The following is a 452984-nucleotide window of genomic DNA, read 5'->3' on the forward strand; positions in this document are numbered from 1 at the left end:
CGTCGCGGGTCGAGTAGAACGCTCCGGCCTCGCCGATGTTCGACGCGAGCGGGCCGCGTTTGGTCAGCTGGTAGCGCATCAGCCCGGCCGGCGTCGCGGAGTCCGCGATGTCCGTCGTGCCCTTCGTCGACCAGATCACGCCGACCGCCGGGTGGTCGTGCAGGTTGTCGCCGACGCCGGGCAGCGCGGCGACCACGTCGATGCCCAGCTCGCGCAGATGCTCGGCCGGTCCGACGCCGGAGAGCATCAGCAGCTGCGGCGAGTTGATCGCGCCGCCGGACAACAGGACTTCAGCGTCCGCGCGGACCGTCGTCGGCACGCCCTTGTCCAAATAGGACACACCGACCGCTCGCGTGCCCTCGAAAACCACCTTCATGACCTGAGCGTTCGTCCGCACCGTCAGGTTCGGCCGCGACAAAGCGGGCCGCAGGTAAGCGTCCGCGGTGGACCAGCGCCGACCACGCTTGCACGTGACCTGGTAGAGCCCGGCGCCCTCCTGTGATTCGCCGTTGAAGTCGTCCGTGTGCTTGAGCCCCCACGCGACCGCGCTGTCCACCCAGGCGTGCGACAGCTCGTGCGTGAACCGCCGGTCCTCGACGTGCAGCGGGCCGTCCGTGCCGTGCAGCGGACCGCCGAAGCGCTGGTTGCCCTCGGCGCGCTTGAAGTACGGCAGCACGTCGTCCCAGCCCCAGCCGGTCGCTCCGTGCGCATCGCGCCAGCCGTCGTAGTCGGCGCGGTTGCCGCGGATGTAGATCATCGCGTTGATCGACGAGCACCCGCCGAGCATCCGGCCGCGCGGCCAGTACTCCCTCTTGCCGGTGTGCTTCTGCTCGACCGTCTCGTAGTTCCAGTCCCATTTCGTCTTGAACAGCGACGCGAACGCCGCCGGGATCCGGACCTCGTCCGCGGTGTCCTCGCCACCGGCCTCGAGCAGCAGCACCCGCGCGGACGGGTCCTCGCTCAGCCGGTTCGCCAGGACGCAGCCCGCACTGCCCGCGCCGACGATCACGTAGTCGAAGGAGTCCTGCTCTGGCACGCTGCCTCCCGGTGGTGTTGACGCCCTGTCAACGACACATCATGGCGCAGGTCACGCTACGCGCAAGTCCCCGGAAAACCGATCAGTCAGAAGTGGGGTCGAAGGAGGTGGTCCACGCGCCGGCCACCGCGCGGCCCTGGCTGGCTGACCTGTCGCGTTCGGCGTCGACGTGCACGATGGTCTGTCCCGCGGTCTCCAGCACCTCCGTCTTGCGCGCACGTCACCCAGCCGGTGAACGCGACCGGGCCGCCGAGCACCACGACCACAGAGCCCAGCGAGATCCACAGCCCGGCCTTCGACATCCTCTTCGGCGGCTGCGGCGGGTCCGGGCCGAACTGCGGCTGGCCGAGCGGCGGGAACTGCCCCTGCTGCGGCCCGCGCGGCGGAAAAGGACCCGGCCGCGGGTACTGGCCTTGCGGCGGGTGGTTCAGGTCTCCCGCTCGATACCGGTCTGTCTGCCAGTCAGGCTGGTGACGTAAGCTTCAACCGCACCCACGACCTGCAGAAATAAGGAGCAGCCAGCCGTGGCTCGAGTCGTTGTCGACGTCATGCCCAAACCCGAGATCCTCGACCCGCAGGGCCAGGCGGTGGCGCGCGCGCTGCCGCGGCTGGGCTTCTCCGGGGTCGCCGACGTGCGCCAGGGGCGGCATTTCGAACTCGAGGTCGACGACGACGTCGATGACGAGACGCTGGCCAAGATGGCCGAGGGGTTCCTCGCCAACCCGGTGATCGAGCAGTGGACGATCCGGCGGGTGGAGGCGTGAGCGCCCGCATCGGCGTCATCACCTTCCCCGGCACGCTCGACGACGGCGACGCCGCCCGCGCGGTCCGCTACGCCGAGGCCGAGGCGGTTTCGCTCTGGCACGCCGACGACGACCTGAAGGGCGTCGACGCGGTCGTCGTCCCCGGCGGCTTCTCGTACGGCGACTACCTGCGCGCCGGCGTGATCGCCCGCTACGCGCCGGTGATGTCCTCGGTCATCGACGCGGCCCGCAAGGGCATGCCGGTGCTCGGCATCTGCAACGGCTTCCAGATCCTGTGCGAGGCCGGTCTGCTGCCCGGCGCGATGATCCGCAACGTCGGCCTGCACTTCGTGTGCCGCGACCAGTGGCTGCGCGTGGACAACAACACCACCGCGTGGACCACGCGTTTCGAGGCGGGCGCGGAAATCCTGGTGCCGGTCAAGAACAACGACGGCTGCTACGTCGCCGAACAGTCCACTGTGGACATGCTGGAGGCCGAAGGCCGCGTGGTGTTCCGCTACGTCGGCGGCAACCCGAACGGCTCCCGCAACGACATCGCGGGCGTCACCAGCGAGAACGGCCGCGTGGTCGGTCTCATGCCGCATCCGGAGCACGCGATCGACGCGCTCACCGGCCCGTCCGACGACGGCCTCGGCCTGTTCTACAGCGCGGTCGACGCGCTCGTGAAAGCCTAAGGTGCCCGCATCCGTGAAGGGAACCAGTCGGGACTCTGAGTCCCGGCTGGTTCCCTTCACGGATGCGGGCTGGGATGACCGTGTTCAGCCGAGCCGGAAGACCAGTGCCGTGGACTGCCCGCTGTAGATCCCGCGGACTCCGAAAACGGCCCCGTCTGCCCAGAACAAACGGCAGAACCACGGTGCCAAGCGGCGATCGCCGGAACCCGTGAGCGAGACCGTGCGCACGGGTGTCACAGCTCCGGTGTCCAGTGAGAACTTGACGATGTGCTGGTCAGGACTGTCCTGGCCAGCGGAGACCACGGCGATCACCTGCCCGTGGTCCACCGCGAGCGGTGCCGCGACAATGCCGCCGCCGGGTGCCGGGGCTTCCCAGCGTTTGGCACCGGTGTGGAGGTCGAACGCGGCGAGGCGATTGGGCTTCTGCGGGTTTGTCAGCGCGATCATCGTGGTGCCCGTGACGAGTGCTCGCGAACGTCGATGTGACGTGCCGTTGGAGATCCCGCTCAGGCTGTAGCCGAATCCGTCGTCGCCCATGAAGCCGTTCAACGCGTCTCCGGCCTCGATGGTGGAAACCGGTTCGAGCGAGTCGCCGAGAGTTTCGTACACCCCTTTCGATGCATCGCTGAGGTAGGCGACCAGTGGCGACGCGCTCACCCACGCCATCGTGAGGTAGGACTTGCTCTTCACGAACTCGTTGTGCTGCTTGGTTTTTCCGGTCGTGGGATCGACGCCAACGGCGACGTACAAGTCCTCGCCGGAGTCCTTGGCGCTGCAGTGGGACAGCAGCACGAAGTCCGCGGTCCGCGGCACCCCGTCCGACGGGATGCAGTTCGAGTACACCTTCTCGTCGGTCGGTGGCGAGACCTCGGACCAGCGGACGGCGCCGGTGGTCGCGTCCAGCCCGAGCAGCTGTTGGTAGTGCACGACCACGACCGAACCGCCGACGATCTCCAGCACTGCGTGCTCGTCGAGTTTCGCCTCCGACGGGCTTCCCGACGAGGTGATGGGCATCGCCCGCTGCCACAGCAGCTTTCCCGCGTTGACATCCAGCACGGCCGCGCTCGAGCAGCGATCCCCATAGCCGACGGCGATGTGGTTATCGACGACAGAGGTGCTCGCCCCGCAGAAATGGCCGGAGGGGGAGGGGATTCTCCAGCGTTCCTTGCCGTCGCTTCGTGCGTACGCGACCGCATAGGTGTCGTTCACCAGCACCAGCTCGTCGCCCACGACCCAGGAATCGATGCCGTTCTCGTACGGCGGGATCCGGTCCGATCCCAGCTGCCACTGGCCTGGCTGGGACACCGCGATCGCGTGGCCGGGCACCTTGCCGCTGTAGAGCGCGAGCGGTACCACGATCGCCGCGATCACCACGGCTGCCAAAAATGCCGAGCTTACGAGAAGGACCCGCCGGCCCCCCATTTTCTCAGTCACTACCCGCTCCCCCTTTCGATGCGGGTAGTGTATTTGGGGAAATCTGATTCCTCCAAAGTTCCGCCGCAGCTTTCACCGCGTCAGATTTGCCGTCCGGGAATCGCCCTTCAGCTCGCCGCCTCCACGAGCCGCGAGTAGGGACCGCCCGCCGCGATCAGGTCCTGATGGGGGCCGAGTTCGGTGATCTTGCCGCCCTCGACCACCGCGACCCGGTCCGCCGCCGCGGCCGTGTGCAGCCGGTGCGCGATGGCGATCACCGTGCGGCCTTCGAGCACCGCGTTCAGCGACCGTTCCAGCTCCCGCGCCGAACCGGTGTCCAGCAGCGACGTCGCCTCGTCCAGCACCAGCGTGTGCGGATCGGCCAGGACGACCCGCGCCAGCGCCAGTTGCTGCGCGAGACCGGCAGGGACCGCGTACGCGCCCGAGCCGAGCTTTGTGTCCAGCCCGTCCGGCAGCCCGGCCGCCCACTCCGCCGCGCCGGCGGACGCGAGCGCGGCCATCAGTTCCTCGTCGGTCCAGTCCCCGCCGCCGCGCCGGGCAGGCAGCGCCAGGTTGTCCCGCAGCGTCCCGGAAAACGTGTGGTGTTCCTGCGTCAGCAGCAGAACCTCGCCGCGCAGCACGTCGTCCGCGAGCGTCGACACCTCGGTGCCGCCGACCCGGATCGAACCCCGCGTCGGTGCCGAGATCCCGGCCAGCAGCCTGCCCAGCGTCGACTTGCCCGCGCCGGACGGTCCGACGATCGCCAGGCGTTCCCCTCGCGGCACGCTCAGCGTGATGCCGTGCAGCACCTCGCGGTCGGAGGTGTAGCCGAACCGGACGTCGCGCACCTCGATGTCGCGCCCGCGCGGCACGTCGGTGACCTTGTCCGCCGCTTCGGTCGGCTGCACGCCCAGGATCCGGCGCGTCGCGGCCACCGCGACCTGCAGGTCCTCCAGCCAGAACATCGCCTCGCTGAGCGGAGCGGTCATCGCCTGCGCGTACGCGAGCATCGTCGTGATCGTGCCGAGCCCGGCCCAGCCCTGGCGGTAGGCGAACAAGCCCAGCAGCAGGAGAGCGGCGATCGGTAGCACGTAGCTGGTTTCGAGCGACGGAAGCCAGCGCATCTGCAGCGCCCGCATCCGGCGTTCCCCGAGCGTCGCCTGGTCGAGTGCGTGGTGCCCGGTGCGCATGCGCCGCCGGGTGAGGCTGAGCGCCTCCGTGGTGCGTGCGCCCTCCACGGTCTCGTGGGTGATCGACTGCAGGTCGCCCCAGCGGTCGAGCATCCACGCGAACGCGGTCGGGATCTTCCGCTGGTACCAGATGTTCACCGGCACCAGCAGCGGTATCGCCACCAGCAGGGCCAAGGCGAGCAGCGGCGACGTCACGATCATCGCGATGGTCGTGAACAGCACCGTCACCGCGGCGATCAGGATTTCCGGCGCGGCGAACCGCACTGCGACGTCCAGCCGGTTGATGTCGCTGGTCGCCCGGCTGAGCAGGTCGCCGGTGCCGGCCGCCTCGACGGTGCCGAGCGGCAGGCCGAGCGCGTTCGTGACGAACCGTTCGCGGGTCTCCGCCAGCACACGCTCGCCGAACATCCGGCCGCGCAGCCGCGCCGCCTTCCTCGCCCACGCCTGCAGCACGAGCACCACCACGAACGCCACGGCCAGCAGGTCGACCTGGAGCGTCGTGCCGTGCTCGACCACACCGTCCACGAGCCTGCCGAGCAGCTGCGGCCCGGCCAGCCCGACCACCGTGGCCAGGCAGAACAGGCCGAGCACCACGGAAAACTCGCGCCGGTGTTCGACCGCTACGCGTTTCGCCCAGCGTCGCACTTCGCGTTTCGACGCCAGCGGGAGCCGCGTCGTCATACCGTCACTGCCTTTCCGTGCACGACCTCGTCGGCCACGTTCCTCCACAGTGGACTCTGACTGAACACCACCGTGGTCCGTCCGGCCCGCAATTCCTTGACGCGCTGGGTGATCCGGGCTTCGGTGTGCGCGTCGACCGCCGACGTCGGCTCGTCGAGCAGCAGCACGTCGGAGTCCATCGCGAGCGCGCGGGCCAGGCTCAACCGCTGCCGCTGCCCGCCGGACACCTCGCGGCCGCGCTCACCGATCAGCTCGTCGACGCCGCGCGGGAGGGCCTCGATGATGTCCTCGGCGTCCGCCGCGTGCAGTGCCGAGAAGATGTCGACCTCGCGCGGATGCTCCGGAGTCAGCTGAGCACGCAGCACGCCGGAAAACCACAGGTCCTGGTTGTGCGCGTACACCACTCGCCGGCGCAGTTCGGCGAGCGCGACCTGGTCCGCGGGCACTCCGCCGATCAGCACCTGCTCGCCCGCGTCCGCGTCGGCGAACCGGCTCATCCGCGCGGCGATCGCCTCCGCCTCGGCGCCGAGGTCGACGACCGTCAGCTTGCCGGGCTCGATCCGGATGCCGCTGGCGGTGTCCACCAGGTCCAGCGGACCGTCCGGCAGCGGCCGCGGCGACACCGGGTCGGCGAGCTTCGGCCGCAGGGCCAGCAGCGTGCACACCTTGCGCGCCGCGACCAGGCCCGAGCTGAGCGAGCTGACCTGTTCGGTCGCCGTGCTGACCGGCACCACGAGGAACGCCGAAAGACCGTAGAACGCCACCAGTTCGCCGACGCCGATCGTGCCGTCGAGCGCGAGCCGCGCGCCCAGCCAGGTGATCGCCACCGTGACCAGCCCGGGCAGCAGCACTTCCGCGCCGGCGAGCCAGGATTCGCTGCGCCCGACCTCGACGCCGGAGCGCCGCACCAGCTGGCTGGCTTCGCGGAACCGGCGCAGGAACCGCCGTTCGCCGCCGACGCCGCGCAGGATCCGCAACCCGGACACGATGTCCGCGCCGAGTGCGTTCACGTCGCTCAGATTCTCCCGCTGCGTGGTTTTCCGCTTCTGCAGCGGCGCGAGCAGCGGACCGATGCCGAGCACCGCGAGCGGGACGCCGACCAGCGCGACCGTGCCCAGCACCGGCGACGTGCCGAGCATCGCGATCCCGATCACCACGAACGCCACGATCGAACCGAACGTGCGGCCGATGACCTCGAACGCGTTGCCGACCCAGTTCATGTCCGACGACGTGACCGCGACGACGTTGCCCGTGCTGGTCGCGTCGCGCAGGGACGCGCCGAGCCGGGTCGTATGGTCGGTGACCAGGCGTTGGGTGGATCCCGCGCCGTGCATCCACAGGCCGTACGAAGCGAAGTGCAGTCCGGTGCCGAGCAGCGCCTGCGCCACGCCGAGCACGCCCGCGATCAGCGCCCAGCGCACCAGGGCGGACGAGTCGCTCGCGGCGATCGCGCCGACGCCCCGGCCGATCACGAGCGGCAGCAGGGCGCTCGGCAGCGACCAGCCGGCCCCGGTGACGATCGCGGCGAGGACGAGCCCCGGCCGCGCGCGCAGGACCGCCAGCAGATACCGGACCGGCGTCGGCTGTTCCGGAAGCCGGATGGCGGGGAAGCGGTACGTGGCGGAAAGCACGATCACTGACGCTAAGCCGCCGGGACTGTCCGGCGCGACTGATTTATCCCCATGCGACCGGGCCGGGCGGCTGCGGGTGTGACCCGGCCGACACGTAGTCTTGGGGGCGTGGCGAACCCTGACACGGACAGTCGGACAAACACTGTGACCAGCCCTGTTGCTAGCACAGACACCACCGCAGTGGCCGCGGCGACCCCGGAAACGAGCCAGCCGTACGTCGAACTCGGCCTCGCCGAAGACGAGTACGCGCGGATCCGGGAAATCCTCGGCCGCCGGCCCACCGACGCCGAGCTCGCGATGTACTCGGTGATGTGGAGCGAGCACTGCTCCTACAAGTCCTCGAAGAAGCATCTGCGCTACTTCGGCGAGACCGCCACCGACGAGATGAAGGCCAAGATGCTGGCCGGCATCGGCGAGAACGCGGGCGTCGTCGACATCGGCGACGGCTGGGCGGTCACCTTCAAGGTGGAAAGCCACAACCATCCGTCCTATGTGGAGCCGTACCAGGGCGCGGCCACCGGCGTCGGCGGCATCGTCCGCGACATCATGGCGATGGGCGCGCGGCCGCTCGCGGTGCAGGACGCGCTGCGCTTCGGCCCGGCCGACGCGCCGGACACCAAGCGCGTGCTGCCCGGCGTGGTCGCGGGCGTCGGCGGCTACGGCAACTGCCTCGGCCTGCCGAACATCGGCGGCGAGCTGGTCTTCGACCCGTCCTACGCGGGCAACCCGCTGGTCAACGCGCTGTGCGTGGGCGCGATGCGCACCGAGGACCTGCACCTGGCGTTCGCGTCCGGTTCCGGCAACAAGATCATCCTGTTCGGCGCGCGCACCGGTCTCGACGGCATCGGCGGCGTGTCCGTGCTCGCCAGCGACACCTTCTCCGGCGACGAATCCGCGTCCGGGCGGCGCAAGCTGCCCAGCGTGCAGGTCGGCGACCCGTTCACCGAGAAGGTGCTCATCGAGTGCTGTCTCGACCTGTTCAAGGAGAACCTGGTCGTCGGCATCCAGGACCTCGGCGGGGCCGGGCTGTCCTGCGCGACGTCGGAGCTGGCCGCGGCCGGTGACGGCGGCATGCACATCTACCTCGACCGGGTTCCGTTGCGCGCCACCGGAATGACACCCGCCGAGGTGCTCTCCAGCGAATCGCAGGAGCGCATGTGCGCGGTCGTCGCGCCGGAGAACGTCGACGCGTTCATGGCGGTCTGCGCCAAATGGGACGTCATCGCCACCGACATCGGCGAGGTCACCGACGGCGAGCACCTGGTCATCACGTGGAACGACGAGGTCGTCGTCGACGTGCCCGCGCACACCGTCGCGCACCAGGGCCCGGTGTACGACCGCCCGATCGAGCGCCCCGCGTTCCAGGACGGCCTGATCGCCGACACCTCCGCGAAGCTGCCGCGTCCGTCGACGCCCGAAGAACTGCGCGCGGACTTCCTGAAGCTCATCGCGTCGCCGAACCAGGCGTCGAAGGAATGGGTGACCTCGCAGTACGACCGCTACGTGCGCGGCAATTCGGTGCTGGCCCAGCCGTCCGACTCGGGCATGATCCGGATCGACGAGGAGAGCAACCGCGGCGTCTCGGTCTCCACCGACTGCAACGCGAAGTTCGTCTACCTCGACCCGTACCGCGGCGCGCAGCTCGCGCTGGCCGAGGCGTACCGGAACGTCGCCACCGGCGGCGCCACCCCGGTCGCGGTGTCCGACTGCCTCAACTTCGGCGCCCCGACCGACCCGGGCGTGATGTGGCAGTTCGAGCAGGCCGTGCACGGTCTCGCCGACGCGTGCGTCGAGCTGGGCATTCCGGTCACCGGCGGCAACGTCAGCTTCTTCAACCAGACCGGTGACACGGCGATCCTGCCGACCCCGGTGATCGCGGTGCTCGGCGTGATCGACGACGTCACCCGCCGCATCCCGACCGGCATCGGCGCGGAAGCGGGCGAGACGCTGCTGCTGCTCGGCGAAACCCACGACGAACTGGACGGTTCGGCCTGGGCGCGCGAGCTGCACGGGCACCTCGGCGGCGTCCCGCCCCGCGTGGACCTGGCCCGCGAAAAGCTGCTGGCCGACATCCTGGTGGCCGGTTCGCGCGACGGCATGATCTCCGCCGCGCACGACCTCGCCGACGGCGGGCTGGCCCAGGCCCTCACCGAAACCGTCCTCATTGGACAGTGCGGGGCCCGGGTGTTCCTCGACCGCGACCAGGACCCGTTCGTGCAGCTCTTCTCGGAGTCTTCCGGCCGCGTGCTGGTGGCGGTCCCGCGCACGGAGGAGCTGCGGTTCACCGAGATGTGCACCGCCCGCGGCCTGCCGTGGCGCAAGACCGGCGTGGTCGACCCGGATTCCGGCACGCTGGAGATCCAGGGCATCACGGAGTTCACTCTCGAAGAACTGCGCGAGACCTGGGAGAAGACGCTTCCGGCGCTGTTCGACTGAGCCCTCGTGAGTGCCGGTGCTGACCGGCACCGGCACTCACGACCGGAAGGTGACCACTTCCGCCAGCGGCGCGCGAGGGATCGAGGGCCGGGGTTCGTCGGGATCGGCGTACCCGATCGACATGCCGCAGCCGAGGACATATCCGGCGGGCGGTTCCGCGATCTCCGTGACGCTGCGGTGGTACCGGCCCCACGCGATCTGCGCGCAGCTGTCGAGCCCCTCCGCGCGGAGCAGCAGCATCACGGTCTGCAGGAAAGCCCCCGCGTCCAGCCATTGCGGCGGCAGCATGTGCTCGTTCAGATAGCAGAACAGCGCGACCGGAGCGCCGAAGCAATCCCAATTCCGGACGCGGACCCGCTCCCGGCCGGCGTAGTCCTCCCGCGCGATCCCGACCGCGCCGTAGCGCAGCACGCCTAGTTCCTCGATCCGCCGCGCGTACCGCTCAGGCAGCGCGTGCGGATAGGGCAGAACCTGGGGCGGATCACCGGTATCGCCCTCGGCGATGCGCTGCTGGACCAGGCATTTCAGCTCGTCCAGCTTCGCGCCGGACAGGACATAAACCCGCCACGGCTGCAGGTTTCCCCCGGAGGGGGCGCGCAACGCCGTGGTGAGGACTCGGGTCAGGATTTCGGCGGGGACCGGCTTGCCGAGGAAGCCGCGGACAGACCGCCGGGAGCGCACCGCTTCGTAGACGTCCACGGTTTCTCGATGCTACTCAGATCGGCACCGCGACATAGCCGCCATTCTGTGGTTCTAACTTCCAGCCGTCGGGCAGCTGTACTTCAGCCGAATCCGAAAAAGTGGCCCCGTCGAACAGGACTTCCTTCGCGAAACTCGCGCCCTTGAAGGTAGTCCTGCCCTTGAACGCGGTGTCGGAGAAATTGGTCCGCTCCGAGAACGCGGTGCCGGAAAACCAAGCCCGGTCGAGAAAAGTCGCGTTGCGGCAACGGAAAAGACCCACCAGGCGGCCCGGTCCGGTGCCCGCCGCGGTGAAGTAGGCCTGCCCGGTGAAGACGCATCCGCTGAGGTTCGTGCTGCTGTACAGCGAAGCGTGCCGCAGCAGCAGGCCGCCGATCCGGCGACGGGAAAGGTCGAAATACTCCAGCACCGCGCCGGTCAGATCGAGGTCCGGACCCGGACCGTCCACATCGGACGGTGGCAGCAGATCCCGGACCAGCCGCTGCGCCGTGAGCCGCACCTGCAGTTCGCGCTCCTGCTCTGGAGTGCTGTCCTTACCGTCGTAGCGGCCATGCGCGAACGGCCGCCGCAGGTAAGAACACAGCACATCCAGCACAGTCTGCCGATACTCCGGTCGCGTGCGCGCCAGCCCGGCCAGCGCGTGCAACGCCCCCACCCGCACCTGATCGGCCTCGTGCCCCAGCAATTCCACCGATTTCGCGAACCGCTCGTCGGAGATCCGCTCGCGGTCGACGTCGTGCCGCTGCTGTTCAATCACCTGTCGCGCTTCCTCGACGCGGCGACGGCGATCGTTGAGCCACAACGCATACAGCGCCACGACCGCGCCACCGGCGAGACCGCCGGTTTTCAGCGCTTCACTGCGACTGGTCGCGGGGTCGGTGAGCAGCCAGCCACCGACCCCGCACAGCAGTACTACGGACGCGATCAACGTCCACAGCAGCGGCGAGCGCACCGGGTCAGAACGCCAGGATCAGGTACAGCCCCACGCAGTAACCGCCGCCGCGGTTCATCACGACCATCGTGCCGCTGGCGTCCTTGCCCGACAGCTTGCCGGTGAGCCGGGCACTCGTCGTGGCACTGCCCTCGGTGACCTTGGTCAGCGTGAGCTGCGGGTCGCCGCTGGTGGTCTCGTCGATGCTCTTCTTCGACATGCTCTCGGTGCCCTGGCAGGCCATCGCGGTCGCACCGGCCGCGTCCTTGGCGTTGAGCTTGGCGATGAAGTCGTTGATGACCTGCTTCGCCTCGCCCGAACCGGACCCGCCGGTGCCGGGGTCGTCGCTCGAATCAGTGGACGGCGACGACGAGTCGCTCGGCAGCGGAGCGTCCGACGACGGGGACGGTGCCGGGGCGGGCGGCTGCGCCTGCGAGCTGCTCTTGTCGTCCTTGCTCAGGAAGAAGCCGGGTGCGACGAATCCGGTGATGCCCAGCGCGACGAGCACGACGACCGCGACCGCGATGCCGATCCACAGGCCGGTCTTGTTGTTCTTCGGCGGTTCGCCGCCCGGCCCGCCGGGGTATTGCCCCTGGTCCCAGCCCTGCTGCGGGAACTGCTGGGTGCCGCCGTATGGCTGCTGCGGATATCCCGGGTACTGCTGCTGGGCGTTCGGGTCCCAGCCCGGCTGCGGGGCGCCGCCGTAAGGCTGCTGCTGGTGGGCGTTCGGGTCCCAGCCCGGCTGCGGCTGAGCCTGGTTGGGGTCCCACCCCGGCTGCTGCGGAACCCCGCCCGAGCCGGGCTGCTGCCAGCCCTGGCCATAGGGGTCCCCGCCCTGTCCGGGCTGCGGTGGGTAAGTCATGGTTCCGCCTTCCTGCTGCACCGACTCGCGCCGCGGTCTGACGCCCCGCCGGCCCAGGCGGTTCCGTCTCCGCCCCAGGCCCGCAATTGTGCAAGGCGGGCGACGCTCGCACAAAGGCGGCTCCCGGCCGCCCCGCCCGGCAGGAGGAGGGGAGAACCGGGAGCCGCGTCGGTCGCGCCGTCAGGTCAGCCGTTGGCGAGTGCCTGCAGCCGGTCGTAGGCGCCGTTGAACGTGTCCTGGTCCAGCGGGCTCGAGGTGTACTGCCACACGGTGTAGTAGCCCCAGTTGTACGGAAGCGTGCCGGCCGAGGACGCGTACCGCGCGACCCACAGCGGCGCGGTGCTCGAGAAATCGCCGCTGACGCACTGGTTCCACCAGTTCGTCGACGTGTAGATCACCGGCCAGCGCCCCGTTTTCGCGTGATAGGTGTCGTGGAAGTCCTTGATCCACGCCGTCATCGCGGATTTGCTCAAGCCGTAACAGGTCGCGCCGTAGGGGTTGTACTCCATGTCCAGCGCGCCGGGCAGCGTTTTGCCGTCCCCGGACCAGCCGCCGCCGTGCGCGACGAAGTAGGTCGCCTGTGCCGCGCCGCTGGAGGTGTTCGGAGTGGCGAAATGGTAGGCGCCGCGGATGAATCCCTGGTTGTAGGAACCGTTGTACTGCTGGGCGAAGTACGGGTTCGTGTAGTTCGTGCTCTCGGTCGCCTTGGTCCAGACGAATCGCTTGCCCTGGCCCCACCAGTTGCCCCAGTCGACGTTGCCCTGGTAGCTGGCGACATCGATGCCGGCGACGGTGGCCGCCACCTGGTTCGGCAGCGCGGCCGCGGGCTGCGGCTGCTGCGCGGCGGCTTTCGTGTCGGGGGTGGAGTGATCCCCCTCGACGCGCCGGATCTGCGACCCCATGGTGTGGTTGTTCGCCTGGATGTCGGCGTTGACGGCGTTGATCTCCCGCGGCGAAAGCGGGGAAGCCGCCGGGGCGGCCGTCGCCTCCGTCGAAGCGCCGAGCAGGAGCGCGACAACAGGGACGGTCAGAGCGGACAGCAGCGCGGTACGCCGTCCTCTTCGGGAAGTGGACATCGTCGATCCCTTCACAGATACCCTCGCGGAGGGCGGCTATGTGCAGGTAGCCGCCACGGGGGAGATTCTTGAGGACGAATCGTCGTTTGTCATCAAGTTCCGTGAAGATGAATGGGCGAGTGGGTGATTTTCATCGGGCGGTGATGACTAATTCGTGACGACGTCACGAATGTTCACCCGAATGCCAGATTGCGTAGCGCCGACTGGGTTCCGTTGAGCCAGTTCTGGTCCCCAGGCAGGGTGCCGCTGTCCGAGAACTGCCAGATGGCGTGCTGTCCCCAGCCCGCGGGCAGTTCGCCGATGAAGGAGTTGTAGCGCGCGATCCACAGCGGATTCCCTCCGAAAGAAGGGTTGTTTCCGGTGCAGCGTTTCCACCAGCTGGTCGAGGTATAGATCGTCGGCAGCCGTCCGGTGCGGGCGCGATAGGTGTCGGAGAACGCGCGGATCCACGCGACCATCCCGTTCGCGTCCTTGCCGTAACACGTTTCGCCGTAGGGGTTGTATTCCATGTCGAGTGCGCCCGGAAGCGTCCTGCCGTCAGCCGACCAGCCGCCGCCGTGCGCGAGGAAGTAGTTGGCCTGCGAAGCTCCGTCGGACACGTCCGGCCGCGCGAAGTGGTAGGCCCCGCGGACGATCCCGACTTGGTAGGAACCGTTGTACTGCTGGGCGAATTGCCCGCTGACGAACCCGGTGCCCTCGGTCGCTTTCACGTACACGAACTTCGCGCCCGCTGCCGCCGCGGCCGGCCAGTCGACCGCGCCCTGGTGCCCGCTGACGTCGTGCCCGAGGTACTGGTCTTCCGTCGTGTACGAGATGTTCGGCGCCCCCAGCACGCCTTCGTGTTTCGCGATTTGCGAACCGGCGTAGTTGTCCGCGGCCCCGGCGTAGCTCGGGGCGGCCAGCGCCGTCTCGCACAAGGACGTGCCGGTAATCCCGGCGAAGAGAACCGCGCTCCAGCGCAGCAGCAGATGACGCTTCACCCAAGGCTCCTCACCGGACACGTGTACTTCTACTGCGTCACGATGCCCGGGTGAGCGGATTTCGGCGAATCATGATCACTCGGCAGAGTGGTCTGCCCAGGTCAGCGCCGTTCTTCGGCCAGCGCCTTCATCAGGTGCTCGGCCGGGACGACGGCGGTGATCAGGTCGTGCGGGTTGATCGCGAGCGGATGCCCGGCGAGCAGCCCGACGATGTCGCGGCCGAGCACCGCGCGGGCGTGCGGCCATTCGCGCGGCACCAGCGACTTCGACGTGTACGCCGGCACCATGACCCGGCCGTCGGTGTTGTGGAAGCCGATGACCGTGCGCTGCACCGGGGACAGGGCGTAGACCAGCAGCGTCGAATCGAGGATGACGCGCGGCAGGTCCTCGGGGGCCGGTGTTCGGTCCGGACCATCTGCAGCAGCTGCTCGAGTTCGTTGCGCGGCTCGGGAAAACCGAGCGCCTTCGGGGAGGGGCGGTACCGGTCGTTGGGGTGGAAGTCCTCGACGACCTCTCCCGTCCCGTTCACCGGGTACGCGCCGACGACCGCCCACGACGGCACCGGACCGCGCGCGTCGAAGGCCTCGTCGATGACATACAGCCAGCTGTTCGGGTTCGTCCGCGCGTTGGCGCGCATCTCGGGAGTGATCTCGGGTTTGCCTTGCGGGCCGCGGCGGGGGTACGCGTTCCGGCGCGCGCGTTTGCCCGCCGGGGTCCGGGAAACCATCCGATCTGCCTCGTCCCGCTGCGCCATCGCCGTCCCTCGGTGCCGGGTGCCTGAAAGTCCGTCCGCGGTCACTCTACTGTTGTCGCATGGCCTCTTCGCGTTCGGTCGATCCCGCTCAGTTACGGGCGGCGGTGCTGGCCGTTTCGGACTGGTTGCGTGGTGACGGGCCCGATCCGGCCCGCACTGAGCTGGCCGCCGCGGTGCGCGCGACGCTGCGGACGCTCGCCCAGGACGCGCCCGGGCACACCGTCGAGGTCCGGGTGCCGCCGTACGCCGCGGTGCAGTGCATCGAAGGCCCGCGCCACACCCGCGGCACGCCCCCCAACGTCGTCGAGACCGATCCGCGGACGTGGCTCGAACTGGCGACCGGCCTCCTGGAATGGGACGACGCGCTCAGCGCCGCCCGCGTGACCGCCTCGGGCAGCCGCGCGGACCTTTCGCACTGGCTCCCGGTGGTGCGGATCTGATTTTCCGCGCCAATTGTTCTCGCGGGTGTGTCTTCTGAGGCACACACTCCGTAGAATCCCCTGAGCAGAGGCTCATGCCACGCTGTCCGGGGCAGGGCCTTGCGTGTACTTTGGGTGGTCGGAATTCGGTCCCCCAGGACGAGCGAGCGGCGATGGAAGGGCCCTGGTCATGAACGCGGTAGGCGTGTCCGCCGGCGAGCAGAGCCTCGGCCCGACAGCGCGCCGGATGATTCTCGGCTCACAGCTTCGCCGGTTGCGCGAGGAAGCCGGGATCACGCGCCAGCAGGCGGGCTACAACATCCGCGGTTCGGAATCCAAGATCTCCCGGCTGGAACTCGGCCGCGTCGGCTTCAAGGAACGCGACGTCGCCGACCTGCTCACCATGTACGGAGTCTCCGACGAGGAAGAGCGCAAAGCGTTCCTCGACATGGTCAAGCAGTCGAACGAGGCCGGCTGGTGGCGGAAGTTCGGCGAGACGGTGCCCGGGTGGTTCACCGATCTTGTCGGCCTGGAGGAAGCGGCTTCCCGCATCCAGATCTGGGAGCCGCTGTTCGTGTCGGGCCTGCTGCAGATCGAGCCGTACGCGCGGGCGATCTTCAGCCACGGCCGCCCGGAAATGGCCGACGAACGCGTGGACCAGCTGGTGGCCCTGCGCATGCGGCGGCAGAAGATGCTGGCCCGCCCGGACGCGCCGCGCATCTGGGCGGTGCTCGACGAATCGGTGCTGTACCGGCCGATCGGCGGACCGAAGGTGTTCCGGCAGCAGCTGGAGTACCTGCTCGAGGTCACCACGCTGCCGCACGTGTCGGTGCAGATCCTGCCGTACTGCCGCAGCGGTCTGTCGGCCGAGCACGCGTTCTCGCTGCTGCGCTTCGCGGAGGCGGAACTGCCGAACATCGTCTACGTCGAGTACCTGACCGGAGCGCACTATCTGGACAAGCGCGACGAGATCGAGAAGTACGGCCGGGCGCTCGACCTGCTGGCCGTCGACGCGGAGACTCCGGAACGCAGCCGCGCCCGCATCGCCAAGCGCAAGGCCGAGATCTAAGCGCGCCTCGCTCCGCCAAGGGCTCGGTCTCCAGCGAAATTCTCCCGGCCGGGAATTCCGGCCCGACCATCCGGGCGACGAGCAGCCAATAGAGAACGTCCGCCCCCATTCTCATCACCGGCTGTGCATAAGTCCGGAAACCCGTTACCCCTAACCCGGTTCGACCTCTTCCTGCCACCGCTCCCGTCGTCACGGTGAGTGTTCCCCCTTCACCCGCCGCACTCAGCGGCGGCGAGTTCTGAACGCACTGCGTAAACTTGCTGCCCATATCGTGACCCAAGGTAATAATTAACCCGTTCAGGTAGTGCTCTAATCACCTGTCCGGGAACTTCTACTGAACCGTGTCGTCACGCAGTGAGAAATTTGCAGGAAATTCTGCACGTGCATTTACCGCTGCATGCGCGCGTGCTAGCGTCGAAGTCACAGGCAGATGCACATGCAGATTCCTGAGCTTTTCATCGTCCTTCCTGGAAGGTGGCATCATGGCTGAGCGGTTCGAGAACGGTATTCCGGCCGACCGTCTGACCGGCGCACAGTGGCGCAAGGCGAGCTACAGCGGCGCGGTAGGCAACTGCGTCGAGGTGGCCCCGCTGACCTCGGGCGAGATCGCGATGCGGAACTCCCGTTTCCCGGAGGGCCCGGCGCTCGTCTACACGCGTGCGGAGATGGCCGCCTTCCTCGCCGGCGCGAAGGACGGCGAATTCGACGATGTCCTCGGCTGAGGCCGCCGTCGTAGGCTCCGCCTTCGACATCGAACGAGGCCTGCAGCAACTGATCGCCCGCGGTTACCGGTTCGTCCACCAGACGGACGGAAGCGGCGAGATGCAGGCCGTGGTCGGAGTACGAGTCCACGACAACGTGGTGGACGTCGTCCGGTTGAACGCCGAGGACGACGTCGAGGCCGCCCGCCTCCCTGGCAATGAGCAGAACATCTTCGCCCCGACGTCCACGCTGTGGCGTTCGCGCGGCGAGGCGAGCCAGGTGCTAGGCGAGGTCCTCGCCCTCCCCGAGCGCCCCCCGGTCACCGCAGCCGCCTCCGCGAACGGCTGCTGGATCCCCGGCCGAGGCGGCCGCTCGAAGTGGCTCGCCGCCAGCTGATCCACCTTCCGCGCTGTCCCCGCCGGCGCCCCTGATTTCGGGCCCCGTACGAAGTGGCCCAATCCACTTCGTACGGGGCCTGGCTCATTTCTGCCCCAGGCCCGCGTCCCTGCCGCCCTCCGTGAGTACCGCCCTCACGGACCGCCCGCCAAAGCCCCGATGTGGCGTCCGCTCGCGTCGGACCGCACCCAACGCCACATCGAGGCGCAAACCGCGCCCCCAACCGGCACCCGCGAACCCCACGCAACCAGCCACCCAACCCGCGCACACTCACCCCCAAACCGCCACCGACCCACCCAACTCGCCAGCGCACCCACACCGCCCCCGCACCCCGATACGAAGCCTCCCTGCGGTCGGCGGGTGCTTGTCAAGGCATCTTTCCCGCCTTGACAAGCACCCACCGACCGTCAGCACAATCCAGCTTCGGGGTGCCCCCACTCCCCGCCCGCCGCAAACGTCGCCGCCAGGCGACGAGCCGACTCAGCAACGACACCCACCCCCAAGACTCCCGCTCCAAAATCAGATCACCGCTCACCCCCCACCTCCCCCTTAGTGGTCAGAACCACCCCGCGAACCGCTTCCCCGCCCCTCACACCCCTTAGAGCCTGTTGGTGGATGGTGTGGCCGGGACCTGAGCGTGTCGTGAGGGTATGAGGCGGGGCTCCTGGTAGATCGAGAAGTACCACCAACTTGATCACCAGAAGCCCCAGGATGTCTGTCTACCGTGTCGAGGCCGCGAAGGCCAGTTGCGGCGTGTCCGGTTGCGCGTGTCGTGACCGGCTACGCCGGTATCCGTCCGATCTGACCGATGAGCAGTGGGAGGTGCTGGAACCGGAAGCACGGGCTGTCATGGCAGAGCTGCGCAAGAGCCCTGCGGGGGCGCCGATGCGCCATGACCTGCGGGCGGTGCTGGACGCGATCGGCTATCTGACCCGCTACGGCATCGAGTGGCGGGCGCTGCCGGCCGATTTTCCGCCCTGGTCGGCGGTGTACGCGTTCTTCCAACGCTGGAGTGAACGAGGACTGCCACACCGGCTGGCAGACCGGCTGCGGGGACGCATCCGGGTCGCGTGTGGCCGGGCCGAACTACCGACCGCGGCGGTCATCGACGCTCAGACCGTGCGTGGCGCCGACACCATGGCCGCCGAAAGTTGCGGGTACGACGCGGGGAAGAAGACCAAGGGCCGCAAGAGAAATATCGCCACCGATTGTCTCGGACTCGTGTTGATGGTCACCGTCACCTCCGCCGGTATGCAAGACCGCGACACCGCGTATCGCCTGCTGGCGTTGCTGCGTGAACACTTCTCCACCATCACTCTGGTCTGGGCCGACGGCGGCTACGCCGGACGCCTCGTCGTGTGGGCCAAAGCCGTGCTGCGCCTGACGATCACCATCGTGAAACGCAGCGACGACATCAGAGGCTTCGTGGTGCTGCCCCGCAGATGGGTGGTGGAGCGGACGTTCGGCTGGCTGATCCGCCATCGACGCCTGGTCCGAGACTACGAACGCCGACCAGAGCACCACGAAGCCATGGTGTGGTGGGCCACCGTCTCGATCATGACCCGCCGCCTGACCCGAGAACTGGCCGACACCCCTCCAGCACCACGCTGGGGCAAGCCCAGACCACCCGCCCTGACCCCAGCCTGACCATCTACCAACAGGCTCTTACACTTGGACTCGGCCCGCCCGCGTCTTCCTGGGAGCTCCTCGGTGGTTTCCGACCCCTCCGCCAGTCCTGATCGACCCGAAGATCAACCCGAACCGGAACCTCGTGAGGAGTGCGGCGTCTTCGGCGTCTGGGCTCCCGGGGAAGAAGTCGCCAAGCTCACCTACTACGGCCTCTACGCCCTGCAGCACCGCGGGCAGGAGGCAGCGGGCATTTCAGTTTCGGACGGCTCGCAGATCGTCGTTTTCAAGGACCTCGGGCTCGTCAGCCAGGTCTTCGACGAGCAGGTCCTGCAGTCCCTGCAGGGGCACATCGCCGTCGGGCACTGCCGGTACTCCACCACCGGAGCCACGATCTGGGAGAACGCCCAGCCGATTTTCCGCACCACGGACACCGGCAGCGGCCTGTCCTTCGCGCACAACGGCAACCTGGTCAACACGGCTGAGCTGCGGGATCGCACGGTCGCCGCGGGGCTGAAGCCGCATGCCGGGCTCACCGGGTCCTCCAGCGACTCCGACCTCGTCTGCGGGCTGCTCGCCGCGAACGCCGCGGACAAGGGCATCGAGGCCGCCGCGCTGGAACTGCTGCCGACCCTCAAGGGCGCGTTCTGCCTGGTCTTCGCGGACGAGAACACCCTGTACGCGGCCCGCGACCCGCACGGCGTGCACCCGCTGGTGCTCGGCCGGCTGGAGCGCGGCTGGGTCGTGGCGAGCGAGACCGCCGCGCTCGACATCTGCGGCGCGTCGTTCGTGCGCGAGGTCGAGCCAGGCGAGCTCATCGCCATCGACGCCGAGGGGCTGCGTTCGTCGCGGTTCGCGAACCCGGAACCCAAGGGTTGCGTCTTCGAGTACGTCTACCTCGCCCGTCCGGACACGTCGATCGCCGGCCGCAGCGTGCACGCCACGCGCGTCGAGATCGGCCGCAAGCTGGCCGCCGAGCACCCGGTCGACGCCGACCTCGTGATGCCCGTGCCGGAGTCCGGCACCCCGGCCGCGATCGGGTACGCACAGGGCTCGGGCCTGCCGTACGGCACCGGTCTGGTCAAGAACGCCTACGTCGGGCGCACCTTCATCCAGCCGTCGCAGACCATCCGGCAGCTCGGCATCCGGCTGAAGCTGAACCCGCTGCGCGACGTCATCCGCGGCAAGCGCCTGGTCGTGGTGGACGACTCGATCGTCCGCGGCAACACCCAGCGCGCGCTCGTGCGGATGCTGCGCGAGGCCGGTGCGCTCGAGGTGCACGTGCGGATCGCGTCGCCGCCGGTGCGGTGGCCGTGCTTCTACGGCATTGACTTCGCGTCGCGCGCCGAACTCGTCGCCAACGGCGTCGACCTCGACGGCATCCGCCGTTCGATCGGGGCCGATTCGCTCGGCTACATTTCGCTGGACGGCCTGGTCGCGGCGTCCGAACAGCCGAAGTCGCGGCTGTGCACGGCCTGCTTCTCCGGCGAGTACCCGATCCCGCTTCCCGAGGACGCGCTCATCGGCAAGCACCTGCTCGAAAGCATGGACGCCGCCGGTGGCGCGGCGACTCCGGTCAGCGCCGCCGGGTACGGTGCCGAAGACGCCGTCCGGCGTCCGTGAACCAGCATGTCCAGTAGGGAGTCCGCTTCCGTGAGCGAGTCCACGAGCGCCACGTACGCAGCCGCCGGGGTCAGCATCGACGCCGGTGACCAGGCCGTCGAGCTGCTCAAGCCACACGCCGAGAGGGCCACGAGGCCCGAGGTGCGCGGCGGGGTCGGCGGTTTCGCCGGGCTTTTCTCCCTCAAGCTCGACAAGTGGAAAGAGCCGATCCTCGCGTCGTCGACCGACGGCGTCGGCACCAAAATCGCGGTCGCGCAGGCGCTCGACAAGCACGACACGGTCGGCATCGACCTGGTCGCGATGGTCGTCGACGACCTGGTCGTCACCGGGGCCGAGCCGCTCTTCCTGCAGGACTACATCGCGGTCGGCAAGGTCGTGCCGGAGAAGATCGCGGCGCTGGTCGGCGGCATCGCCGAGGGCTGTGTCCAGGCGGGCTGCGCGCTGCTCGGCGGCGAGACGGCCGAGCACCCCGGCCTGATGGGCGAGCACGACTACGACCTCTCGGCCACCGGCGTCGGCGCGGTCGAGGCGTCCGCGCTGCTGTCGCCGGAGAAGGTCCGGCCCGGGGACGTCGTGCTCGCGATGGGCTCGTCCGGGCTGCACTCCAACGGCTACTCGCTGGCCCGGCACGTGCTGCTGGACATCGCGCGCATGCCGCTGGACGGGCACGTCGAGGAATTCGGCCGCACTCTCGGCGAGGAACTGCTCGAACCCACCAAGATCTACGCGAAGGACTGCCTCGCGCTGGTCGCCGAGACCGAGGTGCGCACGTTCGCGCACATCACCGGCGGCGGCCTCGAAGCGAACCTCGCGCGCGTGATGCCGCGCGGTCTCGTCGCGCAGCTCGAACGCGGCACGTGGACGCCGGCTCCGGTGTTCGCCCTGATCGGGCAGCGCGGCAAGGTCGAGCGCGCGGAGCTGGAGAAGACATTCAACATGGGCGTCGGCATGGTCGCGATCGTGTCCTCCGAGGACGTCGACCGGGCGCTGGCGGTGCTCACCGCGCGGCACGTGCCCGCGTGGATCCTCGGCGACGTCCAGCCCGCCGAAGACCCGGACGGCCCGCGCGCGGTGCTGTCCGGCGACCACCCGCGGTTCTGAAAGCCGCTTGCCCTGTCTTGAGACACTGAGGACATGGCGGAGGACGTACGCGTCGGCGCCCGGTTCGTGATCCCGGGCGCCGAACTGCGAGAGCGGTTCTCCCGGTCTTCGGGCCCGGGCGGACAAGGCGTGAACACGACGGACTCGCGCGTCGAGCTGTCGCTCGACGTCGCGGGCTCCGCCGCGATCCCGCCCGCGCTGAAGGAACGCATCACGGCCCGGCTGGGCAACCGGCTGGTCGACGGAGTGCTGACCATCGCGGCCAGCGAACACCGCTCCCAGCTGATGAACCGGGACGCGGCCCGCGAGCGGTTGGCTGAGGTGCTGACGAACGCTTCCGCGCCACCGCCGGCCAAACGGCGTCCCACCAAGCCCTCGCGAGGCTCGAAGGAACGCCGATTGGCAGCGAAGAAACGCCGCAGCGACGTAAAACGCGGCCGCGGCGGCCGGTACGACGATTAGCCTTGTTGATCACTGCGGGTGAAGGCTTGTCTTGCGATATCGCTGAACTGCCTTCTTGTGACTCCTTTTCCGTCTTCGCTATTTCTGGTGAGTGACGCGATCTCCTGAACGGCGAATTCCCACTGAAGTCGATTTCGACCACCTCGATCCCGCGGTTGCCGAGGACGTTTACGCACGTCTCGGCGTTATCCGGCGGCTCTGCCCAGTGGCCAAAAGCTCCGCGCACGGCGGGTTTCACCTGCTGACCGGCTACGACGAGATCCGGGAGGCGGCTGGCCACGGCGAGATATTCAGTTCGTATGTGCATGGCCTCGGCGCTGCGGATGTCGTAGCCGAAGAAGCGGGATCCGACGGCAATCCGCCGCCGAGAGCGCCATTATTTGAATTCGACGGCCAGGCGCACATGGCTTGGCGTCGTATTCTCCGGCCTTATTTCACGCCGACGGCAGCGAAGGAACACGAGTCACTCATCCGGCGGTTGTGCCGGGAGACGCTCACCGGATTTGCCAAGCAAGGTCGGGCCGACCTGGTGACCGCATACACGCAAGTGGTGCCGCCGATTGTCGTCGCGGCATTGCTCGGCGTTCCGGAAAGCGGACGGGAACTGCTCGCGGAACACGCCAAGCGACTGGTCGCCGCCGAAAGCCGGGAGGAAGCAGAGAAGCGTGGTCGGGAGTACGCGAAGCTCCTGCTCGGACACATCCGTGAACGTGCTGGCGTGCCGCGGGACGACATGCTGTCCGACGTGATCCACGCTGACCTCGGCGCGCCGGCCAGCGAACGGCAAGTGCTTCGGTTCGCGGCGCTGATGGTCGCCGCCGGGCAGCTGACCACCACTGACGCGGCAGCCACGATGGCGCTGCTGCTCGCCGAGAATCCCGACCTGCGTGATCGGGCGCGGGACAGTCCCAAGGTGCTGGAGGAGTTCATCGAGGAGGCGGTTCGGTACGAGCCGGCGGTGGCGGCGACCGGCCGGGCGGTCACGCGGCCGACGATGCTGGGCGGAGTGCGGCTCGACGCCGGGGATCGGGTGCTGCTCGCCTGGGGAAGCGCCAATCGCGACGAGCGGCACTTCAGCGACGGCGACGTCTTCCGGCCGGAGCGCGGGCGGACTCGGCCAGCGCATCTCGGCTGGGGTGCCGGTGCGCACCGGTGTCTCGGCCGGCACCTCGCCCGGCTCGAGTTGCGAGTCATGTTGCAGGAACTGCTTGCGGCACTGCCGAATCTGCGGCTTCGAGCGGATGCCCGGCCTCGGCGCACCTACGGCGTAATCCGCGGGGTGCGGGAGGTGGCGGTCGAGTGGGAGACAGCCAGTTGACGGTTCCTTGCCGCCGCAACGGCTGTGCGTTGCGGCGGCAAGGACCACGTCTTAGCTCAGCGACAGGTGCACACACTCGCCGGCAACGCGATACCCGGCACGGCGATACACCGTCCCAATTCCCACATCCCCTGGCGTCAGGAACGCCGTGCGCGCACCGCGTTCGTGGGCAAGGCGCGTTAGGTGCGTCGTGATTGCCGCTGCGATGCCTTGGCCGCGGTATTCGGCGGCGACGGCGATGCCGACGATTTCCGTTGTGCCAGCGACGATATCCAGTGCAATCCCGCCGCCCACAATGGTTTCGCGGTGTTCGGCCAGGACGGTCAGATAGTCGCGGTTGCGTTCGACATCGGCGTCGGACACCTCTGGCGGTTCTCCGAAGGCGACGTTCTGCACGGACCGCAGGCGGCGGAATTCGTCGTCGGACGAGGGCTCGCGCAGCCGAATGTGTTCCGGCGCAACACGATCAACACGGTCTTCGGCGCTGCAGGTCATCACCGGCACACGTCGTTCCACGGTGAACCCCGCGGCGACGAGGGCTGCCTCGACGTCCGGAGCGGCTTCGGTGAAGAACTCCAGCCGGGGCAGGAGATTTCGTTGCTGGTAAGCGGAAATCAGGAGAGCGATCTCGGCCGACGAGGGCTTCGCGCCGTCGTCGGGGATGGCATAGTTCGCCATCGGACGGGAGGTGTCCTGGGCGAAAGTCGCCAGGAACGGGCCGATTCGTTCGACACCGCGACCGATCGGTGCGGTCGCGCGGACGTATGCCTGGAGGGCGGACATCTCCGGTGGAAGCCTTTCGGGAAGAGGGCAGCACAAGAACCGGGCAGCAAACCCGACGCCAGGCGCGCAGGCCGAACAGCTCAGGCCAGGCCGCGACCGGAGCGGGCCGTGGCGGAGCGCATAGGCATTCCTTCGTCCGAAACGAACTTCCCGTTCATCGTCTCAGACCGGGCAAGGGAATAACGGGCTCAGCGCGCGGCAGCGCGAGCCTGGTCCACGATCCGAGCCAGGTGCACGCCCCGCCGGACGTCGCAGGGATGCGTGGTCGTTCCGCTCGCCACCATGGCGGCGAAATCGTCCAGCAGCGCGGTGTACGCCTCGTTCGCCGTGCCGGTGCGGCCGAGCGTGCGGAAGCCGTGCTCGCCGAAGACCGAATACTCCACCACTGTCGGCATCACCGGCAGGCGCAGGCTGAGGGTCGCGGTGCTGGTGATGCCGCCCTCGTGTTCGAGCAGCAGTTGCCACAGGTCTTCGGGACCGCGATGGGCGGCGAGGACGTTGGTGATCGGGCCGAGGGCGGCGTCGAGCAGGTCGAACGCGTGCGGGCCGATGTCGGCGAGTGCGCCGCCGGCCGGATCCTGCCGCCACGCTGAGGTCGAGTATTTGCCGTCCAGTAGCGCGCCGGACAGCCACCGCACGCTGCCGCCTCGCCAACCGCCGGCGGCGGTGACGCCGTCCAGCCAATCGCGCGTCTGCTGGGCGAACCGCAGCGTCAGCATCACCAGCGAGGCGACGCCAGCAGACGTCACGGCGTCGGCGAGACGCCGCGCCGTGGCCAGGTCGGCGGCGATCGGTTTCTCGAGGATCAGGTGCTTGCCCGCCTCCGCGGCCCGAACGGCCAGCTCGGCCTGCACGGTCGGCGGCACGGCGAACGCCAGCGCGTCGACCTGCTCGAACAACTCGTCCAGATGGCTGGTGGGCACCGCGTCGTACGCCTGCGCCAGCGCGGCGGCGGCTTCCGGCCGGCGGCTCCAGACAGCACTGAGCACGGTACCTGGATGATCCGCAAGCCCGGGGGCGTGCACCGTGGTGGCCCACGGTCCGGTTCCGACGAGGCCGACGCGCAGCTGATCCTGTCCCACGCCCGGAAGTGTAGGTGTGTCCGCGGTCGCTTCCGGCGGGGCCTGCGGTGCGTTAACGTCGACAAGTTCTTCGCCACGAACGGGGGAAGCCGGTGAGAATCCGGCGCTGGCCCGCAACCGTGAGCGGCCCCGGGGAGGGACCGCGAGCCGGATCGCCCGCCGTGGTCCGATCGATGCGAGGTACATCTGACATGCGGTTCGTGCACGCGCGGCTCTGGGGGCGAGTCCTCGCCGGCTGCGCTCTTCTCGTCGCTACCGGTTTGGGCGGGGCGTCGTCCGCCTCCGCGACCACGCCCGGCAAGGGCACCGACGGCTATTGCCAAGACGACAACGGCGTCACGGTTGTCGTCGATTTCCAGGGGCTGGGCGGCGAAACCCTCGTCCGGTGCGCCCCTGGAAAGCAGGAAAACGGCGTCACAGCCCTGCAAAACGCCGGCTTCGAACTCACCGGCGCGGGCAAGTACGGCCTGGCGGTGATGTGCAAGATCGAGGGCAAACCCGCGGACCAGACTTGCACCGGGATGCCGCCGGAGAAGGCGTCGTGGAGTTTCTGGACCGCCACCAACGGCGGCAGGTGGGCTTCGGCGCAGGTCGGCGCGCAGAGCTGGAAGCCACCGGCCGGTGCGTTCGAGGGCTGGTCGTTCGCGATTGGCAAGTCCTATACCGAATATCCGCCGCCGCGTACCGAGCCGGTCCGCAAGGCCAACGCGCCCGCTCCGACTCCGGCGTCCACTTCGGACAGTGCCTTCCCGTGGGGCCTCGTGATCGGCATCGTGGTCGTCGTGCTGCTCGTGGTGGCCGGGACGGTCGTCGCGATGCGTCGCAGGCGTGCTGCGGAGTAGTCCGCGAGCGCTCCATCCCGGCGCGTGGTGGGTGTGGGCGCTCGCGCTCGCCGTCGCCGCGAGCCGGACCACGAACCCGGTCTTGCTCGCGCTGGTGATCGCGGTGGCCGGGTTCGTCGTGGTGCTCCGCCGCGGCGACGCGCCGTGGGCACTGGCGTTCCGGATGTACGCCTGGGTCGCCGGGGTGATCCTGCTGTCGCGCGTGCTGTTCCGGATCCTCATCGGCGGCGAGGACGGCGGCCACGTCCTGTTCACGCTGCCGACCATCCCATTGCCGAGCGTCGCGGCTGGCATTCAGCTGCTCGGTCCCACTTCGGCCGAGGAGCTGCTGGGCGGGCTGTACGACGGGCTCCGGCTGGCCACGATCGTGCTCTGCGTCGGTGCCGCGAACGCGCTGGCGAACCCGAAACGCCTGCTCAAGGCCGTGCCCGGAGCGCTCTACGAGGTCGGGACGGCGGTAACCGTCGCGCTGTCGGTGGCTCCGCAGTTGGTCGAGAGCGTGCAGCGGGTGCGTCGCGCGCGTCGGCTGCGCTCCGGGAAGACGCGCGGCCTGCGGTTCGTGAAGGGGATTTTCGTGCCGGTGCTCGCCGACGCCATGGACCGGTCGCTGCAGCTCGCGGCGGCCATGGATTCCCGCGGCTACGGACGGCGCGGCTACCTCTCGCCGCGCGTCCGGATGCTGATCGCGACCTGTGTGCTGGCCGGTTTGGTCGGCGTCGCGGTCGGGGTCTACGGAGTGCTCGACGGGTCGGCGTCGTGGCTCGGGGTGCCGATGCTGATCGCCGGGCTCGTACTGGCGGCCGCCGGATTCGTGTTGGGCGGACGGCAGATCCGGCGCACGACCTATCGGCCGGATCCGTGGCGGCTGCCGGAAACGCTGGTCGCGCTGTGCGGCGTCGCGACCGCGGTGCTCGTGCTGCTCGCCGACCCGGTTTCGCTCGTCACCCCGGCCAGCCCGCTGACCTGGCCGGAGCTGCCGCTGCTGCCGACCGTCGCGGTGCTGATCAGTGTGCTGCCCGCTTGGTTCGCGCCGCGTCCGGCGCTGGTGTCGGAGGTGGTCCGGTGATCGAGTTCTCGCACGTCAGCGTCACGTACGACGGGGCGGACCGGCCAGTGCTCCGGGACGTCGACCTCACGGTCGAGGAGGGCGAACTCTGCCTGGTCGCCGGACGCACTGGTGTCGGCAAGTCGACATTGCTTGGCGCGATCAACGGCTTGGTCCCGCATTTCACCGGCGGCACGCTGGCCGGGCGAGTCAAGGTCGCCGGACTCGACACCGCGACGCATCCGCCGCGCGAACTGGCGTCGGTCGTCGGCATGGTCGGGCAGGATCCGCTGGCCGGATTCGTCACCGACACCGTTGAAGAAGAACTCGCGTACGCGATGGAGCAGCTCGCGGTCGCGCCGGAGGTGATGCGCAAACGCGTCGAGGAAACCCTGGACCTGCTGGGCATCGCCGACCTCCGCCACCGTCCACTGCGGACGCTTTCCGGCGGGCAGCAGCAACGCGTCGCGATCGGCGCGGTGCTCACCGCGCACCCGAGCGTGCTGGTGCTGGACGAACCGACTTCAGCGCTCGACCCGACCGCGGCCGAAGAAGTCCTGGCCGCGATCACGCGCCTGGTGCACGACTTGGGCACGACGGTCGTGGTGGCCGAGCACCGGATGGAACGCGTCGCGCAGTACGCCGACCGCCTGCTCTACCTGCCCGGCGACGGCACCGTCGTCTCCGGGCAGCCGGCGGAGGTTTTCGCCGAGGCCGACGTCGCCCCGCCGATCGTGGAGCTGGGCAGGCTCGCGGGCTGGTCGCCACTGCCGCTGTCGGTCCGCGACGCCCGTCGGCTCGCTCGCCCGCTCCGGGAACGCCTGGCCGAGCGCCGCCCTGCCCAGGCTGCGGAAAGCTCTGGCGAAGCGGTCCTCACCGCGAGGGCGGTGCGGGTCCGGTATGGCGGCGTGCACGCGGTGCGCGGCGTTGACCTGCGACTGAACCGCGGCGAGGTCGTCGCATTGATGGGCCGGAACGGTTCGGGCAAGTCCTCGCTGCTGTGGGCGTTGCAGGGCAGCGGGCCCCGGTCGGACGGCAAGGTCGACATTCTCGGCGCGGACCCGAAGACGCTCCGGTCCCGAACCGCCCGCACGCGCGTCGGCCTGGTCCCGCAGACCCCGTCTGACCTGCTGTATCTCGATTCGGTCGGGGCGGAATGCCGACAGGCTGACGTCGAGTCAGGGGTCGACGCGGGCACCGCGCGGAAGCTCCTCGACCGTCTCGTGCCCGGCATCGACGACGACACCAACCCGCGCGACCTGTCTGAAGGCCAGCGACTCGCCTTGGTCCTGGCGGTGCAGCTCGCCGCCGCGCCGCCGGTCGTGCTGCTGGACGAGCCGACCCGCGGCCTGGATTACCCGGCGAAACGGCACTTCGCGACCGTCCTCGCCGAACTGGCCGCCGAAGGACACGGGGTGCTGCTGGCCACCCACGACGTCGAGTTCGTCGCCTCCGCCGCACACCGTGTCGTCGTCCTCGCCGAGGGGGAAGTGGTCGCGGACGGCTCGACCGCGGACGTCGTCGTCGCGTCGCCCGCCTTCGCTCCGCAGGTCGCGAAAATCCTCGCGCCGGAGCCATGGCTGACTGTGGACCAGGTAGCGAAGGCGCTGGCGTGACCGATTTCCTGGGGCCAGCCGTCCGAATCCGGCTTCGCACGGCGCTGGTGCTGACGGCGGCCGTCGTGGTCGGGCTGGCGATGTTCTGCTGGCCGTTGCTCGCCCGCAGCACCGTCGGCACGTCCGCGCACACGACGGACGCGCCGTTCGTGTTCCTCGTGACGCTGCCGGTGCTGATCCTGATCGTGCTGGCTGAACTGTCCAGCGGCGGACTCGACGCGAAGGCGCTCGCGCTGCTCGGCGTGCTGTCCGCGGTGAACGCCGCGCTGCGTCCGCTCGGCGCGGGCACCGGTGGGATCGAGCTGGTGTTCTTCCTGCTCGTGCTGGCCGGACGGGTCTTCGGACCGGGCTTCGGGTTCGTCCTCGGTTCGACGTCGCTGTTCGCATCGGCACTGCTCACCGGCGGGGTCGGGCCGTGGCTGCCGTTCCAGATGCTGGCGTCATCTCTGGTCGGCCTGGGTGCGGGGCTGCTGCCGCGCCGGGCGAAGGGCCGGTGGGAGATCGCGATGCTGGCGGTCTACGGCGTGGTCGCCGCCTACTTCTACGGCCTCGCGATGAGCATGTTCACCTGGCCGTTCCTGGCGAACCACACGGCGCTGGACTTCATCCCTGGCGGCCCGCTCGGCGAGAACCTGCACCGGTTCCTGGTCTTCACCGTGCTGACGTCCACGTTGGGTTGGGACACCGGCCGAGCGCTCACGAACCTGGTCGCGATCGTCGTGCTGGGCCCGGCGATCCTGACCGTGCTCCGCCGGGCCGCGCGACGAGCGGCGTTCAGCTGAGCGACTGCCCGACCCTGTCCAGCACCTCGACGAACTGAGCCATCCCGGCCGCGTTCGGGAAGTGGGAGGTGTCGATGTCGTGCACCTCGAACTGGTTGCCGGGCGTACGAGCGTCAGCCTCGGCGATCATCCGATCCTGCAGGGCGGGCGGCACGAGGCGGTCCTGAAGATGCCGGACGTAGAACCGCGGGATGCGACCCCACCGTTCCGGCGTGCCGCGCGAGTCGGTGGCACCGCGGCCGAGGATGTCGTCCGGAGCCATCGCGTTGAGCAGGGCGTAGAACTCGCCGTCGGTGGCGTCCGCGCAGAGTGCCGCCTTCGCCGCCGTCAACGCCTCAGCCGAGGAGGACCGCCAGTTGAAGCGCATCGCCCCTACCACCGCCGGGTCGGCCGCGATGAATTCGAGCATCGCCCCGGCCTGTGACGACGCGGCCTCGGGCGTGGCCAGGTACTCGTCCGGGGTCGGCAGGTCGACACAGCAGAACGCGGCGTCGTAGACCAGCGCCGACACCAGTTCCGGGACCTCTTCGGCGACGAGCGTGACCAGCGCGCCGCCGATGCTCGACCCCGACCAGCACGACCGGACCCAGCTCGGCGGCCCGGCGGACGACGTCCACCGTGGTCGCGACCTGGTCGGCCACGGTCACGCCGGCCAGCGCCGACGGTTCCGTGGCGAGCGCGCCGAGATCCTGCGGGGCCTGGTAGGCCAGCCGGAACTGCTGCTCCGGCTGCGGCACCCCCACCCCGCGGTATCCGCGCAGCACGAGTTCAGGCGGGGCGGCGGACACGCCGTTGGCACCGGCGGCGAAGACGAACGTCGAGGTCATGCCGCTCAGTCAAGCGACCTGCCCGGTCTCGCACAGCGGGGAAAAGTTGCTCAGGCCCGCAACGAAAGTCAGGAGTACGAGTAGAACCCGCGGCCGGTCTTCTTGCCGAGCAGCCCGGCGTCGACCATGCGCAGCAGCAGCGGCGGCGACGAGTACAGCGGTTCCTTGAACTCCGCGTACATCGAGTCCGCGATCGCCTTGATGGTGTCGAGGCCGATCAGATCGGACAGCCGCAGCGGACCCATCGGGTGCGCCGTGCCCAGCTCCATCCCGCGGTCGATGTCCTCGGCCGAGGCGAAGCCCGATTCGATCATCCGGATCGCCGACAGCAGATACGGCACCAGCAGCGAGTTCACGATGAACCCGGCCCGGTCCTGCGACCGGATCACCGTCTTGCCCAGCGCGCCGGTGGCGTGCTCCTCGGCCCGGCGGGCGGTCTCCTCGCTGGTGAGCAGCGACGGAACCAGCTCGACCAGCGGCAGCACCGGCACCGGGTTGAAGAAGTGGATGCCGACGACCTGCTGCGGACGGCCGGTGGCCATGCCGAGCTTCATGATCGGGATCGACGACGTGTTGGACGCGAACACCGCGTCCTCGCGGTCGACGATCTTGTCCAGCTGCCGGAACACGTCGACCTTGGCCTGCTCCTGTTCCAGGATGGCCTCGACGACGAGATCGCGGTCGGCGAACTCGGCGAGGTCCGTGGTGAAGCGCAGCCGCCCGAGAGCCGCCTCGGCGTCCTCGGCGGCCAGCTTGCCGCTGCGGACGCCGCGTTGCAGCGACTTCTCGATGCGCGCCTTGCCCGCGTCGAGGGCGGGCTGGTTCACCTCGGTGACCAGCACGTCCAGCCCGGACCTGGCGTGCACCTCGGCGATGCCGGAGCCCATCAGCCCTGCTCCGACCACACCTACTCGTGCGATGTCGCTCACCCGTCCAACTCCTTCGTCACCTCATCGGCAGCAGCAAGAAAACGGGCAGCACACAACGCACGAGGGCGTCTCGGACCTAGGTCCGATTCCGCCCTCGCGTGTCGTGTGCCTGCGTCAACGGCGGTACTCGTCGTACCCGTCGTCGTACGGGTCCTCGTACCGCTTGTCGTCCTCGTGGTTGTCCGAGGAACTACTTGACAGCTCGCGCTGCAAAGCATCGAAATCGGTGTCGTGGGAGCTGTACTTGAGCTCGCGCGCCACCTTCGTCTGCTTGGCCTTAGCCCGGCCGCGCCCCATGGCTCGACCCCCTCGCACAGGGGCGGGGCGGCCGGGGGAATCGGCGGCCCCGCATCGTCTCGACAGTTCTTTCCTGCTGACACCGTACCGTGTCCCGGGGGTTGGATGCGACGTGGCACGGTGTGCTCGTCGCGACAGTGTCCGCCGGACGCCGGTTACCGGCACGTCGATGCCGATCGGCCCTGGTCGGCGTGCCACGATGCTCGGGTGCTCCGACCCTTCGTGGCCTATCTGCGGGTGTACGAACCTTTGCGCGCCCTCGGCGATCCTCCGGCGAAACAGCTGGTCGAGGCCGTTTCCGCGGGCGGGCTCAGCCGGATCGGGATCGGCGAACGCGAACAGTGGATGTGGCTCAAGTCACAAACGGCCGCGCCGGCGCGGCTCCTGCCCGCACAGCTGCGCGACGGACGGCCCTCGTCGAGCCTCGTCACCGACGTGCTCGTGCTCGACCCGGCCGACGTCCCCGCCGGCCACTCGGCCGAGGGGCCGTTCGCGTGCCCGCTCGAACTGCGCGCCCGGTCGGCCGCGGCGCTGAGCACCTTCCTCGCCGACGCCGAGCCGGCGTTGCGGATCGCGATCCTCGAGGCGGGCGGCGCGACCGCGGACCGGGCCCGCGCGCAGACCAAGGCCGCGATGTCCGACCTCACCGCCGCCGCGGCGCACACCCTCACCACGACCTGGACCGTCCCGCTGCCCTGGTTCTCGCTGGTCGACCCGGACGAGCGCAAGCTGGTGCTCGGCAGCGGCCCGGCCGACCCGGTGCGAGAAGCGTCCTGGCGCACCCCGATGTCGGCCGCGCTCCGGCGCGCGTCCGAGGCGGGCGAGCTGATCGAGACGACGTTCGGCGACTCCGGACCCGGCCGCGTGCTCTCGCAGACCCGGCAGTGGCTGGAGAGCTTCCACCCGGACTCGGTCGTCGAACTGGACTACGGCGGTCTCGTGCAGCTGTTCGCCGACTCGCTGCTGGACGCCGACTCCACCGCGGAGGAGGTCCACGACATCCTGGACGCGCTGCGTACCGGGAACGTCGAGGAGCTGGCCGAGCTGTTTTCGCAGCTGCGCGAGTTCTGGGGCGACCTCGCGGCTAAGGAACACTCCAACTAACCCGCAGTTCGCCTTGCGGTTGGCCGCCTCCGAGGACCGGCGGGTGGGCCAGGTCGGACAGCCCTTCCGGGGTCTCGATGCCCAGGCGGGCGAGCACGGCCATCGCCAGCGGAGCCAAGGCACGCTTGTTGCCGTCCGCGATCTTGATCGCGCACGCGGTGCCGTCACCCAGCGCGAACGCCAGGACACCCTCGGCACCGCTCTTCGACAGGAGCCCGGGCACGGCTCGCATCAGCCGGGTGTCCTCCCGGCCGGAGCCCGCGACCAGCCACGGGTGCGCACGCATCGCGTCGGCAACCCGGCGTTCGTCAGTCCCCGGCTCGGCCTGAACGAGCCGGCCGAACGACCGCGCGAGGCCGGTCGGCGAGAACGCGAACAGCGGCGCGCTGCACCCGTCGACCCCGACCGCGGCGATGGACTCGCCGGTCAGCTCCTCGACCGTCTTCGCGAGCTGGACCTGCAGCGGATGGTCCGGCTCCTGGTAGCCGTCGGTCTCCCAGCCGTTCGCGACGCAGGTGGCGAGCATCGCGGCGTGCTTGCCGGAGCAGTTCATGGTGATCTTCCGCGGCTCGTCGGCCGCGCGCCGGGCGTCCTCGCCGATCGGCAGCTCGGGCGGGCAGGCCAGCGCCGCCGGATCGAGCCCGGCACCAGACAGCATCGCAGCGACGCGCTCGACGTGTCCGGTTTCGCCGGAATGCGACGCGCAGCCCAGCGCCAGTTCCGCGCCGTCGTAGCCGAGCCCGGCGCGGAGCATCCCGACGCCCTGCAGCGGCTTGTTCGCCGACCGGGGGAAGAACGGGCTGGTCACGTCGCCCGCGGAGAACTGGACGGAGCCGTCCGGCGCGGTGACCACGAGGCATCCGCGGTGGACGCTCTCGACGAATTCGTTCCGGACGACCTCGACAAGGATCGGCTGGCCGGTCATTCCTCGGCGCGCCCCAGCTCGCTGTCCAGCAGCTGGTCGACAGTGGCCGCGCCGCTGCTGTAGCGCCCGGCGATCTCGGCGTTCAGCGTGTCCATCACGGTCTGGACCTGGCGGCGGAAGGACGACACGGACGCTTCCTCGGCCGCGTAGGTGTCCAGCGCGGCGGCGAGCTTGTCGTCCGAGAGCGAGCCCACGTCGGTGAGCCCGGTGTCGCCGATCAGCGCCTCGGCGTGTCTGCGGTGCTCGCCCGCACGGGACGGTTCGAGCTGCTGGTGGCGGCCGGAACCGGCGGCCGGCCCGAGCGCGTTGTCGGCGAGGATCGACGCGAGCCGGTCGACGATGCTGGCTTCCCCGCCGGACGAGCGGCGCTCCTGTTCGGCGCGCACGATGTCGATGCGGGCGTGCAGGAGCCGGCGCAGGTAGGACAGGTCCGTCTCCTCCTGCGCGGCCTCGTCGCGCCGCTCGCGCAGCACCGGGAGCGGCAAGTCGCCTAATCCGGTGAGATATCCCGGGCCTAGGACGCGGTCGATCCGTCGTCGCCCGCCGGGACGCACTTCGATCACGGGCACATCCTGCTCCACATTCGGCGACGACGCTACCGTCGAGTTCACTTCAGCCCCGCAGTCTCTGCGCCGCTTCCCTTCCGGGCGCCGCGTGCTCGCCCGGCACCGAGTCCGGATCGACAGTGGCCTGGACCACTCGGTCCTCGTCGCCGGCCAGCAGCTCCGCCCCGCCCGGCACCGAGCGCTTGACCAGCGCGAGCGCGATCGGCCCGAGTTCGTGGTGCTGCGCGACCGTGCCGATCCGGCCGACGACGCGCTCGCCGAGCTTCACCGGGTCGCCGGTCTCCGGCGTGATCTCCGGCGAACCGTCGAGGTGCAGCAGCGCGAGATACCGCGGCGGGCGGCCGACGTTGTGCACCTTCGAGACGGTCTCCTGGCCGCGGTAGCAGCCCTTCGCGACGTGCGCGGCCGAGCCGATCCAGCCGACCTCGTGCGGGATGGTCCGTTCGTCGGTGTCGACCCCGAGCCGCGGATGCCGTGATTCGACGCGCAACGCGTCGAAGGTCCACGAGCCGGCCGGGCGAGCGCCCGCGTCGGTGAGCCGTTGCCACCATTGAGTGAGCTGCGCGCGCGGCACCGCGAGATCCGCGCCCGCTCGCGTCGGCCACGGCATCCGGCGCGCGAACCCGCCCTCGGGCAGCGCGGTCACCGAATACGGCTCGGTGCCGAGTTCGACGCCGAGCACGCTGTCGGTCTCGGGGCCGAGCACCGAAAGGACGGCGAGTTCTTCCGTCGCGTCGCGGATTTCGACCTTGGACCAGAACTTCATCGCTTCGAAGTACTCGCGCAGGGTTTGCTTGCCGCCCTTGGGCAACGCGCTCGTGGCGACCGGGCCGGGGTCGCTGTCGAGGTACACCGTCTCGCCGGTGTGCGCGAGCACGAAGTGGGTGTCGACGTGGCCCTGGCTGTCGAGGATGAGCGCTTCGGTGCCCGTGTTCTCGGCGAGTTCGGTGACGTGTTGCGAGATCACCAAATGCAGCCAGGACAAGCGTTCCTCGCCGGTGACAGCGAGGATTTCTCGGTGCGAGCGGTCGATGACGACCACTCCTCGGGCGGCGGTGCGCTGCTCGGCGAACGGATCGCCCCAGTGCCACGGAACTCCGGCTTCCGGATGGCCTTCGGGCGCGGCGACCGCGCGGGGGATTTCGAGCAGCGGCGAGCTGTACGGCATACCTGTAAGGGTAAGTGAGTACCTTGTGGGGATGCGCGTTCTCGCCTTCCTCGACGGTTCACTGGCCGACCCCGAAGCCGCTCACCTCCGGGTGGACGACCTCGGCCTGCTGCGCGGAGACGGGGTGTTCGAAACGATCCTCGTGGCCGTGAAAAAGCCGCGGGAAATGCGTCCGCACCTCGACCGGCTCGCCCGTTCCGCGGCGATGCTGGACCTGCGCGCCCCAGACCTCGACGGCTTCGCCCGCGCCTCGCAGGCGGTCGTCGACGCGTGGCAGGGCGGACCGGAGATCGCACTGAAACTCGTGTACACGCGGGGTGTCGACGGCGATCCCGAGGGCAAGCCGACGGCGTTCGCGCTGGGCCTGGAGGTCGACGAGAAGGTGCTGCGGGCGCGCACCGAAGGCGTCTCCGTGGTGACCCTCGAACGCGGTTTCGGCCCCGAACTCGCCGAGCGCGCCCCGTGGCTTCTGCTCGGCGCGAAAACGGTCTCCTACGCGATGAACATGGCCGCCCTGCGCGAGGCGGCCCGGCGCGGAGCCCAAGATGTGATCTTCACCGCTACCGACGATTCGGTCCTCGAAGGACCCACGTCGACGGTCGTTCTGGCGAAGGAGCGGACGCTCTACACTCCGCCGTCCACTGTTGGCATCCTGCCAGGAACAACCCAGTACGCGTTGTTCCGCGGCGCGGAGAAGGCGGGCTGGTCGGTGAAGGTGGAGCCGCTTTCGGTGGACGACTTGCTGCGCGGGGAAGGCGTTTTCCTCACGTCGTCGGTCCGGAAGGTGACCCGGGTGCACACGCTGAACGGGACGGAGCTGCCCGATTCGACGGCACTGCACGGGGAACTGGTGGCGGCTTACGAGAGCGAGTACTGAGCGGAGTTCGCCTCGATGTGGGCGATGTCCCGCAGATAGACCCGATCGTGTCCGGCCGCGACATGGCTGGCGAAGCCTTCGTGGCCGGACGCGGCTTGGGTGCGCATGAGATGCACTAGGTCGCGCAGCCGGTCGGCGGCCGATTCGATCACCGCCGCGCGGGCGGCGGGATCGGTCAACCCGTAGGCGTCGCAGAACAGCTTCGCGCGTCAGGCAGCATCCAGCCGCCCGGCATCGTCGCGGCAAGGTCGGCAGTCGCATCGTGATACGCGCGCAGCAGCCTCGCGGCGGAAATCAGCGCGGCGGTGCTGCGGGCCGCCGAGGTGAGCGGGTAATTGCTGACTTTGCCGGGAAAGAACTCCGGCACGTCGAGGTCGCCTTCGACGCCGAGGTACCGCGGAGCCTGCCGGAATCCGGCGTTTCGAGGTGGCGCAGCAGCGCGGCGACCCGGTCACTCCACGGTCCGCGCTCGCGCCGGACCGTATCGCCGACTCGGACGACCGCGTTCAGCCCGCCGACGAGTACCTGCCGATCTTCCGTCACATCCCGGAAGCTAGCCCGGATTCTCCGCCCGAGCAGCCGAGATCAGCACCACCGACGGCGTGACCCCCTCCGCCCGGTACGCGCTGATCTTGTGGTGCCCGTCCAGCAGCAACGGCCGCGTACCGGACAAAACCACCGCCACTGGCCGGTGTCCGGAGCGGATCGCCGCGCGGTAGTACGCGACTCGGCCGTCGTCGTCGTCCGGCCAGGCGCTCGCCGGGACCAGGTCGGGGCCCTCGAAGCGTTCGGGGCCGCTGACCCGGTAGTGGCCGTCGACGAGCAACGCCAGCAGGTCGCGAAGGGTTTCCGCCAGCGGGAGGCGCACCTGACCGGTCGCGAGCGCGATGCGCAGCGACTGCGGCAGCTCCGCCCGTCCTCCGGTGTTCAGCTCCAGGAAACCCGCGCCGCCGGTGATCGTTACCCGTTCCACGCTCAGAAGGACGCGTGGAACCGCACCAGGGTTCCGGGGCGTGCTTGAGCGAGTGCTCCGAGTGACGCCCGTCTCACCACCGCGACTACCGGATAACCGCCGGTGGTCGGGTGATCGGCCAGGAACACCAGCGGCAATCCGTTCGGCGGGACCTGGATCGCACCGGTGAGCACGCCTTCGCTCGGCAATTCCGAATTGGACACAGTGGACACTCGACGTAGCGGCGGCCCGTCGAGGCGGACCCCCACCCGGTTGGATTCCGCGGTGACAGTCCACTGTGTGTTGAGTGCGCTCGCGGCGTCGGCGAACCAGTCGTCGCGGGGGCCGAGCACAACTGGCACGGTCAACTTGGGCGGTGCGGGCGAGGCCGTGACCACGTCGGCACCGGACGGAACGCCACTGACCGGACCGAGGGGGACCGTCGTGCCAGCTTCCAGCGGCGAGGGTCCGAGTCCAGAAAGGACATCCGTCGACCGGCTCCCCAGCACCGGCGGTACCGCGATGCCGCCGGACACCGTCAGGTAGTTGCGCAGTCCGGTGGCGGGTCGGCCGATCGTCAGTTTTTGGCCTGGCTGCAACGGAATCGGCGTGTACGAGCCCATTTCCCGCCCGTCCACCGAGACCGCGACCGGAGGACCGGTCACCGCGGCGGTGCACGAAGCGGCCGCTCGGATGGTCAGGCCGCCCAGCACGGTTTCGATCCCGGCGGCGTCCTCCGGATTGCCGACCAGCCGGTTGCCGAGCCGTAACGCGTCAACGTCGAGAGCACCCGACGGTGGGACGCCCAGATGTGCGTAACCGGGGCGGCCGAGGTCTTGCACCAGAGCTAGCGAACCAGGCGAGACGATCTCCAGCGCGCGCATCAGACGCTCCGGAACCGTACGCGGAGACCAGGCGTGAACAGCGCCGGTTGCTCGGCGGAAGGGTCGAAAAGCGTCGCCTCGGTATGGCCGATCAACCGCCAGCCGCCCGGGGATTCCCGCGGGTAGACGCCGGTGTACTCGTCCGCGATGGCCACCGATCCAGCGGGGACGCGGGTGCGCGGCGAACTGAGCCGCGGCTGCTGCAGTTCGGCGGGAAGTCCGGCGAGGTAACCGAAACCGGGCGCGAAACCCGTGAACGCGACTGTGTAGACCGCACTGGTGTGGAGGGTGACGACCTCGTCCACGCTGCGTCCCGCGTCCTCGGCGACCAGGGAGAGGTCTTCGCCGGAGTAGCGCACGTCCAACACGACTTCGCGGACATCCGCGGCCGGTGGATGGGACAGATCAGCCGACGCCAGCAAGGAGCGCGCAGCTTCCAGAGCGCTCGTGGACGCGACGACAAGCAGGGTGCGGGCCCCGGGGACAATCTCCTCGACGCCGTCGAGCGCGGCTTGGGTGAGCGTCGCCCTGGCCGCGCTCATCTCCTCGAGCGAGGTGCAGTCGAGCAGGGCGGCGTGTTCGCCGTACCGCCGCCAGCGCACGGCGTCTCCCGGAGCCTCAGCCCACCACGCGGCGCAGCAGCGCGGAGGTGTGCGGCTGCATTTCCTGGCCGACCATCGCGCGCTCCTCGACGTACCCGAGGTCGCCGTTCACCAGGCCGTACAGCCGCTGCGCGCCGGTGACCTCCTTGGCCGTCGCGGTGCGGATGACCGCGTCCGTGCCGAGTTCCCAGGCCGTCTGGCTGCGCGGTTTCCCGTAGTACAGCTCGACGATGCCGGAGCTGTGCGTGAGCAGCAGCTCGATGGTGTCGTCCTCCTGCGGCCGCCAGAACCCGGTTTCGCGGGCGGCCGGCCGCAGCACGCTGCCGTCCTCGTTCAGCAGCCACGAGCGCGCCTCGTGGAACAGGAACGGGCGGCCGTCGTGGGCGATGGTCAGCTGCTGGGCGAACTTGATCGGCCCGTCGATCGTCGGGTAGTCGACCTCGCCCTCGCCGCGCCAGACGCCGACGAGCGGCAGCAGTGCGAGGCACGCGTCGTTCAGGTTCGGGCCCTCGCGCAGGTTCGCCGTGTCGTTCGGGATCGGAAGGTCGTCCCACAACGGCAGGTTGCGGTCGCGCGTGCTGGCGGCCCGCTTCTCGGCTGCTGCGATGGCTTCGTCGCCACTCGTCATGCTGATCAGCGCTGGTCGGCGTACAGCCGGTAGACGACGTAGACCGCGAACCACACGGTGGCGATGCCCGCGATGATCAACAGGGTCGTAAACAAGGTCTCCACAGCGAGGACAATAGTCCGCCCCGGCTCATCTGGCCCCGCCCAGGGTCGCGGCGGTGAGGACGGTCACCGTCACCCCCACCGAGCCGCCCTCCCGGCGCACGCCATCAAACGCAGTGAAGGGCTCCTTGCGGGAATCAGATTCCCGCAAGGAGCCCTTCACGGACCGTAGGTCAGGCGACCGAAATGGCCAGCTGGTGCAGGCCCGGTCCCTCCGCGGTGACGTTGGCCTCGCCGTTGCCCGTGCGGTGCAGGGCGCGCACCGTCCAGGACCCCTCGGCCGCGTAGAAACGGAAGTCGCCGTCCGCCGAGGACACGACCTCGCCCGCGAAGTCGCCGCCGCCGTCGAGCAGCCGGACGAACGCGCCGCCGACCGGTCCTTCGGCGCCGGTGACCTTGCCGGCCAGCACGACCTGGCCTCCTGTGTCGAAGTCCGCCGGGGTCGCGACCTGTGCCGGTGCGCTGCAGCCGTCTGCCATCACTTAGCTCCCAACTCGACCGGAACGCCGACCAGCGAACCGTATTCCGTCCACGAACCGTCGTAGTTCTTCACGTCCTGCTGGCCGAGCAGCTCGTGCAGGGCGAACCAGGCGATCGACGAACGCTCGCCGATGCGGCAGTACGCGATGGTCGGCTTGCTCTCGTCGTAGCCGGCCTCGGCGTAGAGGTCCTTGATCTCCTGCTCGGACTTGAAGGTGCCGTCCTCGTTGGCGACCTTCGCCCACGGCACGTTCAGCGCGCCCGGGATGTGGCCCGGCACCTGCGACTGCTCCTGCGGCAGGTGCGCCGGCGCGAGCAGCTTGCCGGAGAACTCGTCCGGCGAGCGCACGTCGATGTAGTTCTTCGAGCCGATCGACTGGACGACCTCGTCGCGGAAGGCGCGCAGCGACAGGTCCTGGTCCTTGGCCTTGTAGTTGGTCGGCTCGCGCTTGACCTCGTCGGTGTTCAGCTCGCGGCCGTCGAGCTCCCACTTCTTGCGGCCGCCGTCGAGCAGCTGCACGTTCTCGTGGCCGTAGAGCTTGAAGTACCAGTACGCGTACGCGGCGAACCAGTTGTTGTTGCCGCCGTAGAGGATCACGCGGTCGTCGTTCGAGATGCCCTTCTCCGACAGGAGCTTCTCGAAGCCCTCCTTGTCGACGAAGTCGCGGCGGACGCCGTCCTGGAGGTCCTTGCGCCAGTCGAGCTTCACCGCGCCGCGGATGTGCCCGTTGTCGTAGGCGGTCGTGTCCTCGTCGACCTCGGCGAACACCACGCCCGGGGTGTCCAGGTTCTCCTCGGCCCACTGGGTGGTGACCAGGACGTCTTCTCGGCTCATGGAGGCTGACTCTCTTTCTGGGTTGGGGTGTTACGAGGACGCCCGTGCGGGGCTGAAACGCTTGATCAGCAGGTACATCTGGCACCCGAGGCAGTAGTTGAACGCCGCGTTGAGGAACGCGGCGAAAAGCGCGAACGCGGTCGCGACGACGCCGAGCGGCGTCACGCCGGTCGCGAAGCCGATCGTGCCGACGAGCGCGAACACGAACCCGACCGCCTGCGCGAACCGCAGCGGGGCGGCGTCCTCGCGTTCGGTCGGCGGCCCGAGCCGCGGCGCGACCACGAGCCGGTACAGCACCGAGTACGGCGCGGGCTTGAGCCCGACGAACGCGCCGATCGCGAAGACCACGGTCTGCAGTGCGAGCAACGGCCACCACTGCGTGACGAGCACGACGGCGAGCACCACCGTGGTCACGATCGCGGCGAACCTGGGACCTCGCGGGTCTACGGCCGGTCCGGCGGACATGGGTTCCTCCTGCTCAGTGCGAGGGGAAAGCGTGCGGACAGCACGCGGCGAAGACGGGTGCGGCGACAGGACGGCGCGAGACGTGCTTCAGCGCCGGCCGGGGAAAGGCAGACACAAGCTGCTGCGCACGCGGCAGAAATCGACCGCGCGGCGCTGCGTCAGGAGGGTGATGGGCAGCTCGTCCACAGGGGGAGGGTACCCAGGCTCGCTCGCTCCCGGAACCATGTTCATTCCTTGGGACGAGGTCCGGATCCTGAGAATCAACCGCCGCGGACGGCGTGAAGTGACCGCGCGGGTCAGTGCGACGCGGCGGTGAGATGCGGGCGGAGCGCCTCGAGCAGCTCCGGGCCCTTGGGCACGCCGCCCACGCGCAGCAGTTCCCGGCCCTCCGGGTCCAGCGCGAGCGTGGTCGGCGTGCTGAGCACCGACAGCGCCTGCGCGACCTCGGGACGTTCGGTGACGTCCAGGTCGACGTGGTGCAGGCCGTCGGTCTTCTCCGCGAGCGACGACAGAATCGCCCGCGTGTGCCGGCACGGGGTGCAGAACGTGGTGGAGATCTGCACCAGGGTGACGGCGGATTCCGGATCAAGGGCCTCGGCGACCGGAGCGGGGAGCGGACGCGGCCGCGCGGCCGGTTTGGCGGCGCGGATCCGGCCGTTGCGGGCGTGCAGGACGAGGCCCGCGGCCGTCGCGACGACCAGCGTCGCCAGCAGCACCCACACTCCGGTCACCGGGATCAGCCTCCGTGGTTGGTGGACAGGTCGGAGAAGTTCACGTCGTGCGCTTCGCCCTTGATGGTCACCGAACCGCTGTCCACGCGGACCGCGGTCGGGGTGACCGACAGCGGCAGCCGGGTCGTCGAAATGGACGCCCGGAAGTTCGGCAGCAGAGCTTTCTGCACAGCATCCGGAACGGTCGTGGTGCTCTGGTCATTCCCGAACTGGAGCCGGTACGGCACGATCGAGATCGTCTTCTCCTTGAGCTGGATCAGCGCGAAGCAGAAGATCTCCACCTTCTGCCCGGCCACCTGCACGTCGCCGGAGATCCGCACGCCCGCGCTGGTGCCGTCGGCCGGTTCGCCATCCGCGTTGGTCGGCGTCGGGTCCGGCTGTTTGCCCTGGTCGGTGTCGCCGTACTTGACGTACGCCTGGGTCGACTGCTCGATCTTCAGGTTCTGGATCTTGTTCAGCGGCGAGACCCGCGCGAGGTCGGACGCCTTGATCGTCACCGCGCCGGTGAGCTTGCCGATCTTCACCGCCTTGGTGTTGCCGGACGTGAGGTCCGACAGCGGCGCGATGACGTCCTCGAGTTCGGCGCTCACGCGCAGGTCGCGAAGTTCGCTGCCGACCGGGACGCCGTCCGCCGAAACGGTGATGTGACTGTAGTCACCCGAGAGGGCCTGCACGGTGAACGGGAAGCCGTGGATGGTGACCGACGGATCGTCGCTCAGCCCGAGCTGTGCGCGGGCCTTCTGCGAGATCGTGTGCTCGGCGAACGCCGCCGCTCCGAAATCCGCACCGACCAGCAGGAGCACCAGCACTCCCAGCACGATCAGCCACCGCCGCACACGCCTGCCGCGGCGGCCGCCGCCGGGGTACGGGGCCGGTCGGTCGTCCCGGGTCACGGGCCTGCTCGCCATCGCCTCGGTTCTCCTGTTCGGGTGGATTTCGTCGTGGTGCGGGTCACGTCCAGGCTGTTCGGCCAGGTGTGATCGATCCAGCACGAGCTAGGTGCCGGGGTGTTCACCCGCTATTCTCACTTAGCACCGACCGACGCCACGCTCGAGGCGACGAATCTGAAGGCGGTGCGGATCATGAGCTTGGACCTGCTGGTGCTGACGGGGGAACTCGACGCAACCTCCGTATTACCCGCGCTGGACCTGCTGCCGCACACCGTACGCGTACGCGAGCCGGAAGTGACGGCCCTGCTCGACGCGGGCCACCGCGACGTCATCCTGCTCGACGCGCGCAGCGATCTGGCGTCCGCGAAGAGCCTGTGCCGCCTGCTCAAGGGCGCGGAGGACGAAGCGGGCACGCCGGTCATCGCGGTTGTCGGCGAAGGCGGCCTGGTGGCGGTCAACTCCGAATGGCGCACTGACGACATCCTCCTGCCCACCGCGGGTCCCGCAGAGGTGGACGCTCGGCTGCGGCTGGCCACCACTCGCGACGGCGTCGGGCTCCAGGCGGACGCCGAACTGCGCGTGGGCGACCTCGTCATCGACGAAGCGACGTACACCGCGAAGCTGCGCCGTCGCACGCTGGAGCTGACGTACAAGGAGTTCGAGCTCCTCAAGTACCTCGCCCAGCACGCCGGCCGGGTGTTCACCCGCGCGCAGCTGCTGCAGGAAGTGTGGGGTTACGACTTCTTCGGCGGCACGCGCACGGTCGACGTCCACGTACGGCGGCTTCGCGCGAAGCTCGGCCCGGAGCACGAGCAGATGATCGGCACTGTGCGAAACGTCGGCTACAAGTTCGAGCGGCCGGCGAAGGGCGCGAAGCCGGTTGTCGCCGTTCCGGCCGACGCTTCGGAGCTGACCTCCCGCTGACTTTCGCCGGTAAGGTCGGTTCGTGGCTCTCGACCTTGGCGACTGGACGACCGATCCCGACGACGCGGTGCGCGAAGTGCTGCTCGCGGTCAAAGCGACTGACGGACGTCCCGAGGTCGACGCGACCGGGCCGTTGCCGCGCGAATTCGAGGGCGGGCTGCATCTTCTCGCTCGCGTCGACAGTGCGCCCGCCGGATACGCCCACCTTGATACGGAAGGCGACTCCCACGGCCATCAGGTGGCGGAGCTTTTCGTGCACCCGGAATTCCGGCGTCGCGGCGTCGGTACCGCGCTCGCGCAGGCGGTAGTCGAGCGCGGCGACGCGGGTCTCCGGGTGTGGGCGCACGGCGATCACCCTGGTGCGGCGGCGATCGCGAAGAAACTCGGCCTCGGCCGGCAACGCGAACTGCTGGTCCTGCACGTCGCGGTATCCGGCGCGGACTGGCCGGAACCGGTGCTGCACAACGGTTTCCGGCTGCGCACCTTCGTCCCCGGGCAGGACGAGGACGCGCTGGTCGCGGTCAACGCGCGCGCGTTCGACTGGCATCCGGAACAGGGCGCGCTGACCGTCGCCGAGGTGCGTGCCGAGGAACGCCACGCGTGGTTCGACCCGGCCGGCTTGTTCCTCGCCGAGAACGAAAGCGGCGAGATCGTCGGCTTCCACTGGACAAAGGTTCACGACCCGGTGCCCGGCCGCTTCGACGGCGACCCGGTCGGGGAGGTTTACGTGGTCGGCGTGGATCCTGCTACGCAGGGTAGTGGTCTGGGCAAGGCGCTGACCCTCGCCGGACTCCGCTACCTGCGGGCCCGGGGGCTACCGAGAGTCATCCTGTACGTCGAGGGCGACAACGCCGCGGCTTTGGCTGTGTACAACAAGCTGGGGTTCCAGCGTTTCGAGACCGACGTCCAGTACGGTGCGTGATCACGGTGGACGCGCGGGGTGACCCGTGTTACTTTCCGCGTACTGGCAGGTCACGACCAGGCCACGGCACCCGTTCGGGGTAGTTGCCCTGCTCACAAACGGTGACTTGTTCACCTCCCGTTCACCCAACCTAGGACGACCGTCCACCGAGGCTGCCTAGTGTCCGGTTTCGGCGCGGCTCACCCGCCGCCCGCCGATCCCGACCGGATACACAAAGGCACATCTCCGAGTGGAGGAAATGCAGTGAAGATCATGCGGCCCCTGGGCGCCGTCGGCATCGTGGCGAGCGCCGCGCTCGTCCTCGCCGCTTGTGGCTCCGACCCTTCGGCGTCGAACAGCGGCTCGGGCTCGAACTCCGCCGCTCCCGCCGCCACCGGAACCGCCCAGGTCGACTGCGGCGGCAAGAGCCCGCTGTCCGGTGAGGGTTCGACCGCGCAGAAGAACGCGATCGACATCTTCAACCAGGCGTACAACAAGGCGTGCAACGGCCAGAAGGTCAACTACAACGCCACCGGCTCCGGCGCCGGCGTGAAGCAGTTCAACGGCAACCAGGTCGACTTCGGCGGTTCGGACTCGCCGATCAAGGACGCCGACCTCGAGGCCGCCACCAAGCGCTGCGGCTCCCCGGCACTGAACATCCCGATGGTCGTCGGCCCGATCGCGGTGGGCTACCACCTGTCCGGCGTCGACAAGCTGACGCTGACCCCGACGGTCATCGCCAAGATCTTCAACGGCGGCATCAAGAACTGGAACGACCCGGCGATCAAGGCGATCAAGGGCAACGAGAGCCTGAACCTGCCGGACAAGCCGATCCAGGTCGTCTCCCGCTCCGACGAGTCGGGCACCACCGACAACTTCCAGAAGTACCTCGGCGCGGCTGCCAAGGGCGTCTGGACCCAGGGCGCGGGCAAGAAGTTCAACGGCGGCGTGGGCAACGGCGCGCAGGGCTCGAACGGTGTCGCGACCACGGTCAAGGGCGCGGACGGCGCGATCACCTACGTGGAGGGCGCGTTCGCGAAGGACGGCGTCACCGCGGCCCAGATCGACAGCGGCTCCGGCGGCGTCGCGCTGAGCGCGGAGAACGTGGCCAAGTCCCTGGACGCGGCGAAGTTCCTGAAGCCGGGCACCAACGACCTGGCGATGGACCTCAACGCCATCTACTCCAGCAACGTGCCGGGCGCCTACCCGCTGCTGCTGACCACGTACGAGATCGTGTGCTCGAAGTACTCGAACCCGGACGTCGCGAAGGCCGTCAAGGCGTTCCTGTCGGTGGCCGCCACCGACGGCCAGAAGCCGCTGTCGGAGAAGGGCTACGTGCCGATCCCGCAGAGCCTGCAGGACAAGGTGCTGACCGCCGTCAAGGCGATCTCCTGAAGGTCTCCTTGAGCTGGTACGAAGGCTGACAGAGACTAGTCGATGAGAGAACCATCCTCGACGCGAACGCCCACCGGGGACCCCGGTGGGCGTTCGTCGTCCGCTCAAGCGTTCCCGGAGGATCCGATTACGGACAAGCCAGCCGCGCCGGCGCCGGAAGCGCCCGCGCGGAAGAAGCCTTCGAAGGTGCGGGCCGGTGACCGCTTCTTCAAGAACTTGACCACGGGGGCCGGGGCGTTCATCGTCGCCCTGATCGCCCTGATCGGGATTTTCCTGGTCGTGCAGGCCATCCCGGCGCTCAAGGCGGACAAGGCCAACTTTCTGTTCAACCACGGCTGGTCGACCGGCGACCCGGCCAACATGTCGTTCGGCATCGCCGACCTCGCCGAGGTCACGGTGGCGACGTCGGTGGTGGCGCTGATCATCGCGATGCCGGTTTCGCTGGGCATCGCGCTGTTTCTCACCCAGTACGCCCCGCCGCGGCTGGCCCGGCCGTTCGCCTACGTGGTGGACCTGCTCGCCGCGGTGCCGTCGATCATCTTCGGCCTGTGGGGCATTCTCGTGTTCGCGCCCGCGATCGAGCCGTTCTCGCAGTGGGTGAACACCACTTTCTCGTGGATCCCGATCTTCGCGCCGGGCAACGTCGCGCCGAACGTGCGCGGCACGATTTTCACCGCCGGAATCGTGCTGGCGGTGATGATCCTGCCGATCATCACCTCGCTGTCGCGCGAGGTTTTCGAGCGCACTCCGACCGCGCAGATCGAGGGCGCGCTCGCGCTCGGCGCCACTCGCTGGGAAGTCATCCGCACCACGGTGCTGCCGTTCGGCAAGGCCGGCTACATCGGCGCGTCGATGCTCGGTCTGGGGCGGGCGCTGGGCGAAACCATCGCGCTGGCGGTGATCCTGCTCGTTCCGCAGGGCCGCAACTTCGACTGGAGCCTCTTCGACGGCGGCGCGACGTTCGCCTCGAAGATCGCCCAGAACTACAGCGAGTTCAACAACCCGACCTCGGCGGGCGCCTACATCGCGGCCGGGCTGGTGTTGTTCGTGCTGACCTTCCTGGTCAACTTCGCGGCTCGTTCGATCGTCGGAAAGAAGCTGAGGTGACCATGTCGACGACTCTCGAACGGCCCGCCACGACGCCGGCTTTCCAGCAGGTGAGCGCTGGTCGCAAGGCCAAGAACGCGTTCGCGACGGTGCTGGTCTGGCTGTCCTTCCTGATCGCCGTGATCCCGCTGGTGTGGGTGCTGTACACGGTGATCGCCTACGGCGTTAAGCGGATTCCGTACAGCAACTGGTGGGGCCAGGACTTCGGTTCGGTCCTGAGCGACGAGGTCGGCGGCGGCGTGCTGCACGCGATCATCGGCACCCTGCTGCAGGGCCTGGTGTGCGCGGTCATCTCGGTGCCGATCGGCCTGCTGGTCGCGATCTATCTCGTGGAGTACGGCCGCGGCAAACTGGCCAGGGCCACCACGTTCATGGTGGACATCCTCTCCGGTGTCCCGTCGATCGTGGCCGCGCTGTTCATCTACGCGCTGTGGGTGACCACGCTCGGCCTGCCGCGCAGCGGGTTCGCCGTGTCGCTCGCCTTGGTGCTGCTGATGATCCCGGTGGTCGTCCGCTCGTCCGAGGAGATGCTCCGGATCGTGCCGGACGACCTGCGCGAGGCCTCTTACGCGCTGGGCGTGCCGAAGTGGAAGACGATCATGAAGATCGTGCTTCCGACGGCGCTGTCGGGCATTCTCGGCGGCATCATGATGGCGCTCGCCCGCGTGATGGGCGAGACCGCGCCGCTGCTGGTGCTCGTCGGCTACACGTCTTACGTCAACTGGAACATCTTCAGCGGGGAGCAGGCGTCGCTGCCGTTGGTGATGAACAACGAGCGCGCCACCAACTCGATGGACCCGGGCAGCGTCGGCTTCGACCGGATCTGGGGAGCGGCGCTCACCCTGGTTCTCATCATCGCCGTGATCAACCTGCTCGCCACGGTCCTTTCCCGCATCCTCGCCCCGAAGAAGAAGTGAGTCATGGCCAAGCGAATCGACGTCAAAGACCTGGACATCTACTACGGCAAGTTCCACGCCGTGGACAGCGTCACGCTGAACGTCCCGCCGCGGAACGTGACCGCGTTCATCGGGCCGTCGGGGTGTGGCAAATCGACCGTGCTGCGCACGCTGAACCGGATGCACGAGGTCATTCCCGGCGCCCGGGTCGACGGCCAGGTGCTGCTCGACGGGGAGGACATCTACGCCTCGGCGGTGGACCCGGTGCAGGTGCGCCGCACCATCGGCATGGTGTTCCAGCGGCCGAACCCGTTCCCCACGATGTCCATTAAGGACAATGTGGTGGCCGGGCTTCGCCTTGGCGGCACGAAAAACCGCAAGCAGCTCGACGAGGTCGCCGAGCGCGCGCTGCGCGGTGCGAACCTGTGGAACGAGGTCAAGGACCGGCTGAACAAGCCGGGCGGCGGTCTTTCCGGCGGGCAGCAGCAGCGGCTCTGCATCGCGCGGGCGATCGCGGTGCAGCCGGACGTGCTGCTGATGGACGAGCCTTGTTCGGCGCTGGACCCGATCTCGACGCTGGCGATCGAGGACCTGATCGGCGAGCTGAAGAAGGAATACACGATCGTCATCGTGACGCACAACATGCAGCAGGCGGCGCGGGTTTCGGACCAGACCGCGTTCTTCAACCTGGCCGGCGTCGGCCAGCCCGGCCGGCTGATCGAGCTGAACGACACGGAGAAGATCTTCTCCAACCCGGACCAGAAGGCGACCGAGGACTATATCTCGGGCCGCTTCGGCTGATTCCACTGTGGACGGCCGCCCTGGTGTCCGGGGCGGCCGTTCTCCGTTTGCAGGCACTAAAAAACCGCCACCCGCTTGATGTGCCGGGTGGCGGTTTTTCGTCGCGGGGTGGCTCAGATGGTCAGGTCTTCGTCGTCGGTGCCGTAGCCGGGCATCCGGCCGGTGACCACGAAAATCATCCGCTTGGCGACGGACACCGCGTGATCGGCGTAGCGCTCGTAGAAGCGGCCGAGCAGCGTGACGTCGACCGCGGACGCGACGCCGTGCGGCCATTCGCGGTCCATCAGCACGGTGAACAGGTGCCGGTGCAGGTCGTCGACCTGGTCGTCCTCGGTCTCGAGGTCCTTGGCCGCGGACACGTCCTTGGTCTTGATGATCGCCTCGACCTGGCGGGCGAGGCTGACCGCGGCCCGCCCCATCTCGGAGAAGTACGGCTTGACCGAGTCCGGCAGCACCGGGTCGGGGTGGCGGCGGCGGGCGGCCTTGGCGACGTGCAGGGCGAGATCTCCCATGCGCTCCAGGCTTTCCGCCGCGTGGATGGCGGCGAGCACGGTGCGCAGATCTGTCGCGACCGGGGCCTGCAGCGCCAGCAGCGCGTACGCCTGCTCCTCGCATTCGGCGCGCGCGTCGTCGACCTTCGCGTCGTCGCTGATCACCTGCTCGGCGAGGCCGAGGTCGACCTCCAGCAGTGCCTTGGTGGCCCGCTCCATGGCGTCGGCAACCTGGACCGACATCGCGGCCAGGTTTTCGGCGAGCTGATCGAGTTCGACATGGTAGGCCTCACGCATGAGCACACCCTACGACGTGGACCGTCCGAATACCGCATCGCTGGGTGAACCGCATATGAACCCCGCCTAACGAATCCGAGCGCTCAGCCGGTGTTGACGACCTTGCGGGAATCCGGGTTGGGCGGCGGCGCGCTGGCCGCGGTTCCGGCCTGCTGGTTGCCCGGGAGAGGAGTGTTGTCGCGCAACGCGTCGAAGAGGCTCTTGGTCCGTTCCTGCACCAGGACTTCGTTGCCGCGCTTGTTCGGCAGGCCGACCGTCGGCACGGTCAGGAAGTTGATGTTGGCCGGGTTGAGTCCGCGCATCGACTGGGCGAGCGTCATCATCTGCTGCACGCCGAGGTTGTCTCCGAACGTAGCGTGCGCGAAAGCGGTGATGAAGCCGGACAGTTTCCCCGGATCCAGCACGACATCCGAAGACATGACCTTCTTGAGCAGCGCCCCGATGAACGCCTGCTGCCGCTTGATCCGCCCGTAGTCAGAGGTCGGGTCGCCCTTGACGTGCCGAGCGCGCACGTAACTCAGCGCCTGGTCGCCGGTAATCGTCACGTCTCCGGTTTCGGCCAGCACTTTGCCGAGCACGGTGTCGTCGATCGGTTTCTCGTTGTGCACAGTCACCCCGTGCACCGCGTCGACCATTTCCTTGAACCCGTTGAAATCGATGCCGACGAAGTGGTTGATCCGCAGGCCGGTGACTTTTTGGATCACCTTCGTCATGCATTGCGGCCCGCCGACCGCGTAGGCGGTGTTGAGCTTCGCGGTCTTCTGCTCGGGCACGACCTCGTCGGTAGTCTGGGATTTGGCCGGATCCCACCGATTGCAGTCCGGCCGGTCGACTTCCAGGTCTCGCGGGAACGAAACGACCACGACCCGCTTACGGTCCGCGGGAACGTGCGCCACCATCACCGTGTCCGACCGCGCACCGGGGATATTGGCCGCGTCCCCGACGTTCTCCTCGGACGAGGCGCCATCGCGGGAATCGGAGCCGACCATGAGGAAGTTCTCGTCGTTGGCCTGCGCATCGGCGTTCTGAATGTCCGACGAGTTCTCGTCCAGCGCGGACACTTGGGCGAACTTGGCGTCAAACCACGTAACCGCACCCCACGCGACACCCGTGCCGATGAAAATGAGCGCCACCACCACGATCAACGCGATCCGGCCGATCCGGACGTTGCGCGCGGTATGCCGCTGCTTCTTCTCCTGCAGCCGGGTTTGCTCCGGCTTTTCGGCGGGTTGCTCTTCGTCCTCTTCCTTGTCCAGCAAAACGACCCGCTGCAACGCGGTCCGGGTTTGCTCGAACAAAGCCATCGACCGGGTAGTAAGCCGCTCGCGGCGTTCCCGACGCTTCGCCTCTTCCGCCGCCGCGTCGTCATGCGCGGCCGAGAACCGAGCGAGACTGTGATCGATTTTGCGACGGTATTGAGTCGCCTCGTCGATCGCCTCCATCTCGTCGGTCATCGTGAGCGGATCCATCTCCGCCCGAACCGCCGCGGCGGGCCTAGCCGGCGTGCGCCGAGGCCGCTTGCCATTCGGCCCCTCGACGGCCGGGCTCAGCTGAGTGCGCTCCGGATCAGAGGCGGGCTTGACGGCCTGGGTCTTCGCGCCGAGCCCGACCCCCTTGACCGGCGTGAACTGCGTCCGATCCGCTGCCGTCTGCTGCTTTCCGTCCAGCACCGGGCTGAGCTGAGTCTGCTCGCCTTCCACCTCCGGATCGCCCTGCGGCCGGCCGTTCGGCACGGGCCTGCGCCGAAGACGCCCATTGTCGGACGCGGAGCTGCGCTGCGGACGTTCGCCGTTGAGCTGAGTCCGTTCAGGGTCCTGAGCCGCGTTCAGATCCGGTTTGCCCTCGCGACGGCGTGGACGTCCGGGCTCGTCCGGCGCGGGACTTTCGCCGTCCAGCGCCGGGCTGAGCTGAGTCTGCTCGAGGCCTTGAGCCGCAGCCAACCCGCGCACCACACCCGGCCCGCCACGCCCCGCCGAGCCCGCTCGCCTCCGCGGAGCCTGCCCATTGCGCCCTTGGTCAGCCTGCTTGCCCCGCAACCGGTCCGGCTCGAGCGCCGGACTCAGCTGGGTCCGCTCAAGCTCGTCCTCGGGCTCTGTCCCACCGGGAACTTCGTCGATGCCGTCGCGGCGCCGCCCAGCCGGTCCAGCGACCCGTCGACCGGGCACGTTCGGGCCAGGCACCTGTTGCCCGCTGGAATTCTGTCCGGGCGTTCGCGGTCCGTCCGGGTCAAGGGGCAGCGCTGGCGCTTCGGGTCCGGGCGTCGGCCCTGCGGCTTCGGGTCCGGCCGTTCGTCGCCTCGCCGGTCCGGGCATTCGCTGCCCACCAGACTCCCGGCCGGGCACCCGGTGCCCGCCAGAGTCTTGACCAGGCGTCCGCTGGCCAGCGGAGTCGGGACCAGCCGTCCGGCGCTCGGCAGGATCGAGCCCGCCCGGCATCGGTAACTCTGGACCAGCGATCCGAGGCTCGGCTGGCCCGGGCATCGGTTGTGCAGCCGAAGAATGCAGCCCTGCCGCCCGTGGTCCGGCCATTCGCGGACCGTCCAATTCCGGGCCAGGCAATCCGCCGGAGTCCGGACGGGGCCGCCCAGGAGCGTTCTCCGCACCGTGCGGTCGCCGAGGCCCAGGCGGCTCCGGCGAAACCGGAACCCCGCCCCCCTGCCGAGGCCGGGGCGGAAGCCCATCCGCCCGCCGACGCCGCGGTCGCATCCCCGGCTCCGGCGCACCTTGCTCGGCGCTCTCCGACCGCCCGTCGTCGACCGCTCCCTGACTGGGCCCGGACTCGCCCTCAGCGATCCCACGGCCACCGGCCGCGCGACGCCCCCGACGTTCTTCCGGCCCAGACCCCTCGGAAAGACCAGTCTCGCCAGGCCCGCTCAAGCTCCCGCGCCGACCACCCGGTCCTGCGTCCCCAGGCGCAACTCGGTACTCGGCATCCGGTCCGGAAGGCTGAGTCAGCCCACGAACCTCGGCCGGACGCGCCCGCCGACCGTTCGACGGCGCCCCGTAGCCACCGGTCTCGCCGATTCCTCCACCAGGCTCAGCCCGATTAGCCCCGGTCTCCCGACGTCGAGCGCCCCCACCGGCCTCGGTGCCACCATCCGGCTCGCCGGTGCTGTTCGATACCGCGCCGCCAAGAAGCGCACGCCCACCCACTCGCGCAGGCCCTGCACCATTGACGTCCGAAACGCCCGTCGGACGCCCACCGGGAAGTCCAGCGTCGTCTGAAGAATTGCCGCGCCGGGCACTGTCTGCCGGTCCGTTCTCAAGTCCGGGACCATCGGCTACCTCTCGGCTGTGCCGATTGCCGACACCGTTGACCCGGCCATCTCCCAAACCGCCGACCGAACCGCCCTCGTCAGCGGTCCCGCCGCGCCGGTTGCGTCGCCCGCTCGCTCGTCGGCCGACAGAGTCGTCGTCATCCCCGGCTGGCTCGCTGTGGCGATTGCCAACGCCGTTGGCTCGCCCGTTTGCCCATCCACCAGCCGATACCGCGTCATCTACCGCAGGTTCGCGGTAGCGCTTAGCCCGTCTGCCAGTCGAGCCGGTGTCTCCTCCGGCCGCCTCGCCGTGCCGCGCGCCGGCCTCGTTGACCTGCCCGGTCGCCAGGCCGCCGTCCAGATCCGAGCCGTTTCCCGGTTCGGCGTGCCGACTGCCGACCTCGTTGGCGTGCCCGTTTGCGCGTCTACCGGCTGCCGCAGCGTCGTCTTCCGCGGCGTCGCCGTGCCGCCCGCCGATCCCGTTGACCTGTCCGGTCGCCAGGCCGCCGTCCAGATCCGAGCCGTTTCCCGGTTCGGCGTGCCGACTGCCGACTCCGTTGGCGTGCCCGTTCGCCCGCCGTCGGCCCGGCTCGGCGCGCCCGTTCCTGCCCGAGAACCCCGCGTCCGGCTCCGCCCGCCGTCGTCCCGGCTCGGGCCGCTCGGCGTCCGCGCGGCGACGGCCTGGCTCAGCCCGGCGAGTGCCCGGTTCCGCGAGCCGACTTGCCGGTTCCGAATGTTGTGTCCCGGGCTCGTCGGAGAAAGCAGGTCGTTCGCCGGTGGTCCGCGCGAGCACATCGGACACGCTGATGCCGCCGTGAGTGTCCATCGAACGGCGGCGTCCTCCGCGGGGGCGAGCCGTGGTGTCGGAATGGCGACCGGTGCCGGGGGTGTTGCGCTCGTCGGGCACTCGGTCTCCTCTCGCACGTCAGGCGCCAGGCTGGGGCGGCTTACCTTTGAACACCCGGCCGCTTCGCCGGGTCTCCCAGGACTCGTCGTACCGGGGGAGCTTTTCGTTATCGTACGGATACCCGCCGTTCGTGACGACACCCTCCCGCGAATTTCTTCACCATGCGTCGCCCTAAGGCACACGGAAGCGGACGAACAGGTGAAGATCGGGTTCAGCGAATGGAGTAATCGCAGACGCGCGTTACTCAGAGTGCGTAATTACCTGTGCGGTCTCGCGGTCGTGAAAAGCGACCTTGTTGCGTCCTGCCCGCTTCGCGGCGTAAAGGAGATTGTCCGCTCGGTGGAGTTGGCGCGGCCCCGATCCAGTGCCGTGCGCGAGGCCGACGCTGATCGTGACTCGCAGGCCCGGACGGAGTTCTGACCAGGGATGACGGGCGACCCGACGGCGTGCGGCGTCGGCGACCCGGACGGCGCCTCGATGATCGATTCCCGGCAGGACGAGAGCGAATTCCTCGCCGCCGTACCGTGCGCAGAACGCATCGGCCGGCAGCCCCTCTTGGAGGAGATCGGCGACCCGGCAGAGGACGCGGTCGCCGAGAAGGTGACCGTACGTATCGTTCACGGACTTGAACCGGTCGAGGTCGACCAGCGCGACGGCCACCGCGGCCGGCAGTTCAGGCAGCCGCTGGTCGAGGTAACGGCGGTTGTAGCTCGAGGTGAGCGGATCGCGCAGGCTGCCCGCTCGCGCGATGTCGAGCGCGGAGCGCAGGTGCCGGTAGGCCCGCCGCCAATCGCCGCGCGTCGCGAACAGGTCCGCGATGGACTCGTGCAACGTGAGCAAGTCTGGCGCGGCCTCCCCCGTTCCGAGCTCGTCGTCCGCCGACACTCTGACCTCCGCCACTCCATCGTCTTCGTCGTAAAGGAGCGGCGGCTTGAGTCATCGGTACGTACGAAAGTGAATTTCGCTCAAGTGGACGACGGACTTCCGCTGATGTCACGCAGCGCAGTTCTTCGCTCAGAGCGCGGAGAAGGGCTTTTTGTCCTTGAGCTGCGCGAATTGATCACGTGCCCAGTAACTCGCGTCGGTGTCCGGATCCGTGATCCACTGTGTGTAATCGGCCCAGGAAATCCATCGCCAGCCGCCTACTTCCTCGGGATTCGGCTGCGGATCGACGTCTGTCCAGGCGGCGAACACCGGACAGAACTCGTTCTCCACGATCCCCTGGAAGGGCGGCGTGCGGTAGCGGTACGTGGGCAGCACGCACTCGAGGTCCTCCAGCGTCGGCAGGCCGAGTTCGTACGAAGCCCGTCGCCGCACGGCGGTCTCCAACGCCTCGGCGGGCGCCGGGTGACCGCACACGCTGTTGGTCCACACTCCCGGCCACACCTTCTTGTGCAGTGCGCGCTGGGTGATGAGCAGGGCGTTGTCCGAACGGCGCAGGACGTAGCAGGAGAACGCGAGGTGCAGCCGCGTGTCCGCGTGATGGCTGGCGAGCTTCGGCCCGGTCTCCCCGGTCGGTACGCCGTCCTCGGTCACGAAGACGACGCGTTCGGTTTCGGCTTCAGTGCTGGTGTCCACTCCGGATACTGAACACCACGCACCACCCGGCCGATACCGCGAGCCGGGTGGCCGTTTCGCCCGATTCGAGTGCCAGGCCTTCACAGACCGCTCGAATCCCCAGCTCGTCGACCGCCCGACCGAACGACAGCGCAGGCAAACCGCGACGTCACCGGCTCCCGAGATGTTCGACGATCAGCGAGGTCAAGGCCTCCGGCGCTTCCTCCGCTACCCAGTGCGACACCTCCTCCAGCATCTCGAACCGGTAGGGCCCGGTGCACCAATTCGCCGTGTCGAGCGCGGCGGTGGAACCGAAGGCGACGTCCTCCGTGGACCATACGTACATCGCCGGCACCGAAACCTTGCCGATCTTCCCGCCTGGTCGGCCCGCTCGATACCAGTTCAGCGCGGCGGTGAGCGCCCCTGGTTCGGACAGCCGCTGCACGTACTCGTCGATCTTGCTCGGCGGGATGCGGCGATCGAAGATGTCGCGCAGCGCCTTGGCGTTGTCGGCCAGCATGCGGCGCTCGGTCGCGGGCGTCTGCCGCCATTCCGTCATATAGGCCGACCGCAGGTGCTGGTCCTCGTCCGTCCGCATCGCCTCGGCGAGTGCGCCCGGGTGCGGCGTGGACACCACGGTGAGACTGCGCAGGCGATCCGGGTGCTCGTCGGCCGTCCACCACGCGACCGCGCCGCCCCAGTCGTGGCCGACCAGGTCGAACGTGCTCCAGCCGAGCGTGTCGGCCATTGCGATGACGTCGGACACCAGCGTCGTGATGCCGTATTCGGCCGGGCGCTCGGGCCGCACGTCCGGCGAATAACCGCGCTGGTCCGGCGCGACCGCGCGGTAACCGAGCACGCCGAGCGTCGCCACCTGGTGCTCCCACTCCACGGCGGCCTGGGGAAAGCCGTGCAGCAGCAGTACCGGACGGCCGTCTTCGGGGCCGGCGGCGATGGCATCGAAGGATCCCGCGTCGGTCGGGATGGTCAGCTGGTCGATCACGAGACGCACTCTACGGACCGGCACCGACAGTTTTGGCCGGTCTCGCGCCGAGCCTGTGATCTGAGCTACATGGGAACAACTAAGTTGAGTCGTGCGTTAGCAACTTTGCAAGGCTTGGTCAGCACCCCAGCAGCTGGCCTCAGTTGTCCGAAAGGGGATTCGACAATGCTGATCCGCACCGACCCGTTCGCCCAGTTCGACCGCCTCACCCAGCAGTTCTTCGGCGGCCAGAGCACCGCGCCTCGCGCTGTCCCGATGGACGCCTACCGCGCCGGCGACGAGTACGTCATCCAGTTCGACCTCCCGGGGATCGCCCGCGACTCGATCGACGTGAGCGTCGAGCGCAACGTGCTCACCGTCCGCGCCGAGCGCACGCCGGTCGCGGCTGACGACGCACAGGTCCAGGTGTCCGAGCGGCCGCGCGGCAAGTTCTCGCGCCAGTTGTTCCTCGGCGACACGCTCGACACCGCGCGCATCGCCGCGGACTACGTCGACGGCGTGCTGACGCTGCGCATTCCGGTCGCCGAGAAGGCCCAGCCGCGCAAGATCACCGTCGGCGGAGCGCCGCAGGAGATCGACGCCTGAGGCAGTGACTCAAGTTGTCCCCAGGTTGTCCACAGTGGGTTGTGGATAACCTGGGGACAGTTGCTATCTGCGCAGGTCAGCAGGGGGTTCGCCCGCTTGGCAAGCTGTCGCTCGCGCGATCGTGCGGTTGAGGAGGGACAGCACAGTCGCTCTCGTACTGCGGTCTCTTTGTCGCGCAACGGAGGTTACTTCGCAGCGCCTGCGTTCCTGGCTGTTGCCGCGGACCGTGCGCTTCGGCGATGAGCGACCCGTTTGTGCTGGTCCGGCCTGGATTGGGTCGCGCTCGTCGCCCTGGTCGCGTAGCCAGGTCAGCCGCCGGAATGCATGTCCTCGGCCTCGGGGACGCAGTCGTCGTCCGGGTCGTCGAGCCAACCGTGCGGGAGCGTCACCTTGCCCGGCGAGCCCTGCCGTCCGCGCGGACCCGTCGCAGCGTCCGGGAACGGGGCGTCGTGGTCGAGCTGCGCGATCAGGTCGTCCAGCTGGTTCATGCTCGTCACCATCGCGAAGCCGCGCCGCAGCTCGGAGCCGACCGGGAAGCCCATCAGGTACCAGGCCATGTGCTTGCGGATGTCGCGCATGGCCTTGTCTGGGCCGTCGTGCTCGATCAGCAGTTCCGTGTGCCGCCGCAGGACGCGCGCGACCTCGCCGAGGTTCGGTCCCGCCGGGATCTCGCGACCTTGGAAGGCGGCTTCCAGCTCGCCGAACAACCACGGCCGACCGAGGCAGCCGCGCCCGACGACCACACCGTCGCAGCCGGTCTCGGCGACCATGCGGAGCGCGTCGTCCGCGCTGAAGATGTCGCCATTGCCCAGCACCGGGATGCTGGTGACCGCGTCTTTCAGCGCCGCGATCTTCGACCAGTCGGCCTGACCTGAGTAGCGCTGCGCGGCCGTGCGCGCGTGCAAGCTGACGGCAGCCGCGCCCTCGGCTTCGGCGATGCGCCCCGCGTCGAGGAACGTGTGGTGATCGTCGTCGATGCCGACACGGAACTTCACGGTGAACGGAACGCCGCCCTCAGCCGCCGCCTTCGCCGACTCGCGCACGATGTCCGCGAACAGCCGTCGCTTGAACGGCAGCGCCGCACCGCCGCCCTTCCGCGTTACTTTCGCGACAGGGCAACCGAAGTTGCTGTCCACGTGGTCCGCGAGGCCCTCGCCGACGATGATGCGCACCGCTTCGGCCATGGTCTTCGGGTCGACCCCGTACAGCTGCATCGACCTCGGCTTTTCGTGCTCGCCGAAGGTCATCATGTGCATCGTGCCGGGGTGCCGCTCGACGACCGCGCGTGCGGTGATCATCTCGCACACATAGATGCCCGCGCCGTACTCCTGGCAGAGCTGCCGGAACGCCACGTTGGTGATGCCCGCCATCGGAGCGAGCACGACGGGAGGATCGACCTGGTAGGGGCCGATCTTCAACGTGGGCGCGCTCAACGTGGCAGTCACGCTTCCATTGTCGCCCGTGACGTACGGCACATGCATCCGGGCACGTCGGCGGCCGCGAGACCATCTCGTGTCCAGCCTTTGAGTAGTGCTACGGATCCGATCATCGTGCCGTTTCGCCGACGCTGTCCGGTATGACCACCGAAGCTGCAACGCTCCACCGCCTGGCCGGCGAACTGGACGATCTCGGCCGCCGCCTGACACACGTAGGCGCCGAACTCCGCGCGGTGCGTCCTCAGCCCGAGTCGGCCGCCGACCAGCCCGACGGGACACCCGTCGCGGACGCGGCGGCAGACCCCCAGCCGACGCCGGGCGACCCGGACAGCCACGTCGAGTCGGCAGCGTTGACCGGGGAGGTGCCACGGGATGCTTACGCTCCTGGCGTCGTTGAGCGGTTCCGCTCCGGCCACACGGCTGCGGAGGGTATTGCCGACGAGACAGGCTCCTCCGCCGCGCCGGACCAGGCAGCCGAGCCCGCTCGCCTCGGCGAGACAGGCCACCCTGTCGAGCCGGGCACAGCTGCTGAACCCGGTCACCCGGTCGAACGCGGTCACGCCGATGCGCCGGGCGAGCCGTCCGCGTCAGCCAGTTCGGCCGGGCAGGGCCCAGTCGCCGCACCTGGCGACGCCACCGAACCCGGCGGCCCCGGCCAACCTCCCGCGCCTGGTCCTGCCGCGCCTGGTCACCCTGCCGCGCCTGGTCACCCTGCCGCGCACAACGCCCCGACTGCTCCGGGCCACTCGCCCGCCCCGGGCTACCCAGCTGGCCAAGGCCCGTACTTGTACCCGGCCTACGGGGTCGCGCACGGGACAGCGTTCCACCCCCACCCGGGCTACCACCCTTACGCAACTCCGTATTCCGCTCAAGCCATGCCTGGCGTGACCCACCCGTCGACGCCACAACCCGGGGCTCAGCAACCCGCTGCCGACGACGTCCCAGCCGGACAGTCCGCCGCCCAGCCGGGCCACGGACAGTCCACTGCCGACCAGTTCACCGCCGGACAGCCCGGGCAAGGACGCCCACAGTCGACTGCCCAACAGCCGCCCTACGGCCAGTCGCCCTTCGCTCAGCCTCCTTACGGCCAGCGGCCCTATGCTCAGCCGCCTTACACCCCTTCTCCGACGCTCCGTGAGCGACTCAGCCGAGAAGGCGCCGGTTCGCGGCTGCTGGCATGGATCGGCGGTGCGGTGACGTTGCTCGGGGTCGTCCTGCTGCTGATTCTGGCCATCCAGCGCGGCTGGCTCGGCCCGTTGCCGCGGGTCGCGGTCGGCGCTGCGTTCGGCGGGATCCTTGTCGGCGCGGGTGCTTGGCTGCACCGCAAACCTGTTGCGCGCACCGGAGCGTTCGCCCTTGTCGCGACGGGGGTCGCGACGCTCTATCTCGACACTGTCGCTGCCACCTCCTTGTACGATTTCCTGCCGGTTCCCGCCGGGCTCGCGGTCGGCTTGGCGATCGCGGTGGGCGGCCTTTTGCTTGCGGTCAAATGGGATTCCTCTCTCCTGGCGATTGCCGTGGTGGGAGGATGCGGAGTGTGTGCGCCCCTGATCACTTGGGGCTTCACCGGTGAACTCGTGACGTTCCTTCTCATGATCCAGATCGCGACCGTCCCTGTCCAGCTTCGACGGTCATGGTGGCCACTTTCGTTTACTGCGGCCATTCCGCCCTTGACAACGGCGCTGATCGGCGTCGGTCTGCGCACCTTGCCGTTGTGGGCAGTGATTGCCGCCGGTGTGGTCAGTGCGGCGGCAGCGCTGGTCGCGTTGCGGCGCAACGACAATGAGCCTTACTCGCTGTCTGTTCTCGCTGTTTCCCCATTGCCGGTTCTGGTTGCCGCGCTGGTGCGGGACAAGCCGGAATCCGTGCTTCTTGCGGGTGGAGCGGCAGTTGTTCTCATCGCGACCTGGACCATCGTGCGGGGGAATTCCGGTACTGTCGCGGGAATCGGTGGTCTGGTAGCCGCGATGCAGGCGACCGTCACGCAGTTCGATGGCGGAGCTGTCCTGCTTGGCGAAGCGGTAGCGCTCGCGTTCGCGGCGAAGTTTGCTCGAAACCGGTTCGCGCTAGGCGGTTCTCTCGCCTTCGGGGTGATCGGCGGGCTGTTCGCGCTCGGTTCTGACGTGACCCCGGCGTTGCTGGTGCTCCCGCATTGGCATCCGCGCGATCTTCTCTTTACCGCGCTGTGCTCGGCCGCACTTCTCCTCGCGGCGGCTATCGCGTTGCCGTGGGCGGCAACGCGGCTCAACGTGGTGAAATCGGACAGCCTTGCGCCTTGGCTGCCTGCGGGATTGTGTGCGCTCTACGGTGCCGCAGGGCTAGTGCTCGCCGCGTCCATGCTCGTAGTCCCTGGTCGCGCCGGATTCCTGGTTGGCCACACACTTGTCACGGTTTCCTGGACGGTGGTGGCGTTCGTCCTTCTCCTGCGGGGAATCGAGGTAGTCGCCTTGCGGATCACCGGGTTGGTTCTGGTGGCTGCTGCGGTCGCGAAGCTCGTATTGTTCGATCTCGCCGCGCTGGATGGGTTGGCGCGCGTGGGCGCGTTCCTCGGCGCTGGGGTGATCCTGCTGGTGGCGGGTGCCCGGTACGCGCGGGTTGTCGCGTCGCGCTGAACTTGCCAGAAGTCCCCCGATCCGGGGAATCGAGACCGACCTTGGATCGGGGGTTTTTCTTGTGTGACACCAGAAATGAGCATCCCGGCGCGGTGGCCGGGTACGGCGCGCGAAGGCCGCGGTGCGGGCGTCCGGGACGGAAATGTCGGTGGCTCGTGGTTACCTGGGACACCTACCGAGGAGGTATCCGATCATGACCTACACCCACGACCCGAAACTCATTGAACGCGCGGGCGAATCCATCGCCTGGCTCACCACCGTGACTCCGAGCGGACGCCCCGCGCCGCGGCCGGTCTGGTTCGTGCTCGACGGCGAGGACATCGTGGTCTTCAGTCGGCCGGGCACGGCCAAACTCCGGCACCTCGCCGCTAACCCGGAGGTGAGCTTCCACCTGAACAGCGACGAACACGGCGGGAGCATCATCGTCGTCAACGGACGCGCGCACATCGACGAGGCCAAAGCCTCCGAAGCGCCCGGTTACCTGGCGAAGTACCAGAGGCACTACGCCAGTATCGGGTTCGCCGATCCGGCTGCTTTCGACGCCGACTACTCCGTTCGGATCCGGATCGTGGCGGAGAAGTCCTGGGGATTCTGAGAGCAGCTCCGGATTCAGAAGCCGACATCCAGGCAAGCCAGCCGTCCACCCGCGGTGGCGGCGTGCCCGGGGTTGGTGTGGGTGTGGGTTTCGTGGATCACCACGGACTTCGCCCGCCGCCCGTCGAAGGTCCAGTCCACAGTGGAGGTTGCATGACCGATTCCTGAGCGGTCGGTGGTGAAGTCGAGCCAGATCTCGTTGTGCGGGTTGGCGTAGGCCGGATCCACCGAGGGCTTCACCGGGTCCGGCACGTGTTGGAAGTGTCCGCCCGCGGCGTCACCGGTGGCGCCGCAGGAGTTCACATGCGCGTGGGCACCGTATTCGTGGTGCGGCGAGAGGCCGCTGATCACCAGCACGGTGGTGGTGCCGACGCGACTGCCAGACAGGACGGAGACGTGCGCCTTGGCTCCGACGGGCACAAGGTCCGGACGGTAGGTGACGGCTTGGGTGCCGGGTGCGTATGCGGCGAATGTGCCGTGGGCGGCGGTGAAGTGCAGCGGCGAGACCGTAGTCGGGGCGGCTGAGGCGGAGGTGGCCGAGAGGCTCGTGACAGAGAGACCGGCGGTGAGGGCCGCGGAAAGGAACTTAGGGAGGAAACGCATGAAACTTCTCTAACCAGTCGGCGCGTGGCGTGCCATGTTCTCCACTCGAACGTGTGGGAGGTCGCCCGGATCTTGGGAGGGCTTTTCGCGAGGGGGAGGTGCGTGGGGTCGCTGGGTGGTGACGGCACCGGGATCAGCCCGATCCAGGCGTGGGCCGGGTTCAAGCATCGGCCGGGCCAGGCGTGGGTCCGAACGTCGGCCGGATCAGACGTCGGCCGGGTCGGGTGTGGGCCGGGTCGGGTGTGGGCCGGGTCGGGTGTGGGCCGGGTGTGGGCCGGGTCAGACATGGGCCGGGTCGGGCGGGTGCGAGTGCGGGCGCTGTCCGGATGCAAGGCGTGAGGGGCGAGCCTGTCCTTGTCGTGGGGTGGTTCCGAGGTGCTCTGGTGCGTCCTGGATCCACGTCGCGGACAAGGGCGGCTGGCGGGCCGAGCGGCTTCGGACAGCGGTTGCGGCGGACGGGAAGGCCGTGCCACTGGCCGGGTGAGTTTTCGGGCGTCGGCGCGCTGGGTACTTGGCAGCGTGGCAGCGTCGGACTTGCCCGGCGATGCTTCGGCGAGCACCGGTGGAGCCTGACATGCCTCACGACCCGAACAGTGCCATGGGGTTTGACGGTCGTCGTGCGGATGACCACGAATCGGCAGGTGCCGGCGGACCGGTCGAGGCCGGTGGGTTGTCGGAGGGCGATGGACCGGCGGACGCCAGCGGGCAGGCCAGCGGTGGCGGATTGCCCAATGGTGGGTCTGCTGGCGGCGGACTGGCGAGCGGCGGACCGGTGCGATCTAGCGGGTGGGCGCAGGACACTGGGCCGACTCAGGCCAGCGGGTCCGTGCAGGGCAGTGGGTCGGCGCAGGCTGCGGGACCAACGCAGGCAAGCGGGTCGGCGTACGCCCCCGGACCGCCAACGCCCAGCGGGTCGGCGCGCGCCGGAGGTCCGCCGCAAGCCAGCGGGTCGGCTGAGGTCGGCGAATCGGCGCGCGGCGGTGGCTCGGCGCAGGTCACCGGGTCGGCGGCGGACGTCGGCGACGACGTCGAGCACACCGGCGAGACGCGGAACCAGATGCTGCAGCGAAACGTCGGCGAGCTGTTGCAGGAGTTGCGGGTCGCGCAGGCGGGTGTGCAGATTCTGTTCGGGTTCCTGCTGTCGGTGGTCTTCACGGGCCGGTTCCATGACGCCAGCGGGTTCGAGAAGACGCTGCATCTGCTCGCGGTCCTGCTCACCGTCGCGGCGACCGCGTTGCTGATCGCGCCTGCGGCGTGGCACCGGATTCTGTTCCGGACTGGGCGGCGGGAGCAGATCCTGCAGGTCGGCAACCGGGTCGTGCTCGTTGGGTTCGGGTGCCTTGCCGCGGCGATCACTGTCACTGTCGCGCTGATCGCGAAGGTCTCTTTCGGACCGGTCGCGATGGGTCTCGTCGGTGGGATGGCGGTGTTGCTGTTCGGCCTGCTGTGGTTCGCGGTGCCGGGCATGCTTATCGGCGACCGAAGGCGACGCAACGGTCACTGAGCGGCGTCGGTGCGAACTGCCGTTTGTCCTGTTCAGGACAGAAACGCCGGGACGTGGAGCTGTTCATCGAGCCGTCGGCAATTGTTGCCGTAGCGGTCGGGACCCGCCCGTAGCTTCCTGCTCGTGACTGACTCTTCACGGCGGAACTTCCTGCGTGGTGCCGGAATCCTCGGTGCCGGCGCGGCGGTGTCCGCGCTTCCTGGTCTGAACGGGATCGCCGCGGCGGACCCCGACGTCGCTCGGCGGCCGGACGGTGACAGCCCGCGGTTCACGGTCGCCGTCATGCCGGACACCCAGTACCTGTTCGACGAGGATCGGGGCGACTCGACACCGGTGGACGCCTCGTTGTCGTACGTGCTGCGGCACGCGCATGACGACAACGTTGTCTTCCTCGCCCACCTCGGCGACCTCACGCAGAACGGGCAGGCGCGGGAGTTCGCTGGCATCAGCCGGTCGTTCCAGATGCTCGACCGGGCTCGGTTCCCATACAGCACGCTCGCGGGCAACCACGACATCGACGGTTCCACCGACGACCAGCGCGGGCGGACGCCGTACCTCGACGCGTTCGGGCCGCAGCGGCAGCGGAACTCGCCGACGTTCCGCGGTTCCTCGAAGGACGGCTACAACACCTACCACGTGTTCCAGGCCGCCGGCCGGGAATGGCTGGTGCTCGCGATGGATTGGCGTCCGTCGGCGGCCGGGTTCGCTTGGGCGAAGCAGGTTCTCGCGCAGCATCCGCGGATGCCCGCCATCCTGACGATCCACGAGCTGGTCAACTCCGACGAGCAGGGCAAGGCGTTCCTGTCGGACTTCGGCAACCAGGTCTGGGACGAGTTCGTCAACCAAAGCGACCAGATCTTCCTGACCCTCAACGGCCACTACTGGCCGCCGGGCCGTCTGGTGAAGCGCAACGCCGCCGGCCACGACGTGCACTTGCACCTCACGAACTACCAGGACCGCTACTACGGCGGCAGCGGCATGATCCGGCTGTACCAGTTCGACGTCGCCCGCGGTGTGATCGATGTCCGCACCTTCTCGCCGTGGCTCGACGGCCGACGCGACCTCAGCGAACTCGAGCGCATCGAGGCCGAGCGCAGCACCGATGTCGACTACTTCAGCATCGACATCGACTTTGACAAGCGGTTCGCTGGTTTCGCGCCCATCCCGGTGCCGCCGGCCCGTCCGGTGCAGCCGCAGCTCGTGCCGGGCACGGTCGCGTACTGGCGGTTCGAGGGCGGCCGTGCGGGTGCTCCGGTCCCGGACAACACGCTGATCAAGGACCTCACCGGACGCGGCAACGACCTGCGCCGCGCGACTGTCCCGGGCAGCGGACCCGACGCGTTGACTTACTCGGCGGATTTCTCGCCTCGCCAACCGTCACGCGCGAGTCTTCGGTTCGACGGCGCACGCAACCCTGGCCGCGGCGCGTATCTCCAGACCGTCGACAGCGCTCCGATGAACAGCCTGACGTTCCAGCGCGGCTACACGGTCGAAGCGTTCATCCGCCTGCCCGAAGACTTCCGCGACGGCACCCATGGCTGGTGCGGCATCTTCGCGCGCCTCGGCAACGGAGGCGCGGCCGGAAAGTCCGGCGACGACCCGAACGAATCGGCCGCGACGTTCAGCCTCTCGGACGGCGCGGAGCTGCAGTGGGCGGTGTTCCCGTTGAACCAGAACGGGATCTCGACCAACTGGGGCCACGAACTGCCGCTGGCGAAGTGGTGGCACGTCGCGGTCGTCAACGACGGACGGCGCAGCACGCTGTACGTCGACGGCTGCCCGCTGCTGCGCAACCCCAAGACGCCGGCGATCGGCCTGGCCAACCCGGGCGGCAGCTGGCTGGTCGGCGCGTCGTCGTACCAGGGCAAGGTGGAGCGCAGCTTCTACGGCGAGATCGGCGAGGTCCGCGTGGTCGACCGGGCGCTGGCTCCGAGGGAATTTCTGCTGGGCGGGTAAGCGGGACCGATCGGTCGGCAATTGCGCCTAGCGACCGCGGAAGGCGGGGTGTGCGGGCTGGGATTGGAGCCGGAACCGACTTGGTGGCGGAAGCCGGAATCCAGGGCGCGCTATTCCGATTGCGCGGTGGGCAATTTCGGCACGTGCGTCCGTTCGGGGTATTGCGAAGCTGGCGGCTCCGGCCAGTCGGTCTAGTTGGGAAGGGAGGTAATAGGCATCTTGAAGTAGCGTCGGCGTGGCGTGAATTCGTTCGGAGGTGAGTGCTGGCCCGGTCATTTCGCGGAGGCCAGCACTGTGCCGGTGAGCGGGACAATGCTTGTCATGCTGGGGACGCTCCGGAATCGGCGAGCGTTCCCGTGCCGAGGCAGGGGGTCGCTAGCGTCGTTGCTGGGGGTACTAGTACTCCAGCTGTAGTTCGTGATCGGGTGCTGGTTGTTGGTGTCGCTGCTGGTAGTGGCTTTGGCGGGAGCGGTGTTGGTGTCGTCGGCGCCAGGCGGACCAGGCCAGGATGTCGATGATCTTGCGTGCTGGTTGCAGGATGAGCTGGGCGTAGAGGTGCCTGATCTCGTTGCGTGTCAACGGGATCAGGTCCTCGGCCGACGGTGTGCTGCGAGCCTGAGCCGCGGCGATGGCGAGGAAGGCGTGCGCGAACATGACCAGGGTGGTCCAGCGGTACCAGGAGGTCCAAGTGCGGACCTGGTGTTCGTCGAGGCCGGTGAGTTCTTTGCCGGTCTGGAAGGTCTCCTCGATCGTCCAGCGCCGCCCGGCGACGCGCGCGAGGTCGGCCAGCGCGACCCGGCGGGGGCTGTAGCAGCGGTAGAACGCCGTTTCCCCGGTCCGCCGGTTACGGCGCATCAAGATCCAGTGGTATCCGGTCTTGCCTGCCGGATGCAGCCGCAGCCGGGCCCACAGGTAGTAACGGCGGCCTTTCGCGCCGGCCCCGGCGGAGAGCTTCTGCCAGGCCCGCTTCGGCAGCGCGGCGGCGCGCTCGTCGGCCCGCACGCTCTCCTCGCCCGGACCGGGAACGCGGTGGTCGCAGGCCACGGCCAGCACATAGGCCTGTTCGCGGGCCTCGAGCGGATCGCGCAGGCCGGCGGCGTCTTTGCCGTAGGCCTCGTCCCCGGTCACCCACCCCACCCGGACTCCCGCCTCCAGCGCACGAGCGATCATCGCCAAGGCCAGCCGGGATTTCGTGGTGAACAGGGTCTGCGCGGGCACTCCGGCCCGGTCCCGCCGGGCCTGGTCCTCTGCCCAGCTTTCGGGCAGGTAGAGCTCGCGGTCGATGAACGTGTGCCCGGCCGGGGTGGAATACACCAGGAACACCGACATCTGCGAGTTCTCGATCCGTCCCGCGGTGCCGGTGTATTGCCGCTGCACCCCGACCGACTCGACGCCCTTCTTCAGGTCACCGGTCTCGTCGATGACCAGCATCGCGTCCTCGACACCCAGGTGCTCGACCACGACCTCGCGCAGGTCGTCGCGGACCCCGTCCGCGTCCCATGTCGCGCGCGAGAGCAGGTTCTGCATCCCGTCCGGGGTCCGGTCTCCGACCTGCTCAGCAATGGTCCAGCAGTTCACCCGCGCCAGCCCGGACAACAGACCCTGCACGAACCGCCCGGCCCGCCGACGCGACTCCACCCGCACGAACCGCCGCCCGATCCGCACGAACATCTCACCCAGCAACGACTGCCATCGCGCAGGGTCTACGCTGGCAGCCGCGGCCGCCACATGATCTTGAGTTGTCCTCACAAACACCATGATCACGTGGCGGCCGCACCCGTCTCACACGACCCCTCCAGCAAGATCACGAACTACAGCTGGAGTACTAGCTAGGCCGGGTGCCGGGCCCGTGTCGGTGCTGGGACCCAGCGGTTGGGTTGCGGATCCCAGGCTGGCCAGCGTCGTTGCTGGGCCAGCAGCGGGGGCGCAACTGGCAGTCGGGACTGTTGCCGGAACGGATGGCTGGGGCGGAACCTCGCTGCCGGAAACAGTTCTGGTGCCGGGACGGCGTTCGGACCGGACTTCCGTAACCGGGACCAGCGCGGGAACCGAAAGGGTGCTCGATGCCTAGACCGATCCCTGGCTGCGCATCGAGATAGCCCTGTCGAAGTCCGGGACGCCAGCTGAAAGCGGGTAGCCCGAGGGCCGCGGCGTGGGACCAGGCGATGCCCAAAGGATCAGCCAATCCGTGGACGGGAGCACCGGCCGGGAGCGGCAGTCCGAGGACTGTGGCTGCGGAACCCGATGGTCCGGCCCGAGAACCAGCTGATCCAGCTCCGCGGCGAGGCCGATCCGGTCGGCGAGCCAGGCCGACGCGGCCGGAGTTCGGCCCGATCCGGACCCCGCCGCGCTAGCCCGAGGATCGCGCCCAAGGGCATCGCCCGAGGGGTCAGTCCGGGCGCGCCAGCCCAGCTACCGCGACCGACGGCCCGGCTCGGGAGCCCAGCCCAGCCCAGCTACCGCGACCAACCGCCCATCTCGGGAACCCGCCCAGCGACCAGCCGTCTGCCCGAGCCGGAAGCCCGGCCAGCGCCTCAGACCGAGAACCCCACCGAGAACCCAGTCTGAGCACGCCATCCCGCGAACCAAGCCCATGACTCAGGCGCGGACCCCGTCATCGAACCAACCGCAGGCCGAGCCATGAAACCGACCGCGGACCCAACGGCCGAACCGACCGCGGGAGTCAACCTCCGAACCGACCCGGAACCAGCCGCGAACCAGCCGCGGACCCCGCCGTCGAATCGGCCTCGAACCCAGCCGGGAAACCCAGACCCGTGGATCAGGCCGTGAGCCTTCCCCACGAATAGTCCTGTTTCGCGAGCTTCAGGTACACGAACAGTTCCGTCGAGACGACCCCCGCGATGGGCCGCACTTCGTCGCCGAGTACGGACAGGAGGTGGTCGTCGTCGCGGCAGAGCAGTTCTGCCAGCAGGTCGAAGCGGCCTGAGCAGAGTGCTATCTGGTGGACGTCGGCGACCTTGGCCAGTTGCTGGGCCACTTCGCGGGCGTCTCCGTCCACCGTGATGCCGACCATCGCCCTTCGGGTCAGGTCGACGTGTTCTGGCGAGGTCACGGCGACTATCTGCACCATTTCCTCTCGCAGCAGCCGTTGTACTCGCTGCCGCACCGCGCCCTCCGAAAGACCTACCGCTTTGGCCAGCGCGGTGAACGACGCCCTGCCGTCCTCCTGCAACAGCGTGATGAGCGTCCGATCTGTCCCGTCCAGCGCTCTCGGGGCGCGCGGTTCCTCGATTTTCGTACGGTTTTCGTCACCCATGCCGTCCCTCCCTGTGTTTCGGCATGTGATTCTTCAGACGCGCAGCGTATCGGCAGGAGCCGGAGAGCAGGAGACCCTTTCCCGTTTTCTTCTCCAGATGGCGGACATGTGCGCTCCCGCACGCCGCCGTTCTGGTGCGCGCGAACAGCGGGTACGGTCGCGGACCGCCAATCCCGAGGAGGAATATTCCCATGACCGAAGCCGTCGCCGCGCCTGTGGTTCCGGCCAAGGGGCTCCGTGCGAACGCGCTGGGCATGGTGTCTTCGACGGTGATCGGGATGTCGTCGACCGCCCCGGCTTATTCGATCGCCGCGACGCTCGGGTTCATCGTGCTCGCCGGAACGGGGTTCAAGGCCGCCGCGTTCGTGTTGCTGTCGTTCGTTCCGGTGCTGTTCGTCGCGTTCGCCTTCCGGGAACTCAACGCGGCCGAACCCGATTGCGGCACCAACTTCACCTGGGCCACCCGTGCGTTCGGCAGCCGCGTCGGGTGGATGACCGGCTGGGTCGTCCTCGTGGAACAGCTGCTGGTGATGAGCAGTCAATCCGCGCTGACCGGCCGGTACACGCTGCTGCTGTTTGGTCTAGACGACCTAGCCAACCACCGCGCGGTGACGACCGCGATCGGGTGCGTGTGGCTGCTCGCGCTGTGCTGGCTGTGCTACCGCGGCATAGAGGTGTCCGCGCGGGCGCAGTGGATCCTCCTCGGCATCGAACTCGCTGTCCTGGTGATCTTTTCCGTCGTAGCGCTCACGCGCGTCTATACCGGCACTGCGGGGCCGCAGGCGAGCACGCCGCAGTGGGACTGGTTGTGGCCGAGCGGGGTCAGCGTCGGAACAGCGGTGTCGGCGGTGCTGCTCGCGGTTTTCATCTACTGGGGCTGGGAGAGTTCGCTTTCGGTGAACGAGGAATCGGCTGATCCTCGGCACGCGCCGGGCCGGGCGGCGATCCTGTCCACTGTGCTGCTGGTGCTCAACTACCTGTCGGTGACCGTCGCTTCGCTGGCTTTCGCGGGCGTCGGCGAGCACGGGGTCGGGCTGGCCAACGAGGCGAACGCCGAGGACGTGCTCGCCGGGCTGGGCGGCGCGGTGTTCGGGACGTCCGGAGTCGGCAAGGTCATGGGGGTGCTGCTGACCGTGTCGGTGCTGACCAGCGGCGCGGCCACGAGCCAGGCGACGATCATGCCCGCCGCGCGCACGACGTTGTCGATGGCCAGCCACGGCGCGCTGCCCAAGGTGTTCGGCCGCGTGCATCCGAAATATCAGACGCCGTCGGTGACCACGTGGGCGTTTGGGTTGGTGTCACTCGCCTTGTACGTGCTGCTGGCGTTGTGGAGCCGGAACGTGCTCGCGGATTCGGTCGACGCGGTCGGGCTCACGATCGCGATCGAGTTCACGGTAACGGCGCTTGCTTGCGTGTGGGTGTTTCGCCGGACGCTGTGGTCGAGCGTGCGCAACTTCTTGCTTCGCGGCCTACTGCCGTTCGTGGGCGGCGTGTTCTTCCTAGCGGTACTGGTGCTCGCGGCGATCGCGTACGCGAAGCCTGACGCCGGAGAGGCCACTGTGTTCGGCATTGGTGGCGTCGCGGTGATTGGTGTCGTGGCGATCCTCGTCGGCTTTCCGTTGATGTTCGCCGTGCAACGCGTTTGTCGGGACTTCTTCGTCGGACGACGTCTGACGCGGGGCACCGTTGCCCGCGACGGTCAGGCCATCGAAAGCTAGCAGCGGCGAAGCAGGTCTTCTTCGGTCTCGCGGCGTACGAGAAGCGTAGCGTGACCGTCGCGTACGCCGACCAGCGGTGGGCGGCCGACGAGGTTGTAGTTCGACGCCAGCGAGTGGTGGTACGCGCCGGTGCACGGTACGGCCAACAGGTCGCCGACGTGGACGTCGTCGGGCAGGCAGACATCCGCCAGTACGTCGCCGGACTCGCAGTGTCGTCCGACCACCGTCATCGGCGTACGCGCGGCTTTTGTGCGACGGCCGACGAGACGCGCGGTGTAGCGCGCGCCGTACAGTGCGGGGCGCGGGTTGTCGCTCATGCCGCCGTCGACAGCGACGAAGGTGTGCGCGCCGCGCTTCACAGCGCACACGCGATAAACGGTGATGCCCGCCGGTCCGACGATCGCACGGCCAGGCTCGATTGTCAGGCGTGGCAAGGGGAAGCTGTGTGAAGAGCATTCGTAGCTCAGTGCGACGCGGAGGCGCCGCGCGTACCCATCGAGGTCGAAGGATGCTTCACGGTCGGCGTACGGTACCGCGTGGCCGCCGCCGAGGTCCAAGTCGCGCAACGTGATTCCGTATTGGTCGCGGATGCGAACGAGCACTTCGACCATCCGTCGGGCGGCTTCTTCGTATCGGTCCACACGGGACACTTGCGACCCGATGTGACAGTGCAGTCCGGCCAGTTGCAGGCTCGGCTGCGAAAGGACTGCTGCGACAGCGCGGTCGACGTTGTCGCGTACGTCGGGGCGTAGTGAGAAGCCGAACTTCTGTCCTTCGGTGCCTGTCGTGATCGCAGCGTGCGTGTCGCCGCTTACGCCGGGCGTGACGCGGATGAGGACGCGTTGTGCGCCGTGTGCAAGGGTGCCGAGTTGCTCAACTTCGTCGATAGAGTCGAGAACGATGCGGCCGACGCCGTACTGCAGCGCGGCTTTCAGGTCTTCGGGCGTCTTCGCGTTGCCGTGCAACAGGATGCGCTCCGCGGGAAAACCGACAGCGCGAGCGACAGCGATCTCTCCGGCGGAGCACGTGTCGAGCGACAGTCCTTCTTCGGCGACCCAACGCAACACTGCTCGCGTACAGAGCGCCTTACTCGCGAAGGCGACATCGGCCTCCGGCAGCGCACGGCGGTACGCGCGAGCCGTTTCGCGCACCTGTTCCTCGTCGAGGAGGTACGCGGGTGTACCGAAACGCGCGGCCAGGTGGCTGACCGGTGCGCCGGCGAAGAACAGCTCACCGCCTTCGCCGAGTTTCGTGCGTTGCGGCCAGAGTCCCGGTTCTAGGTGGTCGGCGGCCTCGCAGCCGAGACTCGGGAGCAGCTCGCTGAGCGTCACGGTTACCTCCGGTCGATGTCGATCGCGGCGAACATCGCCAGCACACTGCGCCGACGCCCGCGCGGAACGTCCCCGAAACGGGCCTCTGACGGTCCAGACGGTCGTGCTGACGCGTTCTTAACGCGCGAGTAACTTCCGCCACACCCTGGCTGAGCTGGGCTTTGCCGAGTTTTCCGGTGACCCGCCGTCTTATCGGACATGGTTGTACAGATGACAGACTTCGCGAGCGAAACCGAGTCGTACCGGCACGAGCTGCGGGTGCACTGCTACCGGATGCTGGGCTCGTTCGACGAGGCGGAAGACCTGGTCCAGGAGACTCTTCTGCGCGCGTGGCGCGGCCGTTCGACGTACGCGGGCCGCGCGAGCCTGTACCGGATCGCGACCAATGCGTGTCTGGACCACCTCGACGCGCATCCACGCGAGCTGCCGACGCTCGATCTGCCGGTTGCGCACGACTCCGACCTCGCGCCGCGTCCCGACGTCGCGGTGCCGTGGTTGCAGCCGGTGCCGGACAGCGCGCTTCAACCGGACGCTGTCGTCGTCGCGCTCGAGACGGTGGAGTTGGCGTTCCTCGCAGCCATCCAGCATCTTTCGCCGCGACAGCGTGCGGCGTTGGTCCTTCGCGACGTACTCGGCTGGTCCGCGCGCGAAACGGCTTCAGCGCTCGGTACGACGCCTGCATCGGTGAACAGCAATGTGTTGCGCGCACGGGCTGAGCTGCGGGAGCACTTGCCTACGCGACGGACGGAGTGGGCGTCGGCGTCTGCCAGCGACGAGGAGCGCGCTGTCGTCGCGAAGTACGTGAAGGCGCTCGTAGAGCACGACGAAGCGGCCTTCGCTGAACTGTTGCGCGAAGACGTGCGTTGCAGCCACGCTCCCGGCGCTGGCGGGCACATGGGACCGGAACCAACGTGGTACGCGGGTCGGGCCGCAGTGCTCGAAGCCTGGGCACCGGCGTTGCGTGGCGGCGACGCTGCCGAGTTCCGCGTGGTCGAGACGCGCGCGAACGGTGTGCCTGCGCTCGCCACTTACGCGCACGCAGACGGCGAGTTCCGGCCTTTCGGATTGGTGACGTTGCGCCTGGACGGCGGTCGCGTCGCGGAGGTGACTACCTTCGGTCCGGAGGTGTTCCGGGCTTTCGATCTTCCGCCGACGCTCGCCTGACGCGTTACGAAAGCCCCCACGAGGACAGGATTCCGAACAATTCGTCCCGTTCGGCGGCGGTCAGCAGGCGACTCGGCGGCCGCACGTCGGGGCGGCACAGGCCGAGTTGCGACAGCGCGTCCTTGACCACGCTGACGTTGTTGGCGTTCCCGTGCGCGGCGCGCATCTCCTCGAACGGGCGGATGCGGTCCCAGATCTCCATCGTACCGGCGAAATCGTGGTTGCGCAGGCGGCGGAACAGGTCGAGCGACATCTGCGGCGCGACGTTCACCAGACCGGAGGTGAACCCCGTCGCGCCGACTGCGAAGTACCCAGGGGCGGACAGTTCGGCGAGGCCGGCGATCCACACGAAGCGCTCGTACCCCGCGTCGCGCGCGACGGTGCGGAAGCGCACCGGATCCGGCACGGCGTACTTCACGCCGAGCACGTTCGGCGCGGCGTCGGCGAGCTGTGCCAGGTCTGAACCCTCGATGGCGGGGTTGCGCACGTACAGGACAACCCCGAGCTCGGGCACTTCGTTCGCGATAGCGCGGTGGTAGTCGATCCAGCCCGCGCGCGACACGTACGGGTGCACAGGCTGATGGATCATCACCATGTCCGCGCCGGAAGCGCGCGCGTGCTTCGCGGCGTTCACGGCTGTACGCACGTCATGGCCGACGCCAGCGAGGACGCTCGCCTCACGCGCGGCCTTCGTGGCGACTTCGAGACACTGTCGCGTTTCTTGCTCGTCGAGCGCGTAGAACTCGCCGGTGTTGCCGTTCGGCGTGACGACCTCGACGCCGCTCAACACGAGCCGTTCGACGAGCCGCTCGTACGTCTCGGAGTCCACGTCGCCGGCTGCGGTGAAGGGAGTAACCGGGATCGCCACCACGCCGGCGAGCCGCTGTCGCTGTTTCTCGAACGCCACGAGCAGATCCGATCTGATATATGATGTCTCAACATCGGCAGCGTAACACGAGGATGTCCGGGACGATCGTCCTGATTTGTGGGATGTGCGTCCCAGATCGGTGCCGTCAGCTGCGCGGACCTCGGGAAAACGGGATGAGCGGAGGGGAACCGCTGGGTACCGTGGCCGGATGCCGGACGCGATCTTCGCCCATCCCCGCCTCGCGTCGATCTACGACGCGTTCGACGGCGACCGGGCAGACCTGCTCGCGTACGTCCGGATCGCCGACGAGCTGGCCGCTCGCCGGGTGCTCGACGTCGGCTGCGGGACCGGCTGCCTGGCGGTCTTGCTTGCTGAAACCGGGCGCACCGTCGTTGGCGTCGACCCGGCCGAGGCGTCGCTCGACCTCGCGCGAGCGAAGGACTCCCGGGTCGAATGGCGGCTCGGAGACGCGACGACCCTGCCTGCGCTGAACGCGGATCTCGCCGTGATGACCGGAAACGTCGCGCATGTCTTCCTGACCGACGACGACTGGGCCGCGACGCTCCGCGGCATCCGGACGGCGCTGGGGCCCGGCGGGTATCTGGTGTTCGAGACTCGTCGGCCGGGTTACCGCGCGTGGGAGACCTGGGACGCGCCGCCGCGTACCCGCGAAGTGCCGGGAATCGGCGCGGTGGAGGAACGCTTCGAGGTCACCGAGGTCCGGCTGCCGCTCGTCTCATTCCGCATCACCTACACGTTCCTGGCGGACGGAAGCGTGGTCACCTCGGACTCGACCCTCAGATTCCGCGGCCAGGACGAGGTGGAGACGAACCTGCGCGAGCAGGGCTACCGAGTCCTGGACGTCCGGCAGGCGCCCGACCGGCCGGACCGCGAGTTCGTCTTCCTCGCGCAAGCCGAGTGAAACCGGCCCGCCCCGGTCAAGGGCGGGCCGGAGCTCAGCGCAGGGCGTCCAGCGCGAACGCCGTGTACATGGCCACCCCGGCGGCCATCGCCGGTTCGTGGAACTTCACCCGGTTCGAGTGGTTGTCCTCGGTCGTCGCCGGATCCGCGCCCGGCTCCCGGGCCCCGATGAACGCGAACGTGCCCGGAACCCGTTGCAGCACATACGAGAAGTCCTCCGCGCCCATGACCGGCGTGGCCAGCTCCTCGACGTTGCCCGCTCCCAGCACCTCCGCGGCCAGCGAAAACACCTCGGCCGCCACCGCCGGGTCGTTGACCGTCGTCGGGTAGCCCGGGTCGACTCCGGCGGACACGCGACAGCCGTGGGCCGCTCCGACCGCCTCGCACACCTTCGGCAGTTCCTCGCGGACGAACGAACGCGTCGACTCCGACAGCGTGCGAATGGTCCCCTCGAGCACCGCCCTCTCGGGAATGATGTTCGTCGTCGTCCCGGCCTCGATGCGGGTCACCGAGACCACCGCCGGGTCGAAGACGCTGATCCGGCGCGTGACCATCGTCTGCAGTGCGCTGACCATCGCCGCCGCGGCCGGGACGGGGTCGATGGCGTCGTGCGGGGCGGAACCGTGCCCGCCGCGGCCGGTGACCTCGACGCTGAACGTGTCCGCCGACGCCATCATCGGCCCGCCGCGCACCTGCAGCACCCCGCTCGGGCTGTTGGCGATCGTGTGCAGGCCGAAGGCTCGCGTGACGCGCGTGCCCGCCGCGTCCAGCACTCCTTCGTGGATCATGTGCCGCGCGCCGTGCATGCCCTCCTCGCCCGGCTGGAACATGAACACCACCGAGCCCGCCAGGTCGTCGACGCGCTCCGACAGCAGCCGCGCCGCGGAGGCGAGCATCGCGACGTGCGTGTCGTGTCCGCAGGCATGCATCGAACCGGCGATCTCGGACGAAAACTCCAAGCCGGTGTCTTCGGTCAGCGGCAATGCGTCCATGTCGGCCCGCAACAGCACGGCCGGCCCGGGACGGGAGCCGCGCAGCACGCCGGTCAGCGACGTCGTGGAGCGGCCCTCGGTGAGTTCGATCGGCAGGTCAGCCAGCGCGGCGCGGATCGCCGCCTGGGTGCGCGGCAGCTGCAAGCCCTGTTCAGGGTGCCGGTGCACCGCGCGGCGAAGCTCGACAGTGCGGTCCTGAAGCTGCCGCGCGGCGTCGAGCAGCCCGGCGTGGCGATTGCCGGGCAGGGTGGGGAGGTCGGTGGGTCCGGTCATGGCTCGATAGTGGCACCTCGCACGCTTCAGGCGCACCGTGCGTGCGTTCGCCAGCGAGGCGGAATACGGTGTGCGCATGGCGGTGCAAGAGCCGGTCACGGGCTTCGCGATAGCTGTGGTCCGTGAAGACGGTCGGTGGCGGTGCAGTGCGCTCGATTCCTCGGCGCTCACAGAGTTGGACGCGGCGATCACCGAGCTGGGCAAGCTCCGGTCGACCGGGGCGGCGTTCGGCCTGCTGGCCGTCGACGACGAGTTCTTCGTGATCGTCCGGCCGAGCCCGAGGGGACCGTCGCTGCTGCTGTCGGACGCCGCCGCGGCGCTCGACTACGACATCGCGGCCGACGTCCTCGACGTGCTGCGCGTCGACCCTCCCGACGAGGACGACGACGCCGTCTGGCCCGAGGGCGACCTCGAAATCCTGGCCGACCTCGGCCTGCCCGGCGGCGAACTGGAGGTGATCGTCGGCGAGGTCGACCTCTACCCGGACGAACAGCTCCAGATGATCGCCCAGCGGTGCGGCTTCGAGGCCGAGTTCTCGAAACTGCTGGACCAGCTCTGAGACGGCCGGACGACACCGAGGCCGTGCGGGCCGCGCTGGACGCGGCCCGCGCCCCCGGTGCCGACGTGCCCATCGGCGCGGTCGTCTTCGACCCCGACGGGCACCCGCTGGCCTCGGCCCGCAACGCGCGCGTCGAGCTGGCCGACCCGACCGCGCACGCGGAAATCCTCGCTCTCCGCGCGGCGGCCCGCGAGTACGGCGACGGCTGGCGGCTGGAGGGCTGCACACTCGCGGTCACGCTGGAGCCCTGCACGATGTGTGCCGGCGCGCTCGTGCTCGCCCGGGTGGCGCGGCTGGTCTTCGGAGCCTGGGAGCCCAAGACCGGCGCGGTGTCGTCGCTGTGGGACGTCGTGCGCGACCGCCGCCTCAACCACCGGCCGGAAGTCCACGGCGGAGTGCTCGAAAGCGACTGCGCGGCCCTGCTCGAGACGTACTTCGCGGACCGCCGTCCAGGCGGCGAGTAACCCCCGCCGCACCCCGCGGAGGGGGTCCGGTATTGTTCTCGGCGGTGGCGTGTCCGAGCGGCCGAAGGAGCACGACTCGAAATCGTGTGACGGTTGATCCCGTCCGTGGGTTCAAATCCCACCGCCACCGCTCGCGAGTGGGCGAGCCATGTCGACGGAAAGCGTCGACGTGGCTCGCTCGCCTTGTTTCTGGGGGTGCAACCCCCAGGCCCCGCCCGGAGGGGCTTCGCCCCCCGGACCCCCCAGCCGGGTGGGTCGCCTTCCGTTTCTTGGTTGCGGTTCGTTGTTGGTAGCGGTGGTGCTTGGGGGTTGCGTCCGTAGGGTGGGGGTATGGGCGAGGAGCTTCCGCCGGTGGGCAGGACTGCGGTTGGGGTGGCTGGGCTTCGGGCGTTGGAGAGCGGGCGGCCGGATCGGTTGTTCGAGGATCCGTATGCGGGCGCGTTCTTTCACGCTGGGCGGGCGATCTTCGAGGGCGAGCAGGAGCGCCACCGCGGGCTGGGGATGGTGTTCGCGCAGCAGGTCGCGGTCCGCACCCGGTTCTTTGACGACTTCGTGAGCGGCGGACACCAGACGGTGCTTCTCGCGGCCGGTCTTGACGCTCGGGCGTTCCGGCTCGACTGGCCCGACGGTGCGCGCGTGTTCGAGGTCGACCTGCCGGACGTGCTCGCGTTCAAGGAAACCGTGCTGGCCGAACAGGGGGCGCGGCCTCGGTGCGAGCGCACGGCGGTCCCGGTCGATCTGCGCGACGACTGGGGCGCGGCGTTGAGAAACGCGGGATTCGCCCCGGAGCGGCCGACTGTCTGGCTCGCCGAAGGGCTGCTCGTCTACTTGAGTCGGGACGAGGCGGAGCGGCTGCTCACGGGTGTCACGGAGATGTCCGCGCCGGGCAGCCGGATTTCGTTCGAACACCGGCCGGACGGCGAGCGGGACGGACTGCTGGAGCGGGCACGCGAAGTCGGCGGCGAGGTGACGGCGCTCTGGCGCGGCGGTCTCGCGGGCGACGGTCCGGAGTGGCTCGCCGCGCACGGCTGGCAGCCGGAAACCGTTACGGTCGCGGAACTTGCCGTCCGATACGGACGTGAGCCGCTGGACATCACGCGCGGCGGATTCGTGACCGCGACCCGCTAATTCTCTTCCTGCAGCACCGGTGTTCCGAAGGCGTCGAGGAAAGTCGTTGCCTCTCCTATGGTCGCGACGCCGCGAGCGACCGCTTCCGCGATGGTCCCGCACGCCTCCCGCACCGCTGGCTCGGCGGAGCGGTCGCCGGCCAGCAACGCGACGGCCGCCGGGGACACTCCTTCGGCGATCAGCATCACCTGCGCCGCGGTCTGATCCGCCAGCCGGTCAAGCAATTCCGCCAGATCCAAGCCGACCGACGCCGTACGCGCGGCGGCTTCGGCGGCCTGCCGGTAGTACGCGTCGAGTTCGTCCGCGCTGCCCCGGAAACGCGCGGCCGGTTCGCCGCCCCATTTGCGTTCCGCGCTGTGCGCGCCGCGTTCGAACTCCAACCGCGCCATGACCAAAACGTCGCGGCCGGCCGACAGCGTGCGCGCCGATTCGCGGATCGTCTGCGGGGAACAGTCGATCTGACGCAGCGCGGCGATCGGATCCGGTGCGCCGATCGCGGCGGCCGCGGCACCCAAAGAAGCCAACCCGGCGGCCGCGTTTTCCAGCGCCGGGTGGAGGAACGGCATCAACTCAGCAGCGCCGTCGCGATCGTCGGGCGGTGGTGGTGGCCGCGGGCGGCCATCCGCAGCTGACCGGCGAGATCGGACGTCGCGTCGCCGAGCATGCGCGCGTCGATGTCGCGCGCGGCGAGCGCCGCCTCCCACCGGGCGGCGATTTCCCGCGCTGGTGCGGAAATACCCCACGGCGTCGATTCGAGGCGGGCTTCGGAAAACCGGCCCGCCGCACGGTCCGCGTCGGCAGCCGCTCGATCGAGCGCGTCCGCGGCGGCGTTGAGCCGCTCGCTCGTCGAACCTGCCATGGGGACCTCCGCTTTCCAGGAGAGCGCGAACCGCGGTCCGCCACCCTCTGGAGAGATCTAACCCCATCGAGGTCGTCCAGGTCACTCGGCCGGGCGTGCGACTGTTTCACATCGTGGGGAGCCTTGACCTGGTGATCTGTACCCCGTCAGAATTGGACTCATGCCAGAGACCCGGGAAGTGCCGCTAGCCGGCCGTGCCCCGGCACGGACGGACGGCGAGGGCGTAGCCGCTCTCCTCACGCGTCGCGGTCGTCTCGGCTCTCCTCCCGCGTAGGCGATTTTCCGCTGTTCTTTTCGTTGCCACAGCCGAATTCACCTATTCTTCGGGAGTACCGCCATGTCTGTAGACCTGCCTGCCCGCCTGCGCTCGTCCGTCACCCCGGACGACGGGATCCTCGAAGGCCCGCGCGTGCTGCGCCGCCTTCCGGACGGCGTTGAAGAACGTCCCTACGAGCTTTTCGCCCTTCGCCCGCTCGGACGAGTGATCGGCGCGGAAATCTCCGGAGTGGACCTCGGCGCGCCGGTGTCGCCGCGGCTGCGGGCCGAACTGAACCGCGCGCTGCTGGAGTGGAAGGTGCTGTTCTTCCGCGACCAGCACATCACGTCGCAGCAGCAGCGCGCGTTCGCCGCGAACTGGGGTGAGCTGGAAACCAACCCGTTCATCCCGCGGGGAGATTCCGACCAGGTCGTGCGGTTCACCCGCACCGCCGGGATGCCCGGATACGAAAACATCTGGCACACCGACGTCACCTGGCGGCCGAATCCGGCGCTCGGTTCCGTGCTGCGGCTGGTCGAGGTCCCGCCGATCGGCGGCGACACGATGTGGGCCGACATGGCCGCCGCCTACGACAACCTGCCCGCCGACGTCCGCGAGCGGATCGACGGCCTCACCGCGGTGCACGATTTCGTCCCCGGTTTCGACCGGTTCACCGACCCGGACCTGCTGGCCCAGTGGCAGGACGCGTACCCGCCGGTCGAACACCCGGTGGTGCGGATCCATCCGGAGACCGGACGGCGGACGTTGTTCGTGAACCAGGCGTTCACCACGCACATCGTCGGCCTCGACCGCGCCGAAAGCGACCGGCTGCTGCGGTATTTGTTCCTGCAGGCGCACACGCCGGAATTCCAGGTGCGGTTCCGCTGGGAGCCGGATTCGGTGGCGTTCTGGGACAACCGCGCGACCCAGCACTACGCGGTGAACGACTACCACCCGCACGTCCGGATCGCCGAGCGCGTCGCGATCGTCGGGGACCGGCCGTACTGATCACCGCGCGACGCCGGTGAGCACGGTGTCGACAAGTCGTTCGAGATAGGCGTCGTCGGCGAGTTCGCCTCGGTCGTGGGCACGGTCGAAGAGGACCTGCTCACGGCCGAGGCGGTCGGCGAAGAACCGTCCGGCGGCCTCGGCGGTTGCGGGCCGGCCCGGCAGCGCGGAGACGACGGCCGTGATGACGCGCCCGCTCGCCGGATCGGACAGCAGGCGGTGGATCTGCTTCGCCAGTTCGAGGAGATCGCGGCGCAGGGAACCGGTGTCGGGGATCGTGAAGGTGAGCTCAGGAGCCTGCGCGAGGGCGTCGGCGAGGACCTCGTCTTTGGTCGCCCAGGTGCGGTAGATCGTCGTTTTGTGGACCCCGGATTGAGCGGCGACCGCTGACGACGGCGCTTCCTTCAGCGCGTGGCTGCTCCGCCGGGTTCTTCCCGCAGAAGTCGCCGAACCGGTTCTCGCCGCGGTACCCCGGACAGGTGCTTCTGCTCAACGCCGTCACGACCACTTCCGCCTTGGCGAGCGCCGGTTTTTGGCTGCGGGTCGGGACGGGCACCGCAGATCGTGCCGGGAGCTGGCCATTACCTGTCGCTTACACACGGAGAGATATGCGCGCGCGTGGTAAACAGCGCCGCGACGGCTCTTGCCGGCAGCTAATGCTCACGAGTGGCGAGGCAGGCCGCCTTCCTCCCCTGCTCGCGCTCCCCCGCGCGGTCAAGGCGGCGCCTCGCCACTCGCGAGGCTTCCCCGGGGCAAATCCGTGGAGCCGCGGTCGCGGGAGAAGCGGAAAGTCCCGCGCCCGCGGCTTTTTTCCCGGGTGGCGGCACCCGCGCACTCGACGACGGTCAACCCCCACGTGACCGTGTCGCCTCCCCCTGCGGGGTGCTACCCGTGAGCGCCGGGGCGGCCCGAAAGTGGTCTGGGCCACAGTTTCCGCGCTCATCGGTAAAGTACTCCCGCGAGGTACCCGTCGACCCCGGGCTTGAGCTGCATTTAAGGCAGATGCGCCGTCCGGGTGACGGCGGGGACGGCGGGTCAGCCGCGAAGTCCTTCGACTGTCGCGAAACCATCACTGACCGTCACGTTCGTGCCGCGCCGCGCGGACAACCCGACGAACCGCCGCAGCGCTTCGTCGGCGTTGGCTCCCGTCAACGGTACGCATTCGTTGTCTTCGCCGCGGCGAATCGGCACTAATTCGACCCGCATCTGGTCGCCGACGACGCAACCCGCGAGCAGGCCGTCACGGTGCCGGTCGCGCATGGCCGGCCAGTCGAAGACGAGGTTGCCCAGGCTGTAGAGGATCGGGCAGCCGCGATACACCTCGATCGGCTGCACGGTGTGCGGTCCGTGTCCGACGACCAGATCGGCGCCGGCGTCGATGATCGCGTGCGCGTAGGTCACCTGGTATTCGGCCAGTTCGTCGCCGGGGAGGCCCCAATGCATCGACACGACGACGTGGTCGGCCTCGGCGCGGGCGCGGCGGATGTCGGCGAGCAGCAGCTCCAGGTCGCGGCGGACCGGCGTGGTGTGCACGATTGGCGGGCGGCCGGGGACGTCGAGGACGCGCGGATCAGGTTGGTACGACGTGTAAGCGCCCGCCACGGCGACGCCCGGCGAGTCTTCCGTCGCCTCCTGCCCGACGGGCCAGCACAGCGAGGTGTAGGCGAGGAACGCGATCCGGCCGCCCGATCGTTCGAGGATCGCCGGCGCGTGTGCTTCCGCGAGGTTCGCGCCCGCGCCGCAGTGCGCGATTCCGGCGCGGTCGAGCACGGCGAGGCTCGCCATCGCCGCCGCCGGCGGGTAGGTGACGTTGTTGGCCACCGACACGACGTCGATCTCGGCGGCGGTCAGCGCGGCGACCATCTCCGGCGGCGAGTGCCGCCAGTTCGGCTTGTGCGGGATGTCCAGACCGGTCGAGCCGGACAGCGGTCCCTCGAGATTCACGAACCGCACATCGGCGCCGGTGAGCAGCGAGCTCAACGGGGCGAACGCCGTTTCCGGGTTCGCGCGGCCCTGAAGGTTGACGTCTCCGCCGAGTACGAGCGTGATCATTGCGTCAACCCGTCCAAAGGAGGAAATCCTCCCAGCTCGTTACGAATCGTTGCCCTTTCGTCTTCCTCTGCGTCGCTTGTTCGGGGGACGATGCCTCGACCGTTGAGATGCAGAGGGGACTCAGGGTGACCATATCCCGTCGTCCTGCCGGGGGTAGAAGCGCCGGTGGGACAAGACTGACCAGAGGCGCGATTGCCGTCTCCGCCGCGGCTCTCGCACTGGGCGGAGTGGCCGCGCCCGCTTCGGCGGCACCGAGCGCGGACGCCCTGATCGCCGAGGTCTACGGCGGTGGCGGCAATTCCGGGGCCACGTTGACCAACGACTTCATCGAGCTGGCCAACCACGGCGGCGCGCCGGTCGCGCTCGACGGCTACAGCGTCCAGTACCTGCCGGCTTCGGCGAGTGCGTCGAGCAAATGGCAGGTCACGCCGCTCGCCGGATCGGTCGCGCCGAAGGGCCGCTACCTCGTCGCGGAGGGGAAGGGGAACGGCGGCACGGTCGCGCTGCCGACGCCCGACGCGACCGGGAGCATTGCGATGTCCGCGACCGCCGGCACCGTCGCGCTCGTGTCCGACAGCGCGCCGCTGACCTGCAAGACCGCCGCTGACTGTGCCGCGGACAGCCGGGTCAAGGACCTCGTTGGCTTCGGCGATGCCGTTGTCCGCGAAGGAACTCCGGCCGCCGCGCCGTCGAACACGACCTCGGTCGCGCGCGCGGCGACGCTTGCTGACACCGACAACAACAGCACGGACTTCGCTGTCGGCGACCCGACGCCCACCAACACCAAGGGCGAGACCACCGGCACCCAGCCCGGCGACCCGGGTGTTCCGGCGAAGATCCACGACATCCAGGGCATCACGCGGATTTCGCCGTTCAAGGACAAGCAGGTCGAGGACGTCACCGGCATCGTCACCGCGGTACGGAGCTTCGGCTCGGCCCGTGGGTTCTGGATGACCGACCCGCATCCGGACAGCGACCCGCGCACCAGCGAGGGACTCTTCGTGTTCACCGGGTCGACCACTCCGGCAGTGGCGGTCGGCGACGCGGTCACCGCGCAGGGCAAGGTGAAGGAGTACTACCCGGACGCGCCCGCGACCTCGAACTACCAGTCGCTGACCGAGCTGACCAGTGCACAGTGGACAGTCGACTCGCAGGGGAATCCGCTGCCGGCTCCGACGGTGCTGACGCCGGATCAGGTGCCGGATGTGCTGGCCCCCAACGCGGGCGGCAACATCGAATCGCTGCCGCTTGAGCCGTCGAAGTACGCGCTGGACTTCTGGGAATCGCACGAAAGCGAGATCGTCCAGGTATCTGACGCGCGCGTGGTCGGCCCGAGCAACAAGTACGGCGAGCTTTACGTGACCACTAAGCCGCAGCAGAACCCGACGCCGCGCGGTGGCACCGTGTACCTGGGATATGACAAGATCAACACTGGCGTGCTGAAGGTTCAGTCGATCATTCCTTCCTCGCAACAGGTGGCCCCGAAGGTCAACACGGGCGACGTGCTCACCGGCGTCACCTCCGGTCCGGTGGAGTACAGCAACTTCGGCGGGTACACGCTGTTCGCTTCGAAGCTGGGTGCGGCCAAGGACAACAAGCTGCAGAAGGAAACCACGCGCAAGCAGCGTCCGGGTGAGCTTTCGGTGGCGACGTACAACGTCGAGAACCTCGCACCGTCCGATTCGGACACCAAGTACGCGCAGCTCGCACACGGCATCGTCGACAACCTCGCGACGCCGGACATCGTTACCCTGGAGGAAATCCAGGACAACAGCGGCGCGACCGACGACGGAACGGTGGACGCCGACGCGACGCTGAAGAAGTTCACCGACGCGATCGTCGCCGCGGGCGGACCGCGGTACCAGTGGCGGCAGATCGACCCGGTGAACGACGAGGACGGCGGACAACCGGGCGGCAACATCCGGGTCGGCTTCCTGTTCAACCCGTCGCGCGTGTCCTTTGTGGACCGGCCGGGTGGCAGCCCGACCTCTTCGGTGGGCGTGGTTTCCGACCACGGCAAGGCACACCTGACGCAGTCGCCGGGCCGGGTCGACCCGGGCAACGAGGCCTGGGAGGACAGCCGCAAGCCGCTGGCCGGCGAGTTCGTGTTCCGCGGCCGCACGGTGTTCGTGCTCGCCAACCACTTCAACTCGAAAGGCGGCGACCAGCCGACCCACGGCCGTTACCAGCCGCCGACGCGCAGCTCCGAGGTGCAGCGGCAGAAGCAGGCAACCGTCCTGCAGGGATTCGTGGCGCAGCTGCTCAACGCGGACCCTCGGGCGAATGTCGTGGTCGCCGGTGACCTGAACGACTACCAGTTCTCGCCCGCGCTGGCGAAGCTGACGTCGGGTGGGCTGCTGAAGGACCTGATTTCGACGCTGCCGCCGGCTGAGCGGTACAGCTACGTGTACGAGGGCCAGTCGCAGGTGCTTGACCACATCCTGGCGTCGGCTGCCCCGCGTGGCGTGGACTATGACGTGGTGCATGTCAATGCCGAGTTCGCTGACCAGGCGAGCGACCACGACCCACAGGTGGTGCGGTTCCGTCCTTCGGCGGGGAACCCGTTCGAGGACTGGGCTAACGACGTGCTCGACCAACTGGATCGGGTGCTGCACCGGACGGCGTAGTTAGTTGTCCGTGAAGGGCTCCTTGCGGGAATCAGCTTCCCTCGAGGAGTCCTTCACGGACGTTGACCGTCCCAGCGCGGGCTCAGCGTTTCGCGCGCCACCCAAGTCCCAGCACCGCCTGGACCAGTTCCTGGTAGCTCGGCTTGACCTCTTCCAGGTACCGGTCCAAATACTGCGGCCGGGCAGTAGTCACCGGCTCCGGGTCGTCCAGCGCTTCCACGAAACTCAGCCGGGAAACGTTGTGCAGCGCCATCTTCCACCACCGCTTAGCGCGTTCTTGGGCCTTTTCCTCCCGATCCCGCGCGGCGGCCACCGCGGCTTGCGCGTCCACTAGTTGACGCTCGATTTCGTCCGCTCGTGCCAGTTCCCACGCGCGCAGGTTGTCCGCCGAACCGCGGGCCAGGCCTACGATTTCCTTGTACCGCATGGCGGGGCTGGGAGTTCCTTCGGTCACGACGTACCTCCCGCGGTCGGCTCGGTTTCCGGGCGCTGGAACGGGATGATGACTTCCGGCGCCCCGTGCGTGGTGCGGTCGAAGAACAAGGCCCGGCCCGGTCGTGGCGACCAATGCACGACCTGACCCGCGGCGAAGGGCGACAGTTCGTTGCCTTGGACGTCCAAAGCGGCCCACGCGCCGATGTCGTCCGTGCCGCCGAAACCGAGGGTGTCTTTGAGCCGTGCGATGCTGCGCCACCAGCCGATGGTGTGCACGCCGTGTGCCGGGCCGTTTTTGAGCAGCGTGCGCAGGTGGTCGAGGCCGCTCTTCAGCTGTCCGACGGCTTTTGCTTCCAGCGACGGCAGCGCGGCGTCCACCCCGTATAGCAGCAGAATGCGCGGCGTCGTGGTGGAAAGCGATTCGACGATCGATTCCAGTTCCGCGGAAAGGTCTTCGGTGAGCGTCGCGAGATGCCCCTCCGCCTCCAGCCGGCTCTTCAAGTCCAGCACCGCCGGAGAGCTGGCCACGATCGGGCAGTGAAGCAGGAACTCCACCTGTCCGAGTTCCATTTGCCGGGAAAGCGAGCGGGCTGCGGAGTCCATAATGGACAAAGCTTCCGCGGTCGCCCCGCCGAGCACCGCGACGTTTCGGCCGGGGACCCGGGGCAGGTCGACACCGCAGGCGGCCTCGGTGACGTCGATCGACTGGCCCAGGATCGCCCGCGGCTGCGCGTTCGGCTTGAGTTCCGTGAAGGCCGGGAACTGTTCCAGCACCGGCGAATGCGCACCGTCGAACAGGCGCGGCCGGGTGAATCGCCCAGCGTAGAGTTCCCACAGCTTCTGCTGCAGGTTCACGAAAACGTTTCGACTGCTCGCATCCGGGACGTGCGCGAGCTGGTTGCCGTGCGCGACACCGGAATCGTGGTTGATCACCGCGTGCCACTTGGGTGCGGACACCGCCGCGTTGTTCGTTTCCGCAAGCACCCGGCGAGCCTTCGGCATCGCGATGCGCAGCGTGCACTGTTCGAAGACCGCGGGCTTGCCCCAAAAGGCTTCGATACCGGCGACGTCTTGACTGGCCAGCACCAGGTGAATGCCCTGCGAACGCCCGCGGCGCGCGATGTCTTCGAGCAATTGCGTGGCCTGCGCGGTGACCTGGTCGCGTCCGGCGAAGAGGTACTGGAACTCGTCGATCACCGCGACGATCCGCGGCCAGTGTCCGCTCGGATCCTGTTCCCGCAGGTCAGCCAGGTTCGTGACCTCGTGCTCCTTGGCCGCGGCGGAGCGGCGGCGCAATTCGTCGGCGAGGAAGCGCAGCAGCGCCAACCCGAATTCGCGGTCGGTGTTGACGTTGACGCCGACCAGTTTCGCGTGCGGCAGCCAGCTGGAGTCCTTGCGGCCGGGCGCGAGACCGGCGAACGAGACCCCTTCCTTGAAGTCCAGCAGGTACAGCGCCAGCTCATCCGGCGAGTACCGCGCGGCGAGACTGCCCAGCAACGCGTACAGGAAGTTCGTTTTCCCCGAACCGCTCGGGCCGCCGATGAGCGCGTGCGGACTCGCGTCGCCGATCACCACCTCGACGGCTTCGCCCTCGTAGAACCCGATCGGCGCGCGCAGCTCCCGAGCGGAACTCTCCTGGCCGATCTCGGACGGCATCAGGTCGGCGAACGAGCGAGGGCCGCCCTGGCGGGCGATCAGCGCTTCGGCGATGCGATTCGCCGCGCGGATGACCTGTCCGGACGGCATCGGCGGATCCAGGTCCACGACCAGGTCGCTGCCGGTCATGCTGCTGACCGCGCGGCGTTCGTCCAGCAGGCTGAGCGTTTCGATCGACGCGCTCACCGCGGTGGGCACGTCCACCAGGATCAGGCAGATCCCGGCCGCGAGCGCGCCGCTGGCCACGCGTTTGAGGTCGCGCGCGCGTTCCGCGTCCAGAGTTTCGCCGTTGCCGTACAGCACCGCGATCCGGTACGGCTCCAGCCGCTGGTTGGTGGCTTTTCGCAGTTCCCGCAACGAGGTGTGGCCCGCCTGCATGCCGGTGGCGTGGATCCGGCGGATGTGCCCGGCGAGCTCGTCGAGCAGATCCTCCAGCCGCGTCGGGTCATACAGCGACAGCGCGCTTGTGCGGCTGAGCGGGTACAGGTCGGGCAGGATCGCGGTGAGCTGCCCGACGTCCCACAGGTGGATTTTCACCGCACCGGGCTCGAACGCCGACAGCACGCGCATCAGCAGGCCCTGCACGATCCCGTCCACGACCGGCCGCGTTTTCGGCGCGGACGTGATGGCCAGATGCGATTCGTCCAGCAACGGCACGGCGACGTCGAATGTGCGCGAGATGTCGCTGCCGGCGGCAGTAGCCGAACCGACCCGCCACAACGCGGGTGCGGTGACGCCGGGATTCGTGCCGACACGGCCGAGCCATTCGCTCGGCGGCCGTCCGGCCGGGCCCGGCGCGTGCGCGGCGACGAGGTCGCGCAACTGGCCGGGACCGGCGCTCCAGTCGGTGTAGAAGGCGGCGCGGGTGCCGCCGAGCGCGGCGAACACCTCGTGCGCCGCCGGATGCCGGGCCCACTCCGTCTGCTGCGCCGGGGTGGCGTGATCCATGCCGACCCGGACGATCTCCTGTTCCAGTGTCAGCCGCGCCACCTCGGCCTCGGCCATTTCGCGCGCGCCCGCCGCGGCCCCGAGCACGAGCCCGATCTGGTGCCGGACCCGGTCGAGAGCGGTTTGCACACGGTTGCGTTGCTCGGCTGCCTTGCTGGCCATCTCATCCCTACAGGCGTGACTGGTATCCGCCCACTAAATCGTCGGCGGCGGCTAAACGGGTGAGGAGATGCTCGATCGCCTCGTCGGCCTGCGCCCATTGCCCCGGCAGCCACGGATCTGCCTTGGCCTGCGCGTCGACGAGCGCGCGCCGGGCGTCGCCGAGCAGCGTTCTCGCCCGCTCGGCGTGCGCCCGTCCGTCGCCGACCCCCGCTCGCGCGGCGGTGAGCAACTGGTGGATTTCGGCGAGCCCCGACATCGGCGTTAAAGCCGCGCCGAGTAGGAATCGGCCGACGAGATGCCGGCCTGGATGGTGCTCTGCATGCCGGTGATCCCTTGCAGCGCCTCGGCGAGCAGGCCGTGCGCCTGGTTCACCTCGTGCTGGCTGCTGCCCTGGGTGGCTTGGGACAGCGACAGCTGTGCTTCTTCGAGCGCCTGCGCTGCCTGCTGCAGTGCGGCGATGCTCGCGGACGCCTTCTCGTTCGCGAGCGCGATACCAGCGCGGATCTCTTCCACTCCGGCCATGGGGGCGGGCTCCTCGGTACGTCAGGGGCTGGAACGACCACGTACAAACTTAGCGTGATCAAGTGTTTTCGGTAAGTAAGTGACGGCGGGAGAATCGACAAAGCCCCGGACGCGGTTGGCGGTCCGGGGCCTGTCAGGCGTTGGCTCCACTGGTGCGCACGCGGGGCCCGAAACCCGCGTTCCAGCCTTCTGACCTGCGGGTTCGTGGTGCGTGCGCGACGGCCAACGCCCAGGTCAAAACGGTATTCGTGACACCGGGGAACCTCTCCGGACAGCTGCGATCAAGTCTGCGGCGAAGCCTAGCGGGTAGCACCGTCCGGCCGATCCCAGCCCCTGCCGCGGTCGCGGACAGCGACGGCCCGCCCCCCCGGTTCAGCGAGCCCCGGCCGGATTCGGGTCGTCGCCGAGGTAGGTGCCGTAACCCTCGACGACGAGCGGGCCGTCGAAGACCAGGACCTCGTTGACCAGCCCGCCCTTCTGGTTGCGGTAGTTGATGACGAGCGCGTGCAGTCCGACGTAGACGCCGAGCACCTCGAAGCGGAGATCGGGAATCCGGCGCAATCCCTCGGCCCAGTACGCGCGCAACGCCGCTTTGCCGCGGATCACGCCGTCCCCGCCGAGCACCTGAACGGCCACCGGCGACCGGAAGGTCACGTCGTCGGCTAAGTGGGTCATCAGGGCGTCGAGATCGCGGGCGTTCCAAGCCTTCGCCCAGTGGTCGGCGAACTCGCGAGCTGAGCGGTGGTCCATGAACGAATTCTGCCAGCGGAAGATCGTTGCCTGGCAAGGGATTTACCGCACAACGACGAAGGTCCCGGCTTCTGGGAAGCCGGGACCTTCGTGTGTTGCGGCGGAGGATACAGGATTCGAACCTGCGAGGGCGTGAACCCAACACGCTTTCCAAGCGTGCGCCTTAGGCCGCTCGGCCAATCCTCCGTGGGGAAGAATACCGGATGGCCTTCCCGCCTCCCGCAGGTGGTCCGACCTGCGCGAACCGGGTCAGGCTGGGACGACGTCGGCGACCACGATGGTGATGTTGTCCGGGCCGCCGCCCTCGTTGGCCAGTGCGATGAGCCTCGGGACGATTTCGTCGGGGGTGCCTTGGGAGAGGACCTCCTGGATGGCCGGTTCGCTGGCGCCCGCGGTGAGGCCGTCGGAGCAGAGCAGGTAGCGGTCGCCGGCTTGCGGGGTGAATTCCCAGACGTCCGGTTCGGCCGAGCCGGTGCTCAGGAGGGCCTTCATCAGCATCGAGCCGCGCGGGTGGCCGTCGGCGTCGGCGGCGCTGATGGTGCCGTCTTCGACCAGGGCCTGGGCCAGGGTGTGGTCGCGCGTGATGCGCTGCAGTTCGCCGTCGCGCAGGAGGTAGCCGCGGGAGTCGCCGACGTGGGCCGCGGCGAAGTGGGTGCCGTCGAACAGCAGGGCGGTGAGGGTGGTGCCCATGCCGTGGGTGGCGGGGGTTTGCTCGGCCACCTTGGCGAGCTCTTCGGCGATTCGGCGGACGCCGTCGGAGAGCAGGTTCGACAGGTTCTGCGCGGTGAGGTCCAGGGTGCGCAGCTCCGCGTCCAGCGACGCCAGCACGCTGACCGCGGTCGAGCTGGCCACTTCGCCGTGCGGCTGGCCGCCGATCCCGTCGGCCACCACGAGCAGCCGCCCGCTGGCGTACACGGAGTCCTCGTTGTTGGTGCGTCGTCGCCCTTGGTCGGAGCCCGCTGAGTAGCGCAGGGCGAACCGGGTCTGCTCGGTGGCCATGTCCCCATAAAACCATTGGTTGACTGAGTTAACAAGCTAAACGATGGAAACCGCTGTCGTCAGCTATCGTGCTCGGCATGGCAGACGACGCGGCGGTGAGTGCGGCCGACATCGCGCGCCTGGCGGGCGTGCGCCGGGCGGCGGTGAGCAACTGGCGACGCCGCCATGACGATTTTCCCAAACCGGTCGGCGGCACGGCGTCCAGCCTGTTGTTTTCGCTGCCGGAGGTGCAGGCGTGGCTGCGCGGACGCGGCCGTCCGTTCGAGCTGACGCCGATTGACGAAGCGTGGCAACGGCTGCGTGCACTGGGAGACGACCTCGATCTCGGGGCGCGGCTGGCGTCGGTCGGCGAATATCTCGCGGACGACGCCGAGGGACCGGACGATCCAGAGTTGCGGGCGCTGATCTCTCGGCTCGCCGTGAACGGAGGTGCGGCGGAGACCTTCGAGCAGCTCTGTGACCGTTTCTTCGAGGCACACGCCCGTCGGCTCTCCACCACACCGACTGTGTACGCCGACCTGATGGTGCGGCTGACCGGCGCGAAGGGGGCAACGGTGCTCGACCCGGCGTGCGGGTTCGGCTCCCTGCTGCTGGCCGCCGCGGCGACCCGGGCGCGTGGGCAGGACGTCGATCCGGACACCGCGCGGATCGCGGGCATCCGGTTGCGGCTGCACGGCGCGGACACCGAGGTGCACGCCTCGGATGCGTTGCGCGCGGACGCTTTCGCCGGTCGGCTGGCTGACGTCGTGCTGTGCGACCCGCCGTTCAACGAACGCGGTTGGGGACACGAGGAACTCGTCGGCGACACGCGGTGGGAGTACGGCTTGCCGCCGCGTGGCGAGTCGGAGCTGGCGTGGGTGCAGCACTGCCTGGCGCATGTGAAACCTGGTGGCGCGGTGGCGGTGTTGATGCCGGGAGCCGCGGCCGGGCGGCGGAGCGGGAAACGCATCCGGGCCAATTTGCTGCGCGCGGGCGCGCTGCGCGCGGTGTGCACGCTCGCGCCAGGCACCGATCTCTGGCTGCTCACGCGGCCGGAGCCGGGGCGGCGAGCGCCGGCGACCGTGCTGATCGCCGACACCACCCCGGACGACCTCGAGCAGGTGTGGCAGGACTTCCTGGCTGATCCGGACGTCGGCGAACGCATCATCGACGTGCTCGACGACGATGTCGACCTGACCCCGTCGGGCCGTCCTGGCCGGAACGATTCAGGTGCGGACTTCCTTGCCGCGCAACGGGTTTTCGGGCAGATCGGGATCGAGCTGCCTCAGCTGGAACCGGCTTCCGGCGAAGCCGCGCACACGACCGTCGGCGAGCTGGTGAAGGCGGGCGCGCTGCGGATCACCCACGCGCCGCCCCGTACCGCCGACGGCGACGAACCCGTGCTGACCACCGACGATGTCCTGCTCGGCGGCCCGCCGACCGGGCACGCCGCGCCGGATCCGGCGGCGGTTTTCGCCCACGAAGGCGACGTGGTCGCGTCGGTCACCGGCGCGGTGATCGTCCACAGTGGAGACCCGGTGCGGCTCGGGCCCGCGCTTTCCCGCTATCGCGTGGATCCCGAGTTGCTCGACGCGCAGTTCCTCGCCGGATGCCTGCGCGCCGCGGACTTCCCGGTGCACAGCGCGTCGACCCGGATCGACGCGCGCCGGCTCAAGGTGCCGCGGCATCCGCTCGAAACGCAGCGTGCGTACGGCGTCGCGTTCCGCGCGCTCGCCGACTTCGACCGAGCCCTGCGGCAAACCGCGGAAATCGGCCGCGACCTGGTGCGGCTAGGCTTTGCCGCACTCGCCGAAGGACGGCTGAAGCCCGGTGGCGGGTGAGCGCTGTGAGGGGGCCCATGCTCATCGCGGACCGCTACGACGTCGACGACCTGCCGCTGGGACGCGGCGGCATGGGCGCGGTGCACCGCGGGCTCGACCGGCGGCTCGGCCGGCGCGTCGCGATCAAGCTGCTGCGGGTCCCCGGCGGTGACGAAGAGCTGGAGGAACGCTTCGCCCGCGAAGCGCGGATCCTCGCCACGCTCGACCATCCCGGCGCGCCCACGCTGTACGACTTCGGCGCGCATGACGACCGGTTGTTCCAGGTCATGCAGTTCGTCGAAGGCGTGACGCTGGACGATCTGCTCGCCGAACACGGTCCGCTGCCGGTGCCGTGGGCGGCTGCGATCGCGGCGCAAGCGGCCGCAGTGCTGTCGGCTGCGCACACTCGCGCGGTCTGTCACCGCGACCTCAAACCCGCCAACCTCATGCTCTGTCCGGACGGCAGCGTGAAGGTGATGGACTTCGGGCTCGCCGTGTTGCGCGAAGCCGACACTGCTCGCTTCACGCGCGCGGGACAGCTTCTGGGTACGCCGTCGTACATGGCTCCGGAGCAGATCCAGCGTGGGCACGCGGAGCCGCGAAGCGACCTGTACGCGCTCGGGTGCGTACTGCACGAGATGCTGACTGGCCGTCCGGTCTTCACCGGACCGACGGCGTACGCGGTGTTCGACAAACAGGTGAAGGAACCAGCGCCAGTCGTTCCCGGCGTACCGCGAGAGTTGAACGCGCTTCTCGCGGCGACGCTCGCGAAGGATCCTTCGATGCGACCGTCTGGGGCGGAAGTGCTGTACGCGCATCTCGTGCCCTTCGCGCGGGACTTGCCGCCGTTGCCGGGATTCCTGCACCCGGCGACTGTGCTGAGTCCTTCGCGGATGTACGCGCGCATGGTGGGACTCAGCGGCCAGCGTTGATACTCGTCGGCGTCTGCTCCGAAAGCGGCAAGCCGCGCTTCTGAATGCGGTAGTAGGTGAAGGCGTTCTGTACGCCGATGCTGACGCCGATCGTGAGCATGATCGTCGAAGAGGTCACGGTGTTGCTGACGCCGAGCGCGGCTCCGATAAAGGAGAAGCCGACGCGTACGCCGATGGTGGCGAACCACAGCACCAACGTGAGCGGAGTGCCCTTCACGAACGTCGTGCCTTCGCGAGCGCTCAGGACCGAAGTGGAGCTGCGCAGGACGCCCAGCAGCGCGAGGACCACGATGTCGCCAGCCAGTAGCGCGTATTCCGTCGCGGTCGCGCTTTGCAGCGCGGTAGCGGCGGAGAACACGCCGATCGCGATCAGGATGAACGGGAGCGTCAGCAAACGCTTGCGGCTGAGGAGGGTGCCGCGCCATTGCCGGTAGACGACCCGGTACAGGACGAGCGCCGCGATGGCGACGTAGAGAACGATGGTGAGCGGGCCGAGGTTCACTGTGCTCCTTAGCGGGGTGGTCGGCTTCGCCCGGCCGGCGGCGGGTGCCGGGAGGCTGCCCGGCGTGCTTCCAGCCTCGCCGCAATCGATGCGTTTTTCGTCGGCGTACGGGCTGGTGCCGGGTGGATTCGCGAGTCCACCCGAGGGTGGAGACGCCGGATCGTGACCATTGCCGAGCAACCACGTGCGGGTGGTCGTCGTCTATTCGGGTGATACGGGTCCTACTGAATGTGACCCGACCTAACGCGGGGGTATCGGATCGTGAAGAGGGTTCTGGTGGGGATCGCGGCGCTGGCCGCGGCTTTCGGGCTCGTGGCGTGCTCGGGCGGCGGCACCGGGTCGGCTTCCGGCGGCGGCGCGGTGGCCGCGGCGGCGACCGCGCCCAGTTCGTCTTCCAGCGCGCCGACCAGCAGCTCTGCCCCGGCGACCAGCAGCAGTCCGGAGAGCACCAGCACGAAGCCGACTCCGAAACCGGCGCCCAAGCCTGCTCCGAAGCCGAAGGCCGACCCGGAGCCGAGCACCGCCGACGTCCCGTGCGAGGCGGCCGCCGCCGCTTCGGGCACCAGCGCCTGTGTCGACATTTCCGCGCACCGCGCCTGGCTGCTGCAGGACGGAAAGGTGATCTACGGTCCGGTCTCGATGCTGCCCGGGCGCACGGGACACGCGACCCCGATCGGCACGTTCCACGTGCTGTCCAAGGAAAAGATGCACCTGAGCAAGGAGTTCGACAACGCGCCGATGCCGAACTCGGTCTTCTTCTATCCGGGCGACGCGTTCCACACCGGCAGCCTGAAGGTGTACTCGCACGGCTGCGTTCACCTGTCGGCGACGTCGTCGCTGCGGTTCTTCAACACCCTGCACGTCGGCGACGTGGTCCAGGTCGTGTCCTGACCTGGCGTGTCACGTTCGGATAAATTCCACCCGATAGCGGCAACTTTGTCCCCCTTTAGAGCGATTACCGAACGCTCAGAAAGGGGGCCTGGATGGCCTGGCGCAAGCTCCGTTCCCTGCTCGTGGCCGCAGTCGCGGTTTTCGCGGTTCCTGTAGCGGTCGCCCCGGCGGCAGCAGCCGACACCCCGGCGCTGCCGCCGGGGTTCGTCTTGCGGGACCTGCCGACCGGACTCGGGCAGTACGACTTCACTGACTTCGCCTGGCTGCCCGACGACAGCGTGCTGGCGCTAGGCAAGTCCGGCGTCGTCAACTGGGTCCCGGCCGCGGGCGGCGGCGCACCGGTGCGGATCGCGACTTTCCCGGTCGAAACGCAGGGCGACATGGGCCTCACGGGCATCGCGCTCGCGCCGGACTACGCCACCTCGCACCAGATCTACCTGAACCGTTCGGTGTCGCTGGGCAATGGCCAGTACACGCTGCGCGCCGCCAAGTTCACCGTGCAGCTCGACAGCGCGGGCCATCCGTCCGGACTGACCGGGGAGCAGGTGATTTTCGACCTGCCCGGCAGTCCGTATTACATCCACGGTCTCGACACGGTTTACCCCGCGCCGGACGGCACGCTCTGGTACTCCGTCGGCGACAACGGCGACGCGGGCAAGACCAATCCGGTCGCCTTCGTCGCGCAGGACCTCGACTCGCCGTTCGGCAAGATCCTGCACCTCACCGCGGACGGCAAGGGCGTGCCGAGCAATCCGTACTACAACGCGGCCGCCCCGGATTCCGCTCGCAGCAAGGTGTTCGCGAGCGGGTTCCGCAACCCGTTCCGGTTCAGCCTTGACCCGAAGAGCGGGCTGCCGGTGGTCGGCGACGTCGGCTGGTACACGTGGGAAGAGCTGGACGTCGTGCAGCCGGGCGCGAATGCCGCTTGGCCTTGCTACGAGGGGAACCACCCGACCCCGGGGTATTCGACTGACTCGCGTTGCGCTTCGGTGGTGAACACTCCGCCATTGTGGGACTACCAGCACGGGACAGGCCCTTCGCAGGGGAACTGTGTCACTGGCGGGATTGTGTATGGGGGCACGACTTATCCGGCTGCTTACCAGGGTGCGTACTTCTTCGGCGACTACGCGGGGCAGAAGATCTGGACGCTGCGGTACGACGCGCAGGGCAAGCTCACGCAGGCGCCTGCGAGTCCCGCGCCGTTCCTGAATGTTGGCGGGGTTACGCGGATTTCCGCCGCGCCTAACGGGGACATTGTCTTCAGCGACCTCAACTCCGGGTTGCTGCGGCGGTTGAGCTACTCGACGAACAACGCTCCGCCGGTGGCTAAGGCGACCTCGACTACGGACCCGGATACTCGCACGGTTTCATTTGATGCCAGTGGTTCTACTGATGCCGACGGCGATCCGCTCACGTATTCTTGGGACTTCGGCGACGGCAGCACCGGCACGGGTGTTCAGGCCAGCCATCAGTATGGGGATGGTGCTTCATTCACTGCGACGTTGACGGTCTCGGATCCGCTTGGCGGCGTCGGGACTGCGCAAGTTGCTGTCGCGCCGGGCATTCACTCGCCGGTGCTTACTTTGTCCGCGCCGGACAAGGATTTCGCGGTCGGTGATCCGGTTTCGTTGTCCGCTACGGCGACTGATGTCGAGGATGGCGCACTTCCGATTACGTGGACGTCGTTGATCCGGCACTGTCCGGATCTCGGTGCTTGCCACGTGCACCCCGGTGAGGGTGCGACGGGGCCGACGTTGACGGTGCCGTTTACTGATCACACTGACTCTCGGATGGAGTTCACCGCGACGGTTACCGATAGCGCGGGGGTGCAGGCTAGTAAGACGTATGTCGCCTACCCGCGCCAGCATCGGTTGACGTTGGTGGGGACGCAGCCGGCCGCGTTGAGCATTCCGAGCGAGGGCGGTGTCAGCAGTGCGATGGTCACCGAGGGTGCGACGTTTGACGTGACCGCGCCGTTGGTTGGCACGGATGGGGCGTCGAAGTTCACTGGTTGGCAGGGCGGTCCGGCTAGCACTTCATGGTCGATCACCGTGGGTACTGGTGATATGACGCTGACCGCTAATTACGTGACGGCGATTGATCAGCGGTATGCGGCTGAGCCGGGACTGCAGAGTTTGCTGGGTGCGCCGACGGGGCCGGAGGTTGTCGACGGGCCGGTGCGGTACCGGGTTTATGCGAATGGGCGGTTGTATTGGTCCGCGGCTACCGGGGTGCATGAGATCGGCGGGCAGATCCTGGCTCGGTATCTCGCTATCGGCGGGCATCAGGTTTACGGGCCGCCGGTGACTGACGAGACTCAGACTCCGGATGGGGTGGGACGGTACAACCATTTGCTTGGCACGCCGGGTAGTCAGGCTGCTTCCATTTACTGGACGCCCTCTACCGGGGCGCATTCGGTGCAGGGGCAGATCCGGGTCAAGTGGGCTGCGCTCGGGTGGGAGCGTGGGGTCGGGTACCCGACTACCGATGAGTCTGGAACGCCGGACGGGGTGGGACGGTTCAATCACTTTACCGGTGGGTCGGTGTATTGGACGCCTACTGGTGGGGCGCATCAGATTGGTGGGGCTATTCGGGATAAGTGGGCGTCGTTGGGGTGGGAGCGGGGACTCGGTTATCCGACTACGGATGAGTCTGTGACTCCGGACGGGGTGGGGCGGTATAACCACTTCACTGGTGGTGGGTCGGTGTATTGGACGCCGTCTACTGGGGCGCATCAGATTGGCGGGGCTATTCGGCAGAAATGGGCCTCGTTGGGGTGGGAGCGGGGGTTTGGGTATCCCACTACTGACGAGACTGCGACTCCTAATGGGATTGCTCGGTATAACCACTTTAATGGTGGTGGGTCGATTTACTGGAGTGCTGGTACCGGGGCGCATATGGTGCAGGGGGAGATCCGGAAGCGGTGGGCTGCGTTGGGGTGGGAGAAGGGGTATTTGGGGTTGCCTACCTCGGATGAGTATCCGATTAGCGGGGGTGCTCGTAGTGATTTCCAGGGTGGGTATGTTGTTTACCGGAATGGGGGTACGGCGGATTATCGGTGGTGAGGTTCGGTTGCTCGGTCTGCTCGTCGCCTGGCGGCGACATTGCAGGTGGGTGGTGGCGTGGGGCACCCCGAAGCCTGAGTGTGCTGACGGTTCGGGGGTGCTTGTCAAGGCGGGAAAGATGCCTTGACAAGCACCCCCGAACCGCAGGGGGGCTTCGTATCGGGGTGCGGGGGAGGTGTGGGTGCACCGATGGTTGGGTGCGTCGGTGGCGGTTTTTTTGGGGGGAGAGAGAATCAGAGTTCGTGAAGTAGCCCCTCGTGTGCTGTGGGAGTTGCGAGGGGCGTCTTCACGAAATTGGTGTGGTGTTGGGGCGTATTGCGGGCGAATACCGGCAAAAACTCAGGCCAGGTCGGCGGGGCGGGTGCCGGTGTTGGCCAGGGGCAGGTTCAGTGCTACCCGTTCGGTCAGCCAGGTGCTTGGGCGGTAGCGGGGGTCGCCGGTGGCGCGGAGCAGGCCGTTCAGGATGCGCAGCACCTTTTCCGGTCCGATCAGGTCGCCCCATTCCAGGGGGCCGCGCGGGTAGCCCAGGCCTAGGCGAACCGCGGTGTCGATGTCGGTGGGGACGGCGAGGCCTTGGTCGGCGATGTAGCAGGCCGTATTGATGATCGAGGCCAGGAGGCGTTGTGCGATCGGGGCGGCACCGTCCCGGACGACCGTTACTGGGGTTCCGGTGGCGGCCAGCGCGCCCCAGGCGGCGCGGCCGTAGTGCGGGTCCAGTCCGGGGTGGACGGACAGGGTGAAGCGCGATTCGTAGCCCAATGCATCAACGCCGCAGACGCGCGAGGCGGGCAGTTCCAGTTGTCGCGCAGCCTCCACAGTGGACTCGCCGCGCAGGGTGACCAGCAGCACTGTGTCGGGGTAGGCGTCTGGGACGACGTCGACGCCTGCTGCGGACAGGAGACGGCCCAGGCGTTCGTCGGCGGCGTAGACCGGCATGGTGGGGGCGGGCGGGGCCGTGGGCTCCGGGGGAACTTCTTGCTTCCCGTCGACGTAGCGGTAGAAGCCTTCGCCGGTTTTGCGGCCGAAGAGCCCGGCGGCGACGCGCGGGCGGGTCAGCCACGACGGGCGCAGGCGGGGTTCGGCGTGGAAGCCGTTCCAGATGCTTTCCAGTACCGCGTGCGAGACGTCCAGGCCGGTGAGGTCCAGCAGTTCGAACGGGCCGAGCTTGAGGCCAAGGACGTCGCGCGCGATGCGGTCGATTTCGGCTGGCTCGGCGCGGGATTCGGAAAGCATCTGCAGGGCTTCTGTGTTCAGGCCGCGGCCTGCGTGGTTGACGAGGAAGCCGGGGGCGTCCTTCGCCAGCACGGGTTCGTGACCCCAGCTGCGGACGAGTTTCAGGGCTTCACTAGGCAGCCACTCGGCGGTGCGCGCGCCGGGGACGACCTCGACCAGGCGCATGAGCGGGACTGGATTGAAGAAATGCAGGCCGATCAACCGCGTCGGATCAGTGAGTCCGGCGGCGATCTCCGTGACGGACAGCGAGCTGGTGTTGGTCGCGAAGATCGTGTCAGGGCCGCAGACTTTCTCCAGCCCGGCGAAGAGCGTCTGCTTCGTTTCGAGGTCTTCGCGGACGGCTTCGATCACCAGGTCCACCCCGTCGGCGGGGGCGTGCGGACCGTCGACCGGGACCAGGCGTTCCTTCGCCGCGCGGCCGGCTTCCTCGCTCAGCTTGTCCTTGGCGACCAGCCGGTCGACCATCGCGCCGACGTGGTCGATCGCCGCGGCGACCGCTTCCGGTTGCGCGTCCGCGAGTTCCACGGTGACTCCGCCGGTCGCGGCGAGCTGGACGATGCCGCGTCCCATCACCCCGGTGCCGATCACCCGGATCCTGCCGACCCGCCCGGCCCATTCCGTCACGTCGAACCTGCCTTTCGCGTTGGCGCCACGGCGAACTTACCCCGGACTACAGCCCGACGAAGTCCGCCATCTGCCCGATGAGGTGCTCGAAGTACGCGTCCGCCGGATCAACGCTGCCGACGTACTGGCCGAACAGCTCGAAGTTGAGCGCGCCGAACAGCTGGGTCCAGGCGGCGATGGCGCGCATGACCACCTCGGCCGGGGCGTCGATGTCCAGAATCTTGGTGAGCTGGCTGGCCTGCGCGCGCAGCTCTTCCGACATCGGCGCGGTGACCGCCGGCTCGTGCGGGTGTGCGTCGCGCAGCACTGCGACCAGCGCGAAGGCCACTCGGCCAGCGGGGCCGACGGTGTCCTGCGGAGCTTGGTACCCGGGGATGGGCGAGCCGTAAATGAGTGCGTACTCGTGCGGGTTCGCGCGGGCCCAGTCGCGGGTCGCGCGCCAGATGGCTCGCCAGCGGGCGCGCGGGTCGTCGGTGTGCGGATCGGCCTGTTCGGCGGCCTCGCCGACGGCGTTGTACGCGTCGACGATCAGCGCGGTGAGCAGGTGATCGCGACTCGGGAAGTACCGGTACAGCGCCGACGAGACCATCCCCAGCTCGCGGGCGACCGCGCGCAGGGAAAGTCCGTGCGCGCCGACCTCGGCCAGCTGGCGGCGCGCCTCGTCCTTGATCTCGCGGGTCAGCTCGGCGCGGACTCGTTCGCGGGCGGTCCGGGGTGCGGCAGTCATGCGATCAGTGTGCCTCGAATGAGAGCGCCGCGCAAAATAGAGAGCAGTGCTCTTGACTCGGAGCGGATCGTGGGTGTTCACTGTTCACAACAGAGAGCACCGCTCTCGCAGACCGAGGAGGACCCCATGACCAGCAGCCGCTACCTCGAACCGGGCAAGTCGACCGCGGTGTTCAACGGCCTCATCCGCTGGCTCACCAAGCACGGCCTCAGCGTGTGGGGCAGCCGGGTGCTGGGTGTCCGCGGCCGCAAGTCCGGCGAACTGCGCGAGGTGCCGGTGAACCTGCTGCCATTCGAGGGCAAGCAGTACCTGGTGGCCGCGCGCGGCGAAACGCAGTGGGTGCGGAACCTGCGCGCCGCGGGCGAGGGCCAGCTGACCGTCGGACGGCGCACCGAGACGTTCACCTATCGCGAGCTCTCCAATGAAGAGAAGCCCGCCGTGCTGCGCTCGTACCTCAAGCGCTGGGCGTTCGAGGTCGGCACTTTCTTCGAGGGCGTGGACGCGAAGGCACCGGAGGAGAAGCTGCTGGAGATCGCGCCGGGCTACCCGGTGTTCGAGGTCTTCACCCGGTGAGTCAGCGTGCGCGTTTGCGGAACGCGGTGGCCGAGACGAGGACCACGCCGACCAGGAACGCGACCAGCCCGATCAGGAACCAGAGCTTCTGGCCGGTCATGAAACTGCCGGTCAGCACGCCGACGCCCTGCAGCACCCACACCGCGCCGACGAGCACCAGCACCACCCCGCACGCCAGCGTGATCCACCGCTTCACGACAGCCTCCTCGCTCGCTGTGAAGGACTCCTTGAGGGAACCAGATTCCCTCAAGGAGTCCTTCACGGGCTACCCGCGGCGGCGAGGTTGTCCGTTGCCGAACTGCTGTGCTTCGCCGAGCGAGGTCGCGGTGGCCGTAGTGCCCTGCACCTTCGCGATCACGGTGACGTTGTCGCCGGACTTCGGCGAACCGGTCTTCTGCGTGGACGAATCCAGCGTGTAGGTCTGCTTGTAGCCGTCCTTGCTGGTCAGGGTCACCGAGGTGGCGCTGAGTTCGGTGATCGTCCCGGTTTGCAGGCGTTCGGTCACGTATCCGCCGGCCGGGTCCGTCACCACGAAGTCGCCGTGCAGCGCGTCCCGCAGCGCGGCCATCCCGCCGAACCCGCCGCGGCCGGCGAAACCGCCCTGCCCACCGGGGCCGCCCGGACCGCCGAATCCGCCCGGACCCTGCTGCGCGGTCGCGTTGCTGCCGCTGGTCCCCGCCCAGATCGCCAGTCCGCCGCCCACCGCGATCACCACCGCGACGCCCGCCGCGATCGCGGTTTTCCGGCCCGACCACGTCTTGCCCGGGCCGCTGCCGCCGGATGCGGGAGCAGGCTGCTCTCCCCAGGTCGCGCCCTGTGCTGGATCGGTCGTCATGGTCTCCTCCGGAACGTTCGGGCTTGTCCTTCCCGAGCGTCGGGGCGGCCGCTGTGCGGAAGCTGTGCCGGACGTGGGGGACACCTGTGCACTCCCGCGGGGACGCACGCACAGGAAACACACAGCCAGGGCACAGCCCGACCTGAAGACAGGGCCCGAAGATGGCACCATGAGCAGTGTGAACGCCGCGTCTGCCGGCCGGGGCAAGGCCGAACTGCGCCGCGCGGACGGCAGCCCGGTCCGCGTGCTGGTCGTCGACGACGAGTCGACGCTGGCCGAACTCGTGTCCATGGCCCTGCGGATGGAGGGCTGGGAGGTGCGCAGCGCGGGCACCGGAGCCGAGGCGGTGCGCATCGGCCGAGATTTCCGGCCGGACGCCGTCGTGCTCGACGTGATGCTGCCCGATTTCGACGGGCTCGAGGTGCTGCGCCGGATGCGCGCCGAAACGCCGTATCTGCCGGTTCTCTTCCTGACCGCGAAAGACGCGGTGGAGGACCGGATCGCCGGGCTCACCGCGGGCGGCGACGATTACGTGACCAAGCCGTTCAGCCTGGAAGAAGTGGCGCTGCGGCTGCGCGCGCTGCTGCGCCGGGCGGGCGGCGTTTCCGGAGCGACCGGATCGCAGCTGGTGGTCGGCGATCTGACGCTGGACGAGGACAGCCGCGAGGTGCACCGCGGCGGCGACCTGGTGCCGCTCACCGCGACCGAGTTCGAATTGCTGCGCTACCTGATGCGCAATCCGCGCCGGGTACTGTCGAAGGCGCAGATCCTGGACCGCGTGTGGAGCTACGATTTCGGCGGCCAGGCCAATATCGTCGAGCTGTACATTTCCTACCTCCGCAAGAAAATCGACGCCGATCGGGAACCGATGATCCACACCATGCGCGGCGCCGGGTATGTCCTCAAACCCGCCGCCGGCTGACCCGGCCGCCCGGCCCGGCCGTCGTCCGTGGTCCCTGCGCCGCCGGCTGATCATGCAGCTGGCGGCGCTGCTCGCCTTGGTCTGCGTGGTCGTCGGCGTGGTGACCGAACTGGCGTTGGACAGCTTTCTCGTCGGGCAGCTCGACGGACAGCTGGCGGCGGCGAGCGACCGCGGGTTCCGGCACGGCGTGCCGCGTCCGCCCATCACCGGCTCCGCCAAGCTGCCGCCGGATCCGCTGCGCGTGCTCGGCCAGCCGGAGGGGACGCTCAGCCTGGTCGTCCACGACGGAACGGTCAACGGGCAGGTGATCGGCCCGCTCGGCCTTGTCCAGCTGACGCCGGACCAGGACCGGGTCCTGCTCGTGCTCGCGCCGAACGGCCAGCGCCGCACGGTCGAGCTTCCCGGGAATCTCGGGAGTTACCGCGTGGTCGCGACGTATTCGCCGCGCGGCGAGTTCACCGTGATCGGGCTGCCGATGAACCGGGTCTCGGAAACGTTGTGGCGGCTGGGATTCATCTTCGGAGGTGTCGCGATCTGCGGCATTCTCGTCGCCGGGTTCGCCGGCGCGGTCACGATCCGGCGCACCATGGCTCCGCTCGACCGGCTCGCCGCCACCGCTTCCCGGGTGTCCGAACTGCCCTTGGACCGCGGCGAGGTCGCGCTGTCCGAGCGAGTGCCCGAGGTGGACACTGATCCGCGAACCGAGGTCGGCAAGGTCGGTTCGGCGATCAACCGGATGCTCGGCCACATCGCCGAGGCGCTCGCCGCCCGGCACGCGAGCGAAAGCCGGGTGCGGCAGTTCGTCGCGGACGCGAGCCACGAATTGCGCACGCCGCTCGCCGCGATCCGCGGGTACGCGGAGCTGACCCGGCGCAGCGGCGAACAGGTGCCGCCGGACATCGCGTTCGCGATGAGCCGGGTGGAATCCGAATCGGCGCGGATGACGACGCTCGTGGAGGATCTGCTGCTGCTCGCCCGGCTCGACTCCGGGCGTCCGGTCGTGCACGAGCCGGTCGATTTGTCCCGGCTGGTCGCGGACGCGGTCGCCGATTCCCATGTCGCCGGTCCGGAACACAAGTGGCTGATGGAACTTCCCGGCGAACCGATCGCGGTGCTGGGCGACGCCGGGCAGCTGCACCAGGTGGTGCTGAACCTCCTCGGCAACGCTCGCACGCACACGCCGGCGGGCACCACGGTGACCACGGCACTGTCCACACGAGACGGCTGGGTCACTTTGTCCGTTGTGGACGATGGGCCGGGAATTCCGCCGGAAATCCTGCCCGAGGTATTCGAGCGGTTCGCCCGCGGGGACAATTCCCGGTCGCGTGCCGCGGGCAGCACGGGTCTGGGTCTGGCGATTGTCGCCGCGGTCGTGGCGGCGCATTCCGGCCGCGTGATGGTCGCCAGCGGGCCCGGGCGCACCGAATTCGTGGCTTCGTTCCCGCAATTGCGTGATGGCGGCAACACTCCTTCGTGAGTGATTCACAGCCCGCGCACAGCCCGGGCCGCGAGAATGGCGGGCATGTCGACTCTCGTCGCGCCCGCACCGGTGGGCACGTCACGCTGGGTGCGTCCCGCCGTCGCGGTTCTGCTGCTCGGCACTGCCGCTCTGTACCTCACCAATGTCGCGATTTCCGGGTGGGGCAACGATTTCTACGCGATGGCCGTGCAAGCGGGCACGTGGGACTGGAAAGCGTGGTTCTTCGGTTCGCTTGACCCGGGCAACGTGGTCACCGTCGACAAACCGCCGCTTTCGCTGTGGGTGATGGGATTGTCCGGGCGGATCTTCGGCTTCTCCAGCTGGAGCATGCTGGTCCCGGACGCGTTGGCGGGCGTGGGCTCGGTGGGTCTGCTGTACCTGGCGGTGCGGCGGCTTTCCGGCCCGGTGGCCGGGCTGTTCGCCGGGGCGTTGCTCGCGCTCACTCCGGTGGCCGCGTTGATGTTCCGGTTCAACAACCCGGACGCGTTCCTGGTTCTGCTGCTCGTCGCGGGCGGATATTTCCTGGTGCGGGCGCTGGAAACGGCGAGCACGAAGTGGCTGCTGCTGGCGGGCGTCGCGATCGGCTTCGGGTTCCTCGACAAAATGCTGCAGGCATTCCTCGTGTTGCCCGCCTTCGTGCTCGCGTACGCGGTCGCCGCTCCGACTTCGCTCGGACGGCGGGTGTGGCAATTGCTCGCGGCTGCCGGAGCGGTGGTGGTTTCCGCGGGTTGGTGGGTGCTCGCGGTGGCGTTGTGGCCGGTCGCCGATCGGCCGTACATCAGCGGGTCGACGAACAACAGCGTGCTGGAATTGGCCTTCGGCTACAACGGACTGGGGCGGATTTTCGGGCAATCTCACGGCGGGGACGCGCGGCCGAAACTGCCGGAGTTTCCTGGCGGCGAGGCAATGCGCGGTTTCGGCGGACAGACCGGCTTGACGCGACTGTTCACCGAGCAGTTCGGCGGCGAGGCGTCCTGGCTGTTGCCCGCGGCGTTGATCGGGCTGGTAGCCGGGCTGTGGTTCACCCGGCGCGCGCCGCGCACTGATCGCACTCGGGCGGCACTGCTGCTGTGGGGTGCCTGGACGGTGATCAGCGTCCTCGTGTTCAGCTATATGAGCGGGATCATCCACCCCTACTACACGGTCGCGCTCGCCCCGGGAATCGCTGCCACGGTAGCGATTTCGTCGACCGAACTGTGGCGCGGCCGCACCTACTTCGCGCCGCGCGCGGTGCTCGCGGTGATGCTGGCGGCGACCGTCGCATGGAGTTTCGTTCTGCTGCATCGCACCCCGAACTGGCAGCCGTGGGTGCGATACACCGTGCTCGTGCTCGGCGTCCTGGGAGCGGTCGGGTTGCTGCTCGGGACGGCGCGTCGAGTCGTCGCGGTGCTGGCGCTGGTGGCTGCGCTGCTGGGGATGGCGTCCTTCGCCGTGGCGACCGCGTCGACGGCGCATACCGGCGGGAGCCCGGCGTCCGGACCGCAAAGCCAGCACAAGGGGCGCGGCAGTTTCGGTGGACCACAACAGTCCAATGTGGAGCTGAACCGGTTGCTGGAGACCACGACGACGAAGTGGGCCGCCGCGGAAACCGGCGCGATGCAGGCCGCCGGACTGGCGTTGAACAGCGGCAAACCGGTGCTCGCGGTCGGCGGCTTCAGCGGCAGCGATCCCGCGCCGACGCTCGCGCAATTCCAGCAGTACGTGGCGAGCGGCGAGATCCACTACTTCGTCGTCGGCGCGCGCAACGGCCGCGGCGGCTTCGGCGGTCCAGGTGGCTTCGGCGGCCCAGGCGGTCCCGGCGGTCCGGGCGGCAGCCGCGGCACCTCGGGGAAGATCACCGCCTGGGTGGAGCAGCACTTCCGCTCCACCACGGTCGGCGGCGCGACGGTGTACGACCTCACGCAAAAGTGACCGAGGTATTGGCTCCGCACAAGACAAAACACGGCAGCTCGGCCGGGATGCGCCCGGCCAGCCAGGCGGCCAGCGGAGCCGCGGCGGCTGGTTCGACGACGAGCCGGTAGTCGCGCCACAGCAGATCGCGCGCGGCGAGGATTTCGGCGTCGGACACCAACACGGACGTGACGCGTGGCGAGTTGAGAATCCCGAACGCCAGCTCGCCGACGCGGGTCGCGCCGAGCGCGGAGGCGGCCACTGAGTCGATGGCGACGTCCACCGGCCCGCCCGCGGCGAGGGCGGCGTGCAGCGCCTGGCAGTGCTCCGGCTCCACGGCGAACACCTGACGGCCTTCCGCGGCCAGCGTCGCGCCGGACGCCAGCCCGCCACCGCCCACTGCGACGGCGATGGCGTCGACGTCCGGTGCGTCGGCCACGATTTCCGCCGTCGCGGTTCCTTGCCCGGCGATTACGTCGGCGTCGTCGTACGCGTGCAAGTAGCGGGTGCCGGGTTCCTCGGCGACGGCCAGCGCGGCTGTCGCGGCTTCGCCGTACGTCGCGCCGTGCCGGATGAGCTTGGCGCCAGCCGCTTCGATGCCGGCGGCCTTGGCTTCGGGCACCGACTCCGGCACGTAGACGACCGCGGGAACGCCGAGCGATTGGGCAGCGGTGGCGACGCCGAGGCCGTGATTGCCGCCGGAAGCCGTGACCACCCGTTTCGGCTTAGGCCCGTTGATCAGGGCGTTTACCGCTCCGCGCAGTTTGAAGGAACCGGACCGCTGGAGCTGCTCCAGCTTGAGCACGAGCGGACGACCGTCGATTTCGGTGCGTAACAGCGGTGTCCACCGGACGTGTGGTCGGAGGCGGAGGTGGGCAGCGGCGACGTCGGCGGCGACAGGGGCGATGCGCATATCGGTCATTCTCCTCTCACCCCGCCCTCCGTGCGTGCCGCTCGCCGGAAAAACCCCAGCGTGCCAGGCCGCGACCCGGAAGAAGAGGGCATTGTCTAGATCTTGCAAGCCTCGCTAAGCTCTGCGCAGACGTGGGGTGTCCGACCATGTGCGTACCGCGACGAGTGCTACTGAGAGTAGTAGCGTCCTGCTAGTGTCCCCGTTCGGTGCACTTCACGCCTCGGTCTCGTCGGGACTCCTCGGGAACGGAAGGTGACGTGGATGCGCGACGGCTCGGTCCGGTCGCGGGAATCCGCTGCGCGGCTGCTCGACCGCCTCGGGATCCGTACTGTGCGGGCGCGAGTGACCGTGCTGGTCGTGGCTCCGCTGATTCTGGTCGCAGCGGCGGCGGTCCCCCTCGTGGTCACCCAGGTCAGCGCCGCGTCGGCGGCCGCGACCGCTTCGGACGCGGTGGCGCGGGCACAGTGGGTGGGCGGCCTCGTCGGGCAGTTGCAGCGGGAAAGCCTGCTCACCGCCGCTTTTGTCGCTGACCCGTCCGCCACCAATTCGGCGCTCGTCCGGCAGCAGCAGGCGGTGGACAGCGCTGCGCACGGCGTCGCGGACAGCCTGGTCAGCCAAGGCGGCGCACTGTCGAAACTGCGGCAGAACACGCTCAATCGTCAGATTTCCGTAGCTGACGTCGCTTCTGGCTACGATTCTATGTCTATCGGCCTGATCGACGCTCTAGGGCTGACCACTTCGGACAGTGCTGGTGCCCGGCAGCTCGACGCCCTGCTGCGCGCGGACGAACAACGAGCGGCCCGGGCGACCGCGCTGATCGCGTCCGCCGGAGCCGACCGCGCGGGCCAGCGCGCTGCTGTCTACGGAGAACAGTTCGCGCGGCTGGCCGGGAACCAGGACGCGGCACAGGTCGCCGCGGTCGAGGCCGGAGTGACGGCCCAGCAGCTCGACCGGCTGGCCGCCGCGCCGCGGCAGGACCGGCAGTTTGTGTCCGATGTGGTCACTGCCGGTACTCAACTCGCCGATCAGCGCGACGCTGTCGAAACCCGGATCGCCGGTGCGATCGCCGATGCCGCCTCCGCGAAAGCGTCCAGTGCGACTCGGACGGCCTTCCTTGTCGGCGGTGCCGCGATTGTCCTTTTCGGACTCGTTGCCGCATTGTCCGTACTGGCCGCGCGATCCATTGCCCGGCCGCTGCGCCGGTTGAGCATCCAAGCCCGTTCGACGGCCGACCTCGCCGCCGCCGAATTGGTTCAGGTCGGCGAGCCGGAATCGGGTCCGCCGCACCCGTCGCTGCCCGCTCTCGACGCTGGAACCGGCGGCGAACTGGCTGAGCTGGCCGATGCGTTCAATCGGCTTCGCGGCACCGCGGCCGACGCGGTGACCGAGCAGGCGAACGCGCGCCGCGCCGGGCTCCAGCTGCTGGTCGGAGCGGCCAAGCGCACGCAGAACCTGGTCGCCGGGCAGCGCACCATGGTCGAGGAATTGACTCGCGGCACCGACGATCCGGTGCTGCTCGCCGGACTGCATCGCGTGGGGCACGCCGCCCTCCGGCTTCGCCGCACCGCCGACGATCTGCTCGTGGTGACCGGAAACCGGGACGAAACGCGGGTCGGCGGCCCGATCGAACTGGCCACCGCGTTGCGCTCGGCCGCCGCGGAAATCGACGACGAATCCCGGATCCGGATCGGCGAACCGGCGGAGGCGCTGCTCGCGCCGTCGCTGGGGATCGACCTCGTGCTGCTGTTCGCCGAACTGCTGGAAAACGCCGCCGCGTTCTCGCCGCCGGAGTCGGCGGTGGAGATTGCGACGGAGTTCGAGCCGTCCGGCGATCTGCTGGTGCGCATCGCCGACCACGGCATCGGGCTGCCCGAGGACCGGTTGGCGCAGGAGAACCGCCGGCTCGCCGAACCGGTCGACGCGACGTCCGGGCAGCAGCTCGGCCTGGCCGTGGTCGGACGGCTCGCGCGGCGGCATTCGCTGCGCGTCGAGCTGGAGTCCACTCCGGACGACGGCGTGACGGCCAAGGTATCCGTGCCGCAGGCGTTGTTCACCCGGGACGTCGATTTCCGTCGCGGGCCTGGGCTTTTCGAACCGGGCCAGGTGCCGGACCCGCGTCCGGTGCTGCTGCCCGCGCCCGCGATCGCCGCGTTGTCCACACCGGCTCCTCCCGGGTTCCAGTGGTTCACCGATCCGCCGGAACCCGAAGCCGGCGAAGCGAAGCCGGACGAGACCGAGGCTCCGAAATGGCCGGAGGCGGAACCGGAATTCGCCTCCCTCACCGGGACGCTGGAACTCCCCGGCGAGCCCGAAGAATCCACAACGGACACCGCGGACACGCGGGAGGCCGCTGATCCGTCGCCGACGCACCAGTTCACCGTGGTGCAACCGGAATCCCGCGACGGGGTGTTCCGCCGCGTCCCCGGAGCCCAGCTGGCTCCCGGTCTCAAAATTCCGCAGATCGTCCGGACTCCGTTGCCGCGCCGCGAATTGCGCGATCCGGCCGCCGAGCGGGCCACCTTCGACTCGTTTTCCGACGGCGTCGCCAAAGCACAGCAAGTCACCGCTCAGCAGGCCGATCAAGGAGGATCATGACCGTTCCCGCCGCCGCGCAGAACTTCAACTGGCTGGTCAATCGCTTCGCACTGCACACCGCGGGGGCGATCGCCGCGCTCGCGGTGTCCGCGGACGGCCTGTTGATCGCCGCGTCGCAGGACCTCGACCGCGCGGACGCCGACCGGCTCGCGGCGACCTGCTCGGCGATGCTCGCGCTGGCCCAGAGCGTGTCCGAAAGCCATCCGCTCGGCGATCCGGACAAGGTCGTGGTCGAACTGGAACGCGGCTACCTGGTGGTCTGCACCATCAGCATCGGCTGTTCGCTCGGTGTGCTGGCGAACAAACAGGCCAGTCTCGGCACGATCGCCTACGAGATGGCGATGTTCGCCAACCGCGCGTCCGAAGTCCTTACCCCCGCGCTGGTCGAGGAGTTGAAGAACACCACGTTCGCCTGACCCGTGAAGATTCTCGTGCTTGGCCCGGCCGGAGCCGGGAAAACGACGGCGGTGCAGGCCGTTTCGGAGATCGCGCCGGTGCGCACCGACACCGGCGACACCACCGCGGCCCTCGACTTCGGCAGGCTGGGCGAGGGCGAGCGGCGCCGCTACCTGTTCGGCGCGCCGGGACAGCCGCGGTTCTGGTTCCGCTGGCCCGACCTCGTGCGGGGCGCGGACGCCGCGCTCGTGGTGGTCGACCCGCGGCGGATCGCGGACGCCTACCCGGTGCTCGACGCGGTCGAAGGGCTCCGGCTGCCGTTCGTGGTCGGGGTGAACTGCTTCGACGGCCTGCTCACCCGGCCGCTGCACGACGTGCGCTGGGCGTTGACCGTGCGCGACGGCGTCCCGGTGCACCCGTTCGACGCCCGCGACCCGGCGTCCGTGCGGGAGGTGCTCGACCTGGTCTCGGCGGGGGTGGCCGAGGGGGCGCGAGCGCGGCAACCGAGTCCGCTATAGTCGTCTGCGGGGACCCCCCGTGGCGTCCACCCTGTGAACTTCCCCAGGGCCGGAAGGCAGCAAGGATAAGCGGGCTCTGGCGGGTACGGGGGGAACCCGCTTTTCGCTGATGCGGCGAAAAGCAGGCGGCACGGACCGCAGCCAATCTGCTCGCAGTGACCTTTCCGCCGTGGCTGTCGTCGGATTGGCGACGAATGGCACAGTATGTCCTGACCTCAGAAAACTGATCTCAGAAGAGGCCGAGCACGTCGTCCGGCGGCGTCGGCGAGGGCAGCTCTTCCGCGTCGAAGACCGGCGCGGCCTTTCCCCGAAGCTGACGCAGCTCAGCGCCGTGCACCACCCGTGCCGGATACGGCGAGGACGCCGCCCGCCGAGTCAACTCCGCGGTCGGCAGTTCGAGCCGCGACGCGGCCAGCACGAGATTGCCGAACCGGCGTCCGCGCAGCACGCTGGGCTCGGCCAGCAGCACGACGTGCGGAAACACCTCCGCCAGCGTCGCGAGGAACCGGCGGGCGAACGGCAGGCCGGGCCCGTCGGAGATGTTCGCCAGCATCGTGGCTCCCGGCCGCAGCACGCGGGCGACGTCCGTCACGAATTCGACGGTCGCCAGGCCGCCGGCCAGCGTCGCGCGCTCGAAGGCGTCGAGCACGAGCAAATCCGCCGATGCGTCGTGGCGGCTGCGCACCCCCGCGCGACCGTCCTCGATCCGCACCCGCAGCTTCGGGACGCTGCGCAGGTCAAGCTGTTCGCGGACCAGGTCGATCAGCGGCTCGTCGGCGTCGAACACCAGCTGCCGTGAACCCGGTCGCGTCGCGGCGACGTAGCGCGGCAGGGAACAGCCCGCGCCGCCGACGTGCAGCGCGTCGAGCGGTCCGGGCGGCAGGAAGTCGACCAGGTCGCCGAGCCGGCGCACGTAGTCGAACTCCAGGTTCGTCGGGTCGTCCAGATCGACGTAGGACTGCGCCACCCCGTCCACCGAAAGCATCCACGCGTTGGGCCGGTCGGCGTCGCGCAGCAGTTCGGCGGTCCCGAACCGCACTGGGTAAGCACCCGGTCGCGGGCCGCTCGGCGCACGGCCGCGACCGGAACGGGAGGGGCTCACCGTGCTCACTGTAGTCTCGGGCTCGTGGCTCTCGCGCTGTACCGGAAGTACCGTCCGGCGACCTTCGCCGAGGTCGTCGGCCAGGAGCATGTGACCGAACCGCTGCGCACGGCGCTGGCCGCCGGGCGCATCAACCACGCGTACCTGTTCTCCGGGCCGCGCGGCTGCGGGAAGACGTCGAGCGCGCGGATCATGGCGCGCTCGCTCAACTGCGCCAAAGGCCCGACCCCGGATCCGTGCGGCGAATGCAACTCGTGCCGCGCGCTCGCGCCGGAAGGCCCCGGCAGCGTCGACGTCACCGAACTCGACGCGGCCAGCCACGGCGGCGTGGACGACGCGCGCGAACTGCGGGACAAGGCGTTCTACGCGCCCGCCGAATCGCGCTACCGCGTGTTCATCATCGACGAGGCGCACATGGTCACCACGCAGGGCTTCAACGCCCTGCTGAAGATCGTCGAAGAACCGCCCGAGCACCTGATCTTCATCTTCGCCACCACCGAGCCGGACAAGGTGCTCACCACCATCCGCTCGCGCACGCACCACTACCCGTTCCGGCTGATCCCGCCGAGTTCGATGCGGGAACTGCTGGAGCGCAACGTCGCCGCCGAGGGCGCGACGGTCGAACCGGCGGTGTATCCGCTGGTGATCCGCGCGGGCGGCGGTTCGGCTCGCGACACCCAGTCGGTGCTGGACCAGCTGCTCGCCGGGGCCGGTCCGGAAGGCGTCACGTATCCGCGGGCGGTCGCGCTGCTGGGCGTCACGGACACCGCGCTGATCGACGCGGTGATCGACGGGCTCGCGAACGACAACCCGGCCGAAGTGTTCGGCACCGTCGAGAAACTCGCCGACGCCGGACACGACCCGCGCCGCTTCGCCACCGACCTCCTCGACCGGTTGCGCGACCTGCTGCTGATGCGCGCGGTCCCGGACGCGGGCGAACGCGGGCTGGTCGCCGCGCCGGACGACGAGCTGAAGCGGATGGCCGAGCAGGCCGAGAAGCTCGGCCCGGCCACGTTGTCCCGCTATGCCGACATCGTCCACAGTGGACTTCTCGAGATGCGCGGCGCGACGTCGCCGCGGCTCGTGCTCGAACTGCTCTGCGCGCGAATGCTGCTGCCGTCGGTCACCGAGGCGGAGAAAGCCTTGCTGGCGCGGATCGAACGGCTCGAGCGGCGCCCCGCTGGCGCTCCCGCTCCGGCTGGTCCCGCGGCTGGTTCCGCACCGGCCACCGCACCTGCTCCGGCTGCTTCCGCTGTCCCTGCGGAGGCTCCGACGCGGTTCCAGCGGCCTTCGCAGCGTCCGGCCCAGGAAGCTCCCGCCGCACCGGCCCGTCCGGCGGCGGACGAACCGGCGCGTCCGGCTCGCCCGGAGGTCAGCCGTCCGGCAGCAGCCGAGCCGCCTGCTCCAGCTGCTGCCGCACCCGCTCCGGAGCCTTCCCCCGCCCCGGCCGCGGAGGAAGCCCCGGCGGCGGGCGGGATCGACGCGGCCGCGCTGCGCGAGAAATGGCCGCAACTGCTGGCGTCGCTGCGGAAATTCACCGGCGGTCGCGCACTCGAAGCCATGCTCACGCAGGCGACGGTCGCCGAGGTCGACGGTTCGGCGGTCACGCTGACGCACAAGTCCGAACCGCTCGCCCGGCGGCTGAGCGACCAGGGCAACGCGAGCAAGATCGCGGCCGGGCTGAGCGAGGTGCTCGGCGGCGAATGGCAGGTCCGCTGCGTGCACGGCGCGGCCCCGGCCGCCGCCCCGGCGCGGCAGGCTCCCCGGCAGCAGGCGGCGGCCCCGGCTCCGGAACGGTCGTTCACGCGTCCGTCCGCGGCCGCGCAGGCTCCGGCAGCCGCAGCGCCTCCGCCGAAGCCCGCGCCGGAAGCGCCGAGCCGTCCGCGCGTCACGACGAGCGAACCGGACATCCCGCTCCCGCCCGAGCCCACGGACGAGGACGACGACATCTACTCCGAGGACTCCAGCCCGGTCCCGCCGCCTCCGCCGCCGCCCGCGGAGGAGGACCCGGAGCAGATCGCGCGCAAGCTGTTGTCCGACCACCTCGGCGCACGCCCGCTGGACTAGCGACGTCGTGAGTGTTGATCACGGTTCCAGCCGCGATCAACACTCACGACGCTGCCTACCGCACGAGCCGCACGGTCAGCGGATGCTGCGTCGGCGGCGTCTGCACGGTTACCGTCCGGGTCGCGGCGTCCCAGGTCCAGTTTCCGCTCCGCCGGCCGTCCACGTACACCGCGGACGGCGAGGTGGCGTTGGTGAACCGGACGGTCCAGGCTCGCTGCGTGGCACCGATCGCGAGCATCGCTGACTGGGGATTTTCCGTGTAGCGCAAGGCAGTCGTGGTGCTCTTCGCGGACGGAGACTGCCCGTCGTCCTCGTAGAGGGTGAACGCGCCGTCGTGGCCGCCAGCCACCGTGACGGTCGCGGCGGTCTGCGGATCATGCGCGTCGCCGGAGACGTTTCCGCCGCGGGTGACCATGATTCCGCCCGAACGCATGAACACCGGCATCGTGTCCAGGCCCGTGGTGATCTGCGCGGTGGTGCCGCCGCGGTAGGTCTTGCCGGTGAAGTAGTCCGTCCAGTCGTTGCCCGGCGGGAACCAGACGCTCGTGGTCGCCGTGGCGCCCGGGCTGGTCGCGGGAGCCACGAGGACGTCCGGGCCGTACAGGTATTCCCCGCCGGCCTGGGCGTACGCCTCCTGCTGGTCCGGATATTGCAGGTACAGCGGCCGCACGAGCGGCATTCCCGTCGCGGTGGCCTGCTGTGCGAGCGTGTAGGTGTACGGCACGAGATTCTCGCGCAGGTTCAGGAATTTCGTCGCTGACGCGTCCGCGGCGGCTCCGTATTGCCAGGGCAACCGGTCGCTGTGGTTGGAGTGCAACCGGTCGATCGGCTGGAACGTACCGAGCTGCACCCAGCGCGCGTACAGATCGTCCGGCAGCTTCGTGCTCCCGGGTTCCGTACCCGGTTGCTGCAACCCGCCGGTGTGGCCGCCGATGTCGTGGCTTACCGACGCCAGTCCGGTCGCCGCGGATTCACCAGGGGTGTAGCCGACTTCGAAGGCCAGCGTTGCCCAGTCGGAAATGGTGTCTCCGGTGAAGTGCAGCGTGGTGCGCTTGTCCGCCCACGGTCCGGTCGGCACCGCAGTCGGCGAGCTGTATCCACCGGCTTGCAGCGAGCCGTACGCGCGGGAGAACGCGAAGCCGCGACCGCCGCGCTGAGCCGCGTCGTCGGCGTACTGCTGGTTGATCCACGCGTCCGGGGTGACGCCGGCCAGGCTCGATTTCGAGCTGTCACAACACCAATCGAGCCACCAGACGTCGTTGCCCTGCTGTTCCATCGTCCGGTGCAGGTCGAAATAGGCCCGCAGCTGGTCGGGGTCGCCGAAATCGAAGACGTAGCAGTCTTGTCCGCAACTGGGCTGCAGTTTGCCCTTCGCGGTGGCCTGCGCGGCCGGGAACTGCGGGTCGTCGGCGCGGATGCTCGGATGGATGTTCAGCGTGGTGTGCAGGCCCTGGTCGTGTGCCCACTGGAAGAACGCCTTCGGGTCGGGGAAGCGGGTCGGATCGATTTCCCACCCGTTCCACCGGTCCGGCGATTTGAAGTCGGTGTCGACGACGAGCATGTCGAGCGGCACCTGCTGCGAACGGAACTTCGGCACGATCGTCTGCTGGAAGTCGGCGGCCGTGCGGTCGTAATACTCGGAATACCAGACGCCGTAGGCCCATCGGGGCAGCAGCAGCGACGGTCCGGTCAGCTGGGCCAGTTCACTCAGCGCGCGGCCGTAGTCCTGGCCGTAGGCGAAGACGTATCCGTCCTGGTAGCTCTCGCTGCTGGGCCGTTGGGTGACGACCTTCGTGCTCGGGTCGTACAGCGCCGAAGCGGTGTCGTCGAGCAGGGACCAGCCGTCCTGGTAAAGGATCCCGGGCGCGGAGACCGCACTTCCGTCTACGCCGTCGAGACCGCGTCGGTAACCGCCAAGCGGTGCGTGCGGGGCGAGCAGCACCGAATGCGCGGCGGTGACAGCAACGGTGTCGAGGTTGACGTGGCAATTCGAGTCCGGGCAGGACAGCGTGACGGTGTTGGTGCCAGCCTTGAGTTTCACCGGGATCGCGGTGGTGCGCCACGAATTCCAGCTGCTGGTCGACGGCAGGGTCAGGTTCGTCGAGGTGTCACCGGCTTGGAGCGTCAACGAGGTCGGCTGGGTTTGGCCGGAGACGGCGGTCGCGTCGGAGTAGCGCAGCTGCAGATCGTAGGCGCCATCGGCGGGAACGCCGGTTATCGTCAACGCGTCGGCCGCGCCGGGACGCTCCATCCCTGCCAGGAAAGCCTTGCCGGAATGGCCGTCGTGGTCGCTGGCCGGGTGCGCGCCGCCGGACAGCGCGCCCTGCTCGGCCTCGCAGAGGACACCGAACGCGCACGTCGTCGGCGCTGGCGGCACCGGCTGTGGGTACGCGGCCCCGGGGTTGACCACGGCGAGGCTGTCGATGTTGACGTTGCCCGAGTCGGAGGTGCCGTGCTTGACGGTCACCTGGTGCTGCCCCGCGGGCAGGCTGATCGGCACGGTCGCGAGGGCCCAGGTGTCCCAGTCGCCGGTGGCCGGCAGCGAGATGGTGCGTGCGTTGGCGCCGTCCACGAGAACGCTGAGCGTGCGGGTCGTGTGCTGTCCGTCGCCGCCGGTGCCGTTGGCGTAGCGCAGGTCCAGCTGGTAATCGCCGGAAGCGGTGGTCCGGAAGGCCAGGCTGTCGCCGGGGTTGATGAAGCCCGCCGCGAAACCGTCGCCGGTGTAGCCCCGGTGGTCGCTGGCCACGCCTGGGCCGTTGAGCTGCAGTTGTTCGGCCTCGCAGAGGGTGCCGAGCGCGCAGACCGGAGTCAGCTTGCCCGCCCACGGCCGCGCGGTGACGTCCTGGCCGCCGGTACGCAGCTGGACGGTGAGGTTGTCGTCGGAGAACGCGCCCGAGTCGAGCTTGTAGCGCAGCTGGACGGCGCTGGTCCGGATGGTCAGCCAGCCGTCGCGTTTTGTTGCGGTGTAAGGCGTTTTAGGGAAACTGCCGCGGCCGACCGCGTTGAACGTGCCGGCGTCGACGAACTTGGCGTCCCCCGCGTATTCGGTGCGGATGAGCGTCGGCGACAGGACTTCGAACCGCGCTTGCCCGGCGGTCACGGCCTGTGGAGCGGCCTCGGCGACTCCCGTCGACACGAGGGTTCCAGCCATCGCGGTCACGGCCAGCAGCCGTACCAGTCTTCCTCGGAGCGAAGTTGCCACCGGCGCCTCCTCGACAGGTTTCCAGCGACGGTAGGTCGGAACCGATCAAGGGTGAAGACGGTGTCCGGTGTTCTGTCCGCTCAGTAGCCCTTTCGGCTCCCTGCGTCAGGAGCCGGCCAAGTACGCTTCGATCGCCTTCGCGATGGCCTGCGCGTAGTGCGCCCGGCCCGCCGCCGACGACATCTGGCTGGCCTCGTCGGCGTTGCGCATGTTGCCGCATTCGACGAGCACGGCCGGCCGGGTCGACAGGTTGAGCCCGGCCAGGTCGTTCCGCGGCGAAAGACCCGCCGAGCCGATGTAGGTGGAGGTCGCGAAGCCGTCATCGTGCATTCCGTCGCGCATGGTGCGAGCCAGCTTCAGCGACGGCTCTCCCTGCGCCGCGTTCAACGGCGGTGCCGAATACGCGACGTGGAAGCCGTGCGCGGTCGGCGAAGTGGAGCCGTCGGCGTGGATCGACACCACCGCGTCGGCGTTCGCGTCGTTGCCGATCCGTGCGCGCTCGTCGACGCACGGGCCGACGCCGGAGTCGTTCTGCCGCGTGTAGACGACCTTGATTCCCTTGGCCGCCAACGCGTTCCCGACCTCCTGCGCGACCGCGAAGGTGAACGCGTGCTCGGTGTACCCGGCGTTGGTCGACGTGCCGGTGGTGTTGCACGGCTTCGTCTGCCCGCGTCCGGCGGGAACCTTCCGGTTGATCTCGTCGGGGTGTGCCGCGTTGCCGCCGTTGTGCCCGGGGTCGAGCACCACGACCTTGCCCGAGCCGACCGGCGGCAGCGCGGAAGACGAAGGCGGGCTCGAGGGCGAGGACGGCGGCTGCGGGCTGGAAGACGACGGGCTCGGCGTCGCGGAGCTGGCCGAGGACGTCGGCGCAGCGGCCGGTGACGGAGGCGTCTGGACGCCGCCGGAACACGCTGTGAGCAGCATCAGGCCGGTCAGCAGCGGGAGTGTCTTCGCTCGCACGCGACCACGGTGCCACAGCACACGCGTGCCGCCAGGACGGACGCGCCGGGTGCGCGGCTACGCTGGGGAGGAACACCCAAACGCGGAAGGACCGAGTGCGATCATGGTGCAACCCGGCGGCGGCGGCTTCGACCTGTCGCAGATCATGCAGCAGGCCCAGCAGATGCAGCAGAAGCTGGTGGAGGCCCAGGAGGAACTCGCCAGCACCGAGGTCACCGGCACCGCGGGCGGCGGCCTGGTCACCGCGACGGTGTCCGGCGACAGCCAGCTGAAGAGCCTCGTCATCGACCCGAAGGTGGTCGACCCGGACGACGTCGAAACCCTGGCCGACCTGGTGGTCGCCGCGGTGCGCGACGCGTCGGCGAGCGCGCAGAAGCTCACCGAACAGAAGCTGGGCCCGCTGGCGGGCGGCCTCGGCGGCGGCATGCCGGACCTCGGCAGCCTCGGCTTCGGCGGCTGACACTTGTACGAGGGTGTCGTCCAGGACCTGATCGACGAACTGGGGCGGTTGCCCGGCGTCGGTCCGAAGAGTGCCCAGCGCATCGCGTTCCACCTGCTGGCCGCCGACCCCGCGGACATCGCGCGGCTGCAGGACGTGCTCGGCAAGGTCAAGGAAGGCGTGCAGTTCTGCGAGATCTGCGGCAACGTCTCGGAGCAGGAAACCTGCCGCATCTGCCGCGACGAACGCCGCGACCTCACGGTGATCTGCGTGGTCGAGGAGCCGAAGGACGTGCTGGCGGTCGAGCGGACCCGCGAGTTCAAAGGCCGCTACCACGTACTGGGCGGCGCCCTGGACCCGCTGTCCGGGATCGGCCCGGAGCAGTTGCGGATGCGCGAGCTGCTGAAGCGCATCGGCGAGGCGGACGTCCGCGAGATCATCATCGCGACGGACCCGAACACCGAGGGCGAGGCGACGGCGACGTACCTGGTGCGGATGCTGCGCGATTTCCCGGGGCTTTCGGTGACGCGGCTGGCGTCCGGATTGCCGATGGGCGGGGACCTGGAGTTCGCGGACGAATTGACCCTAGGCCGAGCGCTGTCCGGCCGCCGAGCGTTGTAAATCCGTCGTCCTCAACGCCGACGCGATCCGAAAGCGGGATCGCGTCGGCTTGACGGCGATCCCGCCCGCGTCAAACTTCAGCAGTAACCCAGCTGTGCCAACGAGTTCACCACGATGTCCGACGGGTGGTATTTGTCCATCCAGGACTCCCCGCGGCGATGCTGGTACGTGTCCAGGAATTCCCGCAGCCGGTCCCCGCGCATTTCGGTCAGGATGACGTTCTCGCCGATTCCCACGTGCCGTTCGGTGCGGGCCCGGTGGACCGCGCACGGCAGGCCCAGGTAGCCGCATTCCTCCTGCAACCCGCCGGAATCCGTGACCACGTACTCGGCTCGCGCGACCAGCGGCAGGAACTTCAGGTACCGCATTTTCGGCTGCGCGACGAACTTGTCGTCGAACAGATTGTCCAGGCCCAGCGCCCGGATCTTCTCCCGCTCCGGCGCGCCGGCCATGTACAGGATCGGCATCTTGCGGCTCTGCTCGCGCAGGATTTCCAGCACCTCGCGGTATTTGTCCGCGCGCGACACCAGTTCGAAGCGGTGCAGCGTCGCCAGGCCGAACTTCTCCGGCAGGCCCGGCACGTCCAGCGGCTGGTCGACGACCTGGCGCATCGAGTCGATCGCCGTGTTCGCTTCGGTGTTCACCACGACGCCGCGGGCGTTGCGAAGGTTGTGCACCTCGCGCTCGCTCGGCGAGAAGTGGAGGTCCACGAGTTTCCCGGCGATTTTGCGGTTCAGTTCCTCCGGCAGCGGCGACAGGATGCTGCCCGACCGCGTGCCCGCCTCGATGTGCCCCACGCGGGCCTTCAGGATCTTCTTGCCGAGCAACGCCCCGTACGGCGTGGTGAACGTGTCGCCGTGCACCAGCACCAGCGGCGGGCGGCCGTCCGCGGTCAGCCGGGCGCGGAGTTCGGCGCGGCGGCTCCAGGCGGTGCGCATGACCTGCGCGGCCCAGCCGGGCACCTGCGCGGGCGATTCGAGGTTGTGCGCCCGTTCCCGCGGCACGAACCACAGCGCGGGTTCCGGCAGCCGCAAATCCGAGAGCACGTCCGCGACCTCGTCCACGTGCTGCGCGGTGAACCAGATCTCCGGTTTCGCGCCGCGCTCGGCGACGCGGTGGAACACCGGCGCGATTTTGATCAGTTCCGCGGTGGTGCCGACAACGAACGAAATCACCGTGGATTACCCCATCTCCGGGCCGGCCGCAGCCGGGTGAACAGCAGATCAACGACGAGGGCCGGGATGCTGTGCGCTCCGTCCCGGCCGGTACAGGGTAGCCTCGCCGGGGTGAGTGCGATTCCGCCCCTCCCGTCGCTCAGCGTCGTGATTCCGGTCTACAACGAGCAGGACTGGATCGACCGCAGCGTCGGCGCGCTCATCGCCTCGGCCGAGGCGGCACGGTGGCCGGTGGAAATCCTCGTCGTGGACGACGGGAGCACCGACGGCACGCCCGCCCGGCTCGCCCAGTTGCGCGACCAGCACGGCATCACCGTGCTGAGCCAGGCCAACAGCGGCCGGTTCGAGGCCCGCCGGACCGGGTTGGCGAAGGCGTCCGGAGAATGGGTGCTGCTGCTGGACAGCCGCGTGATCGTGGACGTCGGCAGCCTCGGTTTCCTGCGCGACCAGCTGACCGGCCACCCCGAACGCACGGCCTGGAACGGCCACATCACCGTCGCGTCCGAGAACAATCCCTACGCCGGTTTCATGGCCGGGCTCGTCGCGTTCTCGTGGCGCAAGTACTTCGCGAATCCGAAGCTGACGTCGTTCGGCATCGAGGAATTCGACCTGTACCCGAAGGGCACCGGATTTTTCTGCGCCCGCCGCGATCTGCTCGACGGATCCGTCGCCGCTTTCGCCTCGCTGTTCGACGACGTCCGGCTGGCCAGCGACGACACCCGCATGCTGCGCTGGATCGCCGAACGCGCGCGCTTTCACCTGTCCCCGCAGTTCTCCGGGACCTACCACGGCCGCGATTCGCTCGAGAAGTTCTGGGCGCAGTCGTTCTTCCGCGGCACCACGTACGTGGATTCCTACCTCGGTTCCCCCGGTCCGGCGCGCACCGCGCTGTTCGGCGCGCTCGCGGTCGGCGCGGTCGGCGCCGGGCTGGCCGTGAAGAAGCCGAAAACGACTGCCGCGCTCGGGATCGCCGGGTCGGCGGCGGCCGCCGCGGCGGTCAAGAAGTGCGGGGCCAGCACCGCCGAGGCGCGTGCGGTCGGCACCTTGCTGCCGGTGTTCGCGGCCGGGTTCGGCGCGGGCGTGTTCCGCGGTTTGTACCTCGCCTCGCGCGCCCGGCTGCGGCGCCGATGAGCGTGGCGGACACCGGCGCGACGGCCAACGGGGTCGTCCGGGACACCCATCGCACCGCGGGCAAGCTCGGCGGTTCGCTGATCGCGGCGATCATCCTCGGCTACGTCCTCACCGTCGCCTGCGCGCGGCTGCTGCCCCCGGACCAGTACGCCACCTTCCTCACGTTCTGGGGCCTCCTGATGGGGCTCGGCAGTGCGTTGTCCCCGCTGGAGCAGGAGCTCTCCCGGCAGTCCGCGACGGCCGCGCTGACCGGCGGCGTCGCGGGCCGCGGCGCGCTGCGCGCGGTGGTCGTGTCCGCGGCGGCCGCGGCGGCGTTCGGGCTGGCGCTGCTCATCCCGCCGATCAACGACCGGCTGTTCCACGGCACCGGGGAACTCGCGCTGGTGGTGCTGGCCGGCGGGGTCGCGTTCGCCTGCCAGTTCGGCGTCCGCGGCCTGCTGATCGGCCAGCACCAGGTCAAGCACTTCGCCGGGCTGATCGTCGCCGAACCCGCGGTCCGCGCGCTGGTGCTGGGCCTGCTGGTGATCGCCACCGCCTACCGGCTGGTGCCGCTGGCGCTGGCGGTCGCGGCCGGATCGTTCGCCTGGCTGCTGTTCATCCGCCAGGCGCGGCGGCTGCTGGACGTCCGCGCGCCCGGCGACGGCTGGGCGGTCACCAGCCGCCGGATGCTCATGCTGCTGCTCGGAGCCGCCCTCACCGCGAGCGTCATCACCGGCTACCCCGCGCTGGTCGGCCTGCTCGCCCCCGGCGGCGACCGGGACCGGCTCGGCGCGGTGTTCGCCGCGCTGGTCATCGCACGGCTGCCGCTGACGCTGGTCGCGCCGGTGCAGTCGCTTGCCGTGCCCTTCGTGGTGCGGCTTTCCGCCACCGCGGACGGCAGGCTCCGGTTGCGCCGGGTGTTGCTGCTGGGCACCTTCGCCGCGCTCGCCCTGGCCGCGCTCGGCGCGCTGGTCGGCATGCTGATCGGCCCGTGGGCGGTGCAGTTCGTCAACGGCCCCAAGTACCACGTGGACGGCTGGGCGGTCGCCGGGCTCGTGTGGTCCTCGGTGCTGCTGGTGCCGATGCAGTTGCTCACCGCCGTGCTGGTGGCGCGCGCCCAGGCCAACCGGGTGTTGATCACCTGGGCGGTGGTCGCGGTCACCGCTTCGGTGCTGCTGCTCGCCGTTCCGGGCGACACCGTGGTGCGCGCCGTCGTTTCGCTCGCCGTCGCGCCGATGGCCGGGCTCGCCGTCGTGCTGGGATTCGTACTCGCCAATTCTCCCGCGGAAGCAACCTCCGACACGGGTGAAGCGTGTTCTTAGCGTCGCAGTAGTGTGAGTTCCGAGCCGCCGGTTCCCGGTGCGCGTCGGATGGCGAAAGCCAATCAGGGTTGGATTCGAATTCGATGAACGTTCTTCTGGTGCTGCTCGCATTCTGGGTGCCCGGGCTCGTCTTCGGAGCAGCTATCCGGTTGCGCGGGTGGACGCTCGCCGCGGCGGCGCCGTTGCTGACGTTCGGGGTCGTCGCGCTCGGCGTCCCGGTGCTGGGCGGCCTCGGCATCCGCTGGTCGCTGCTCAACGTCGCGCTGTGGACGCTGGTGCTCGCCGTCGTCGGCTTCGGGCTGGCGTTCGCGGTGCTGCGGCTGCGTGCTCGCAGGCACCCGGACTGGGCGGGCGAGGACCTGGAGAAGCTGCCGCTGCGCGACCACCTCGTGATGGCGGCGGGCGTCGTCGCCGCAGTGGGCGTGGGCGCGGTCACCTTCCTGCGCGGCGCCAACGGAATCAACACCGTGCACCAGGGCTGGGACGCGCCGTTCCACGGCAATCTGGTCCGCTGGATCGCTGAACACGGCGACGCCCGGCCGTCCACTGTGGGCACTATCGCCAACCTGCCGAACCAGTCGAACTATTTCTACCCGGACACGTATCACGCCCTGCTCGCCCTGGTTTTCGGCAAGGGCGGGCTGACCATGATGCCCACGCTGAACCTGGCCGCGCTGGCGGTGATTTTCACCCTGCCGTTCGGAATCGCCGCGCTGTGCCGGGTGTGGGGCATGCCCGCGCTCGGCACCGCCGCGGCGGCCGCGGTCAGCACGTGGTTCAGCGCGTTCCCGTACGACTCGTTGTGGCGCGGGCCGTTGTGGCCCTACGTCGCCGGCGTCGCGTTGATTCCGGCGATGCTCGCGCTGAGCCGTTATTTGCTGAAGCCGAACGGCATTGCCGGCCCGGTCGCGATCGGCGTCGGCGTGGCCGGGTTGTGCGGTCTGCACACCAGCGTCGTGTTCGTGGTCGTTGTTTATTTCCTGCTCATTCTGGTCGCCGTTCTCTGCCGTTTCGAGAAGATCGAATGGCGGCGCAGCCTGCCCTCGCTGATCGCGACCGGCGTACTGGCGATCGCGCTCGGCGTGCCGCTGGTGCTGCCCTCGCTGTACAACGCCGGCGGGGTGACGAGCGCGTACTGGGCGCCGGAGACCACGCTCGCCGGCGGCTTCGGCCAGACGATCACGTTCTCTCCGATGTCGGACTTCCCGCAGTGGTGGATCGGCGTGCCCGCGTTCGCCGGGCTCGTCCTGCTGGTGCGGCACCGGCGGATGCTGTGGCTGGTCGGCGCGTATGTGCTGTTCGGCGGCCTCTTCATGCTGACGGTGTCCATCAACTCGCCGCTCATGCAGACGCTGACCAGCCTCTTCTACAACGACCACTGGCGGATCGCCGCGCTGGTGCCGCTGGCGGGCGCGGTCGCGTTCGGAGAGTTCGCGCACACCGCGGCCGCCTGGTTCGTGCGGAAGGCGCAGCCGAGGGTCAAGCTCGCGCCGGCCACGCTCGGCGTGGTCGCGGTCGTCCTGCTCGGGCTGGTGTGCGGTGGCCTGAGCAAGGGCGGCTACATCGGCCGCAACGCGACTCGGATGGCCGTCACTTACCGGGACGGGCCGACTGTCTCCACCGCCGAGGAAGCCGCCTTCGCCTGGCTCGGCCAGCACACCGCGCCGGGCGAACGGGTGATGAACAACCGGGCCGACGGTTCGGCGTGGATGTACGCGCTGGCCGGGGTTCAGCCGGTCGAGTGGACTTTCTACGGCGCCGGGGCGGACACCAAGGCCGCCTACCTGAGCGCGTGGGTCGACGACATCGACAAGTACCAGCAGGTCCGGGCGGACCTCACCGATCTGCGGGTGCGCTATCTCATCCAGGGCAACGGGAAGGCCGCGGAGAACGCGATCGAGTCCGCCGGCGTGGCGCGGGTCCGGCCCGGACCGCAGTTCCGCGTCGTGTTCCACAACGAGGGCGCGACGATTTACGAGATCGCCGGACAGTCCGGCGTGGCCGGGCCTACCACAGCGAACGGTCAGTGAGCGGTTAAGGTGACTGCCGTGTCCAGCACATCCGTGAGCACCCGCCAAGTGCTTATCGTGATGCCCGCGCTCAATGAGCAAGACAGCATTTCCGCGGTGCTCGCCCAGGTCAAGCAGTCGCTGCCGAGCGCGGACGTGCTGGTGGTCGACGACGGTTCGACCGACCGCACCGCCGAACTCGCCCGCGCCGCCGGCGTCCGGGTGGCCCGGCTGTCGGTGAACCTGGGCGTGGGCGGCGCGATGCGCACCGGTTTCCGGTACGCCGCCGCGCGCGGCTACGACGCCGTCGTCCAGGTCGACGCCGACGGCCAGCACGACCCGGACGAGGTCGGCGCCCTGTTGCAGCTGCTTGACGAGGGCGCGGACATCGCGATCGGCTCCCGGTTCGCCGGCAAGGGCGCCTACCGCGCGGTCGGGCCGCGCAAGTACGCGATGGTCGTGCTGGCACTGGTGTTCAGCCGGCTGTCCGGCAGCAAGCTCACCGACGTCACCTCCGGGTTCAAGGCGATGGGCCCGCGTGCGATCCGCCTGTTCGCCGGCTACTACCCGGCCGAGTACCTCGGCGACACGATCGAGGCGCTGGTGATGGCGATCCGGGCGAATCTGTCCATTCGGGAGACCCCCGTGGTCATGCGCGAACGGGCGGGCGGCACGCCGAGCCATTCTCCGGTGAAGTCCGCGGTGTACCTGGGCCGGGCGGGGCTCGCCCTGCTGCTCGCGCTCGTGCGCCGCCGTCCGTCCGTTGACTCGTCCGACGCGGCGTAGGGAGGCTCCATGGCAGGCTGGCAGGTACTGAGCATTGTCATCGCGGCGCTGGTGCTGCTCGTCGTCGTCGAGATGATGCGGCGGCGCAAGCTGCGCGAGAAGTACGCCGGCATCTGGCTCCTGGTGGCCATCGGCGTGGTGGTGCTCGCGGTGGTCCCGCCGGTCGCGGAGTTCCTGGCGCATCTCACCGGGGTCGCGACCCCGTCGAACTTCGTCTTCTTCCTGTCCGGAGTGGTCCTCGCGCTGGTCGCGCTGCAGCTCTCGACCGAGGTCGGGCACCTCGAGGAAGAGGTGCGGACCTCGGTCGAGGAGACCGCGTTGCTGCGCTGCGAATTGGAAGACACCCAGCGCGCCCTCGAAGCGCGCATCGCCGAACTGGAGAAGCGCACGTCCCCACCGGACAATGTGGACGGCCTGCCCGAAGCGAGCCCGGCACGCGTTCCCTGATCTCCGCACTGCTCGCCGCTCCGCCCCGGCTCGGCGGCGTCCGGGTGCTCGCCGTCGACGGTCCGTCCGGGGCCGGGAAATCGACCCTCGCCGCCGAGACGGTCGAAGCTCTGGGCTCGCGCGCCGCGTTGGTCAGCACAGACGCCTTCGCCACCTGGGACGATCCCGTCGCGTGGTGGCCGCGGCTGGAGGAGGGTGTGCTGACGCCGCTGGCACAGGGACGGCCCGGCGAGTATCGCCGGATGGACTGGACCTCCGGGACTCCGCGTCCCGGAGAACTGGTGCGCGTCGAGGTTCCCGAGGTTCTGGTGCTGGAAGGCGTGTCGAGCGGACGCCGGGCGCTGCGGCCCCGGCTGTCGCTGCTGTGCTGGATCGAGGGCGGCACCGAAGCCGAACGGTTGTCCAGGGCGGTCGCCCGGGACGGCGAGGCGGCGCGCGGCGAACTGCGCCGCTGGCAGTTGTTCGAGCGCGGCTGGTTCGCGGTCGACGGGACGCGCGAGGCCGCCGACCAGCTGGTCTGAACAACCGGAATCCTGGCTCGACCTCGGTTTGCGGCGGGCGAAAGCGGCTATTGCACGGAATGCGCGAGCCCTGGAAACTCGAGTGCATTCGGGCCGTTTAGGCAGTCTTCGCGGGCAACTCCGGCGGCCCCGCGGCGGGATTCCGGAACATCCACGGCACCCGGAACGGCCAACCGGCCGGTTAGGCCAACCGGGTGAGCAAACCACCACTCTTCGTACCAAACCGGCAGATTTCGCTACGCAGAGCGCACAATTGCCGACACGTTGCGGTCAATTTGGGGCTTACGTAGCGCGATCGTAACCTCACGTGCTTAAGCGGAGGCCGAGTTCCCGCTAGTGTCACCGAACACACCGATCGCACTGGTCTTCCCGAACTGACCGCCGACGGTGAATTTCGATACACCGAACATTCCCAAGGGGTGCCAGATGCAGCAATTGCGGCTGACCCGAACACGCCGGGCAGCTCTGATCGGGCTCGCGGGCGCGCTCGCGGTCTCGCTGTCCGCGTGTGCGGAATCGAAGCGCGACGAGGCCGGAGGAGGTGGATCCGGAGGCACCATGGTCTTCGGCAACACCGGCAACCCGAAGATGTTCGACCCGATCTTCAACGACGAGGGCGAAACGTTCCGGATCACCCGGCAGATGCTGGACACGCTGATCCAGAACAAGCCGGGCACCGCCGAGCTGGCCCCGTCGCTCGCCACGAAGTGGACGCCGAGCAACGACGGCAAGACCTGGACCTTCGACCTCAAGCAGGGCGTGAAGTTCAGCGACGGCACCGCGTTCGACGCGAAGGCCGTCTGTTTCAACTTCGATCGCTGGTACAACATGAAGGGCGCCACCGCCCAGAGCCAGATGATCTACTACGGCGACGTCTTCGAGGGCTTCGCGCACAACGAGGGCACCACCAAGGGCGAGCCGGTCTACAAGAGCTGCGAGGCGAAGGACGACCACACCGCCGTCCTGAACCTGAACCGCGCGAAGGGCGCCTTCCCGGCCGCGTTCACGCTGCCGTCGTTCGCCATCCAGAGCCCGACCGCGCTGCAGAAGTACAACGCGGACAAGGTCACCGGCTCCGGCACGTCGATCACGTATCCGGAGTACGGCTACAAGCACCCGACCGGGACCGGCCCGTTCAAGTTCGAGAGCTGGGACCAGGGCAACGGCCAGATCACCTTGGTGCGCAACGACACCAGCACGATGCCGCAGCCGGCGAAGCTCGACAAGCTCGTGTTCAAGGTGATCCCGGACGAGAACGCCCGCAAGCAGGCGCTCAAGGCCGGTGACATCAACGGCTACGACTTCCCGGCCCCCTCGGACTACGGGCTGCTGCGCAACGACGGCGAGCAGGTGCTGATCCGCCCGTCGTTCAACGTGCTCTACCTGGGCATCAACCAGGCCGGTCCCAACGGCGCGAAGCTGCAGGACCCCAGGGTCCGCCAGGCGCTGGCGTACGGCATCAACCGCGAGCAGTTCGTGCGCTCGAAGCTGGCCGAGGGTTCCGAGGTCGCGACCGAGTTCGTGCCGAAGGCGATCTCCGGCTACACCGACGACGTCACCAAGTACCCGTACGACCCGACCAAGGCCAAGCAGTTGCTGAAGGACGCCGGCGCCGAGGGCATGACGCTGAAGTTCTACTACCCGACCGAGGTCACCCGGCCCTACATGCCGAACCCGGCCGACACCTACACCGCGATCTCCGAGGACCTGAAGGCCATCGGCATCAACGTGCAGCCGGTCGCCGAGTCGTGGAACGGCGGGTACAAGGACGACGTGCAGCAGAACGGCAAGCAGGACATCCACCTGCTCGGCTGGACCGGTGACTACAACGACGCGGGCAACTTCGTCGGCACGTTCTTCGGCCGCCCGAAGCCGGAGTTCGGCCTCACCGACCAGAACAACCAGGGCATCTTCAAGGCGCTCGCCGACGCGGACGCTGCGCCGGCCGGCGACGCCCACACCAAGGCGTACCAGGAAGCCAACAAGAAGATCATGGACTACCTGCCCGCCATCCCGATCGCCTACCCGACGCCGGCGATCGTGGTCGGCCCGAAGATCAAGGGCGTGGTGGCCAGCCCGCTCACCGACGAACGCTTCGACAACGTCACGATCGGCTGACGTGCTCCACTGAGCAGCCAGGCCAAGGGCAGGTGCTACCGCGCCTGCCCTTGGCCTCGTTCCCGGGCTGTACACAAAGGACTACTCGTGCTCCGTTTTCTCGTGCGTCGGCTGCTACAAGCGATCCCGACGCTGCTCATCCTGTCCATCCTGGTGTTCGCCTGGTTGCGTTCCCTCCCCGGCGGGCCCGCGTCCGCTCTGCTCGGGGACAAGGCGACCCCGGAAAAACTGGCGAACCTGAACCACGTGCTGGGTCTCGACCAGCCGATTTTCGTGCAGTACTTCAAATTCCTCGGCCGCGCGGTCACCGGTGACTTCGGCACCTCGCTCGTGTCGTCCCGTCCGGTGATGTCGGAGATCAGCACGTTCCTTCCGGCCACCATCGAACTGGGCGTCTCGGCGATGATCGTCGCCGTGGTGTTCGGGATCTCGTTCGGCTACCTCGCCGCCCGGTTCCGCGGCCAGATCGTCGACAACGTCATCATCGTGCTGACCCTGGTCGGCGTCGCGGTGCCGATCTTCTTCCTCGGCTACATGATGCAGGACCTGCTGTCCACGCCGCTGGGGTTGCCGTCGCAAGGCAGGCAGGCCCCCGGCATCGACGCCACGGTCGTCACGCATTTCGCCGTTCTCGACGGAATGATGACCGGGGAATGGGACGCGGTCTGGGACGCGATCAAGCACCTCATTCTTCCCGCGCTCGCGCTCGCCACCATTCCGCTCGCGGTGATCACCCGGATCACCCGCGCGTCGGTGCTCGACGTGTTCAACGAGGACTTCATCCGCACCGCGAACTCGAAGGGCCTCACCCAGCCCGTGGTCCGCCAGCGGCACGTGCTGCGCAACGCACTGCTGCCGGTGATCACCACGATCGGCCTGCAGACCGGCGCGCTGCTCGGCGGCGCCGTGCTGACCGAGCGAGTGTTCAACTTCCGCGGCCTCGGATTCCTTCTCGCCGAAGGGATCGACAAGCGGGACTACCCGCGGCTGCAGGCGCTGCTGCTTCTCGGGGCACTGGTCTACGTGCTCGTGAACATGCTCGTGGATATTTCCTACGGGCTCATCGACCCGAGGGTGCGTGTGCGGTGAACACTCTGCTGAACAAGAAGAAAGAGCCGATCGACAAGCTCGCCGCGGCGTCGGCGGGCGGGCGGAGCCTCGGCGCCGAGGCGCTGCGCCGGATGGTGCGCAGCCCGGTGGCGATCGTCGGCGGCGTGATCACCCTGCTGTTCCTGCTGCTGGCGATTTTCGCGCCGTTCCTCGCGCCGAAGGACCCCCAGGTCCGGTATCTGCAGGACAAGGTCATCCTCGGCCGCGGCATCATCCCGGGTGCCCAGCCCGGTTTCCCGCTAGGCGTCGACGATTTCGGCCGCGACTTCCTGTCCCGGCTGCTCATCGGCGCACAGCAGACCCTGTTGGTCGGCGTGCTCGCCACGGTGATCGGCGTGCTGCTCGGCGCGCTCATCGGCGGGCTCGCGGGCGCGTTCGGCGGCTGGGTCGACACCGTCCTCATGCGACTGGTCGACGTGCTGCTGGCGTTTCCCTCGCTGCTGCTGGCGATTTCGATCGCGGCGCTGTTCGCGAAGCCGAGCCAGTGGACGGTGATCATCGCGGTGTCGATCATCGGCGTGCCGATTTTCGCCCGGCTGCTGCGCGGTTCGATGCTCGCCCAGCGCGAGGCGGACCACGTGCTGGCGGCGACGTCGCTCGGCGTGAAGCGGACGACGATCGTGTTCCGGCACATGCTGCCGAACTCGCTCGGCCCGGTGATCGTGCAGGCGACGCTGACCCTCGCGACCGCGATCCTGGAGGCCGCGGCGCTGTCGTTCCTCGGCCTCGGCGACCCGGACCCGACCCGCGCGGAGTGGGGATTGATGCTGGGCAACGCTTCCCAGCACTTCCTCGACATCCGGCCCGAGCTGGCGTACTACCCGGCGATCGCGATCATCATCGTGGCGCTCGGGTTCACGCTGCTCGGCGAGTCCCTCCGCGAAGCCCTCGACCCGAAGAACCGGCGGTGACCCCGTGGCACTTCTCGAAGTCCGCGACCTGAAGGTCGTGTTCCAGCGCCGCGGCGAGCGTCCGTTCACCGCGGTCGACGGCGTGAGTTTCGACGTCGAACCCGGCCAGACGGTCGGTCTGGTCGGCGAATCCGGCTGCGGCAAGTCGGTGACCTCGCTCGCGATCATGCGGCTGCTCGCCAAGCGCGGCAACACCGTCAGCGGTTCGGTGCGGTTCGAGGGCACCGATCTGCTGACCCTGTCCGACCGCGAAATGCGCGACCGGCGCGGCCGCGATCTCGGCATGGTGTTCCAGGATCCGCTGTCCTCGCTGAACCCGGTCATACCGATCGGGCTGCAGATCACCGAGGTGCTGGAGCGCCACCGCGACATGCCGCGCAAGAAGGCGCGGGTCGAAGCGGCGGAACTGCTCGACAAGGTCGGCATTCCCGACCCGGCGCGGCGGCTTTCCGAATACCCGCACCAGCTTTCCGGCGGGATGCGCCAGCGCGCGCTGATCGCGATCGCGCTGGCGTGCCGTCCCCGGCTGCTCATCGCGGATGAGCCGACCACCGCGCTCGACGTGACGATCCAGGCGCAGATCCTCGCGCTGCTGCGGGAACTGGTGCAGGACACCGGAACCGCGCTGGTGATGATCACGCACGACCTCGGCGTCGTCGCCGGGCTCTGCGACGAGGTCAACGTGCTTTACGGCGGCCGGATCGTGGAGCGCCAGGAGCGGCATTCGCTGTTCGCGCAGCCGCGGCATCCGTACACGCACGGCCTGCTGGCCTCGATCCCGCGGCTCGACGAGGGCCGCGGCGAGAAGCTGGTGCCGATCCGCGGTTCGGTGGCCGACAACATCCCGTGGGCCGGCGGGTGCGCGTTCGCGCCGCGCTGCCCGAACGCGATCCAGGCCTGCCTGGAGGATTCGCCGGAGCTCGTTCCCGACCGGAACGGCTTGCTGCGCTGCCACAACCCGGTGGAACCCGCCGTGGCGGCAGGAGGAGGAACCCGATGACGGTGGCGAACACCGACGAGGTGCTGCTCGAGGTCACCGGCCTCAAGGTGCACTTCCCGATCAAACGCGGCATCGTCGTGGACCGCACCGTGGGCCACGTGTACGCGGTGGACGGGGTCGACCTGTCGATCCGCCGCGGCGAAACCTACGGCCTGGTCGGCGAATCCGGCTGCGGCAAGTCGACGCTCGGCCGCGCGATCCTGCGGCTCAACGAGCCGACCGACGGCAAGGTCGTGTTCGACGGCACCGACGTCGCCCAGCTCAAGGGCGAGCAGCTGCGCAAGGCGCGGCGGCGGATGCAGATGGTGTTCCAGGACCCGATGTCGAGCCTGGACCCGCGCCAGTCGGTCGAGTCGATCCTCGTCGAGGGCATGCGCGCGCACGGGCTGGACAAGGACAAGGAATCGACCGCGACCCGGCTGCGCGAGCTGCTGAGCGCGGTCGGCCTTCCGGAGACCTCGCTGCGGAAGTACCCGCACGAGTTCTCCGGCGGCCAGCGCCAGCGCATCGGCATCGCGCGGGCGCTGTCGGTGGAGCCGGACCTGATCGTCGCGGACGAACCCGTGTCGGCGTTGGACGTTTCGGTGCAGGCGCAGGTCGTGAACCTGCTGGAGGATCTGCAGGAAGAGCTCGGTCTCACCTACGTGGTGATCGCGCACGACCTCGCGGTGGTCCGGCACATCTCCGACCGGATCGGCGTGATGTACCTCGGCGCGCTGGTCGAGGAGACGACGTCGGAGGAGCTGTACCAGAACCCGCTGCACCCGTACACGAAGGCGCTGCTGTCGGCGATCCCGGTGCCGGACCCGGTCGTGGAGGACAGCCGCGAGCAGATCCTGCTCGCCGGCGACCTTCCGTCGCCGGCCAATCCGCCGTCGGGCTGCCGGTTCCACACGCGGTGCCCGTGGAAGCAGGAAAGCCTGTGCACCACGGATCGTCCGCAGCTGCGCGAGATCGGCGACGGGCACCGGGTGGCCTGCCACTACGCGGAGGACATCCGCGACGGGCGGATCCAGCCGCACCAGGTCGAGGTGGAACTGGTCGACGCCGGGGCGCTGAACCCGGACCTCGGCCCGCCGGACGTCGGTTCGGCCGCTGAGATCCTCTGACCGCCGGTGAAGGGCTCCTCGAAGGAATTCGAGGAGCCCTTCACCGTTTTTCAGGGCTGGAGGTCGACGGCGGCGCGGAACGAACCGTCCATGTGAAACGGCGTCGAGTTGTGCTCGTGCGCGATCAGCCAGCCGTTTCCGCTGCGCCGCAAGGCAAATGTGCTGCGGAACCAGAGGGCGAACGATTCGCTTTCGCCCCGCGGCGTCGCGGTCAGCTTCGCCAGCGCCGCGACCACCGCCAGATCGCCGGACACGGTGATCTCCTCGTCGTGGTACGTGTAGGAGATCGGTCCGTCGAAGGTGCTGAACCACTGCGCGACGTAGTCCTCGGACGCGCCGGTCGTGCGCAGCGGCGGCGCGAGATCGAACTTGACCGCCTTCTCCGCGTAGCTCGCGACGACCCGCCGGGCGTCCTTCGCGTGCATCGCCGCGGTGCGCTCGGCCAGCAGATCGCGGATCTCGTTCTCGGACATTTTGTGTTCTCCTTTTTCCGGAAGCGGTGTTCGTCCGGGACGTCGAAGCCGTCCGCTCGGTTTCGACATCAGGAGTGGAAGAAACTTTTCGAGGAGGCTCCCGATGAAGTATCTGGTCCTGATCTACGGCAACCCCGCGTCGCGCGCGGCCTGGGCGGGGATGAACGACGAGCAGAAGGCCGCGGGCCTGCGCGCCTACCAGCGGTTGCACGAGGAGCTGGACGGTACCGGCGAGCGGATCGTGTCCGAACGGCTGGCCGCGCCGGAGCTGACGAAGCAGGTCAACGTGACCGCGGACGGCGTGAGCACCACCGACGGCCCGTTCGCCGAGATCAAGGAACAGCTCGCCGGGTTCTACCTGCTGGAATGCGATTCGGAGGCCCGTGCGCTGGAGATCGCCGCGCGGATCCCGGAGGCCCCGTTCGCGAAGATCGAGGTGCGGCCCGTGATGGGGCTGACCGGCGACGTGGACTTCGAGCTGTGATCGACAGCCTCCTGCGCGACCTCATCCCGCAGGTGCTGACCGCGCTCGTCCGCCGCTACGGCGATTTCGGCAAATGCGAGGACGCCGTGCAGGAGGCCCTGCTCGCCGCCGCCGTGCAGTGGCCGAAGGACGGGGTCCCGGACAATCCGAAGGCCTGGCTCATCACGACCGCCTCGCGCCGGCGGATCGAGATGTGGCGCAACGAAGCCGCGCGGATCCGTCGTGAGGAGACGGTGGCCGCGCTGGAACCGCCGCCGTTCGAACTCGTGCCGCAGCAGGACGACACCCTCACGCTGCTGTTGCTCTGCTGCCATCCCGCGTTGACCCGCCCGTCGCAAGTGGCTCTCACCTTGCGCGCTGTCGGCGGCCTGACCACGGCCGAAATCGCGCGCGCGTACCTGGTCCCGGAGCCGACGATCGGCCAGCGGATCAGCCGCGCGAAACAGAAACTGCGCGGTGCGGAATTCGCCCTTCCGCCGCGGGAGGAGCTCCCGGAACGCGTGGCCGCGGTATTGCAGGTGCTGTATCTGGTGTTCACCGAAGGCCACACCGCCAGCTCTGGCAGCGCGGTGAACCGCGTCGAACTGACCGCCGAGGCCATCCGGCTCGCCCGGCAACTGCGTGCTCTGCTGCCCGCTGACGGCGAGGTCGCCGGACTGCTCGCCCTCATGCTGCTCACCGACGCTCGCCGCCCGGCCCGCACCGGCCGTGACGGTGTTCCGGTGCCGCTGGCCGAACAAGACCGCTCGCTCTGGGACGCGTCCGCGATCGCCGAAGGCAGCGCGCTCATCGAGCACGCGCTGGCGACCACGCCGGTGGGCCCGTACCAACTGCAGGCCGCGATCGCCGCTGTGCACGCCGAAGCCCCGACCGCCGACGCCACCGACTGGCCGCAGATCCTGATGCTGTACGACCTCCTGCGGCAGATCGCCCCCGGCCCGATGGTCAGCCTCAACCGCCTGGTCGCGCTCGCCCGCGTCGAGGGCCCGGCGGTCGCTCTCGCCGAATTGGACGCGATCGAGCATCTGGACCACTACCGGGCCGACGTCGTCCGTGCCCATCTCCTCGAGCTGTCCGGCGACCCGCGAGGCGCTCGCGACAGCTACGTCCGCGCGGCTCAGCGCACCTTGAGCCTGCCGGAACGGGAGTACTTCGAATCGCGTGCTTTGCGTGTTATGCCGGAAAAACCCTGAAAAACCCGGCCGGAAGACGGACCCCACTCCCGACTCCAGGCTGACGCGAGAGACCTCGCCAGCTGGGTACCCTGCGGAGACCAGGCACGAATCACAAGGGGGTTGGCAGTGAACATCGACCACGTGCTGGAGGCGATCCCTCCGCTGTCGGTCTACCTGTTGGTGGGCTTGGTGGTGATGGTCGAAAGCCTGGGCATTCCGTTGCCGGGGGAGATCGTGCTGGTGAGCGCGGCGCTGCTGGCGTCGTCGCACAGCGGGCTGAACCCGGTGTGGATCGGCGTGCTGGCGTCGGCGGGCGCGATCGTCGGCGACAGCATCGGGTACCTGATCGGCCGGAAGGGCGGCAAACGGCTGTTCGCCTGGGCGGGCCGGAAGTTCCCCAAGCATTTCGGCCCCGACCACGTCGCGAGCGCGGAACGGATGTTCCACAAACGCGGCATGTGGGCCGTTTTCTTCGGCCGGTTCGTCGCGGTGCTGCGCATCCTGGCCGGCCCGCTCGCCGGGTCGCTGAACATGCACTACCCGCGCTTCCTGATCGCGAACGCACTGGGCGGCATCATCTGGGCGGGCGGAACGACGGCGCTCATCTACTACCTGGGCGTGGTCGCCGACAAATGGCTCAAGGGCTTCCAGTGGGCCGGCCTCGGAGCGGCGCTGGTGATCGGCGTGGTGGTGACGCTGGTGCTGAAGAAGCGCATGGCCCGCAACGCGACGTCGTCCTCGCAGTCGGAAGAGAAGAACGACGCGGTCGCCTGAGCTCGGCTGGCGGGATTCCCCCGGTGGGTCTTCGGACTTGCCGGGGGTTTTCTCTGAGCGGCGGCAAACGGCGGGTGATCTCACACCGGCAGCAGTTCCTCCGGCGTAACCGCGGGCTTCCGCCGCAGCGACCCCAGCAGCACCCCGCCGATCACGACCGCCGCCGCGACCAGGGTGAGCACCGTCGGCACCTCGCCGAGGATGAAGAACGACGCGGTCAACCCCACCACCGGCACCAGCAGCGAGAACGGCGCGACCACGCCCGCCGGGTTGCGGCGCATCAGCGTGGTCCAGATGCCGGAGCCCACGACCGTCCCGAAGATGACCACGTACGCCAGCCCCGCGATGCCGATCAGGCCGGTTTTGGTGCCGAGCGTCGCCAGCGAATGCCAGGCAGCACCAGGCCCCTCGAAGATGCTCGACAACGCCAGCATGGGCAGCGGCGGCACCACGGACATCCACAGCGTCAGGTGGAGCGGGTTGTCCGGCTCCGCGCGGCGCATGCTCAGGTTGCCGATCGCCCAGCTCAGAGCCGCCAGCAAGGTCAGCAGCACCGGCACGAGCGCGGCGTGCGCGGACTGCTGCCAGGCGATCGCCGTCATGCCCGCGACCGCGAGCAGGATCCCGGCGAGCTGCCGTCCGGAGACGCGTTCCCGCAGCAGCACCGCGCCCAGCAGCACGGTGAACGGCGCGGACGCCTGCAGCACCAGCGACGCCAGCCCGGTCGGCATGCCCAGATGCATCGCGACGAACAGGAACGCGAACTGTCCGGTGCCGAACCCGAGTCCGTAGCCCAGGAGGTAACGCAGCTTCACGCGCGGCCGCGGCACGAGGAAGACCGTCGGGACGGCGATCAGCAGGAACCGCAGCGCGCCCGCGAACATCGGCGGGAACTGGCCGAGGGTGGCGTGGATCGCAATGAAATTCAGGCCCCACAAGACGGCGACGAACACGGCGAGCAGACGGTCCCGGATGGCCATGCCTCAACTCTGCCGAGTCATACCTTGAAGCACTAGCGAGAAAATCTGCACTGACTGTGTAGCGACGCTTCACATACACTGCGCGGATGGACTTGGGCAGGCTCCGGACGCTGCGCGAATTCGCCGATCGGGGCAGCGTCACCGCCGCGGCTCGGGCGTTGCACTGCACGCCGTCGGCGATCTCGCAGCAGCTGCGCGCGTTGCAGGCGGAGGTCGGCATCGCGCTCACCGAACCGGCTGGCCGCGGCCTGCGGCTCACGGACGCGGGACGCGCGCTCGTTGCCCGCGCCGACGACGTGCTGGCCGCGCTGGACCGGGCTGAGGCGGAGCTGGACACCTACCGCAGCGCCCCGCGCGGACGCGTGCGGATCGCGATCTTCCAATCCGCCGGCCTGATGCTCCTGCCCGGCCTGCTGCGCCGCATCGACCAGCACGAAAACCTCGAGGTCGACGTCCGCGACGTCGACATGGTTCCGTCGCAGGTGCCCGGCCTGGTCGCCGACTACGACGTGGTCGTCGCGCACCGCGACGAGCACGCGCCCGAGTTCGACACCGAACGCCTCGACGTCGTCCCGCTGCTGCGCGAACCGCTGGACGTCGCCCTCCCCGTCGGCCACCGCCTCGCCCGCAACCGCCGCGTCGGCCTGGCCGATCTCGCCGACGAACGCTGGATCTCGGTGGACCACGGCTTCCCGGTGGACGACGTCCTGCGGTCGCTGACCGTGCGCACCGGCGTGCGGCCGCAGATCGTCCAGCGCATCAACGATTTCCGGATCACCGAACGGCTCGTCGCGGCCGGGCACGGGATCGCGTTGATGCCTCGGTACACAATGGACACTCGACGCGGCAGCGGTTTGGTCGGCCGCCCGCTGGCCGGAATCCGCGCGGCGCGGCTGGTGGAAGCGGTGTGCCGCACCGGCGCCGCGAACCGTCCGGCCGTCGCGACCGTGATCGACGAGATGCGCGCCGAGGTAGCCGCTCTGACGACCTAGCCGGGTTCCCGAGCGGGCAGACCTCGCAGCAACGTGTCGAGAAACAGCTCGAAGCGCGGCGCGTCCGGCCCGAGGTCGAGCGGATTTTCCCGCACCGCAAGCCAGCTGACCGTGCACGTGATGAAGATGTACCAGCTCTGCTCGGCCAGCTCCGGCCGCACACCGGCGTTCGTGAACGTGGTGACCACCTGAGTGCGCAGTCGCCCAAAGGAATCCGGGTTGTGCCGATGCGGCCGGGACAATCGAGTCGCATAACCGGGTACCGCGAGGAACTGATCGTGCATCGCCCACGCGACCTTCGCGAGCCATGGCCGCCAAGACCGTCGCGGCGGCCCGTCCTCCGGAAGCACCCGCTCCAGCATCACTTCGCTGACGAGATCGAACAGCGCGTCCCGATTGGCGACCCAGCGATAGAGCGCGCCGTGCGTCACTCCCAGTCGAGCCGCCAGCTCGCGCATGGTCAACGTGTCGAGGTTCCCGGCGGACAACGCGGCGTCGACGATCCGCTCGCGATCGAGCTGCGCGGGACGGCCGGGCCGGGGTCGGGTCATGCCCAGGACTCTACGTTAGTGACCAATGGTTACAAATTGCGGTAGCGTGGTGGCATGACGACCGTCCACGGCACAGTGAAGCCAGGTTTCGAACGAGTACGAGACGAGTTCGCCGCGGTGGCCGACGGATCCGCCCAGCTGGCGGCGTACCACCGCGGCGAGCAAGTGGTCGACCTCTGGACCGGCCAGGACATCGACGGAGACTCCCTGCTGGGTGCGTACTCCGCGTCGAAAGGGGCAGCGCACCTGACCGTCGCGCTGCTGGTCCAGGACGGCGTGCTGGACCTGGATCAGCGCGTGAGCCACTACTGGCCGGAATTCGCCGCCGAAGGCAAACAAGACGTCACCCTGCGAGATCTCCTGGCGCACCGAGGCGGACTGGTCGGCTCCGACGAAGGGTTCTCGCGCGCGGACCTCGCCGACGACCGCGTCGTCGCCGAACGACTGGCCCGGCAACGTCCGTTCTGGCGGCCGGGCAGCGCGTTCGGCTACCACGCACTGGTGGTCGGCGCGCTCAGCGGCGAGGTCGTCCGTCGCGCAACCGGCCGCACTCTCCAGGAACACTTCGCCGACCGGGTCCGCGATCCGTACGCAGTCGACTTTTACCTCGGCCTGCCCGCCGAACTGGAGCCGAGATTCGTGAGCACGCAACCGATGGTGCTGACTCCCGAACGACAGCTTCCGCTGCCCGCCGCGAACAGCCTGCCGGGCATCGCGTTCAACCGGCACCATCCACAGGGCCCGGAGGTGTGGGAACTGCCGAACTTCCCGGAGGTCCGGCGGCTCGGCGCGGCGTCGTTCGGCGGCGTCGCCTCCGCCCGCGGCCTGGCCCGGATGTACGCGGCGGCGATCAGCCCGCTCGACGGCGAACCGCCGCTGCTGAAGCCGGAAATCGCCGCCGAGTTCGGGCAAATCCAGTCCGTCGGGTACGACGTGGTGCTGCGCGAGCACAAAGCGTTCGGCGTCGGCTTCCACGTCACCAGCGAGCGGTACCCGGAGCTGGGCCAAGGCAGTCTCGGACACAGCGGCGCGGGCGGTCAGCAGGCATTCGCCGACCCTCGCAACGGCATCGCGTACGGCTACACCCGTCGCCGCATCCCGTTCCCGGCCGCGGCCGCTCCGGAGAACGAACCGCTGATCAAGGCGCTGTACTCGGCGCTGCGTGCCGTCGAATCCCCACGGTGATCGCCGAGCCCAGCAGCACCGCGATGGTCAGCGACAGCGCGAGGCTCAGCCCAGGCTCGGTCACCAGCTGTCCGCCGGCGAAGCCGAGCAATGCGACATACGACGTCCACAGCAGCACGCCGACCGCGGACGCGGTCAGAAACTCGGTAAACCGCCACCGCAACGAGCCGGCCAGCAGCGCGCCGACCGTCCCACCGGACGGCAGCCACCGCGCGACGACCAGGACCGGACGCGGATGCCGCTGCAAGCGGCCGTCGAGCCAGGTCAGCCCCGCGGCCAGCTTGCGCCGACGGCCCAGCCGGGTCAGCACGCGCGCCCCGCCGAACCGCCCGAGCGCGTACAACGCCTGGTCGGACAGCAGGCAGCCGAGGCTGGCGACCGCGATCACGACGGCCAGCGAAGTCCCGTGCTGCGCGGCGGTCACGCCCATGCCGAGCAGGGTCACCTCGGTGGGCAACAGCGGCACCAGCGAGACGACGAACAACACCATCAGTCCAGCCGTCGTAGCGTTCATCTCGACCTTCCTCCCCTCCACTGCCCTCCCCGGAGTGGCTTCGCCACCTGCACTTATATGAAACCGCCGCGCCAGCCCGGATGAGTCCCAATCACCGGCTCTTCACAGCAAGGCACAGCCGGGTCATAGCTTTCCCGGGAACCCGGACAGAGGATGTCAGGGTTCCCGCGCACGCTGGTGGTCCACCGACAGAAAAGGGGACGAACCGAATGAGCGGGGAACTGGCCGGCAAGGTCGCGCTCGTGGCGGGCGGCACGCGCGGGGCGAGCCGGGCAATTGCGGTCGAGCTGGGCCGGGCCGGGGCGTACGTGTACGTGACCGGTCGCACGACTCGAGCCGGACGGTCCGAAGTGGACCGTCCGGAGACCATTGAGGACACTCTGGAGCAGATCGAAGCCGCGGGAGGCAAGGGAATCGCACTACGGGTCGACCATCTGGTGAGCGACGAGGTCGCCGCGCTCGCCGAGCGGATCGACGCCGAGCACGGCGGACTCGACATCCTGGTCGACGGCATCTGGGGCGGCGACCGCTACCTGGAGTGGGGCAAACCGGTCTGGGAACATTCGCTGGACGCCAGCCTGCGGATGATGCGGCTGTCCCTCGACGCCCACCTGATCACCAGCCACCACCTGTTTCCGCTGGTGATCCGCCGTCCGGGCGGACTCGTGATCGAGCTGACCGACGGCACCGCCGAGTACAACCGGAAGTATCGCCAGGGCACGTCGCTGCCGTACTACCTGGCCAAGGCGGCGATCAACGTCCTGGCCGTTGGCGAAGCGGCCGAGCTGAAAGCGCACGACTGCACCGCGGTCGCGTTCACGCCGGGGTGGCTGCGGTCGGAAGCGATGCTGGAGATCTTCGAGGTCGCCGAGGAAAACTGGCGCGACGCGACGGTCCGCGAGCCGCACTTCGTGATCTCGGAATCCCCGACGTTCTCCGGCCGCACCGTCGTCGCGCTCGCCGCCGACCCGGACCGGCACCGCTGGACCGGCCAGACCGTTTCCAGCGGGCAGCTGGCGAAGGTCTACGAGATCGACGACGTGGACGGCAGCCGTCCGGACGCGTGGCGGTACATCGAAGAGGTCCAGGAACCCGGAAAGCCCGCCGACGCCACCGGCTACCGCTGATGCCTACGTTCCGTGAAGGACTCCTTGCGGGAATCAGATTCCCTCAAGGAGCCCTTCACGGACGGTTGCGATCGGCGAGGGTTTTGCCGAATTCCGCGACCGCGGCGCGGATCTCCGGCGGGGTCAGCACCTCGACGCCGGGGCCGAGGGAAACCAGCTGTCCGACGGCGACTTCCTTGCCCTCCATGGCGAACTCGGCCTCGGCCCACCCGTCGTCGTCCTTCGGGCCGAGCGACACGAGCACCTCGTTCACGTGCTCCGGCCCGAAAACCCGCCGCAACGCACCCGCCGCGGACCGGTCGAGCCGGGCCGTCACCTTCAACGGCAGCGGCATCTTCTCGAACTCCGCCGACGACGTGCGCCACCAATCCGCGAGCGAGAATTCTTCCGGCCGGGCGAAGGTTTCACCGGTTTCGGCGACCGCCTCCAACCGGGAGACGCGATACGTCCGCAGGTCGGCGTCGAACCGCGCCACCAGGTACCAAACCCCGGCTTTCAGCACGAGACCCAGCGGATCGAGCGTCCGCCGGGTCACCTTGTCGCGCCGCCGATAGCGCACGTCCAGCCGCCGCTGGGTCCACACCGCCTTCGCGACCGCGGGCAGCGCGGCCGCGTCATCCGGCGAGGTGAACCAGGCTGAGGCGTCGAGATGGAACCGGCCGGCGACCGTCCGGGCCTGTTCCTGCAGCTCAGCGGGCATGCTCGCGGACACTTTCGCGTGCGCCGCGGCCACCGCGGTGCCGAGGCCCAGCCCGGCCAGCGCGTCCGGCACGTCGAGGGCCAGCAGCGCGACGGCCTCACGCGAGGTGAGGCCGTCGAGCCGCGAACGCCAGCCGTCGACCAGCCGGATGCCGCCGTACCGCCCTGGTTCGCTCCAGAGCGGCACGCCGGCTTCGCGCAACGCGGCGAGATCCCGCCGCAGCGTCCGCTCGGTCACGCCCAGTTCGTCCGCCAGCTCCCCGACGGTGCCCGCGCGTTTGCGGTGCAGGGTGAAGAGCAGCGCGACCAGGCGCTCGGCTCGCATCCGGCCGGGTCAGGCCACGTCAGCGGTTGGCCCGGTTGACCGCGCTCACTACCGCACGCAGCGAGGCGGTGACGATCGACGGGTCGACGCCGATGCCCCAGAACACGCGGTCGGAGATCGCGCATTCGATGTAGGACGCGGCGCGCGAGTCGTCGCCCGGGCTCAGCGTGTGCTCGCTGTAGTCCAGGAGCCGCAGGTCATAGCCCACAGTGGACAGTGCGTCGAAGAACGCGGCGATCGGCCCGTTGCCGCGGCCGGTGATCTCGTGCTCGTCGCCCTCGACCTTCACCGTGGCCTCGAGGTCGTACTCGCCGCCGCCGTTGTCGGTGACCCGCTGCTTGATCAGCTCCAGCGGGGTCTTCGACTCCAGGTACTCGGCCGAGAACGCGCGCCACATGGTGGCCGGGTCGACCTCGCCGCCCTCGGTGTCGGTGTAAGCCTGGATGACCTTCGAGAACTCGATCTGCAGCCGGCGCGGCAGGTCCAGCTGGTGCTCGGCCTTCATGATGTAGGCGACGCCGCCCTTGCCGGACTGCGAGTTCACCCGGATCACGGCCTCGTAGGTGCGGCCGACGTCCTTCGGGTCGATCGGCAGGTACGGGACCTCCCACGGGTGCTCGTCGACCGGGACGCCCTTCTTGTCCGCGGCGTCCTTCATCGCGTCGAGGCCCTTGTTGATCGCGTCCTGGTGGCTGCCGGAGAAGGCGGTGAACACCAGGTCGCCGCCCCACGGCGAGCGTTCCGGGACCGGCAGCTGGTTGCAGTACTCGACGGTCCGCTTGATCTCGTCCATGTCGGAGAAGTCGATCTGCGGGTCGATGCCCTGGCTGTAGAGGTTCATGCCCAGCGCGACCAGGTCGACGTTGCCGGTGCGCTCGCCGTTGCCGAACAGGCAGCCCTCGATCCGGTCCGCGCCGGCCTGGTAGCCCAGTTCGGCGGCGGCGATGCCGGTGCCGCGGTCGTTGTGCGGGTGCAGCGACAGGATCACCGAATCGCGGCGCTCCAGGTTGCGGCTCATCCACTCGATCGAGTCGGCGTAGACGTTCGGCGTCGCCATCTCGACGGTCGCCGGCAGGTTCAGGATGACCGGCTTCTGCGGGGTCGGCTGCCAGATCTCGGTGACCGCGTTGCACACCTCGAGCGCGTACGACAGCTCGGTGCCGGTGTAGGACTCGGGCGAGTACTGGAAGCGGAACTCGGTGTCGGGCTGCTTCGCCGCCAGCTCGACGACCATTTCCGCGGCCGAGGTGGCGATCTTCTTGATGCCCTCGCGCTCCTCGCGGAACACGACGCGGCGCTGCAGGATCGACGTCGAGTTGTAAATGTGGACGATCGCCCGCGGCGCGCCCTCGAGCGCCTGGAAGGTGCGCTCGATCAGCTCGGGACGGCACTGGGTCAGCACCTGGATGTGCACGTCGTCGGGGATCGCGCCCTCTTCGATGATCTCGCGCACGAAGTCGAAGTCGGTCTGCGAAGCGGCCGGGAAGCCGACCTCGATCTCCTTGTAGCCCATGCGGACCAGCAGGTCGAAGAACTTGCGCTTGCGCGCGGGCGACATCGGGTCGATCAGCGCCTGGTTGCCGTCGCGCAGGTCGACCGCACACCACAGCGGCGCGCGCTCGATGCGCTTGTCCGGCCAGGTGCGGTCGGGTACCTCGATGTTCTCGACGACGTCGTACCAGGGGCGGTACCGGTGAACCGGCATGGACGTGCCGCGCTGCGGGTTCCACGAGGGCTGTCCGGCGGGCGCGGGACGAGAGGGCGTGCGCAGACGGGAGTTAGAAGTGCGGGGGTCGGTGCTCATCGCGGGAAAATCTCCTGAAGGGATCGGTGCGGACGACCGGCACCACAAAGCCCCGCGACGAGGAGCCGGTCAGATCAGGCCCCGTCGCGGCAGCGAAGCAGGAGTTCACGCGCCACGGGGTCACTGTAACCACCCGCCGCGCCGCTTGGGAAGCCGCCCGTCGCGATCGAACTGTTACGTCTGGTGGCTGATACCTGTTACTAGCGGGTAGCGGGCCGCGAGACGACGTGCCAGACTGCCCGGCATGGGCGAGCACGCGGAACAAGCACAGGAAACCGAGGCGAAGGCGCGTCCCCAGCGCACCCCGGTGGACTGGCGGCGCACCCGGGAACGCGCGGTGTCCTTTCTCGCGTCACTCGTGCGCTGGGCCGGACTGCTGTTCGCCGCGGTTCTGGTGCTGCACGTGATTTTCGTCATTGGCGAGGCCAACCAGGGCAACGGCATCGTCTCGTTCGTCCGCAACTGGGCCGACGGCCTGTCGCTCGGCTTCAAGGACCTGTTCACCCCGAGCGACGCGAAGCTGCGAGTGCTGGTGAACTACGGCATCGCGGCGGTGTTCTGGCTGATCGTGTCCGGGATCCTGGCGAAGATCATCCGCCGCGTCGGCGGAGCCGGCTGAGCCGGGATCACGGCTGCCAGATGATCGGATTTGCCTGGTAGTCCGTGCCCTTGGCCAGCCAGGCGTAGGAGTCGTCGTCATACTCCGCGCCGGTCACCGTGGTGCCGGGGACGGCCAGTTCCATCATGCAGGTGCCGTAGGTCGCGCCCTTGGCCGTGAAGACGCCGGCGGCGTCGCTGTGGCACTCCGGCGAGTCCGGGGCCAGCTCCATCCTGCCTTTGGAGCCGTCCTTGAGCAGGCCGCTCACGCCGGTCACCCGGGAGGCGGAGAAGTCGTCGCCGGTCTCGTTCGACACGGTGAACTGGACATAGAACGGCACCAGTCCGGTGAGGTCGTCGCCGAGGTTCATCCGGGCCAGTTCCGCTTGGGTGCCCCGGTCGATGCGAGTCACCGTGACCCCGACCGCGCCGACGGGCGAGGAGTCGGTCGTGAACGGCACCACGGCCTTCTCGCCGATTTTGAGTTTCGTGCCCGGCTTGGTGTAAGCGATCTTCGTCCGCGCAGGCGCGCTGGTCGAGGCGGGTGCCGAGGCCGGGACGGTGCCCGGCGGCGGCGCGTCGGGCGCGCTCGAACACGCGGACAGCGCGAACGCCAACGTCGCCGCCAAGACGATCGGTCTTCTGTCAGGCATCAGTTCTCCCCCAGGACGCGAAAGGGGGGTGCCAGTCCTCGACTGACGCCCCCGCGGCGGTCTCGCGCCGAGCTTACTGCCAGGTCACCGCGTCCTTGCCGTAGTCAGTCTCCGGTGCCAGGTCCCGATACGTGCTCGCGCTGTAGCTGGCTCCCTTGACCTCCGCGCCCGCCGGGGCCAGTGCCAGCACACAGCTGTCGTACGAAGCGCCCTTCGTCGTGAACGCCTTGCCCGAGTTGCCGCTGTCGCACTTCTCGAACTTGCCGATCACCGTCACGTGCGGACCGCTGGTGCCGTCCGCGAGCAGGCCGTTCATCAGGCCCAGCGAGCTGTACGAGAAGTCCGAGCCGGTCTCGTTCGTCACCTTGACCTGGATGTAGTACGGCGTCATCCCCTTGGCCCGGTCGCCGAGCTTCAGCGGGGCCAGGTCGGCCTCGGCGCCCTTGTCGATGCCGGTCACCGTCACGCCGATCGCGCCGGCGTTCTTCTGCGACTTGAACGGCACCACGGCCTTCTCGCCGATCTTCAGCTTCGTGCCCTGCTTGGTGTACTCCGCGGCGGAGGAGGCAGCGGCGGACGAGGAGGACGGCGCGGCCGACGACGCAGCGGCCGACGAGGCGGGCGGAGTGGCGATCGCTGGAGTGGACCCCTCGGAGGAGCTGGAGCACCCGGACAGCGCGAACGCCATCGCCGTTGCGGAAACCGCCAGTACAACCGGCATCGCAGTACGCATTTCGTCGCTCCTTGAGAGTTATCCAACCGATTCAGTGATCCGACCGGTTTGGTGCCTCTCTGACCTCAGCGATGCCGCGACGGTTCCCTCGAATGCTCACGAAACGGTCACAGCGCCGGAGAACCCCATCGGTCGCCGAAGGCGAACTCCGCGAGCGGCAGCCGTCGCCGAGGGGCCAGTTCCCGTTCGATCCGGCGCGGGTCGTCCAGCACGGCCGGGTCGGCGGGAGAGCCGACCGCGATCGCGACCCGGGCCACCGCCTCGTCCGGCAGGCCGAACTCCGCGCGGACCGCGTCCGGCGAGAAGCCCGCCATCTGGTGCGCGATCAGGCCGAGTTCGACCGCCTGCAGGACGAGGTTCTCGGTCGCCAAGCCCAGTCCGTAGTCGGTGTAGGGCACCTCGCCCTTCTCGTTCGTGGTGACCATCACGCCGATCAGCAGCGCGCTCGCCCGGAACGCCCAGGCTTGGTTCCCGGAGTTCAGCGTCGCGAGGATGCGCGGGAACACCGGATCGCCCCGGCGGCCGACGAGGTAGCGCGCCGGCTGGGTGTTGCCGAAAGACGGCGCCCACCTGGCGGCTTCGAGCAATGCGGTCAGCTGGGCGCCGGTGATCTCGGCGGTCTCGTCGTAGGCTCGCGGGCTCCAGCGCTCGGCGATGGCCGGCGCGACGGGAACGCTCGTCTCGGCTGGTTTGCGCATGCGGCGAACGGTAGTACGACCGGGAGTGCTCTCCGTCACTCCGGAGGAAGGGCTTCGAGCTTTCCCCTGGCGTTAAGGAAAATTTACTTCCCCACCCTCCGGAAGGGCGGTGGCGGACCACTCGATGGGGTGGCGAGCGCCGTTCGCGCCGGTAGGCTCTTCCCCAAATGAAGGGCCGTGGGCGCTCCTCGGTGCCCTCCAAGGAGTACGCCCCGGCCCGTCAAGGAGGTTCGGGCGTGGCCCTCGTGGTCCAGAAGTACGGCGGATCGTCGCTGGAAAGTGCCGACCGGATCAAGCGCGTGGCAGAACGGATCGTCGCGACCAAGAAGGCGGGCAACGACGTGGTCGTCGTGTGCTCGGCGATGGGCGACACCACTGATGAGCTGCTCGATCTGGCACAGCAAGTGAACCCGGCGCCGCCGGAGAGGGAAATGGACATGCTGCTCACCGCCGGTGAGCGCATCTCGAACTCGCTGGTCGCCATGGCCATTTCCGCGCAAGGCGCGCAAGCCTGGTCGTTCACCGGTTCCCAAGCGGGCGTGGTCACCACGTCGGTGCACGGAAACGCGCGCATCATCGACGTCACTCCGAGCCGCGTCACCGAGGCGCTGGAGCAGGGTTACGTCGCGCTGGTGGCCGGTTTCCAAGGCGTGGCACAGGACACCAAGGACATCACGACGCTCGGCCGCGGCGGTTCCGACACCACCGCGGTGGCGCTCGCCGCCGCGCTGAACGCGGACGTCTGCGAGATCTACTCCGATGTGGACGGTGTGTATTCGGCCGACCCGCGGATCGTGCCGGACGCCAAAAAGCTCGACACCATCCCGTATGAGGAGATGCTGGAGCTCGCGGCGAGCGGGTCGAAGATCCTGCACCTGCGTTCGGTCGAGTACGCGCGCCGCTACGGCGTGCCGATCCGAGTCCGTTCTTCGTACAGCGACAAGCCGGGCACCACGGTGGCCGGATCGATCGAGGAGATCCCCGTGGAACAAGCGCTGATCACCGGTGTGGCACACGACCGCTCGGAAGCGAAGATCACCGTGACCGGCGTGCCGGACCACGCCGGCGCCGCGGGCAGGATCTTCCGGGTCGTGGCCGACGCCGAAATCGACATCGACATGGTGCTGCAGAACGTGTCCAGCACCTCCTCCGGCCGCACCGACATCACCTTCACGCTCTCGAAGGCCAACGGGGCCAAGGCGGTCAAGGAGCTCGAGAAGATCAAGGCGGAGATCGGCTTCGAGTCGGTCCTGTACGACGACCACGTCGGCAAGGTGTCGCTCGTGGGCGCCGGGATGCGTTCGCACCCGGGCGTCACCGCGACATTCTGCGAGGCGCTGGCCAACGCGGGCGTGAACATCGAAATCATCAACACCTCGGAGATCCGCATTTCGGTGCTGATCCGCGACGCACAGCTGGACGAGGCCGTGCGCGCGATCCACGAGGCGTTCGAACTCGGCGGCGACGAGGAAGCCGTCGTCTACGCGGGGAGTGGTCGCTGATGGCGCAGGGACTTCGGGTCGGAGTGGTCGGGGCTACCGGCCAGGTCGGCGCCGTAATGCGCAAGCTGCTCGACGAGCGGGACTTCCCGGTCGAGCAGATCCGGTACTTCGCCTCGGCCCGTTCCGCGGGACGCACGTTGCCGTGGCGAGACCAGGAAATCACCGTCGAGGACACGGCGACCGCTGATCTGTCCGGTTTGGACATCGCGCTGTTTTCCGCCGGTGGCGCGACTTCGCGCGAGCACGCGTCGCGCTTCGCCGAGGCGGGCGCGATCGTGGTCGACAACTCGTCGGCCTTCCGGCGCGACCCGGACGTGCCGCTGATCGTCAGCGAGGTCAACCCGGAGGCGATCAAGGACGTGCGGAAGGGGATCATCGCGAACCCCAACTGCACCACGATGGCCGCGATGCCGGTCCTCAAGCCGCTGCACGACGAAGCCGGTCTGGTGCGGATGATCGCGAGCACCTACCAGGCGGTGTCGGGCAGCGGTCTGGCCGGCGTCGACGAACTGGCCGCACAGGTGAACGCCGTCGCCACGCGCGCGGCCTCGCTCACGCACGACGGTTCGGCGGTGGAATTCCCGGCCCCGGCCAAGTACGTCGCGCCGATCGCGTTCAACGTCCTGCCGATGGCCGGGTCCATTGTGGACGACGGCACGTTCGAGACGGACGAGGAACAGAAGCTGCGCAACGAAAGCCGGAAGATCCTCGGCATCCCGGACCTCCTGGTGTCCGGCACGTGCGTCCGGGTGCCGGTGTTCACCGGGCACTCGCTGTCAGTGAACGTCGAATTCGAACGGCCGCTGTCGGTCGAGCGGGCGACGGAACTGCTGTCGAACGCGCCGGGCGTGCGGCTGACGGACGTGCCGACGCCGCTGCAGGCCGCCGGCATCGACCCGAGCCTGGTCGGCCGCATCCGCACCGACCCGGGTGTCCCGGACGGGCGCGGCCTGGCGCTGTTCGTCTCCGCCGACAACCTCCGCAAGGGGGCGGCGCTGAACACCGTGCAGATCGCCGAACTGGTGGCCCAGAACCGCTGAGCAAGTCCGAAAAAACTGCCCGGTCCCTGGTCAGGGGCCGGGCAGTTTTATTTCTTCTTCTGCCGAGGCTTAATCGGTTTCAGCCCGAACGCGACCCGGATCTCCGGCTTCTGCAGCGGACGCAGCACGGCCTGCATCAGGAAACCCACAGGAGCAGCCCGACCGGTGTGCCCGCGGCCTGCGAATTCGTGGCGAACGTCAGGATCGCCTCGAGCAGCAGCATCGCCGCCAGGAGACCACTGGTTCTCCGGGACCGGTCCCCGCTGCGGCTTCCGGCAGCGCGATCCGGATGCCGGATGTCCGAAAACCCGTTGTCGCGAGCGCCGGAGTGCCGGATGCTGAACGGGCAAACTTCGTTCTGGGAAAGGAAAGTCATGTACACGGCGGTGGACGGCGAGCGCGTTCCGATCCGGATGTGGGCAGATCCCGCGTCGGTCGAGGACCAAGCGATGCGTCAGCTGCGCAACGTCGCCAACCTGCCTTGGGTGCACGGCGTCGCGGTCATGCCGGACGTCCACTACGGCAAGGGCGCGACGGTGGGCAGCGTCATCGCGATGCGCGACGCGGTCTCCCCTGCCGCGGTCGGCGTCGACATCGGCTGCGGGATGAGCGCGGTGCGGACCTCGCTCACCGCGAGCGATCTGCCGGACGACCTCGGCAAGCTGCGCAAGCGGATAGAGGCGGCGGTACCGGTCGGCTTCGGGCTGCACAAGACGCCGGTCAACACCGCGAAGGTGCACGGTGTCGGCGGCTGGGACACGTTCTGGAAGTCGTTCGGCGACCTGCACGAGGGTGTTCAAGGCCTGCACGACCGGGCGGCGCGGCAGATCGGCAGCCTCGGCGGCGGCAACCACTTCATCGAGGTCTGCCTCGAACAGGGCGGAGCCGACGAGGGCCGCGTGTGGCTGATGCTGCATTCGGGTTCGCGCAACATCGGCAAGGAACTCGCCGAGCGCCACATGGCGATCGCGCGGAAGCTGCCGCACAACCAGGATCTGCCGGACCCCGACCTGTCGGTGTTCGTCGCGGACACGCCGGAAATGCAGGCGTACCGGCGTGACCTTTTCTGGGCACAGGACTACGCGGCGCGGAACCGGGCGACGATGATCGCGCTGGTGAAGCTCGCGGTCGCGGAAGTCATTCCCGGGACGACTTTCGACGACGCAATATCGTGTCACCACAACTATGTCGCCGAGGAAACCTACGACGGCGTCGACCTGCTCGTCACCCGCAAGGGCGCGATCCGGGCCGGCTCCGGAGATCTCGGGATCATCCCAGGCAGCATGGGCACCGGCTCGTACATCGTGCGCGGGCTCGGCAACGCCGCGTCGTTCGAGTCCGCGTCGCATGGGGCCGGACGGCGGATGTCGCGGACGAAGGCGCGCAAGACCTTCACCGCGGCCGACCTCGCCGCGCAGACCGCGGGCGTGGAATGCCGGAAGGACACCGGGGTCGTCGACGAGATCCCGGCCGCGTACAAGGACATCGAGACGGTGATCCAGGCGCAGACTGACCTGGTCGAGGTGGTCGCTCACCTCAAGCAGGTCGTGTGCGTGAAGGGATGAGGAGTCCCGCGGGCGAATCGCGCTGGTGCGCCCGCGGGACCCGCTACGCTGAAGTGCATGAAAAGCTGGGGGGTGGCGGTCGTCCTGGTGGCGGCCGGAACACTGCTGGCCGGATGCGACCAGGTCGATTCGGCGGTCAAGCAGACCAATTCCGCGGTCGACAAGGTCTCCGCGTGCACCGAAGCGCTGGGACTGGCGGACTTGAACCCGTTGGTGGACGGCGAAAAGCTCAAGGCCCGCGCACAGGACAAGCAACGGCGGCTGCGCGAGCTGGCGGCGAATGTCCAGGAGGAGAACGTCAAGAACGCTCTGCTCGGCATGGCTGACTCGTACGTCCAGGTGCAGAAGGAACACCTCGAGGACGCCGGCGTGATCGCCCGGTGGACCAAGCGGAACCTGGAAAAGCTCGACGGGTTGCGCAAAGCCTGCAGCTGACCGCTACCCGGCTCCGGCGCAGCTCTCTGCTCCCGCAAAAGTCCGTGAAGGGCTCCTTGCGGGAATCGGATTCCGTCAAGGAGCCCTTCACGGACGCGCCCAATGCCACATTGGGGCTGCTCAGCTCAGCGGCGAGCCCGGACCGCGGCCGCCAGCGAAGGGGTCCGCACCGAGCTCCGGCGCAGGCGCAGCGACCACACCAGCCCCAGCGCCGCAAGCGCCAGCCCGCCGCATCCGGCCGCTGCGAAGCCCCACGCCGGGCTCGAATGGTCGATCGCGAAGCCGACCACCGGGCTCCCCGCGGCCAGCCCGAGCCGCGTCGAGGCGTCTTGCAGGCCCATCGCCTCGCCGCGCACCGCGGGCGGCGCGAGTTCGCTGACCGATTCCGTCGTGGCGGCGAGCGTCGGGGCGCACAGCAGGTTGGTCGGGATCAGCAGGAGCATCAGCAGCCACCACGGCTGCGTCGCGAGCCCGACCGGGATCACCAGCAGCGCCAGCAGCAGCATCAGCAACCCCTGCGGCAGCGACTTCCGCACCGCGCCGTGCACGATGCCGCCGAGCATCGACGCCGCGCACATCACCGCGATGACCAGGCCGGTCCACCCGACGTCGCCGTGCGAGCGCAGCGCGGCCAGCGTCGCGACCTCCGTGCCGACCAGGCAGAACAGCGTCCCGGCGGCGATCAGCAGGGTCGCCAGCAGCCGTCCGGTCAGCCAGGACCGCAGCGGCGGCCGTACGGTGCCGGTCGGGGCGAGTTCGTCCTCGTTCCGGATCGGCGGGTTGAGCAGGAAGATCAGCAGCGCGGTGACGCCGAAGACGGTGCCGATGCCGCTGAGCGTCAGGGTCGCCGACAGTGACGAGATCGCCGCGATCCCGGCCGCCGGGCCGATCATGAACGACGCCTCGACCAGGATCGTGTCCAGCGAGTACGCCGCGCGCCGCTGCTCGGCGGGCACGAGCGCGGCCAGGATCTGGCGCGCGAGCGAGCCCGCGGGCACCGACAGCACGCCGGCGGGCAGCGCGCACGCCACCAGTGCCCCGTAAGAAAGATGCGGTGCCGCGAACCAGAACGCGGTGGACGACAGCCCGCACACCGCGACCACCGGGCGCAGGCCGTACCGGTCGATGGTCCGCCCGATCGCCGGCGCGCCGAGTGCCATGCCCAGCGTGACGGCCGCGCCGACGACGCCGGCCGCACCGTAGCCCCGGCCGAGACCGCTGACGACGTACAGCGTCAGCGTCACGCCAGTCATCGTCATGGGCACGCGGGCGAAGAACATCAGCGCCATCGACGGGCGGAGTCCGGGGACGCTCAGGACGCGGCGATACGGCTGAAATGGCACGTACCCCATGAGAGCAAGAGTTGGTACGAGCGTGCAACTTCTTTTCGTCACACCGGCCGGGGGCCTCCCGCACACCCGGCCGGGTGTCGCGCAAGCGTTCGGCGGACCCGGAAAATGCGCCCGCGACCTGGCTGCTAACTTCATCGGCAACGCGAAAAAGCATTCTCGCCGCCCATTCGCGAACAGTTTTTCATATTTCTGCGCCGACCTTGGAGTTCTCCGGTCGAAGCGGCAGCGATTCCCCGGAGAAACGGGAGCGGACCCGAAAGCGGGCGGCGGTGCGTGCGTGGGGGAACGCCACGGTCGGACGAGCGAGAGGTCGCGTCCCGACGGGGTGATGAAGGTAATCGATCACGAACTACGCCTGTGTGAGTGAGCGATACCGCCATTCGGGCAATCTGACTACCATGAGTCAGATTCAGGTCCGCGGTCCGTGATTGTCGGGGGACGCGCAAGCTGTCCACGTTAATCAATTGCGGGCCGGTTCCCGGTTCTTGGATTCGGCACGTAAGGGTTAGAAAACCTCCCTATCCGGTGATCGGCTGGTGTTGGGCCGACACGGCGGGTATCGATTTACCCGGCAGGTCCCAGAGGCCAGGGAGGTAAAGAATGAAAGGCAAGATCGGGAGGATCATCGCGGTAGTAGCCGCGGCCAGTCTGCTGGCCGTCGGCACTTCGGGGATGGCCTCCGCGAGCCCGGCGGGCGGCAAAGGCTCCTCGGCCACGCAAGCCGTCGCCGCGCAGGTGCTGCAGATGCGTGACGACCTGACCAAGGTGGCGTACGCCGGGGATGTCGCGAAGACGAGGGCGGACCTCACGCGGCTCAGTCCGGTGCTCGCGGACATCGCGGCGGGCAAGCGCTACCAGGTCCAATCCGAAACCCAGCAACTCTCGTCGGCGGCGAAGGTCCGCGCGGACGAGTCCAACCGGCTCCTCAGCGACCCGACGGCGACGCCGCGGCAAATCCCGCCGTTGCCGATCCCGCCGCTGCCGGACCTGCCCGGACCGCTCAAGGCGGTGAGCGACCTGATCAAGGGTTTGCTCGCCACGGTCACCAGCCTGCTCGGCGGTCTGCTCGGCGGGGTGCCGGTGCCGCCGCTTCCGGTTCCGACGCCGCCGCTGCCGACGCCGCCGGTGCCCGCGCCGGTTCCCGTTCCGGGGGCCTGAGCGGCCTGACCAAGAGGGGAAAGGCTCGGAGCCTGGTGCGGTTCGCCCGCGCCAGGCTCCGTTCCATGTCCGGGCTGGGGCGCCGGTGCGGACCGGCGACGCCGCTCAGGACCGCTTGGCGAGTCCCACCCGCAGTGCGCCGGCCATCTCGGCGATCGCCTCCCGGAACCGCGACCCGACCCCGGCGAAGTTGAGGAATCCATGGATCAGGTCGGCCTGCCGGCTAAGCGCCACCGGTACGCCCGCCGAGCGCAGTTTTTCCGCGTACGCCTCGCCTTCATCGCGCAGCGGGTCGAAGCCCGCGGTCACGATGTAGGCGGGCGGGAGTCCACTGTGGTCAGACGCGAGCAACGGCGACATCCGCGGGTCGGCCTTGTCGACACCCTCGGGCGCGTAATGCCCCTCGAACCACACCATCGCCTCGTCGGTGAGGAAGAGGTCTTCGCCGAAGATCTCGCGGGACCGGCGTCGCGTGGTGAAATCGACCGCCGGGTAGATCAACAGCTGGAACGCCGGCGCCGGGCCGCCGCGCCGCGTCGCCTCCAGCGCGACGACGGCGGACAGGTTGCCGCCCGCGCTGTCGCCGCCCACCGCGATCCGGTCCGGGTCCGCGCCGAGGTCGGCCGCCTTGGCGTGTGCGTAGTCGAACGCGGCCAGCGCGTCCTCCACCGGCCCGGGGAACGGGCTTTCCGGAGCGAGCCGGTACTCCACTGACAGCACCCGGACCCCGGCATGCTTCGCGAGGTAGCGCGCGGCGTTGTCGTGGGTGGCCCGGCTGCCGATGACCCATCCGCCGCCGTGGAAGAACACCAGCAGCGGCGACGGTTCCGGCAGACCGGCCGGGGTGTAGAGGGTGGCGTCGAGGGACGCCTCGCCGGACGGAATGGCGACGTCACGCGTCGCCACCGGCTCGATCCGCTTGCCGTTCACCAGGTGCTGGCTCGCTTCCAGCAGCGCGCGGGACTGCTCGACCGACCCGTTGACCAGCGAAGCACCGCCCAGCTTCTGCAACTTCAGCAGCAACTGGGCGTCGAGAGCGAGTTCCTGGCCGTCCAGTCGCAGCGGCGCACCGGCGATCAGTCTGCGCACCGGCCGGGGCAGCCAGAACAAGAACTGCGCGGCGGCAGCCTGGGCGCGGATCTGCGGCGGAATGGCCATCGTTCCTCCTCGAACGCCGGATGGGCTGAGGTTACTTGCCAGTAGGGACGTTGGTCCAGTCGGCATGTGACCCAAGCCTCCGTCTCAGATCCTGGTCCTCTACTTAGGTAGAGGGGTTAGCCTCGACCTGTGACTTCCGCCAAAAGCGTCAAGGTGCTGGGTATCGGCGGCTCGCTGCGAGAGGGCTCGCAATCCGAGCGCGCGTTGCGCATCGCGCTCGCCGCTGCCGAGGAACGCGGCGTCGTGACCGAGCTGATCCCGGGCCCCGAGCTGGTCCTGCCGTTCTACGACACCGCCGTCCCGGAGCGGGACGAACGCGCGCGGAAGCTCATCGAGGGCGTGCGCCAGGCGGATGGGCTAATCGTCGTCTCTCCCGGCTACCACGGCGGGCTGTCCGGGCTGGTCAAGAACGCCCTCGACTACATCGAGGACCTCCGCGAGGACACCCGTCCCTATCTTGACGGCCGCGCGGTGGGTCTCGCCGCCGTCGCGTACGGCTGGCAGGCCGCGGTCACCACGCTCGAGCAGCTCCGCACGATCACGCACGCTCTGCGCGGCTGGTCCACCCCGTTGGGCGGTTCGATCAACTCCGCCGAGACGAAATTCGACGAGGGCGGCGGCGCGTCCGACGAGAAGAGCGTCCGCACGCTGCGGCTCATCGGGGAGCAGGTCGCGGGACACGCGCTGCTTCGCGCACGCTGAGGTTTCACCTCCTCACCACCCGGTTATTCCGGGGGTGATGACTGCCATGCCGGGGCACTGTTCCGCGGATGCGGGGCGTTGAACTCACTGAGACGCTGACTCCGGAGGCGTCCCAATGAGGAGGTAACACGCATGGCCGAGCCGATTTACACCGCTGTCGCGACCGCGCGAGGAGAAGGGCGCAACGGCGACGTGACGTCCTCGGACGGCGTGCTGGACGAGTCGCTGGCGATCCCCAAGGAGATGGGCGGTCCCGGCGGCGACAAAACCAACCCGGAGCAGCTGTTCGCCGCGGGGTACTCCGCGTGCTTCCTGAGCGCGCTGCAGGCCGTGGCCCGGCAGGCGAAGGTGGCGCTGCCAGCGGCGACGGTGACCGGTTCGGTCAGCGTCTTCAAGAAGGACGCCGGGTTCCAGCTCGGCGTGCGGCTCGACGTGTCGCTGCCCGGTCTGGCGAAGGCCGACGCCGACCAGCTGGTCGAGCAGGCGCACCAGGTCTGCCCGTACTCCAACGCGACCCGCGGCAACATCGAGGTGGAGCTGACCACCACCGTCTGAACCAAGACAGAGGAGGGACACCCGAGATGACCACTTCCCCGATCAAGAGCCCGCTTTCCGATTCGGACAAGGAGATCACCGGCAACGCGCTGCAGGCGACGCTGACCGACCTGATCGACCTGTCGCTGATCGCGAAGCAAGCGCACTGGAACGTCGTGGGCCAGAACTTCCGCAGCGCGCACCTGCAGCTCGACGAGCTGGTGTCGACCGCGCGGCAGTACGTCGACGAGGTGGCCGAGCGGGCCGCCGCGATCGGGGTTTCGCCCAACGGCAAGGCGAAGACCGTCGTGGCGAGCTCCGGTGCGCCGGAGTACCCGGACAACTGGCAGTCCGTCGAGTCCACCATCGCCGCGATCGTCGACACCCTCGCGGCGCTGATCGAACGGCTCCGCAAGCGCATCGACGAAACCGACAAGAGCGACCTCGTGACGCAGGATCTGTTCATCGAGATCGCCCGCGCGCTGGAAGAGGCGCACTGGATGTGGCAGGCGCAGCAAGCCTGACCACACCTCTCCTGGAGAAAAGCCGTCCGCCTTCGCCGCGGGCGGCTTTTCTTTCGTCCGGTGGTCGTCGCGGACGCCCGGCAGTAGGTTCGCTGACATGGTGCTGCATCAGGGGAAACAAGATCGGGCAGACCGGAAGACCGGCACGAATCCGTTGTACGCCGGGAGCAATCCGGCGCTCGCCGCGGATTTCACGATGCCGCGCGACCGGCTGCGGGACGATTCGCTGCCGCCGGACACGGCGCTGCAGCTGGTGCGCGACGAGCTGATGCTCGACGGCAACGCACGGCTCAACCTCGCCACGTTCGTCACGACGTGGATGGAGCCGCAGGCTCGCGAGCTGATGGCCGAATGCGTCGACAAGAACATGATCGACAAGGACGAGTACCCGCAGACCGCGGAACTCGAGCGGCGCTGCGTCAACATCCTCGCCGACCTGTGGCACGCGCCTGATCCCGCCGACATCATGGGCTGCTCGACCACCGGGTCGTCCGAGGCCTGCATGCTCGCCGGAATGGCGCTGAAGCGGCGCTGGTCGAAGCTGGGCCGCACCGGGAAGCCGAACCTGGTGATGGGCATCAACGTCCAGGTGTGCTGGGAAAAGTTCTGCGAATACTGGGAAGTCGAGCCGCGGTTCGTGCCGATGGAGGGCGACCGGTACCACCTGTCCGCGGAAGAAGCGGTCAAGCTCTGCGACGAGAACACCATCGGCGTCGTCGCCATCCTCGGGTCGACCTTCGACGGCAGCTACGAGCCGGTCGCGGAGGTCGCGGCCGCCCTCGACGCGCTGCAGGAGCGGACCGGCTGGGACATCCCGGTGCACGTCGACGGCGCGTCCGGCGCGATGATCGCCCCGTTCCTCGACGAAGACCTGGAATGGGACTTCCGGCTGCCGCGCGTCGCGTCGATCAACACCTCCGGGCACAAATACGGCCTCGTCTACCCCGGCGTCGGCTGGGTCGTGTGGCGCGACAAGGCGGCGCTGCCCGAGGAACTGGTGTTCAACGTCAATTACCTCGGCGGCGACATGCCGACCTTCGCGCTCAACTTCTCCCGGCCTGGCTCGGAAGTCGCCGCGCAGTACTACACATTCGTCCGGCTGGGTCGCGAAGGTTTCCGTGCGGTGCAACAAGCATCGCGCGACGTGGCGACGTATCTGGCCGACGAGATCTCCAAGCTCGAGCCGTTCGAACTCCTCACTCGCGGCGACCAGTTGCCGGTTTTCGCCTTCACGACGCGCTCGGACGTCACCTCGTTCGATGTCTTCGACGTTTCCCGCCGGCTCCGCGAACGAGGCTGGCTCGTGCCCGCGTACACGTTCCCGGACAACCGCACCGACCTGGCGGTGCTGCGGGTCGTCGTCCGCAACGGCTTCACGCACGACCTGGCCGACCTGTTGCTAGGCGATTTGAAGCGCATCCTTCCGGAGCTGAACCGGCAGCCGTCCCCGCAGCACGACCCAGCCACGTCGACGGGATTCCACCACTGATCGCTACCAGCGAGTACTCCGCCTTCCTCCCCTCCACCGCCCTCAGCGGAGTGGCTTCGCCACGCAGTACTGTGCCTGGACATGGGCCTTGCCAAGGATGAACGCCAAGCGCTGAGCGACCTCTTCGAGCAGCTCGGGCCGGACGCCCCGACCCTGTGCGAGGGCTGGCAGACGCGGGACCTGGCCGCGCACCTGGTCGTACGCGAACACCGGCCGGACGCGATGCCCGGGATCCTGGTGCCCGCGCTCGCCGGTCACACGCAGCGAGTGCAGGACGGGGTCGCGGCGCGCCCGTGGGACGACCTGGTCGCCCAGGTGCGTCGGGGCCCGTCGCGCTTCTGGCCGACGTCGATCGGGCCGGTGGACGAGGTGGCGAACAGTGCCGAGTTCCTGGTGCACCACGAAGATGTCCGCAGGGCGCAACCGGAGTGGACCCCGCGCCCGGCCGACCCTTCGCGAGACGCTGCGGCCTGGAGGCTGGCGACGCGGACGGCGAAGCTGAACCTGCGCAAGTCGCCGGTCGGCGTGGTGCTGCGGACTCCGGACGGCCAGTCGGCCTCGGTGAAGTCGGGGGCTCCGGTGGTGACCGTGGTGGGAGAGCCGGTGGAGCTGCTGCTGTTCGTCTTCGGCCGGGATGCGGTGCGGGTGGAGTTCGAAGGGGACGAGGCCGCGGTGGCGCAGTTGAAGGGCGCTAAGCGCGGGCTGTGAGACCGGGCCGTCCAGGAAACCCTGGACGGCCCGAACCCTCAGCGCATTCCCAACGCCCGCAAGGCGAAGTACACCTCAATAGACGTCTGCTTGATCGTCTCGGCGATCACCAGCGAGCCGTGTCCCGCGTCGTAGCGGTAGAACTCGTGGGGTGCGTTGCGTTTCGCGAGGCGGTCCAGGTAGTTCTCGATCTGCCGAATCGGGCACCGCGGGTCGTTGTCGCCGGCCAGGATGAGCACCGGGGCGGACACCGCGTCCACGTACGTCAGCGGCGAGCATTCGCGGTACACCGCTGGCACGTCCTCCGGGGAGCCGCCGAACAGGGCGCGGTCGAACGAACGCAGCTGTTCCATCTCGTCCTCGTACGCGGCCACGTAGTCGGCCACCGGAACGCCCGCGACACCAGCGGCCCACCGCGTCGGCTGGGTGCCCAGCGCCAGCAGCGTCAAGTATCCGCCCCACGAAGCGCCGTTCACGACGCACTTGTCCTTATCGGACAGTCTACTTTCGACCGCCCAGTCATGGACCGCCGCGACGTCTTCCAGTTCGGTCAGGCCCGGGCGGCCTTCGATGGCGTCCCGCCACGCCGAGCCGTAGCCGGTGGATCCGCGATAGTTCACCTCGACCACGGCGAATCCGGCGTCCAGCCACGTCGCGCGGTAGGCGGAGAACCGGTCCTCGTCCGCCGCGTGCGGGCCGCCGTGCAGCGAAAACACTGTCGGCAGCGGGCCTTCCGGGGCGTCTGCGGGCCGGGAAACCAGCGCGTGGATCCGTCCGCCGACGCCCTCCACGAACGCGTCGGTGACCGGCGACGAGCCCGGGGCGCGCTCTCCCGGCGGCGTCAGCAGCACGGAGTCGGTGCCGTCGGCCGCGCGGGCGCGGACCGCGGCGGGCTCGGCGGCGCTGGACCACGAGTACTCGATGGTGCCGTCGGGCCGCACGCCCGCGCCGCCGATCCGTCCGGCCGGAGTGTCCACAGCGGACAGTTCACCGGTGTCGAGGTCGTAGCGGTACAACGAACTGCGTGCCTGGTGGAAGTGCACGACGAGCAGGGCGCGCGCGTCCGGATACCAGTCCGCGACGACCTCGCCGGGGAGGTCGATCAGCAGTTCGGTTTCGGTGTCCGCCCGCACGTCCCAGATCAGCAGTTCTTCGCGACCGCGGCGTTCGTGCAGGACCAGCAGGCGCTGGTCCCCCGGCAGGGGCGAGAACTCCAGCGCCTGCAAGCCTTTTCCTTCGCCGTCCCACTTCTCCGCGACGGTGGTGAACCCGTCGGTGGACAGCACGCGCAAGGCCGGGTGCCGGGAATCGCCGTGCTCGGAATGGGAAATAGCGAGCAGGCTTTCGTCGCGTGACATGGACGCGATTCCCGCGTCGTCCGCGTGCTGGTAAAACCGCTCGGTGACGCCGTCGATTTTCGCGAACAGTTCGCTGCCGTCGTCGGTCGAGACACCGGCGGCGATGACTCGCCGGCCGATTTCGAGTCCGGCCGGATATCCGTCGTGAATGTCGGGCAGTGCTTTGACGGCCGCGGAGCTGTCGCCGTCGAACGCCTGGCTGCGCCAGGACCCGAACTCGTCGCCGTCGGTGTCGTCGAACCACCAGATGGCCGTTCCGTCGGGCGAGGGGGTCGCGTGCAAGGTGCCGTTGGGCCGGTTGGTGACGCGCCGGTGACTGTCGGTGGCCCGGTCCCACGCGTACACCTCCCATACGCCACTGGCGTTGGAGACGTACACGTTGGCGTCGGGTGCGTCGCGGGCCCATTCGGGCACCGAGATGCGCGGCGCGTGGAACCGCGCCAGCCAGCGCTTTTCGGCTTCGGGGTCGTCGAACAGGCGGTCCGGGACCACCGCGGGCGGATTTTGGTTGCCTGACTGCGTGCTCACCCCTCGATCCTGCCACCTTCCACCCGTACTCTGTGCGGGGTGCTGGAGGGTTACGCGCCGGGCTACGCCCAAGACGCGCTGTCGATGATGAACACACGCACAGCGAGTGACCGCGCCGCGTTCGCCCAACCGCTCTTCACGCCAGGCTCAAGAGTCCTGGACCTAGGCTGCGGCCAAGGCTCCATCACCGCCACCTTGGCCCCCTCCTGCCACGTAATAGGCGTAGACGTCCACCGCCCGCTGCTCCCGGCACCTACGTCCACAGTGGACTACATCAATGCCACCGCATACGCCTTGCCATTCGCGACAGCATCAATAGACGCAGTCTTCTCGCACGCCCTCTTCGAACACTTGACAAACCCCGCCGCGGCACTAGCGGAAATCCGCCGAGTCCTCCGCCCAGGCGGCCACCTGGCAATCTCCACTTCAGACTGGAGCCGCGCGAAAATCCGCCCGAGAACCGCAAACGTAGACGCCGCCCTACGCGGCCACTACCTCTTGCGCCGCCACAACGGCGGCGACCCCTTCTCGGGCCGCACCATAGCCGCCAAAATCGCCGCCGCGGGCTTCACCAACATCACCGAACGCACGCGCTACCGAGAAGACCTGCCCTATCGAGCCCTAGCCACCTACGTAGAGTCCCGCCTGGCCGCAGCCCTCTCGAAACCCCTCACCAAAGACCACGACCAACTGACCTCAGCCGCCCGCTCCGCGTGGTCCTGGACAAAGTCCCCCGCCGTAGGCGACTTCCACCAATGCTGGCAAGAACTAACCGCCACCCGCTAACAGAGAAGGCCCCGAGCGGCCGCTCACTCGCCAACCGCAACCGATGCACCTTCGGGGGTCCAGGGGGCTCGCCCCCTGGCGGGGGCCTGGGGGTCCGACCCCCAGAAGACACAACGAAGTGAGGCCCGCCATCCGCGCTTTCTGCGGATGACAGGCCTCACTCACCAGTCGGGGTGGCGGGATTTGAACCCACGACCTCCTCGACCCGAACGAGGCACGCTACCAAGCTGCGCCACACCCCGAGGTACTGCTTAGCGGGTCGGGAGTAAGTCTAGCGGACGGGTTTCGCGGCTTTACGCGGGGCTGGTTTGCGGGGGTCGGGGGTGCCCGATCCGCGCGGGACCAGCGTCAACAGGCTCGCTTCGGGCGGGCAGGCGAAGCGGGCGGGGGCGTAGGGGGAGGTGCCGAGTCCGGCGGAGACGTGGAGCCACATGCGGGCTCCCCAGCGGGAGGCGCCGCGGGCGCGGCTGCGGTCGAGTTCGCAGTTGGTGATGATGGCGCCGTAGCCGGGGATGCGGAGTTGTCCGCCGTGGGTGTGGCCGGCGAGGACGAGGTCGTAGCCGTCGGTGGCGAACGTGTCGAGGACGCGCGGTTCCGGGGAGTGGGTGACGCCGAGGCGGACGGCCGCGGCGGTGTCGGCGGGTCCGGCGATGTCGGAGTAGCGGTCGCGGTGGAGGTGCGGGTCGTCGACGCCGGCGGCGAAGACGGCGCGGCCGCCGACGTCGATGGTGCGGCGGACGTGCGTCAGGTCGACCCAGCCGTGTTCGACGAAGGCGGCGCGGAGGTCGCGCCAGGGCAGCTGGGTGCCGTGGATGCGCTTCTTTTTGCCGCGGGGCATGAGGTAGCGCGCGGGGTTTTTGGGCTTCGGCGCGTAGTAGTCGTTGCTGCCGAAGACGAACAGTCCCGGCCGGTCCAGCAGCGGGCCGAGAGCGCGGAGCACGGAGGGGACCGCGGTGCGGTGGGAGAGGTTGTCGCCGGTGTTGACGACGAGGTCGGGTTCGAGTTCGTCGAGCGCGGCGACCCAGCGCTGTTTGGCTTGGTGCCCGGGGAGCATGTGCAGGTCGGAGACGTGCAGGATGGTGAACGGCGCGGTGCCGGGCGCGAGTACGGGCAGCTCGGCGGTCCGCAGTGTCCAGCGGCGGCGTTCGATGCCGACGGCGTAACCGAGGGTGGCGGCCCCGAGGGCGATGGTCCCCGCGGCCCACCGCTTCGCGGTGCCCCCGGGCGGACTGGTGTTACCGAGCGTGCTCACATGGTCGAGGATACGTGTTCGACCGGGTCGCCCGCTGTGGCCGGTGCCGGATGGCGTAGGGCGAAGCTCTCAGTGGTGTTCTCTCGACATCCGGCGGCGGCCGTCGTTGGATCGTATTGGATTGGACCAGTCCGACAGGGATGCGGAGCCTGGCTATGGAGATAGCGATTCTCTTCTTGCTGGCAGTGCTCATCCTGCTGGTGGTGTTGGCGGTGTTCCCGTGGCGCCGGAGGGCAGAACCCTGGGCGCTGAGCGCGGTTGTGCTGTTTTCGCTGGGGTGGCCGGCGTATGAGTACTGGGACCGCGGCATGCCTAGCACCTGGGCGCCGCAGGTGTGGCTGATCGTGCTGGGACCCGGCTTTCTGATCGCGATCGTGCGGCTCTTCCGGATAGCGCTCAAGGGATGACGCTGAGGCCCGGACAAGCGAAACGAGGCGGGAGATCGCGTCCCCCGCCCCGTTTTCACCGGATTCAGTTGGTGTACGCCGGATCCTCCGGCGGCAGCGGCACAACCGGCTGGTCCTTCATGATGTTCGTCATCGCGCCGAACCAGGTCTGCGCGGGCGTCTTGCCGCCGAACATGTTGCCGTCGCCGCAGGTGTACACGTTGCCTGGGCTGTCGTAACAGAGACCGCCGCTGCCGCCTTCCGGACGGAACACCATGGCCGCACCGGCCATTTGCGGCGTGCCGGCCACGAAGGTCGCCGAGCCGTTGTTCTGGGTCGTACCCGTCTTGCCGACGAGCGGGCGGTTCCAGCCGGCGGCTTCAGCGGCCTTTGCGGAGGTGCCGCCCGGCTGGTCGTCCTTGCTCATGCCGACCGCCATGGTGTTCGCGAGGCCTTCCGGAACGACCTGCTCGCACGCGGCCTCCTTGATCGGCACGGGTTTGCCGTCGCGGTCGGTCACCGACGCCAGCGGGGTCGGCGGGCACCATTTGCCGCCGCTCAGGATGGTCGCGGCGACGTTCGCCAGTTCCAGGCCGCTCGTCGGGCTGAAGCCGAGCGTGAACGCACCCGTGCCCGGGTAGCTGCCCTTGGGGCCGTAGGCCTGCGCCTGGGTCTGGTTCCTGCCCGGGTCGTCCGACTTCGGGTCGACCTTTCCGCCGCCGGGGTTGCTCGCCATGGTCTCGCGCATGCCCAGCTTCGTCGCCATGTCGATGGCGGGACCGGTGCTGCCGAGCTTGTCTTCCAGCGCCACGAAAGCGGTGTTCGGCGAGGTCGCCAGTGCCGTCTGCAACGAAGCCGAATCGGGGTAGCCGTTGCCGGCGTTGCCCACGCAATACCAGCGAGTGTTCGGCGCGCCCGTCGGCGGACAATGCGGCTGGCTGCCGGTGAACACGTGCGAGACGTAGCTGTTGCCGACCGGGATGGTGCTGTAGATCCCGGCGATGTGCTGATTCAGCACCGCCGCGGTGGTGAAGATCTTGTAGCTCGACCCCGCACCGCCGGTGTTGAACACGCCGGACGGGAGTGCGTATGTCGTTTGCCCTTGATCCGCGTCGATGCCGTAATCCCGGTTCGCCGCTAGCGCCACCACTTCATGCCGGTCCTTGCCGGGCCGGATCAGCGAGAGCGTGTTCGCGACGTTCTTCTGGGTTTTGTTCACCTGTTGCTCGGCCGAGACCTTCGCCTCGTGGTTGGCCTTCTCGTCCAGCGTGGTCTTGATCGTGTAGCCGCCGGTGTACAGCTGGTCCTTCGACATCCCGGACTTGATCAAATAGTCCTCGACGTATTGGCAGAAGAAGCCGTTCTCGGGACCGGCCCCGGTGCAGTTGGACGGGGGCTTCGAGGGGGTGTCGGGTACCACGCCGAGCGGTTCCGCCTTGAACTTGTCCGCGTCGGCCTTCGCCAGCTTCTGGTTGCTGACCATCCGGTCGAGCACCAGGTTGCGCCGCTTCGTCGCCTTGTCCGGGTGGTTCCACGGGTCGTCGACGATCGGGTTGTTCACGATGCCGGCGAGCAGCGCGGCCTGCGGAACGGTCAAGTTCTCCGGCGTGGTGTTGAAGTAGGCGTGCGCGGCCGCTCCGACCCCGTAGATCTTCCGGGAGAACTCGACGATGTTGAGATACCCGGCGAGGATCTGGTCCTTCGAGAGCTTGGTCTCGAGGTTGATCGCGATCCGGGCTTCCTTGAGCTTGCGCGAGAGCGACTGCTCCTGCGCCTTCGCCTGCCCGACCTTGTCGTTCCGGTAGACGACGTTGATCAGGTAGTTCTTCACGTACTGCTGCGTGATCGTCGAGGCGCCCTGCGTGTCCCCGCCCGCGGAGTTGGAGACGGCGGCGCGCAGCGTCCGGCCCCAGTTCACCCCGTGGTGCTCGTAGAAGGCCTTGTCCTCGGCCGACAGCAGCGCCCACTTCAGTGCCGGGTTGATCTGGTCCGGGCGCACCGGGATGCGGTACTGGTCGTACAGCGTCGCGATCGGCTTGCCGCCGGAGTCGGTGACAGTCGTCACCAACGGCGGCGGGATGTCGGCGAGGTCGGACGACGTCTTGTCGACCGTTTCGCTCGCCTGGTTGGACACGACCCCCGCGGCGCCCACCACCGGGAACATGATCCCGGCGACCAGCACCCCTGCCAGCAGGCACAGGCCGAGGAGCTTGAAAAGACCATCCGTTTTGCGCACGAAAGCCAGGGTACTGAAGGCCCGTGTCGCCTTCGTGACCTCACGCCCGCGCGCCCCGTCCGGAGATCATTAACGGGCCCCCGTGTCGTGACCTCAGGTAACGGAATGCATGCTAGGTCTCGACGGAGGGAACCGAGGGACCCTACAGTCCGTCAACGTCTCACGTAGATGCCGACAGACGGAGCAGACCGGGTGGGAGCCTGGCTGGTCCGGACGGAGGCAGCGGCACCGGGGAGGTGCCGTCACCGACGTGCGACGCAGTGGGAAACGCTCGCGGGGGTGGGAGCGGGAGCTTCGCCTTCGCTGGTGCCATACACCAGATGAGGGAGCTGGGGGTATGCAAACCAATCAGGTTGGCTGGCGGGTCGATGCCTCGTGCCGGGACGCTGATCCCGACGGGTTGTTCGTGCGAGGCGCCGAACAGAACAGGGCGAAAGCCGTGTGCATGGGGTGCCCGGTCCGCACCGAATGCCTCGCCGAGGCACTCGACGGCCGGATCAATTTCGGGGTCTGGGGCGGGATGACGGAACGGGAGCGGCGCGCCCTGCTGCGCCGTCGCCCGGACGTGACCAGCTGGACCGACCTGCTCGAAGCGGCCAAGCGGGACGCGCTGGCCGCAGCGGCGGGCTGATTTTTCTCGTGAGTGGCTACGCCGGTGCTCACCGGCGTAGCCACTCACGACGTCAGTTTCACTCCGATGTCGCGCAGGCCTTCGAGGTCGTGCACGTCACCGGCGAGCGCGGGCACCCGGGTCAGCGGCACTTCGGGATGCGCGCGGGTGAAGCGCGCCAGCAGCCGGTTTTCACGCTCGGCCAGGGCGACGCGGTCGGCGTGCAGCCGCAGCACGGCCTCGGCGAGCGGCGCGTTCTGCACCGACTCCGCGGCGGTCAGCGCTTCGGTCGCGGACAGCGGCGCGAGCACCGGGTGCGTGCGGTTGGCGACCAGGCCAGCCAGCGGCATCGACTCTCCGGCGAGCCGCTCCACGAAGTAAGACGCCTCGCGCAGCGCGTCCGGCTCCGGCGCGGCCACCACGAGGAACGAGGTGCCCGACGAGCGCAGCAGCTCGGCGGTTTTGCGCGCGCGTTCGCGGAAGCCGCCGAACATGCTGTCGAAGGCCTGCATGAACGCGGACGCGTCGGCGAGCAGCTGGCCGCCGATGATCGTCGACACGGCCTTCGCGAACATCGAGAACCCGGCGCTGACCACCTTGCGCAGACCCCAGCCGCCGGCCTTCGCCGGGCCGGTGAGCAGCCGGATCATCCGGCCGTCGAGCGCGGTGGACAGCCGGGTCGGCGCGTCCAGGAAGTCGAGCGCGGACCGGCTCGGCGGCGTGTCGACGATGATCAGATCCCATTCGTCGGTCGCCGCGAGCTGGCCCAGCTTCTCCATCGCCATGTACTCCTGCGTGCCGGAGAACGACGTGGAAATGGTCTGGTAGAAGGGGTTCTGCAGCAGCTGCTCGGCCCGTTCGGGCCCGGCGTGCACGCGCACCATGTCGTCGAACGTGCGGCGCATGTCGAGCATCATCGCCCACAGCTCGCCCTTGGGCTCGAAACCCTCGACCTGCACCTGCCTCGGCTGATTGCCCAGTTCGCGCAGCCCGAGCGCCTGCGCGAGCCGGCGCGCCGGGTCGATCGTGAGCACCACGGTCTGCCTGCCGCGTTCGGCGGCCCGTAACGCGAGCGCGGCCGCAGTGGTGGTCTTGCCGACGCCGCCGGAACCGCAGCACACGATCACGCGGCTGTCCGGGTCGTCGAGGAGGGCGTCCACGTCGAGCGTCGTGTCGGCGGGCATCAGCGCACCCCCTGTTCCTGCAGCGTTTCGGCGAGTTCGTAGAGCGCGGCGACGTCGACGCCGTCGGTGAGGTCCGGCAGCTCCAGCGTCGGCAGATCGGCCTCGGCGAGCTGTTCGCGGGCCCGCTGTTCGGCGGCGACGCGGACGGCGTGCTCGACGGTTTCCTCCACGAGCGCGTCGAGCGTCGCCTCCGGCAGGTTCAGCCCGGCCGAGGCGAGGCCGGAGCGCACCCGGTCGGCGTCCACCCGGCCGTCGGCGGCCGCGGTCACCGACCGCGCGGGCAGCCGCGGCGGACGGACCCGGTTCACCAGCACCGCGCCCGGACGCAGGTCGGCTCCGTCCAGTTCGGCCACCGCCTCGACGGTCTCGCGTACCGGCATCTCCTCCAGCAGCGTGGTGAGGTGCACGGCGGTCTCGCCGGAATGCAGCAGCCGGACGACGCCGTCGGCCTGGCCGCGGATCGGGCCGGTCTTGGCGAGGTCGGTGAGGGCCTTGGTGACGTCGAGGAACTTCACCACGCGCCCGGTCGGCGGCGCGTCGACCACGACCGCGTCGTAGGTGTGGCGGCCGTCGGATTCCGTGCGCCCGACGCATTCCTTGATCTTGCCGGTGAGCAGGACGTCGCGAAGGCCCGGCGCGAGCGTGGTGGCGAACTCGATCGCCCCCATCCGGCGCAGCGTCCGCCCGGCGAAACCGAGGTTGTAGAACATCTCGAAGTATTCGAGCAGCGCGGCTTCGACGTCGATGTGCAGCGCGCGCAGTTCGCCGCCGCCGGGGACCGCCGCGATCCGCTGCTCCGCGTACGGCAGCGGTTCGGTGTCGAAAAGCTGGGCGATGCCCTGGCGGCCCTCGACCTCGATCAAGAGCACCCGGCGGCCGCCCGAGGCGAGCGCGAGACCCAGCGCCGCGGCGAGCGTGGTCTTGCCGGTTCCGCCCTTGCCGGTGACGAAATGCAGCCGGGCCCTGGCGAGCTCGTCGGTCCAGCCGGCGGAGGGTGTGGTCACGTCCCCAACACTAAACCGGCGCTCAGCTGGCCAGCATCATGACGCTGACCGCAGCGGCGACCACCGCGACGACGATCCAGGTCACCAGGCCGGGCAGCACGGTCAGCGTGAGCACGGCCACGACGATCAGCCCGGTGAGGGTGACCGCGCCGGCGATCGCCACCTGGCCCGAATCGTTCACCCGGTCCCGGGTCTTGGCCATCACCGCCAGCACGAGCGGGACCCCGGCCACGGCGAGCAGCACGGTCGCGACGATCCGCCAGGTCTCCACGCGCTCACGCTAGCGAGCGACGATCGGATGTGAAGTGACCCACACTCACCCGGCCTAGCCGGACGTACCCCTGGACGGGTGACGGGCTTTCGGCGGCGGCGGTCCGGAGGGGCCTTGCCCGCTTGGTTACGCTCCCGAGTCATGAGTGCGACCAAATGGGAGTACGCCACCGTCCCGCTGCTGATCCACGCTACGAAGCAGATTCTCGACCAGTGGGGCGAGGACGGCTGGGAGCTGGTGACCGTGCTGCCCAACCCGAGCGGCGAACAGCACGTCGCGTACCTGAAGCGGCCGAAGAGCTGAGGGGGCGGCGTTGACCTGGAGCGACCGGCTCGCCGAGCTCGGCATCGAACTGCCCGGAGTCGCCGCACCGCTGGCCGCGTACGTGCCGGCCGTGCGCACCGGCTCGCACGTCTACACCTCCGGCCAGCTGCCGTTCGTCGACGGCAAGCTCGCCGCCACCGGCAAGGTGGGCGGCGAGATCAGCCCGGAGGAAGCCAAGGGCCACGCCCGCACGGCGACGCTGAACGCGCTCGCCGCGGTGCACGCCCTCGTCGGCATCGATTCTGTTGTCCGGATTGTCAAGGTGGTCGGTTTCGTCGCCTCCGCGGAGGGCTTCACCGGCCAGCCCGCGGTCGTGAACGGGGCGTCCGAGCTGCTCGGCGAGATCTTCGGCGACGCCGGGGTGCACGCCCGGTCGGCCGTCGGCGTCGCGGAGCTTCCGATCGCGTCGCCGGTGGAAGTCGAACTGATCGTGGAGGTGGAGTGATGGACCCCGACATCGAACAGTCCCTGCACGAACTGCTGCTGCGGCTCGCCGGCCGCACGCCGGACCAGCTGTTGTGGCGGTTCCGCGACTGGCTCGGCGAAGGCGCGATGGGGACGCTCGCGCGGACCCTGCCGAGGTCTTTGCTCAAGCACAGGATCGATCTGGACCAGGCGGAGTACCGCCTGCTCGTGGCCGGTCTGATCCCGCACGGCGCCGACTGGCACCAGGTGAGTTCGACCCTGGGGGTAGACGACGTCACCGAGACCAGGTACACATTCACGCAGAGTGCGCCCGAATGGGTGAACTCCGTCGACTCTGTGTCCGTCTTGCTCCACGCAACGTTGCGGGGACGCGCGGACGTGGGGGAAGTAAGGCAGAGCTGGCGGCGCCTCGGCGGCGCTTCCGGCGAGGGCGGGGCGAAGCGAGTCCTGCTGGTGACGGCGACCGCGGGGCAGCCCCGGCTCACCGGTGAACTGCAGCGGGTGCTGCGGGTCATGGGCGACGAGGAACCCAGCGTCGAGGTCATCCCGCCGCGCTTCGACCTTCCCGGGTACCACCGGGCCGCGCTCGCCGAGTCCGAGCTGGTCTGCGTAGGCGCCGCGGGCGCCGGTCATCGACTTGTCGCCGCTTAACGCTCGTTGCCGCCAGGCGAGCTGGGAGGAGCAGAGCCATGGTGGAGGTTCACGACGGCCCGATGGACGGGTTCTCGGTGCCCCTGCGCCTGCATAACTTGTTGCTGGCCCTGGCGGGCCGCATCGACGACAGCGCGCTCACCGAAGCGCGGGAACTGATCGCCCGGGCCCACATCGACGAGGCGGTGGAACTCACCACCGGCACGTTGATCGCGGGCCGGATCCCGGTGAGCGAGGCCGAACAGCGCGAGCTGGCGCTGGTGCTCGAGATGAGCCGGTCGGACGCGACGCTCGCCAACGACCTGCTGGTCGCCGACCACGAGCCGATGCAGACGCACCGGTTCACCGGCGACAACCAGCCCGAGTTCGGCCTCGCCGAGGCGCTCGACCGCACCCTGCAGGTGCTGCCCGACGTGCGTTCCGTGCACGCGGTGTGGCGCAACACCCCGGCGGGCAGCGTGCCGGGCGCGCTGCCGCAGCGGGTCGTGCTGGTCGAGCTGGGTCCCGAGGGCAACCCGCCCGCGGTCGCGTTCCGCGTCGACACCGCGCTGCGCCGGGCGGGCATCCGCTCGGTGGTCGAGGTGAGCGGCCCGGGGATCCCGCAGTCCGACTACCACCAGGCCGCGGGTGCCGTCGCGAGCCCGGTGTGGGTCACCGGCAGCACGCATTCGGCTCCGGACTACCGGCCGGACCCGGCTCCGCAGCGCAGCGCCCCGGCGCCCGCTTCGGCTCCGGTGCCCGAACCGGTCTCCGAGACGCCGAGCCGGCACGGGCACCGTCAGCCCGAACCGGAACCGGTCGCCGCGGCCGAGCCGGTGGTGCCGGTCGCGCCCGTGGTGCCGATCGTGCAGTCCGTGCCCGCGCAGCCGGTCTCGATGCCGGAGCCGGCGGCCGAGCCCGCCGGGTCTTCGGAGCGTCCGCGCACGGCCGGGTCGGAGACGCGTGCCGAGCGCACGTCGGACCTGACGCCGTCCGAGGTGGCGCAGCTGCGGCGCGCGCTGGCCGAGGACCCGGAGAAGGGCCGCGAGATCGCCGCGGGCAAGCCGAGCATGCACGAGGTGGTCGAGCTGCCCGCGCTGGATCTGGACGATCCGAGCCTGTCCGAACGCGACCGCGCGCTGCTGCGCGAGCTGCACGAAGAACTGGCTGAGCGCGAGCGTGCCGAGGCCGCCCGGTTGCGGCTCAACGGCGCGTCCCGTTCCGGCGGGGACCAGCACTGGTCCTGAAGTCCCTGGTTGTTCCGTGAAAGGGCCCCTCGCGATTCCTGCGAGGGGTCCTTTCGCTGCTTCGGGCTTCGTCGGGCGCGCCGCCTTCACGGACTCTGATCCCCAGGTCAGGGACTTAAACGGCGTGGTCCCACCGGCTGCTGAGCGTCTACAAAGGACGCTAAGCACCGCGAAATGCCCGATTAGCCACTATGTGGCTGGTTCTTGTCCGCTCCCTGCCCGGCTGGCCCGCCAACAGCAAGCGAGGTTCTTCGATCTGGGGTCGGCGTGCCATTGTGCCGCCTTTAAGCCCTGGCACTGGCCTCTGAGTCGTGAAGGGCCCCTTCGCGGACCTGTCGCGAGGTGACACAAGTAATCCGCGACGCGTACGGATTGCGAGGTATGTTGCCCGGGTGGAACGGCCGCGTGAATTCGTTTTCGACATCCCCGCCCGTCCCGGCATCGCGATCCGGGACAACGCGGATGGCCCGCCGGCGACCCCGAAGGACGCCGCCACGGTGATCCTGCTGAGGGACGCTTCGGAGGGTGTGGAGGTCTTTCTCCAGCACCGCGTGATGGGCATGGCGTTCGCCGGCGGGATGACCGTGTTCCCCGGCGGCGGGGTGGATCCGCGCGACGCCGACGCTTCCGTGGCTTGGGCCGGCCCGCCGCCGTCGTGGTGGGCCGAGCAGTTCACGTGCGACGAAAGCCTCGCCCGCGCGCTCGTGTGTGCTGCGGTGCGGGAGACCTTCGAGGAGTCCGGCGTGCTGCTGGCCGGGACCGAGGACTCGGTGGTCGCCGACGTCACGCCGTATCACGAAGCCCGGAAAGCCTTGGAATCACGGGAAATCTCGCTCGCCGGGTTCCTCGCCGACGCCGGGCTCACGCTGCGCGCCGACCTGCTGCACCCGTACGCACACTGGGTCACGCCGCCGCAGGAACAGCGTCGATACGACACCCGCTTCTTCGTCGCGAAGCTGCCCGAAGGCCAGCGCGCCGACGGCGCGACCTCCGAAGCGGCCGCCGCCGGTTGGCAGCCGCCCGCCGAGGCAGTCGCGGACGCGCGCGAAGGCCGTCGCGCGCTGATGCCGCCGACCTGGCTGACCCTCGTCGAACTCGCCGAGTTTTCTCAGGCCGACGCGGTGCTCGCGGAGCCGCGCGAGATCGTGAAGACCGTGCCGACCCTGGTCCGGGACGGCGAGAACATCCGCGTTGTCCTCGATACTTCGGAGTCCTGAGTGACCGCTCCTGCTTATGGCGTGCTGCGCCGTGTTTCCGAAACCGCGTCGGTGTTGCTGGAGAACAACCCGTCGACGATGACCTTGGAGGGCACCAACACCTGGGTGCTGCGCGCCCCCGACGCCGAGGCCGCGGTGGTCGTCGACCCCGGCTACCACGACCTGGACCACCTGGAGAAGCTCGCCGCCGTCGGTCCGGTGGAGCTGATCCTGCTGACGCACCACCACCCGGATCACGCCGAAGGCGCGCCCTGGTTCGCGTCAAAAACGGGTGCCCCGGTACGAGCCTTTGACGCCTCCCTCTGCATCGACGCGCCCCCCTTCGCCGACGGCGACTCCTTCACGGCAGGCGGCCTGGACTTCAGCGTTCTGCACACTCCCGGCCACACCGACGATTCGGTCTCGCTGCTGGTCGCGGGCCAGCTCCTGACCGGAGACACGATCCTCGGCCGAGGCACGACGGTCCTGCACGACCTTGGCGACTACCTGCGCTCGCTGCGCAAACTGATCGCCCTCCCGGACGGCACCCCGGGCCTGCCCGGACACGGCCCGGAGCTGCCGGATCTGCCCGCGACCGCGCGGGAGTATCTGGCGCACCGGGAACAGCGCCTCGATCAGGTGCGTTCCGCCTTGCGAACGCTCGGCGAAGACGCAACGCCGCGGCAGGTGGTCGAAGTCGTCTACGCCGACGTCGACCGCGCGCTCTGGGCACCGGCCGAAGCGAGCGTGCGCGCACAACTGGACTACCTACGGGCATCTTCGGAGGACGGACAATGAGTGACGTCGAGGTCGAGTTCTACTGGCGACCAGGCTGCGGTTTCTGCTCGGCTTTGCGCCGGCCGCTGATGGAGAGCGGCCTGCCGGTCCGGGAAATCAACATCTGGGAGGAGCCGGGAGCGGCCGAGCGAGTCCGCGAGGTAGCGAACGGCAACGAGACGGTGCCCACGGTGATCGTGGGATCGACCGCGCTGGTGAACCCGACCTTCGACGAGGTCAAAGCCGCGGTGGCCGCGGAAACGGCTGCCTGAGGACCGCTCAGGACGTTCCTCCGGGCTTGCCGCGGGCAACCCGCGCAGGCTTGCTGCGGGCACACCCGCAGGCTTGTCGCGGGCACGCCCGCAGGGTTTGGGGCGTACCGCACAGGCTGCGGGCACACCCACAAGCTTGCCGCGGGCAACCCCATGCAGGCTTGCCGCGGGCACGCCCACAGGCTTTGGGGCGCACCGCACAGGCCGCGGGCGCACCGCACAGGCCCGGAGGACTCCGCACAGGCCCGGAGGACTCCGCAGGCGGGAGGGCGGCGGCCAACCCGTCGCAGCGCACTCGTGCCGTCTTCCCGGCTACAGCAGCCAGAACCGCCGCGAACCTGGCAACGGCACCCTTCCTGCCGTGTCGACTCCGGCGCAGCCCGTTCAGCACGACTCCGCAAGGCCGGGTACCTCGCCCAACGTCGCCCAGGCCAGCTCAGGTCGACTCAGGTCGGCTCAGGTCCTGTACCGGCACCGCTCGGCCCACTCGGCGACGACTCCGGATCGCCCTCCGCCCAGCGCGAAGTAGCCGTCCACTGTGGACCAGCCTCCGCCGGTCACCGAGGCAGCATCGGCATCAAGTAGTACTTCAATCCCACCTCCCGTCCGTCCTCGTCGGCCGGGGTCAGGACACACGCCCGCAGCCCTGGCTGGATCGCCAGGCGCACCCGTTCTCCGGAGAACGGAGCGAGGGCGTCCAGCAGGTACCGGGCCTGGAAGGACGGCGACGTCCGGTCGCCGCAAACGTTTGCCTTCAGGAGTTCCTCTGCCTCGCCGGTGTCCTGCCGGGCACTGGCCAGGCGGAGGTGTGCGTCGCCGACTTCCAGGGTCAGGATGCGGCGGTCCTCGGAGTAGACGCCGACTCGGCGGATGGCGGCGGCCAGTTCGTCGGCGCCCACTTCGACTTCCGTGTCGACCGCGTCGGACGGGATGGAGTCCGCGGACAGGAAGCCCGCGTCCAGGACCGCCGTCGTGACGGTGCCGCCCGGCCAGCTCAGGGCGAAGTGGCTGTGGTCGGCGTGCAGCCCCATCGCACCGGCGCCGTGACGGGCGGCTTCGGTCAGCAAGGTGGCTGGGACCAGGACGTCGATGGGCTCCCGGACTTCCCGCAGCGGCAGGCGGGCTACGGCCATCCGGTAGCGGTCCGAAGCTGTCAGGCACAGCTCGCCGCCGATCGACTGCACGCGCACGCCGGTGAATACCGGGAGCGGATCGTCCTTCGCGGCGGTGCCAGCGACAGTGCGCAAGGCCGCGCCGAGGGCTGCTCCGTCTACTTTGGACAGCAGGGGCGGCGGAGCCGGATCCTGGAGCAGGTCGCGGTCCAGCAAGGGCAGGGCGAAGCGGGCGTGGTCCGTTCGGACCGCGAGCCGGGAGCCTTCGACGGCTAGCCGGACCTGGTCCACATCCAGCATGCGCACCGTTTCGGCGAATGGCGCGGCCGGCACCACGACTTCGCCGTCGAGATGCGTGCTCGCTGGGCAGGAGAACCGGACGGCCAGGTCGCGGTCGTTGCCGGACACGACGAGACCGTCAGCGCTCGCCCGCAATCGCAGGCGGGCTTGCCTCGACAGGAGTCGGGCCGCGGCGGTGACGACCGCTGCCAGCGGCCGTACGAAGGAGGTGAGATCCATGCCACGCAACGTAACGGCGACCACCGACAAAAACGGGGGCCAAGCCGCTGAACTGCGGAAATCTCTTGCCGAAGTGGGCGGCTAGGACACAGACAGCAACTGGAACCGGCTATCCGGCAGCGCCGACAAGTGCATCGTCAGCAGGCACCGGCGAAGCAGCCCGCACGGTTCCCCGCAGCAGCCACACCACCACTGCCAGCGCGACACCAGCCACCCCAGCGGCCAGGAAAGCCGCGGCAGTGCCGGAATGCTCGACCAGGTACCCGCTCACCGACTGGCCAGCCGCCAGGCCCAGCGTGACCGCCGTGAGGACCCAGCCGAACGCCTCGGCCGCGGTGCCGCGCGGGGCGACGACCTCGATGGCCGCGGAGTGCGTCGTCGACTGAGGAGTGATCATCGCGCCGGCCAGCAGCATCAGCAGCGCCAACGCCCACAGGCTCGACGGAAGGGCAAGCAGGGCAACCAGAGCGCCGAAACCGCCCAGCAGGACCGGCAGGCGCAGGCTGAGCCGTCGCGGCCACGGGTGCAGGCTGTAAGCCACGCCGAACGCCACTGAACTCAACGACCACGCGGACAGGAGCAGACCGCTGAGCGAAGGGTGCCCGGATTCCGTCGCGGCGGCGGGCACGGCGACCTCCACGAACCCGATCACCATGCCGAACCCGAGCGCCGCCACCGCGAGCGTCCGCATTCCGGGGCTGGCCAGCGCGCCGAGCAGCGGCGTCTTGGCCTTCGGGGCCGGGCCCCACGCGCGCACGGTCGGGTTCAGCGCGAACAGCACCGCGCCGGTGACCATGGTGATCGAGCCGGCGACCATGCCGGTGCCCGCCCACGGCGCGGTGATCAGCAGGCCCGCGATGCCGGGGCCGAGAATGAAGAAGACCTCCATGCTGATCGCCTCGTAGGAGAACGCGGCGTTGCGCGCCGGTCCTTCCGGCAGGATTTTCGTCCACAGCGCCCGCGACGCCGAGCCGACCATCGGCTCCGCGAGCCCGGTCGCGGCGGCCAGCGGGATCAGCGCGAACGTCGGCAGGTGCGCCTCGATCGCCACCGCGAGCGACGCCATCGACAGCGCGAACACCGCGGCGACGACCAGCAGCGGACGGCTTGGCCCGAACCGGTCGATCAGCCTTCCCTGCACGACCGCGCCCACCGAGACCCCGGCGAGCGAACTCGCCGAGACCAGCCCGGCCGCGGCGAACGAGCCAGTTTCGCGCTGCACGTACAGCAGCGCGGAAATGCCGATCATCGCGATCGGGAGCCGGGCGAGGATCGACGCGATCACCGGGCCGCGCGAGCCAGGGGCGGTCAGCGCGGCGCGGTAGTCGGCGAGCGTGGTGCGGCCTTCGGAATGGGCAGACTGGGACACGCGTACTAGTATGGCGAAATTGGTACGGAGGTACCAGTTATTTTCCGGTCATCTTGGTCACGCCCGATCGGGTCAGTCCGTACGCTCGCGCGATGCAGCTGATGTTCTCCTCCGGAGCCGGGTACAGCCATCTCGCGCCGATGCTTCCGCTCGCCCAGGCAGCACGCGTCGCAGGGGACGAGGTCGCGTTCGTAACCGGGCCGGAAGCCCTGCGGTATGTGGAAAACACCGGCCTGCGAGCGGTGTCGGTAGGACAGCCGAGCGACCCCGCCGCCGCGGCCTCGAGGTGGCAGCGGGCCCGCGAGGAGATGGCCGGGATGACCGCGGACGAGCGGCTCTCTCACCTGGTCGCCGAGTACCTGGTCGGCCTCGGCGCGGCTTCGCGGCTCGACGACATGGTCGACTTCGTCCGCGAGTGGCAGCCGGATCTCGTCATCTCCAACCTCGCCGAACGCGCGGCCGTGATGGCTGCGTGCTTGGCCGGCGTGCCGTACGCGATGCACGCGATCGGCCCGCCGAAGTCCGCCGCGACGATGGAGCGGGCCTGGGAGGTCGCCAACGGCCTGGTCCGCCAGCGCGGCCTCGACGAGTTGCCCCCGCGCGACGCAGTGCCGTACCTGGACTTCTGGCCAGACGGACTAAGCCCGGCGGACGTTGTCTGGGAGTACCCGACGCGCTGGCCGCTCCAGCCCGCTGGCGTAGTGCCGACGCCTGGCCCGCGTCCGGCGGTGCTCGACGGGCTGCCCTATGACCGAACGGTCTACGTCACCCTCGGCACGACCCACAACGCGCGGCCCGGCGTGCTGGAAGGAATGGTGGCCGCGCTGCGCGACGAACCGGTGAACGTCGTGGCGACGATCGGCCAGGACGGTGACGTCGACCGGTTCGGCGAGCAGCCGGACCACATGCGGATCGAGCAGTTCGTGCCGCAGACGCGACTGCTGCCCGCCGTCGACGCGGTGGTTTGTCATGGCGGGTCGGCGACCGTCCTCGGCGCGCTCGCGCACGGCGTGCCGGTGGTGGTCTTGCCGTTGGCGACTGATCATTTCGAAGTCGCCGCGCAGATCCAGGCGGCGGAAGCCGGAATCGCGGTCGGCTCTGGCGACGGAATTCTCGACGCGGTCCGGACGGTGCTCGCGGACCGGGCTTACCGGGACTCCACCGAGGCCTGCGCCGCCCGGATCGCCGAGCAACCCGCCCCGTCGGTGGTAGTGGACCGGTTGCACGACCTCGTGGTCTCGATTCGGTAACACCAGCTGGATTCTTCGTGAACTCGTGCAACGAAGACGCGGTCCTAGCGTCCTTGAGGGTGAATGGCCTTGAATTCGTGGGTAGTGGCCATGATGGTGGGAAGACAGCCGTTCAGGCTGGACAGCACTGCAGCACCCAGCTCCCTCCGGCATATGGGTCGGGGCCTGGTCCGGAGGGCGGGGAGCGCGGGTCGTCGGGGGATGATCCGTGCGCAGGCGAGGAGCCGGTGCGCCACGTCGGGGGTGGCGCCCGGCTCCTTGTCATTTTCCTGGCCGGCGGGCCGCAAACGGTGACGACACGGAGCGGCGAGGGGAATGCCGCTCTTGTGGGGGATGGTCCGGTCCGCACGCACGAAGGCCACCCCCAGTAGGAGGTGGCCTTCGAAAAACCCGCGCGGATTAACCCACTCGGGGGAAGATCAGCGGGCGCGGCGAGCGAGCCGCTCCGGGTCGAGGATCAGCACGCTCTTGCCCTCGAGCCGCAGCCAGCCGCGGTGGGCGAAGTCGGCCAGAGCCTTGTTGACGGTCTCTCGGGACGCGCCGACGTACTGGGCGATCTCTTCCTGCGTCAGGTCGTGCGTGACCCGCAGCAGGCCCGCCTCCTGGCTGCCGAAGCGCTGCGCGAGCTGCAGCAGCGCACGGGCCACGCGGCCGGGGACGTCGGTGAAGATCAGTTCCGCGACCATGTTGTTGGTCCGGCGCAGGCGGCGCGCGACGACGCGGAGCAGCTGCTCGGCGATCTCCGGGCGGGTGGCGATCCACTGCCGCAGGGCCGGGCGGTCCATGGTGACCGCGCGGACCTCGGTGACCGTCGTGGCACCGGACGTGCGCGGGCCGGGGTCGAAGATGGACAGTTCGCCGAACATGTCGGACGGACCGGCGATCCAGAGCAGGTTCTCGCGGCCGTCCGGGGACTTGCGGCCGATCTTCACCTTGCCGGACTGGATGATGTACAGCCGGTCGCCCGGCTCGCCCTCGTTGAAGATGACATGGCCGCGGGGGAACTCCACGGATTCCAAGGTCTGGGCCAGCGCCTCCGCCGCTGCCGGCTCCACACCCTGGAAAATGCCCGCACGGGCCAGGGTTTCGTCCACCTCGGGTGCCTCCTCGTCGAGAAACGATCACTGCCTTCGCAGGTCGAAGAGCAGTGTCGCCGATCACTTTCGCGTCAGTCTAGGGCGTGTCGGGCGGATCGCTCGTCGGCTCGCCGCGCCCGGCGCGGCTGCCTGGAACGATCACGTCCGACTGAGCAGCCTAACTCCGCACCTTGCGCGCGCGTAGCCTGGCTGCCCGTCCGCCGAGCCTGCGGAGCCGGAACAGCTCGAGCGCGCGGCCGATCCCGTGCCCGTACAGCGCCCTGACCTCGTTGGGCTGAGCCTGCTCCAGGAACTCCTCGACCTCGTTCTCCTGCACCGCTACGTGCTTGAGCCGGCTCTCGACCCGCTCCATGAACAACGCGAAGAACATGATCACCAGCGGGACCAAGATCACGAACCACACGGTCATGCCACGGCTCCGCTGTTGTCGGTGACGCACTCGGTCATGGATCTCCAGATCCTCGCTCAGGGCGGACGCGCGGCCCGCAGAGGTGGTGCTCTGGCGGCTCGGCCGTCCACCGGCGGATGCTCCCGACCGGCTCGTCCGACTCGCCCGTAGGCTATCGGGGTGCCCCCTGTTGTCCCGAACGGGCCCCGCGCGGACCGCGAAGAAAGCCGGCTCGCCCTCGTGAGACGCGCCCGGCGGATGAAACGTTGCCTCGACGAGATCTACCCGGACGCGAAGGCCGAGCTGGACTTCACGAATCCGCTGGAACTGCTGGTCGCGGTGGTGTTGTCGGCGCAGACCACGGACGTGCGGGTGAACCTCGTCACGCCCGCGTTGTTCGCGAAGTACCGCACCGCCGCCGATTACGCCGGGGCCGACCGCGCCGAACTCGAGGAATACCTGCGCACGACCGGATTTTTCCGGGCCAAGGCGAACGCGCTGATGGGTCTCGGCGCGGCGCTCGTGGAGCGCTACGGCGGCGAGGTGCCGAAGAAACTGGACGACCTCGTCACGCTGCCCGGGGTCGGCCGCAAGACCGCGAATGTCGTGCTCGGCAACGCTTTCGACGTGCCGGGAATCACAGTGGACACTCACTTCGGCCGCCTCGTGCGGCGCTGGGGCTGGACCGCGGAAGAGGACCCGGTCAAGGTCGAGCACGCGGTCGGCGAGCTGATCCCGCGGAAAGAGTGGACGTCGCTGTCCCACCGCGTGATTTTCCACGGCCGCCGCGTGTGCCACGCGCGGAAACCGGCCTGCGGCGCGTGTCCGCTGCGCAAGGACTGCCCGTCGTTCGGCACCGGGCCCACGGAGTTCGAAGTGGCCGCGAAGCTGGTCAAGGGCCCGGAGAAGGACCACATCCTCGAGCTGGCGGCGCGCGGGTGACTGCCGTCACCAAATGGGCGCTCGGGGTCGCGGTGCTGGCGGTGGCCGCGTTGGTCGCGGTGCTGACGCTGCGCGGCGGCGACGCGACCTCCGCGCCGCCCGCGTCCGGCGACCTCGCTGCCGCGCGAGCGGCGGCGAAGCTCCAGGCTTGTCCGCCCGCCGCGGCGAAGGAGGTCGGCCAGCTGTCCGGGATCGAGGCGGACTGTCTCGGCGACGGGTCCCGGGTGGACGTCGGCAAGGTCCTCGGCGGCGGTCCGGTGCTGGTCAACGTCTGGGCGTCGTGGTGCCAGCCGTGCCGCACCGAATTGCCGGTGCTGCAGCGGTACGCCGCCGAGCCGGGCGCGGTGCGCGTGGTCGGCGTGCAGGTGGCGAGCCCGGCCGCGGACGGACTGGGCTTGTTCGAGCGGCTCGGCGTGCACCTGCCGTCGCTGTATGACGGCGACGGCCAGACCGGTCCCATCCGCACCGCGCTCAAGGCGCCCTCGTCGTTGCCCGCGTCGTACCTGGTCACCGCGGACGGCCAGGTCCGGTTCATCGCGAACCCGCGGTTGTTCGACAACACTGACCAGGTGCGCGCTGCTGTGAAGGACTACTCATGACCACCGGACCGCTCGTCGAACCCGAAGCCGTGCCGGAATGGCTGCGGCCGCTGGTGAAGGTGTCCGGTGAGGTCGACAGCCGCACGTTCACCCGGTTCAGCCCGCCGGACGACCTGCTCACCCGCGCCGCCGCGGTGCTCATCCTGTTCGGCGAACGGCCGGACCGCGGCCCGGACGTCCTGCTGCAGCGGCGGGCGGACACGCTCGGTTCGCACGCCGGGCAGGTTTCGTTCCCCGGCGGCGGCGCGGAGGACGGCGACGACGGTCCGGTCGGCACGGCGCTGCGCGAGGCCGAGGAGGAGACCGGCGTCGACCCGTCGGGCATCCTGCCGGTCGCGGTGCTGCCGGAGCTGTTCGTGCCGGTGTCGCGGTTCGCCGTCACGCCGGTGCTGGCGCATTGGCACACTCCGTCGCCGGTGCGCGCGGTCGATCCGGCCGAGACCGCGGCGGTCGCGCGGGTTTCGCTGGCCGACCTCGCCGACCCGGCCAACCGGTTCACCGTGCGCCGCGGCGACGCGTCGTGGCGGGGGCCGGCCTTCACCGTCGACGGCCTGTTCGTATGGGGTTTCACCGCCGGCCTGCTGTCCGTGCTGCTGTCACTTGGCGGCTGGGAACGGGAGTGGGACACCGGCGATGTGCGCGAGCTTGACGTAGCGTGGGCCGAACATCAGGGCCGGATGGCGGCCCGGGACGGCACTATCGAGGAGTGACGGCGCGGTGAACTGGGTCGATGTCGTCGTCCTGCTGCTCGCGGTCATGGCAGCGGTTTCCGGCGCGTTCCAGGGTGTGATCGTCGCGTTGCCCGCGCTCGTGGGCGTCGCGCTGGGCGCGGTGGCAGGGGTGAAGCTGGCTCCGTTCGTGATCAGTTTCTTCCAAAGTCCGGTCGCGAAGGTCGCTTTCGCGTTCGCGGTGGTCGTGTTCCTGATCGTGCTCGGCGAGACGCTCGGCGTGTGGATCGGGCGGAAGCTGCGGCAGAAGATCAATCCGGACAAGCTTTCCGGCATCGACAAAACGCTCGGCGCGATCGTGCAGGCGGCCGCGGTGTTCGTGGTCGCGTGGCTGGTCGCGAATCCGCTGACGACGGTGTCGGCGATTCCGGGGCTGGCGAAGTCGATCAATTCCTCGGTGGTGCTCGGCGAGGTCAACGACCTGATGCCCGCTGAGGCGCAGGGGCTTCCCAGCGATTTGCGGAAACTGCTTGACGCGTCTGGGTTTCCTTCGGCGTTGTCGCCGTTTGAGAAGGCACCTTCGGCGGATACGCCGCCGCCGGATACTTCGCTCAATGTGTCCGCAGTGGCCAAGCGGGTGCATCCCAGCGTGGTGAAGATTCGGGGGAACGCGCCTTCTTGTTCTCGGTCGCTCGAGGGCAGCGGTTTCGTGATCGCGCCGCAGCGGGTGATGACGAACGCGCACGTGGTCGCGGGGACTGACGAGGTCGGCATCGAGTCGACTTCGGGGGATTACCGGGCTCGGGTGGTGTATTTCAACCCGGAGGTCGATATCGCCGTGCTGGCGGTTCCCGGATTGCGGGCGCCGGTGTTGCCGTTTGCTCCGCAGGCTGCGAAGGCCGGGGACAACGCGGTGGTGCTGGGGTATCCGTTGGATGGGCCGTATACGGCTACTCCGGCGCGGGTTCGGACGCGGATCAATTTGCGCGGGCCGGATATTTACGACGCCAATACTGTGCAGCGGGATGTGTTCACCGTTCGGGGGACGGTGCGGAGCGGGAACTCTGGCGGGCCGATGATCACGCCTGACGGGGATGTCATCGGGGTGGTGTTCGGGGCTGCGGTGGAGGATCCGGATACCGGGTTCACGTTGACGGCGGATCAGGTGCGGGCTGAGGTTGATGCTGCTCCGTCGCAGACTGATCGGGTCGGGACTGGGGCTTGTGCCAGTTGACGGCTCGTTGGACGGCTCGTCGCCTGGCGGCGACATTGCGCCCGGAGGTTGCGTGGGGGCACCCCGAAGCTGAGTGTGCTGACGGTCTGGGGGTGCTTGTCAAGGCGGGAAAGATGCCTTGACAAGCACCCCCAGACCGCAGAGGAGGCTTCGTATCGGGGTGCGGGGGTGGTGTGGGTGCACCGACTGTTGGGTGCGTCGGTGCGGTGCGGGTTAGCGAACGAAGTCCACAACGGACTTTGTTACTCGGTCTGGGTCTTCCAGGTGGGGGAAGTGGCCGATGCCGGGCCAGATGCGGGGTTCGCGGTGCGGGCCTGCCCAGTGCACTGACGCTAGTGCGGTTTCCGGGAGGATGCAGGTGTCGTCCGCGCCGTGCAGTTGGAGTACCGGGGCGGTGACGCGGCCGTTGACGGCGTCGGTGAAGCGCCTGCCTTCGCCGCGGAATTGTGCGCGGAAGGCCCAGCGGTAGTACTCCAGTGCGGAGTGTGCGACGCCGGGGACCAGCATCGCTTGGCGGAACGGCGGCATCGTCTCGGTGAAGTCCGAAGAGGACCGCCAGGACTCGCCGGACCATTTGGCGAACAGTTCTTCCACTGCCGCCGCATTGTCGCGGACCAGCCATTTCTCCGGGGCCATCGGCACCTGGAAGCGGAAAAGGTGGCCGACGGCGCGGATCTGGCTGCTCGCGCGCTTCACGGCGGACTTGAACGCGAGCGGGTGTGCGGCGCCGATCGCGGTCACTGACGACACGAGGCGGGGGTGCAGCGCCGCGACTGTCCAGGCGAGCATGCCACCCCACGCGTGTCCGACCAGATGTGCCCGGCGGGCGCCCAGTGCCTTGATCAGGCCGCCGACGTCGCCCGCCAGTGTCCACGCGTCGTAGCCGCGCGGGGGTTTGTCCGAGTCGCCGTAGCCGCGCAGATCTACCGCCACCGCGCGGAAACCGGCGTCGGCCAGTGCGGGCAGCTGGTGCCGCCAGGTCCACCAGAACCCGGCGAACCCGTGCAGGAGCAGCACTAACGGTCCCTCGCCGCATTCGGCGACGTGCAGGCGGATGCCGTTGGCCGAGACGTCGCGATGCGTCCACGGCCCGTCGACCCGCACGCTCGACGGGTCCGGCGTCAGCTCCACCACCGCGCGAGGGCTGGCGTCAGCCCTGCTTCGAGGGCAGGTCGTCGTCTTCGGCGGGCTTGCGCTTGAACGCCTCAGCCGTCTCCTTGACGCTGCTGATGGTGCGTTCCGGCGCGCGCAGCTTCTTCACCTTGCGCCAGCCGAGGAACGCGGTCGCGCCCACGGTGATCAGCATCAGGCCGAACACCGTCGCGAACGCGGGCCAGCGGATGCCCCACCAGTCCGACAGACCCTCGGCGATCAGCAGGAACAGGAAGAAGGTGCTGTACAGAAAGACGGTGAGGGCGATCAGGAAGAAGACCGTCCCCTTGAGCGCCTTCTTCGCTTCCTGCGCCAGCTCGGCTTTCGCCAGCTCGATTTCGGCGCGGACCAGCGTCGACAGGTGCTGGGTGGCGTCACCGACGAGCTTGCCGATGGACTGCTCGCTCGCCGCGGCTTCCTCGTCGCTGGACAGGGGCAGGTACGGCACGGCCCCCACGCCGTCGGGGCTGGTGCGCTCGTGTTTGGGGCTGCTCACCGGGTCATCGTGCCACGTGGCCGTTCCCCGGGCGCGACGGACCGGCGGGAGTGTCGGGATCAAGCCGCCTTCGCGTGTACCCGGCTGCGCCGCAAGAGCAGCACGGCCGCCGTCAGCGAGGCGATCGCCGACGCGATCAAGACCGCCGCCTTGGCCACTTCAGCCGCCTCGCCGGGCAGCGCGAGTTCGGCGATCAGCAGGCTGACGGTGAACCCGACTCCGCCGAGCACGGACAGCGCCGCCACGTCTCGCCAGCTCATTCCGCTGGGCTTTTCCGCCACGCGCAGCTTCACCGCCAGCAGGCTCGCGCCGAAGATGCCGACGAACTTCCCGGCGACCAGTCCGATGAGGACAGCCAGCGGCAGCGCGGTGGTGAAAACCGTCGACAGCGCGTCGCCGTTCACCGAAATCCCCGCGGCGAACAAGGCGAACACCGGCACCGCCACCGCCGCTGACCACGGCTGAAGCCGGTGTTCGAGCCGGACGGCGGGCGATTCTTCTTCGCCCTCGTCCTCGCGGACGCGAGTGAGCAGCCCGAGCGCGACGCCGGCGATCGTCGCGTGGATGCCCGCCGAGTGCACCGCGACCCAGGTGATCAGCGCGAGCGGCACGTACAGCCAGGGCGTGCGGACGCGTTTGTGCTGCAGGAAGGCGTAAAGCCCGAGCGCGACCGCCGCGATCGCCGCCGCGATCAGGTTGAAACTGCTGGTGAAGAGGATCGCGATGACGAGAATCGCGCCCAGGTCGTCCACCACGGCAAGGGAAAGCAGGAACACCCGCGCACTGCTGGGCAGGTTCGAGGCGGTCAGCGCGAGCACGCCGAGGGCGAACGCGATGTCCGTCGCCACCGGGATCGCCCACGCGCTGTCGACCTCCGGAGTGCCCCAGGCGATCGAAAGCGCGAGCGCCGCGGGCACGACCATGCCGCCGATCGCGGCGATCACCGGCAGCACTGCCTGCCGCCACCGGGACAGCTCGCCGACCACCAGTTCGCGTTTGAGTTCGAGCCCGGCGACGAAGAAGAACAGCGCGAGCAGGCCGTCCTTCGCCCAGTCGCCAAGGGCGAGGTTGAGGTGCAGGAACTCCGGGCCGAGCCGGAAATCACGGAGCGCCTCGTAAGCCGGCGCGAGCGGCGAGTTGGCCCAGACCAGGGCGACCGCGGTGGCGGCGAGCAGGATCAGTCCGCCCGTGGTTTCGGTGCGGAGGAAGCGGGCGAATTCGGCGACGGCGCGGGCTGGGGACACGAACGACTCCTTCTGGGGACGGCGACTCTGCCGCCGACCAGACTTCCCGGCACACCGATGTCCAGTTTACCGTCCGCAGTCGCCGATTACCGGCCGTTGTGACGAACGGCAACCCGCGCCTGCCCGATGACGCTCGCATCACCGGTGGCTGCGCGCAATCGCAGGTCAGACCGTCGCGACGGCAAGTTGTCTAGTCCATACCGACGCCGGTTTTTCGTTCACTTGTTCGCCTTCTAGCATGCGAGGAGAAAACGACAACGAGGTTGAATACAGGGACGAGGCAGTAGTGAGCACCTCGATCGACGCCCAGGCCGACACCAGATTCTTCGGGCACCCGAGGGGGTTGGCGAACCTCTTCGGCGTGGAGATGTGGGAGCGCTTCTCCTTCTACGGGATGCAGGGCATCCTCGCCATCTACCTCTACTACCAGGCCAGCAAGGGCGGCCTCGGGATCGACCAGAGCGCCGCGCTCGGCATCGTCGGCGCGTACGGCGGCACGGTCTACCTCGCCACGGTCATCGGCGCGTGGATCGCCGACCGGCTGCTCGGCTCTGAACGCACGCTGTTCTACAGCGCGGTCGTGGTGATGATCGGGCACATCGCGCTGGCGGTCCTGCCCGGCCTGACCGGCGTCGGGGTCGGCCTCGCGTGCGTCGCGCTCGGGTCCGGCGGCCTCAAGGGCAACGCGACCTCGGTGGTCGGCACGCTGTACGCCGAGGGCGACGAGCGACGCGACGCCGGGTTCACGATCTTCTACATGGGCGTCAACCTCGGCGGATTCATCGGCCCGCTGCTGACCGGCCTCGCCCAGCAGAACCTCGGGTTCCACTTCGGCTTCGGCCTCGCCGCGATCGGCATGGCGCTCGGGCTGATTCAGTACACGATCGGGCGGAAGAATCTGGGCGCGAAGGCGTCCGAGGTGCCGAACCCGCTGCCGTCCTCGCAGCGCCCGATCGTGATCGGCGTCGCCGTGGTGATCATCGCCGCGGTCGTCGCGCTGATCATGTCCGGCGTGGTCACCCCGGACAACCTCGCCGACGTCGTGGTCTACGTGGTCGTCGCGATCTCGGTGGTGTACTTCCTCGCGATCCTGACCAGCAAGAAGATCACCTCCGACGAGCGCAGCCGGGTGCTGTCGTTCATCCCGATGTACATCGCGAGCGCCGCGTTCTTCTCGCTGTACCAGCAGCAGTCGACGGTCGTCTCGGTCTACAGCGACCAGCGGCTCGACCGCGACCTGTTCGGCTGGACGATGCCGGTGTCCTGGGTCAACTCGATCAACCCGGTGTTCATCATCGTGCTCGCGCCGATCATCGCGGCGATCTGGACGAAACTCGGCCCGAAGCAGCCGTCGACGCCGATGAAGTTCGTGCTCGGCACGGTGCTCATGGGCCTGGCGTTCCTGCTGTTCCTGCCGATGGCGCACACCGGCCAGAACGGGAGCCCGCTGCTCGCGCTGGCCGGCATCCTGCTCGTGTTCACCATCGCCGAGCTGATGCTGTCGCCGGTCGGGCTTTCGCTGTCGACGAAGCTCGCGCCGGAGGCGTTCCGGACGCAGATGGTGGCGCTGAACTTCCTGTCGGTGTCACTGGGCACCGCGTTGTCGGGCAAGCTCGCGCAGTCCTACGACCCGCACGACGAGGTGCCGTACTTCAGCATCATCGGCGGCGTCGCGGTCGCGATCGGGTTGCTGCTGTTCGCGCTGATCCCGGTGATCCGCCGTTTGATGCGCGGGGTGCACTAGCCGACGGTGGTGCCGAAAAGCACTCCGACGAAGTAAGTGACGAGCATGGTGAGGGCGCCGACGCCTACATTGCGGGCGATCGCGCGCCCCACCTGCGCGTTGCCGAGCCGCGCGCTCACGAAACCGGTGAGCGTGAGCCCGACGACCACCGCCAGCGCGCACGCCCAGACCCGGACGCTGACCGACGTCCAGGCGATCGCCAGCAACGGCAGCAGCGCGCCGACGGAGAACGCCACCAGCGACGCCCACGCCGCCTGCCACGGGCTGGTCAGGTTGTCCGGGTCGATGCCGAGCTCGGCTTCCGCGTGCGCCTGCAGCGGATCCTTTTCGGTCAGCTCCCGCGCGACCTGCTTCGCCAGCTCCGGCGAGAGGCCCTTGTTCTCGTAGATCTCCGCGAGTTCGCGTTCCTCGGCCTCCGGCATCGTTTTCAGTTCGTGCTTCTCGAGCCGCAGCAGCGCGCGTTCGGTGTCGCGCTGGGTGCTCACGCTCACGTATTCCCCGCCCGCCATGGAAAACGCGCCCGCGACGAGCCCGGCGATTCCGGCGGTGAGGATCGCGGTGCTGTCCGTGGTGGCTCCCGCGACGCCCACGACTATGCCCGCGACGGACACGATCCCGTCGTTCGCACCGAGAACCCCGGCGCGCAGCCAGTTCAGCTTGCCGCCGACGTCCCGGTGCGGTTCGTGCGCGTGCACCGCGTCGCCCATCGTTTCGGTCACGTCTTCAGTGAATCACGGAAATTGTTTCCGCGCGACATTTTCCCGGTCACACGAATTCGGTTAAGAAAGGCAATCCTCAATGAATTGTGCCTTGCCTGACCCGGGAATAGGCTGCCGGGATGGAGCAGGAGTGGCGGACGTTGTCGGTGGTGGAGGGGCAGCCGTTGCGCGGCGGCACCGGGCTGATCCGGGAACGGGCGCGCGCGGAACACGGCCTGGCGTACGAAATCCGTTATCCGGCGGGCGTCGCGTCGGCCGAGCACAGCCACGACCACGACAGCATCGTGCACGTGCTGGAAGGGCGGCTGCGCGGCACGGTCGACGGCGTCTGGTCCGAGCTCGGACCGGGCGACGTGGTGGTGCATCCGCGCGGCGTGCGGCACCACGTCGAAGCGCTCGCCGACAGCCGGTGGATCGAGTTCAAAGCCCCGCTGCCCGGACGGCCGCCGGTGGGCTGAAACGACGAACGCCCGGGTCCGGCGCCACTGTGGACACCGGACCCGGGCGAACGGGGGCTAGCTCAGTTGTCGAGTTCGGCCAGCGCCGCCTTCGCGGCTTCCAGCTCCGCCTCCAGCTGCGCGACCTTCGCGGCCTGCGCCTCGCGGGCGGCGTTGATGACCTCGTCGATCGGGCCGGACAGGTCCTGGTGCAGTTCCTTCGCCGCACGCGACACCGCCGCGGCCGGGACTGCCAGGCCCTTCGCCACCCACTTGGCGCCGTTCTTCAGCTCGGCCTGCCATTCGCCGTCCGCCGTGCCGGTGACGGTCAGCGTCAGCTCCACGGTGCGGGTCTTCTTCGCCGTCGACGCCGCGGCCTTCGCGCGGCCGCGCTTCGGCTTCGGCGATTCCACGGCCGGGGTCTCCGAAGACTCCGAAGGCTCCGACGCTGGCTTGGCGGCGTCCGCCGGGGCGGAGTCCGAAGCCTTTTCCTCGGCAGAGGCAGCGGCAGTGGGCTCGGCGACTTCCGGGGCCTCCGGGGTGCCGGCGGCCTGCGGCGATGACGCCGCCGCCGGCCCGGCCGCAGTGTCCTCGTCGTGCGTCAAGGCTTCCACGGACATTCGTGTCGTCTCCTTGCCCGGATCTGGGTTGGGTACGCGGGCATCGTAGAACATGCGTTCGATGCCCGCACTTTCAGGGGAACAATGCAGGAAGGGACCCTCCCAGCCGGGAGAGCCCCTTCCTGACGGTGAAGAACTTACTCCTCCTTGCCGGACTTCAGCCCGGAGGAGATGAGGTCCATGACCGACGAGTCGGCGAGCGTGGTGACGTCGCCGATCTGGCGGTTCTCCGCGACGTCGCGCAGCAGCCGGCGCATGATCTTGCCGGAGCGGGTCTTCGGCAGCTCGGCCACGACCATGATCTGGCGCGGCTTCGCGATCGGCCCGATCTCCTTCGCGACGTGGTTGCGCAGCTCCTGCACTGCAGCTTCACCAGCACTGCCGCCGCCTGCTTTGATTGATTCTGCCGCGTTGCCGCGCAGGATCACGAACGCGACGATGCCCTGTCCGGTGGTCGGGTCGGTCGCGCCGACGACGGCGGCCTCGGCGACCGTCGGGTGCGACACGAGCGCGGACTCGACCTCGGTGGTGGAGATCCGGTGCCCGGACACGTTCATCACGTCGTCCACGCGGCCGAGCAGCCAGATGTCGCCGTCCTCGTCGTACTTCGCGCCGTCGCCGGCGAAGTAGTAGCCCTGCTCGGAGAAACGGGACCAGTAGGTCTCGCGGAAGCGCTCGTCGTCGCCCCACACGCCGCGCAGCATCGACGGCCACGGCTTGTCGAGCACCAGGTATCCGCCGCCGCCGTGCGGGACCTCCGTGCCGGTGTCGTCGACGACCTTCGCCGAGATGCCCGGCAGCGCGCGCTGTGCGGAACCCGGTTTGGCGGCGGTGACGCCGGGCAGCGGCGAGATCATGATCGCGCCGGTTTCGGTCTGCCACCACGTGTCGACGACCGGCGTCTTGCTCGCGCCGATCGTGTCGCGGTACCAGATCCAGGCCTCGGGGTTGATCGGCTCGCCCACGCTTCCGAGAACCCGCAGCGAGGACAGGTCGTACTTCGCCGGGATGTCGTCGCCCCACTTCATGAAGGTGCGGATCAGCGTCGGCGCGGTGTAGTAGATCGAGACCTTGTACTTCTGGATGATTTCCCAGTGCCGGCCCTCGTGCGGGGTGTTCGGCGTGCCTTCGTAGACGACCTGGGTCACGCGGTTCGCCAGCGGGCCGTAGACGATGTAGGAGTGTCCGGTGATCCAGCCGATGTCGGCGGTGCACCAATAGACGTCTTCGCCCGGCTTGTGGTCGAACACGACGTTGTGGGTGTACGCGGTCTGGGTCAGGTACCCGCCCGAAGTGTGCAGAATGCCCTTCGGCTTGCCCGTGGTGCCCGAGGTGTACAGGATGAACAGCGGGTGCTCGGAATCGAACGCTTCCGGCTTGTGCTCAGTGGACTGTCCGTCGACCAGTTCGTGCCACCACAGGTCGCGGCCCTCGGTCCACGGCGTCTCGCCCTCGAGGTCGCTGCCGGTGCGCCGGACGACGATGACCTTCTGCACGGTTTCCGCGCCCTGCAAGGCTTCGTCGACGTTCGCCTTCATCGGCGCCGCCTTGCCGCGGCGGTACTGGCCGTCCGACGTGATCACGATCTTCGCCGACGCGTCGTCCACCCGCGCGCGCAGCGCCGTCGGCGAGAAGCCGCCGAACACCACGCTGTGCAGGGCGCCGATCCGCGCGCACGCCAGCATCGCGAAAATCGCTTCGGGCACCATCTGCAGCTGGATCGCGACGACGTCCCCGGCCACGACGCCGAGCGACGACAGCGCGTTCGCGGCCTTCGAGACCTCGTCCTTCAGCTGCGCGTAGGTGATGTCGCGCGTGTCGCCCGGCTCGCCGACCCAGTGGATCGCGACCTGGTCCCCGTGGCCCGACTCGACGTGCCGGTCCACGCAGTTGTACGCGACGTTCAGTTTCCCGCCCACGAACCACTTCGCGAACGGAGCATTGGTCCAGTCCAATACCTGGGACCACTTCGTGTCCCACGACAGCCGCTCCGCCTGGCCGGCCCAGAACTGCTCCCGGTCAGCGTCCGCCGTCGCATACAAATCGGCCTTCGCGTTCGCCTGACCAGCGAACTCGTCGCTGGGAGGAAACGTGCGGCTCTCCGTGAGCAGGTTGTCCAACGCTGGGGACTGCTCGGTCATGGTGCAAAGCCTCCTGTAGTGCGAACCCGCGGCTCAGGGAACGCTAGCGACGTTAGTCCGCCTACGACAAGGTTGCAGCCACGTTGCGCGCACAGCTCGAAGCGATCCGCGGCGAGGCTCAGCCGAGGCGGGCGAGCAGCCGGGCACGGGCGCCCGGCCACTCGGCGTCCGTCATCGAGTAGAGCACCGTGTCGCGGGTCGTGCCGTCCGGACGGATCCGGTGCGCTCGCAGCACCCCTTCGCGCAGCGCGCCAAGCCGTTCGATGGCGCGTTGCGAGCGGAGGTTGCGGTTGTCGGTTTCCCACGCGACGCGCTGGGCTCCCCAGTCCTCGAAGGCATTGCGCAGCAGGAGGAATTTGGCCTCGGTGTTGAGCGCGGTGCGCTGGAATTCGGCCCCGATCCAGGTGTGCCCGATCGAGAGGATCCGGTGTTTCGCTACTACCTGGTAATAAGAAGTGGTTCCGGCGACGCGGCCGGACGCGAGGTCGATCTGCGCCCACGGGCGGCGGTCCGGGTCGGCGAGCGCGTTCTTCACCATCGTCTCGGCTTCGCCGAGGTCGGCGGGCTGCCGGACGCTCAGCCAGGCCCAGATGCCCGGGTCGGCTCCCGCCTCGAGCAGTCCGGGGGCGTGGTCGAGGGACAGCGGTTCGAGCCGGACGTGGCGGCCGGACAGAATGGGGTGCTCGCTCCAGGTCACGGACTCACGCTACGGCCGCATGTGGCTGTTCCGAAGTGCCATTTCCTGGTCCTTTCGGCAGTCCACTTTCCGGCCGCTTATGCTCGGCGGACCACCCGAGAAAGAGAGCGCGCATGGCCGAGGAGCGAGAAAACCTCACCTGGGAGTTGTTCGGTTCGGCGAGCCGGGAGCTGGCGCGGGAGGTGGCCGCGGACGGGTTCATGCCCGACCTCATCCTTTCCATCGCGCGCGGCGGGCTGTTCGTCGCCGGCGCGCTCGGGTACGCCCTCGACGTGAAGAACCTGCACGTGATGAACGTCGAGTTCTACACCGGCGTCGACCAGCGGCTGGACCTTCCGGTCATGCTGCCGCCGGTGCCCAACGTGGTTGATCTCACACACAAGAAGGTGCTGGTCGCCGACGACGTCGCGGACACCGGGGCGACGCTCAAGCTGGTCCGCGACTTCTGTGCCGACCACGTCGCGGACGTGCGTTGTGCGGTGGTTTACGAGAAGCCCGCTTCGACGGTCAAGTGCGAGTACGTGTGGAAGCGGACCGACCGGTGGATCAACTTCCCGTGGTCGGTTCTGCCGCCCGTCGTGGAGCGTGCTGGGCAGGCGCTTGAAGCATGAGCGCTGCTTGCGAGCGAATCATCGATATTCATGCCGTCGCCTCCCGGTCGACCGGCGTGCAACTCCTTGTGGAGGCGACGGCATGAGCGATCCGCTGAAGCCGTTGCTGGAGCTGGACGGCGTCGCCGCGGCTGCCAAGGCCGCGCAGGATGCCGTTTTCGCCGTGCACCGGCTACCCGCGAATCTGCGTGGCGGGGCGGAGACCGCGGCTGAGGCTTCGGTCCGGGCGGCACGGGCTTCGGCGGGGATCGACGGGGCTAATCCTGAGTTGCCGGAAGACGGCTCGGTGACGGATCCGCTGCTCGCCGGCGCGCTGCGGGTCGCGGAGAAGCTGGAGTCGTTGCTGCCGACGTGGCGGCGGGCTCCGTTGCAGGCGTTGGCCCGGCTGCATTTGCTGGCCGCGTCGGACGTCGTGTCCGATCCGGATCAGCTCGGCCGTCCGCAGCGCGGCGGGGAGCGGCTGGAGTTGCTGGCCCAGCTCGTCACCGGTGCGACTTCGGTGCCGGGGCCGGTGCTGACCGCGGTGGTGCACGGCGAGCTGCTGGCGTTGGCGCCGTTTGGTTCGGCGGACGGCGTGGTCGCCCGGGCGGCGGCCCGGCTGTCGATGATCGCGACCGGGCTTGATCCGAAGGCCTTGACGGTGCCGGAAGTCGCCTACTTCCGCCGCGTTCCGCGGTATGTCGAGCTGGCGCAGGGGTTTGCCGGCGGGACGGCAGACGGCGTGCGCGAGTGGCTGCTCTTCTGCTGCGAGGCCTTCGAAACCGGGGCGAGCGAGGCGCGGAGCATCTCGTCGGCCGCTGGCTGACAGATGTGGCCTGACCACATCACCGGACGGCATTCTGTAGTGGATTGAGCCATGGTCGCCCTGGTCGGAGCGACTTACTGTTTCCGGCCATGACCAGTGACAGTTCCCTCGCCGGGCGCACCGCGCTGGTGACCGGCGGCGGCAGCGGCATCGGGCTGGCCTGCGTGCGGGCGTTCGGCGCCGCTGGGGCCAAGGTGCACGTGGCGGACGTCGCCGGGGCGGAGGCGGCGGCTGCTGAGGTCGGCGGGCAGGCGCACGTCGTGGACCTGACCGACCCGGCGGCGCTGGAGACACTGCCCGCGGACGTCGACGTGCTCGTCAACAACGCGGGCGTGCAGCACGTCGCGCCGCTGCCGGAATTCCCGCCGGAGCGGTTCGCCTTCATCCAGTCGTTGATGGTGACCGCGCCGTTCCTGTTGATCCGCCGGTGCCTGCCCGCGATGTACGCGCGCGGCTGGGGACGGATCGTGAACATGTCGAGCGTGCACGGCGTGCGGGCGAGTCCGTACAAAGCTGCTTACGTCACGGCGAAACACGCGCTCGAGGGACTGTCCAAAGTGGCCGCTCTCGAAGGCGCCGAGCACGGGGTCACGAGCAATTGCGTGAATCCCGGCTACGTCCGTACGCCGCTCGTCACCGGTCAGCTCGAAGCGCAGGCGGCCGAACACGGTGTGCCGCCGGAAGAAGTCCTGGAACAGGTTTTGCTGCGCCGGGCCGCGATCAAGCGGCTGATCGAACCCGAGGACGTCGCCGATCTCGTGGTGTGGCTGTGCGGCGAGTCCGCCGGGCACGTCACCGGTGCGTCGCTTCCCGTTGACGGCGGCTGGACCGCTGGCTGAAATCCCCTTTCCCCACAACGGAGTGGAGTCCATTATGGACAAAAAGCTGCTGCGCGTCGTCGGCGCCGGGCTGATCGGAACCACCATCGAGTGGTACGACTTCTTCCTTTACACGTCGGCCGCCGCGCTGGTCTTCAACAAGCTGTTCTTCCCGACCGCCGACCCGCTCACCGGCACCCTGCTGGCGTTGCTCACCTACGCGGTCGGCTTCCTCGCCCGGCCGATCGGCGGACTCGTGTTCGGCCACTTCGGCGACCGGATCGGGCGCAAGAAACTGCTGGTCGTGAGCCTGTTGATGATGGGCGGCTCGACGTTCGCGATGGGATTGCTGCCCACGTACAGCGCGGTCGGCGCGCTCGCGCCGATCCTGCTGACGCTGCTGCGGCTGATCCAGGGCTTCGCCCTCGGCGGCGAGTGGGGCGGCGCGGTGCTGCTGGTGTCCGAGCACGGCGACGACCGCCGGCGCGGGTTCTGGTCGTCCTGGCCGCAGACCGGTGTTCCGGCCGGGAACCTGCTGGCCACGGCGGTGCTCACGATCCTGGCGTCGGCGCAGTCGGACGCGACTTTCCAGGCTTGGGGCTGGCGGATCCCGTTCCTGCTGTCCGGCGTGCTGGTCGTGCTCGGCCTGTGGATTCGGCTGGCAGTTTCGGAATCGCCGGTGTTCATCGCGGCGAAGGCCGCCGCCGACGAGCGTGAGCAGGCGCCGATCGTCGACGTCTTCCGCGGACACTTCCGCGCGCTGGCGGTGACGTTCGGCGCGCGCATCGCGGAAAACGTGTCCTACTACGTGATCACCGCGTTCATTCTCGTGTACGTGACCAGCGGTCTCGGTCTGCCGAAGGCGACCGGGCTGACCGCGGTGCTCGTCGCATCGGCGGTGCATTTCGTGACGATTCCCTTGTGGGGACTGCTGTCCGACAAGATCGGCCGGAAGCCGGTGTACCTGTTCGGCGTGGTCGGGATGGCCGCGTGGTCGTTCGGGTTCTTCTGGCTGCTCGACCTGCGCACGACGGGTTCGGTGATCGGCGCGGCGGTGATCGGGCTCGTCGTGCACGGTGCGATGTACGGACCGCAGGCGGCGTTCTTCGCGGAGCAATTCCCGACGCGGGTGCGCTACACCGGGCTTTCGGTCGGCGGCCAGCTGTCGTCCATCGCGGCCGGCGCGATCGCGCCGTTGATCGCGGTGGCGCTCTTCGAGGCGTACCACTCCACGGTGCCGGTTTCGGTCTACGTGGTCGCGATGTGCCTGTTGTCGCTGGTCGCGCTGCTCGGTGCGCGGGAGACGCGCGGCGCGTCGCTGCACGAGACGGCGGCCGAACGGCAGGCTTCAATGACAGCATGACGGGTGTGGATCCCACCGCTGAGGCGTATCGCCGGCTGCTCGAACTGCTCGCCGCCGGAGCGAGCAGCGAGCAGCTGGCGCACGTCGCGGCCCGGGGACTGTCCGCGGAACAGGCGGCCGCGATCGGTTCGGCGACCGAGTTGGCGCTGCGGATCCGCGAGACGCTCAGCGAGCACCGGCGGCGGGAAGCCGAGCTGACCGCGTTGTTCGACACCGCGAGCGACCTCGCCCGGCTGCGCGATCCGGACGCGGTGCTGCGGTCGATCGTCCGGCGTGCGCGGACGCTGCTGGGCGTGGACGTTTCGTACCTCAGCCTCAACGACGAGGCGAACGGCCAGACGTACATCCGCGTCACCGACGGGTCGGTTTCCGCGCTGTTCCAACAGATTGTGCTCGGGATGGGCGAGGGCCTCGGCGGGCTCGTGGCGCAGACCGCGCGTCCCTACGCGACCGCGGACTACTTCGAGGACGAGCGGTTCCGGCATACGAAGCCGATCGACGCGGGCGTCCGCGAGGAAGGGTTGAAGGCGATCCTCGGTGTGCCGTTGGCGATCGGCGGCAAGGTGCTGGGCGTGCTGTACGCGTCGGACCGGTCTTCGCGGACGTTCTCGACGGCGGAGGTCGCGCTGCTTTCGTCGCTGGCCGCGCACGCCGCGATCGCGTTGGACACTGCGCATCTCCTGGAAGAAACGCGTTCGGCGGCTGCGGAACTGAACGCGGCCAACGCGACGATGCGCCGGGCTGACGAAGCGCACGACCGCTTGATGGACCTCGTGCTCGGCGGTGCGGATTTGCCCGCGGTGGCCGCGGAAGTGGCCGGGGTGTTGCGCGGCTCGATCGCGGTGCACGACGAGGAAGGCGGGCTGCTGGCGGGTGCCGAAATGCCTTTCGACGCCGCCGCGGTGGCTTCGTCGCACGCCAACGGCCGGGCAGTGTCTACAAAGGACGTATGGGTCTGCGCGGTGCGGGCGGGCCGGGAATTGCTCGGCAGCCTGACGCTCTCCGGACGACCGGAGCTGGCCGGAGACGACCGTCGGCTGTTCGAGCGAGCGGCTGTCGTCACCGCATTGTTGTTGCTGCTGCGCCGTTCCGTGGCACAAGCCGAGGACCAGGTGCGCGGCGAGTTGCTGACCGACCTGCTCACCGCGCCGACCCGAAACCCCGGCGCATTGGTCGCGCGGGCACGCCGGTTGGGTGTCGATTTGTCGGCACCGCACGTGGTTTTGGTCGCGCACGCGTCCGGCATTTCCCGACGTGGGCTCGCCGCGGCCTGCGCGCGGTACGGCGATTTGGTCGGAGTCCATGCGGAGCAAGTGGTCGCGCTCGCGCCGGATCAGCCTGCCCCAGCACGGATCGCCGCGGAGCTCAAGTCCGTTGTGGACTGTCCGGTGACCGTCGGCGCGGCTGGCCCGGCGAGTGGGCCGGAAGCGTTGGCGCAGGCGTACACCGAAGCTGTTCGGTGCGTTAATACCCTGCTGGCGCTCGGTCGCGAAGGCGACGGCGCGGCGATGGCCGATCTCGGGTTTCTCGGCGTCCTGCTCGGCAGGCATTCCGACCTGTCCGGCTACGTCCGGGCGACGCTCGGCCCGGTCCTCGACTACGACGCCCGCCGCGGCACCGACCTCATCGGCACGTTGCGCGCGTACTACGCGGCAGGCGGGAATTTGGCGCGGGCAAAGGAAACCCTGCACGTCCACGTCAACACGGTCGCGCAGCGGATGGAACGCCTCGCGGCGTTGCTCGGCGAGGATTGGCGCGAACCCGAACGCTCCTTGGAGATCCAGCTCGCGCTGCGCGTGCATCAGCTCGGCGGCTGACGAACTCCGGCGTGGACCAGGTCGAGCATCCGGCCCAGTTGTTCCGGTCCGTCCGGCAGCGTCCGCATGCTGCAGGCACCGACCACCGTCACGACAACGTCTTGCGCGCGAACGTCCGCCCGGAGGGTGCCGTCCGCCACGCCCGCGTCCAGGATCAGCTGAACGGCCTCGGTCAGCTCCGCGCGGACCTGCGTCATGTCGACCGTGCCCGCCTCGATGATCGCGCGCAGCGTGTCAGCCATGTCGTGCTTCGTGCTCGCATACTCGGCGAAGCGGTCCATCCATCGACGCAGCGCGCGAAGCGGCTTCTCGGTCTCGAGCAGTTTCGGCGCGCTCGCGACGACCTGTGCCAACTCGTCCCGGTACAGCGCTTCGACGAGCGCTTCGCGGGTAGGGAAGTGGCGGTAGAGCGTGCCGATGCCGACACCCGCTTCGCGCGCGACGCGCTCCAGCGTGACGGGCTCGTCGCCTTCGCCGAACGCCTTGCGGGCAGCAGCGAGCAGGCGAAGACGGTTGCGTTCGGCGTCCGCGCGCGGTTTCTTCGGGCTCGACAAAGCGGAGGGTCCTCCGGTTCTGCTACGGTAGTGATACGGAGGCACCTCCGCATCACCGACTACTATGCCACGGCAGGAGTCTTTCCTCATGACGGCAACCCCAGCTCCAGGCGGCACCGCGAAGCTCGCCGGCCACGAGGTCGCGCGCATCGGCTACGGCGTGATGCAGCTCGGCCGCCCCGGCACCGACCGCGCTGACCAGGTAGAACTGCTGCGCTCCGCGGCGAACGCGGGCGTGAATCACCTGGACACCGCCCAGTTCTACAGCGACGGCCGGTGCAACGACCTGATCCGCGAAGCGTTCTCGCCCTATCCGGACGACCTGGTCGTGGTGACCAAGGTCGGTGCCGAGGAAGCACCGGAAGGGCTCCGGCTCGCGCAGCGGCCGGCGCAGCTTCGGGAGCAGGTCGAGGCCAATCTCGCCTCACTCGGCGTCGAACAGCTCGACGTGGTCAACCTGCGCCGCGCGGACGCCGGACCCGGCCTGATCGCGGAAGGCGACCAGCGCGTCGACATCGACGACCAGCTCGCCGAGCTGATTTCCCTGCGCGACGCCGGAAAGATCGGCTCGCTCGGGCTCAGCAACGTGTCCGCCGACCAGCTCCGGCACGCGCTCGGAGTCGGGATCGTCTGCGTGCAGAACTCCTACAACGTGCTCGCTCGCGACACCGAACCCGTGCTGGAGCTGTGCCGGGAACACGGAATCGCCTGGGTGCCGTATTTCCCGCTGGGCTCCGCTTTCGAACTGGGCCAGGACGTGACCGGGAATCCGGTCGTGACTGGCATCGCGGCCGAACTCGGCTGTACCCCGGCGCAGCTCGCGCTGGCCTGGCTGTTGCAGCGCTACGAGGGCACGCTGCTGATCGCGGGCACGGCGACTCCGGCGCACCTCGCCGAGAACCTCGCCGCCGGCCAGGTGCAGCTGCCCGCCGAAGCGGTAGCTGCCCTGGACCGGCTCGGCTGACCTCAGAAGTTCAGCGCGGCGACCCGATCGGCGTCGGCGAGGATGTTGATCTCCGTGATCAACCCGTCGGCCACGGTGAACGACAGCACCGAAACCGCCTTCCCGTCGCGCCGGGCGATGATGCCCGGCCCGCCGTTGACGGTCGCGTACTCCGAAACCAGGCCGACCGGGCGGAACTGCGACGCGTTGCCCGCGACCTCCGCCGCGCCGCGCACGACCTTCGAGCCGGGCCCGCCGGTGTCGACGCGCAGCAAAGCGTCCGGGTGCAAGAGCGCGACGAGCCCCTCGAAGTTGCCGCCCCGGGCGGCGGTGAGCCAGGCGTCCGCGATCTTGCGCTGCTGGGTTCGATCCGCCGGACCGGCCGGCGTCACGCCCTGCACGCGGCGGCGCGCCCGGCTCGCCAGCTGCCGTACCGCGGCGGTGTTCTTGTCGAGCATCGTCGCGATCTCGTCGAACGGCACGGCGAACATGTCGTGCAGGACGAATGCGAGCCGTTCCGCCGGGTCGAGCGCCTCCAGCACCACCAGCAGCGCGAGCCCCACCGAGTCCGCGAGGACCTCCTGCTCCGCCGGATCGACGCCGTCCCCGGTCTCCACGACCGGGTCCGGCACCCGGACGTCCAGCGGGTCCTCGCGGCGGGTCGCGCGCGAGCGCAGCATGTTGAGGCATTGCCGCGACACGATCGTCGTCAGCCAGCTGCCGGTGTTGCGGATCTCCTCGCCCGACGATCGCGTCACCCGCAGCCAGGTCTCCTGGATCGCGTCGTCGGCCTCGGCGAACGAACCGAGCATCCGGTACGCCACCGCCCGCAACCTGGGCCGATGCTCCTCGAACTGAGCCGCCCAGAAATTCTCGTCCTGTTTTTCGTCCCGCACTGTCACATCTTCTCCTCGGCCCGGGTCATACCGGCAAGACCCGCCGAACGCGGCGGACGTGACAGGAGGAGATCGCCATGCAGGCTCGGATGACCCACCCGATCCAGGTGCAGCCGGACGCGATGAAGGCACTGATGGCGCTGAGCAAGGCCGCCAACGACAGCACCGTGCCCGCGACCACGCACCACCTGATCCACGTGCGGGTGAGCCAGATCAACGGCTGCAGCGTGTGCGTCGACATGCACTCGCGGGAGATGAAGGAGGCCGGCGAGAAGGACGAGCGGATCTGGGCCGTCGGTGCGTGGCGCGAATCGCCGTACTTCACCGACGCCGAGCGCGCCGCGCTCGACCTGGCCGAACATGTGACCCGGCTGGCCGACCGATCGGACCCGGTCCCGGACGAGGTCTGGGACGCCGCCGCGGACATCTACGACGAGAAGGAGCTTTCGTCGCTGCTGCTGTCCATCGCCGGGATCAACGTGTGGAACCGGCTCAACGCCGCGATCCGTCAGCCGGTCGGTTCGTTCTGAGGCGTACCCGGGGGTACTGGGGGCACTGCCGGGGCGGCGGCGAAAAGCCGTGAAGGGCTCCTTGAAGGAATCAGATTCCTTCAAGGAGCCCTTCACGGACAATCCGGTACAGCTCAGCCAGCGCGCAGGTGCAGCGAGTCGAGCGCCTTGCGCACGTGCCCGCCAGCCGCGGACAGCGCCTCGGCGGAGCTGGTGACGTCGCTGCCGGACAGCAGGTGCACGAGCGCCACCTTGAGGTCGCCGCCGGCTTCGGTGAGCGCGTCGGAGCAGTCGGCCATCGCCATGCCGGTGGCTTCCTGCAGGATCCGGATGGTGCGGCCGCGCAGCTTCGCGTTCGTCGCGCGCATGCTGACCATCAGGTTCGAGTACGTCTTGCCCAGCTTGATCATCGTCGCGCTGGAGAACGCGGTGAGGATGAGTTTCTGCGCCGTGCCGGCCTTCATCCGGGTCGAGCCCGCGATGGCCTCGGGACCGGTGGCGACGGCGATCAGCACGTCCACGCCGGCCGGTTTCGCGGCGCGCGGGTTCGCCGAGACGAGACCGGTGTGCGCACCGATCCGGCTGGCCTCGACGAGCGCGCCGAGCACGTACGGCGTGCGCCCGGAGGCGGCGAGACCGAGCACGAAGTCGCCCGGCTGCACCGAATGCGCGATTTCCGCCGCACCGGCGTCCGCGTCGTCCTCGGCGTTCTCGACGGCCTGCCGCAGCGCCTTCTCGCCGCCCGCGTGGTGGGCGATGAACCAGTCGCCGGGCACGTTGAAGGTCGGCACCAGCTCGGCCGCGTCGAGCGTCGCCAGGCGGCCTGAGGTGCCCGCGCCGACGTAGTGCACGCGCCCCCCGCCGCGCAGCGCCTCGACGGCGTAGTCGACCGCGCGGGCCAGCTGCGGCAGCACCGCGGCCACCGCGTCCGGCACCCGGCGGTCCTCGGCGTTGATCGCGCCGAGGATCCCCATGGTGGACATCAGATCGATGTCCACCGTGCGCGGGTTTCGTTGTTCGGTGGGCGAATCGACGTGCACCGTCTGGCAGGGGACGGACATCAGATCCTCGCTTCTGGGTTCACTTGCCGGTTTCCCGCGGACGACGACGACCGTCGGGTCTGACCCCGAGCCGGTGCGAGCCGACCGCGTCCCTCGTGGCGTCCAACGCGCTGACCGACGCCTCCATGTGGCGCTGCGCGACGCCGATGAAGAGGCAGTCGATCACGGTCAGCTGGGCGATCCGGCTTGCCGTCGCGCCGGACCGGAACGTGGTTTCGCGGGCCGCCGTGGTGAGCACGTGGTCGGCGACCTCGGTGATCGGCGAACGCGGGAAGTTCGTGACCGCGACCGTCACCGCGCCGTGTTCGCGCGCGACTCGCAGCGCCTCGACGGTGTCGGTGGTCGCGCCGGTGTGCGAGACGCCGATCGCGACGTCGCCTGGCTTCAGCACCGCGGCCGAGGTCAGCATGATGTGCGTGTCCGACCAGGAGAAGCTGACGCGGCCGATCCGGTGCAGCTTCTGCTGCAGGTCAGCGGCGACGAAAGCGCTTGCGCCCACGCCGTACACGTCGACTCGGCCGGCTTCGGCGACGAGGTCGATCACGCTCTGCAGGGAGGCGACGTCGAGCTGGTCCGCGGTCTCTTCGACGGCGCGCGCGTCGGCGAAGCTGACCTTGCCGATGACGGACGCCAGGTCGTCGCCGGGGCCGATCTCGCCGCCGAGGTTGCGCGAGGTGCGCGCCTCAGTGCGGGCCGTGTCCGCGGCGAGCGCGATGCGCAGCTGCGGGTAGCCGCCGACCCCGACGGCCTTGCAGAAGCGCGTAACGGTGGTCTCGGAGGTGTTCGCGGCGAGCGCGACCTCGGTGATGCTGCGGCGCGCGACCGCGGCCGGGTCTTCCAGGACAACCTTCGCGACGCGCTGCTCGGCACGGGCGAGTCCGGGCAGCAGGGAGCGGATGCGAACCAACGGGCTCGCATCCGCGTCGCGCACCGCCGCCTGACCTGCGAAGTGCTCAGAGGGTGCGCTGCTGACTACGGAATCGGTATCATCCGCCGTCGGAAAGTTACTAACCGTTGGCATTTGCGACAAGGCTACCCACATCCTTCGGCAGAACCACAACCCGTCCGTGTCTGCGGACTTCGGTTTGCGATTAATCGTTGTCAAGAAAGTCGCCAACCGGGTCCACCGTGTTAACGAGCTCAAGCTAACGACTTGGCAACTAAGTGTGTCTAGCGAAGGAGTGTTGTTCCACTGAGTGGGGCCGCGCAGGTCGCAACGCGCGGCCGGACCGCTACCGAGCGCTCAGTTTCCAGCCCGCGGAGGTCAGTTCCGAGGGGTTTCGCTCACCATCGAGAACGACCTGGCCGCGTTGGGTGACTTTCACACTATCGAGGGAGACTCCCCGTCCCGTGTAATTCGGGTCGGTGCTGTAACGCCACCGGAGCGTGGTAGCGGCGGACGCGGGCACCTCCGCGGACACCCGCCACCAGGACCGGTGCCCGTGTCCGCCGAGTGCGGTCGTCTCGTCGTCGGGTGCACCTGGGCCACGGGCCTGGAGCGGAACAGGTTGCCAATTAACCCCGTCGGTGCTCGATTCGAGCTGCAATGGGTCGCTTGGGCCCTCAGTGTCGACGAAAGCGGCGAAGGACACGCGCAGTGGCGCACCCGCTGGAAGCGGTTGGGTACTGAGCGTAGCGACGCTGTTGTTTCCGAGGCCCGCGTACCAAGCGTCGGGGCCTTCGACCGGCCGGACGGCCATCGCCTTCGCGAGCGAGGTTGCCCAGACCTGGCGTGCGGTGTTGATAGAACCCCAGGTGCGCGTGGGGTGCACCCGGTTGGTGAGCAGCAGCGCGAACGACCGCGATTCGGGATCGATGACCAGAGTGGTGCCGGTGAAGCCGGTGTGGCCCGCGCTGACCGGAGACGCCAGCGCGCCCATGTACCAAGGCTGGTCCAGCTCGAAGCCGAGCCCGTGCTCGTCGCCCGGGAAGCGCTGGTTGTAGTTCGTGAGCATCTTCGTGACGGTGTCCGGCCGCAGGATCCGGTGCCCGCGGTAGCTGCCGCCGTTGAGGATGGTCTGCGAGAGCACAGCCATGTCGCTCGCCGTGGAAAACACGCCCGCGTGCCCGGCGACGCCGCCGAGCGACCAGGCGTTCTCGTCGTGCACCTGTCCGCGCACGAGTCCGCGCGGCGGGGTTGTCTCGTACTCGGTCGCGGCGATCCGGGGGAGCTTCGACGCGGGCGGGTTGTAGCCCGTGTCGACCATGCCGAGCGGCGCGGTGATGCGGTCGTGCACCACCTGGTCCAGCGGCTTGCCGGACAGCTTCTCGATCAGGAAGCCGAGCGTCAGCATGTTGAGGTCGGAGTACAGATACGTGCTGCCCGGCGCGTTCTTGAGCGGGCTGTCGAGCACCGCCTTCCGCCGCGACGGGATATCCGGATAACCCTGCCAGAGCGGCGGTGACGGGTCGGCGTCGAAGCCGGAGGTGTGCGTGAGTAGCTGCAGCACGGTGACGTCCTGCTTGCCGTTGGCGCCGAACTCCGGCAGATAGCGCACGACCGGGGCGTTGACGTCCAGCTTGCCCTGTTCGGTCAGCTGCAGCGCGGCGATCGAGGTGAAAAGCTTCGAGATCGACGCCATGTCGAAGATGGTGTCGTCGCGCATCGGCACCTGCTGGTCCGGCGGCAGTTCGGTGCCCTTGGCGTCGGCGTACCGGAGCGCGCCGCCGGTGGCGTAGCGATCCACGATCACGCCGTCGTGCGCGAGCAGGCCGACCGCGCCGGAGAAATGCGGATGCCCGCTGGCGTCCGGCTGCGTCCAGCTCTTCAGGAACTGCTCGGCGTCGCGAATCGGCTGTGGATCGAGGTTGACCTCGCCCGGGCTGCCGTCCCGCAGCGTCGTGCTCGCCGGGGCGAACCCGTGCTGCGGACGGTCGAAGCGCCCGGCGAAGCCGCCGTGTCGGTTGTCGATAGTGGCTGCTCCCGCGGTCGTCGTGGCCGCGACCAGGACGGCCAACGTCGCGACGAGCACTTTCCTAGCACGCATGGCCGCTCTCCTCAGCGATAGATCAGGTAGGGGCGGCGTCTGCGGGCGAAGTCGGCGAGTTCGGCGCGCCACGCGCCGGTGATCTCGTCGACCCCGGCGCCGGCGTCGACCATGGTGCGCAGCCGCGCGGATCCGGACAGCTTGTCGATCATGTGGTCCGGCCGCCAGCCGAACTTGTCGGGTGCGATGCGCTTCGCCGTCACGAACATCGAGACGGTGGTGCTGATCGCGTCGAAGGCCCGCGGATCGGTGACGGTGACTTGTACGCCGCCGCAAGGCTCGTTCACGAACTTGCCGAAGGTGGGCACGAAGTAGATCTCGCGGAACGCCGCGCCCGGCAGGCGGAGCTTCTCGAGTTCCTCGCGCCAACGCCAGTCGAGACCGGGCGCGCCGATGATCTCGAACGGCCGCGTTGTCCCGCGTCCTTCGGAGAACACCGTGCCCTCGAACATGCCTGTGCCCGGGTACACGAGGGCGGTGTCCGGCGTCGGCATGTTGGGGCTCGGCAGGACCCAACGAAGACCGGTGTCGGCGAAGAAGCTGTCGCGTCGCCAGCCGCGTACCTGGACGACTTCGAGCTTCGCCAGCTTCACGCCTTCGCCGGGAAGGAACTCAGCGGCGAAGAACCGCGCCAGCTCGCCGACGGTCATGCCGTGCTGCTGCGCGATCGGCTTCAGCCCGACGCCGGACGAGAATTTCGGGTCCAGCACTGGGCCGGACAGTCGTCCGCCGATGGGGTTTGGCCGATCTAGAACGACGAAGGTCGCGTTGACCTTCGCGGCAGCGACCATCGCCGTGTACAGCGACCAGATGTAGGTGTAGAAGCGCGCGCCGACGTCAGCGATGTCGAAGACGACAGTGTCTAGTCCGGCCTTCTGGAACAGCGAAGCGAGTTTCGTCGGGTTAGCGCCGTACGCGTCATACACCGGGATACCGGCGCGCGGGTCGGTGTAGTCGCCTTGGGAGCCACCGGCTTGCGCGCTGCCGCGAAAGCCGTGCTCGGGCCCGAAGGCCGCGACGGGACGTACGCCCGCCGCGACCATCGAGTCGACAATGTGATCGCCGTTGGCGAGCACGCCCGTCGGATTGGACAGCACGCCTAGCTTGCGTCCGGCGAGCGGACTCCAGCCCTGCGCGGCGAGCTGTTCAGCACCGGTGAGTACCCGGTGTTCCAGCGGGTTTTGCTCCGGCTGCGGCTCGGATGCCTGTGCCGCTGCTGAGCCGCTCGCCAGTACTGGGACAGCGAGAGCCGGAACGGCCAGGAAATTCCTGCGGTTGAGAGTCACCAGGTCAGTCCGTGTCCGAAGGGGTATTTGACGGTGTGCACGTCCGCCCCGGCCGGGACGTCGACCGGCAGCTTCCCGCTGGGCTTCGTCTCGCCGAGCACGACCTTGGCCAGCGCTTCGAGCGACGGCGTGATGTAGCCGTAGGTGGCGAGCCAGGTCGGCACCGGGTTCGCGTACCCGGCGTCGTACGGGATCTGCGCGGCGACCGCCACCACCGGCTTGCCGGTGTCCATCAGTGCCTGAAGAAGCTTGCCCTGCAAGGGGAAACCGCCGAGATTGTTGGTCAGCACCACGACGACGTCGTTCTGCTTCGCGGCTGAGGCGGCTTCGGCGATCTGCGCGTCGGTCGGCGTCTGGCCGGTGGCCAGCGCGGTCGCCTTCGTACCGTGCGCGGTGAAGCGGTCGGCAAGCGTTTGAGTCGTGGTCACGCCCCACCCGGTGACCAGCACGCTCGACGGCTTCTGCTTGAGCGGCAGCACCCCGGCGTCGTTGGCGATCGCGGTGACCGACCGGTCGGCGATGCCCTGCGCGGTGGCCAGGTGCTCCGGCGTGCCGACCTTCTTCATGACCTGCGCCGGGTTGGTGAACGGCGAGTACAGGATTCCGCGCTTCAGCTTGAGCTTCAGCACCCGCAGCACGCTCTGGTCGATCCGCTGCATCGGCAGGTCGCCGGACTTCACCGCGGCGAGCACAGAGTTGATCGCGACGTCCAGATGCACCGGCATGAGCAGCTGGTCCACTCCGGCTTTCAAGGCGAGGACCGGGATTTCCGCGTCGCTGTGCAGCTCCCGCACGCCCTGCATCTCGAGCGAGTCGGTGATCACGACCCCGTTGTAGCCGAGTTCGCCGCGCAGCTTGCCGGTGATGATCGGCTTCGACAGCGTCGCCGGCTCACCGGACGGGTCGAGGCTCGGGAACTGGATGTGCGCGCTCATGATCGAGTCGATGCCGGCGGCGATCGCGGCCTTGAACGGCGGCACGTCGATCGCCCGCCACTGTTCCTCGGTGCGGTTGATCTTCGGCAGTCCGGTGTGGCTGTCGGTGGCCGCGTCGCCGTGGCCGGGGAAATGCTTCGCGGTGGACGAGACGGTCTGGTTCGCCGGACCGGAATCCTGGTAGCCCTTGACCTCCGCGGTGACGAAACTGCTGGCCAGGTCGGGCCGTCCGGAGAACGACCGGACGCCGATGACCGGGTTGGCCGGGTTGGAGTTGACGTCCGCGTCCGGTGCGTAGTCCTGGTTGATGCCGACCGCGCGCAGCTCGTGGCCCAGGATCGTGGCGGCCTTGGTCGCGTCGCCGGTATCGCGGCCTGCGGCGATCGCCATCGAGTTGGGGAACTCGGTGGCCGGCGCGCCCATCCGCGTGACCGTGCCGCCCTCCTGGTCGGTGCCGATCTGCAGCGGGATGTGCGCGCCGCTCGAGATCGCCGCGCGCTGCAGGCCGTTGGACAGCTTCGCGACCTGGGCCGGGTCGTCGAAGTTGTCGCGGCTGGTGTTGTTGAAGTAGATGACGCCGCCGAGGTGGTACTTCTGCACGGCCTGCGCGGGAGTGTCGACGCCGAAGTCGGTTTGGTTCTTCGGGTTGACCTCGTCCGCGGACTTGCCGTTCACCCACGTGACGAACAGCTGCCCCACTTTTTCTTCGAGGCTCATGCCGCGCAGCGCCCGCGTGGCCGCGGCGTCGAGCTGGGCGGTCGCCTGCTGCGGTGTCTGCTGCGGCGGTTTCGGCGCGGCGAACGCCGAGGAACTCAACCCCCCGACGGCGAGCACCCCCGCAAGGGGAACGGCGAACACCTGCATCCTCCGCGTGCGCGCGAGTCGGTTCGTCACGAATTGCCTCCCAGTGTCGCGTGCCGCCGCGGGTGCGGACGCGAGTCGTGAAGCGTCCACCGGGCAGCACCGGTATCGGGAAGCTACTCACCGCGACACGGGGTTGTCCATCGGCCGAGCGCAGGAACGAGAGGGTTCACCTGGGAGGACGGGGTCCGGGTGCGCGCGGATTTCTTCGAGACCGGCTCGGTCCGCTGCGCGTGGGTGCGGACATAACACTGGCGGCACCCGTAAGCCAGGGGCCAACGGGCACCGCCAGTCAGCGCGGACATCTCGGGCGACCAAGCGTGCAACTCTGGTCGTACCTTCATGGACTCGGCGTCCGGCGTCCCGGTACGCAGTCCCTAGACGACGAGCCTCCCGCGGCGTGCTGCGCGTGGGTACCCGGAGTCCGCGCACGGAGGTTGCCCGGGGTGACAGAGGCTTCTCTTCTACCTCTGTCCTGGCCGAATCAACGTCCGCACCTACTTTCTACGCCGTGAGCCCGGTCACTTCAAGTGCGCGTACGGGTGCACCGGTACAGAGGCTCGATCCGGTGACGACAACACCCTCAGCAACGGGCCTAGCTGCGGAAACCGGAGGATGGGTACCGCCACGCGGGTGCTCAGTTTTCGGTGCCGCGAGACCGGCGGCGACGGCTGAGGCTGTACCAGGTAGCGCCCGCCGCGACCGCGCCCACGCCGAGCGCGACCATCCCCGCCGACTTCGCCGGGATCCGGGTGCGCAAGGACATCGGCCGCTCGAACGTGAGGACCGGCCAGCCGTGTTCCTCCGCGGTGCGGCGCAGCAGTTTGTCCGGGTTCACCGCGTGCGGGTGACCCACCACCTCCAGCAGGGGGATGTCGGTGCTGGAATCGGTGTAGGCGAAGCAGTCCGCGAGGTCGTAGCCGTGCGTGGCGGCTTGCTGCTTCGCGGCGACGGCCTTGTTCTCGCCGTAGCAATAGAAATCGACCTCGCCGGAGTAGCGGCCGTCGACGATCTCCATGCGAGTGGCGACGCAGCGGGTCGCGCCGAGCATCTCGGCGACCGGCGCGGCGACCTCCTCGCCGGTCGCGGACAGCACGATCACGTCGTGTCCGTCGGCGAGGTGCTGTGCGATGAGGTCGGTCGCTTCGACGTACACGAGCGGATCGACCACGTCGTGCAAGGTTTCGCGCACGATCGCCGAAACCTGCGCCACATCCCAGCCCGCGCACAACGCGGAAACCTCGGCGCGCATCCGCTCGGTCTTGTCCGCGTCCGCGCCGGCGAGAGAGAAAACCAGTTGCGCGTAAGCACTTCGCAGCGCCGCGCGACGGTTGATCAGTCCCTCGCGCAGCAACGGCTTGCTGAACGCGAGCGCGCTGGACGACGCGATGATCGTCTTGTCGAGATCGAAGAAGGCGGCTACGCGCCGGGGTGCTTCTTCGCTGCGGGGTTCGGCCACGTGATCAGGATAGGCGTACCGCGCGCCGTTGTTGGCAGCACACCGGTCGTGGCGACGGCCGGAAAATCGATGACATCGCCTCGCTCGCGGTCTCGAGTGCCGTTATCGAATCGTATGTGTCACTCACACAGCCAACTCTTAGCTAATGGAGTTACAGTGAGCAGACCCGGTCGTGAACCGGGCCGGTTCAGTCCGACCCCCCGGGGCTGAACCCCTGGCGGCCCTCGTCCCTCCCCCCTGGCGAGGGCCGCCTTCTATTCTCCCTCGTTTTCCCGCATTGGCGAACAATTTTCAGGTCTGCCCGGAAGTCTTTGCGCGACCGGTGTTCCCCGTGCTGACCTGGGCGGTCGTGGTCGCTCGACGCGCGCCGCAGAAGCAAGATCAATTAACCGCACGCTTACCTTTCCGGTGTTTTCTCCGGCTGTGGTGTCGGTTACTCCTCTCGGTGCGGCAAATTTACTTCTTTCCACTTGATTTTCCGGAGTTTCTCCGCGGCAATCGTTTTCTCGATCGAATGCGCGCAGCCGTGCATTGTCTGGTGCGGGCGGACACTCAGGCGGTACTGGATCGATTTCGTCCGCCGAGTTGTCCACAACACCCGGGTTATCCACATGACGGAAAAACGGGCATTGCCGCGGGCTCCGGCGGCGGGCGACGGTGGAAGTCCGGCCCACGAGACCCAGGGGAGGGGCACATGGCCACCGCACAACCGCTCGTCGTCTCCGGCGAGGGAACCGTGTTCGAAGAGATCCGCCGCATCGCCGCCGTAGTCGGTTGCGAGTTCGACCACGCGCCAGACTTGGCCGCCGCACGAGGACGATGGACCCGAGCTCCGCTCGTGGTGCTGGACGAGGACATCACTGGCGGCAGTCCGCCGATGCCAGCGCGCGACAGTGTCGTGCTCGTCTGCAAAGGCGCGCCCGGTCTGGAGACCTGGCGGCGCGCAGCCGCGCTCGGCGCCCGCCGAGTCTTCAGCCTGCCCGACGACGAAGCGGGCTTGACCGGCGCGTTCGCCGATGTCACCGACGCACCAGCCGAATCTCCGGGCCCAGTCATCGCTTTCGTCGGCGGCCGAGGCGGTTCCGGCACCTCTGTGCTGGCCGCGGCGGTCGCTGTCGAAGCCGCCCGCACCGGGCCCGCGCTCTTAGTCGACTGCGACCCGCTCGGCGGAGGATTGGATCTCCCGTTAGGCCTGGAACACACGAAAGGCCTGCGGTGGCCCGAAGTCCGGCTGTCCGGCCGAGTCTCTGTGCCGTCGCTGATCGCGTCGCTCCCCAGCCGTGGCGAGCTCCCCGTGCTGTCCTGCGGTCGCTCCGGCGACGGCCCGACTCCGCGCGCCTTGTCCGCTGTGGTCGCCGCGGGCAGCCGCGCTGGCCGGACGGTCGTCTGCGATTTACCCCGGCATTTCGACGATGGCACCGTTGCCGTCGCGTCGGTCGCCGACTTGGTGGTGCTCGTCGTTCCCGTCGAATTCCGAGCCTGCATGGCGGCGAAGCAGGTCCTGAACTACCTCCGCCCGCACACCGAGCGGTTCGCGGTCGTCGCAAGTGGACAGCGGATCGACGGTGTCCCGGCCTCGCAGACCGCGGGCATGCTGGGCCCGCCCTTGGTCGCCGCTGTGGCTCCGGAACGTCGAGTGGCCACCACTTTGGAATCCGGCGAGTTCGACCTGCCCCCGAAGGGCGCACTCGCGACTGCCGCGCGCGCCGTACTGGCCAACCTGCGTCCTCTCGCGACTGCACAGGCGGCGTAGATGACGACCGATCTCGTCGAACGAGTCCGCCACCGCCTGGCCGGCGAAAGCCGAGGCACCGACCCGATCGCCCTAGCCGAAGCCGTTCGCGCCGAAGCCGGCGGCGCACTGAGCCACGACGCGGTACTGGCCGCCGTTCGTGAAGCCCGAGACGAGTTCGTTGGCGCAGGCCCGCTAGCTCCGTTGCTGGAGGACGACACCGTCACCGACGTCCTGGTCACCGCGCCCGACCAGGTATGGACCGACGGCCCCGCTGGCCTTGCCCACACGACGATCCGCTTCCCGAACGAGGACGCCGTCCGCCGCCTAGCGCAACGCCTGGCCCTAGCCGCAGGCCGTCGCCTGGACGACGCCCAGCCCTATGTCGACGGTTGGCTCCCCGCCCGCCAAGGCCGGATTCGCGTCCATGCCGTACTGCCGCCTATCGCAGCCAACGGCACCTGCCTGTCGCTGCGGGTCCTGCGCCCGGTGACCCACGACCTAGCCGCGCTCCACGCACAAGGTTCCCTCGACCTAACCGCTCTGGGCATCCTCCGCACAATCCTCAAGCACCGTCTAGCCTTCCTGATCACCGGCGGCACCGGTGCCGGAAAGACGACGCTCCTGAGCGCCCTGTTGGGTGCGGTAGCTCCCATCGAACGAATCGTCTGTGTCGAAGACGCCGGAGAACTACGTCCGACCCACCCGCAGTTCGTAAGCCTCGTCGCCCGCCCCGCGAACGTGGAAGGCGCTGGTGCCGTAGAACTCCCGGAGCTGGTCCGCCAAGCCTTGCGGATGCGCCCAGACCGTCTGGTCGTCGGCGAGGTTCGGGGAGCAGAAGTGTGCTCCCTGCTGAATGCCATGAACACCGGCCACGACGGCGGTGCCTGCACCCTGCACGCGAACTCGCCCGCAGAAGCACCTGCCCGCCTGGAAGCCTTGGCAGCCCTGGGCGGCCTTCCGCGAGACGCCCTGCACAGCCAGTTGGCCGCAGCAGTCCGGGTGATCCTCCACATGCGCCGAACAACCTCCGGCCGCCGTCTGACGGAAGTCGCAGTACTCCAGCGCTACCACGGAGAAGTAAAAATCCACCCCGTCTGGCGCGACGGCCACTGGACGAGCCGTCGCTCCCTCTTTACCGCCCTGACTACTCCCGAACCGGCTCGCGACTAGCCCTCCCTGACCGCCCCAGTGCGCGCCGTCTCCTGCATGCGCGTTCGCTCGCGCCAGACCTCGTCCCAGCCTCGGAACGCGCGCACCTCCCTCGTACGACAACTCCTCGCCGCAAGAACCGCACCCCACCATCGCCCAACCGCCCAGCATCGAGGTGACCCCGTTGATCTCCGCGTGGCCGTTCCTCTGCGCAGGCACCGGAATCCTGTGCTGGCCAACCGTTCCCAACCGCCTGCTCCCGACGCCCCGTCTCCAGCTCCGCGTGCTCATCCCGCCCCGCCGGGTCCTCTGGCTGGCTCCAGCGGTCGTCGCCCTGCCGCTGGGCGGAATCGGTGCGGCGATAGCCACCGCCCTACTCACCCTCGCCGTCCGTCAGGAATGGCGCAGCAGAAGGGAAACCAGCGAAACCCTGACCCGCGGCGAGCGCACCTCGACTGTTCTCCGCACGATGGTCTCCGAACTCCGCGCCGGCGCCCACCCGGTAACCGCCGCCGAAGCGGCCGCGGACGCCGTCCCCGAACTCGCCGCGGAACTGCACAACCTCTCCGCCGCCGCCCGTCTGGACGGAACCCTGGAATCGGCTGTGCTCCCCGCCGTCGCCCAATCCTGGAACCTCGCCCGTCGCCACGGCCTGCCCATCGCCGACGCTCTCGAAGCCGCCCGCCGAGACGTCGACGCCGAAGTCGCCTTCACGCGCCGTCTGCGCGCCAAGATGGCTGGCCCGCGCATGAGCGCCATAGTCCTGACCGTGCTGCCCGTCGGCTGCCTGGCGATGGGTCAGCTCATCGGTGCCAACCCGCTGGCAGTCCTCACCGAAACCCTTATCGGCCAAGCATTCCTCGTCGCAGGCGCGGCGCTGCTTTGGGCAGGCACCGCTTGGTCCAGAGCCCTGACCAACCGCAAGGTCGCCCCGTGACCGCACTCAGCCTCGGCCTCGCTGCCACCGCACTACTGCTCTGGCCAAACACCGCCCCGCCCCGACATCTGGCCCGAACGAAACGACCACACCGCACCCTGCGCCCAGAGATCTGGCACCCCGCCACCGCGCTCGTCGCAGGCCTGTCCGCAACCGTCCTCACCGGAATCCCGGTAGGACTAGCCGCTGGCGCGGGCGCCTGGTGGCTCTTGCGACGATCCCGACAGCCTCGCAACCCAGACGACATCGCGGAACGACTCCGTTGCGCGTCGGTCCTGGACATGCTCGCTGCCTGCCTGCGCGCCGGAATGCCAGTTCCAACGGCCCTGGAAGCCGTAGCGCCCGGCGCACCACCCGACACCGGAAACGCCCTGCACGCAACCGCGAACCTGCTCGCTCTAGGCGCCGACTCGACTCCGGCCTGGGCCCCTATCCGAGGCCGGCCTGGCTTCGCCGAGCTGGCAGTCGCAGCCACCCGAACCGCGCGGTCCGGGGCAGCCCTCGCCTCGACTGCCGACGACCTCGCCCGCCGCATCCGCGACGGACTGGGCGTCGAGGCCGAAGAACGCGCCGAACGTGCCGGAGTCGCGCTGGCCTTGCCAGTAGGTCTGTGCTTCCTGCCCGCGTTCTTCGCCCTCGGCGTGCTGCCGGTCGTGCTCGGCCTGGCCGGGCGGATCGGCGGCCTGCTGTGAACCCGTCCACGACAGAAAGGGAAACCGACCATGTGGTTCTTGCCCGGAGACGAGGGCACCACCACCGCCGAATACGCCATCGGCACGGTAGCCGCGGCGGCGTTCGCCGTGGCGCTCTACGTGTTGCTCAGCGGGGACTCGGTCTCCGCGACGTTGGCCGGCTTGGTGCACAAAGCCCTGACGGTGGCGACCTGATGGCGAGCCGTCGCCGGGACGGCGGATTCGTCACGGTGGAAGCCGCTCTTTCGCTGGGCGCGCTGACCGCCGTGCTGGCGATCCTGCTCGCGGGCACCAGTGCGATCGCCGGACACCTCCGATGCCTGGACGCCGCCCGCGAAGCCGCCCGCCTGACCGCGGCCGGACAGTCGGGAGCCGCCGACGCAGTGGTCCAAACCATTGCTCCGCGCGGCGCTCACCTCGCCATCCATCGCGCCGGCGACGGCATCACCGCCGAAGTAACCACCGACGCCCTGTCTGCTCTCCATCTGAGCGCAACCGCCTACGCCATCGTCGAACCAGGCCCAGCCTCATGAACCAAGAACAACCAGCCGACGCTGGCGTAGCCACGATCTGGACGGCCCTAGCCGCGACCACCCTGATCGCCGTGACGGTCCTGGTGTGGTGGTTAGCCGCGGCCATCACCGCCCGCCACCGCACTGAAGCCGCCGCCGACCTGGGCGCGCTGGCCGCGGCAGCCCACGCCGCCGCCGGACCGACCATCGCCTGCGCCCGAGCCAAGGAGGTCGCCGACCACGAACGCACCACGATGACCAGCTGCCGCTGGCACAACCGCGACGCTTTCATCGAGGTCCGCGCCATTGCCGCCCCGATTCCCGGCCTGCCCGCGCCAACCGCGAAAGCCCGCGCCGGTCCGGTTGATCTGCCTCCCTGACCGGCGGCCGCACGCGAGTCTCGCCGAGCTGGTTGCTCGCCGTTCGCCGTCCCGTGCTGCTGATGTCGCTGCTGGCCGCTGCGATCCGGCGGCGCATGGCGGGACGCCGCCGCGAAAGCCGGTGCGGATCTCGGGCTGGACCTGAGGGTCGTGACCGTCGGTTCGGCCGGGGCCCGCGATTCGAGCACGAGCCAGGCCTGGTGTCCCACGTGGGAGCCGAACTCCACCCGCTCCGGTCCGATTTGCTCGCATCTGACCAGTACGCGACTTGGCACGGAGGCCAGCCGCAGGTTCGCGCGAACCACCACCGCTCGTCGCATTCGAAGGGAGTTGCAGCCTGCCAACCGTCCCCGACAACCCTCCCGCTCTGTCACCGTGCGCAGCCGTCAACGGTGTTCCGATCACCCGCCGGAACCGTTCATCGGCGACGAGCCGGACCGGTGACCAGTCGCCGGAACCCTCGCCCGCCCGGACTTTTCCGGCACTGGCGATGAGTGGCGAACGCCACGAGCAGCGGTCGCTGACGCACGCTGAACGGTCAAATACCCAGGTCAGCGAGCTGCTCAGTGGTATGCGTCAGGACGTGTGCGGAAGGGCCGGAAAGTGTCGAATCCCGTGGTGAGCCCGTTCTCGCGGGATGGATGGTGGGGTCAGCGGCCGGTGATCGGCGCGTCGTTATCGGCCGGACAGTGGGCTACTGGGCGTTCATCGCTCGGTAACGGCCGGTTGTCGCGTGGAGTCTTCCCCGCAATGTGCAACTTGCCGTTTAGTGAGACATGCGCCACCACGGCCCCGACCCGGACGGCGCGAAAACCGGACCTCGAAGGCAGGAAAGCAATGTTGGACGCGAATTGGCCGGACAGCTGGCGGAACGCCTTCCGCATCGAACTGCGTGCGGAGGCGATCGGCCTCGCTTGGCGCGGCTGGCCGGTGCTTCCGGGGGCGACCCCGGAACAGATCACCGCGGAGGGGGACGACCTGACCTGGCGCCGACCGGTGCCCGTGCACGACGACTGGCGTGAGCGGGTCGGTTCGCACGCCCACGAGGTCGCCAGCTGGTTCAGCGACCGCACGCACAGCCTGCTCGTCGCGACCGGCACCGTGCTCGACGCGGTCGAGGTGGACCAGGAACTGGGCAAGCGCGCCGCGCGGCTGCTGCGGTCGATCGGGCACCCGGCCCCGATCGTCGCGATGCCGAACGGCCGGTGGCTGTTCCTCACCCGGCCCTCCGAGCATCTGCCGGCCGAACTCGCCGAGCAGATTTCCGTGCAGTGGCACGGAAAGGGCAGCTACATCCCGCTGCCGCCGTCGCCGTTCCAGCACGGCGTCGTGCACTGGCGGGTGAAGCCGGAGGTGTGCGGCTGGCAGCTGCCGCCCGCCGCCGAGGTGCAGGACGTGCTGGTCCGCGCCCTCGCCGACGAGCACGCCCCGATGCTGGTCGAGAGCACCGCCGCCTGATCCGGTCCTATCCCGGCAGGCAGCACGCGACAACCGAATCAGTTTTACGTTCCACCGTGGCCGCACTGTTCCCCGTGCTGACGCAACGCCCCGAGCACGGCTCCCAGTACGGCCACCGCCCCTGCCTTGTCCAGCGGATCGTTGCCGTTCCCGCACTTCGGCGACTGGACGCAGGACGGGCAGCCCGTCGGGCACTCGCAGGAGATGATCGCCTCCCGCGTAGCGGCCAGCCACGGGACAATCGCGGCATAACCGCGGTCGGCAAATCCCGCACCCCCGGGATGCCCATCGTGCACGAACACCGTCGCCTCCCCGGTGTCCTCGTGCCACGCGGTAGACACCCCGCCGATGTCCCAGCGGTCGCACGTAGCGAACAGCGGTAGCAGGCCGATCGCCGCGTGCTCGGCGGCATGCAGGGCACCGGGGACGCGCGCCGGAACCAAACCGGCGCCCCCCGGTGCCCTGCCAGCACCCCCGGTCCCCACCGGCCCCACCGCAACACCGATCTCGACCCCGGCCCCGGGCCCCCGCCCAGCCGCCGGATCGCCCGAAACTTCGCCGGTTACCCCGACAACCGACGAGGCGCCCCCGGCCCCCACCGGTTCCCCAGCCGTACATCTGGCCGCCGACCCCGCCCCGGCCCCGCCAATTCCCCCGGCGGCTGGGGACGCACTCCCTGCTGGTTCTCCAGCCGACTGGCTGCTCGCCGACCCCGCAGGGCCCTCGCCACTTCCCCCGGTGCCCGGAGACGCGCTTCCGGTCTCCCCCGGTTCCCCGGCCGCACAGCTGGCCGCCGATCCCGCCCCGGCCCCGCCGATTCCTCCGGCGGCTGGGGACGCGCTTCCGGCCCCCGTCGATTCTCGCTCCCCACGACTGGCCGTCGATTGCGCATCGGCCCGGCCGGTTCCCCCGGCAGTGCGCGACGCACTCGCTGCGAGTCCTCCACCCGACTGGCTGCTCGCCGACCCCGCACCCGTCCGCCCGGAAATTCCTGCGGCGGGCGATGTGCCCTCTGGCCCCACCGGTCCGGCATGCCCCGCAGTGACTCCGCCGACCTCCCCCGCGACCCGCGCGGCTGCCACCGAACCCCGGCCCCCAGCCGGAGACTCCAGCAGTTCGCCCGAAATCGTGTACCACACCGCTCTCGTGCGGAGGCTCTGTTCCGGCAGGTCAAGCGGCGTATGGTCCAGCACCTCACCCGAGGGCCGCCGCCGGAGGTATCCCACCACCTGCGACGTGACCGCGACCTCGCCCAGGCACACCGTTACCCCGCCGTGGCGGCAGTGTTCTTCCGTCGACAGCACCGAAATATCCACGATCTCGCGCGGCGAAGTCGTCCAGTCCGGGTCCTCCGCGTGCACCAGCGCCAGACCCGTCTCCAGGTCCAGCTCATCGACGACATACGAGGACCCCTGGTGCAAATACACCGCGCCGGGATGTACGGAGTAGCAAGCCGAGCCAGGATCGACGGTGCCCAGCATCCGGCCCGAGTCTGCTTCCACTACCGCGATCTGATCGCCGCCCGAGCCGCGGATGCCTACCTCTCCGTGCGGACGGTCGCGCGAGGTCCAGTACCAGCCACTCGACCGGCGGCGCAGCAGCTTCTCCTCGGCCAGATCCGCCAGCACCGCGCGGGCCGCGTCGCCGCCGAAGGTTTCCAGTTCCGGTTCGGTGAGCGGCAACTCCGCGACGGCGCACGCGAGCTGCGGGCCCAGCACGTACGGGTTCGTCGGGTCCAGCACCGCCGTCTCCACCGGGCGTTCCAGCAACGCGGCCGGATGGTGCACCAGGTAGGTGTCGAGCGGATCGTCCCGCGCGACGAACACCACCAGCGCTTCATCGCCCGAACGCCCGGCGCGGCCGGATTGCTGCCAGAACGAAGCGAGGGTCCCGGGATAGCCCGCCAGAACCACCGCGTCCAGGCCGGCGATGTCGACGCCCAGCTCCAAGGCGTTCGTGGTCGCGACACCTAGCAGCCGACCCGAGAGCAGCGCTTGTTCTAGGGCGCGCCGCTCCTCAGGGAGATAGCCGGATCGGTACGCGGCAACGGTATCCGCCAACCGAGGGTCCACTTCGGACAAAAGGCGGCGGGCTCCCAGGGCGGTCAGCTCGGCACCGCGGCGAGAGCGAACGAAAGCCAGCGACCGAGCCCCTTCGACGACGAGTTCGGTGAGAATCCGCGCGGTCTCGACGCCGGCCGGACGGCGGACGGGCGCGCCGTTCTCGCCAGTCAGTTCATCCAGCAGCGGCGGCTCCCACAGTGCGACCGTCCGTGCCCCGCGCGGTGACGCGTCATCGGTGATCGCAGCGCACTCCACGCCGGTGAGCCGAGTAGCGAAAGAGGCGGGCGAAGCAGTGGTCGCCGAAGCCAGCACGAATACCGGGGACGCACCGTAATGTTCCGCCACCCGGCGCAGGCGACGCAGCAACAGCGCGACGTGCGAGCCGAAGACGCCGCGATAGCTGTGGCATTCGTCGACCACGACGTACCGCAACCGCCGGAAGAACTGCGTCCATCGGGAGTGCGCCGAAAGGATGCCGCGGTGGAGCATGTCCGGGTTGCTGAACACCCAGTTCGCGTGCGCGCGGACCCAGTCGCGCTCTGTCATCGGGGTGTCCCCGTCGAACGCCGCCGCGCGCACTCCCGCGACGTCCAAAGAGGACACCGCGCGCAGCTGATCCGCGCCGAGCGCCTTCGTCGGCGAGAGGTACAGCGCGGTCGCCCGCGCGTCCGTGGCCAGTGCGCTGAGCACCGGCAGCTGATACGCCAGCGACTTTCCCGACGCCGTGCCGGTGGACACGACGACGTGCGTGCCGGCATGAGCCAGCGAAGCCGCCTCGACCTGGTGCCGCCACGGTTTTTCAACTCCGGACGCGCGGAACGCGGCCACGACCGACGGCTCCGCCCACTCCGGCCACGGCTCGTACCGGGCCGCGCGTTCCGGCAGCCGTGACACGTGCGTGACCGGGTTTTCGTGCGCCGGGATCCCCGCCGTGACCCGGTCCAGCAGCCTCCGTCCTCGCTCTCCCACCACGTGCCGAAGCTTCGCACAGGGCACCGACAAAACCGGGCCGAGATCGATCCAGTGACCAATCACACAAGGTCACCGAACGTACTCTGACCGGGACGCATTGCGGACGGTCGGATCACTACCAATACACTCCCTCGATCCACACCCACTGTGGCGAGAGTCATGTGAGACGTGCATTGCTGGCACGGCTAGCGTGTCCTTCGGCACAGATCCCCGCCAGTGCAGGCGCGCCGGGTACGACGGGCCCGCGCTGGCCAGACGGCGTTCCCAGGAGGACGAATGTCCCGGCAGTTCCTCGCGGAGGGCGGTATCACGCTCTCCGGGGGTGGCTACACCATCGTCGGTGTGGTCGCCGTGGTCGCCCTTGTCGCGCTGGCCATCGGTTACGTCCTGCTCAAGGAGGTACTGGCCGCGGGCCAGGGCACCGCCAAGATGCAGGACATCGCCAAGGCAGTGCAGGAAGGTGCGGCCGCATACCTGAAGCGGCAGCGCAACACCCTCGCCATCTTCGGCGTGATCGTGTTCCTGCTCCTGTTCGCGCTTCCCGCGGACGACTGGAGCGAACGGATCGGCCGGTCGATCTTCTTCCTCGTCGGGGCGGCGTTCTCGTTCACCATCGGCTACCTCGGCATGTGGCTGGCCACGCAGGCGAACCTGCGCGTCGCCGCCGCGTCGCGGGAGGAAGGCGGCCGCGAGAAGGCGATGCGCGTGGCGTTCCGCACCGGCGGCGTGGTCGGCATGATCACCGTCGGGCTCGGCCTTCTCGGCGCGGCGATCGTGGTGCTCGTCTACACCGGCCAGGCACCGAAGGTGTTGGAGGGCTTCGGTTTCGGCGCGGCGCTGATCGCCATGTTCATGCGTGTCGGCGGCGGCATCTTCACGAAGGCCGCCGACGTCGGGGCTGACCTGGTCGGCAAGGTGGAACAGGGCATCCCCGAGGACGACCCGCGCAACGCCGCGACGATCGCCGACAACGTCGGCGACAACGTGGGCGACTGCGCGGGCATGGCCGCGGACCTCTTCGAGTCCTACGCGGTGATGCTCGTCGCCGCGCTGATCCTCGGCAGCTCCGCGTTCGGCGCGTCCGGCCTGATCTTCCCGCTGATCGTGCCCGCCATCGGCGTGATCACCGCGGTGATCGGCGTCTACATCACTAAGGCGCGCGCGGGCGAGGGCGGCCTGGTCACGATCAACCGCTCGTTCTACATCTCCGCGGTCATTTCCGCGGTGCTGTCGGCGATCGCCGCGTTCGTGTACCTGCCGAACAGCTTCGCCGAATTCGGCGAGGGCTACGCGCACAACACCGGCAACCCGGCGGTGATCGCGACGGTCTCGGTGATCATCGGCATCGTGCTCGCCGCGCTGATCCTGCGCATCACCGGCTACTACACCGGCACCGAGCACAAGCCGGTGCAGGACGTCGGCAAGACGTCGGAAACCGGTGCGGCGACGGTGATCCTGTCCGGCATCTCGGTCGGTTTCGAGTCCGCCGTGTACACCGCGCTGGTGATCGGCGCGGCCGTGTTCGGCGCTTACCTGCTCGGCGGCGGCGTCGCGCTGTTCGCGGTGGCGCTGGCCGGCACCGGCCTGCTGACCACCGTCGGCGTCATCGTGGCGATGGACACCTTCGGCCCGGTCTCGGACAACGCGCAGGGCATCGCCGAGATGTCCGGCGACGTCGACGAGAAGGCCGCGCAGATCCTCACCGAACTGGACGCGGTCGGCAACACCACCAAGGCCATCACCAAGGGCATCGCGATCGCTACCGCGGTGCTGGCGGCGACGGCGCTGTTCGGGTCCTATTCGGACGCGATCGCGAAGACCGTCGCCGAACGCGGCGAGGGTGCGGTCACCGCGGTGAGCTCGTTCGTGAACCAGGTGGTGAGCCCGAACACGCTGGTCGGCGTCATCGTCGGCGCGGCGGTGGTGTTCCTCTTCTCCGGTCTCGCGGTCAACGCGGTTTCACGTGCCGCCGGCGCGGTGGTGTACGAGGTGCGCCGCCAGTTCCGCGACATCCCGGGGATCATGGAGGGCACCACGCGGCCCGAGTACGGCAAGGTCGTCGACATCGTCACTCGCGATTCGCTGCGGGAACTGGCGACTCCCGGCCTGCTGGCCGTTTTCGCGCCGATCGCGGTCGGTTTCGGTCTCGGCACCGGCGCGCTTGCCGGGTATCTCGCGGGCGCGATCGCGACCGGCACGCTGATGGCGATCTTCCTCGCCAACTCGGGCGGCGCCTGGGACAACGCCAAGAAGCTCGTCGAGGACGGCAACCACGGCGGCAAGGGTTCCGACGCGCACGAGGCGACGATCATCGGCGACACCGTCGGCGACCCGTTCAAGGACACCGCCGGTCCCGCGATCAACCCGCTGATCAAGGTCATGAACCTGGTCTCGGTGCTGATCGCGCCCGCGGTGGTCACGCTGACGCTCGGCGGCGGCGCGGACACGACGTGGCGGATCGTGATCGCGGTCGTCGCGGTCGCGGTGATCGTCGCGGCGATTGTCGTGTCCAAGCGGCGCGGCAGCGTCATGTCGGAGACTCCGGCGGCGGCGAAAGCCTGACGCGTTGCTCCATTCGGGCCCGGCACGCCTTGTGCGTGCCGGGCCCGTTCGCGTCCGCGACCCGGGGCGAGTTGCGGACTGTCGACGGGTCGGTACCGTGGCCAGGACACGGGTTCCGACGGACAGGAGTGGTGCGGGTGCGGCCGCGGTGGACCGGTTTAGCCGCGCTGGCAACAGGAATCGGCTTGGGACTCACGGGCTGCGGGCAAGCTCCGCCGCCGGCTGAGCAGGTCGTCTCCGGCGGGCACGCGGAGGCGGCGGGCCAAACGGATCCGGCCGCGAAATGGGCAGACGGATACTGCGGAGCGGTCACGCATCTGGTTCGTGCGCTGGCGAATCTTCCTTCCATCGACCCGAGTTCGTCCGAGAAGGCCACCCGCACTTCGAGCGATCTTCTGGCGTCGGTCGCCACCGGGATCGACCAGACTGTGTCCGGGCTGCACCGAGTCGGCCCCGCACCGCTGCCCGGCGGCGAACCGGCGCGCACGGCTTTGCTGGGCCAGTTCACTTCGGTACGGCACAAGGCCGACGAGGTCCGCGGCAAACTCGCCGCGGCCGACAATCCTGACGCGGTGAAAGCGGCGCTGGACGACGCCAAAACGGCGATCGACCAGATTTCCCGGCTCGACGTCCTCAAGGGCCTGGACGCGACGCCAGCCCTGTCCGCGGCGGGCAAGCGCGCGGCGGGCTGTCAGCAGTTGGTGGTCCCGCCCGCGCCACGCTGAGCGGGACCGAGCGCACGCCGAAGGGCGATGGCCCGCTCCGCGTCGTGGTGTGCGACGGCGGCCAGGTAGTGCTGAAGCAGCGCCAGTCGAGAGCGCTCGAGTTCCGTCAAGCTGACCGACGCCGCCCGGCCGTCTCGCAACCTCTCCAGCACCGGCGCAGGCAGTCGGTCGACTTCGCGTCCGTGCCAAGGATTCAAGCCGTGCCGCAGGCATTCCGACGTGATGATCTGGTTGCGAAGGTCGTCGAGCATCAGAACGGCTTGCCACGTCCGCCCGCGAGCGATGGCCGAGCGGGCGTGCAAGGCGTACAGCCACGCCATGCCGATCGCCTGCTCGCTGCCCGGTTCCGCGGCGCTGGTCGGCTCGTTGGCCTTGCCGAAAACGAGCTGAAAGCCGTCCTCGGTGGCGCGAAAAAGCTCGTGGGGCCAGAACGACAAGTCGACCTGGAGCGAGGAGCCGAGGAGGAAGACCCGGTAGCGAACCCCCTCACGCGAGGCCACGTCGAGGGTGTCGGCGACTCCGTACTTATCGTCGATCGAGCGAGTCCAGCGTGCGACGACCGGGGGCTCGTCCGCGTCCGGCGCGAGCTGGAGGACGAGGTCGATGTCCGACCAGCGGTCCTCGGCACCGCGGGCGGCCGATCCGACCACTGCGGCACCCGCGATGTCGGCGTCCTGGCGGGCGGCGGCGATGAGCTCGTCCCGGATCTGGACGCGTTCGGCGATCTCGAACATCCTCGCTCCCCAGGTTCGACACTGCCGGTATAACTATGCCGATAACGCTGGGTGTCCGGGAAAAATCTCGCCGTGACGCTCGCCTTCAATCGAACTTGTGTTCTATCATCGCGACGTGGATCGGACGATCTCGCTGTTCTCGGCGGAGGCGACCGGCCCGGGCCTGCCCGACCTGGCCGGGCTGTTGTGCTGCCAAGGGCAGATCACCGGGTTCGGCCGCACGGCGGCGCGGCTGTCGGTGCTGGTCGACGAGCCGTGGCGGGCTCGCGTGCTGGCTCGGGAATGCCGCAGGCGGGGTGCGGACGCGCAGGTCGCGGTGGCTGAATGCGGCCGTCCGCAGGTGCGCACGTCGTTCCGGGTCGATCTGCTCGGCCTCGCCGAACAATGGCTCCGGCCGGGACACACCGGTCCGGCGGAGGACGACTCCGGCAAGGCGGTGCCCGGCGGGTTCCGGCTCAGCGGCGCGATGCTGCGGATGTGGGCGCTGGCGGCCGGCCGTCCCGAACCCGGTGGCTACCTGCTGGGCGTCGATCCGCTGGCACCGGAGACGCACGAGGAGCTGCTGTCCGTGCTCGCGCCGCTGGGCGTCCAGGCGCGGCTGCTCGGACCGAAGGCGGAGCAGCCCGCGGTGCGCGTCAGCGGGCGGCGGAAGCTGGCCGGTCTCCTGGAGTTGATCGGCGAACCTCCGGCCGGGGCGGAAGCGGCGTGGCCGGAGCTGCCGCCGGCTGGGGAACGCCGCGAACGGACGCCCGGCGAAGCGCGTCGCGGCGCTCCGGCGGAGAGTTCCTCACAGTATTTACTGGAGGCTGTGGGGTAGCCGCGCAGAGAAAAGGTCCCCCGTCGCGCAGCGAGGCGACGAGGGACCTTCCCGGGATCGTCTTACGGTTTCGGCAGGGTGCAGCCCTGCTGGTTGAGGTCGATCTCGTTGGCCGAGGTCAGGCAGGCCGGAATTCCGTAGGTCTCCTCGCCGTACTTGTAGTTCGGCCGCACTGTCACGTTGCCCGCTTCGTCGACCTCGCACGGGTTGTTCAGCGTGCACCGCTCGCCGTTGTCGTTGGACGTGTTGTTCACGCCGATGACCTTGCCGGTGTTGCGGTCGACGACCGGCGAACCGGACGTGCCGCCGATGGTCTCGCAGCCCGGCACGTACCGGATCGAGTCCTTCCAAACCCAGTTGTTCTCGTGCAGTTCGTGCACGAAACCGTCGATTGAGCAGGAGTAGATCTGCTTCCAGTACCCGGACACCACGTCGATCGGCGTGCCTGCCTGCGGGTGGCTGTTGACCAGCTCGAGCGGCGGGACGTGGTACTTCTGCTGGATGTCGGCGTAGGTGTCGCTCAGCTGGTAGAGAGAGATGTCGGTGTCGGTCATCGTGGCGTAGACGACCTTGGTCGCGGTCACGGTGCCCACCGAGCTCTGCCCGTCCGGCGACAGCAGGTCGAACGAGCGGTTCGAGGCCTGCCCGACGATCACCTGACCCGGTTCGGGCATGCCTTCCTCGAGGCAATGGCCGTTCGACAACACCATCGCGGGCGCGTCCATCGGCGTGGCGGCCGGTTTCACGACCGAACCGGAGCAGTTGGACAGCGCCACGGCACCGGTGAACGTGGTGGTCGCCGCGCTCGCTTCGGGGGCGGTGACCAGCGCGAATGTCGCCGTGACGGCGATCGCGGCGCCAACCAGTCGGCGGATCATGGTGGGTTCCTTTCGGCCGAGGGGAGGAATCAGTGAACCGTTGCCGTCCGGGGACCCGCCACCGTCTAACGGAGGGTATCGGTGGTATGACCGGTTACCCTGCACGGCACGTGTCCGACATCACGTGCTAGGTGTGGAGGAGAAACATCGCCGAGGTCAGCGGCGATCCGACGGGCAGGTACCCGGCGGCTCGTCAGGGCACCTCGACGCTGCGCGGACACCGGGGACGTGCACACTGACAGGTCGAGACGCGGGCGCAGTACCCCTCTGGTGCAGGGGGGAGAGCGCCGCTGCGGCGGCGCGGAGATGAGTGGAGAGCAGGGCAGCGTGGCAGGAACACGGACCAAGAAGAGCGGCACCGGGGGCAACGGTGCCGATCGAAGGCGACTGGTGATCGTCGAGTCGCCAACCAAGGCCCGCAAGATCGCCCCCTATCTCGGCGGCAACTACGTCGTCGAGTCCTCCGTCGGGCACATCCGGGACCTGCCCCGCGGCGCCGCCGACGTCCCCGCGCAGTACAAGGGCGAGTCGTGGGCCCGGCTCGGCGTCGACATCGACAACGACTTCAAGCCGCTCTACATCGTCACCCCGGACAAGAAGTCCAAGGTCACCGAGCTGAAGGGGCTGCTGAAGGACGTCGACGAGCTCTATCTCGCGACGGACCCCGACCGCGAGGGCGAGGCCATCGCGTGGCACCTCCTGGAGACCTTGAAGCCCAAGGTCCCGGTGCGCCGGATGGTCTTCCACGAGGTCACCGAGCAGGCCATCCAGGCCGCCGCTGCGGCCACCCGCGAGCTGGACGCCGACCTCGTCGACGCGCAGGAGACCCGCCGCATCCTCGACCGGCTTTACGGCTACGAGGTCTCGCCGGTGCTGTGGAAGAAGGTCATGCCGAAGCTCTCGGCGGGCCGCGTGCAGTCCGTGGCGACGCGGATCGTCGTGGAGCGCGAGCGCGAGCGGATGCGCTTCACCTCGGCGTCGTACTGGGACATCTCGGCGACCATGGACGCCGGTGCCGACGCTTCGCCGCGTACGTTCCCCGCGCGCCTCGTCGCGGTCGACGGTTCCCGTCTCGCGACGGGTCGCGACTTCGACTCCAACGGTCAGCTCAAGGGCAACGCCGCGGACGTCCGCGTGCTCGGCGAGTCGGACGCGCGGGCGCTGGCCCAGGCGTTGAACGAGCGTGACTTCAAGGTCGCGAGCGTCGAAGAGAAGCCGTACACGCGCAAGCCCTACGCGCCGTTCATGACGTCCACGCTGCAGCAGGAAGCGGGCCGCAAGCTGCGCTTCACTTCCGAGCGCACGATGCGGATCGCGCAGAAGCTGTACGAGAACGGTTACATCACTTATATGCGTACCGACTCCACGACGCTGTCGGAGTCGGCGATCACTGCCGCCCGCAACCAGGCGACGCAGCTGTACGGCAAGGAGTACGTCTCGCCGTCGCCGCGCCAGTACACGCGCAAGGTGAAGAACGCGCAGGAAGCGCACGAGGCGATCCGTCCGTCGGGCGAGGTCTTCCGTACGCCCGGCCAGGTCGCGAAAGAGCTGGACACCGACGAGTTCCGGCTCTACGAGATGATCTGGCAGCGCACCATCGCGTCGCAGATGGCGGACGCGAAGGGCACCACGATGTCGGTGCGCATCGTCGGCACCGCGGCGACCGGTGAGGAATGCACCTTCGCCGCTTCGGGTCGCACGATCACCTTCGCCGGCTTCTTGAAGGCGTATGTCGAGGCAGTCGACACCGAGGCCGGCGGCGAGGCCGACGACAAGCAGAGCCGGCTTCCGGTGCTGGTCAAGGACCAGGGCCTGACCGCGCCGGAGCTGTCCGCGGACGGCCACTCCACGTCGCCGCCCGCGCGCTACTCCGAGCCGAGCCTGGTCAGCAAGCTGGAAGAGCTGGGCATCGGCCGCCCGTCGACGTACGCGTCGATCATCAAGACCATCCAGGACCGCGGCTACGTGTGGAAGAAGGGCTCCGCCCTGGTGCCCTCGTGGGTCGCGTTCGCCGTGGTCGGGCTGATGGAACGGCACTTCGAGCGGCTGGTGGACTACAACTTCACCGCCGGTCTCGAGGACGAGCTGGACCGCATCGCCAACGGCGACGAGCACCGCGTCGAATGGCTGTCGAAGTTCTACTTCGGCGGCGACTTCGGCGTCGAGGGCTCGGTCGGCCGCCTCGGCGGGCTGAAGAAGCTGGTCGACGGCAGTGTCGAGGGCATCGACGCCCGCGAGATCAACTCGATCCCGATGTTCAGCGACGCCGAAGGGCACCAGGTCGTGGTGCGCGTCGGCCGCTACGGTCCGTACCTGGAGCGCGAGGTCAACGGCGAGTCGCAGCGGGCGAACCTGCCCGAGGACCTGCCGCCGGACGAGCTGTCGCCGGAGATCGCCGAGAAGCTCTTCGCGACGCCGCAGGAAGGCCGCGTGCTGGGCACCGACCCAGTCAGCGGACACGAGATCGTGGCGAAGGAAGGCCGCTTCGGCCCGTACGTCACCGAGCTGCTGCCGGAACCAGAGCTGCCCGAGGACGCCACAGCGGCGCAGAAGAAGGCCGCGAAGGCGAAGCAGCCGAAGCCGCGTACGGGCTCGCTGTTCAAGTCGATGTCGATCGAGACGATCACGCTCGACGACGCGCTGAAGCTGCTGTCGCTGCCGCGTGTCGTGGGCAAGGACCCGGAGTCGGGCGAGGAGATCACCGCGCAGAACGGGCGCTACGGGCCGTACCTGAAGAAGGGCACGGACTCGCGGTCGATCCAGACTGAGGAACAGCTGTTCTCGATCACGCTGGAAGAGGCGCTGAAGATCTATTCGGAGCCGAAGCAGCGCGGCCGGTCCGCGACCGCGAAGCCGCCGCTGAAGGAACTCGGCGACGACCCGGTGTCGGGCAAGCCGATGGTGGTCAAGGACGGCCGCTTCGGCCCGTACGTGACCGACGGCGAGTACAACGCGACGCTGCGAAAGTCCGACAGCATCGAGGAACTCACCGCGGAGCGTGCGGCTGAGCTGCTGGCGGAGAAGCGCGCGAAGGGCCCGGCTCCGAAGAAGCGGACCACAACGCGCAAGGCACCGGCGAAGTCCACCGCTAGCAAGTCGACCGCGACCAAGTCCGCGGCGGCGAAGTCGACTACCGCGAAGAAGGCACCGGCTAAGCGCAGCAGCACCGCGACGAAGTCGAAGTAACGAGGATCCGAAAAGGGCCACCTGGAACACTCCGGGTGGCCCTTTCTCGTGTCAGGGGGACGGATGGGGGAGACACAGCGTGCTCGCGCCGCGGTTTCCGTAGTCTTCGCGGTTTGCGGTGCGGCATTCGCGTCGTGGGCGGCTCGAGTGCCTGCGGTACAAGCGAAACTCGGCCTCAGTGCCGGAGAACTCGGGATCGGGTTGTTCGGGCTCGCCGCCGGTTCGGTCGTCGCCCTGCTGGCCGCGGGGCCGTTGATCACCAAGATCGGCAGCCGGCGCGGGGTTCTTTGCGGGGCCGCGGTGCTGTGCGGAGGGCTGCCGCTCGTCGCCTTCGCGCCGGACGTGCCGTTGTTCGTTGCTGCGCTCGTCGTGCTCGGAGTGGGCAACAGCCTGCTCGATGTCTCGATGAACGCGCACGCCGCGCGCGTCGAAGAGGCTTACGGGCGGCCGATTTTCGCTGGATTCCACGCTTTCTGGAACATCGGCGGACTGGCGGGATCGGGTGCCGCGGCGCTGATGGAGGTCTGGGGCGTTCCGATCGAAGTGCACTTCACCGTCGCTGGCGTGGTGCTGCTGGTGCTCGCGGGTTTCGCGGCTTCGCAGTTCCTGCCGGGTGCCGATCGCGGACAGGGCGAGGCGGCGTTTGCCTTGCCCAGCAAGGCATTGATCCCCTTGGGGGTGATCGCGTTCTGCGGTTTCGTCGCGGAAGGCACGGTGAACGACTGGAGCGCGGTGTACCTCCGGGACGTCACCACGGCGAGCGCGGCCGTCGCGTCGCTGGGCTACTTCGCCTTCTCGATCACGATGATCGCCGTGCGTGTGGTCGCCGACCGGGTCGTCGAGCGCGTGGGTGCGGTGCTGTTCATGCGGGCCGCCACCGCGGTGACGGTCACCGGGTTCCTGCTGGTGGTCGCGGTTCCGGTTCCGGTGGTCTCGGTGGTCGGGTTCGCCGTGGTCGGGCTCGGGGTGTCCGGGATGGTGCCGCTCGCGTGGAGCGCGGCCGGACGCAAACAGCCGGACGCGCCGGGCCGGGCGATCGCGGCTGTCGCGGCGTGCGGGTACCTCGGGTTTCTCGCCGGGCCGGTGCTGGTCAGCGGCCTGAGCAGCGGGATCGGCCTGCACTGGACGCTGGCCGTGGTCGGCGCGCTCGTGGTGACGGTCGGTTTCCTCGCGCCTGCGATGCGTGTCGATGAGCGGGTGCCCGGCGTTGACCGACCGCTCGCCGCACGGATGGGTTCATTCGAACAAAAGTTCGAGAAATTGTCGGTACCAGGGTGTTCAATGACGGGGTGAGCAGTTCAGCACCCGTCGTCTTCGACGTCATCGACGAGGTCATCGGACCGCTGCGGGCCGAGATGCCGCAGCGGCCTTCGGTGATGGAGTTCTACGACCCGCATTTCGAGGTGCCGCCCGTGCTGGCCGAGGAGGAGTCCGCCGGAGCGGCTTCCGGACTGAGCCTCGCCGAGGAAGTCCGGCAGTCGTTCGGGCCGATGCTCGGCGCCGGGCTGGCCGAGGAGGTGGAGCAGTACACGCGATTCGTCGCCGGAATGGCCGCGCTCGGGCTCGCCGCAGACGGCGAGGTGACCGCCGAAGCGGTCGAGCTGTACCGAGTGCTGCGCGGCGGGTTCATCCGGGGAGTGGTCACCGGGGTGTTCCCGGCGAGCGAGGAACCGTGGGAGGTGCGGTTCTTCGGAGACGAGGACTTCACCACGGTGATGAGCAAACTGGGCCGCCGGGCGCGGCTGCGGTCCGGAATGCTCAGCGCGCTGCCGGGGTGGGTGTTCGACGGATTGCCGGACCGTCCGCCCGGTCCGGGGCCCTCGGTGCGCATCGAGACGGACGACAGCGGCCTGATCCCGCGGGAGGCGTGGGGAGACCTGGACGTCATCCGGCAAGCCGTGGCCCGGCCCCGGCAGGGAACGGTCCTGGTGGACCTGGCGGTGCGGGACGCGGTGCTGGCGGAGTACCCGCACGGCGCGTTCGGGCTGGTGGACAACGACCAGGGGAGGTATCAGTTCCGCGCCGCGCCCAGGGGCAGCGGCGGATGGGTCGTGACGTGGTCTCCGGCTACCCGGGGGACCGCGGAGGCATGGATCGTGGAGGCGGTGCGCAGTCATGCTTGACCTGGAGGGGTGAGACCGGTTCGGCTCGTCCGGAGCTGGGAGCTGGGAGCTGGGAGCTGGGAGCTGGGAGCTGGGAGCTGGGAGCTGGGAGCTGGGAGCCGGGAGCCGGGAGCCGGGAGATGTGCGCGCGCGGGTCGCGGCTGGGCAGAGTTGCGGCCATCGCCGCCCGGTTTGGTCAGGCCAAGGATCGGCTTCCGTGAGGCAAGCTGGTCAATCCGGCCAGTTTGCTGGCCCGGCCCTCCCGCCGATCTGTCCAGCCGGTCGCTTCGGCGAGCTCGTCGGTTTGGCCAGCGCGGCTGCTTCGGCGACCCCTCGGCTGGGCCAGCACAGCTGTTTCGGCGAGCCTGTCGGCGTGGCCAGCCAGGTCGCTCCGGCGAGCCCGCCGAACCGGCCACGCCGCCACCGCGGTCAACCCGGCCCCCTTCCCAAACTCGACCCTGTCTCACCCCAGAACCCACCCCCAGAACCCGACCCCAGACCGACCCAGCCACCACCCGCCACACCGCCGTCCATCAGCGGTCACTGGTCCGGGTGGCGTGCCTCCTCGCGGGCGCGGGTACTAGTGGTTCTGCGGCCATTGGGCGGATGCGGGAGCCGGTACTCTCGCCGACACTGGACTCGGCGGACATTCCGTAGTGAGGTGGTCACCATGAGCACGAGCGACGGGACTCCGTTCTTTCCCGCCTCCGGGCCCGACCGGGACGGGACGTTGGCCGGCGACGTCGGGGGCGAGCGGTTCTCCGATCCGTTGTCCGGGTTCGAGATGGCGTCCGGCCGCGCGCCCCGGCCGTTGCCTACTGCCAAGCCGGTCCAGCATGACCCTGAAGAGGTCAAGCGGATGGTCGAGGCCGCGCTGAAAGAGGAAGCCAAGAAGAAGGACGTCGTCAAGACGCCGAATCCGATTCCGCCTTCCGGCCGGCCGGATCTGGTTCCGCTGGGCTTGTTGCCCCGGCAGCGGACGTGGCCGACCAAGGCTCCTCAGCTGTTGAAGAGGGTGCCCCGGCCGCGGCCGAAGCGGGTCGCCGAGATCGCCGACGACGACATCGAGGAGGAGCTCGCCGAACGGCAGAGCCGGCGCGGGATGCCCTCGATCAGCATGCCCAGTTTCGGGCGTCCCTCCAGCAGCACGGCCGGCGTAGTGCTCGCCGTGGTGTTGCTCATCGTGTTCGGAATTGTCGCGATCGAGTTCATCGCTAGCCTGGTGAGCAGTGTGAAGGGGCTGTTTGGCTGACCCCGCCTGACCTCGCATATCACGGGGCGTGCCGTACCCGCGTCCGCGGCGGGACTACCCTGGCGGCTACACGGTCGGGGGATCCGCAGGGGTCGCCTGACGCCGTCGTGACAAGTGGGGTGGGCGTATCAGCGAGGGCGTACGGTCGGTGCCGGGCACCGGCCCGGGCGGATCAGGCGGGACGTCCACGATCCACCGGGCCCGCCGGGTGCTGGCGATCAAGCCATTCCGTCGGCTGTGGGGCGTCACGTATCTGTGCAGTGTCGCCGACTGGCTGAACCTGCTGAACCTGACCAGCCTGAGCACCAAGCTCCTCGACAACTACTCGGCGCAGAACTACGCGTTCGTCGGCGTCGTCGTCACCGCGCTGCTGCCCGGCCTGCTCTTCGCGCCGATCGGCGGACTGCTCGCGGACCGGTTCGACCGGCGCAAGATCATGGTCGTCTGCGACCTGCTGCGTTGCGGCTTCCTGCTCTCGATCGCGGTCGTCGGAGCGCCGTGGTGGCTGTTCGTGGCGAACTTCCTGGTCGGCTGCTGTTCGATCATGTGGATCCCGTCCAAGGACGCGGCGGTGCCGAACCTGCTGCGCCGCCCCGAGCAGGTCGAGACCGCCAACCAGCTCGGCATGGTGATGACCTACGGCCTCGCCGTCATCACCGCCGCCGGGGCCAACGCGCTGATCCAGGGCGCGAACTCCACGTTCCACCTGTTCCAGGGCCCCGGCGTCGACCTGTACATCGCCAAGGTCGTCGTCGTCATCACCGGCCTGCTGTACCTGATCAGCGGCATCCTCGTCGCCACCCGCATCCCCGAGCTGTCCCTGCGCGACGTCCACTCGACGCCGCAGCAGAAGGTCAAGCGGGCCGACGAGGAGAAGTTCGGCTTCGGCGCGATGATGCGCGACGGGCTCAAGTTCGTCCGCAGCACGCCGATCGTCCGCGGCCTGCTGATCGGTGCCTTCGGCGCCTTCGCGGCGGGCGGCGCGGTCATCGGCGCGGCCAAGCCGTACTCGTCCTCGCTGCTCGGTGGCGACGCGGCGTTCAACCTGCTCATGCTGGCCGTTTTCCTCGGCCTGGCCATCGGCATGGCGCTGGCTCCGAAACTCGCGCACCGGCTTCCGCACGACCGGCTCTTCGGCATTTCGATCGTCCTCGCCGGGCTCGCGCTCGGCGTCGTCGCGCTGTCGCCGCACCTGGCGATCTCGGTGGGCGCGGTCGCCTTCGTCGGCATCTGCGCCGGCACCGCGTTCCTCACCGGCGTCACGATCATCGGCTCCCGGGTCGAGGACGCGATCCGCGGCCGGATCAACGCGATCTACCAGGCGATGCTCAAGATCGTGCTGTTCGGCGCGACGGTCGTCACGCCGGTGCTGATCGGCCTGGTCCGGCAGCGCAATGTCGACCTGTTCGGCACGCCGATCATCGTCGACGGCACCCGTCCGGTCATCCTCGGCGGCGGACTGCTCGCGGTGCTGCTCGGGATCATCGCCTACCGGCAGATGGACGAGCGGCGCACCGAGAAGATCTTCAGCGACCTGCGCAACGCGCTGCGCCGCAACCCGCGCCGCGTCAACGGCTTCCTGATCGCCATCGAGGGCACCACTGCCGTCAACACCGCCGAGCAGGCCGCCCGGCTCGCGCGCTGGCTCAGCACCGGCACCCGTCCAGTCCTGCTCAGCGCCGACCCGGCGCTCGGCGAACAGCGCTTCCGCACGCTTGTCTCGGACGCCGCGCTCACCGGGGTGCGGGCGCAGGCGCTCGTCGCCGCGGCCGTGCGCGCCGAACTGGTGGAACGCGAGATCCAGCCCGCGCTCGACGCCGGGTCCGTGGTCGTCATGGAACGTTTTGTCGACTCCCCGCTCGCGTCGCTGTCCGCGGCGGGCGAGCTGGACCGCGACGAGCTGGAAGGGCTGGTCGACTGGGCCACCGGACGGCTCCGCCCGGACCTCACCGTGCTCCTCGACTCCGAGCACCCGGAGGATCCGCAGCCGCCGCTGAGGGAACAGCTGTGGGTGCAGAAGCTGCTTGCCGAGATGGCTGCCGCCGACCCGGACCGGTACGTGGTGGTCGACGCGGAGGGCTCGGACGGCGAGGTCGAGGACCGGGTCCGCAGCGCTGTCCAGTCGGTCTTCGTCGGCTCGCTCGCCGCGCTCGCCCCGGCGGAGCCGGCAGTGGAGCAGCCGGCGAACGCGGCCGCGGCGGATGTCGCCGAGGCGGTGGCCGCCGAAGCGGAAGCGGCGCAGAACGGGGCGGACGCGTTGCCCGTGGTGTCCAAAGTGGAGGATCGGTGACGACTCCGATCGGCGTCTGGACTGAGCTCGTCGGCCAAGAACCCGCCGTGGAAACGCTTTCCTCGGCAGCGGCCGCGGCGGCCAAGATCGTTGCCGGAGAAGCGGTCGCGCCAGCGGCGATGACGCACGCCTGGCTCCTCACCGGACCGCCGGGCTCGGGCCGTTCGGTCGCCGCGCGCACGTTTGCCGCGGCCCTGCAGTGCAGCACCGGAACGGGCTGTGGCGCGTGCCCCGGCTGTCACACGACGATGGCCGGAACTCACGCCGACGTGCGGCTGGTCGCCCCGGAAGGACTGTCCATTTCGGTCGCCGAGATGCGCGCGCTGGTGCAGGCGGCGGCGCGTCGGCCGACGACCGGCGAATGGCAGGTCGTGATCATCGAGGACGCCGACCGGCTCACCGAAGGGGCGTCGAACGCACTGCTCAAGGCGGTGGAAGAGCCTCCCGCACGCACTGTTTTCCTGCTGTGCGCGCCGTCGGATCACCCGGAGGACGTCTCGGTCACCATCCGTTCGCGGTGCCGGCTGGTCCCGCTGCGCACCCCGCCCGCCGAGGCGATCGCGCAGGTGCTGATCTCCCGCGACGGCATCGATCCCGAGCGCGCCAACTGGGCCGCGTCGGTGTGCAACGGCCACGTCGGCCGCGCGCGCCGGCTCGCCACCGATGAGGCCGCTCGGCAGCGTCGCGCCACCGTGCTGCGGATTCCGCTCGGGCTGCGCCGCCCGGACGACGTTTTCACCAGCGCCGACCAGCTGATCAGCGCGGCGGAAGCGGACGCGGGCGAGGAGAGCAAGGGCCGCGACGAGCAGGAACGCTCCGAACTGCGTACCGCGATGGGCGGCGACGGCACCGGCAAGGGCGTCGCCGGAGCGAAACGCGCCGCTGAGGCCGCGGTGAAGCAGCTGGAGAAGCGCCAGAAGTCCCGTGCGACGCGAACCCAGCGCGACACGCTCGACCTCGCCTTGGTCGACCTGGCTGGCTTCTACCGCGACGTTCTCGTGACGACCACGCGTTCCGGTGCGACGCTGACCCACCCCGACCACGCCGAGCAGATCAACTCCGCGGCGGCGACCTGGTCTCCGGAGTCGACGCTGCGCCGCCTCGAAGCGGTACTGGAGTGCCGAGAGGCGATCGGCCTGAACGTGAAGCCGCGGATCGCGGTGGAAGCCATGGTCACCACCCTCCGCCAAGGCTGAACTCGTGAGTGTTGATCACGGTTAGAACCGTGATTGCCGCTCACGAGAAACGGCCCCCTCGCCAGTCAGCGAGGAGGCCGTTTCCATGACTAGCCGGAACTCAGTCGCGCGGATACGGCGACGGCTTGAACGGCGTGCCAGGGCCGCCGGACGGCCGCTTCAGCACCAGCGCCGGACGCCGCCGGTTCGGGAACGCCGCGACCATCACGACGCCGAGCAGCAGCATCGCCGTGCCCGTCCAGAACAGCGGCACCGTGTCGTACGCGCCGTTCGTGTAGGCCAGGTGCTTCGCCGGACCGGCCGGTGCGGCACCGCCCTGCGGCGGGGCGGGCGGAGTCGTCGCCGTGCCGCACACGACGCCGCCGGTCGGGGCGTACGAACGAGCGATCTGCTCGCCGAGCGACAGCTGCGCCAGCGACGACGGCAGGTTGTCGCCGGCCTGCTTCGGCAGCAGTTCCTTCAGCTTCTGCGTCGGCAGCACCTGAAGGTCGAGCAGCCGCGCCGCCGCGCCGATCTGGTAGCCCTTGAACGGCGTGCTCGCCTCGGACTGCTTCTGCTCGAGGTTCGCGATGCTCAGCCGCAGCACGCCGAGGTCGAGCACCTTCCCGGTGGTGTCGCCGAGCTGCTGGATGCCCTTCTGCGCGGTGGCGACGAGACCGCCGACCACCGGCACGTTGTCCAGCGCGCCGAACTGGTCGCTCAGCTGCGACAGCGGCAGGCCGATCGGGATGTCCTTGGTCGGATGCGCCGCGTCGAGCGTGTACAGCGTCTTGCCGCCGGCCGCGATGGTGATCACCGGAGCCTGGTAGTCCACCTTGGACGTCTTCGCGTCGCCGGTGGAGGTGACGGTGAGCGTCGGCTGGCTGGCCACCTTGAGGTTCAGCTCGAGCGGGGTGCCCTTGAGGATGTTGATGTCCGCCGCCTGCAGCGTGGACCTCGACTGCACCGCCTTGTTCTTCGAACCGGGGATGTCGACGAGCTTCACCTGCGACCGCGAGGACAGCGTGTTCGGCAGGCTCAGCAGCGAACCGGTGCCCGCGGCGGGCGTCTGGCCGCTGCCGGGCAGCAGGCCGCCGAGGCTCTGCAGCCCGCTCTTCGGGTCGAAGCCCTGCGCGAGCTGGGTGCCCTGCGGCAGGTTCAGCCCGCCGCCGCCGATCAGCGGGACCTGCGGCAGCGTCGGGATGACGTTCAGCAGCGACAGGCTCGCGACGGACGTGCTGGCGTCGGCGATCGGGTCCACGCACGGGCCGAGCGATTCGCTCCAGCGGGCGTGCGCGGTGCCGTTGAGCAGCCCGACGTTCAGCAGCGGGTTCGACGGCGCGTTGAGACCGCCGCTGATCTCCTTCGGGTTGTCCGGCAGCGCGGTCTGCACGAGGCTGCCCGGCGTCTGCGGAGCCTGGCCCCCGGCGGCCAGCCCGAACGGCGACGACTGCGCGATCGCCTTCTCGTAGGACAGGTAGGCCTCCGAGTTCGCCGACGCGCTGGACAGGCCCATGCCCGCCTCGAGCGCGGACTGCTTCGGCAGCGTCTGCCCGAAGCCCGGGAGGATCGTGCTCGTGGTGACCGAGTTCGGCAGCAGCCGCAGGACGCCGAGCGCCGTCCCCGCGTCGCCGACCGCGTGCCCGAGCGGCTGCGGCCCGATGGGAGCCGACGCGGGCGGCTGGGAGGGGTTGTTCGGCTGCGGGATCGGCGTCGTCGGAATCTCCTGCGCACCGGCCGGCGCGGCCAGGAGCAGCAGCAACGCGGCAGTTGCGGGTACCGCAAGCGCACGGGGCAGTCTTCGCTGCATGTGCCGGGTCCTCCAGTGGATCGCCGGGTCGGGGAGTGAGACCGAAGTCATAGGAGCCTAACGACGCGGCCCCCGCAAGGTGACGCACCATGCCTCCGCTACACTGTTGACCGTCGCACAGCGGCGTGCCGCCTTAGCTCAGTCGGCCAGAGCGATTCACTCGTAATGAATAGGTCGGGGGTTCGATTCCCCCAGGCGGCTCCGCAGATCAGGCCCCATCCGAAGCAGTTCGGATGGGGCCTGAGTCGTTTCGCGGGCGAGTGCTCGGCTTCCCCAGATTCACCCGTTAGGGGAACGGCCCTGAGTGGTGCCCGCCGGTGCCGGGTTACCCGGCCGGATGTCCTTCCGGGGCAGCCGATTTCGGGATCGGCTCGCCGGTGCCGGTGGTCAGCAAGGTCCCCAGGCTTTGGACGCAGCTGGTCCAGCCTCGGGAGCAGTCCTGGTAGCAGGCCCGGTCCGGGGTGAGGCCGTGATGGGTGAAGCGCAGCCTCGTGCCGTCCGCGTCCGGGGTGATGTCGAAGGTCATCCGGGTGTCGTTCCACTCGTCGTGCTGGTCGATGAAGGCGAGGTACGCGTCTTCGACGTGCCAGGCGACCCGGCGGCCGGGCACGAGTTCGGTGACCCGGATCCGGCTCGTCGGAATGCTCTTGTCGATGAACGAGAACGCGTCGCCGACCGCCTTCGCGACGCCGGTGATCGACTCGCTGAACCAGGCTCGGACGTCGGTGATCGCGGCGAAAACCTCCTCCGGCGTGCGGTCGACGGTCAGTTCGGCGGTGAAGGAGTTCATGAGGTTTCCTCTCGACTTAATGCAACTGAACGGTTGCGACACTATGGCAACCAGATGGTTGCGTCAATAGGGTGTGGTTGCCTAGGCTCGGCCCGGAAGGAGCACGGCATGGGGTTTCCCGACCGCATCGAGCGGACGGTCGAGCTGGCACAGCCGCCCGCGGCGGTGTGGACGGCGCTGACCACGGCGGACGGCCTGCGCGCCTGGTTCGGCGACCAGGCCGAGCTCGACCTGCGCCCGGGCGGCCTCGGGCGGGTCGCGTGGACTGGCGAACGCAGCGCCGAGATCCGGGTCGAGCGCGTCGAGGAGCCGGCGGTGTTCGGCTTCACCTGGCAGGTCGACGGGATGCCGGAGGACGATCCGAGGCGGACGTACGTCGAGTTCACCCTGCAGGCGCGTGCGGGCGGAACCCGGCTCACCGTGGTCGAATCCGGGTTCGCGCAGCTGCCGGACAGCCAGTACCCGGCGACCTACGGTTCGCACCTCGAAGGCTGGGCGCGCGAGTTGGACGAACTGGCGGCCAGCCTCGATGCCGCCTGATCCCGAAGCGGTCGCCGAGCAGGTTTTCGCCGCGCTCGCCGACCCGACCCGGCGCGCGATCCTCGCCGAGCTGGCCGCGCGCGGTCCGGCGACGGCGACGGATCTGGCCAGCCGGCTTCCGATCACGCGGCAGGCGATCGCCAAGCACCTCGGCCTGCTCTCCGACGCTGGACTGGTCGCCGGGGAACCCGGGGAGCGCCGCCGCGTGCGGTACCGGCTGGACTCCGCACCGATGCGAGTAGCGCAGCAGTTCCTCGCCGCGCTCGCCCGCGACTGGGACAGTCCGCTCGCCGCCCTGCAGGCTCATCTCAACCGCGAAGAATGACTCGCGATTTCACTCATGTGAGGGACGGAGTCGGCCGGCTGGCCAGCAGGATGGGCCGGAAGAACGAGGGCGGGGCACGCCAGCCTCAGTTGACTGGAAGCCATGAACAACGTGGGGAACAAGGTGCTCCTGACCGCGACCGGGATCGCGGCTTTGGCCGCGGTCGCGTCGTGCGGCCTCGGAGCCTCGGTCGAGGAGAAGTCGAACGGCCACGTGAAGGCGGTTTCCTACGACACCGGAAAGCAGGGCAAGGCCAACCCGGACGCCCGGCTTCCGTCGTGGGTGCCCGACGACGCGAGGTCGGTCACCGAGCTGATCCGCACCACCGGTTCGGAGCGGATCCTGCGGTACCAACCAGGTCTGTCGGGCCTGCCTGCGCTGTGCAAGCCGGGAAAGGCCGAGGCGAAGGCTCCGACGCTCACCGCGGACTGGTGGCCGGCCGGCGAGCACAAGCGGATGGACAAGGACTGCGGCGGCTGGCACGTCGCGGTCGAGGCTGACGGAGTGTTCGCGTATCAGACCGAAACGGTGGCCAACGCGGATAAATGACAGTGGCCGCCCCGAAAACCGGGGCGGCCACTGTCTGTCCTGTGTGGTCAGTGCGCGGGCGGCGTCAGCTTCAGCACCGTCGCGGTGGCTTGCCCGCGCGGGGTGCGGTAGCTGATTTCCTCGCCGGCCTTCGCATTGGCCAGGGCGAGGCCGAGCGGGCTGTCGGAGGTGATCGCGTCGGCGTCCTCGCCGGGAAGGGTCACCACGGTGAACTCTTCCTCGTCACCGTCGGAAAACCGCAGCGAAACCCGCGTGCCGTCGGGAAGCAGCGAGCTGTCGTACGCGCCGTGCTCCAGCTTCGCGGTGACGTCGGCGATCTGCCGGTCCAGCCGCGCCGCTGCCTCGGCGCGGTCGATCACGTCCGCCTGGTCGGCGGCGTCCCCCGTGCGTTCCTGCTCGCCGGGCTGCGGCGAGAGCGCGTCCCGTTGTGCGCGCAGGTCCGCGATTTCCTTCTCCAGCTGACGGCGTGCCGCCTCGCTGAGCCCCTTGTCCCCTGAGATCACCATGCCGGGCATTGTCCGCTGCACGGACCGGGGTGGCCAATCCGGTTTTTCACCCGCGGGAAGACGTTGGGACGACTGGCCTAGGATTCAGGGCTGCCGTCCTGACAAACGTAACGAGGATCACCGTGACCGCCGTGCCCGGCCGCAGCGCGCAGCTGTCGCCCAACCAGTTGCAAAAGCAGGAACTGATCGTCGAAGCGGCTCGCAAGGTCTTGGCCCGCGAGGGGCTCGCCGGCTGCACGGTACGCGCGATCGCCGAGGCCGGTCCGCTCACCAAGAGCGCGATCCACTACTACTTCGCCGACATCGACGTGCTCATCGACCGGGCCATGGCAGCGCACATCAACGCATTCGCGGCGGGACTGCGCAAGGTCGCGGACAAGCACTCCGACCCGCGCAAACGGCTTTTCGCCGTGACCGAGGCATACCTCGCCGAGTTCGCCGACCATCCGCGCGGCGCGTTCCTCTGGTTCGAGTACTGGATCGCGGCCGGGCGCGCGCAGCATCCGCAGGCGATCGACGCCATGCTCACCTCGATCACCGAGCTGCTCGTCGAACTGCTCGCCCCGCTCAACGTCGACGATCCGCGCGCCCGCGCCCGTTCGCTGCTGAGCTATCTGCTCGGCGCGGTGGTGCAGCAACGCGTCCGGCCGCGCTCGGCCGCGAGCCTCCGCGGCGACATCGAGGCGCTCTGCTTCGCTGGTTACCGCTGACGCCGCTTAGGCTCCCGGCATGCCTTTGTTCTCCTTGGACGGCGTCAGCCCGAAGGTTCACCCGGACGCCTGGATCGCCCCCACCGCCACCCTGATCGGCAACGTGACCGTCGAGAAGGACGCTTCGGTCTGGTACGGCGCGGTGATCCGCGCGGACTTCGGCCCGATCGTCATCCGCGAGGGCGCGAACATCCAGGACAACTCGGTGATCCACTCCGGACCCGAGATGACCGAGGTCGGCCGCAACGTGACCGTCGGGCACCAGTGCCTCGTGCACGACTGCACGGTCGGCGAACAGGCGTTGATCGGCAACGGTTCCACGGTGCTCGACCGCGCGGTGATCGGACCGCGCGCGTTCGTCGCGGCGGGGTCGACGGTCACGCCGGGCACCGAGGTTCCGGCGGAAATGATCGCGATGGGCAGCCCGGCGAAGAAGTTCGTGGAACTCACCGATTCCGCGCGAGTGTGGGTCGAGCACAACGCGGCGGTCTACCAGGAACTCGCACGGCGCCACCGCGGCGGACTCGAGCAGGTCTGAGCCCGTTCCCGCTGTCCGGACGCCCCTGGCGGGGTGCACTAAACTGCTTCCCGCAGCAGCGACTGGCGCATTCAAAAAAGGTGGAGCACCACCGGGGAGCGACGACGAGGCCGGCACCGCGCGCCTGGGTGAAGGCCACTGCAGAGCCGGAGCACGCCATGACACACCAGCCCGCCCTGTCCGCACTGTCCGCGGCGGACCCGCAGATCGCCGGTCTGGTCGAGGACGAGGCGAAACGCCAGCACGACAAGATCCGCCTGATCGCGTCCGAGAACTACGTGTCGCAGGCGGTGCTCGAAGCCACCGGCAGCGTGCTCACCAACAAGTACTCCGAGGGCTACGCCGGCAAGCGCTACTACGAGGGCCAGCAGTTCATCGACCAGGTCGAGCAGGTGGCGATCGAGCGCGCGAAGGCCGTGTTCGGCACCGACCACGCGAACGTCCAGCCGTACTCCGGCTCCCCGGCCAACCTCGCGGTGTACCTGGCGTTCGCCAAACCGGGCGACACCGTGCTCGGCATGGCGCTGCCCGACGGCGGCCACCTCACGCACGGCTGGAGCGTGTCCGCGACCGGCAAGTGGTTCACGCCGGTCCGCTACGGCGTACGGAAGGAAACCGGCCGCGTCGACCTCGACCAGGTCCGCGACCTCGCCCGCCAGCACCGGCCGAAGCTGATCTTCGCGGGCGGCACGGCCATCCCGCGCACCATCGACTTCCCGGCGTTCGCGGAGATCGCCCGCGAGGTCGACGCCGTGCTGGTCGCCGACATCGCGCACATCGCCGGCCTGATCGCGGGCGGCGCGCACCCGTCTCCGGTCGGCCACGCGCAGGTCATCACCACGACGACGCACAAGACCCTTCGCGGTCCGCGCGGCGCGATGATCCTGTCGGACGCCGAGCACGCCAAGGCGGTCGACAAGGCGGTGTTCCCGGGGCTGCAGGGCGGTCCGCACAACCACACGACGGCCGCCATCGCGGTCGCGCTGGGGGAGGCGCAGCAGCCGTCGTTCTCCGAGTACGCGCACACGATCGTCGCGAACGCCAAGGCGCTGGCCGAAGCGCTGGTCGAACGCGGGTACGACCTGGTCTCCGGCGGCACGGACAATCACCTGCTGCTGATCGACCTGACCAACAAGGCAGTGCCCGGCAAGCCCGCCGCGCAGGCGCTGGACCGCGCGGGCATCGAGCTGAACTACAACACCGTTCCGTTCGACCCGCGCAAGCCGTTCGACCCGTCCGGCATCCGGCTGGGCACGTCGGCGATCACCACGCGCGGGCTCAAGCCCGAGCACCAGGTGCAGGTCGCGGACTGGATCGACCGGACCGTGACCGCCGCGGCGGCGCAGCAGGACGGCGCGCTGGACACGATCGCCGCGGAGATCCGCGAGTTCCTGCACCCGTTCCCGATCCCGGGGTACAGCGAGTGACGTCGTGAGTGGCGATCGCGGTTCTAACCGTGATCGCCACTCACGAGCTTTTGATTGAGCCGCGCGGCCTGGCGGGTCAAGTGCTCCTTCTCCGCGAGGTTCGGCGCTTTCTCCGCCGCTTCGCGGTACAGCCGGGCCGCCGTGACGAGGTCGCCGTCGCGCTCGTGCAGGTAGGCCGCCACGGCCCGGTGCCGCGGCAGTTTTTCGTCCAGTTCCGACAGCGCCTTCAGCCCTGCCCGAGGTCCGTCCGCCTCGCCGACCGCGACCGCCCGGTTGAGCCGGACGATCGGGCTGTCGGTCAGCGCGAGAAGCTCGTCGTACCACTCCACGATCTGTACCCAGTCGGTTTCCTCCGCGGCGAGGGCGTCGGCGTGCAGCGCGGCGATCGCGGCCTGGGCCTGGTACTCGCCCAGCTGGTCGCGGGCCAGCGCCGCCTGCAGGATGTCGACGCCCTCGGCGATCAGCCGGGTGTCCCATAGGCTGCGGTCCTGTTCGGCGAGCGGCACGAGGCTGCCGTCCGGCGTCGTCCGCGCCGCCCGGCGGGCGTGGTGCAACAGCATCAACGCGAGCAGACCGGCCACTTCCGGATGGTCGAAACCCGCCGCGAGCTGCCGGGTCAGCCGGATGGCCTCGGCGGCGAGGTCGAGTTCGCCGGAGTAGCCCTCGTTGAACACCAGGTACAGCACGCGCAGGACGGTCGCGACGTCTCCGGGCGCGTCGAACCGGACGTCGGACACGGTTTTCTTCGCCCGGCTGATCCGTTGCGCCATCGTCGCTTCCGGCACCAGATACGCCTGCGCGATCTGCTTCGTGGTCAGCCCGCCGACCGCGCGCAGCGTGAGCGCGACGGCCGACGACGGCGTCAAAGACGGGTGCGCGCACAGGAAGTACAGCTGGAGCGAATCGTCCACTGCGGACGCCGGACCGGGCGGTGGCTCGGCGTCCACGGCCACTTCCCGGCCCCGGCGAGCGGATTCCGACCGCGTGGCGTCGAGGAACCGACGCCACGCGGCGGAGATGAGCCACGCCTTCGGGTCGCGCGGCGGATCGTCCCGCCACGCATCCAGTGCGCGGATCAGCGCTTCCTGCACGGCATCCTCGGCCGACGCGAAGTCCGCTCCGCGCCGGACGAGGATGCCGATCACCGCGGGCACGAGTTCCCGCAGCAACTCCTCGTTCATTCGGTCACCGTGGGCTTGACGCCGTAGCACGGGCGCAGTTCGAGCCATTCGTGGATCGGCTTGCCGCCCGCGCCGGGCGCCGCGGAAAGCTCGGCGGCCAGTTCGAGCGCGCGCTCGTAGCTGTCGACGTCGATGAGCATCCAGCCCGCGATGACGTCCTTGGTTTCGGCGAACGGACCGTCGGTGACCGGCGGGCGGCCCTCCCCGTCGTAGCGGACCCACGTCCCTTCCGAGGACAGCGCCTGCTCGCTGACGAACTCGCCGGTCTCCTCGAGCCGCTTCGCGAAGTCGCGCATGTACTGGATGTGGGCGGTGACCTCCTCGGGCGTCCACTGGTCCATGGGCACGTCGTTCACCGAAGCCGGCGCGCCGCGGTAGTGCTTGAGCAGCAGGTACTTGGCCATCGTGGTTCTCCTCAGTGCTGGTGGCGACCCCTTGTCGGCCACGTTCGCGCCAGGGACGGAGCCGGTCTCGCGTTCTCGACATCGCTGGGCGAGAGATTAGCGTCACACGATATTTGGTTGATGAATGCAAGCTTTTCGGGAACAGTTGTGACAGGCAAGTAGTTGAGGGATACAAGCAAGTAACCCGGCACTGAGGGAGACCACCATGAGCGACACCGCCACTGCGGAAGGGGGCGCCACCACGAACGGACGGCTTTCACACCGGCAGATCCTCACGGTTCTGTCCGGACTGATGCTCGGCATGTTCCTGGCGGCCCTCGACCAGACCATCGTGTCCTCGGCGATGAAGACCATCGCCGACGAACTGCACGGACAGAGCCTGCAGGCCTGGGCCACCACCGCCTACCTGATCACCGCGACGCTTTCCACGCCGCTGTACGGCAAGCTGTCCGACCTCTTCGGCCGCAAGCCGATGTACCTGACCGCGATCTCGCTGTTCCTCGCGGGCTCGCTGGCGAGCGCGATGGCCGGATCGATGTACGAACTGGCCGCGTTCCGCGCGTTCCAGGGCCTCGGCGCCGGCGGTCTGATGTCGCTCGCGCTGGCGATCATCACCGACATCACCTCGCCGCGGGAACGCAGCCGCTACCAGGGCTACTTCATGGCCGTCTTCGGTGTCTCGAGCGTCGCCGGCCCGGTCGTCGGCGGGTTCTTCGCCGGACTCGACTCGTTCGCCGGCCTGACCGGCTGGCGCTGGGTGTTCATGGTGAACGTCCCGATCGCGCTCGCCGCGCTGGTCGTCGTGAGCAAGGTGCTGAACCTCCCGCACACCCGCGTGGACCAGAAGGTCGACTTCCTCGGAGCCGGCGCGCTGGCGCTGGGCCTCGTGCCGCTGCTGCTCGTCGCCGAGCAGGGCCGCGAATGGGGATGGGGTTCGCCCGCGTCGCTGGCGATGTACCTGGTCGGCGCGCTCGGCGTGGCCCTGTTCATCCTGCAGGAACGCCGGATGGGCGACGCTGCCCTGCTGCCGCTGCGGCTGTTCCGCAGCGGGGTGTTCCGGGTGTCGACGGCGGTCACCGTGATCCAGGGCATCGGGATGTTCGGCGCGATGATGTCGCTGCCGCTGTACCTGCAGATCGTCAAAGGCGCGACGCCGACCCAGGCCGGGCTGCAGATGCTGCCGCTGACCCTCGGGATCATGGTCGCGAGCCTCGGCAGCGGCCGGATCATCACCCGGACCGGCCGGTACAAGGGCTTCGCGGTCGCCGGACTCGGCCTGATGGCCGCGGCGGTGTTCTCGTTCTCGCTGATCGGGGTGGACACCGCGCTCGGCGTGGTCATGGCCATCGCGTTCGTGCTCGGACTGGGCCTCGGCTCGACCATGCAGACGCTGACCCTGGCCGCCACGAACGACGTCACGCCCCGCGACATCGGCGTCGCGACCTCGTCGGTCACGTTCTTCCGGCAGATCGGCGGCACGGCGGGCACCGCGGTGTTCCTGTCGATCCTGTTCAGCACGGTCGGCGACCGGATCGCGGCGGCGGTCCGCTCGGCGATGGCCTCCCCGGCCTACACCGCGGCGCTGGCGCAGCACCCGGAGTTCGCGCGGCAGCTGGCCGGCGGCGGGCTCGACGTGAACGACACCTCGTTCCTGGCGCACCTCGACCCGGTGCTCGCCCGGCCGATCCTGGAAGGGTTCTCCAGCTCGATGAGCACGGTGTTCCTGATCGGCGGCGCGGTGCTGACCGTCGGGTTCGCGCTGGTCTGGCTGCTGCGGGAGAAGCCGCTTTCTGACAAGTCGGCGATGGAGCAGCGCGCCGAGCAGGAAGCGGGCGAACTGGCCCTCGCGGGCTGACCGAACAGGAAAAAGGGCCGTCCACCTTCTCCGGTGGACGGCCCTTTTTCGCGTGGCTCAGTGGTGCGCTTCGCCGTTGATCTCTTCCTTGGCGAGGCGGTCCTTCTCGCGCTCGAGCGACCGGTTGATCTCGGCCTCGGCCTCGCTGCGGCCCACCCACGAGGAGCCCTCGACGCTCTTGCCCGGCTCGAGGTCCTTGTAGACCTCGAAGAAGTGCTGGATCTCGAGCTTGTGGAACTCGTTCAGGTGGTGGATGTCCCGCAGGTGCTCGAGACGCGGGTCGTTCGTCGGGACGGCGAGGACCTTGTCGTCCGGGCCCTTCTCGTCGGTCATCCGGAACATGCCGATCGCCCGGCAGCGGATCAGGCATCCGGGAAACGTCGGCTCCTGGACGAGCACGAGCACGTCGAGCGGGTCGCCGTCCTGGCCGAGCGTGTCGTCGATGAAGCCGTAGTCGGCCGGGTACTGGGTCGCGGTGAACAGGGTCCGGTCGAGCTTGATCCGACCGGTCTTGTGATCGACCTCGTACTTGTTGCGCTCCCCCTTGGGGATTTCGATCGTGACGTCGAATTCCACGGCCGTCCTCGCTGCTTCTCGAATCTCGGTGTCCCACACGCTCGTGGGCGGCAACCTCATGACCTCGTTGACGTCACTAGTGTGGACTACGCCCCATCGGCCGGTCGCGCCGATGTCGGCCAGACGGCATGTGACCTTGGCCCCTCCGGGGGCGGGTGAGAAGGAGTGGTGGGTGCCGGAAAACGACCAGCCGAGGTGGCCCACGGGCGACGAGGACACCTCGTCGCAGGCGGACCGGGCGACCTCCCGCCTTCCCCTGCCCAAGCGCGACGCGGGAGCCACCGCGCAGCTTTCCGTGCCGAACGTCACACCGGGCGACGGGCCCGGATCGTGGTTCCGGCCGAACGTCCCGCCGGAGGAGGTCCCCGGGCTGAACGCGCCCTCGGACGCTCCCGTCTCGCCGCCGGAACCGCCGCGGTCGAACCTCGCGGACCGGATGAGCGGTGCTTCGACGTCCGGGACTTCCGCGCGGCCCGAGGAACCGAAGCCGCAGGCGCCGTGGGTGCCAGTGGAGGGACCGACGCGGTTCGCGGCCGGGGTGCCGCGGCCGGGCGACAACGCGGGCGGTCCGGACGCTGAGGAGACCGTGCAGTCTTCGACGGTCGCCAAGGATTCCGGCGAGCAGACTTCCCCGGTGCCGTCCCGGCAGCAGGAGGGTTCCGCGGAGCGGACAGTCTGGGCGCAGCCGAACGTTTCGCCTGGTCAGGGCGGGCAGCAGGAATCCTCGCCCGCGTGGCAGGCCCCGCGGAAGCCGGGGAACTCGCTGTTCGAGCCCGCCGGAGCAGAGTCCGGTTCCGGGGCTTCGGGCGAGGGGCAGGGGTGGAACCCGTTCCAGTCCGGCCAGTCCGGCCAGCCCGCCGGGCAGCAGTTCGCCGCGTTCCGGGACGAAACGCCGGGAACGGGCGAAAACAACCAGGGCTGGGCCGCGTTCCGGCCGATCATCGCGCGTGACGAGCAGGGGCAGGAGCCGCCCAAGGAGGGCTGGACCGCCTTCCGGAACGACTCCGGTCCCGGCGAGGCGGGCGCTGCTGGCTCGTCTGGCCAGGACCAGTCCGGTCGAGCTGGCTCGGCTCAGCCGGGTCGTGCCGGAGACGGGGCGCAGGAGTTCCGAGGCGAGTCCGGTGCCGCCCGCTCGGCGTCATCCGGCCAGGCTCAGGGCCGCGCCGGGGAGGAGCCGCAGACGAACTGGACCGGCTTCCGGGGCGAATCCGGCCCGGTCGCGGGATCCGCCGCCGCGCGTCTCAACCCGGGCCAGCCGGGCCGTCCCGGGAATGAAGCCCAGGAGAACCGGGCTGGTTCTGGCAGCTCTGATCAGGCTCAGCCGGGGCGTTCGCAGGAGATGCGGGCAGGTTCTGGCAGCTCGGATCAGGCTCAGCCGAGCCGTTCGGGGGAGAGCTGGGCTGGTTCTGACGGTGCGAATCACGTTCAGCCGGGCCGTCCGGGGAACGAACCACAGGAGAACCAGGCTGGTTCCGGCAGCTCCACCGCGGGTCAGCCCGCTCGGCAGGGGAACGAGTCGCAGGCGAACCGGAACGAAGCCGGTCCGGCCGGTTCCGGAGCCGAGCCGTGGTCGCAGCAGATCGAAATCCCGGTCCGTCCCGCTCTGCCCGAACCGGCGCCCGGGACCATCCCGCCCGCGGGCGGGACGGTGCGGCCGATGCGGATCGACCCCACCGGCAGTCAGTTCCCGGCGGAGGCGACCGTCGGGATTCCGCGCCCGCCAGAGGGTTTCTCCAGCGCACCCGAGGCGCAGGAGGGGCCGTCCGAAGCGACCATCGGGATTCCCCGGCCCGCGGACGGTTTCGCGGAGCGTCCAGGTCCGGAGCAGATTTCGCCGCGCGCCGCCGCGGAGCAGTCGCCCCCGGAGCCGCCTGCCGGTGCCGGGCCGACCCCGCCCGCGGGCGACGCGCCTCGTCCGGAGGGGAAGAAGCCTCGCCGGAAGGCGCTGATCCTGGCGCTCGTCGTGCTGCTTCTGCTGGCCGCTGCGGGTGGTGCGTCGGCCGTGCCCGCCATCTCCAACCGGCTCGGGTTGCCGTGGGCGCCGAACGCGCCGAAGGGCAGTGCGCCCGACCCCGCCGACGCCAGCCTGGCCCTGCACGGCCCAGACACCTCCGGGCAGGGGCCGTCCGCGAACGGCGTCGCCGCGAAGCTTTCCGGACCCGCCGGTGCGCCCGCGCTCTCGCAGCTCAGCGGCAGCGTCATCGACCCGGCCAGCGGCACCGTGCTGTGGGACCACGCGTCGAACACCCCGCTGACCCCGGCGTCGACCACGAAGATCCTCACCGTCTCTGCGGCGCTGCTCGCGATGGAGCCGACGAAGCGGATCCCCACCAAGATCGTCCAGGGCGCGCAGCCGGGCACGGTCGTCATCGTCGGCGGCGGCGACCCGTCGCTGACCGCGTTGCCGGTCGGCACCGATTCGCCGCTCTACCCGGGCGCGGCGCACGTCGACGACCTGGTCAACCAGGTCAAGAAGGCCGTCGGCACCGTCACGAAGGTCCAGCTCGACGCGAGCGCCTTCAGCGGTCCGAACACCGCGCCGGGCTGGGAACCGAGTGACGCGCCGTCGCTGTACGGCGCCCCGATCGTCCCGGCCATGACCGACGGCGGCCGCGGCAACCCGAAGGTCGACGAGACCATGCGCTCGGCCAATCCGGGGACCGCGCTCACTCAGCTCGTCGCGGACAAGCTCGGCGCGGCCCCCGGCGGACCCGCCAAGACGCCCGAAGGCGCGAAGGTTCTCGGCGAGGTCCAGTCGGCCCCGCTGCCGGACCTCGCGTACGCGCTGCTGCAGATCTCCGACAACGTGCTCGCCGACTCGCTCGGCCGCCAGGTCGCCATGGCCACCGGCGGGGAAGCGTCGTTCGCCGGCGCCGCCGCCGCGGTGAAGAAGGTATTGGCGGACCACGGATTCGACGTCAACGGCCTTCAGCTGTTCGACACGAGCGGACTGTCCAATCAGAACAAGGTGCCGGCCAGGCTGCTGGCCCAGGTGCTCGCCGCGGCGGCCGGTCCGGACGGCAAGGACCCGAACACGCCGAAGCTGCGTCCGCTGCTGGCCGGCCTGCCGGTCGCGGGCAGCCCGGAAGGCACCCTGCACGGCCGGTACCACTCGCCCGAAACCCAAGGCGGCAGGGGCTGGGTGCGGGCCAAGACCGGCACGCTCACCGGCGTCAACACCCTCGCGGGGTATGTGCTCGACAGCGACAACCGCGTACTCGCCTTCGCGTTCATGTCCAACGGTTCGGAGAAGAACGCCGGGCAGGCGGCGCTCGACGTGCTGGCGACGGCCCTGCGAGGCTGCGGCTGCAAGTAACCGGCAGGCAAGCGGCACTGAGCCGACTCGCTGAACCCGCTCGGCTGAGCTGCCCACAATCGCGGACCGGCAGGTAGCGTCGGAGGGGTGAGCCAGGAAACCGAGACCCGACGGCGGCCCATGGTCGACTGGGACCGGGCAGCCGCCACCGGCGCGCTGCTGGTGCGCGGCGGCCCGCAGGTCGCCCGCGGCGAAGCCGACCGCGCGGTGGTCGACCTGCGGGAGCTGACCGCCGAGGCGGAGGGGCACGTCCGCGAGCTGACCGGCCTCGGCCAGGACCTGCCGCTGCTGCCCGGCACCGTGGTCGACCGGCCCGGCTGGGTCCGGTCCGCGGCGTCCGGTCTCGGCGAGCTCACCGGTCGTGCGCTGCCCGCGGCGCAGGGCGGTCCGCTCGGCCCGATCCTGGCGTCCGGCGCGGGCGTGCAGACCGGGTTGCTGCTCGCCTTCCTGGCGTCCCGCGTGCTCGGCCAGTACGACCCGTTCGGCGGGCCCGAGAACAAGGGCGAGCTGCTGCTCGTCGCGCCGAACGTGGTGGCCGCCGAACGCGCGATGAAGGTGCCCGCGCACGATTTCCGGCTGTGGGTCTGCCTGCACGAATGCACGCACCGGCTGCAGTTCACCGCGGTGCCGTGGCTGCGCGACTACTTCGCCGACGAGGTCGAACGGCTGGTGTCCGGGCTCGCGGAGAGCTCCGCCGACGGCCTGGCCGAGCTGCTCGGCAGGCTGCCCGACGCACTGCGCAACCGCGGCAAGGGCGGTGGCATCGCGGAATTGCTGCAGTCGCCGAAGCAACGCTCGGTTTTCGATCGGCTGCTGGCGTTGTCCACGCTGCTGGAAGGCCACGCCGATTACGTGATGGACGCGGTCGGCCCGCAGGTCGTGCCCAGTGTCGAACAGATCCGGGCGCGGTTCACCGCACGTCGCCAGGGCGGCGGGATTTTCGACCGGCTGCTGCGCGCGGTGCTCGGCCTCGACGCGAAGATCCGCCAGTACGAGGAAGGCGCGAAGTTCACGCGGCACGTGGTCGACGCGGTCGGGATGGACGGGTTCAACAAGGTTTGGCGCTCGCCGAACACCTTGCCGACCCGCGCTGAGATCGCCGACCCCGCGGCCTGGGTGCGGCGCCTGCACGGGTGAGCGCGCTCGCCGCGGTCCGGACAGCGGTCCGCGATTTCCTTGCGACAGTCGCTGTTCCTGGCGAAGTGTGTGTCGCGGTGTCGGGTGGCGCGGACTCTCTAGCGCTTGCCGAAGCGACGGCGTACGTCCTTCGGCACCGAGACGTCCGTACGCGGGCTCTCGTGGTGGATCACGGTCTTCAGGCCGATTCAGCCGTCGTTGCCGCCGAAGCAGCGACGGCCGTGAAGGGCCTCGGCATCGACGTCGTCGAAGTGCACGCCGTGCATGTCGTAGGCAAAGGCGGTCCCGAAGCAGCGGCGCGCGCCGCGAGGTACCACGCGCTGCGCGAAGCGTTGCCGAACGGCGAAGGGCTCGTGCTGCTTGGCCACACTCAAGACGACCAAGCCGAGACAGTGCTGCTCGGTCTAGGCCGTGGCTCCGGACCGCGGTCGCTGGCCGGCATGCGTCCGCACGATCCGCCGTGGGGCCGTCCGCTGCTTGGCATCACCCGCGCGCAAACCGTTGCGGCGTGCGCAGAACTCGGCCTGGAGCCGTGGCAAGACCCGCACAACGCCGATCCCCGCTTCACCCGCGTACGGCTGCGTACGGAAGCACTGCCGCTCCTGGAGGACGTGCTGTCAGGTGGAGTCGCTCCAGCTTTAGCCCGTACGGCCGCACAGCTGCGCGAAGACACCGAGGCGTTGGACACACTCGCCGCGCGCGTACACGAGCGCGCGGCCCGCGAAGACGACCTCGACGTAGCCGTGCTCGCGGCCGAGCCCGCTGCGCTGCGCAGACGGGTTCTCCGCAGGTGGCTGCTGAACTCCGGGGTTCGCGAGCTGACCGACGCGCACCTGCGTTCGGTCGACGCGCTCGTGGCCCGGTGGCGGGGCCAGGGCGGGGTGTGGCTGCCGGGCAACTTGGAGGCTCGACGGCGGCGTGGCAGGCTCTCGCTTGCCGGACCCGAACCCACCACCCGAGGGGAATGACGCGTGTACGAGGGCGAGATCGCCTCCGTGCTCATCACCGAGCAGCAGATCAAGGACAAGATCGCGGAGCTGGCGGCGAAAATCGCCGCGGACCACCCGGAAAACGGCCAGGGCGACCTTCTCCTGGTCGGCGTCCTCAAGGGCGCCGTCATGTTCATGACCGACTTCGCGCGGGCGCTTCCGGTGCCGACGCAGCTGGAGTTCATGGCCGTGTCGTCCTACGGGTCTTCGACCTCGTCGTCGGGGGTGGTGCGGATCCTGAAGGACCTCGACCGCGACATCGCCGGGCGCGACGTGATCATCGTCGAGGACATCGTCGACTCCGGGCTCACCCTGTCCTGGCTGCTGAAGAACCTGGCGAGCCGGAACCCGGCCTCGCTCGAGGTCGTCTCGCTGCTGCGCAAGCCGGAAGCCGTGAAGGTCGAGGTGCCGGTCAAGTACATCGGCTTCGACATCCCCAACGAATTCGTCGTCGGCTACGGCCTCGACTACGCCGAGCGCTACCGCGACCTGCCCTACATCGGCACGCTCGATCCGCACGTCTACACGTCCGGTTAGCCCGGTTCGCGAGAAACCCCTCGGGGGCGGAACCCGGATGCGCGAAATCGCGTCATAGGGCTCGACCAGGTGCGTTAACCTATGCGAAGACCTATTGCCATGCGGACGAGTGACACCAGCCGACGGGCTGGTCCTCGCGCGGGGGAACGGAGAGAGGCAGATGGGCAACAACAGCTCGGCGGACGCCGCGGCGTTCAAGAACGCCGCCGTCAACGGCCAGGTCGGAATCGACCCGGATGCCGCGCAGACCGTGCTGAAGAAGATCCGGACCGGACGGGACGCGGTCGAAGCTCTCCTGAACAGCGCCGGCACGCTCGCGCAGCCGCCGAAGCTCGGCGCGAACCCGGTCGGCAAGGCGATGGCGACGAAGTTCGTGCAGCGCGCCGACGGCGGCGGCGACTCCTACTCGTCCGCGCTGCAGAACCTGCTCAGCCAGTACCAGGCGGCGGAGGAAGGCATCGTCGCGGCGATGGCCCGCTACCACGAGTTCGACCAGTCCGCCGGCGACCCGTTCCGCAACAAGGCCTGACGTCCTAGGGGGATCACGCAGTCATGGCACCGAACACGAACACCTCGGCCCCGGGCGGCTCCGTCCCGGACGGATCGGGCTACAACACTTCCGGCTACGGCACCTCGTCGTCGGTTCCCGCGCCCGGTTCGGCCGTCGCGATGGGCTCGAACTCGACGGCCGACGACATCGTCGCGTCGGCGCGCAGCAGCTCCGGCGGCTTCGAGATCGGCGGCGACCGCGCCATCGCCAACCCGCCGAACTGGCAGGCGCAGGAAAGCCACCAGCTCTACATCGGCGCGACCACGGACAACGACCCGGGCACGGCCGAGTCCACCGGGCAGCACTGGGCCAAGCACGGCACCGAGCTGAAGCAGGCGTCCGACGACCTGTACAACGCGATCACCGAACTGGGCAACGTCTGGGTCGGTCAGGGCGCGGCGGGCGCGCAGGGCGCGCTCGTGGCGATCGCCAACTCCGGCACGCAGGCGTCCGACGCCGCGCACACGATGGCCGACCGGCTCGCCCGCCAGGCCGCCGCGGCCGCCGAGGTCAAGAAGATGCCCGCCCCGCGCGACTACGACCCGAAGCAGGCCATGACGGCCGCGCTCGCGGGCGGTCCGGCCGCGCTGGCCGCGGACCAGAAGGCGCAGGCGGACGCCGCGAACGACGTCAAGGCGCAGCAGGTCGCGTTCTTCAACGCCTACACGCAGGCGATGAGCGAGGTCGACAGCTCCACCCCGAGCTTCGGCCCGGACTCGCTCGGCATGAAGCCGACCGCGACGCACTTCAACGGCAACTCGTTCAACAGCGTCAACAACATCGGCCACACCGACGCTCCCGGCGCGCTCAGTTCGCCGGCCAGCTTCGGCACGGTCGGCGCGCACGGCGCCTTCGGCGGTACTGGGGTCGCCGGGCACGGCGCCCCGGCGCACGTCTCGGCCGACTCGGGCAAGTACGGGACCTCTGGCTTCGAAGGCGGCGGTGGCGCGCTCGGTGCGGGCGCGGGCGCGGGCGCGGGTGTCGGCGTGGGCGCGGGTTCCGGCGTCGGCGCGGCCCCGGTTGCTCCGGCCGCACCCGCGAGCTCGGGCGGCAGCGGGCTCGGCGCCGCGCTCGGCCTCGGCGCCATCGGCGCGGGAGCCGGATTCGCCGGCGGCAAGCTCGGCGAGGGCAACCGCAGCGGTTCGCGCAAGGAGGAGGAAGGCAAGACCTCCGCGGCGTCCGAGCACCAGAGCGGGCAGAGCGCCGCGTCGGCGGCTCCGCAGCAGCAGGGCGTCGTCCCGGCGAGCGGCACCATCGGCCAGCCGCAGGGCGGCATGAACCCGATGGGCGGCGGCATGGGCGGAGCGGGCGCGCACGGCGCGGGCGAAGGGGACGAGGAGCACACGCACGCTTCGTTCCTCATCGAGCCGGACCCGGACGACGCGTTCGGGGCCAACCAGGCCACCCCGCCGCCGGTCATCGGCGCGTGGTCGGACGACGACAACTGACGCAGTGCTGGCGGGCGCGTGACCGGGACCGGTCACGCGCCCGCCAGCGTTCGCAACACGTGGGGTAGGGGGTTGGTCGATGCCGAACGCGGAGCTGCTCGCGCCGATCGAGGTGGACTTCCTGTGGGAGTCGGCCGGTTTGGGCGAGCTGCCGTATCCGCTGCGGATCCGTTCGCACGGCGCGACGATGGACGAGCGCTCGGCGCTGCGCACGCGCACGCTCGGCGCACTGGCCGACCGAGGGCTCGCGGACGACCGCGGCAGGCCGGCCCCGCACGTCGAGGACTACTTCGGCATCCTCGCGTCGCCGGACGTCAGCCTCGACACCGTCCAGTTGCTCGACCCGAACGGCGAACCGCTGCTCGCGGTCGCGGGCAGCGTGAACGGCGAGGGTCTGTTCGCCGTGCAGGACCAGCGCGGGCTGCACCTGCACCCGTGCGCGCCGGACGGACTGGCCACGGCGATCATCTCGCTCCTGCCGGGCGCTCCGCGCGGGACCGAGAAGTCGATCACGGTGCCGCTGGAGCAGCTGGTGGGCGCGTCCGGGGTCGACTTCATGCAGCGGCGCGGCAACCAGGTCGACGCCTCCGGCCGCGCGAGCGTGGACGAGGACCGCAAGGCGCTCGCCCGGCTGCACGCCCAGCAGCGCCTGCGCGGCGGCCAGATCGGCGCGAACGCCCGCAACCGCCTCGGCGGCCGCAGCCGGTCGACCGTGCTGAGCTGGTTCGACACCGAAACCGGCCGGTACTTCACCCAAGCCAGCCGGGGCCACGACGGACGCGACTGGATCACCATCGCGCCCGCTGATCCGGCGACGTTGCGGCACCGGCTCGGCGAGATGCTCGCGGGCGTCGCCGACCAGGCCAGCGCGGGAGCGTTCTGACCCGGTCGGGCCCGCTCGGCTGAAACCGTGCTTGAAGACCGCGGATCCGGCGCTACGCTGGGCCGGAGATCGTTGACCGGAGGGTGAGCAGCACCGGATGCACCAAGAGTTCTTCTCGCCGCTGGCCTTCGACTTCCTGTGGGAGTCGGCGGAGCTGGGCGAGCTGCCCTACCCGCTGCGCGTGCGCTCGCACGGCGCGACCGAGGACGAGCGCGTGTCGCTGCGGCACCGGGTCGACACCGAGCTGAAGGCCCGCGGCATCCGCGACGCGCGCGGCAGGCTCGAACCCGACATCGAGGACTGGCTGACGCTGCTCGCGCGCGCCCCGCACTCCATCGACGCGCTGCACATCCCGCAGTTCGAGGCGCATCCGGTCGCGCTGCTCGCCGCGGGCGACGAGCGCACCGGCGTGGTCGCGATCCAGGACGCCGACGGCATCTGGCTGCGCGCGATCCCGCCGGACGGGCTGGTGTCCGCGATCGTCGAATTGCTGCCCGGTGGTCCGCGCGGCAGTGAGGCGTCGGTCACGCTTCCGCTGGACGAGGCGTTGCACACCCAGCCGATCCGGGTGCCGGTCGCCGCGGGCGGCGGCCAGCCCGAGGAAAAGGGCGGCCGGCGGGCGAGGCGGCAGTCGCTCAGCGAGCGTGCCACCGTCGATCCGCGCGAGACCTACGCGCTCATCGCGGGCCAGCCGCGGCTGCGCGGCGGTCAGCTCGCAGCGAACAGCCGGTCCCAGCTGGGAACCCGGCAGCGGTCGCGGGTGCTCGGTTGGTTCGACACCGCCACCGGACGGTATTTGAGCTTGTCGAGGGCGGGTTCGGACGGCCGAGAATGGGTCACCGTCGCCCCGGCGGACCCGGCCACGCTGCGGAGCAGGCTGGGTGAAATGGTGGCCTCCGTGGCGGTCGACACCCGGTAAGCGGGTGGCGAGTCGTCCCGTACCGGGAACCCTCGCGCGGGATTGGCCGTTGACCTGCGAGAGGCTCGCCAGGCTTCCCCGCCCGCCCGGACGGTACCCTGGTGGGACGGGTGCCCGGCGGCGCCCACGGGTTGTCAAGATCGCGATGGCGGGTATCACAAGAGCCGCCCAACCAGGGAGGGTCGAGGCCGCAAGGGCCGAGTCGTATGAACCGGAAGAGCGTGCTCAGGAACCCACTGCTGTGGATCGTCGCGGGGTTGCTGGCGTTGTTCGCCTACAACACGATCTTCGACAGCGATCGTGGTTACACCCAGGCTCCTATCTCCACGGCGATGCAGCAGGTCAAGGCTGGACACGTCAAGGAAGCGAGCCTTGAGGACAAGGAGCAGCAGCTCAAACTGCTGCTCACGCAGAAGATCGACGTCGACGGGCAGCAGACCGACCAGGTCATCGCGCAGTTCCCCGGCGGTGCGACCGACGACATCTACAAAGCCCTCCTCGGCGCCAATGTCGACAACCAGGCGAACCATCCGATCAAGTTCACCACCAAGGTCACCCAGCAGAGCCTGCTGACCCAGATCCTGATCTTCGCGATCCCGCTGGCGCTGGTGCTCGGCCTGCTGATGTGGATGATGAACAACGCGCAGGGCGGCGGGAACCGCGTCCTGAACTTCGGCAAGTCGAAGGCGAAGCAGCTCAACAAGGACATGCCGAAGACGACCTTCGGCGACGTCGCGGGTGCCGACGAAGCGGTCGAAGAGCTGTACGAGATCAAGGACTTCCTGCAGAACCCGGCGCGCTACCAGGCGCTCGGCGCGAAGATCCCGAAGGGCGTTCTGCTCTACGGGCCGCCCGGCACCGGCAAGACGCTGCTCGCGCGTGCGGTCGCCGGCGAGGCGGGCGTGCCGTTCTACACGATTTCCGGTTCGGACTTCGTCGAGATGTTCGTCGGTGTCGGCGCGTCGCGTGTCCGCGACCTGTTCGAGCAGGCGAAGCAGAACGCGCCGTGCATCATCTTCGTGGACGAGATCGACGCGGTCGGCCGCCAGCGCGGCGCCGGCCTCGGCGGCGGCCACGACGAGCGCGAGCAGACGCTGAACCAGCTGCTGGTCGAGATGGACGGCTTCGACGCCCGCGGCGGCATCATCCTGATCGCGGCCACCAACCGGCCGGACATCCTCGACCCGGCGCTGCTGCGCCCCGGCCGGTTCGACCGGCAGATCCCGGTGTCCGCGCCGGACCTGCTCGGCCGCAAGGCGATCCTCGAGGTGCACGCCAAGGGCAAGCCGATCGCGCAGGGCACCGACCTGACCGGGCTGGCCAAGCGCACGGTCGGCATGTCCGGTGCGGACCTAGCCAACGTGCTGAACGAGGCCGCGCTGCTCACCGCCCGCGAGAACGGGCACGTGATCACCGACGCCGCGCTCGAGGAATCGGTCGACCGCGTGGTCGGCGGTCCCGCGCGCAAGAGCCGGATCATCTCCGAGAAGGAGAAGAAGATCACCGCCTACCACGAGGGCGGGCACGCGCTCGCCGCGTGGGCGATGCCGGACATCGAGCCGGTGTACAAGCTGACGATCCTGCCGCGCGGCCGCACCGGCGGGCACGCGCTGCTGGTGCCCGAGGACGACAAGCAGCTGATGACCCGGTCGGAGATGATCGGGCGGCTGGTGTTCGCGATGGGCGGCCGCACGGCCGAGGAACTCGTGTTCCACGAGCCCACCACCGGCGCGTCCTCGGACATCGAGCAGGCGACGAAGATCGCCCGCGCGATGGTCACCGAATACGGCATGAGCGCACGGCTGGGCGCGGTGAAGTACGGCCAGGAGCAGGGCGATCCGTTCCTCGGCCGGTCCGCGGGCCGCCAGGCCGACTACTCGCTCGAGGTGGCGCACGAGATCGACGAGGAGGTGCGCAAGCTCATCGAGACCGCGCACACCGAGGCGTGGCACGTGCTGAACACCTACCGCGACGTGCTCGACAACCTGGTCATGGAGCTGCTGGAGAAGGAAACGCTGCAGCGCAAGGACCTCGAGCGGATCTTTGCGACGGTCGAGAAGCGCCCGCACATCACCGTCTTCAACGAGTTCGGCGAGCGCACGCCGTCGGACAAGCCGCCGATCAAGACCCCGGGCGAGCTGGCGATGGAGCGCGGCGAGCCGTGGCCGCCGCCCGCTCCGGAGAAGGAGAAGCGCGCGCTGCAGCCCGCGCCGACCCCGGTCGGCACGGCGCCGGGTGCCGGCGATCTTCCCGGCGGGCCGCCGTACCAGGCTCCGGACCCGAACGCGAACCCGTACGCGCCGCCGCCCAACGGCGGGCGTCCGCCGGGCGGGCCGAACGGCACCGGCCGATGGGGCCCGCCGTATGGTGGTCAGCAGCAGCCGGGCGGTCCGGCAGGCGGCGGCTACCAGCCCGGTGGCCCGGGCGGTGCGCAGAGCGGACCGCCGAACTACGGGGCGCCTCCGGGCTGGACCCCGGCGACGTCCCCGGGCGGCCAGCAGCCGTGGCGCCCCGCCGAAGACCGTCCGCGTGAGCAGGGCTGGTTCGCCGACGGTGCGAACGGCCAGCAGCCGGACGAGGGGCAGCATCGGCGTGACGTCGACGGATCAGACAAGCAGTAAAGACGGCATCCGCCCGGTCTTCGATCAGGACCGGGCGGAGCGCGCGGTTCGCGAGCTGCTGCTCGCGTGCGGCGAAGACCCGGATCGGGACGGTCTCCAGGACACCCCGGCCCGGGTCGCTCGCGCTTACCGGGAAATGTTCGCCGGCCTCTACACCGATCCGGACGAGGTGCTGGCGCGGACGTTCGACGAATCGCACGAGGAGCTCGTGCTCGTCACGGACATCCCGATGTACTCGACCTGCGAGCACCACCTGCTCGCCTTCCACGGGGTAGCGCACGTCGGCTACATCCCGAACGCCGACGGCAAGGTCACCGGGCTCTCCAAGCTCGCTCGGCTGGTCGACCTGTACGCCAAGCGGCCGCAGGTCCAGGAGCGGCTCACGTCGCAGATCGCCGACGCGCTCGTGCGGAAGCTGGAGCCGCGCGGCGTGATCGTGGTCATCGAGGCCGAGCATTTGTGCATGTCGGTGCGCGGGATCCGCAAGCCGGGTTCGCGGACCACGACGTCGGCGGTACGCGGGATGCTGCGGTCGTCGGCGACTTCGCGGGCCGAGGCGATCGAGCTGATCCGGGGGCGCCGGTGATCCCCCGGCCGGGGCGGTGCGCCGTGATGGGCGTGCTGAACGTGACACCGGATTCGTTCTCCGACGGCGGTCGCTACTTCGATCTCGACCAGGCGCTGGAACACGCGCGCGAGATGTGGGCGCGCGGTGCGGACCTGATCGACGTAGGCGGCGAATCGACGCGGCCGGGAGCCTCGCGGGTCGACGCGGAGACCGAGGCCGGGCGCATCCTGCCGGTCATCCGGCAACTGGCTTCCGAAGGCGTCGTGCTGTCCGTCGACACCACGCGGGCCTCGGTCGCGGAAGCCGCGGTGACGGCCGGCGCGAAGGTGATCAACGACGTGTCCGGCGGGCTCGCCGATCCGGCGATGGGACGGGTCGCGGCGGAAACCAAGGCACCGTGGGTGCTGATGCACTGGCGCGGGCACAGCAAGGACATGAACGCGCTGGCCACGTACACCGACGTCGTCGCCGAGGTGCGCGGCGAGCTGCTGCAGCGGATTGACGAGGCGATCGCCGCCGGGGTTTCGGAGAGCGAGATCGTGCTCGATCCCGGCCTCGGGTTCGCGAAGCACGCCGAACACGACTGGGCGCTGCTGAACAGGCTCGATTCGTTGCTGGACCTGGGTTTCCCGGTCCTGGTGGGTGCCTCGCGCAAACGTTTCCTCGGCCGGTTGCTGGCCGGGAAGGACGGCGTGCCGAGGCCGCCGGACGGCCGCGAGATCGCCACCGCGTCGATCTCGGCGCTGGCCGCCGCGGCGGGAGCTTGGGGCGTACGGGTGCACGAGGTGGGGGCTTCACTGGACGCCGTGGCGGTGGCCGCGGCCTGGCAGCAAGGACGGGCCGATGGCTGACCGCATCACGCTCACCGGACTGCGCGTGTTCGGCCGGCATGGGGTCTTCGAGCACGAGAAGCGCGACGGACAGGAATTCGGCGTCGACATCGTCGCGTGGCTCGACCTCGGGCCAGCGGCGGCGTCGGACGACCTGGCGAAGACGCTGCACTACGGCGAGCTGGCCGAGCTGGCGGCGGGGATCGTCGCCGGGGAGCCGTACGACCTGATCGAGAGCGTCGCCGGGAGGATCGCCGACGAGGTCATGCGCGACGACCGGCTGACCGCGGTCGAGGTCACCGTGCACAAGCCCTCCGCGCCGATTCCTCTGACGTTCGACGACGTCGCCGTCACCATCCGGCGGGAGCGGTGAGCCGCGCGGTCCTGTCGCTGGGCTCCAACCTCGGCGACCGGCTCGGCTACCTGCGCAGCGCGGTGGACGCGGTGCGCCCGGCGCTCGTCGCGGTGTCCGGGGTGTACGAGACGAAAGCCTGGGGCGTCGAGGACCAGCCGGATTTCCTGAACGCGCTGTGCATCGTCGACGACCCGGCGCGCGACCACTGGGCGTGGCTGCGCGCCGGGCAGGCGGCCGAACAGGCGGCGGGCCGGGTGCGCGAACTGCGCTGGGGCCCGCGCACGCTAGATGTCGACATAGTGACAGTGCAGGGCGTGACATCCGACGACCCGGAGCTGCTGCTGCCGCACCCCGGGACCCCGGACCGGGCGAGCGTGCTGATCCCGTGGCTCGAGATCGACCCGGACGCCGAGGTCCCCGGGCACGGCCGGGCCGCCGACCTGCTCGCCCGGCTGCCGGAAGCCGACCGGTCGGGCGTCGTTCTGCGGCCCGACCTGACCCTGGCCTAGGCCGGGTTCACCCCCGAGGCCCGCAGCGCCGCCGCCAGGAACCGCAGCTCCTCCTGGGTGCTCGGGATCGGCGGCCAGCCGTTGATGGTCGCCAGCAGCTGCCAGTACCGCTCCGAACGCGGGTCCGCGCCTTCGCTGATCGTTTCGAGCAGCTTGGTGCGGAACGCCGGATCGTCCGGATCCTGGCCGGGCCTGGCCGACGCCGTCGCGATGCGGTCCGCCAGTGCGCGCCCGGCCGGGGAGTCCGGGGCCGCGCCCGCGTCGAGCGCCGTGCGGGCTTCGGCGATCCAGGCGAACCAGTGTTCCTGCTGCGCCTTCGTCGGCTGTTCGTACTCGCCAGCGGCGACTGTCCGCGCGTGCCGCGTGCTCATGTCCCGGATCAGCTGCCGGAAATCCGGGTCCTGCACGAGTTCCGCGAACTCGATCCAGGCCTCCAGCTGTTCCGGGGCCGGATCATCCGGAAGATCCGGTTTCGCCGAGCGCATTCGCGTGTAGAACTCGGTGTCGACGTCGAGCCCGTCGACCATTTCGTCCCAGAACTCGTCGACCAGACGGCGGCGTTCCTCGTCCGGCATTCGGGCGATGCGATTCATCAGTTCCACTTCCTCCAGCTCGGAATCCCGTTTCAGCACCGCGCGCAATACCGCGCGGCGCAGCCGCAACCGCCGGATCTGCTCGTCCAGGGCGTCGACGTGGCTCGTCGCCAGGTCGCGCATCGTCGTCTCGCGCGCCAGTGCGCGGGACACGTCGGGCAGGCCGATGCCCAGTTCGCGCAGCGTCCGCACCAGCTCCAGCCGGACGAGCGCGTGCGCGTCGTACAACCGGTAGCCGGCGTTGGTCCGCTGCGTGGGCGGGAGCAGGCCCTCGTCGGAGTAGAACCGGATGGTCTTCACCGGCAGCCCGGTGCGCCGGGACAGTTCGCCGATCGTGAAGACCGTGGTGGCGGGCATGTCAGGCATCGTGGAGTCTCCAGTCGCTGGAGAGTCAAGCGTGCCAGAACGGCCTCGGTACGGTGGAGTCATGCACTTCACGCGGTCCCGGGACCTGGTCGTGGCCGCGGTCCTCGGCCTCGCCGTGGTCTATGTGCTGTTCCAGGCGGCTTACGGCGATCTGCCGCCGCTGCCCACGCTCGCCGGGGTGACCTTCGCGGTGCTCGCGATCGCCGAGGCGGGATTGGCGTTGTCGATCCGGTCGCGGATCAAGTCGGGCCGGGTGCACGGCGACGCGGTCGGGATCGCCAGGGCGGTGGCGCTGGCGAAGGCGTCGTCGCTGGCCGGGGCGTTTCTCGGCGGTGCCTGGCTGGCGGCGTTCATCTATGTTTTCCCGCGACGTGACGAACTCGTTGCCGCGGTCTCCGACAGCAGGTCGGCGGTCGTCGGGGCGGTCTCGTCGGCGCTGCTCGTAGCTGCCGGTTTGTGGCTCGAGCATTGCTGCCGGACGCCGCCGGAGGACCGTCGGGAATCGACCGATTAACGCTCCGATCGCGCCGCTCGAAGTACCGACTAGGTCTCATTCGGATCACCGGAAGGTACGGTGTCAGGCATGACTGGCGTGGGTGACGACTCGCACGGCCGCCGCCCTGGCAGGCCGTGGCTCGTCGTCGGATTGCTCCTCGCTGTCGGCGCCACCCTCGCATTGGTGCTCAGCGACGACCTCCGGTACCTCCGGCTCGGGATCGTCGCCGCGCTCTGGGCCGCCCTGATCGGCGCCTTCCTGGCTGTCCGGGCCCGCAAGAACGCGGCGCACAGCGAGGACGCGGTCGCCGAGGCGCAGGCGGTGTACGAACTCGAGCTGGAACGCGAGATCGCGGCCCGGCGGGAGTACGAGCTCGAACTCGAGACGGAAACGCGTGAGGCCGCCCAGGCGCAATCGCGCGAAGAATTGGATGCGCTGCGTGCCGAAGTGGCTGCGCTGCGCGAAAGTCTGCAATCTTTGTTCGGCGGCGAGGTATTGCTCGAACGCGTCGCGCTCACCGCGCAGGCGACCCGGATGCGCTCGCTGAACGACGAGCAGCGGCTCGTTTCGGCCGGTGCCGAAACCAAGAACGGCAACGGCAAGAAACCGGCTCAGCTGCTCGGTCCGAAGAAGCCGGCCGACAGTCCGGAGCGGCCGACCGAATTCATGGACCGGGTCCTCGACGCGACTTCCGCGGAGCGCCGGCGGGCCCCGGTGAACGGCGGTTCGAACGGGACGGCGAAGACCAAAGGCGCCAACGGGACTTCCGGCGCGAACGGCTCGATCAGCGCTGGACTGAACGGTTCCGGCCCGAACGGCGACCGTTCGACGCAGTTGCGCACCCAGCAGATGCCGCGGCTCAAGCCGAAGCGTCCGGAACCGCCCGCCGAGCCGGAGCCGTTCGAGGACGAGGTGGAAGCGGACAGCCCCGCCCCGCGCGGTGGTCGCGACTCGCGCGCCAGCCTGGCGGATGCGTTCGTGCCTCGCGGCGGCCGTGGCGACTCAGGCCCGCACGAGGGACGCGCCAGCGTGGCGGACGCTTTCGCCTCGCGTGAGCCGCGCAATGGCGCACCGGAACCGCACGCTGAGCGGCCCGCTCGCGGCGGTGCCCCGGAGCCGCAGGCCGAGCGTGGTCCGCGTGGCGGCGCTGCGAAGCCGCGCGCTGACCGTGCGCCGCAGCCGTATGAAACCGAACGCAACTCCGGTTCGCACGTCATTCCGGAGCCGTTCGAGGAGGACAGCGTTGAGCGAGGGCCGCGCAACGCGACTGAGCCGCTGCCTCGCGAGGCTCGGGAGCCGCGTGGTTCGTTCAACCAGGGCAAGCCGTCTCCGCGAGCCGCTCGGCCGCAGAACGACGCGCCGGAACCGCCTCGCCGGCCGGCCGCGGACGCGCAGCCGACCCGGAACGTCGCGCCGGTGAGCAAGCCGGAGCCGCCAGAGCCGCCGGTGAAGTCGGAGCGCCCGGCGCCGCGGTTGGCGGCACGGCCCGCGCCGAAACGGCCTGACTCGGCTGAACAGACCGCGATCTCCCGGCCTGCCGAACCGGCCGCGCATCGGCACGCTGAGCCTGCTCCGAAGAAGGCGGTGCCGGAGAAGGAAACCGCGGTGGAGTCGCAGACTCGTGCGCCTTCTCGGCTGGAGCAGTTCTCCCGGTCGGATCTGTCGCCGTTGGCTGAGGACACGCCTACTGGGCGGCATGGTGCTCCGGGGTCGGAGGGGGTTAATCCGACGTTGCCGGAATCGGTTCGCAGCACGGTCAGCAGCGGGACCGGTGGGCGGCGGCGTCGTCCGGACGCGGAGTCGAGTCCGGCTCCGTCGTCGGGTGGACGTCGGCGGCGGCCGGAGGGGGAGCCGCCTGCTTGGGAGGCCGCGGACAGTGTTGAGGACGAGGCCGGGCATGGGCGGAGGTCTGCGTCCGCGTCGGCGTCCGCAGACCGGGCGGAGAGTTCGGCTGGGCATCACGCGTCTGGGCTGTCGGTGACGGAATTGCTTGCGGCTAATGGGAAGAGTGAGGCGAGTCCTCGGCGGAGGCGTCGGGCGGAGGACTGAGCGGCTCGTCGCCTGGCGGCGACATTGCGCCAGGGCCTCGTGGGGGCACCCCGAAGTTGAGTGTGACGACGGCGCGGGGGTGCTTGTCAAGGCGGGAAAGATGCCTTGACAAGCACCCCCGCGCCGCGTTTTTGGCTTCGTATCGGGGTGCGGGGGTGGTGTGGGTGCTTGGTGGGTTGGGTGCGCGGGTCGCGGTTTGGTGGGTGGCGCGCGGTTGGGGTGCCGGGTCGCGTTGGGTGCGCGGGTGTGGGGTGGTCCGTGAAGGGGCCCCTCATGGACAAAGGGTGCGGCCAGGGATAAGCGTCACAGCGATATCCCGCATAGGGCTGAACCGCCTATGTCCAACCGGCGTCACTGGTGGCCCCTGCGTATGGTGACCGCTCGTGAACGGCACCCTTTCCGCCACGCCGCCGGGTTCTGCGTCCACGTCTTCTCGTTCGCGGCACATCACCGTGCTCCTTCCGGTGCTCGGGTTGATCGTCGTGGCGTTGTGCGGGCTTTTTCTCTTCGGGCTCGCGACCGCGCGCGTCGGGTGGCTGGCTGTCGCGATCGGGGTGGTCGCCGCGCTGGTGCCGGTTGGCGTGGTGGTCGCCGGGTTGCTTTGGGTTGATCGGTGGGAACCTGAGCCGGCGAAGTTGCTCTTGATCGCTTTCGCTTGGGGCGCTTGCATTGCCACCGTCACCGCATTGTTGATCAACACTGGGGCCGAGGCCTTCGGTGACCTGCTTCTCGGCGGCGGCAACGGCAGCAAGGTGAGTGCGCTCGTCTCCGCGCCGCTCGTCGAGGAAGCCGCGAAGGGCGTTTTTGTCCTGTTGATCTTCTGGCGGCGCAACGAGGAATTCGACGGGATCGTCGACGGCGTCGTCTACGCGGGCTTCGCGGCCGCTGGGTTCGCCTTCACCGAGAACATCTATTACTTCGGTCGCGCCTTCGCTGACCACGGCTTCGGCAATGGAACCAGTTCCGGGGTGCTCGCCGCTTTCCTCGTGCGTGGCGTGCTTTCGCCGTTCACGCACCCGCTGTTCACCGCGATGACCGGCATCGGGTTCGGCATCGCCGCGCGGTATGCGCAGCGGTGGATCCGGATTCTCGCGCCGCTGGCCGGGTATCTCGCCGGCGTCATTTTGCACGCGCTCTGGAACGCCGCGGCCACGCTCAACGGCGGCAAGACCTTCCTCACGCTGTATTTCCTGGTGATTTTGCCGCTGCTGATCGCCGCGATCTACGTGATCGTGTTGCAGCGACGGCGAGAGCAGCGGATCGTAGCCGCGGCGTTGCCGAAGATGGCGGCCGCGCGGTGGATCGCGCCGTCGGAGATCGAACTGCTCGCCAGTTTGCCCGGGCGGCGGCAATGGCGGAAGCAGGCGCGCAAGCAATCCGGCCGGGCGGCGGCGCGGGCGGTGGGCCGGTATCAGGCGAGCGTGACTGAGCTCGCATTCCTCCGCCGTACGCGGCTGCGCACCGAACAGGACCGGCAGCGGCAGGAAGAGTTGTTGCAGGCACTGCGGGAAGCGCGCGCCGATGCCGTGCGATTGGCCAACAAGCGCGACAGTCGGTGAACGTTCCCCGTCCGGGGTAGCTCGACCGTGCCAAAAGTGGAGTCCCACCGGGGGATTTGTGCGCACGGCGGCCGCGAGAAGCCGAAGGCCAATAAGGTACGGGCGCGATTGCCCGTCCCGGGTGAAGCTGGTCACCCAGGTACCGCCATCCGGCCGCGTCGGGGCTACTCTCGCGCCGTCGTCTGGTACCCGCGCCGAAAGAGCGGGACTGGAACGAACATGAGGAGTTTCGAGCCATGAGCGTCCACAGGCGCACGCCATGAACCGACCGGCCCGCCTTGCCGTGGGCGTCGTTTCCGCTGGCCGCGTGGGCAGTGTCCTCGGTGCGGCACTGGCCAGGGCCGGCCACACCGTAGTCGCCGCGTCGGGGCTGTCCGCCGCTTCGCTGAACCGCGCGGAACGGCTGCTGCCGGATGTCCCGTTGCTGCCGCCCGACGAAGTCGTGCGGAGAGCCGATCTCGTCTTGCTCGCGCTGCCGGACGACGCGCTCGCCGGCACCGTCCGTGGCCTGGTCGCCACGAATTCCATCCGCGCCGGTCAGATCGTGGTGCACACCTCCGGCGCGCACGGCATCGACGTGCTGGCCCCGGCCGCGGAAGCCGGTGCGCTGCCGCTCGCCCTGCACCCGGTGCTCACCTTCACCGGCCGCGAGGAGGATCTGGAACGCCTTGTCGCGGCGAGCATCGGCGTCACCGCGGCACCGGACGACGACGCGGCGTGGAACGTCGGCGAGGCACTTGCCGTCGAGATGGGCGCCGAGCCGGTGCGCGTTCCGGAATCCGCGCGGGCGCTGTACCACGCGGCGCTGGCGCACGGTGCGAATCACCTGATGACGCTGGTCGCCGACTGCACCGAAACCCTGCGCGACGCCGGAATCGGGCATCCGGAACGACTCGTCGCACCGCTGCTTTCAGCGGCATTGGACAATGTCCTTCGCCACGGGGACCGCGCCCTCACCGGACCGGTCCCGCGTGGTGATCTCGGCACCGTCCGCAAGCACCTCGACGTGCTCACGGAGCGGGCGCCGCAGATCGCCCCGGCCTACCGGGCGCTGGCCCGGCGCACGGCCGAACGGTCCCGCGCCGCCGGCCTGCTCGATCCCGCGGCCGCGGGCGAACTGACCGATCTTCTCGCCGACCCCGCCGAAGGACAGACCCCGTGACGACACCGAAATTCCAGCGCGGAACGCTCAACACGTTCCAGCCGCCCGAGCACATCAGCAAGGTGAGCTGGAGCCTGCGCAGCGTCGGCCGGAAGATCGCGCTCGTGCCCACGATGGGTGCGCTGCACGACGGCCACCGCGAGCTGCTGCGCCGCGCGAAGCGGCTGCCGAACACTGTTGTCGCCGCGTCAATCTTCGTGAACCCCTTGCAGTTCGGCGAGGGCGAGGACTTCGAGGCGTACCCGCGCCAGCTCGAAGCCGACTTGGCGACCTTGTCCGAAGCAGGCGTCGAACTGGCCTTTACGCCGAAGGCCTCGGACCTGTACGCGGACAACGCGATGGTCACCGTGAACCCCGGCCCGCTCGGCGACGAGCTGGAGGGAGCCGTCCGGCCCGGGCATTTCGCCGGGGTGCTGACGGTCGTCGCGAAGCTGTTCAACCTGCTGCGCCCGGATTACGCGTTTTTCGGGGAGAAGGACTACCAGCAGCTGGTGCTGATCAAGCGGATGGTGGCGGACCTGAACATCGACACCCGTGTCATCGGAGTGCCGACGGTCCGGGAGCGAGACGGCCTCGCGCTGTCCTCGCGCAACGTCTACCTGACGCCCGAACAGAGGGAAGACGCCGTGGTGCTGTCGGCCGCTTTGTCGGCCGGAGCCCACGTCGGGCGGGACGGAGCGGAGGCCGTGCTGGAGATGGCGCGGAAGACGCTCGCGGCCCGTCCCCAGGTGGAAGTGGATTACCTGGAATTGAGGGGAACCGATTTGGGGCCGGCGCCCGTCGACGGAGAGGCGCGGTTGCTGGTCGCTGCCCGGGTGGGGAGTACCCGGCTGATCGACAACGCGGGAGTGCTGCTCGGAAAAGCCGTGGAACATCCGAGCGGGGACCCGGACGCAGGGGAATAGGGAGAGTCCACGATGTATCGCACGATGCTGAAATCGAAGATCCACCGGGCCACGGTGACCCAGGCCGACCTGCACTACGTGGGTTCGGTCACGGTCGACGAGGACCTGATGGAGGCCGCCGACCTGCTCGAGGGCGAGCAGGTGTCCATTGTGGACGTCACGAACGGCGCGCGGCTGGAGACCTATGTCATCACCGGCGAGCGCGGCAGCGGCGTGCTCGGCATCAACGGAGCCGCCGCACACCTCGTGCATCCGGGCGACCTGGTCATCCTGATCGCCTACGGGCAGATGGACGACGCGGAGGCACGCGCTTACCGGCCGCGAGTGATCTTTGTGGACGATTACAACCGGATCGTCGAGCGCGGGGACGACCCGGCGCACGCGCCGGACGGATCGGGTCTGCTGAGCGGCACGGTCACGCTGCCCGAAGAGGACACGATGACCTTCCCGGTGGCCGAAACCGCGGACGCGCGCCGTCTCGACGCGTTGCTGCACGCCGAAAACTGAACCCGTCCCGGCGGCGGTCGCGAGCCGCGGTAAGGAAGACCTCGTTGCTGCTCACTGTCGACGTCGGCAACACCAATATCGTGCTCGGCCTCTACGAGGGCACCGAGCTCGTCGGTGACTGGCGGATGCGCACCGACGCGCGGATGACCGCGGACGAACTCGCGCTCACCGTGCGCGGGCTGCTCGGCCAGCACGCCGACGCGGTCACCGGAATCAGCGCGTTGTCCACCGTTCCCGCGGTGCTGCGGGAATTGCGGGTGATGCTCGGCCGCTATTACGCGCGGGTGCCGAAGGTCGTGGTCGAGCCCGGCGTGCGCACCGGGGTCGCGCTGCTGGTGGACAATCCGAAGGAAGTCGGCGCGGACCGGCTGGTGAACACCCTTGCCGCGCACCATTTGCACGCCACCGCGTGCGTGGTGGTCGATTTCGGCACCTCCACGAACGTCGACGCGATCTCGGCCCGGGGCGAATTCCTCGGCGGGGCGTTCGCCCCGGGCATCGAGATCTCGGTGGACGCGCTCGCCGCCCGCGCGGCGGCACTGCGCAAGGTGGAACTCGTCCCGCCGCGTTCGGTGATCGGCAAGAACACCGTGGAATGCCTGCAGTCCGGCATTTTGTACGGGTTCGCCGGCCAGGTCGACGGGCTCGTCCGGCGGATCGTGCGCGAATTGCAGCACGACAGCTCGGAACCGGTCACGGTGATCGCCACCGGCGGGCTCGCCCCGCTGGTGCTGGGCGAATCCGAGACGATCAAGGAGCACGTGCCGGACCTGACGCTGCTCGGCCTGCGCCTGGTGTACGAACGGAATGTGCGTTAGCCGAACTGCTCGGCGAGATAATCCTCGAAAGTGCGGGTGCCGGTGTCCGCGTCGAGGTTGAGGTTGCCGTTCGCGCGGTAGACCTTTCCGGCCGCTCCGGGAACGCGCATCGGCATTTTCAAGCGTCGTCGCCCGCTGGCCCGCACATACTTGTCGACCAGTTCGCCCATGCCGTACACCTTGGGTCCGGCCAGATCCCGCACCCGCCCGGCGGGGGCGCCGAGCGCCAGCCGGGCGATCCGCTCGGCCACCTCCCGCGCATCGACGGGCTGGAAATTGATCGCGGGCACCGGCACGACCGGCAGTTTCGCCACTGTCCGCACGGCATTGAGGCAAAGACCGTGGAACTGGGCCGCGCGCAGGATGGTCGACGGCACGTCCGCCGCGGTGAGGAGCTTTTCGGCCTCATGCTTGCGGCGGAAATAACCGAGTGGCATGGCGTCCGCGGCGATCACCGAAATGAAAACCAGGTGGCCGACTCCGGCGCGTTCGGCGGCGCGGACCAGATTCGCTGTCGCCACGTCGTCGCCCCGAGGGCCGCCGGCCAGGTGCACGACCACGTCGGCGCCGTCGACCGCGGGGGCGAGACCCTCGCCGGTCATCAGATCGCAGGCGAACCGGTCGGGGCCATTGGCCTTCCGGCTGAGGACTCGCACCTTCGCGTCGCCGAGGGCGGGAACGACCAGCTTGCCGAGAGTTCCGGTGCCGCCGGTGACCAAGATCGTCGTCATGGCAATTCCTTCCGGGTACAGTGCCGCTGGGCTTGGGCACTGGGGGGGGTGTCGTACTGGGGATGAAACGGCCCATGAAGGAGATGTGACAGGTGGACCGAAAAAACCTGCTCGCGGCTCAGTTCGAGGAAGAGCGGCCGAGGCTTCGTGGGGTCGCCTACCGGATGCTCGGCTCTCTTGCCGAGGCCGACGACGCGGTGCAGGAAGCCTGGCTGCGCGTCGACAGCGCGGATATTTCCGAGGTGCGGAATCTCCCCGCCTGGCTCACCACAGTGGTCGCGAGGGTGTGCCTGAACCTGTTGCGCACGCGCGAACGCCGTCGCGAGGATTCGCTGGACGCGTTCCCGCTCGATCGCGGCGACGACAGCGCGGACCTCGCCGAGGAGGCCCAGTTGGCGGAATCCGTCGGCCTGGCGATGCTGGTCGTGCTCGACGTCCTTGGCCCGGCCGAGCGGATTGCCTTCGTGCTGCATGACCTGTTCGCCGTGCCGTTCGAGGACATCGCCCAGATCCTGGACCGCAGCCCGGCGGCTGTCCGGCAGTTGGCCAGCCGGGCCCGCCGCCGGGTGCGTGGCGGAGAAGCCGGTCCGGCCGACGCGAGCAAGCGGCGCGGGGTCGTCGAGGCGTACCTGGCCGCCGCCCGCGAGGGAGACTTCGCCGGACTGCTTAAGGTGCTCGCCCCCGACGTCGTGCTGCACTCGGACACCGGCGCGGCACCGGTGGTGCTCCGCGGTGTCCGAGCGGTCAGCAAGGGTGCGCTGCTCGCTTCGGAAGTCGCGCGCAGCACGCAGGTCGCGCTGGTCGACGGCGTCCCCGGCCTGGTGCTCGCCCCGCGCGGCCGGCTGGCCGTGGTCCTGAAGTTCGTTTTCGACGGCGACCTGATCACCGGGATCGACGTGATTTCCGCGCCGGAGCGGCTGCGCGGGCTGGAGATCGCGCTCGGGTGAAGCTCAGTGGAACAGTTTCAGCCCGACGACCCCGGCGACAATCAGCACGAGGCAGGTGATCCGGCCGACGGTGAGCGGATCGTTCATCGCGACGATCCCGTAGACCGCGGTCCCCACCGCGCCGATGCCGACCCACACCGCGTATCCGGTGCCGAGCGGAATTTCGCGCAAGGAATACGCGAGGCCGGACATGCTGAGCAGCAGTGCGCCGCCGAACAGCAAGCTCGGCCAGAGCTTGCTGAAGCCTTTCGAGGCGCCGAGCGCGGCGGCCCAGACAGTTTCGAGAAATCCGGAAACGACGAGAACGAGCCAGGCCATGATCAAGAACCTTTCGCAGTGACGGATAGTCCACTGCGCCGTCTTGTCGTCACCGGGTACGACGCGCTCGTCCGGGGCGGGAACCGCCGCTTCCGAAATTAGCACTCCGGGGCCGCGCCGAGGTGGTGATTTCGGTCGCCGCTCAGCTCCGGCGGGCCCGCAGAACCGTCGTGACCAGTGGATAGTCGAATTCGCCCGTTCCCGTCTCCGGAACGGATTCCAGGTACGCCCTGGCTTCGGCGAGCCGGCGGTCGCGGTCGTCGTCCGACGCGACCAGCAGAAGCGAATGGGTGGCCACGGTGGCCAGCAGCGATTCGATCGTGCGGCGGTGCGTGTGGGCGAACTGGTCCTGTTCGAACGGACCGAAGCCGGCCGCGCGCAGCGGCTGGTCCGCCTCGGTGAACCCGCGGCTGACGCCGGTCCGGATCAGCCGCGAGAATTCGAGCACCCACGGCACGGATTCGTCGTCGTGATTCCACAGCGCGGCCACGACCCCGCCCGGCCGCAGGACTCGGCGGATCTGCGCGAACGCCGGAGCTAACTCGAACCAGTGCAGGGCCTGTCCGACGAACACCGCGTCCACCGATTCGTCCGGCAGCGGGATGTCCTCGGCCTTGCCGAGCAGCGCGGGAACGTCCGGGAGCCGCCGGGACAGTTCGGCGAGCATGCCCGGATCGGGTTCCACCGCGGTCACCGAACGGCCGAGGTCGGCCAGTCCCTGGGTGAGTTTTCCGGTGCCCGCCGCGAGGTCCAGCACGTCGCGTACCGGTCGGTTTGCTCCGGACATGCCCCATTCGAGTGCCGCCCGCGGATAGTCCGGCCGGTGCCGGGCGTAGGCGCTCGCCTGGTCGCCGAACGAAGAGGCCCGCCGGGCGCGCAGTTCCGCATCAGTGCCGGGATCGCTCACGGGTAACCACCCTAATACCGTGAGTGCCCTGGTAGGGGAATCCGGTTGACGCGGTTCACCAGCGGCTTCGTACGCTATGGCCATGACCGAATTCCCCGCGTCCGACGCACTGCCCGATGACGACCTGCCCGAACAGATGCGGGTGCGCCGGGACAAGCGCGACCGGATAATCGCGGAGGGCGCCGATCCTTACCCGGTCGAGGTTCCGCGTACGCACACTCTCGCGCAGATCCGTGCCGAACATTCCGGTCTCGAAGCCGACACCAGCACCGGCCAGTCGGTCGGCGTCACCGGTCGCGTCATGTTTCTCCGCAATACGGGCAAACTGTGTTTCGCCACTCTTCGTGAGGGCGACGGCACGGAACTGCAGGCGATGCTGAGTCTCGCGCAGGTCGGGGCCGAGTCTCTCGCCGCGTGGAAGTCCGATGTCGATCTCGGCGACCACGTATTCGTGCACGGCGAGGTGATCACCTCGAAGCGCGGCGAGCTTTCCGTGCTGGCCGACAGCTGGCAGATCGCGGCGAAGGCGTTGCGTCCGCTTCCGGTGGCGTTCAAGGAGCTGGCCGAGGAAACGCGAATCCGGCAGCGTTATGTCGATCTGATTATGCGCCCGCGCGCCCGCGACGTGGTGCGCACGCGTTCCGGCGTGATGCGCTCGCTGCGCGAGTCCTTCCACCGCCGGGGATTCACCGAGGTCGAGACGCCGATGCTGCAGACGCTGCACGGCGGAGCCGCGGCTCGTCCGTTCGTCACGCATTCCAATGCCTTCGACCTCGAGCTGTACCTGCGCATCGCGCCGGAGCTGTACCTCAAGCGCTGTGTGGTCGGCGGGATCGAGAAGGTTTTCGAGATCAACCGGAACTTCCGGAACGAGGGCAGCGACTCCTCGCACTCGCCGGAGTTCGCGATGCTCGAGTACTACGAGGCGTACGCCACTTATGACACGAATGCCGTGATGACCCGCGAACTCATCCAGGAGGCCGCGGAGAACGTGCTCGGCACCCAGGTCGTCACTCTCGCCGACGGAACCGAGTACGACCTTTCCGGCGAATGGACGACACTCGGCATGTACGAGTCGCTCTCGGAAGCACTCGGCGAGGAAGTGACGCCGGATACTTCCGCCGAAGCACTGCACAAGATCGCCGCGGCGCGCGAGATCGAGGTGGATCCCAAGCTAGCGCACGGCAAACTCGTCGAAGAACTGTGGGAACATCTCGTCGGCGACGGACTGCACGCTCCCACATTTGTCCGTGATTTCCCGCTCGAGACCTCTCCGCTCACCCGGCAGCATCGCAGCCGCCCCGGCGTGGCCGAGAAGTGGGACCTGTACGTGCGCGGATTCGAACTCGCGACTGGATACTCCGAGCTGGTGGATCCGGTCGTGGAACGGCAGCGGCTCACCGAACAGGCGCGGCTCGCGGCTGCCGGGGATAGCGAGGCGATGCGACTCGACGAGGATTTCCTGCGCGCGCTCGAGTACGGAATGCCGCCGAGCGGCGGGGTGGGAATGGGGATCGACAGGCTGCTGATGGCACTGACCGGTCTCGGTATCCGGGAGACGATCCTCTTCCCGCTCGTCCGGCCCGAATAGCTCGCCGCCCCGCCGCACGGTCGAGATTTTCTCAATGCGGATTTGCCTACGGCGGGGCAAGCGGGTATTAATATGGGTGTCAAAGACTTCTGTAACTCGGGGCTCGCCCCGAAACCAGATCATGTAGCCAGATCATTCGGGTAAGCCCCGCAGGAGGAATCAGATGGCACAGAAGGTGCTGGTCTCTCTGGTCGACGACCTCGACGGCAGTGAGGCGGAAGAGACCGTTGAGTTCGGTTTGGACGGTGTGAGCTACCAGATCGACCTGTCGGGCGAAAACGCCGAGGAACTGCGCGACGCGCTCGCGCAGTATGTCGAGCACGCCCGCCGCGCGGGCGGCCGCAAGCGCGCGCCGCTGCGTCCGGTCGCCGGCGGCAAGTCCCCGGCCCGCCCGGCCGCGGTCGACCGCGAGCAGAACCAGGCGATTCGCGCGTGGGCCCGCAAGAACGGTTTCCAGGTTTCCGACCGCGGGCGCATCCCGTCGGAGGTCGTCGAGGCTTACCACAAGAAGAACTGACCGGGCATTTCCGGAACTCGCGGATGCGGTCCTCCGGTGAGCGGAGGCGGGAGAACGCACCGCGCTGGAGACCGGTCTTCGCGGACTGAACGCCAAACGGCCGTCGGGAACATTCCCGGCGGCCGTTTGGCGTTCCGCATTAGTTTCCCGGCTTTGCGCCGTCCGGTGCGCCCGGCATCAGCCGGCGAGCGCAGCGGGCGTACTCCGCGGGAGGGGCTCCGGTCACCGCGCGGAAATCGCGGATGAAGTGAGGTTGGTCGCTATAGCCCAGCCGAGTCGCCAGATCCGCGTAATCCGGCGGGATCGGCGCGGCGAGCAACCGCGCCGCTTCGTTGAGCCGGTAAATCCGGATCGCCCACTTCGGCGTTGTTCCGACGTGTTCGGCGAACAACCGCTGCACTGCCCGGACCGACAGTCCGAGTGCCGCGGCCAGTTCCGCGACCCGGGTGATCCCGGGATCCGCGGCGATTGTTTCCACCGCCTCCGCGGCTGCCCGCGTCGCTCGGGTAATGGGGCGGCGGCATGCGATCAGCAAGTTGTCGATTGCAGTGATCATTTCCTCGTCGGTCCGCGCATTCCGGATGGTTTTTTCCGCGATCGCCGCACCCGGCCCGAAGATCGCGGCCACGTCGACCGACCGATCGGCGAGGGTGCGCACCGGGGCGTCGAGGAACGGGCGGAAACAGCCGGGCCGGATCCTGGCCCCGATCCCGTGCACGCGTCCGCTGAGCCGATGGGTGAAAAGCTGGTGCGCCGGACCGTAAACGCCGCACGCGCCGGGGAAGAACGTCAGGTGCACCGACAGATTCGCCCACCACCTGCTGGTCATGGGATTCGGCGAGGTTCCAGCGCAGCACCCAGTGGTGTTCCACGAACTCGCGCAGTTCCGGGGCCGGCGGATGCCGCGTCAGCGTGAACTTGGTGCGAGCCGTCCGCTCGTTCAGGATGCCGCTCGGGATCCGCCGCATGGCTGAAAACGGTAGTGCGTCGCGTAATTTCAAGACGGCCGCCGCCTCGCGTGGTTGGCTCGGCCGCATGTCGAATCACTCCGGACTGCTCGCCCCGGCCGCCGCCGAACTGCGGCGCGCCGCGGCGGCCGCCCCGTCGCTGACCGCGCCCACGGCCTGCGCCGACTACGACGTTCGCGGCCTTCTCAACCACCTTTTCTACTGGGGTCCCTGGCTCGCCGCCGCGATCCGGCACGAGCCCTACGAACCGCCCGCGCCGAGCGAAGCCGCGGCCTCCCTCGTCGCGGACGACTGGCCGAAGGCGCTCCAGGCGATGACCGACGACGTGCTCGCCGCGCTCGCCCCGCCGGAGGCATGGACCGGCACCGTCGCCTTCGGCGGCTCGGAGCTGCCCGCCTCGGTCGTCGGAGACATGGTGCTCTGCGAACTCGTCGTGCACGCCTGGGATCTCACGCGGGCGAGCGGCACTGAGCTGAACTGCCCCGACGAAGCCGCCGAAGTCGTTCTCGCGTTCGCGGCGGGGATGGGCGAAGAGGCTCGCGCCAACGGCGTCTTCGGTCCGGAAGTCGCGGTGCCGGAAACCGCGCCGGTGCTGCACCGGGCGCTGGGCGCGACGGGCCGGAACCCGTACGCCTGAAATTTCACTCGATGGAGATCATCGGCGGCAGACGCGCGGACAGCTTTCGCATTCCGCTTCGCCGGGGAGGAGATAGGAGAAGCAGCAGCTCTCCCGACGTCGTTCCCAAACCCGGCGGCCGTCGTCGTTGATCGCCATCCGCAAGGTGGACGCCGAGGTCAGCGGGCGGTACTGCACGTCGAGCACCAGTGCGGCATCCGCGACGCCAGCGCCTTCGGCCTCGGCTGTCCCGCCTTGCCGGCCCACTCGCCACAGGGCGCCGTCCAGCGCGTCTGTAGCGGCCGCCCAGAGCACGCGGCGGCCGAGCCGGGTGCCGGGTGCGTAGGCGCGGACGAAGCGGGCAGCGTGGCCGACGAACTGCGCGCGCAGGACCGCGGCCAGCGCGCGCTCGTCGCGCACGACGGTGGCCTCGGGGCGGGGGCTGCCCGGGTCGGTCGGCAGGCAGTAGAAGGTGTCGCTGAGCACGGCCATGCCCTCGGGATGCGGCCGGTCGGGGCCGAGGCCGAACGCGAGCTGTTCCGGCTTCAGCGACGGCACCCGGCGCTCGTGGTGCAGCAGCAACGCGCCCACGTACGCGGGGACGTGCAGGTACCAAGACATCACATAGCTGGCTGCTGTGCGCGCGGGTGCCGCGCCGTGCTGGTCGAGGAGCCAGTCGGTCAGGCGGGACCGCCACTCGACGAACAGCGCGGGCTGTTCCAGGAGGTCAGCGCAGCGAGACCAGCCCTCGGGGACGTCGCGGCGCAGCTCGTGCCGGAGCAGGGAGGACTCGAGACCGTCGGCGATCTCGCGGGCGTCGTCGCGCGAGCGCTGCGGGTTCACCCGGTCCTCCCTGTTCTGTCCGGCCTTCATTAGGTGTGCCTAACCTTACATACGGCGCGGCATTGCGCCAATCGGGTGGCCAAGGGGTGAGACCACCCGGACGCGCGGAGGTGTTCGCGCTGAGCGGACAGGGGCGCCCGGGCGGAATCCTGATCCGGTCCCGTACGTTCGACAGGGAGTAAAGGTGCAGCGCAACCGGATGATGAGCGGGGACCGACCGGGTCGCCAGCCGGATGCGAAAGGGCCGCCGGAAGCCGTAGTGGTACGCAAGCGCGACCGCTTGGCTACTAGAGTGGTCTCACGGTGCTGTCCGCCGCGGACGCGATCCGCGGAGGTTACGGGCCGCCGACGCAGCAGTCGAGGGAGTGCGCATGTTTGAGAGGTTCACCGACCGCGCGAGGCGGGTGGTCGTCCTGGCCCAAGAAGAGGCCCGGATGCTCAACCACAACTACATCGGCACCGAGCACATCCTCCTGGGTCTGATCCACGAGGGTGAGGGTGTCGCCGCCAAGGCGCTGGAGTCGCTGGGCATCGCCCTCGAGGGCGTGCGCCAGCAGGTCGAGGAGATCATCGGCCAGGGCCAGCAGGCGCCGAGCGGGCACATCCCGTTCACGCCGCGGGCGAAGAAGGTGCTGGAGCTGTCGCTGCGCGAGGCGCTGCAGCTCGGCCACAACTACATCGGCACGGAGCACATCCTGCTCGGCCTGATCCGCGAGGGCGAGGGCGTCGCCGCCCAGGTGCTCGTGAAGCTGGGCGCGGACCTCAACCGGGTCCGCCAGCAGGTGCTGCAGCTCCTGTCGGGCTACCAGACCGGCGAGAAGTCCACCGAGAGCGGCTCCGGCCGCGGCGAGGGCACGCCGTCCTCCTCGCTGGTGCTCGACCAGTTCGGCCGCAACATGACCGTGCTCGCCCGCGAGGGCAAGCTCGACCCGGTCATCGGGCGCGGCAAGGAGATCGAGCGGGTCATGCAGGTGCTGTCCCGCCGGACCAAGAACAACCCGGTGCTCATCGGCGAGCCGGGCGTCGGCAAGACCGCCGTCGTCGAGGGCCTCGCGCAGAGCATCGTCAAGGGCGAGGTGCCCGAGACGCTCAAGGACAAGCAGCTCTACACCCTCGACCTCGGCTCGCTGGTCGCCGGTTCGCGGTACCGCGGCGACTTCGAAGAGCGCCTGAAGAAGGTGCTCAAGGAGATCAAGACCCGCGGCGACATCATCCTGTTCATCGACGAGCTGCACACGCTCGTCGGCGCGGGCGCCGCCGAGGGCGCGATCGACGCGGCGTCGATCCTGAAGCCGATGCTGGCCCGCGGCGAGCTGCAGACGATCGGTGCGACCACCCTCGAGGAGTACCGCAAGTACATCGAGAAGGACGCCGCGCTGGAGCGCCGTTTCCAGCCGATCCAGGTGGGCGAGCCGTCGCTCGAGCACACGATCGAGATCCTGAAGGGCCTGCGCGACCGGTACGAGGCGCACCACCGCGTCTCGATCACCGACTCGGCGCTGGTCGCGGCCGCGACGCTGGCCGACCGCTACATCAACGACCGGTTCCTGCCGGACAAGGCGATCGACCTGATCGACGAGGCCGGGGCCCGGATGCGGATCCGCCGGATGACCGCGCCGCCGGACCTGCGGGAGTTCGACGAGAAGATCGCCGACGTCCGCCGGGACAAGGAGTCCGCGATCGACGCGCAGGACTTCGAGCGGGCCGCGCGGCTGCGCGACGAGGAGAAGCAGCTCCTCGGCCAGAAGGGCGAGCGCGAGAAGCAGTGGAAGGACGGCGACCTGGACGTCGTCGCCGAGGTGGACGACGAGCAGATCGCGGAGGTGCTGGCCAACTGGACCGGCATCCCGGTGTTCAAGCTCACCGAGGAGGAGACCACCCGGCTGCTGCGCATGGAGGACGAGCTCCACAAGCGCATCATCGGCCAGGAGGACGCGGTCAAGGCCGTCTCGCAGGCGATCCGCCGTACCCGTGCGGGTCTGAAGGACCCGAAGCGCCCGTCCGGTTCGTTCATCTTCGCCGGCCCGTCCGGTGTCGGTAAGACGGAGCTGTCGAAGGCGCTGGCGTCCTTCCTGTTCGGCGAGGACGACGCGCTCATCCAGATCGACATGGGCGAGTTCCACGACCGCTACACCGCTTCGCGGCTCTTCGGCGCCCCTCCGGGCTACGTCGGCTACGAAGAGGGCGGGCAGCTGACCGAGAAGGTGCGGCGCAAGCCGTTCTCGGTGGTGCTTTTCGACGAGATCGAGAAGGCGCACCAGGAGATCTACAACACCCTCCTGCAGGTGCTGGAAGACGGCCGGCTCACCGACGGCCAGGGCCGGACGGTCGACTTCAAGAACACCGTGCTGATCTTCACCTCGAACCTGGGCACCTCGGACATCTCGAAGTCCGTGAGCCTCGGCTTCTCCTCCGGAGCGGACACCGCGAACCGCTACGAGAAGATGAAGCAGAAGGTCAACGAGGAAATGAAGAAGCATTTCCGCCCGGAGTTCCTGAACCGGATCGACGACATCATCGTCTTCCACCAGCTCAACCAGGAACAGATCATCCAGATGGTGGATCTGATGATCGGCCGGGTCGAGACGCAGCTCAAGGCCAAGGACATGGAGATCGAGCTCACCGAGAAGGCGAAGGCGCTGCTGGCCAAGCGCGGCTTCGACCCGGTGCTCGGCGCCCGGCCGCTGCGCCGCACGATCCAGCGCGAGATCGAGGACCAGCTGTCGGAGAAGATCCTGTTCGGCGAGGTCGAGCCGGGTCAGATCATCGTGGTCGACGTCGAGGGCTGGAGCGGCAACCCGGAGGACCGCGACGACGAGGCGCACTTCACCTTCCGTGGAGAGAAGCGTCCGTCCTCGGTTCCCGACGCTCCGCCGGTGAGCATCGGCGCCGGGGAGAACGGCGAGTCCGAGAACGAGTGAGTTAACTGAAGAAAAAGGGCGGCTCCCAGGTTGGGGGCCGCCCTTTTCTCTATTGTCTTGAGCTATGGGGTCTTCTTCGCGAATCTCGCGGCACGCCGCGGCGAGCACCGCGCTTTCGCTGTTGAGCGACCGGCAGCTGACTGAGCGGCTGGAGTCCGCCGAGGTGCTGTCCGAGGGAATCGGCGGCACCGGCGTCCGGCTGGATGTCGACGGAGTTCCGGTCTTCGCGAAGCGGGTTCCGCTTACCTTGCTGGAGCGGCAGCATCCGCATTCCACGGCCAATCTGTATGGCCTGCCTGCCTTTTGCCATTACGGTCTGGGTTCGCCGGAGGGCTCCGCCTGGCGGGAACTGGCGCTGCACGTCATGGCGAATGGCTGGGTCCTCAGCGGGGACTGCGAGAACTTTCCCTTGCTGCACCACTGGCGCGTGCTGCCGGTCCCCTCGGGCCGGGTGCCAGACCGTCCGTTGGAGGAAGACGTCGAGTACTGGGGCGGTTCCGCTGCGGTCCGTCGGCGGCTGACGGAACTGCGGGATTCGTCGTCGAGCGTTGTTTTGTTCTGCGAGTATTTTCCGGCCAATCTGCATCGGTGGCTGCCTGGTCGTCTGGACCAGGTCGATCGGGTCGCGGCGGAGCTCGCCGATACGCTCTCGTTCCTTCGCGCGCAGGGTGTCTTGCACTTCGACAACCACTTCGAGAACTTCCTGACCGACGGCGATCGGTTTGTCCTGACTGATTTCGGCCTGGCGTTCGCGCGCCGGTTCGATCTGACCGAGGCGGAGCTGGCGTTCGCGGACCTGAATGCGGAGCACGACCGGGCTTACGGGTCGATGTATTGGGTGAACTGGCTGGTGACCGAGGTGTGCGGGACGTGGGACCGAGAGAGCCGCCTGGCCGCGGTGCGTCGCGCGGCCGCTGGGGAGCTCGAGTTGCCTTCGCCGATCGCCGAGCTGGTGGCACGGCATGCCTCGGTGGCGGTGGAGATGAACGACTTCTACGGGCGGCTCCTGGAGGACCGGGAGACACCTTTTCCGGCGGCGGTTTTCGCGGGGTAGGACGCGGTCTACTGGTCGAGCGCGATCAGTTTCCGCCGCGGCGCACGACTCTCCCGCGGTAGTCGATATCGGTCCCAGCGCTCGTGAGACGATGCGGTGGGGTTTTGGGGAGGGGAACTGCGTGGACGTCCTGTCGATCGACTTCGGTACTTCCAGCACAGTTGGCGTCTTGGCGGCCTTCGGGCGCGGGCCGCGGGCTATTGAGGTCGACGGGTCGGTCACCATGTCCTCCGCGGTTTACGCGGAGGAGGACGGGCAGCTCGTCGTCGGCCAGGACGCGGAGCGCCGGGCTCGGCTGGATCCCAGCCGGTTCGAGCCGTATCCCAAGCGGCGGATCGACGACGGCGAGCTGCTGCTCGGCGATCGGGTGGTGCCGGTGGTCGACGCCTTCGCCGCTGTGTTGCGGCGGATGGGCGAGGAGGCGGAGCGGCAGCTTTCCGGGGTTCCGGACGAGGTGCGGTTGTCGCATCCGGCCGGGTGGGGCGCGCAGCGGCAGCGGACTCTTCGGGAGGCGGCGGGCAAGGCTGGGTTCGTCCGGGTGCGGTTGGTGCCGGAACCAGTCGCGGCGGCCGCGCATTACGCGACCCTTCGCGAAACGGGCGCGCCTAGCGGGCCGATCGCGGTTTACGACCTCGGTGCGGGCACCTTCGACTGCGCGGTCGTCGGCGCGGGTAACGCGGTGCTGGCGGAGGACGGGTTGCCGGATCTCGGCAGCCTGGACATCGACCAGGCCCTGCTGGTCCATATTGGACGGTCGGTGTCGCATGCGGATCCGGCGCAGTGGCAACGGCTTCTCCGTCCGCAGACGACCAGCGACCGACGGTTGCGGCGAGTGTTGCTCCAGGACGTCCGCGACGCCAAGGAGAGCCTTTCCCGGCACGCGCACACCGAGGTGCCGATGCCGGATCCGTTCGGCGACGTCCTCGTCACCCGGGCCGAGTTGGAAGCCCTGGTGCGGCCGAATTTGTTGCGCAGCACTGAAATGCTCGCGGCGACGATCGCGCGGGCCGGGCTTTCGCCGGATCGGCTCGGCGGCGTGTACCTGGTCGGCGGGCCCAGCCGGATGCCGTTGCTCGCGTCGCTGGTCGGGTCGACGCTGGGCGTGGTGCCGACCACCGAGGACCAGCCGGAGACCGCGGTCGCGTTCGGGTTGCATCACGTGCCGGTCGACGAGCGTCCGGTGCCTCCGTCCGTGCCGACCCCCGCGGCGCCGAGTCAAGCAGCGGTTCGACCAGCATCCTGGCCGCCCGTTCAGCAGCAGCCCGGCCCTGCGCAGTGGCGGCCAGCCCCGATGCCGCCCCCGGCCGGATGGCGGCCGCCGCGGAAGAAGTCCCGCAAGCCTGTCGTAATCGGTGCCATCGCGCTGGCGGTGCTCGCAGTTGCCGGGATCGTGACTGCCATCGTCGCCACTCGCGGTGACGGCGAAACCCCGCGAGCAGGCTCGAACCAATCGGTTACCGCGCCGCCCAGCACAGCAGCCTGCGCTGGTTCGCAACCAGCGCTCCCCGGCGAAAACGGCCTCACGAAATGCATCCGCCGGCTGGCCGGGCCGACCATCCAAACTCGCGCCACCTGTTCGGACGACCCGGAACTGGCGAAAGCCTTGGGCGCAACGCGCACCGCGCTGTGCCGCTTCCCGGACAAGACCACCGTCGCGTTCCACGAGGGGCTCACGCTCGCCCAGGTCGAACCGAGTGCGCGCAAGGACATGACCGGCCGTATCGAGACCGACACCTGGCGCACCCGTACCGGGCTGAGCGGCCGTTACGTCGCCGGGGTCGGGCCGAAGCTGGGGCTGCTGATCTACCAGGCCGACGGTATCCCCGTGGTCGGCACGGTGATGGACACCAGCCCGTCGCACACGAGCCGCCGGCCGCAGGATTTGGTGCAGTTCTTCGAGCAGACCGTCCAGCCTGGCGAATAAACGTCAGTGCAGCGTGCCTGCCGAGGTCGTGACGTCCTCGTGCACGGTCAGCGCGGTGTCCACCACGATCTCGAGCGCTCGCGCGGTCGAGTCCAGCGGCATCCGGGCTTCCTCCGGCACGTGCACGAAACCGCCGCGCAGTCCGGGAAACTCCGTCGCGATCAGGTGCATCAGGCCGTAGAAGACCTGATTGCACACGTACGTCCCGGCGGTGTACGACACGGCTGCGGGCAGGCCCGCCGACTGCATCGCCGCGACCGCCGCTTTCACCGGCAGCGTGGTGAAGTACGCGGACGGCCCGCCTGGAACCACCGGCTGATCGACCGGCTGCGCGCCCGCGTTGTCCGGGATCCGCGCGTCGATCAGGTTGATCGCCACCCGTTCCGGCGTCACGTGCTCGCGCCCGCCCGCCAACCCGGCGCACACGACCAGTTCCGGCCGGTGCGCCAGGATCGCGGCCCGCAGCGCGGGCAGCGACGCGTCGAACTCGCACGGCAGCTCGACCGCCACCGTGTCCGTCCGCCGCGCCGCTGCCAGCGAGGCTGCCTGCCAAGAAGGGTTCGTCGCCGCTCCGTCGAAGGGCGCGAACCCCGTCAGCAGAATCGTCATCCGGCGGCCGGCTTCAGGTCGCCCGGGTAAAGGTATTCGTCAGACGGCTTGCCGTTGCCGTAGATCCACGCGTCGAAGAAGCCCTGCAGGTCCATGCCGGACACCTTCTCACAGTACTTCTGGAACTCCTGCATGCTCGCGTTCCCGTTGTGGTGCACGGAGTTCCAGGTCTTGAGCACCTGGTCGAACGCTTCCTGTCCCAGGTACTTGCTGAGGGCGTGCAGCATGACCGGGCCCTTGGAATACACGTAGGTGAACTCGTGTCCGGGACCCATGTCGTACAGCTTGCCCGCCCAGAACTGGTCGCTCGCCGACGCGACCTTGGTGCGGTAGGTGGCGTCGAGATCCTCGCCGTTCTTCTGCGCCCAGAGCCAGGTCGCGTAGGACGCGAAGCATTCGTTGAGGCACACGTCCTTCCAGTGGTCGACGGCAACCGTGTCGCCCCACCACTGGTGCGCGTTCTCGTGCACGATCGTGCTGATGTTGCCCGCGCGGCCCGAGTAGATCGGCCTGCTCATCGTCTCCAGCGAGAATCCGATCGGCTCGGTCAGGTAGATGCCGCCCGCGGCGTCCACCGGGTACTTGCCGAACTTCGATTCGAGGAAGTCGAGGACCTCCGGCAGTTGCGCGTCGGCCTGCTTGGTGGCGTCGGTGGTGCCCGGTGCGTACGCGCTGACGATCGGGGTGCCGTCCGCGCGCTGGCGCTTGTTGAAGGTCCACTTGTCGATCGCGACCGTCGTCATGTACGACGCGGTCGGGGTGTCCTCCGCCCAGACGTGCGTGGTGCCCGCCCGCGTCCGGTACTTGCCGACCTCGCGGCCGTTGGCGATCACGCCCCACTCATCCGGCACGGTGATCGACAGCCGGAACTTCGCCTTGTTGCGCGGGGTGTCGTTGACCGGATACCAGGTGGTGGCGGACTTCGGCTCGCCGGCCGCGAACGCGCCGCCGGACTTGGTGAACTGCCAGCCGTTCTTGCCGAGGTTCGGGTCGTCGATCGCCGCCGGAACGCCGTGGTAGGCGACCTCGGTGGTGAACGGCAGACCCTTCCACAGCGGCGACTTCGGCGTGATCACGAGTTCGTGGTCGCCGGTGCGGGTGAACTTCGCGGGCGCGCCGTTGACCCGGACCGCGTCGACGGTGAGGCCCCGGAGGTCGAGGTCGAACGAGCTGAGCGACTGGGTCGCCTTCGCGTGGACCGTCTGGAGACCGGCGAGCTGGTGGGTGTCCGGAGCGTAGTTGACCTTGAGGTCGTAGTCGGAGACCTCGTACCCGCCGTTGCCGTCTTGGGGGTAGTAGCTGTCCCCGGCGCCGTCGGAACCGGGCGTCGGCCGATCCCAGCCGCCCGGTCCGGCCGACGCGATCCCCGTGCCGAGCGTCAATGCGGTGAGGGTGGCTGCGACGGTCACTGCCGGACGACGCCAGCGGTGCAGTGCTCTCATGGGCGCTCCTGTGTCTGCGGGTGAATCCTCCGCAACGTAGCGCCGGGAAGGCGGGCAGTAACCGCTTGACGGCAAATTGTCCCGAAAGTCCACACTTACGTCGGTCTCCGGCGCGGCCGGGCGTTCGTCTGGAAAGCTGGACGCCATGCGCGTCGCGCTGCTGGGCCCGCTGCGAGCGGAGGGGGAGGACGGCACGCCGATCGACATCGGCGGAGCCCGCCTTCGCATGCTCCTTTCGCGGCTTGCCCTCGACGCCGGTCGCGCGGTTCCCGCCGAAGCGCTGATCGACGGCTTGTGGGGCGCGGAACCTCCGGCCGACGCGGCCAATGCGCTCCAGTCGCTCGTCTCGCGGCTGCGTCGCGCGCTGCGGCCCGCGGGGGCCGAGCTGGAGTCCTCCAGCGGCGGTTACCGGCTCGCGGTGCCTCCGGAGGCGGTGGATCTCCACCGGTTCGAGCAGCTGTCCGCGCAGGGCCGCCGGGAGCTTGCCGCTGGGCGGGACAGTACTGCCGCCGAAGCGCTCGCTTCCGCGCTCGCGTTGTGGCGCGGACCGGCGCTCGCGGATGTGCTGGACGCGCCGTTCGCCGCCGCGCCCGCGACGCTGCTGGAGGAGCGGCGCACGGAGACCACCGAGGCCTGGTTCGAAGCCGAGCTGAGGCTGGGACGGCACACCGATGTGCTCGCGGAACTCACCGCGGCCGCGCAGGCGCATCCGCTGCGGGAACGGTTGGCTGGCTTGCGAATCCGTGCGCTTTCCGCTGCCGGACGCCAGGCGGACGCACTCGCCGCGTACTCCGCGATCCGCACCACGCTGGCCGAAGAGCTGGGCGTCGACCCGTCGGCGGAGCTGCAGGAAGTGCATCTGCGTGCGCTGCGCGGCGAGTACACGCCGGTCGCCGCTGCGGTCGATCGGTTGCCGCAGCGGCTGACCAGCTTCATCGGCCGTACCGACGAGCTGAAACTGCTGGCCGAACTCCTCGAAGGAGCCCGGCTGGTCACGCTCGTCGGACCGGGCGGCGCGGGCAAGACCCGGCTCGCGACGGAAGCGGCGTCGCGGCATCCGGCGCATTCGCGCGGCCTGGTGTGGTTCGTGCCGCTGGCTGGCGTGCGCGATGCCGAAGACGTGTTGTCCGCGTTGCTCAACGCGTTGGAGGTGCGCGATCTCCGGGCGACGGAGACCGAGGCGCGGCGCCGGCAGGTCGATCCGTTCGAACACGCGGTGGAGACGCTCGGCGGCGCGGAAGCGTTGCTGGTGCTGGACAATTGCGAACACGTCGTGGACGCCGCCGCGGAGCTGGCGGAGGATTTGCTGCGCCGGCTCCCGTCGTTGCGGGTGCTCGCCACGAGCCGCGAGCCGTTGGCGATCACCGGGGAAACGCTGTGCCCGCTCGGCCCGCTGCCGGTGCCGGACGAGGCCGCGCCGCCCGATGACGTCGGCACGCTCGATTCGGTCCGGCTGTTCCTCGACCGCGCGATGGCGGTACGGCCGGGTTTCCGGCTTGATGAGTCCACAGTGGACGCGGTGCGGCAGATCTGCCGCCGGCTCGACGGAATGCCGCTCGCGCTCGAACTGGCCGCCGCACGGCTGCGGTCGATGACGGCCGGACAGATCGCCGAGCGCCTCGACGACCGGTTCCGGTTGCTCACCTCCGGCAGCCGGACGGCGTTGCCGCGTCAGCGCACGTTGCGCGCGGTGGTCGAGTGGAGCTGGGACCTGCTGAACGACGCGGAGGTCCGGCTCGCGCGCAGGCTCGCGGTGTTCGCGGCGAGCTTTTCCGAGGAAGCGGTGGAAAACGTCTGCGCGGACGACGAACTTCCCGCGGAAGACATCGTGTACGTGCTCGGTTCGCTGGTCGAGAAGTCCATTGTGGACGTGGTGGGCTCGCGGTATCGCCTGCTGGAAACGTTGCGCGCCTACGCGACCGAGCGGCTCGCTGAATCCGGCGAGCGGGAGCGGATGCGGGCCGCGATGGTCGCCTACTACGCGGAACTGGCGCACCGCAACGAACCGTTGGTGCGCGGGCGGGATCAGCTCCAGGCGATCGACGTGTACGAGCATGACAGCGACAACTTCACCTCCGCGCTGAGGGCGGCGATCGAGTCGGGCTCCGCGGAATTGGCGGCCCGGCTGCTGTACGGGATGTTCTGGTACCTGAACATCGCCGGCCAGAACGAGCGGGCCGCGGTGTTCGTGGACGAGGTGCTCGAACTTGGCCCCAAGCTGCCGCCGGACCTGGCGGCGGGGTTGCGGTTGATTCAGGTGCTGGTCCAGGTCATGCCGGTGCCGCAGGAGAAGGCCGACGTCCGCGAACTGATCGAAGAATGCCTGCGGACCGGTGCGGCGGAACGGAGTCCGTGGCTCTGGCTGGGGCTGCCGATCGTGGCTTACCTCCACGGCGAACGGGACCTGGCGAAGCGCGAGATCCGCCGGGCCATCGAACGGGATGACGTCTGGGGTCGCGCAGCCGGACACTGGGCGGAGAGTTTCGTCCTCGGCGACATGGGCGACCTCGAAGGCGCGGAGCGGGCGCGGGAGCTCGCCCACCAGGGCTTCGCCGAGGTCGGTGACCGGTGGGGTCTCGGCATGACGCACGGTTTCCGGGCCGCGGCGCAATCGCAGGCCGGGGATCACGAGGCGGCGATCGCCGGGTACACCGAGGGCCTGCGGCTGGCGATGGAGCTGCGGTCCAAAGACGACATCGTGCAGCAGTGGTGGCGGCTTGCGGTGGAACGTTCGCGCGCCGGCGATCAAGAGGGCGCGTGGCGGGACATGGAGGCCGCGGAACGCTACGCGTCTTCCGGCGGCAACAGCGGATTGCGGCTGATCGTGTTGCTCGGCCGCGCAGAGTTGTTGATCCGCGAGAACAACGTCGCGCAGGCGCGCGAGGTTTTCCGGCAACTGAAAGCGGCGCGGTCGGAATGGTCGACGCCGGAGGGCTTCGGAGAGGAATGGATCGGCGCGATCGAAGCCGGGTTGCTGCTCGCCGAAGGACGTCCAGAGGAAGCGGAATCGCCGGTGTTCGCGGTGATCGACCAGGCGGCCGGGCGCTTCGACATGCCGGACCTGGCCGGCATGGTCGAGCTGCTGGCGCGGATCCGGTACCGGCAGGGGCGGCTCGAGGACTCCGCGCGGATGCTCGCGCTGAGCGCGGTGGTGCGCGGACGGTTCGACCTGGGGAGCCCGGAGGTGCGGGAGCTGATCGCCGACCTGACCCGGGAGCTGGGCGCGGAACGGTACGAGGCGCTCGTAGCCGAAACCTCGCGGCTGGACCGGGCGGAGGCGATCGAGGCGGTGCGCGCGGAACGCTCGCACGAGTAGGCCGTTATCGATGATGGTCCTGCCTGTCCTGCGCGACGCGTGGGCGAAGGCGGGGGTCCAGCCGCACGTCTACCCCGACGACCACCCGGTCACGCGACGGCTGCGCGACGCCAACGACGTCCTCGCCCGAAGCCGCCGCCGAGGAACTGGAACGCGCGGCGGAGCTCGTCGGACCGAGCGGATGCTGTATTCGACCGACTATCCGTACACGTTCGGCACTCGGCCTGGCGGGTTTCCTTGCCTGGACACCAGCGGCGGGGTCGCGCGGTCGTTTCTGGAGAAGGCGCCGTTCAGCGAGGAAGAGAAGGCCGCCATCGGGTCTGGCAACTGGGAACGGCTGACCGGCCGTCTCGCGGCGAACCACTGAAAAAAGGGAGTGTCTGTGCCCGGCTGTGGAACCCGGACACAGACACTCACCACGGCGTCCACACCCCCGTGAAGGACGCCCTCAGACCCGCTTGCGGTAGGCCCACGTCGCGAGCGGGAAGAACACCACGACCGCGCCGGCCATCCACGCCAGTGCGCCCAGGAGGGAACCGCCGTACGCGCCGCCGTTGAGGAGGCCGCGCATCACGTCGGACATCAGGCTCACCGGGCTGATGTCCGCCCAGGCCTTGAGCCAGCCCGGCATCGTGGCGGTCGGGAGGAACACGTTGCTGCCGAACGTCAGCGGCATGATGAAGACGAACATCAGGCCCTGTGCCGCGCCCGGGGATTTCATCAGCATCCCGACGAACACCGAGCCCCAGCAGAAGCATAGGCCGAACGCGACCGCCAGCAGGATCGCGAGTACGAACTCCGCGGGACCGGTCTGCACGCGGAAGCCCATCACGGTCGCCACGGTCAGCAGCACCGCGAGGCACACCACGTACCGCACGAGGTCCGCGAGCACCGCGCCGATCAGCGGAGCCGAGCGGGCGATCGGCATGGCGCGGAAGCGGTCGAAGACGCCCTTCGTGATGTCGGTGTTGAGCTGCGTGCCGACCGTCAGCGAGGCCTGCAGGACGTTCATCACGATCAGGCCCGGCACGAACGACTGCAGGTAGTTCTCGATCGAACCGCCCAGCGCGTTGCCGAACAGGTAGGTGAACATCAGCAGGAAGATGATCGGCATCAGCGTGACGTCGGCCAGCTGTTCCGGATTCTTGCGGATCTTCAGGATTCCTCGCCAGGCAAGCGAAAACGCGTGCTTCGCGCCCTGGGCTGGACTGATGTGCCGGGGCGGGGCCACGGCGGTCGCGGTGGTCATGACCGGCTCCCTTCGAGTTCGCGCTCCGGCTTCGGCTCTTCAGCGGTGTGTCCGGTCAGCGCGAGGAACACCTCGTCGAGACTGGGCAGCCGCAGCGCCAGTTCGTCGGAGGTGATGCCCGCCGAGTCGAGGCGGCGCACCAGCGTGGACAGCAGCACTGGGTCGGACACCGGAGCGGTCAGCAACCCGGTCGCGTTGTCGCGGACCGGGCGGACGCCGGTGAGTTCGGCCAGGATGCGGTCGACCTCGTCGAGGTCGCTCAGCGAGGTCGGCCGGACCTGCAGCGTCTGCCCGCCGACCCGCCGCTTCAGCTCGTCGGCTCGCCCGTCGGCGACCACGTGGCCGTGGTCGAACACGGTGATCCGGTCGGCCAGCTGGTCGGCCTCCTCCAGGTACTGCGTGGTGAGCAGCACCGTGGCGCCGTCGGCGACGAGGCTGCGGACGACCGCCCACACCTCGTTGCGCGCGTGCGGGTCGAGTCCGGTGGTCGGCTCGTCCAGATACAGCACGGCGGGACGGCCGACGAGGCTTGCCGCCAGGTCGAGCCGACGCCGCATGCCGCCGGAATACGTGCGGATCGGCCGCTTGGCCGCGTCGGTCAGCTCGAACCGCTCCAGCAGTTCGGTCGCCCGGGCCCGCGCGTCGGCCCGGGACAGGTTCAGCAGTTTGCCGATCAGCACCAGGTTTTCGGTGCCGCTCAGATCCTCGTCCACCGACGCGTACTGCCCGGTCAGCCCGATCAGGCCGCGCACCCGGACCGGGTCGCGGACCACGTCGTAACCCCCGACCGTGGCCCGGCCCGCGTCGGGTCTCAGCAGGGTCGCCAGGATGCGGACCGCGGTCGTCTTGCCCGCGCCGTTCGGCCCGAGCACCCCGACCACCTTCCCGAACGGGACCTCCAGGTCCACCCCGTCCAGCGCCTTCGTCTCCCCGAAATGCTTGACCAGGCCCTCGGCCTGGATCGCGTGCGACATGTCGCCTCCTCCTGTGTCGCTCCAGCACACTGTGGACGGAGGCGCTGGCAAGCCGCGCACACGGCGCTGACACGGACCTGTCAGCGCCCGCCCGGCATACTCGGGATCATGGTGATGGAGGCGCGGACGCGAACCCGGCTGGTCACGGGCCTGCTCGTGCTGGTCGGACTGCCGCTGCTGACAGTGGCGGTGCTGCGCACGATCGGCTGGGACGGCAGCGGCTGGTACTTGACCGCGCTGCTGGCGCTGACGCCGTACGTCGTCATCTACGGCGTGCTGCTCGCCGCGCTCGCGCTGGTGCTGAGGCGCTGGTGGATCGGCGGCATCGCGCTCGCGTTGTCCGCGCTGCTGGCGGTGTACGTCGTGCCGCGGGTGACGTCCGACGACCAGCCCGCCGCGCACGGGAAGACAGTGCGCGTGCTGGCGGCCAACCTCTACCTGGGCCAGGCCGATCCGGCGGCGCTCGTGCGGCTGGTCCGGGAGCAGCGGGTCGACGTGCTGAACCTGCTGGAGATGACACCGGCCGCGATGTCCGGGCTGGAGAAGGCCGGGCTGTTCCAGACGCTGCCGTACCGGGTCCTGCATCCGGCGTCCGGGGTGGACGGTTCCGGCATCGTGTCGCGGTATCCGCTCACCGAAGAGGACTACACCGGCGATTCGGCCCAGAAACAGCCCGGCGCGGCGGCCGATCTCGGCGGCGGGACGACGCTGGAGATCGTGGCGGCGCATCCGCGTTCGCCGGATTCCGGGTATTACCAGTGGGAACAGGAGATGCGGGACCTGTCGCGCGCGATCGGCGAACACGGCCTGCGCGTGGTGGCCGGCGATTTCAACGCGACCGTCGACCACGCCGCGCTGCGTACCGTGCTGTCGCGCGGCTACGTCGACGCGGCGGAGGCTCGCGGCGACGGCCTGATCCCGACCTGGTCGACGTCGGCGGTTCCGCTCGTGCCGCTGGACCACGTGCTGGTGGACCGCCGGATGGCGACCCGGGATTATCAGGTGCTCGACGTGCCCGGCAGCGACCACCGGGCGGTTTGCGCGGAGGTGCAGCTGCCGTGACGACCTTGCGGCCAAGCTGAGGGGAAGGCGAATACCCGCGGCTGCTGGAGGTCTGGCGCAGCGCCGTCGCGGCGTCGCATCATTTCCTCGCGCGGGCGGGTCGGCATTGCTGCGCGGCACTGGACCGCTTCCCCGAAACTCCCGCTGGACGTGAACGAGCAGAACCCAGGAGCGGTCGGTTTCTATCTGCACCACGGGTTCGAGGTGGCCGGACGACAGGAGGCCGATTCGGACGGCCGCCCGTTCCCTTTGCTGCAGCTCAAGCGAGCTTGACCAACGTCTCCAGTGCACCGGCGGCGAGAGATATTCCGCGTCCGTGCCGGATCTGCGGCTCGCGCGGATTGATCCGGATCAGCGCACCCGTCGCCGCGCTGGCGAGTTCCGAATAGCGCCGCACTGTCGGAACCGCTTGTCCGGCACCGATTTCGACCACCACCGCGTCGCGATGCGCGCGCCGCCACTCGGCCAGCTCGTCCAGCTGTTCCTGACTGCGGTCGGGAACCCAGTCGAAATCCCCGAACATCAGGATGTTGGGCCGGGCCAGACTGCCGCACCGCGGACAGGACGGCAGCGGCGGCCGGGCGCGCATGGTCGCCTCGTCCAGCTCGACCGTGATGTCGTCGGCCGGCCAGATCTCCCGCGAACATCCGGCCAGGCACTGCAGATGATGGATCGACCCGTGCGCCTCGGCGACGTGCGGGAATCCCGCCGCCTGGAACTGTCCGTCCACATTGGACGTGAAGACCCGCACGCCACCAGGTTTCGCCAGCCCCCATTCGAGCAGCAGGCCGAATCCGCGGTGCGGCACCGTTTTCCGGTACAGGTCGAGCCGGTGCCCGTAGAAGCCCCAGGCCAGCTCCGGGTCCGACGCGAAATGCTGCGGAGCGGCCAGCTCCTCGAACCGCAGCCCGAGCCCGGCGTATGGCGGATAGGCCCGCCAGAACCCTTCCCCGCCCCGAAAATCGGGCAGGCCGGAGTCGACGCCCATCCCGGCGCCGGCGCACACGAGCAGCGCGCCGGCGTCGCGGATCAGCTCGGCGGCGCGGGCGAGGTCGTCACTCACCCGGCTTCGATGCCTGGACGACTTCGAATTCCAGCAGGTTCGCGCCGGTCGACACCGGGTTCTTGCGCTCGCCCGCGTGCGCCTCGCGCGCCGAGCCCTTCGCCCAAGCCTGGTAGTGCTCCTCGGTTTCCCACTTCGTGTACACGAAGTAGCGCTTCTCGCCCGCGACCGGGCGGAGCAGCTCGAAGCCGAGGAACCCCTCCTGGTTGTCGACGGAGTGCAGCCGCGCGGCGAAGCGCTTCTCCAGCTCCGGGCCGGCGCCTTCGGGGACTTCGATTGCGTTGATCTTGACCACTGCCATGCCCCCAGGGTACTTACGGCTGGCCCGGTTACGCGGTTCGTGCCGCCCTGCTCACATTGGGGGACGGCGAAGCCTTCGGCCCCGAATCGGCCCGCAACCTGCGGTTTCCCTCACGGACCAGCGAGCCCGCCGGTCAGGGCCGCAACCCGCCCGGGTAGAGGTCGGCGTCCGAGGGCAGCTTCGTCCCGTGGAACCAGTCGTTGAGGAACCCGCTCAGATCGCGCCCGGCGACCTTCGATACGAGCTTCTCGAAGTCCGCCCACGTCGCGTTGCCGTTGCGGTGCTGGCCCACCCATTCGTGCAGCACCCTCTCGAACCCGGGTTCGCCCAGTTCCCGGCGCAGCGCGTGCATGGCGAGGATGCCCTTGTCGTACGCGCCCTCGAACAGGTGCTCCGGCCCCATGTCGACCAGCTTCTGGCCCCAGAAATCGGTGCTGCCCCGGGTGATTTCGACGGCCGCGCGGTAGCGGTCGTCCAGGTTCTGGCCCTCGCGTTCGCCCCACATCCACTGCGCGTAGGACGCGAAGCATTCGTTCAGGCAGATGTCCGCCCACGAGTTGAGCGACACCGAATCGCCGAACCACTGGTGTGCGTTCTCGTGCACCAGGGTCAGGATTTCCGCCCATTTGGCATAAGTGGGACGGGTTTGCGTTTCCAGGGAGAAGTGGATGTTCTCGTCGAGGTAGATGCCGCCGGCCGCGCTCTGCGGGTATTTGCCGAACTTGCTTTCCAGGAACGAGATCACCTCCGGGAGCCGGTCGCCGGTGGCCTCGCGGGGTTCGGCGCCGGGCGCGTACCCGGAGATGATCGGCGTGCCGTCCGGCAGCGTGGACCGCTGCACGGTGAATTTGTCGATCGCGATCGTCGTCAGGTAGCTGGCGATCGGGTTCGGGTCGGTCCAGGTCGTGGTGGTTTTGCCGTCCTTGGCGCTGCTGCCCTGGTCCCGGCCGTTGGACAGCACCGTCCAGCCCGCGGGCACGTGCGCGGTCAGCGTGAAGGTCGCTTTGTCCCGCGGGGTTTCGTTGACCGGATACCAGAACGACGCCGAATGCGGCTCGCCGACCAGGTACGCGCCGCCGTCCGCGGAGCGGGCCCAGCCGTTTTCCGATCCGCCGTCGTGCGGGGTTTTCGCCGGAACACCCGAATAGCGCACGCGCGTCCGGAACGTCGAACCTGACCGCAGCGGCTCGGCCGGCGTCACGACCAGCTTGTTCTTCTCCCGGCTGTACTTCGCCGGTTTCCCGTCGATCTCCACTCCGGAAACGTCCAGTCCGCGCAGGTCGAGGTCGAACCGGCTGAGGTCCTGCGTGGCTTTCGCGGAGACCGTGGTGTCGCCGTCGAGGCGGCCGCTCGGCGGGTCGTAGCTGACGTCGACGTGGTAGTCGAGGGCGTCGTACCCGCCGTTGCCGTCCTCCGGGAAGTACGGATCGCCCGCGCTGCCCGCGCCTGGTGCCGGATGCAGGGGCGGCGGTGGCGGAGCAGCGGGTTCGGCGGGGCTGCACGCGGACAGCGCAAGCACGCCGGCGAGGGCGAGGACGGCGATCTGGCGGCTGCGCATTCCTTCACCCTAGGGCCAGGTTTGTGATGAAGTAGCCGCGTAAACCCAGGAGGACTAATGCGACCAGGCCTGATCGACTTCGGCGGCGACGAACGCCCTGGCGTGTCGATCCTGCTGTTGCACGGGCTGATGGGCCGTGCTCGCACCTGGTGGCCGGTCGCCCAGTGGCTCAAGCGGTACGGCCGGGTGCGCGCCCTCGACGCCCGCGGCCACGGCCGTGCGCCGCACACCGGGCCGTGGACCACCGAGCAGTTCGCCGAGGACGTCGCGGACGTGCTGGCCGACCTCGGTCCGTCCGTGCTGATCGGCCATTCGATGGGCGGGCTGCACGCGTGGGCCACCGCGGCGAAGTATCCGGAGCTGGTACGCGCGGTGGTCAGCGAGGATTTCGCGCCGGACCAGCGCGGACGCACCGTCGAGACCTGGCGCGGCTACTTCGAGAGCTGGCCGGTGCCGTTCGAATCGCTGGCCCACGTGCGCGAGTTCTTCGGCACCGCGGGCGACTACTTCACCGAATGCGTCGAGGAGCGCGAAGACGGCTATCACCTGATCGCCGACCTGGAGAATCTCTACGAGATCGCCGCCGAATGGGGCCGCCGCGACTACTGGTCCATTGTGGACGGTATCAGCTGTCCGCTGCTTCTGGTCGAGGGCGAGCACACCGCGATGCCCGCGGGTCAGCAAGCCGAGGTCGCGGCGCGGGTCCCCGGCGCGAAGCACCTGATCGTGTCCGGTTCGGCGCATCTGCCGCATGCCGAGGCGCCGGAGACGTATCGCGGGGCGGTGGAGGCGTTCCTGTCCGGCCTGTGACGCCTCACGTGTGCCGCCCTCGCTGGCACGCGTGAGGCGTCCCCGGTCAGCGGGCCAGCTCGGTGCGCCAGGCGGCGGTCGAGCGGTCTGCCGGCACGATCAATGGCCAGATGTCCGAGCCGAGGTAGGCGGATTCGTCGCTGGCCCGGGCCGCGGTGCAGCTGTCGCGGGAAAGCCCGTGCTCGGCGGCCAGCGCGGATACGGCGTCCGCGGTCGCCTTGCCGAAAACGCCGTCGGTGGGCACGCCGAACCCGGCGGCGCGCAGGAAACGTTGTGCAGTCAACACCCGCGGACCGGTGTCACCCGGTTTGAGTAGCGGCCACTCCGGTGCGTCGAGCCGCGCGACGGAGACGCCGAGCTGCTGGCCGACCGCATTGCGCAGCTCGGGGAGCCGGTTGTAGAGCACCTGGCCGCAGCACTCGGTCGAGTTGAAATCGCGGTGACCCTTGATGAACTCCGGGCTGATGCCGTATTGGTGCGCGATGTAGGCGATCAGCTGCACGAGCGAGTTCCAGAGCGCGACCGGCACGTCGACCGTGCTGTAGAGGCCCTCGTTCTCGATGCCGAGACATTCGCTGTTGTGGTTGGCCACGTTCGCGCCCTGCACATGCTGCTTCCCGCCGCGCAGGATTTCGAGGCTGCGGTGCCGCCCCTCGGTGACGAAGCCGCCGCGGCTGTTCGTGAACTGCTGGCCGGTGTCGATCCAGCCGCGGGTGTCCATGTGGAAGTTCTGGATGTCCCGCGAGATCTGCAGCGCGTGCGCCAGCGAGTAGTCGGTGTTGTTGCCGGGGTCGACGGTGTGGTGGACCACGATGTACGTCGGCTTGTGGTTCTCCACCACGATCGCGCCGGACGCGGGCCGGGCGTTCCACTCGGCCGTCGAGTGGATCACCGGGGTGGTGACGGCTGCCGCGGATCTCGCCGTGGCGAAGCCCAGAGCGCCCACGGCAGTGGCGGTGAGGCCGCCCTTCAAGACAGCACGACGCGTTGCTTCCCCCATGCGGAACTCCTCAGCCTGCGAGTGCGACGGGGGAAAGCTAACCCGGCACCCCGGCGGTAACAACTTTTTGCCGACTTTCGTCGTAGTGCGTCAGTGTTCCCCGGGGAGCGCGAACAGCCCGTCGCGGGTTTGCTCCAGCAGACCGTCCACGAGCAGCGAGTCCAGGCACCGGTCGCGCTGGCCGGATTCGTGCCACACGAGATCCAGCCGTGCCTTCTCGACCGGTCCCTCGGCACCGCGCAGGACGTCCAGCAGCAGCCCGCGCACCTGCCGGTCGGTCCCGGCGAACTTCTGCACCGGCTTGGCCGGACCGGCGTACTCGGGACGGCCGTTGCGCTGCCACGCGCATTCGGCGTAAATCGGGCAGTCCGCGCACTTCGGCGACCGTGCGGTGCAGATCAGCGCGCCCAGTTCCATCAGCGCCGCGGACAGCTTCGCCGCGGGTGCGTCCTCGGCGGGCAGCAGCGCTTCGACGTCCGCCATGTCGCGGGTATTCGACGCCGGACCAGCGTCTCCCGCGCCATGAACGGCACGCGCGACCACCCGCCGGACGTTCGTGTCCACCACCGGCGCGCGCTTGCCGTACGCGAACGCCGCCACCGCGCGCGCCGTGTACGCGCCGATGCCGGGCAACGCGAGCAGTGTGTCCACATCGGACGGCACGACGTCGCCGTGCTCCTGAGCGATGACGGTGGCGGCGGCGTGCAGCCGAAGCGCGCGACGCGGGTAGCCGAGCTTGCCCCACGCGCGCACGACCTCGCCGGTGGTCTCCGCGGCCAGCGCGGAGGGCACCGGCCAGCGAGCCATCCATTCCAGCCAGATCGGCTGGACGCGCGAGACCGGCGTCTGCTGCAGCATGATTTCGCTGACCAGCACACCCCACGCCGAGCAGTCCGGCTCCCGCCACGGCAGGTCCCGGCCGACCTCGGCGAACCAGTCGATCAGAACATCGGTGTCTAGGCCCACCCCGCCATTGAATACGACCGAATACGACTGCCCTTACTTGACCTCGGTCAGGCTCCCGGCCTTCACGTCGTAGACGAATCCGCGCACGTTGTCGGTGTGCAGCAGGAAGTCGCTCCGCCGGGCGCGCTCCATCGAGGTGCGCACGCTGTCCTCGACCTTGCGGAACGCCTCGACCGCCCAGGTCGGCCGCAGCCCGGTGGCGGACTCCAGCTCGTCCTTGAACTCGTCCTCGGTGACCGTGGAGAGGCCGCAGTCGGTGTGCTGGACGATCAGCACCTCGCGGGTGCCGAGCTTGCGCTGGCTGAGCGCGAGCGAGCGGATCACGTCGTCGGTCACCACACCGCCCGCGTTGCGCAGCACGTGCGCCTCGCCCTGCAGCAGGCCGAAGATCTCAAACACGCGGATCCGGGCGTCCATGCAGGTCAGGATCGACACCTGCAGCGACGGCTTGGGGGAGGACCGGTCGCCGGGAACGATGTTCCCGATTTCCCGGTTGCGCTTGAGCAGCACGTCGATGGAGGTCATGGGACACCTTTCGGGCTGCGCTTCCCCGCTGGTCGCGGGCGGTTCCGTCCAATGGAACCGGCCCGGGGCCGCCCGCACAACGCGGTGGGCGGGAAATCACGGTGCAGGCTGGGGTGACTCGTGCGTGCTGATGACGGTTCTAACCGCGATCGCCGCGCACGACGTCACCCGCCGAACCAGGGCTCCTCGACCGTCCGCGGCGGCGCCGACGTGCGGCCGACCCGCAGTTCGGTCGGCAGCGTGATGACCTTCGGTCCGACGCGCTCGGCCGAGCTGAGCAGCAGCCGTCCGGCCACCTTGCCCTTCTCCAAGACCGGCTGGTGCACCGTCGTGAGCCCGGAACGCTCCGCCTCGGCGATGCCGTCGAAGCCGGTCACCGTGAGGTCGAGCGGCACCCGCAGCCCGCGTCGCGCGGCCTCGGCCAGCGCGCCGAGCGCGAGGATGTCCGACGTGCAGACCAGGGCCGTGACCTGCGGATACGCGTCCAGCAGCTGACGCGCGGCAGAGGCGCCGTCGTCCACCGTGTGGTCGAAGCGCTCGACGACCGGCACGGTCGCCCAGTCGACGCCCGCCGAGGAAAACGCCGTCGCCAGCGCTTCCAGGCGGGTCCGCTGCACGTGGAAGTGCGCGCCGCTCTGGCGTTCGGCGGTCACGAAATCGTCGTTGCGCTCGCGGCCGAGCCGCATGCAGAGGACGCCGATCTGCCGGTGGCCGAGCGCCACCAGATGGTCGGCGAGCTGCGTCACAGCGGCCGCGTCGTCCGGGCCGACACGGTCCACGCCCTCGATCCGGGGCTGGTCGATGATCACCGTCGGCACGGGCCGTTCCAGGACAGCCGCGAGATGCGGGTCGTCGTCCGGCACGGAGTACACGACGAACCCGTCCACGCCCGCGCGGTGCACCGCGGCGAGGTCCTCGCGGCCGGGGCTGGCCGGCACGAGATGCAGGCCGACGCCCGCGTCCTCGCAGGCCAGCGCGAGCCCTTCGAGCACGCCGACGGCGGCCGGGTCGCGGAAGGCGTAGGAGAGGTTCTCGGTCAGCAGCAGCCCGACCGCGCCCGCCTTGCGGGTGCGCAGCGAGCGCGCGACCGGGTCGGGGCCGGGGTAGCCGAGCCGCCGCGCGGTCTCGAGCACCCTGCGGCGCAGTTCGGGGGAGAGCTGATCCGGGCGGTTGTAGGCGTTGGACACGGTGGTCCTGGACACCCCGAGTTCCGCCGCGAGCGACGCCAATGTCGCCTGCCTCCGGGTGCGAATAGGACGGCCCATCCGCAAACCGTAACGGTTCAGATCGTTTTCCAGAAGCGACACCCCTGTGGTGAGCGTCTCGATCCGTTCGGTGATCAAGAGCGCGTGCGGCCACCCGGTGGAGTGAGGTTCGCCGTTCGGATGGGGTAAAGTGAATCTGACAACGGTTTCCATTAGCAGTTCGACCCAGGAGAGCCCGATGACTTCCCGCCGCACCACGAGCGTCCTCGCCGCCGCGTCGGCTTTGGCTGTGTTCGCGCTCGGCGCGTGCTCCAGCACGTCGTCCTCGACCGGTTCCGGGGCGGGAGGGGGAACGGGCGATCAGGTGAAGGTCGTCGCCTCCACCGATGTCTGGGGCAGCGTCGTATCCGCCATCGGAGGCGACAAAGTGCAGGTCACGTCGATCATCCACGATCCGTCAGCCGACCCGCACTCGTACGAATCGACCGCCGACGACGCGCTCGCCGCCAAGAAGGCCCAGCTGACCCTCGGCAACGGCGGCGGGTACGACCAGTTCTTCACCAAGCTCTCCGGCGAGGCGGCTTCGGCGAAGAAGCTGGTCGCCTACGACATCGCCAAGCCGGGCGAGGAGAACGAGCACGTCTGGTACGACCTGCCGGGCGTCGAGAAGGTCGCCGACCAGGTCGCGGCCGCGCTCGGAGAGATCCAGCCCGCGTCGAAGAAGACCTTCGACGACAACGCCAAGACCTTCAAGAGCCAGGTCGACGGCCTGATCAAGAAGGCGGCAGCGCTGGGCACCGCGCACCCGGGCACGAAGGTCGTCGTCACCGAACCGGTCGCGCACTACCTGCTGAAGACGGCGAACATCGCCGACGCCACGCCGAAGGCCTTCTCCGACGCGATCGAGAACGAGACCGACGTGCCCGCCGCGGCGGTCTCCGACTTCACCAAGCTGATCAAGGAGAAGCAGGTGAAGGCGCTGGTCAACAACGTGCAGACGGTCACCCCGCTGACCAAGCAGGCGGTCGCCGACGCGAAGGCGTCCGGGGTCGCGGTGGTCGACGTATCCGAGACGCTCCCGGCGAACGTCACGGGCTACATTGACTGGATGACCAAGGATGTGGACTCGCTGTCGGGGGCTCTGAACAGCTGATGTCCGTCCAGCTTCCGGAAGCCGGTCCGGCGGTCCGCGTGCGCGGAGCCGGACTCGCCTTCGGCGACCGCACTCTCTGGTCCGGTTTGGACCTTGACGTCGAACCGGGCGAATTCCTGGCTGTCCTCGGCCCGAACGGTTCCGGCAAAAGCAGTTTCCTCAAGGCGTTGCTGGGCATGCAGTCGCTGTCGGCGGGCACGGTGGAAATCGCCGGCGGCCGTCCGGGCGGGGCGAACCGCAAGGTCGGCTACATCCCGCAGCAGCGCGCGATCGACGATTCGCTCACGCTGCGCGGCATCGACCTGGTCGGCCTCGGACTGGACGGCCACCGCTGGGGTCCTGGCCTGGCCGGAATGCGCGCACGGAAACGCCGCGTGGCGTCGGTGATCGAATCGGTCGGCGGCACGCGCTACGCGAAGCAGCCGGTCGGTCGGCTTTCCGGCGGCGAGCAGCAACGACTGCGGGTGGCACAGGCGCTGGTCGGCGATCCGGCGGTGTTGCTGTGCGACGAACCGCTCTTGTCGCTCGACCTGGCGCACCAGCGCGCGGTGAGCGAACTGATCGACGCTCGCCGGCGCGAAGCCGGGACCGCCGTGCTGTTCGTGACGCACGAGATCAACCCGGTCCTGCAGTTCGTCGACCGCGTGCTGTACCTGGTGAACGGCCACTTCCGGATCGGCAAGCCGGACGAGGTGATGACCTCGGAGACGCTGTCGGAGCTGTACGGAACGAAGATTGAGGTGCTGCGCGTCGGCGGGCAGATCCACATCGCCGGGGCGCAGAGCGCGTTGTGCGAGGACCAACCGCACCACCACGAGCAGGAAGCAGTGGGCTGAGCCTTGGACGGCATCTTCGACTTCGCCAAGACGTGGGAGCTGATCTCGGAACTGGACAGCGTTCGCATCGCGCTGATCGCGGCCGCGGTGCTCGGCTTGCTGGCCGGGGTGCTCGGTCCGCTGATCGTGATGCGCCGCATGTCCTTCGCGGTGCACGGCACGTCCGAACTGGCCTTCACCGGTGCGGCCGGCGCGCTGCTGCTGGGCGTCGGAGTGGAATACGGCGCACTGGCCGGTGCCGTCGCAGCCGCGCTGCTGCTGGGAATCCTGGGAATCCGCGACGCCGACCGCGATTCGGTGATCGGCGTGATCCTGTCCTTCGGGCTGGGCATGGGCGTGCTGCTGCTGTCGTTCTACAAAGGACGGTCAGCGAACAAATTCGGCATTCTGACCGGCCAGATCATCACGGTGGACAGCACGAACCTGACCGCGCTCGTGATCGCGGCGGCGGCCGTGCTGGCAGTGCTTTCGCTGATCTATCGCCCGCTGCTGTTCGCCAGCGTGGACCGCGCGGTGGCCGAGGCGCGCGGGGTTCCGGTCAAGACGCTGACGGTGCTGTTCTCGCTGCTGGTCGGGGTCGCGACGGCGTTGAGCGTGCAGGTGGTCGGGTCGCTGCTGGTGGTCGCTTTGATGGTCACCCCCGCCGCGGCTGCCGCCCGGGTGACGGCGAGCCCGTTGCGCGCGACGGTGTTGTCGGTGGTGTTCGCGGAGGTCGCCGCGCTGGGCGGGATCGTGCTGTCGCTGGCTCCGGGGTTGCCGGTGAGCGCGTTCGTGACGTCGATTTCGTTCTTGATCTACCTGGTGTGCCGGATCATCGCGTGGGTCCGCGACCGCCGGCGCGGCGTGCGGACCAGCCCAGTGGAAGAACCGGCCCCGGTTCCGGTCGGCTAGCGATACACGGTCACCTGCTGGCGAGAAGTGGTCTGCGCGTCGATCCGGTCTAGGAGGGTTCTCGCCAGATCCGCCCGCAGCCGCCTGCCCGTCATCGACGTCATGCGCGAGTGGCGCGACCGGCATCTGGCGGATCTCCTGGCACACCGCCAAAATCACTCGTCGGCTACCGGATCGGATGCTGCGCCAGCGCCGACTTCACCGCCGCGATGAACCCCTCGTCCGTGAACGGCACCAATCCGCCCGCGACGTTCCGCTCCACCGCCTGCAACACCACCACGTGCGAGTTGACGAACTGGTTCACCGCCTGCGACTGCGGCGTCTTGTCCGTCGAGTACGCCAGGTACGTGAGATTCGTGAACGCCGCCTCGAGATACCGCGAGGACGCGAGGCTGAACGAGTCGCCGTAGACAAGGGTCGGCTGGTCGATCGTTCCGACGATCGGCGGGGCCGAGCGGTGCACCGGCTGGTCGATGTTGGCGATGAAATCCCCCGCGCGGTCGGTGACGCCGTCCGGGCGCAGGCTGTAGCGGGTGTTCGACTTGACGCCGGTCTGGCCGAGCAGCAGCGGCAGGTCCGCGACCGCGTCGTACTGTCCGTCCGGGGCGCTCAGCCAGCTGTTCGTCGTGCCCGGCTTGATTGTGTCGGCGAGCGTGCGGGTGAGGACGAGCCCGCCTTCGTCGCGCCAGTGGGTGTCGTTGGGGGCGTAGATCGGGTGGCCGACGCGGGCCGCTTCGGCGGCGAGCTGCGGGCGCAGGTCGAGCGAGTGGCCTTCGGTGGTGATCTTGTACCAGTCGTTCGGCGCCGCGGCCTGCGAGCATTCCTTGCCCGGGTAACTGGCGGGCAGGAACTGCGGCACCATCGTCGTCTTGTCCGGCGTCACCACGAACACGAACTTCCGGCCGGACGCCTCGACCGCCGCGCGCAGTTCGTCGACCCGCTTCAGCGTGGTGTCGATGTCCTGGGTCGGCGTGCACTTCGCTTCGGAGTCGTAGCCGTAGTACAGCCAGCCGTCGGAACCCTGGACGACCTTGCGGTATCCGGCCTGGCTGGACCCCGGTCCGCTCGGCAGCGACGGACCCGCGTTCGGCGCGCTCGGCTGCTGCAGCGGAGGGGCCGGGATCGGGCCGGTGTTCGACGCCGAACCCTGGTCGAGCGGCGCGGCCTCGCCGAAGACGCCCTCGCTGATCCCGTTCGCCGCGTTGATCGCGCCCGCCCGGAACGACAGCTGATCGGTCGCCCATTTGGGGAGGTTCGTGAAAAACCCGAACCCCTCGCCGAGGTTGGGGAAGCCGGCGAGCTTGTGGTTTTCGATCTCGCTCGGCCGGACCCCGACGACCCACAGCAGGGTCGGCGTCACGAAGAACAACAGAGCGCTGACCAGTGCGGTCAGCTGCCGCTTGCCGTGCCGCGGGCGATGCAGCGCGTGCTCGCGGGGCAGGTAGGCCTCGTGGACTGCGGGCAGCTGCGGTGGCTCGGACACGTTCCAGAGATTAGCCAGTTCGAGTGAGCCCGGCGCGAACTACCGCCGAAAAGTCAGCCGAGCATGAGGAGGACTTGCAACTCGCCGACGAGGAACCCGATCACGCCGCCGACCGCGATCAGCTTCCATTCGTCCTGCCGGAACGCCGGCCGCAGCAAACCCTCGAACTCGAGCGGCGTCAGCGCGAGCATCCGCTGCTCCACCATCTTCGCCACGTCCATCGCCTCGGTCAGGTACCCCTCGGCGTAGCGCGCGGTCAGCGGCATTTCGGCCAGCGCCCGCTGTGCCGCGGCGTGCTTCATCTCCTGCAGCCGCTGCGCCCCGATGGCGAGCGCGACCACCGGTTTCGCGGCGCTGACCTGCGCGTCCACCGCGTGTCCGACGGCGCGTTCGACCATCGCCACGAGCCGGTCCGACTTGGGGCCGCGCAGCAAGGCGTCGAGCAGATTCGGAACGGTCAGCACCTCGTTGGCGACCAGTTCGCCGTACTGCCGGGCCACCTCGGCGCGCCGCCGCTGGAACTTGCCCTGCAGGATCACCCGGCCCAGCCGCACCGGCTCGCGCGGCAGGAAGATCATCTTGATCGCCAGCCAGTCGGTGAACAGCCCGATCGCGCCGCCGAAGATCGGCAGCACCAGCGGCTGCCGGGTCAGCGCCCATACGAGCGCCTGGATCAGGCCGAGCACGAAGCCGAAGACGATCCCGGCGCGCGCGATGAACGTCATCTCCGGCCGGGACGTTTCGCGGATCAGCCGGACCAGCAGCGCGCGGTCGCGAGTAAGCCGTTCGACCGTCATGTGCCGGACGTCGAGGACCTCGTCCAGGTGGTCGCGGACCTCGTCGAGGAAGTCCCGCACCAGCTGCGGCGCGCTGGCCTGCACCTGTTTGATCAGCAGTTCCTGGGCGAGCGTGGGCATGACCTCCCATAGTCGCGGATGATGCTGTTCGAGCACGTCGCGCGCGATCCCGTCGACCGCGCGCAGCAGCGGCTGCTCGAGTTCGCGGGTGATGATCACCGGGTCGACGCGGGCGAAGACCTCATTGATGTCGAGCAGGTTCGCGGTGAGCAGGTCGGTCGCGATCGCGGCCATCCGGCCGCCGTGCTTCGGGACCACGCCCTGCCAGCCGAGGAACGGCCGGATGCCGACGAAATTGAGCGGGCGGAACATCATCTCGATCGCGACGCGCTTGGTGACGTAGCCGATCAGCGCGGCGACGAACGGCATCGAGACGTACACCGGCCAGTGCCGCGCGAGGTCGTCCAGCACCGCGTTCACCGGGTCTCCCTCCCCCGCTCCGGAAGGAAACCGTATCGCGTGCGCGGTCGCTCCGCGTCGTCCCCACCGCCGCCCTCGAAGCCGCGCTCACCCCAAAAGAAGCAACGCCTGCAGTTCGCCGACGATGCCGCCGATCACCGCGCCGACCGCGATCAGCTTCCATTCGTCCTGCCGGAACGCCGGTCGCAGCAACTGCTCGAATTCGAGCGGGCTGAGCCGGCGCATCCGGTCCACGATCGTGTTGCGGACGTCGAGCGCGTTGATCGCGTACGTCTCCGCGTGCCGGATCGTGTCCGGCACCCGCTCGGCGGCTTTCGCGGCGGCGACCTGCTTCATTTCCTGGAACCGTTTCGTGCCCACCGCGATCGCGACGAACGGCTTCACGACGCTCGCCTGCGCGTCGATCGTCTTCTGCACCTCGCGGCTGATCAGCGAGAACAACCGGTCCGATTTCGGCCCGCGCAGCACGGCTTCCAGCAGATTCGGCACGGTGATGATCTCGCGCGCGATCATGTCGCCGTAGTCGGCGGCCACCTCGTCGCGGCGCTTCTGGAACACGCCCTGCCAGCTGTAGAAGCCGAAGAACCGTTTCGGCTCGCGTGGCAGGAAGATCATCTTGAGCGCGAGCCAGTCGGTCAGCCAGCCGATCCCGAGCCCGAACAGCGGCAGCACGATCGGCGACCTCGTCAGCGACCAGACCAGCAGCTGCACGCAGCCGAGAATGAATCCGAACCAGATGCCCGACCGGGCGATGAACCGCATTTCCGGCCGCGAGATGTCGCGGATCAGCCGGTTCAGCAAAGCCTTGTCGCGCACCAGGTTCGTGACGACCATGTGCTTGAGGTCGAGCACGTCCTCGATGTTCCGGGAAATTTCCCGCATGATCTTCGTGATCGCCCGCGGCGCCTCGGCCTGTACGCGTTTCAGCAGCAGCTGCTGCGCTCCGGACGGCAGCATTTCCCACAGCCGCGGCTGATAGGTCTCCATCACCTCGCGGGTGACGTCCTCGACCACGCGCAGCAGGGGCTGTTCGATCTCCTTCGCGACCTGCTCCGGGTCGAGCCGGGCGAAGATCTCCTTCGGGTCGACGAGGTTGGTGGTGAGCATTTCGGTCGCGGTGGTCGCCATCCGCTCGGCGTTCGCGGGCAGCACGCCCTGCCAGCCGAGAAAGGGCCGGACGCCGACGAATTCGAGCGGCCGGAACATCATCTCGATGGCGACGCGTTTGGTGACGTAGCCGATCAGCGCCGCGATGAACGGCATGGAGACGTACACCGGCCAGTGCTCGGCGAATGTGTGCACGCGTGTCCCCTCCGTGTCGCTCACCGGAACGGTAACCCGCGCCTCAGTGGAGCAGCAGGAGGACCTGCAGTTCGCCGACGAGCCCGCCGATCACCGCGCCGACCGCGATCAGCTTCCACTCGTCCTGTTTGAACGCCGGCCGGAGAATGCCCTCGAACTCCAGCGGAGTCAGCTGCCGCATCTTGTCGACGATGGTGTTGCGGACGTCGAGCGCATCGGTCGCGTAACTCTCGACGTGCTTCACGGTTTCCGGCAGGTACGCGATGGCCTTCTCCGCGGCGGCCTGCTTCATCTGCCGGTACTCGCGCCCGCCGACAGCCAGCGCGACCAGCGGTTTCGCCAGACCGGCCTGTGCGTCGACGGTCCGCTGGACCTCCCGCGTGACGAGTGCGAACAGCTTGTCCGCACGTGGCCCGGTGAGGACGGCTTCGAGCACATTCCCCGCGGTGAGGACTTCCTCCGCGATCAACGCGCCATAGTCGGCGGCGACCTGTGCCCGCCGTTTCTGGAACATGCCCTGCCAGGTGAAGAACAAGAACCGGCGCGGCTGACGCGGGTAGAAGATCATTTTGAGTGCGAGCCAGTCCGTGACGAAGCCCGTGACGAAACCGAAGACCGGCATGATCACGGGTTGTTTGATGAGCGCCCAGGCGATGAGCTGGACGAGCCCGATCACGAATCCGAAGCCGATCCCGCTGCGGGCGATGAACCGGAACTCGGGCGCGGCGACCTCGCGGATCAGCCGGCAGGTGAGCGATTTGTCCCGGACCATGGCGTTGATCAGCATGTCGTTGACGTCGAGCACTTCGTCCACATTCGACGACACTTCCCGCATCAGCCGCTTCACGACCGCGGGCGCCTGTGCACGGACCCGGTCCACCAGCAGTTGCTGCGCACGGGCGGGCAGCATTTCCCACAGCCGCGGCTGGTAGGTCTCGAACACCTCGCGGGTGACCTCGTCGACCGCCTTCAGCAGCGGTTCTTCCAGCTGCGCGACCATTTCCTCGGGGTCGAGGCGGGCGAAGACCTCGCGCGGATCGAGGAGGTTCTTGGTGAGCAGGTCGACCGCGGTGGTGGCCATCCGCCGGGAGTTCGCCGGGATGACGCCCTGCCAGCCGAGGAAGGGCCGGATGCCGCGGAACTCGAGCGGCCGGAACATCATCTCGATCGCGACGCGTTTGGTCAGGTAGCCGATGAGCGCCGCGATGAACGGCATGGTCGCGTACACGTGCCAGTGCGCGGCGAGGTCGGCGGCGACGGCTGAAAAGTCCATGCGTCTGCCCCGTTCGCCCGCGCGTACGTCGAAGGGGACAGGATGCCATGCGTGACGTCGGGTTTCGCGCTTCGTAATACAGCCGTTTGGCGGTACGTGCGGCAGGTGCCCCGATCACTAAGGTGGCCCGATGGTCGCGCCCGAGAAGCCGCAGCACCCCGCCTTTGCTGTCACCCGGAAGGGATACGACCCGAATCAGGTCGACGCCCGCATCGCCCAGCTGACCAGCGAACTCAAGACGACCTCCCACGGCCGTGACGAGGCGGTGGCGACGGCAGGCGAGCTCACGAAGGCCCTGACGACAGCCCAGGCGGAGCTGTCCGAGGCGAAGGCCGCGCTGGTCCGGGTCACCTCGAGCCCGGCGGGTGCCGGTGCGATCTCCGAACGCGTGCGGATGATGGTGCAGCTGGCCGAGGACGAGATCGCCGACCTGCGCCGCTCCGCGGAAGCGGACGCAGCGTCGACCCGCGCCGAAGCGGACCGCTACGCCCACGAAACCCAACGGGCAGCGGACAAAGCGGCCAAAGAATCCGAAGCGGAACGCCAGCGGTTGCTCGCGGAGACCCACGCCGATTTGGCCGCGCGCTCGGAAGCCCTGGACGCCCGGATCGCGGCGGCGGAGAAGGATCTGGCCGCGCGGCAAGCGGATCTGGAGTCCCGGATCGCCGCCGCCGAAGCGGACATCGCGACTCGTACTGCCGCCGCGGACGAGGAGATCGCGGCTCGCCTGGCGGATCTGGAAGCGCGGCTCAAAGCGGGTAATGAGGACATCGCGACCCGCACCGCCGCTGCGGACGCGGACATCGCCGCTCGGACGGCAGCGGCCAATGAGGACATCGCCACCCGGACGGCTGCGGCCGACGCGGAGATCGCCACTCGCTTGGCCGCGGCTGAGGAGGACATCGCCACCCGCACTGCGGCCGCCGACGCGGAGATCGCGTCCCGCACCGAAGCCGCCGACCGCGCCCGCGCCGAGGCGGACCAGGCTGCCGCAGCGGCCCGCGCCGAAGCAGACCAGGTCGCCCTGATCGCCCGCACCCAGGCCGACGAAGCCGCCGCCGAAGCCCGAGCCAAGGCAGACGCCGAATCCCAGCACGCCCGCCTAGCCGCGGACGCCGAAGCCCGCCGCATCCGAGACGAGAAGGACGCCGAAGCCCTCCGCGTCCGGACCGAAGCCGACGAAGCGGCTGCCCAGGCCCGCGCGGAAGCAGACGCCGCAGCCGAAGCCGCCCGCCGAGCCGCCGACGAGGAGTCCGCCCGACTCCGAGCCGAAGCCGATGCCGCCGCCGAAGCAGCAGCCGCCCAAGCCCGTGCCGAGGCAGACCGTCGAGCGTCGGAAGAGATCGCCATCAAGAAGGCACAGGCAGAAACCGCCCTCGCCGACGCTCTCCAGAAGCAAACCGAAGCCACCGAATCGCGCACCCTGGCCCTGGACCTGCGCACCAAGGTCGCCGATCGGATCGCCGCGACCAACGAGGCCGTCCAGGAAGCGTTGCGCTTCCTCGGCTCTCAGGAAGAGGAAGCCGCTTCGGCTGACCCCTCGCCGGCCGATGCACCCTCGCAGGCTTCGGCACCGACTGCCGGACCTTCGCAGACTTCGGCACCGACTGCGGCACCTTCGCCAACTGGCTCGCCCGCGCCTGCGTTGCCCCAGCCGACCCCACGCCCCACCTCGTCCACTTCGGACGCACAATCCACCGCAGACCCACAGCAACCCGCTGAGCAACCGACACCTCGAAACGGCAATGGCAACGGTCGTCGCCCCGGTCGCCCCCGCGCAGGTCGCTCCTAACCATCGCGTCACGGCCCGGTTGGATTCCTAGCCGCCGCGCCTCGATTTCGGCTGCCGCGCCTCGGTTCGCCGGTTGTAGCCCGGGCCGGTTCGCTTCTGGCGGTCGCGTCTCGGATCGCTTGGCTTCTAGCGTCGCGTCACGGGGCACTTCGCTCCTGGCCACCGTCTCTCGGCCCGCTTCGCTCTTAGCCGCGGCGACTGCGCCTGCTTTTGCTCTCGACTGGCTCGCATTAGCCGGGCAAGCCTCGAGCCTGCCGATCGTGCCTGGCCGGGCTCGCCGTTGGTCGGCGATCCCCGGCCCACTGGAGCGATGGCCTGCGTGAACCGTCGCCGATCCGAGGGCTTACCCGCGCCCCCTCAAGCTCCCCAACCGCATCACCCTGCCGCCACCGCGAACAGCTCGTCGTCGATCCAGCCGCGGTCCCGCAGCTCACGGCAAAACCGTTGGTACGAAGCCACCATCGCCGCTGCCTCAGCGGGCGACGGCTCGACGAGCGACCCCATCGGCATTCCCTCGCACACCGCACTCAGCCCACCCGGCGTACACCCTGCCGCCGCGAGGAGCGCCGCGCCGTACCCCGTTTCTGCCTGCGGTGCCACCTGCAGTCCTAGACCGCTCACGGTAGCCCGGATCTGAGTCCATAAAGGACTCTTGCTTCCGCCGCCGGCCGCGAGGAGCGGTTCGCTGACCGAAACACCCAGCCGTCGCAGGTGGTCCAGGGCGAGCCGTTCCAGGAAGGCGACTCCCTCCAGCCGAGCCCGATGCAATTCGACCTCGTCGGCTGGGGTGCCGAGGACGAAACCTTCCGCGTCACCGTGCGCGAAGGGAAACCGTTCGCCCTTGCGCCGCAACGGGAAAGCCACGACCTCGGCCGGGCCGCGGGCAGCGGCGGCGGCATCCAGCTCCGCCAGCCGTGGACTGTCCGAAACGGACTCACCACCGGTGTTCGACGCGCCGCCTGGCAGCCACCACCCGTCTGGATGCCGGTGGCTGTACATCACTCCGGTGGGATCGGGCACCAGCGACTCCGTGACGCCCTTCAGCACATACGTGGTCCCGAGAATCCCCACGAACCGCCCCGGTTCGACCGCGCCCGCGGCCAGCTGCCCCGCGCACCCGTCCGTCATGCCCGCCACCACGAGACATCCAGCAGGCAACCCGGCGATCGGCACCGAAATCTCGCCCAGCACGCTCGTCGGCGCGACCACCGGCGGCAACATCCCGTCCGGCACGCCCAAACCGGCGAACACCTCGGACGGCCATTCCCCAGCCAACGGGTCGTAACCGCTTTTGAGTGCGTGCGACCAATCCGCCGCGACCGGATGTCCGGTCAGTTTCGCCGCGATCATCTCCGGTGTGTGCCGGACACCGACCGCCTCGGTGTGCTCGGCCAGCCAGGCGATCCGGCCGAGTGCCGCGGTCGGCGAGACGCCCGAACCCAGGTTCCGCCAGCGTCCGGCGCCGAGTTCCGCGGCTTTCGCGTTGTAATCCGCGCCGCGCCGGTCGTCGTACATCAACGCGGGCGTCACCGGTTCGCCCGCGGCGTCGACTCCGACGATCGTTCCGGACGTCGCCGCGATCGCCACCGCCGAGACTTCCGTGCCACGTCCGGGCAGCGCGGCAGTGACCTCGCTCAGCACCGAACCGACCGCCGGCCACCACGCCGACGGATCCTGTTCGCTGCGGCCACCGCCCGCGCGCACCGGCGCCGGCAGCGACGCCGATGCGGTGGTGAGGACCGAGCCGCCGCGCACCGCGAAGGCGCGAACCCCCGCGGTGGCGACGTCGATGCCGACCGAGACCTGCTCGTTCACGCCGTGCTGACCCTCTCTTCGACATCCTGCAAACTGCCGTCGGTCGCGAGTGCTTTCTCGGTTTGCTCCGGCAGTTTCAGGAACCGCACCAGCACCGCGGCGACCAGGTACAGCGCGGCGAAGATGATGACCACTCCGGCGGCACCGGCCGGTCCGAGGAACAGCGACACGATCGCCGGCCCGACGAATGCCGCAGCGCCCGCGCCGAGGTTGAGCAGAGCCATCGCGCCGCCCTTGTGTTCCGGGGCCAGCGACGGCAGCAGCGCGGAGATCGGCACGAACCCGGCGAGCGTCGCGCCGTAGAGCGCGCCGACGATCAGCGCGAGCCAGTAGTACTGCGAGCCCATCGCGACCGGCACGAAGTACAGCAGCAGGATCGAGATCGCACAGCCGATCGCGCCGAACCAGAAAATCGTGGTGCGCCAGCCGATCCGGTCGCTCAGCACGCCGAAGATCAGGTTGAAGAAGATGTTCGTCCCGTAGATCACCGACACGAGCAGCAGCCAGCGGCTCTCGCCGAAGCCGATCTGGGAGATGAAGATCGTCGGGAAGAACACCAGCATGCCGAATTCGGGCGCGGTGTTGATGATCCGCACGATCATGCCGACGCCGACCCGCGGCTTCTTCCACGCGATCGAGACACTGGAAACCAGGCTCTGCACCGGTTTCACGTCAGGCGGCGCGAGCCTGCGGAATCCCGTGCGCTGCCGGACGCCGAGCACCGCCACGAGCCCGCCGACGCCGAGCAGCACGACCGCGACCCACAGGGTGCCGTAGTGGCCGAACAGGGGATTGGTGAAGCTCGCGACGAGCGCGCCGAGCGTGGGCAGGCCGCCGGTGAAGGCGAAGTAGAACCAGCCGACCGCCGCGCCCAGCCGGGCGACCGGGGCCACCGCGGTGATCCACACCAGGAACCCGAACGCGAACATCGGATAGCCGAATCCGCGGATGCCGTAGCAGATCAGCATCGCCGTGTAGTTCTCGCCGGCGAGACCGAGCGTCAGGAACAACGCGTCGAACACCAGCCAGATGACCAGGCCGACGAGCATCACCCGCCGCGGTCCCCACAGCTCGGACAGTGCGCCGGAGAGCCATGACGCCAGCATCACGGCGACGCCGTACACGGTGATCACGTACGAAGCTTTGATTTCCGTGCCCGCGCCGTTGCCCGCCATATACGGCGCGATGAAACCGGACTCCACTCCGTCGCCGATCATGAACAGGAGCAGTCCGACATACCCGAGGAACAGGGGCGCGGGCAGCCCCCATTTCGTGAGCAAGCGCCCGAAGCCCGACTTGGGCAACTCCGCTGTTGCCGACTCGTTCATACACGCCTCCATGACGTCGAGATCGAACGTATCATGGACCGTGTGAACTTCGCACGCAAGAGTGTTATTAAGTCGATCAGTTCTCAGGGTCTTCGGCGACCTGCACCTCGACCCGGCTGCGCAGCTCGTCGACGTAGTGCGGATCGACGTCCTCGTCCACGATGAGCAGGTCGTAGTCGTCCAGCGGCGCGAGCCGGTGCAGTGCCGTGCGCTTCATCTTGCTGTGGTCCATCAGCAGCACCTTGTGCCGCGCGCTGGCCAGCATGGCCCGTTTGATCATCACGATCTCGGGCTCCTGGTGGAAGGTCATCGAAGCGCTCATCGCCGAGGTGGACACGAACGCGATGTCCACCGAGAGCCGCTCGATCGACTCGATGCTCTGCATGCCGAGGAACGAATCGTGGGTGGACGAGTAGTCGCCGCCGATGCAGATCAGCCGCAGTTCGTGCACGTTCTTCAGCACGTCGATCGCGGCGAGGTAGTTCGTGGCCACGGTCAGCGGCGTCACGTCGACCAGGAGCCTGGCCAGCGCGAGCGCGCTCGTGGAATCGTCGAGCAGCACCGACATGCCCGGTTCGACCTGTTCCACCGCGTGCATCGCGATCACCCGTTTGGCGTCGACGTGCGCGTTCATCCGGTATTCGGCGTTGCTCTCGAACACCGTCGACGGCATCGCCGAGACTCCGCCGCGGTACTTCCGGACCAGGCCGCGCCGGGACAGTTCGTCGATGTCCCGGTGCACCGTCATCATGCTGACGCCGAGCAGGTCGACGAGCTCGCCGATGGTCGCCGAACCCTGCTGGAACACGTGGTCGGTCAGCCGCTGCTGACGGTTCTCGCGGGGGTGGGCGGCAGGCTTTTCGCTCGACATGCCGTGATTATCGCGGTTCCACTGGGAGGTTGAAGCGCACCAGGGCAGTTCGGTCACCGCTCACCTCCAGTTCGGTGACGGCCGCGTTGTCCAGGCGGGGAAACACGCTGCGGTAGCGGGACAGCGGGATGCCGAGCAGCTGGCAGAGCGTGAGCCGCAGCAGCGTGTTGTGTGCGACGACCAGGGCCGTTCCGCTGGTCGCGGCGGCGATCGCCCGGATCGCGCGAGCCCCGCGCTCGGCCGCGTCGGCCGGATCGTCGGCACCGGGGAACGCGCCGGAGATCGGATCGGCGAGGAAGCGTTCGACCGCCTCGGGATCAGTCTCGCGCACCTCGTCGCGGGTACGGCCCTCAGCGATTCCGAAATGGGTTTCCCGCAGGTCAGGAACGATTTCCGGGACCAGTTCCAGTGCCTCGGCCGCCGGTTCGATCGTGCGCCGGGCGCGTCGCTGCGGCGAACAGAACAGCGCGTCCGGTTTCACCCGACGGGCGTACGCGGCCAGCGCCTCCGCCTGCCGGATCCCCTCCTCGGTCAGCGCTACCTCGCTGGTGCCCGCGTAGCGGTTCTCCGCGTGCCATTCGGTCTGCCCGTGCCTGGCCAGCAGCAGCCGTGCGCCCACTCGTGCCCTCCTTGTGTGAACACCCTTGCGAACTTCTCATCGTCGCTGTTAACTTAACATTGCTCGTGTGAAACGGGCTCGCTCTCTGAAGGGATCTGGTGGATGACGCTCGACGCGGTGGTGTTCGACCTCGACGGTGTCCTAGTGGAAAGTGAACACCTCTGGGAGGAGAACTGGGTCGCTTTCGCCGCTCGCCACCAGGTCGAGTGGACGGCGGAGGACACGGCCTCGGTGCAGGGCATGAGCGCCCCCGAATGGGCTGGCTATCTCGCCCGCCGGTGCGGGGTGCCGGACCAGGCGGACGAGGTGGAACGCGCGGTGGTCGACGGCATGATCGCCTCGATCGACGCGGGCGAAGCGCCGTTGCTCCCCGGCGCGGGCGCGATGGTGCGCGAGGTCAGCGAACGGGTCCCGGTCGCGCTCGCGTCGTCGGCGGCCCGCCGGGTGATCGACGCGGTGCTCGAAAAGCACCAGCTCACCGGCGAGTTCACCGCGACGGTGTCCAGTGCCGAGGTCGCGCGGGGCAAGCCGAACCCGGACGTGTACCTGGAGGCGGCGGCCCGGCTCGGCAAATCGGGCAGCGAATGCCTCGGGGTCGAGGACTCCAGCAACGGCATCCGGGCGGCGGCCGCGGCCGGGCTCACCGTGATCGCGCTGCCCAACCCGACGTACCCGCCGAAGCCGGACGCGCTGCAACTGGCCAGCGCGGTGGCCGAGAGCAATGACGACGTCCGACTGAAGCTCCTGGCCTATCTGGCCGGCGAGCCGGTGGCTGCGAGGGACTGAATCATGACCACCTTGGGTTCTCCGGACACGTTCAAGCGGCAATGGCTGGACGGGTTCGTCACCGCGTACGGCCGCACGGTCCAGAAGGTGCCGGATGCTTACGGCGTCGTTCGCCGCGACGCTCCGGCGAACCCGAAGGTCGCGGTCGTGATCGGCGGCGGGTGCGGTCACTACCCGGCGTTCGCGGGCCTCGTCGGCCCTGGCCTGGCGGACGGCGCGGTCGTCGGCGATGTGTTCACGAGCCCGAGTGCCGAGCAGGTCTACCGCACGGCGCGGGCCGCGGACAACGGAGCCGGGGTCCTCTTCGGCTTCGGCAATTACCAAGGCGACGTGCTCCACTTCGGACTCGCGGCCCGCAGGCTCGCCGCCGAAGGCATCCCGAGCCGCACCATCCTGGTCACCGACGACATCGCGAGCGGCCCGGCGACCGAACCGGAGCGGCGCCGCGGCGTCGCGGGCGACTTCCTGGTCTTCAAGATCGCGGGGGCGGCGGCGGAGCGCGGTTACAACCTCGACGAGGTGCACGAGGTCGCGGCGAAGGCGAACGCTCGCACGCGGACGTTCGGTGTCGCGTTCGGCGGCTGCACGCTGCCTGGTGCGGACGCGCCCCTGTTCACTGTCGCGGACCAGGAAATGGAGCTGGGCCTCGGAATTCACGGTGAACCGGGCGTGCGCACGGTGGGCCGGTTGTCCGCGGCGGAGCTGGCGGACGAACTGGTCGACGGTCTCCTGCCGGAGCTGCCGGAGGGGGACGGCCGGGTGGTCGTGCTGGTGAACGGGCTCGGCCGCACCAAGTACGAGGAAATGTTCGTCACCTACACCCGCGTGCACGAACGGCTGGCGCAGGCCGGGCTCAGCCCAGTGCATTCCGAGGTCGGGGAGTTCGTCACGTCGCTCGACATGGCCGGGGTTTCGCTGTCGATCCTGGTGCTGGACGACGAATTGGCCGAGCTGTACGCCGCGCCGTGCGACACCCCGGGTTACCGCACCACCGGCGCCGAGCTGACCACGGTCGCTCTCGAGTCCACAGTGGACGAACTGCTGACCGAGGAGGCTCCGGGGACCAGCGTCGTCGACCGGGTTCTCACCGCGGCCCTGCGCAGCATCGAGGAAAACGAGGCGGAGCTGGGCAGGCTCGACGCGGTAGCCGCGGACGGAGACCACGGGCTCGGCATGACCCGCGGGATGCGCGCCGCCGTCGCGGCCGCGCGGCGTGAACCGGAGACGGTCTCCGGTGCGCTGCTGGCTGCCGGGACGGCGTTCGCTGACGCGGCGGGTGGTGCTTCGGGGGCGCTGTACGGCGTACTGCTGGCGGAAACCGGTGCCGGGCTGAGCGGTGCCGCAGCCGAGGACATCACCACCGCGATGCTCGCCGACGCGGTTGACGGTGCGGTTCGCGCGTTCTGCGAGCTGGGCAAGGCCGAACTGGGCGACAAGACGATGCTCGACGCGATCGAGCCGTTCCGGGCCACGCTGCGGGAGCAGACGGGTTCGGACGTAGTGCAGGCATGGCGGAAGGCCGCTGGAGCCGCGGTCGTAGCCGCGCAGGAGACTGCGCATTTGCGTCCAGCGAAGGGACGCGCGGCGCGGCTCGCGCAACGGAGCGAGGGTCATTCGGACCCGGGTGCGGTGTCGTTCTCGCTGCTGGTCACGGCTGTCGGCGAGGAGCTGGAAAGGAGCGCGGACTGATGCGCATCGTGGTGGCGGCGGACAACGCCGGGGTCGAACTGAAGAATCAGCTGCGTGACCTGCTGCGGGCCGACGAGCGAGTCACCGAGGTGACCGACCTCGGCGTGCCGGACGCGGCGGACGACCGGGCGTACCCGTTGCTGGGGCTCGCCGCGGCGGAAGCGATCGCTCGCGGCGAGGCGGACCGCGGCGTCCTGGTCTGCGGCACCGGTATCGGCATGGCGATCTCGGCGAACAAGGTGCCCGGTGTGCGGGCGACGGTCGCGCACGATTCGTACTCCGCCGAGCGGTCGATCAAATCGAACGACTGCCAGGTGATCACGTTCGGGGCGCGCGCGATCGGCCCCGAGGTGGCGAAGAAGATCGTGGCCGAATGGGTCGGGTACCGCTTCGACCCGGCGTCGGCGAGCGCGACCAAGGTCGCGCACATCACCGAATACGAGAACGCCCACTGACCAAAGGCGTCCGTCGTGGCGCACAATCGGCACAGAGCGAGTGAGGGAGCAGAGTTGCACATTCTCGCTGCGGGAGACCACTTCGTCAGCCCCGGCCTGCTGGCCGGAGCCGTCCGCGCGGAGCTCGGCGGCGACCACGAGGTCGCCGAGCTGACGCTGCCGTGGCCGGTCGAGCCGTTCGGGCCGGTCGGCAACGTGCTGGAGGCCAGCGGTACCGAGGACCAGGTGATCGAGGCACTCGCCGGTGCCGAGGCCGTCGTCACCCAGATGGCTCCGTTCACCAAGAAGGTCTTCGCCGCCGCGCCGGCGCTCAAGCTCGTGTCGGTGTGCCGGGGCGGGCCGGTGAACGTCGACCTGACTGCCGCCACCGAGGCAGGAGTCGCCGTCACCTACGCGCCGGGTCGCAACGCGGGCGCGGCGGCCGAGTTCGCGGTCGGCATGATCCTCGCCGCGATGCGGCGGATCTCGACCTCCTCGGCCGAACTGCTCGCCGGAACCTGGCGCGGCGACTACTACGCCTACGACCAGGCCGGACTGGAGCTGGGCGGCACCACGGTCGGACTCGTCGGGTACGGCGCGATCGGGTCCCGGGTCACCAAGGTGCTCGTCGCGTTCGGGGCGAACGTCCTGGTGGCTGACCCCTATGCCGACCGTGCTGCGGTAGCAGCCGATGGCGCGCAGCTCGTCGAGCTTGACGAGCTGCTTCGGCAGAGCCGAGTCGTGAGCTTGCACGCGCGGCTCACCGAAGAAACCCGGCACCTCATCGACGCGAGCAAACTCACCCTCCTGCCGGAGGGTGCGGTCCTCGTGAACACCGCTCGCGGCGGCCTGCTCGACTACGCGCCACTGCCCGAGGCCCTGCGCTCCGGTCGGCTCGGCGCGCTCGCCCTCGACGTGTACGACGTCGAGCCGCCGCCGGCGGACTGGGCGCTGCGCGACGCGCCCAACGTGATCGCGACGCCGCATCTCGCCGGCGCGAGCAGGCAGACAGCCGAGCGAGCGGCCGCGATCGTCGCCGCGGAGGTCGGCCGGTACGCCCGCGGCGAGCAGCTGGCCAACGTCGCGAATCCCGAGGTGCTGGAGCGACGGCCGTGATTGTCGGGGTCGACATCGGGACGTCGCTCACCAAAGCCGTGGTGTTCGACGACGACGGCAGCTCCATCGCGAGCGCGTGCACGCCGTCCGAAGTGCACCACCTTCCGGGCGGCCGGGTCGAGCAGGATCTCGACCAGGTCGCCGGCACGGTCGCGACGGTCGTGCGCGAGGTCGCGGCCGCGCTGCCCGAGCCGGTGTCCGCGCTGGCGTTGACCGGACAGGGCGACGGGCTCTGGCTCCGCGACGAAGCAGGCAACGCGGTGCATCCGGCCATCTCGTGGCTCGACGGCCGGGCGAACACCGTGCTGGCGAAATGGCAGGCCGACGGCGTGACCACGGAAGTCTTCCGCCGCACCGGTTCTGGCATGTTCCCCGGCTGCACCGCGGCCATCATGTCCTATTTGGACACCCATGAGCCCGAGGTCCTCGACCGCGCCGCGGTGGCCGGATACTGTGTGGACGCGGTGTTGCAGCGGCTCACCGGCGAGATCACGGTCGACGTTTCGGACGCGTCGCTGCCGTTCCTGAACCCGGCCACCCGCAGCTACGACGACGGCGCGATCGAAGCCTGCGGGCTGGGGCATCGCCGGTCGCTCTTCGCGAAACCAGCTCCGGCGAAGTCGGTGTTCCGGCTCGACCGGCGCGGTGCCGCATTGCTCGGGTTGCCAGTGGGATTGCCGGTCACCGCGGGACCGTTCGACCTGCCGGCCAGTGCGATCGGCGCTGGCGTACGGAAACCGGGCGACGGCATCCTCACCGCCGGGACCACGCTTGCCTGCCAGGTGCTCACCACCGACCCCGCTTTCGATCCCGAAGCGGAACCGGCGGGCATGTTCCTGTGCACGCCCGACGAACACGAGTACCTGCACGCGATGCCCGCGATGGTCGGCACTGCTGGTATCGACTGGGTCTGCGAGCTGCTGGGCATCAGCGTCGAGCAAATCGACCCGCTGCTGGCCAGCAGCAAACCGGGCGCTCGCGGAGTACGCGCACTGCCGTTCCTTTCGGTATCGGGCGAACGTGCGCCCTTCGTCGATGCCGGAGCGCGTGCACAGTTCTCCGGACTGAGTCTGGAAACCGGCCGGGCCGATTTGGTCCGCGCGCTCTGCGAGTCGATCGCTTACGCCGCACGGCATTGCTTCGAAGCAGCCGGTCTGTCGGGACAGCTCTACGCCTGCGGCGGCGGAGTCCGCTCGCCCGAATGGCTGCAGATTTTCGCCGACGTGCTCGGCCGTCCGGTCGTGATCCCGAGCGATCCCGGTGTCGGCGCCCGCGGTGCCGTGCTCACCGCCGCGGACGCGCTGGGGACGCCGTACGATCGGGATCGCTGGGCCGCGAACTCGCGAACAGTCGAGGCCCGGCCCGAGAATGTGGCTGATTACGAGCGCGGTTACGCCGACTACCAGGCTTCCCTGTCTGCCGCGCGCGGACTGTGGAGGCTGTGAATGATCCTGGAGAACGAGCGTGCCGCAGTCTGCGAGTACGCCCGCCGCCTGACCACGGACGGCCTCGTCGTCGGCACCTCGGGCAACGTTTCAGCGCGGGCAGGCGACCTGGTCGCCGTGACCCCGACCGGTGTCGACTATGCCGCTCTCACGCCTGCCGACATCCCCGTCGTGGACCTCGACGGCAAGCTCGCGGACGGTGCCCTGAAGCCGACGAGCGAACTCCCGATGCACCTGGCCGTGTACACCTGCGCCACCGACCCGGAGTCCGCCCCGGTGAACGCGGTCGTGCACACGCATTCGGTGCACGCCACCGCAGTGTCCACTTTGGTCACCGAAGTCCCGCCGATCCACTACATGCTCGCGGCAATCGGCCCCACGGCCCGAGTAGCCCCGTACGCGACCTACGGCACCACCGAACTCGCCGACGCGATGCTGCAAGCCCTGGACGCCCGCCGAGGCTGCCTCCTGGCAAACCACGGCACGATCACCTATGGCGACTCGTTGTCGAGCGCGTACAGCCGGGCTCAGCAATTGGAATGGGTCTGCCAGGTGTGGCTGCTGGCCCGCTCCGCTGGTACTCCGACTCTGTTGCCGCCAACGGAAATCGAGCAGGTGGTGGAGAAACTGAAGGGATACGGCCAACGCTGAATCCCAGTTAACGAGGCGCAGAACAACGCCATGGCTTCACGCTGACCAGGCTGGGGTGTGGGAACGGCTTACGGCAGCGGGACAAGTGCCCCCATGCCCGCCCGGGCGAACTGGGTCGCCAGCCGTTGCGGCAACGGATTCGGGTACAAAATGATCGACGCGAACGGCGACGGTGTGTACCCGGCTCCGCCGTTGCTCTGCAGGTGCACGCTGACATGGACGTTGCGGTCGGCGGGAATCTCGAACGACACCGCGCCCCAGGAAACGACGTATTGCCGACCGTCGATCCCCGCGAACGGGATGTACGCACCGGCGTGGAAAATATGCGTGGAAATGTCGATCGTGAGCAACCGCCGAGGCCCGTCGTGCGGGTCAACGTACGGGATCACGTTCGGAGTGGAGGCCAGATCTGGCGGCTCGGTAGGGTCGGTCATCGTTTCCGGGCCTTCCGTTAGGCAACGGACGAAGCTTACCCGCAGCCTGCGCCGGTAAAGAGGCTTATCGTCCTCGCAAGCGCTGGTACCTGCAGTGCTCGCCCAACGTCGCTGAGTCCGATCTGTACCGCCATTGTGTTCCGAACGTACTTCGGAGTTTTGCGATAGCGCTCGAAGGAGCCGACCGGCGCGTCCGTAACCCCGGCTCAGCCTTGACCAGAGCCATGCGCCCCGCGCGACGATGCACCAGCAGGTGCCCAGAACGCTAAGACTCGGAAACCCTCGTGCACCAGGCTTCCCAGAAGCTGTGCTGCTCGTCGACGGTCGCCACCTGGTCGATCGGTCCATCGGCGAACGTGTCGACAAGGTCGTTCGCGCTTGCCTTCTGCCCCGGACGCAGGACGTAGATGCGCTCTCCGCCGCCCATGTCGCGCGCCATTCCGCTCGGATACGCGTCGCGCCGGGAACCCTGCACCGCGATCATCAGCCCCTCCGGCTCGAGCTGCCGCCGCAATCGGACAAGGGTCTCGAACATGTCCGGTCCAGTCGCCGTATAAGGACCGCCGTATGTCCCCAAGCGAGTCTGCAATTCAAGCCGGTAGATCGGCTGCGGGCCGTCGTAGCCATCGAGCCACCCACGCAGCCTCGCCTGGTGCTGGCCGCCTGCCTGCAGCACCACCACGTCACGATCAAAGCGCAGCTTCTGCACGGAGTCCGTCATCACCCCATCCAATCAACCCCAGCACACAACTTCATCCGCCGGAGCTTTTTGGTCTATAGCCGCCTTCGGCCGGTTCCGCGATCAGAACTGGTAGTACAGGAACGGGCTGAAAGTCCCAGTAGCCACCAAGATCGCCGCGTAAACCAGCCCCACCGTCATGACCCCGATGCGCAGCGCCGTGGCTCCGCGGCTTCGGGACGATTCCAGCAGCGGACCCGTCACCGGGTGGGCCGGGAGGATGAACACGATCAGCGCCAGCAGCAGGATCACCATTCGCTGGTTCGTCAGTGCGCTTTCCACGACGTCACCCAAGCCGCCGAAGTCTGGGATCAGCATGTGGCCGAGCATCGACAGCGCGTGGGCGAGGTCGGCGGAGCGGAAGAAGACCCAGCCGAACACCACCAGGATCAGCGTCAGCAGGCGGCGGGCGATGCGGGCGACTGGGCTGGCTGGGGCGTTGCCGAGGTTGAAGCGGCGTTCGATGACCAGCAGGGCCCCGTGGTAGCAGCCCCAGATCAAGAACGTCCATTGCGCGCCGTGCCAGAAACCCGTCAGCACGAAGACGATCGACAGGTTCCGGTACGTCTTTCCGGCACCCGAACGGTTGCCGCCCAGTGGGATGTAGACGTAGTCGCGGAACCAGCGGGACAGGGACATGTGCCAGCGGCGCCAGAACTCCGTGATGGTCACCGACGAGTACGGGCGCGCGAAGTTCTCCGGCAGCCGGAAGCCGAGCATGCGGCCGAGTCCGATCGCCATGTCCGAGTAGCCGGAGAAGTCGAAGAACAACTGCAGGGTGTAGCCGATCGCGCCGAGCCAGGCCGTCGTGAAGGTCATCTGGTTCGACGGGGTCGAGAAGCAGGCTTCGACCATCGGGCTGAGCGAGTCGGCGATGATCGACTTCTTGCACAGGCCCAGTGCGAACCTCGGGAAGCCCGCGGCGATGTCGTCCAGCCGGTGCGAACGCCGTTGCGGAAGCTGGTCGGCGATCTCCCGGTAGCGCACGATGGGACCCGCCACCAGCTGCGGGAACATCGCGATGTACGCGGCGAACGACACCGGGTTGCGCAGTGCGTGCCGCTCGCCGCGGTAGATGTCCACCACGTAGGAGATGTGGTGGAAGGTGTAGAAGGAAATGCCGATCGGGACCACGATGTTCGCGACGCCCAGATCGCCGCCGAACCAGTGCGCGACGGCGGCGATCTGCTGCGTCGCGAAACCGGCGTACTTCCAGATGACGAGCACGAGCACGTCGAGCGTGATGACGCCGATCAGGATCCGTTTCCGGCGCGTGCCTCGGACGTCCCACGGACTCGGCTCCAGCGCCGGTCCGGCCAGGAAGTTCACCGCCATGCAGAGCAGCAGCAAGAACAGGTACGGGCCGGCGCCGATCGTGTAGAACAGCAGGCTCGCGACCGCGACGATGCCGTTGCGCCAGCTGCGCGGGCACACCAGGACCGCGAGCAGCACCGCGGGCATGAAGTACCACAAGAACAGCGGTGAAACGAACGACATCGGTGACGGGCCCCCCTCGGTTCCGAGAGGAGACCTTAGCCCGAGCGAGTGGCTTCGCGGAGCGATGCCCGACGGATCACAGCCCGAATCACCGAGGGTGACGGATTTGGGAGGATTTCTCCCCTCGCAACGCGGAAGCGCGTGCGGCCCGGCTCAGTCGGTGATCCGGTCCAGCCATTCGCCCATCAACGCCTTCTCCGCCTCGCTCAGCCCTGAGACCTGCGGCAATACTGCCCGCAATGCCGTGGCCGCGGCGGCTGGCCCGGGTGTGCGGGAGACCGGCCGGTCCGTGCTGATCGCCGCGAGCACCGCTTCGCGGGCAGCGACCGACACCGCGAGATCGCGGGAATCCGGCGGCATCGAGATCAGGCTCAACGTCGCGCCCGACCCGGCGGCGTGGATCAAAGCCGCGGCAAGGGGCTCCGGCACCCGCAGCCGTCCAGCCTCGGCGACGCGGCTGACTCGCGTCGCGAGAATCTCCATGGCCTTCTCCAGCGCGGGGGAAGGGCCGGGGCGGGTGGTCATCAGCCGGTACAGCGCCGGGTTGGCCAGGCCGAACTCCAGATGCTGGTCCCAGCCCCGCCGCAACTCTTCCAACGGGTCCTCAGCCGGGGGCTGGGCGGTTTTCGCCTCCAGGTAATCGGCGTAGCCCTGGACGGTGATGGCGTCGAGCAGGCCGTCCTTGTCGCCGAACAGCCGATAAATCGTCGGTGGCTGGACGCCTGCCGCCGCACTCACCGCGCGGGTCGACACCGCGTCCGGGCCGCCGTTGGCCAGCAAGTCCAGGGCGGCCGTGATGATGCGGGCGCGGGCGTCGTCGGGCATGTTATCGATGATAACAGCCCGAGGATTCCGCCGATAAAGGTCAGACGCGTCCGGCGATCCGGCGACGGCGGGCGACCTCGGCCAGCAGGACCCCGGCGGCGACCGAGGCGTTCAGCGATTCCACGCCGGCCGCCATCGGGATCGACACCGTCGCGTCGCAGGTCTCGCGGACCAGCCGGGAAAGGCCGCGGCCTTCCGAGCCGAGCACGATGACCAGCGGATCCGCGGCAAGCTCAAGCGAGTCGATGTCGACCGTGCCGTCGGCGTCCAGGCCGACGACCATCAGGCCCTTCGACGCCCACGCGCGCAGCTGGCGCGTGAGGTTCGTGGCGACCGCGATCGGCAGCTTCGCCGCGGTGCCGGCGCTCGTGCGCCACGCGACCGCGGTCATTCCGGCGCTGCGGCGTTCCGGCAGCAGCACGCCGTGCGCGCCGAACGCAGCGGCGGACCGGATCACCGCGCCAAGGTTGCGCGGGTCGGTGACGCCGTCGAGCGCGACGAACAGCGGGGCGTTGCCCGAGTCGCGCGCGGCCTGCATCAGGTCGTCGGGATGCACGTACTCGAACGGCGGCACCTGCAGCCCGAGGCCCTGGTGCATGGCCCGGTTGGTCTTGCGGTCCAGTTCCTCGCGCGGGATCTCCAGGATCGAGATGCCCTTGTCTCCCGCGAGCCGGACGGCCTCGTTGACCCGGTCGTCGATGTCGATGTTGAGCGCGACGTACAGCGCCGTGCCCGGCACGTCCGCGCGCAGCGCCTCGACGACCGGATTGCGGCCGGCGATCAGCTCCGGCCGGTCGGCCTTCTTCTGCCGGGCCTGGTCCCGCTTGGTGGCGGCGTTGGCAGCGCGGTACGCCTTGTGCCCGGGCCTGTCCTCGGCCTTCGGGGTCGGGCCCTTGCCCTCGAGCGCCTTGCGCCGCTGCCCGCCCGAACCGACGACGGCGCCCTTCTTGGTGCCGCTTTTGCGGATGGCACCTTTGCGCTGTGAGTTGCCTGCCATGAATCCTCAATCTCTGCTGCCGCGAAGGAGGTCAGGAGTTCCTGACCGTCCATTGCGGACCGTTCGGGGTGTCTTCCACCGCGATCCCCGCCGCCACGAGACGGTCGCGGGCGGCGTCCGCGCGGGCGAAGTCCTTCGCCGCACGGGCCTCCTGGCGTTCGGCCAGCAGGGCTTCCACGAGCGTGCTCAGCGCATCGCGGACGGGAGTGTCCGAGCCGCCGTCCGCCCAGTCCGGCGACAGCGGGTCGAGACCGAGCACGCCGGTCATCCCGCGGACCGTGCCGGCCAGTTCGAGCGCCTTCGTGGTGTCGCCTCCGTCGAGGGCGGCGTTACCGTCGCGGACCGTGTTGTGCACCACGGCGAACGCGGCCGGCGTCGCCAGGTCGTCGTCCATCGCCGCGGCGAACTCCGCCGGAACTTCGCCCACGGAGACCGCACCGGCCGACTCCGCCCGGCGCAGGAACGCCTCGATCCGCCGGTAGCCCTGAGCGGCTTCGGAAACCGCGCCGTCGGAGTACTCGACCGTGGACCGGTAATGCGGCTGCACCAGGTAGTAGCGCAGCTCGGGCGCGCGGTAGCGCTCCAGCATCGCCGGGATCGAGACCGTGTTGCCCAGCGACTTCGACATCTTCTCGCCGGACATGGTCACCCACGCGTTGTGCAGCCAGTAGCGGGCGAACCCGTCGCCCGCCGCGTTCGACTGCGCGCGCTCGTTCTCGTGGTGCGGGAACACCAGGTCGACGCCGCCGCCGTGGATGTCGAACTCGGCGCCGAGGTAGTTGGTCGCCATCGCCGAGCATTCGAGGTGCCAGCCCGGCCGCCCGTCGCCCCACGGCGTCGGCCACGACGGCTCGCCCGGCTTCGCGCTCTTCCACAGAGTGAAATCGCGTGAATCGCGCTTGCCGCGGGTAGGCGTCTCGCCCTGCTGGACCTCGTCGAGCTGCTGTCCGGAGAGCGTGCCGTACTCCGGGAACGACTTCACCGAGAAGTACACGTCGCCGTCGACGGCGTACGCGTGCCCGGCTTCGATCAGCCGCTCCATCAGCTGGACCATCTGCGTGACGTGCCCGGTCGCGCGCGGCGTGACCGACGGCGGAAGGCAGCCGAGGTCCTCGTACGCCTTCTCGAACGCCCGCTCGTGCGTCGCCGCCCATTCCCACCACGGCCGTCCGGCGTCGGCGGCCTTGGCGAGGATCTTGTCGTCGATGTCGGTGACGTTGCGGACCAGCAGCACGTCGAGTCCACTGTGGAGCAGCCAGCGGCGCAGCACGTCGTAATTCAGCATCCCGCGGACGTGCCCGATATGCGGTACTCCCTGCACGGTGGCACCACACACGTAGATCGACGCCGTTCCGCTGCGGACGGGAGTGAACTCCCGGGGGGCACGGGTCGCGGTGTCGTACAGGTGCAAAGCCACGAGGTAAAGGGTACCGGGGCCACTGTGGGTCAGAGCACGCCGTGCTCCCGCAGCACGCCCAGCAGCGCGTCCGGCCGCTGCGCGGTGGGCAGCGGGTCGACCAGCGCGAACCGGCAGCCCAGCGCGCGGGCGCCGCCGTCGGCCTCCTCGCTGTCGCCGACCATCAGCGTCTCCTCGGCGCGCACCCCGAGCCGCTCGATCGCGTTCTGGAAGATCTCCGGCTCCGGCTTCACCGCCCCGACCTCGAAGGACAGGGTGAACTCGGCGACGTGCGCGTCCCAGCCGCGCTGGCCGAACGCGGGCCGGATGTCGAACGCGATGTTGCTCAGCACGCCCGCCTTGCGCCCGCTGCTCGCGACTGCCTTGAGCGCGGCCTCGGTGTCCGGGTACGGCGTCCACTGGTCGGGCGCGACGAGCTGCGCGTACAGCGCCTCGGCCTGGTCGCGCCGGGGCACGCCGGACAGCCGCAGCACCTCCAGGTACACCTTCCGGTGCAGCTCCGGGTCGCGGTCGCGGTTGTGCCAGGCGTACAGGTGCTCCTCGTCCAGTTCGACGGACTGCTCGACCGGCGCGGTCATCCGCCGCATCAGCTCGGTCTGCGCTTCGACGTCGAGGACCTCGCCGTCGTCGTCGCGGACGTCGTCGAGCCAGCCGTCCTGCTGCTCAAGGCGGAAAAGGGTGCCGGAGAAGTCGAACAAAACCGCGTTGATGGCCACGAGACAACCCTATCGGTCATCCGGGGTGCGACGCCGCCCGTTTGTGGCGCCTCGCGCAGCCGACGGGACAGACGGCTCCCCGAACCCCGGCGTCGAACCGGACCCGCGGGATCGGCCTTACGCGACGGCAGTATTCGACCAGCCTTCCGCTCACGAAGCAAACGCCACGGAATAGCTGAAATGAGTCGCGAGAGCGTGCGCGGATCTTCGCCCGGCAGGTGAAGATCGTCTATCCAGATCGCGATGTTCAGCTGTCAGGGAAAAGCGATGTGACGATTCTCCCGATTCCGCGAATTTCGCTCAGCCGCGAATGAGAAGAGCGGTCGCGACCGCCGCGATGCCCTCGCCGCGGCCGGTGAGCCCGAGTCCGTCGGACGTCGTCCCGGAAACGCTCACGGGTCCGCCGACGGCGTCGCTCAGCACCTGCTGCGCCTCGTCGCGCCGTTTCCCGATCCGCGGATGGTTGCCGATGACCTGCACCGTCGCGTTGGAGACCTGCCACCCCTCGGCGCGCAGCAACGTGCGCACCTCGACGAGCATGTCGGTGCCGTGTGCGCCGTCCATGCGCGGATCGCCGGTGCCGAAGACCGCGCCGAGATCGCCGAGGCCGGCGGCGGACAGCAGGGCGTCGCACAGCGCGTGTGCCGCGACGTCGCCGTCCGAATGGCCCGCGCAGCCGTCGACGCCCGGCCACCGCAGTCCGGCCATCCAGCATTCGCGACCCGGCGCGATCGGATGGACATCGACGCCGTTGCCTACCCGCAGATCGGTCACAGAGGATCCTCTCGGTCCCCGCCGGCGACGAGTGCCTCGGCGAGGGTGAGTTCGAAGGCGCTCGCGACGCGCATCGCGTCCGGATCGCCGGGGACGGTGGCCGCGCCCGCGGTATCGGCGAGACCGGGGTCAGCGGAATCGGCGAGTGCGGAACGGAAAGCGGGAAGGGAAAAACCCACCGGCGTTTGCGCGCTGCGGAGACCGTCGCGATCCACTGTTGCGGTGACGATTCCGGATTCGTCGGTGGTTTTCACGGTGTCGGACATCGGCAGCACCGGCACCGCGACGGGCGCGCCGTCCCGGACCGCTGCCAGCACCTGCCGGACCGTCCGTTGTGGAGTGAACGCCCGCAGCGCGTCGTGCACCAGCACGACGGCGTCCGGGGAAAGAAGCGGCTCGACGGCGGCGAACACCTGCCGGAGCGAGGCACCGGGAACTACCCGGCAGGCGAGGCCGTGCAATGCCTCCGAAAACGACTTCGCACACCGCTCGGGGGCTGCGGCGACCACCAGATCGATCTCCGGTGTGCCGAGCAGCCCCCGCACGGTGTGCGTGAGCAGTGCTGCGCCGCCGACCGCCGTGAGCGCGAGCTCGGAATCGGCCGGACGGTGCGCGACAGTCACGAACGCGACGCTGTGCACCTGTGGGTTCATCAGGTCGTGATCGTAGGGAACCGGTTGCCGCGGGGGCGAACCGGAGGACCCGGGGTCAGACCGTCGCGGTCTCCAGAACCTCGTCGAGGAGCGTTTCCGCCTTGCCCTCGTCGGTGCCCTCCGCGAGCGCGAGCTCGCTGACCAGAATTTGCCGTGCCTTCGCCAGCATGCGTTTCTCGCCGGCTGAAAGTCCGCGGTCCTTTTCTCGCCGCCAGAGGTCGCGCACCACTTCGGCCACCTTGTTCACATCGCCGGAGGCGAGTTTCTCCAGGTTGGCCTTGTACCGACGAGACCAGTTCGTGGGCTCTTCGGTGTGCGGAGCACGCAGAACATCGAAGACCTTGTCCAGTCCTTCTTGCCCGACGACATCGCGCACGCCGACGATCTCGGCGTTGTCCGCGGGCACGCGAACCGTAAGATCCCCTTGCGCGACTTTGAGGACGAGGTACTTCTTTTCCTCGCCCTTGATCACGCGGGTCTCGATGGCTTCGATGAGTGCGGCACCGTGGTGCGGGTAGACGACGGTCTCTCCGACCTTGAAAACCATGTGTCCTCTGCCCCTTTCGCTGACTCCATCCTATCACGGCTGTTCGGCGGCCACCTAGCGGCCCGGGATCGTCGTCGCAGGTCAGCGGCCTGAGCAGGGCTTGACAAACCGGTTTTCGCCGTGCTCATGCAGGTGAGCCGACAACGCCCCGGCCGGCACCGTGAGATCCTTTGTGGACAGTCGATCGGCCGGGAACGCGGACCGGTTCCGCGCGCGGAGAAGCGCCCGGCTAGTCTTCGGGAAGGACGAGGCCGTGAAAGGGAAGGACTCTGACGTGAGGCTGCAGAATCGCCGCGTGCTCGGCGCAGGCGTGTCGGCGCTCGGCGCCGCGCTCGTGCTCGCCGGTTGCGGAGCCGGTCAGATCACCCAGACCGACACTCAGCAGCCCGCCGTCAACGGCACCTACGCCCAGGTGAAGACGATCGTGCTGCGCAACGCCGCGGTGCAGTACCCGGCGCAGGGCCCCGGCTACGCGGCCGGTACGCCCGCCCCGCTCGCGCTCACCATCGTCAACCAGGGCCAGAAGGACGACAAGCTCGTCTCGGTGACGTCGGACGCCGCCTCCGGCCCCGCGCAGATCTCCGGGGACTCGGCGATCGTCGCCGGGCACTCGCTCGTGATCGGCCCGGCGAACGCGGTCGAGCAGGGCGCTCCGGCGCAGTCGGACTCGGCGAACAGCACGCCTGCCTCGGAGACGAACCCGGCTCCGTCCAGCGCGCCGAGCTCCGCCCCGAGCAGCTCGTCGAGCTCCGCTCCCAGCTCGGCGTCGAACAACTCGCCGCAGCCGGGCGACAACGGCGGCGCGGCGGGCCAGCTCGGTGCCGGCAAGATCGTCCTGCCGGGGCTCAAGCAGCCGCTGTGGCCGGGCGGGACGATCAAGGTCACCTTCACCTTCCAGAACGCCGGCCCGATCGTGGTCGAGCTGCCGGTCGCCGCGCCGGCGCGCGCGGGGTCCTGATCGCCGCCGCGATTTCTGTCGGTGCTCGCCGATAGCCTCGCGGAGTGGTGAAGAAGACCAGCACCGTCCACCGGTGCGCGGAATGCGGGTACGAAACGGCGAAGTGGGTCGGTCGCTGCCCGGAATGCCAGGCGTGGGGCACGCTCGAGGAGCGCGGCTCCGCGAAACCGGCGATCGCGCGGGTGGCCGCCGGAGCGCCGAGCGCGCCCGCGCGGCCGATCGCCGAGGTCGACGTCGAGGCGGCCCGGGCGAAGGCCACCGGCGTGCCGGAGCTGGACCGGGTGCTCGGCGGCGGGCTCGTGCCCGGCGCGGTCGCGCTGCTGGCCGGTGAACCCGGGGTCGGCAAGTCCACGTTGCTGCTCGAAGTCGCCTATCAATGGGCGGTCACGGTCGGGCGTTCGCTGTACGTCACCGGCGAGGAGTCCGCGGGACAGGTCCGGCTGCGGGCCGAACGCACCGGCAACGTGCACGGTGAGATGTACCTCGCGGCGGAGAGCGATCTGTCCGCGATCCTCGGGCACGTCGACGCGGTGAAACCGGGCGTGCTGATCGTCGATTCGGTCCAGACCATGGCGTCGCCGCAGGTCGAGGGCTCGCCGGGCGGCGTGACGCAGGTCCGCGCGGTCACCTCCGGGCTCGTCGCGCTCGCGAAGGAACGCGGGCTGCCGGTCGTGCTCGTGGGACATGTCACGAAGGACGGTTCGGTCGCCGGTCCGCGCGTCCTGGAGCACCTGGTGGACGTGGTGCTGCAGTTCGAGGGCGACAAGCATTCGACGCTGCGGATGGTGCGAGGCATCAAGAACCGGTTCGGCGCCGCGGACGAGGTCGGCTGTTTCGAGCTCACCGAGGAAGGCATCGTCGGCGTGCCGGACCCGTCCGGGCTGTTCCTGAGCCGGACGGCGGAACCGGTGCCGGGCACCGCGGTCACGGTCGCGGTCGAGGGGAAACGGCCGCTGCTGGGCGAGGTGCAGGCGCTGGTGTCGAGCAGCGGCATGCCGCAGCCCAGGCGCGCGGTGAGCGGCCTCGACTCGGCACGGGTCGCCATGGTGCTCGCGGTGATGGAGAAACGCGGCCGGATGAAGCTGGGCGACAAGGACGTCTACGTCGCGACCGTGGGCGGCATGAAGATCACCGAGCCCGCCATCGACTTGGCGCTGGTGCTCGCGCTGACCTCATCGCTGCACGACGTCGCGCTGTCGCCGCGGTTGGTGGCGGTGGGCGAGGTCGGTCTGGCGGGCGAGATCCGGCGGGTGCCGAATGTCGGGCGCAGGCTGGCCGAGGCGGCCCGGCTGGGCTTCACGCATGCGCTGGTGCCGCCGGATTCCGGCAAGCTCCCGGACGGGATCCGGGTGCTGGAGGTGCCCGATGTGGCGAGCGCGCTCAACGCGGCGAATCACGCGAAATGATCCGGCACGCGCGTCGGTCTGGTGGGTGTACTGGGCCGACCGTGGTGCCGGCACGAAACCCGCGGCGGGGCTCTTGGCAACGACCCGGACGCCGGTCACCTGGGGCTCCTTCGGGTCGATCGTGACGAGGGTCTCGAACGTGCCGTACTCCGTGCTGGGGCCCGCTCGAGGTCAGGCTGGATCCGAGCGCCACGACCATGCCGCCGGTCAGCGCCGCGACTGCCGCGGCCTCGGCGATCCACCACCAGGTGACAGAGCGCTTTTCTGTTGCGGGACAACGGTTTCGCACGCTTCGCTAGCTCTGGAGGAACCGAATCTCGTCGCCGCGGCGCCACGAGGAAGGACTCGGCGACGAGCTCATGCGCCGTACGCGGCGCGCCAGGTAGCGGTGCGTGGTCGCCGCGTGCGTGTCGGACAGCCGCGCGAAGACAGGTCGGGGCGGTCCTGGATCACCCGCATACCCGCTCTTGCCCACACCGCGGGCAAGCGTTCACGGCCTCACCAAATGGGATGGTCGCTGAACTTCTCCAGGGTGCTCACCGAGGGCCGCACGAACCAGAGTCCGGCGCTGTAGCCGATCAAGCCGATGGCGAAATTCGCGAAGGCCGCGAGCAGTTCGGTGAAGCCGAGCCTGCCGTGGTTGCCCCAGAGATCCACCAGCGCGGACACTCCCAGCGCGATCACGCAACTGACCGACAGCAGCGTGAAACACACGGTCAGCGCCGCGCGCGTGCTGCGAGCCCGGGCGATCACCAGGTAGTCCCCTTGCAGGCAGCGCCGCGCGGACAGCACCACCACCGCGATGGCGAGCACGGACAGCATCGGCAGCAGCCACGCGGCGAGACCGAGCGGGCCGCGGGGCAGGCTGTGCCCGTGCAGCGGCCGGTTCACAAACGCGGTGAGCCCGAACACGAGCAGCGTGCCGATCACCAGCGAAACGCCGGTGACCACGGAGGCGAAGCGCACCCGGGCGGCGAACAGCGGCGGCAGCGGGGCGTACTCCGCGGCCTGTTGCCCGTAGTACTGCTTCACCGCATCACCTCCGCGCAGCAGCCCGAACGAACGTGCAAATGCTCGTGAAGACCACCTTAACGGAATGTGATTCCGGCAAGGTGGCCTTCACGGCACTTGTCACCGAGGCGTGCTAATGGGCTTGCCTGATCAAGCCTTTTCGGCGAGGAGATTCGCGCAGCGGATCAGGCCGATGTGCGAGTACGCCTGCGGGTGGTTGCCGAGCGAACGCTCCGCGACCGGGTCGAACTGCTCCGGCAGCAGGCCGGTCGGGCCCGCCGCGTCGACGATCTGCGCGAACAGCTCCTCGGCCTCGTTGCGCCGCCCGGTGCACAGGTACGCCTCGATCAGCCAGGCCGCGCAGATGTGGAAGCCGCCCTCGCCGCCGGGCAGGCCGTCGTCGCGCCGGTAGCGGTACACCGTGGAACCGCTGCGCAGCTCGGCCTCGATCGCCGTCACGGTCTTCTGGAACCGCTCGTCCGCCGGGTCGATGAGGCCGGTCAGGCCCACGAACAGGGACGCCGCGTCGAGGTCGGTGCCGTCGTAGGCGGTGGTGAACGCCTGCACCTCTTCGTTCCAGCCGTGCTCGAGCACGTCGGCCTTGATCTCGTCGCGCAGCTTGGGCCAGGCTCCCGGGACGTCGCGGCCGTACTCGTCGCCGAGCCGCACCGCACGGTCGATGGTCACCCAGCACATCACCCGCGAGTACACCCGGTGCCGCGGCACGTGCCGCTCTTCCCAGATGCCGTGGTCCGGCTCGTTCCAGCGCCGCGTGACGGCCTCGGCCATCGCGCGCACCATCTGCCAGTCCTCGTCGCGCAGTTCGCCGCGGACCTGCGCCAGCGTGGCGACCAGCTCCACGACCGGGCCGAACACGTCGAGCTGCACCTGGTGGTTGGCCAGGTTGCCGACGCGCACCGGCCGCGAACCTGCGTATCCGGGCAGCGATTCGATGACCGCCTCCGCGCCGATGACGCTTCCGGCCAGCGTGTACAGCGGGTGCAGCCGCTCCGGACCGGCCAGCGTGGCGAGCACGCCGTGCAGCCACTGCAGGTAGCCCTCGGCCTCCTCGTGCGAACCGAGGTGCACCAGTTCGCGCACGGTCATCGCGGCGTCGCGGATCCAGCAGTAGCGGTAGTCCCAGTTGCGGACCCCGCCGATCTCCTCCGGCAGCGACGACGTCGCGGCGGCCAGCACGCCGCCGGTGTCGGTGTTGACCAGCCCGCGCAGGGTGAGTGCGGAGCGGCGCACCAGTTCGGTCTGCACGGTCGGCAGCTTGAGCTTCGCCGCCCAATCGCTCCAGTACCGGCCCGCTCGGTCGCGACGGTCCACTTCGGACAGTTCGTGGGCGGAGAGATCCGTGGTGCCGCAACGCAATTCGAGCACGACCGGCTGTTCCGGCGTCGGCTGGACGAGCGCGGTCGCGGTGTCCTGCAGGCCGTCGGAGTCGATCGACCATTCGATGCCCGGCGAGCGCAGCACGAACGGCTCCGACGTGCCCAGCACGCGCAGGCCCTCGGCCTCGGCGACCAGTTTCACCGGCACGCCGCCGAATTCCGGCCGCGGCGCGAACACGACCTGCGCCACCGCCTCGCCGGAGATCACGCGCACGAGGTCGGTGCGGTGCCCGGGGCTTTCCGGTTCGAGATAGTCCGTGACGAGCAGCCGCGACCAGCGCGTTTCGACCGTCATCGTGTTCGGCAGGTACCGCTGGCCGAGCGGGAGCCCATTGCGGTGCGGTTTGATCGAGAAGTGCCCGGCCCCGGGGCCGCCGAGCAGGTCGGCGAACACCGCGGGGGCGTCCGGGCCGGGGTGGCACAGCCAGGTCAGCTTCGCGTCCGGCGTCACCAGTGCGACCGAGCGCTCGTTGGCCAGCAGCGACAGCCGCTCGATCGGCGGCGCGGATTCGCCGTAGAGCCAGTTGCGCCGCTCCTCCAGGAGGAACGCGAGCACCATGGCGACGTCGACGGTGTCGGGCACGCGGTACTCGGCGAGCGATTCGCCGTCGCCGACCTTGATGCCGAGGTCCGGCCCGGCCAGCCGGGCGAACGCCTTCTCATCGGTGACGTCGTCGCCGAGGAACACCGCCGCGGTGGCCCCGACCTGGTGACGCAGGGTGTCCAGCGCGTTGCCCTTGTCGGTCTTCACGACCGCCAGTTCGACGACTTCCTTGCCGTCGGTGGTCGTGACGCCCTCCCACTGCGACGGACCCTCGTGCACCGCCGAGAGCACGCGCCGGCCGGCGTTGTGCTCGGCGCGGCGCACGTGCACCGCGATGCTCGCCGGCTTGACCTCGAGCGACACCCCGGGCACGTCGAGCACCAGCTGTTCCAGCTCGTGTTCGAGCCGCCGGTGCAGCGCCTTCGCGTCCTCGTCGAGCGCGTGGATGAATCCGATGTCGAACTCGGAGCCGTGGCTGCCGACCAGGTTCACCTCGGAAGGCAGCCGCGACAGAGTCGCGAGGTCGCGCAGGGCCCGGCCGGAAATGACGGCGGTGGTCGTTTCGTGCAGGCCGGCGAGTGATCTGAGCGCGCCGACGGACTCGGGCAGCGGCCGCGCCTCGTCCGGGTTGGCGGTGATCGGGGCCAACGTGCCGTCGTAGTCGCAGGCGACCAGCAGGCGCGGGGTACGGGCGATCTGCACGATCGCGCGCCGTAGCTCCGCGGGCAACGCCTCGGCGGTCAACACTCCTCCTCAGGAGGTCCAGCGCGGTACGGGGGAGGGGTCAGTCGGCCGGTTCGGCACCCAGCGCCTGGAGGAACGAACGCGCCCACCGGTCGACGTCGTGGGTGAGGACCTGGCGACGCATGGCGCGCATCCTGCGTCGGCCCTCGGCGGGGTCGAGCGTAATGGCAGCCTCCAAGGCGTTCTTCACCCCGTCCAGATCGTGCGGGTTGACGAGGAAAGCGCTGGTCAGTTCCGCCGCCGCACCAGCGAACTCGCTGAGCACCAGAGCACCGCCGAGATCGGGGCGGCACGCGACGTACTCCTTGCAGACGAGATTCATCCCGTCGCGCAGCGGAGTCACCACCATCACGTCGGCCGCGGAGAAGAAGGCGGCCAGCTCGGTGCGGTTCACGGATTGGTGCAAATAGTGCACGACCGGGTGGCCGACGCGGGCGAATTCGCCGTTGATCCGGCCGACCATCTGCTCGATCTCGCCGCGCATCCGCTGGTAGTGCTCGACGCGTTCGCGGCTCGGAGTGGCCAGCTGCACGAACGTGACGTCGCCGGGTTCGAGGCGGCCTTCGTGCAGCAGCTCGTGCAGCGCCTGCAGCCGCAGGTCGATGCCCTTGGTGTAGTCGAGCCGGTCGACGCCGAGCAGCACCGTCTTCGGGTTGCCGAGGTCGCGGCGGATCTGCTTGGTGCGCTCGACGACGCCCTTGCTGCGCGCGAGCGAGTCGAGGCCGGCCGCGTCGATCGAGATCGGGAAGGCACCGACGCGCACGGTGCGGTCGCCGACCTGCACCATGCCCGGCCGCGACCGGACGCCGACCGCGCCGCGGGTGGGTTCGAGGCCGACCAGCTGCCGGGCCAGCCACAGGAAGTTCTGCGCGCCGCCGGGCCGGTGGAAGCCGATCAGGTCCGCGCCGATCAGGCCGCGCACGATCTCCGCGCGCCACGGGAGCTGCATGAACAGCTCGACCGGCGGGAACGGGATGTGCAGGAAGAAGCCGATGCGCAGGTCGGGGCGCAGTTCGCGGAGCATCCGGGGCACCAGCTGCAGCTGGTAGTCCTGGATCCACACGGTCGCCCCGTGCGCGGCGACGCCCGCGCTGGCCTCGGCGAACCGGCGGTTGACCTTCACGTAGCTGTCCCACCACGAGCGGTCGAAGACCGGCCGTTCGACGACGTCGTGGTAGAGCGGCCAGAGCGTGGCGTTGGAGAAGCCCTCGTAGTAGTCGCGGACCTCGGCCGAGCTGAGCGACACCGGGTGCAGGACGAGCCCGTCGTCGTCGAACTCGTCCACCTCGACGTCCGGCACGCCCGGCCAGCCGACCCAGGCGCCTTTGCGGGACCTCAGGAAGGGTTCGAGTGCCGAGACCAGTCCGCCAGGACTGGCGGTCCAGCGTTGTTCCCCGTCCGCGGTCCGTTCGAGGTCGACGGGCAGCCGGTTGGCCACCACGACGAAATCCGCGGACGGTGCGCTGTTCCGGTCGGCGATCGCGTCAGTCACTCCAGCTGCTCCCTCGTCATCGGCGGGTCGCGGCCCCTGGAGAAACCCTAGCGCGCGCGGAGTGACCGGCCGGTGACCAACTAGTTACTCCAAACGCCGTTCGGTCGGTTCCATCGGCCCGGCGAGGCGGGGCCCGGAGAGCTTGCGCTCGAGCCTGCCGAGCCCGGTGCGGACCGGCTGGGCGAGGTATTCGCCCAGTACAACGCCCGCCGCGAGGGCGAGCCCGATGGCGACCGCGGTCATCAGGGTGGAGATGTTCCCTCCCGGCGACACCGCTAATTGGTATAGACCACGATAGGTGGAGAGGCCGGGCAGCAGCGGAGTGATCCCGGACACGGCGACCACGAGCGGAGTAACTTTCAGCCGCCGGGCCATCACGCCGCCGCAGAACCCGACGAGCGTCGCCGCGATCGCGGAGGCGCTCACCGCGTCGAGGGCGGCCAGGATCAGCGCGCCGTACACGAGTGCGCCGATCCCGCCCGCCGCGGCGGCGACGAGCATCGCGCGCAGTTTCGAGTACGAGGCAAGCGCGAAGCAGGCGGCCGCACCGGCCCCGCCGACGACGATGATCGGCAGGTGCTGCGCGGTCGACGCAGGGACGTCGGGCAGCGGCGTGCGCGGAAGTTCGAGCATCACCGCGATTCGCAGAGCGAGCACGACGCCCGCGATCAGCCCGGCACTCATCAACGCGGTTTCCATCGTGCGGCCGGACGCGGTGACGTAATACCCGGTGATTCCGTCCTGCACCGCGGAAACCGTGGAAAGTCCCGACAGCAGCACGGTGACCGCCGCGGCGACCACCAGCGTCGGCCGGTCGGTGGTGAGGATGTTGCTGCTGACGATGATCATCGCCGACAGCGTCGCGAACAGGCCGCCGACCACCTGCTGGAAGAAGAACGGCAGATTGACCTTGTTGAGCAGCCTGCCGATCCGGTCGACCGCCGCGGAGATGACCATCGCGACGAGCGCGATGTCGATGCCGCCGCCGAGCAGCAACGTGATGAACCCGGCCAGCCCGCCCCAGGCGGCGGTCGCGGTCCAGCGCGCGTACGGGTGCGGCGCGGAGGTGATCCGGTCCAGTTCGGTAACCGCTTCCTCCGCGCCGGTGTGGCCGCGGACGATCTGGCGCACGAGCGCTTCGGTCTCGGTCAGCCGGGTGTAGTCGAGGCTGCGCGAACGGACCACTCGCAACGCGGTCACCGGCGCGAGGTCGGTGCCGCGGTGACAGGTGACGGTGATCGACGTGAAGATGACGTCGACCTCGCAGTGCGGCAGCCCGAGCGCGGAGGTGAGCGCGAGAATGGTCGCGGTGACGTCGGAAGCGCCGGCGCCGCTGGCCATCTGCACTTCGCCGATCCGCAGGGTGAGGTCCAGAACGAAGTTGACGGTCGCGTCGTCGGGCGGCTTGGGTCCGATCGCCTCCTCGGACTCGACCGCGGGCTGTTCCGCCGTCGGAGCCTCGAGAATGTGCCAAGCGCGACGGCGCAACAGATTCGGCCGATGCCGCTGGTTCGACCGCGGGTGCGGGGGCTCGAGAATCGGCCACCGTCTGCGCGCCGCCCCCTGGCCGGCACGCTCGTTGATCTTCATGATCGATCCCCACCTCCTCGTTCGTTCCCGGGGACCATCGGCCGTGCCGCCCCAGCTGTTGCAGTGGTGTCCGCCACACCCGTCACCGATCGTGCCGCATGGAGGTGGATCTTGCCGATTTCCGGTGCTGACCTGGGGGTTAAGGCGGGCTGGCGGACTGTTGCCGGGGTGGGTGGATATACTTCCGGCGCGCCCGTCATCGGGTGCGCGCCGGTATAGCTCAGTTGGTAGAGCATCTGTCTTGTAAACAGAAGGTCAGGGGTTCGAACCCCCTTGCCGGCTCCGGGGATCAGCGGTGCGCTAGCGAAAGCTGTCCGGTGGAAGCGGATTCCCCGAAGCGCACGACGCATCCGCAGCCAATCGCGGATCGTAGAGGCGGCTCATTAGGCCTGCTTCGCATGGGGCGCGACCCGAACTCACTGCCGATCGCCGCGCACCGGGTCGTCGCGGTCCGCGAGCGTTTCCATGCGGAGGTCGTGGCTGGCGCCGGGCGCGGCGAACTTCAGCAGCCGGGTGCCTTCGGCTTCGACCTCGGCGCGCTCGGCGGCGGTCAGCGGCCGGAACAGGTCGATCTCCAGAGTCGCTGACGCCTTTGCCCGGTCGAGTTTCCAGGCACCCGTCACCTGCCCGTCTACCAGGATGGTGGCGTGCTTTCCGTTGCGTGTCATGACTCGTTTGCGGGCCTCCGCCGAGATCACGCGGCCGCGGTCGGCGTGGGAGGCCAGGAGGTTGTCGTACTCGGGCAAGAAGCGAACCGGCGCGGGGGCGTCGGCGCCGGGGCGGGGCGCATCCGGCAGGTCGAACAGCTCCGCCCGGTGCTCGTCGCGGAAGACCGCCAGGTGCGGCCGCAGCCTTTCCAGGACGGGACGCAGCCGGGTCCGGCCGGCCCAGGTCTGCACGTCGGCGACCGAGGCCGGGCCGAACGCGGCGAGGTAGCGCAGCACTATGCGTTCGGAGTCGGCGGCAGGGTCGGGCTCGGCTCCGGTCCAGCCGGCCGCCGTCGCGTACCGGGTGGTGCCGCCGACACCCCAGACGGCGCGTGGCGGCACCTGCACTAGCGGCACGAGATTGCGCACTACGGTGGCGAGCGCGTGGGGCTCGCGATCGGGCCACCGCTCGTGCAGCGCCGCCCCGAGCTCCTTGGGGGTCAGGTGCCGTGCGTCGAGCAGCGCCCGGCCGGACTCCGCCACGGCCGCACGGTCCAGACCAGTGAGGGGCGTTTTGAACGCGGTGTTCAGCTCGCGGTCGAGCGCGGGCTGCGCCCATGGCCGCAACGAGCGGTAGTCCGCTGTGGTGACCAAGTGGATGGTGCTGCGCATCAGCGCGACCCGTACTAGGCGGCGCTCGGTCAGCGCGTCGGCAAGGTCGGCGGTGCCGAACGTCCGCAATCTGCTCCAGAGCCCGAAGTAGGGCGCGTACGGTGCCTGTGCCTGCATGCCGACCAGCCGGGTGACCGCCTCCTCGACGGTCGCATCGGCACGTTCCAGCAGCCACTGTCGGGCCAGCAGCGCTCGCCCCAATTCCCGTCGCCCCAGCACCTGTGCCATCGTGCCTCCCTTTCCGTGCCCGCTGCGTTGATCAGCCGCCGAAGTCGGCCCGGTGATCCGCGGCCCACTGGGCGTAGGTGCGGGCGGGGTGCCCGGTGATCTGCTCGATGACGTCGTTGACCGGCGCGGGTTTGCCGACCGCCTGAGCCATGAGAGCGAAGAGCGCGGCCAGGAACTCGGGTTCGTGCACTGGCTCATCTGCTCCAGCACGGGCTCCGGGTCGAGGTCCTCGACGGTGAGCGGGCGCCCCAGCGTCTCGCCGAGGAGGCGGACCTGCTGTTCCCGAGATGCATGCGATTTCCTTTCGTGGGAAGTAAATCGGGGCGCGGCGGATCAGCGAACCTTGGCGAAGAACTGCCGGATGTCGTCGACGAGCAGATCGGGAGCGTCGTGCGCGGCGAAGTGGCTGCCCCGGTCGTAGACGTTCCAGGAGACGATGTTCTCGTGGTCGCGGTCGGCGAACGTCCGGATGGACTGGTAATCCCAGGCGAAGTTCGCCAGGCCGAGGGGCACTGTGGTCGGCTCGGGCACGAACGTGCCCCGGCCGTTCGACTTCTGCTGTGCGGGGGCCGCAGCCGCGTCCTCGTAATAGAACCGGGCGGCTGAGGCGGCCGTGTTGGTCAGCCAGTAGATCATCACGTTGGTGAGCACGAAGTCCGGGTCGAGCGAAGCGCCGAGCAGCTGCGCGTGCCAGCCGAGCAGACCGGCCGGGGAATCGGCCAAGGCGTGCGCCAGATTCTGCGGCTCGGTGGACTGGAGCTTGTCGTACGCGCCCCGGTTCTGGGTGAACCACTCGGCGAACGCGAGCTTTCCGCGCTCCTCCTCGGAGAGACCGGCCAGCTCGGCGGGGTCACCCGACGGGAACGAGAAGACCTGCGTCACGTGCACGCCGCGGACGTGCGCCGGATCGACCCGGCCCACCTCGGGCGAGATCAGCGATCCGCCGTCGTTGCCGGCCGCGCCGTAGCGGTCGTACCCGAGCCGGCGCATCAGCTCGGCCCAGGCCTTGGCCACCCGGTACCGGTCCCAGCCGCGCTCCCGGGTCGGCCCGGAGAAGCCGAACCCCGGCACCGACGGAATGACGAGGTGGAACGCGCCGGCCGGGTCGCCGCCGTGGGCCCGCGGGTCGGTGAGCGGGCCGATCACGTCCAGCCACTCGACCACCGAGGTCGGCCAGCCGTGGGTCAGGATCAGCGGCGTCGCGTCCGGCTCCGGCGACCGCACGTGCAGGAAGTGGATGTTCTGGCCGTCGATCTCGGTGGTGAACTGCGGGTACGCGTTCAGCTTCGCCTCCCAGGCCCGCCAGTCGTAGCTGGTGCGCCAGCGCTCGACCAGCTGCTTGACGTAGCCCACCGGTACGCCGTACTCCCACCCGGGCGGCACCGGGCCGGCCGGTGCCGACTCGCCCGCGGGCAGTTCCTCCGCCCACCGCGTCCGGGCCAGCCGCCGCTGGAGATCGTCGAGGTCGGCCTGGGGAATGTCGATGCGGAACGGGGCGATCGTGCTGTCGTTCGTCATGGGCGTCAGCGTAGGAGCGAATTAGGCAAGGCCCGTTCCTATTTCTCTGGCAGACTCCGAAGAATGTTGGAAACCTCGGCGCGGCTGCTGCGCTTGCTCTCGCTACTGCAGACACCCCGCGAGTGGACCGGCGCCGAATTGGCCGAGCGGCTGGCGGTCAGCACCCGCACCGTCCGCAACGACGTGGAACGCCTGCGGAACCTCGGCTATCCGGTGCACGGCAGCCGAGGCGCGGTAGGCGGCTACAGACTCGGTGCCGGGGCCGCTTTGCCGCCCCTGCTGCTCGACGACGAGGAGGCGGTCGCGGTGGCGATCGGGCTCCGCACCGCCGCCGGGGGCACGATCACCGGGGTCGAGGAGACCTCGCTGCGCGCACTGGCGAAACTGGAGCAGGTGCTGCCGGCCCGGCTCCGGCGACGTGTCAACGCACTCCAGCGGTACGCCGTGGCGGTGCCCCGGGACGAGCCAGGCCCGCGGGTGGACGCGGACACGCTGAGCGTTCTCGCTGCCGCCTGCCGGGACCACCAGCGCCTGCGGTTCGACTACCGGAGCCACGACGGCTCCGAGAGCCGGCGCGAGGCGGAGCCGTACCGGCTCGTCAACTGGGGACGCCGGTGGTATCTGGTCGGGTTCGACATCGACCGGGCCGACTGGCGGACGTTCCGGGTGGACCGGCTCCATCCACGCACTCCGACGGGCCCCGGATTCACCCCCCGCGAACTCCCCGAGGAAGCCGTCGACCAGGTGCGGCGGGGCGTGTCGTCGGCCGCCTGGCGGTACCGGGCGCAGGTCATCGTGCACGCACCGGCTGAACAGCTCGCCGAGCGGATCAACGCTGCGATCGGCACCATCACGCCTATCGACGACACCCGCTGCCAGCTGGACACCGGCGCGGACAGCATCGAGGCGCTCGCCGTTCACCTCGGCTTGCTCGGCGTCGACTTCACCGTGACGAAGCCCGCGGAACTCGTCGAACTCGTGCGCGCACTCGCCGGTCGCTACCACCGCGCGACTGAGCCGCTGTCGCCTCTCGATGTCTGAGGCGGTTTCCTGCCAAGAATTGGGCCGGCCAAGAAAGCTTGTCGAGGCTTTGTCTCACAGCGGGTTCAGGCAGCGGACCGCGGCAAGTCGGCGGCCGGCACACCGATGGCGGCTCGACCGGCGTCGGTGAGGAGCGCGGGGACGCGCTCGCCGCGGCGGCCGGCGCGCAGCGGGACCACCAAGGCGAGCCGGGCGAGGCGGTGGGCGGTGAACTGGTCGCAGCACGCGACGCCGTCGATGTAGAGATCCGGTTCGCAGCTGCAGGTCATCTCGGCGCGGCCGAGGCCGACGGCGGCGAGGGTGGCTCGCTCGCGGTGGTTCAGCGGGAGTATCTGTGCCGACATGACTGCCTCGCTGGGGTGGGTTCTCTCAGTCCTGTCTCTCACTGTCCGAGATCCATCTGGTGCCCACCAGATCCAGTTTCGAGCCTGTTTTCCGGTACCAGCCGACGCGCGCTCGCGGCGGCCTGGACACGTCTGTGCTCGGGCCGCCGCGAGGGAGTTTCAAGCGGTCAGAAACCGTCGCAGGAGGCGGTCGCGAAGTTGCCGGACGCCTTCGCCGTCTTGGTTTCCTTGCCGTCCACGACGACCTTGCAGGTCACGTCTCCGCCCTCGGTGCCGGTGGTCACCGAGAGGGTGCCGCCCTTGAACAGGCCCTTCGTGGAGATGTCTTTCGACCACGGGAGGGACTTGGGCTGTTCCTGGTTGGTGGACGCGTTGCCGTCGCCGAAGGTGGTGTAGGTGACCGAGGCGTCCTTCGCGGTGCCGGTGACCTCGTAGTGGACCGTCACGGTGCGGTTGGCCTCGTTGTTGACGTCGTTGACCACCTTGGCGGCCGTCACGACCCACACGATGCACATCACCAGGCCGATCACCGACAGCACGAGACCGGCGATCGAGAGGCCCTTGTTCGTGGCCTTTCCGGACCGCGTCCGGGCGAAGCCGAGCGCGGAGAAGATGATCCCGAGGATCACCAGCGGCCACGCGATGAACCCGATGAGCGGGATGAACGAGAAAATCAGGCCGATCAGTCCGAGCACGAACCCGGCGGTGCCGAGGCCGTTCTTCGGCGGGACCGGGTGGACCGGCGGGGCCGCCTGGGGTGCGGGCGGCGGAGGATAGTCAGGGGCGGACATGTGAGCCTTTCGCGATGGACTGTGCCGCAAAAGGTCGTACTAATCATCCAAAGTGTTACGTCCTGTCCAGAATCAGGTCATCCGTGGCTCTACGTGTGCCCTTTCGCCCTGTAGTCCGAAGAGGATCAGCAGCTCGACCGCGCCTCCGTCGGCTGAGCCGAGCCAATGCGGTTCGGTCGTGTCGAACTCCGCTGCCTCGCCGGGCGGGACGGTCAGGTCCTTCGCGCCCACGATCAGGCGGAGGCGGCCGTTGAGGACGTACAGCCATTCGTAACCGCTGTGCGTTTTCAGTGCCGGTTCCGCGGGGTGGCCGGGGATCAGCATTTTGTACGCGTGCATCCCGCCCGGCCGCCGGGTGAGCGGCACGTAGGTCATCCCGTGCTGATGGATGGGGCGCAGGTGGACGCGCGGGTCGCCGGCACGGGGAGCGCCCACCAGGTCGTCGATCGGCACGTCGTAGGCGCGGGAGAGCGGCAGCAGCAGTTCCAGGTTCGCCCGGCGCTGGCCGTTTTCCAGCCGGGACAGAGTGCTTTCCGAGATGCCGGTCTCCGCCGACAGGTCGGCCAGGGTGATGCCGCGCCGGTTGCGCAGCGTCCGCAGCCTCGGGCCGACCGCGTCCAGGACTTCGTCGATCTCAGACATGGCGCCTAGTCTTGCCGAGGCGTCACGAGACCAGTTCGGGAGCCGGTTTCGCGGCGCGGCGCGCGGGGGCGGTTTCCGGGAGGACCAGCAGGCAGACCAGGCTCAGCACGAGCAGCGCGGCCAGGTAATAGCCGACCGCGATGGCGTCGCCGGTCGCCGCGACGATCCGGTTGGCGATCATCGGCGACAGTCCGCCGCCCAGCACCGCGCCGACGTGGTAGCCCACGCCGAGGCCGGACTGGCGCTGCTCGCGCGGGAACAGTTCGGCGAACCAGGTGTACATTGGTCCAAAAAGGATTCCGGTGGCGGTGAAACCCAGCAGCAGCGCGAGAAACACCGAGCTGATGGTGCCCGCCGACGCGATCGGGAACATCACGAGCGCGGCGAGGATCGACAGGACCGAGCCGGTCAGCATCACCGGTTTGCGGCCGATCCGGTCGGACAGCCAGGCGGCTCCGACGTTCGCGGCGGCGTGGCACAGCAGGGTGATCGTCGAAATGGTGACGATCGGGGCGCGCGGGAGGCCGAGGCCTTCCGGGGCGGCGGCGGTCGCGTAGGACAGCATGAACGTGACGAGCGCGAAAGTGCTGGCGGTGAGGCCGAGGTTCGCGCCGGCGATGAGCAGGAGCCGTCGCCAATTCGAGCGGAGAACATCAGCGAGCGGCTTTTTCGCCTGCGTCCGCGCGGCGGCCATTTTCTCGAATTCCGGGCTTTCCGAAACGCCGCGGCGGATCCAGATCCCGATGGCCAGCACGATGCCGCCGGCCAGGAACGGAAGCCGCCAGCCCCAATTCATGACCTCGTCGTTCGGCAACAGGAGAACCAGCGCGAAAGCCAGGTTCGCCAGCACGACGCCGATCGGCGAGCCGAGTGCGACGAAGGAACCGTAGAGGCCGCGCCGTTTTTCCGGCGCGTGCTCGACGGCGAACACGGCCGCGCCAGCGCTTTCTCCGCCGCGAGCGGCACCGTGCAGCAGGCGCAACCCGACCAGTAGCAGCGGTGCGGCGATGCCGATCACCGCGTACGGCGGGAGCACGCCCATGCCCAGCGTCGCGAAACCCATCAGCAGGAACGCGGCGTACAGCGCGGTGCGTCGGCCGCGACGGTCGCCGAGCCAGCCGAAAAGCGCCGCGCCGAGCGGGGCCATCACGAAACCGATGGCGAAGGTCGCGAGGCTCATGAAGGTGCCGAACCAGGCGTTGCCGGTTTTGAAGAACACCGACCCGAATACAAGAGCCGCCGCGGTGCCGTAGATCGAGAAATCGTACATTTCCAGGGAAGTGCCGACGCCGGCGGCGAATCCGAGCCGCAGCACGCCGGGAGAGTGCGCTTCGTTGCGCTTGGCCATGGCAGGCCTTTCGTCGTCTCGCGCTAAATGCGCGGAGTGTCCGGTGGTCGGGAAACGGTGGACACAGTTTAGGGAAAGCGCGACGGAGGAGGCAAAGTCCGGTTTTCGGTGGATTGATAAATAAAATCGATCAATTAATAGACGCCGCGGCCGGGATCGCGAGGATCCCGGCCGCGACGTCTCAGTACAGTTCGATCACCAGTTTTTCGGAGCGGGCACGCGACACGCACAGCGCCATCTGGTCGCCGGAAGCCTTGTCACTGGCCGAAAGACACTGGTCCCGGTGCTCCGGCGTGCCTTCCAGCACTCCGGAAACGCACGAGCCGCAGATGCCCTCCTCGCAGGATTTGAACACCTCGATCCCGTTGTCGGTCAGCACCGACAGGATCGACCGGTCGGCCGGGATCTCGAATACCTCGCCGGTGTCGAGTTCGACGGTGAACGGCCGGTCGCCGCTCGGGTCGATCTCGGCCGCGGTGAAATGTTCGACGTGGACCCGCGTTTCGCCGACCATCGGCGCGAACACGCCGGTGACCTGCTCCATGAACCCTTCCGGGCCGCAGGTGTAGACGTGCGCGGCGGAGCTGAGCCCAGCCGCCACTTCCGCGAGTACAGCGGGCTGTTCACCGCGCGGTACGCCGAAGTACAGCAGCACTCTATCCCGGAATTCCGCCCGTTCTTCAAGCAGGGAAACGAAAGCGGCTGATTCCCGGCTGCGCGCGAAGTAGTGCAGTTCGAATTCCGCACCGTCCGCGTGCAGCTGATAAGCCAGGCTCAGCAACGGAGTGATGCCAATCCCGCCTGCGATCAGCACGTGCCGATCAGCGTCCGGGGCCAGGGAAAGCAGGTTCCGGAACTCGCCGATCTCGAGCTTGTCGTTCTCCGCGACGGTGTGCAGTGCCTCGGAACCGCCGCGCGAATCCGGTTCCCGCTTCACCGCGATCAACAACGACGACGTGTCGTCCGGCCGTCCGCACAGCGAGTACTGACGCAGGATCCCGGTCGGACCGATGACATCGACGTGCGTGCCGGCGGGATGCGGGTCGAACGGCAGGCCGTCGGCGCGCACGAGGCGAAGCGCCCGGATCCCAGGCGCTTCCTCGACGACCTCGGCCACACGGACCACGGTGTTCGGCATCGGTTCTCCGTTTCCAGCGGTTCAGCGCAGGTAAAGTCCGCCGTTTGCGTCCCAGCAGGCCCCGGTGACCGAGGCCGCGCCGGGTGAGGCGAGCAGCGACACCATCCGTGCGATGAACGCCGGGTCGCCGAGCCGTCCGACGGGGATGTTCTTCGTGAAGGTTTCGAGGTTGTCCTCGCCGACGATCGACCGCACCATCGGGCTGTCCTGCGGCCCGGGTGACACGGCGTTCACGGTGACCCCGCGCGGCGCGAGTTCCCGCGCGAACACCTTCGTCGCGGACATGATCGCGCCCTTGGACGACGCGTAGTGCCCGCCGGTCGCCGTGCCGCCGTTCTGTCCGGCCAGCGACGCCATGTTCACGATCCGCCCGTAACCCCGCTCGGCGAAGTACGCGCCGAAGATCTGGCAGGCGGTGAACGTGCCAGTGAAGTTGACCGCGAGGACCGCGTCGAGGTCTTCCGGCGTGATCTCCATCAGCGGCCGCGCCTGCGTGCGGGCCGCGTTGTTGACCAGCACCTGGACACTGCCGAAATCGCGGAGGACGTCGTCCTTCAGTTGCGCGAGCGCCGCTCGATCCCGCACGTCGACTGTGTACCCGTGGCAGTTGCGAAGGCTTGCGGCCAGTTTTTCGGCCGCTTCGCCGTCGACGTCCGCGATCGCGACGCGGTACCCCTCGGCGTGCAACTGTCGGACGATCGCTTCCCCGAGACCGTTCGCGCCGCCGGTGACCACGGCGACGCGCGGCTCCGCTGGCGCGCTCACAGCAGGAATCCCGCGGCCGGAACGGCGTCGTCGCTGTTGACCAGCCGGACGACCTTCAACGCGATCCGGTCGCCTTCGGGACCTTCCGGCGAGAACCGGATGCGGTGCACCAGATCCGCCGCCCACAGGTCGTGGTTGCCGCGCTTGTAGGCGACCAGGATCTGTGCCGAACGCAGCACGACTTCTTCGTCCGTAACGGATTCCGGCACGAACCGCGACACCGTGCGCACGGTGCGAGCGGAATCGACGGCGGCGAGCGCGTAGCCCTCGGTCATCCGCGCGACGCGCATCTGCCGCATCCGCGCGTCGTCGTAGACCATGTTCAGCGAGCCGGCGAAATCGTCGGTTTCCCGGTCGATCGGGATGACGTAAATACCGTCCTCGGTGAACAGTTTTTCCCACGCGTGGTACTCGGGGCGGTCCAGAAGTTCCGCCTCGCGGTTGACGAGGTCGACGGCGCGCGCGACCCGGGTGTCGGTGGTGGGGATGGTTTCAGTCATCGCCCATCATCTCCTTCCACTGGGCGTACGCGGCGCGCATGCCGGTTTCGTCGGTGACGTGCGAGGTCGGCCAGCCTTCGGGGCTCGCCTTTTCCCGCGCCAGCCCGCGGTTGACCAGAATCGGCAGGTCCGGGCCGCCGTGCGCACCGCGCTGCACGCGGTCCCAGCCCTCGGCGTCGTCGGGCGTGCCGAAGCCGAACGGGCCCTGGAAGTGTTCGTGGATGCGCATTCGTTCGCGGTTCACCACGTCCAGCCCCGGCGGTCCGTCGGGGCCGATCGCAACGTGTTCGATCAAGGTTTCGTTGACCGAAATCGGCCGCAGCACCCGGAAAAACGCCGCGGACATCGAAACGTTCGGGAACAGGTTGAGGTTGAACCCGGTGCCGTGCATGGCCCGGACGACCTTGCGCACCTGCGCCTCGTCCAGCGTCTTCGAAAGCTTCGCCACGACGTGGTCGAACCGGGCCTGCAGCGGTTCGGTGCCGTCGTCGACGTCCAGATCGGAGTGCTCCGGCACCATCTGCATGACGCTGTGGCCGTTGCCGAGCGCGTGCGTGATCGCCGACGGGTCGGTCATGAACGACATCATGTCGGCGGTTTCCGCGTCCACCGAAGCCATCCACGACCGGTGCACGATCGGGAAGTGGTAACCGTCGGTGGTGTTCTCCAGCTGGATTTTCCAGTTGCCGCGGAATGTGAACTGGTGCTTGCCCAGCACCTTGATCGGGTAGCCGCCGCCCTGCTTCATGAAACGGTCGATCCACAGTTTCGCGTCACCGAGGAAGTCCTCAAGCGATTCGCCGTCCTCAGCGAAGGTCGCGAAAATCATGCCGCCGTACGATTCGGTGCGGAGTTTCTTCAGCGACAGCTCGCCCTTTTCCAGCACGCCTTCGTAGCCGTCCGGGTAGGGGATGCCGCGAAGCTTGCCGTCGAGGCCGTAACTCCAGGCGTGGTACGGGCAGGTGAAGCCGTTGGCCTTGCCGCTCGGCTTCTCGCACAGGCTCGCGCCGCGGTGGCGGCAGCGGTTGAGCATCGTGTGCAGCGTGCCCTTGCGGTCCCGCGTCACGATTACCGGCTGGCGGCCGACATAAGTGGACTTGAAGTTCCCCGGCTGGGCCAATTCGCTTTCGTGCGCGACCCACACCCACGAACGCTCGAAAATCTGCGTCATCTCGCGTTCGAAGATTTCCGGGTCGGTGTAAAGCCGGGCGGCGACGCGGTCGCTTTCGGCGAAATCGGCGGGAACGCTGGCGTTCTCAGTCATCAGGTCTCCGGTTCAGTCGGGCAGTTCGACGTCTTCGCGGACGGTCAGCGGACGGCCGATCCGGGCTTCGATCTTGGCGAAGCGCCACAGCTTGACGCCATTGCTGCCGACCTCCGTGGTGCGCAGCAGGTTGCAGCCAGCCTTGACGGTTTCCTGGCTGTCGGCGTCGGCGAGGATGTAACAGGTCCACGGCCAGCCGTCGGACGGGCCGACCATGTGCGCGTCATCGTCGATATCGCCGATGAAAGTGATGCCCGGCAACGCTTTCAGCTGGTCCATCATGGACACGAAGGCCTGCCAGACGTCGCCGATGGTGATGCCGTCGGCGGGCAGGTCGAAGAAGTTCTGGTTGATGCCGATGCAGAAAAGCACCCGCAGGGGCTGCGTGCTCACAGTCGGAGACTCCTCGTCGTGGTGGTGGCTGGTCAGCGGAATCCGGGGCTGGTCGGCGGCTGTCCCATGAGGACCGCACCCGCGGCGTCGTGGATGGCCGGGCCCAGGAACGCATGCTGCTTGGGTACCAGTGCGTCGCCCTGAAGTCCACGCAGCGGATGGGTCGAGTAGATCGGCGCGGTGCCGGAAATCTCGACGAGTTTCGACACGACCTCGGACGCAGTCTTCGCCAGGTGCGCGGACGAAAGCCGCAACTGGGCGTTCTGCTCGTCGGTGGCTTCGTCGCCGGAGACGACGGTGTCCCAGACCTCGTGGCTGACCTCGTAGAACCAGGCGCGAGCGGACCGCAGCGCGGCTTCGGCGTCTGCGTACCCGGTGCGGTAATAGCCGCGGTCGGCGAGCTTCGGCGCACCGGTGACACCGGTGTAGCCAGCGCCGACCTCGCGGGCGTGGTCGAGAGCGGCGCGCGCGACGCCCGCGCCGACGATGGCGAGAACCTGTGCGGCGTAAGCGATGGTGGGGTAGCGGTAGAGCGGTTCGTCCACCGTGGGCGCGCCGCCGCGGATGAACGTCCACTCGCGCGGGACCTCGACGTCGCGCACGACCAGGTCGAACGAACCGGTGCCGCGCATGCCGACGACGTCCCAGTCCTGGACGATTTCGACCTGCTCGGGCCGCAGCAGCGCGGTGCGCGGTTTTCCGCCGGTCGATTCGTCTCCGGGGATGCCGACGCCGAGGATGTCCGCGCCCATGCAGCCGCTGGCGAACTTCCACCGGCCGTCCACGCGGAAGCCGGTTTCGGTCGCCGGGGCGGGCTGGACCGGGAAGAGACCGCCGGCGAACGCGACGTCCGGACCGTCCTTGTACAGCTCGGCCTGCGTGTCCAGCGGGAGCGCGGCGAGGTAGATCAGCGACGAGCCGAAGCTGGCGACCCAGCCGGTCGAACCGTCCACTGTGGAAATCCGCTCGATCAGGCGGAGGAATTCGGCGGGCGGAAGCGGGTTGCCGCCGAACTTCGCCGGAGTGCTGGCCCGGTAGACGCCGAGCTGCTTGAGCCGGTCGACGAAGTCGCGCGGAACGTAGCGTTGCTGCTGGAACTCGTCCTTGCGCTGGGCGAGCTCGGCGAGCACCTCCTCCATGGTGACTTCGCTCATCGCTGCTCCTCAGAATGCCGGTGCGGTCGCTCCGACGGTACGAACCCCGCCGCCGCGCGGGAATTGGTAGTGCCTGAGCGGGCGTAGGGGATTTCTTCAGTGCGAGCCGCCAGCCAGGGGCTTTACGCTGAGCCGATGGAGGCAGACCCGCGCGCGCCCGAGCTGACGACGCACGATTTCGTCGCGATGCTCAACGCGAGCCGCACGTGCGTGCTCGTGCACGACGGCGCGACGAAGAACATCCTGTGGGCCAATCCGGCTGCCTGCGAGATGCTCGAGTGGAGCGTCACCGAGCTGCGGCCGTTGAAGGCGAACCACATGAGCAGCTCCGCGCAGCAGTACGACCGGGTGATCGGGCGGGCGTGGCTGCAGGAGGCGGTCGACAAGGGCGTCAGCCGGATCGAATGGCACTACCGCACGAAATCCGGCCGGGTCATTCCGACGGACGCGGTGGCGACCCGGGTCGAGCTGGCCCAGGGCCCGGCGGTGATGGTGCAGTTCCGCGACATCGAACGCGAGCAGGAAATCGAGCGTGAGCTGCGGTTGACCACGTCCTGGGTCGACGCGCTGGCCCGGCAGACGTCGGCGGTCGCGTTGATGCTCGACGGTTCGGGCGAGCTGCGGTTCGCCACGGACTCCGCGGTCGCGCTGTTCGGCGCGACGCCCGACGAGCCGCTCGGCCGCCTGACCGATTACGCCGGTCTGCGCCTCGAAGACCGTCCGGCCACCTGGGACGAGGTCCGCGAACGAGCGACGCCTGCCACCCAGGTGCGACTGGAAATCCAGGGTCGCGTGTGGCTGGAAGGCAGCGTCGAACGGCTTCGAGAGCCTGGTGGAGACGCGTTTCTGCTGCTGCTCCACGACGTGTCCGAACGCGTGCGCGGCGAGGTCCGGCGCGAGCGGGAGCTGCACCGGGAGAACTACCTGGCCCGCTACACCGCGATGGGCGACATGGCGATGGCGATCGCGCACGAGCTGAGCCAGCCGCTCGCCGCGGCAGGCAACTTCCTGGCCGGTGTCCGGTCGCGGACGCTCGATGCCGCACCGGTCGTGTACGGCATCGACAGCGCCGTCCGGCAGATCGAACGGGCGAGCCAGATCGTGGCGTCCGTGCGGGCGTTCGTGGGGCATCTGGAGCACGTGGAGCAGGTCGCCGACCTCAACGAGATCGTCGAGGAATGCCTGTATTTCGTGCGGTTGCGAGCCGAACCGGCCGCGATCGAGGTGACGTTCGACCGGTCCGCGGACGCGGTTCCGGTGCACTGCGAACGCGTGCTGACCGGCCAGGTCGTGCTGAACCTGTGCTTCAACGCGATCGAGGAAATGGCGCAGTGCCCGCCGCAGCGGCGCAGCCTCGTGCTCACCACGCGCCGCGACGGTGACACCGGCGTGGTCACCGTGGACGATCGCGGCCGCGGCTTCCCGCGCAACCCGTTCGACGAGTCGTTCACCGCGAAGGAGCGCGGCAGCGGCATCGGACTGGCGCTGAGCCACCGCATCATCACCCGCCAGCACGGGACGATCTGGGCCGAACACCGCGCCGGCGGCGGTTCGCGCTTCGGCTTCGCACTGCCCGCGACCGGCCCGGGTTAGGAATTCTTCAGCTGTGCCGGGGAAGTTCTCGATATCGCGCGACCGGTGCGGCTTTGTACGGTCGGGACAGCCCCGGCCCCAGTACTAGGAGGCACCGTGTCCGAGCTGACCCGGACCCAGCGCGAATTCCGCACCGCGATGGCCAACCTCTCCGCGGCCGTCAACGTCGTGACCACCGCAGGCCCGCACGGCCTCGCGGGGATGACGGTGAGCGCCGCCTGCTCGGTCACCGACAGCCCGCCGACCGTGCTCGTGTGCGTCAACCGGTCGAGCCGGTCGCACGCGATCCTGGTCGGCAACGGCCGGGTCTGCGTCAACGTCCTCGGCCCCGGCCAGGAGGACCTGGCCATGCACTTCGCCGGCGCGACGAAGGTGCCGACCGCCGAACGCTTCGACCAGGACTGCTGGGACCTCGACAGCGAGGACGCCCCGGTCCTGCGCGGCGCGGCCGCGTCGCTGGTCGGCCGGATCGTCGCCGAACAGGAACACGGGTCGCATTCGGTGCTGTTCGTGGAGATCGAGAAGGTGCTGACCGCGCCGGACACCGGTGCCTTGGTGTACTTCCAGCGCCGTTTCCACCGGCTTACCGCACTCAGCGCCTGAGGAGAACCCGTGGAACGGATGACCCTGACCTGCTACAACGACACGCACGGCTACGGCTGGCGGCACGTCGACCTCTTCGTGCACGACGAGCACGGCCGCGAGCTGGACTGGGTGCACTGGCAGGCCCCGGCCGACGGGCCGGACGCCGCCGACGAGGCCACCGCCCGCGTCGAACCGCTGCTGCGCCGGACGTCCGAGTGGCGGCACGCGGTCAGCGCCAGCGGCATGGACTACTGGACCGCCGACGCCGCCTGGACCCAGCCGTGACCGGCCCGTGGTCGCTGCGCGCCCTGGTCGCCGATCTCGCCGCCGGCCGGACAACGCCGGAAGCCGCCGTGGCGGAGGCCCGCTCGCGAATCGCTGCGGCTTCTTTCAACGCTTGGGTTTCGTCTGCTTACGTGCCTGCCTCGGCAGGTCCGCTCGGCGGGGTTCCGTTGGGCGTCAAGGACATCATCGACTTGGCCGGGCTTCCGACCCGCTGCGGCTCGGTGTTGCGTGCGGACGCTTCACCGGCCACTGTGGACGCTTCGATCGTCCGCGAATGGCGGCGGGCCGGTGCGGTGCCGATCGGCAAGACGGTCACCACGGAATTCGCTTTCTTCGCGCCCGGTCCCACGGATAACCCCGCTGCGCCTGGCCACACGCCCGGCGGTTCCTCCAGCGGTTCCGCCGCCGCCGTTGCCGCTGGACACGTCCCGTTGGCGCTCGGGTCCCAAACCGCAGGTTCGGTCACGCGACCGGCCGCGTTCTGCGGAGTCGCCTCGCTGGTCATGAGCAGGGGCCGGTTCCCGGTCGACGGCGTCACCGGCCTGAGCCCGAGCCTGGACAGCCACGGCATGTTCACCGCGACGGTTTCCGATCTGGCCTTGGCCTGGTCCGCGCTGTCCGGTGAGCCGGAGGTCGAGGCTTCGGTACCGCGATTGCTGGTGTGGTCTTCGCCGGACGTGAGCCCAGCCATGGAGAAGGCGCTTCGTACCGCGGTTTCTCAGCTGCGAGCTGACGGTGCCGTGGTCGACGAATTCCCGGATCCGGCACTGGTCGCTGCTTTGACTGCCGCGCATCCCGTGGTGATGGCCTACGAAGCGGCGCGGGAACGTTCCGTTGAGCTTGCTTCCGCGGACCGGCTCAGCGACCCGCTGGCGCAACTGCTGCGTACCGGTGCGGAGATGCCGCGCGCGGAATACGAGGCCGCACTGGACGTCGTCACTTCCGGTGGTTCGCGACTCGCCGAGATCGTGACCGGCTACGACGCCGTCCTCACCCCAGCCGCGCTCGGTTCGGCCCCTTCCGGCCTGGCCGCGACCGGAGACCCGGTGCTCAGCCGCCCGTGGCAGGCGCTGGGCCTGCCGGTCATCGCCGTGCCTGGACTGCGCGACGCGGCGGGATTGCCGCTGGGATTGCAGCTCGTCGGCAGTGCCTCCGGTGAAGCTGCCCTGCTGGGCACCGGCCGCTGGGTGGAGACCGCGCTCAAACGGTGACGCGATGGGTGAGGATGTCGCGGACGAGTGTCCCCAGGCTGTCCGCCGACGTCTTCGCCTTGATCCGCGCCCGATGCACATCGACGGTTTTGACGCTGGTGCCCAGCCGGTGCGCGATCGCCTGGCTGGGCATTCCGTCGACCACCAGTCGCAGCACCTCACGCTCGCGCTGCGTCAGCGTGTCGAGCCGAGCCCGGACCGCCTGCCGTTCCGCATGCTCCGCGAACCGTCGGCGGGCCTCGATGAGCTGCGTCTGGACCACCTCGACCATGCGCTGGGCCTGGTACGGCTTCTCCAGGAAATCGACCGCCCCCGCGGTGAGCGCACGGACCGACATCGGAATGTCGCCGTGCGCGGAACAGAAAATGAGCGGAGCCGGACAGTCGATTTCCGCGAGCTTTTCCTGCAGCTGAAAACCGCTGATCGCGGGCATGCGGACGTCGACGATCACGACCGCGGGCTCGGCAGGATCGAACTCGTCGAGGAACGTCTGGGCGTCCGGGTACGTCAGCGCCTGCACGCCGACGCTCTCCAGCAGGAACACCAGGGACTGCCGGAGGTCCTCGTCGTCGTCCACCACGTGCACGACCGGGTCGTCGCTCATGGCTTCATCAGCACCGAGGCCGAGGGATAGTCGCTGGCCCAGCCTTCCGGCAGCGGGGCGATGAAGACGTTTTCGGTGCGAGTGCGGGTGATCCGCCAGGTGTCGCCTACGCGGCGGAACGCGTTGTTCAACCGGCTGGACCGCAGGAGCGCTTTCCCGTCGGAGAACAGCCACGGTTGCATGTGGATCCATTGCCCGGTGGCCTCGTCACCGTCGACGTGAATCTGCTCGGAGGTGAGGTAATGCGCGTTGAGCAGAAGCGCGGGGTCCCTTTTCTCGCCCCAGAACCGTTGAAAATGCGCCCGGATAGCGGCGGCGCCTTCCGCCCGCCCGAACTGCCCGTCGTAGTACTCGCCGACGCCCTCCCAGACCGCGTCGTCGGTGTAGAGCTCCATGATGAGGTCGATCCGCTCGTCGTCGCCCGCGACGCCGAACTCCGGGCACGGCGTATCGCAGAGGAACATGTAGCGCGCCTGCACCCGGCGGATCTCCGCCTCGGCCTCGAGCACCCCGACCCGCCGAACCAGCCCCGCGACGGTCTCCTCCAGCGCGGCCACCCGCCGGTCCTGGCTGTCGTCTGCCGGGTCGGACGGTGCGCGGTGCTCGAGAGACATCGTTTTCCTCACCAGAGAAGTCGGGACGAGTGCCGGGTAGGCCTTTCGGTGCGGTTTTCGGCTCGTTGACAGGGTAACCGGACCGCTCCGGGCATGGGCAGCTTGTGACCAGCCTCTGCTGGGGCTGGAAGGGTTGTCAATCGAATCGGCGAGTTATGCGTGGCGTGTTTCAACCCGGTGGCGGTGGTTATCAATGGCCGGGGTTGCTTGCCGGACAACGCGTTGGGTCGATGGTCGTGCCGGGAGCGGCGTTGGGGTGGTCGGCGTGGGCACGGCCGGGAACGCCGCTCTCCTCGCTTGGTGCTGCTGTGCCCGCTCGAGGCTGACCTGGGTCACTGGCGGGCGTGCCGGGCCGCAGATTATGCAGCTCTCGCCCGGTCCGCGATACCGTTGCGGTATGCGCGTTTCCACAAGTACCGGTCGGCGGCGATGAGCGCGGCTCAGCGGGCGGACGCCCGGGAGAACCGGGAGCGGATCGTCGAGATCGCCCGCGAGGCGATCGCCGGTTCCGGGGAGTTGCGGCTGAACGCGGTGGCCAAGTCGGCGGGGGTCGGGCAGGGAACGCTCTACCGGCACTTCCCGACGCGTGAGGACCTGCTTGCCGAGGTGTACCGGCAGGAGGTGGAGGACCTGGTCGCGCTGGCCCCGGAACTGCTGGCCGCCCACGATCCGGTCGAGGCGCTGTCCCGCTGGTTCGACCGGATCGCCGAATACGCGCGAGTCAAGCGCGGCGTCTTCGCGGCACTGGAAACCGCGGTGTGGAAAGGCCTGTCCGAAGAAAGCCACGGCCCGCTCGGCGACGCCATCACCCTCCTGCTCGACGCCGGAAAGGCTGACGGAACCATCCGCGGTGACATCGACGCGCGCGACTTCTTCATCTTGTCGGGTTACCTGACCCGCCTGGAGGAGGACGAGTGGGATTCCCGCGCGCGGCACCTCCTGGACGTCCTGCTGCGGGGAGTCCTTTCCCGCTGACCAGGCCCGGGTTTGTCGCATTGAGCGGATGGCCCCGGTGGACGCTCTTCTTCCTGCCTAACTGAAGGACCGGCGCGGACGAGCTTTGCTTACGAGGCAACGGATTCCCCACCCGTGGCTGGCGACGATCGCGACATGGTTACTGGGCCGCGCCAGCGTGTGCAGCAGTCAGCACACAGCGATGCACCGCGCTGATGCAGTTAGGCGTTGCGCAGGGCGGATGCGATGGCGGCTGCGCGGCGCGGTTGTTCGACCGGCAGACGCGGTGTGGTCCGGCCGTCGCACCAATGTGGACTGGCAACTTCGGCGTCGAAGAGCCGAAGACCGCGCTACGGCATGCGTGCTGGAGCGGAGAAGTCTTACCACCGCGACGCGATCACGCGAAGTGCTTGGGTGCCCCGACTGTGATGAGTGTGCGGCCGTGAGCAGGCGAGTTGGGCACGGCGAATCCGCTCCGCGGAACGTCGCACCGGACTGACGACCATCGTCGGACAGCCGTGGCGTGGTGGGCGCAGGGCGGCAAGCCTGCTGAAAAGACAAGGAATTCAGCGCGAGATCCGACCGAAGGCCGAAGCGCCGGATGCGGTGTCCATATAGGACGGGCCGCTCGCGGGTGCGCGGCCGGCCCGGTCCCCCAGATTTCCCCAGTGGTGGTGCTGTCGATGTGGCGGCTCAGGAGGCGACGGCCAGGCGGACCCGGCGGTCGCGGGCGTACGAGACCAGCTCGCGGACCTCGTCGGTGGTGATGATGCGGACGGCGTCTTCCAGGATCTCGGCCGTGGCCACCTGCAGCGGCCAGGAACGCAGGCCAGGAGCGGGTTCGTGCCAGAACCACTGGCCCTGGGCGAGATCTTCGGCGGCGACGGTGGGTTCGTCGGTGTTCATGCCTGCAGCCTAACTGGCACCACCGACAGAAAATCGCTCTACCGGACATCCCGGGAAGGCCCCTCCGGAAGCGGAAGAAATGAACGCGGGTTCGGGGAAAGTTCGTGCTGGTCATGAGGATGTGAGCGGACTGACGGGTGGCGTGGGTCACGCGGTCTTCCCCGGTTGACCGGAGGTTCGGAGGCCGGGTGCGAAAGTAGAGAGGCCGGTGATCTGGTCCCGCCGAGCGGCGGGTTCCGGCGGATTTTGCACGGCCGGGCGGCCTGCCCTAGGCTTCGCCGGTCACCGCGCACACACCGGGGGTTTCCGGGATGAGAGGAACGGTGCGAATGGCTTTGCGCGACCCCGAGGCGTACCGCGATATCGATCTGCCGACGATTCTCCGGATGGAGCGGCGGCTTCCCCTGTACGGCTGGCCGCACCTGCCGCTGGGGCTGCTGGTCTGCGTGGCCGCGATCCTCGCCGCCTACCGGGTGCCGGTTTCGTATCACCTGACGACCGCGCTGGTCGCGGGCGGCGGCGTGGTCGGCGGTTTTTCCGGTTACGGCTGCGGGCTGGTCATGGTCAGCACGCCGGATCTGGTCCAGACCGGCTACCTGAACTGGCGGCGCACCCGGGCGCTGCGGGCGTTGCTCATCGTGCTGGGCGGATTGTCCGCGGCCTCGATGGTGGTCGTGGTCGCATGCCACATTTCGTTGCTGGCCGGTGCTTCCGACCAGCACCCGTTCCGGCTTTCGGTGCAGGCCGGGTTGTACCTGGTGCTCGTGGTCGCCAACACCGTTCTCGCCGGGCTCGAGGCGTGGCAGCTGTCGAAGGTGCTGCGCGAGCCAGTTGCCAAGACTGCCGCGGAGCCGGTCGGGCCGGTGCGCGTCCGGCTCGGCTGAACTGTCTACATCGGACTGAGTCAGCGCCTGCGCAGCAGTACTTCTTGCGTCACTGAGGCGACGAGCCGCCCGTCGGTGGTGAAGAATTCGCCGTGGGTCAACCCCCGGGTGCTCGCGTAGCTGGGGCTTTCCATGTCGAAAAGCAGCCATTCGTCCGCGCGGAACGGGCGGTGGAACCACACCGCGTGGTCCAGCGACGTCAGCTGCGGCTCGCCCGGGTCATCGCGGTGGGGCAGCAGGGCAGTGCCCGCCAGGCGGATGTCGGAGATGTAAGTGAGCGCGCAAACGTGCGCCAGCGGGGCGTCCGGCAGCGCGTCCTTCGCCCGCACCCAGATCTGCTGACGCGGACCGCGGCCGGTGTCGGGCAGGCCGGTTTCCGGGTTGCTGACGAAGCGGACTTCGATGGCGGACAGAACGATCGGCGAGCGGTCCTGCTCGACGACGCCCGCTTCGTCCGGGGCCGGGACGTCCGGCATCCGCGCCTGGTGCGCACTGCTTTCCGCCTCGGTCTGGAACGACGCGGACAGGCTGAAAATGCTCTCGCCGTTCTGGATCGCGACGACCCGGCGCGTGGTGAACGAACCGCCGTCACGGGTGCGTTCGACCTCGTAGATGATCGGCATGTCGGTGCGGCCGCCCCGGATGAAATAGCCGTGCAGCGAGTGCACGCGCCGCGCGGCGGGCACGGTCGCGCCGGCCGCGGTGAGCGCCTGCGCCGCGACCTGACCGCCGAACGCTCGCTGCGGCGAACCCTGGTGGCACCAGCCGCGGAACAGGTTCAGCTCGAGCGGTTCGAGCTTCAGCAGCTGGTCTAGCCCGGTCCGGGTCGGATCGATCGTCGTCACCCGGTCAGTCTAAGCGCTTGCTCAGTCGGCCCGCGGGGTGAGCAGTGCCGCTACCGCGGCCGGGTCCTCAACGTGCGCGTTGTGCCCGAGCCCGGCCAGGACCACTGCCTCGGGAACGAGAGAGCGCAGCTGCTCGGGACGGCACATCGGGTCGTTTTCGCCGGTGGCGAGCACCACAGGGCAGCGCGCGGCGGCCAGCAGGCCCGGCATGTCCGGACGGCCGACGCCGAAGACGGGCGGGTCCAGGGCCAGCCGCCAGCCGCCCGCGGTTTCGGTCACACCGTCCGGGTCGGCCGGAGCCAGACCGGTCAGCCCGGCGACCCTCAGATAGGCGGTCTCGGCCTCCTCTCGGGTGTCGAACAGTCGCGGCGGGCGAGCTGCCATCGCGGCGGCCCGGGCCAGGTCGTCATCGCTCCACTCCACCTTGATGCCCACCGCCAGCACGCTCCTGACGTCGAGCCCGTAGCGGCCGCTCGCCAGCTCCAGCGCGACGACACCGCCGAGCGAATGGCCGAGCACGGCGACCGGACCGGGCTCGGCCAGCGCATCGGCGACCGCGGCCGCGAGCGCCTCGAACGTGTACTCGGGCAGCCGCGGCGAGCCGCCGTGCCCGGGCAGATCCGGCGCGAGCAGCCGCCGGTCGAGCTGGCTGGTGAGGCCGTCCCAGACCGCGCCGGTCGCGCCGAGCCCGTGCAGCAGCAGGACCGGTGGTTCGCCTTGTCCGGTGACGCGCAGCTTCAGCTTTTCCACCGGACGGATCTTTCCGCAGGCGGCGGTCTCGGGGCTAGGGTCGGAACGTGTCGAGTGCTGTCATCGCCGACCCGGACACCTACGTCACGGGCGTGCCTTACGACCTGCTCGCTCGTCTGCGCCGGGAAACGCCGGTGACGCGGATCGGCGACTTCTGGGCGGTGCTGCGCCATTCCGACGTGCGGCACGTGCTCCGCACCCCGGCGGTGTTCTCGTCGCAGCTCGGCGGCACGCAGATCCGCGACCCGGCCACCGCCGAGGACCTGCGGTACGTGCGCCGGATGATGCTCAACATGGACCCGCCCGAGCACGGCAGGCTGCGCGGGCTGCTCACCAAGGCGTTCACCCCGCGTGCGGTCGGCCGGATCGCCGAACGGATCGAAGGCTGGGCACGGGATCTCGTCGCGGCGGTGGCCGACCGCGGCGAATGCGATTTCGCGAAGGACATCGCCGCCGACCTGCCGTTGCTCACGCTCGCCGAGGTGTTCGGCGTGCCCGAGCAGGACCGCAGGCTGATGTTCGACTGGAGCAACCGCGTGATCGGCTTCCAGGACGCCGAATACGCGGTGAGCGCGACAGTCAGAGCCGACGACGTCACCGACCTCGCCCGTGCCGCACTCGCCGTGCGCCCGGGACCCGGACCGGACGGTCAGATGCCGGATCCGCGCAGCCGCGCCGGAATGCCGGATCTCTACGCCTACGCGCACGCGCTCGGCGAGCACAAACGCGCGCACCCCGGCGATGACGTGATGAGCAACCTGATGCGGTACGTGGACGACGGCGGCGGCCGCGTGTCGATCGAGGAGTTCGAGAACCTTTTCTGGTTGTTTTCCGTAGCTGGCAACGAAACTCTGCGCAACGGCCTCCCCGGCGGTATGGCTGCGTTGCTCGCGCATCCCGAGCAGTACCGCAAGCTGCTCGATGACCGGAGCCTCCTTCCCGGTGCGGTCGAAGAGATGCTGCGCTGGCACACGCCGGTGATGCACTTTCGCCGCACCGCGACGCAGGACACTCGGCTGTCCGATGTGGACATCAAGGCCGGCGACAAGGTCGTGGTGTGGTTTTCCTCGGCCAATCGCGACGAGACGGTCTTTCCCGACCCGGACGTGTTCGACGTGACGCGCGCGCCGAGCGAACACCTGACGTTCGGCCACGGCCCGCATTTCTGCCTCGGTTCGCACCTCGCGCGGATGCAGATGCGGGCGTTGTTCGCGGCGGTCTTCGACCAGCTCGGCGAGGTCCGTCTCGCGGGCGAACCCCGCCGGCTGCGGTCGAACTTCCAGAACGGGATCAAGAGCCTCCCGATCCGCTGGGACTGATCGGCTCAGCCGAAGCCGACGAGCGAGAGCCAGCGGTCCAGGTACTCCGTGTCGCCGGTGCGGTGCGCGATCTCTGAAGGCAGCCTGCCGTAGACCATCAGCAGCAGGTCGCCCAGCGGCGCGGCCGCGGTGACCGTCGCGTTTGACGCCGGACCCGGATGCCAGGCCAGCTGGTCGCCGGCGAGGTCGACTGTCCAGGCCGCCGCGTGGTCGGTCGGCGCGAGGTGGATCGTGCGGTCCGGGCCGAGCAGTTCGCGCCGTTCGGGGACTTGCTCCAGCAGTTGCGGCAGAGAGCCGAGTTCCAGCCATTCCTCCATCGCGTCGTGCGCGACTTCCGGCGAGACGGTGAACTCCCCGCCCGCGGCCAGTGTCGCGTCGGCGCGGTGGATCAGCGTCTCGTTCATGAACCGGCGCGCGTAGAACGCCGCTCGTGGCGGTCCGTTCGGCACCGGCGTGAACACTTCGGCCTCTGGACCTGCTTCGCGCAGCGTCGCCACCAATGCCTTCGCACCGGCTACAAGCCACGACGCCGCGCGCGGGTTGCCTACCGGATTCCGGAGTTCGTCCTCCCGCGGCCAACGGTCGGCCCGCGTGCGCACGATTTCCTCCGCCCACCGGTGCCCGGTCCCGACGTGATCGAGCAGCTGCCCGAGGTTCCACTCCGGGCAGGCCGCGACCCGCACCGTCCGGTCCGCGCCCTCGACGGCCGCGGCGAGCAGTTCTGTCTGCCGCAGGATCTCGGCGCAGCGCTCGTGGAAGTCCATGGGGTGTCCTCTCCGGTTCAGCTCCGCTGGCACCAGGAAGTCGGAGCCGACGCGGCCATCCAGACACCGCGGCCGGAGGAACTGTCCCCGGGTTACTCCACGCTCCAGGCGTCTCCCCATTCCGCGTCGCGGGCGGCGCGGTACCGCACGCCATGCCGCTTCGACACGACTGTCCCGGGCGCGAGTCCGTCGACCGCGCAGAGGTCGAGTTGCACGAACCCCTTGTGCTTGCGCGGATGCCGGATGATCCGGGCCGACGGACGGTCGACCGGTGCCGACGTGGCCGCCACGTACGAGAACTTCTCGTCCTCGAATCCCAGGGTGCCGGACTTGATCCGCCGGTGCACCCCGCTTCGGGGCAGCCGGGCGGAGAAGTGGCACCAGTCCTCTCCCGGTTTGATCGGGCAGACGTCGTCGTGCGGGCACGGCGCCACCAGGCTGAGGCCCATCCCGCGCAGCACCTCGCGAGCCTCGCGGATCCGCGCGAATCCCGCTGGCGTTCCGGGCTCGATGAGCACGACGGCACCGGACTTGGCGGCGAGCCACTGGACGACGTCGGCGCGGCTGCGTTCGGGGAGCTCGCCCAGGACGTACGACAGGGTGACCAGGTCGGCGTCCGGTGCCGCGGATGCGGAATCGACCAGCCCGCGCTGCCAGACCGCGGTGCGGACGGCGGGCTCGTCGGCGTTCGCCGCCAGCTTGCGGCCCAGCGCCAGCGCGGCCGCGACCTGCTCCAAGACAGTGCACTTCTCCAGCGATGGCCATACGTCGGCCGCGGCCCACACTGCCGCTCCGGTGCCGCCGCCGATGTCGACGTGCGTCTTCGGGGCGAATCCAGGCGCGGCGGCAGCCACCTCGCCCAGCACCGCGCTGACGGCCGCGTACGTGGCGGGCATGCGGTATCCGGCGTACGCGGCGACATCCAGCTCCGAAGAGAGGATCGGCGACGTCGCCGAGTCGCCTTGTCGATAACGCTTGCTGAGCCGCTCCACGGCCTGCGCGAGCCGGGATTCAGGGTACCGGGCCAGCTCGTCGTCGAGCGCGGCGCGGAGAGCTTCGGGGAGTACTGCCACGGACAACGATTCTCCCATGCCCGTTTTGGCTCCCGAAGCTCGCCTGACCTGCTAATTTCGCGACCAGAAAAAAAGTTCGAGGACCTTGTCGATCCGGCCGCGGCCCGTTCGACGCAGGGGTGAAAGCAAGCCGAGAGCGAAGGGGACCCGAAGATGCGATTCATGGTGATCATGAAGGCCAGCGAAGAGAGCGAAGCCGGCCAGCTGCCCAGCACCGAGCTGCTCGCCGAGATGGGCAAGTTCAACGAGGAACTCGTGCGGGCCGGCGTGATGCTCGCGGGCGAGGGGCTGGCGCCCAGCTCCGAGGGCGCCCGGGTGAAGTTCTCCGGAGACGGCGAGCCCAGCGTGGTCGACGGTCCGTTCGCCGAGACTAAGGAGCTGATCGCTGGCTTCTGGATCCTCCAGGTCCGTTCGCTCGAGGAAGCCGTGGAGTGGATCAAGCGCGTGCCCAACACCGACGGCGCGCACCACGAGATCGAGATCCGGCGGATCTTCGAGGCCGACGACTTCGGCGACAACCTCACCCCGGAACTGCGGGACGCCGAGGAGAAGCTGCGCGAGCAGGCCGCGCGGAACTGATGCGGTTCATGGTGCTGGTGAAAGCCAGCAAGGAATCGGAAGCGGGCGCCGCGCCGAGCGCCGAGCTGATCGAGCAGATGGGCCGGTTCAACGAGGAACTCGCCGCGTCCGGTCATCTCGTGCAGGCCGCCGGGCTGACGCCCAGCGCGGAAGGCGCCCGGCTGCTGTGGTTCGACGGCGAGACGGAGCCGAGCGTGGTCGACGGCCCGTTCGCCGAGACCAAGGAACTCGTCGCCGGCGTGTGGATCCTGGAGGGCGAGTCGCTCGCCGAAATCGTCGAGCTGATGAAGCGGGCGCCCAATCCGGACCGGCGTGCGGGCACCGTCGAGATCCGTCCGATGGCGGGCGAGCTCTGACGCCGCGCCCGCCCGAGGGTTGCCTCGGGCGGGCCGGGCCGGTCTGATGGGCCGGTGGACACGCGAAATGCGGTAGAGGCCGTTTGGCGGATCGAGTCGGCGCGGGTGATCGCTGGTCTCGCGCGGATGACCCGCGACGTGGGTCTCGCCGAGGAGCTGGCGCAGGACGCGCTCGTCGCCGCGCTCGAACAGTGGCCGGAGACCGGGGTGCCGCGCAACCCGGGCGCCTGGCTGATGACGATCGCGAAGCGGCGGGCCATCGACCTGTTCCGGCGCAACGAAACCCTCGGCCGCAAGCTGGACGAGATCGGCCGGGAAGCCGAACAGCTCGGCGAGGGCGTGCTGCCCGACTTCGACGCGGTGCTCGACGACGAGCAGATCGAGGACGACCTGCTGCGGCTGGTGTTCACCGCGTGCCACCCGGTGCTGTCCACCCAGGCGCGGGTGGCGCTCACGCTGCGCATGCTCGGCGGGCTCAGCACCGACGAGATCGCTCGCGCGTTCCTGGTGAAGGAATCGACCGTCGCGCAACGCATTGTGCGGGCGAAGAAGACGCTCGCCGAGGCCAAGGTGCCGTTCGAGACGCCGGTCGGCGACGAGCGCGTGGCGCGGGTGCCCGCCGTACTCGAAGTGATCTACTTGATCTTCAACGAGGGCTACTCCGCGACGCGCGGCGACGACTGGATGCGGCCCGCGCTGTGCGAGGACGCGTTGCGGCTCGGCCGGGTGCTGGCCGGCCTGATGCCCGGCGAACCGGAGGTGCACGGCCTGGTGGCGCTGATGGAGATCCAGGCGTCGCGCTCGGCGGCGCGCACCGGCCCGAACGGCGAACCGGTGCTCCTGATGGACCAGGACCGCAGCCGCTGGGACCGCCTGCTGATCCAGCGCGGTCTCACCGCCCTGGCCCGGTCCGAACGGCTCGCGGACGGCACGTACGGGCCGTATTCCGCGCAGGCCGCGATCGCCGCCTGCCACGCCGTGGCGGTCACTCCCGACGAGACCGACTGGGCGCGGATCGCGGCGCTGTACGCGGGCCTGGCGCAGCTCACGCCGTCTCCGGTGATCGAGCTGAACCGGGCCGTCGCGGTCTCGATGGCCGAGGGGCCGGAAGCCGGGCTGGCGCTGGTGGACAAACTGCTGGCTGAGCCCGCGCTGAAGAACTACCATTTGCTGCCGAGCGTGCGCGGCGACTTTCTGTACAAACTGGGCCGCCGGGACGAGGCGCGCGCCGAATTCGAGCGCGCGGCGAAGATGACCGGCAACGAGCGGGAGCGCGCGCTGCTTCTGGAGCGGGCCGAGTCGTGCAGCAGGCTGGAAGCGGGAACGAGATAGCTGGGCACCGTGCGGTGCGGGAGTGATCGTCATGACGGCAACGGTCCGCCACCAGCCCGACAATTCCTGGCCGCACTCCCCGCCATCCCCAGGGTTGTCCACAAGTCGACCCGCCTGTGGACAACCTGTTTCCGCTGGTAACGACGGCAGAAAAAGGGCACCCAACCCGATCTCGTGAAAGACCTCAGCGGTTACGCACGTACCCCAGCCGCATCGACAACGCGGCCGCGGTCCCGGCCACCGTCGCGCCCAGTTCGTCCGCCCGGCGCAGCACCCGGGTCGCTGGCCCGGCGACGCTGATCGCCGCGATCGGCCGGCCCGAGTGGTCCCGCACGGCCGCCGCGACGCAGCCGACGTCCGGCTCGTTTTCCAGGTCGTCCACGGCCCAGCCGCGACGCCGGGTCCGCGCCAGTTCGTCCAGCAGCCGGACCGGATCATTGATGGTCTTGAGGGTGAGGCTGTCCAGCTTCATCCGGCGCACGCGCTCCACCCGATCGGCCTCGGGCAGCGCGGCCAGCCAGGCCTTGCCCAGCGACGTCGCGTGCTGCGGGCGTCGAGTACCGAGGCGGCAGGAGAGCGTGACCGCGCTGGCGCTGCGTTCGGTCGCGACGTAGACCATCGCGTCGTTGTCCGGCACCGCGAGGTACGTCGTCTCTCCGGAACGTTCGGCCAGCGCGGTGAGATACCGCGGCGCGCAGCGGTGCAGGTCGGTCGCCGCCATCGCGCGGGCGCCCAGCTCGACCAGCCGGGTGCCGAGCCGCACGCGTCCGGTGACGGTGTCCGCCTCCAGGAACTCCAGCCGCTTCAGGGTGCCGACGATCCGGTACGCCGCGCTGCGCGACAAGCCCAGTTGCCGGGCGAGCGCGTTCGTGGAGATTTCCTGGTGCTGCCCGACGTGTTCGAGCACCGCCAGCCCGCGCTCCAGGGTGCCGCTTTGGTCCAGCCCGCGTGCTGCTGCGTCCACGTTCGCCCTCCGCCTGTCGCTCTGCGTTCCCGGTCACCGGTGCGTGGTGCCATCAAGCGGGGTTGGACGCTAACACCTCCGATGTATGGACGGAAGATCTTGACCGATCCCTGTCATTTGGCGAGTCGGAGGTTGCTCCGAATGGTTCAACCTCCGATCAGTAAGACTACTTACAAAGAGTAGCGGAGACTGGAGTCACCCTCTCAGGAAATTCACAGCACTCGTGCCGCACGGTTTGTCGTGATGTCCACACGTCTGCGCACCCGGGCGTCGGTCGCTGCCGGGCGGCTGACGGCGTGGTTTTCCCGTACCGCCCGGCTGGGCCGCGGCGGGGTGATCGGCGGACGCGTCACGCTGCGGCTCGACCCCAAGGCGCTGCGCAGGCTCGGTCAAGACCGCACGGTCGTGATCGTCACCGGCACGAACGGCAAGACCACTACGTCGCTGATGCTGACCCGCGCGCTCGAAGCTCTCGCCGAGGTCGCGCACAACGGCGACGGCGCGAACATGCCCGACGGCCTGGTGGCTGCTCTCGCTGCCCGCCCAGACGCGCCGTACGCGGTGCTGGAGGTGGACGAAACCTACGTTCCGTGGGTGGCCGAGCAGGTGCAGCCGGCGGCGCTCGTGCTGCTCAACCTCAGCCGTGACCAGCTCGACCGTGTCGGCGAGGTCCGGATGATGGAGCGCGACCTGCGTGCCGCGTTCGCCGGGCTGTCGCGCACGGTCGTGGTCGCGAACTGCGACGACGTCCTGGTCACGTCGGCGGCCGCCGCGGCGGCGCGCCCGGTGTGGGTCGGCACCGGACGGCGCTGGTCGGGCGATTCCGTCTCCTGCCCGCGCTGCGGCGGCGCGATCACCCACACGGACCGCGAATGGCGCTGCGCGGTCTGCGCGTTCGCTCGCCCGGAGCCGACCTGGACCCTCGACGGCGACCTGGTCCACACGCCCGGCGGCCGGCAAGTCGACCTCGACCTGCGGCTGCCCGGCGAGGCCAACCGGGCGAACGCCGCTCTCGCGCTCGCCGCCGCGCACTGCGTGGGCGTACCGCCGCACACCGCCGCGGCCCGGCTGCGCACAATCACCGATATCGGCGGGCGATACCGCACGATTCGCCGCACCCGGCACTCCGTGCGGCTGATGCTTGCGAAAAATCCGGCTGGCTGGGCCGAAACGTTGCGTGTGCTCGACGAGGACACCCCGGTCGTCGTCGCGGTCAACGCGCACGAGGCGGACGGCCGCGACCTCTCCTGGCTCTGGGACGTGCACTTCGAGCGGTTGCGCGGCCGTCAGGTCGTTGTCGCCGGCGAGCGATGCGCGGATCTCGCGGTGCGGCTTTGCTACGCCGAGGTGCCGCACTGGTCGGAGCCGGACCCGGTCGCCGCGATCGACACGCTGCCGCCCGGCGGCGTCGAACTCGTCGCGAACTACACTGCTTTCCGTGACCTGGTGGACCGGTTGCCGGATGTCTGATTCGACGGTCGGCATCGGCCTTTTGCTTCCCGAGGTGCTGGGGACGTACGGCGACTCCGGCAACGCACAGGTGCTCTGCAAACGCTTGCAATGGCGCGGTTACGACGCCGAGGTGGTGCCGGTTTCGCTGGACTCCTCGGTGCCGTCCACATTGGACCTCTACCTGCTCGGCGGCGGGGAGGACATGGCGCAGGTGCTGGCCGCGGACTTCCTGCGCAACTCGCCGGGCCTGCGGAGCGCCGCGAACGCCGGACGCCCGGTGTTCGGTGTGTGCGCGGGCCTGCAGATCCTGGGCAACCGTTTCCGCGGCGTCGACGGCGTCGAACACGCCGGGCTGGGGCTGCTCGATCTCGTCACCGAGCCGGCGCAGCAGCGTGCGGTGGCCGAGCTGATCGCCGAACCGAACCTGCTCGAGACGCCGCTGACCGGCTTCGAAAACCACCAGGGCGCAAGCGTGCTCGGGCCGGGCAGCACGCCGCTGGGGCGCGTCGTCCGGGGGACCGGCAACGGCGACGGCACCGAGGGCGCGGTCACCGACCACGTCATCGGCACCTACCTTCACGGCCCGGCGCTGGCGCGCAATCCCGAGCTCGCTGACCTGCTGTTGTCCTGGGTGATGGGCCACGCGCTGAAGCCGTTGGAGCTGGCTGAGGTGGACACGCTGCGCTCGGAGAGGCTGGCCGCCCGCCGCGCCCGATGACGTCACTCGCTGCTCGTTACGCTGCGTGCGTGAGACTTGTCGCTGCAGCAGGTGTCCGGATGCGGACAACCGCGGTTGCCGTGTTGGCGCTCGCGCTGGCCATCGCGACCGCGTGTGTTGTCGTGGTGCTCTTGCTGCAGCAGTCACTCGATCGAAGCGTCACCGAGAGCGCGCGCAGTACCGCGCGGCAGGTTGCCGTCCAACTCGTGCGCGCTGGCGCGCGAGACCTGTCGCCGAGCGATGTCGCGAGCACTGGCGACACTGAAGCCGTGACGCAGGTACTCGGGCCGCGAAGCACGCCTATCGCGAGCGACCCGTCGATCGTCGGCCGTCCGGCCATCACCGCCGCGCGCCCGGCTCCGGGGCAGGAAACCGTCGAGACGTTGCCGCTCGGTCTAGACGGTGACGGCAGTGAGTACCGCTTGGTCTCGGAAGGCGTCAACGGGCCGGGTGGGCCGTTCACCGTCATCTCCGCACGCTCGCTTGAGCCAGTCACCGAAGCCTCGACGCGGCTTACGCTGCTGCTAGGGCTGATCTCGCTGCCACTGCTCGGTATCGCCGGCTTCGCGGTGTACCGCTCGGTCGGCTCTGCGCTGCGGCCGGTGGAGCGGATGCGGCGCACCGTTGCCGAGATCTCTACGCGCGACCTCGCGTTGCGCGTACCGCTGCCCCCTGGCGGCGACGAGGTGCACCGGCTCGCTGTCACGCTGAACGAGATGCTCGAACGGCTAGGGTCCGCGCAAGCCGCGCAACGCCGCTTCGTCGCCGACGCGAGCCATGAGCTGCGCTCGCCGCTGTCGACCATCAGTACCGCGCTCGACGTTTCGAACCAGCACCCGGAGACCACCGACGAACTGGTGCCGGTGATTACGCGCGAGACTGCGCGCCTGCGAGAGCTGGTCGACGACCTCCTGATGCTCGCGCGTACCGACGACGCCACCGACCGGCCCGCGCGCACTGAAGTCGATCTAGACGACATCGTCCGCGCCGAAGCCGAACGCGTACGCGGCGAAGCGGCTGTCGAGATCGAAGTACGCGCGAGGCCGGCGAAGGTGCGTGGCAGTGAGGCGCAGCTGCGCCGTGCCGTACGCAACCTCGTCGACAACGCGTGCGGACACGCACGCAAGCGGATCCGAATTGCGAGTTCGGTGCAGAATGAGATGGTTGTGGTGGAGGTGAGTGACGACGGCCCGGGCGTCGCCGAGGACGACCGGGAGCGGGTGTTCGAGCGGTTTGTGCGACTGGACGCGTCGCGACGGCGCGGCGGGACGGGACTGGGCCTGTCGATCGTGGCCGGCATCGCGGCCCGGCACGGCGGCCGCGCGCGGTACGTCGACGTGGCCGACCCGAGCTACCCGGGCGCGCATTTCGTGATCGAACTGCCGAGCATCGAACTGCCCCGGATCGAGGAGGACTGAGCATGCGGTTGCTGATCGTGGAGGACGAGCTGGAGTTCGCCGAAACCCTTCGCCGCGGCCTGGTCGCCGAGGGATTCACGGTGAACGTGGCGCACACCGGCCGGGACGGGCTCTGGTCGGCGATGGAGCACGATTACGACGCCGTGGTGCTCGACATCATGCTTCCCGAGCTTTCCGGCTACGAAGTGCTGAAACGATTGCGGGCCGCGGAGAATTGGACGCCGGTGCTGATGCTCACGGCGAAGGACGGCGAATACGACGAGGCGGACGCATTCGACCTCGGCGCGGATGATTATCTCTCGAAACCGTTTTCGTTCGTCGTGTTGCTGGCTCGGCTGCGGGCGTTGCTCCGCCGGGGCGCACCGGCTCGTCCGGCAGTGCTGACCGCCGGGGATTTGCAGCTGGACCCGGCTGCGCGCACTGTTCACCGGGGAGAGACGCGGATCGAGCTGACCGCGCGCGAGTTCGGGTTGCTGGAGTTCCTGCTGCGCCGGCAAGGGGCGGCGCTGACGAAGAACGAAATCCTCGGCCACGTGTGGGACGCGCATTACGAGGGCGACGAGAACGTGGTCGAGGTTTATGTCGGGTATTTGCGGCGGAAGATCGACGCGCCGTTCGGGACGCGGACGATCGAGACGGTGCGCGGGGTGGGGTACCGGCTCGTCGGATGAGCGGGCATATCGTTTTTCTCAATGGCGCGTCCAGTTCCGGAAAGTCGAGTATCGCGGCGGAACTGCTGGATTTGCTGCCGGGCCCGTATTTCTCTTTGCCGAGGGACGCGATCAACAGCATGCGTTCGCGGACGCGCACCCCCGAATTTGGCACGCCGGAGTTCGACGAGGTTTTCGAACGGACTGTCCTCGGCTATCACCGAGCGCTGGCCGGACTCGCGGCGGCAGGCAACTAACGCACTGAAATCCCCGCCACCGCCCGTACCACGGCGGTGCACCGGTCCTCGACGTACTCCAACCCGGCCTCGGACGCGATCCGCCGCGCATCCGTCGACTCGATTCCTTGCTGCAGCCACAACGCCTTGGCTCCGATCGCGACCGCGGAGCGCGCGATGTCTGGTGCTTCCTCGGCCGGACGGAAGACGTCCACCAGGTCCACCGGCTCCGGAATGTCCTCCAGCGACCGGTACACCTTCTCCCCGAGCAACTCGGTCGCCGACGGGTGCACCGGGATGATCCGGAAACCGTGCGCCTGCAGCGAAGCCGGTACGCCGTGCGCGGCCTTGCCCGGGTCGCGGCTCAGGCCGACCACGGCGATCGTGCGCGCGTTGGCGAGGATCTCTTCAGGCTTCATACTCAGATAAACACCTTGCACTGGCTCGGGATTCCGCGTCGTCACAGCCGCCACAGCCGCAGGCCGCGGACGCGGTACACCGGCCACAGCACCTGCCACGGCGACCGCCGCAGGAACGCGGAACTGCAGGTCAGAACATTGCGCGCGACGGTCGAAGCGACTTCCTGCCGGTCTGGCCAGGCTTCGCCGCGAGCGCCGAGGGCCAGGCGGAAGACAGTCAGCAACCCGCGTCCTTGCAGGTCATAGCGGGCACCGGTGTCGCCCGCGTCCGGAAGAAGACGGGCTATTTCGTCTCGGAAGGCGAGGGCGACAGCCGCACCCGCGGGCACGTCGGCGACGCTGTCCACGATCGCTCGGCCATGCAGCCGACGCGCGAATCGCGTGAGCAGCCGGCGCTCCCACCAGGGCAGCAGGCGACGGTGCGCCAGCAGCGCGGCACACTCGCTGTGGCCGAGGGCGAAAACCTCGGCGAGCTCGTCGTACCGGCTGACCGCGGTCGGCTCCGCCAGATGCAGCCGCACCTCGAAGCGGACTCGCGCGATCAGTTCGTCGATCGCTTCCCGCCGGTCGAGCCGTGCTTTCCGCCGCGAAGCCGCCCAGTCGCCCATGGGCTCACACTTTGAGCCCGGCGGCGCACCGAGTCCAGTGGTTCAGCCGATCTTCGACCCGTACATCTCGCCGAGGTCGTCCGCGATCAGCTCGATCCGCGCGCCGTCCGGGTCGGTGAAGTAGATGGACGTTCCGCTTTCCTCCTGGTACTTCACGCCCGCCGCGTCGAGCCGGGAGCGTGCGGCCGCCCAGGCTTCCGGGGTGAGCGACAGGGCCAGGTGGTGCAGTCCGCCGAGCACCTCCGCATACGGGCCGAGGTCGAGGCCGGGCAGGTCGAAGAACGCGACCGCGTTGCCGTTGCCGACGTCGAAGAAGAAGTGGCTCGACCCCGGATAGTCGCGGTTTTCGATCAGCTCGGTGAGCGGGAAACCGAGCACGTCCTGGTAGAAGGTGATCGTCCGCTCGACGTCGCTGGAGAGCAGCGCGGTGTGGTGGATGCCGCGGCCGACGGTCGCCGGGCGTTCCGCCGCGGGGCGCAGGTGCTGCTCCCGCAGCCGGTCGCGGACCTGAGCGAGCTGGGCGACTTCGGTCTCAGTGGGTGCCATTTCGGGTCACGTCCTCTCGGGGAGCCACTACGGAGAAACGGTACGCCCAAAAACTCTCGCGCGCAAGAAGTTATCGAGCGAGAGAAGATTCTCGTACCGGTGAATGGAACGATCGGGTTGGCTCGCGCGGCGAGGTCAGGCAAAGTTCGGCCCGTGGAACCCGCTGAGCTGCAGGACGCCGTCGCGCTGCTGACGAGCGCGTACGAGCGCCACGAGCCGATCGATCCGCTCGTGAAGACCTTCCCCGACGCGACCATCGAAGACGCCTACCGCGTGCAGCAGGAGCAAGTCCGCGCGTGGGTGGCGGCGGGCGACGTGGTGCGCGGCCACAAGGTCGGCCTCGCCTCCGCGGCGATGCAGCGCCAGATGGGCGTGAACCAGCCCGACTTCGGGCACCTCACCAGCTCGATGTTCCTGCTCGAACACCAGCCGATCCCGACGACCCGGTTCCTGCAGCCGCGCATCGAACCGGAGATCGCGTTCGTGCTCGGCGAGCCGCTGCGCGGCCCGGGCGTGACCGTCGCCGACGCCGTCCGGGCGGTCGACTTCGTGCTTCCGTCGCTGGAGATCGTCGACTCGCGCGTCCGCGACTGGAAAATCTCGATCTTCGACACCGTCGCGGACAACGCGTCGTCCGGCGGGGTCATCCTGGGCAGCAGCCCGACCAACCTGCGCGACGTCGACCTGCGGCTCGCCGGGTGCACGCTGCACGTCAACGGACAGCTCGCGGCCACCGGCGCGGGCGGGGCAGTGCTGGGTTCGCCGATCAACGCCCTGGTCTGGCTGGCCAACACCGTCGGCCCGCTCGGCGTGACACTGGAGCCCGGCCACGTGGTACTGCCCGGTTCGATGACCGCGGCGCAGACCGTCCGCCCCGGCGACACGGTCGTGGCGACCATGGCCGGCCTGGGCAGTGTGACCGCGGTGTTCGCGCCGGAGGAGGACAAGTGACCGCCGGTATCACTGCCGCAGCGCAGGAATTGCTCAACCGGACTGCCGAAAGCGCGCAGCTCACCGACACCTGGCCGGACCTCGACCTGGCCACGGCGTACGCGATCCAGGACGAAGCCCTGCGGCTGCGCCAGGAACGCGGCGAGACGCTGATCGGGGTGAAGCTCGGGCTCACGTCGCGTGCGAAGCAGCAGCGGATGGGCGTCGCGGAACCGCTGCTCGCCTGGCTGACCGACGCGATGGTGCTGCCCGCGGGCGCGCCGATACCGCAGCTCATCCACCCGCGCGCGGAGCCGGAACTGGTGTTCGTGCTCGGCGAGCGACTCTCTGGTCCGGGTGTCACCGCGGCTACCGCTCTCGCCGCGGTTTCCCAGGTGTACGGCGGGATCGAGATCATCGACAGCCGTTACCGCGATTACCGGTTCACGCTGCCGGACGTCGTCGCGGACAACGGTTCGTCCGCGCTGTTCGGACTCGGCCCGGTCGGCCGTCCACCGTCCTCATTGGACCTTTCGCTGGAAGCCGCGCTGGTCGAGGTGGACGGGCAGATCGTCGACACCGCGACCGGCGCCGCGGTCCAGGGCCATCCGGCGGAGGCGCTGGCGCTGGCGGCGAATTCCCTGGCCGCACGCGGATTGGCACTCGAACCGGGCTGGCTCGTGCTGACCGGCGGGATGACCGACGCCGTCGAACTGCGCCCGGGGTCCCGCGTCGCCGCGCACTTCTCGAACCTGGGTTCGGTGACGATCAGCGGGTAGCGAGCCGTTTGATCCCGGCGATCACCCGCGGCCACACCTCACGCGGCAGGTCGTGTCCCATGCCGGGGATCAGGTCGAGGTCGGCGCCCAGCGCGCGGGCCGTCGCGCGGCCGCCGGACACGTGCACGAGCGGGTCGGCCGTACCGTGAATGACCAGCGACGGCACGGAAAGCCGGCGCAGATCGGCGGTCCGGTCGCGGGAGGACAGGATCGCGGCGAGCTGCCGGAACACGCCCGCCGGGTTGAGGCCGCGGTCGTAGGTGCGTTCCGCGCGCTGGCGGAAATGGTCCTCGTCGAACACGTAGCCGGGCGAGCTGATCAGCCGGGACGTGCGCACTAGTTGCGTCACGTAATCCTCCCGCGTGCGCGGCCCCGGGGCCAGCATCGCGAGCGCGGCCCGCGGGCTGGGCAGGCCGACGGTTCGCGCGCCGGTGGTCGACATGATCGAGGTCAGCGTCCGCACCCGCCGCGGGTGCCGGATCGCGAACTCCTGCGCGATCATCCCGCCCATCGACGTGCCGACCACGTGCGCGCTTTCGATGCCGAGGGCGTCGAGCAGTTTGCCCGCGTCGTCGGCCAGGTCGCCGAGCGAGTACGGCGCGGACCGCAGAAAGTACGCGAGCGGCAGGCTGGCCCGGCCGGTCCACCACTGCGAGCGCCCGACGTCGCGGTTGTCGAAGCGGTGCACGTGGAAGCCGGCCTCGGCGAGCTGGACGCAGAACTCGTCGTCCCACCAGATCATCGGCGCGGCGAGGCCCATCACCAGCAGCAACGGCGGCGCGGACGGATCGCCGAACGATTCGTGGCACAGGGTGATGCCGTCGGCCTCGATGGTCTGCTCGGTCATGGGATCAGTCTCGCGCACTCCGGAAGTAGCGAGCGCGAAGGAACGGGCGGAAGTCGTCGTCCGAACCGAGACGAACGTCGATTTCGTGGGTGAGGACGTCGCCTTCCGGGGTGATCCGGTGAGCCGCGACGCCGCGTTCGGTGTGCTTTTCGAGGTGCAGCGTGCCGTCGCGCCAGCCGCCGCGGGCCGGAACGCTGGGCGGGAAACCGTAGCTGTCGAAGCCGAACCACAGCGTGTCGCCGGTGGCCGGGTCGACGGTGAAGACGTGATGTCCCAGCATTCGCGTGCCGTCTTCGCGGGTCTGGACGTAGTCCTCCAGCACCGCGAATCCGTCGAGTGCGCGGCGGTAACTGCAGGTGGCCGTCGCGGTCGCGGCGGGCGCCCAGGGCGCGGCGGCGAGGTCTTCGGTGCCGGACCAGTCTCCGACGAGGGCGGCGAGGGCTTCGTGTGCGGCGCCGACGACGGGCAATTCCATAGCGTCCCCTCCAGTTCGACAGGTGCCTGTCGTTCCGGAACACTAGCACGCATGCCTCCGAGGACGCGCCGTGCAGAAGCCCTTACCCAGCTCGTCAACGAGATCTTCGTGGCGAATGGCGCGCTGCTGGCCGTCGGTGACGCGCTCACCGCGGAAGCGGGCTTGACCGCCGCGCAATGGCAGGTCGTCGGCTTCCTCGAAGACGGTCCGGCGACCGCAGCGGAGTTGGCGCGGCGTCGGGGGCTGCGGCGGCAGAGCGTGCAGGAGACAGTGAACCGCCTGCTGCGAGACGGAATGCTCTCGCGCACTGACAATCCGGACGACGCCCGCGCTCCGCTGTTGCGGCTTACCGCCAAGGCGCGGGCGGCTCTGCGTCTTCTTGGCCCCCGGCAGGCTGAGTGGGCGGACGCCGTCGCTTCGCGGTTGCCCTCCGCGGATGTGGAAACGACCCTGCGCACGCTTCGCGCCTTGCGCGATCTGGTCTGACGGCCGCCCTCCGGGTACTCTCACGCTAGAGCGTTCTATCAAATCGCAAGGGGGCGAGCGGCGTGGACGTTCTGCGCGAGAAGGGACTCGGTCCGCTGCGGGTGATCCTGGCGTTCACCCTGGTCAGCACGATCCTGCACTACTCCCACAACGTCGTGCGCGCGGCGGATTACCCGCAGGTCCCGGGGATCAGCGTGCTGGCCACGCAGATCGTGGTGGCGGCGAGCTGGGTGGTTTTCACCGTGTTCGGCGCGCTCGGCTATCGCGCCTACGTGCGCGGCCAGTACTGGCGTTCGCTCGCGTTTCTGCTGGTCTACTCACTGTCCGGGCTGGCGAGCGCGGGGCATTTCCTGGTCGGCGTGCCGCGGGTCCCGGCGTTCTGGTTCGCGACGATCTTCACCGACACGTTCGCGGCGGTCGCGCTGTGGGTATTCGGGTGCTGGGCGGCGACGCGGCTCAACCGGGTGAGCGTTGCCGGGCAAATGTCTACACAACATTGACGTTCGTTGAAACGATGTAGACAATCAAGGGCGTGACCACCACCACACCTGTCACGTTCGAGCGGCATCCGGACACCTACCGGCACTGGCGGCTGACCGTCGACGGCGAGGTCGCCTGGCTGGAGATGGACGTCGACGAGCAGGGCGGCCTCGTGCCCGGGTACGAGCTGAAGCTCAACTCGTACGACCTCGGCGTCGACATCGAGTTCTACGACGCCACGCAGCGGCTGCGGTTCGAACATCCGCAGGTGCGCGCGGTGATCGTGACGAGCGCCAAGGACAAGGTGTTCTGCGCCGGTGCCAATATCCGGATGCTCGCCGCCTCGCCGCACGAGTGGAAGGTGAACTTCTGCAAGTTCACCAACGAGACCCGCAACGGCATCGAGGACGCCACCGAGTTCTCCGGCCAGACCTATCTCGCGGCGGTGAACGGCAGCTGCGCCGGCGGTGGCTACGAAATAGCGCTGGCCTGCGAAAAGATCCTGCTCGTGGACGACAACTCGTCCACCGTCGCGTTGCCCGAGGTGCCGTTGCTCGGCGTGCTGCCCGGCACCGGCGGGCTCACGCGCGTGGTCGACAAACGGCGCGTCCGCCGGGATCTCGCGGATGTGTTCGCGACGCGGCCGGACGGGGTCAAGGGCCGGACCGCGGTCGACTGGCGGTTGGTGGACGAGCTGGTGCCGCGCGTCGGGTTCCGCGAAAAGGTGCTGGAGCGGGCGCACGAACTGGCCGCCGAATCCGACCGGTTGCCGGCCGAACAGGGGATCGAGCTGGCCCCGCTGGAGCCGTCGGTGACCGACGACGGGATCGAATACCGGCACGTCCGCGTCGCGTACGACCGGCCGAACTCGCTGGTCACGCTCACTGTGCTCGGCCCGTCGGGCGAACCTCAGCTCGACGGCTGGCTGCTGCGGCTGACCCGCGAGCTGGACGACGCGATCCTGCGGCTGCGCACGAACGAACCGGAACTCGGCACCTGGGTCCTGCGCACCGAAGGCGATCCGGAGCAGGTGCTCGCGCACGAGGAGGTCGTGCTCAGCGGGAAAGACTGGCTGAGCAACGAAATCCTGCACTACTACAAGCGCACGCTGAAGCGGCTGGACGTCACCAGCCGCACCTTGATCGCGTTGATCGAACCGGGCAGCTGCTTCGCGGGCAGCCTGCTCGAGCTGGCCTTCGCGGCGGACCGGCAGTACCTGCTGGACGGGCCGCCGATCGACGACGAGGATTCGCCGGAACGCGCGTCGATCACCTTGTCCGAAGCCAATTTCGGCGTTTTCCCGATGGGCAACGGGCTGTCCCGGCTTCAGTCGCGGTTTTACGGCGACGACGACCATCTGACGTGGCTGGCCCGCGAACGCGACCGTCCGCTCAGCGCCGCGGAAGCCGTCGAACTCGGCCTGGTCACCGACGCCCCGGACGACCTCGACTGGGAGGACGAGATCCGGATCGCGCTGGAAGGCCGGGCCTCGCTGTCGCCGGACGCGCTCACCGGGATGGAGGCGAACCACCGGTTCGTCGGCCCCGAAACGATCGAAACCAAGATCTTCGGGCGGCTGACCGCCTGGCAGAACTGGATCTTCACCCGACCGAACGCCTCCGGGCCCGAGGGCGCGCTGCGTCGCTACGGCACCGGGCAGAAGGCGGTCTTCGACAGGAAGCGGGTCTGAACCGATGCCCGAAAAGATCGACTACGACGCGAAAATCCCGAACAACGTCCACCTCGCCGACGACCGCAGGCTGCAGCGGGCGCTGGAGGGCTGGCAGCCGAAATTCATGAACTGGTGGGGCGAGATGGGCCCCACGCTGGAAACCGAGGGCGTCTATCTGCGCACCGCGGTGAGCGTCGGCCGCGACGGCTGGGCGCACTTCGACCACGTCAACGTGCCGGACTACCGCTGGGGCATCTTCCTCGCCGAGCGGGAACCGGACCGGCGGATCGCGTTCGGCGAGCACGCCGGCGAACCGGTGTGGCAGCAGGTGCCCGGCGAGTACCGCGCCGACCTGCAGCGGCTGATCGTGATCCAAGGCGACACCGAACCGGCGTCGGTCGAGCAGCAGCGACTGCTCGGGCTCACCGCGCCTTCCCTGTACGACCTCCGCAATCTCTTCCAGGTGAATGTGGAAGAGGGCCGGCACCTGTGGGCGATGGTGTACCTGCTGCACGCCTACTTCGGCCGCGAAGGCCGGGACGAGGCCGAGGGTTTGCTGCTGCGCAACTCCGGCAGCCCCGACGCGCCGCGCATCCTCGGCGCGTTCAACGAGGAAACGGCCGACTGGCTCGCGTTCTACATGTTCACGTACTTCACCGACCGCGACGGGAAATACCAGCTCGGCACGTTGAAGGAAAGCTCGTTCGACCCGCTGTCGCGCACCTGCGAGTTCATGCTCAAGGAGGAGGCGCACCACATGATGGTGGGCACCACCGGCGTCGACCGGGTGGTGCAGCGCAGCGCCGAGCTCATCCGCGAGCACGACACGTACGACATCGCGTCGCACGGCGGGATCCCGCTCGACATCATCCAGCGGTACCTGAACTTCCACTACGCGGTGTCGCTCGACCTGTTCGGCAGCGAAACGTCGACGAACGCGGCGAACTACTACACCGCGGGGCTCAAGGGCCGCTGGCAGGAGACGCGGCGCAAGGACGACCACAAGCTCACCGAGGACAGCCGTCTGCTGGAACGTCCGCGCGACGACGGGACCTGGACGTCCGAGGAGATGCAGGCCATCCTGCTGCTGAATCTCGACCTGCGCGACGAGTACAGGGCGGACTGCCAGACCGGCGTGAACCGGTGGAACAAGATCCTCGCCGACGCCGGCATCGACTTCCGGTTCGCGTTGCCGCACCCTGGTTTCAACCGCGAGGTGGGCATAAACTCCGGCCACCACATCACTCCGGACGGCAGCATCGTCGACGAGGCGACGTGGGAGGCAGCGCGGCACAAATGGCTGCCGACGGCCGAGGACCTGACGTTCGTCCGGTCGCTCATGCACCCGGTGTACGAGCGCGGGAAGATCGCCAGCTGGGTCGCGCCGCCGAGGCAGGGCATCAACGGCAAACCTTTCGACTACGAGTACGTGTACCTCACCTGAGGGGGCACCGATGACGGTTCCCGCGAACTTCAACGCCGCGGAGTACCTGCTCGGCCAAGGCCGTCCGGACGCGCTCGCGGTCGTTTCGCCGCGGCGCACGCTCAGCTACGCCGAACTCGCCGCCGAGACCCACCGGGTCGCGTCCGGGTTGCGCGCTCTCGGCGTGCGCCCGGAGGAGCGGGTGATGTTCTGCATGGTCGACGACGTCGAACTGCTCAGCGGGATCCTCGGCGCGATGCTCATCGGCGCGGTCGCGGTGCCGGTGTCCACGATGGTCACCGGACTGGAACTCGGTCAGGTGCTCGCCGATTCGCGGGCGCGGGTGCTGTGCGTGTCCGGGGAGTTTTCAGCGCAGGCGGCGGGCGCGCTGACCGGTGCGCCCGAGGTGACCGATGTGGTGCTCGACCGGGCGGATCCGGCGGAATTCCCTGCTGGAGTGCGGACGCATCGGTGGCCGCTGACCGCGACGGACGACGTCGTGGCCTCGCCGACTTGGGAGGATTCGCCCGCGCTGTGGCTGTACACGTCGGGCACGACCGGGCAGCCGAAGGGCGCGATGCACCGCCACGGGAGCATCCGCGCGGTGTGCGCGACTTATGCGTCGCAGGTGCTGGGAGTGTCCTCTTCGGACCGGTTCTTGTCAGTGCCCAAGTTGTTCTTTGCATACGGCCTAGGGAATTCGGCGTTCTTCCCGCTCTCTTGTGGAGGGACAACGCTGCTGGAACCGGCGCGTCCGACGCCGGGGATCATCGCCGCACGAGCGCGCGCGGACCGGCCGACCTTGTTCTTCGGGGTGCCGACGTTCTATGCGGCGCTGCTGGCCAGTGACGTGCCGGACGACTCGTTTTCCTCAGTGCGGTATGCGGTTTCGGCTGGGGAGCCGTTGCCGTCCGCGCTGTTCACGCGCTTTCGCGAGCGGTTCGGCGTGGAGATCCTGGACGGCATCGGGTCGACCGAGGCGTTGCACATTTTCCTCTCGAACCAGCCGGGTGCGGTGCGGCCGGGCAGCACTGGGATCGCGGTGCCGGGGTACTCCGTCGAGATCCGGGACGAGCAGGGCGCGGTCATTTCGGAAGCGGGACGGCCGGGCGAGCTGTTCGTGTCCGGTCCGTCGATCGCGACCGGGTATTGGGCGCGGTATGAGACTACGAAACAGGTTTTCCAGGGTCCATGGCTGCGGACCGGGGACAGTTACGTCCGCAACTCGGACGGCACCTACACGTGTCTCGGCCGGTTCGGGGACATGTTGAAGGCGGGCGGGATCTGGGTGTCTCCGGCCGAAGTGGAGGAACGACTGCTGCAGCATCCGGCCGTTGCCGAGGTGGCGGTGGTCGCCGCGCCGGACGAGGACGGGCTGGACAAACCAGTGGCGTGCGTGGTTGCCGCGCCTTCGGCCACTGTGGACGCTGGCGAGCTGATCGAGTTTTGCCGCGAGGGCCTGGCGGCGTTCAAGCGACCGCGGGGCGTGGTGGAGATGGCCGAGCTGCCCAAGACCGCGACCGGGAAGATCCGGCGGAACGTGATCCGCGAAATGGTGCGCGAGTCGCTGCGCGTGCCGCAGCCGCAATCGTGATCGACTGGCCGGCATGATCGACGAGCACTTCGTGGTGGACGCCCACGTGCACACCCCGCGGCTGCCCACCCTCAAGCCCGCGTGGCTGGACTGGGCACGCGACTTCGCCGGCGACTACCCGTGGCGCACGGTGTACGACGCGGACGGCACGGTGATCCCCGCGGCGCTGGACGACCTGATGGCGCGCGAGGGCGTCGACCGGGTGCTGTTGTTCTGCGAATACAGTCCGCGGGCTACCGGCATCCAGGCGATTGAAGACAATCTTCCGTTGGTCGAGTACAACCCGGAACGGTTCCGGCTGGTGGCCAACGTGAACCCGCATCTGCACCATCCGCTGGTCGACGAGGTGGAACGCCAGCTCGCGCTGGGTGCGGTGGCGTTGAAGATCCACCCGGTGCACGGCGCGTTTTCCCCGGCGGACAAGGAGTTGTACCCGGTGTACGCCTTGTGCGCCGAACGAGGGGTCCCGGTGATCCTCCACTCCGGACTGTCGGTGTTCCCGGGTTCCCGTGCCAGCTATGGGGATCCTTCGCTGCTGTCCGATGTGGTCGAAGACTTCCCGTCGGTGAACTTCGTGTTCGCGCACGGCGGGCGGGGCTGGTGGTACGACGTGGCGGCGTTCATGGCCCAGTCGCGGCCGAACGTCTGGCTCGACCTCGCCGGGCTGCCGCCGAAGAAACTGCCGGAGTATTACGCGCGGTTCGACCTGGTGCGGCTGGCTCGGAAGTGGATCTTCGGCACTGACTGGCCTGGCGTGCCGGGAACCGCGGTCAATGTTCGCGCGGTTGCCGATCTGGGTTTGCCTGCGGAGGTCCTGGACGGTGTTCTGTCCGGCAACGCTCTACGGCTGATGCCCGGCTTGCGCTGAGTCGCTTCCGCCAGAACCGGTGCTGCACGACTCCGCTGCTGTCGAGGAAGTGGAGGTTCGTCGCCCCGCCAGTCATGGTTTTCCCGCGGGGTGGACGCGTACCAGCATCGACCCCCGCTTGTCTTCTGCAAGCACTATGTCTGAGGTGATGGTAAAGTGCAAGTGCTTGGAGGAGGTGTGCGATGCCGGACGGTCCGCGCTCGGGGTGCCCGATCAACGCCGCGATCGAGGTCGTCGGCGATCGCTGGAGCCTGCTGGTCCTGCGTGACGTGATGTTCGGCGACCGGCGGCATTTCCGGCAACTGCAGTCGCAGTCCGAGGAGGGAATCGCGTCGAATATCCTCGCGGACCGATTGCGCACGCTGACCGAAGCGGGATTGCTTACGCGCGATTCGGCCGGTCGTGGACAGCGCGCGACGTACAGTTTGACCGAAGCGGCAATTCAGCTGGTGCCGGTTTTGGTGCAGCTCGGAAGCTGGGGTTTGCGGCATCGGCCGACGACACCGGAATTGCGCGTGCGCGCGGAACTGCTGGAAGCCGGCGGGCCGCCGCTGTGGGAGGAATTCATGGCGGAGCTCCGGGAGCGGCACCTGGGAATCCCCCGTCCTGGCGGGGAGGGGCCGACGGCCACGGAACGCCTGGCGGCGGCTTATGCGGAGGCTGTCGCTCGGGGCTGATTCCCGGTCCCTCCGGCCGTTTTGTCGACCTGGCTTGGTTTCCCGCGGATGCGCGTGGCGCTCGCCCCAGCCCTGGATACATCCAGTCGAAGTTGATCACTCGATTCGGCGCTTGCCCTGCCGAAACGGATCCGTCGCGATGCCCGGCCCGTCAGTCTTCCCGACCGAGGAAGGGAGTCGGGAATGCGGGACGAGGACGAGGTGCGCCGGTTGTCGACGAAAATGAACCGAGTCGTCGGAGCGAACCCGGGCTTTCGCGCCGACGTGGACGACGCTTGTCAAGCGGCCTGGCTGGAATTGCTCAGTCGGCGGCCGAGTCTTCGGGATTCGAGCGGCCTGGCCGGTTGGCTGACGACCGTCGCGCGGAGGCACGCACTCCGGGCGGCCGAAAATCGCGCGCGGGTGCAGTTTGTCGACGACTCGCAACTGGACACGTACGAGCCAGCGGATTCGCCCGAGGAAGAGACCTTGGCCAGTGAACTAGCAGCCGCGTTGTGGCGCGCGGTGGAGAAGTTCCCGGAGCGCCACCGCCGGATGATGCTCCTGCTGGCGCACTGTCCGGAGCTTCGGCACGACCAACTGGCCGCCGAGCTGGGCATCTCCCCGTCGAGCGTCAGCCGGATCCGGCATCGCTGCCTGGCCGTCCTCCGACGTCGGCTGGAGTCGGAAGGCTTCGGTTATCCCTAACCAAGGGGGCCTCGGGATCAGCCGTTCACCGACCGAAGCGTCCGCATGGCCTCCGCCAGCCCCGCGGCATCCGGGCCCAGCGGCGTGAGCACGATCCGCCGCAGGATTTCCGCGCAGGCGGCTCTCGCCTTGAGCGCGACCTCCAGCCCGTGCTCCGTCAGCGCGGCGAACGTCACCCGGCGGTCCTCCGGGCTCGGGACGCGGCAGATCAGATCCGCGGCGACCAGCCGGTCCGCCACCTTGGTGAAGCCTCCGCTCGACAGGGCCGCTTCGGTCGCGAGGCGGGTCATCGGCATGCGGCGTTCGGGGGACCGCACCAGGCGCATCAGGATGTCGAACGACGCGGGGGCCAGGCCGAACCGTTCGGCGAGCTCGCCCATCAGCGTGTTCTGCGTGGCCAGATAGCCCTCGATCACGAGGCCCCACCACGTCACGATCTCGTCGTCGTCCGTCTGCGGATCCGGGGTCATCTGCCGGAGTCTACCCGGATTACTTCTTGCGCGCGAGAAGTTACCTGGGCAACGAGATGTCGACGCGGGAGCCCGCGCGGCGGAGGCTTGGCTCGTTAGGGTCGAGGCATGACCGAGCTGACTCGCGCGCAAGACCTGCTCGCCTCCACGATTCTCGCCGACGGACACAACGACCTGCCGTGGGCCCTCCGCGACAAGGCCGGTCCGAACCCGGTCGAAGCGGTGGCCGGCGTGGACCTCACGATGCCCCAGCCGACGCTGCACACGGACTTTCCCAAACTCGCCGAAGGCAAGCTGGGCCTGCAGTTCTGGTCGGTGTACGTCCCGTGCCAGTTCGAGGGCGACAGCGCGGTCACCGCGGTCCTGGAACAGATCGAGGTGGTTTACCAGCTGGCCGAGCGCTACCCCGAGCGGCTGCGGCTGGTGACCACGGCCGACGAGGCCGAGGCGGCGTTCGCGGACGGGCGGATCGCGTCGCTGCTCGGGGCCGAAGGCGGGCACAGCATCGCCGAATCCCTCGGCGTGCTGCGGATTTTGCGCCGGCTCGGCGTCCGGTACATGACGCTGACGCACAACTTCAACACCACCTGGGCGGACTCCGGAACCGACAAACCCGAGCACGGCGGGCTCACCGAATTCGGCCGCGAGGTCGTGCGCGAGATGAACCGGATCGGCATGCTGGTGGACCTTTCCCACGTCGCGCCGAGCACCATGCGCGCCGCGCTCGACGTGTCCAGCGCGCCGGTGATCTTCAGCCACTCGTCGTGCCGCGCGGTCAACGACCATCCGCGCAACATCCCCGACGACGTGCTCGCCCAGCTGCCCGGCAACGGCGGCGTCGCGATGATCACCTTCGTGCCCGCCTTCATCTCCGCCGCGGTCACCGAATGGGACGACCAGCTCAAGGACGCGATGACCGCGGCCGGCAAGGAATTCCTCAATCTCGGCGAGCGCGGCCGGTTCGCCGAGACCTGGGACGGGCCGCCCAAGCCGAAGGCGACGATCGAGGACGTCGTCGCGCACATCGAGCACGCTCGCGAGGTCGCCGGGATCGACCACATCGGGCTCGGCGGCGACTACGACGGCGTCGGCGTCCTGCCGGAGGGCCTCGAGGACGTGTCGAAGTATCCGGTCCTCATCGCCGCGTTGATGGAACGCGGCTGGAGCGACGAGGACTGCGCGAAACTCGCCGGCCGCAACACGCTGCGAGTGCTGCGCGACGTCGACGCGAAGGTTTGAATTAGCGCATCACGTCGAGTGGGCGGACAATCACGATATGTCCCACGCGCGAAACGACGGCCCCGACGGGGTCTCGAAATCGGAAATTCCCGAGGCGCCGGGCACCGAGGTGCCCGGCGCACCCGACCACGCCGCCCCGGGCACCGCGCCGGGAGCCGAACCCGGAGCGCGGCCGCCCGCCGCGAAACCCGCGGGCCGCCCCGGCAAGGGCAAGGTCAAGTCCACCCGGATCAGCGGCACCTGGGTCGCCGTGATCGTGGCGATCGTCCTGCTGGTGTTCCTGCTGGTGTTCATCCTGCAGAACCTGGACACGGCGACCGTCCACTTCCTCGGCGCGTCCGGCAGCATGCCGCTCGCGGTGGCGATGCTGTTCGCCGCCATCGCGGGTGCGGCGCTGGTCGCGCTGATCGGCGGCGCCCGCATCCTCCAGCTCCGGAAGCAGGCGCGTCGACGACGCTGACCTGCTGCGTCAGCCCGCCGGAGCCCGCAGGCTCAGCAGGATCTCGCACACCGCGGGATCGCCGCTGAGCCGCACGCGCGTGCTCGCTTCCGCCGCGGGCAACGTCCCGCTGCACAGCCGCCAGAACGCGTCAGCGTCGGTCGTCATCGACGCGAGCGGAGACCGGGAGGTCGCCGCTCCCCGGTCGATCGTCCAGCCCGCCGCGGTGGCGCGCACGGTCCACCGCCCGGCCCCTTCCACCGAACAAGCCACCTGACGTCCGGCCCGCGCGGTCACCGGACGCAACGTCTGCGGCAGCGAACGCAGGAACGTGTCCACCACCGGCGTCCGGAACTCCGGCTCGTCGAGCAACGGGGCCTCCACGGCCTCCCGGACCTGCTGGTGGAGCACCCACTGCTCGGCGTAGTCGCGAGCGACCGTCAGCCACAACGGCGCCTCGGCCGGTTTGTCCAGGTCACGGTGCTTCCACAGTTCGGTCAGCTGCGTCGTGCTGTCCACGAGCATCGCGAACAGCACCTCCGGCGACAGCTGCCGGCAGGCCGATACCCACGATGTCCCGTCCGCGAAGTGGCCGTCCCGGTCCCGCGAGAGCCGTCTGAGCTTCAGGCCGAGGATGTGCGCGGTCACGTCGTGGACGGTCCATTCGCCGTGGGCGGGCAAGGCCCACTCCGGCGTCCGGAGGTCGGAGAGGACCCCGATCAGCGCCTGTTCCTCGCGGACGAGCAGCGGCAGCACGTCGATCGGCGGTCCCCACGGCGCGGTCATGCGCGTCATCCAACACCCACTGGCCCGGCATCACAGGGCCGTTCGGCCTACTCGCAGGTAGCATCAGCGCGAACAGTTGAGGGGAGCAGCCCGTGGACTACCAGCGACCGGACGGCCGGGGCACCGCCGAGGACGTGGCCAACCTGGCCCGCCGGGCAGGCCAGCTCGCCGGATGGGCGGCGCGCACCGGCTTCGGCCTGACCCGCAAACTCCCCGGGATCGACACCGCCGAACGCGGGCTCAAGCAGGTCGAACGCGGGCTGCTGAGCGAACTGCGCCGCCGCCTCGACGAGGTCGACGATCCCTATCACGCGGCGCTGACCGCGGCGTCCGCGATGAACCGGGCCGACGTCGGCAGCCGCGCCGTCGAAACGACCGTGACGCTGGTGCCCGCCCGCGACCACGTCGAACCGCTGCGCGCGGCGATGGCCGAACTGCTCAACCACTCCATCGGCTTCGGCCGCGAGCGCGCCCGCGAGTACCTGTACGCGATCATTCTCCGCCAGCTCACGCCCGACGAGGCGCGCATCCTCTCCGCGCTGTCGGACGGATCCCCGTTCCCCGCGATCGACGTCGCCGAGCGGACCGCCATCGGCGGCGCCGGCCGGATCGTGCTGCGCAACGCCTCGACGGTCGGCAAGGCGGCCGGGGTGTCGCTGCCGGACCAGGTGCCCGGCTACGTGACCCGGCTGATCGGCCTCGGCCTGGTCGAACTGGACGAGGAGGTGCCCGCGCTCGAGACGCAGTACGAGATCCTGCTGACCGACGAGTCGGTCCGCGAGGTGGAGAAGCAGGTGAAGCGGATCAAGATCATCCGACGCACCATCCACGTCTCGCGGCTCGGCGCGCAGTTCTGGCAGGCCTGCGACCCGAGCCTGGGCTGAACCCGATGGGCGGGTTCGTCTCGGGCATCCTCGACGACTTCGTCCGGCACTGGCAGCTCTATGTCTCCATCCCGATCGTCGCCGCGCTGATCGGGTACGGCACGAAGCTGGTCGCGATCCGGATGATGTTCCAGCCGGTCGAGTTCATCGGCGTCAAACCGTTCCTCGGCTGGCAGGGCATCGTGCCCAAACGGGCCGCGCGGATGGCGAGCATCGCCTGCGACACGATGACCGAGCAGCTGATCAAACCGGCCGAGGTCGTCGCCCGGCTCGACGCGGACCGGATCGCCAAGGAGATCGAGAAACCGCTGCTCGCGGCGGTCGAGGACATCGTCCGGGAGGTGGCCGGGCATTACCAGCCGGGCCTGTGGGAATCGCTGCCGGTCGGCGTTCAGCGGCTGGTGATCCAGCGCGTGCAGGCCGAATCGCCGCACATGGTCAAGGCCGTGCTCGAACTCATTCAGTCCGATGTGGACAGTGTGTTCGACCTCAAGGGCATGGTGGTGACCAGCCTCGTCAAGGACAAACGGCTGCTGAACCGGATCTTCCAGGAAGCGGGCGCGGAGGAGTTCAAGTTCATCGCGCGCTCCGGGCTGGTGTTCGGCGGCCTGATCGGCGTGATCCAGATGGTCGCCTGGGTGCTGTTCAAATTCCCGCCGATCATGCCGTTGTTCGGTCTCTTCACCGGCTGGTTCACCGACTGGCTCGCGCTGCGGATGATTTTCTACCCGCTGCGGCCGAAGAAATACTTTGGCGTGACCTGGCAGGGCCTGTTCCTCAAGCGGCGCGCGGAGGTCGCCGAGGCCTACGGCGAGCTGATCGCGAAAGAAATCATCACGCCGCACAACGTCATCGAGGCGGTGCTGCAGGGCCCGCTGTCCGACCGCGTGCTCGCGCTCATCCAGCGGCAGCTCGACCGCGAGCTGGGCCGGGCGGCGAACGTGGCGAAACCGTTGCTGGTCTTCGCCATCGGCAGCCGCCGCTACCAGGACATGAAGCTGGCCATCTCGGAACAGATCATGACCCGGCTGCCGGACACGATGCGCTACATCGAGGACTACGCCACCGACGCGATGGACATCCGGAACGTCCTGGTCGGCAAGATGAAGGAACTGTCGCCCGAGGAGTTCGAGCAGCTGCTGCGCCCGGCTTTCCAGCAGGACGAATGGATTCTCATCGCGACCGGCGCGGTGCTCGGGTTCGCGGTCGGCGAGGCTCAGGTGCTGGTGCTGGAGCATCTCGCCGTCTAGGACATCCCCTTGTGGTGGAGCGGTGCGGGCCGGGAGACTGACCCCCATGGGTGAGACGGCGGAGCCGTGGCCGCAGGAAATCCGGATCGCGATGGCCATGGTGGGGGGATCCAGCCTGGCGGTGTGGATGGGGGGAGTCGCTACCGAGACGTCGGCTTTGCTGCACGCTTCGCGCACGCCGGACGAACGTAACGGCTACCGGAAACTTCTCGACCTTTTGCACGCTTCGGTGCGCCTCGACGTGCTCACCGGCACGAGCGCGGGCGGCATCAACGCCGCGTGTCTCGGCTTGGCGGAGGCGTACCGGTCGACGCCCGCGGTGCTGCGCGACACCTGGTTCTCCGCCGGGTCGCTGGAGAATCTGATCCGCGACCCCGGCGAGACACAGCCGCGTTCGGTGCTGAACGGCGACAAGGTGCTGCTGAACGGCCTGGTTCAGGCGATGCACGACATCACCGGGTCCGGCGTCGTGCCCACCGAGCCGCCGGACGTGACCGTGCTGCTCACCGGCACCATGCTCGACGGCGAGACCACCCAGTACGACGACGCGCTCGGAAACCGCGTGCGGGACGTCGAGCATCGCATGCTGTTCCGGTTCGACGGTCCATTGTGGAATAACCAGGTGCACGCTCCGCTCGCGCTCGCCGCCCGATCGAGCGCGTCCTTCCCCGGCGCTTTCGAGCTGTCGCGAATGCCGATCGGGGCCGAGGCGGCGGACCAGTCGCATCCGGACATGACCGACTACACGGAGCTGGTGCGTTCGCACTGGCTCGCCGACGGCGGCGTGCTGGTGAACAAACCGCTGCGGCCGGCGTTGCGGGAGATCTTTGAACGCTCGTCGTCGACGGATGTGCGGCGGCTGCTGCTGTACGTCGTCCCGACGGTCAACGGCGAAGTCAAACCGATGCCCTGCGACCCGGCTGATCCGCCGATGCTCGGCACCGCGCTGGCGAAGGTCGCCTCGACGATCATGAGCCAGACCATCAGCGTCGAGCTGGAGGAATTGACCCGGCACAACTCCGCGGTCACCCGCACCCGGGACACGCGGGTCGCGCTCGCTTCGCTCGGCCTGCGCGGCGGACAGCTGGTGGACGACCGGGTGCACCGGGCGTATCTCGACCGCCGGGTCGCGCTCGACGCGGCCGACCTGGTGCGCGCGGTCACCCGCCGCTACGAACTGTCCGATGAGGACAGTGGATGGGCGGCAGGGAGTTCGGCGCTGCTGCAGGACATCGCCGCGGACGGTCTGCGCCGCGGGATTCCGGACACGCTGCCCGGCGAGTCGGTGCCGGTCGGCGAGATGGTCCGGTACCGCACCTCGACGCTGGACGACGCGGTCGCCACCGGCATCCAGCTGATCAACGCGGGCTTCCGGATGGGGCCGGATTTCGAGCAGGCGACGCAGCTCAACGAGGCCCGCGCGAAGATGCACGCCGCCCGCCGGAGCGCGGCTCGCGACGTGCGGCTGTCCGCGTGGGTGGCACGGCACGAGCCGCCGAAGCCAGGCACGGCGATGCCGGACTGGATCGGTCAACTGGCCGTCGAATGGGCGGAGCTCGGCGCGTCGGACGCGGTACGCGATGCGTGGCCGGAGCTGGTCGGTGCGTTGCGGTCGGCGGCTCCGGTGCTGCAAGCGTTGTCGGGCAAGGAAAACCAGTGGTCCGCGGATGCCGCGGACACGGTGACGACGCTGCTGGACTGGTTCGGCCTGGACAACGCGGACGTCGCGGACGGATTCGTGATGGCGCGCTTTCTGTTGCTGCACATGGCGACGCGCGGCCTGCTGGCCGAAGCGCCATCGGTGGACCAGCGGGTGGACCTGGTGCAGCTGAGCGCGGACAGCCGGACGCTGCTGGACCTGGCGCGGTCGCGCGGCCGGGACAAGCTGACCGGCACGCAGGCGAACAACTTCGGCGCGTTCTACAAAGCGTCCTGGCGTGCGAACGACTGGATGTGGGGCCGGATCGACGGCGCGGGCTGGCTGACGCAGTGCCTGCTCGACCCGAACCGCCTGCGGGTGCTGCGCGACATCGTGGGCCCGGAGGAATTCCGGGAGCAGGTGCGGACGACGTTCCGCGAGATCGGCTGGCAGCCGCCGTCGCCCGCGGACAACGGGATGCCGTCCGATCTGCCCGGGCTGCTCGCACAGCTGGGCGACGAACTAGCTTTCCTTGGCCTGGACGCGAATCTGTCGCCGGTCGACTTCGGCAAGGAAGTGCCGACCAGTCTTCCGGTGACGTCGATGGTGCTGGCCAAATCGCGGCAGCTGGACATCGCGCGGGAGGAATTGCCGGTGCTCGCGCGGCAGGCGGAAGCGGACGCGAAGGAGGGCAACGGAAAGGCGTCGGAGAGTTTCCGGAAGCTGATGAATTCCCGGCCGCTCGATCAAGCCGCCGGGAAAGCCGCTGCGCAGCCGGAAAACCCCGGTCAACCGGACCCGGCGCAGCGCGCTTTCCAAGCCTGCCGAGTTTCCGCCGAACGTTTCGAAGGCGAACTCGGCAGCACGCTGCTCAGCAAAACGATCGTCAAAGCCGGGGCCGCCGGGCTCAACGCCGCGTCCACCGCCACCCGGGTCCCGAGAACGCTCCAGCCGCTGGCGAAATTCGCCCAGGTCAGCAGCCGCAGTGCGTGGTGGGTCACGCAAGGCGCGACGCGGCTGGGCCGTCCCTGGAACGTGCTCGCGGCCGCCGTCACCGCGATCGCCGGGTTCGTGCTCAGCGGCGAGGGCGGGTCCGTCCTGCAGTGGCTCGGCCTGCCGGCCGCCGGGGCGCTCGTGTTCCTCGTGGTGAGCCTGCTGACTTTGAGGCGCACGTGGCGAATGGTGCTCACGGTGCTGGGCGTGCTGGTGGTAGCCGCGTTGCTGTTCGCGGCTTTCCTGCCGCCCATCGCGCAGCCGTTGTTCGGCTGGCTGGGTACCGTGGTGGACGGTTGGCGACGCGGGCAGGCTCCGCTGTGGTGGCTCGCCGTGGTGGCGCTGCTCCTGCTGCCCGCGGTCTGGACGCCGCTGTCCGGGCTCGGACGGCGCGGTCGCAAGAAGCGGCGGTCGCGTGCGGACAGTCCACCCCACAGCCCCAGGTAGACCACACTTTTCGGCATTGGAGTTGCGCCCGGGCCCGCGAAGGCCCATGGTCGGAGACACAGGTCGCATGCCGCAGGTGTGCGGCCCAGACGCACGGCATGCCCAGAACTCAGCGTGGCTAAACATGTTTGTGGCACTCCTCACCGGGGTATCCCCGTCGTCCCAGGTGAGGGCGGTGGGCGTGGCATGGATCGCTGGCAGCGCGAAAATTCTCTGTTACGTTTCCAAAGTATGTCCGGAAAGCACTTGATCGAATCCCCGACCAAGGCCGATGGTGCCGCTCTCTGGCGAATCGCACGCGATTCGCAGAAGCTTGATCTCAACTCGCCGTATGCGTACCTGTTGTGGTGCAAGGATTTCGCGGAGACCTCGGTCGTCGCCCGCGTCGACGGCGAGCCGGTCGGATTCGTGATCGCTTACCGAAGGCCGTCCGCACCGGACGTCGCGCTCGTGTGGCAGGTCGCCGTCGACGCCTCGCAGCGCGGAAAAGGCCTGGCCGGACAGTTGCTGGACAGCCTGTACACGCGTCTGGTCGGTGAGGGCGTGCGGTACCTGGAAACCACGATCACTCCGGACAACCAGGCGTCGATCCGGCTCTTCGAGTCGTTCGCGAAGCGATGGGACGCGGATCTGGAACACCGCCGGTTGTTCGAAGTCGCTGATTTTCCGCAGGGGGAGGCGCACGAGCCCGAGGATCTTTACCGCATCGGGCCGTTGCGCCGCTAATAACCCGTCAATTTCGCCGAGTAGGAGCGAAAGAAATCGTTATGAGCATCTTCGAAGAGCTCGAGTCAGAAGTCCGCAGTTACAGCCGGGGGTGGCCGGTCGTGTTCGACCGGGCGCAGGGCAGCAGGATCTACAGCGAGGACGGCAAGCCGTACCTCGACTTCTTCGCCGGCGCCGGCGCGCTGAACTACGGGCACAACAACCCGCATCTCAAGAAGGCGCTGATCGATTACCTGCAGCGTGATGGCGTCACGCACGCGCTGGACATGTTCACCGTCGCGAAGCGGGACTTCCTGGAGACGCTCCAGGAGAAGATCCTCGCGCCGCGCGAGCTGGAGTACAAGGTCGTCTTCCCCGGTCCCGGCGGCGCGAACGCCGTGGAGGCCGCGTTGAAGCTGGCGCGCAAGGTGACCGGCAAGGAATCGGTCATCAACTTCACGAACGCGTTCCACGGCATGACGCTCGGCGCGCTGTCGGTGACCGGGAACTCGATGAAGCGCGGCGGCGCGGGCGTTCCGCTGGTGCACGCGACGCCGATGCCCTACGACAAGTACTTCGACGGCGCGATGCCGGACTTCATGTACTTCGAGAAGCTGCTCGAAGACTCCGGCAGCGGCTTGAACGAGCCCGCCGCGGTGATCGTGGAGGGCGTGCAGGGCGAGGGCGGCATCAACGCCGCGCGCCTGGAATGGCTCAGGGGCCTCGACGACCTGTGCAAGCGGCACGACATCCTGCTCATCCTCGACGACGTGCAGATGGGCTGCGGCCGTACCGGCCCGTTCTTCAGCTTCGAGGACGCCGGCATCTCGCCGGACATCGTGTGCCTGTCGAAGTCGATCGGCGGCTACGGCCTTCCGATGGCGCTCACGCTGATCAAGCCGGAGCTGGACGTGTGGGAGCCGGGCGAGCACAACGGCACGTTCCGGGGCATCAGCCCGGCGTTCGTCACCGCGACCGAGGCGCTGCGCGTCTACTGGAGCGACGACGAGCTGGAGAAGTCGACCAAGGCCAAGGGCGAGCGGATCGCGAGCACCTTCAAGGACCTGGTGGAGAGCTATCCGGAGGCGAACCTCGTCGCGAAGGGCCGCGGCCTGGCGCGCGGTCTCGAATTCGGCAGCGGCGAGCTGGCCGGCGCGGTCTGCAAGGCGGCGTTCGAGCGGGGCCTGCTGATGGAAACCTCCGGCCCGGACGGAGAGGTGATGAAACTGCTTCCGCCGCTTACCCTCACTGACGACGAGCTGAGCGAGGGGCTTTCGATCATCTCCGAATCCGTCGCCGCCGTCCTCAAGTAATCACCCGAAGAACAAGAAGGAGCCCGTCACTTGCTGGTCCGCACGCTCGACGAGATCACCGACACCGACGCTGACATCAAGACCCCGAATTGGCGCAGCAAGCGCATCATCCTCGCGAAGGAGGGCGTCGGGTTCTCGGTGCACGAGACCACGCTGTACGCGGGCACGGTGAACGACTTCTGGTACGCCAACCACATCGAGGCCGTTTTCATCACCTCCGGCGAAGGCGAGATCGAAGACCTCGCGACCGGTGAGGTGTACCCGCTCAAGCCGGGCACGCTGTACCTGCTGAACGACCACGACAAGCACCAGGTCCGCCCGAAGACCGAGATCAAGTGCGTGTGCGTGTTCAACCCGCCGGTCACCGGCCGCGAGGTGCACGACGAGAACGGGGTCTACCCGCTCGTCACCGAAGACTCCTGACACTGCGTCACTCCCACCACCACAAGAAAGAAGAAACGCCAGAAGAACTGGAGGCGAGCCACTGTGACGATCATGGACACCCGGGTCAACGACGGTTACCCGACCCGGATCACCGGTACGCCGGAACACCTTCCGCGCGTGCACCCCACCGTGTGGGGTACCGAGGCTGACGGCCCGATCGACGCCGCGACGCTGGCGAACCACGACGCCAAGGGCTTCACGGTCGTGGACGGACTGCTCTCGCCCGGTGAGGTCCAGACGTACTGGCAGGAGGTCGTCCGGCTGTCGTCGGACGAGAAGCTGCGCGACGACGAGCGCGTCATCACCGAGGCGCGGACCGGCGAGGTCCGGTCGATCTTCGACGTGCACGAGATCTCCGGCCTGATCGCCGAGCTGGTGCGCGATCCCCGCGTGCTCGACTGGGCGCGGCAGATCCTCGGCTCCGACGTCTACATCCACCAGAGCCGGATCAACTACATGCCGGGCTTCAAGGGCACCGGCTTCTACTGGCACTCCGATTTCGAGACCTGGCACGCGGAGGACGGCATGCCGTCGCCGCGCGCGGTGAGCTGCTCGATCGCGCTCACCGACAACTACCCGTACAACGGCGGGCTCATGGTCATGCCGGGTTCGCAGCGCACGTTCGTGCAGTGCGTCGGCGAGACCCCGGAGGACAACTACAAGAGCTCGCTCAAGGACCAGCGGGTGGGCGTGCCGTCGCCGGACGACATCACCAAGCTCGCCGCCGACTGCGGCATCGAGCAGTTCACCGGCTCGGCGGGTTCGGCGCTGTGGTTCGACTCGAACATCATGCACGGGTCGGCGAACAACATCACCCCGTACCCGCGGTCGAACATCTTCCTGGTGTTCAACAGCGTGGACAACGCGCTGCAGGAGCCGTTCGCCGCGAGCGAGCCGCGTCCGTCGTTCATCGCCGGCCGCAACTCCACCCCGATCACGCGGTGACCAGCGACACCTTCGCCAACGGCGGGTCGCTCGTAACGAAGAATGTGCGCCCTGTTACGTTGTCGCCACCTCGCAGCTGCGCTGCGAAGGCATGGTTGTCCGCAGGCGGTCCGGGTTCTTGCTCGGGGTGAGCCCCCCGAACCGCGGGCGGACGGCCGCGATGCACGGGTGGACCGCGCCCCCTGGCGGCCCGGCCGACGATCATTGAGTCCGGCCCCGCACCATCAGATCGGGACTGATGGTGCGGGGCCGGACTCGTCTGTTCGGGGGTCGAAATTCACGAAAGAGCGGTTTCTGCCGGGTGCCGTTGACGGTAAGTTGGCCTGTCTGGCTGGGGGTGAGCCTGGGAGGTGCGCGCGAGCATGGCCGATGGCGGCGCGCGGGTCGAACTGCTCGGCCCAGTGCGGCTGCTCGACGGCAGCCGCGCGGTTCCCGTCGGCGGTCCCGGGGTGAAGGGGCTGCTGGCGCTGCTCGCGCTGCGCGTGGGCAAGGTGGTGCCGCTCGAGGAGATCATCGACGCGCTGTGGGGCCACGATCCGCCCGCCACCGCCCGCACGATCGTGCACGGCAACGTCTCGCAGCTGCGCCGTCTGCTGCGGGAGATGTCCGATCCGGTCGCCGAGATCAGCACCCGTCCGCCCGGCTACCAGCTTTCCCTCGCGCCGGACCGGATCGACGCGCATCGGGCCCGGGCGTTGCTGGACCAGGCCGCGCTGGAATCGCCGGAGAACGCCTCGAAGCTGCTCGCCGAAGCTCTCGCGCTGTGGCAGGGACCGACGTTGTCCGGCGTGCCCGATTCGGTGCGCGCGCCCGAGTTGGACGAGCTGCGGCGCGCGATCCGCTACGCCCGGGTCAATGCGGATCTCGACCTCGGCCGGTACGACGAGCTGATCGTCGAGCTGAGCCCGATCGTCCGCGCCGATCCGCTCGCCGAACGCACCGCCGGACAGCTGATGCGCGCGCTCTACCACGCCGGGCGACGCGGGGAAGCGCTCGAGCTGTACCGCACCGTCTCGCGGGCCACGCTCGGCTCGCTCGGCGTCGAACCCGGCGCCGATCTGCGCTCGCTGCACGAGCGGGTGCTCAACGACGATCTCGCCGCGCATGAGAGCGAGGTGCCGGAGCAGGCCGTCGCCCCGTCCCAGCTGCCGCCCGCGCTGCCGACGCTCGCCGGGCGCGAGGCCGAGGTGGAATGGCTCGACGGGCTCGCTGAGCGCGGCGACAGCACGGTGATCGTGTCCGGCACCGCTGGGGTCGGCAAGAGCGCGCTGGTCATCTGGTGGGCGCATCGCGCGGCCCGGCTGTTCCCGGATGGCGTGCTGTACGCGGCGCTGCAAGGGTTCGATCCGCATCACCCGCCGCTCGAACCGGGCGATCTGCTGTCGCAGTTCCTGCTCGGGCTGGGCGTGCCCGCGGACGAGGTGCCGGAGCACCTGCACGAACGCGTCGCGCTGTACCGCTCGCTGATCGCGGGGCGGCGGATGCTCGTGCTGCTCGACGACGCGCGTTCGGCCGAACAGGTGCGTCCGTTGCTGCCGCCGGGTGCGCGGTCGATGACGGTGGTGACCAGCCGGTCGCGGCTGGAGGCGCTGGCGGTCTCCCATTCGGCGAAGCTGCGCGTGCTCGGCACGCTCGCGCCGGAAGACGCGGTGAGCGTCATCGAGGAATTGGCCGGGCCCGCGGACTTCGACCTCAACCACGCGCTCGCCCGGCTGTGCGGCTACCTGCCGCTCGCGCTGCGGATCGCCGGGGCCAAGCTCGCCGCCAGTCCACAGTGGACACTCAAGGATCTCGTCGGGGAGCTGGGAAACGAACGGACCCGCCTGGCCGGGCTCGACGTGACCGGAGCCGACGACGGCGTGCGGGCCGCGTTCGACGTCTCGTTCCGCGGCCTGCCGGACGGACTCGCCCGGACGCTGCTGCGGCTGGCCGCGGTGCCCGCCCGGCACGCCGGACCGCACCTGACGGCGGCCATCGCGGAGATCTCGGTGGAGCAGGCCCGCCGCGACCTCCGCACGCTCGCCGCGCACAACCTGATCGCCGAGATCTCGCGCGACGCCTTCGCCCCGCACGACCTCGTCCGGCTGTACCTGCGGGACCTGGCGGAAACCGAACTGGACCCCGCGGAACGCGCGGCGGTGCTCGACCGGGCGATCCGCTACCACCAGGCCGCCTCAGACACCGCACGGCGGAAGATGCTGCGCATCGTCGACCCCCTCGACCTCACCGGCCTCGTCCCGGCCGAGGCGCTGCCGCCGCTGGAAACCTTCGCCCAGGCACAGGACTGGTTCGCCGCGGAATGGCCCAACCTGCTGGCCGTGCTGGACGCCGCGTACGCCGACGGCCGCTACGCCGACGTCTTGCGGCTCGCCCGCGTCGCGCACACCTACCGGGTCGTCTGCCCGCTGTACGAGGAATGGATCCGGCTGGTCGACCTCGGTCTCGCCGCCGCCGAGGCCGCGGACGAACCGCTCGGCCAGTGCTGGATGTTGATCTCCCGCTGCGCCATCGCGCTCACTTTCGAACTGGTCGAGGGCAGCATCGCCGACGCCGAACGCGCGGTCGGCCTGGCCACCCGCCTCGACGGGCGTTCGCTCATCGTCGCCAAGATCCACCTCGGCAGCGTGCTGACCCTGCTCGGCCGCTACTCGGAGGCGATCGAACGGCTGCTGGAAGCCGTCGCGGAGACCGAACGCACCGGCGATCTCGAGCTGCGCGGCCAAGCGCTCAACAACTGCGCCGAGACCGAAAAGCGCGCTGGCCGACCCGCCGAGGCGATCACGCATCAGCTGGCCTCGCTGGAAATAGACCGCCAGCTCGGCGACGACAGCTACGCCGTGGTGTCCCTGAACAACCTCGCCGAACTGCATCTGGGCATCGGCGACCTGGAAGCCGCCGAACGCTACGCGAGGGAGGCGGTCTCGCTTGCTGTATCGCGGCAGTTCGAGCTGCAGGAGGGCATCCTGCGGGTCACCCTGGCGCGGGTCCTGCGCGGCCAGGAACGACTGGACGAGGCCCGCGAGCAGTACCGGCTCGCGGTGGCGCTGTACGAGCGGATGAACCCCCGGCAGGTCGAGGACTTGCGCAAGGAAGCGGCCGACCTCGAGTCGGTCTAGCGCCACGCCACCTGACGCCGTGCAGCCATCTCGGGGCTCGTGAGTGGCGATCCCGGTGAGAACCGGCATCGCCACTCACGAGTGAGCGGGCAGTCGGCGAGCCCGGCTCTTGTACAATGTTCAGCTGTGTTTTCGCAGGTCGACGGGGTAATAATCGCGTCCGCTTAGCGGATTCTTAGCCATCGGGCGGTCAGCGCGCGTAGGGTCGGCCGCGACGCTGGCGGAGCCCTAGGGGAGGGGCAGGCTGTGAAGCCGGCGACGGGACCGCGGCAGTACCGCGCGGACCTGGAAGAGCCGCCAGGAGCGGTTCGGTGGCGGTTGGCCGGCCGAGATGGGGGTAGGCCGGCCGGCCGCCAGGCCTAGTCGACGTTCGCCGTGCAGAGCGCGATCGAGCTGCCGCTGCTCTCGGCGACCTTCTTGCCGTCGACGAGGATCTGGCAGCTGATCTGGTTCGTCACGCCCGCGTTGGCGGTGTCCGCGGTGAGCGACAGGATCGGCGTGCCGCCGTTGTAGGAGGCGTGGCCGTGCCAGTCGTCGGTGCTCGGCGGGGTGGACGCGGTGCGCTGGTCGTTCAGCGTGCCGTAGCGGACCGTCGCGCCGCCCGCCGAGGTCACCACGAAGTCGACCGAATGCTTCTCGCCCGGCTGCGGCGGGATGTGCAATTCGCCCGCCCGCGCGGTGCCGAACATCGACGGGTACAGCAGCATCGTGCCGCACAGCACGGCGGCCAGCGCGGAAAGCGCGGTTCCGGTGAGCGCGACACCCAATCCGCGCATTGCCCCCTTGGAGGACAGCACGATTCCCGCGATTCCGGCGGCGAGCCCGACCCCGGCGACCGGCCAGGCGAGGAAACCCCAGTCCGGGAGGAAGGCGACGCCGAGCGCGGCCAGTCCGAGAACGACCGCGAGACCGCCCGGCCAGTTCGCGCGCCTCCGGGGCGGCTCCTGCTGGGGCGGACGGTGCGGACCAGGGCGAGTGGTGGTCCTGCTGTGTCGCGCGGGTGCGGCCGGATACGGCTGCTCGGTCGTCATGCGTGCCTCTTCCGCTGGGATGGCGAAGACGCTAACGCAGATGCCCGAGAGGTTGGAATAATCGTTATCGAGTGACAATGTCATCCATTTACCGCGTCCGGGCGATCGAGGTCATTTCCCGTCGGATTGCGCGAAGCGGCGCCATTTGCTGGCCGGAAAAGCCGGATGATTCCGAAGAGGGCCGCGGGCTTGCCGGCAGCCTGACCTGGCGACGCGGTGGTCCGCGCGCCATTCACTGATCGAAAAGACTGACTTCCGGAGTGATCTCGAGAAGTTCGTGCACCGGCCTGCCGCGCCGCCCGTCGATGGTCGTCGTGCGCACGACGCGCAACCGCGCGGTCACCGGGCGATCGAGGTTTTCCTTGATCTGGTCGAGCAGATCCGGGGCGACCGCGCCCTGAATGGTTCCGCCCGATTCCCGCTCCAGGTAGAAAATCCGCCGCCGGGTGCGCACGCCGTCGAGGCGTCCGGTCACCGTCTCGTAGCCGACCGCCTCGCGCGACTCGCGCAGACTGCCCTGCAGCACCCTGGCCTGTTCGGTGGTCATGCTCCGGGTCACCTGCTCGCCCGCGGTGGGCGTGAGCGCCATCCCGATGCCGGCGTGCTTGCTGACCGCGTTGACGACGTCGCTGACCGCGTTGCGCACCGTGTCGCGCTGCAGCAGCACCGCGTCGAGCGCGCCGTCGTCGGAACCGTTGGCGGGAAGGAAATCGCAGAGTTCCTTCACCGCGCGCTCGGACAACGTTTCGATGCCGTCGTGGATCAGCGCGTCGTCGACCGCCGGTTCCGGGAAACCGAAGAAGATCGCGTTGCCCGCCTGTCCCTTTTGGATCAGCGGGGCCTTGTCCCGGTCCGCCTGCTGAACGAAGGTGACCTCGTTCGACGGATTGCGGATGATGTGCCCGATCTTCGCCGTCGCGTCCTGCAGCGCACGGCTGATGTCGGAAAAGGTGTACGCGTCGATGTGCGTTTCGCCGATCACCGACACGTGCAGCAAAGGCGCGCGGCAGGTGCGTTCGAACTTCGCGTTCGCCGCCATCGCCGACGCGCGCGCGAGGTCGTCCAGCCACGTGCCGCCGGGGATCTCGTCCGCGATCCGCCGGAACTCGTTCCTCACCACACCATCTCCGGGATGCCTCTGCCGCCTTCGGCCCACACCGATTCCCACACGTCCTCGTCGCCGGGACGGCACAGGAAACCGTCGAGCATGCCTCCGACCGGCTGGATCTGGTCGAGGTACATCGCGGGCTGGCCGACGATGATGCCGCGCAGGGTCAGCAGGCCGTACAACGCGGTGCGGCCGGTGTCGTCAAGCCGCTTCAACGCGCCCCATTCGTCCGGCAGCAGCACCACGTCGAGCCCGCGCGGCGGATGCGCCGTGCGGGTGACGAACGCGCCGCCGAGCCAGGCCCGCCCGGACGTGATCACCCGCTGGGCGACCCCGAGGTAGCTGTTGAGCGCGCTGAAGAGGATCTCGCGCTCGTTCTGGTGCGGCGCGTCGTAGACCAGCCGCTCGTAGACGTCGGCGAGGTCGGCGTGGTGGCGTCCCGGCGGCAGCAGGTTCTGTGGCGTCCAGTGCGGAAGCGCCATCGGACCTCCTGACATCGCCCGGGGCCCTCGGCGCCCGCTTACCGTGCGTAGCCGAATCTACCAGGTGGGTGTCAGCCACTGCGTCCAGGTCGGCGGGGCGCGGGTTGGTCGTGCGGCCAGTGCGGACTCCGCTGGTCGTCCTCGGGCCAGCTCAGTTCGCCGGACAGCCGCGGCTCGGGATCGGGCAGCGGATGCCCGGCCGAGTCCTGCCCGCGGTACGGCTCGTCCGGGTCGACCTCCGGATAGTCGTTGTAGACGCGCTCCGGCGGGTCTTCGTAGTGCGGGTACGCCGGTTCCTCGTAGTCCTCGTAGGGGTTCGCCGGCGGGATGTGCCGGGTCTCCTCGGCAGGCTCCTCCGCCGGCGCGGACGCCGGCCGGTACGGCTCAGCCTCGGCTTCGGCCTTCGGCCGGGAGACCCGCGTGAACAGCCACATGACCGCCGCCCCGAGCAGGAACGAGACGAGCAGCCACAGCCAGATCTGCCCGAAGAGCCAGAGCATCCGCCATCACCTCTGTTCCACAGTGATCTCGACCCGCCGGTCGCTGTCGCCCCCGTTGTCCGAACTGTCCGAACCGCTCGTGCTGCCCACCGCGAGCAGTCGGTCGGGCGGCACGTCCTCCCGGATCAGCAGCCGGATCACGGTCAGCGCCCGGTTGCGGGAAAGCTTCAGCGCGGCACCGCGTCCGCCCGGACCGTCGGCGACCCGGCCGACGAGGCGGTAGCGGAAGTTGTCCGGCGCGTCGCGGAGCAACGGCGCGAGGTCGCGCGCGGCCTGCTCGCCCTCGTCGGTGAGCTGTGCGGTGTCCGGTTCGAAGGTGATCGGCGCGGCGGCGAGTTTGCGGTCCAGTTCGGCCTGGATTCCGTCGCGGTCGGTCGGCGGCGCGGAAGGCGGGGCGGACGAACTCGGCGGCGGGCTCGAGGGCGGCGGGCTGGGCGGCGTCGTCGACGGTTCGGGCGAGGGCGCGGATTGCGCCGGCCCGGCGCCGCCGGAGGCTTGCGCGGATTCGACCCCGTCGACTCCCTGCACGATGCCCAGCGCGCGACCGGCTTCCTCGGCGGGGAACCCTTCGAGGGTCGCCTGCCGTCCGGAGAATTTCACCTCGCCGCCGCGGAGGCCGGCCGCGTCGAGCGCGGAGCGTGACCGCGCGGCGAGGTCGTCCTGGATTCCGCTGCCCTGCAGCCAAGTCACGAGGCCCGCGAGCAGGGCCGTGACCACCACTGCGACGGGGATCAAGCGAAGCCACCCTCGTGCACCGGACATAAAAGGACCATATGCCGGGCCCGTCCGGTTGGCGACCTGGTGACGGCCGCCGTTCGGGTGGCTCTCAAGACAGTGCCGGCACCGGTGGTCACCGGTGCCGGCACTGTCGGGGGACGGGGGTCAGGAGGCGGTCGCGTTGCCTCGCACATCGCCTCGCACGTCGAGGTCGATGCTCGCCGGGTTGTCCGGCACGAGCGGGATGAGCGGAGCCAGTTCCGGGCGCTTCGGGGACAGGCCGTCGCCCATGGACTCGCCGCGCAGCTGACGGCGGATCCACGGCAGCAGGTGCACCTTGGTCCAGGCGAGGTCGGACCGCCGCGAGGTGATCCACGTGGCCTGCTCGGTGCCCTCCGGGTACGGCTCCCGCCAGTCCTCGGTGACCGGGACGCCGAGCACCTCGGCCGTGTGCAGCGCGATCCGCCGGTGCGCGTCCGACGTGAAGTGCAGCCGGTCGTCGCTCCACGCGCGACGGTCGTGCAGCGGCTCCATGGTCCACAGATCGACCATCTTCGCGCCGTGCCGGGCCGCGATCGCCCACAGATGCGTGTTGTAGATCGCGACCTTGCCGCGCAGCACGCTCATCACCGACAGCGTCTTGGTGTCCGGCCCGTTGAAGATCACCACCGGGATCCCGGCCGCGCGCAGCTTCGCCACCCCCGCCTCGAAGCGCTCCGCGATGGCGTCGACGTCCGCCCCCGGCACGATCACGTCGTTGCCGCCCGCGCACAGCGTGACCAGGTCCGGCTTCAGTTCCAGCGCGATCGGGAGCTGCTCGTCCATGATCTCGTCGAGCATCTTGCCGCGCAGCGACAGGTTCGCGTACTGGAAACCGGGCTCGTCGCCGGCCAGCATCTCGGCGAGCCGGTCCGCCCAGCCGCGGAACGTCCCGTCGCCCCGATGGTCGTTGAGGCCCTCGGTGAAGCTGTCCCCGATGGCTACGTAGCTGTTGATCCCGTACACGCTGGGTTCCCCTTTCCCGCTGGTGTGCGCCTGTTCCCCGTGAACTCCCGGACCTAGTTGTACACCCCAACTAACAGTCGGATATCCCCATATCCTTCCCGTCGGACACGACCGGTTCAGCCGGATGTCACAGTCTCTTACCTTGTCGGGGTTTCGCGCCTCCCTATTACGCCGATTTCACCGGGACGAACCTCGCGATCGGGCGCGTACCGGACGCCGTGTGGGGTAGGTCTCCCGACCTGGGGGTCCGCGGCGAGTTGCGGCAGGCTGGAAGCTGTGACAGACGAGACTGCGAAGGGGCCGGCGCGGGAGTCGCTCACGCAGATCCTCGGCGGGCGGCGCGGCGCGATCGACGCCAGTATCCCGCCCGCCGCGTTCGTCGTCGGCTGGCTCGCTTCCGGCCAGTCGATCGCCTGGGGAGCCGGAGTCGCGATCGGCGTCGCCGTGCTGCTCGGCGCGTACCGGCTGGTCCGCGGCGACAAGGCGCGCGCGGTGGTGGTCAGCCTCGCCGCGGTGGTGATCGCCGCGCTGATCGCGATGCACACCGGCCGGGCCGAGGACTTCTTCCTGCTGCAGCTGTTCTCGAACGCGGCGAGCGCGCTGCTGTTCGCGGCGAGCATCGCGGTCCGCTGGCCGTTGCTCGGCGTGATCGTGGGAGTGGTTCTCGGGCAGAAGACCCGCTGGCGGCGCGATCCTGCTCTGCTGCGCGCGTACTCGTGGGCGAGCGGCGTGTGGGTGTTGCAGTACTTGCTGCGAGTGGTCGTTTACGGACTGCTGTGGTGGACCGGGCAGGTGGTGGCGCTCGGAGTGGCGCGCACCGTGCTCTCCTGGCCGCTGGTGGCCGCGACCGTGGCGGTCAGCGGCTGGGTCCTCTACCGGACCCTTCCCGCAGAACACCCGGGCCTTCGCCTGGCGAAAGACCCGGGTGCGGGCGAGTCCGGAAGCGGACCCGGAAGTTAGGCGGCCCCCGGCGAGGGGGGAGGGTCCGGGGGCCGGTTCCTACGGTACCCGGACGGGAGGGGTTGAGTCGACGGTTTCGACTCTTCCGCTCAAGTTTTGGTGGCATTCACCCGTCGGGATGGTCGCGGGGTGTCCTCGCCCCACGCTTGGACCGCCGCGAGCCAGGCCGCGCCGAGCACGCCATCGGAGCTGGTCAGAACGGTGAGCCCGGCGAATTCGGCCCGCACGCGAGCCCCGACCGGGCTGTCTTCGGCCAGCACGCTGCCCACGAGCACGATCGGAGTTTTTTCTCCCGGCTCGCGCGTGGCGCGAGCTACGCGCACGAGATGCCGGGCGCCCCGCTCGACGATTTCCTCCGCGACCGGCTCGCCGGCGGCAGCCGCGGCACTCACCAGCGGCGCGTACCGGGCCAGCCGGACCGGCGGTTCCGCATTGGCATGGGTCACCAGCGACCACATGACGGCGAAGCGATCGGACAAGTCCACTGCGGACGGTCCGAACGCTTCGGCGAGGACCGCCTCGGCCAGACCGTCGAGCGGGCCGTCGCCTTCGAGCGCGGCAAGAGTGGCGCGCACGGCTTCGCGGCCGAGCCAGAAGCCCGAGCCTTCGTCGCCGAGCAGCCAGCCGTGCCCGCCCGCGGTGGCGACCATCCGGCGGCCGCGGATGCGCCCGGCGATCGAACCGGTGCCCGCGACGAGCACGGTGCCGTCCGGCTCGGCCGTCGCGGACGCGTAGGCCACCTCGGCGTCGCCGGTCGTGCGGACCAGTCCGCCGAGACCGATCCGCTCCCACGCCGCGGTGAACTCCGCGGCGACCGCCGGGTCGGACAGCTTGCTCTCGCCCGCCATGCCGACCACGACGCCGAGCACGTCGGTCCGTCCGTCCACTGCGGACTCGATGGCTCCGGCGATCCGGGCCGCCGCCTCCGCGGGCGGATGCGAATTCGGGTTCGCGCCCGCCGCGGCTCCGGTGCCGTGCACGACGCCGGCGGCGTCGACCGCGATCGCTCGCGTCGAGGTGCCGCCGGCGTCCACGCCTACTACGAGGCTCACCGGGTCTTGGTCACCTTCAGCAGGCCGCGCGGGTTGTCCGGGTTGCCGCCGCGCGCGAGCGACAGCCCGAGCGCGATCCGCTGGATCGGCAGGATTTCCAGCACTGGAGCCAATTCCTCGACGGTCGGGGCGACCGGGATGCGCAGCGCGGCGGGCACGTCGTCGGCCGCCGAACCGATCGCGAGCACGTCCGCGCCGCGCTCGCCGACCGCTTCGAGGACCTCGCGCATGGCCTCGCCGCCGCGGCCGAGGCTGGTGGCGGCGAGCACGGCGGTCTCGCCGTCGACCGCCGCGACCGGACCGTGCAGCAGGTCCGCGCCGCTGTACGCGCGGGCCGCGAGATAGCTCGTCTCGGCGAGCTTCAGCGACGCTTCTAGCGCACTGGCATAGGAATAGCCGCGGCCGGTGGTGAGCACGCGGTCGACAAAGCGATAACGGTCCACCGCGCGTTGCACGCCTTCGACGGCGCCGTCCAGCGTCTGCTGGGCCAGTTCGCCGATCTTCTCGGCGTCCTCGCCCTTGCCGCCGCGAATCGCGTCGATGAAGAGGTACAGCGCCATCAGCGTCGCGGAGTACGTCTTGGTCGCCGCGACCGCCTTCTCGACCCCGGCGCCGATGTCCACGCCCAGTTCCGAAGCCGCGCGCAGCGGCGAGTCCGGGGTGTTGGTGACCGACACGGTCAGCGCGCCCTGACGGCGGGCGGCCTCGGTGACCTCGATCAAGTCCGGCGAACCGCCGCTCTGGCTGACCGTGATGAAGAGCACGTCGCGCAGGTCCGGACGAGCGCCGTACAGCGTCGCGGTGGACGGCGACACGAGCCCGGCCGGAAGGCCGAGGAGTACCTCGATCAGGTATTTCGCGTACAGCGCGCCGTGGTCGCTCGAACCGCGAGCGGCGAGCAAAGCGAACCGGGGCGGTTTCTGTGAAATCTTTTCCGCGACTTCCGCGATGCCGGACCGCCGCTCGACCAGCCCGGCGAGAATGCCGGGCTGCTCCGAGATTTCCGCGGCCATGTGCTCGCCGGGGCGTAGTTGGGTCATCACTTTCCTCTCCGCCGGGACGGGGGTCCCGGTGTGCTGAGCGGCGTCCGGTCAGGTCTAGACCAATGCTAGCCGGGCGGAGGGTGTCGGGAGAAGGGTACGTTTCCTCACGGGGCAGTGGCGCGTTTAATGTGGGAAGACTGAGGGAGCCGGGCATGCTGGAGACACCCCCCGCGAGCGAGGCGGGGACTGCTGCGCGAGGGCAGCGCGAACCCAAATACTGGGCGCTGAAGCAGCATCTGCTGGACCTGCTCGACGCACTGCCGCCGGGATCGCCGATCCCGACCGAGCGGGCGCTGGCGGGCGAGTTCACCGTTTCGCGCACCACCGTGCGCCAGGCGCTGGCGGACCTGACCGCCGAGGGCAGACTGCACCGCGTCCAGGGCAAGGGCACGTTCGCCGCCGAGCCGAAGCTCGCGCAGCGGCTGCAGCTGTCCTCTTATACCGAGGACATGCGCAAGCAGGGCCTGAAGCCGTCGTCCCAGTTGCTGGAGCTCGAAGAGCTGCCGGTCGAGGGCGAGATGACGAAGCTGCTGCAGCTGCGCAACGGCGCGAAGATCCTGCGGCTGCGCCGGCTCCGGCTCGCCGACGGCCAGCCGATGGCGCTCGAGACCACGCATCTGCCGCTCGGCCGGTTCCGCGGGCTGCGCAAGCACATCACCGCGGGCGGTTCGCTGTACGCGGTGCTGCGCGAGCATTACGGCGTCGAGCTGGAGCGCGCGGAGGAGACCATCGAGACGTCGCTGGCCGGGCCGCAGGAAGCGGAGATCCTCGGCGCGGACGTCGGCATGCCGGTGATGATGCTGACCCGGCATTCGTTCGCCACCGACGGCAAGCCGGTCGAGTTCGCCCGCGCGGTCTATCGCGGCGACCGGTACAAATTCGTCACCACGCTGCTGCCCTGACCGCGTGACGACCGCGGGGGAGACCGGCATCCGCTGGGGCACGCCCGCGGCTCGCGGCGTGCTCTGGACGACCATCCTCGGTTCGGGGATGGCGATGCTCGACGGCACGATCGTGAACGTCGCGCTGCCCCGGATCGGCGAGGAGCTGGGCGCGTCGGTCGCCGGTCTGCAGTGGATCCTCGACGGCTACCTGCTGGCGCTGGCCGCGCTGATCCTGGTCGCCGGGTCGCTCGGCGACCGCTACGGCAGGCGGCGGGTGTACCTGGTCGGCGTGGTCTGGTTCGGCCTCGCGTCCGGGCTGTGCGCGGCGGCGCCGTCGACGGAACTGCTCGTGCTGTTCCGCGTGCTGCAGGGAATCGGCGGGGCGTTGCTGACGCCGGGTTCGCTGGCGATCCTGCAGTCGTCGTTCTCGCACGACGACCGGGCCCGCGCGATCGGCTCGTGGTCCGGGCTCGGCGGCATCGCCGCGGCGGTCGGGCCGCTGCTCGGCGGACTGCTGGTGCAGGCGTGGTCGTGGCGGCTGGCGTTCCTGATCAATCTGCCGCTCGCGGTCATCGTCGTACTGATGGCGCGGCGGTTCGTGCCCGAGTCTCGGGACACGGCGGCGACCGGGCATCCGGACTACGCGGCGGCGGCGGTCGGCGCGCTCGGGCTCGCCGGGGTGACCGGCGCGTTGGTCGAGGCACCGGTGCGCGGGATCGGCGATCCGGTCGTGCTGATTGCCTTGGCGGTCGGCGTGGCCGGGTTGGGTTTGTTCCTCTGGCTCCAGCACCGGGCGGCTGAGCCGCTGGTACCGCCTTCGCTGTTCCGCGACCGGACCTTCACGCTGTCGAATGCGCTGACGTTCGTGGTTTACGCGGCACTCGGCGGCGTGATGATGTTGCTGGTGCTGCAGCTTCAGGTCTCGCTGGGTTACTCGCCGACGCTGGCCGGGCTGGCCGGATTGCCGATCACGGTGATCATGCTGCTGCTCTCCGGCCGGTCGGGAGCGCTCGCGCAGCGGATCGGACCGCGGCTGCAGCTCGTAGTCGGCCCGATCGTCGTCGGCGCCGGGATGTTGCTGCTGACCCGGGTGGGACCGGAGTCGTCGTATCTCGGGTCGGTGCTGCCCGCGGTGGTGGTGTTCGGGCTGGGACTGGCCACTGTGGTCGCTCCGGTCACCGCGACGGTGCTGGCCGCCGCACCGGACCGGTACGCCGGGGTCGCGTCCGGGGTCAACAACGCGATCGCCCGATCGGGTGGACTTCTGGCGGTGGCGGTTCTGCCTGCCGCGGCGGGTCTGACGGGTTCCGCTTACCGCGATCCGGTCGCGCTGACCGCCGGATGGCAGACGGCGCTGGTGATCTGCGCGGTGCTGGCGATCGTCGGCGGGCTTATCGCGTTAGGAATTCACAACGGCGTGCTCGGCGCCGCCGAAGCGGATGATTCGCCGCATCCCGGGGACTGTTTGCACTGCGGGGTGGAAGGGCCGCCCACGCACGTCCATCCCGGCGGGCATCGCTGATCTTTCGTGGGGGAAGTGTGCTGGGGTTTGCCGGTACGGGGGAGCTGACGGCCGCCATCGTCACCGGGCGGGATCAACGAGCAGCTGCTGGCCGGTCTGCGCCGCGACGGGATGCCGGAGATGGTGCGGCAGGGGCTGGACGCGGTGCTGGCTCGGTTGCGCGGGTCAGCCGGTGCCGCGGGATCGGGCGACTAGCCGGGTCTCGATGCGCTGCAGCGCGGTGATCAACGAGCCGAGCTCCTCGGCATCCGTGAAGGTCCCGTCGAGCAGCTCGGACCAGGTATCGCGGAGCCGTTGCAGGTTCTCGGCCGCCTTGGGGGTCGGGTAAAGGCGTACTCGCCGGGCGTCGTCGGGATCGGCTTCGCGGCGGAGCAGGCCCTTGTTCTCCAAGCCCCGGACGGCTCGGCTGACGTTGCTGGAGATCATCTGGGTGGCCTCGGCCGCGGCGTTAACCGTGGTGCCCGGGTGCCGGTCGACGAACCGCATCACCGCTCCTTCCAGCGGCGTCCCGGACTCGGCGTTGGCTTCCTTGGCGGCATTGATGTGCCGGGCCACCGCGAGGATCAGGTCGGCCACCTCGAAGAGCTGCTCGTCTTTCACGCAGCCAGCATAGCTATCGTTTGACAGGTATCCATCGCGCGTCGTAGATTAGCTATCAGTTGATAGCTAAGGAGCGAGCATGGCCGGCAAGAGTGCTTTGATCATCGGGGCGTCGCGCGGACTGGGCTACGCGCTGGCCGCCGAGTTCCTCCGCCGCGGCTGGCAGGTCACCGCGACCGAGCGCACGCCCTCCGCGCTGCACGAGCTGGCCGGCTCGGCCGAGGGAAGGCTGACGGTGGAGACCGTCGACATCGCGGTGCCCGGCCAGGTCGCGGCGCTGCGCGAGCGGCTGGCCGGGTCGGCGTTCGACCTGCTGTTCGTCAACGCCGGGACCAACTACACGACCGACCCAGCGGCGACCTTCGCCGACGTGTCCACCGAGGACTTCGTCCAGGTCATGGTGACCAACGCGCTGAGCCCGATGCGCGCCGTCGAGACCCTGCGGGACCTGGTCCCCGCGACGGGCACCATTGGCGTGATGTCGTCGGGTCAGGGCAGCGTCGCCGACAACACGAACGGCGGCTTCGAGGTCTACCGGGCGAGCAAGTCCGCGCTGAACCAGCTGATGCGCAGTTACGCCGCGCGGCACGCCGACGACCCGCGCACGCTGCTGCTCATGGCTCCCGGCTGGGTAAAGACGGACCTGGGCGGGCCCCGCGCGCGGCTGACCATCGACGAGAGCATCCCGGGCGTCGCCGACACGATCGAGGCTTGGGCGGGCAAGGGCGGGCTGCACTATCTGGACCGCCAAGGCCAGACCGTCAACTGGTGACCGCCCGGCGTCAGGCGAGCAGTTCGGCCAGCATCGCCGGATCGATGTTGCCGCCGGAAACGATCGCGACGGTGCGTCCGCCGGGGAGTTCGTCGGCGTGGTGCAGGTAGGCGGCCGGAGCGGTGGCGCCGCTCGGCTCCGTGACTAGGCGGCCCTGCTGGGCCAGCACCCGGACGGTGTCGCGGATTTCGTCCTCGGTCACGGTGAGCACGCCGTCCAGGACGCGCTGCAGATGTGCGAAGGTCAGCTCGGACGGTTGCGCGCGCAGACCGTCGGCGATGGTGCGGGCGCGGTCGGCGATGGGCCAGTCGACGCGTTTGCCCGCGGCGAGGCTGGCGGCGGTGTCAGCCGCCAGTTCCGGTTCGACGCCGTAGACCTTCGCGTTCGGGCATTTCGTCTTGATCGCGGTCCCGACGCCGGAGGCGAAGCCGCCGCCGCTGATCGGGACCAGCACGGTCTCGACGTCCGGCAGGTCTTGCGCGATCTCCAGACCGACGGTGCCCTGCCCGGCGATGATGTCCGGGTGGTCGAACGGCGGGATCAGCGTGAGACCGCGTTCCTCGGCGAGTCCGAGCGCCGCCGATTCCCGTTCCGCGATCGGCACTTCGCGGACTTCCGCGCCCCAGCGGAGGGTGGCCTCGACCTTCAGTCGCGGAGTGACGTCCGGCACCACGATCACCGCGGGAATCCCGAATTCGCGGGCGGCGTAGGCGACCGCTTGCGCGTGGTTGCCGCTCGAATACGCGACCACTCCGCGTTCCCGTTCGGCGTCGGTGAGCGCGGCGATCGCGTTGTACGCGCCGCGGATCTTGAACGCGCCGATCGGTTGCAGGCTCTCGGGTTTCACCCAGAATTCGCCGGGAACCCAGAGCTGACGCAGCAGGGGGGTGTGCACCGCGGTGCCCTTGATCCGCCCGGCCGCGGTTTCGATGTCGGTGATCGTCACGAGCTGCATGGGGCGAGTATGTCAGGAATGTGTGAGCTTTAGTCCATCCATTGTGGACAGTCAACGTGGCGTCCCTCACGCCGGGGCAACGCGGGGAGCGTCTCGGACGACTTAACCGTTGAAGAAACAGAGAACAACGGGCGGGAAACGATCAGAACGGGATCATGAGCGAGGAGCAGAAAGAAGCGCCGGAGAAGAAGGAGAAAAACCTCCGGATGACCTCGGTGCTGGCCTCGGCGCTGGCGGCGGTCACCGCCGCGTTGCTGGGTTCGACGCTGGGGGTCGCGGGAACGGTCATCGGCGCCGGAGTGGCCAGTGTGGTCAGCACGGTCGGCGGTGAGTTGTACCTGCGTTCTCTGCAACGCACTCGCGAGGCAGCGCGAAAGGCGATGGAAACGGCGGCCCGGCGAAGCCGCGGCAGCCTCGCCCCGGTGCGCGTGCCGCTCGGCCATGCGGTTCGTCAGCCCGGCGATACGGTTCGCCAGACCCGCCACAGCGAGCAGGTTCGTGAGCCTGGCCTCAGCCAGCAGGTTCGCCAGCCCGGGCCTGGCGAGGCTCCGACGGTGTATCTCCCTGCTGACTTGGCCAACATGCCTACGGTTCGGTTGTCCGAACTGAAGCCGACTGAACCGGAGAAGGCTGAGACTCTGGGCGAGAAGCTGCGCAAGATGCGGTGGCCGTTGGTTATCGGGTCGAGTGCCGTTGCCTTTGTCGCCGCGTTGGTGGTCTTGCTCGGCTTGGATTGGTCGACTCAGGGCAGCGTGTCTACGGGGTTGATTCCTCGGCAGCCGGATACCAGCCAGCATCAGGATCAACGCCGGGACGACACGCCTAGCACTGCGCCGCAGACTCCGTCGTCTGGGGAGTCGAGGCAGAACACCCCGACGTCGGTGCCGAGTACTACGCAGTCCGCTCCGCCGTCTTCGCAGGCTACGCAGCAGCCGACGCGTACGCCGTCCTCGTCTGCGACTCCGACGACTAGTTCGCAGGTGCCTAGTGCTAGTCAGACGCCTACTGCGCCTGCGGTTCCGTCTAATGCGGGGCAGTAGTTCGGCTCGTCGCCTGGCGGCGACATTGCGGGTGGATGGTGCGGTGGGGCACCCCGAAGCCTGAGTGTGCTGACGGTTCGGGGGTGCTTGTCAAGGCGGGAAAGATGCCTTGACAAGCACCCCCGAACCGCAGGGAGGCTTCGTATCGGGGTGCGGGGGTGGTGTGGGTGCCTCGATTGTGGGTGCGTTGGTGGCGGTTTTGTTGGGGGTTAGGGGAGCTGTGATTTTAGTGTTTCTGCGGCGGCTTTTGGATCTTCTGCTTCGGTGATGGCCCTGACCACGACGATGCGGGAGGCGCCTGCGTCCAGGACTTCTGGCAGGCGGGTCTCGTCGATTCCGCCGATCGCGAACCAGGGTCGGGTCGTGCCGATCGCTGCGGTTGAGCGGACTAGGCCCAGGCCGGGGGCGGAGCGGCCGGGTTTGGTGGGCGTCGGCCAGCAGGGGCCGGTGCAGAAGTAGTCCACTCCGTCTTCGACCGCGGCTGCCGCTGCTTGCTCCTCCGAATGGGTGGACCGGCCGATCACCACGTCGTCGCCCAGGACTCGGCGCGCGAGCGATACCGGAATGTCGTCCTGGCCCAGGTGCAGGACATCAGCTCCGACGGCCAGCGCCACATCCGCCCGGTCGTTGACCGAGAGCAACGCTCCATGCTGCGCGCAGGCCTCCGCCAGGACCTCTAGCGCCGCGATCTCCTGCTTGGCCTCCAGCGGCGCGCCGCCGGTCTTGTCCCGCAGCTGCACGATGTCCACGCCACCGGCCAGTGCGGCGTCGGCGAACTCGGCGAGGTCTCCGCGGGAGGCACGGGCGTCGGTGCACAAGTACAGCCGAGCGTCGGCTAGCCGGGCGCGAATCTGGTCTCCGGTCAAGGCAGGCATGGCGGTGACGTTACCCGCGCGCTACGGTGTGGGGGTCCGCACGGGAGCCCGAGGCACGGGCTGAGAGGGAGCTGCCGCTCCGACCGTGGAACCTGATCCGGGTCATGCCGGCGCAGGGAGCGTGATTCCACTGTGAACACCAGCACCACAACCGTCACTGTCGTCGGCGGCGGCGTCATCGGGCTGTCCGCGGCCTGGCGCGCGGCCGCCCGAGGATGGCGCGTCACGGTCGTCGACCCGGATCCGGTGCGCGGCGGCGCGTCCTGGCTGGCCGGCGGGATGCTCGCGCCGGTCACCGAGGCGTGGCCGGGCGAGGAAGCCGTGCTCAGCCTGGGGGAAGCGTCGCTGCGGCGCTGGCCGGGCTTCGCGCGGGACCTCGCCGCCGAAGGCACCGATCCCGGGCTGGCCGAGCACGGCACGATCGTCGTAGGGTTCGACAGCGCCGACGCCGGGCACCTCGACATCCTCGCCGAGTACCTGCGTTCGCTCGATCGCGACGTCGAGACGCTCACCGGCCGCGAGGCGAAGCGGCTCGCGCCAGGCCTCGGCGCGGTCCGCAGCGGCCTGCACGTGCCGGGCGATTTGGCGGTGGACAACCGGAAACTGCTCACAGCGCTGAGCGAAGCGGCTACGAAGCGTGGGGTTGAGTTCCGTCGCGAACGGCTGCAGAGCCTCTCTGAGGTGTCCGGTCCGGTGATCCTCGCTGCCGGAGCGTGGACCGGCCAGCTGCATCCGTCGCTGGAGCACGCCGTACGCCCGCTGAAGGGCGAAATCCTGCGGCTGCGTCCGCGTCGCGGCTGTCTGCCTCCTCCGCCGTACACAGTGCGCGCGATGGTCGAAGGACGGCCGATCTATCTGGTACCGCGAGAAGACGGCGAACTGGTTCTTGGCGCGACGCAGTACGAGGCCGGTTTCGACCAGGCTGTCACCGCGCGCGGCGTACGCGAGCTGCTGGAAGGCGCGGAACGGATCCTGCCCGGCATCACGGAGTACGAGCTGGTGGAAGTCGCCGCCGGACTGCGGGCCGCGAGCCGCGACGCTTTGCCGTACATCGGCGAAGTGAGCGAAGGCGTGTACGCGGCGACAGGACACCACCGCAACGGTTTGCTGATGGCACCCGCGACTGCGGACGCCGTGGTCGCGTGGCTGGCCGGCGAAGCCCCGCCCCCGGAGGTCGCCGCGGCGACGCCGGCCCGTCTGGTCGAGAAGGAGCGAGTCTGATGGAGATCAAGGTCAACGGCGAATGGCGGGAATTCCCCGACGACAGCACCGTTTCCGCGGTCTTGGACGCGCTGGGAGCGGAACGCCGCGGCGTGGCCGTCGCGGTCAACGGCGAGGTCGTGCGGCGTGGCGAATGGGAAGAGGCGGTCGTGCCGAAGGGCGCGCAGCTCGAAGTGCTGACTGCGGTTCAAGGAGGTTGAGCATGGACGACCTGATCATCGGCGAACACAAGCTGTCGTCGCGATTGATCATCGGCACCGGTGGCGCGGCGAATCTCGAAGTGCTGGAACGAGCGCTGGTCGCGTCGGGCACCCAGCTCACCACCGTGGCGATGCGCCGCGCCGACGCCGAGGGCGGCTCCGGCGTGCTGGAGTTGCTGCGGCGCTTGGACATCGAGCTGCTGCCCAACACCGCGGGCTGCCGGACGGCGGCCGAAGCCGTGCTCACCGCCCAGCTGGCCCGCGAGGCGCTGGAAACGAACCTGATCAAACTCGAAGTCCACGCCGACGACCGCACCCTGCTGCCCGATCCGCTGGAAACCCTCGAAGCAGCCGAACGCCTGGTGGCGGACGGGTTCACGGTGTTCGCCTACACCAACGACGACCCGGTGCTCGCCCTCCGCCTGGAGGAGGCGGGCTGCGCCGCGGTGATGCCGCTCGGCGCCCCGATCGGCACCGGGCTGGGCATCCGGAACCCGCACAACATCGAGCTGATCGTCTCGCGCGCGTCGGTGCCGATCGTGCTGGACGCGGGGATCGGCACGGCGTCGGACGCCACGCTGGCGATGGAACTCGGCTGCTCCGCGGTGCTGCTGTCGACCGCGGTGACCCGGGCGGCGGATCCGGAACGGATGGCGCTGGCGATGCGGAGCGCGGTGGAAGCCGGGTACCTGGCACGCGGCGCGGGACGGGTACCGCAGCGGTTTTGGGCGCAGGCGTCGAGTCCGCCTCGCTGAATTACACCTCGACGACGATTTTGCCGCGCACACCGCCGCTTTCGAGCGCGCGGTGCGCGTCGGCAATGTCTGCCAGCGGAAACGCTTGATCCACCAACGGCCGCACCAACCCGGCAGTGACCCATCGGCTCAGATCAGCGAGCAGATCGGCCTTGGGGTTCCCGCTGAAAGCCCGTACCCAGCGGGCAGGCCGCAGCGAGTTCGCCGCGACGTAGCCGAGCGTGCGGGCCGGATGGGCGAGGTCGAACGCGATCGCGACCATCCGTCCGCGCGGGGTCAGCAGCCGCTGGAACGTGTCGAGGTCGCGGCCGACCGTGTCGAGGATGACGTCGAACTTCCCGAGGACGCCCGGATCGCGGTAGTCGAGCGCGACGTCCGCGCCGAGTTCCCTTGCCAGCTCCAGGTTCTTGGCGCTGGCCAGCCCGGTCACGTGCGCGCCCATCGCCTTGCCGAGCTGGGTGGCTACGAAACCGACCCCGCCGGTCGCGCCGCGGATCAACAGGCGTTCACCGGGCATGAGATGGGCTTTGTCGCGCAGCGCGGTAATCGCGGTGATGCCCGCCAGAAGCGACGCCGCCTGCGCGGGATCGAGCCCGGCCGGCACGTGGTCCAGCCGATCGGCGGCCATCGCGTAGTACTCAGCGGCGGTGCCCATCCGTCGCCCGCCGCCCCAGACGAGGTCGCCGACGGCGAACCTGCTCGTCCCGGGCTCGACTACCTCGCCTACCAGGTCCACGCCGATCCGCTTGGGGAAACGCTTGCCGCTGAACGGAAGCAGCTTCCCCGACCGCATGGCGAGTTCGCCGCCGTTGACCGACAGCGCGCGCACCCGGACGAGCACTTCGCCCGGGCCCGGCACCGGCGTCGGAACGGTGGTCTCGCGCAGGACTTCCGGCGGTCCGTAGCGGTCGTAGGTGATGGCTCGCATCGAAGTGGAAGGCATGTTCCACTTCTAGCACGGAAAGTGGAAAGGGTCTTCCGGTTCGCGTAAAGTGAGAGAGTGCCGGAAAAATCCACTCGGTTGCGCACTGACGCCGCCCACAATCGCGCGCGCATCCTCGAGGTCGCTGAGCGCACCTTCGAGACCGAGGGCCTGGACGTGTCGATGAGCGAGCTGGCGCGCCGCGCTGGCCTCGGCGTCGCGACGGTGTACCGCCATTTCCCGACGAAAGCCGACCTGGTCGCCGAAGCCTTCGCGGAGCCGATGGCCGAATGCGCGGGCATGCTCGACGAGGCGCTCGCCGACCCCGATCCGTGGCGCGGGTTCTGCCGGGTGATCGAGGAGGTCTGCGCGATGCAGGCGCGCAACCACGGTTTCTCCGCCGCGATCGTGACCGCGCTGCCGGATCAGGCCGCTTTCGCGGAGCTGCGGGACCGGGCGTTGCGGGGGTTCGCCGAGTTGATCCGCCGGGCGAAAGAAGCCGGTGCGCTGCGGGCTGACTTCGCGGTTTCCGACCTGTCGCTGGTCTTGCTGGCGAACGGCGGACTGCGGTCGGGCGCGGGAGCCGCGACGCCGGCGGCGTCGCGTCGGCTCGCGGGATACCTGCTGCAGTCGTTCCGGGCGGACGCCGCCGCGCCGCTGCCGCCGCCCGCGGAACTTCCGCTCGACGTGTCGGTGCTCTGAACGGGCGGGCAAGCTGCACAAATACCCAGGTTATGGTGATTTCGCCCGCGCTTGACACGGATTGTGCACGGGAACGCCGTATGGTTGACGGCACCCTTTCCGGCGCACCCAGCGGCGGGCACCAGCGTCAGAAGGAGCCGATCGTGACTCTTTCCTCGGTCCAGGACGTATCGGGCCGGTTGTACCTAGCGGTGGGACGGCTCTCGCGGTCGCTGCGCCAGGCGGGCGTGCCTGGGCCGGGCCACGGGTCGATCTCCGCGCTGGCCACCCTGGTCCACTTCGGCGAGCTGCGGCTGGGCGACCTCGCCGCGAAGGAAGGCGTCGCGGCGGCCACGATGTCGCGGATCGTGGCCACGCTGGTCGAGGCCGGCTACGTCACGCGCGAGTCCGACCCGCTCGACCGGCGCGCGTGGCTCGCCCGCGCCACCGAGGAAGGCGAACGCCTCGTCTCCGGCGTGCGCTCCACTCGCGTGCAGGAGCTCAACCGCCGCCTCGACCGGCTCACGCCCGAGGCACGCGAGTCGATCATTTCCGCGCTGCCCGCGCTGGAAGCCCTGATCTCCGACGAGGGTTAGCGCTCTTCCGGGGCCAGCCGCCAGAACGCCGACACCGGGCCGACCTTCGCGCCCATCGGGTACGAGTGCTCGACGGCCTGCGAGACGAACCACTTGCCGTAGCGCGCCGCTTCGACCACCGGCATGCCCTTGGCCAGCCCCGCGGTCAGCGCGGACGCCATGGTGTCGCCGGCCCCGTGCGTGTGCGGCGTCTGCCAGCGCGGGCCGGGCAGCTCCACGAAGGTCGAACCGTCGAAAAGCAGGTCGACGCACTCCGGGTCGGACTGCAGGTGGCCGCTCTTCACGAGCACGTACTTCGGGCCGAGCTGGTGCAGCACGACAGCCGCGGTGTGCATGCCTTCGCGGTCGGTCACGGTCATGCCGGTAAGCAGCCGCACCTCGTCCAGGTTCGGCGTGAGCACGGTGGCGCGCGGCAGGAGCTCGTCGCGCAACGCGGCGAGGCCGTTGTCGTCGAACAGAGACTGACCGGTCATCGCCGCGGCCACCGGGTCGACCACGAACGGAATCGCGCCGTCGCGCCCGATCCCGGCCTTGTCGCAGGCCGCCGCGACCGCGTGGATGATCTCCGCGGACGCCAGCATGCCGGTCTTCGCCGCGCCGACGCCCATGTCCGCCGCGACCGCCTCGATCTGCCCGGCGACGATGTGCGGCGGCAGGTCGGAGCGGTCGTGCACGCCGAGCGTGTTCTGGACGGTGACCGCGGTGACCGCGACCAGGCCGTGCACCCCGCAGGTGAGGAAGGTCCGCAGGTCCGCCTGCAGCCCGGCGGCCCCGCCGGAATCCGATCCGGCGATGGTGAGCGCGGAGGGCGGGCTCGGGTTCTCTGTCATGTGCGCGTTCCGACTTCTGGTCTGGTCCATTGAGGCAACTGTGCTTCAGTCACAGTCCACCACGATGGCACAGTAGGTGTTCGTGCTGGTCCAGTGACGAAGGAGACACCCTGTGAAGCTCGCCGTGGCCGGTCTTCTGCTCTTGTCCGCGCTGGCCTTCCCGGGGGTGGCCAGCGCGGACAGCCCGAAGCTCTCGCACGTGACCACGGTCGGCGTGCACAACACCTACGACCCGGCCGCGTACCCGTATCTCGCGCAGGCGCTGGACAACGGCTCCTCCCTGCTCGAACTCGACGTCTGGCCGGACTTCTTCACTCACGAGTGGAAGGTCAGCCACTCCAGCCCGCTCGGAAACGGCAACAACTGCGTCGACGCCCGAACGGCGGCCGACCTTTACTCCGGCGGGACCAACAAAGACCTCGAATCGTGCCTGGACGACATCCGGATCTGGCTCGGCGCCCATCCCGGCCGCCCGCCGCTCACGGTGAAGATCGAAATGAAGACCGGGTTCTCCGCGAATACCGGCCTCGGTCCGGCCCAGCTGGACGCCGCGTTCCGCGACCATCTCGGTGCCGCGGTGTTCAAGCCCGCGGATCTTCTCGGCAGCCACGCCACGCTCGACGAAGCGTCCAAAGCGGACAATTGGCCGACGCTGGACGCGTTGCGGGGCAAGGTGCTCACCGAGATCATCCCCGGCACCGTCGAAGAGGGAAACCCGACCGACACGCTGCACACCGACGTCGAGTACGCCGGTTACCTGCTGGACCAGAAGGCCGCCGGAAAGCTGAATTCGGTGCAGATCTTCCCGACCGTGCACGGTGCCGCGAGCGGCGATCCGCGCGACAAATACTCCGCGGAGCAGAAACCATGGTTTGTCGTGTTCGACGGCGACGCGAGCGAATGGCTCGCGAAGGCCGGAATGTCCTGGTACGACGAAAACCACTACTACGTGGTCATGACGGACGCGCAGAACGTCGCGCCGGCCATCGACGACCACAACCCGACCGTCGACCAGGCGACACAACGCGTGGCCGAACTGGCCAAACAGCACGCATCCGTGGTGACGTCCGACTGGACCGGCCTGACGACCGTGCTGCCGACGGTGGACGCGCGCGGCTAAAACCGCGGCGGCGGCTTCAGCACCGACATCCGGTATTGGTACACCGCTTGTGCTTCGGCGATCCCGGGCCGGGGCGTGACGCCCGAATTGCGGATCGTTTTGACCGCCGACGCGGTGCGGTGCTCGGTGACCAGGCCGTCGACCTCGTGCTGCACCTCAAGCGGCAGCTTCGCCCACAACGCTTCCGGTGTCTCGCTCATCCGCCCAGTGTCGCATTCACTGCGGGTTCGCGAGCCTCCAGAACGGGGAAACCGGGCCGACCCCGGCGCCGAGCGGATAAGCCTCCTGGACGCAGCGTTCGATGAACCGCTTCGCCTCGGCGACCGCGGTGGGCACGTCCGCGCCCTTCGCGAGCGACGAGGTGATCGCCGACGCCATGGTGTCGCCGCCGCCGTGGGTGTTTTCCGTGTCGATGCGCGGACCGCTCAGCTCGAGCACCGTCGAACCGTCGGTGAGCAGATCGACGCAATCGGCGGCGTCGTAGAGGTGCCCGCCCTTGACCAGAACCCACTGGGAACCGAACTCCAGCAACGCTTCCGCGGCCGCGCGCTGGCTCGTGGCATCGGTGACCGTGACGCCGGTCAGCAGCCGGACCTCGTCGAGGTTCGGCGTGACGAGCGTGGCTCGCGGGAACAGTTCCGTCCGGATCGCTTCCAGTGCTTCTTCGCGCAGCAGCGCGTGGCCGGTCATCGACGCGGCCACCGGGTCGACCACGAACGGCGTGTCCGTGGTGCGTCCAATGTGGACTTCGTCCAGGGTCTTCGCCACCGCCTGAATGATTTCCGCGGTGGCGAGCATGCCGGTTTTCGCCGCGTTGACGCCCATGTCCTCGGCGACCGCTTTGATCTGCGCGGTGACGACGTCGACCGGAATCTCGGAAAACCCTTGCACGCCCAGCGAGTTCTGCACGGTGACCGCGGTGAGCGCCACCAGTCCGTGCACGCCGTTGGCGAAGAACGTGCGCAGGTCCGCCTGCACGCCCGCACCACCGCCGGAATCGGATCCGGCGATGGTGAGGGCGGTGCGGGGCGTGCTGGTCACTGGTTGACCACGGGCAGGTAGACCTTGTTGCCCTGCTCGGAAAACTCCGCGGACTTCTCGGCCATGCCCGCCTCGATCGCCTCCACGGAGGACAGACCGTGCTCCTCGGCGTACTTGCGCACGTCCTGGGTGATCCGCATCGAGCAGAACTTCGGCCCGCACATCGAGCAGAAGTGCGCGGTCTTGGCCGGTTCCGCGGGCAGCGTCTCGTCGTGGAAGGACCGCGCGGTGTCCGGGTCGAGCGACAGGTTGAACTGGTCGTTCCACCGGAATTCGAAGCGGGCCTTGGACAATTCGTCGTCCCAGTCCTGCGCGTACTGGTGCCCCTTGGCGAGGTCGGCGGCGTGCGCGGCGATCTTGTAGGTGATCACGCCGGTCTTCACGTCGTCGCGGTTCGGCAGGCCCAAGTGCTCCTTCGGCGTGACGTAGCACAGCATCGCCGTGCCGTACCAGCCGATCTGCGCCGCCCCGATCGCCGAGGTGATGTGGTCGTAGGCCGGAGCGATGTCCGTGGCGAGCGGGCCGAGCGTGTAGAACGGAGCCTCGCCGGTGAGCTTTTCCTCCAGCTCCACGTTTTCCTTGATCTTGTGCATCGGCACGTGGCCGGGGCCCTCGATCATCACCTGCACGTCGTGCTCGCGCGCGATGTGCGTCAGCTCGCCGAGGGTTTCCAGTTCGGCGAACTGGGCGCGGTCGTTGGCGTCCGCGATCGAACCGGGACGGAGGCCGTCGCCGAGCGAAAACGTGACGTCGTACTCGCGCAGAATCTCGCACAGCTCGGAGAAATGCGTGTACAGGAAGGATTCCTGGTGGTGCGCGAGACACCAGGCGGCCATGATCGACCCGCCGCGGCTGACGATGCCGGTGACCCGGTGCGCGGTCAGCGGGATGTAGCGCAGCAGCACGCCCGCGTGCACCGTCATGTAGTCGACACCCTGCTCGCACTGCTCGATCACGGTGTCGCGGTAGATCTCCCAGGTGAGCTTTTCCGGCTCCCCGTTGACCTTTTCCAGCGCCTGGTAGATCGGCACGGTGCCGACCGGGACCGGCGAGTTGCGCACGATCCACTCACGCGTTTCGTGGATCCGCTTGCCGGTGGACAGGTCCATGATCGTGTCGGCTCCCCAGCGGGTCGCCCACACCATCTTGTCGACCTCTTCCTCCACAGAGGACCAGACGGCCGAATTTCCCATGTTGGCGTTGATCTTCACCAGGAAGTTCTTGCCGATGATCATCGGCTCGGTCTCCGGGTGCTTGCGGTTGACCGGAATCACCGCGCGACCGCGGGCGACCTCGTCCCGCACGAACTCCGGCGTACAGCGTTCGCGCGCGGCGATGAACTCCATCTCCCGGGTGATCACCCCGGCTTTCGCCCAGCCGAGCTGGGTGTTGTGCTCCCGCCCGTCGGCCCAGCCGGACCGCAGCGGGTGAAGTCCATTGTGGACATCGATGTTCGCGTCCGGATCAGTGTAGGGCCCGGACGTGTCGTACACGTCGAAGTGCTCCCCGTTCGACAGGTCGATCCGCCGCGCCGGAACCCGCAGTCCGGATTCGGTGCGGTGGTACACCTTCCGCGAACCGGTGATCGGCCCGGTGGTGACGGACGGGGCGATGGCACCCTGATTTTCCAGCGTCGTCAACGACGTTCACTCCCTACGCCGGCATTACCCGGTCAGGTTCATGCGGTCGGTGACACCGGGTGTCCGCGAGATGGACACCAGTCACCCTCTCAGCCCGCCAAGGCGCGAGCTCCCGCGTTGCATTCGGTTGAGGTTGCCCGTCCGACGATGCCATGCGGTGTCGGGTCGGCACAACCCCGCCGCGGTGTTGGATTGCCCCGGCGGTGTTGATGGCCTCGGCTCCGCCGAGGCGCCGAGATCGCCGGGAAGCTGGTTTCTTCCCTCCCGATTTCCCCGGCCTGGGGGCCGGGGAAATCGCTCAGTCCAGAAACCAGCGCGATCTCGGGTTGTGGTCCGGAGACCGGCGCGCTCTTGCGGTGTGGTCCGGAGATCGGCGCGGTCTCGCGGGGTGGTCTAGTGACCGGCGCGATCTCGCGGTGGGTCCAGTGACCGGCGCGAGCTTGCGGTGTGGTCCAGCGACCCGTCGCGCGGGTCAGGCGTCTGCGGGTTCCTTGGGCGGCAGCCAGGTCAGGCCGGGCACGCCCCATTTGTTCTTCTTCAGCATCTTCTTCGCCGCGCGCGCGTGGCGGCCGACGAGGCGGTCCAGATAAATGAACCCGTCGAGGTGATCGGTCTCATGCTGCAGGCACCGCGCGAAGTAGCCGGTGCCCTCGACCTCGATCGGGTTTCCCTCGACGTCGAAGCCGGTCACCTTCGCCCACGAGGCGCGCCCGGTCGGGTACGACTCGCCGGGGGCGGACAGGCAGCCCTCCCAGTCGTCGTCCGGGTCCGGCATGGTCTCCGGGATCTCGGAGGTCTCCAGCTTCGGGTTGACCACCACGCCCTTGTGCTGCTTGCCCTCGTCGTCCGGGCAGTCGTATACGAATACCCGCAGGTCGAGCCCGATCTGATTGGCCGCGAGGCCCACGCCCTCGGCCGCGTACATGGTCTCGAACATGTCCTCGACGAGGGTGGCGAGCTTGTCGTCGAACTCGGTGATCTCGCGCGTCGGCTGGTGCAGCACGGGTTCGCCGGCGATGCAGATGGGGTGGACGGTCACGGACGCCGAGTTTAGTCGGACCCTTCTGATAGACCTGGATCGGACCGTGACGCGCCGTGTCGGATGCCCATGTCGAGCATGGGTTCCGTGGTTCAATGACGCCCGCGGAAGGACTGCCGACACCGATTGCGAGGACCGCATGGACGCCGCGGAGTCGATGGCTGGGAACCAGCCGTCGCCGCCGGAAAATGTCGGTGGCCTGACCGAACGCGAACTGGACATCCTCGCGTTCGAGCGGCAGTGGTGGTGCCACGCCGGGGCGAAGGAGAACGCCATCCGGGAGCGCTTCGGACTGTCCTCCACCCGTTACTACCAGTTGCTGAACACGCTGCTGGCCAAGCCGGAGGCGGTCGCGGCCGATCCGATGCTGGTCAAGCGGCTGCGCAAAACGCGCGCCGCCCGTCAGCGCAAACGCGGGGCCCGGCGGTTGGGGATCGAGCTGTCATGAGCGTCTTCTCGGGACTGTCCCGGCCGCTGAAAGCCGCGGGCGTCGCGCTGATCGGGGTCGCGGTCGTCGCCGCCGTCATCGGCGGGGTGACCGTGCTCAACACGAGCGGGGACCAGAACGCCGGGCCGAGCACGTCCGGCGAGCCCACCGCGCCCGGCGGATCGTCGTCCGCGCCGCAGCAGTCGTCCTCGGCTCCCAGCTCCGCACCGTCGTCGCCCGCCTCCTCGTCGGCCCCGGCCTCGTCGTCCGCCGCGTCGTCGGCTCCGGCGTCGGGTCAGCCCGGGCAGCCCGGCGGCCAGCCGGGCCAGCAGCCAGGACAGCCAGGCCAGGCGGGTCCGGACCAGCAGGCTTCGAACAAGTGGGTCACCCTGCGGGTCTACAACAACTCGCTGATCAAGCACCTCGCCGAACAGGCCGCCGCCGATTTCCGCGGATCGGGCTGGAACGTCGCCGAGGTCGGCAACTACTCGCAGGGCAACATCCCGACGACCACGGCCTACTTCCGGCCGGGCACCGACGAGGAAGCCGCCGCGAAGCAGCTGGCCGCCGAATTCGGCTTCCAGGCCCAGCCCCGGTTCGAGGGCATCCAGAACTCGAGCCCGGGCGTGATAGTGATCATCACGAAGGACTACCAGCCCGGCGGACACAAGGGCAGCTGACCTTCCCGCACCTACGACAAAGCCCGCGCTACGGCGCGGGCTTTGTCATGTGTGCTGCCGGGTGGGTGGTGCTGGGCCGCGCACAGGGGGTTGTCCGATGGGCTGCCCGCGTTTAGCGCTCGGCTGGTTCACGTGCGGAGCGCGGCCGCTCGACACGTCTGGCAGCTCGGCAAGCATGTCCGGCAGCGAGCCGCTGCCGATCAGCTGTCGCGAGGTGGCGAGTACTGCCTGCGCCTGTCCGGCTCAGCGCACCCCAATGCCACATCGGGGCGGTCGTCTAGCACGCGACATCGGCGGCCGCGGAGGGCGAGCGGTTCGGCACGGCGGGCGGCGCACTCACGGCCTCACCGTTCCTGCTGCGCCTGCGCGTAAGCCTCCAGCGTCGCCAGCTGCGCGGCGTCCAGCGACGGCCGCACCGCCTCGCGCGCCTTGTCCAAGTGCGCCGCGGTCACCTCGCGTGCCTCCAGCGACTCGCGCATCGCGGTCAGCGCCGCCTCGCGGATCAGCGCGGCGCAGTCGGCGGCCGAGTAGCCCTCCAACGCCTCCGCGGTGGCCGCGAGGTCCACATCGGACGCCAGCGGGGTGTGCTTGGCCGTCGCGGCGAGGATCGCGGCGCGGGATTCGGCGTCCGGCGGCGGGACGTAGATCCGCCGCTCCAGCCGTCCGGGACGCAGGAGCGCCGGGTCGACCAGTTCGGGCCGGTTCGTCGCGCCCAGCACGACGACCTCGCGCATCGGCTCGACGCCGTCCAGTTCGGTGAGCAGCGCGGCGACCACGCGGTCGGCCACGCCGGAGTCGGACGACTGGCCGCGGCGTGGGGCGAGCGCGTCGATCTCGTCGAGGAAGATCAGCGAGGGGGCGGCGTCGGCGGCCCGGCGGAAGAGGTCGCGGACCGCGCGCTCCGATTCGCCGACCCATTTGTCCAGCAGTTCCGCACCCTTGATCGCGAACACGTTCAGCGCGCCGGTGCCGGCGAGCGCCCGGACCAGAAACGTCTTGCCGCCGCCGGGCGGGCCGTACAGCAGCACGCCGCGCGGCGGTTCGATGCCGAGCCGCGCGAACGAGTCCGGGTAGCGCAGCGGCCACAGCACGGTTTCGGTGAGCGCTTCCTTGACCGACGTCATGTTGCCGACGTCGTCCAGAGTCAGCCCGCCGGTGGCCAGGTTGTCCGAAGTGGACAGCGAGATCGGCCGGACGGTCGCGAGCGCGTCGAGCAGGTCCTGCTGGGAGATCTTGGGTTCGTCGACGTCCCGCTGCCGCAACGCGGCCCGCAGCGCCGCGTCCCGGCGGAGGGCGAGCAGGTCGGCGGCGACGAATCCCGGGGTCCGTTCGGCGAGGACGCCCAGGTCGGCACCCGATTCGACCGGCACGTCGCGGAGCAGGATCCGGAGCAGTTCGACGCGCGTTTTCGCGTCCGGCAGCGGCAGTCCCAGCTCGCGGTCGAGCAGGTCGCTGCCGCGTAGCCGCGGATCCACCGACTCGGCCCGCGCGGTCGTGGCCACCACGGCCAGCCCGTCCCGGCGCAGCGCGGCGCGCAGTTCTTCCAACACCACAGTGGCCACCGGCGGTGGCTGGGTGGCCGGGAGAAGGGCGTCGATGTCGTTGATCAACAGCACGCCGGGACCGTTGCCGTCCGCGGCCCGATCGATGGCCGCCCGCAGCGACCGGTGCGCCGCATTCGGTTCCAGCACCGCGATATTCGGCGCGGTCACCGACACCACGCGCACCTTCTCCGCCGCGGCGACCGACCGCACCAGCGTTGCCTTGCCGACACCCTCCGGTCCGGACAGCAGCACGCCCAGATGCGCCGAAGTGCCCAGCTTCGCCAGGAGTTCCGGTCGGTGGAACGCCAAATCGAACCACTCGGACAGCTTGCGCGCCGCGCTCTCGGCCCCGACCAGATCGGCGACCGGCACCGGCTCGTCCTGCTCTTCCTCGCGGGCCTCCGTGACGACCTCTTCGACGATCTCCGCTTCGAGGTAGTCCTCGGCCGCGGTGACGGCGGTGGTGCGGACGAGCGCGGTCGCGTTGCGCGCCGACGGTTCGCTGGTGGGGGTGCCAGTGCGGGCACCGTCCCGCCAGCTGACCACAGTGGACGGTCCGACGACGACCACGCCAGCCGGTTCCGTCGCGGTGACAGTCAGCAGCTCGTTGGTCCACGTCGCCCCGATCACGCGGGACAGCTGGCCCCGCACGGCGGCGACGTCCGATCCCGGCGCGGGCGCGAGGTCTTGCGGCAACAGGGAAACCGCGTCGCCGCGGGTGAGCACCTTGCCCGTGAGCGCGAGCCGCAACGTCTGCGGCGACACCGAAACCGACGCCAGCCGAGACCCGGACACGGTGACCGTGCGGGCAGCGGCGACCTCTGCGGGCGAGACCACGACCTCGCCGCCCTCAGCGACGCCGAGGTTCGACATGGTGACGTCGTCGGTCAACACGACCCCCGGCGTCGCTTCCTCCGCGGCGGGCGCGGCCAACGCGGCACTGCGCCGCGCGCCGGTGAGATGCACGGCGTCCCATGCGCGCAGGCCGAGCGCGTCGAGCACTTCCGGATGCAGCCGGACAACCCCGCGCCGCGCGTCGAGCGCGGACGGCGTGTGCCGGACGGTCAGGGTGATCTGCGGATCGCTCACACTGCTCACCCTAATGAACCGGCGGGCGGTTATGGGCGAACAAGAGGACCGCGCTTACTGCGTCTGCGTCGCGGACCAGTCGCGAATCGCGGCGACGAACTCCTCAGGCGCGTCGGACTCCACGTAAAGCCCTACGCCGTCAAGGGCCACGGTCTGGTGATGGGGGAAGGTCGCTTCCAGCCGTTCGCGTTCCCGGGCGCGGAAGCCGATCTGAGCGTTGCCCCACACGATCAGGGTCGGCAGTTCGGCGAGAGCGGGAAGGCCGGCCTCGACCTCGGCGAAGAAGGCCCGGCTGCCGAGAATTCGGCCGGGGAGCACGCCGGAGGCCTGGCGTCGCTCGGGCGTGTCCATCGCGCGACGGTAGTGGGTCATTTCGGCCGCGGTCAGCTTCCGCTTGCGGTGGCCCATGGGGAGGAACGCCTTGACGACGAGGTTGAGCCGCCGGGCCAGAAAGCGGATCGGCGGTCCGCCGCCGAGGAGCCCGAACGCCTCGAAGTACGGGTCGCCGTTGACCGGCCAGGCCCAGGTGTTGACGAGGACCAGCCGCTCGAACACGCCCGGTCGGCGCTGTGCGGCAGCCAGGCCGATCGGCCCGCCCCAGTCCTGTCCGACCAGGGTGGCCCCGCTGAGGCCGAGCGCGTCGACGAACCCGGTGACCACGTCGGCGTGTTCCTCGGGCAGGTAGCGGTAACCGGGCTTTGCCGTCGACAGCCCGAAGCCCGGGTAGTCGAGGGCGACGCACCGGAAGTCTTCGCGGAGTGCGCGGATCACGTCGCGCCAGAGGAATGACCAGGTCGGATTGCCGTGCAGGAGCAGCAGAGTCGGGCCGGATCCCTCGTCGACGTAATGCACGGTGTGCCCGTCGATGTCGGCAAACCGGCTCTTGAACGGGAACAAGTCGTCATCGACCCAGGCGGGCCGTGCGCTCTCAGCCATGTCGCCCCCTATGCTTGAGCACGACAAGCGTACTTGAGATTGTCAAGTGGATGGACATGATGCGCAGCTACGGCCAGTACTGCGGGCTCGCCCGGTCCCTCGAAATCGTCGGCGACCGGTGGAATCTGCTGATCGTCCGCCAGCTCCTGCTCGGCCCCGCGCGCTACCGGGACCTGATCGACGGGCTCCCGGGCATCGCGACCAACCTCCTCGCCGACCGGCTCCGCGACCTCGAGGCCGCGGGTGTGGTGGAGCGGCGGCTGGCGGGCAAGGGCAATGCGGTCGAGTACGCCCTCACGTCGTGGGGCGCTGAGCTGCGTGAACCGATCGAGAGCCTGATCCGCTGGTCCACGCCGTTGATGATCCGCGGTCCGGAGGGCGATTCGTTCCGCCCCGAATGGCTCGCGCTCGCCGTTCCCGCCCTGCTCAACGCCAGGGTCAAGATCCGAACCGCGGCGACGGTCGGCCTTGACATCGGCGGCCCGCCCTTCCAGCTCCGCGCGACGCGCTCCGGCTTCGAGGTCAGCCCACAGGACGGCCGTGACCTCGACGCCACCGTCCGCGCTGATCCGGCCTGCGTCCTCGGCCTCGCCGCCGGCGCTCTCGCGCTCGACGACGCCCGAGCCCTCGGGATGCTCGAAATCGACGGTGACGAGTCTGTGGTTCGCGCGGTGTTCGCCGCCTGAGCTACTGCCGCGTCCAGCCGTCGAAGGAAATGATGTCGTCCACCGGCGGGCGGTTGGCGGGGGAGAACTCGCGCTGGGTTGAGTAGGCCACCGCGAGCAGGCCGATCTGCTGGACGGCCTCGTGGCCCGAATGTTCGAGGCCGACTGCCGACCGGATTTCGAGACGCAACCGGACCTGCTGGTGTCCGCGCTGGGGAAGGGACTGAACCTACCGGCGCCGGATGCCGATCCGACGCCAGCTGCGCCGCCGCTGGGTAGGTCCGGACGTGGCCGAGCTGTGGTCCCGCTCCCGCAGATTCCGGCTCCGCACCAGGTCCGAGTTGGTCCGCCGCACCGCGCGCATCGCCGCACCGGCGACGCGGCCCGAGGCCGGGCGCAACCGCAGCCGTCGGTGGCTGCGGGCTCGGCGGATCGCGCGGCGCTCCCGCGGCGGCACCTCCCAGGCCTCCGGGTGCGCGGCGAGCCAGCGGTGCCGGTAGACCGAGTACGGGATGTGCAGCAGGTACAGCACCAGTGCGATCGCCAGCGCCACCAACGGGAACACGATGATCGCGGCGGCCAGCAGGCCGACGCCGACCAGGATCGGCGCGATCGCTTTCGCCGGGGCCTTCACGGTCTTCAGCGACAGCGTCGGGATGCGGCTGATCAGCAGCGCGGCGACCGCGATGGTCCACACGAAGACGACGTACTGCTGGGACCACCAGCCGTCGCCCCACTGCAGCGTCGCGATCAGCGGCAGCATCGCGACCAGACCGCCGGCCGGTGCGGGCACGCCGACGAAGAACTCGGCCGCGTACGGCGGCTGGTCGGTGTCGTCGAGCAGCGTGTTGAAGCGGGCGAGCCGCAGGATCATGCAGACCGCGAAGATCAGCGACGCGACCCAGCCGATGCGGTCCCCGTGCGACTGCCAGACGTAGAGCACCAGCGCGGGCGCGACGCCGAACGAGATGCCGTCGGACAGCGAGTCGAGTTCGGCTCCCATTTTGGACGTCGCGTCGAGCAGCCGGGCGATGCGGCCGTCGAGGCTGTCGAGGACGGCGGCGATGCCGATCGAGCCGATCGACATGGCGTAGTTCCCGGTGAGGGCGAACTGCACCGAGGAGAGACCGGCACAGAGCGCGAGCACGGTGATCGCGTTCGGCAGCAGCCGGACGCCCGGGGTGGTCACGCGGACCATGGTCAGCTTTCTCCCTGCACAGGAAGTTCGGCGAGCACGGTTTCGCCGCCAACGGTGCGCTGGCCCTTGGCCACCACGACCCGGCTGCCTGGCGGCAGGTAAGTGTCGACGCGCGAGCCGAAGCGGATGATGCCGTAGGTGTCGCCCGCGGACACCTTGTCGCCCTCGCGGACGTCGCACCGGATGCGGCGCGCGACCAGCCCGGCGATCTGCACGACGACGAGCTCGTGGCCGTCGACGGTGTGCAGCACCAGCGAATTGCGCTCGTTGACCTCGCTCGCCTTGTCGAGGTCCGCGGAAAGGAATTTGCCCGGCTTGTACGCGACCTTCGAGATCACGCCCGCCGCCGGCGTGCGCTGGACGTGCACGTCGTAGACCGACAGGAAGACGCTCACCCGCATCCGCGGTTCGGCGGGAAGGCCGAGCTCGGCGGGCGGGACCGCTTCCTCGATGAGCGAGACGGTGCCGTCGGCGGCCGAGATCGCGACGTTGTCCCGCGCCGGGGGCACGCGCTTCGGCTCGCGGAAGAACGCCGCCATGCCAGCGGTGGCGAGCCCGCCGACCACGCCGAGGCGCTTGGAGAACCGGCGCAGCACGAGCGTCGCGGCGAGGCCGCCGAAGAGGAACGGCCGTCCTGCCGGGTGCATCGGCGGGAACGTCTCGCGGGCCAGCTGGACAGCGTGCGCGAGGGGGTTACCGGTGGGCTGGCCGCTCATGGGTCGAGTTCCCCGCTGTTCGTCTCGGTCGGTGTAAGGGTCCGATTTGGGCTTCCCCACGCTACCGCCCGCCTGCGGCGGACCCGGCGGCCCCTGGTCGTAAGGGTCGCCGCGGCACGGGTGGGCGCGACCACAAACCGGTAACGACGCGTCGAACAATCCGATAACACCGAGTAGTTGACGCCGCTCGGGACCGGTGCCCGGGCCGACCTGGCGAGGGAGACGATGGCGGTACCCGATCTGCTCGCGCAGCTGTTGCGCGCCTGGCGCCGGGATGTCGTTTCGACGCCCGTTCCGCAGCTCGTCGACCCTGTTCACGCCGCTCGGCTCGTGCGGGCCGCGGCCCGGGTGCGTGCGTCCCCCGACGAAGCACGCACCCGGCCGCGGAACGGATCAGTTTAGCCCGCGCACCAGGTGTTCTGACGGTTCGTCGGAAAACCGTTACCAACGGTCACGATCGCGGCGGCTCGAGGTCGCGGCTCCGACCAGCCGCAGCACGAGCAGCAGCACGACCGCGCCGAGGATGGCGACGCCGAAGCTCGGGAAATCGAAGTCGAAGTGCTGCTGCTCACCGGTCGCGAGCCGGTAGATGAAACCGCCGAGGGCCGCCCCGACCACGCCGACCAGCACGCTGACGAGACAGCCCTGCCGCTGCCGTTCCCGGCCGCCGACCACGAGGTTCGCGATCCAGCCGACCAGCGCGCCGAAGACGATCCACAGGATGATGCCCATGCCTCGAGGATACCCGCGGGCTATTGCACAAGAGTTCTTGTGCAACTACTCTTGTGCAATATGGAGGTCCGCGATTCCCAGGTGCTGGCCGCGATGTCGCATCCGTTGCGCCGCCGCCTGCTGGACATGCTGAAGCTGGACGGCCCGGCCACCGCGTCGGTGCTCGCGGAGAAAACCGGGCAGGCGGTGGGCAACGTGAGCCACCACTTGAAGGTGCTTTCCGGGGCCGGTCTGGTGGTCGAAGCGCCGGAGTTGGCGCGGGATCGGCGAGAACGGTGGTGGCGGCGCCCGTCCGACACGTTGTCGTGGGTCACTTCGGACTTCGCCGGGGACCCGGTGGCGGATGTCGCGGAGGCGGTGAGCCTCGATCGGCAGACGACGTTGTCGCGGGCCTGGCTTTCGGAAATGGAGACGGCTCCGAAGGAATGGCGCGACGCGTGGTTCTCGACTGATGCGTGGATGCGGTTGACGCCTGCGGAATTGGCGGAGTTGAACGATCGGATGGCCGCGCTTTTCCAGGAATTCGGTGCTAGGTCGGCTTCTGATCCTTCGACGGAACGGCAGCCGGTCTTCGTGTTTGGGCGTGGGTTCAGAGCACAGCCGTGAGAGGCGCCGCGTTCCGTCTCTTGTGGACTGGGCAGACGGTCAGCACGGTCGGCAGCGCGGTGGCCAGTGCGTCGGTTCCGTTGGTAGCGTTGCTGGTTCTGCACGCCTCGACGTTCGAGGTCGCTTCGCTGACCGCTGCCGCGTGGGTTCCGTGGCTCGCGGTGGGGTTGCCTGCCGGGGCTTGGGTCGACCGGTGGCCTAAACGGCGAGTGATGCTCATCTGCGACGTCATCCAGATGGCTGCTTTTCTCGCCGTTCCTGTTTCGTGGGCTTTTGGCTCTCTTTCTGTCAGGGTGCTTTTGGCTGCCGCTTTGGTGGGCGGCTTTGCTAAGGTCTTCTTTTCCCTTGCCTATCGAGCTTTCCTTCCGTCTGTCGTGGACGATGCGGATCTATTGGGAGCCAACGTCCGGCTCCAGGGTGCGGAGTCCGCCGCGCAAGTCGGCGGTCCTGGTTTGGCTGGACTGCTGGCTTCGTCGTTCGGACCAGTCAGTGGGGTGCTCGTGGATGCGCTGAGCTTCGGGTTTTCCGCACTATGCTTAGGTATTTTGCGCGCCGACGAACCATCTCCGCGCCCGCGAACGCGCTTGCGCACCGAAATCGCCGAAGGCATGCGAATCGTGACCCGGGACCCTTACCTGCGGATGCTGGTTCTGTCCGGCGGGGTCGCGAACCTGGCCCTGAACGGCTTTTTCGCGGTGGCAGTGGTGTTCCTGGTTGACGTGCTTGGTCAAGGCCCGGGTGCCGTCGGACTTGTGCTCGCTCTAGGCGAGGTCGGCGGGGTGCTCGGCGCGACGCTGGTGAGCCGCGTGGCCCGCCGGACCGGCACCGCTCGGGGTTTCCTGTGGTGCGAAGCGCTGGTGGTCCCGGCGATGCTGCTGGGCCCGCTGGCTCAGTCCGGATGGGGCTCGACGCTGTTTGTCCTTGCCGGAGCAGGAATCGCGGCGGGCGTGGTGGGGTCGAACGTGCTGGGCGCGACGTTCCGGCAGCGGTATTGCCCGCGTCATCTCTACGGACGGATCAGCGCGAGCTCAGCGATGGTCAACTACGGCACGATCCCGCTGGGCGCGCTGCTGGGCGGAGCGCTCGGACAAGCGGCCGGGGTACGGGTAGCCATGTTCGCGATGGTGGGCATTCAGCTGGCTTCGCTGGGAGTGCTGCTCGTGGGCCCGTTGCGGCGGGCGCGGGATTTTCCGGCAGCAACCCCTCTCTCCCAGCGCTAAAGCAGCAACACCTCTACCTCGTCCCCCTCCGAAACCTCCGAAACCTCCTCCGGCAGCACAATCAGGCAGTTCGCCTGCGTAAACGCCGCCAGCAAATGCGATCCCGGCCCGCCCCTCGGCCCGACCATTCCGGTCACCTCGCCGAGAACCGGCGTGAAGAACCCCCTCCGGAACTGGCGTCGTCCGGCTGGAGAGGTCATGTCCTCGGTCAACCGGGCCCGCACTCGCCGGCGGTCCACGTCTGAATGGCCCATCGCCGACAGCACCGCCGGGCGCAGGAACGCTTCGAACGACACCAGCACACTCACCGGGTTCCCCGGCAGCGTCACCACTGGCACGCCGTTCCACCGGCCGCACCCCTGCGGGCCGCCCGGTTGCATCGCGATCTTCTGGAATTCCACGCCCTGCCCGGTCAGCGCGTCCTTCACCACTTCGTACGCGCCCGCCGACACCCCGCCGGAAGTGATCAGCAGGTCCACCGACTCCAGGCGCGGCTCGATGATCTTGCGGAATTCCTCCACCTCATCGACGACGCTCCGCACGACCTCGACCTGACAGCCGAGCTCCCGCAGCGCCGCCGCCAGCATCACGCTGTTCGACTCGTAGATTTGCCCGTGCTGCAACGGGTTCGGGGCTTCCACCAGCTCCGTGCCGGTCGACACCACCAGCACCGACAGCGGCCGGTACACCTCCAGTTCCGCCAAGCCGACCGCCGCGGCGAGACCGAGGTGCGCGTGGCTCAGGACGGTGCCCGCGTGCAGGGCGACGGCCCCCTTCGTGACGTCCTCGCCGGTCCGGCGGATGTGGTTGCCCGCCGCGGCCGCGCGGGAGATCCGGACTTCCGACGTACCGCGGTCGGTATCCTCGACCATCACGATCGCGTCCGCGCCCGGCGGCAGCGGCGCGCCGGTCATGATCCGCTGAGCGGTACCCGATTCGAGCGGTTTGACGTCGACCCGGCCAGCCGGGATGTCGTCGGCCACGGGGAGCGTCACCGGCGCCTCGGCGACGTCCGCGGCGCGCACGGCGTACCCGTCCATCGCGGAGTTGTCGAACGGCGGCAGCGCCACGCCGGCGAGCACGTCACGGGCCAGGACGAGCCCGGCGGCCTCGGCCACGGGAACAGTGCGGACAGGGGCGCGGCCGAGCAGTTCGGTCACGGTCTCGCGGTAGGCGTCGACGGAGATCACGCGGACCATCCTCCCTCTTGCTGCCCGTCGTGCAACACTCTCCCGGCACAAGCCGGGGAGTACGGGGAGAGTTCTGATGCAGTTTCGGGTCCGCAACCAGCCCGGGCGCGCCGCGCTCGCGACGCCCCGCTGACATGCGCGTCCACACCAGGCACACGCCGGGGTTCGGCGTCGCCCGCGTACTGCTCGCCCCCGGCGAAGCCGTGCAGGCCGTCGCGGAAACGTTGCTGGCCAGCAGCTTCAACGTGGCGGAGACGAACCAGAACCGCGGCCGCAAGGGCGGCCGTTCGGTGTTCACCGCACCGCAGGAGGGCGGCTGGGTCGACCTGGCCCCGCTGGGCCCCGGCGACGTCTACCCGCTCGAACTCACCGGGTCCACCGGCTGGTCGGTGCACCGCGACGGCGTGCTCGCCCGGCCGAGCACGGTCCGCGTCGACCAGAACTGGGCCCCGCTGCAGCAGTTGTTCGGCGCCGATTCCGGGTTCCTCGAGCACTACAGCGGCCGCGGCCCGCTCCTGCTCACCGCGCCCGGCCCGGTCGACTCGTTCGACCTCGGCCGCGGCGAGATCGTGACCGTGCGCCCGGACTATCTCCTCGCCTATCCCGACACCGTGCAATGCCGGTTGCGCGCGCTCGACCCGAGCGGCCCGCAATCGCTGCGGACGGGCGAAGGGCTCGTCCTCGATTTCGCCGGACCGGGGACCGTCCTCGTCCAATCACGCAACCGGCGAGTAGCGCGGGCGTAAGAGGAATCTGCCGATTACCCCATTGCCGGGAGCGCTGATTCCGGTAGCGTGAACTGCACTTCGCACGCTGATGGACAGCGGATTCTCGTCCCGAGGGAGGGCGCCGTGGCAGTCGGCACCGTCAAGTGGTTCAACTCGGAAAAGGGCTACGGGTTCATCGAATCCCCCGAAGGCCCGGACGTCTTCGTTCACTATTCGGCCATCCAGGCCGACGGATTCCGCACTCTCGACGAGGGCGACCGGGTGGAGTTCGAAGTCCAGTCCGGCCGCGACGGCCGAAGCCAGGCCGCGGACGTCCGCAAGGTCTAGCGAGGCAGGTCCGCTGACCGGTTGGGCGAACCGGCAGTGGCAGCGGATACCGGCGCGTTAAGCTGCGCTGCGTGACAGGCGACGTGTCGGGGGACCTCACCGGTCGCCAGCTGGGCCACTACCGCATCGACTCGGTGCTCGGCAAGGGCGGCATGAGCGTGACCTATCAGGCCACGGACACGCGGCTCGGCCGCAAGGTGGCGCTGAAGGTCATCGGTGACCACCTCGGCGCCGACGCCGAGTTCCGCGAGCGGTTCGTCGACGAGGCACGCAACACCTCCGCGATCGACCACGCCAACGTCGTGCCGCTGTACGACTTCGGCGAGCTCGACGGCATGCTCTACATCGCCATGCGGATGGTCGACGGCGGGGACCTCGCCGGCCTCATGTCCGCGGGCCCGATCAGCCCGTCCCGCGCGCTCAGCCTGCTCGACCAGGTCGCCGACGCCCTCGACACGCTGCACAACCACGGCCTCGTGCACCTTGACGTCAAACCGGCCAACGTCCTCGTCACCAGCCGCGAGACCTCGCGCGAGCACGTCTACGTCGCCGACTTCGGTCTCACCCGCCGCGGAGCCACCGGCCACCGCACCCGCGGCGGCGACTTCCTCGGCTCGCCCACCTACGCCGCGCCGGAACACCTGCGCGGCGAACCGCTCGACGGCCGCACCGACCAGTACGCCCTCACTTGCGTGCTGTTCGCCTGCCTGACCGGCACCCCGCCGTTCCGCGGCGACGTCCCCACCGTCATCAAGGGCCACCTCGGCGGAGAACCGCCGTCGGTGGCGAGCGTGGTCGCGCTCCCGGCCGCCGTGGACGACGTGATCCGCAAGGGCATGGCGAAAAACCCGAACGACCGCTACCCGAGCTGCGTCGCGATGATCGCCGCGGCCCGGGTCGCGCTCGGCTCGCTCGCGACCTCGGACACCCCGCCGGGCCCCGCCCGGCCGAACGGACTTCCGGAGGCGGGCATGCAGCAAGGACCTGGCGGCACCGGCGGACCCGGCGGTTCGGGATCCGGGGCTGGCGGACCGGCTGGGCAAGGCGGCCCTGGCGGACCTGGCGCTGGTCCCGGCGGGCAGCCTGGAGCTCCCGGAGCTGCGGGACAGGGCGGTCCCGGCGGTGGTGCGCCCGGCGCGGGCTCTCCCGGCGGGCAGGGCGTCCCCGGTGGTTGGGGCACCCCGCAACCCGGCCAAGCGGGATACCCCGCCCAAGGCGGCTACGGCGGCCCAGCCGGTTACGGCAACCAGCCCCCGCCCGGTTATCCAGCACAGCCCGGACAGCCGCACCCTGGCCAGCAGGGCTACCCCGGCCAGGCACCGGCGGGCCCACCTCCCGGCTACGGCTACCCCGGCCAGCCGGGCCAGCAGCCACCGCAAGGCCCCCCGCCCGGCTACGGCGGCTACCCGAACCAGTCCGGCTACCCCGCTCAACCCACCCAGCAGGGGCACCCGAACCAGGCCTTCGGCGACCCGATGCGGTTGCGCCCGCCGTCCCCGGCAGGCGGCGCGGGCGCGTTCGAAACGAAGCCCAAGAGCGGCGGCCTGAAGTGGCTGTGGATCGCGCTCGGGGTGCTCGTCGTGGCTGGCCTGGTCGTCGGCGCGATCTTCCTCTTCGGCGGGGACGACAAGGACAACGGCGGCACCGCTCCGACGTCCTCGGCGCCCAACATCCCGGTCGGTCCGGGCGGCTCGAAGTCGGCCGGCCCGTCGTCGCTGCGCCCGCCGCCGTCGTCGATCCACATCCAGCCGAGCCACTGACCGGGTCGACCCGGTCCCGCCGGGCACTGGCGCTGACCTGCGCTCCTTGCACTCGACCCCGGAGAGTGCTAAACACGGCATTGGCACTCGACGCCGTCGAGTGCTAGGCGAGCGGTCACCGACCGCCTGCCTGAAGGTCGGGACGGTGAGGCTGACCCACCGGTCAGTCGTCCGTCGCGGGCACCGAGCCTGGCCGAGGACGTGTCCTGCTGCCGCCGCTGGAGACAGCGCGGCGGTGGCGCCCAATACCGGAGGACCACACCGCAATGGCCAAACTGATCGCGTTCGACGAGGACGCCCGCCGCGGTCTTGAGCGCGGCTTGAACACCCTCGCCGAAGCCGTCAAGGTGACCCTCGGCCCGCGGGGCCGGAACGTCGTGCTCGAAAAGAAGTGGGGCGCGCCGACGATCACCAACGACGGTGTCTCCATCGCCAAGGAGATCGAGCTCGAGGACCCGTGGGAGAAGATCGGGGCCGAGCTCGTCAAGGAAGTTGCCAAGAAGACCGACGACGTCGCGGGCGACGGCACCACCACCGCCACCGTGCTCGCCCAGGCGCTCGTGCGCGAGGGCCTGCGCAACGTCGCGGCCGGTGCCGACCCGATCTCGCTGAAGCGCGGCATCGAGGCGGCCGTCGAGGCCATCACCGAGCAGCTGCACAAGGCCGCCGTCCAGATCGAGACCAAGGAGCAGATCGCTGCTACCGCCTCGATCTCGGCCGCTGACCGCACCATCGGCGAGCTGATCGCCGAGGCGCTGGACAAGGTCGGCAAGGAAGGCGTCGTCACCGTCGAGGAGAGCAACACCTTCGGGCTCGAGCTGGAGCTCACCGAGGGCATGCGCTTCGACAAGGGCTACGTGTCCGGTTACTTCGTGACCGACCCGGAGCGCCAGGAAGCCGAGCTGGAGGACCCGTACGTCCTGCTCTTCGGTTCCAAGATCTCCAACGTCAAGGACGTCCTGCCGCTGCTGGAGAAGGTCATCCAGTCCGGCAAGCCGCTCCTGATCATCGCCGAGGACGTCGAGGGCGAAGCCCTGGCGACCCTGGTCGTCAACAAGATCCGCGGCACCTTCAAGTCCGTCGCCGTCAAGGCCCCGGGCTTCGGCGACCGCCGCAAGGCGATCCTGCAGGACATCGCGATCCTGACCGGCGGCCAGGTCATCTCCGAGGACGTCGGCCTCAAGCTGGAGAACGCGGACCTGTCGCTGCTGGGCCGTGCCCGCAAGGCCGTCATCACCCGTGACGAGACCACCATCGTCGAGGGTGCGGGCGACGCCGACCAGATCCAGGGTCGCGTCAACCAGATCCGCGCGGAGATCGAGAACTCCGACTCGGACTACGACCGCGAGAAGCTGCAGGAGCGGCTCGCGAAGCTGGCCGGCGGCGTGGCCGTCATCAAGGCCGGCGCCGCGACCGAGGTCGAGCTGAAGGAGCGCAAGCACCGCATCGAGGACGCGGTGCGCAACGCCAAGGCCGCCGTGGAAGAGGGCATCGTCGCCGGCGGTGGCGTGGCCCTGATCCAGGCTGCCGAGGCCGCTTTCGCGGGCCTGAAGCTCGAGGGCGACGAGGCCACTGGCGCGAACATCGTCAAGGTCGCCGTCGAGGCTCCGCTCAAGCAGATCGCGATCAACGCCGGTCTCGAGGGCGGCGTCGTGGCGGAGAAGGTCAAGGGCCTGCCGCAGGGCCACGGCCTGAACGCCGCCACCGGCGAGTACGAGGACCTGCTCGCGGCCGGCGTGCCGGACCCGACGAAGGTCACCCGCTCCGCGCTGCAGAACGCCGCTTCCATCGCGGCGCTGTTCCTGACCACCGAGGCTGTCGTCGCGGACAAGCCGGAGAAGGCTGCTGCCGCTCCGGCCGACCCGTCCGGCGGCATGGGTGGCATGGACTTCTGAGTTCGGCTGCTTTTCCGGCGAAGCCCGGTTCACCCTCGCGGTGGGCCGGGCTTCGCCCGTTCCTGGGCTCAGTCTTCGGGCGTCAGGACCGCGGCGGCGGCGTAGACCGGGAGGATCACCCCGGCCGAGAGCACGGCCCCGGCGACCGCGGCGATCCGCACCACCGCGGGGTCGACGTTGAGGTAGTTGGCCCATCCGCCGCACACGCCGGTGAGCATGCGGTCGGAGCGGCTGCGGAAGATCTTCTTGGCCGGTGCGGCCTGCACGTTGTCCGTCATGCCAGCAATACTCCGCGCCGGGAGCCCGCCGCACATCCGGGAACGTCCCGGAGAAAGCCCTGGGGCCGCGACCCTGAAGTCTCCCTTATCCGCTGATCTTCCGGACCCGCTCGAACCGGTCCAGCCACGCCGCTTCCACCTCGGGCGACGCGGCGAATTCGGCGTAGGCGTCGGGTTCCGGCGCTTGCCGCAGCACTGGCAGATAACCGTCCACAGGGGACAGCGTGGCGGTGCAGACATCCCCGCGCAGCAACGACATCGTGCCGAGTCCGCAGGCGAAGTGCAGCTCCGGCAAGGCTCCGGCGAGGGCGAGCCCGGCGGCCAGCCCGACACTTGTCTCGACCGCCGACGACACCACGCACGGCAGGCCGCACGCCTCCGCGACCTCCAGCGCACGCCGTACTCCGCCGAGCGGGGCGACCTTGAGCACCGCGATGTCGGCAGCTCCCGCGACCGCGACCTTCAGCGGATCTTCCGCGCGGCGGATCGATTCGTCGGCCGCGATCCGCACCGACACCCGGCGTCGAACGGCGGCCAGGTCGTCGATGGTCGGGCACGGCTGCTCGGCGTACTCCAGCCCACCGGCCGCGCGGTCCAGCTCGCCCAGCGCGTGCACGGCGGTGTCGACATCCCATGCCATGTTGGCGTCGACCCGGATCGCGCCGGACGGACCCAGCGCGTCGCGCACCGCTTCGATGCGCGCGCAGTCCTCGGCCAGCGTCGCGCGTTTGTCGGCGACCTTGACCTTCGCGGTGCGGCAGCCGGAGGTTCGGACCAGTTCGTGCGCGCGTTCCGGCGACACGATGGGGACTGTCGCGTTCACCTCAATGCGGTCGCGGACCGGTTCGGGCCAGCCTTCTTCGCTCGCCTCGAGCGCGGCGGCGAGCCAGGGAACGCTTTCGGTGTCCGAATAGTCCGCGAACGGGCAGAACTCGCCCCAGCCGGCGGCACCGCGGAGCAACAGCCCTTCACGGACGGTGATGTCCCGGAACCGGGTGTGCAGCGGGAGCGCGTAGACCTGCATGACTGCCGATCATGCCATCGCCGCCGCGGCGGAACCTAGGTGCCGCGGGGGCCGTCTCAACGCCACAATGGAACGTGTGGACGGCCTCGACTTCCGGGTGCTCGGCCCGGCCGAGGTGCTGGCCGGGGACCAGGTGGTGCCGCTGGGCGGCAGCCGCCCGCTGATCGTGCTCGCCGGACTGCTGCTGCGGGCCAACCGGCTGGTGTCGGTCGACGTGCTCAGCCACTGGCTGTGGGGCGACGACCAGCGCCGGTCGAAGGGCGCGCTGCAGACGTATGTCCTGCGGTTGCGGCGGGCGCTCGGCGACGGCGCGTCGATCCGCACCGAACGCGGCGGCTACCTGCTGGAAGTCGACGAGAACGCGATTGACCTCGGCCGGTTCCGGCAATTCGCGGCGAGGGGCCGCAGCGCGGCGGAACGAGGCGAACACCGGCGGGCGGCGGGGTATTTCGAGGAAGCGCTGGGACAGTGGCGGGGTTCGGCGCTGCAGAACGTGGAGTCGGACACGCTGCACCGGGACGAGGTCGGGCAGCTCGCCGAGGAGCGCACGCGGGTGCGCGAGCTGTGGGCCGAGACGTTGCTGACCGTCGGTGAGCACGACACCGTCGTGCCCGAGTTGGAGCGGTTGACGCGCGAAAATCCGCTGCGGGAACGACCGCACGAGCAGTTGATGTACGCGCTGCTTCGCTCCGGACGGCAGGCCGAGGCGCTGGACGTGTACCGGCGGATCAGCGGATTGCTCGCCGAGGAACTGGGTTTGGACCCCGGTGCCGGACTGCAGCGCGCACACCGGCTGGTACTGGGCGGCGACGCGGGCACCCGGTTCCGGACGCCTCTGGAACCCCATATACCGCACCAACTTCCGGCCGACCTGGGTGCTTTCGCCGGTCGAGCCGCGGATCTGAAAGCCTTGCGCGCGTTGCTGCCGGAAGCCCTCGACGACGGGACCTCCACACCCATCGCGTCAGTGGAAGGCATGGGCGGACAGGGTAAAACGACCCTTTCTGTCCACTTCGCACACCAGATTGCCGACCGTTTTACCGGTGGTCAAGTGTTTCTGGACTTGCGTGGCTACGGTCCAGGCGCACCGGTGCCGCCGATCGCCGCGCTGGAGACGATGCTCATCGCGCTGGGTGTTCCCGCCGACCGAATCCCGTCCGGTTTGGACGAACGAGCGGCGACTTGGCGCACGTACACTACCGGACGGCGGCTATTGGTGGTGCTGGACAACGCGAACAGCACCGAACAAGTGCGCTACTTGTTGCCTGGACCGGGATGCCTCGTCGTGGTGACGAGCCGCTGGCAGTTGCGCGGGCTGGTCGCGACACACGGTGCCCGACGAATCGCTCTGTCTGAATTGGACAGTGAAGAAGCGGTGGAACTGCTCGCCTCGGCCATCGGGGTCGAGCGGGTGCACGAGGATCCCGTCGCGGCTGGCCGGTTTGTGCAGTATTGCGGCGGACTCCCGCTGGCGATCCGGATCCTCGCCGTGCGCGCGGCGCAGTTCCCGCGGCTGCCGCTGGACGAGTTCGTGACAGCGCTGCCCTCGGATGCCGGCCGGTTGAGCACTTTCGACCTAGGCGACGGCGACGAGACCAACATCCGCACGGTCTTTTCTTATTCCTACCGGGTTTTGTGTCCAGCGGCGGCGAGGCTGCTGCGGTTGCTGGCGCTGTCGGTCGGCCCGGATTTGTCGCTGGGTATGGCAGTAGCGCTCAACGGAAGGTCTGAAAAGGACACTCGCGGCGCTCTCGACACGCTCGTTTCGGCGCACCTGCTCACCCAGCCGAAACCGGGCCGATACCAGTTTCACGACCTGATTCGCGCCTATGCCACTGAACTGTCGGAACAAGAAGACGACGCCGCCGAACGCACGGCGGCCAGCGCGCGATTGCTCGGCTGGTTCATCGCGTCGGCGCGGAACGCGGGTCTGGCGATGCGTCCGCACCAGCTGATGGACGAAATCGGGCCGATCCCGTCTGAGGGTGCGCTCGAGTTTTCGGACTTCCACCGGGCGCTGGCTTGGTTTATCGAGGAACACGCGAATCTGCTCTCGGTGATCCAATGGTCGTTCCGGATCGGCCAGTACGCGCGGTGCTGGCGACTGGCGTGGTCGCTGTTCACCTATTTCGCCGGCCGCGCACGGGTCGACGAATGGCGGTACGTCTTCGAGATCGGCCTGCGGGCGGCGCGGAATTCCGGTGAGCGGCAGGGTGAAGCGGCGATCCTCAATGGACTCGGCGTGATCGAGGGAGTCGCGCGGAACTACGTGCTGGCGCGCGAGTATCTCGAGCAGGCGCTGGCTGTGCAGCTGGAACTCGGCTCGCTGCCGGGGGAGGCGCGGGCGCGTTACAACCTGGCGATGACCGCGCAGAACATCGAGGACTTCCCGGAGGCGTACCGGCATGGCCTGCGGTCGCTGGAAATCACGCGGGAACTGGGATTCACCTCGGTGGAGGCGAACGTTTTGCGCGCCTTGGGTGACCTGTGCGCGATGATGGGCGACTACCCGCAGGCCCTGTCGCTCGCGGACGAGGCGCTGGCTTTGGTCCCTCCAGACGACCTGCCGCAGGGCCGCTTTTCGTTAGCCGCGAGGGCCCGCGCGTTGCTGGGCTTGGGGCGGCACGTGGAGGGAATCGAGTGTCTGTCCGAGGCAGTCGACATGTTCTTCGCGATGGACGAGGAGTATGAGGCCGCGGATGTGCTGTCGGAACTCGGCACCGCACACCTACGCTACGGCCGCACCGCCGCGGCCCGAGACTGCTGGCTACGCGCGGTCCGGTTGTTGACGAGGCTGGACCACCCGGACGCGGACCGGGTGCGGGCGCAGCTGGCTGGGTTGGTGCGGGGGTAGTTTCGGCGGTGATGCCGCGATGCCGGGCTCGGGATCGCTGGCTGGGCAAGGTTGTTGATGCGGTTGGGCCGTCCGGCTCGGGCACGGGCGCGGTTGGCTGGGGTGGGTAAACGTGGCTAGCTTCTGCCGCAGTGCCGCAGTGCCGCAGTGCCGCAGTGCCGCAGTGCCGCAGTGCCGGATCGCTGGCTGCGCGGTTCTTGACGCGGTTGGATCATCCGGATGCGAATCGGGTGCGGCGCAGTTGGCTGGGGTGGGTCAAGGGGGCTAGCTTCGGCCGCAACGCCGCAACGCCGCAACGCCGCAACGCCGCAACGCCGCAACGCCGCAACGCCGCAACGCCGCAACGCCGCAACGCCGCAACGCCGCAAGACCGGATTGCCGCAACGTGGAATTACTGGCTGCGCGCGGGTCTGGCCATCGACGAGCTGGATCAGGCGGACGTGGATGAGGATCGGCCGCAAAGCCGCAGTGCCGCAGTGCGCACATGCGCGACGGCAGCTCCGCCGTGGCGCGGGGTTGTTGGTTGTGTGCGGTTAGGCAGTTGGCTGGCTAGGCCACTCTGATGCGGATGCCAGCGCGGTCGACCGGCTTGCGGTGGAAGGAGGTCCAGCCTTACCGCTGCGGCGCGAGATTGGTTGGACCACTCCGGCGCGGAGCAGGTGCGAAGGGGCACTCGACCGGGTGGCTTCGGCCAGATCGCCGCGGTCCGAGATGGTGCGGGGTCTGGCAGGTGGCGCGGCTGGAACATCCCGGCGCGAAGTGGGCAAGCACAGTTGCCTGGCACCAGGGCCAACTTCCGCCGTTTGACAGAGTGTTTCCTGTTGTTCACCTGAGGGCAGCGGGGCGCGGTGGTCCGCGTGCCGACCCCCAGCGGCAGCACGTAGACCACCGGCGGCCCGTGCCACTACCCAACCGGAGTGCGCTCACTGTCCGCTCACTGTGTCGGGTCGGGTTCTGCGGGGAGGCCGAGCAGGCGGGCGAGCGTGACGGCGTTGTGCGGGGCCGCGACTTTGCTGTCGTTGTCGAAGTAGACGTGCACGTCGCGGCGGCCGTTGTCGTGCCATTCGGTGATCTTCGCGGCCCAGGCGCGCAGGGCTGAGTCGGAGTAATTGCTGGTGTAGAGCTCTTCCGCGCCATGCAACCGGACATAACTGAAATCAGTGGTCTGGTCCTCCCGGTACGGCCACGGCGCGGCGGCGTCGGAGGTCACCAGGGCTACCTGGTGTTTTTTGAGCAAATCCAGCGCTTCGCTCGTGGTGAAGCTCGGGTGGCGCACTTCGAGCGCGTGCCGCATCGGTCGGTCGGGTCCTGGTTCCAGAAACGGCGGGGACTTGAGTTTGTCGTCGTGTTTCGCTCCGAGCGTGGCTGCTTCGGTGGTGGTGCGGGGGAGTTGGCTGAGGAACGTCGAAACCCGATCGGGGTCGAAGACCAGCCGCGCTGGGAGTTGCCAGAGGAACGGTCCCAGTTTGTCGGCGAGCGCGAGGACGCCGGAGCCGAAGAAGTTGGCGAGCGCGGTTTCGACGTCCCGCAACTGTTTGAGGTGCGTGATGAACCGGCCGCCCTTGACGGCGAACAGAAATCCGGCTGGGGTTTCGGCGCGCCAGCCGAGGTAGCGCTCCGGTCGCTGCAGCGAGTAGAAGGACCCGTTGATCTCGACGGCGTTCATCTGCCGGGAGAGGTGCTCGAGTTCGCGTCGTTGCGGCAGTCCAGACGGGTAGAACGCGCCGCGCCACGGCGGGTATCGCCAGCCGGACGTGCCCACTCGGATCTGGCCGATTTCGCTCACCGCCTTTCGTGCCCGGGGATTCCCGTCTGGACGGTCGCGGAAACCCAGCCTTTGGGACAGCTGGGCTGATTATTGGGACAGATGTCCTGTTCGCCGGGCTGCGGCGGTCACAACAGTCGCGGCCCGGATACCGGAGTGCTAGACGTGCGTGGAGCTGATGACCTGACCGCCCGGTGGGCGCGGGACGATGTCGAACGGAGTCGCGACGTTGGGGGCATGTTGCGTGGCCGCGTCGATGAGCTTGCGCGGTGCCGGGAGGTCGGTCAGAGCGAGCAGGAAACCGTCGGACCCGAGGTTTACGGCTGGAGGTTCTCCAGGTCCTCGAGCAGGTTCGGGTGCGTGGGCTGCCAGCCGAGGACTTCGCGCGTACGGACGCTGGTGGCGGGCTGGTCCCGGGCGAAGATCGGGCCGAACGGGCCGAAGTTTTCCTGCGGCACCGGTTCGACTGGCAAGCCGAGCCGTCGGCCGATGACGGCCGCGATGTCGCGGACCGCGTCGCCCTCGTCGGCTACGGCATGCCAGGCCGTTCCGGCCGGTGCTGATTCGAGCGCCAGGCGGAACAGGGCCGCCGCGTCGCGTGCGTGCACGGCTGGCCAGCGTTGGGTGCCGTCGCCGGGGTAGCCGACCACGCCGGTGCGGCGCGCCTGTTCGGTGAGCAGTCCGGCGAAGCCGCCCTGGCCCTCGTTGTGGACTGTGCGCGGCATGCGGACCGCCGTGGCGCGCACGCCGCGTGAAGCCATCGCCAGCAGCGCATTGACCGAGCGGCCGCGGCCGGCGACTGGACCGTCGGTCGGCAGCGGATCGTCTTCGGTAGCAGCGCGGCCGGGAACCCACGGCGTGCCCGAGACGGTGACGATCGGACGGTCGCTGCCGACAAGTACTTCTCCCAGCGCGGCCATGGCGGCGCTCTCTTCGGCGATCGATCGCGCGAGCGCTTCCTCGGTGCTGTAGTCGCTGCCGAACGCCAGGCTGATCACGCCGTCGGACTGCGCGGCACCGGTCCGCAGGACGTCGAGGTCGGCGATTTGCCCGCGCAGCACCTGGGCGCCAGCGTCAGTGAGGGCCTGCGCGGACTTGTCCGAGCGGGCCAGCGCGAGAACCGTGTGCCCGTTGGCGAGCAGTTCGGCCACGACCGCGGAGCCGATCGTGCCCGTACCGCCGGTGACGAAAACCTGCATGAGACTCTCCCAAGATGATGAGACCTTTGTCCCGTCACCATACACAGTGACGGGACTATTGTCCCGTCACTAGGATGAGCTCATGGCCCGATGGCAACCGGAGACAACGCAGCGGCTTGTCGTGGCGGCGGTCGACCTGTTCACCGAGCAGGGCTACGACGCCACCACCGTCGCGCAGATCGCCGAACGCGCGGGCGTCACCAAGAGCACGTTCTTCCGGCACTTCTCCGACAAGCGGGAGTTGCTGGTCGCCGGTCAGGAGACGTTGAGCCGGCTGCTCTCCGAGGGAATCGCCGAGGCACCCGCGGAAGCCAGCCCACTGGAGGCAGTCGCGGCCGGTCTCGAACGAGCGTCCGGGGCGATGGGGCCGGCGAACCGAGAACTCGGCCCTCGCCTCAAGGCCGCGGTGGCGGCCAGCACCGAGCTTCAGGAACGGGACGCGCTCAAGAACGTCGGCCTCGCGGCTGCGATGTCTTCCGCGCTGGTCGCGCGCGGGGTCCCCGATCCGACCGCACACCTTGCGGCTGAGTTGGGGGTCATCGCGTTCAAGCGGGGCTATACGCAGTGGTCCGAAGCTGAGCGCGACAGTGAGCACGGTCTCGCGCACTACGCGCTGGCGGCGCTACGGGATCTGCGTGCGGCTGCGGCGTCATTGGAGTGACGCGCGGCGCGAGGCTTGTCTGAGGGGTCTGGCTCAGTGCTCGACGCGGTCACTATCGTGCCTCGCCTCGCCTCGCCTCGCCTCGCCTCGCCTCGCCTCGCCTCGCCTCGCCGTGCCCGCGGCCGCCGGGCTGTGACGAGTCGGCCAAGCCGATGAGACCCGTCGGATGTCCCTGCCGCGCTGGCCGGTGAGGCTCCGTCGAGACGGTCAGGTCTGCCCGGCCCGACGGATTCGCCGACGTCGCCGTGCCTGCCAGTTCGCGGTCAGGTCGACGGATCGCCCGGCGCTGCCGGATGCCGCCGTCTTTGTGGGGGCCGCAGCTTCGCCGGGTCCGATGGATCCTGGCGGGTTGGACGGATCGCTCAGTTCCCTCCGTCGACGGATCGGTCGGCGCCGCCGTATCCGCCAGCTAGCGGCCAGGTTCGACGGATCGCCTGGCGCTGCCGGACGCCGCCTTCCTGGGGAGGTCCGCCAGCTCCGCCGGAGCCGATGGATCCTGCCGCGTTTGACGGATCCGTCAGCTCCCCCGCCGACGGATCCGTCAGCGTCGCCGTATCCGCCGGGCCCGCCAGCTCCGCCAAGCCTCGCTGTGCCGTTGGAGACCGGCGGATCCGGAGCGGCATCGGCGGAGCCTGCGCCGCCTTCGGCCCCGCAGTCCGCACCTCCTCATTTCCTCAGGCCCACGAGAATCGCCACCGTCGGCTCTGTACCAGGGACGTCGCGTACTCCCGCAAATTCCCCGGCTGGGCGAGGTATGTCGGGAGGCTGAAGGCCCGGTGCTCGGCCGCCACTGTCAGCGCCCTGGCGTGGGTGCGGGGTGGGGCGGAGACCGACAACTCGAGCGAGTCGAAGCCCAACGTCACCAGCGTCGCGCCGAAGCGGTCTTCCCAGCTGCGCAGGACCGCTGACAGTTCCGCGACCTGGTCTGTCGACTTGATCATTCCCGTCCAGCCGATGAGGGCCGGGACGTCGGCCGGACGGTCGGCTTGGACCAGGCCGAGCCGGTGCGGGGTGCGGGCGGTCAGGATCGAGCCGGTGTTGCCCGCCTCGGCCAGCGGGTCCGAGCGGCGGTGCGAGCGTTTCGCCAGCCCGGGGAAGCGGGTGCCGAAGGGGCGCAGGCAGGCTCCGCCACAGCACGAGCCGTCCCACCAGCGGGCCAGTACTTCGGCGGGGTCGGCGTTGCCGATGCGGTGACCGGCCGGAGCGAGGCGGCCGCGGTCGTCCAGCCAGTCCTCGCCGCGGGCGGTGAAGCGCTGGTCGGGCGGGATCAGCACGGGCCACAGCCCCGACCGCTCGAACTCCGCGACACAGCTCAGGTACCGCTGCGGCCGCGCGAGCGGCTCCTCCGACACCCAGATCCGCCCGTGCCAGCGCCCTGGCGGCAAGGTCTGGACCGGCGGTGCCCCGACGCCGGGGCGGAACGGTGCGATCGTCATGAGCTTCCCCTCGAACTGGTGTTCGGTACCTGCAGATCGAACAGTAGTTCGAACCACCGACAATTTCCAGGGCACCACTCGCTCGTCCGTTCGAGTGAATCTGGCGAAAGCCCAGGTCGAGGGCGGAAAGAGTCAGCGCCGGGAGACGCGGCGCACCCGGACCGCGACGAACAGGCCGACGGCGATCGCCACCGCGGCGAGCACGACGTACTGGAACACCGACGCGTACCGGTCCACCAGCGACCAGCTCTCCCCGAGCACATACCCGGCCACGACGAACGCGGTGTTCCGCAGGAGGCTGCCGGCCGTCGTCAGCAGCAGGAAGCGGCCGAACGGCATCCGTTCGACGCCAGCCGGCAGCGAGATCAGGCTGCGGAAGATCGGCACCATCCGGCCCAGGAACACCGCCTTCCCGCCATGCCGGGTGAACCACGCTTCGGTCCGGTCGAAGTCGGCGGCGTCCATCAGCGGCAGGCGGCCGAGCAGCGCCCGGCACCGGTCGCGGCCGAGCAGAGCGCCTAGCCAGTAGACGATCACGGCTCCGGCCAGCGAGCCCAGCGTCGTCCAGAAGAGGGCTCCGGCCAGGCTGAAGGTGCCGCGGCTCGCGGAGAAGCCGGCTAACGGGAGGACGAGTTCGCTGGGGATCGGCGGGAACAGGTTGTCCAGGCCGACGACGATCGCGGCGCCGATGCCGCCGAGCGAGTCCATCAGTCCGACGGCCCACCCGGCCAGTCCGGTGAGGGGTTCGGCGGGGGCGGCGAGCAAGAGGTGCACGGGGAGTCCTTTCACGACGGAGACAACGTCGTCGAAGGTAGAAAGCCAAGGCGCGCAACACATTGCTGTCGGCCACCCGGAGAATTGCGGAAAACCGCAGTACTCCGCCCCGACCAGACTGGCTAGCCTGATCAACGTGAACAGACCGCGAGTGCTGCGCCGGACGGCGGGCGTCGGCCTAGGCGCGCTGACGGCGCTCATCGAGGTGTCGTACCTGGTACTCGCCGCGCCGCTCCTCGTCATCCCCGCCGCCCGGCTGCGGGTCTTCCGCGGCGCGCGCAGGCTCGCCGAAGCAGAACGCGCCCGGCAGCAGCGGTTCTTCGACGCCAGCAACGGCGACGACTACGACGGCCGACGCGCCCTCCAATACCTCGTCCCACGCAGCCTCACCGGTCTGCTCGCGCTGGGAGTGTGGGTGTGCATCGGCGCGGGTGTCGGAGCAGGGGCGTTCTACTTCGTCCAACTGGTTTCCGGACAGGCTCCTGGCGGTGCGGGAGAGGGGACCCTCCTGGACTGGCTGCCGGTGCTGGTCCTCGGCGCGATCGCGATATTCCTTTGTGGACAGGGCCTGATCGGCGTGGCCGGACTCGATCGTCGGCTGGCGCGGCGGTTCTTCGGGCCGAGCAGTCAGGAACTGTTGCGGCGCAGGGTTTCCGAGCTGGCGACTACCCGGAGCGAAGTGGTCGAGGCCGTCAACGAAGAACGTCGCCGCATCGAGCGTGACCTGCACGACGGGGTGCAGCAAAGGCTGGTCGCGTTGGGGGTCCTGCTGGGCAGGGCGCGTCGGGCGGACGACGCCCGCCGAGCGGCTGAGCTGGTCCGGCAGGCGCACGAAGAATCGCAGGAAGCGTTGCGCGAGCTGCGAGAGGTGAGCTGGCGCGTGTACCCGATCGCGCTGGACGAAAGCGGTCTCGAGGCCGCGCTGGAGTCTCTGGCCGAGCGCGCCACGATCCCGGTCGACCTTCGTTACGCGCTCGGCGAGCCCTCGCCGGAGCAGGCGACGGTGGTCTATTTCGTGGCTTCCGAGTCGGTCACCAACGCGGCCAAACACGCCAGCGCCAACAAGGTCACCATTGACGTCCGCCAGGAAGAAACCAAGCTCGTCGCCGAGATCACCGACGACGGTTGCGGCGGTGCCCGAGTCGGCTCGAGCGGCGGATTGTCTGGACTAGCCAGGCGGGTGGCGGCGATGGACGGCGAATTCTCCTTGCAGAGCCCCGAAAACGGGCCAACTATAGTGCGGGTGACGCTGCCGTGCGAGTGATCCTGGCCGAGGACGCGACGTTGCTCAGGGAAGGTCTCGTACGGCTGCTGGCGGAGGAAGGCCACGACGTGGTCGCCGCGGTGGGCGATGGCGAGAAACTCCTCGAAGCGACCGCCGAACACCAGCCCGACGTGGTCGTCACCGACGTTCGCATGCCGCCGACCCACACCGACGAAGGACTGCGTGCCGCGCTGGAAATCCGCGAACGCTGGCCGGACACCGGGGTGCTCGTGCTGTCCCAGTACGTCGAGAAACGTTACGCCGCAAAGCTGATCGGCGGCGACGGCGGCCGCGTCGGGTACCTGCTCAAGGACCGGGTGGCGCAGGTCGGCGACTTCCTCGACGCACTGGATCGGGTCGGGGCCGGCGGCGCGGCCTTCGATCCGGAGGTGGTGCGCAGGCTGGTCGCCCGCACCTCGCACGAGGACGCGCTCGCCCGGCTGACCCCGCGCGAGCGCGATGTTCTGGAGAAAATGGCGCAGGGCCACACGAACGCGAGCATCGCCACGCTGCTGTTCGTCTCGCAGAGCGCCGTGGAGAAGCACGCGAACGCGATCTTCGACAAGCTCGACCTGCCGCAGGAGAAGGGCTACAGCCGCCGCGTGCTGGCCGTTCTCCGTTACCTCGGCTCGTAATTCACAGCGGCCGCCGCAGATCCTCCGCGTCGACGATGTGGTACGCGTACCCCTGTTCGGCCAGGAACCGCTGCCGGTGTGCCGCGTACTCCGTGTCCACAGTGTCCCGCGACACGATCGAATAGAAATGCGCCTGCCGTCCGTCGCCCTTCGGACGCAGCAGCCGGCCGAGGCGTTGCGCTTCCTCCTGCCGTGAGCCGAACGTGCCCGACACCTGAATCGCCACCGACGCTTCCGGCAGGTCGATCGAGAAGTTCGCCACCTTCGACACCACCAGCGTGCGCAGTTCGCCGCGGCGGAACTTGTCGAACAGCTCCTCGCGCTCCTTGTTCCGCGTCGAGCCCTGGATGACCGGGGCCTCCAGCTCCGCGCCGAGCATCTCCAGCTGGTCGAGGTACGCGCCGATCACCAGGGTCGGCTCGCCGTGATGCTTGTCCACAATGGACCGGATCACCGGGATTTTCGTCATCGCCGTGGCGGCCAGTTTGTACCGCTCGTCGGAGTCCGCGGTGGCGTACTGCAGCCGCTCGTTTTCCGTGAGCGTCACCCGCACCTCGGTGCATTCCGCCGGCGCGATCCAGCCCTGCGCTTCGATGTCGCGCCACGGCACGTCGTACCGCTTCGGGCCGATCAGCGAGAACACGTCGCCCTCGCGGCCGTCCTCGCGCACCAGCGTGGCGGTCAGCCCGAGCCGCCGCCGCGACTGCAGGTCCGCGGTCATCCGGAACACCGGCGCGGGCAGCAGGTGCACCTCGTCGTAGACGACCAGGCCCCAGTCGCGCGAATCGAACAGCTCCAGGTGCCGGTACTCGCCCTTGGTCTTGCGCGTGACCACCTGGTACGTCGCGATGGTGACCGGCCGGATCTCCTTCTTCTCCCCGGAGTACTCGCCGATCTCGTCCTCGGTGAGCGACGTGCGCGCGACTAGTTCGCGCTTCCACTGCCGCCCGGCGACGGTGTTGGTGACCAGGATCAGCGTGGTCGCCTTGGCGTGCGCCATCGCGGCGGCGCCGACCAGCGTTTTGCCCGCGCCGCACGGCAGCACGACGACGCCGGAACCGCCCGCCCAGAACGCTTCCGCCGCCTGCCGCTGGTAGTCGCGCAGGTGCCAGTCTTCCTCGGCGAGATCGATCGGGTGCGCTTCGCCGTCCACGTACCCGGCGAGGTCCTCGGCGGGCCAGCCGACCTTCAGCAGCGCCTGCTTGAGCCGCCCGCGTTCGGACGGGTGCACGATCACCGTGTCGTCGTCGATCCGCGAGCCCAGCATCGGGCTGATCTTCTTGTTGCGCGAGACCTCTTCCAGCACCGCGCGGTCGGTGGTGGTCATGACCAGGCCGTGCGCCGGGTGGTTGGCGATCTGCAGCCGCCCGAACCGGCCCATCACGTCCACGACGTCGATCAAGAGCGGCTGCGGCACCGGGAAGCGCGAATACGTGGTGAGCGCGTCCACCACCTGTTCCGCGTCGTGCCCGGCGGCGCGCGCGTTCCACAACGCGAGCGGGGTGATCCGGTAGGTGTGCACGTGTTCGGGCGCTCGTTCCAGTTCGGCGAACGGCGCGATCGCGATCCGCGCGTCGTCGGCACGCGGATTGTCGACCTCGAGCAGCACGGTTTTGTCGGACTGGACGATCAGGGGGCCATCAGTCACCTCTCCTTTATACGTTCCCTCCCGTCCCGCGGCCCGGGGATGCCAAGATGGCGGAACGAAGCCGCGGGAGGGGACCCAGTGACCACACCACCGTTCGGCATGCCGCCGATCGCGAACCCGTACCAGCCGCCCCCGCGGCAGCCGGTCCAGCGCGGTCCGAAGCGGGTGTCGGGCAAGCTGAAGGCGCTCTTCGCCGCTCTTGTGGTCGTGGCGCTCGGGCTCGGCACCCTCGGCGCGTTCGGGTTCGCCGCGATCGCGCGCTCGGCGGGACCGCCGGTCGTGGGCAGTTGCCTTTACCTCTCTTCGCTGGGCTCGGAGACGCAGACCTACACCGGGGCGGACTGCTCCGACCAGGCCGCCACCTTCCGTGTCGACGCCGTGTCCAACGGCCGATCCTCCTGCCGCGGCGAGGACTACGTGCGGTTCGAGCTGTATACGTCGGCCCGCAGCACCAGCAAGCCGTCCGAGACGCTGTGCCTGGCGCTGAACGTCGTGTCCGGCGAGTGCGTGCGCGACGTTTCGGACGAGTCGAAGGTCGGCAAGGTCGCGTGCGACGACCCCAAGGCGGAAGCACGCGCTGTGGTGCACAACGGCACGCGGTCGGCGTCGAGCTGCGGCGACAAGGACGTGTCGCTAGTCTATGTGGGGCCGCCGGTGCGGACGATTTGCCTGCAGCCGACCGGGGCGAGCATCTAGCGGCTTGTGGTGGCTATGCCGGACTTTCCGGCCAGCGCGGGACGGTGCTGCGGCGAGTGAACCCGTCCGCCCCCTCGGCGCGGACCGGCCCGGGGCCGTGGAGAAGGTGTCCCAGGACAGGCCGTGCTCGCGGCAGAACCGCGCCACGTTGATCCTCTCGCCGTGTGCTGCCCGGGTGTCCGCGATGTCCTGAGACACCAACTGTCGGCGCTGTGCTCAAACTCAACAGCCGCGGGCCCGACCGGCGTGAACACTCACAAGGCGTTCGGGAGCATCGCCGCCACGTCGAGGCGGTTGGCGAGCTGTCCGGAGCTGTGCATGAGATCGGCCACGCGCTGCAGGCGGGTCGCCGACAGCGTGGTCGGGTAGCTGCCGAGCGAGATCAGCGCGGCGGTGGTCTGGTCGATGTCCGAGAACGACGGCAGCGCGTCGCGCACCTTGGCCGTGTCGGACGCGGCCAGCTGGGCCTGGGTGAGGACGTTCCGGAACGCCGTCAGCGTGCGCGGGTTCGCGGCGGCGAACTGGCCGGTCGCGGCGTAGCCGGACGCTGGGAAGTCCAGCGTCGCGCCGGTCGAACCGTCGGCGAGGATCTGTGCGCCCAGTTCCTTCTCCGCGCGGGTGATGTACGGCTCGACCATCAGCGCGGCGTCCGCGTCGCCGGATTGGAGCGCGGCCGGCATCTGCCCGAACGGCCGGGGCACGAACTCGATCTTCGATTTGTCGACGCCCGCCGTGCCGAGGACCGCACGCGCGGTGAGCGCGCCGATGTCGTCGGGGGAGTCCACCGCGATCTTTGGGGATTTCTTCGCGGTCGGTTCGGTGTAGTCGGAGCCGGGCAGCGTGACGAGGGCGATAGTGGTGCGGCCGAAGGTGTACGCCTCGCCTTGCAATTGCAGCGCGGTGCCGGACGCGGCGGCACGGAACAGCGACACGTCGCTGCCGAACGTCACATCGACCTGTCCGGACTTCAGTTTTTCCACACCGTCGCCGTCGCCGAGTTCCACCAGTTGGACATTCAGCCCGGCCTGGCGGAACTTTCCCGCCGCGACGGCCATCCGCAGCGGGGCGGTGTCGATCGGGCTCGCGACGCCGACCCGCAGCGTCGTGCGTTCCGGCGGCGGCGCTTGCCCGGAGTCACCGGATCCGAACACGGAGCAGCCGCTGAGGGCGAACAACGTCGCCACCAGCGCAAACCTCAGACCGGTCGCTTTCACGTGCCATCCCCTGCCGGGAGAATCTCTGCCTCGTGCTGGATCGTATGGGCCGCTGCCCATACGATCGCCCGCAGGGCTGTGCCCCCGCCAGGGTGGCTTCCCGATCTTTTCGCCGGAACTACCAAGCGGTAGCTTCCGGCGGGAGCCCCAGGACGTCCGCGGGCAGAGGTTCCCGCGGTGGAAAAGGAAGCACAGGTGACCCGTCGCGACGACCGTCCCCGTTCGGGTGACGCGACGGATCCGGCTGCCTCGCGTCCGGTCGGCGGCCGGTGGCGGCTGCGGAACTGGCGGCTGCGCACCAAGCTCTTCGTCGTCCTGCTGATCCCGGCGCTCGCCGTGGTCGTGCTGGTCGGCCTGCGGGTCAACAGCGACCTGCGCGACGCCCGTCAGCTCGCCGAGTTCGCCGCCCGCTGCCGGGTCGACACGACGGTCGCCGAGGTCGTGCACCAGCTGCAGCGGGAACGCGACGTCACGGTGCGGTTCGTCGCGGGCGACCGGAAGGGCCCCACGGACGTCCTCGTCGGCCAGCGCACCCGCGTCGACCTGGCGATCGGCGCGTTCGAGCGGTCGCTCGCCGACAGCAAGCCGCGGCTCGACGAGTCGGCGGCGGGCGATCTGCAGCAGAGCGACGACCGGCTGAGAGTGCTGGGCGGCCTTCGGTATTCGGCCGAGCACTCCGCGTATCCGGCGGATGCGGTGCTCCGTTCTTACAGCGAGCTGATCTCCGGCCTGCTCGACATCAGCGACACCGTCGCGGCCGACGTCACCGAACCCGACCTGGCCCGGCTGCGGCTGGCTGGGAACGCGCTCGCGCGGATCAAGGACCAGATGTCGGTCAAGCGCGCGATCATGTCCGCCGCGATCGCGCAGGGCACGCTCAACCGCGACCGGACGCGCGCGCTGCTCGGCGCGGAAGCCGAACTGGCCGCCGCGCGCAACGACTACCGCACCTTCGCCACGCCGGA

The 452984-nt window shown here is 69.2% G+C and carries 439 protein-coding genes, 5 tRNA genes, 1 other RNA gene, 3 pseudogenes and 4 riboswitches (2 of these 452 only partly in view); of the genes and pseudogenes, 238 read left to right on the forward strand and 210 right to left on the reverse strand.

The window, feature by feature from the left end; all coding sequences use genetic code 11:
• Positions 1–1036 carry the 5' portion of a GMC family oxidoreductase gene (locus tag ATK30_RS20395; protein WP_101436963.1) on the reverse strand. It extends 545 nt beyond the left edge of the window, so 1036 of the gene's 1581 nt are visible here — the first part of the coding sequence; the start codon lies at positions 1034–1036; its stop codon lies beyond the left edge, outside the window.
• Positions 1037–1560: 524 nt separating this feature from the next.
• Here ATK30_RS20395 and purS point away from each other — a divergent pair.
• Both purS and purQ read left to right on the forward strand, forming a co-directional pair.
• Complete coding sequence (gene purS / locus ATK30_RS20405; protein ID WP_037808692.1) at positions 1561–1800, forward strand: phosphoribosylformylglycinamidine synthase subunit PurS; 240 nt, start codon at positions 1561–1563, stop codon at positions 1798–1800.
• Positions 1797–2474 carry a phosphoribosylformylglycinamidine synthase subunit PurQ gene (purQ, locus tag ATK30_RS20410; RefSeq protein WP_101436964.1) on the forward strand — a complete coding sequence of 226 codons (678 nt, stop codon included), beginning with the start codon at positions 1797–1799 and terminating at the stop codon, positions 2472–2474. Before purS ends, purQ begins: the two co-directional genes overlap by 4 nt.
• 84 nt (positions 2475–2558) lie before the next feature.
• Here purQ and ATK30_RS20415 read toward each other — a convergent pair whose 3' ends face one another.
• The 3 genes from ATK30_RS20415 to ATK30_RS20425 all read right to left on the reverse strand — a co-directional run bounded on the left by ATK30_RS20415 (position 2559) and on the right by ATK30_RS20425 (position 7389).
• Positions 2559–3848: an outer membrane protein assembly factor BamB family protein gene (locus ATK30_RS20415; protein WP_244194944.1), complete on the reverse strand. Its 1290-nt coding sequence runs from the start codon at positions 3846–3848 to the stop codon at positions 2559–2561.
• A 167-nt stretch (positions 3849–4015) separates the two neighbouring features.
• Positions 4016–5758 (reverse strand): ABC transporter ATP-binding protein, encoded by a 1743-nt coding sequence (locus ATK30_RS20420; protein ID WP_101436966.1) that lies wholly within the window; start codon positions 5756–5758, stop codon positions 4016–4018.
• On the reverse strand, positions 5755–7389 hold the full coding sequence (locus tag ATK30_RS20425; protein ID WP_101440955.1) for an ABC transporter ATP-binding protein: 1635 nt from the start codon (positions 7387–7389) through the stop codon (positions 5755–5757). Before ATK30_RS20425 ends, ATK30_RS20420 begins: the two co-directional genes overlap by 4 nt.
• Before the next feature lie 108 nt (positions 7390–7497).
• Here ATK30_RS20425 and purL point away from each other — a divergent pair, with 108 nt between their 5' ends.
• A complete protein-coding gene (purL, locus tag ATK30_RS20430) occupies positions 7498–9825 on the forward strand; it encodes a phosphoribosylformylglycinamidine synthase subunit PurL (protein WP_101436967.1) in 2328 nt (775 codons plus the stop codon).
• A 36-nt stretch (positions 9826–9861) separates the two neighbouring features.
• Here the strand turns inward: purL and ATK30_RS20435 are convergent, their stop codons facing one another.
• The 4 genes from ATK30_RS20435 to ATK30_RS20450 form a co-directional block, all read right to left on the reverse strand.
• On the reverse strand, positions 9862–10524 hold the full coding sequence (locus ATK30_RS20435; RefSeq protein ID WP_101436968.1) for a nitroreductase: 663 nt from the start codon (positions 10522–10524) through the stop codon (positions 9862–9864).
• 16 nt (positions 10525–10540) lie between these two features.
• Positions 10541–11476 (reverse strand): pentapeptide repeat-containing protein, encoded by a 936-nt coding sequence (locus tag ATK30_RS20440; RefSeq protein WP_101436969.1) that lies wholly within the window; start codon positions 11474–11476, stop codon positions 10541–10543.
• Between the two features lie 4 nt (positions 11477–11480).
• Complete coding sequence (locus ATK30_RS20445; protein WP_167441961.1) at positions 11481–12317, reverse strand: hypothetical protein; 837 nt, start codon at positions 12315–12317, stop codon at positions 11481–11483.
• 185 nt (positions 12318–12502) lie between these two features.
• Positions 12503–13393: a lysozyme gene (locus tag ATK30_RS20450; RefSeq protein ID WP_101436971.1), complete on the reverse strand. Its 891-nt coding sequence runs from the start codon at positions 13391–13393 to the stop codon at positions 12503–12505.
• On the opposite strand from ATK30_RS20450, the gene ATK30_RS46900 reads away from it, so the two are divergent.
• Positions 13386–13520 carry a hypothetical protein gene (locus ATK30_RS46900; RefSeq protein ID WP_255443103.1) on the forward strand — a complete coding sequence of 45 codons (135 nt, stop codon included), beginning with the start codon at positions 13386–13388 and terminating at the stop codon, positions 13518–13520. The two genes, ATK30_RS20450 and ATK30_RS46900, sit on opposite strands and share 8 nt — an antisense overlap.
• A gap of 46 nt (positions 13521–13566) precedes the next feature.
• Here ATK30_RS46900 and ATK30_RS20455 read toward each other — a convergent pair whose 3' ends face one another.
• Both ATK30_RS20455 and ATK30_RS47735 read right to left on the reverse strand, forming a co-directional pair.
• A complete protein-coding gene (locus tag ATK30_RS20455) occupies positions 13567–14358 on the reverse strand; it encodes a lysozyme (RefSeq protein ID WP_463672424.1) in 792 nt (263 codons plus the stop codon).
• A 116-nt stretch (positions 14359–14474) separates the two neighbouring features.
• A pseudogene (locus ATK30_RS47735) lies at positions 14475–15127 on the reverse strand (type VII secretion system-associated protein).
• 59 nt (positions 15128–15186) lie between these two features.
• Between ATK30_RS47735 and ATK30_RS20465 the strand changes: the two are divergent.
• The 9 genes from ATK30_RS20465 to ATK30_RS20505 all read left to right on the forward strand — a co-directional run bounded on the left by ATK30_RS20465 (position 15187) and on the right by ATK30_RS20505 (position 23843).
• A complete protein-coding gene (locus ATK30_RS20465; RefSeq protein ID WP_101436973.1) occupies positions 15187–15567 on the forward strand; it encodes a sterol carrier family protein in 381 nt (126 codons plus the stop codon).
• A 169-nt stretch (positions 15568–15736) separates the two neighbouring features.
• Positions 15737–16615 carry a helix-turn-helix domain-containing protein gene (locus ATK30_RS20470; RefSeq protein WP_037354011.1) on the forward strand — a complete coding sequence of 293 codons (879 nt, stop codon included), beginning with the start codon at positions 15737–15739 and terminating at the stop codon, positions 16613–16615.
• Between the two features lie 482 nt (positions 16616–17097).
• Positions 17098–17337 (forward strand): DUF397 domain-containing protein, encoded by a 240-nt coding sequence (locus tag ATK30_RS20475; protein WP_020664000.1) that lies wholly within the window; start codon positions 17098–17100, stop codon positions 17335–17337.
• Positions 17324–17713: a hypothetical protein gene (locus ATK30_RS20480; RefSeq protein WP_101436974.1), complete on the forward strand. Its 390-nt coding sequence runs from the start codon at positions 17324–17326 to the stop codon at positions 17711–17713. Before ATK30_RS20475 ends, ATK30_RS20480 begins: the two co-directional genes overlap by 14 nt.
• Before the next feature lie 711 nt (positions 17714–18424).
• The gene (locus ATK30_RS20485; RefSeq protein ID WP_208637356.1) at positions 18425–19360 is read left to right on the forward strand and encodes an IS5 family transposase; all 936 of its coding nucleotides are present in this window, start codon (positions 18425–18427) and stop codon (positions 19358–19360) included.
• 63 nt (positions 19361–19423) lie between these two features.
• Positions 19424–20962 (forward strand): amidophosphoribosyltransferase, encoded by a 1539-nt coding sequence (gene purF / locus ATK30_RS20490; RefSeq protein ID WP_101436975.1) that lies wholly within the window; start codon positions 19424–19426, stop codon positions 20960–20962.
• Positions 20963–20992: 30 nt separating this feature from the next.
• Complete coding sequence (purM, locus tag ATK30_RS20495) at positions 20993–22063, forward strand: phosphoribosylformylglycinamidine cyclo-ligase (RefSeq protein ID WP_101436976.1); 1071 nt, start codon at positions 20993–20995, stop codon at positions 22061–22063.
• Positions 22064–22096: 33 nt separating this feature from the next.
• Positions 22097–22525 (forward strand): alternative ribosome rescue aminoacyl-tRNA hydrolase ArfB, encoded by a 429-nt coding sequence (arfB, locus tag ATK30_RS20500; protein ID WP_101436977.1) that lies wholly within the window; start codon positions 22097–22099, stop codon positions 22523–22525.
• 205 nt (positions 22526–22730) lie between these two features.
• Positions 22731–23843, forward strand: a complete 1113-nt coding sequence (locus tag ATK30_RS20505) for a cytochrome P450 (RefSeq protein ID WP_244194671.1) — start codon at positions 22731–22733, stop codon at positions 23841–23843.
• Between the two features lie 51 nt (positions 23844–23894).
• Here the strand turns inward: ATK30_RS20505 and ATK30_RS20510 are convergent, their stop codons facing one another.
• Positions 23895–24626, reverse strand: coding sequence for a GNAT family N-acetyltransferase (locus ATK30_RS20510; protein ID WP_101436979.1), 732 nt, complete (start codon positions 24624–24626; stop codon positions 23895–23897).
• Positions 24627–24814: 188 nt separating this feature from the next.
• Positions 24815–25708 (reverse strand): Gfo/Idh/MocA family protein, encoded by an 894-nt coding sequence (locus ATK30_RS20515; RefSeq protein ID WP_101436980.1) that lies wholly within the window; start codon positions 25706–25708, stop codon positions 24815–24817.
• A gap of 28 nt (positions 25709–25736) precedes the next feature.
• Positions 25737–25884, forward strand: a riboswitch (cobalamin riboswitch).
• A gap of 15 nt (positions 25885–25899) precedes the next feature.
• Here ATK30_RS20515 and ATK30_RS20520 point away from each other — a divergent pair.
• Genes ATK30_RS20520 through ATK30_RS20535 form a run of 4 tightly spaced genes read left to right on the forward strand, consistent with a single transcriptional unit; the run spans position 25900 to position 29993 of the window.
• The gene (locus tag ATK30_RS20520; RefSeq protein ID WP_101436981.1) at positions 25900–26550 is read left to right on the forward strand and encodes a hypothetical protein; all 651 of its coding nucleotides are present in this window, start codon (positions 25900–25902) and stop codon (positions 26548–26550) included.
• A complete protein-coding gene (locus ATK30_RS20525; RefSeq protein ID WP_101436982.1) occupies positions 26537–27616 on the forward strand; it encodes a CbiQ family ECF transporter T component in 1080 nt (359 codons plus the stop codon). The genes ATK30_RS20520 and ATK30_RS20525 overlap by 14 nt, the downstream gene beginning before the upstream one ends.
• Positions 27613–29211, forward strand: a complete 1599-nt coding sequence (locus ATK30_RS20530; RefSeq protein WP_101436983.1) for an ABC transporter ATP-binding protein — start codon at positions 27613–27615, stop codon at positions 29209–29211. Before ATK30_RS20525 ends, ATK30_RS20530 begins: the two co-directional genes overlap by 4 nt.
• Positions 29208–29993, forward strand: a complete 786-nt coding sequence (locus ATK30_RS20535) for an ECF transporter S component (protein ID WP_101436984.1) — start codon at positions 29208–29210, stop codon at positions 29991–29993. The genes ATK30_RS20530 and ATK30_RS20535 overlap by 4 nt, the downstream gene beginning before the upstream one ends.
• On the opposite strand, the gene ATK30_RS46250 is transcribed toward ATK30_RS20535, so the two are convergent.
• Positions 29986–30504, reverse strand: a complete 519-nt coding sequence (locus tag ATK30_RS46250) for a hypothetical protein (RefSeq protein ID WP_244194672.1) — start codon at positions 30502–30504, stop codon at positions 29986–29988. The genes ATK30_RS20535 and ATK30_RS46250 overlap by 8 nt on opposite strands.
• 46 nt (positions 30505–30550) lie before the next feature.
• Here ATK30_RS46250 and ATK30_RS46255 point away from each other — a divergent pair, with 46 nt between their 5' ends.
• Positions 30551–30904: a hypothetical protein gene (locus ATK30_RS46255; protein WP_244194673.1), complete on the forward strand. Its 354-nt coding sequence runs from the start codon at positions 30551–30553 to the stop codon at positions 30902–30904.
• On the opposite strand, the gene ATK30_RS20545 is transcribed toward ATK30_RS46255, so the two are convergent.
• Both ATK30_RS20545 and ATK30_RS20550 read right to left on the reverse strand, forming a co-directional pair.
• Positions 30889–31749 carry a 3-hydroxybutyryl-CoA dehydrogenase gene (locus ATK30_RS20545; protein WP_101436985.1) on the reverse strand — a complete coding sequence of 287 codons (861 nt, stop codon included), beginning with the start codon at positions 31747–31749 and terminating at the stop codon, positions 30889–30891. The two genes, ATK30_RS46255 and ATK30_RS20545, sit on opposite strands and share 16 nt — an antisense overlap.
• A 114-nt stretch (positions 31750–31863) precedes the next feature.
• On the reverse strand, positions 31864–32046 hold the full coding sequence (locus tag ATK30_RS20550; protein ID WP_037353984.1) for a DUF3073 domain-containing protein: 183 nt from the start codon (positions 32044–32046) through the stop codon (positions 31864–31866).
• 207 nt (positions 32047–32253) lie between these two features.
• Here ATK30_RS20550 and ATK30_RS20555 point away from each other — a divergent pair, with 207 nt between their 5' ends.
• Positions 32254–33150, forward strand: a complete 897-nt coding sequence (locus ATK30_RS20555; protein WP_101436986.1) for a hypothetical protein — start codon at positions 32254–32256, stop codon at positions 33148–33150.
• Here the strand turns inward: ATK30_RS20555 and ATK30_RS20560 are convergent.
• Genes ATK30_RS20560 through ygfZ form a run of 3 tightly spaced genes read right to left on the reverse strand, consistent with a single transcriptional unit; the run spans position 33131 to position 35809 of the window.
• The gene (locus tag ATK30_RS20560; RefSeq protein ID WP_101436987.1) at positions 33131–34075 is read right to left on the reverse strand and encodes an asparaginase; all 945 of its coding nucleotides are present in this window, start codon (positions 34073–34075) and stop codon (positions 33131–33133) included. The genes ATK30_RS20555 and ATK30_RS20560 overlap by 20 nt on opposite strands.
• On the reverse strand, positions 34072–34638 hold the full coding sequence (locus tag ATK30_RS20565; RefSeq protein WP_101440956.1) for an RsiG family protein: 567 nt from the start codon (positions 34636–34638) through the stop codon (positions 34072–34074). Before ATK30_RS20565 ends, ATK30_RS20560 begins: the two co-directional genes overlap by 4 nt.
• A 49-nt stretch (positions 34639–34687) precedes the next feature.
• Positions 34688–35809, reverse strand: a complete 1122-nt coding sequence (gene ygfZ, locus ATK30_RS20570) for a CAF17-like 4Fe-4S cluster assembly/insertion protein YgfZ (protein ID WP_101436988.1) — start codon at positions 35807–35809, stop codon at positions 34688–34690.
• A gap of 31 nt (positions 35810–35840) precedes the next feature.
• Between ygfZ and ATK30_RS20575 the strand changes: the two genes are divergently transcribed.
• Complete coding sequence (locus tag ATK30_RS20575; protein WP_101436989.1) at positions 35841–36686, forward strand: aminodeoxychorismate lyase; 846 nt, start codon at positions 35841–35843, stop codon at positions 36684–36686.
• Here the strand turns inward: ATK30_RS20575 and ATK30_RS46260 are convergent.
• The 11 genes from ATK30_RS46260 to ATK30_RS20625 all read right to left on the reverse strand — a co-directional run bounded on the left by ATK30_RS46260 (position 36668) and on the right by ATK30_RS20625 (position 43272).
• Positions 36668–36865 carry a hypothetical protein gene (locus tag ATK30_RS46260; protein ID WP_244194674.1) on the reverse strand — a complete coding sequence of 66 codons (198 nt, stop codon included), beginning with the start codon at positions 36863–36865 and terminating at the stop codon, positions 36668–36670. The genes ATK30_RS20575 and ATK30_RS46260 overlap by 19 nt on opposite strands.
• The gene (locus ATK30_RS46265; RefSeq protein WP_244194675.1) at positions 36862–37053 is read right to left on the reverse strand and encodes a hypothetical protein; all 192 of its coding nucleotides are present in this window, start codon (positions 37051–37053) and stop codon (positions 36862–36864) included. Before ATK30_RS46265 ends, ATK30_RS46260 begins: the two co-directional genes overlap by 4 nt.
• A gap of 186 nt (positions 37054–37239) precedes the next feature.
• Positions 37240–37659, reverse strand: a complete 420-nt coding sequence (locus ATK30_RS20585) for a hypothetical protein (protein ID WP_101436990.1) — start codon at positions 37657–37659, stop codon at positions 37240–37242.
• A 2-nt stretch (positions 37660–37661) separates the two neighbouring features.
• Positions 37662–38522, reverse strand: a complete 861-nt coding sequence (locus tag ATK30_RS20590; RefSeq protein ID WP_101436991.1) for a 5-oxoprolinase subunit C family protein — start codon at positions 38520–38522, stop codon at positions 37662–37664.
• Positions 38522–39124: a 5-oxoprolinase subunit B family protein gene (locus tag ATK30_RS20595; RefSeq protein ID WP_101436992.1), complete on the reverse strand. Its 603-nt coding sequence runs from the start codon at positions 39122–39124 to the stop codon at positions 38522–38524. Before ATK30_RS20595 ends, ATK30_RS20590 begins: the two co-directional genes overlap by 1 nt.
• Positions 39125–39140: 16 nt before the next feature.
• Positions 39141–39752, reverse strand: coding sequence for a heme-binding beta-barrel domain-containing protein (locus tag ATK30_RS20600; RefSeq protein ID WP_101436993.1), 612 nt, complete (start codon positions 39750–39752; stop codon positions 39141–39143).
• A 274-nt stretch (positions 39753–40026) separates the two neighbouring features.
• Positions 40027–40332: a DUF1416 domain-containing protein gene (locus ATK30_RS20605; protein ID WP_101436994.1), complete on the reverse strand. Its 306-nt coding sequence runs from the start codon at positions 40330–40332 to the stop codon at positions 40027–40029.
• Positions 40332–41168 carry a sulfurtransferase gene (locus tag ATK30_RS20610; RefSeq protein WP_101436995.1) on the reverse strand — a complete coding sequence of 279 codons (837 nt, stop codon included), beginning with the start codon at positions 41166–41168 and terminating at the stop codon, positions 40332–40334. The genes ATK30_RS20605 and ATK30_RS20610 overlap by 1 nt, the downstream gene beginning before the upstream one ends.
• Positions 41169–41198: 30 nt before the next feature.
• The gene (locus tag ATK30_RS20615) at positions 41199–41633 is read right to left on the reverse strand and encodes a DUF4395 domain-containing protein (protein WP_101436996.1); all 435 of its coding nucleotides are present in this window, start codon (positions 41631–41633) and stop codon (positions 41199–41201) included.
• A 296-nt stretch (positions 41634–41929) separates the two neighbouring features.
• Positions 41930–42364, reverse strand: a complete 435-nt coding sequence (locus tag ATK30_RS20620) for a TlpA family protein disulfide reductase (protein ID WP_101436997.1) — start codon at positions 42362–42364, stop codon at positions 41930–41932.
• Between the two features lie 5 nt (positions 42365–42369).
• Positions 42370–43272 (reverse strand): LmeA family phospholipid-binding protein, encoded by a 903-nt coding sequence (locus tag ATK30_RS20625; RefSeq protein ID WP_158242485.1) that lies wholly within the window; start codon positions 43270–43272, stop codon positions 42370–42372.
• A gap of 174 nt (positions 43273–43446) precedes the next feature.
• On the opposite strand from ATK30_RS20625, the gene ATK30_RS20630 reads away from it, so the two are divergent.
• The 6 genes from ATK30_RS20630 (at position 43447) to pstB (ending at position 49278) form a co-directional block, all read left to right on the forward strand.
• Positions 43447–44178 (forward strand): winged helix-turn-helix transcriptional regulator, encoded by a 732-nt coding sequence (locus ATK30_RS20630; protein WP_167441962.1) that lies wholly within the window; start codon positions 43447–43449, stop codon positions 44176–44178.
• 22 nt (positions 44179–44200) lie between these two features.
• On the forward strand, positions 44201–45100 hold the full coding sequence (gene mshD / locus ATK30_RS20635) for a mycothiol synthase (protein WP_101436998.1): 900 nt from the start codon (positions 44201–44203) through the stop codon (positions 45098–45100).
• 243 nt (positions 45101–45343) lie between these two features.
• Positions 45344–46474, forward strand: coding sequence for a phosphate ABC transporter substrate-binding protein PstS (pstS, locus tag ATK30_RS20640; RefSeq protein WP_101436999.1), 1131 nt, complete (start codon positions 45344–45346; stop codon positions 46472–46474).
• Positions 46475–46660: 186 nt separating this feature from the next.
• Complete coding sequence (pstC, locus tag ATK30_RS20645) at positions 46661–47581, forward strand: phosphate ABC transporter permease subunit PstC (protein ID WP_101437000.1); 921 nt, start codon at positions 46661–46663, stop codon at positions 47579–47581.
• 2 nt (positions 47582–47583) lie between these two features.
• On the forward strand, positions 47584–48498 hold the full coding sequence (pstA, locus tag ATK30_RS20650) for a phosphate ABC transporter permease PstA (RefSeq protein WP_101437001.1): 915 nt from the start codon (positions 47584–47586) through the stop codon (positions 48496–48498).
• Positions 48499–48501: 3 nt separating this feature from the next.
• Positions 48502–49278 (forward strand): phosphate ABC transporter ATP-binding protein PstB, encoded by a 777-nt coding sequence (pstB, locus tag ATK30_RS20655; RefSeq protein WP_101437002.1) that lies wholly within the window; start codon positions 48502–48504, stop codon positions 49276–49278.
• 113 nt (positions 49279–49391) lie between these two features.
• Here the strand turns inward: pstB and phoU are convergent, their stop codons facing one another.
• From phoU to ATK30_RS20680, 5 genes are all read right to left on the reverse strand, one after another.
• A complete protein-coding gene (gene phoU, locus ATK30_RS20660; RefSeq protein ID WP_101437003.1) occupies positions 49392–50066 on the reverse strand; it encodes a phosphate signaling complex protein PhoU in 675 nt (224 codons plus the stop codon).
• An 83-nt stretch (positions 50067–50149) separates the two neighbouring features.
• A complete protein-coding gene (locus tag ATK30_RS20665; RefSeq protein ID WP_244194676.1) occupies positions 50150–52006 on the reverse strand; it encodes an LCP family protein in 1857 nt (618 codons plus the stop codon).
• A gap of 2463 nt (positions 52007–54469) precedes the next feature.
• Positions 54470–55129, reverse strand: a complete 660-nt coding sequence (locus ATK30_RS20670) for a GGDEF domain-containing protein (RefSeq protein WP_167441963.1) — start codon at positions 55127–55129, stop codon at positions 54470–54472.
• Positions 55130–55243: 114 nt separating this feature from the next.
• On the reverse strand, positions 55244–55807 hold the full coding sequence (gene idi, locus ATK30_RS20675; protein WP_101437005.1) for an isopentenyl-diphosphate Delta-isomerase: 564 nt from the start codon (positions 55805–55807) through the stop codon (positions 55244–55246).
• 148 nt (positions 55808–55955) lie between these two features.
• Entirely contained in the window at positions 55956–56789 is an 834-nt protein-coding gene (locus tag ATK30_RS20680) for an alpha/beta fold hydrolase (RefSeq protein WP_101440960.1), read from the reverse strand.
• A 165-nt stretch (positions 56790–56954) separates the two neighbouring features.
• On the opposite strand from ATK30_RS20680, the gene ATK30_RS20685 reads away from it, so the two are divergent.
• A complete protein-coding gene (locus ATK30_RS20685) occupies positions 56955–57374 on the forward strand; it encodes an Hsp20/alpha crystallin family protein (protein WP_101437006.1) in 420 nt (139 codons plus the stop codon).
• A gap of 308 nt (positions 57375–57682) precedes the next feature.
• On the opposite strand, the gene dusB is transcribed toward ATK30_RS20685, so the two are convergent.
• Both dusB and ATK30_RS45380 read right to left on the reverse strand, forming a co-directional pair.
• Positions 57683–58855, reverse strand: a complete 1173-nt coding sequence (gene dusB, locus ATK30_RS20690; RefSeq protein WP_101437007.1) for a tRNA dihydrouridine synthase DusB — start codon at positions 58853–58855, stop codon at positions 57683–57685.
• Positions 58816–59370, reverse strand: a complete 555-nt coding sequence (locus ATK30_RS45380; RefSeq protein WP_167441830.1) for a hypothetical protein — start codon at positions 59368–59370, stop codon at positions 58816–58818. Before ATK30_RS45380 ends, dusB begins: the two co-directional genes overlap by 40 nt.
• A 633-nt stretch (positions 59371–60003) precedes the next feature.
• Between ATK30_RS45380 and ATK30_RS20695 the strand changes: the two genes are divergently transcribed.
• Together ATK30_RS20695 and ATK30_RS20700 are read left to right on the forward strand one after the other, a co-directional pair.
• Positions 60004–61422, forward strand: a complete 1419-nt coding sequence (locus ATK30_RS20695; RefSeq protein ID WP_244194677.1) for a DUF2339 domain-containing protein — start codon at positions 60004–60006, stop codon at positions 61420–61422.
• A 193-nt stretch (positions 61423–61615) separates the two neighbouring features.
• On the forward strand, positions 61616–62017 hold the full coding sequence (locus tag ATK30_RS20700) for a TIGR03667 family PPOX class F420-dependent oxidoreductase (RefSeq protein ID WP_101437008.1): 402 nt from the start codon (positions 61616–61618) through the stop codon (positions 62015–62017).
• Positions 62018–62031: 14 nt separating this feature from the next.
• Here the strand turns inward: ATK30_RS20700 and ATK30_RS20705 are convergent, their stop codons facing one another.
• On the reverse strand, positions 62032–62619 hold the full coding sequence (locus ATK30_RS20705) for a superoxide dismutase (protein ID WP_101437009.1): 588 nt from the start codon (positions 62617–62619) through the stop codon (positions 62032–62034).
• A gap of 1030 nt (positions 62620–63649) precedes the next feature.
• Between ATK30_RS20705 and ATK30_RS47740 the strand changes: the two are divergent.
• Both ATK30_RS47740 and ATK30_RS20715 read left to right on the forward strand, forming a co-directional pair.
• Positions 63650–64123 (forward strand): annotated as a pseudogene (locus ATK30_RS47740) (DUF6328 family protein); the annotation flags it as partial.
• 123 nt (positions 64124–64246) lie between these two features.
• Complete coding sequence (locus tag ATK30_RS20715) at positions 64247–66079, forward strand: laminin G domain-containing metallophosphoesterase family protein (RefSeq protein ID WP_101437010.1); 1833 nt, start codon at positions 64247–64249, stop codon at positions 66077–66079.
• A gap of 396 nt (positions 66080–66475) precedes the next feature.
• Here the strand turns inward: ATK30_RS20715 and ATK30_RS20720 are convergent, their stop codons facing one another.
• Positions 66476–67750: an IS701 family transposase gene (locus ATK30_RS20720; protein ID WP_101433821.1), complete on the reverse strand. Its 1275-nt coding sequence runs from the start codon at positions 67748–67750 to the stop codon at positions 66476–66478.
• A gap of 1108 nt (positions 67751–68858) precedes the next feature.
• The gene (locus ATK30_RS20725) at positions 68859–69356 is read right to left on the reverse strand and encodes an Lrp/AsnC family transcriptional regulator (RefSeq protein WP_101437011.1); all 498 of its coding nucleotides are present in this window, start codon (positions 69354–69356) and stop codon (positions 68859–68861) included.
• Positions 69357–69547: 191 nt separating this feature from the next.
• Between ATK30_RS20725 and ATK30_RS20730 the strand changes: the two genes are divergently transcribed.
• Positions 69548–71074: an APC family permease gene (locus tag ATK30_RS20730; protein WP_101437012.1), complete on the forward strand. Its 1527-nt coding sequence runs from the start codon at positions 69548–69550 to the stop codon at positions 71072–71074.
• On the opposite strand, the gene lysA is transcribed toward ATK30_RS20730, so the two are convergent.
• Complete coding sequence (gene lysA, locus ATK30_RS20735; protein ID WP_101437013.1) at positions 71071–72405, reverse strand: diaminopimelate decarboxylase; 1335 nt, start codon at positions 72403–72405, stop codon at positions 71071–71073. The genes ATK30_RS20730 and lysA overlap by 4 nt on opposite strands.
• A 210-nt stretch (positions 72406–72615) precedes the next feature.
• On the opposite strand from lysA, the gene ATK30_RS20740 reads away from it, so the two are divergent.
• Positions 72616–73569, forward strand: coding sequence for an RNA polymerase subunit sigma-70 (locus ATK30_RS20740; protein WP_244194678.1), 954 nt, complete (start codon positions 72616–72618; stop codon positions 73567–73569).
• A gap of 4 nt (positions 73570–73573) precedes the next feature.
• On the opposite strand, the gene ATK30_RS20745 is transcribed toward ATK30_RS20740, so the two are convergent.
• Positions 73574–74476 carry a dihydrodipicolinate synthase family protein gene (locus tag ATK30_RS20745; RefSeq protein ID WP_101437015.1) on the reverse strand — a complete coding sequence of 301 codons (903 nt, stop codon included), beginning with the start codon at positions 74474–74476 and terminating at the stop codon, positions 73574–73576.
• A gap of 169 nt (positions 74477–74645) precedes the next feature.
• Between ATK30_RS20745 and ATK30_RS20750 the strand changes: the two genes are divergently transcribed.
• Positions 74646–75359, forward strand: coding sequence for a class I SAM-dependent methyltransferase (locus ATK30_RS20750; protein WP_101437016.1), 714 nt, complete (start codon positions 74646–74648; stop codon positions 75357–75359).
• A gap of 34 nt (positions 75360–75393) precedes the next feature.
• On the opposite strand, the gene ATK30_RS20755 is transcribed toward ATK30_RS20750, so the two are convergent.
• Entirely contained in the window at positions 75394–76623 is a 1230-nt protein-coding gene (locus tag ATK30_RS20755; protein WP_101437017.1) for a M20 metallopeptidase family protein, read from the reverse strand.
• A gap of 76 nt (positions 76624–76699) precedes the next feature.
• Here ATK30_RS20755 and ATK30_RS20760 point away from each other — a divergent pair, with 76 nt between their 5' ends.
• From ATK30_RS20760 to ATK30_RS20775, 4 genes are all read left to right on the forward strand, one after another.
• Positions 76700–77182: a tRNA adenosine deaminase-associated protein gene (locus ATK30_RS20760; RefSeq protein WP_037354362.1), complete on the forward strand. Its 483-nt coding sequence runs from the start codon at positions 76700–76702 to the stop codon at positions 77180–77182.
• 23 nt (positions 77183–77205) lie between these two features.
• Positions 77206–77646 (forward strand): nucleoside deaminase, encoded by a 441-nt coding sequence (locus ATK30_RS20765; protein WP_101437018.1) that lies wholly within the window; start codon positions 77206–77208, stop codon positions 77644–77646.
• A gap of 43 nt (positions 77647–77689) precedes the next feature.
• A tRNA-Ser gene (locus ATK30_RS20770) sits at positions 77690–77776 on the forward strand.
• A 200-nt stretch (positions 77777–77976) separates the two neighbouring features.
• The gene (locus ATK30_RS20775) at positions 77977–78774 is read left to right on the forward strand and encodes an SAM-dependent methyltransferase (RefSeq protein ID WP_101437019.1); all 798 of its coding nucleotides are present in this window, start codon (positions 77977–77979) and stop codon (positions 78772–78774) included.
• Here ATK30_RS20775 and ATK30_RS20780 read toward each other — a convergent pair.
• Entirely contained in the window at positions 78771–79340 is a 570-nt protein-coding gene (locus ATK30_RS20780) for a hypothetical protein (RefSeq protein WP_101437020.1), read from the reverse strand. The two genes, ATK30_RS20775 and ATK30_RS20780, sit on opposite strands and share 4 nt — an antisense overlap.
• The gene (locus tag ATK30_RS20785) at positions 79340–79633 is read right to left on the reverse strand and encodes a hypothetical protein (protein ID WP_101437021.1); all 294 of its coding nucleotides are present in this window, start codon (positions 79631–79633) and stop codon (positions 79340–79342) included. Before ATK30_RS20785 ends, ATK30_RS20780 begins: the two co-directional genes overlap by 1 nt.
• Positions 79634–79970: 337 nt before the next feature.
• Between ATK30_RS20785 and ATK30_RS20790 the strand changes: the two genes are divergently transcribed.
• Entirely contained in the window at positions 79971–80897 is a 927-nt protein-coding gene (locus ATK30_RS20790) for a TauD/TfdA dioxygenase family protein (protein ID WP_101437022.1), read from the forward strand.
• Here ATK30_RS20790 and ATK30_RS47135 read toward each other — a convergent pair whose 3' ends face one another.
• Both ATK30_RS47135 and ATK30_RS20800 read right to left on the reverse strand, forming a co-directional pair.
• Positions 80898–81305, reverse strand: a complete 408-nt coding sequence (locus ATK30_RS47135) for a TetR/AcrR family transcriptional regulator C-terminal ligand-binding domain-containing protein (protein ID WP_101440963.1) — start codon at positions 81303–81305, stop codon at positions 80898–80900.
• A gap of 627 nt (positions 81306–81932) precedes the next feature.
• Positions 81933–82949: a CapA family protein gene (locus tag ATK30_RS20800; RefSeq protein ID WP_101437023.1), complete on the reverse strand. Its 1017-nt coding sequence runs from the start codon at positions 82947–82949 to the stop codon at positions 81933–81935.
• 227 nt (positions 82950–83176) lie between these two features.
• Between ATK30_RS20800 and ATK30_RS20805 the strand changes: the two genes are divergently transcribed.
• Positions 83177–85576 carry an endonuclease/exonuclease/phosphatase family protein gene (locus tag ATK30_RS20805; RefSeq protein ID WP_341867354.1) on the forward strand — a complete coding sequence of 800 codons (2400 nt, stop codon included), beginning with the start codon at positions 83177–83179 and terminating at the stop codon, positions 85574–85576.
• Positions 85577–85658: 82 nt separating this feature from the next.
• Here ATK30_RS20805 and ATK30_RS20810 read toward each other — a convergent pair whose 3' ends face one another.
• The 7 genes from ATK30_RS20810 to ATK30_RS20840 form a co-directional block, all read right to left on the reverse strand.
• A complete protein-coding gene (locus ATK30_RS20810; protein WP_220817276.1) occupies positions 85659–86003 on the reverse strand; it encodes a hypothetical protein in 345 nt (114 codons plus the stop codon).
• A 23-nt stretch (positions 86004–86026) separates the two neighbouring features.
• Complete coding sequence (locus tag ATK30_RS20815) at positions 86027–88777, reverse strand: FtsK/SpoIIIE domain-containing protein (RefSeq protein ID WP_101437025.1); 2751 nt, start codon at positions 88775–88777, stop codon at positions 86027–86029.
• A gap of 7 nt (positions 88778–88784) precedes the next feature.
• A complete protein-coding gene (locus ATK30_RS20820; RefSeq protein WP_101437026.1) occupies positions 88785–89033 on the reverse strand; it encodes a hypothetical protein in 249 nt (82 codons plus the stop codon).
• A 5-nt stretch (positions 89034–89038) separates the two neighbouring features.
• Entirely contained in the window at positions 89039–89299 is a 261-nt protein-coding gene (locus tag ATK30_RS20825) for a hypothetical protein (protein ID WP_009084635.1), read from the reverse strand.
• A 372-nt stretch (positions 89300–89671) separates the two neighbouring features.
• On the reverse strand, positions 89672–90049 hold the full coding sequence (locus ATK30_RS20830) for a nuclear transport factor 2 family protein (RefSeq protein WP_101437027.1): 378 nt from the start codon (positions 90047–90049) through the stop codon (positions 89672–89674).
• 101 nt (positions 90050–90150) lie between these two features.
• Positions 90151–90235: transfer RNA gene (locus ATK30_RS20835), tRNA-Ser, on the reverse strand.
• Between the two features lie 63 nt (positions 90236–90298).
• Positions 90299–91048 (reverse strand): PP2C family protein-serine/threonine phosphatase, encoded by a 750-nt coding sequence (locus ATK30_RS20840; RefSeq protein ID WP_101437028.1) that lies wholly within the window; start codon positions 91046–91048, stop codon positions 90299–90301.
• A 77-nt stretch (positions 91049–91125) separates the two neighbouring features.
• On the opposite strand from ATK30_RS20840, the gene ATK30_RS20845 reads away from it, so the two are divergent.
• Positions 91126–92868 carry an HsdM family class I SAM-dependent methyltransferase gene (locus ATK30_RS20845; RefSeq protein WP_101437029.1) on the forward strand — a complete coding sequence of 581 codons (1743 nt, stop codon included), beginning with the start codon at positions 91126–91128 and terminating at the stop codon, positions 92866–92868.
• A gap of 17 nt (positions 92869–92885) precedes the next feature.
• The gene (locus ATK30_RS20850) at positions 92886–93779 is read left to right on the forward strand and encodes a serine/threonine-protein kinase (RefSeq protein WP_101437030.1); all 894 of its coding nucleotides are present in this window, start codon (positions 92886–92888) and stop codon (positions 93777–93779) included.
• Here ATK30_RS20850 and ATK30_RS20855 read toward each other — a convergent pair.
• On the reverse strand, positions 93763–94281 hold the full coding sequence (locus tag ATK30_RS20855; protein ID WP_101437031.1) for a hypothetical protein: 519 nt from the start codon (positions 94279–94281) through the stop codon (positions 93763–93765). The two genes, ATK30_RS20850 and ATK30_RS20855, sit on opposite strands and share 17 nt — an antisense overlap.
• 221 nt (positions 94282–94502) lie before the next feature.
• Entirely contained in the window at positions 94503–94862 is a 360-nt protein-coding gene (locus ATK30_RS46275) for a hypothetical protein (protein WP_244194679.1), read from the reverse strand.
• Positions 94863–94899: 37 nt separating this feature from the next.
• Between ATK30_RS46275 and ATK30_RS46280 the strand changes: the two genes are divergently transcribed.
• Positions 94900–95172 (forward strand): L,D-transpeptidase family protein, encoded by a 273-nt coding sequence (locus ATK30_RS46280; protein ID WP_244194680.1) that lies wholly within the window; start codon positions 94900–94902, stop codon positions 95170–95172.
• A 92-nt stretch (positions 95173–95264) separates the two neighbouring features.
• Positions 95265–98237, forward strand: a complete 2973-nt coding sequence (locus ATK30_RS20865) for a PQQ-dependent sugar dehydrogenase (protein ID WP_101437033.1) — start codon at positions 95265–95267, stop codon at positions 98235–98237.
• Positions 98238–98576: 339 nt separating this feature from the next.
• Here the strand turns inward: ATK30_RS20865 and ATK30_RS20870 are convergent, their stop codons facing one another.
• Positions 98577–100094 (reverse strand): 3-hydroxyacyl-CoA dehydrogenase, encoded by a 1518-nt coding sequence (locus tag ATK30_RS20870; protein ID WP_101437034.1) that lies wholly within the window; start codon positions 100092–100094, stop codon positions 98577–98579.
• A gap of 46 nt (positions 100095–100140) precedes the next feature.
• Positions 100141–100821, reverse strand: a complete 681-nt coding sequence (locus ATK30_RS20875; RefSeq protein ID WP_101437035.1) for a TetR/AcrR family transcriptional regulator — start codon at positions 100819–100821, stop codon at positions 100141–100143.
• 126 nt (positions 100822–100947) lie between these two features.
• Between ATK30_RS20875 and ATK30_RS20880 the strand changes: the two genes are divergently transcribed.
• The gene (locus ATK30_RS20880) at positions 100948–101394 is read left to right on the forward strand and encodes a nitroreductase family deazaflavin-dependent oxidoreductase (RefSeq protein WP_101437036.1); all 447 of its coding nucleotides are present in this window, start codon (positions 100948–100950) and stop codon (positions 101392–101394) included.
• A gap of 1 nt (position 101395) precedes the next feature.
• On the opposite strand, the gene ATK30_RS20885 is transcribed toward ATK30_RS20880, so the two are convergent.
• Both ATK30_RS20885 and ATK30_RS20890 read right to left on the reverse strand, forming a co-directional pair.
• Positions 101396–101590 carry a hypothetical protein gene (locus ATK30_RS20885; protein WP_101437037.1) on the reverse strand — a complete coding sequence of 65 codons (195 nt, stop codon included), beginning with the start codon at positions 101588–101590 and terminating at the stop codon, positions 101396–101398.
• A 69-nt stretch (positions 101591–101659) separates the two neighbouring features.
• Positions 101660–102229, reverse strand: coding sequence for a hypothetical protein (locus ATK30_RS20890; RefSeq protein ID WP_101437038.1), 570 nt, complete (start codon positions 102227–102229; stop codon positions 101660–101662).
• A 169-nt stretch (positions 102230–102398) separates the two neighbouring features.
• On the opposite strand from ATK30_RS20890, the gene ATK30_RS20895 reads away from it, so the two are divergent.
• Genes ATK30_RS20895 through ATK30_RS20905 form a run of 3 tightly spaced genes read left to right on the forward strand, consistent with a single transcriptional unit; the run spans position 102399 to position 106542 of the window.
• A complete protein-coding gene (locus ATK30_RS20895) occupies positions 102399–103151 on the forward strand; it encodes a response regulator transcription factor (RefSeq protein WP_009084604.1) in 753 nt (250 codons plus the stop codon).
• Complete coding sequence (locus ATK30_RS20900) at positions 103126–104628, forward strand: sensor histidine kinase (protein ID WP_101437039.1); 1503 nt, start codon at positions 103126–103128, stop codon at positions 104626–104628. Before ATK30_RS20895 ends, ATK30_RS20900 begins: the two co-directional genes overlap by 26 nt.
• Before the next feature lie 45 nt (positions 104629–104673).
• Complete coding sequence (locus ATK30_RS20905) at positions 104674–106542, forward strand: glycosyltransferase family 39 protein (RefSeq protein ID WP_101437040.1); 1869 nt, start codon at positions 104674–104676, stop codon at positions 106540–106542.
• Here ATK30_RS20905 and ATK30_RS20910 read toward each other — a convergent pair.
• Entirely contained in the window at positions 106529–107434 is a 906-nt protein-coding gene (locus ATK30_RS20910; RefSeq protein ID WP_101437041.1) for a serine/threonine dehydratase, read from the reverse strand. The genes ATK30_RS20905 and ATK30_RS20910 overlap by 14 nt on opposite strands.
• Positions 107435–107695: 261 nt before the next feature.
• Here ATK30_RS20910 and ATK30_RS20915 point away from each other — a divergent pair, with 261 nt between their 5' ends.
• The 4 genes from ATK30_RS20915 (at position 107696) to ffs (ending at position 111048) form a co-directional block, all read left to right on the forward strand.
• Complete coding sequence (locus ATK30_RS20915) at positions 107696–110029, forward strand: sensor histidine kinase (protein WP_101437042.1); 2334 nt, start codon at positions 107696–107698, stop codon at positions 110027–110029.
• Positions 110026–110445, forward strand: coding sequence for a roadblock/LC7 domain-containing protein (locus ATK30_RS20920; protein ID WP_043834557.1), 420 nt, complete (start codon positions 110026–110028; stop codon positions 110443–110445). Before ATK30_RS20915 ends, ATK30_RS20920 begins: the two co-directional genes overlap by 4 nt.
• A 3-nt stretch (positions 110446–110448) precedes the next feature.
• Positions 110449–110943 carry a GTP-binding protein gene (locus ATK30_RS20925; protein WP_101437043.1) on the forward strand — a complete coding sequence of 165 codons (495 nt, stop codon included), beginning with the start codon at positions 110449–110451 and terminating at the stop codon, positions 110941–110943.
• A 5-nt stretch (positions 110944–110948) separates the two neighbouring features.
• Positions 110949–111048, forward strand: an RNA gene (gene ffs, locus ATK30_RS20930) — signal recognition particle sRNA small type.
• A 124-nt stretch (positions 111049–111172) separates the two neighbouring features.
• Here ffs and ATK30_RS20935 read toward each other — a convergent pair.
• The gene (locus ATK30_RS20935) at positions 111173–111982 is read right to left on the reverse strand and encodes a spermidine synthase (RefSeq protein WP_208637383.1); all 810 of its coding nucleotides are present in this window, start codon (positions 111980–111982) and stop codon (positions 111173–111175) included.
• 87 nt (positions 111983–112069) lie between these two features.
• Here ATK30_RS20935 and ATK30_RS20940 point away from each other — a divergent pair, with 87 nt between their 5' ends.
• Entirely contained in the window at positions 112070–114112 is a 2043-nt protein-coding gene (locus ATK30_RS20940) for a DNA polymerase III subunit gamma and tau (RefSeq protein WP_101437044.1), read from the forward strand.
• A 55-nt stretch (positions 114113–114167) separates the two neighbouring features.
• On the opposite strand, the gene ATK30_RS20945 is transcribed toward ATK30_RS20940, so the two are convergent.
• Entirely contained in the window at positions 114168–117314 is a 3147-nt protein-coding gene (locus ATK30_RS20945) for a TIM-barrel domain-containing protein (protein WP_101437045.1), read from the reverse strand.
• Positions 117315–117419: 105 nt separating this feature from the next.
• Positions 117420–118238, reverse strand: coding sequence for an N-acetylmuramoyl-L-alanine amidase (locus ATK30_RS20950; protein WP_101440966.1), 819 nt, complete (start codon positions 118236–118238; stop codon positions 117420–117422).
• A gap of 139 nt (positions 118239–118377) precedes the next feature.
• On the opposite strand from ATK30_RS20950, the gene ATK30_RS20955 reads away from it, so the two are divergent.
• Complete coding sequence (locus ATK30_RS20955) at positions 118378–118734, forward strand: YbaB/EbfC family nucleoid-associated protein (protein ID WP_009084583.1); 357 nt, start codon at positions 118378–118380, stop codon at positions 118732–118734.
• A gap of 3 nt (positions 118735–118737) precedes the next feature.
• Positions 118738–119334, forward strand: a complete 597-nt coding sequence (gene recR / locus ATK30_RS20960) for a recombination mediator RecR (protein ID WP_037808499.1) — start codon at positions 118738–118740, stop codon at positions 119332–119334.
• Between the two features lie 77 nt (positions 119335–119411).
• On the opposite strand, the gene ATK30_RS20965 is transcribed toward recR, so the two are convergent.
• Entirely contained in the window at positions 119412–120509 is a 1098-nt protein-coding gene (locus ATK30_RS20965; protein WP_101437046.1) for a UDP-N-acetylglucosamine 2-epimerase, read from the reverse strand.
• A gap of 111 nt (positions 120510–120620) precedes the next feature.
• Here ATK30_RS20965 and ATK30_RS20970 point away from each other — a divergent pair, with 111 nt between their 5' ends.
• The 11 genes from ATK30_RS20970 to ATK30_RS21025 all read left to right on the forward strand — a co-directional run bounded on the left by ATK30_RS20970 (position 120621) and on the right by ATK30_RS21025 (position 132952).
• Complete coding sequence (locus ATK30_RS20970; RefSeq protein WP_101437047.1) at positions 120621–121640, forward strand: glycosyltransferase family 2 protein; 1020 nt, start codon at positions 120621–120623, stop codon at positions 121638–121640.
• On the forward strand, positions 121637–122941 hold the full coding sequence (locus ATK30_RS20975; RefSeq protein ID WP_101437048.1) for a hypothetical protein: 1305 nt from the start codon (positions 121637–121639) through the stop codon (positions 122939–122941). The genes ATK30_RS20970 and ATK30_RS20975 overlap by 4 nt, the downstream gene beginning before the upstream one ends.
• Before the next feature lie 83 nt (positions 122942–123024).
• Positions 123025–124971, forward strand: a complete 1947-nt coding sequence (locus tag ATK30_RS20980; protein ID WP_101440967.1) for a DUF6541 family protein — start codon at positions 123025–123027, stop codon at positions 124969–124971.
• A 60-nt stretch (positions 124972–125031) separates the two neighbouring features.
• Positions 125032–125736, forward strand: coding sequence for a glycosyltransferase family 2 protein (locus tag ATK30_RS20985; RefSeq protein WP_101440968.1), 705 nt, complete (start codon positions 125032–125034; stop codon positions 125734–125736).
• A 9-nt stretch (positions 125737–125745) separates the two neighbouring features.
• Positions 125746–126183: a DUF2304 domain-containing protein gene (locus tag ATK30_RS20990; RefSeq protein WP_101437049.1), complete on the forward strand. Its 438-nt coding sequence runs from the start codon at positions 125746–125748 to the stop codon at positions 126181–126183.
• Between the two features lie 44 nt (positions 126184–126227).
• Positions 126228–126704: a uridine kinase family protein gene (locus ATK30_RS20995; RefSeq protein ID WP_244194681.1), complete on the forward strand. Its 477-nt coding sequence runs from the start codon at positions 126228–126230 to the stop codon at positions 126702–126704.
• Positions 126705–127130: 426 nt separating this feature from the next.
• The gene (locus ATK30_RS21005; protein WP_167441965.1) at positions 127131–128822 is read left to right on the forward strand and encodes an ABC transporter substrate-binding protein; all 1692 of its coding nucleotides are present in this window, start codon (positions 127131–127133) and stop codon (positions 128820–128822) included.
• 87 nt (positions 128823–128909) lie between these two features.
• A complete protein-coding gene (locus ATK30_RS21010) occupies positions 128910–129911 on the forward strand; it encodes an ABC transporter permease (protein WP_101437051.1) in 1002 nt (333 codons plus the stop codon).
• Positions 129908–130843, forward strand: a complete 936-nt coding sequence (locus ATK30_RS21015; protein WP_101437052.1) for an ABC transporter permease — start codon at positions 129908–129910, stop codon at positions 130841–130843. Before ATK30_RS21010 ends, ATK30_RS21015 begins: the two co-directional genes overlap by 4 nt.
• 4 nt (positions 130844–130847) lie before the next feature.
• Positions 130848–131843, forward strand: a complete 996-nt coding sequence (locus ATK30_RS21020; protein ID WP_101437053.1) for an ABC transporter ATP-binding protein — start codon at positions 130848–130850, stop codon at positions 131841–131843.
• Positions 131840–132952 carry an ABC transporter ATP-binding protein gene (locus ATK30_RS21025; protein ID WP_101437054.1) on the forward strand — a complete coding sequence of 371 codons (1113 nt, stop codon included), beginning with the start codon at positions 131840–131842 and terminating at the stop codon, positions 132950–132952. The genes ATK30_RS21020 and ATK30_RS21025 overlap by 4 nt, the downstream gene beginning before the upstream one ends.
• Before the next feature lie 50 nt (positions 132953–133002).
• Here the strand turns inward: ATK30_RS21025 and ATK30_RS21030 are convergent, their stop codons facing one another.
• Positions 133003–133425 (reverse strand): YybH family protein, encoded by a 423-nt coding sequence (locus tag ATK30_RS21030; protein ID WP_167441966.1) that lies wholly within the window; start codon positions 133423–133425, stop codon positions 133003–133005.
• 103 nt (positions 133426–133528) lie between these two features.
• Here ATK30_RS21030 and ATK30_RS21035 point away from each other — a divergent pair, with 103 nt between their 5' ends.
• The 3 genes from ATK30_RS21035 (at position 133529) to ATK30_RS21045 (ending at position 135858) form a co-directional block, all read left to right on the forward strand.
• The gene (locus ATK30_RS21035; RefSeq protein WP_101437056.1) at positions 133529–133909 is read left to right on the forward strand and encodes a YciI family protein; all 381 of its coding nucleotides are present in this window, start codon (positions 133529–133531) and stop codon (positions 133907–133909) included.
• The gene (locus tag ATK30_RS21040; RefSeq protein ID WP_101437057.1) at positions 133906–135102 is read left to right on the forward strand and encodes an RNA polymerase sigma factor; all 1197 of its coding nucleotides are present in this window, start codon (positions 133906–133908) and stop codon (positions 135100–135102) included. Before ATK30_RS21035 ends, ATK30_RS21040 begins: the two co-directional genes overlap by 4 nt.
• Before the next feature lie 108 nt (positions 135103–135210).
• Positions 135211–135858 (forward strand): DedA family protein, encoded by a 648-nt coding sequence (locus tag ATK30_RS21045; RefSeq protein WP_101437058.1) that lies wholly within the window; start codon positions 135211–135213, stop codon positions 135856–135858.
• Positions 135859–135938: 80 nt separating this feature from the next.
• Here the strand turns inward: ATK30_RS21045 and ATK30_RS21050 are convergent, their stop codons facing one another.
• Positions 135939–136838 (reverse strand): EamA family transporter, encoded by a 900-nt coding sequence (locus ATK30_RS21050; RefSeq protein WP_101437059.1) that lies wholly within the window; start codon positions 136836–136838, stop codon positions 135939–135941.
• A gap of 86 nt (positions 136839–136924) precedes the next feature.
• On the opposite strand from ATK30_RS21050, the gene ATK30_RS21055 reads away from it, so the two are divergent.
• The gene (locus ATK30_RS21055; protein ID WP_101437060.1) at positions 136925–137830 is read left to right on the forward strand and encodes a LysR family transcriptional regulator; all 906 of its coding nucleotides are present in this window, start codon (positions 136925–136927) and stop codon (positions 137828–137830) included.
• Here ATK30_RS21055 and ATK30_RS21060 read toward each other — a convergent pair.
• On the reverse strand, positions 137827–138381 hold the full coding sequence (locus ATK30_RS21060; protein WP_101437061.1) for a TetR/AcrR family transcriptional regulator: 555 nt from the start codon (positions 138379–138381) through the stop codon (positions 137827–137829). The two genes, ATK30_RS21055 and ATK30_RS21060, sit on opposite strands and share 4 nt — an antisense overlap.
• A gap of 54 nt (positions 138382–138435) precedes the next feature.
• Here ATK30_RS21060 and ATK30_RS21065 point away from each other — a divergent pair, with 54 nt between their 5' ends.
• Complete coding sequence (locus ATK30_RS21065) at positions 138436–139566, forward strand: serine hydrolase domain-containing protein (protein WP_101437062.1); 1131 nt, start codon at positions 138436–138438, stop codon at positions 139564–139566.
• Here ATK30_RS21065 and ATK30_RS21070 read toward each other — a convergent pair.
• A complete protein-coding gene (locus ATK30_RS21070) occupies positions 139520–140080 on the reverse strand; it encodes a DedA family protein (RefSeq protein WP_101437063.1) in 561 nt (186 codons plus the stop codon). The two genes, ATK30_RS21065 and ATK30_RS21070, sit on opposite strands and share 47 nt — an antisense overlap.
• Positions 140081–140289: 209 nt before the next feature.
• On the opposite strand from ATK30_RS21070, the gene ATK30_RS21075 reads away from it, so the two are divergent.
• The gene (locus tag ATK30_RS21075) at positions 140290–141207 is read left to right on the forward strand and encodes an SDR family oxidoreductase (protein WP_101437064.1); all 918 of its coding nucleotides are present in this window, start codon (positions 140290–140292) and stop codon (positions 141205–141207) included.
• A 55-nt stretch (positions 141208–141262) separates the two neighbouring features.
• Here ATK30_RS21075 and ATK30_RS21080 read toward each other — a convergent pair whose 3' ends face one another.
• Positions 141263–142231 carry a helix-turn-helix transcriptional regulator gene (locus ATK30_RS21080; protein ID WP_101437065.1) on the reverse strand — a complete coding sequence of 323 codons (969 nt, stop codon included), beginning with the start codon at positions 142229–142231 and terminating at the stop codon, positions 141263–141265.
• A 19-nt stretch (positions 142232–142250) separates the two neighbouring features.
• Entirely contained in the window at positions 142251–144035 is a 1785-nt protein-coding gene (gene leuA / locus ATK30_RS21085; protein ID WP_167441967.1) for a 2-isopropylmalate synthase, read from the reverse strand.
• Positions 144036–144279: 244 nt separating this feature from the next.
• Between leuA and ATK30_RS21090 the strand changes: the two genes are divergently transcribed.
• Positions 144280–144654, forward strand: coding sequence for a hypothetical protein (locus ATK30_RS21090; protein WP_101437067.1), 375 nt, complete (start codon positions 144280–144282; stop codon positions 144652–144654).
• A 7-nt stretch (positions 144655–144661) separates the two neighbouring features.
• Here ATK30_RS21090 and ATK30_RS21095 read toward each other — a convergent pair whose 3' ends face one another.
• The 3 genes from ATK30_RS21095 to ATK30_RS21105 form a co-directional block, all read right to left on the reverse strand.
• On the reverse strand, positions 144662–145285 hold the full coding sequence (locus tag ATK30_RS21095; protein ID WP_244194682.1) for a hypothetical protein: 624 nt from the start codon (positions 145283–145285) through the stop codon (positions 144662–144664).
• 73 nt (positions 145286–145358) lie between these two features.
• Positions 145359–146018 (reverse strand): hypothetical protein, encoded by a 660-nt coding sequence (locus ATK30_RS21100; RefSeq protein WP_101437068.1) that lies wholly within the window; start codon positions 146016–146018, stop codon positions 145359–145361.
• Positions 146019–146125: 107 nt separating this feature from the next.
• Positions 146126–146716 carry a nitroreductase family protein gene (locus ATK30_RS21105; protein WP_101437069.1) on the reverse strand — a complete coding sequence of 197 codons (591 nt, stop codon included), beginning with the start codon at positions 146714–146716 and terminating at the stop codon, positions 146126–146128.
• Between the two features lie 236 nt (positions 146717–146952).
• On the opposite strand from ATK30_RS21105, the gene ATK30_RS21110 reads away from it, so the two are divergent.
• Together ATK30_RS21110 and ATK30_RS21115 are read left to right on the forward strand one after the other, a co-directional pair.
• Entirely contained in the window at positions 146953–148218 is a 1266-nt protein-coding gene (locus tag ATK30_RS21110; RefSeq protein ID WP_009084527.1) for an aspartate kinase, read from the forward strand.
• Positions 148218–149258, forward strand: a complete 1041-nt coding sequence (locus ATK30_RS21115) for an aspartate-semialdehyde dehydrogenase (protein WP_101437070.1) — start codon at positions 148218–148220, stop codon at positions 149256–149258. Before ATK30_RS21110 ends, ATK30_RS21115 begins: the two co-directional genes overlap by 1 nt.
• Positions 149259–149394: 136 nt before the next feature.
• Here the strand turns inward: ATK30_RS21115 and ATK30_RS21120 are convergent, their stop codons facing one another.
• Complete coding sequence (locus ATK30_RS21120) at positions 149395–149634, reverse strand: hypothetical protein (protein WP_101437071.1); 240 nt, start codon at positions 149632–149634, stop codon at positions 149395–149397.
• On the opposite strand from ATK30_RS21120, the gene ATK30_RS21125 reads away from it, so the two are divergent.
• Together ATK30_RS21125 and ATK30_RS21130 are read left to right on the forward strand one after the other, a co-directional pair.
• Entirely contained in the window at positions 149633–150823 is a 1191-nt protein-coding gene (locus tag ATK30_RS21125) for an RtcB family protein (protein ID WP_101437072.1), read from the forward strand. The two genes, ATK30_RS21120 and ATK30_RS21125, sit on opposite strands and share 2 nt — an antisense overlap.
• 57 nt (positions 150824–150880) lie before the next feature.
• Complete coding sequence (locus ATK30_RS21130) at positions 150881–151258, forward strand: hypothetical protein (protein WP_101437073.1); 378 nt, start codon at positions 150881–150883, stop codon at positions 151256–151258.
• A 125-nt stretch (positions 151259–151383) separates the two neighbouring features.
• Here ATK30_RS21130 and ATK30_RS21135 read toward each other — a convergent pair whose 3' ends face one another.
• Complete coding sequence (locus tag ATK30_RS21135) at positions 151384–152547, reverse strand: MFS transporter (protein ID WP_167442202.1); 1164 nt, start codon at positions 152545–152547, stop codon at positions 151384–151386.
• A gap of 663 nt (positions 152548–153210) precedes the next feature.
• Between ATK30_RS21135 and ATK30_RS21140 the strand changes: the two genes are divergently transcribed.
• Positions 153211–153768 carry a hypothetical protein gene (locus ATK30_RS21140; protein WP_101437074.1) on the forward strand — a complete coding sequence of 186 codons (558 nt, stop codon included), beginning with the start codon at positions 153211–153213 and terminating at the stop codon, positions 153766–153768.
• Between the two features lie 105 nt (positions 153769–153873).
• Here the strand turns inward: ATK30_RS21140 and ATK30_RS21145 are convergent, their stop codons facing one another.
• On the reverse strand, positions 153874–154926 hold the full coding sequence (locus tag ATK30_RS21145; protein ID WP_101437075.1) for an alpha/beta hydrolase: 1053 nt from the start codon (positions 154924–154926) through the stop codon (positions 153874–153876).
• A gap of 129 nt (positions 154927–155055) precedes the next feature.
• Between ATK30_RS21145 and ATK30_RS21150 the strand changes: the two genes are divergently transcribed.
• The 5 genes from ATK30_RS21150 to ATK30_RS21170 all read left to right on the forward strand — a co-directional run bounded on the left by ATK30_RS21150 (position 155056) and on the right by ATK30_RS21170 (position 158883).
• Positions 155056–155628 (forward strand): NADPH-dependent FMN reductase, encoded by a 573-nt coding sequence (locus ATK30_RS21150; protein ID WP_208637385.1) that lies wholly within the window; start codon positions 155056–155058, stop codon positions 155626–155628.
• Positions 155629–155760: 132 nt separating this feature from the next.
• Entirely contained in the window at positions 155761–156183 is a 423-nt protein-coding gene (locus ATK30_RS21155) for an organic hydroperoxide resistance protein (RefSeq protein ID WP_067577076.1), read from the forward strand.
• A 26-nt stretch (positions 156184–156209) separates the two neighbouring features.
• The gene (dps, locus tag ATK30_RS21160; RefSeq protein WP_101437076.1) at positions 156210–156686 is read left to right on the forward strand and encodes a DNA starvation/stationary phase protection protein Dps; all 477 of its coding nucleotides are present in this window, start codon (positions 156210–156212) and stop codon (positions 156684–156686) included.
• Positions 156687–156783: 97 nt separating this feature from the next.
• Positions 156784–158175 (forward strand): glutamate decarboxylase, encoded by a 1392-nt coding sequence (locus ATK30_RS21165; protein ID WP_101437077.1) that lies wholly within the window; start codon positions 156784–156786, stop codon positions 158173–158175.
• Between the two features lie 81 nt (positions 158176–158256).
• The gene (locus tag ATK30_RS21170) at positions 158257–158883 is read left to right on the forward strand and encodes a TIGR03085 family metal-binding protein (protein ID WP_101437078.1); all 627 of its coding nucleotides are present in this window, start codon (positions 158257–158259) and stop codon (positions 158881–158883) included.
• A 38-nt stretch (positions 158884–158921) separates the two neighbouring features.
• Here the strand turns inward: ATK30_RS21170 and ATK30_RS21175 are convergent, their stop codons facing one another.
• The gene (locus ATK30_RS21175) at positions 158922–160769 is read right to left on the reverse strand and encodes a S9 family peptidase (protein WP_101437079.1); all 1848 of its coding nucleotides are present in this window, start codon (positions 160767–160769) and stop codon (positions 158922–158924) included.
• Between the two features lie 39 nt (positions 160770–160808).
• Here ATK30_RS21175 and ATK30_RS21180 point away from each other — a divergent pair, with 39 nt between their 5' ends.
• Positions 160809–161555: a methyltransferase domain-containing protein gene (locus ATK30_RS21180; protein ID WP_101437080.1), complete on the forward strand. Its 747-nt coding sequence runs from the start codon at positions 160809–160811 to the stop codon at positions 161553–161555.
• Positions 161556–161723: 168 nt separating this feature from the next.
• On the opposite strand, the gene ATK30_RS21185 is transcribed toward ATK30_RS21180, so the two are convergent.
• Both ATK30_RS21185 and ATK30_RS21190 read right to left on the reverse strand, forming a co-directional pair.
• Positions 161724–161797 (reverse strand) — tRNA-Pro (locus ATK30_RS21185).
• A gap of 29 nt (positions 161798–161826) precedes the next feature.
• Positions 161827–162807, reverse strand: coding sequence for a metallophosphoesterase (locus ATK30_RS21190; RefSeq protein WP_167441968.1), 981 nt, complete (start codon positions 162805–162807; stop codon positions 161827–161829).
• Between the two features lie 155 nt (positions 162808–162962).
• Here ATK30_RS21190 and ATK30_RS21195 point away from each other — a divergent pair, with 155 nt between their 5' ends.
• On the forward strand, positions 162963–163214 hold the full coding sequence (locus ATK30_RS21195; RefSeq protein WP_101437081.1) for a hypothetical protein: 252 nt from the start codon (positions 162963–162965) through the stop codon (positions 163212–163214).
• Between the two features lie 64 nt (positions 163215–163278).
• On the opposite strand, the gene ATK30_RS21200 is transcribed toward ATK30_RS21195, so the two are convergent.
• Complete coding sequence (locus tag ATK30_RS21200) at positions 163279–165429, reverse strand: transglycosylase domain-containing protein (protein ID WP_101437082.1); 2151 nt, start codon at positions 165427–165429, stop codon at positions 163279–163281.
• Between the two features lie 337 nt (positions 165430–165766).
• Between ATK30_RS21200 and ATK30_RS21205 the strand changes: the two genes are divergently transcribed.
• Entirely contained in the window at positions 165767–166060 is a 294-nt protein-coding gene (locus tag ATK30_RS21205; protein WP_020664154.1) for a WhiB family transcriptional regulator, read from the forward strand.
• A gap of 44 nt (positions 166061–166104) precedes the next feature.
• On the opposite strand, the gene ATK30_RS21210 is transcribed toward ATK30_RS21205, so the two are convergent.
• From ATK30_RS21210 to ATK30_RS21220, 3 genes are read right to left on the reverse strand one after another with little or no spacing between them, the layout of a single operon-like run.
• A complete protein-coding gene (locus tag ATK30_RS21210; RefSeq protein ID WP_101437083.1) occupies positions 166105–167223 on the reverse strand; it encodes an ArsA family ATPase in 1119 nt (372 codons plus the stop codon).
• Positions 167223–168227, reverse strand: coding sequence for an ArsA-related P-loop ATPase (locus ATK30_RS21215; protein WP_101437084.1), 1005 nt, complete (start codon positions 168225–168227; stop codon positions 167223–167225). Before ATK30_RS21215 ends, ATK30_RS21210 begins: the two co-directional genes overlap by 1 nt.
• A 22-nt stretch (positions 168228–168249) precedes the next feature.
• Complete coding sequence (locus ATK30_RS21220; protein ID WP_101437085.1) at positions 168250–168498, reverse strand: hypothetical protein; 249 nt, start codon at positions 168496–168498, stop codon at positions 168250–168252.
• A 141-nt stretch (positions 168499–168639) separates the two neighbouring features.
• Here ATK30_RS21220 and ATK30_RS21225 point away from each other — a divergent pair, with 141 nt between their 5' ends.
• The 7 genes from ATK30_RS21225 to ATK30_RS21255 all read left to right on the forward strand — a co-directional run bounded on the left by ATK30_RS21225 (position 168640) and on the right by ATK30_RS21255 (position 173370).
• Entirely contained in the window at positions 168640–168801 is a 162-nt protein-coding gene (locus ATK30_RS21225; protein WP_020664158.1) for a DUF4177 domain-containing protein, read from the forward strand.
• A gap of 10 nt (positions 168802–168811) precedes the next feature.
• Positions 168812–169267: a RidA family protein gene (locus tag ATK30_RS21230; RefSeq protein ID WP_101437086.1), complete on the forward strand. Its 456-nt coding sequence runs from the start codon at positions 168812–168814 to the stop codon at positions 169265–169267.
• Positions 169267–169899 carry a hypothetical protein gene (locus ATK30_RS21235; protein ID WP_101437087.1) on the forward strand — a complete coding sequence of 211 codons (633 nt, stop codon included), beginning with the start codon at positions 169267–169269 and terminating at the stop codon, positions 169897–169899. The genes ATK30_RS21230 and ATK30_RS21235 overlap by 1 nt, the downstream gene beginning before the upstream one ends.
• Positions 169900–169937: 38 nt before the next feature.
• Positions 169938–171125 carry a hypothetical protein gene (locus ATK30_RS21240; protein ID WP_101437088.1) on the forward strand — a complete coding sequence of 396 codons (1188 nt, stop codon included), beginning with the start codon at positions 169938–169940 and terminating at the stop codon, positions 171123–171125.
• A gap of 392 nt (positions 171126–171517) precedes the next feature.
• Positions 171518–172342 (forward strand): NUDIX hydrolase, encoded by an 825-nt coding sequence (locus tag ATK30_RS21245; protein ID WP_101437089.1) that lies wholly within the window; start codon positions 171518–171520, stop codon positions 172340–172342.
• Positions 172343–173119 carry an MBL fold metallo-hydrolase gene (locus ATK30_RS21250; RefSeq protein WP_101437090.1) on the forward strand — a complete coding sequence of 259 codons (777 nt, stop codon included), beginning with the start codon at positions 172343–172345 and terminating at the stop codon, positions 173117–173119.
• Positions 173116–173370 carry a glutaredoxin domain-containing protein gene (locus ATK30_RS21255; RefSeq protein ID WP_101437091.1) on the forward strand — a complete coding sequence of 85 codons (255 nt, stop codon included), beginning with the start codon at positions 173116–173118 and terminating at the stop codon, positions 173368–173370. The genes ATK30_RS21250 and ATK30_RS21255 overlap by 4 nt, the downstream gene beginning before the upstream one ends.
• A gap of 557 nt (positions 173371–173927) precedes the next feature.
• Here the strand turns inward: ATK30_RS21255 and ATK30_RS21260 are convergent.
• Together ATK30_RS21260 and ATK30_RS21265 are read right to left on the reverse strand one after the other, a co-directional pair.
• Entirely contained in the window at positions 173928–175001 is a 1074-nt protein-coding gene (locus tag ATK30_RS21260; RefSeq protein ID WP_101437092.1) for a DNA polymerase III subunit beta, read from the reverse strand.
• Between the two features lie 109 nt (positions 175002–175110).
• Positions 175111–176370, reverse strand: a complete 1260-nt coding sequence (locus ATK30_RS21265; RefSeq protein WP_101437093.1) for an MFS transporter — start codon at positions 176368–176370, stop codon at positions 175111–175113.
• 92 nt (positions 176371–176462) lie between these two features.
• On the opposite strand from ATK30_RS21265, the gene ATK30_RS21270 reads away from it, so the two are divergent.
• Positions 176463–177620 carry a glycosyltransferase gene (locus ATK30_RS21270; protein WP_101440974.1) on the forward strand — a complete coding sequence of 386 codons (1158 nt, stop codon included), beginning with the start codon at positions 176463–176465 and terminating at the stop codon, positions 177618–177620.
• A 419-nt stretch (positions 177621–178039) separates the two neighbouring features.
• Here ATK30_RS21270 and ATK30_RS21275 read toward each other — a convergent pair whose 3' ends face one another.
• Both ATK30_RS21275 and ATK30_RS21280 read right to left on the reverse strand, forming a co-directional pair.
• Positions 178040–178714, reverse strand: a complete 675-nt coding sequence (locus ATK30_RS21275; RefSeq protein WP_009084463.1) for a Crp/Fnr family transcriptional regulator — start codon at positions 178712–178714, stop codon at positions 178040–178042.
• A gap of 160 nt (positions 178715–178874) precedes the next feature.
• The gene (locus ATK30_RS21280; protein ID WP_037369289.1) at positions 178875–179126 is read right to left on the reverse strand and encodes a hypothetical protein; all 252 of its coding nucleotides are present in this window, start codon (positions 179124–179126) and stop codon (positions 178875–178877) included.
• A gap of 237 nt (positions 179127–179363) precedes the next feature.
• Between ATK30_RS21280 and nth the strand changes: the two genes are divergently transcribed.
• Genes nth through ATK30_RS21300 form a run of 4 tightly spaced genes read left to right on the forward strand, consistent with a single transcriptional unit; the run spans position 179364 to position 182548 of the window.
• Entirely contained in the window at positions 179364–180047 is a 684-nt protein-coding gene (gene nth / locus ATK30_RS21285; protein ID WP_101437094.1) for an endonuclease III, read from the forward strand.
• Positions 180044–180646 (forward strand): TlpA family protein disulfide reductase, encoded by a 603-nt coding sequence (locus ATK30_RS21290; protein WP_101437095.1) that lies wholly within the window; start codon positions 180044–180046, stop codon positions 180644–180646. The genes nth and ATK30_RS21290 overlap by 4 nt, the downstream gene beginning before the upstream one ends.
• Complete coding sequence (locus ATK30_RS21295) at positions 180643–181356, forward strand: NUDIX hydrolase (protein WP_101437096.1); 714 nt, start codon at positions 180643–180645, stop codon at positions 181354–181356. Before ATK30_RS21290 ends, ATK30_RS21295 begins: the two co-directional genes overlap by 4 nt.
• A 7-nt stretch (positions 181357–181363) precedes the next feature.
• Positions 181364–182548 (forward strand): MarP family serine protease, encoded by a 1185-nt coding sequence (locus ATK30_RS21300; protein WP_101437097.1) that lies wholly within the window; start codon positions 181364–181366, stop codon positions 182546–182548.
• Between the two features lie 213 nt (positions 182549–182761).
• Here ATK30_RS21300 and ATK30_RS21305 read toward each other — a convergent pair whose 3' ends face one another.
• Genes ATK30_RS21305 through nhaA form a run of 3 tightly spaced genes read right to left on the reverse strand, consistent with a single transcriptional unit; the run spans position 182762 to position 185440 of the window.
• Complete coding sequence (locus ATK30_RS21305) at positions 182762–183679, reverse strand: alpha/beta fold hydrolase (protein WP_101440975.1); 918 nt, start codon at positions 183677–183679, stop codon at positions 182762–182764.
• Positions 183680–183698: 19 nt separating this feature from the next.
• Positions 183699–184196: a phage holin family protein gene (locus tag ATK30_RS21310; protein ID WP_101437098.1), complete on the reverse strand. Its 498-nt coding sequence runs from the start codon at positions 184194–184196 to the stop codon at positions 183699–183701.
• A gap of 59 nt (positions 184197–184255) precedes the next feature.
• Positions 184256–185440 (reverse strand): Na+/H+ antiporter NhaA, encoded by a 1185-nt coding sequence (gene nhaA, locus ATK30_RS21315; protein ID WP_101437099.1) that lies wholly within the window; start codon positions 185438–185440, stop codon positions 184256–184258.
• A 286-nt stretch (positions 185441–185726) separates the two neighbouring features.
• Between nhaA and ATK30_RS21320 the strand changes: the two genes are divergently transcribed.
• Positions 185727–187184, forward strand: coding sequence for a peptide MFS transporter (locus ATK30_RS21320; RefSeq protein WP_101437100.1), 1458 nt, complete (start codon positions 185727–185729; stop codon positions 187182–187184).
• On the opposite strand, the gene ATK30_RS21325 is transcribed toward ATK30_RS21320, so the two are convergent.
• Complete coding sequence (locus tag ATK30_RS21325; protein ID WP_101437101.1) at positions 187181–187903, reverse strand: VIT1/CCC1 transporter family protein; 723 nt, start codon at positions 187901–187903, stop codon at positions 187181–187183. The genes ATK30_RS21320 and ATK30_RS21325 overlap by 4 nt on opposite strands.
• A gap of 119 nt (positions 187904–188022) precedes the next feature.
• On the opposite strand from ATK30_RS21325, the gene ATK30_RS21330 reads away from it, so the two are divergent.
• The gene (locus ATK30_RS21330; RefSeq protein WP_101437102.1) at positions 188023–188361 is read left to right on the forward strand and encodes a cupin domain-containing protein; all 339 of its coding nucleotides are present in this window, start codon (positions 188023–188025) and stop codon (positions 188359–188361) included.
• Between the two features lie 62 nt (positions 188362–188423).
• On the opposite strand, the gene ATK30_RS21335 is transcribed toward ATK30_RS21330, so the two are convergent.
• The 3 genes from ATK30_RS21335 to ATK30_RS21345 form a co-directional block, all read right to left on the reverse strand.
• Positions 188424–188960 carry a DUF6319 family protein gene (locus ATK30_RS21335; RefSeq protein WP_101437103.1) on the reverse strand — a complete coding sequence of 179 codons (537 nt, stop codon included), beginning with the start codon at positions 188958–188960 and terminating at the stop codon, positions 188424–188426.
• A 137-nt stretch (positions 188961–189097) separates the two neighbouring features.
• Positions 189098–191101, reverse strand: a complete 2004-nt coding sequence (acs, locus tag ATK30_RS21340) for an acetate--CoA ligase (RefSeq protein ID WP_101437104.1) — start codon at positions 191099–191101, stop codon at positions 189098–189100.
• 118 nt (positions 191102–191219) lie between these two features.
• Positions 191220–191798, reverse strand: coding sequence for a GNAT family N-acetyltransferase (locus tag ATK30_RS21345; RefSeq protein WP_101437105.1), 579 nt, complete (start codon positions 191796–191798; stop codon positions 191220–191222).
• 113 nt (positions 191799–191911) lie between these two features.
• Between ATK30_RS21345 and ATK30_RS21350 the strand changes: the two genes are divergently transcribed.
• The 5 genes from ATK30_RS21350 (at position 191912) to ATK30_RS21370 (ending at position 197212) form a co-directional block, all read left to right on the forward strand.
• A complete protein-coding gene (locus ATK30_RS21350) occupies positions 191912–192409 on the forward strand; it encodes a phosphoribosyltransferase (RefSeq protein WP_101437106.1) in 498 nt (165 codons plus the stop codon).
• Between the two features lie 82 nt (positions 192410–192491).
• Entirely contained in the window at positions 192492–193214 is a 723-nt protein-coding gene (locus tag ATK30_RS21355; protein WP_101437107.1) for a Fic family protein, read from the forward strand.
• A gap of 89 nt (positions 193215–193303) precedes the next feature.
• Positions 193304–194053, forward strand: a complete 750-nt coding sequence (locus ATK30_RS21360) for a 3-hydroxybutyrate dehydrogenase (protein WP_101437108.1) — start codon at positions 193304–193306, stop codon at positions 194051–194053.
• Between the two features lie 34 nt (positions 194054–194087).
• A complete protein-coding gene (locus tag ATK30_RS21365; protein ID WP_101437109.1) occupies positions 194088–195395 on the forward strand; it encodes an MFS transporter in 1308 nt (435 codons plus the stop codon).
• Positions 195392–197212: a helix-turn-helix domain-containing protein gene (locus tag ATK30_RS21370; protein WP_101437110.1), complete on the forward strand. Its 1821-nt coding sequence runs from the start codon at positions 195392–195394 to the stop codon at positions 197210–197212. Before ATK30_RS21365 ends, ATK30_RS21370 begins: the two co-directional genes overlap by 4 nt.
• On the opposite strand, the gene ATK30_RS21375 is transcribed toward ATK30_RS21370, so the two are convergent.
• The gene (locus ATK30_RS21375) at positions 197197–197766 is read right to left on the reverse strand and encodes a TetR/AcrR family transcriptional regulator (RefSeq protein ID WP_101437111.1); all 570 of its coding nucleotides are present in this window, start codon (positions 197764–197766) and stop codon (positions 197197–197199) included. The genes ATK30_RS21370 and ATK30_RS21375 overlap by 16 nt on opposite strands.
• A gap of 88 nt (positions 197767–197854) precedes the next feature.
• Between ATK30_RS21375 and ATK30_RS21380 the strand changes: the two genes are divergently transcribed.
• Positions 197855–198730: an aldo/keto reductase gene (locus tag ATK30_RS21380; RefSeq protein ID WP_208637386.1), complete on the forward strand. Its 876-nt coding sequence runs from the start codon at positions 197855–197857 to the stop codon at positions 198728–198730.
• A gap of 2 nt (positions 198731–198732) precedes the next feature.
• Here the strand turns inward: ATK30_RS21380 and ATK30_RS21385 are convergent, their stop codons facing one another.
• Positions 198733–199611, reverse strand: a complete 879-nt coding sequence (locus tag ATK30_RS21385; RefSeq protein ID WP_101437113.1) for a sigma-70 family RNA polymerase sigma factor — start codon at positions 199609–199611, stop codon at positions 198733–198735.
• 71 nt (positions 199612–199682) lie between these two features.
• Here ATK30_RS21385 and ATK30_RS21390 point away from each other — a divergent pair, with 71 nt between their 5' ends.
• Positions 199683–200135, forward strand: a complete 453-nt coding sequence (locus tag ATK30_RS21390) for a carboxymuconolactone decarboxylase family protein (protein ID WP_101437114.1) — start codon at positions 199683–199685, stop codon at positions 200133–200135.
• Between the two features lie 113 nt (positions 200136–200248).
• On the opposite strand, the gene ATK30_RS21395 is transcribed toward ATK30_RS21390, so the two are convergent.
• The 6 genes from ATK30_RS21395 to ATK30_RS21420 all read right to left on the reverse strand — a co-directional run bounded on the left by ATK30_RS21395 (position 200249) and on the right by ATK30_RS21420 (position 208703).
• Positions 200249–201178 carry an N-acetylmuramic acid 6-phosphate etherase gene (locus ATK30_RS21395; protein ID WP_101437115.1) on the reverse strand — a complete coding sequence of 310 codons (930 nt, stop codon included), beginning with the start codon at positions 201176–201178 and terminating at the stop codon, positions 200249–200251.
• Positions 201179–201194: 16 nt separating this feature from the next.
• Positions 201195–202106, reverse strand: a complete 912-nt coding sequence (locus ATK30_RS21400) for a MurR/RpiR family transcriptional regulator (RefSeq protein ID WP_101437116.1) — start codon at positions 202104–202106, stop codon at positions 201195–201197.
• A gap of 301 nt (positions 202107–202407) precedes the next feature.
• Positions 202408–204162 (reverse strand): serine hydrolase domain-containing protein, encoded by a 1755-nt coding sequence (locus tag ATK30_RS21405; protein WP_101437117.1) that lies wholly within the window; start codon positions 204160–204162, stop codon positions 202408–202410.
• 11 nt (positions 204163–204173) lie between these two features.
• Positions 204174–205448 (reverse strand): exo-beta-N-acetylmuramidase NamZ family protein, encoded by a 1275-nt coding sequence (locus ATK30_RS21410; protein WP_101437118.1) that lies wholly within the window; start codon positions 205446–205448, stop codon positions 204174–204176.
• Positions 205445–207247, reverse strand: a complete 1803-nt coding sequence (locus ATK30_RS21415) for a glycoside hydrolase family 3 protein (protein ID WP_167442203.1) — start codon at positions 207245–207247, stop codon at positions 205445–205447. Before ATK30_RS21415 ends, ATK30_RS21410 begins: the two co-directional genes overlap by 4 nt.
• 634 nt (positions 207248–207881) lie before the next feature.
• Entirely contained in the window at positions 207882–208703 is an 822-nt protein-coding gene (locus tag ATK30_RS21420) for an HAD family hydrolase (protein ID WP_101437119.1), read from the reverse strand.
• Between the two features lie 694 nt (positions 208704–209397).
• Between ATK30_RS21420 and ssd the strand changes: the two genes are divergently transcribed.
• The 8 genes from ssd (at position 209398) to ATK30_RS21465 (ending at position 215566) form a co-directional block, all read left to right on the forward strand.
• Entirely contained in the window at positions 209398–210456 is a 1059-nt protein-coding gene (gene ssd / locus ATK30_RS21425; RefSeq protein ID WP_101437120.1) for a septum site-determining protein Ssd, read from the forward strand.
• Positions 210457–211608: a TadA family conjugal transfer-associated ATPase gene (locus ATK30_RS21430; RefSeq protein WP_101437121.1), complete on the forward strand. Its 1152-nt coding sequence runs from the start codon at positions 210457–210459 to the stop codon at positions 211606–211608.
• A gap of 262 nt (positions 211609–211870) precedes the next feature.
• Complete coding sequence (locus tag ATK30_RS21435) at positions 211871–212524, forward strand: type II secretion system F family protein (RefSeq protein ID WP_244194683.1); 654 nt, start codon at positions 211871–211873, stop codon at positions 212522–212524.
• 281 nt (positions 212525–212805) lie between these two features.
• Positions 212806–213216 (forward strand): type II secretion system F family protein, encoded by a 411-nt coding sequence (locus tag ATK30_RS21440; protein WP_376772243.1) that lies wholly within the window; start codon positions 212806–212808, stop codon positions 213214–213216.
• Positions 213217–213246: 30 nt separating this feature from the next.
• On the forward strand, positions 213247–213411 hold the full coding sequence (locus ATK30_RS21445; RefSeq protein ID WP_078561018.1) for a DUF4244 domain-containing protein: 165 nt from the start codon (positions 213247–213249) through the stop codon (positions 213409–213411).
• A complete protein-coding gene (locus ATK30_RS21450) occupies positions 213411–213749 on the forward strand; it encodes a TadE family type IV pilus minor pilin (RefSeq protein WP_101437124.1) in 339 nt (112 codons plus the stop codon). Before ATK30_RS21445 ends, ATK30_RS21450 begins: the two co-directional genes overlap by 1 nt.
• Complete coding sequence (locus ATK30_RS21455; RefSeq protein WP_101437125.1) at positions 213746–214108, forward strand: Rv3654c family TadE-like protein; 363 nt, start codon at positions 213746–213748, stop codon at positions 214106–214108. The genes ATK30_RS21450 and ATK30_RS21455 overlap by 4 nt, the downstream gene beginning before the upstream one ends.
• 837 nt (positions 214109–214945) lie before the next feature.
• Entirely contained in the window at positions 214946–215566 is a 621-nt protein-coding gene (locus tag ATK30_RS21465) for a bifunctional DNA primase/polymerase (protein WP_101437127.1), read from the forward strand.
• 44 nt (positions 215567–215610) lie between these two features.
• Here the strand turns inward: ATK30_RS21465 and ATK30_RS21470 are convergent, their stop codons facing one another.
• Positions 215611–218601, reverse strand: coding sequence for a DEAD/DEAH box helicase (locus ATK30_RS21470; protein ID WP_167441970.1), 2991 nt, complete (start codon positions 218599–218601; stop codon positions 215611–215613).
• Between the two features lie 276 nt (positions 218602–218877).
• Here ATK30_RS21470 and ATK30_RS21475 point away from each other — a divergent pair, with 276 nt between their 5' ends.
• Together ATK30_RS21475 and ATK30_RS21480 are read left to right on the forward strand one after the other, a co-directional pair.
• Positions 218878–221163: a sodium-translocating pyrophosphatase gene (locus ATK30_RS21475; RefSeq protein WP_101437128.1), complete on the forward strand. Its 2286-nt coding sequence runs from the start codon at positions 218878–218880 to the stop codon at positions 221161–221163.
• Between the two features lie 185 nt (positions 221164–221348).
• The gene (locus tag ATK30_RS21480) at positions 221349–221888 is read left to right on the forward strand and encodes a hypothetical protein (protein WP_244194684.1); all 540 of its coding nucleotides are present in this window, start codon (positions 221349–221351) and stop codon (positions 221886–221888) included.
• Here ATK30_RS21480 and ATK30_RS21485 read toward each other — a convergent pair.
• Positions 221855–222622, reverse strand: coding sequence for a nucleotidyltransferase domain-containing protein (locus ATK30_RS21485; protein ID WP_101437130.1), 768 nt, complete (start codon positions 222620–222622; stop codon positions 221855–221857). The genes ATK30_RS21480 and ATK30_RS21485 overlap by 34 nt on opposite strands.
• 115 nt (positions 222623–222737) lie before the next feature.
• On the opposite strand from ATK30_RS21485, the gene ATK30_RS21490 reads away from it, so the two are divergent.
• Positions 222738–223439, forward strand: coding sequence for a hypothetical protein (locus ATK30_RS21490; protein ID WP_101440978.1), 702 nt, complete (start codon positions 222738–222740; stop codon positions 223437–223439).
• Between the two features lie 62 nt (positions 223440–223501).
• On the opposite strand, the gene ATK30_RS21495 is transcribed toward ATK30_RS21490, so the two are convergent.
• Positions 223502–224317 (reverse strand): S1 family peptidase, encoded by an 816-nt coding sequence (locus ATK30_RS21495; RefSeq protein ID WP_101437131.1) that lies wholly within the window; start codon positions 224315–224317, stop codon positions 223502–223504.
• Between the two features lie 306 nt (positions 224318–224623).
• Here ATK30_RS21495 and topA point away from each other — a divergent pair, with 306 nt between their 5' ends.
• The 6 genes from topA to ATK30_RS21530 all read left to right on the forward strand — a co-directional run bounded on the left by topA (position 224624) and on the right by ATK30_RS21530 (position 234343).
• Positions 224624–227503 carry a type I DNA topoisomerase gene (gene topA, locus ATK30_RS21500; RefSeq protein WP_208637387.1) on the forward strand — a complete coding sequence of 960 codons (2880 nt, stop codon included), beginning with the start codon at positions 224624–224626 and terminating at the stop codon, positions 227501–227503.
• 63 nt (positions 227504–227566) lie between these two features.
• Positions 227567–228796: an MFS transporter gene (locus ATK30_RS21505; RefSeq protein WP_208637388.1), complete on the forward strand. Its 1230-nt coding sequence runs from the start codon at positions 227567–227569 to the stop codon at positions 228794–228796.
• Complete coding sequence (locus ATK30_RS21510; RefSeq protein WP_101440979.1) at positions 228778–229626, forward strand: ESX secretion-associated protein EspG; 849 nt, start codon at positions 228778–228780, stop codon at positions 229624–229626. The genes ATK30_RS21505 and ATK30_RS21510 overlap by 19 nt, the downstream gene beginning before the upstream one ends.
• Positions 229627–230275: 649 nt before the next feature.
• Entirely contained in the window at positions 230276–230857 is a 582-nt protein-coding gene (locus ATK30_RS21520) for a hypothetical protein (protein ID WP_220817616.1), read from the forward strand.
• Positions 230858–231005: 148 nt separating this feature from the next.
• Positions 231006–233147, forward strand: coding sequence for a bifunctional MFS transporter/dTMP kinase (locus tag ATK30_RS21525; RefSeq protein WP_101437135.1), 2142 nt, complete (start codon positions 231006–231008; stop codon positions 233145–233147).
• Positions 233144–234343, forward strand: coding sequence for a DNA polymerase III subunit delta' (locus tag ATK30_RS21530; protein WP_101437136.1), 1200 nt, complete (start codon positions 233144–233146; stop codon positions 234341–234343). The genes ATK30_RS21525 and ATK30_RS21530 overlap by 4 nt, the downstream gene beginning before the upstream one ends.
• Positions 234344–234443: 100 nt before the next feature.
• Here ATK30_RS21530 and ATK30_RS21535 read toward each other — a convergent pair whose 3' ends face one another.
• On the reverse strand, positions 234444–236132 hold the full coding sequence (locus tag ATK30_RS21535; protein WP_101437137.1) for a hypothetical protein: 1689 nt from the start codon (positions 236130–236132) through the stop codon (positions 234444–234446).
• A gap of 127 nt (positions 236133–236259) precedes the next feature.
• Between ATK30_RS21535 and ATK30_RS21540 the strand changes: the two genes are divergently transcribed.
• Positions 236260–236333: transfer RNA gene (locus ATK30_RS21540), tRNA-Thr, on the forward strand.
• A 124-nt stretch (positions 236334–236457) separates the two neighbouring features.
• Here ATK30_RS21540 and ATK30_RS21545 read toward each other — a convergent pair.
• Complete coding sequence (locus ATK30_RS21545) at positions 236458–236922, reverse strand: SRPBCC family protein (RefSeq protein ID WP_101437138.1); 465 nt, start codon at positions 236920–236922, stop codon at positions 236458–236460.
• 108 nt (positions 236923–237030) lie between these two features.
• Here ATK30_RS21545 and ATK30_RS21550 point away from each other — a divergent pair, with 108 nt between their 5' ends.
• The 3 genes from ATK30_RS21550 (at position 237031) to ATK30_RS21560 (ending at position 238336) form a co-directional block, all read left to right on the forward strand.
• The gene (locus ATK30_RS21550; RefSeq protein WP_101437139.1) at positions 237031–237462 is read left to right on the forward strand and encodes an SRPBCC domain-containing protein; all 432 of its coding nucleotides are present in this window, start codon (positions 237031–237033) and stop codon (positions 237460–237462) included.
• Complete coding sequence (locus ATK30_RS21555; RefSeq protein WP_101437140.1) at positions 237452–237787, forward strand: ArsR/SmtB family transcription factor; 336 nt, start codon at positions 237452–237454, stop codon at positions 237785–237787. Before ATK30_RS21550 ends, ATK30_RS21555 begins: the two co-directional genes overlap by 11 nt.
• Positions 237788–237889: 102 nt before the next feature.
• Positions 237890–238336: a hypothetical protein gene (locus tag ATK30_RS21560; RefSeq protein WP_101437141.1), complete on the forward strand. Its 447-nt coding sequence runs from the start codon at positions 237890–237892 to the stop codon at positions 238334–238336.
• A 47-nt stretch (positions 238337–238383) separates the two neighbouring features.
• Here ATK30_RS21560 and ATK30_RS21565 read toward each other — a convergent pair whose 3' ends face one another.
• Positions 238384–238842 (reverse strand): GreA/GreB family elongation factor, encoded by a 459-nt coding sequence (locus ATK30_RS21565; RefSeq protein WP_101440980.1) that lies wholly within the window; start codon positions 238840–238842, stop codon positions 238384–238386.
• A 122-nt stretch (positions 238843–238964) separates the two neighbouring features.
• Between ATK30_RS21565 and ATK30_RS21570 the strand changes: the two genes are divergently transcribed.
• The 3 genes from ATK30_RS21570 to ATK30_RS21580 all read left to right on the forward strand — a co-directional run bounded on the left by ATK30_RS21570 (position 238965) and on the right by ATK30_RS21580 (position 241517).
• Entirely contained in the window at positions 238965–239552 is a 588-nt protein-coding gene (locus ATK30_RS21570) for a TetR/AcrR family transcriptional regulator (RefSeq protein WP_101437142.1), read from the forward strand.
• Positions 239553–239571: 19 nt separating this feature from the next.
• Positions 239572–240090 carry a gamma carbonic anhydrase family protein gene (locus ATK30_RS21575; protein WP_101437143.1) on the forward strand — a complete coding sequence of 173 codons (519 nt, stop codon included), beginning with the start codon at positions 239572–239574 and terminating at the stop codon, positions 240088–240090.
• Positions 240091–240138: 48 nt separating this feature from the next.
• A riboswitch (ZMP/ZTP riboswitch) is annotated at positions 240139–240227 on the forward strand.
• A gap of 21 nt (positions 240228–240248) precedes the next feature.
• Positions 240249–241517: a serine hydroxymethyltransferase gene (locus ATK30_RS21580; RefSeq protein WP_101437144.1), complete on the forward strand. Its 1269-nt coding sequence runs from the start codon at positions 240249–240251 to the stop codon at positions 241515–241517.
• Between the two features lie 23 nt (positions 241518–241540).
• Here the strand turns inward: ATK30_RS21580 and ATK30_RS21585 are convergent, their stop codons facing one another.
• Both ATK30_RS21585 and ATK30_RS21590 read right to left on the reverse strand, forming a co-directional pair.
• Positions 241541–242698: an RNA polymerase sigma factor gene (locus ATK30_RS21585; protein WP_101437145.1), complete on the reverse strand. Its 1158-nt coding sequence runs from the start codon at positions 242696–242698 to the stop codon at positions 241541–241543.
• Positions 242695–243102, reverse strand: a complete 408-nt coding sequence (locus tag ATK30_RS21590; RefSeq protein ID WP_101437146.1) for a YciI family protein — start codon at positions 243100–243102, stop codon at positions 242695–242697. The genes ATK30_RS21585 and ATK30_RS21590 overlap by 4 nt, the downstream gene beginning before the upstream one ends.
• A gap of 205 nt (positions 243103–243307) precedes the next feature.
• Here ATK30_RS21590 and ATK30_RS21595 point away from each other — a divergent pair, with 205 nt between their 5' ends.
• Positions 243308–244957 (forward strand): MDR family MFS transporter, encoded by a 1650-nt coding sequence (locus ATK30_RS21595; protein WP_101437147.1) that lies wholly within the window; start codon positions 243308–243310, stop codon positions 244955–244957.
• A 57-nt stretch (positions 244958–245014) separates the two neighbouring features.
• Here ATK30_RS21595 and ATK30_RS21600 read toward each other — a convergent pair whose 3' ends face one another.
• The gene (locus tag ATK30_RS21600) at positions 245015–245533 is read right to left on the reverse strand and encodes an inorganic diphosphatase (RefSeq protein ID WP_101437148.1); all 519 of its coding nucleotides are present in this window, start codon (positions 245531–245533) and stop codon (positions 245015–245017) included.
• A gap of 172 nt (positions 245534–245705) precedes the next feature.
• Here ATK30_RS21600 and dacB point away from each other — a divergent pair, with 172 nt between their 5' ends.
• The 13 genes from dacB (at position 245706) to folK (ending at position 260195) form a co-directional block, all read left to right on the forward strand.
• The gene (dacB, locus tag ATK30_RS46285) at positions 245706–248849 is read left to right on the forward strand and encodes a D-alanyl-D-alanine carboxypeptidase/D-alanyl-D-alanine endopeptidase (RefSeq protein WP_244194686.1); all 3144 of its coding nucleotides are present in this window, start codon (positions 245706–245708) and stop codon (positions 248847–248849) included.
• Positions 248850–248969: 120 nt separating this feature from the next.
• Positions 248970–249986 (forward strand): zinc-dependent metalloprotease, encoded by a 1017-nt coding sequence (locus ATK30_RS21610; protein WP_101437149.1) that lies wholly within the window; start codon positions 248970–248972, stop codon positions 249984–249986.
• Entirely contained in the window at positions 249983–250954 is a 972-nt protein-coding gene (tilS, locus tag ATK30_RS21615) for a tRNA lysidine(34) synthetase TilS (RefSeq protein ID WP_101437150.1), read from the forward strand. The genes ATK30_RS21610 and tilS overlap by 4 nt, the downstream gene beginning before the upstream one ends.
• A gap of 3 nt (positions 250955–250957) precedes the next feature.
• Positions 250958–251512 carry a hypoxanthine phosphoribosyltransferase gene (gene hpt / locus ATK30_RS21620; protein WP_101437151.1) on the forward strand — a complete coding sequence of 185 codons (555 nt, stop codon included), beginning with the start codon at positions 250958–250960 and terminating at the stop codon, positions 251510–251512.
• A 160-nt stretch (positions 251513–251672) separates the two neighbouring features.
• Positions 251673–252041, forward strand: coding sequence for a hypothetical protein (locus ATK30_RS21625; protein WP_101437152.1), 369 nt, complete (start codon positions 251673–251675; stop codon positions 252039–252041).
• A 23-nt stretch (positions 252042–252064) separates the two neighbouring features.
• Positions 252065–253510, forward strand: coding sequence for a hypothetical protein (locus tag ATK30_RS21630; protein ID WP_416332757.1), 1446 nt, complete (start codon positions 252065–252067; stop codon positions 253508–253510).
• 79 nt (positions 253511–253589) lie between these two features.
• Positions 253590–254393, forward strand: a complete 804-nt coding sequence (locus tag ATK30_RS21635) for an ESX secretion-associated protein EspG (protein WP_101437153.1) — start codon at positions 253590–253592, stop codon at positions 254391–254393.
• Between the two features lie 97 nt (positions 254394–254490).
• Positions 254491–255312: an ESX secretion-associated protein EspG gene (locus ATK30_RS21640; protein ID WP_101437154.1), complete on the forward strand. Its 822-nt coding sequence runs from the start codon at positions 254491–254493 to the stop codon at positions 255310–255312.
• Positions 255313–255518: 206 nt separating this feature from the next.
• A complete protein-coding gene (gene ftsH / locus ATK30_RS21645) occupies positions 255519–257933 on the forward strand; it encodes an ATP-dependent zinc metalloprotease FtsH (protein WP_101437155.1) in 2415 nt (804 codons plus the stop codon).
• Entirely contained in the window at positions 257905–258519 is a 615-nt protein-coding gene (gene folE, locus ATK30_RS21650) for a GTP cyclohydrolase I FolE (RefSeq protein ID WP_101437156.1), read from the forward strand. The genes ftsH and folE overlap by 29 nt, the downstream gene beginning before the upstream one ends.
• A 26-nt stretch (positions 258520–258545) precedes the next feature.
• On the forward strand, positions 258546–259352 hold the full coding sequence (gene folP, locus ATK30_RS21655) for a dihydropteroate synthase (protein WP_101437157.1): 807 nt from the start codon (positions 258546–258548) through the stop codon (positions 259350–259352).
• Entirely contained in the window at positions 259345–259704 is a 360-nt protein-coding gene (gene folB / locus ATK30_RS21660; RefSeq protein WP_101437158.1) for a dihydroneopterin aldolase, read from the forward strand. Before folP ends, folB begins: the two co-directional genes overlap by 8 nt.
• A complete protein-coding gene (folK, locus tag ATK30_RS21665; protein WP_101437159.1) occupies positions 259701–260195 on the forward strand; it encodes a 2-amino-4-hydroxy-6-hydroxymethyldihydropteridine diphosphokinase in 495 nt (164 codons plus the stop codon). Before folB ends, folK begins: the two co-directional genes overlap by 4 nt.
• On the opposite strand, the gene ATK30_RS21670 is transcribed toward folK, so the two are convergent.
• Entirely contained in the window at positions 260192–261145 is a 954-nt protein-coding gene (locus tag ATK30_RS21670; RefSeq protein ID WP_167441973.1) for a helix-turn-helix domain-containing protein, read from the reverse strand. The genes folK and ATK30_RS21670 overlap by 4 nt on opposite strands.
• A gap of 70 nt (positions 261146–261215) precedes the next feature.
• Between ATK30_RS21670 and ATK30_RS21675 the strand changes: the two genes are divergently transcribed.
• The 7 genes and pseudogenes from ATK30_RS21675 (at position 261216) to ATK30_RS21705 (ending at position 268650) form a co-directional block, all read left to right on the forward strand.
• Positions 261216–261668 (forward strand): DUF3180 domain-containing protein, encoded by a 453-nt coding sequence (locus ATK30_RS21675; RefSeq protein ID WP_101437161.1) that lies wholly within the window; start codon positions 261216–261218, stop codon positions 261666–261668.
• 69 nt (positions 261669–261737) lie between these two features.
• Entirely contained in the window at positions 261738–263699 is a 1962-nt protein-coding gene (locus ATK30_RS21680; protein WP_101437162.1) for a DUF6779 domain-containing protein, read from the forward strand.
• A gap of 452 nt (positions 263700–264151) precedes the next feature.
• Positions 264152–265258, forward strand: a complete 1107-nt coding sequence (locus ATK30_RS21685; RefSeq protein ID WP_101440983.1) for a PrsW family intramembrane metalloprotease — start codon at positions 264152–264154, stop codon at positions 265256–265258.
• A gap of 253 nt (positions 265259–265511) precedes the next feature.
• A pseudogene (locus tag ATK30_RS21690) lies at positions 265512–266420 on the forward strand (Rossmann-like and DUF2520 domain-containing protein); the annotation flags it as partial.
• Positions 266417–267325, forward strand: a complete 909-nt coding sequence (gene panC / locus ATK30_RS21695) for a pantoate--beta-alanine ligase (protein ID WP_101437164.1) — start codon at positions 266417–266419, stop codon at positions 267323–267325. The pseudogene ATK30_RS21690 and the gene panC, both read left to right, overlap by 4 nt.
• Positions 267326–267337: 12 nt before the next feature.
• Positions 267338–267832: an aspartate 1-decarboxylase gene (gene panD / locus ATK30_RS21700; RefSeq protein WP_043827144.1), complete on the forward strand. Its 495-nt coding sequence runs from the start codon at positions 267338–267340 to the stop codon at positions 267830–267832.
• 44 nt (positions 267833–267876) lie between these two features.
• The gene (locus ATK30_RS21705) at positions 267877–268650 is read left to right on the forward strand and encodes a type III pantothenate kinase (RefSeq protein WP_101437165.1); all 774 of its coding nucleotides are present in this window, start codon (positions 267877–267879) and stop codon (positions 268648–268650) included.
• Here the strand turns inward: ATK30_RS21705 and ATK30_RS21710 are convergent.
• The gene (locus tag ATK30_RS21710) at positions 268647–269381 is read right to left on the reverse strand and encodes an SDR family oxidoreductase (RefSeq protein ID WP_101437166.1); all 735 of its coding nucleotides are present in this window, start codon (positions 269379–269381) and stop codon (positions 268647–268649) included. The genes ATK30_RS21705 and ATK30_RS21710 overlap by 4 nt on opposite strands.
• Before the next feature lie 92 nt (positions 269382–269473).
• On the opposite strand from ATK30_RS21710, the gene ATK30_RS21715 reads away from it, so the two are divergent.
• The gene (locus ATK30_RS21715) at positions 269474–270328 is read left to right on the forward strand and encodes a sigma-70 family RNA polymerase sigma factor (protein WP_101437167.1); all 855 of its coding nucleotides are present in this window, start codon (positions 269474–269476) and stop codon (positions 270326–270328) included.
• Positions 270329–270331: 3 nt separating this feature from the next.
• On the opposite strand, the gene ATK30_RS21720 is transcribed toward ATK30_RS21715, so the two are convergent.
• Together ATK30_RS21720 and ATK30_RS21725 are read right to left on the reverse strand one after the other, a co-directional pair.
• A complete protein-coding gene (locus ATK30_RS21720; protein WP_037354758.1) occupies positions 270332–270646 on the reverse strand; it encodes a DMT family transporter in 315 nt (104 codons plus the stop codon).
• Positions 270647–270678: 32 nt separating this feature from the next.
• Positions 270679–270739, reverse strand: a riboswitch (guanidine-III (ykkC-III) riboswitch).
• Between the two features lie 49 nt (positions 270740–270788).
• Positions 270789–271553, reverse strand: a complete 765-nt coding sequence (locus ATK30_RS21725; protein WP_244194687.1) for a class I SAM-dependent methyltransferase — start codon at positions 271551–271553, stop codon at positions 270789–270791.
• Between the two features lie 82 nt (positions 271554–271635).
• Between ATK30_RS21725 and lysS the strand changes: the two genes are divergently transcribed.
• Positions 271636–273144 carry a lysine--tRNA ligase gene (lysS, locus tag ATK30_RS21730; RefSeq protein ID WP_101440984.1) on the forward strand — a complete coding sequence of 503 codons (1509 nt, stop codon included), beginning with the start codon at positions 271636–271638 and terminating at the stop codon, positions 273142–273144.
• A 163-nt stretch (positions 273145–273307) separates the two neighbouring features.
• Positions 273308–273661: a histone-like nucleoid-structuring protein Lsr2 gene (locus ATK30_RS21735; protein ID WP_009084272.1), complete on the forward strand. Its 354-nt coding sequence runs from the start codon at positions 273308–273310 to the stop codon at positions 273659–273661.
• Positions 273662–273800: 139 nt separating this feature from the next.
• On the opposite strand, the gene ATK30_RS21740 is transcribed toward ATK30_RS21735, so the two are convergent.
• Entirely contained in the window at positions 273801–274490 is a 690-nt protein-coding gene (locus ATK30_RS21740; protein ID WP_244194688.1) for an AraC family transcriptional regulator, read from the reverse strand.
• A 206-nt stretch (positions 274491–274696) separates the two neighbouring features.
• Between ATK30_RS21740 and ATK30_RS21745 the strand changes: the two genes are divergently transcribed.
• Complete coding sequence (locus ATK30_RS21745) at positions 274697–275266, forward strand: TIGR03086 family metal-binding protein (protein ID WP_101437169.1); 570 nt, start codon at positions 274697–274699, stop codon at positions 275264–275266.
• An 18-nt stretch (positions 275267–275284) separates the two neighbouring features.
• On the opposite strand, the gene ATK30_RS21750 is transcribed toward ATK30_RS21745, so the two are convergent.
• Positions 275285–276088: a (2Fe-2S)-binding protein gene (locus tag ATK30_RS21750; RefSeq protein WP_101440985.1), complete on the reverse strand. Its 804-nt coding sequence runs from the start codon at positions 276086–276088 to the stop codon at positions 275285–275287.
• 371 nt (positions 276089–276459) lie between these two features.
• Here ATK30_RS21750 and ATK30_RS21755 point away from each other — a divergent pair, with 371 nt between their 5' ends.
• From ATK30_RS21755 to ATK30_RS21765, 3 genes are all read left to right on the forward strand, one after another.
• Entirely contained in the window at positions 276460–279009 is a 2550-nt protein-coding gene (locus ATK30_RS21755) for an ATP-dependent Clp protease ATP-binding subunit (protein ID WP_101437170.1), read from the forward strand.
• Positions 279010–279073: 64 nt separating this feature from the next.
• A complete protein-coding gene (locus tag ATK30_RS21760; protein WP_101437171.1) occupies positions 279074–280063 on the forward strand; it encodes a protein kinase family protein in 990 nt (329 codons plus the stop codon).
• A gap of 121 nt (positions 280064–280184) precedes the next feature.
• A complete protein-coding gene (locus ATK30_RS21765) occupies positions 280185–281987 on the forward strand; it encodes an Hsp70 family protein (RefSeq protein ID WP_101437172.1) in 1803 nt (600 codons plus the stop codon).
• Between the two features lie 3 nt (positions 281988–281990).
• Here the strand turns inward: ATK30_RS21765 and pcp are convergent, their stop codons facing one another.
• Together pcp and ATK30_RS21775 are read right to left on the reverse strand one after the other, a co-directional pair.
• On the reverse strand, positions 281991–282596 hold the full coding sequence (gene pcp / locus ATK30_RS21770) for a pyroglutamyl-peptidase I (protein ID WP_101437173.1): 606 nt from the start codon (positions 282594–282596) through the stop codon (positions 281991–281993).
• On the reverse strand, positions 282593–284038 hold the full coding sequence (locus tag ATK30_RS21775; protein WP_101437174.1) for a M1 family metallopeptidase: 1446 nt from the start codon (positions 284036–284038) through the stop codon (positions 282593–282595). Before ATK30_RS21775 ends, pcp begins: the two co-directional genes overlap by 4 nt.
• A gap of 145 nt (positions 284039–284183) precedes the next feature.
• On the opposite strand from ATK30_RS21775, the gene ATK30_RS21780 reads away from it, so the two are divergent.
• Positions 284184–287354, forward strand: coding sequence for an AfsR/SARP family transcriptional regulator (locus tag ATK30_RS21780; protein WP_101437175.1), 3171 nt, complete (start codon positions 284184–284186; stop codon positions 287352–287354).
• 10 nt (positions 287355–287364) lie between these two features.
• Positions 287365–287721 carry a hypothetical protein gene (locus tag ATK30_RS46290; protein WP_244194689.1) on the forward strand — a complete coding sequence of 119 codons (357 nt, stop codon included), beginning with the start codon at positions 287365–287367 and terminating at the stop codon, positions 287719–287721.
• Positions 287722–287802: 81 nt separating this feature from the next.
• Here ATK30_RS46290 and ATK30_RS21790 read toward each other — a convergent pair whose 3' ends face one another.
• Positions 287803–288603, reverse strand: a complete 801-nt coding sequence (locus tag ATK30_RS21790) for an ABC transporter permease (RefSeq protein ID WP_101437176.1) — start codon at positions 288601–288603, stop codon at positions 287803–287805.
• The gene (locus ATK30_RS21795) at positions 288600–289577 is read right to left on the reverse strand and encodes an ATP-binding cassette domain-containing protein (RefSeq protein ID WP_101437177.1); all 978 of its coding nucleotides are present in this window, start codon (positions 289575–289577) and stop codon (positions 288600–288602) included. The genes ATK30_RS21790 and ATK30_RS21795 overlap by 4 nt, the downstream gene beginning before the upstream one ends.
• Positions 289578–289685: 108 nt before the next feature.
• On the opposite strand from ATK30_RS21795, the gene ATK30_RS21800 reads away from it, so the two are divergent.
• The gene (locus ATK30_RS21800; protein ID WP_101437178.1) at positions 289686–290639 is read left to right on the forward strand and encodes an endonuclease/exonuclease/phosphatase family protein; all 954 of its coding nucleotides are present in this window, start codon (positions 289686–289688) and stop codon (positions 290637–290639) included.
• Positions 290640–290898: 259 nt separating this feature from the next.
• Here the strand turns inward: ATK30_RS21800 and ATK30_RS21810 are convergent, their stop codons facing one another.
• The 3 genes from ATK30_RS21810 to ATK30_RS21820 form a co-directional block, all read right to left on the reverse strand.
• The gene (locus tag ATK30_RS21810) at positions 290899–291702 is read right to left on the reverse strand and encodes an SIR2 family NAD-dependent protein deacylase (RefSeq protein ID WP_101437179.1); all 804 of its coding nucleotides are present in this window, start codon (positions 291700–291702) and stop codon (positions 290899–290901) included.
• A complete protein-coding gene (locus tag ATK30_RS21815) occupies positions 291695–292003 on the reverse strand; it encodes an antibiotic biosynthesis monooxygenase family protein (RefSeq protein WP_101437180.1) in 309 nt (102 codons plus the stop codon). Before ATK30_RS21815 ends, ATK30_RS21810 begins: the two co-directional genes overlap by 8 nt.
• Before the next feature lie 133 nt (positions 292004–292136).
• Positions 292137–293561: a M1 family metallopeptidase gene (locus ATK30_RS21820; RefSeq protein ID WP_101437181.1), complete on the reverse strand. Its 1425-nt coding sequence runs from the start codon at positions 293559–293561 to the stop codon at positions 292137–292139.
• Positions 293562–293618: 57 nt separating this feature from the next.
• Between ATK30_RS21820 and ATK30_RS21825 the strand changes: the two genes are divergently transcribed.
• Positions 293619–294371 (forward strand): alpha/beta fold hydrolase, encoded by a 753-nt coding sequence (locus ATK30_RS21825; RefSeq protein ID WP_208637390.1) that lies wholly within the window; start codon positions 293619–293621, stop codon positions 294369–294371.
• Positions 294372–294417: 46 nt separating this feature from the next.
• On the opposite strand, the gene ATK30_RS21830 is transcribed toward ATK30_RS21825, so the two are convergent.
• The 4 genes from ATK30_RS21830 to ATK30_RS21845 form a co-directional block, all read right to left on the reverse strand.
• On the reverse strand, positions 294418–295371 hold the full coding sequence (locus ATK30_RS21830; protein ID WP_101437182.1) for a peptidoglycan recognition protein family protein: 954 nt from the start codon (positions 295369–295371) through the stop codon (positions 294418–294420).
• Positions 295372–295461: 90 nt separating this feature from the next.
• Positions 295462–296337, reverse strand: coding sequence for an HhH-GPD family protein (locus tag ATK30_RS21835; protein WP_101437183.1), 876 nt, complete (start codon positions 296335–296337; stop codon positions 295462–295464).
• A 33-nt stretch (positions 296338–296370) separates the two neighbouring features.
• Complete coding sequence (locus ATK30_RS21840; RefSeq protein ID WP_101437184.1) at positions 296371–296862, reverse strand: beta-class carbonic anhydrase; 492 nt, start codon at positions 296860–296862, stop codon at positions 296371–296373.
• Between the two features lie 164 nt (positions 296863–297026).
• Positions 297027–298127: a LacI family DNA-binding transcriptional regulator gene (locus ATK30_RS21845; protein ID WP_009084232.1), complete on the reverse strand. Its 1101-nt coding sequence runs from the start codon at positions 298125–298127 to the stop codon at positions 297027–297029.
• A 178-nt stretch (positions 298128–298305) separates the two neighbouring features.
• Here ATK30_RS21845 and ATK30_RS21850 point away from each other — a divergent pair, with 178 nt between their 5' ends.
• Genes ATK30_RS21850 through ATK30_RS21860 form a run of 3 tightly spaced genes read left to right on the forward strand, consistent with a single transcriptional unit; the run spans position 298306 to position 300947 of the window.
• Positions 298306–299220: a metal ABC transporter solute-binding protein, Zn/Mn family gene (locus ATK30_RS21850; RefSeq protein WP_101437185.1), complete on the forward strand. Its 915-nt coding sequence runs from the start codon at positions 298306–298308 to the stop codon at positions 299218–299220.
• A complete protein-coding gene (locus ATK30_RS21855; protein WP_101437186.1) occupies positions 299220–300056 on the forward strand; it encodes a metal ABC transporter ATP-binding protein in 837 nt (278 codons plus the stop codon). The genes ATK30_RS21850 and ATK30_RS21855 overlap by 1 nt, the downstream gene beginning before the upstream one ends.
• A 3-nt stretch (positions 300057–300059) precedes the next feature.
• On the forward strand, positions 300060–300947 hold the full coding sequence (locus tag ATK30_RS21860) for a metal ABC transporter permease (RefSeq protein WP_101437187.1): 888 nt from the start codon (positions 300060–300062) through the stop codon (positions 300945–300947).
• Positions 300948–301113: 166 nt separating this feature from the next.
• On the opposite strand, the gene ATK30_RS21865 is transcribed toward ATK30_RS21860, so the two are convergent.
• The 4 genes from ATK30_RS21865 to ATK30_RS21880 all read right to left on the reverse strand — a co-directional run bounded on the left by ATK30_RS21865 (position 301114) and on the right by ATK30_RS21880 (position 306282).
• On the reverse strand, positions 301114–302430 hold the full coding sequence (locus ATK30_RS21865) for an alginate O-acetyltransferase AlgX-related protein (protein WP_101437188.1): 1317 nt from the start codon (positions 302428–302430) through the stop codon (positions 301114–301116).
• 53 nt (positions 302431–302483) lie between these two features.
• Positions 302484–303707 carry a DUF445 domain-containing protein gene (locus ATK30_RS21870; RefSeq protein WP_101437189.1) on the reverse strand — a complete coding sequence of 408 codons (1224 nt, stop codon included), beginning with the start codon at positions 303705–303707 and terminating at the stop codon, positions 302484–302486.
• An 87-nt stretch (positions 303708–303794) separates the two neighbouring features.
• Positions 303795–304970 (reverse strand): DUF445 family protein, encoded by a 1176-nt coding sequence (locus ATK30_RS21875; protein ID WP_101440987.1) that lies wholly within the window; start codon positions 304968–304970, stop codon positions 303795–303797.
• 82 nt (positions 304971–305052) lie between these two features.
• Positions 305053–306282, reverse strand: coding sequence for a DUF445 family protein (locus ATK30_RS21880; RefSeq protein WP_101437190.1), 1230 nt, complete (start codon positions 306280–306282; stop codon positions 305053–305055).
• A 130-nt stretch (positions 306283–306412) separates the two neighbouring features.
• Between ATK30_RS21880 and ATK30_RS21885 the strand changes: the two genes are divergently transcribed.
• Positions 306413–308074 (forward strand): coiled-coil domain-containing protein, encoded by a 1662-nt coding sequence (locus ATK30_RS21885; RefSeq protein ID WP_101437191.1) that lies wholly within the window; start codon positions 306413–306415, stop codon positions 308072–308074.
• Positions 308075–308449: 375 nt separating this feature from the next.
• On the opposite strand, the gene ATK30_RS21890 is transcribed toward ATK30_RS21885, so the two are convergent.
• The 4 genes from ATK30_RS21890 to ATK30_RS21905 all read right to left on the reverse strand — a co-directional run bounded on the left by ATK30_RS21890 (position 308450) and on the right by ATK30_RS21905 (position 312707).
• Positions 308450–309889, reverse strand: a complete 1440-nt coding sequence (locus tag ATK30_RS21890; RefSeq protein ID WP_101437192.1) for an FGGY-family carbohydrate kinase — start codon at positions 309887–309889, stop codon at positions 308450–308452.
• Complete coding sequence (locus tag ATK30_RS21895; RefSeq protein WP_208637391.1) at positions 309886–311217, reverse strand: MFS transporter; 1332 nt, start codon at positions 311215–311217, stop codon at positions 309886–309888. The genes ATK30_RS21890 and ATK30_RS21895 overlap by 4 nt, the downstream gene beginning before the upstream one ends.
• 76 nt (positions 311218–311293) lie before the next feature.
• Positions 311294–312088: a DeoR/GlpR family DNA-binding transcription regulator gene (locus tag ATK30_RS21900; protein WP_101437193.1), complete on the reverse strand. Its 795-nt coding sequence runs from the start codon at positions 312086–312088 to the stop codon at positions 311294–311296.
• A gap of 7 nt (positions 312089–312095) precedes the next feature.
• Positions 312096–312707 carry a histidine phosphatase family protein gene (locus tag ATK30_RS21905; RefSeq protein WP_101437194.1) on the reverse strand — a complete coding sequence of 204 codons (612 nt, stop codon included), beginning with the start codon at positions 312705–312707 and terminating at the stop codon, positions 312096–312098.
• Positions 312708–312809: 102 nt separating this feature from the next.
• Between ATK30_RS21905 and ATK30_RS21910 the strand changes: the two genes are divergently transcribed.
• Genes ATK30_RS21910 through ATK30_RS21935 form a run of 6 tightly spaced genes read left to right on the forward strand, consistent with a single transcriptional unit; the run spans position 312810 to position 318828 of the window.
• On the forward strand, positions 312810–313493 hold the full coding sequence (locus tag ATK30_RS21910) for an HAD family hydrolase (RefSeq protein WP_101437195.1): 684 nt from the start codon (positions 312810–312812) through the stop codon (positions 313491–313493).
• A gap of 3 nt (positions 313494–313496) precedes the next feature.
• Positions 313497–315182 (forward strand): dihydroxyacetone kinase family protein, encoded by a 1686-nt coding sequence (locus ATK30_RS21915; protein ID WP_101437196.1) that lies wholly within the window; start codon positions 313497–313499, stop codon positions 315180–315182.
• A complete protein-coding gene (locus tag ATK30_RS21920; RefSeq protein WP_037715926.1) occupies positions 315182–315637 on the forward strand; it encodes a ribose-5-phosphate isomerase in 456 nt (151 codons plus the stop codon). Before ATK30_RS21915 ends, ATK30_RS21920 begins: the two co-directional genes overlap by 1 nt.
• A 54-nt stretch (positions 315638–315691) precedes the next feature.
• Complete coding sequence (locus ATK30_RS21925; RefSeq protein WP_101437197.1) at positions 315692–316732, forward strand: 2-hydroxyacid dehydrogenase; 1041 nt, start codon at positions 315692–315694, stop codon at positions 316730–316732.
• Positions 316729–318177: an FGGY-family carbohydrate kinase gene (locus ATK30_RS21930; protein ID WP_101437198.1), complete on the forward strand. Its 1449-nt coding sequence runs from the start codon at positions 316729–316731 to the stop codon at positions 318175–318177. Before ATK30_RS21925 ends, ATK30_RS21930 begins: the two co-directional genes overlap by 4 nt.
• Positions 318178–318828, forward strand: a complete 651-nt coding sequence (locus ATK30_RS21935) for a class II aldolase/adducin family protein (RefSeq protein ID WP_101437199.1) — start codon at positions 318178–318180, stop codon at positions 318826–318828.
• 68 nt (positions 318829–318896) lie between these two features.
• Here ATK30_RS21935 and ATK30_RS21940 read toward each other — a convergent pair whose 3' ends face one another.
• The 10 genes from ATK30_RS21940 to ATK30_RS21985 all read right to left on the reverse strand — a co-directional run bounded on the left by ATK30_RS21940 (position 318897) and on the right by ATK30_RS21985 (position 327427).
• Positions 318897–319262 carry a hypothetical protein gene (locus ATK30_RS21940; protein ID WP_101437200.1) on the reverse strand — a complete coding sequence of 122 codons (366 nt, stop codon included), beginning with the start codon at positions 319260–319262 and terminating at the stop codon, positions 318897–318899.
• Positions 319263–319527: 265 nt separating this feature from the next.
• Positions 319528–319971, reverse strand: coding sequence for a hypothetical protein (locus tag ATK30_RS21945; protein WP_244194690.1), 444 nt, complete (start codon positions 319969–319971; stop codon positions 319528–319530).
• Between the two features lie 93 nt (positions 319972–320064).
• Positions 320065–321498 carry an MBOAT family O-acyltransferase gene (locus tag ATK30_RS21950; protein ID WP_101437202.1) on the reverse strand — a complete coding sequence of 478 codons (1434 nt, stop codon included), beginning with the start codon at positions 321496–321498 and terminating at the stop codon, positions 320065–320067.
• Between the two features lie 153 nt (positions 321499–321651).
• A complete protein-coding gene (locus ATK30_RS21955; RefSeq protein WP_101437203.1) occupies positions 321652–322323 on the reverse strand; it encodes a TetR/AcrR family transcriptional regulator in 672 nt (223 codons plus the stop codon).
• A 40-nt stretch (positions 322324–322363) separates the two neighbouring features.
• Positions 322364–323320 (reverse strand): 23S rRNA (guanosine(2251)-2'-O)-methyltransferase RlmB, encoded by a 957-nt coding sequence (gene rlmB, locus ATK30_RS21960; RefSeq protein ID WP_101437204.1) that lies wholly within the window; start codon positions 323318–323320, stop codon positions 322364–322366.
• Between the two features lie 31 nt (positions 323321–323351).
• Positions 323352–324737, reverse strand: a complete 1386-nt coding sequence (gene cysS / locus ATK30_RS21965; protein WP_101437205.1) for a cysteine--tRNA ligase — start codon at positions 324735–324737, stop codon at positions 323352–323354.
• A gap of 29 nt (positions 324738–324766) precedes the next feature.
• A complete protein-coding gene (locus tag ATK30_RS21970; protein WP_101437206.1) occupies positions 324767–325453 on the reverse strand; it encodes an HAD family hydrolase in 687 nt (228 codons plus the stop codon).
• Positions 325454–325753: 300 nt separating this feature from the next.
• On the reverse strand, positions 325754–326218 hold the full coding sequence (gene ispF / locus ATK30_RS21975) for a 2-C-methyl-D-erythritol 2,4-cyclodiphosphate synthase (protein WP_101440989.1): 465 nt from the start codon (positions 326216–326218) through the stop codon (positions 325754–325756).
• A 5-nt stretch (positions 326219–326223) separates the two neighbouring features.
• Positions 326224–326868 carry an IspD/TarI family cytidylyltransferase gene (locus ATK30_RS21980; protein WP_167442204.1) on the reverse strand — a complete coding sequence of 215 codons (645 nt, stop codon included), beginning with the start codon at positions 326866–326868 and terminating at the stop codon, positions 326224–326226.
• 67 nt (positions 326869–326935) lie between these two features.
• On the reverse strand, positions 326936–327427 hold the full coding sequence (locus tag ATK30_RS21985) for a CarD family transcriptional regulator (protein ID WP_009084200.1): 492 nt from the start codon (positions 327425–327427) through the stop codon (positions 326936–326938).
• A gap of 274 nt (positions 327428–327701) precedes the next feature.
• Between ATK30_RS21985 and ATK30_RS21990 the strand changes: the two genes are divergently transcribed.
• Positions 327702–328385 (forward strand): copper chaperone PCu(A)C, encoded by a 684-nt coding sequence (locus ATK30_RS21990; protein ID WP_101437208.1) that lies wholly within the window; start codon positions 327702–327704, stop codon positions 328383–328385.
• A 44-nt stretch (positions 328386–328429) separates the two neighbouring features.
• Positions 328430–329791 (forward strand): DNA repair protein RadA, encoded by a 1362-nt coding sequence (gene radA / locus ATK30_RS21995; RefSeq protein WP_101437209.1) that lies wholly within the window; start codon positions 328430–328432, stop codon positions 329789–329791.
• 498 nt (positions 329792–330289) lie between these two features.
• On the opposite strand, the gene ATK30_RS22005 is transcribed toward radA, so the two are convergent.
• From ATK30_RS22005 to ATK30_RS22020, 4 genes are all read right to left on the reverse strand, one after another.
• Positions 330290–330823: a hypothetical protein gene (locus ATK30_RS22005; protein WP_101437210.1), complete on the reverse strand. Its 534-nt coding sequence runs from the start codon at positions 330821–330823 to the stop codon at positions 330290–330292.
• Positions 330824–330952: 129 nt separating this feature from the next.
• On the reverse strand, positions 330953–333487 hold the full coding sequence (otsB, locus tag ATK30_RS22010) for a trehalose-phosphatase (protein WP_167441974.1): 2535 nt from the start codon (positions 333485–333487) through the stop codon (positions 330953–330955).
• Between the two features lie 40 nt (positions 333488–333527).
• Positions 333528–334979, reverse strand: a complete 1452-nt coding sequence (locus ATK30_RS22015) for an alpha,alpha-trehalose-phosphate synthase (UDP-forming) (RefSeq protein ID WP_167441975.1) — start codon at positions 334977–334979, stop codon at positions 333528–333530.
• Between the two features lie 84 nt (positions 334980–335063).
• The gene (locus tag ATK30_RS22020; protein WP_101437212.1) at positions 335064–336569 is read right to left on the reverse strand and encodes a threonine/serine exporter family protein; all 1506 of its coding nucleotides are present in this window, start codon (positions 336567–336569) and stop codon (positions 335064–335066) included.
• 209 nt (positions 336570–336778) lie between these two features.
• On the opposite strand from ATK30_RS22020, the gene ATK30_RS22025 reads away from it, so the two are divergent.
• Positions 336779–336851, forward strand: a tRNA-Thr gene (locus ATK30_RS22025).
• Between the two features lie 134 nt (positions 336852–336985).
• Here the strand turns inward: ATK30_RS22025 and ATK30_RS22030 are convergent.
• The 3 genes from ATK30_RS22030 to ATK30_RS22040 all read right to left on the reverse strand — a co-directional run bounded on the left by ATK30_RS22030 (position 336986) and on the right by ATK30_RS22040 (position 339634).
• A complete protein-coding gene (locus ATK30_RS22030; protein ID WP_101437213.1) occupies positions 336986–338116 on the reverse strand; it encodes a winged helix DNA-binding domain-containing protein in 1131 nt (376 codons plus the stop codon).
• A gap of 31 nt (positions 338117–338147) precedes the next feature.
• A complete protein-coding gene (locus ATK30_RS45645; protein WP_208637392.1) occupies positions 338148–338306 on the reverse strand; it encodes a hypothetical protein in 159 nt (52 codons plus the stop codon).
• 143 nt (positions 338307–338449) lie between these two features.
• Positions 338450–339634 carry an epoxide hydrolase family protein gene (locus ATK30_RS22040; protein WP_101437214.1) on the reverse strand — a complete coding sequence of 395 codons (1185 nt, stop codon included), beginning with the start codon at positions 339632–339634 and terminating at the stop codon, positions 338450–338452.
• Positions 339635–339697: 63 nt separating this feature from the next.
• Here ATK30_RS22040 and ATK30_RS22045 point away from each other — a divergent pair, with 63 nt between their 5' ends.
• Entirely contained in the window at positions 339698–340675 is a 978-nt protein-coding gene (locus tag ATK30_RS22045; RefSeq protein WP_101437215.1) for a helix-turn-helix transcriptional regulator, read from the forward strand.
• A gap of 65 nt (positions 340676–340740) precedes the next feature.
• Here the strand turns inward: ATK30_RS22045 and ATK30_RS22050 are convergent, their stop codons facing one another.
• From ATK30_RS22050 to ATK30_RS22095, 10 genes are all read right to left on the reverse strand, one after another.
• A complete protein-coding gene (locus ATK30_RS22050; protein ID WP_101437216.1) occupies positions 340741–341019 on the reverse strand; it encodes a hypothetical protein in 279 nt (92 codons plus the stop codon).
• Positions 341020–341186: 167 nt separating this feature from the next.
• Positions 341187–341810 (reverse strand): DUF4190 domain-containing protein, encoded by a 624-nt coding sequence (locus tag ATK30_RS22055; protein ID WP_101437217.1) that lies wholly within the window; start codon positions 341808–341810, stop codon positions 341187–341189.
• Positions 341811–341882: 72 nt separating this feature from the next.
• Positions 341883–342452 (reverse strand): helix-turn-helix domain-containing protein, encoded by a 570-nt coding sequence (locus tag ATK30_RS22060; RefSeq protein ID WP_101437218.1) that lies wholly within the window; start codon positions 342450–342452, stop codon positions 341883–341885.
• Between the two features lie 22 nt (positions 342453–342474).
• Positions 342475–343800, reverse strand: coding sequence for an MFS transporter (locus ATK30_RS22065; RefSeq protein WP_101437219.1), 1326 nt, complete (start codon positions 343798–343800; stop codon positions 342475–342477).
• 181 nt (positions 343801–343981) lie between these two features.
• A complete protein-coding gene (locus tag ATK30_RS22070; protein ID WP_101437220.1) occupies positions 343982–344938 on the reverse strand; it encodes a PDR/VanB family oxidoreductase in 957 nt (318 codons plus the stop codon).
• Positions 344939–344959: 21 nt separating this feature from the next.
• Positions 344960–345703 (reverse strand): SDR family NAD(P)-dependent oxidoreductase, encoded by a 744-nt coding sequence (locus tag ATK30_RS22075; protein WP_101437221.1) that lies wholly within the window; start codon positions 345701–345703, stop codon positions 344960–344962.
• Positions 345700–346203 (reverse strand): aromatic-ring-hydroxylating dioxygenase subunit beta, encoded by a 504-nt coding sequence (locus ATK30_RS22080; RefSeq protein WP_101437222.1) that lies wholly within the window; start codon positions 346201–346203, stop codon positions 345700–345702. The genes ATK30_RS22075 and ATK30_RS22080 overlap by 4 nt, the downstream gene beginning before the upstream one ends.
• Positions 346196–347467: an aromatic ring-hydroxylating oxygenase subunit alpha gene (locus tag ATK30_RS22085; RefSeq protein ID WP_101437223.1), complete on the reverse strand. Its 1272-nt coding sequence runs from the start codon at positions 347465–347467 to the stop codon at positions 346196–346198. Before ATK30_RS22085 ends, ATK30_RS22080 begins: the two co-directional genes overlap by 8 nt.
• A 12-nt stretch (positions 347468–347479) precedes the next feature.
• Complete coding sequence (locus tag ATK30_RS22090; protein ID WP_037715910.1) at positions 347480–347860, reverse strand: hypothetical protein; 381 nt, start codon at positions 347858–347860, stop codon at positions 347480–347482.
• A 32-nt stretch (positions 347861–347892) separates the two neighbouring features.
• Positions 347893–349014: an acyl-CoA dehydrogenase family protein gene (locus ATK30_RS22095; protein ID WP_101437224.1), complete on the reverse strand. Its 1122-nt coding sequence runs from the start codon at positions 349012–349014 to the stop codon at positions 347893–347895.
• A gap of 135 nt (positions 349015–349149) precedes the next feature.
• On the opposite strand from ATK30_RS22095, the gene ATK30_RS22100 reads away from it, so the two are divergent.
• The 4 genes from ATK30_RS22100 (at position 349150) to ATK30_RS22115 (ending at position 352688) form a co-directional block, all read left to right on the forward strand.
• The gene (locus tag ATK30_RS22100; protein WP_101437225.1) at positions 349150–350607 is read left to right on the forward strand and encodes a PAS domain-containing sensor histidine kinase; all 1458 of its coding nucleotides are present in this window, start codon (positions 349150–349152) and stop codon (positions 350605–350607) included.
• 96 nt (positions 350608–350703) lie between these two features.
• Positions 350704–351210 (forward strand): flavin reductase, encoded by a 507-nt coding sequence (locus ATK30_RS22105; RefSeq protein ID WP_101437226.1) that lies wholly within the window; start codon positions 350704–350706, stop codon positions 351208–351210.
• Between the two features lie 18 nt (positions 351211–351228).
• Entirely contained in the window at positions 351229–351477 is a 249-nt protein-coding gene (locus ATK30_RS22110; protein WP_101440991.1) for a hypothetical protein, read from the forward strand.
• Positions 351474–352688 carry an amidase gene (locus tag ATK30_RS22115; RefSeq protein WP_167441976.1) on the forward strand — a complete coding sequence of 405 codons (1215 nt, stop codon included), beginning with the start codon at positions 351474–351476 and terminating at the stop codon, positions 352686–352688. Before ATK30_RS22110 ends, ATK30_RS22115 begins: the two co-directional genes overlap by 4 nt.
• Here ATK30_RS22115 and ATK30_RS22120 read toward each other — a convergent pair.
• Together ATK30_RS22120 and ATK30_RS22125 are read right to left on the reverse strand one after the other, a co-directional pair.
• The gene (locus ATK30_RS22120; protein WP_009084166.1) at positions 352678–353292 is read right to left on the reverse strand and encodes a response regulator transcription factor; all 615 of its coding nucleotides are present in this window, start codon (positions 353290–353292) and stop codon (positions 352678–352680) included. The genes ATK30_RS22115 and ATK30_RS22120 overlap by 11 nt on opposite strands.
• Positions 353289–353906, reverse strand: coding sequence for a nuclear transport factor 2 family protein (locus ATK30_RS22125; RefSeq protein ID WP_208637393.1), 618 nt, complete (start codon positions 353904–353906; stop codon positions 353289–353291). The genes ATK30_RS22120 and ATK30_RS22125 overlap by 4 nt, the downstream gene beginning before the upstream one ends.
• 429 nt (positions 353907–354335) lie before the next feature.
• Between ATK30_RS22125 and ATK30_RS22130 the strand changes: the two genes are divergently transcribed.
• Positions 354336–354881: a TetR/AcrR family transcriptional regulator gene (locus ATK30_RS22130; protein ID WP_101437228.1), complete on the forward strand. Its 546-nt coding sequence runs from the start codon at positions 354336–354338 to the stop codon at positions 354879–354881.
• Between the two features lie 672 nt (positions 354882–355553).
• Here the strand turns inward: ATK30_RS22130 and ATK30_RS22135 are convergent.
• Positions 355554–355766 (reverse strand): hypothetical protein, encoded by a 213-nt coding sequence (locus ATK30_RS22135; protein WP_037354589.1) that lies wholly within the window; start codon positions 355764–355766, stop codon positions 355554–355556.
• Between the two features lie 329 nt (positions 355767–356095).
• Between ATK30_RS22135 and ATK30_RS22140 the strand changes: the two genes are divergently transcribed.
• Positions 356096–356650 (forward strand): hypothetical protein, encoded by a 555-nt coding sequence (locus ATK30_RS22140; RefSeq protein ID WP_101437229.1) that lies wholly within the window; start codon positions 356096–356098, stop codon positions 356648–356650.
• Between the two features lie 20 nt (positions 356651–356670).
• Here the strand turns inward: ATK30_RS22140 and ATK30_RS22145 are convergent, their stop codons facing one another.
• Together ATK30_RS22145 and ATK30_RS22150 are read right to left on the reverse strand one after the other, a co-directional pair.
• Complete coding sequence (locus tag ATK30_RS22145) at positions 356671–357495, reverse strand: acyl-CoA thioesterase (RefSeq protein ID WP_101437230.1); 825 nt, start codon at positions 357493–357495, stop codon at positions 356671–356673.
• Between the two features lie 21 nt (positions 357496–357516).
• Positions 357517–358245, reverse strand: coding sequence for an alpha/beta fold hydrolase (locus ATK30_RS22150; RefSeq protein ID WP_101437231.1), 729 nt, complete (start codon positions 358243–358245; stop codon positions 357517–357519).
• A gap of 47 nt (positions 358246–358292) precedes the next feature.
• Here ATK30_RS22150 and ATK30_RS22155 point away from each other — a divergent pair, with 47 nt between their 5' ends.
• Positions 358293–359564 carry a cytochrome P450 gene (locus tag ATK30_RS22155; RefSeq protein ID WP_101437232.1) on the forward strand — a complete coding sequence of 424 codons (1272 nt, stop codon included), beginning with the start codon at positions 358293–358295 and terminating at the stop codon, positions 359562–359564.
• Between the two features lie 5 nt (positions 359565–359569).
• Here the strand turns inward: ATK30_RS22155 and ATK30_RS22160 are convergent, their stop codons facing one another.
• Entirely contained in the window at positions 359570–360328 is a 759-nt protein-coding gene (locus tag ATK30_RS22160; RefSeq protein ID WP_101437233.1) for a maleylpyruvate isomerase family mycothiol-dependent enzyme, read from the reverse strand.
• A 92-nt stretch (positions 360329–360420) separates the two neighbouring features.
• Positions 360421–361419 (reverse strand): small ribosomal subunit Rsm22 family protein, encoded by a 999-nt coding sequence (locus tag ATK30_RS22165; protein WP_101437234.1) that lies wholly within the window; start codon positions 361417–361419, stop codon positions 360421–360423.
• A 135-nt stretch (positions 361420–361554) separates the two neighbouring features.
• Between ATK30_RS22165 and ATK30_RS22170 the strand changes: the two genes are divergently transcribed.
• The 3 genes from ATK30_RS22170 to ATK30_RS22180 are packed head-to-tail and all read left to right on the forward strand — an operon-like array spanning position 361555 to position 363668.
• Positions 361555–361980 (forward strand): YciI family protein, encoded by a 426-nt coding sequence (locus ATK30_RS22170; RefSeq protein ID WP_101437235.1) that lies wholly within the window; start codon positions 361555–361557, stop codon positions 361978–361980.
• Positions 361980–362336: a YciI family protein gene (locus tag ATK30_RS22175; protein WP_101437236.1), complete on the forward strand. Its 357-nt coding sequence runs from the start codon at positions 361980–361982 to the stop codon at positions 362334–362336. The genes ATK30_RS22170 and ATK30_RS22175 overlap by 1 nt, the downstream gene beginning before the upstream one ends.
• A gap of 54 nt (positions 362337–362390) precedes the next feature.
• A complete protein-coding gene (locus tag ATK30_RS22180; RefSeq protein ID WP_101437237.1) occupies positions 362391–363668 on the forward strand; it encodes an RNA polymerase sigma factor in 1278 nt (425 codons plus the stop codon).
• Between the two features lie 184 nt (positions 363669–363852).
• On the opposite strand, the gene ATK30_RS22185 is transcribed toward ATK30_RS22180, so the two are convergent.
• The gene (locus ATK30_RS22185; protein WP_167441977.1) at positions 363853–364632 is read right to left on the reverse strand and encodes an IclR family transcriptional regulator; all 780 of its coding nucleotides are present in this window, start codon (positions 364630–364632) and stop codon (positions 363853–363855) included.
• Between the two features lie 243 nt (positions 364633–364875).
• Between ATK30_RS22185 and ATK30_RS22190 the strand changes: the two genes are divergently transcribed.
• Genes ATK30_RS22190 through ATK30_RS22210 form a run of 5 tightly spaced genes read left to right on the forward strand, consistent with a single transcriptional unit; the run spans position 364876 to position 369127 of the window.
• The gene (locus tag ATK30_RS22190; protein WP_101437238.1) at positions 364876–366102 is read left to right on the forward strand and encodes a MurT ligase domain-containing protein; all 1227 of its coding nucleotides are present in this window, start codon (positions 364876–364878) and stop codon (positions 366100–366102) included.
• On the forward strand, positions 366095–366802 hold the full coding sequence (locus tag ATK30_RS22195; RefSeq protein WP_101437239.1) for a type 1 glutamine amidotransferase: 708 nt from the start codon (positions 366095–366097) through the stop codon (positions 366800–366802). Before ATK30_RS22190 ends, ATK30_RS22195 begins: the two co-directional genes overlap by 8 nt.
• Before the next feature lie 59 nt (positions 366803–366861).
• Positions 366862–368220, forward strand: a complete 1359-nt coding sequence (locus ATK30_RS22200) for a HAMP domain-containing sensor histidine kinase (protein ID WP_183123600.1) — start codon at positions 366862–366864, stop codon at positions 368218–368220.
• A gap of 2 nt (positions 368221–368222) precedes the next feature.
• Positions 368223–368891 (forward strand): response regulator transcription factor, encoded by a 669-nt coding sequence (locus ATK30_RS22205; protein WP_009084133.1) that lies wholly within the window; start codon positions 368223–368225, stop codon positions 368889–368891.
• Positions 368888–369127 carry a chloramphenicol phosphotransferase CPT family protein gene (locus tag ATK30_RS22210; RefSeq protein ID WP_244194692.1) on the forward strand — a complete coding sequence of 80 codons (240 nt, stop codon included), beginning with the start codon at positions 368888–368890 and terminating at the stop codon, positions 369125–369127. The genes ATK30_RS22205 and ATK30_RS22210 overlap by 4 nt, the downstream gene beginning before the upstream one ends.
• Here ATK30_RS22210 and ATK30_RS22215 read toward each other — a convergent pair.
• Genes ATK30_RS22215 through ATK30_RS22225 form a run of 3 tightly spaced genes read right to left on the reverse strand, consistent with a single transcriptional unit; the run spans position 369124 to position 370679 of the window.
• Positions 369124–369525, reverse strand: a complete 402-nt coding sequence (locus ATK30_RS22215; protein ID WP_101437241.1) for a CoA-binding protein — start codon at positions 369523–369525, stop codon at positions 369124–369126. The genes ATK30_RS22210 and ATK30_RS22215 overlap by 4 nt on opposite strands.
• Before the next feature lie 41 nt (positions 369526–369566).
• On the reverse strand, positions 369567–370133 hold the full coding sequence (locus ATK30_RS22220) for a hypothetical protein (protein ID WP_101437242.1): 567 nt from the start codon (positions 370131–370133) through the stop codon (positions 369567–369569).
• A gap of 42 nt (positions 370134–370175) precedes the next feature.
• Positions 370176–370679 (reverse strand): VOC family protein, encoded by a 504-nt coding sequence (locus ATK30_RS22225; RefSeq protein ID WP_101437243.1) that lies wholly within the window; start codon positions 370677–370679, stop codon positions 370176–370178.
• Positions 370680–370832: 153 nt separating this feature from the next.
• Here ATK30_RS22225 and ATK30_RS22230 point away from each other — a divergent pair, with 153 nt between their 5' ends.
• Together ATK30_RS22230 and ATK30_RS22235 are read left to right on the forward strand one after the other, a co-directional pair.
• Positions 370833–371630 carry a 2-keto-4-pentenoate hydratase gene (locus tag ATK30_RS22230; protein WP_101437244.1) on the forward strand — a complete coding sequence of 266 codons (798 nt, stop codon included), beginning with the start codon at positions 370833–370835 and terminating at the stop codon, positions 371628–371630.
• The gene (locus ATK30_RS22235) at positions 371627–372388 is read left to right on the forward strand and encodes a 2-keto-4-pentenoate hydratase (RefSeq protein WP_376772112.1); all 762 of its coding nucleotides are present in this window, start codon (positions 371627–371629) and stop codon (positions 372386–372388) included. The genes ATK30_RS22230 and ATK30_RS22235 overlap by 4 nt, the downstream gene beginning before the upstream one ends.
• Here the strand turns inward: ATK30_RS22235 and ATK30_RS22240 are convergent.
• Entirely contained in the window at positions 372378–373235 is an 858-nt protein-coding gene (locus tag ATK30_RS22240) for an alpha/beta fold hydrolase (protein WP_101437245.1), read from the reverse strand. The two genes, ATK30_RS22235 and ATK30_RS22240, sit on opposite strands and share 11 nt — an antisense overlap.
• Before the next feature lie 4 nt (positions 373236–373239).
• The gene (locus ATK30_RS22245) at positions 373240–373710 is read right to left on the reverse strand and encodes a DUF1579 family protein (RefSeq protein WP_101437246.1); all 471 of its coding nucleotides are present in this window, start codon (positions 373708–373710) and stop codon (positions 373240–373242) included.
• 51 nt (positions 373711–373761) lie between these two features.
• Here ATK30_RS22245 and ATK30_RS22250 point away from each other — a divergent pair, with 51 nt between their 5' ends.
• The 8 genes from ATK30_RS22250 to ATK30_RS22285 all read left to right on the forward strand — a co-directional run bounded on the left by ATK30_RS22250 (position 373762) and on the right by ATK30_RS22285 (position 381597).
• Positions 373762–374196 (forward strand): MarR family winged helix-turn-helix transcriptional regulator, encoded by a 435-nt coding sequence (locus ATK30_RS22250; RefSeq protein WP_101437247.1) that lies wholly within the window; start codon positions 373762–373764, stop codon positions 374194–374196.
• A gap of 62 nt (positions 374197–374258) precedes the next feature.
• Positions 374259–374696, forward strand: coding sequence for a hypothetical protein (locus ATK30_RS22255; RefSeq protein ID WP_101437248.1), 438 nt, complete (start codon positions 374259–374261; stop codon positions 374694–374696).
• A 32-nt stretch (positions 374697–374728) separates the two neighbouring features.
• Positions 374729–376366: a 2,3-epoxybenzoyl-CoA dihydrolase gene (gene boxC / locus ATK30_RS22260; protein WP_101437249.1), complete on the forward strand. Its 1638-nt coding sequence runs from the start codon at positions 374729–374731 to the stop codon at positions 376364–376366.
• A 4-nt stretch (positions 376367–376370) separates the two neighbouring features.
• Positions 376371–377792 (forward strand): benzoyl-CoA 2,3-epoxidase subunit BoxB, encoded by a 1422-nt coding sequence (boxB, locus tag ATK30_RS22265; RefSeq protein WP_101437250.1) that lies wholly within the window; start codon positions 376371–376373, stop codon positions 377790–377792.
• Positions 377793–377802: 10 nt separating this feature from the next.
• Entirely contained in the window at positions 377803–379365 is a 1563-nt protein-coding gene (locus ATK30_RS22270) for a benzoate-CoA ligase family protein (protein WP_101437251.1), read from the forward strand.
• 13 nt (positions 379366–379378) lie between these two features.
• Positions 379379–380233: an amidohydrolase family protein gene (locus tag ATK30_RS22275; RefSeq protein ID WP_101437252.1), complete on the forward strand. Its 855-nt coding sequence runs from the start codon at positions 379379–379381 to the stop codon at positions 380231–380233.
• Between the two features lie 182 nt (positions 380234–380415).
• The gene (locus ATK30_RS22280; protein WP_101437253.1) at positions 380416–380910 is read left to right on the forward strand and encodes a winged helix-turn-helix transcriptional regulator; all 495 of its coding nucleotides are present in this window, start codon (positions 380416–380418) and stop codon (positions 380908–380910) included.
• A 183-nt stretch (positions 380911–381093) separates the two neighbouring features.
• On the forward strand, positions 381094–381597 hold the full coding sequence (locus ATK30_RS22285) for an RNA polymerase sigma factor (RefSeq protein ID WP_208637394.1): 504 nt from the start codon (positions 381094–381096) through the stop codon (positions 381595–381597).
• A 17-nt stretch (positions 381598–381614) separates the two neighbouring features.
• On the opposite strand, the gene ATK30_RS22290 is transcribed toward ATK30_RS22285, so the two are convergent.
• The gene (locus ATK30_RS22290; protein ID WP_101437255.1) at positions 381615–382067 is read right to left on the reverse strand and encodes a MarR family winged helix-turn-helix transcriptional regulator; all 453 of its coding nucleotides are present in this window, start codon (positions 382065–382067) and stop codon (positions 381615–381617) included.
• A 108-nt stretch (positions 382068–382175) separates the two neighbouring features.
• Between ATK30_RS22290 and ATK30_RS22295 the strand changes: the two genes are divergently transcribed.
• On the forward strand, positions 382176–383306 hold the full coding sequence (locus tag ATK30_RS22295) for a dipeptidase (RefSeq protein WP_101437256.1): 1131 nt from the start codon (positions 382176–382178) through the stop codon (positions 383304–383306).
• A gap of 37 nt (positions 383307–383343) precedes the next feature.
• Complete coding sequence (locus ATK30_RS22300; protein WP_101437257.1) at positions 383344–383766, forward strand: lipopolysaccharide assembly protein LapA domain-containing protein; 423 nt, start codon at positions 383344–383346, stop codon at positions 383764–383766.
• A gap of 9 nt (positions 383767–383775) precedes the next feature.
• Here the strand turns inward: ATK30_RS22300 and ATK30_RS22305 are convergent, their stop codons facing one another.
• Complete coding sequence (locus ATK30_RS22305) at positions 383776–384531, reverse strand: maleylpyruvate isomerase mycothiol-dependent enzyme family protein (protein ID WP_416332762.1); 756 nt, start codon at positions 384529–384531, stop codon at positions 383776–383778.
• A gap of 92 nt (positions 384532–384623) precedes the next feature.
• Here ATK30_RS22305 and ATK30_RS22310 point away from each other — a divergent pair, with 92 nt between their 5' ends.
• The 8 genes from ATK30_RS22310 to ATK30_RS22345 all read left to right on the forward strand — a co-directional run bounded on the left by ATK30_RS22310 (position 384624) and on the right by ATK30_RS22345 (position 396267).
• A complete protein-coding gene (locus ATK30_RS22310; protein WP_101437259.1) occupies positions 384624–385415 on the forward strand; it encodes an Abi-alpha family protein in 792 nt (263 codons plus the stop codon).
• A 5-nt stretch (positions 385416–385420) separates the two neighbouring features.
• Positions 385421–386665 carry a DUF445 domain-containing protein gene (locus tag ATK30_RS22315; protein ID WP_101437260.1) on the forward strand — a complete coding sequence of 415 codons (1245 nt, stop codon included), beginning with the start codon at positions 385421–385423 and terminating at the stop codon, positions 386663–386665.
• Positions 386666–386711: 46 nt separating this feature from the next.
• Entirely contained in the window at positions 386712–389744 is a 3033-nt protein-coding gene (locus ATK30_RS22320; RefSeq protein ID WP_101437261.1) for a patatin-like protein, read from the forward strand.
• A 231-nt stretch (positions 389745–389975) separates the two neighbouring features.
• Positions 389976–390470 carry a diaminobutyrate acetyltransferase gene (ectA, locus tag ATK30_RS22325; protein ID WP_101437262.1) on the forward strand — a complete coding sequence of 165 codons (495 nt, stop codon included), beginning with the start codon at positions 389976–389978 and terminating at the stop codon, positions 390468–390470.
• A gap of 41 nt (positions 390471–390511) precedes the next feature.
• Positions 390512–391762 carry a diaminobutyrate--2-oxoglutarate transaminase gene (gene ectB, locus ATK30_RS22330; protein ID WP_101437263.1) on the forward strand — a complete coding sequence of 417 codons (1251 nt, stop codon included), beginning with the start codon at positions 390512–390514 and terminating at the stop codon, positions 391760–391762.
• Positions 391763–391792: 30 nt separating this feature from the next.
• Positions 391793–392185, forward strand: coding sequence for an ectoine synthase (locus ATK30_RS22335; RefSeq protein WP_101437264.1), 393 nt, complete (start codon positions 391793–391795; stop codon positions 392183–392185).
• A gap of 63 nt (positions 392186–392248) precedes the next feature.
• Complete coding sequence (gene thpD, locus ATK30_RS22340) at positions 392249–393151, forward strand: ectoine hydroxylase (protein ID WP_101437265.1); 903 nt, start codon at positions 392249–392251, stop codon at positions 393149–393151.
• 362 nt (positions 393152–393513) lie between these two features.
• Positions 393514–396267 (forward strand): AfsR/SARP family transcriptional regulator, encoded by a 2754-nt coding sequence (locus ATK30_RS22345; protein WP_101437266.1) that lies wholly within the window; start codon positions 393514–393516, stop codon positions 396265–396267.
• Positions 396268–396626: 359 nt separating this feature from the next.
• Here ATK30_RS22345 and ATK30_RS22350 read toward each other — a convergent pair whose 3' ends face one another.
• The 6 genes from ATK30_RS22350 to ATK30_RS22375 form a co-directional block, all read right to left on the reverse strand.
• Positions 396627–397298, reverse strand: a complete 672-nt coding sequence (locus ATK30_RS22350) for a hypothetical protein (protein ID WP_101437267.1) — start codon at positions 397296–397298, stop codon at positions 396627–396629.
• Between the two features lie 232 nt (positions 397299–397530).
• Complete coding sequence (locus tag ATK30_RS22355; protein ID WP_067580198.1) at positions 397531–398415, reverse strand: hypothetical protein; 885 nt, start codon at positions 398413–398415, stop codon at positions 397531–397533.
• The gene (locus tag ATK30_RS22360) at positions 398412–398888 is read right to left on the reverse strand and encodes a DUF6932 family protein (protein ID WP_101437268.1); all 477 of its coding nucleotides are present in this window, start codon (positions 398886–398888) and stop codon (positions 398412–398414) included. The genes ATK30_RS22355 and ATK30_RS22360 overlap by 4 nt, the downstream gene beginning before the upstream one ends.
• Positions 398889–398959: 71 nt before the next feature.
• Positions 398960–399388: a LapA family protein gene (locus ATK30_RS22365; protein WP_101437269.1), complete on the reverse strand. Its 429-nt coding sequence runs from the start codon at positions 399386–399388 to the stop codon at positions 398960–398962.
• 6 nt (positions 399389–399394) lie between these two features.
• On the reverse strand, positions 399395–400123 hold the full coding sequence (locus ATK30_RS22370) for an OmpA family protein (RefSeq protein ID WP_208637395.1): 729 nt from the start codon (positions 400121–400123) through the stop codon (positions 399395–399397).
• A gap of 147 nt (positions 400124–400270) precedes the next feature.
• Positions 400271–401110, reverse strand: coding sequence for an SGNH/GDSL hydrolase family protein (locus ATK30_RS22375; protein WP_101437271.1), 840 nt, complete (start codon positions 401108–401110; stop codon positions 400271–400273).
• A 276-nt stretch (positions 401111–401386) separates the two neighbouring features.
• Here ATK30_RS22375 and ATK30_RS22380 point away from each other — a divergent pair, with 276 nt between their 5' ends.
• Positions 401387–402070, forward strand: coding sequence for a DUF3159 domain-containing protein (locus ATK30_RS22380; protein WP_101437272.1), 684 nt, complete (start codon positions 401387–401389; stop codon positions 402068–402070).
• Positions 402071–402159: 89 nt separating this feature from the next.
• On the opposite strand, the gene ATK30_RS22385 is transcribed toward ATK30_RS22380, so the two are convergent.
• Complete coding sequence (locus ATK30_RS22385; RefSeq protein WP_101437273.1) at positions 402160–403122, reverse strand: N-acetylglucosamine kinase; 963 nt, start codon at positions 403120–403122, stop codon at positions 402160–402162.
• Positions 403119–404162, reverse strand: a complete 1044-nt coding sequence (locus ATK30_RS22390) for an SIS domain-containing protein (protein WP_167441978.1) — start codon at positions 404160–404162, stop codon at positions 403119–403121. Before ATK30_RS22390 ends, ATK30_RS22385 begins: the two co-directional genes overlap by 4 nt.
• 155 nt (positions 404163–404317) lie before the next feature.
• Here ATK30_RS22390 and ATK30_RS22395 point away from each other — a divergent pair, with 155 nt between their 5' ends.
• Both ATK30_RS22395 and ATK30_RS22400 read left to right on the forward strand, forming a co-directional pair.
• The gene (locus ATK30_RS22395) at positions 404318–405067 is read left to right on the forward strand and encodes a GntR family transcriptional regulator (protein ID WP_009084055.1); all 750 of its coding nucleotides are present in this window, start codon (positions 404318–404320) and stop codon (positions 405065–405067) included.
• Between the two features lie 4 nt (positions 405068–405071).
• The gene (locus tag ATK30_RS22400; protein WP_101437275.1) at positions 405072–406571 is read left to right on the forward strand and encodes an MFS transporter; all 1500 of its coding nucleotides are present in this window, start codon (positions 405072–405074) and stop codon (positions 406569–406571) included.
• 165 nt (positions 406572–406736) lie between these two features.
• Here ATK30_RS22400 and ATK30_RS22405 read toward each other — a convergent pair whose 3' ends face one another.
• On the reverse strand, positions 406737–407171 hold the full coding sequence (locus tag ATK30_RS22405) for a MarR family winged helix-turn-helix transcriptional regulator (RefSeq protein ID WP_101437276.1): 435 nt from the start codon (positions 407169–407171) through the stop codon (positions 406737–406739).
• A gap of 79 nt (positions 407172–407250) precedes the next feature.
• On the opposite strand from ATK30_RS22405, the gene ATK30_RS22410 reads away from it, so the two are divergent.
• The gene (locus ATK30_RS22410) at positions 407251–407943 is read left to right on the forward strand and encodes an SDR family NAD(P)-dependent oxidoreductase (RefSeq protein WP_101437277.1); all 693 of its coding nucleotides are present in this window, start codon (positions 407251–407253) and stop codon (positions 407941–407943) included.
• A gap of 10 nt (positions 407944–407953) precedes the next feature.
• Here ATK30_RS22410 and ATK30_RS22415 read toward each other — a convergent pair whose 3' ends face one another.
• The gene (locus ATK30_RS22415; protein ID WP_101437278.1) at positions 407954–408898 is read right to left on the reverse strand and encodes a threonine ammonia-lyase; all 945 of its coding nucleotides are present in this window, start codon (positions 408896–408898) and stop codon (positions 407954–407956) included.
• A gap of 155 nt (positions 408899–409053) precedes the next feature.
• On the opposite strand from ATK30_RS22415, the gene ATK30_RS22420 reads away from it, so the two are divergent.
• A complete protein-coding gene (locus ATK30_RS22420; protein WP_101437279.1) occupies positions 409054–409938 on the forward strand; it encodes a RodZ family helix-turn-helix domain-containing protein in 885 nt (294 codons plus the stop codon).
• A 209-nt stretch (positions 409939–410147) separates the two neighbouring features.
• Here ATK30_RS22420 and thiE read toward each other — a convergent pair whose 3' ends face one another.
• On the reverse strand, positions 410148–410813 hold the full coding sequence (gene thiE, locus ATK30_RS22425; protein WP_101437280.1) for a thiamine phosphate synthase: 666 nt from the start codon (positions 410811–410813) through the stop codon (positions 410148–410150).
• A gap of 30 nt (positions 410814–410843) precedes the next feature.
• A riboswitch (TPP riboswitch) is annotated at positions 410844–410949 on the forward strand.
• On the opposite strand from thiE, the gene thiO reads away from it, so the two are divergent.
• From thiO to thiG, 3 genes are all read left to right on the forward strand, one after another.
• Positions 410946–412034: a glycine oxidase ThiO gene (gene thiO / locus ATK30_RS22430; protein WP_101437281.1), complete on the forward strand. Its 1089-nt coding sequence runs from the start codon at positions 410946–410948 to the stop codon at positions 412032–412034. It overlaps the preceding riboswitch by 4 nt.
• A complete protein-coding gene (gene thiS, locus ATK30_RS22435; RefSeq protein ID WP_037361904.1) occupies positions 412034–412234 on the forward strand; it encodes a sulfur carrier protein ThiS in 201 nt (66 codons plus the stop codon). Before thiO ends, thiS begins: the two co-directional genes overlap by 1 nt.
• A 2-nt stretch (positions 412235–412236) precedes the next feature.
• On the forward strand, positions 412237–412989 hold the full coding sequence (gene thiG, locus ATK30_RS22440; RefSeq protein WP_037807946.1) for a thiazole synthase: 753 nt from the start codon (positions 412237–412239) through the stop codon (positions 412987–412989).
• Position 412990: 1 nt separating this feature from the next.
• Here thiG and ATK30_RS22445 read toward each other — a convergent pair whose 3' ends face one another.
• On the reverse strand, positions 412991–413932 hold the full coding sequence (locus ATK30_RS22445) for an NAD(P)-dependent alcohol dehydrogenase (RefSeq protein ID WP_101437283.1): 942 nt from the start codon (positions 413930–413932) through the stop codon (positions 412991–412993).
• A 57-nt stretch (positions 413933–413989) separates the two neighbouring features.
• Here ATK30_RS22445 and ATK30_RS22450 point away from each other — a divergent pair, with 57 nt between their 5' ends.
• Together ATK30_RS22450 and ATK30_RS22455 are read left to right on the forward strand one after the other, a co-directional pair.
• Positions 413990–414613 (forward strand): TetR/AcrR family transcriptional regulator, encoded by a 624-nt coding sequence (locus tag ATK30_RS22450; protein ID WP_101437284.1) that lies wholly within the window; start codon positions 413990–413992, stop codon positions 414611–414613.
• Positions 414614–414756: 143 nt separating this feature from the next.
• The gene (locus tag ATK30_RS22455; protein WP_101440995.1) at positions 414757–415188 is read left to right on the forward strand and encodes a MarR family winged helix-turn-helix transcriptional regulator; all 432 of its coding nucleotides are present in this window, start codon (positions 414757–414759) and stop codon (positions 415186–415188) included.
• On the opposite strand, the gene thiD (ATK30_RS22460) is transcribed toward ATK30_RS22455, so the two are convergent.
• Positions 415185–416018: a bifunctional hydroxymethylpyrimidine kinase/phosphomethylpyrimidine kinase gene (gene thiD / locus ATK30_RS22460; protein ID WP_101437285.1), complete on the reverse strand. Its 834-nt coding sequence runs from the start codon at positions 416016–416018 to the stop codon at positions 415185–415187. The genes ATK30_RS22455 and thiD (ATK30_RS22460) overlap by 4 nt on opposite strands.
• A 112-nt stretch (positions 416019–416130) precedes the next feature.
• Here thiD (ATK30_RS22460) and ATK30_RS22465 point away from each other — a divergent pair, with 112 nt between their 5' ends.
• A complete protein-coding gene (locus ATK30_RS22465) occupies positions 416131–417138 on the forward strand; it encodes a phosphatidylinositol-specific phospholipase C domain-containing protein (protein ID WP_101437286.1) in 1008 nt (335 codons plus the stop codon).
• Here the strand turns inward: ATK30_RS22465 and ATK30_RS22470 are convergent.
• The 4 genes from ATK30_RS22470 to ATK30_RS22485 form a co-directional block, all read right to left on the reverse strand.
• Positions 417135–417338 (reverse strand): hypothetical protein, encoded by a 204-nt coding sequence (locus ATK30_RS22470; protein WP_101437287.1) that lies wholly within the window; start codon positions 417336–417338, stop codon positions 417135–417137. The two genes, ATK30_RS22465 and ATK30_RS22470, sit on opposite strands and share 4 nt — an antisense overlap.
• A 16-nt stretch (positions 417339–417354) precedes the next feature.
• Positions 417355–418179 carry a bifunctional hydroxymethylpyrimidine kinase/phosphomethylpyrimidine kinase gene (thiD, locus tag ATK30_RS22475; protein ID WP_101437288.1) on the reverse strand — a complete coding sequence of 275 codons (825 nt, stop codon included), beginning with the start codon at positions 418177–418179 and terminating at the stop codon, positions 417355–417357.
• Positions 418176–419819: a phosphomethylpyrimidine synthase ThiC gene (gene thiC, locus ATK30_RS22480; protein WP_279630011.1), complete on the reverse strand. Its 1644-nt coding sequence runs from the start codon at positions 419817–419819 to the stop codon at positions 418176–418178. The genes thiD (ATK30_RS22475) and thiC overlap by 4 nt, the downstream gene beginning before the upstream one ends.
• Before the next feature lie 472 nt (positions 419820–420291).
• Positions 420292–420858, reverse strand: a complete 567-nt coding sequence (locus ATK30_RS22485; RefSeq protein ID WP_101437289.1) for a peptide deformylase — start codon at positions 420856–420858, stop codon at positions 420292–420294.
• Positions 420859–420997: 139 nt separating this feature from the next.
• Between ATK30_RS22485 and ATK30_RS22490 the strand changes: the two genes are divergently transcribed.
• The gene (locus ATK30_RS22490; RefSeq protein ID WP_101437290.1) at positions 420998–421306 is read left to right on the forward strand and encodes a DUF3263 domain-containing protein; all 309 of its coding nucleotides are present in this window, start codon (positions 420998–421000) and stop codon (positions 421304–421306) included.
• Positions 421303–421965, forward strand: a complete 663-nt coding sequence (locus tag ATK30_RS22495; protein ID WP_101437291.1) for a LytR C-terminal domain-containing protein — start codon at positions 421303–421305, stop codon at positions 421963–421965. Before ATK30_RS22490 ends, ATK30_RS22495 begins: the two co-directional genes overlap by 4 nt.
• A gap of 344 nt (positions 421966–422309) precedes the next feature.
• Here ATK30_RS22495 and ATK30_RS22500 read toward each other — a convergent pair whose 3' ends face one another.
• Both ATK30_RS22500 and ATK30_RS22505 read right to left on the reverse strand, forming a co-directional pair.
• A complete protein-coding gene (locus tag ATK30_RS22500) occupies positions 422310–424598 on the reverse strand; it encodes an AAA family ATPase (RefSeq protein WP_101437292.1) in 2289 nt (762 codons plus the stop codon).
• Between the two features lie 54 nt (positions 424599–424652).
• Positions 424653–425534 (reverse strand): alpha/beta fold hydrolase, encoded by an 882-nt coding sequence (locus tag ATK30_RS22505; protein ID WP_101437293.1) that lies wholly within the window; start codon positions 425532–425534, stop codon positions 424653–424655.
• Positions 425535–425584: 50 nt separating this feature from the next.
• Between ATK30_RS22505 and ATK30_RS22510 the strand changes: the two genes are divergently transcribed.
• Positions 425585–426220 carry a winged helix-turn-helix transcriptional regulator gene (locus ATK30_RS22510; protein WP_244194693.1) on the forward strand — a complete coding sequence of 212 codons (636 nt, stop codon included), beginning with the start codon at positions 425585–425587 and terminating at the stop codon, positions 426218–426220.
• 1 nt (position 426221) lies between these two features.
• Here the strand turns inward: ATK30_RS22510 and ATK30_RS45070 are convergent, their stop codons facing one another.
• The 4 genes from ATK30_RS45070 to ATK30_RS22530 form a co-directional block, all read right to left on the reverse strand.
• Entirely contained in the window at positions 426222–426389 is a 168-nt protein-coding gene (locus tag ATK30_RS45070) for a hypothetical protein (RefSeq protein ID WP_158242486.1), read from the reverse strand.
• 39 nt (positions 426390–426428) lie between these two features.
• On the reverse strand, positions 426429–427397 hold the full coding sequence (gene pssA / locus ATK30_RS22515; RefSeq protein WP_101437294.1) for a CDP-diacylglycerol--serine O-phosphatidyltransferase: 969 nt from the start codon (positions 427395–427397) through the stop codon (positions 426429–426431).
• Positions 427398–427399: 2 nt separating this feature from the next.
• Positions 427400–428113 carry a phosphatidylserine decarboxylase gene (locus ATK30_RS22520; RefSeq protein ID WP_101437295.1) on the reverse strand — a complete coding sequence of 238 codons (714 nt, stop codon included), beginning with the start codon at positions 428111–428113 and terminating at the stop codon, positions 427400–427402.
• A 441-nt stretch (positions 428114–428554) separates the two neighbouring features.
• Positions 428555–428845, reverse strand: coding sequence for a GlsB/YeaQ/YmgE family stress response membrane protein (locus ATK30_RS22530; protein ID WP_101437297.1), 291 nt, complete (start codon positions 428843–428845; stop codon positions 428555–428557).
• A 60-nt stretch (positions 428846–428905) separates the two neighbouring features.
• Here ATK30_RS22530 and ATK30_RS22535 point away from each other — a divergent pair, with 60 nt between their 5' ends.
• Together ATK30_RS22535 and ATK30_RS22540 are read left to right on the forward strand one after the other, a co-directional pair.
• A complete protein-coding gene (locus ATK30_RS22535; protein ID WP_101437298.1) occupies positions 428906–429451 on the forward strand; it encodes an ArsR/SmtB family transcription factor in 546 nt (181 codons plus the stop codon).
• Positions 429448–430671, forward strand: coding sequence for an MFS transporter (locus tag ATK30_RS22540; protein WP_101437299.1), 1224 nt, complete (start codon positions 429448–429450; stop codon positions 430669–430671). Before ATK30_RS22535 ends, ATK30_RS22540 begins: the two co-directional genes overlap by 4 nt.
• Here the strand turns inward: ATK30_RS22540 and moeA are convergent.
• Complete coding sequence (gene moeA, locus ATK30_RS22545; protein ID WP_101440998.1) at positions 430668–431861, reverse strand: molybdopterin molybdotransferase MoeA; 1194 nt, start codon at positions 431859–431861, stop codon at positions 430668–430670. The genes ATK30_RS22540 and moeA overlap by 4 nt on opposite strands.
• Positions 431862–431995: 134 nt before the next feature.
• On the opposite strand from moeA, the gene ATK30_RS22550 reads away from it, so the two are divergent.
• The 4 genes from ATK30_RS22550 to groL all read left to right on the forward strand — a co-directional run bounded on the left by ATK30_RS22550 (position 431996) and on the right by groL (position 436571).
• Positions 431996–432607, forward strand: coding sequence for an AIM24 family protein (locus ATK30_RS22550; RefSeq protein ID WP_101437300.1), 612 nt, complete (start codon positions 431996–431998; stop codon positions 432605–432607).
• A gap of 105 nt (positions 432608–432712) precedes the next feature.
• A complete protein-coding gene (locus ATK30_RS22555) occupies positions 432713–432916 on the forward strand; it encodes a cold-shock protein (protein ID WP_009083993.1) in 204 nt (67 codons plus the stop codon).
• A gap of 71 nt (positions 432917–432987) precedes the next feature.
• The gene (locus ATK30_RS22560; RefSeq protein WP_244194694.1) at positions 432988–434676 is read left to right on the forward strand and encodes a serine/threonine-protein kinase; all 1689 of its coding nucleotides are present in this window, start codon (positions 432988–432990) and stop codon (positions 434674–434676) included.
• 266 nt (positions 434677–434942) lie between these two features.
• Entirely contained in the window at positions 434943–436571 is a 1629-nt protein-coding gene (groL, locus tag ATK30_RS22565; RefSeq protein WP_037361473.1) for a chaperonin GroEL, read from the forward strand.
• Positions 436572–436639: 68 nt separating this feature from the next.
• Here the strand turns inward: groL and ATK30_RS22570 are convergent, their stop codons facing one another.
• Together ATK30_RS22570 and ATK30_RS22575 are read right to left on the reverse strand one after the other, a co-directional pair.
• Complete coding sequence (locus ATK30_RS22570) at positions 436640–436849, reverse strand: PspC domain-containing protein (protein ID WP_167441980.1); 210 nt, start codon at positions 436847–436849, stop codon at positions 436640–436642.
• An 85-nt stretch (positions 436850–436934) separates the two neighbouring features.
• Positions 436935–437873 carry an o-succinylbenzoate synthase gene (locus ATK30_RS22575; RefSeq protein WP_101437302.1) on the reverse strand — a complete coding sequence of 313 codons (939 nt, stop codon included), beginning with the start codon at positions 437871–437873 and terminating at the stop codon, positions 436935–436937.
• A 67-nt stretch (positions 437874–437940) separates the two neighbouring features.
• Between ATK30_RS22575 and ATK30_RS22580 the strand changes: the two genes are divergently transcribed.
• Positions 437941–440727 (forward strand): AfsR/SARP family transcriptional regulator, encoded by a 2787-nt coding sequence (locus ATK30_RS22580; protein ID WP_101437303.1) that lies wholly within the window; start codon positions 437941–437943, stop codon positions 440725–440727.
• Between the two features lie 934 nt (positions 440728–441661).
• On the opposite strand, the gene ATK30_RS22590 is transcribed toward ATK30_RS22580, so the two are convergent.
• Both ATK30_RS22590 and ATK30_RS22595 read right to left on the reverse strand, forming a co-directional pair.
• Positions 441662–442513, reverse strand: coding sequence for a DUF72 domain-containing protein (locus tag ATK30_RS22590; RefSeq protein WP_101437304.1), 852 nt, complete (start codon positions 442511–442513; stop codon positions 441662–441664).
• A 296-nt stretch (positions 442514–442809) separates the two neighbouring features.
• Positions 442810–443691, reverse strand: a complete 882-nt coding sequence (locus tag ATK30_RS22595; RefSeq protein ID WP_101437305.1) for an SDR family oxidoreductase — start codon at positions 443689–443691, stop codon at positions 442810–442812.
• An 82-nt stretch (positions 443692–443773) separates the two neighbouring features.
• On the opposite strand from ATK30_RS22595, the gene ATK30_RS22600 reads away from it, so the two are divergent.
• The gene (locus tag ATK30_RS22600) at positions 443774–444352 is read left to right on the forward strand and encodes a TetR/AcrR family transcriptional regulator (protein WP_101437306.1); all 579 of its coding nucleotides are present in this window, start codon (positions 443774–443776) and stop codon (positions 444350–444352) included.
• Positions 444353–445026: 674 nt separating this feature from the next.
• Here ATK30_RS22600 and ATK30_RS22605 read toward each other — a convergent pair.
• Together ATK30_RS22605 and ATK30_RS22610 are read right to left on the reverse strand one after the other, a co-directional pair.
• Positions 445027–445788, reverse strand: coding sequence for a DUF4253 domain-containing protein (locus ATK30_RS22605; protein ID WP_101437307.1), 762 nt, complete (start codon positions 445786–445788; stop codon positions 445027–445029).
• A 132-nt stretch (positions 445789–445920) separates the two neighbouring features.
• Complete coding sequence (locus ATK30_RS22610) at positions 445921–446562, reverse strand: DedA family protein (protein ID WP_208637769.1); 642 nt, start codon at positions 446560–446562, stop codon at positions 445921–445923.
• Between the two features lie 136 nt (positions 446563–446698).
• Between ATK30_RS22610 and ATK30_RS22615 the strand changes: the two genes are divergently transcribed.
• Both ATK30_RS22615 and ATK30_RS22620 read left to right on the forward strand, forming a co-directional pair.
• Positions 446699–447826, forward strand: a complete 1128-nt coding sequence (locus ATK30_RS22615; protein WP_101437309.1) for a sensor histidine kinase — start codon at positions 446699–446701, stop codon at positions 447824–447826.
• Positions 447817–448461 (forward strand): response regulator transcription factor, encoded by a 645-nt coding sequence (locus tag ATK30_RS22620; protein ID WP_101437310.1) that lies wholly within the window; start codon positions 447817–447819, stop codon positions 448459–448461. The genes ATK30_RS22615 and ATK30_RS22620 overlap by 10 nt, the downstream gene beginning before the upstream one ends.
• 1 nt (position 448462) lies before the next feature.
• Here ATK30_RS22620 and ATK30_RS22625 read toward each other — a convergent pair whose 3' ends face one another.
• Complete coding sequence (locus ATK30_RS22625) at positions 448463–450109, reverse strand: DNA repair helicase XPB (protein WP_101437311.1); 1647 nt, start codon at positions 450107–450109, stop codon at positions 448463–448465.
• A gap of 78 nt (positions 450110–450187) precedes the next feature.
• On the opposite strand from ATK30_RS22625, the gene ATK30_RS22630 reads away from it, so the two are divergent.
• Entirely contained in the window at positions 450188–450805 is a 618-nt protein-coding gene (locus ATK30_RS22630; protein ID WP_101437312.1) for an LppU/SCO3897 family protein, read from the forward strand.
• Positions 450806–451059: 254 nt separating this feature from the next.
• On the opposite strand, the gene ATK30_RS22635 is transcribed toward ATK30_RS22630, so the two are convergent.
• Positions 451060–452079 carry an ABC transporter substrate-binding protein gene (locus ATK30_RS22635; protein ID WP_244194695.1) on the reverse strand — a complete coding sequence of 340 codons (1020 nt, stop codon included), beginning with the start codon at positions 452077–452079 and terminating at the stop codon, positions 451060–451062.
• A 135-nt stretch (positions 452080–452214) separates the two neighbouring features.
• Between ATK30_RS22635 and ATK30_RS22640 the strand changes: the two genes are divergently transcribed.
• Positions 452215–452984 carry the beginning of a sensor histidine kinase gene (locus tag ATK30_RS22640; protein WP_101441000.1) on the forward strand. It continues 1927 nt past the right edge of the window, so 770 of the gene's 2697 nt are visible here — the first part of the coding sequence; its start codon is at positions 452215–452217; its stop codon lies beyond the right edge, outside the window.

It is taken from the genome of Amycolatopsis echigonensis, from assembly GCF_002846615.1.
Lineage (GTDB): Bacteria > Actinomycetota > Actinomycetes > Mycobacteriales > Pseudonocardiaceae > Amycolatopsis > Amycolatopsis echigonensis.

What these genes read in the sequence shown, in the direction of transcription:
- ATK30_RS20950 (WP_101440966.1), bottom strand. Translation starts at nt 118,238, where the DNA reads ATGCTGCTCACAGCGTGTTCCGGCGGCGTCCAGACGCCTCCGTCACCG.
- ATK30_RS22095 (WP_101437224.1), bottom strand. Translation starts at nt 349,014, where the DNA reads ATGAGCGAAGTCACCATGGAGGAGGTGCTCGCCGAGCTCGCCCAGCGC.
- ATK30_RS20985 (WP_101440968.1), top strand. Translation starts at nt 125,032, where the DNA reads ATGCCCGCGCTCAATGAGCAAGACAGCATTTCCGCGGTGCTCGCCCAG.
- ATK30_RS22470 (WP_101437287.1), bottom strand. Translation starts at nt 417,338, where the DNA reads ATGAGCGAGACACCGGAAGCGTTGTGGGCGAAGCTGCCGCTTGAGGTG.
- ATK30_RS21365 (WP_101437109.1), top strand. Translation starts at nt 194,088, where the DNA reads ATGGACAAAAAGCTGCTGCGCGTCGTCGGCGCCGGGCTGATCGGAACC.
- ATK30_RS22135 (WP_037354589.1), bottom strand. Translation starts at nt 355,766, where the DNA reads ATGAACACCGACGAACCCACCGTCGCCGCCGAAGATCTCGCCCAGGGC.
- ATK30_RS20610 (WP_101436995.1), bottom strand. Translation starts at nt 41,168, where the DNA reads ATGAGCCGAGAAGACGTCCTGGTCACCACCCAGTGGGCCGAGGAGAAC.
- ATK30_RS21630 (WP_416332757.1), top strand. Translation starts at nt 252,065, where the DNA reads ATGGCACCGAACACGAACACCTCGGCCCCGGGCGGCTCCGTCCCGGAC.
- ATK30_RS21380 (WP_208637386.1), top strand. Translation starts at nt 197,855, where the DNA reads ATGACGGCAACCCCAGCTCCAGGCGGCACCGCGAAGCTCGCCGGCCAC.
- ATK30_RS22220 (WP_101437242.1), bottom strand. Translation starts at nt 370,133, where the DNA reads ATGGGCGACTGGGCGGCTTCGCGGCGGAAAGCACGGCTCGACCGGCGG.
- ATK30_RS20800 (WP_101437023.1), bottom strand. Translation starts at nt 82,949, where the DNA reads ATGATCACGCTCGTACTCGGCGGAGACGTCAACCTTCAGGGCCGCGCG.
- ATK30_RS21920 (WP_037715926.1), top strand. Translation starts at nt 315,182, where the DNA reads ATGCGCATCGTGGTGGCGGCGGACAACGCCGGGGTCGAACTGAAGAAT.
- ATK30_RS20550 (WP_037353984.1), bottom strand. Translation starts at nt 32,046, where the DNA reads ATGGGGCGCGGCCGGGCTAAGGCCAAGCAGACGAAGGTGGCGCGCGAG.
- ATK30_RS21105 (WP_101437069.1), bottom strand. Translation starts at nt 146,716, where the DNA reads ATGCGCAAACCAGCCGAGACGAGCGTTCCCGTCGCGCCGGCCATCGCC.
- ATK30_RS20755 (WP_101437017.1), bottom strand. Translation starts at nt 76,623, where the DNA reads ATGACCGGACCCACCGACCTCCCCACCCTGCCCGGCAATCGCCACGCC.
- ATK30_RS21580 (WP_101437144.1), top strand. Translation starts at nt 240,249, where the DNA reads ATGACACACCAGCCCGCCCTGTCCGCACTGTCCGCGGCGGACCCGCAG.
- ATK30_RS20740 (WP_244194678.1), top strand. Translation starts at nt 72,616, where the DNA reads ATGACAGACTTCGCGAGCGAAACCGAGTCGTACCGGCACGAGCTGCGG.
- ATK30_RS21585 (WP_101437145.1), bottom strand. Translation starts at nt 242,698, where the DNA reads ATGAACGAGGAGTTGCTGCGGGAACTCGTGCCCGCGGTGATCGGCATC.
- ATK30_RS22080 (WP_101437222.1), bottom strand. Translation starts at nt 346,203, where the DNA reads ATGACTGAAACCATCCCCACCACCGACACCCGGGTCGCGCGCGCCGTC.
- ATK30_RS21780 (WP_101437175.1), top strand. Translation starts at nt 284,184, where the DNA reads ATGCGCGTCGCGCTGCTGGGCCCGCTGCGAGCGGAGGGGGAGGACGGC.
- ATK30_RS22350 (WP_101437267.1), bottom strand. Translation starts at nt 397,298, where the DNA reads ATGACGACCGAGCAGCCGTATCCGGCCGCACCCGCGCGACACAGCAGG.
- ATK30_RS20815 (WP_101437025.1), bottom strand. Translation starts at nt 88,777, where the DNA reads ATGGCCAGCAAGGCAGCCGAGCAACGCAACCGTGTGCAAACCGCTCTC.
- ATK30_RS21035 (WP_101437056.1), top strand. Translation starts at nt 133,529, where the DNA reads ATGAAGTATCTGGTCCTGATCTACGGCAACCCCGCGTCGCGCGCGGCC.
- ATK30_RS46255 (WP_244194673.1), top strand. Translation starts at nt 30,551, where the DNA reads ATGCTCGACCCCGACCAGCACGACCGGACCCAGCTCGGCGGCCCGGCG.
- ATK30_RS21795 (WP_101437177.1), bottom strand. Translation starts at nt 289,577, where the DNA reads ATGTCGCACGCGATCCAGGCCGAGGGCCTGGTCAAGCATTTCGGGGAG.
- ATK30_RS22535 (WP_101437298.1), top strand. Translation starts at nt 428,906, where the DNA reads ATGGAGGTCCGCGATTCCCAGGTGCTGGCCGCGATGTCGCATCCGTTG.
- ATK30_RS21255 (WP_101437091.1), top strand. Translation starts at nt 173,116, where the DNA reads ATGAGTGACGTCGAGGTCGAGTTCTACTGGCGACCAGGCTGCGGTTTC.
- thiE (WP_101437280.1), bottom strand. Translation starts at nt 410,813, where the DNA reads ATGCCTGCCTTGACCGGAGACCAGATTCGCGCCCGGCTAGCCGACGCT.
- ATK30_RS20775 (WP_101437019.1), top strand. Translation starts at nt 77,977, where the DNA reads ATGGGCGAGGAGCTTCCGCCGGTGGGCAGGACTGCGGTTGGGGTGGCT.
- ATK30_RS20890 (WP_101437038.1), bottom strand. Translation starts at nt 102,229, where the DNA reads ATGACGACCGATCCAGCACAGGGCGCGACCTGGGGAGAGCAGCCTGCT.
- ATK30_RS22295 (WP_101437256.1), top strand. Translation starts at nt 382,176, where the DNA reads ATGACCGAGCTGACTCGCGCGCAAGACCTGCTCGCCTCCACGATTCTC.
- ATK30_RS21755 (WP_101437170.1), top strand. Translation starts at nt 276,460, where the DNA reads ATGTTTGAGAGGTTCACCGACCGCGCGAGGCGGGTGGTCGTCCTGGCC.
- ATK30_RS20705 (WP_101437009.1), bottom strand. Translation starts at nt 62,619, where the DNA reads ATGCGTTTCCTCCCTAAGTTCCTTTCCGCGGCCCTCACCGCCGGTCTC.
- ATK30_RS22410 (WP_101437277.1), top strand. Translation starts at nt 407,251, where the DNA reads ATGGCCGGCAAGAGTGCTTTGATCATCGGGGCGTCGCGCGGACTGGGC.
- ATK30_RS21875 (WP_101440987.1), bottom strand. Translation starts at nt 304,970, where the DNA reads ATGCCGTTCATCGCGGCGCTGATCGGCTACGTCACCAAACGCGTCGCC.
- ATK30_RS21445 (WP_078561018.1), top strand. Translation starts at nt 213,247, where the DNA reads ATGTGGTTCTTGCCCGGAGACGAGGGCACCACCACCGCCGAATACGCC.
- ATK30_RS20975 (WP_101437048.1), top strand. Translation starts at nt 121,637, where the DNA reads ATGAGCGTGGCGGACACCGGCGCGACGGCCAACGGGGTCGTCCGGGAC.
- ATK30_RS22170 (WP_101437235.1), top strand. Translation starts at nt 361,555, where the DNA reads ATGCGATTCATGGTGATCATGAAGGCCAGCGAAGAGAGCGAAGCCGGC.
- ATK30_RS21100 (WP_101437068.1), bottom strand. Translation starts at nt 146,018, where the DNA reads ATGCGTACTGCGATGCCGGTTGTACTGGCGGTTTCCGCAACGGCGATG.
- pssA (WP_101437294.1), bottom strand. Translation starts at nt 427,397, where the DNA reads ATGGTCCGCGTGACCACCCCGGGCGTCCGGCTGCTGCCGAACGCGATC.
- thiG (WP_037807946.1), top strand. Translation starts at nt 412,237, where the DNA reads ATGGACGACCTGATCATCGGCGAACACAAGCTGTCGTCGCGATTGATC.
- ATK30_RS20725 (WP_101437011.1), bottom strand. Translation starts at nt 69,356, where the DNA reads ATGGGTGACGAAAACCGTACGAAAATCGAGGAACCGCGCGCCCCGAGA.
- ATK30_RS21170 (WP_101437078.1), top strand. Translation starts at nt 158,257, where the DNA reads ATGGGCCTTGCCAAGGATGAACGCCAAGCGCTGAGCGACCTCTTCGAG.
- ATK30_RS22575 (WP_101437302.1), bottom strand. Translation starts at nt 437,873, where the DNA reads ATGCAGGTCTACGCGCTCCCGCTGCACACCCGGTTCCGGGACATCACC.
- ATK30_RS21640 (WP_101437154.1), top strand. Translation starts at nt 254,491, where the DNA reads ATGCACCAAGAGTTCTTCTCGCCGCTGGCCTTCGACTTCCTGTGGGAG.
- rlmB (WP_101437204.1), bottom strand. Translation starts at nt 323,320, where the DNA reads ATGGCAGGCAACTCACAGCGCAAAGGTGCCATCCGCAAAAGCGGCACC.
- ATK30_RS20790 (WP_101437022.1), top strand. Translation starts at nt 79,971, where the DNA reads ATGTCTGTAGACCTGCCTGCCCGCCTGCGCTCGTCCGTCACCCCGGAC.
- ftsH (WP_101437155.1), top strand. Translation starts at nt 255,519, where the DNA reads ATGAACCGGAAGAGCGTGCTCAGGAACCCACTGCTGTGGATCGTCGCG.
- ATK30_RS20720 (WP_101433821.1), bottom strand. Translation starts at nt 67,750, where the DNA reads ATGTTCGTGCGGATCGGGCGGCGGTTCGTGCGGGTGGAGTCGCGTCGG.
- ATK30_RS21295 (WP_101437096.1), top strand. Translation starts at nt 180,643, where the DNA reads ATGACCACCGGACCGCTCGTCGAACCCGAAGCCGTGCCGGAATGGCTG.
- ATK30_RS22270 (WP_101437251.1), top strand. Translation starts at nt 377,803, where the DNA reads ATGACGGTTCCCGCGAACTTCAACGCCGCGGAGTACCTGCTCGGCCAA.
- ATK30_RS20845 (WP_101437029.1), top strand. Translation starts at nt 91,126, where the DNA reads ATGGCAGACGACGCGGCGGTGAGTGCGGCCGACATCGCGCGCCTGGCG.
- ATK30_RS21985 (WP_009084200.1), bottom strand. Translation starts at nt 327,427, where the DNA reads ATGGTTTTCAAGGTCGGAGAGACCGTCGTCTACCCGCACCACGGTGCC.
- ATK30_RS21145 (WP_101437075.1), bottom strand. Translation starts at nt 154,926, where the DNA reads ATGGCCATTCCGCCGCAGATCCGCGCCCAGGCTGCCGCCGCGCAGTTC.
- ATK30_RS21910 (WP_101437195.1), top strand. Translation starts at nt 312,810, where the DNA reads ATGACGCTCGACGCGGTGGTGTTCGACCTCGACGGTGTCCTAGTGGAA.
- folP (WP_101437157.1), top strand. Translation starts at nt 258,546, where the DNA reads ATGGGCGTGCTGAACGTGACACCGGATTCGTTCTCCGACGGCGGTCGC.
- ATK30_RS21135 (WP_167442202.1), bottom strand. Translation starts at nt 152,547, where the DNA reads ATGGCGCTGATGTTCTTCGCCCGCGTGCCCATGACGATGACTGGCGTG.
- ATK30_RS20900 (WP_101437039.1), top strand. Translation starts at nt 103,126, where the DNA reads ATGTCCTCAAACCCGCCGCCGGCTGACCCGGCCGCCCGGCCCGGCCGT.
- ATK30_RS21955 (WP_101437203.1), bottom strand. Translation starts at nt 322,323, where the DNA reads ATGCCCGACGACGCCCGCGCCCGCATCATCACGGCCGCCCTGGACTTG.
- ATK30_RS20760 (WP_037354362.1), top strand. Translation starts at nt 76,700, where the DNA reads ATGGCGGTGCAAGAGCCGGTCACGGGCTTCGCGATAGCTGTGGTCCGT.
- ATK30_RS22165 (WP_101437234.1), bottom strand. Translation starts at nt 361,419, where the DNA reads ATGGGAGAATCGTTGTCCGTGGCAGTACTCCCCGAAGCTCTCCGCGCC.
- ectA (WP_101437262.1), top strand. Translation starts at nt 389,976, where the DNA reads ATGTCCGGAAAGCACTTGATCGAATCCCCGACCAAGGCCGATGGTGCC.
- ATK30_RS21885 (WP_101437191.1), top strand. Translation starts at nt 306,413, where the DNA reads ATGGTCGCGCCCGAGAAGCCGCAGCACCCCGCCTTTGCTGTCACCCGG.
- ATK30_RS21495 (WP_101437131.1), bottom strand. Translation starts at nt 224,317, where the DNA reads ATGATCCGCCGACTGGTTGGCGCCGCGATCGCCGTCACGGCGACATTC.
- ATK30_RS22420 (WP_101437279.1), top strand. Translation starts at nt 409,054, where the DNA reads ATGAGCGAGGAGCAGAAAGAAGCGCCGGAGAAGAAGGAGAAAAACCTC.
- ATK30_RS21205 (WP_020664154.1), top strand. Translation starts at nt 165,767, where the DNA reads ATGCAAACCAATCAGGTTGGCTGGCGGGTCGATGCCTCGTGCCGGGAC.
- ATK30_RS21625 (WP_101437152.1), top strand. Translation starts at nt 251,673, where the DNA reads ATGGGCAACAACAGCTCGGCGGACGCCGCGGCGTTCAAGAACGCCGCC.
- ATK30_RS22130 (WP_101437228.1), top strand. Translation starts at nt 354,336, where the DNA reads ATGAGCGCGGCTCAGCGGGCGGACGCCCGGGAGAACCGGGAGCGGATC.
- ATK30_RS22275 (WP_101437252.1), top strand. Translation starts at nt 379,379, where the DNA reads ATGATCGACGAGCACTTCGTGGTGGACGCCCACGTGCACACCCCGCGG.
- ATK30_RS21405 (WP_101437117.1), bottom strand. Translation starts at nt 204,162, where the DNA reads ATGCGTGCTAGGAAAGTGCTCGTCGCGACGTTGGCCGTCCTGGTCGCG.
- ATK30_RS22550 (WP_101437300.1), top strand. Translation starts at nt 431,996, where the DNA reads ATGCGCGTCCACACCAGGCACACGCCGGGGTTCGGCGTCGCCCGCGTA.
- ATK30_RS22040 (WP_101437214.1), bottom strand. Translation starts at nt 339,634, where the DNA reads ATGACGAACGACAGCACGATCGCCCCGTTCCGCATCGACATTCCCCAG.
- arfB (WP_101436977.1), top strand. Translation starts at nt 22,097, where the DNA reads ATGGCGGAGGACGTACGCGTCGGCGCCCGGTTCGTGATCCCGGGCGCC.
- ATK30_RS21825 (WP_208637390.1), top strand. Translation starts at nt 293,619, where the DNA reads ATGCGACCAGGCCTGATCGACTTCGGCGGCGACGAACGCCCTGGCGTG.
- ATK30_RS21940 (WP_101437200.1), bottom strand. Translation starts at nt 319,262, where the DNA reads ATGACCGACCCTACCGAGCCGCCAGATCTGGCCTCCACTCCGAACGTG.
- ATK30_RS21850 (WP_101437185.1), top strand. Translation starts at nt 298,306, where the DNA reads ATGACTTCCCGCCGCACCACGAGCGTCCTCGCCGCCGCGTCGGCTTTG.
- ATK30_RS21005 (WP_167441965.1), top strand. Translation starts at nt 127,131, where the DNA reads ATGCAGCAATTGCGGCTGACCCGAACACGCCGGGCAGCTCTGATCGGG.
- folB (WP_101437158.1), top strand. Translation starts at nt 259,345, where the DNA reads ATGGCTGACCGCATCACGCTCACCGGACTGCGCGTGTTCGGCCGGCAT.
- ATK30_RS21070 (WP_101437063.1), bottom strand. Translation starts at nt 140,080, where the DNA reads ATGAACGCTACGACGGCTGGACTGATGGTGTTGTTCGTCGTCTCGCTG.
- ATK30_RS21090 (WP_101437067.1), top strand. Translation starts at nt 144,280, where the DNA reads ATGGGCGAGCACGCGGAACAAGCACAGGAAACCGAGGCGAAGGCGCGT.
- ATK30_RS21590 (WP_101437146.1), bottom strand. Translation starts at nt 243,102, where the DNA reads ATGGCCAAGTACCTGCTGCTCAAGCACTACCGCGGCGCGCCGGCTTCG.
- ATK30_RS22445 (WP_101437283.1), bottom strand. Translation starts at nt 413,932, where the DNA reads ATGCCTTCCACTTCGATGCGAGCCATCACCTACGACCGCTACGGACCG.
- lysS (WP_101440984.1), top strand. Translation starts at nt 271,636, where the DNA reads ATGACCGAATTCCCCGCGTCCGACGCACTGCCCGATGACGACCTGCCC.
- thiS (WP_037361904.1), top strand. Translation starts at nt 412,034, where the DNA reads ATGGAGATCAAGGTCAACGGCGAATGGCGGGAATTCCCCGACGACAGC.
- ATK30_RS21560 (WP_101437141.1), top strand. Translation starts at nt 237,890, where the DNA reads ATGAACAACGTGGGGAACAAGGTGCTCCTGACCGCGACCGGGATCGCG.
- groL (WP_037361473.1), top strand. Translation starts at nt 434,943, where the DNA reads ATGGCCAAACTGATCGCGTTCGACGAGGACGCCCGCCGCGGTCTTGAG.
- ATK30_RS22030 (WP_101437213.1), bottom strand. Translation starts at nt 338,116, where the DNA reads ATGGCACAGGTGCTGGGGCGACGGGAATTGGGGCGAGCGCTGCTGGCC.
- ATK30_RS22050 (WP_101437216.1), bottom strand. Translation starts at nt 341,019, where the DNA reads ATGTCGGCACAGATACTCCCGCTGAACCACCGCGAGCGAGCCACCCTC.
- ATK30_RS21820 (WP_101437181.1), bottom strand. Translation starts at nt 293,561, where the DNA reads ATGCGCAGCCGCCAGATCGCCGTCCTCGCCCTCGCCGGCGTGCTTGCG.
- ATK30_RS20810 (WP_220817276.1), bottom strand. Translation starts at nt 86,003, where the DNA reads ATGCGGTACAAGGAAATCGTAGGCCTGGCCCGCGGTTCGGCGGACAAC.
- ATK30_RS20465 (WP_101436973.1), top strand. Translation starts at nt 15,187, where the DNA reads ATGGCCTCTTCGCGTTCGGTCGATCCCGCTCAGTTACGGGCGGCGGTG.
- phoU (WP_101437003.1), bottom strand. Translation starts at nt 50,066, where the DNA reads ATGCGTGAGGCCTACCATGTCGAACTCGATCAGCTCGCCGAAAACCTG.
- ATK30_RS21740 (WP_244194688.1), bottom strand. Translation starts at nt 274,490, where the DNA reads ATGACCAGCAGGTGGTGGGCGAATCTGTCGGTGCACCTGACGTTCTTC.
- ATK30_RS21735 (WP_009084272.1), top strand. Translation starts at nt 273,308, where the DNA reads ATGGCACAGAAGGTGCTGGTCTCTCTGGTCGACGACCTCGACGGCAGT.
- ATK30_RS22365 (WP_101437269.1), bottom strand. Translation starts at nt 399,388, where the DNA reads ATGCTCTGGCTCTTCGGGCAGATCTGGCTGTGGCTGCTCGTCTCGTTC.
- ATK30_RS20850 (WP_101437030.1), top strand. Translation starts at nt 92,886, where the DNA reads ATGCTCATCGCGGACCGCTACGACGTCGACGACCTGCCGCTGGGACGC.
- ATK30_RS20895 (WP_009084604.1), top strand. Translation starts at nt 102,399, where the DNA reads ATGAGCAGTGTGAACGCCGCGTCTGCCGGCCGGGGCAAGGCCGAACTG.
- ATK30_RS22045 (WP_101437215.1), top strand. Translation starts at nt 339,698, where the DNA reads ATGTTGGAAACCTCGGCGCGGCTGCTGCGCTTGCTCTCGCTACTGCAG.
- ATK30_RS22245 (WP_101437246.1), bottom strand. Translation starts at nt 373,710, where the DNA reads ATGGAATTGCCCGTCGTCGGCGCCGCACACGAAGCCCTCGCCGCCCTC.
- ATK30_RS20600 (WP_101436993.1), bottom strand. Translation starts at nt 39,752, where the DNA reads ATGACGAGTGGCGACGAAGCCATCGCAGCAGCCGAGAAGCGGGCCGCC.
- ATK30_RS21025 (WP_101437054.1), top strand. Translation starts at nt 131,840, where the DNA reads ATGACGGTGGCGAACACCGACGAGGTGCTGCTCGAGGTCACCGGCCTC.
- ATK30_RS22315 (WP_101437260.1), top strand. Translation starts at nt 385,421, where the DNA reads ATGGGCGGGTTCGTCTCGGGCATCCTCGACGACTTCGTCCGGCACTGG.
- ATK30_RS21760 (WP_101437171.1), top strand. Translation starts at nt 279,074, where the DNA reads ATGGGGTCTTCTTCGCGAATCTCGCGGCACGCCGCGGCGAGCACCGCG.
- ATK30_RS46290 (WP_244194689.1), top strand. Translation starts at nt 287,365, where the DNA reads ATGATGGTCCTGCCTGTCCTGCGCGACGCGTGGGCGAAGGCGGGGGTC.
- ATK30_RS22205 (WP_009084133.1), top strand. Translation starts at nt 368,223, where the DNA reads ATGCGGTTGCTGATCGTGGAGGACGAGCTGGAGTTCGCCGAAACCCTT.
- ATK30_RS21720 (WP_037354758.1), bottom strand. Translation starts at nt 270,646, where the DNA reads ATGGCCTGGCTCGTTCTCGTCGTTTCCGGATTTCTCGAAACTGTCTGG.
- ATK30_RS22415 (WP_101437278.1), bottom strand. Translation starts at nt 408,898, where the DNA reads ATGCAGCTCGTGACGATCACCGACATCGAAACCGCGGCCGGGCGGATC.
- ATK30_RS21075 (WP_101437064.1), top strand. Translation starts at nt 140,290, where the DNA reads ATGAGCGGGGAACTGGCCGGCAAGGTCGCGCTCGTGGCGGGCGGCACG.
- leuA (WP_167441967.1), bottom strand. Translation starts at nt 144,035, where the DNA reads ATGAGCACCGACCCCCGCACTTCTAACTCCCGTCTGCGCACGCCCTCT.
- ATK30_RS21235 (WP_101437087.1), top strand. Translation starts at nt 169,267, where the DNA reads ATGGACCCCGACATCGAACAGTCCCTGCACGAACTGCTGCTGCGGCTC.
- pstA (WP_101437001.1), top strand. Translation starts at nt 47,584, where the DNA reads ATGTCGACGACTCTCGAACGGCCCGCCACGACGCCGGCTTTCCAGCAG.
- ATK30_RS21575 (WP_101437143.1), top strand. Translation starts at nt 239,572, where the DNA reads ATGCCTTTGTTCTCCTTGGACGGCGTCAGCCCGAAGGTTCACCCGGAC.
- ATK30_RS21440 (WP_376772243.1), top strand. Translation starts at nt 212,806, where the DNA reads ATGCTCGCTGCCTGCCTGCGCGCCGGAATGCCAGTTCCAACGGCCCTG.
- ATK30_RS21430 (WP_101437121.1), top strand. Translation starts at nt 210,457, where the DNA reads ATGACGACCGATCTCGTCGAACGAGTCCGCCACCGCCTGGCCGGCGAA.
- ATK30_RS21225 (WP_020664158.1), top strand. Translation starts at nt 168,640, where the DNA reads ATGAGTGCGACCAAATGGGAGTACGCCACCGTCCCGCTGCTGATCCAC.
- ATK30_RS22140 (WP_101437229.1), top strand. Translation starts at nt 356,096, where the DNA reads ATGGCTTTGCGCGACCCCGAGGCGTACCGCGATATCGATCTGCCGACG.
- ATK30_RS21680 (WP_101437162.1), top strand. Translation starts at nt 261,738, where the DNA reads ATGACTGGCGTGGGTGACGACTCGCACGGCCGCCGCCCTGGCAGGCCG.
- ATK30_RS21550 (WP_101437139.1), top strand. Translation starts at nt 237,031, where the DNA reads ATGGGGTTTCCCGACCGCATCGAGCGGACGGTCGAGCTGGCACAGCCG.
- ATK30_RS21775 (WP_101437174.1), bottom strand. Translation starts at nt 284,038, where the DNA reads ATGAGAGCACTGCACCGCTGGCGTCGTCCGGCAGTGACCGTCGCAGCC.
- ATK30_RS21895 (WP_208637391.1), bottom strand. Translation starts at nt 311,217, where the DNA reads ATGAACGAGTCGGCAACAGCGGAGTTGCCCAAGTCGGGCTTCGGGCGC.
- boxB (WP_101437250.1), top strand. Translation starts at nt 376,371, where the DNA reads ATGCCCGAAAAGATCGACTACGACGCGAAAATCCCGAACAACGTCCAC.
- ATK30_RS21080 (WP_101437065.1), bottom strand. Translation starts at nt 142,231, where the DNA reads ATGCGAGCCGAGCGCCTGGTCGCGCTGCTCTTCACCCTGCACCGCAAA.
- ATK30_RS20785 (WP_101437021.1), bottom strand. Translation starts at nt 79,633, where the DNA reads ATGGCAGGTTCGACGAGCGAGCGGCTCAACGCCGCCGCGGACGCGCTC.
- ATK30_RS21280 (WP_037369289.1), bottom strand. Translation starts at nt 179,126, where the DNA reads ATGACCGTGTGGTTCGTGATCTTGGTCCCGCTGGTGATCATGTTCTTC.
- ATK30_RS22360 (WP_101437268.1), bottom strand. Translation starts at nt 398,888, where the DNA reads ATGGCGCTTCCGCACTGGACGCCACAGAACCTGCTGCCGCCGGGACGC.
- dusB (WP_101437007.1), bottom strand. Translation starts at nt 58,855, where the DNA reads ATGCATGTGCCGTACGTCACGGGCGACAATGGAAGCGTGACTGCCACG.
- ATK30_RS20865 (WP_101437033.1), top strand. Translation starts at nt 95,265, where the DNA reads ATGGCCTGGCGCAAGCTCCGTTCCCTGCTCGTGGCCGCAGTCGCGGTT.
- ATK30_RS20575 (WP_101436989.1), top strand. Translation starts at nt 35,841, where the DNA reads ATGCGCGTTCTCGCCTTCCTCGACGGTTCACTGGCCGACCCCGAAGCC.
- ATK30_RS22395 (WP_009084055.1), top strand. Translation starts at nt 404,318, where the DNA reads ATGCTGGAGACACCCCCCGCGAGCGAGGCGGGGACTGCTGCGCGAGGG.
- ATK30_RS21595 (WP_101437147.1), top strand. Translation starts at nt 243,308, where the DNA reads ATGAGCGACACCGCCACTGCGGAAGGGGGCGCCACCACGAACGGACGG.
- ATK30_RS21330 (WP_101437102.1), top strand. Translation starts at nt 188,023, where the DNA reads ATGGAGCAGGAGTGGCGGACGTTGTCGGTGGTGGAGGGGCAGCCGTTG.
- ATK30_RS21900 (WP_101437193.1), bottom strand. Translation starts at nt 312,088, where the DNA reads ATGTCGAGCGAAAAGCCTGCCGCCCACCCCCGCGAGAACCGTCAGCAG.
- ATK30_RS22285 (WP_208637394.1), top strand. Translation starts at nt 381,094, where the DNA reads ATGCGGGACGAGGACGAGGTGCGCCGGTTGTCGACGAAAATGAACCGA.
- ATK30_RS20920 (WP_043834557.1), top strand. Translation starts at nt 110,026, where the DNA reads ATGACCGTTCCCGCCGCCGCGCAGAACTTCAACTGGCTGGTCAATCGC.
- ATK30_RS20615 (WP_101436996.1), bottom strand. Translation starts at nt 41,633, where the DNA reads ATGTCCGCCGGACCGGCCGTAGACCCGCGAGGTCCCAGGTTCGCCGCG.
- ATK30_RS22085 (WP_101437223.1), bottom strand. Translation starts at nt 347,467, where the DNA reads ATGACTGAGAACGCCAGCGTTCCCGCCGATTTCGCCGAAAGCGACCGC.
- ATK30_RS22055 (WP_101437217.1), bottom strand. Translation starts at nt 341,810, where the DNA reads ATGTCCGCCCCTGACTATCCTCCGCCGCCCGCACCCCAGGCGGCCCCG.
- ATK30_RS21055 (WP_101437060.1), top strand. Translation starts at nt 136,925, where the DNA reads ATGGACTTGGGCAGGCTCCGGACGCTGCGCGAATTCGCCGATCGGGGC.
- ATK30_RS22510 (WP_244194693.1), top strand. Translation starts at nt 425,585, where the DNA reads ATGGACATGATGCGCAGCTACGGCCAGTACTGCGGGCTCGCCCGGTCC.
- ATK30_RS21545 (WP_101437138.1), bottom strand. Translation starts at nt 236,922, where the DNA reads ATGAACTCCTTCACCGCCGAACTGACCGTCGACCGCACGCCGGAGGAG.
- ATK30_RS20485 (WP_208637356.1), top strand. Translation starts at nt 18,425, where the DNA reads ATGTCTGTCTACCGTGTCGAGGCCGCGAAGGCCAGTTGCGGCGTGTCC.
- ATK30_RS22600 (WP_101437306.1), top strand. Translation starts at nt 443,774, where the DNA reads ATGGCCCGATGGCAACCGGAGACAACGCAGCGGCTTGTCGTGGCGGCG.
- ATK30_RS21505 (WP_208637388.1), top strand. Translation starts at nt 227,567, where the DNA reads ATGGGGGAGACACAGCGTGCTCGCGCCGCGGTTTCCGTAGTCTTCGCG.
- ATK30_RS21450 (WP_101437124.1), top strand. Translation starts at nt 213,411, where the DNA reads ATGGCGAGCCGTCGCCGGGACGGCGGATTCGTCACGGTGGAAGCCGCT.
- ATK30_RS21415 (WP_167442203.1), bottom strand. Translation starts at nt 207,247, where the DNA reads ATGCAGGTGTTCGCCGTTCCCCTTGCGGGGGTGCTCGCCGTCGGGGGG.
- ATK30_RS22125 (WP_208637393.1), bottom strand. Translation starts at nt 353,906, where the DNA reads ATGTCTCTCGAGCACCGCGCACCGTCCGACCCGGCAGACGACAGCCAG.
- ATK30_RS21830 (WP_101437182.1), bottom strand. Translation starts at nt 295,371, where the DNA reads ATGGGGGAAGCAACGCGTCGTGCTGTCTTGAAGGGCGGCCTCACCGCC.
- ATK30_RS21710 (WP_101437166.1), bottom strand. Translation starts at nt 269,381, where the DNA reads ATGACGACGATCTTGGTCACCGGCGGCACCGGAACTCTCGGCAAGCTG.
- ATK30_RS20605 (WP_101436994.1), bottom strand. Translation starts at nt 40,332, where the DNA reads ATGGCAGACGGCTGCAGCGCACCGGCACAGGTCGCGACCCCGGCGGAC.
- ATK30_RS21360 (WP_101437108.1), top strand. Translation starts at nt 193,304, where the DNA reads ATGACCAGTGACAGTTCCCTCGCCGGGCGCACCGCGCTGGTGACCGGC.
- ATK30_RS21240 (WP_101437088.1), top strand. Translation starts at nt 169,938, where the DNA reads ATGGTGGAGGTTCACGACGGCCCGATGGACGGGTTCTCGGTGCCCCTG.
- ATK30_RS21915 (WP_101437196.1), top strand. Translation starts at nt 313,497, where the DNA reads ATGACCACCTTGGGTTCTCCGGACACGTTCAAGCGGCAATGGCTGGAC.
- ATK30_RS21880 (WP_101437190.1), bottom strand. Translation starts at nt 306,282, where the DNA reads ATGGACTTTTCAGCCGTCGCCGCCGACCTCGCCGCGCACTGGCACGTG.
- ATK30_RS20480 (WP_101436974.1), top strand. Translation starts at nt 17,324, where the DNA reads ATGTCCTCGGCTGAGGCCGCCGTCGTAGGCTCCGCCTTCGACATCGAA.
- ATK30_RS20730 (WP_101437012.1), top strand. Translation starts at nt 69,548, where the DNA reads ATGACCGAAGCCGTCGCCGCGCCTGTGGTTCCGGCCAAGGGGCTCCGT.
- ATK30_RS21050 (WP_101437059.1), bottom strand. Translation starts at nt 136,838, where the DNA reads ATGGCCATCCGGGACCGTCTGCTCGCCGTGTTCGTCGCCGTCTTGTGG.
- ATK30_RS22570 (WP_167441980.1), bottom strand. Translation starts at nt 436,849, where the DNA reads ATGACGGACAACGTGCAGGCCGCACCGGCCAAGAAGATCTTCCGCAGC.
- ATK30_RS20470 (WP_037354011.1), top strand. Translation starts at nt 15,737, where the DNA reads ATGAACGCGGTAGGCGTGTCCGCCGGCGAGCAGAGCCTCGGCCCGACA.
- ATK30_RS22305 (WP_416332762.1), bottom strand. Translation starts at nt 384,531, where the DNA reads ATGACCGCGCCGTGGGGACCGCCGATCGACGTGCTGCCGCTGCTCGTC.
- ATK30_RS21635 (WP_101437153.1), top strand. Translation starts at nt 253,590, where the DNA reads ATGCCGAACGCGGAGCTGCTCGCGCCGATCGAGGTGGACTTCCTGTGG.
- ATK30_RS20560 (WP_101436987.1), bottom strand. Translation starts at nt 34,075, where the DNA reads ATGACCGGCCAGCCGATCCTTGTCGAGGTCGTCCGGAACGAATTCGTC.
- ATK30_RS21840 (WP_101437184.1), bottom strand. Translation starts at nt 296,862, where the DNA reads ATGACCTCCATCGACGTGCTGCTCAAGCGCAACCGGGAAATCGGGAAC.
- ATK30_RS21370 (WP_101437110.1), top strand. Translation starts at nt 195,392, where the DNA reads ATGACGGGTGTGGATCCCACCGCTGAGGCGTATCGCCGGCTGCTCGAA.
- ATK30_RS22490 (WP_101437290.1), top strand. Translation starts at nt 420,998, where the DNA reads ATGGACGCCGCGGAGTCGATGGCTGGGAACCAGCCGTCGCCGCCGGAA.
- ATK30_RS21390 (WP_101437114.1), top strand. Translation starts at nt 199,683, where the DNA reads ATGCAGGCTCGGATGACCCACCCGATCCAGGTGCAGCCGGACGCGATG.
- ATK30_RS20520 (WP_101436981.1), top strand. Translation starts at nt 25,900, where the DNA reads ATGCGGTTCGTGCACGCGCGGCTCTGGGGGCGAGTCCTCGCCGGCTGC.
- ATK30_RS21675 (WP_101437161.1), top strand. Translation starts at nt 261,216, where the DNA reads ATGCACTTCACGCGGTCCCGGGACCTGGTCGTGGCCGCGGTCCTCGGC.
- ATK30_RS20880 (WP_101437036.1), top strand. Translation starts at nt 100,948, where the DNA reads ATGACCAGCAGCCGCTACCTCGAACCGGGCAAGTCGACCGCGGTGTTC.
- ATK30_RS22215 (WP_101437241.1), bottom strand. Translation starts at nt 369,525, where the DNA reads ATGAAGCCTGAAGAGATCCTCGCCAACGCGCGCACGATCGCCGTGGTC.
- ATK30_RS20630 (WP_167441962.1), top strand. Translation starts at nt 43,447, where the DNA reads ATGAGCTTGGACCTGCTGGTGCTGACGGGGGAACTCGACGCAACCTCC.
- ATK30_RS22070 (WP_101437220.1), bottom strand. Translation starts at nt 344,938, where the DNA reads ATGCCGAACACCGTGGTCCGTGTGGCCGAGGTCGTCGAGGAAGCGCCT.
- ectB (WP_101437263.1), top strand. Translation starts at nt 390,512, where the DNA reads ATGAGCATCTTCGAAGAGCTCGAGTCAGAAGTCCGCAGTTACAGCCGG.
- pcp (WP_101437173.1), bottom strand. Translation starts at nt 282,596, where the DNA reads ATGACGATTCTGCTGACGGGGTTCGCGCCCTTCGACGGAGCGGCGACG.
- ATK30_RS20590 (WP_101436991.1), bottom strand. Translation starts at nt 38,522, where the DNA reads ATGCGCGCGCTGGAGATCGTCTCGCCTGGTTCGCTAGCTCTGGTGCAA.
- ATK30_RS21060 (WP_101437061.1), bottom strand. Translation starts at nt 138,381, where the DNA reads ATGACCCGACCCCGGCCCGGCCGTCCCGCGCAGCTCGATCGCGAGCGG.
- ATK30_RS22345 (WP_101437266.1), top strand. Translation starts at nt 393,514, where the DNA reads ATGGCCGATGGCGGCGCGCGGGTCGAACTGCTCGGCCCAGTGCGGCTG.
- acs (WP_101437104.1), bottom strand. Translation starts at nt 191,101, where the DNA reads ATGACCGAGCAGTCCCCAGCGTTGGACAACCTGCTCACGGAGAGCCGC.
- ATK30_RS21935 (WP_101437199.1), top strand. Translation starts at nt 318,178, where the DNA reads ATGATCCTGGAGAACGAGCGTGCCGCAGTCTGCGAGTACGCCCGCCGC.
- ATK30_RS22225 (WP_101437243.1), bottom strand. Translation starts at nt 370,679, where the DNA reads ATGGCACCCACTGAGACCGAAGTCGCCCAGCTCGCTCAGGTCCGCGAC.
- ssd (WP_101437120.1), top strand. Translation starts at nt 209,398, where the DNA reads ATGGCCACCGCACAACCGCTCGTCGTCTCCGGCGAGGGAACCGTGTTC.
- ATK30_RS22210 (WP_244194692.1), top strand. Translation starts at nt 368,888, where the DNA reads ATGAGCGGGCATATCGTTTTTCTCAATGGCGCGTCCAGTTCCGGAAAG.
- ATK30_RS21270 (WP_101440974.1), top strand. Translation starts at nt 176,463, where the DNA reads ATGCAGCTGATGTTCTCCTCCGGAGCCGGGTACAGCCATCTCGCGCCG.
- ATK30_RS22505 (WP_101437293.1), bottom strand. Translation starts at nt 425,534, where the DNA reads ATGGCTGAGAGCGCACGGCCCGCCTGGGTCGATGACGACTTGTTCCCG.
- ATK30_RS21210 (WP_101437083.1), bottom strand. Translation starts at nt 167,223, where the DNA reads ATGCCCGCCGACACGACGCTCGACGTGGACGCCCTCCTCGACGACCCG.
- ATK30_RS22250 (WP_101437247.1), top strand. Translation starts at nt 373,762, where the DNA reads ATGCCTCCGAGGACGCGCCGTGCAGAAGCCCTTACCCAGCTCGTCAAC.
- ATK30_RS22595 (WP_101437305.1), bottom strand. Translation starts at nt 443,691, where the DNA reads ATGCAGGTTTTCGTCACCGGCGGTACGGGCACGATCGGCTCCGCGGTC.
- ATK30_RS20830 (WP_101437027.1), bottom strand. Translation starts at nt 90,049, where the DNA reads ATGGACCACCGCTCAGCTCGCGAGTTCGCCGACCACTGGGCGAAGGCT.
- ATK30_RS21610 (WP_101437149.1), top strand. Translation starts at nt 248,970, where the DNA reads ATGGTCGACTGGGACCGGGCAGCCGCCACCGGCGCGCTGCTGGTGCGC.
- ATK30_RS21555 (WP_101437140.1), top strand. Translation starts at nt 237,452, where the DNA reads ATGCCGCCTGATCCCGAAGCGGTCGCCGAGCAGGTTTTCGCCGCGCTC.
- ATK30_RS20475 (WP_020664000.1), top strand. Translation starts at nt 17,098, where the DNA reads ATGGCTGAGCGGTTCGAGAACGGTATTCCGGCCGACCGTCTGACCGGC.
- ATK30_RS21855 (WP_101437186.1), top strand. Translation starts at nt 299,220, where the DNA reads ATGTCCGTCCAGCTTCCGGAAGCCGGTCCGGCGGTCCGCGTGCGCGGA.
- ATK30_RS46275 (WP_244194679.1), bottom strand. Translation starts at nt 94,862, where the DNA reads ATGTCGACACAGGCGCTGGTGCCCGAAGCGGCGGCGGCCGCCTCGCAC.
- ATK30_RS20820 (WP_101437026.1), bottom strand. Translation starts at nt 89,033, where the DNA reads ATGTCGGGGCTCGCCGAAATCCACCAGTTGCTCACCGCCGCGCGAGCG.
- ATK30_RS21485 (WP_101437130.1), bottom strand. Translation starts at nt 222,622, where the DNA reads ATGTTCGAGATCGCCGAACGCGTCCAGATCCGGGACGAGCTCATCGCC.
- ATK30_RS22195 (WP_101437239.1), top strand. Translation starts at nt 366,095, where the DNA reads ATGTCTGATTCGACGGTCGGCATCGGCCTTTTGCTTCCCGAGGTGCTG.
- ATK30_RS21520 (WP_220817616.1), top strand. Translation starts at nt 230,276, where the DNA reads ATGAGCACGAGCGACGGGACTCCGTTCTTTCCCGCCTCCGGGCCCGAC.
- ATK30_RS21535 (WP_101437137.1), bottom strand. Translation starts at nt 236,132, where the DNA reads ATGCAGCGAAGACTGCCCCGTGCGCTTGCGGTACCCGCAACTGCCGCG.
- ATK30_RS21165 (WP_101437077.1), top strand. Translation starts at nt 156,784, where the DNA reads ATGGTGCTGCATCAGGGGAAACAAGATCGGGCAGACCGGAAGACCGGC.
- ATK30_RS21455 (WP_101437125.1), top strand. Translation starts at nt 213,746, where the DNA reads ATGAACCAAGAACAACCAGCCGACGCTGGCGTAGCCACGATCTGGACG.
- ATK30_RS22200 (WP_183123600.1), top strand. Translation starts at nt 366,862, where the DNA reads ATGCGGACAACCGCGGTTGCCGTGTTGGCGCTCGCGCTGGCCATCGCG.
- nth (WP_101437094.1), top strand. Translation starts at nt 179,364, where the DNA reads ATGAAACGTTGCCTCGACGAGATCTACCCGGACGCGAAGGCCGAGCTG.
- ATK30_RS21350 (WP_101437106.1), top strand. Translation starts at nt 191,912, where the DNA reads ATGGCCGAGGAGCGAGAAAACCTCACCTGGGAGTTGTTCGGTTCGGCG.
- ATK30_RS22320 (WP_101437261.1), top strand. Translation starts at nt 386,712, where the DNA reads ATGGGTGAGACGGCGGAGCCGTGGCCGCAGGAAATCCGGATCGCGATG.
- ATK30_RS20510 (WP_101436979.1), bottom strand. Translation starts at nt 24,626, where the DNA reads ATGTCCGCCCTCCAGGCATACGTCCGCGCGACCGCACCGATCGGTCGC.
- ATK30_RS21845 (WP_009084232.1), bottom strand. Translation starts at nt 298,127, where the DNA reads ATGGGCCGTCCTATTCGCACCCGGAGGCAGGCGACATTGGCGTCGCTC.
- ATK30_RS21565 (WP_101440980.1), bottom strand. Translation starts at nt 238,842, where the DNA reads ATGGTGATCTCAGGGGACAAGGGGCTCAGCGAGGCGGCACGCCGTCAG.
- ATK30_RS22580 (WP_101437303.1), top strand. Translation starts at nt 437,941, where the DNA reads ATGGAACGTGTGGACGGCCTCGACTTCCGGGTGCTCGGCCCGGCCGAG.
- ATK30_RS22300 (WP_101437257.1), top strand. Translation starts at nt 383,344, where the DNA reads ATGTCCCACGCGCGAAACGACGGCCCCGACGGGGTCTCGAAATCGGAA.
- ATK30_RS22100 (WP_101437225.1), top strand. Translation starts at nt 349,150, where the DNA reads ATGGAGGCAGACCCGCGCGCGCCCGAGCTGACGACGCACGATTTCGTC.
- ATK30_RS21195 (WP_101437081.1), top strand. Translation starts at nt 162,963, where the DNA reads ATGGAGATAGCGATTCTCTTCTTGCTGGCAGTGCTCATCCTGCTGGTG.
- ATK30_RS22120 (WP_009084166.1), bottom strand. Translation starts at nt 353,292, where the DNA reads ATGAGCGACGACCCGGTCGTGCACGTGGTGGACGACGACGAGGACCTC.
- ATK30_RS22175 (WP_101437236.1), top strand. Translation starts at nt 361,980, where the DNA reads ATGCGGTTCATGGTGCTGGTGAAAGCCAGCAAGGAATCGGAAGCGGGC.
- ATK30_RS22020 (WP_101437212.1), bottom strand. Translation starts at nt 336,569, where the DNA reads ATGAAGATCAACGAGCGTGCCGGCCAGGGGGCGGCGCGCAGACGGTGG.
- ATK30_RS20625 (WP_158242485.1), bottom strand. Translation starts at nt 43,272, where the DNA reads ATGGCGAGCAGGCCCGTGACCCGGGACGACCGACCGGCCCCGTACCCC.
- ATK30_RS21800 (WP_101437178.1), top strand. Translation starts at nt 289,686, where the DNA reads ATGGTGATGGAGGCGCGGACGCGAACCCGGCTGGTCACGGGCCTGCTC.
- ATK30_RS22390 (WP_167441978.1), bottom strand. Translation starts at nt 404,162, where the DNA reads ATGACCCAACTACGCCCCGGCGAGCACATGGCCGCGGAAATCTCGGAG.
- ATK30_RS21130 (WP_101437073.1), top strand. Translation starts at nt 150,881, where the DNA reads ATGAAAAGCTGGGGGGTGGCGGTCGTCCTGGTGGCGGCCGGAACACTG.
- ATK30_RS20915 (WP_101437042.1), top strand. Translation starts at nt 107,696, where the DNA reads ATGCGCGACGGCTCGGTCCGGTCGCGGGAATCCGCTGCGCGGCTGCTC.
- thiD (WP_101437285.1), bottom strand. Translation starts at nt 416,018, where the DNA reads ATGACAGAGAACCCGAGCCCGCCCTCCGCGCTCACCATCGCCGGATCG.
- ATK30_RS21335 (WP_101437103.1), bottom strand. Translation starts at nt 188,960, where the DNA reads ATGTCCGTGGAAGCCTTGACGCACGACGAGGACACTGCGGCCGGGCCG.
- ATK30_RS22240 (WP_101437245.1), bottom strand. Translation starts at nt 373,235, where the DNA reads ATGACCGAGCAGACCATCGAGGCCGACGGCATCACCCTGTGCCACGAA.
- ATK30_RS21815 (WP_101437180.1), bottom strand. Translation starts at nt 292,003, where the DNA reads ATGGCAGTGGTCAAGATCAACGCAATCGAAGTCCCCGAAGGCGCCGGC.
- ATK30_RS20825 (WP_009084635.1), bottom strand. Translation starts at nt 89,299, where the DNA reads ATGGCCGGAGTGGAAGAGATCCGCGCTGGTATCGCGCTCGCGAACGAG.
- ATK30_RS20750 (WP_101437016.1), top strand. Translation starts at nt 74,646, where the DNA reads ATGCCGGACGCGATCTTCGCCCATCCCCGCCTCGCGTCGATCTACGAC.
- ATK30_RS20780 (WP_101437020.1), bottom strand. Translation starts at nt 79,340, where the DNA reads ATGCCGTTCCTCCACCCGGCGCTGGAAAACGCGGCCGCCGGGTTGGCT.
- ATK30_RS20840 (WP_101437028.1), bottom strand. Translation starts at nt 91,048, where the DNA reads ATGGCCACCGAGCAGACCCGGTTCGCCCTGCGCTACTCAGCGGGCTCC.
- ATK30_RS21120 (WP_101437071.1), bottom strand. Translation starts at nt 149,634, where the DNA reads ATGACTTTCCTTTCCCAGAACGAAGTTTGCCCGTTCAGCATCCGGCAC.
- ATK30_RS20420 (WP_101436966.1), bottom strand. Translation starts at nt 5,758, where the DNA reads ATGACGACGCGGCTCCCGCTGGCGTCGAAACGCGAAGTGCGACGCTGG.
- panD (WP_043827144.1), top strand. Translation starts at nt 267,338, where the DNA reads ATGTATCGCACGATGCTGAAATCGAAGATCCACCGGGCCACGGTGACC.
- ATK30_RS21155 (WP_067577076.1), top strand. Translation starts at nt 155,761, where the DNA reads ATGGCCGAGCCGATTTACACCGCTGTCGCGACCGCGCGAGGAGAAGGG.
- ygfZ (WP_101436988.1), bottom strand. Translation starts at nt 35,809, where the DNA reads ATGCCGTACAGCTCGCCGCTGCTCGAAATCCCCCGCGCGGTCGCCGCG.
- dps (WP_101437076.1), top strand. Translation starts at nt 156,210, where the DNA reads ATGACCACTTCCCCGATCAAGAGCCCGCTTTCCGATTCGGACAAGGAG.
- ATK30_RS20685 (WP_101437006.1), top strand. Translation starts at nt 56,955, where the DNA reads ATGCTGATCCGCACCGACCCGTTCGCCCAGTTCGACCGCCTCACCCAG.
- ATK30_RS22530 (WP_101437297.1), bottom strand. Translation starts at nt 428,845, where the DNA reads ATGGGCATCATCCTGTGGATCGTCTTCGGCGCGCTGGTCGGCTGGATC.
- ATK30_RS21355 (WP_101437107.1), top strand. Translation starts at nt 192,492, where the DNA reads ATGAGCGATCCGCTGAAGCCGTTGCTGGAGCTGGACGGCGTCGCCGCG.
- ATK30_RS21745 (WP_101437169.1), top strand. Translation starts at nt 274,697, where the DNA reads ATGTCGAATCACTCCGGACTGCTCGCCCCGGCCGCCGCCGAACTGCGG.
- pstB (WP_101437002.1), top strand. Translation starts at nt 48,502, where the DNA reads ATGGCCAAGCGAATCGACGTCAAAGACCTGGACATCTACTACGGCAAG.
- ATK30_RS21095 (WP_244194682.1), bottom strand. Translation starts at nt 145,285, where the DNA reads ATGCCTGACAGAAGACCGATCGTCTTGGCGGCGACGTTGGCGTTCGCG.
- ATK30_RS22065 (WP_101437219.1), bottom strand. Translation starts at nt 343,800, where the DNA reads ATGGCCAAGCGCAACGAAGCGCACTCTCCCGGCGTGCTGCGGCTCGGA.
- ATK30_RS22520 (WP_101437295.1), bottom strand. Translation starts at nt 428,113, where the DNA reads ATGAGCGGCCAGCCCACCGGTAACCCCCTCGCGCACGCTGTCCAGCTG.
- ATK30_RS20905 (WP_101437040.1), top strand. Translation starts at nt 104,674, where the DNA reads ATGTCGACTCTCGTCGCGCCCGCACCGGTGGGCACGTCACGCTGGGTG.
- ATK30_RS22605 (WP_101437307.1), bottom strand. Translation starts at nt 445,788, where the DNA reads ATGACGATCGCACCGTTCCGCCCCGGCGTCGGGGCACCGCCGGTCCAG.
- ATK30_RS21140 (WP_101437074.1), top strand. Translation starts at nt 153,211, where the DNA reads ATGAAAGGCAAGATCGGGAGGATCATCGCGGTAGTAGCCGCGGCCAGT.
- ATK30_RS21670 (WP_167441973.1), bottom strand. Translation starts at nt 261,145, where the DNA reads ATGCCCGCCACCACGGTCTTCACGATCGGCGAACTGTCCCGGCGCACC.
- ATK30_RS22495 (WP_101437291.1), top strand. Translation starts at nt 421,303, where the DNA reads ATGAGCGTCTTCTCGGGACTGTCCCGGCCGCTGAAAGCCGCGGGCGTC.
- ATK30_RS22190 (WP_101437238.1), top strand. Translation starts at nt 364,876, where the DNA reads ATGTCCACACGTCTGCGCACCCGGGCGTCGGTCGCTGCCGGGCGGCTG.
- topA (WP_208637387.1), top strand. Translation starts at nt 224,624, where the DNA reads ATGAGTGGAGAGCAGGGCAGCGTGGCAGGAACACGGACCAAGAAGAGC.
- ATK30_RS22290 (WP_101437255.1), bottom strand. Translation starts at nt 382,067, where the DNA reads ATGACCCCGGATCCGCAGACGGACGACGACGAGATCGTGACGTGGTGG.
- ATK30_RS20990 (WP_101437049.1), top strand. Translation starts at nt 125,746, where the DNA reads ATGGCAGGCTGGCAGGTACTGAGCATTGTCATCGCGGCGCTGGTGCTG.
- ATK30_RS20700 (WP_101437008.1), top strand. Translation starts at nt 61,616, where the DNA reads ATGACCTACACCCACGACCCGAAACTCATTGAACGCGCGGGCGAATCC.
- ATK30_RS21030 (WP_167441966.1), bottom strand. Translation starts at nt 133,425, where the DNA reads ATGTCCGAGAACGAGATCCGCGATCTGCTGGCCGAGCGCACCGCGGCG.
- ATK30_RS21790 (WP_101437176.1), bottom strand. Translation starts at nt 288,603, where the DNA reads ATGACCACCGCGACCGCCGTGGCCCCGCCCCGGCACATCAGTCCAGCC.
- ATK30_RS21260 (WP_101437092.1), bottom strand. Translation starts at nt 175,001, where the DNA reads ATGGATCTCACCTCCTTCGTACGGCCGCTGGCAGCGGTCGTCACCGCC.
- ATK30_RS22280 (WP_101437253.1), top strand. Translation starts at nt 380,416, where the DNA reads ATGCCGGACGGTCCGCGCTCGGGGTGCCCGATCAACGCCGCGATCGAG.
- ATK30_RS22110 (WP_101440991.1), top strand. Translation starts at nt 351,229, where the DNA reads ATGACCCTGACCTGCTACAACGACACGCACGGCTACGGCTGGCGGCAC.
- ATK30_RS21115 (WP_101437070.1), top strand. Translation starts at nt 148,218, where the DNA reads ATGGCGCAGGGACTTCGGGTCGGAGTGGTCGGGGCTACCGGCCAGGTC.
- ATK30_RS21475 (WP_101437128.1), top strand. Translation starts at nt 218,878, where the DNA reads ATGTCCCGGCAGTTCCTCGCGGAGGGCGGTATCACGCTCTCCGGGGGT.
- ATK30_RS20875 (WP_101437035.1), bottom strand. Translation starts at nt 100,821, where the DNA reads ATGACTGCCGCACCCCGGACCGCCCGCGAACGAGTCCGCGCCGAGCTG.
- ATK30_RS21065 (WP_101437062.1), top strand. Translation starts at nt 138,436, where the DNA reads ATGACGACCGTCCACGGCACAGTGAAGCCAGGTTTCGAACGAGTACGA.
- ATK30_RS20450 (WP_101436971.1), bottom strand. Translation starts at nt 13,393, where the DNA reads ATGTCCACTTCCCGAAGAGGACGGCGTACCGCGCTGCTGTCCGCTCTG.
- ATK30_RS22160 (WP_101437233.1), bottom strand. Translation starts at nt 360,328, where the DNA reads ATGGACTTCCACGAGCGCTGCGCCGAGATCCTGCGGCAGACAGAACTG.
- ATK30_RS20910 (WP_101437041.1), bottom strand. Translation starts at nt 107,434, where the DNA reads ATGCGCATCGCCCCTGTCGCCGCCGACGTCGCCGCTGCCCACCTCCGC.
- ATK30_RS21950 (WP_101437202.1), bottom strand. Translation starts at nt 321,498, where the DNA reads ATGTCGTTCGTTTCACCGCTGTTCTTGTGGTACTTCATGCCCGCGGTG.
- ATK30_RS20955 (WP_009084583.1), top strand. Translation starts at nt 118,378, where the DNA reads ATGGTGCAACCCGGCGGCGGCGGCTTCGACCTGTCGCAGATCATGCAG.
- ATK30_RS20980 (WP_101440967.1), top strand. Translation starts at nt 123,025, where the DNA reads ATGAACGTTCTTCTGGTGCTGCTCGCATTCTGGGTGCCCGGGCTCGTC.
- ATK30_RS22635 (WP_244194695.1), bottom strand. Translation starts at nt 452,079, where the DNA reads ATGGGCAGCGGCCCATACGATCCAGCACGAGGCAGAGATTCTCCCGGC.
- ATK30_RS21465 (WP_101437127.1), top strand. Translation starts at nt 214,946, where the DNA reads ATGTTGGACGCGAATTGGCCGGACAGCTGGCGGAACGCCTTCCGCATC.
- ATK30_RS22060 (WP_101437218.1), bottom strand. Translation starts at nt 342,452, where the DNA reads ATGTCTGAGATCGACGAAGTCCTGGACGCGGTCGGCCCGAGGCTGCGG.
- ATK30_RS21125 (WP_101437072.1), top strand. Translation starts at nt 149,633, where the DNA reads ATGTACACGGCGGTGGACGGCGAGCGCGTTCCGATCCGGATGTGGGCA.
- ATK30_RS20445 (WP_167441961.1), bottom strand. Translation starts at nt 12,317, where the DNA reads ATGACTTACCCACCGCAGCCCGGACAGGGCGGGGACCCCTATGGCCAG.